Source organism: Streptomyces sp. NBC_01506, from assembly GCF_045040295.1.
Taxonomy (GTDB): Bacteria; Actinomycetota; Actinomycetes; order Streptomycetales; family Streptomycetaceae; genus Streptomyces.
In genome coordinates this window covers 8188714-8648519 of the sequence record NZ_CP109422.1, presented here as the reverse complement: position 1 = coordinate 8648519, position 459806 = coordinate 8188714, and the positions used below count along the sequence as shown (strand labels likewise).

At 71.1% G+C, this 459806-nt stretch carries 390 protein-coding genes and 8 pseudogenes (2 of these 398 only partly in view); 204 read left to right on the top strand and 194 right to left on the bottom strand.

Going from position 1 to position 459806, the window contains the following annotated elements:
* The 4 genes from OG329_RS38815 to OG329_RS38800 form a co-directional block, all read left to right on the top strand.
* Nucleotides 1-1264, top strand: the 3' portion of a protein-coding gene (locus tag OG329_RS38815) for a hypothetical protein (RefSeq protein WP_405801557.1). The gene continues 155 nt to the left of window position 1, outside the view; only the last 1264 of its 1419 coding nucleotides appear in the window; the start codon falls outside the window, past its left edge; it ends in the stop codon at nt 1262-1264.
* Nucleotides 1261-2628, top strand: a complete 1368-nt coding sequence (locus tag OG329_RS38810; RefSeq protein WP_405801555.1) for a VWA domain-containing protein — start codon at nt 1261-1263, stop codon at nt 2626-2628. The genes OG329_RS38815 and OG329_RS38810 overlap by 4 nt, the downstream gene beginning before the upstream one ends.
* 62 nt (nt 2629-2690) lie before the next feature.
* A complete protein-coding gene (locus OG329_RS38805) occupies nt 2691-3803 on the top strand; it encodes an AAA family ATPase (RefSeq protein ID WP_405801553.1) in 1113 nt (370 codons plus the stop codon).
* Entirely contained in the window at nt 3800-6685 is a 2886-nt protein-coding gene (locus tag OG329_RS38800) for a hypothetical protein (RefSeq protein WP_405801552.1), read from the top strand. Before OG329_RS38805 ends, OG329_RS38800 begins: the two co-directional genes overlap by 4 nt.
* Before the next feature lie 24 nt (nt 6686-6709).
* On the opposite strand, the gene OG329_RS38795 is transcribed toward OG329_RS38800, so the two are convergent.
* The 7 genes from OG329_RS38795 to OG329_RS38765 form a co-directional block, all read right to left on the bottom strand.
* Nucleotides 6710-7543, bottom strand: coding sequence for an SDR family oxidoreductase (locus OG329_RS38795; protein WP_405801550.1), 834 nt, complete (start codon nt 7541-7543; stop codon nt 6710-6712).
* Between the two features lie 55 nt (nt 7544-7598).
* Entirely contained in the window at nt 7599-8822 is a 1224-nt protein-coding gene (locus tag OG329_RS38790) for an MFS transporter (RefSeq protein WP_405801548.1), read from the bottom strand.
* 199 nt (nt 8823-9021) lie between these two features.
* Nucleotides 9022-9789, bottom strand: a complete 768-nt coding sequence (locus OG329_RS38785) for an NPP1 family protein (RefSeq protein ID WP_405801546.1) — start codon at nt 9787-9789, stop codon at nt 9022-9024.
* A 210-nt stretch (nt 9790-9999) separates the two neighbouring features.
* Complete coding sequence (locus tag OG329_RS38780; RefSeq protein ID WP_405801545.1) at nt 10000-10437, bottom strand: MerR family transcriptional regulator; 438 nt, start codon at nt 10435-10437, stop codon at nt 10000-10002.
* A gap of 44 nt (nt 10438-10481) precedes the next feature.
* Nucleotides 10482-11498: an MDR family NADP-dependent oxidoreductase gene (locus OG329_RS38775; protein ID WP_405801543.1), complete on the bottom strand. Its 1017-nt coding sequence runs from the start codon at nt 11496-11498 to the stop codon at nt 10482-10484.
* A 206-nt stretch (nt 11499-11704) separates the two neighbouring features.
* Nucleotides 11705-13147, bottom strand: a complete 1443-nt coding sequence (locus OG329_RS38770; protein WP_405801541.1) for an ATP-binding protein — start codon at nt 13145-13147, stop codon at nt 11705-11707.
* The gene (locus OG329_RS38765) at nt 13144-13878 is read right to left on the bottom strand and encodes a response regulator transcription factor (protein ID WP_405801540.1); all 735 of its coding nucleotides are present in this window, start codon (nt 13876-13878) and stop codon (nt 13144-13146) included. Before OG329_RS38765 ends, OG329_RS38770 begins: the two co-directional genes overlap by 4 nt.
* 200 nt (nt 13879-14078) lie before the next feature.
* Here OG329_RS38765 and OG329_RS38760 point away from each other — a divergent pair, with 200 nt between their 5' ends.
* From OG329_RS38760 to OG329_RS38725, 8 genes are all read left to right on the top strand, one after another.
* Complete coding sequence (locus OG329_RS38760) at nt 14079-15422, top strand: ferric reductase-like transmembrane domain-containing protein (protein ID WP_405801539.1); 1344 nt, start codon at nt 14079-14081, stop codon at nt 15420-15422.
* Between the two features lie 9 nt (nt 15423-15431).
* Nucleotides 15432-15863 carry an FMN-binding protein gene (locus OG329_RS38755; protein WP_405801538.1) on the top strand — a complete coding sequence of 144 codons (432 nt, stop codon included), beginning with the start codon at nt 15432-15434 and terminating at the stop codon, nt 15861-15863.
* The gene (locus OG329_RS38750) at nt 15856-16716 is read left to right on the top strand and encodes an FAD:protein FMN transferase (RefSeq protein ID WP_405801536.1); all 861 of its coding nucleotides are present in this window, start codon (nt 15856-15858) and stop codon (nt 16714-16716) included. Before OG329_RS38755 ends, OG329_RS38750 begins: the two co-directional genes overlap by 8 nt.
* Nucleotides 16717-17137: 421 nt before the next feature.
* Nucleotides 17138-18085 (top strand): hypothetical protein, encoded by a 948-nt coding sequence (locus OG329_RS38745; RefSeq protein ID WP_405801535.1) that lies wholly within the window; start codon nt 17138-17140, stop codon nt 18083-18085.
* A gap of 316 nt (nt 18086-18401) precedes the next feature.
* A complete protein-coding gene (locus OG329_RS38740; RefSeq protein ID WP_405801533.1) occupies nt 18402-19373 on the top strand; it encodes a sugar phosphate isomerase/epimerase family protein in 972 nt (323 codons plus the stop codon).
* Between the two features lie 116 nt (nt 19374-19489).
* Complete coding sequence (locus OG329_RS38735; RefSeq protein ID WP_405801532.1) at nt 19490-22789, top strand: PQQ-dependent sugar dehydrogenase; 3300 nt, start codon at nt 19490-19492, stop codon at nt 22787-22789.
* 232 nt (nt 22790-23021) lie between these two features.
* Entirely contained in the window at nt 23022-24209 is a 1188-nt protein-coding gene (locus OG329_RS38730) for an ROK family protein (protein WP_405801530.1), read from the top strand.
* 140 nt (nt 24210-24349) lie between these two features.
* Entirely contained in the window at nt 24350-24706 is a 357-nt protein-coding gene (locus tag OG329_RS38725) for a PRC-barrel domain-containing protein (RefSeq protein ID WP_405801529.1), read from the top strand.
* Nucleotides 24707-24742: 36 nt separating this feature from the next.
* Here the strand turns inward: OG329_RS38725 and OG329_RS38720 are convergent, their stop codons facing one another.
* From OG329_RS38720 to OG329_RS38710, 3 genes are all read right to left on the bottom strand, one after another.
* On the bottom strand, nt 24743-25708 hold the full coding sequence (locus tag OG329_RS38720) for a serine hydrolase (RefSeq protein ID WP_405801528.1): 966 nt from the start codon (nt 25706-25708) through the stop codon (nt 24743-24745).
* Nucleotides 25709-25847: 139 nt separating this feature from the next.
* A complete protein-coding gene (locus OG329_RS38715) occupies nt 25848-26537 on the bottom strand; it encodes a chitinase (protein WP_405801526.1) in 690 nt (229 codons plus the stop codon).
* Nucleotides 26538-26757: 220 nt separating this feature from the next.
* On the bottom strand, nt 26758-27915 hold the full coding sequence (locus OG329_RS38710) for a winged helix DNA-binding domain-containing protein (RefSeq protein WP_405801524.1): 1158 nt from the start codon (nt 27913-27915) through the stop codon (nt 26758-26760).
* Between the two features lie 154 nt (nt 27916-28069).
* Between OG329_RS38710 and OG329_RS38705 the strand changes: the two genes are divergently transcribed.
* The 5 genes from OG329_RS38705 (at nt 28070) to OG329_RS38685 (ending at nt 33960) form a co-directional block, all read left to right on the top strand.
* Nucleotides 28070-28690 (top strand): L-threonylcarbamoyladenylate synthase, encoded by a 621-nt coding sequence (locus OG329_RS38705; RefSeq protein ID WP_405801522.1) that lies wholly within the window; start codon nt 28070-28072, stop codon nt 28688-28690.
* Nucleotides 28691-28832: 142 nt separating this feature from the next.
* Nucleotides 28833-29432: a sulfite oxidase-like oxidoreductase gene (locus OG329_RS38700; protein ID WP_405801521.1), complete on the top strand. Its 600-nt coding sequence runs from the start codon at nt 28833-28835 to the stop codon at nt 29430-29432.
* Nucleotides 29433-29551: 119 nt separating this feature from the next.
* Nucleotides 29552-30328 (top strand): ferredoxin reductase, encoded by a 777-nt coding sequence (locus tag OG329_RS38695; protein ID WP_405801520.1) that lies wholly within the window; start codon nt 29552-29554, stop codon nt 30326-30328.
* A gap of 1 nt (nt 30329) precedes the next feature.
* Nucleotides 30330-30626: a DUF6510 family protein gene (locus OG329_RS38690; protein ID WP_405801519.1), complete on the top strand. Its 297-nt coding sequence runs from the start codon at nt 30330-30332 to the stop codon at nt 30624-30626.
* A 316-nt stretch (nt 30627-30942) separates the two neighbouring features.
* Nucleotides 30943-33960 (top strand): family 16 glycoside hydrolase, encoded by a 3018-nt coding sequence (locus OG329_RS38685; protein ID WP_405801517.1) that lies wholly within the window; start codon nt 30943-30945, stop codon nt 33958-33960.
* A 40-nt stretch (nt 33961-34000) separates the two neighbouring features.
* Here OG329_RS38685 and OG329_RS38680 read toward each other — a convergent pair whose 3' ends face one another.
* The 4 genes from OG329_RS38680 to OG329_RS38665 form a co-directional block, all read right to left on the bottom strand.
* A complete protein-coding gene (locus OG329_RS38680) occupies nt 34001-35689 on the bottom strand; it encodes an ABC transporter ATP-binding protein (protein WP_405802229.1) in 1689 nt (562 codons plus the stop codon).
* Between the two features lie 113 nt (nt 35690-35802).
* The gene (locus OG329_RS38675) at nt 35803-37560 is read right to left on the bottom strand and encodes an ABC transporter transmembrane domain-containing protein (protein ID WP_405801516.1); all 1758 of its coding nucleotides are present in this window, start codon (nt 37558-37560) and stop codon (nt 35803-35805) included.
* 228 nt (nt 37561-37788) lie between these two features.
* Nucleotides 37789-39534 carry a discoidin domain-containing protein gene (locus tag OG329_RS38670; protein WP_405801514.1) on the bottom strand — a complete coding sequence of 582 codons (1746 nt, stop codon included), beginning with the start codon at nt 39532-39534 and terminating at the stop codon, nt 37789-37791.
* 135 nt (nt 39535-39669) lie between these two features.
* Nucleotides 39670-40437 carry a MerR family transcriptional regulator gene (locus OG329_RS38665; RefSeq protein ID WP_405801512.1) on the bottom strand — a complete coding sequence of 256 codons (768 nt, stop codon included), beginning with the start codon at nt 40435-40437 and terminating at the stop codon, nt 39670-39672.
* Between the two features lie 126 nt (nt 40438-40563).
* Between OG329_RS38665 and OG329_RS38660 the strand changes: the two genes are divergently transcribed.
* Nucleotides 40564-41607, top strand: a complete 1044-nt coding sequence (locus tag OG329_RS38660; RefSeq protein WP_405801510.1) for an aminoglycoside phosphotransferase family protein — start codon at nt 40564-40566, stop codon at nt 41605-41607.
* 4 nt (nt 41608-41611) lie between these two features.
* On the opposite strand, the gene OG329_RS38655 is transcribed toward OG329_RS38660, so the two are convergent.
* Complete coding sequence (locus OG329_RS38655; RefSeq protein WP_405801508.1) at nt 41612-42460, bottom strand: SDR family oxidoreductase; 849 nt, start codon at nt 42458-42460, stop codon at nt 41612-41614.
* Nucleotides 42461-42576: 116 nt separating this feature from the next.
* Between OG329_RS38655 and OG329_RS38650 the strand changes: the two genes are divergently transcribed.
* The gene (locus tag OG329_RS38650; RefSeq protein ID WP_405801506.1) at nt 42577-43620 is read left to right on the top strand and encodes an aminoglycoside phosphotransferase family protein; all 1044 of its coding nucleotides are present in this window, start codon (nt 42577-42579) and stop codon (nt 43618-43620) included.
* Between the two features lie 332 nt (nt 43621-43952).
* Nucleotides 43953-46085, top strand: a complete 2133-nt coding sequence (gene fusA, locus OG329_RS38645) for an elongation factor G (RefSeq protein ID WP_405801504.1) — start codon at nt 43953-43955, stop codon at nt 46083-46085.
* A gap of 218 nt (nt 46086-46303) precedes the next feature.
* On the opposite strand, the gene OG329_RS38640 is transcribed toward fusA, so the two are convergent.
* The 4 genes from OG329_RS38640 to OG329_RS38625 form a co-directional block, all read right to left on the bottom strand.
* Nucleotides 46304-47899 carry an AbgT family transporter gene (locus OG329_RS38640; protein ID WP_405801502.1) on the bottom strand — a complete coding sequence of 532 codons (1596 nt, stop codon included), beginning with the start codon at nt 47897-47899 and terminating at the stop codon, nt 46304-46306.
* A gap of 28 nt (nt 47900-47927) precedes the next feature.
* A complete protein-coding gene (locus OG329_RS38635) occupies nt 47928-48944 on the bottom strand; it encodes an alpha/beta hydrolase family esterase (RefSeq protein WP_405801500.1) in 1017 nt (338 codons plus the stop codon).
* Between the two features lie 183 nt (nt 48945-49127).
* Complete coding sequence (locus OG329_RS38630) at nt 49128-49925, bottom strand: creatininase family protein (RefSeq protein WP_405801499.1); 798 nt, start codon at nt 49923-49925, stop codon at nt 49128-49130.
* Nucleotides 49922-50665, bottom strand: a complete 744-nt coding sequence (locus OG329_RS38625; RefSeq protein WP_405801498.1) for a FadR/GntR family transcriptional regulator — start codon at nt 50663-50665, stop codon at nt 49922-49924. Before OG329_RS38625 ends, OG329_RS38630 begins: the two co-directional genes overlap by 4 nt.
* A gap of 113 nt (nt 50666-50778) precedes the next feature.
* On the opposite strand from OG329_RS38625, the gene OG329_RS38620 reads away from it, so the two are divergent.
* The 7 genes from OG329_RS38620 to OG329_RS38590 all read left to right on the top strand — a co-directional run bounded on the left by OG329_RS38620 (nt 50779) and on the right by OG329_RS38590 (nt 55668).
* A complete protein-coding gene (locus OG329_RS38620) occupies nt 50779-51081 on the top strand; it encodes a DUF1778 domain-containing protein (RefSeq protein ID WP_405801496.1) in 303 nt (100 codons plus the stop codon).
* The gene (locus OG329_RS38615; RefSeq protein ID WP_405801494.1) at nt 51078-51476 is read left to right on the top strand and encodes a fic family toxin-antitoxin system, toxin component; all 399 of its coding nucleotides are present in this window, start codon (nt 51078-51080) and stop codon (nt 51474-51476) included. Before OG329_RS38620 ends, OG329_RS38615 begins: the two co-directional genes overlap by 4 nt.
* Before the next feature lie 123 nt (nt 51477-51599).
* Entirely contained in the window at nt 51600-52901 is a 1302-nt protein-coding gene (locus tag OG329_RS38610; protein WP_405801492.1) for a hypothetical protein, read from the top strand.
* Between the two features lie 203 nt (nt 52902-53104).
* Nucleotides 53105-53572, top strand: coding sequence for a DUF5709 domain-containing protein (locus OG329_RS38605; protein ID WP_405801491.1), 468 nt, complete (start codon nt 53105-53107; stop codon nt 53570-53572).
* 62 nt (nt 53573-53634) lie between these two features.
* Complete coding sequence (locus tag OG329_RS38600; RefSeq protein ID WP_405801490.1) at nt 53635-54324, top strand: DNA polymerase ligase N-terminal domain-containing protein; 690 nt, start codon at nt 53635-53637, stop codon at nt 54322-54324.
* Nucleotides 54317-54691, top strand: a complete 375-nt coding sequence (locus tag OG329_RS38595) for an MmcQ/YjbR family DNA-binding protein (RefSeq protein ID WP_405801489.1) — start codon at nt 54317-54319, stop codon at nt 54689-54691. Before OG329_RS38600 ends, OG329_RS38595 begins: the two co-directional genes overlap by 8 nt.
* A gap of 47 nt (nt 54692-54738) precedes the next feature.
* A complete protein-coding gene (locus OG329_RS38590; RefSeq protein ID WP_405801488.1) occupies nt 54739-55668 on the top strand; it encodes an alpha/beta fold hydrolase in 930 nt (309 codons plus the stop codon).
* Nucleotides 55669-55729: 61 nt separating this feature from the next.
* Here OG329_RS38590 and OG329_RS38585 read toward each other — a convergent pair whose 3' ends face one another.
* A complete protein-coding gene (locus tag OG329_RS38585) occupies nt 55730-56218 on the bottom strand; it encodes a beta-class carbonic anhydrase (protein WP_405801486.1) in 489 nt (162 codons plus the stop codon).
* A gap of 303 nt (nt 56219-56521) precedes the next feature.
* Here OG329_RS38585 and OG329_RS38580 point away from each other — a divergent pair, with 303 nt between their 5' ends.
* Together OG329_RS38580 and OG329_RS38575 are read left to right on the top strand one after the other, a co-directional pair.
* Entirely contained in the window at nt 56522-57883 is a 1362-nt protein-coding gene (locus OG329_RS38580; RefSeq protein WP_405801485.1) for a bifunctional o-acetylhomoserine/o-acetylserine sulfhydrylase, read from the top strand.
* A complete protein-coding gene (locus OG329_RS38575) occupies nt 57880-59034 on the top strand; it encodes a homoserine O-acetyltransferase (RefSeq protein WP_405802228.1) in 1155 nt (384 codons plus the stop codon). Before OG329_RS38580 ends, OG329_RS38575 begins: the two co-directional genes overlap by 4 nt.
* Before the next feature lie 31 nt (nt 59035-59065).
* Here OG329_RS38575 and OG329_RS38570 read toward each other — a convergent pair whose 3' ends face one another.
* Nucleotides 59066-59671: a DJ-1/PfpI family protein gene (locus OG329_RS38570; protein ID WP_405801483.1), complete on the bottom strand. Its 606-nt coding sequence runs from the start codon at nt 59669-59671 to the stop codon at nt 59066-59068.
* Between the two features lie 60 nt (nt 59672-59731).
* Entirely contained in the window at nt 59732-60703 is a 972-nt protein-coding gene (locus tag OG329_RS38565) for a GlxA family transcriptional regulator (RefSeq protein WP_405801481.1), read from the bottom strand.
* Nucleotides 60704-60860: 157 nt separating this feature from the next.
* On the opposite strand from OG329_RS38565, the gene OG329_RS38560 reads away from it, so the two are divergent.
* Both OG329_RS38560 and OG329_RS38555 read left to right on the top strand, forming a co-directional pair.
* A complete protein-coding gene (locus OG329_RS38560) occupies nt 60861-62051 on the top strand; it encodes a S8 family peptidase (RefSeq protein WP_405801480.1) in 1191 nt (396 codons plus the stop codon).
* Between the two features lie 163 nt (nt 62052-62214).
* A complete protein-coding gene (locus OG329_RS38555) occupies nt 62215-62559 on the top strand; it encodes a hypothetical protein (protein WP_405801478.1) in 345 nt (114 codons plus the stop codon).
* 149 nt (nt 62560-62708) lie between these two features.
* Here the strand turns inward: OG329_RS38555 and OG329_RS38550 are convergent, their stop codons facing one another.
* On the bottom strand, nt 62709-63656 hold the full coding sequence (locus tag OG329_RS38550) for an FkbM family methyltransferase (RefSeq protein WP_405801477.1): 948 nt from the start codon (nt 63654-63656) through the stop codon (nt 62709-62711).
* 171 nt (nt 63657-63827) lie between these two features.
* On the opposite strand from OG329_RS38550, the gene OG329_RS38545 reads away from it, so the two are divergent.
* Nucleotides 63828-64715: an LLM class F420-dependent oxidoreductase gene (locus OG329_RS38545; protein WP_405801476.1), complete on the top strand. Its 888-nt coding sequence runs from the start codon at nt 63828-63830 to the stop codon at nt 64713-64715.
* Between the two features lie 148 nt (nt 64716-64863).
* On the opposite strand, the gene OG329_RS38540 is transcribed toward OG329_RS38545, so the two are convergent.
* The gene (locus OG329_RS38540) at nt 64864-65268 is read right to left on the bottom strand and encodes a nitroreductase family deazaflavin-dependent oxidoreductase (RefSeq protein WP_405801475.1); all 405 of its coding nucleotides are present in this window, start codon (nt 65266-65268) and stop codon (nt 64864-64866) included.
* Nucleotides 65269-65664: 396 nt separating this feature from the next.
* A pseudogene (locus OG329_RS38535) lies at nt 65665-66060 on the bottom strand (hypothetical protein); the annotation flags it as partial.
* A gap of 603 nt (nt 66061-66663) precedes the next feature.
* Here OG329_RS38535 and OG329_RS38530 point away from each other — a divergent pair.
* Together OG329_RS38530 and OG329_RS38525 are read left to right on the top strand one after the other, a co-directional pair.
* On the top strand, nt 66664-68211 hold the full coding sequence (locus tag OG329_RS38530) for a hypothetical protein (protein ID WP_405801474.1): 1548 nt from the start codon (nt 66664-66666) through the stop codon (nt 68209-68211).
* A gap of 139 nt (nt 68212-68350) precedes the next feature.
* Entirely contained in the window at nt 68351-69178 is an 828-nt protein-coding gene (locus OG329_RS38525) for a nucleotidyltransferase domain-containing protein (RefSeq protein ID WP_405801473.1), read from the top strand.
* Between the two features lie 13 nt (nt 69179-69191).
* Here OG329_RS38525 and OG329_RS38520 read toward each other — a convergent pair whose 3' ends face one another.
* From OG329_RS38520 to OG329_RS38505, 4 genes are read right to left on the bottom strand one after another with little or no spacing between them, the layout of a single operon-like run.
* Nucleotides 69192-71156, bottom strand: a complete 1965-nt coding sequence (locus OG329_RS38520; RefSeq protein WP_405801471.1) for a glycogen debranching N-terminal domain-containing protein — start codon at nt 71154-71156, stop codon at nt 69192-69194.
* Complete coding sequence (locus OG329_RS38515) at nt 71153-72562, bottom strand: MGH1-like glycoside hydrolase domain-containing protein (RefSeq protein ID WP_405801470.1); 1410 nt, start codon at nt 72560-72562, stop codon at nt 71153-71155. The genes OG329_RS38520 and OG329_RS38515 overlap by 4 nt, the downstream gene beginning before the upstream one ends.
* Complete coding sequence (locus tag OG329_RS38510; protein WP_405801468.1) at nt 72559-73359, bottom strand: sugar phosphate isomerase/epimerase family protein; 801 nt, start codon at nt 73357-73359, stop codon at nt 72559-72561. Before OG329_RS38510 ends, OG329_RS38515 begins: the two co-directional genes overlap by 4 nt.
* 11 nt (nt 73360-73370) lie before the next feature.
* Nucleotides 73371-74453, bottom strand: coding sequence for a zinc-binding alcohol dehydrogenase (locus tag OG329_RS38505; RefSeq protein WP_405801467.1), 1083 nt, complete (start codon nt 74451-74453; stop codon nt 73371-73373).
* 251 nt (nt 74454-74704) lie between these two features.
* On the opposite strand from OG329_RS38505, the gene OG329_RS38500 reads away from it, so the two are divergent.
* The 5 genes from OG329_RS38500 (at nt 74705) to OG329_RS38480 (ending at nt 80314) form a co-directional block, all read left to right on the top strand.
* Nucleotides 74705-76105, top strand: coding sequence for an ABC transporter substrate-binding protein (locus OG329_RS38500; protein WP_405801466.1), 1401 nt, complete (start codon nt 74705-74707; stop codon nt 76103-76105).
* 30 nt (nt 76106-76135) lie between these two features.
* Complete coding sequence (locus tag OG329_RS38495) at nt 76136-77149, top strand: carbohydrate ABC transporter permease (RefSeq protein WP_405801465.1); 1014 nt, start codon at nt 76136-76138, stop codon at nt 77147-77149.
* Entirely contained in the window at nt 77149-78015 is an 867-nt protein-coding gene (locus OG329_RS38490; protein WP_405801463.1) for a carbohydrate ABC transporter permease, read from the top strand. The genes OG329_RS38495 and OG329_RS38490 overlap by 1 nt, the downstream gene beginning before the upstream one ends.
* A gap of 62 nt (nt 78016-78077) precedes the next feature.
* Entirely contained in the window at nt 78078-79274 is a 1197-nt protein-coding gene (locus tag OG329_RS38485) for an ROK family protein (protein WP_405801462.1), read from the top strand.
* A gap of 92 nt (nt 79275-79366) precedes the next feature.
* Nucleotides 79367-80314 carry a Gfo/Idh/MocA family protein gene (locus OG329_RS38480; RefSeq protein WP_405801460.1) on the top strand — a complete coding sequence of 316 codons (948 nt, stop codon included), beginning with the start codon at nt 79367-79369 and terminating at the stop codon, nt 80312-80314.
* A 44-nt stretch (nt 80315-80358) separates the two neighbouring features.
* On the opposite strand, the gene OG329_RS38475 is transcribed toward OG329_RS38480, so the two are convergent.
* Nucleotides 80359-81255 (bottom strand): aminoglycoside phosphotransferase family protein, encoded by an 897-nt coding sequence (locus tag OG329_RS38475; protein WP_405801458.1) that lies wholly within the window; start codon nt 81253-81255, stop codon nt 80359-80361.
* Between the two features lie 135 nt (nt 81256-81390).
* Nucleotides 81391-82231: pseudogene (locus OG329_RS38470) on the bottom strand (hypothetical protein).
* 488 nt (nt 82232-82719) lie between these two features.
* Between OG329_RS38470 and OG329_RS38465 the strand changes: the two are divergent.
* Both OG329_RS38465 and OG329_RS38460 read left to right on the top strand, forming a co-directional pair.
* The gene (locus tag OG329_RS38465; RefSeq protein WP_405801456.1) at nt 82720-84777 is read left to right on the top strand and encodes a bifunctional aldolase/short-chain dehydrogenase; all 2058 of its coding nucleotides are present in this window, start codon (nt 82720-82722) and stop codon (nt 84775-84777) included.
* A gap of 59 nt (nt 84778-84836) precedes the next feature.
* Complete coding sequence (locus OG329_RS38460; RefSeq protein ID WP_405801454.1) at nt 84837-86312, top strand: rhamnulokinase family protein; 1476 nt, start codon at nt 84837-84839, stop codon at nt 86310-86312.
* A gap of 458 nt (nt 86313-86770) precedes the next feature.
* Here the strand turns inward: OG329_RS38460 and OG329_RS38455 are convergent, their stop codons facing one another.
* Nucleotides 86771-87394: a TetR/AcrR family transcriptional regulator gene (locus tag OG329_RS38455; protein ID WP_405801452.1), complete on the bottom strand. Its 624-nt coding sequence runs from the start codon at nt 87392-87394 to the stop codon at nt 86771-86773.
* A gap of 106 nt (nt 87395-87500) precedes the next feature.
* Between OG329_RS38455 and OG329_RS38450 the strand changes: the two genes are divergently transcribed.
* Complete coding sequence (locus OG329_RS38450; RefSeq protein ID WP_405801451.1) at nt 87501-88556, top strand: hypothetical protein; 1056 nt, start codon at nt 87501-87503, stop codon at nt 88554-88556.
* Here the strand turns inward: OG329_RS38450 and OG329_RS38445 are convergent.
* Complete coding sequence (locus OG329_RS38445; protein ID WP_405801449.1) at nt 88553-89335, bottom strand: phosphodiesterase; 783 nt, start codon at nt 89333-89335, stop codon at nt 88553-88555. The two genes, OG329_RS38450 and OG329_RS38445, sit on opposite strands and share 4 nt — an antisense overlap.
* A gap of 385 nt (nt 89336-89720) precedes the next feature.
* Between OG329_RS38445 and OG329_RS38440 the strand changes: the two genes are divergently transcribed.
* Complete coding sequence (locus OG329_RS38440) at nt 89721-90668, top strand: TauD/TfdA dioxygenase family protein (RefSeq protein WP_405801447.1); 948 nt, start codon at nt 89721-89723, stop codon at nt 90666-90668.
* 46 nt (nt 90669-90714) lie between these two features.
* Here the strand turns inward: OG329_RS38440 and OG329_RS38435 are convergent, their stop codons facing one another.
* The 5 genes from OG329_RS38435 to OG329_RS38415 form a co-directional block, all read right to left on the bottom strand.
* Nucleotides 90715-90999: a hypothetical protein gene (locus tag OG329_RS38435; protein WP_356584909.1), complete on the bottom strand. Its 285-nt coding sequence runs from the start codon at nt 90997-90999 to the stop codon at nt 90715-90717.
* Nucleotides 91000-91193: 194 nt separating this feature from the next.
* Entirely contained in the window at nt 91194-92051 is an 858-nt protein-coding gene (locus OG329_RS38430) for a DUF2382 domain-containing protein (RefSeq protein ID WP_405801445.1), read from the bottom strand.
* Nucleotides 92052-92340: 289 nt separating this feature from the next.
* The gene (locus OG329_RS38425; protein ID WP_405801444.1) at nt 92341-94017 is read right to left on the bottom strand and encodes a glycoside hydrolase family 13 protein; all 1677 of its coding nucleotides are present in this window, start codon (nt 94015-94017) and stop codon (nt 92341-92343) included.
* Nucleotides 94018-94263: 246 nt separating this feature from the next.
* Nucleotides 94264-94587: an L-rhamnose mutarotase gene (locus OG329_RS38420; protein WP_405801443.1), complete on the bottom strand. Its 324-nt coding sequence runs from the start codon at nt 94585-94587 to the stop codon at nt 94264-94266.
* Between the two features lie 94 nt (nt 94588-94681).
* Entirely contained in the window at nt 94682-95416 is a 735-nt protein-coding gene (locus OG329_RS38415; protein WP_405801442.1) for a hypothetical protein, read from the bottom strand.
* A 300-nt stretch (nt 95417-95716) separates the two neighbouring features.
* Between OG329_RS38415 and OG329_RS38410 the strand changes: the two genes are divergently transcribed.
* Nucleotides 95717-95971, top strand: coding sequence for a PRC-barrel domain containing protein (locus OG329_RS38410; protein ID WP_405801440.1), 255 nt, complete (start codon nt 95717-95719; stop codon nt 95969-95971).
* 97 nt (nt 95972-96068) lie between these two features.
* Here the strand turns inward: OG329_RS38410 and OG329_RS38405 are convergent, their stop codons facing one another.
* Complete coding sequence (locus OG329_RS38405) at nt 96069-96272, bottom strand: cold-shock protein (protein WP_107014974.1); 204 nt, start codon at nt 96270-96272, stop codon at nt 96069-96071.
* A gap of 325 nt (nt 96273-96597) precedes the next feature.
* Here OG329_RS38405 and OG329_RS38400 point away from each other — a divergent pair, with 325 nt between their 5' ends.
* On the top strand, nt 96598-97347 hold the full coding sequence (locus tag OG329_RS38400) for a class I SAM-dependent methyltransferase (protein WP_405801439.1): 750 nt from the start codon (nt 96598-96600) through the stop codon (nt 97345-97347).
* 4 nt (nt 97348-97351) lie between these two features.
* Here the strand turns inward: OG329_RS38400 and OG329_RS38395 are convergent, their stop codons facing one another.
* The 4 genes from OG329_RS38395 to OG329_RS38380 all read right to left on the bottom strand — a co-directional run bounded on the left by OG329_RS38395 (nt 97352) and on the right by OG329_RS38380 (nt 102930).
* Nucleotides 97352-97981 carry a DUF6629 family protein gene (locus OG329_RS38395; RefSeq protein WP_405801438.1) on the bottom strand — a complete coding sequence of 210 codons (630 nt, stop codon included), beginning with the start codon at nt 97979-97981 and terminating at the stop codon, nt 97352-97354.
* Nucleotides 97982-98177: 196 nt separating this feature from the next.
* On the bottom strand, nt 98178-99569 hold the full coding sequence (locus OG329_RS38390; protein WP_405801436.1) for a carbohydrate-binding protein: 1392 nt from the start codon (nt 99567-99569) through the stop codon (nt 98178-98180).
* A 105-nt stretch (nt 99570-99674) separates the two neighbouring features.
* The gene (locus tag OG329_RS38385; RefSeq protein ID WP_405801434.1) at nt 99675-100709 is read right to left on the bottom strand and encodes a LysR family transcriptional regulator; all 1035 of its coding nucleotides are present in this window, start codon (nt 100707-100709) and stop codon (nt 99675-99677) included.
* 85 nt (nt 100710-100794) lie between these two features.
* Nucleotides 100795-102930, bottom strand: coding sequence for an alpha-galactosidase (locus tag OG329_RS38380; RefSeq protein WP_405801432.1), 2136 nt, complete (start codon nt 102928-102930; stop codon nt 100795-100797).
* Between the two features lie 180 nt (nt 102931-103110).
* Between OG329_RS38380 and OG329_RS38375 the strand changes: the two genes are divergently transcribed.
* From OG329_RS38375 to OG329_RS38345, 7 genes are all read left to right on the top strand, one after another.
* A complete protein-coding gene (locus tag OG329_RS38375) occupies nt 103111-104298 on the top strand; it encodes an ROK family protein (protein WP_405801430.1) in 1188 nt (395 codons plus the stop codon).
* Nucleotides 104295-105608 (top strand): ABC transporter substrate-binding protein, encoded by a 1314-nt coding sequence (locus tag OG329_RS38370; RefSeq protein WP_405801429.1) that lies wholly within the window; start codon nt 104295-104297, stop codon nt 105606-105608. The genes OG329_RS38375 and OG329_RS38370 overlap by 4 nt, the downstream gene beginning before the upstream one ends.
* Nucleotides 105609-105675: 67 nt before the next feature.
* Entirely contained in the window at nt 105676-106650 is a 975-nt protein-coding gene (locus tag OG329_RS38365; RefSeq protein WP_405801427.1) for a carbohydrate ABC transporter permease, read from the top strand.
* Nucleotides 106647-107567, top strand: coding sequence for a carbohydrate ABC transporter permease (locus OG329_RS38360; protein ID WP_405801426.1), 921 nt, complete (start codon nt 106647-106649; stop codon nt 107565-107567). Before OG329_RS38365 ends, OG329_RS38360 begins: the two co-directional genes overlap by 4 nt.
* A 62-nt stretch (nt 107568-107629) precedes the next feature.
* A complete protein-coding gene (locus OG329_RS38355; RefSeq protein WP_405801425.1) occupies nt 107630-109486 on the top strand; it encodes a carbohydrate-binding protein in 1857 nt (618 codons plus the stop codon).
* A 95-nt stretch (nt 109487-109581) separates the two neighbouring features.
* Entirely contained in the window at nt 109582-112002 is a 2421-nt protein-coding gene (locus OG329_RS38350) for a glycosyl hydrolase family 95 catalytic domain-containing protein (protein ID WP_405801423.1), read from the top strand.
* Nucleotides 112003-112013: 11 nt separating this feature from the next.
* Nucleotides 112014-113246 (top strand): SGNH/GDSL hydrolase family protein, encoded by a 1233-nt coding sequence (locus OG329_RS38345; RefSeq protein ID WP_405801422.1) that lies wholly within the window; start codon nt 112014-112016, stop codon nt 113244-113246.
* An 83-nt stretch (nt 113247-113329) separates the two neighbouring features.
* On the opposite strand, the gene OG329_RS38340 is transcribed toward OG329_RS38345, so the two are convergent.
* Complete coding sequence (locus OG329_RS38340) at nt 113330-114427, bottom strand: epoxide hydrolase family protein (RefSeq protein ID WP_405801421.1); 1098 nt, start codon at nt 114425-114427, stop codon at nt 113330-113332.
* A 113-nt stretch (nt 114428-114540) separates the two neighbouring features.
* On the opposite strand from OG329_RS38340, the gene OG329_RS38335 reads away from it, so the two are divergent.
* Nucleotides 114541-115008, top strand: a complete 468-nt coding sequence (locus OG329_RS38335; RefSeq protein WP_405801420.1) for a MarR family winged helix-turn-helix transcriptional regulator — start codon at nt 114541-114543, stop codon at nt 115006-115008.
* 54 nt (nt 115009-115062) lie between these two features.
* On the opposite strand, the gene OG329_RS38330 is transcribed toward OG329_RS38335, so the two are convergent.
* The 4 genes from OG329_RS38330 to OG329_RS38315 all read right to left on the bottom strand — a co-directional run bounded on the left by OG329_RS38330 (nt 115063) and on the right by OG329_RS38315 (nt 117854).
* Nucleotides 115063-115491, bottom strand: coding sequence for a pyridoxamine 5'-phosphate oxidase family protein (locus OG329_RS38330; protein ID WP_405801419.1), 429 nt, complete (start codon nt 115489-115491; stop codon nt 115063-115065).
* Between the two features lie 48 nt (nt 115492-115539).
* Nucleotides 115540-116523: an aldo/keto reductase gene (locus OG329_RS38325; RefSeq protein ID WP_405801418.1), complete on the bottom strand. Its 984-nt coding sequence runs from the start codon at nt 116521-116523 to the stop codon at nt 115540-115542.
* Between the two features lie 86 nt (nt 116524-116609).
* The gene (locus tag OG329_RS38320; protein WP_405801416.1) at nt 116610-116972 is read right to left on the bottom strand and encodes a VOC family protein; all 363 of its coding nucleotides are present in this window, start codon (nt 116970-116972) and stop codon (nt 116610-116612) included.
* 126 nt (nt 116973-117098) lie between these two features.
* A complete protein-coding gene (locus tag OG329_RS38315; RefSeq protein WP_405801415.1) occupies nt 117099-117854 on the bottom strand; it encodes a VOC family protein in 756 nt (251 codons plus the stop codon).
* A gap of 144 nt (nt 117855-117998) precedes the next feature.
* Here OG329_RS38315 and OG329_RS38310 point away from each other — a divergent pair, with 144 nt between their 5' ends.
* Complete coding sequence (locus OG329_RS38310) at nt 117999-118571, top strand: DUF4352 domain-containing protein (RefSeq protein WP_405801413.1); 573 nt, start codon at nt 117999-118001, stop codon at nt 118569-118571.
* A 9-nt stretch (nt 118572-118580) separates the two neighbouring features.
* Here the strand turns inward: OG329_RS38310 and OG329_RS38305 are convergent, their stop codons facing one another.
* Nucleotides 118581-119108 (bottom strand): SRPBCC domain-containing protein, encoded by a 528-nt coding sequence (locus OG329_RS38305; protein WP_405801412.1) that lies wholly within the window; start codon nt 119106-119108, stop codon nt 118581-118583.
* A gap of 319 nt (nt 119109-119427) precedes the next feature.
* On the opposite strand from OG329_RS38305, the gene OG329_RS38300 reads away from it, so the two are divergent.
* The 4 genes from OG329_RS38300 (at nt 119428) to OG329_RS38285 (ending at nt 123809) form a co-directional block, all read left to right on the top strand.
* Nucleotides 119428-119907 carry a hypothetical protein gene (locus tag OG329_RS38300; RefSeq protein WP_405801411.1) on the top strand — a complete coding sequence of 160 codons (480 nt, stop codon included), beginning with the start codon at nt 119428-119430 and terminating at the stop codon, nt 119905-119907.
* 268 nt (nt 119908-120175) lie between these two features.
* A complete protein-coding gene (locus OG329_RS38295) occupies nt 120176-121774 on the top strand; it encodes an aminotransferase class V-fold PLP-dependent enzyme (protein WP_405801410.1) in 1599 nt (532 codons plus the stop codon).
* Nucleotides 121775-121903: 129 nt separating this feature from the next.
* The gene (locus tag OG329_RS38290; RefSeq protein WP_405801409.1) at nt 121904-122374 is read left to right on the top strand and encodes a RidA family protein; all 471 of its coding nucleotides are present in this window, start codon (nt 121904-121906) and stop codon (nt 122372-122374) included.
* A gap of 124 nt (nt 122375-122498) precedes the next feature.
* Entirely contained in the window at nt 122499-123809 is a 1311-nt protein-coding gene (locus OG329_RS38285; protein ID WP_405801408.1) for an amidohydrolase/deacetylase family metallohydrolase, read from the top strand.
* Nucleotides 123810-124107: 298 nt separating this feature from the next.
* Here OG329_RS38285 and OG329_RS38280 read toward each other — a convergent pair whose 3' ends face one another.
* From OG329_RS38280 to OG329_RS38270, 3 genes are all read right to left on the bottom strand, one after another.
* Nucleotides 124108-125061, bottom strand: a complete 954-nt coding sequence (locus OG329_RS38280; protein ID WP_405801406.1) for a sugar kinase — start codon at nt 125059-125061, stop codon at nt 124108-124110.
* 4 nt (nt 125062-125065) lie between these two features.
* Complete coding sequence (locus tag OG329_RS38275) at nt 125066-125722, bottom strand: RraA family protein (RefSeq protein ID WP_405801405.1); 657 nt, start codon at nt 125720-125722, stop codon at nt 125066-125068.
* An 89-nt stretch (nt 125723-125811) separates the two neighbouring features.
* Nucleotides 125812-127152 (bottom strand): MFS transporter, encoded by a 1341-nt coding sequence (locus tag OG329_RS38270; protein ID WP_405801404.1) that lies wholly within the window; start codon nt 127150-127152, stop codon nt 125812-125814.
* A gap of 234 nt (nt 127153-127386) precedes the next feature.
* On the opposite strand from OG329_RS38270, the gene OG329_RS38265 reads away from it, so the two are divergent.
* Complete coding sequence (locus OG329_RS38265; RefSeq protein ID WP_405801403.1) at nt 127387-128319, top strand: LysR family transcriptional regulator; 933 nt, start codon at nt 127387-127389, stop codon at nt 128317-128319.
* A gap of 181 nt (nt 128320-128500) precedes the next feature.
* On the opposite strand, the gene OG329_RS38260 is transcribed toward OG329_RS38265, so the two are convergent.
* The 4 genes from OG329_RS38260 to OG329_RS38245 all read right to left on the bottom strand — a co-directional run bounded on the left by OG329_RS38260 (nt 128501) and on the right by OG329_RS38245 (nt 132391).
* Nucleotides 128501-129469: a LysR family transcriptional regulator gene (locus tag OG329_RS38260; RefSeq protein WP_405801402.1), complete on the bottom strand. Its 969-nt coding sequence runs from the start codon at nt 129467-129469 to the stop codon at nt 128501-128503.
* Between the two features lie 81 nt (nt 129470-129550).
* Nucleotides 129551-130054, bottom strand: coding sequence for a 2,4'-dihydroxyacetophenone dioxygenase family protein (locus OG329_RS38255; RefSeq protein WP_405801400.1), 504 nt, complete (start codon nt 130052-130054; stop codon nt 129551-129553).
* A 27-nt stretch (nt 130055-130081) separates the two neighbouring features.
* Nucleotides 130082-130846, bottom strand: coding sequence for an SDR family NAD(P)-dependent oxidoreductase (locus tag OG329_RS38250; RefSeq protein WP_405801398.1), 765 nt, complete (start codon nt 130844-130846; stop codon nt 130082-130084).
* A 207-nt stretch (nt 130847-131053) separates the two neighbouring features.
* On the bottom strand, nt 131054-132391 hold the full coding sequence (locus tag OG329_RS38245) for a ricin-type beta-trefoil lectin domain protein (RefSeq protein ID WP_405802226.1): 1338 nt from the start codon (nt 132389-132391) through the stop codon (nt 131054-131056).
* A 440-nt stretch (nt 132392-132831) separates the two neighbouring features.
* Between OG329_RS38245 and OG329_RS38240 the strand changes: the two are divergent.
* Nucleotides 132832-133764, top strand: a pseudogene (locus OG329_RS38240) (IS5 family transposase).
* A gap of 15 nt (nt 133765-133779) precedes the next feature.
* On the opposite strand, the gene OG329_RS38235 reads toward OG329_RS38240, so the two are convergent.
* A complete protein-coding gene (locus tag OG329_RS38235; RefSeq protein ID WP_405801396.1) occupies nt 133780-134655 on the bottom strand; it encodes a family 16 glycosylhydrolase in 876 nt (291 codons plus the stop codon).
* A gap of 379 nt (nt 134656-135034) precedes the next feature.
* Between OG329_RS38235 and OG329_RS38230 the strand changes: the two genes are divergently transcribed.
* The 3 genes from OG329_RS38230 to OG329_RS38220 all read left to right on the top strand — a co-directional run bounded on the left by OG329_RS38230 (nt 135035) and on the right by OG329_RS38220 (nt 139092).
* Nucleotides 135035-135847 carry an endonuclease I family protein gene (locus tag OG329_RS38230; protein ID WP_405801395.1) on the top strand — a complete coding sequence of 271 codons (813 nt, stop codon included), beginning with the start codon at nt 135035-135037 and terminating at the stop codon, nt 135845-135847.
* 191 nt (nt 135848-136038) lie between these two features.
* Entirely contained in the window at nt 136039-137496 is a 1458-nt protein-coding gene (gene glsA, locus OG329_RS38225; RefSeq protein WP_405801393.1) for a glutaminase A, read from the top strand.
* Nucleotides 137497-137685: 189 nt separating this feature from the next.
* Nucleotides 137686-139092 carry a PP2C family protein-serine/threonine phosphatase gene (locus OG329_RS38220; RefSeq protein ID WP_405801391.1) on the top strand — a complete coding sequence of 469 codons (1407 nt, stop codon included), beginning with the start codon at nt 137686-137688 and terminating at the stop codon, nt 139090-139092.
* On the opposite strand, the gene OG329_RS38215 is transcribed toward OG329_RS38220, so the two are convergent.
* A complete protein-coding gene (locus tag OG329_RS38215) occupies nt 139089-140579 on the bottom strand; it encodes a hypothetical protein (RefSeq protein WP_405801389.1) in 1491 nt (496 codons plus the stop codon). The two genes, OG329_RS38220 and OG329_RS38215, sit on opposite strands and share 4 nt — an antisense overlap.
* Nucleotides 140580-140810: 231 nt before the next feature.
* On the opposite strand from OG329_RS38215, the gene OG329_RS38210 reads away from it, so the two are divergent.
* Nucleotides 140811-141932, top strand: a complete 1122-nt coding sequence (locus OG329_RS38210) for an aminoglycoside phosphotransferase family protein (RefSeq protein ID WP_405801388.1) — start codon at nt 140811-140813, stop codon at nt 141930-141932.
* A gap of 78 nt (nt 141933-142010) precedes the next feature.
* Here OG329_RS38210 and OG329_RS38205 read toward each other — a convergent pair whose 3' ends face one another.
* From OG329_RS38205 to OG329_RS38180, 6 genes are all read right to left on the bottom strand, one after another.
* Nucleotides 142011-145139 (bottom strand): ThuA domain-containing protein, encoded by a 3129-nt coding sequence (locus OG329_RS38205; protein WP_405802224.1) that lies wholly within the window; start codon nt 145137-145139, stop codon nt 142011-142013.
* Between the two features lie 73 nt (nt 145140-145212).
* Complete coding sequence (locus OG329_RS38200) at nt 145213-146085, bottom strand: sugar phosphate isomerase/epimerase family protein (protein WP_405801386.1); 873 nt, start codon at nt 146083-146085, stop codon at nt 145213-145215.
* Nucleotides 146082-147302 (bottom strand): ABC transporter substrate-binding protein, encoded by a 1221-nt coding sequence (locus tag OG329_RS38195; RefSeq protein ID WP_405801384.1) that lies wholly within the window; start codon nt 147300-147302, stop codon nt 146082-146084. The genes OG329_RS38200 and OG329_RS38195 overlap by 4 nt, the downstream gene beginning before the upstream one ends.
* On the bottom strand, nt 147299-148396 hold the full coding sequence (locus OG329_RS38190) for an ABC transporter permease (protein WP_405802223.1): 1098 nt from the start codon (nt 148394-148396) through the stop codon (nt 147299-147301). The genes OG329_RS38195 and OG329_RS38190 overlap by 4 nt, the downstream gene beginning before the upstream one ends.
* A 23-nt stretch (nt 148397-148419) precedes the next feature.
* Nucleotides 148420-149394 (bottom strand): ABC transporter permease, encoded by a 975-nt coding sequence (locus OG329_RS38185; protein ID WP_405802222.1) that lies wholly within the window; start codon nt 149392-149394, stop codon nt 148420-148422.
* Nucleotides 149395-149477: 83 nt separating this feature from the next.
* Nucleotides 149478-151070: a sugar ABC transporter ATP-binding protein gene (locus OG329_RS38180; protein ID WP_405801383.1), complete on the bottom strand. Its 1593-nt coding sequence runs from the start codon at nt 151068-151070 to the stop codon at nt 149478-149480.
* A 185-nt stretch (nt 151071-151255) separates the two neighbouring features.
* Here OG329_RS38180 and OG329_RS38175 point away from each other — a divergent pair, with 185 nt between their 5' ends.
* Together OG329_RS38175 and OG329_RS38170 are read left to right on the top strand one after the other, a co-directional pair.
* Nucleotides 151256-152461, top strand: coding sequence for an ROK family transcriptional regulator (locus OG329_RS38175; RefSeq protein ID WP_405801382.1), 1206 nt, complete (start codon nt 151256-151258; stop codon nt 152459-152461).
* Nucleotides 152462-152792: 331 nt separating this feature from the next.
* Entirely contained in the window at nt 152793-154793 is a 2001-nt protein-coding gene (locus OG329_RS38170) for an N-acetylmuramoyl-L-alanine amidase (RefSeq protein ID WP_405801381.1), read from the top strand.
* 75 nt (nt 154794-154868) lie between these two features.
* On the opposite strand, the gene OG329_RS38165 is transcribed toward OG329_RS38170, so the two are convergent.
* The 4 genes from OG329_RS38165 to OG329_RS38150 form a co-directional block, all read right to left on the bottom strand.
* Nucleotides 154869-155984 carry a chemotaxis protein gene (locus OG329_RS38165; RefSeq protein WP_405801379.1) on the bottom strand — a complete coding sequence of 372 codons (1116 nt, stop codon included), beginning with the start codon at nt 155982-155984 and terminating at the stop codon, nt 154869-154871.
* Between the two features lie 279 nt (nt 155985-156263).
* A complete protein-coding gene (locus OG329_RS38160) occupies nt 156264-158624 on the bottom strand; it encodes a glycosyl hydrolase family 95 catalytic domain-containing protein (RefSeq protein ID WP_405802220.1) in 2361 nt (786 codons plus the stop codon).
* 167 nt (nt 158625-158791) lie between these two features.
* Nucleotides 158792-159292, bottom strand: a complete 501-nt coding sequence (locus OG329_RS38155) for a hypothetical protein (RefSeq protein WP_405801378.1) — start codon at nt 159290-159292, stop codon at nt 158792-158794.
* Nucleotides 159293-159359: 67 nt separating this feature from the next.
* Entirely contained in the window at nt 159360-159602 is a 243-nt protein-coding gene (locus OG329_RS38150) for a DUF397 domain-containing protein (protein WP_405801377.1), read from the bottom strand.
* A 278-nt stretch (nt 159603-159880) separates the two neighbouring features.
* Between OG329_RS38150 and paaK the strand changes: the two genes are divergently transcribed.
* A complete protein-coding gene (gene paaK, locus OG329_RS38145; protein WP_405801376.1) occupies nt 159881-161185 on the top strand; it encodes a phenylacetate--CoA ligase PaaK in 1305 nt (434 codons plus the stop codon).
* A 31-nt stretch (nt 161186-161216) separates the two neighbouring features.
* On the opposite strand, the gene OG329_RS38140 is transcribed toward paaK, so the two are convergent.
* Both OG329_RS38140 and OG329_RS38135 read right to left on the bottom strand, forming a co-directional pair.
* Nucleotides 161217-162731, bottom strand: coding sequence for a fatty acyl-CoA synthetase (locus OG329_RS38140; protein WP_405801375.1), 1515 nt, complete (start codon nt 162729-162731; stop codon nt 161217-161219).
* Nucleotides 162732-162770: 39 nt separating this feature from the next.
* A complete protein-coding gene (locus tag OG329_RS38135; protein WP_405801374.1) occupies nt 162771-163877 on the bottom strand; it encodes a calcium:proton antiporter in 1107 nt (368 codons plus the stop codon).
* A gap of 131 nt (nt 163878-164008) precedes the next feature.
* Here OG329_RS38135 and OG329_RS38130 point away from each other — a divergent pair, with 131 nt between their 5' ends.
* Nucleotides 164009-165844: a serine hydrolase gene (locus OG329_RS38130; RefSeq protein ID WP_405801373.1), complete on the top strand. Its 1836-nt coding sequence runs from the start codon at nt 164009-164011 to the stop codon at nt 165842-165844.
* Nucleotides 165845-165916: 72 nt separating this feature from the next.
* Nucleotides 165917-166618, top strand: coding sequence for a DUF6882 domain-containing protein (locus OG329_RS38125; RefSeq protein ID WP_405801371.1), 702 nt, complete (start codon nt 165917-165919; stop codon nt 166616-166618).
* A 35-nt stretch (nt 166619-166653) separates the two neighbouring features.
* Here the strand turns inward: OG329_RS38125 and OG329_RS38120 are convergent, their stop codons facing one another.
* From OG329_RS38120 to OG329_RS38105, 4 genes are all read right to left on the bottom strand, one after another.
* On the bottom strand, nt 166654-168246 hold the full coding sequence (locus OG329_RS38120; RefSeq protein WP_405801370.1) for a phytoene desaturase family protein: 1593 nt from the start codon (nt 168244-168246) through the stop codon (nt 166654-166656).
* 84 nt (nt 168247-168330) lie between these two features.
* Nucleotides 168331-169272, bottom strand: a complete 942-nt coding sequence (locus tag OG329_RS38115) for a TauD/TfdA dioxygenase family protein (RefSeq protein ID WP_405801369.1) — start codon at nt 169270-169272, stop codon at nt 168331-168333.
* 664 nt (nt 169273-169936) lie between these two features.
* Nucleotides 169937-172246: a tetratricopeptide repeat protein gene (locus OG329_RS38110; RefSeq protein ID WP_405801367.1), complete on the bottom strand. Its 2310-nt coding sequence runs from the start codon at nt 172244-172246 to the stop codon at nt 169937-169939.
* Complete coding sequence (locus OG329_RS38105) at nt 172228-173217, bottom strand: oxygenase MpaB family protein (RefSeq protein WP_405801366.1); 990 nt, start codon at nt 173215-173217, stop codon at nt 172228-172230. The genes OG329_RS38110 and OG329_RS38105 overlap by 19 nt, the downstream gene beginning before the upstream one ends.
* Nucleotides 173218-173370: 153 nt before the next feature.
* On the opposite strand from OG329_RS38105, the gene OG329_RS38100 reads away from it, so the two are divergent.
* Nucleotides 173371-174918 (top strand): ATP-dependent DNA ligase, encoded by a 1548-nt coding sequence (locus tag OG329_RS38100; protein WP_405801364.1) that lies wholly within the window; start codon nt 173371-173373, stop codon nt 174916-174918.
* A 24-nt stretch (nt 174919-174942) separates the two neighbouring features.
* Here the strand turns inward: OG329_RS38100 and OG329_RS38095 are convergent, their stop codons facing one another.
* A complete protein-coding gene (locus tag OG329_RS38095) occupies nt 174943-175104 on the bottom strand; it encodes a helix-turn-helix transcriptional regulator (RefSeq protein WP_405801363.1) in 162 nt (53 codons plus the stop codon).
* 16 nt (nt 175105-175120) lie between these two features.
* Between OG329_RS38095 and OG329_RS38090 the strand changes: the two genes are divergently transcribed.
* Nucleotides 175121-175417, top strand: a complete 297-nt coding sequence (locus OG329_RS38090; RefSeq protein WP_405801362.1) for a hypothetical protein — start codon at nt 175121-175123, stop codon at nt 175415-175417.
* Between the two features lie 128 nt (nt 175418-175545).
* Here the strand turns inward: OG329_RS38090 and OG329_RS38085 are convergent, their stop codons facing one another.
* From OG329_RS38085 to OG329_RS38065, 5 genes are all read right to left on the bottom strand, one after another.
* Entirely contained in the window at nt 175546-176586 is a 1041-nt protein-coding gene (locus OG329_RS38085; RefSeq protein WP_405801361.1) for a phosphatidylinositol-specific phospholipase C domain-containing protein, read from the bottom strand.
* Nucleotides 176587-176763: 177 nt separating this feature from the next.
* Nucleotides 176764-178698 (bottom strand): NAD-binding protein, encoded by a 1935-nt coding sequence (locus tag OG329_RS38080; RefSeq protein ID WP_405802219.1) that lies wholly within the window; start codon nt 178696-178698, stop codon nt 176764-176766.
* Between the two features lie 140 nt (nt 178699-178838).
* On the bottom strand, nt 178839-180038 hold the full coding sequence (locus OG329_RS38075; protein WP_405801359.1) for a methyltransferase: 1200 nt from the start codon (nt 180036-180038) through the stop codon (nt 178839-178841).
* A gap of 75 nt (nt 180039-180113) precedes the next feature.
* Nucleotides 180114-180470, bottom strand: a complete 357-nt coding sequence (locus tag OG329_RS38070; RefSeq protein WP_405801358.1) for a hypothetical protein — start codon at nt 180468-180470, stop codon at nt 180114-180116.
* A gap of 4 nt (nt 180471-180474) precedes the next feature.
* A complete protein-coding gene (locus OG329_RS38065) occupies nt 180475-181203 on the bottom strand; it encodes a TetR/AcrR family transcriptional regulator (protein ID WP_405801357.1) in 729 nt (242 codons plus the stop codon).
* Between the two features lie 303 nt (nt 181204-181506).
* Here OG329_RS38065 and OG329_RS38060 point away from each other — a divergent pair, with 303 nt between their 5' ends.
* The 3 genes from OG329_RS38060 to OG329_RS38050 all read left to right on the top strand — a co-directional run bounded on the left by OG329_RS38060 (nt 181507) and on the right by OG329_RS38050 (nt 183865).
* Complete coding sequence (locus OG329_RS38060) at nt 181507-182133, top strand: hypothetical protein (protein ID WP_405801356.1); 627 nt, start codon at nt 181507-181509, stop codon at nt 182131-182133.
* Between the two features lie 130 nt (nt 182134-182263).
* Nucleotides 182264-182983 (top strand): class F sortase, encoded by a 720-nt coding sequence (locus OG329_RS38055; RefSeq protein ID WP_405801354.1) that lies wholly within the window; start codon nt 182264-182266, stop codon nt 182981-182983.
* A 57-nt stretch (nt 182984-183040) separates the two neighbouring features.
* Nucleotides 183041-183865, top strand: coding sequence for a GNAT family N-acetyltransferase (locus tag OG329_RS38050; protein ID WP_405801353.1), 825 nt, complete (start codon nt 183041-183043; stop codon nt 183863-183865).
* 8 nt (nt 183866-183873) lie between these two features.
* Here the strand turns inward: OG329_RS38050 and OG329_RS38045 are convergent, their stop codons facing one another.
* From OG329_RS38045 to OG329_RS38030, 4 genes are all read right to left on the bottom strand, one after another.
* Complete coding sequence (locus OG329_RS38045; RefSeq protein WP_405801352.1) at nt 183874-184671, bottom strand: ABC transporter permease subunit; 798 nt, start codon at nt 184669-184671, stop codon at nt 183874-183876.
* Nucleotides 184668-185612 carry an ATP-binding cassette domain-containing protein gene (locus tag OG329_RS38040; protein ID WP_405801351.1) on the bottom strand — a complete coding sequence of 315 codons (945 nt, stop codon included), beginning with the start codon at nt 185610-185612 and terminating at the stop codon, nt 184668-184670. Before OG329_RS38040 ends, OG329_RS38045 begins: the two co-directional genes overlap by 4 nt.
* A 298-nt stretch (nt 185613-185910) precedes the next feature.
* Complete coding sequence (locus OG329_RS38035) at nt 185911-186579, bottom strand: response regulator (protein WP_405801350.1); 669 nt, start codon at nt 186577-186579, stop codon at nt 185911-185913.
* Nucleotides 186576-187808, bottom strand: coding sequence for a sensor histidine kinase (locus tag OG329_RS38030; RefSeq protein ID WP_405801349.1), 1233 nt, complete (start codon nt 187806-187808; stop codon nt 186576-186578). Before OG329_RS38030 ends, OG329_RS38035 begins: the two co-directional genes overlap by 4 nt.
* 375 nt (nt 187809-188183) lie before the next feature.
* On the opposite strand from OG329_RS38030, the gene OG329_RS38025 reads away from it, so the two are divergent.
* Both OG329_RS38025 and OG329_RS38020 read left to right on the top strand, forming a co-directional pair.
* A complete protein-coding gene (locus tag OG329_RS38025) occupies nt 188184-188387 on the top strand; it encodes a cold-shock protein (protein ID WP_014061102.1) in 204 nt (67 codons plus the stop codon).
* A gap of 377 nt (nt 188388-188764) precedes the next feature.
* Nucleotides 188765-190309, top strand: a complete 1545-nt coding sequence (locus OG329_RS38020; RefSeq protein ID WP_405801347.1) for a DEAD/DEAH box helicase — start codon at nt 188765-188767, stop codon at nt 190307-190309.
* A gap of 80 nt (nt 190310-190389) precedes the next feature.
* Here OG329_RS38020 and OG329_RS38015 read toward each other — a convergent pair whose 3' ends face one another.
* Nucleotides 190390-190698: an SCO5918 family protein gene (locus OG329_RS38015; protein WP_405801345.1), complete on the bottom strand. Its 309-nt coding sequence runs from the start codon at nt 190696-190698 to the stop codon at nt 190390-190392.
* A 299-nt stretch (nt 190699-190997) separates the two neighbouring features.
* On the opposite strand from OG329_RS38015, the gene OG329_RS38010 reads away from it, so the two are divergent.
* The gene (locus OG329_RS38010) at nt 190998-191315 is read left to right on the top strand and encodes a hypothetical protein (protein WP_405801344.1); all 318 of its coding nucleotides are present in this window, start codon (nt 190998-191000) and stop codon (nt 191313-191315) included.
* A gap of 55 nt (nt 191316-191370) precedes the next feature.
* Here OG329_RS38010 and OG329_RS38005 read toward each other — a convergent pair whose 3' ends face one another.
* The 3 genes from OG329_RS38005 to OG329_RS37995 form a co-directional block, all read right to left on the bottom strand.
* Entirely contained in the window at nt 191371-192015 is a 645-nt protein-coding gene (locus OG329_RS38005) for an endonuclease (protein ID WP_405801342.1), read from the bottom strand.
* Nucleotides 192012-192425: a hypothetical protein gene (locus OG329_RS38000; RefSeq protein WP_405801341.1), complete on the bottom strand. Its 414-nt coding sequence runs from the start codon at nt 192423-192425 to the stop codon at nt 192012-192014. Before OG329_RS38000 ends, OG329_RS38005 begins: the two co-directional genes overlap by 4 nt.
* 273 nt (nt 192426-192698) lie before the next feature.
* Nucleotides 192699-195371 (bottom strand): SpoIIE family protein phosphatase, encoded by a 2673-nt coding sequence (locus tag OG329_RS37995; RefSeq protein WP_405801339.1) that lies wholly within the window; start codon nt 195369-195371, stop codon nt 192699-192701.
* Nucleotides 195372-195537: 166 nt separating this feature from the next.
* Here OG329_RS37995 and OG329_RS37990 point away from each other — a divergent pair, with 166 nt between their 5' ends.
* Together OG329_RS37990 and OG329_RS37985 are read left to right on the top strand one after the other, a co-directional pair.
* Nucleotides 195538-197736 carry a DUF6351 family protein gene (locus OG329_RS37990; RefSeq protein ID WP_405801338.1) on the top strand — a complete coding sequence of 733 codons (2199 nt, stop codon included), beginning with the start codon at nt 195538-195540 and terminating at the stop codon, nt 197734-197736.
* Between the two features lie 22 nt (nt 197737-197758).
* Entirely contained in the window at nt 197759-199546 is a 1788-nt protein-coding gene (locus tag OG329_RS37985) for an ABC transporter ATP-binding protein (RefSeq protein WP_405801337.1), read from the top strand.
* Nucleotides 199547-199561: 15 nt separating this feature from the next.
* Here the strand turns inward: OG329_RS37985 and OG329_RS37980 are convergent, their stop codons facing one another.
* Both OG329_RS37980 and OG329_RS37975 read right to left on the bottom strand, forming a co-directional pair.
* Nucleotides 199562-200458, bottom strand: a complete 897-nt coding sequence (locus tag OG329_RS37980; protein ID WP_405801335.1) for an ABC transporter permease — start codon at nt 200456-200458, stop codon at nt 199562-199564.
* Nucleotides 200455-201369: an ABC transporter ATP-binding protein gene (locus OG329_RS37975; RefSeq protein WP_405801333.1), complete on the bottom strand. Its 915-nt coding sequence runs from the start codon at nt 201367-201369 to the stop codon at nt 200455-200457. The genes OG329_RS37980 and OG329_RS37975 overlap by 4 nt, the downstream gene beginning before the upstream one ends.
* Nucleotides 201370-201502: 133 nt before the next feature.
* Between OG329_RS37975 and OG329_RS37970 the strand changes: the two genes are divergently transcribed.
* On the top strand, nt 201503-202726 hold the full coding sequence (locus OG329_RS37970; RefSeq protein WP_405801331.1) for a sensor histidine kinase: 1224 nt from the start codon (nt 201503-201505) through the stop codon (nt 202724-202726).
* A gap of 17 nt (nt 202727-202743) precedes the next feature.
* A complete protein-coding gene (locus tag OG329_RS37965) occupies nt 202744-203412 on the top strand; it encodes a response regulator (RefSeq protein ID WP_405801330.1) in 669 nt (222 codons plus the stop codon).
* Nucleotides 203413-203436: 24 nt separating this feature from the next.
* Here OG329_RS37965 and OG329_RS37960 read toward each other — a convergent pair whose 3' ends face one another.
* On the bottom strand, nt 203437-203856 hold the full coding sequence (locus tag OG329_RS37960) for a hypothetical protein (protein ID WP_405801329.1): 420 nt from the start codon (nt 203854-203856) through the stop codon (nt 203437-203439).
* Between the two features lie 247 nt (nt 203857-204103).
* On the opposite strand from OG329_RS37960, the gene OG329_RS37955 reads away from it, so the two are divergent.
* Nucleotides 204104-204313: a hypothetical protein gene (locus OG329_RS37955; RefSeq protein WP_405801328.1), complete on the top strand. Its 210-nt coding sequence runs from the start codon at nt 204104-204106 to the stop codon at nt 204311-204313.
* A 10-nt stretch (nt 204314-204323) separates the two neighbouring features.
* Here OG329_RS37955 and OG329_RS37950 read toward each other — a convergent pair whose 3' ends face one another.
* The gene (locus tag OG329_RS37950; RefSeq protein ID WP_405801327.1) at nt 204324-204929 is read right to left on the bottom strand and encodes a CGNR zinc finger domain-containing protein; all 606 of its coding nucleotides are present in this window, start codon (nt 204927-204929) and stop codon (nt 204324-204326) included.
* Between the two features lie 38 nt (nt 204930-204967).
* On the opposite strand from OG329_RS37950, the gene OG329_RS37945 reads away from it, so the two are divergent.
* Nucleotides 204968-206134: an MFS transporter gene (locus tag OG329_RS37945; RefSeq protein ID WP_405801326.1), complete on the top strand. Its 1167-nt coding sequence runs from the start codon at nt 204968-204970 to the stop codon at nt 206132-206134.
* A 155-nt stretch (nt 206135-206289) separates the two neighbouring features.
* Nucleotides 206290-207297, top strand: coding sequence for a non-homologous end-joining DNA ligase (gene ligD, locus OG329_RS37940; RefSeq protein ID WP_405801324.1), 1008 nt, complete (start codon nt 206290-206292; stop codon nt 207295-207297).
* Between the two features lie 93 nt (nt 207298-207390).
* Here the strand turns inward: ligD and msrA are convergent, their stop codons facing one another.
* Nucleotides 207391-207909, bottom strand: coding sequence for a peptide-methionine (S)-S-oxide reductase MsrA (gene msrA / locus OG329_RS37935; protein ID WP_405801322.1), 519 nt, complete (start codon nt 207907-207909; stop codon nt 207391-207393).
* An 18-nt stretch (nt 207910-207927) separates the two neighbouring features.
* Nucleotides 207928-208947: an ArsR/SmtB family transcription factor gene (locus OG329_RS37930; RefSeq protein WP_405801321.1), complete on the bottom strand. Its 1020-nt coding sequence runs from the start codon at nt 208945-208947 to the stop codon at nt 207928-207930.
* A gap of 55 nt (nt 208948-209002) precedes the next feature.
* Between OG329_RS37930 and OG329_RS37925 the strand changes: the two genes are divergently transcribed.
* Nucleotides 209003-209770, top strand: a complete 768-nt coding sequence (locus OG329_RS37925; RefSeq protein WP_405801319.1) for an SDR family NAD(P)-dependent oxidoreductase — start codon at nt 209003-209005, stop codon at nt 209768-209770.
* A 13-nt stretch (nt 209771-209783) separates the two neighbouring features.
* Nucleotides 209784-210929, top strand: a pseudogene (locus OG329_RS37920) (MFS transporter); the annotation flags it as partial.
* Between the two features lie 163 nt (nt 210930-211092).
* Here the strand turns inward: OG329_RS37920 and OG329_RS37915 are convergent.
* The gene (locus OG329_RS37915) at nt 211093-211806 is read right to left on the bottom strand and encodes an NADPH-dependent F420 reductase (RefSeq protein ID WP_405801318.1); all 714 of its coding nucleotides are present in this window, start codon (nt 211804-211806) and stop codon (nt 211093-211095) included.
* A gap of 155 nt (nt 211807-211961) precedes the next feature.
* On the opposite strand from OG329_RS37915, the gene OG329_RS37910 reads away from it, so the two are divergent.
* Nucleotides 211962-212390 carry a DUF2267 domain-containing protein gene (locus tag OG329_RS37910; RefSeq protein ID WP_405801317.1) on the top strand — a complete coding sequence of 143 codons (429 nt, stop codon included), beginning with the start codon at nt 211962-211964 and terminating at the stop codon, nt 212388-212390.
* A gap of 43 nt (nt 212391-212433) precedes the next feature.
* The gene (locus OG329_RS37905) at nt 212434-213558 is read left to right on the top strand and encodes an acetate/propionate family kinase (protein ID WP_405801316.1); all 1125 of its coding nucleotides are present in this window, start codon (nt 212434-212436) and stop codon (nt 213556-213558) included.
* Between the two features lie 58 nt (nt 213559-213616).
* Here the strand turns inward: OG329_RS37905 and OG329_RS37900 are convergent, their stop codons facing one another.
* The 6 genes from OG329_RS37900 to OG329_RS37875 all read right to left on the bottom strand — a co-directional run bounded on the left by OG329_RS37900 (nt 213617) and on the right by OG329_RS37875 (nt 217206).
* Nucleotides 213617-213919, bottom strand: coding sequence for a hypothetical protein (locus tag OG329_RS37900; protein WP_405801315.1), 303 nt, complete (start codon nt 213917-213919; stop codon nt 213617-213619).
* A gap of 20 nt (nt 213920-213939) precedes the next feature.
* A complete protein-coding gene (locus OG329_RS37895) occupies nt 213940-214395 on the bottom strand; it encodes a hypothetical protein (protein WP_405801314.1) in 456 nt (151 codons plus the stop codon).
* Nucleotides 214379-214870, bottom strand: coding sequence for an RNA polymerase sigma factor (locus OG329_RS37890; protein WP_405801313.1), 492 nt, complete (start codon nt 214868-214870; stop codon nt 214379-214381). The genes OG329_RS37895 and OG329_RS37890 overlap by 17 nt, the downstream gene beginning before the upstream one ends.
* A 149-nt stretch (nt 214871-215019) precedes the next feature.
* Nucleotides 215020-215649 (bottom strand): class F sortase, encoded by a 630-nt coding sequence (locus tag OG329_RS37885; protein WP_405801312.1) that lies wholly within the window; start codon nt 215647-215649, stop codon nt 215020-215022.
* A complete protein-coding gene (locus tag OG329_RS37880; protein ID WP_405801311.1) occupies nt 215646-216029 on the bottom strand; it encodes a sortase-dependent protein in 384 nt (127 codons plus the stop codon). Before OG329_RS37880 ends, OG329_RS37885 begins: the two co-directional genes overlap by 4 nt.
* Nucleotides 216030-216210: 181 nt before the next feature.
* Entirely contained in the window at nt 216211-217206 is a 996-nt protein-coding gene (locus tag OG329_RS37875) for an aldo/keto reductase (protein WP_405801310.1), read from the bottom strand.
* 126 nt (nt 217207-217332) lie between these two features.
* On the opposite strand from OG329_RS37875, the gene OG329_RS37870 reads away from it, so the two are divergent.
* On the top strand, nt 217333-218208 hold the full coding sequence (locus tag OG329_RS37870; protein ID WP_405801309.1) for a helix-turn-helix transcriptional regulator: 876 nt from the start codon (nt 217333-217335) through the stop codon (nt 218206-218208).
* Nucleotides 218209-218643: 435 nt separating this feature from the next.
* Nucleotides 218644-221988 carry a tetratricopeptide repeat protein gene (locus tag OG329_RS37865; RefSeq protein WP_405801308.1) on the top strand — a complete coding sequence of 1115 codons (3345 nt, stop codon included), beginning with the start codon at nt 218644-218646 and terminating at the stop codon, nt 221986-221988.
* On the opposite strand, the gene OG329_RS37860 is transcribed toward OG329_RS37865, so the two are convergent.
* Nucleotides 221969-222343: a hypothetical protein gene (locus tag OG329_RS37860; RefSeq protein WP_405801307.1), complete on the bottom strand. Its 375-nt coding sequence runs from the start codon at nt 222341-222343 to the stop codon at nt 221969-221971. The two genes, OG329_RS37865 and OG329_RS37860, sit on opposite strands and share 20 nt — an antisense overlap.
* A 42-nt stretch (nt 222344-222385) precedes the next feature.
* Nucleotides 222386-223159, bottom strand: a complete 774-nt coding sequence (locus tag OG329_RS37855; RefSeq protein WP_405801306.1) for an SAM-dependent methyltransferase — start codon at nt 223157-223159, stop codon at nt 222386-222388.
* Between the two features lie 663 nt (nt 223160-223822).
* Here OG329_RS37855 and OG329_RS37850 point away from each other — a divergent pair.
* The 9 genes from OG329_RS37850 to OG329_RS37810 all read left to right on the top strand — a co-directional run bounded on the left by OG329_RS37850 (nt 223823) and on the right by OG329_RS37810 (nt 231973).
* Nucleotides 223823-224668 (top strand): helix-turn-helix domain-containing protein, encoded by an 846-nt coding sequence (locus tag OG329_RS37850; RefSeq protein WP_405801305.1) that lies wholly within the window; start codon nt 223823-223825, stop codon nt 224666-224668.
* On the top strand, nt 224665-225462 hold the full coding sequence (locus OG329_RS37845) for an SAM-dependent methyltransferase (RefSeq protein ID WP_405801303.1): 798 nt from the start codon (nt 224665-224667) through the stop codon (nt 225460-225462). Before OG329_RS37850 ends, OG329_RS37845 begins: the two co-directional genes overlap by 4 nt.
* A gap of 41 nt (nt 225463-225503) precedes the next feature.
* Nucleotides 225504-226910 (top strand): helix-turn-helix domain-containing protein, encoded by a 1407-nt coding sequence (locus OG329_RS37840; RefSeq protein ID WP_405801302.1) that lies wholly within the window; start codon nt 225504-225506, stop codon nt 226908-226910.
* Nucleotides 226911-227111: 201 nt separating this feature from the next.
* Nucleotides 227112-228104: a dihydroxyacetone kinase subunit DhaK gene (gene dhaK, locus OG329_RS37835; RefSeq protein WP_405801301.1), complete on the top strand. Its 993-nt coding sequence runs from the start codon at nt 227112-227114 to the stop codon at nt 228102-228104.
* An 85-nt stretch (nt 228105-228189) separates the two neighbouring features.
* Complete coding sequence (dhaL, locus tag OG329_RS37830; protein ID WP_405802218.1) at nt 228190-228789, top strand: dihydroxyacetone kinase subunit DhaL; 600 nt, start codon at nt 228190-228192, stop codon at nt 228787-228789.
* Complete coding sequence (locus OG329_RS37825) at nt 228786-229196, top strand: PTS-dependent dihydroxyacetone kinase phosphotransferase subunit DhaM (protein WP_405801299.1); 411 nt, start codon at nt 228786-228788, stop codon at nt 229194-229196. The genes dhaL and OG329_RS37825 overlap by 4 nt, the downstream gene beginning before the upstream one ends.
* Nucleotides 229197-229237: 41 nt before the next feature.
* Entirely contained in the window at nt 229238-229780 is a 543-nt protein-coding gene (locus tag OG329_RS37820) for a PadR family transcriptional regulator (protein ID WP_405801297.1), read from the top strand.
* Nucleotides 229781-229890: 110 nt separating this feature from the next.
* Nucleotides 229891-231432: an FAD-dependent oxidoreductase gene (locus tag OG329_RS37815; protein WP_405801296.1), complete on the top strand. Its 1542-nt coding sequence runs from the start codon at nt 229891-229893 to the stop codon at nt 231430-231432.
* An 85-nt stretch (nt 231433-231517) separates the two neighbouring features.
* The gene (locus OG329_RS37810; RefSeq protein ID WP_405801295.1) at nt 231518-231973 is read left to right on the top strand and encodes a tellurite resistance TerB family protein; all 456 of its coding nucleotides are present in this window, start codon (nt 231518-231520) and stop codon (nt 231971-231973) included.
* 109 nt (nt 231974-232082) lie between these two features.
* Here OG329_RS37810 and OG329_RS37805 read toward each other — a convergent pair whose 3' ends face one another.
* Both OG329_RS37805 and OG329_RS37800 read right to left on the bottom strand, forming a co-directional pair.
* Nucleotides 232083-233093, bottom strand: coding sequence for a M56 family metallopeptidase (locus OG329_RS37805; protein WP_405801294.1), 1011 nt, complete (start codon nt 233091-233093; stop codon nt 232083-232085).
* 4 nt (nt 233094-233097) lie between these two features.
* Entirely contained in the window at nt 233098-233505 is a 408-nt protein-coding gene (locus tag OG329_RS37800) for a BlaI/MecI/CopY family transcriptional regulator (RefSeq protein ID WP_405801292.1), read from the bottom strand.
* Between the two features lie 135 nt (nt 233506-233640).
* Here OG329_RS37800 and OG329_RS37795 point away from each other — a divergent pair, with 135 nt between their 5' ends.
* Nucleotides 233641-234216 (top strand): TerD family protein, encoded by a 576-nt coding sequence (locus OG329_RS37795; protein WP_405801290.1) that lies wholly within the window; start codon nt 233641-233643, stop codon nt 234214-234216.
* A gap of 121 nt (nt 234217-234337) precedes the next feature.
* On the opposite strand, the gene OG329_RS37790 is transcribed toward OG329_RS37795, so the two are convergent.
* From OG329_RS37790 to OG329_RS37780, 3 genes are all read right to left on the bottom strand, one after another.
* Nucleotides 234338-235594, bottom strand: coding sequence for a cation:proton antiporter (locus OG329_RS37790; RefSeq protein WP_405801289.1), 1257 nt, complete (start codon nt 235592-235594; stop codon nt 234338-234340).
* 6 nt (nt 235595-235600) lie between these two features.
* Complete coding sequence (locus OG329_RS37785; RefSeq protein WP_405801288.1) at nt 235601-236086, bottom strand: cation:proton antiporter regulatory subunit; 486 nt, start codon at nt 236084-236086, stop codon at nt 235601-235603.
* A 311-nt stretch (nt 236087-236397) separates the two neighbouring features.
* Entirely contained in the window at nt 236398-236688 is a 291-nt protein-coding gene (locus OG329_RS37780; protein ID WP_405801286.1) for a DUF3040 domain-containing protein, read from the bottom strand.
* Nucleotides 236689-236905: 217 nt separating this feature from the next.
* Here OG329_RS37780 and OG329_RS37775 point away from each other — a divergent pair, with 217 nt between their 5' ends.
* The 4 genes from OG329_RS37775 (at nt 236906) to OG329_RS37760 (ending at nt 242293) form a co-directional block, all read left to right on the top strand.
* Complete coding sequence (locus OG329_RS37775; RefSeq protein ID WP_405801285.1) at nt 236906-237886, top strand: HAMP domain-containing sensor histidine kinase; 981 nt, start codon at nt 236906-236908, stop codon at nt 237884-237886.
* Between the two features lie 5 nt (nt 237887-237891).
* The gene (locus OG329_RS37770; RefSeq protein ID WP_405801284.1) at nt 237892-238593 is read left to right on the top strand and encodes a response regulator; all 702 of its coding nucleotides are present in this window, start codon (nt 237892-237894) and stop codon (nt 238591-238593) included.
* 88 nt (nt 238594-238681) lie between these two features.
* The gene (locus OG329_RS37765; RefSeq protein WP_405801283.1) at nt 238682-239542 is read left to right on the top strand and encodes an ABC transporter substrate-binding protein; all 861 of its coding nucleotides are present in this window, start codon (nt 238682-238684) and stop codon (nt 239540-239542) included.
* Between the two features lie 324 nt (nt 239543-239866).
* Nucleotides 239867-242293: a beta-L-arabinofuranosidase domain-containing protein gene (locus tag OG329_RS37760; RefSeq protein ID WP_405801282.1), complete on the top strand. Its 2427-nt coding sequence runs from the start codon at nt 239867-239869 to the stop codon at nt 242291-242293.
* A 77-nt stretch (nt 242294-242370) separates the two neighbouring features.
* On the opposite strand, the gene OG329_RS37755 is transcribed toward OG329_RS37760, so the two are convergent.
* Entirely contained in the window at nt 242371-242520 is a 150-nt protein-coding gene (locus tag OG329_RS37755) for a hypothetical protein (protein ID WP_405801280.1), read from the bottom strand.
* Nucleotides 242521-242727: 207 nt separating this feature from the next.
* Between OG329_RS37755 and OG329_RS37750 the strand changes: the two genes are divergently transcribed.
* Both OG329_RS37750 and OG329_RS37745 read left to right on the top strand, forming a co-directional pair.
* Complete coding sequence (locus OG329_RS37750) at nt 242728-243258, top strand: NUDIX domain-containing protein (RefSeq protein ID WP_405801278.1); 531 nt, start codon at nt 242728-242730, stop codon at nt 243256-243258.
* 34 nt (nt 243259-243292) lie between these two features.
* Nucleotides 243293-244051 (top strand): glycoside hydrolase family 75 protein, encoded by a 759-nt coding sequence (locus tag OG329_RS37745; protein ID WP_405801276.1) that lies wholly within the window; start codon nt 243293-243295, stop codon nt 244049-244051.
* Between the two features lie 274 nt (nt 244052-244325).
* On the opposite strand, the gene OG329_RS37740 is transcribed toward OG329_RS37745, so the two are convergent.
* Together OG329_RS37740 and OG329_RS37735 are read right to left on the bottom strand one after the other, a co-directional pair.
* On the bottom strand, nt 244326-245849 hold the full coding sequence (locus OG329_RS37740) for an amino acid permease (RefSeq protein WP_405801275.1): 1524 nt from the start codon (nt 245847-245849) through the stop codon (nt 244326-244328).
* Between the two features lie 92 nt (nt 245850-245941).
* Nucleotides 245942-246940, bottom strand: a complete 999-nt coding sequence (locus tag OG329_RS37735; protein ID WP_405801273.1) for a hypothetical protein — start codon at nt 246938-246940, stop codon at nt 245942-245944.
* Between the two features lie 266 nt (nt 246941-247206).
* On the opposite strand from OG329_RS37735, the gene OG329_RS37730 reads away from it, so the two are divergent.
* The 3 genes from OG329_RS37730 to OG329_RS37720 are packed head-to-tail and all read left to right on the top strand — an operon-like array spanning nt 247207 to nt 251452.
* Nucleotides 247207-248709, top strand: a complete 1503-nt coding sequence (locus OG329_RS37730) for an FGGY family carbohydrate kinase (RefSeq protein ID WP_405801272.1) — start codon at nt 247207-247209, stop codon at nt 248707-248709.
* On the top strand, nt 248706-250145 hold the full coding sequence (locus OG329_RS37725) for an NAD(P)/FAD-dependent oxidoreductase (protein WP_405801271.1): 1440 nt from the start codon (nt 248706-248708) through the stop codon (nt 250143-250145). Before OG329_RS37730 ends, OG329_RS37725 begins: the two co-directional genes overlap by 4 nt.
* Nucleotides 250142-251452, top strand: a complete 1311-nt coding sequence (locus OG329_RS37720; RefSeq protein ID WP_405801270.1) for an NAD(P)/FAD-dependent oxidoreductase — start codon at nt 250142-250144, stop codon at nt 251450-251452. Before OG329_RS37725 ends, OG329_RS37720 begins: the two co-directional genes overlap by 4 nt.
* 116 nt (nt 251453-251568) lie before the next feature.
* On the opposite strand, the gene OG329_RS37715 is transcribed toward OG329_RS37720, so the two are convergent.
* Genes OG329_RS37715 through OG329_RS37695 form a run of 5 tightly spaced genes read right to left on the bottom strand, consistent with a single transcriptional unit; the run spans nt 251569 to nt 258011 of the window.
* The gene (locus tag OG329_RS37715; protein WP_405801269.1) at nt 251569-253074 is read right to left on the bottom strand and encodes a mucin-5B; all 1506 of its coding nucleotides are present in this window, start codon (nt 253072-253074) and stop codon (nt 251569-251571) included.
* A complete protein-coding gene (locus OG329_RS37710; protein ID WP_405801268.1) occupies nt 253074-254045 on the bottom strand; it encodes a sugar ABC transporter substrate-binding protein in 972 nt (323 codons plus the stop codon). Before OG329_RS37710 ends, OG329_RS37715 begins: the two co-directional genes overlap by 1 nt.
* Nucleotides 254042-255094: an ABC transporter permease gene (locus OG329_RS37705; RefSeq protein WP_405801266.1), complete on the bottom strand. Its 1053-nt coding sequence runs from the start codon at nt 255092-255094 to the stop codon at nt 254042-254044. The genes OG329_RS37710 and OG329_RS37705 overlap by 4 nt, the downstream gene beginning before the upstream one ends.
* On the bottom strand, nt 255091-256611 hold the full coding sequence (locus tag OG329_RS37700) for a sugar ABC transporter ATP-binding protein (protein ID WP_405801265.1): 1521 nt from the start codon (nt 256609-256611) through the stop codon (nt 255091-255093). The genes OG329_RS37705 and OG329_RS37700 overlap by 4 nt, the downstream gene beginning before the upstream one ends.
* A complete protein-coding gene (locus OG329_RS37695) occupies nt 256608-258011 on the bottom strand; it encodes an aldehyde dehydrogenase family protein (RefSeq protein ID WP_405801264.1) in 1404 nt (467 codons plus the stop codon). The genes OG329_RS37700 and OG329_RS37695 overlap by 4 nt, the downstream gene beginning before the upstream one ends.
* Before the next feature lie 400 nt (nt 258012-258411).
* Between OG329_RS37695 and OG329_RS37690 the strand changes: the two genes are divergently transcribed.
* The 5 genes from OG329_RS37690 (at nt 258412) to OG329_RS37670 (ending at nt 265093) form a co-directional block, all read left to right on the top strand.
* Nucleotides 258412-260175, top strand: a complete 1764-nt coding sequence (locus tag OG329_RS37690; protein ID WP_405801263.1) for a TIGR03767 family metallophosphoesterase — start codon at nt 258412-258414, stop codon at nt 260173-260175.
* 260 nt (nt 260176-260435) lie between these two features.
* A complete protein-coding gene (locus tag OG329_RS37685; RefSeq protein ID WP_405801262.1) occupies nt 260436-260996 on the top strand; it encodes a subtilase-type protease inhibitor in 561 nt (186 codons plus the stop codon).
* A gap of 440 nt (nt 260997-261436) precedes the next feature.
* Nucleotides 261437-261628 (top strand): putative ATP-grasp-modified RiPP, encoded by a 192-nt coding sequence (gene tgmA, locus OG329_RS37680; RefSeq protein WP_330177187.1) that lies wholly within the window; start codon nt 261437-261439, stop codon nt 261626-261628.
* Nucleotides 261629-261644: 16 nt separating this feature from the next.
* The gene (gene tgmB / locus OG329_RS37675; RefSeq protein ID WP_405801260.1) at nt 261645-262577 is read left to right on the top strand and encodes an ATP-grasp ribosomal peptide maturase; all 933 of its coding nucleotides are present in this window, start codon (nt 261645-261647) and stop codon (nt 262575-262577) included.
* A 653-nt stretch (nt 262578-263230) separates the two neighbouring features.
* Nucleotides 263231-265093, top strand: coding sequence for a ricin-type beta-trefoil lectin domain protein (locus OG329_RS37670; protein WP_405801259.1), 1863 nt, complete (start codon nt 263231-263233; stop codon nt 265091-265093).
* Nucleotides 265094-265270: 177 nt separating this feature from the next.
* Here OG329_RS37670 and OG329_RS37665 read toward each other — a convergent pair whose 3' ends face one another.
* A complete protein-coding gene (locus tag OG329_RS37665) occupies nt 265271-266176 on the bottom strand; it encodes a UbiA family prenyltransferase (RefSeq protein WP_405801257.1) in 906 nt (301 codons plus the stop codon).
* 115 nt (nt 266177-266291) lie between these two features.
* On the opposite strand from OG329_RS37665, the gene OG329_RS37660 reads away from it, so the two are divergent.
* From OG329_RS37660 to OG329_RS37650, 3 genes are read left to right on the top strand one after another with little or no spacing between them, the layout of a single operon-like run.
* The gene (locus tag OG329_RS37660) at nt 266292-267395 is read left to right on the top strand and encodes a type III polyketide synthase (protein WP_405801256.1); all 1104 of its coding nucleotides are present in this window, start codon (nt 266292-266294) and stop codon (nt 267393-267395) included.
* Nucleotides 267396-267408: 13 nt separating this feature from the next.
* Nucleotides 267409-267963, top strand: coding sequence for an isoprenylcysteine carboxyl methyltransferase family protein (locus OG329_RS37655; RefSeq protein ID WP_405802217.1), 555 nt, complete (start codon nt 267409-267411; stop codon nt 267961-267963).
* Complete coding sequence (locus tag OG329_RS37650) at nt 267960-268973, top strand: NAD(P)/FAD-dependent oxidoreductase (RefSeq protein ID WP_405801254.1); 1014 nt, start codon at nt 267960-267962, stop codon at nt 268971-268973. Before OG329_RS37655 ends, OG329_RS37650 begins: the two co-directional genes overlap by 4 nt.
* Nucleotides 268974-268983: 10 nt before the next feature.
* Here the strand turns inward: OG329_RS37650 and OG329_RS37645 are convergent, their stop codons facing one another.
* A complete protein-coding gene (locus OG329_RS37645) occupies nt 268984-269466 on the bottom strand; it encodes an NUDIX hydrolase (RefSeq protein WP_405801253.1) in 483 nt (160 codons plus the stop codon).
* Between the two features lie 31 nt (nt 269467-269497).
* Nucleotides 269498-271138 carry an apolipoprotein N-acyltransferase gene (gene lnt, locus OG329_RS37640; protein WP_405801252.1) on the bottom strand — a complete coding sequence of 547 codons (1641 nt, stop codon included), beginning with the start codon at nt 271136-271138 and terminating at the stop codon, nt 269498-269500.
* A 235-nt stretch (nt 271139-271373) separates the two neighbouring features.
* Here lnt and OG329_RS37635 point away from each other — a divergent pair, with 235 nt between their 5' ends.
* The gene (locus OG329_RS37635) at nt 271374-272396 is read left to right on the top strand and encodes an O-antigen ligase family protein (RefSeq protein WP_405801251.1); all 1023 of its coding nucleotides are present in this window, start codon (nt 271374-271376) and stop codon (nt 272394-272396) included.
* A gap of 17 nt (nt 272397-272413) precedes the next feature.
* Here the strand turns inward: OG329_RS37635 and OG329_RS37630 are convergent, their stop codons facing one another.
* Both OG329_RS37630 and OG329_RS37625 read right to left on the bottom strand, forming a co-directional pair.
* Nucleotides 272414-273001 carry a hypothetical protein gene (locus OG329_RS37630; RefSeq protein WP_405801250.1) on the bottom strand — a complete coding sequence of 196 codons (588 nt, stop codon included), beginning with the start codon at nt 272999-273001 and terminating at the stop codon, nt 272414-272416.
* 111 nt (nt 273002-273112) lie between these two features.
* Nucleotides 273113-273901, bottom strand: coding sequence for a glutamate racemase (locus OG329_RS37625; RefSeq protein WP_405801249.1), 789 nt, complete (start codon nt 273899-273901; stop codon nt 273113-273115).
* Nucleotides 273902-273959: 58 nt separating this feature from the next.
* Here OG329_RS37625 and OG329_RS37620 point away from each other — a divergent pair, with 58 nt between their 5' ends.
* Nucleotides 273960-275132: a glycosyltransferase gene (locus OG329_RS37620; RefSeq protein WP_405801248.1), complete on the top strand. Its 1173-nt coding sequence runs from the start codon at nt 273960-273962 to the stop codon at nt 275130-275132.
* Nucleotides 275133-275156: 24 nt separating this feature from the next.
* On the opposite strand, the gene OG329_RS37615 is transcribed toward OG329_RS37620, so the two are convergent.
* On the bottom strand, nt 275157-276455 hold the full coding sequence (locus tag OG329_RS37615) for a TerD family protein (RefSeq protein WP_405801246.1): 1299 nt from the start codon (nt 276453-276455) through the stop codon (nt 275157-275159).
* Nucleotides 276456-276696: 241 nt separating this feature from the next.
* On the opposite strand from OG329_RS37615, the gene OG329_RS37610 reads away from it, so the two are divergent.
* The 4 genes from OG329_RS37610 (at nt 276697) to OG329_RS37595 (ending at nt 281692) form a co-directional block, all read left to right on the top strand.
* Nucleotides 276697-277221 (top strand): DUF6643 family protein, encoded by a 525-nt coding sequence (locus OG329_RS37610; RefSeq protein WP_405801245.1) that lies wholly within the window; start codon nt 276697-276699, stop codon nt 277219-277221.
* Nucleotides 277222-277324: 103 nt separating this feature from the next.
* Nucleotides 277325-278242, top strand: a complete 918-nt coding sequence (locus OG329_RS37605) for an MOSC domain-containing protein (RefSeq protein WP_405801243.1) — start codon at nt 277325-277327, stop codon at nt 278240-278242.
* Nucleotides 278243-278378: 136 nt separating this feature from the next.
* Nucleotides 278379-278981, top strand: a complete 603-nt coding sequence (locus OG329_RS37600; RefSeq protein ID WP_405801242.1) for a hypothetical protein — start codon at nt 278379-278381, stop codon at nt 278979-278981.
* A 281-nt stretch (nt 278982-279262) separates the two neighbouring features.
* Nucleotides 279263-281692 carry a right-handed parallel beta-helix repeat-containing protein gene (locus OG329_RS37595; RefSeq protein ID WP_405801241.1) on the top strand — a complete coding sequence of 810 codons (2430 nt, stop codon included), beginning with the start codon at nt 279263-279265 and terminating at the stop codon, nt 281690-281692.
* Here OG329_RS37595 and OG329_RS37590 read toward each other — a convergent pair.
* On the bottom strand, nt 281662-284088 hold the full coding sequence (locus OG329_RS37590) for a hypothetical protein (protein ID WP_405801240.1): 2427 nt from the start codon (nt 284086-284088) through the stop codon (nt 281662-281664). The two genes, OG329_RS37595 and OG329_RS37590, sit on opposite strands and share 31 nt — an antisense overlap.
* A gap of 183 nt (nt 284089-284271) precedes the next feature.
* Here OG329_RS37590 and OG329_RS37585 point away from each other — a divergent pair, with 183 nt between their 5' ends.
* Nucleotides 284272-285102 carry a DeoR/GlpR family DNA-binding transcription regulator gene (locus OG329_RS37585; RefSeq protein ID WP_405801239.1) on the top strand — a complete coding sequence of 277 codons (831 nt, stop codon included), beginning with the start codon at nt 284272-284274 and terminating at the stop codon, nt 285100-285102.
* Nucleotides 285099-285572 carry an SRPBCC family protein gene (locus OG329_RS37580; protein WP_405801238.1) on the top strand — a complete coding sequence of 158 codons (474 nt, stop codon included), beginning with the start codon at nt 285099-285101 and terminating at the stop codon, nt 285570-285572. Before OG329_RS37585 ends, OG329_RS37580 begins: the two co-directional genes overlap by 4 nt.
* An 18-nt stretch (nt 285573-285590) precedes the next feature.
* Here the strand turns inward: OG329_RS37580 and OG329_RS37575 are convergent, their stop codons facing one another.
* Complete coding sequence (locus OG329_RS37575; protein WP_405801237.1) at nt 285591-286700, bottom strand: PLP-dependent cysteine synthase family protein; 1110 nt, start codon at nt 286698-286700, stop codon at nt 285591-285593.
* Between the two features lie 274 nt (nt 286701-286974).
* Between OG329_RS37575 and OG329_RS37570 the strand changes: the two genes are divergently transcribed.
* Nucleotides 286975-287292, top strand: a complete 318-nt coding sequence (locus OG329_RS37570; RefSeq protein WP_405801236.1) for a hypothetical protein — start codon at nt 286975-286977, stop codon at nt 287290-287292.
* Nucleotides 287293-287535: 243 nt separating this feature from the next.
* Nucleotides 287536-288108, top strand: a complete 573-nt coding sequence (locus OG329_RS37565) for an ATP-binding protein (RefSeq protein WP_405801235.1) — start codon at nt 287536-287538, stop codon at nt 288106-288108.
* Between the two features lie 70 nt (nt 288109-288178).
* Here the strand turns inward: OG329_RS37565 and OG329_RS37560 are convergent, their stop codons facing one another.
* The 5 genes from OG329_RS37560 to OG329_RS37540 all read right to left on the bottom strand — a co-directional run bounded on the left by OG329_RS37560 (nt 288179) and on the right by OG329_RS37540 (nt 294282).
* The gene (locus tag OG329_RS37560; RefSeq protein ID WP_405801234.1) at nt 288179-290749 is read right to left on the bottom strand and encodes an ABC transporter permease; all 2571 of its coding nucleotides are present in this window, start codon (nt 290747-290749) and stop codon (nt 288179-288181) included.
* Nucleotides 290746-291525, bottom strand: a complete 780-nt coding sequence (locus OG329_RS37555) for an ABC transporter ATP-binding protein (RefSeq protein WP_405801233.1) — start codon at nt 291523-291525, stop codon at nt 290746-290748. The genes OG329_RS37560 and OG329_RS37555 overlap by 4 nt, the downstream gene beginning before the upstream one ends.
* On the bottom strand, nt 291522-291857 hold the full coding sequence (locus OG329_RS37550; RefSeq protein ID WP_405801232.1) for an SHOCT domain-containing protein: 336 nt from the start codon (nt 291855-291857) through the stop codon (nt 291522-291524). Before OG329_RS37550 ends, OG329_RS37555 begins: the two co-directional genes overlap by 4 nt.
* Nucleotides 291858-292023: 166 nt before the next feature.
* Complete coding sequence (locus OG329_RS37545) at nt 292024-292881, bottom strand: YhjD/YihY/BrkB family envelope integrity protein (protein ID WP_405801230.1); 858 nt, start codon at nt 292879-292881, stop codon at nt 292024-292026.
* Between the two features lie 186 nt (nt 292882-293067).
* On the bottom strand, nt 293068-294282 hold the full coding sequence (locus tag OG329_RS37540; protein ID WP_405802215.1) for an ROK family protein: 1215 nt from the start codon (nt 294280-294282) through the stop codon (nt 293068-293070).
* Nucleotides 294283-294529: 247 nt separating this feature from the next.
* Between OG329_RS37540 and OG329_RS37535 the strand changes: the two genes are divergently transcribed.
* Nucleotides 294530-295873 (top strand): MFS transporter, encoded by a 1344-nt coding sequence (locus tag OG329_RS37535; RefSeq protein WP_405801228.1) that lies wholly within the window; start codon nt 294530-294532, stop codon nt 295871-295873.
* Nucleotides 295874-295930: 57 nt separating this feature from the next.
* On the opposite strand, the gene OG329_RS37530 is transcribed toward OG329_RS37535, so the two are convergent.
* From OG329_RS37530 to OG329_RS37520, 3 genes are all read right to left on the bottom strand, one after another.
* The gene (locus tag OG329_RS37530) at nt 295931-296596 is read right to left on the bottom strand and encodes a response regulator (protein ID WP_405801227.1); all 666 of its coding nucleotides are present in this window, start codon (nt 296594-296596) and stop codon (nt 295931-295933) included.
* Nucleotides 296593-297837, bottom strand: coding sequence for a sensor histidine kinase (locus OG329_RS37525; protein WP_405801225.1), 1245 nt, complete (start codon nt 297835-297837; stop codon nt 296593-296595). Before OG329_RS37525 ends, OG329_RS37530 begins: the two co-directional genes overlap by 4 nt.
* 99 nt (nt 297838-297936) lie before the next feature.
* Entirely contained in the window at nt 297937-298665 is a 729-nt protein-coding gene (locus OG329_RS37520; protein WP_405801223.1) for a TetR/AcrR family transcriptional regulator, read from the bottom strand.
* A gap of 135 nt (nt 298666-298800) precedes the next feature.
* Between OG329_RS37520 and OG329_RS37515 the strand changes: the two genes are divergently transcribed.
* Nucleotides 298801-299250, top strand: coding sequence for a nitroreductase family deazaflavin-dependent oxidoreductase (locus tag OG329_RS37515; protein WP_405801222.1), 450 nt, complete (start codon nt 298801-298803; stop codon nt 299248-299250).
* A 66-nt stretch (nt 299251-299316) separates the two neighbouring features.
* Here the strand turns inward: OG329_RS37515 and OG329_RS37510 are convergent, their stop codons facing one another.
* Nucleotides 299317-300702: a geranylgeranyl reductase family protein gene (locus OG329_RS37510; protein ID WP_405801220.1), complete on the bottom strand. Its 1386-nt coding sequence runs from the start codon at nt 300700-300702 to the stop codon at nt 299317-299319.
* 148 nt (nt 300703-300850) lie between these two features.
* On the opposite strand from OG329_RS37510, the gene OG329_RS37505 reads away from it, so the two are divergent.
* Complete coding sequence (locus OG329_RS37505) at nt 300851-302215, top strand: dipeptidase (protein ID WP_405801218.1); 1365 nt, start codon at nt 300851-300853, stop codon at nt 302213-302215.
* A 244-nt stretch (nt 302216-302459) separates the two neighbouring features.
* Nucleotides 302460-303203, top strand: a complete 744-nt coding sequence (locus OG329_RS37500) for an MBL fold metallo-hydrolase (RefSeq protein WP_405801216.1) — start codon at nt 302460-302462, stop codon at nt 303201-303203.
* Here the strand turns inward: OG329_RS37500 and OG329_RS37495 are convergent.
* The 3 genes from OG329_RS37495 to OG329_RS37485 all read right to left on the bottom strand — a co-directional run bounded on the left by OG329_RS37495 (nt 303144) and on the right by OG329_RS37485 (nt 305149).
* A complete protein-coding gene (locus tag OG329_RS37495) occupies nt 303144-304190 on the bottom strand; it encodes an NUDIX hydrolase (protein WP_405801215.1) in 1047 nt (348 codons plus the stop codon). The two genes, OG329_RS37500 and OG329_RS37495, sit on opposite strands and share 60 nt — an antisense overlap.
* Nucleotides 304187-304495 carry a hypothetical protein gene (locus tag OG329_RS37490; protein WP_405801213.1) on the bottom strand — a complete coding sequence of 103 codons (309 nt, stop codon included), beginning with the start codon at nt 304493-304495 and terminating at the stop codon, nt 304187-304189. The genes OG329_RS37495 and OG329_RS37490 overlap by 4 nt, the downstream gene beginning before the upstream one ends.
* Nucleotides 304496-304744: 249 nt before the next feature.
* The gene (locus OG329_RS37485; protein ID WP_405801211.1) at nt 304745-305149 is read right to left on the bottom strand and encodes a type II toxin-antitoxin system PemK/MazF family toxin; all 405 of its coding nucleotides are present in this window, start codon (nt 305147-305149) and stop codon (nt 304745-304747) included.
* Between the two features lie 163 nt (nt 305150-305312).
* Between OG329_RS37485 and OG329_RS37480 the strand changes: the two are divergent.
* Nucleotides 305313-305665: pseudogene (locus OG329_RS37480) on the top strand (transposase); the annotation flags it as partial.
* Here OG329_RS37480 and OG329_RS37475 read toward each other — a convergent pair.
* Nucleotides 305656-307305: pseudogene (locus OG329_RS37475) on the bottom strand (bifunctional 3-(3-hydroxy-phenyl)propionate/3-hydroxycinnamic acid hydroxylase); the annotation flags it as partial. The pseudogenes OG329_RS37480 and OG329_RS37475 sit on opposite strands and share 10 nt — an antisense overlap.
* 80 nt (nt 307306-307385) lie before the next feature.
* On the opposite strand from OG329_RS37475, the gene OG329_RS37470 reads away from it, so the two are divergent.
* Together OG329_RS37470 and OG329_RS37465 are read left to right on the top strand one after the other, a co-directional pair.
* Nucleotides 307386-308141, top strand: a complete 756-nt coding sequence (locus OG329_RS37470) for a thioesterase II family protein (protein ID WP_405801209.1) — start codon at nt 307386-307388, stop codon at nt 308139-308141.
* A gap of 958 nt (nt 308142-309099) precedes the next feature.
* On the top strand, nt 309100-309276 hold the full coding sequence (locus OG329_RS37465) for a hypothetical protein (RefSeq protein WP_405801207.1): 177 nt from the start codon (nt 309100-309102) through the stop codon (nt 309274-309276).
* Between the two features lie 29 nt (nt 309277-309305).
* On the opposite strand, the gene OG329_RS37460 is transcribed toward OG329_RS37465, so the two are convergent.
* From OG329_RS37460 to OG329_RS37445, 4 genes are all read right to left on the bottom strand, one after another.
* Nucleotides 309306-310259 (bottom strand): carbohydrate ABC transporter permease, encoded by a 954-nt coding sequence (locus OG329_RS37460; protein WP_405801205.1) that lies wholly within the window; start codon nt 310257-310259, stop codon nt 309306-309308.
* Nucleotides 310256-311170 (bottom strand): carbohydrate ABC transporter permease, encoded by a 915-nt coding sequence (locus OG329_RS37455; protein WP_405801203.1) that lies wholly within the window; start codon nt 311168-311170, stop codon nt 310256-310258. Before OG329_RS37455 ends, OG329_RS37460 begins: the two co-directional genes overlap by 4 nt.
* A gap of 127 nt (nt 311171-311297) precedes the next feature.
* Nucleotides 311298-312656, bottom strand: a complete 1359-nt coding sequence (locus tag OG329_RS37450) for an ABC transporter substrate-binding protein (protein ID WP_405801201.1) — start codon at nt 312654-312656, stop codon at nt 311298-311300.
* A 244-nt stretch (nt 312657-312900) separates the two neighbouring features.
* Nucleotides 312901-313884, bottom strand: coding sequence for an ROK family protein (locus OG329_RS37445; RefSeq protein WP_405801200.1), 984 nt, complete (start codon nt 313882-313884; stop codon nt 312901-312903).
* Between the two features lie 184 nt (nt 313885-314068).
* On the opposite strand from OG329_RS37445, the gene OG329_RS37440 reads away from it, so the two are divergent.
* Nucleotides 314069-315112 carry a LacI family DNA-binding transcriptional regulator gene (locus OG329_RS37440; RefSeq protein WP_405801198.1) on the top strand — a complete coding sequence of 348 codons (1044 nt, stop codon included), beginning with the start codon at nt 314069-314071 and terminating at the stop codon, nt 315110-315112.
* Between the two features lie 294 nt (nt 315113-315406).
* Here the strand turns inward: OG329_RS37440 and OG329_RS37435 are convergent, their stop codons facing one another.
* Nucleotides 315407-316186 carry a TetR/AcrR family transcriptional regulator gene (locus OG329_RS37435; protein WP_405801196.1) on the bottom strand — a complete coding sequence of 260 codons (780 nt, stop codon included), beginning with the start codon at nt 316184-316186 and terminating at the stop codon, nt 315407-315409.
* 103 nt (nt 316187-316289) lie between these two features.
* On the opposite strand from OG329_RS37435, the gene OG329_RS37430 reads away from it, so the two are divergent.
* The 8 genes from OG329_RS37430 to OG329_RS37395 all read left to right on the top strand — a co-directional run bounded on the left by OG329_RS37430 (nt 316290) and on the right by OG329_RS37395 (nt 324881).
* On the top strand, nt 316290-317345 hold the full coding sequence (locus OG329_RS37430; protein WP_405801194.1) for an ABC transporter substrate-binding protein: 1056 nt from the start codon (nt 316290-316292) through the stop codon (nt 317343-317345).
* A gap of 37 nt (nt 317346-317382) precedes the next feature.
* Nucleotides 317383-318318: an ABC transporter permease gene (locus tag OG329_RS37425; protein ID WP_405801193.1), complete on the top strand. Its 936-nt coding sequence runs from the start codon at nt 317383-317385 to the stop codon at nt 318316-318318.
* Nucleotides 318319-318321: 3 nt separating this feature from the next.
* Entirely contained in the window at nt 318322-319131 is an 810-nt protein-coding gene (locus OG329_RS37420) for an ABC transporter permease (RefSeq protein WP_405801191.1), read from the top strand.
* Nucleotide 319132: 1 nt separating this feature from the next.
* A complete protein-coding gene (locus OG329_RS37415; RefSeq protein ID WP_405801190.1) occupies nt 319133-320377 on the top strand; it encodes an ABC transporter ATP-binding protein in 1245 nt (414 codons plus the stop codon).
* Between the two features lie 150 nt (nt 320378-320527).
* Complete coding sequence (locus OG329_RS37410) at nt 320528-320950, top strand: cupin domain-containing protein (RefSeq protein ID WP_405801188.1); 423 nt, start codon at nt 320528-320530, stop codon at nt 320948-320950.
* A 51-nt stretch (nt 320951-321001) separates the two neighbouring features.
* Complete coding sequence (locus OG329_RS37405; RefSeq protein WP_405801187.1) at nt 321002-322117, top strand: hypothetical protein; 1116 nt, start codon at nt 321002-321004, stop codon at nt 322115-322117.
* Between the two features lie 79 nt (nt 322118-322196).
* Nucleotides 322197-323348, top strand: a complete 1152-nt coding sequence (locus OG329_RS37400; RefSeq protein ID WP_405801186.1) for a M24 family metallopeptidase — start codon at nt 322197-322199, stop codon at nt 323346-323348.
* A gap of 132 nt (nt 323349-323480) precedes the next feature.
* Entirely contained in the window at nt 323481-324881 is a 1401-nt protein-coding gene (locus OG329_RS37395; RefSeq protein ID WP_405801185.1) for an NAD(P)/FAD-dependent oxidoreductase, read from the top strand.
* Here the strand turns inward: OG329_RS37395 and OG329_RS37390 are convergent.
* From OG329_RS37390 to OG329_RS37375, 4 genes are all read right to left on the bottom strand, one after another.
* The gene (locus tag OG329_RS37390) at nt 324878-326179 is read right to left on the bottom strand and encodes a DUF6986 family protein (protein ID WP_405801183.1); all 1302 of its coding nucleotides are present in this window, start codon (nt 326177-326179) and stop codon (nt 324878-324880) included. The genes OG329_RS37395 and OG329_RS37390 overlap by 4 nt on opposite strands.
* A gap of 185 nt (nt 326180-326364) precedes the next feature.
* Nucleotides 326365-327327, bottom strand: a complete 963-nt coding sequence (locus OG329_RS37385; RefSeq protein WP_405801182.1) for an electron transfer flavoprotein subunit alpha/FixB family protein — start codon at nt 327325-327327, stop codon at nt 326365-326367.
* A gap of 93 nt (nt 327328-327420) precedes the next feature.
* Nucleotides 327421-328221 carry an electron transfer flavoprotein subunit beta/FixA family protein gene (locus OG329_RS37380; RefSeq protein ID WP_405801181.1) on the bottom strand — a complete coding sequence of 267 codons (801 nt, stop codon included), beginning with the start codon at nt 328219-328221 and terminating at the stop codon, nt 327421-327423.
* A gap of 197 nt (nt 328222-328418) precedes the next feature.
* A complete protein-coding gene (locus OG329_RS37375) occupies nt 328419-328859 on the bottom strand; it encodes a TlpA family protein disulfide reductase (protein ID WP_405802214.1) in 441 nt (146 codons plus the stop codon).
* A 74-nt stretch (nt 328860-328933) separates the two neighbouring features.
* Here OG329_RS37375 and OG329_RS37370 point away from each other — a divergent pair, with 74 nt between their 5' ends.
* Together OG329_RS37370 and OG329_RS37365 are read left to right on the top strand one after the other, a co-directional pair.
* On the top strand, nt 328934-329350 hold the full coding sequence (locus tag OG329_RS37370; protein ID WP_405801180.1) for a DUF4395 domain-containing protein: 417 nt from the start codon (nt 328934-328936) through the stop codon (nt 329348-329350).
* A gap of 177 nt (nt 329351-329527) precedes the next feature.
* Nucleotides 329528-330250, top strand: a complete 723-nt coding sequence (locus OG329_RS37365) for a lysophospholipid acyltransferase family protein (protein ID WP_405801179.1) — start codon at nt 329528-329530, stop codon at nt 330248-330250.
* 68 nt (nt 330251-330318) lie between these two features.
* On the opposite strand, the gene OG329_RS37360 is transcribed toward OG329_RS37365, so the two are convergent.
* The 4 genes from OG329_RS37360 to OG329_RS37345 all read right to left on the bottom strand — a co-directional run bounded on the left by OG329_RS37360 (nt 330319) and on the right by OG329_RS37345 (nt 334530).
* Nucleotides 330319-331011, bottom strand: coding sequence for a B3/4 domain-containing protein (locus tag OG329_RS37360; protein WP_405801178.1), 693 nt, complete (start codon nt 331009-331011; stop codon nt 330319-330321).
* Nucleotides 331012-331262: 251 nt separating this feature from the next.
* Complete coding sequence (locus OG329_RS37355; RefSeq protein ID WP_405802212.1) at nt 331263-332333, bottom strand: threonine aldolase family protein; 1071 nt, start codon at nt 332331-332333, stop codon at nt 331263-331265.
* Nucleotides 332330-333091, bottom strand: coding sequence for an SDR family NAD(P)-dependent oxidoreductase (locus tag OG329_RS37350; protein WP_405802211.1), 762 nt, complete (start codon nt 333089-333091; stop codon nt 332330-332332). The genes OG329_RS37355 and OG329_RS37350 overlap by 4 nt, the downstream gene beginning before the upstream one ends.
* A 59-nt stretch (nt 333092-333150) precedes the next feature.
* A complete protein-coding gene (locus OG329_RS37345) occupies nt 333151-334530 on the bottom strand; it encodes a DUF6421 family protein (protein WP_405801177.1) in 1380 nt (459 codons plus the stop codon).
* Nucleotides 334531-334792: 262 nt separating this feature from the next.
* Between OG329_RS37345 and OG329_RS37340 the strand changes: the two genes are divergently transcribed.
* The gene (locus OG329_RS37340; protein WP_405801176.1) at nt 334793-335476 is read left to right on the top strand and encodes a glycerophosphodiester phosphodiesterase; all 684 of its coding nucleotides are present in this window, start codon (nt 334793-334795) and stop codon (nt 335474-335476) included.
* Between the two features lie 78 nt (nt 335477-335554).
* Here OG329_RS37340 and OG329_RS37335 read toward each other — a convergent pair whose 3' ends face one another.
* The 5 genes from OG329_RS37335 to OG329_RS37315 form a co-directional block, all read right to left on the bottom strand.
* The gene (locus tag OG329_RS37335) at nt 335555-336115 is read right to left on the bottom strand and encodes a GNAT family N-acetyltransferase (protein WP_405801175.1); all 561 of its coding nucleotides are present in this window, start codon (nt 336113-336115) and stop codon (nt 335555-335557) included.
* A 136-nt stretch (nt 336116-336251) separates the two neighbouring features.
* Nucleotides 336252-337103: an NAD-dependent epimerase/dehydratase family protein gene (locus tag OG329_RS37330; RefSeq protein WP_405801174.1), complete on the bottom strand. Its 852-nt coding sequence runs from the start codon at nt 337101-337103 to the stop codon at nt 336252-336254.
* Entirely contained in the window at nt 337103-338023 is a 921-nt protein-coding gene (locus tag OG329_RS37325; RefSeq protein ID WP_405801173.1) for a carbohydrate ABC transporter permease, read from the bottom strand. Before OG329_RS37325 ends, OG329_RS37330 begins: the two co-directional genes overlap by 1 nt.
* Nucleotides 338020-339036: a carbohydrate ABC transporter permease gene (locus OG329_RS37320; RefSeq protein WP_405801172.1), complete on the bottom strand. Its 1017-nt coding sequence runs from the start codon at nt 339034-339036 to the stop codon at nt 338020-338022. Before OG329_RS37320 ends, OG329_RS37325 begins: the two co-directional genes overlap by 4 nt.
* The gene (locus tag OG329_RS37315; RefSeq protein ID WP_405801171.1) at nt 339033-340412 is read right to left on the bottom strand and encodes an ABC transporter substrate-binding protein; all 1380 of its coding nucleotides are present in this window, start codon (nt 340410-340412) and stop codon (nt 339033-339035) included. The genes OG329_RS37320 and OG329_RS37315 overlap by 4 nt, the downstream gene beginning before the upstream one ends.
* A 157-nt stretch (nt 340413-340569) precedes the next feature.
* On the opposite strand from OG329_RS37315, the gene OG329_RS37310 reads away from it, so the two are divergent.
* The 5 genes from OG329_RS37310 (at nt 340570) to OG329_RS37290 (ending at nt 349395) form a co-directional block, all read left to right on the top strand.
* Complete coding sequence (locus OG329_RS37310) at nt 340570-341355, top strand: IclR family transcriptional regulator (RefSeq protein WP_405801169.1); 786 nt, start codon at nt 340570-340572, stop codon at nt 341353-341355.
* 115 nt (nt 341356-341470) lie between these two features.
* Entirely contained in the window at nt 341471-342757 is a 1287-nt protein-coding gene (locus OG329_RS37305) for an enolase C-terminal domain-like protein (protein WP_405801168.1), read from the top strand.
* On the top strand, nt 342754-343005 hold the full coding sequence (locus tag OG329_RS37300) for a hypothetical protein (RefSeq protein ID WP_405801167.1): 252 nt from the start codon (nt 342754-342756) through the stop codon (nt 343003-343005). Before OG329_RS37305 ends, OG329_RS37300 begins: the two co-directional genes overlap by 4 nt.
* Before the next feature lie 248 nt (nt 343006-343253).
* Nucleotides 343254-346397, top strand: coding sequence for an alpha-mannosidase (locus OG329_RS37295; protein ID WP_405801166.1), 3144 nt, complete (start codon nt 343254-343256; stop codon nt 346395-346397).
* Nucleotides 346390-349395 carry an ROK family protein gene (locus tag OG329_RS37290; protein ID WP_405801165.1) on the top strand — a complete coding sequence of 1002 codons (3006 nt, stop codon included), beginning with the start codon at nt 346390-346392 and terminating at the stop codon, nt 349393-349395. The genes OG329_RS37295 and OG329_RS37290 overlap by 8 nt, the downstream gene beginning before the upstream one ends.
* Nucleotides 349396-349508: 113 nt before the next feature.
* Here the strand turns inward: OG329_RS37290 and OG329_RS37285 are convergent, their stop codons facing one another.
* Entirely contained in the window at nt 349509-350783 is a 1275-nt protein-coding gene (locus OG329_RS37285) for a glycoside hydrolase family 71/99-like protein (protein WP_405801164.1), read from the bottom strand.
* A gap of 380 nt (nt 350784-351163) precedes the next feature.
* On the opposite strand from OG329_RS37285, the gene OG329_RS37280 reads away from it, so the two are divergent.
* The 7 genes from OG329_RS37280 (at nt 351164) to OG329_RS37250 (ending at nt 357808) form a co-directional block, all read left to right on the top strand.
* Complete coding sequence (locus tag OG329_RS37280; RefSeq protein ID WP_405801163.1) at nt 351164-351835, top strand: DUF5134 domain-containing protein; 672 nt, start codon at nt 351164-351166, stop codon at nt 351833-351835.
* Nucleotides 351836-351970: 135 nt separating this feature from the next.
* On the top strand, nt 351971-352906 hold the full coding sequence (locus tag OG329_RS37275; RefSeq protein ID WP_405801161.1) for a M56 family metallopeptidase: 936 nt from the start codon (nt 351971-351973) through the stop codon (nt 352904-352906).
* Between the two features lie 51 nt (nt 352907-352957).
* Complete coding sequence (locus OG329_RS37270) at nt 352958-353662, top strand: phosphatase PAP2 family protein (RefSeq protein ID WP_405801160.1); 705 nt, start codon at nt 352958-352960, stop codon at nt 353660-353662.
* 19 nt (nt 353663-353681) lie between these two features.
* Nucleotides 353682-354377, top strand: a complete 696-nt coding sequence (locus OG329_RS37265; RefSeq protein WP_405801159.1) for an HAD family hydrolase — start codon at nt 353682-353684, stop codon at nt 354375-354377.
* Nucleotides 354378-354478: 101 nt separating this feature from the next.
* Nucleotides 354479-355414: an LLM class flavin-dependent oxidoreductase gene (locus tag OG329_RS37260; protein ID WP_405801158.1), complete on the top strand. Its 936-nt coding sequence runs from the start codon at nt 354479-354481 to the stop codon at nt 355412-355414.
* 242 nt (nt 355415-355656) lie between these two features.
* Nucleotides 355657-357003 (top strand): M14 family metallopeptidase, encoded by a 1347-nt coding sequence (locus OG329_RS37255; protein WP_405801157.1) that lies wholly within the window; start codon nt 355657-355659, stop codon nt 357001-357003.
* Between the two features lie 184 nt (nt 357004-357187).
* On the top strand, nt 357188-357808 hold the full coding sequence (locus tag OG329_RS37250; RefSeq protein ID WP_405801156.1) for a TetR/AcrR family transcriptional regulator: 621 nt from the start codon (nt 357188-357190) through the stop codon (nt 357806-357808).
* Between the two features lie 43 nt (nt 357809-357851).
* Here the strand turns inward: OG329_RS37250 and OG329_RS37245 are convergent, their stop codons facing one another.
* Nucleotides 357852-359345 (bottom strand): LVIVD repeat-containing protein, encoded by a 1494-nt coding sequence (locus OG329_RS37245; protein WP_405801155.1) that lies wholly within the window; start codon nt 359343-359345, stop codon nt 357852-357854.
* Nucleotides 359346-359591: 246 nt separating this feature from the next.
* On the opposite strand from OG329_RS37245, the gene OG329_RS37240 reads away from it, so the two are divergent.
* The gene (locus tag OG329_RS37240) at nt 359592-360227 is read left to right on the top strand and encodes a DUF305 domain-containing protein (RefSeq protein WP_405801154.1); all 636 of its coding nucleotides are present in this window, start codon (nt 359592-359594) and stop codon (nt 360225-360227) included.
* A 54-nt stretch (nt 360228-360281) separates the two neighbouring features.
* Here the strand turns inward: OG329_RS37240 and OG329_RS37235 are convergent, their stop codons facing one another.
* Nucleotides 360282-360974 (bottom strand): DUF6214 family protein, encoded by a 693-nt coding sequence (locus OG329_RS37235; RefSeq protein WP_405801152.1) that lies wholly within the window; start codon nt 360972-360974, stop codon nt 360282-360284.
* Nucleotides 360975-361198: 224 nt separating this feature from the next.
* On the opposite strand from OG329_RS37235, the gene OG329_RS37230 reads away from it, so the two are divergent.
* From OG329_RS37230 to OG329_RS37205, 6 genes are all read left to right on the top strand, one after another.
* Entirely contained in the window at nt 361199-362587 is a 1389-nt protein-coding gene (locus OG329_RS37230) for an FAD-dependent oxidoreductase (protein WP_405801151.1), read from the top strand.
* A 213-nt stretch (nt 362588-362800) separates the two neighbouring features.
* Nucleotides 362801-363715: an aldo/keto reductase gene (locus tag OG329_RS37225; protein ID WP_405801149.1), complete on the top strand. Its 915-nt coding sequence runs from the start codon at nt 362801-362803 to the stop codon at nt 363713-363715.
* Between the two features lie 156 nt (nt 363716-363871).
* Nucleotides 363872-364957 (top strand): WD40/YVTN/BNR-like repeat-containing protein, encoded by a 1086-nt coding sequence (locus tag OG329_RS37220; protein WP_405801148.1) that lies wholly within the window; start codon nt 363872-363874, stop codon nt 364955-364957.
* Nucleotides 364958-365000: 43 nt separating this feature from the next.
* Nucleotides 365001-365675 carry a uracil-DNA glycosylase gene (locus OG329_RS37215; RefSeq protein ID WP_405801146.1) on the top strand — a complete coding sequence of 225 codons (675 nt, stop codon included), beginning with the start codon at nt 365001-365003 and terminating at the stop codon, nt 365673-365675.
* Complete coding sequence (locus OG329_RS37210) at nt 365672-366667, top strand: N-acetylglucosamine kinase (protein ID WP_405801145.1); 996 nt, start codon at nt 365672-365674, stop codon at nt 366665-366667. Before OG329_RS37215 ends, OG329_RS37210 begins: the two co-directional genes overlap by 4 nt.
* A 95-nt stretch (nt 366668-366762) precedes the next feature.
* Nucleotides 366763-367683, top strand: coding sequence for a sirohydrochlorin chelatase (locus OG329_RS37205; RefSeq protein WP_405801144.1), 921 nt, complete (start codon nt 366763-366765; stop codon nt 367681-367683).
* Nucleotides 367684-367756: 73 nt separating this feature from the next.
* Here the strand turns inward: OG329_RS37205 and OG329_RS37200 are convergent, their stop codons facing one another.
* The 3 genes from OG329_RS37200 to OG329_RS37190 form a co-directional block, all read right to left on the bottom strand.
* Nucleotides 367757-368788 carry a lactonase family protein gene (locus OG329_RS37200; RefSeq protein ID WP_405802210.1) on the bottom strand — a complete coding sequence of 344 codons (1032 nt, stop codon included), beginning with the start codon at nt 368786-368788 and terminating at the stop codon, nt 367757-367759.
* 321 nt (nt 368789-369109) lie between these two features.
* Nucleotides 369110-370039 (bottom strand): SDR family oxidoreductase, encoded by a 930-nt coding sequence (locus OG329_RS37195; RefSeq protein ID WP_405801143.1) that lies wholly within the window; start codon nt 370037-370039, stop codon nt 369110-369112.
* A 40-nt stretch (nt 370040-370079) separates the two neighbouring features.
* Nucleotides 370080-370397 carry a putative quinol monooxygenase gene (locus OG329_RS37190; RefSeq protein WP_405801142.1) on the bottom strand — a complete coding sequence of 106 codons (318 nt, stop codon included), beginning with the start codon at nt 370395-370397 and terminating at the stop codon, nt 370080-370082.
* A gap of 113 nt (nt 370398-370510) precedes the next feature.
* Between OG329_RS37190 and OG329_RS37185 the strand changes: the two genes are divergently transcribed.
* Complete coding sequence (locus OG329_RS37185; RefSeq protein WP_405801140.1) at nt 370511-371239, top strand: HAD family hydrolase; 729 nt, start codon at nt 370511-370513, stop codon at nt 371237-371239.
* Here OG329_RS37185 and OG329_RS37180 read toward each other — a convergent pair.
* Together OG329_RS37180 and OG329_RS37175 are read right to left on the bottom strand one after the other, a co-directional pair.
* Entirely contained in the window at nt 371163-372506 is a 1344-nt protein-coding gene (locus OG329_RS37180) for a sensor histidine kinase (RefSeq protein ID WP_405801139.1), read from the bottom strand. The two genes, OG329_RS37185 and OG329_RS37180, sit on opposite strands and share 77 nt — an antisense overlap.
* Nucleotides 372487-373140: a response regulator transcription factor gene (locus OG329_RS37175; protein WP_405801138.1), complete on the bottom strand. Its 654-nt coding sequence runs from the start codon at nt 373138-373140 to the stop codon at nt 372487-372489. Before OG329_RS37175 ends, OG329_RS37180 begins: the two co-directional genes overlap by 20 nt.
* A gap of 88 nt (nt 373141-373228) precedes the next feature.
* Here OG329_RS37175 and OG329_RS37170 point away from each other — a divergent pair, with 88 nt between their 5' ends.
* The 4 genes from OG329_RS37170 to OG329_RS37155 are packed head-to-tail and all read left to right on the top strand — an operon-like array spanning nt 373229 to nt 377065.
* Complete coding sequence (locus tag OG329_RS37170) at nt 373229-373780, top strand: hypothetical protein (RefSeq protein WP_405801137.1); 552 nt, start codon at nt 373229-373231, stop codon at nt 373778-373780.
* Nucleotides 373777-375090 (top strand): peptidoglycan-binding protein, encoded by a 1314-nt coding sequence (locus tag OG329_RS37165; protein ID WP_405801136.1) that lies wholly within the window; start codon nt 373777-373779, stop codon nt 375088-375090. The genes OG329_RS37170 and OG329_RS37165 overlap by 4 nt, the downstream gene beginning before the upstream one ends.
* Nucleotides 375087-375833, top strand: a complete 747-nt coding sequence (locus OG329_RS37160) for an ABC transporter ATP-binding protein (protein WP_405801134.1) — start codon at nt 375087-375089, stop codon at nt 375831-375833. The genes OG329_RS37165 and OG329_RS37160 overlap by 4 nt, the downstream gene beginning before the upstream one ends.
* Complete coding sequence (locus OG329_RS37155; protein ID WP_405801133.1) at nt 375830-377065, top strand: ABC transporter permease; 1236 nt, start codon at nt 375830-375832, stop codon at nt 377063-377065. Before OG329_RS37160 ends, OG329_RS37155 begins: the two co-directional genes overlap by 4 nt.
* Before the next feature lie 156 nt (nt 377066-377221).
* Here the strand turns inward: OG329_RS37155 and OG329_RS37150 are convergent, their stop codons facing one another.
* The 5 genes from OG329_RS37150 to OG329_RS37130 all read right to left on the bottom strand — a co-directional run bounded on the left by OG329_RS37150 (nt 377222) and on the right by OG329_RS37130 (nt 381408).
* A complete protein-coding gene (locus OG329_RS37150) occupies nt 377222-377698 on the bottom strand; it encodes a VOC family protein (RefSeq protein WP_405801132.1) in 477 nt (158 codons plus the stop codon).
* A gap of 121 nt (nt 377699-377819) precedes the next feature.
* Nucleotides 377820-378734 carry a carbohydrate ABC transporter permease gene (locus OG329_RS37145; RefSeq protein WP_405801131.1) on the bottom strand — a complete coding sequence of 305 codons (915 nt, stop codon included), beginning with the start codon at nt 378732-378734 and terminating at the stop codon, nt 377820-377822.
* 14 nt (nt 378735-378748) lie between these two features.
* Nucleotides 378749-379636, bottom strand: coding sequence for a carbohydrate ABC transporter permease (locus OG329_RS37140; protein ID WP_405801130.1), 888 nt, complete (start codon nt 379634-379636; stop codon nt 378749-378751).
* On the bottom strand, nt 379626-381002 hold the full coding sequence (locus OG329_RS37135; RefSeq protein ID WP_405801128.1) for an ABC transporter substrate-binding protein: 1377 nt from the start codon (nt 381000-381002) through the stop codon (nt 379626-379628). The genes OG329_RS37140 and OG329_RS37135 overlap by 11 nt, the downstream gene beginning before the upstream one ends.
* Nucleotides 380989-381408 carry a molybdopterin-binding protein gene (locus tag OG329_RS37130; RefSeq protein WP_405801127.1) on the bottom strand — a complete coding sequence of 140 codons (420 nt, stop codon included), beginning with the start codon at nt 381406-381408 and terminating at the stop codon, nt 380989-380991. Before OG329_RS37130 ends, OG329_RS37135 begins: the two co-directional genes overlap by 14 nt.
* 213 nt (nt 381409-381621) lie before the next feature.
* Here OG329_RS37130 and efeO point away from each other — a divergent pair, with 213 nt between their 5' ends.
* From efeO to efeU, 3 genes are read left to right on the top strand one after another with little or no spacing between them, the layout of a single operon-like run.
* Nucleotides 381622-382770, top strand: coding sequence for an iron uptake system protein EfeO (efeO, locus tag OG329_RS37125; RefSeq protein ID WP_405801125.1), 1149 nt, complete (start codon nt 381622-381624; stop codon nt 382768-382770).
* A 10-nt stretch (nt 382771-382780) separates the two neighbouring features.
* Nucleotides 382781-384133, top strand: a complete 1353-nt coding sequence (gene efeB / locus OG329_RS37120; RefSeq protein ID WP_405801124.1) for an iron uptake transporter deferrochelatase/peroxidase subunit — start codon at nt 382781-382783, stop codon at nt 384131-384133.
* A 34-nt stretch (nt 384134-384167) separates the two neighbouring features.
* Entirely contained in the window at nt 384168-385055 is an 888-nt protein-coding gene (efeU, locus tag OG329_RS37115) for an iron uptake transporter permease EfeU (RefSeq protein WP_405801123.1), read from the top strand.
* 46 nt (nt 385056-385101) lie between these two features.
* Here the strand turns inward: efeU and OG329_RS37110 are convergent, their stop codons facing one another.
* Entirely contained in the window at nt 385102-385545 is a 444-nt protein-coding gene (locus OG329_RS37110) for a cold shock domain-containing protein (RefSeq protein ID WP_405801121.1), read from the bottom strand.
* Nucleotides 385546-385687: 142 nt separating this feature from the next.
* On the opposite strand from OG329_RS37110, the gene OG329_RS37105 reads away from it, so the two are divergent.
* On the top strand, nt 385688-386686 hold the full coding sequence (locus OG329_RS37105) for a YihY/virulence factor BrkB family protein (protein WP_405801120.1): 999 nt from the start codon (nt 385688-385690) through the stop codon (nt 386684-386686).
* Nucleotides 386687-386728: 42 nt separating this feature from the next.
* Nucleotides 386729-387742 carry a zinc-binding dehydrogenase gene (locus tag OG329_RS37100; protein ID WP_405801119.1) on the top strand — a complete coding sequence of 338 codons (1014 nt, stop codon included), beginning with the start codon at nt 386729-386731 and terminating at the stop codon, nt 387740-387742.
* 27 nt (nt 387743-387769) lie between these two features.
* Here the strand turns inward: OG329_RS37100 and OG329_RS37095 are convergent, their stop codons facing one another.
* Together OG329_RS37095 and OG329_RS37090 are read right to left on the bottom strand one after the other, a co-directional pair.
* Entirely contained in the window at nt 387770-389329 is a 1560-nt protein-coding gene (locus OG329_RS37095) for an MGH1-like glycoside hydrolase domain-containing protein (protein WP_405801117.1), read from the bottom strand.
* A 211-nt stretch (nt 389330-389540) separates the two neighbouring features.
* Entirely contained in the window at nt 389541-390116 is a 576-nt protein-coding gene (locus OG329_RS37090) for a TerD family protein (RefSeq protein ID WP_405801116.1), read from the bottom strand.
* A gap of 257 nt (nt 390117-390373) precedes the next feature.
* On the opposite strand from OG329_RS37090, the gene OG329_RS37085 reads away from it, so the two are divergent.
* Complete coding sequence (locus tag OG329_RS37085; protein WP_405801115.1) at nt 390374-391873, top strand: phosphoesterase; 1500 nt, start codon at nt 390374-390376, stop codon at nt 391871-391873.
* Nucleotides 391874-391888: 15 nt separating this feature from the next.
* On the opposite strand, the pseudogene OG329_RS37080 reads toward OG329_RS37085, so the two are convergent.
* Together OG329_RS37080 and OG329_RS37075 are read right to left on the bottom strand one after the other, a co-directional pair.
* Nucleotides 391889-392305, bottom strand: a pseudogene (locus OG329_RS37080) (helix-turn-helix domain-containing protein); the annotation flags it as partial.
* Between the two features lie 107 nt (nt 392306-392412).
* Nucleotides 392413-393894, bottom strand: a complete 1482-nt coding sequence (locus OG329_RS37075; RefSeq protein WP_405801113.1) for a 3-hydroxybutyrate oligomer hydrolase family protein — start codon at nt 393892-393894, stop codon at nt 392413-392415.
* Nucleotides 393895-394243: 349 nt separating this feature from the next.
* Between OG329_RS37075 and OG329_RS37070 the strand changes: the two genes are divergently transcribed.
* Nucleotides 394244-394945 carry a beta-glucanase gene (locus OG329_RS37070; RefSeq protein ID WP_405801112.1) on the top strand — a complete coding sequence of 234 codons (702 nt, stop codon included), beginning with the start codon at nt 394244-394246 and terminating at the stop codon, nt 394943-394945.
* A 34-nt stretch (nt 394946-394979) separates the two neighbouring features.
* On the opposite strand, the gene OG329_RS37065 is transcribed toward OG329_RS37070, so the two are convergent.
* The 3 genes from OG329_RS37065 to OG329_RS37055 form a co-directional block, all read right to left on the bottom strand.
* Nucleotides 394980-395831 carry a hypothetical protein gene (locus tag OG329_RS37065; RefSeq protein WP_405801110.1) on the bottom strand — a complete coding sequence of 284 codons (852 nt, stop codon included), beginning with the start codon at nt 395829-395831 and terminating at the stop codon, nt 394980-394982.
* A gap of 101 nt (nt 395832-395932) precedes the next feature.
* Nucleotides 395933-396871 carry a serine hydrolase gene (locus OG329_RS37060; protein WP_405801108.1) on the bottom strand — a complete coding sequence of 313 codons (939 nt, stop codon included), beginning with the start codon at nt 396869-396871 and terminating at the stop codon, nt 395933-395935.
* Nucleotides 396868-397794, bottom strand: coding sequence for a LysR family transcriptional regulator (locus OG329_RS37055; RefSeq protein WP_405801106.1), 927 nt, complete (start codon nt 397792-397794; stop codon nt 396868-396870). Before OG329_RS37055 ends, OG329_RS37060 begins: the two co-directional genes overlap by 4 nt.
* 132 nt (nt 397795-397926) lie before the next feature.
* Between OG329_RS37055 and OG329_RS37050 the strand changes: the two genes are divergently transcribed.
* A complete protein-coding gene (locus OG329_RS37050; RefSeq protein WP_405801104.1) occupies nt 397927-399261 on the top strand; it encodes a D-alanyl-D-alanine carboxypeptidase family protein in 1335 nt (444 codons plus the stop codon).
* 97 nt (nt 399262-399358) lie between these two features.
* Complete coding sequence (gene bla, locus OG329_RS37045; protein ID WP_405801102.1) at nt 399359-400309, top strand: class A beta-lactamase; 951 nt, start codon at nt 399359-399361, stop codon at nt 400307-400309.
* A 68-nt stretch (nt 400310-400377) separates the two neighbouring features.
* On the opposite strand, the gene OG329_RS37040 is transcribed toward bla, so the two are convergent.
* Nucleotides 400378-402897, bottom strand: coding sequence for an alpha-L-fucosidase (locus tag OG329_RS37040; RefSeq protein ID WP_405801100.1), 2520 nt, complete (start codon nt 402895-402897; stop codon nt 400378-400380).
* A 371-nt stretch (nt 402898-403268) separates the two neighbouring features.
* Between OG329_RS37040 and OG329_RS37035 the strand changes: the two genes are divergently transcribed.
* The 3 genes from OG329_RS37035 to secD all read left to right on the top strand — a co-directional run bounded on the left by OG329_RS37035 (nt 403269) and on the right by secD (nt 406544).
* Nucleotides 403269-403529 carry a hypothetical protein gene (locus OG329_RS37035; RefSeq protein ID WP_405801098.1) on the top strand — a complete coding sequence of 87 codons (261 nt, stop codon included), beginning with the start codon at nt 403269-403271 and terminating at the stop codon, nt 403527-403529.
* A gap of 99 nt (nt 403530-403628) precedes the next feature.
* Complete coding sequence (locus OG329_RS37030; protein WP_405801096.1) at nt 403629-404171, top strand: hypothetical protein; 543 nt, start codon at nt 403629-403631, stop codon at nt 404169-404171.
* 75 nt (nt 404172-404246) lie between these two features.
* On the top strand, nt 404247-406544 hold the full coding sequence (secD, locus tag OG329_RS37025; RefSeq protein ID WP_405801094.1) for a protein translocase subunit SecD: 2298 nt from the start codon (nt 404247-404249) through the stop codon (nt 406542-406544).
* 79 nt (nt 406545-406623) lie between these two features.
* Here the strand turns inward: secD and OG329_RS37020 are convergent, their stop codons facing one another.
* Nucleotides 406624-407835, bottom strand: a complete 1212-nt coding sequence (locus OG329_RS37020; RefSeq protein ID WP_405801093.1) for a S8 family peptidase — start codon at nt 407833-407835, stop codon at nt 406624-406626.
* A 343-nt stretch (nt 407836-408178) separates the two neighbouring features.
* Here OG329_RS37020 and OG329_RS37015 point away from each other — a divergent pair, with 343 nt between their 5' ends.
* On the top strand, nt 408179-408934 hold the full coding sequence (locus OG329_RS37015) for a dienelactone hydrolase family protein (protein ID WP_405801092.1): 756 nt from the start codon (nt 408179-408181) through the stop codon (nt 408932-408934).
* Nucleotides 408935-408973: 39 nt separating this feature from the next.
* Here the strand turns inward: OG329_RS37015 and OG329_RS37010 are convergent, their stop codons facing one another.
* Nucleotides 408974-409810, bottom strand: a complete 837-nt coding sequence (locus OG329_RS37010; protein WP_405801091.1) for an endo alpha-1,4 polygalactosaminidase — start codon at nt 409808-409810, stop codon at nt 408974-408976.
* A 153-nt stretch (nt 409811-409963) separates the two neighbouring features.
* Between OG329_RS37010 and OG329_RS37005 the strand changes: the two are divergent.
* The 3 genes and pseudogenes from OG329_RS37005 to OG329_RS36995 all read left to right on the top strand — a co-directional run bounded on the left by OG329_RS37005 (nt 409964) and on the right by OG329_RS36995 (nt 414064).
* A pseudogene (locus OG329_RS37005) lies at nt 409964-411391 on the top strand (hypothetical protein).
* 109 nt (nt 411392-411500) lie between these two features.
* Nucleotides 411501-412805: an AAA family ATPase gene (locus tag OG329_RS37000; protein ID WP_405801089.1), complete on the top strand. Its 1305-nt coding sequence runs from the start codon at nt 411501-411503 to the stop codon at nt 412803-412805.
* Nucleotides 412802-414064 (top strand): DUF2201 family putative metallopeptidase, encoded by a 1263-nt coding sequence (locus OG329_RS36995; protein ID WP_405801087.1) that lies wholly within the window; start codon nt 412802-412804, stop codon nt 414062-414064. The genes OG329_RS37000 and OG329_RS36995 overlap by 4 nt, the downstream gene beginning before the upstream one ends.
* Before the next feature lie 252 nt (nt 414065-414316).
* Here the strand turns inward: OG329_RS36995 and OG329_RS36990 are convergent, their stop codons facing one another.
* The 10 genes from OG329_RS36990 to OG329_RS36945 form a co-directional block, all read right to left on the bottom strand.
* Nucleotides 414317-415465 (bottom strand): diaminopropionate ammonia-lyase, encoded by a 1149-nt coding sequence (locus OG329_RS36990; protein WP_405801086.1) that lies wholly within the window; start codon nt 415463-415465, stop codon nt 414317-414319.
* Between the two features lie 87 nt (nt 415466-415552).
* The gene (locus OG329_RS36985) at nt 415553-418264 is read right to left on the bottom strand and encodes an alpha-mannosidase (RefSeq protein ID WP_405801084.1); all 2712 of its coding nucleotides are present in this window, start codon (nt 418262-418264) and stop codon (nt 415553-415555) included.
* On the bottom strand, nt 418261-421143 hold the full coding sequence (locus OG329_RS36980) for a glycoside hydrolase family 2 TIM barrel-domain containing protein (protein WP_405801083.1): 2883 nt from the start codon (nt 421141-421143) through the stop codon (nt 418261-418263). The genes OG329_RS36985 and OG329_RS36980 overlap by 4 nt, the downstream gene beginning before the upstream one ends.
* A gap of 10 nt (nt 421144-421153) precedes the next feature.
* Entirely contained in the window at nt 421154-421975 is an 822-nt protein-coding gene (locus OG329_RS36975) for a carbohydrate ABC transporter permease (RefSeq protein WP_405801082.1), read from the bottom strand.
* On the bottom strand, nt 421972-422952 hold the full coding sequence (locus OG329_RS36970) for a carbohydrate ABC transporter permease (protein WP_405801080.1): 981 nt from the start codon (nt 422950-422952) through the stop codon (nt 421972-421974). Before OG329_RS36970 ends, OG329_RS36975 begins: the two co-directional genes overlap by 4 nt.
* Nucleotides 422949-424154 carry an extracellular solute-binding protein gene (locus OG329_RS36965; RefSeq protein ID WP_405801079.1) on the bottom strand — a complete coding sequence of 402 codons (1206 nt, stop codon included), beginning with the start codon at nt 424152-424154 and terminating at the stop codon, nt 422949-422951. Before OG329_RS36965 ends, OG329_RS36970 begins: the two co-directional genes overlap by 4 nt.
* Before the next feature lie 183 nt (nt 424155-424337).
* Nucleotides 424338-425339, bottom strand: coding sequence for a LacI family DNA-binding transcriptional regulator (locus OG329_RS36960; protein WP_405801078.1), 1002 nt, complete (start codon nt 425337-425339; stop codon nt 424338-424340).
* 143 nt (nt 425340-425482) lie between these two features.
* Nucleotides 425483-426481, bottom strand: a complete 999-nt coding sequence (gene gap / locus OG329_RS36955; protein ID WP_405801076.1) for a type I glyceraldehyde-3-phosphate dehydrogenase — start codon at nt 426479-426481, stop codon at nt 425483-425485.
* Nucleotides 426482-426601: 120 nt separating this feature from the next.
* Nucleotides 426602-427558 (bottom strand): GlxA family transcriptional regulator, encoded by a 957-nt coding sequence (locus OG329_RS36950; RefSeq protein ID WP_405801074.1) that lies wholly within the window; start codon nt 427556-427558, stop codon nt 426602-426604.
* Between the two features lie 47 nt (nt 427559-427605).
* On the bottom strand, nt 427606-428028 hold the full coding sequence (locus tag OG329_RS36945) for a YjbQ family protein (protein ID WP_405801073.1): 423 nt from the start codon (nt 428026-428028) through the stop codon (nt 427606-427608).
* 113 nt (nt 428029-428141) lie between these two features.
* Between OG329_RS36945 and OG329_RS36940 the strand changes: the two genes are divergently transcribed.
* Entirely contained in the window at nt 428142-429227 is a 1086-nt protein-coding gene (locus OG329_RS36940) for an NAD(P)-binding domain-containing protein (protein ID WP_405801072.1), read from the top strand.
* Between the two features lie 48 nt (nt 429228-429275).
* Here the strand turns inward: OG329_RS36940 and mltG are convergent, their stop codons facing one another.
* Both mltG and OG329_RS36930 read right to left on the bottom strand, forming a co-directional pair.
* Entirely contained in the window at nt 429276-430103 is an 828-nt protein-coding gene (mltG, locus tag OG329_RS36935) for an endolytic transglycosylase MltG (protein ID WP_405801071.1), read from the bottom strand.
* Nucleotides 430104-430658: 555 nt separating this feature from the next.
* A complete protein-coding gene (locus OG329_RS36930; RefSeq protein ID WP_405802208.1) occupies nt 430659-432506 on the bottom strand; it encodes an ABC transporter ATP-binding protein in 1848 nt (615 codons plus the stop codon).
* A 170-nt stretch (nt 432507-432676) separates the two neighbouring features.
* On the opposite strand from OG329_RS36930, the gene OG329_RS36925 reads away from it, so the two are divergent.
* The 5 genes from OG329_RS36925 to OG329_RS36905 all read left to right on the top strand — a co-directional run bounded on the left by OG329_RS36925 (nt 432677) and on the right by OG329_RS36905 (nt 442029).
* The gene (locus OG329_RS36925; protein WP_405801069.1) at nt 432677-433132 is read left to right on the top strand and encodes a MarR family winged helix-turn-helix transcriptional regulator; all 456 of its coding nucleotides are present in this window, start codon (nt 432677-432679) and stop codon (nt 433130-433132) included.
* 128 nt (nt 433133-433260) lie between these two features.
* Complete coding sequence (locus tag OG329_RS36920; protein ID WP_405801067.1) at nt 433261-434697, top strand: Gfo/Idh/MocA family protein; 1437 nt, start codon at nt 433261-433263, stop codon at nt 434695-434697.
* A gap of 226 nt (nt 434698-434923) precedes the next feature.
* A complete protein-coding gene (locus tag OG329_RS36915; protein ID WP_405801065.1) occupies nt 434924-436777 on the top strand; it encodes an ABC transporter transmembrane domain-containing protein in 1854 nt (617 codons plus the stop codon).
* Nucleotides 436774-438564 carry an ABC transporter ATP-binding protein gene (locus tag OG329_RS36910; protein ID WP_405801064.1) on the top strand — a complete coding sequence of 597 codons (1791 nt, stop codon included), beginning with the start codon at nt 436774-436776 and terminating at the stop codon, nt 438562-438564. Before OG329_RS36915 ends, OG329_RS36910 begins: the two co-directional genes overlap by 4 nt.
* Before the next feature lie 204 nt (nt 438565-438768).
* Nucleotides 438769-442029, top strand: a complete 3261-nt coding sequence (locus OG329_RS36905; protein WP_405801063.1) for a hypothetical protein — start codon at nt 438769-438771, stop codon at nt 442027-442029.
* A gap of 34 nt (nt 442030-442063) precedes the next feature.
* Here the strand turns inward: OG329_RS36905 and OG329_RS36900 are convergent, their stop codons facing one another.
* On the bottom strand, nt 442064-442855 hold the full coding sequence (locus OG329_RS36900; protein WP_405801062.1) for a metal-dependent hydrolase: 792 nt from the start codon (nt 442853-442855) through the stop codon (nt 442064-442066).
* A 168-nt stretch (nt 442856-443023) separates the two neighbouring features.
* Between OG329_RS36900 and OG329_RS36895 the strand changes: the two genes are divergently transcribed.
* From OG329_RS36895 to OG329_RS36880, 4 genes are all read left to right on the top strand, one after another.
* A complete protein-coding gene (locus OG329_RS36895) occupies nt 443024-445546 on the top strand; it encodes a DEAD/DEAH box helicase (protein WP_405801060.1) in 2523 nt (840 codons plus the stop codon).
* Between the two features lie 48 nt (nt 445547-445594).
* On the top strand, nt 445595-446467 hold the full coding sequence (locus OG329_RS36890) for an acyl-CoA thioesterase (protein WP_405801059.1): 873 nt from the start codon (nt 445595-445597) through the stop codon (nt 446465-446467).
* 50 nt (nt 446468-446517) lie between these two features.
* Nucleotides 446518-447006, top strand: a complete 489-nt coding sequence (locus OG329_RS36885) for a glutathione peroxidase (protein ID WP_405801058.1) — start codon at nt 446518-446520, stop codon at nt 447004-447006.
* A gap of 337 nt (nt 447007-447343) precedes the next feature.
* Entirely contained in the window at nt 447344-448318 is a 975-nt protein-coding gene (locus OG329_RS36880; RefSeq protein WP_405801057.1) for an SGNH/GDSL hydrolase family protein, read from the top strand.
* Nucleotides 448319-448393: 75 nt separating this feature from the next.
* Here the strand turns inward: OG329_RS36880 and OG329_RS36875 are convergent, their stop codons facing one another.
* Entirely contained in the window at nt 448394-449638 is a 1245-nt protein-coding gene (locus tag OG329_RS36875) for an acyl-CoA dehydrogenase family protein (RefSeq protein ID WP_405801055.1), read from the bottom strand.
* A gap of 153 nt (nt 449639-449791) precedes the next feature.
* Here OG329_RS36875 and OG329_RS36870 point away from each other — a divergent pair, with 153 nt between their 5' ends.
* Entirely contained in the window at nt 449792-450445 is a 654-nt protein-coding gene (locus tag OG329_RS36870; RefSeq protein WP_405801054.1) for a TetR family transcriptional regulator, read from the top strand.
* 46 nt (nt 450446-450491) lie between these two features.
* Here the strand turns inward: OG329_RS36870 and def are convergent, their stop codons facing one another.
* Nucleotides 450492-451028 carry a peptide deformylase gene (gene def, locus OG329_RS36865; protein WP_405801052.1) on the bottom strand — a complete coding sequence of 179 codons (537 nt, stop codon included), beginning with the start codon at nt 451026-451028 and terminating at the stop codon, nt 450492-450494.
* 186 nt (nt 451029-451214) lie between these two features.
* Here def and OG329_RS36860 point away from each other — a divergent pair, with 186 nt between their 5' ends.
* The 7 genes from OG329_RS36860 to OG329_RS36830 all read left to right on the top strand — a co-directional run.
* Complete coding sequence (locus tag OG329_RS36860) at nt 451215-452510, top strand: ROK family protein (protein WP_405801050.1); 1296 nt, start codon at nt 451215-451217, stop codon at nt 452508-452510.
* Nucleotides 452511-452515: 5 nt separating this feature from the next.
* A complete protein-coding gene (locus OG329_RS36855; RefSeq protein WP_405801049.1) occupies nt 452516-453805 on the top strand; it encodes an extracellular solute-binding protein in 1290 nt (429 codons plus the stop codon).
* 16 nt (nt 453806-453821) lie between these two features.
* Nucleotides 453822-454796 (top strand): carbohydrate ABC transporter permease, encoded by a 975-nt coding sequence (locus OG329_RS36850; RefSeq protein WP_405801048.1) that lies wholly within the window; start codon nt 453822-453824, stop codon nt 454794-454796.
* Entirely contained in the window at nt 454793-455656 is an 864-nt protein-coding gene (locus OG329_RS36845; protein ID WP_405801047.1) for a carbohydrate ABC transporter permease, read from the top strand. The genes OG329_RS36850 and OG329_RS36845 overlap by 4 nt, the downstream gene beginning before the upstream one ends.
* Before the next feature lie 64 nt (nt 455657-455720).
* Nucleotides 455721-457190: a glycoside hydrolase family 3 N-terminal domain-containing protein gene (locus tag OG329_RS36840; protein WP_405801046.1), complete on the top strand. Its 1470-nt coding sequence runs from the start codon at nt 455721-455723 to the stop codon at nt 457188-457190.
* Nucleotides 457187-458368: an N-acetylglucosamine-6-phosphate deacetylase gene (gene nagA, locus OG329_RS36835; protein ID WP_405801045.1), complete on the top strand. Its 1182-nt coding sequence runs from the start codon at nt 457187-457189 to the stop codon at nt 458366-458368. The genes OG329_RS36840 and nagA overlap by 4 nt, the downstream gene beginning before the upstream one ends.
* A 338-nt stretch (nt 458369-458706) precedes the next feature.
* Nucleotides 458707-459806, top strand: the 5' portion of a protein-coding gene (locus tag OG329_RS36830) for a MurT ligase domain-containing protein (protein WP_405801044.1). The gene runs 139 nt beyond the window's last position; the window shows 1100 of its 1239 coding nt (coding positions 1-1100); it begins with the start codon at nt 458707-458709; the stop codon falls past the right edge of the window.

Below are 459806 nucleotides of genomic sequence, written 5' to 3'. Positions count from 1 at the left end.
GGCAGACCTGGCCGACGCCGTCGCGGGGACGCCGTTGGCCGCCGCGGTCGTCGAGGCGGCTCAGAAGTCGGTGGCCGGTGCCGCGAGCGAGGATCAGTTCGTCGCCCTCGCCGCCGCCCGTACCGCCGTGTTCGGCTCCGTCCACGACGCGCTGACGGCCCGTGTCGAGGAGGCGGTCGGCCGGTCCCGCGCCGGGGAGAGCGTCCCGGCGCCTGTCGGACAGCGGGCGGGGAATCTGCTCATGGCCGCCCGCTCGTGGCTGTCCGAGCTGGCGCGCTGCGGTTGGCAGGGCATCGACCATGACGTGGTGTCCGGGGCGGCGCCTGTCGTGTCCGCGATGCTGCCGGACCCGGCCCTGCGCCGACTGGCGACGCTGCTCGACGGTTTCGCCGCCGAACTGGCCGCGTCCTGCCCGGGTTCGGCCCTGGAGAGCGTTCCGGTGCGCCGCTGGGCCGACCTGTGGTCGCGGGCGATGGTGCTGACCGTGCCCGGCGCGGCCGACATGCCCGTGAGCGGTACGGCCACCGGACGACTACTGCCCCTGGGGGTCGACGTGCAGGAGCACGCCACCGCCGTACAGGCCCAGGTGCACGCCGTGTTCGAGCCCGAGGGCGGTGCGGCGCCCCGTCTGGTGCGTGCGAGCGTTTCGGTGCCGAAGCCCGACACGGTCGTCGGAGCCGGCCTGTGGCAGTTGCTTCGCCCGCACATGTCGCTCCTGGCGGCGGTGAGTGAGGGCCGCTCGATGGACCTCACCGACATGCCGGTGACCGCCGAGGGCGACCTGGTCTGGGACGACGCGCGGGCGCGTACGGGCAAGCCCGCCGACGCCTTCGCCACCGCGCGCGTCGCCCTGTCCACCGCCACGGCATCGGCGACCGCTCCCCTGGACCGGCATCCGGCACGTATCGCCGTGCCCGTCTTCCTGGAGGGCTACAGCACCCAACAGGACCATGAGGGCCTGGCGTTCACCGTCGCGGGGGCCCGACTGGCCGTCGACACCGACCGTATTCCGACCGCCGGACCGCTCACCGCCGAGTCCGTCGCGGTGTCGGGGACGTGTGTCGGCCTGCTGCGATGGGACGCCGGGGCGTTCAGCGTCCAGCCGCTCGCTGTGGAGGCCACCGTGCGGAAGAAGTCCGTCGCGGTCCACGCCGGGGCGTGGGCGGGCGGCACGGCCGACAAGGCCGGTGTCAGGGCGGAGAAGGCCGCCACCGACGCGGCGGCGGTGCTGCGCGAGCGCGCGGGAAGGCTGTTGCGGAAATGACCGTACGGAACGTGGACGCCGGTTCACCCGACAGCCGACGCCAGGTCCTCTACTGGCGGCTTCTCGCCCGGCTGTTCGACCCCGAGGAGCAGGCGGCGCTGGAATCGGCGAGCCTCGCCGTGGTCGAGGACATCGGCCTGCCGCCCGCGCTGCTGGACCCGAGCGTGTCCGTGGACTCGACGGTGCAGCGACACCCCGAGCTGGCGGCCGAGTTCGACGGTCTGATGGTGCCCGAGCCACCCGCTGCGTCAGACGAGGACAGGGCCGCGGACGGCGGACGTGACCGGGCCGCCGAGGTGCGGCGCGCGGCACTGGTGTCGAAGGTGCTGCTCAACGTCTTCGCCACCGGCTCCGGCACGGTCACCGCCGGACAGCTCGCGCAGTGGCAGTCCGACGCGGGCTGGCTGGAGCGCACCGTGGGCTGCGAGCCCGGTGAGCTGCGCGGAGGCAGGCTGGTCCCGGAGATCGGTGCGGAGATCGGTCCGGAACTCGGTGCGATCGAGGCCGGTCTGGTCAAGCGGATGCGGCTGCGCGAGGTGCTGGCCGACCCCGAGCTCGCCGCTCAGCTCACCCCGAGCATGTCGCTGATCGAGCAACTGCTGCGTGACAAGAGCAACTTGTCCGGTGTGGCACTGGCCAACGCCAAGTCCCTGATCCGGCGCTTCGTGGACGAGGTCGCGGAGGTGCTGCGTACGCAGGTGGCGAAGTCCACGGTCGGCGTCCTGGATCGCTCCGTGCCGCCCAAGCGGGTGTTCCGCAACCTCGATCTCGACCGCACCATCTGGAAGAACCTCACCAACTGGAGCCCCGAGGAGGAACGGCTCTACGTCGACCGCCTCTACTACCGGCACACCGCGCGCAAGACGACGCCCCAACGGCTGATCGTGGTCGTGGACCAGTCGGGCTCCATGGTCGACTCGATGGTCAACTGCACCATCCTGGCCTCCATTTTCGCCGGGCTGCCGAAGGTCGATGTGCATCTGATCGCGTACGACACCCAGGCGATCGACCTGACTCCCTGGGTGAACGACCCGTTCGAGACGCTGCTGCGCACCAACCTCGGGGGCGGCAACGACGGTCCCGTCGCGATGGCGATGGCCCGCCCGAAGATCACCGATCCCCGCGACACGGTGATGGTGTGGATCTCGGACTTCTATGAATTCGACCGCTCCCAGCCGCTGTTCGAGGGCATCGAGGCGGTCCACCGCTCCGGGGTGAAGTTCATCCCCGTCGGCTCGGTCACCAGCTCCGGGCGCCAGGAGGTCAACCCCTGGTTCCGCGAGCGGTTCAAGGCGCTCGGGACGCCGGTCGTCTCCGGCCACATACGCAAGCTCGTTCATGAGCTCAAGACATTTCTCACTTAGAACACCGAGCTGAACCGAACCGAACCGAACTGAGAAGACCGAGAAAGCAGAAAGGCACGAATATGTCCGACCTGTTGCGCGCCCCCGCCGAGATCAAGTACGCCGAGGAGCTGGACTGGCTGGAGTCGGTCGACGACGGTCCCAAGCCGTTCTCCTGGCGTCTGTCGCCGAAGATGGTGCGGCTGTTCATCCTGGGATCCGAGCGCTCGGACGGTGTGGACCGGCAGATCGCGCAGAAGTGGTTCGGTGACCGCAGTCTGGTCGAGCGCGCCGTGGTGACGCTGGCGTCGGACCGCGGTCTGCTGCTGATCGGTGACCCCGGCACGGGCAAGAGCTGGCTGGCCGAGCTGCTGTCGGCCGCCATCTGCCGCAGCTCCACCCTGGTGGTGCAGGGCACCGCCGGCACCACCGAGGACCACATCAAGTATTCGTGGAACGTGTCCATGGTGATCGCCAAGGGCCAGTCGCGTGAGTCGATGATCCCCTCGCCGATCATGACCGCGATGGAGTCGGGCGCGATCGGCCGGTTCGAGGAGCTGACCCGCTCCACCAGCGACGTCCAGGACGCGTTGATCTCGATCCTGTCGGAGAAGTACATCTCGGTGCCGGAGCTGGACAGCGACGGCATCGTCTTCGCCAAGCCCGGATTCTCGGTCATCGCCACCGCCAACAGCCGTGACCGGGGCGTCAACGACCTGTCGTCCGCGCTCAAGCGCCGGTTCAATTTCGTCCGCATCCCGGTGGTGACGAACAGGAAGAGTGAGGCGGAGATCGTCCGCTTCCGTACGGAGGAGCTGCTGCGCCGGCATCAGATCGAACTGGACGTTCCGCCCACGCTGTTGGACGTCCTGCTCCAGAGTTTCGCCGATCTGCGCGCCTCAGCAGCCGCCGCGGGCAGCGACGACGAGAAGCTGGAGTCCGCGCTGTCGAGCGCCGAGCAGATCGGTGTCCTGGAGGACGCGATCCTGCACAGCAACTTCTTCGGCGAGCGCGAGCTGACGGCCCGCGCCCTCGCCTCCTCGCTCGTCGGCTCGCTGGCGCGGCGCGAGCCCGAGGATCTGGCGATCCTCAACAAGTATCTGCACGGGGTGGTCGAGCCGCGCAGCAAGGAGAAGGGCGGCTCCTGGCCCGAGTTCCTTCAGGGCGGTCGGGACGCGATCGCCACCCTGTCATGAGCCCCGCACCGCGGGCGGCGGCCTTCGAGGCGCTGCGTACGCAGTTGAGTGAGGCCGCGACGACGCTCGCCGACGGGCCCGAGGCGCTTCAGGGCATCCTCCTCGGCATCGTGGACGACGTCGACCGCGCGGTCCGTGAACCGCTGGAGATCTTCCCCGTCTGCCACCACTCGCCGGCCTCGGCGGTCGCGATGGCGCGGCGGCTGCGGGAGAAGCGGCCGAAGGTCGTCTATCTGGAGCTGTGCGAGGACATGGCGCCGCTCCTGTCCGAGCTGCGCAACTGCCGGCTCCCGGTGGCGGTGCAGGCGTTCGCCAGCGAGGTCAAGGGCTTCCCGGCCGACTGGGCGCCGCTGTCGGTCGTCGCGCCGATCACCGAGGCGTCGGCGGAGTATCAGGCGATCGCCTACGCGCTGGACACACCGGGTGTTGAGCTGGTCCTGGTGGACCGCTCGTCGGACCACGTCTTCCAGTGGCAGACGGACGAGGCGGCCTCCTCGGAATCCACCGATAACAGTGGCTCCGCCGAACCGGAGGCGCCGACCGCCGCGGCGCCCGAGGAGGAGAGCGCGCTGCACGGCGACGCCGTCGGCGTGGAGATCGGCGATCTGCGTCCGCGCTTCGCCGAGTTGGAGCAGCACCTGCTGCGCCACGGCCGGGTGCGGCACTGGTCGGAGTGGTGGTACCAGTACGTCGAGCTGCCGCTCGGCGACAGCGACCACGACACCTACCGGCAGGTCATGCTGCTGATCGGCAGCCTCTTCCGGCGGCTGGCCCCCGGCGACGCGGACCGGGTGCGCGTGGACGAGGACCGCGAGCGCTACATGTGGACCAGGATGCGCGAACATCTCGCCGCGTCCGGCACCGACGCGGCGGACTGTCTGTACGTCTGCGGCGCGTTCCACGCGGCCAGCCGGGTCGCGGAGTTCGGCGTCGACGGCGCCGCGACTTTCGAGATCGGACCGCCCGGCGAGAGCGTGTGGCAGCACGGTCTGATTCCCTCCAGCCACTCGGCGATCGAGGCGCAGTTCGGCCTCGCCCCGGGCTCCGTGTCGATCGCCGCGACCCAGTGGACGAAGAACCTGCGGCGCACCCGGGTACAGCCGTTCCGGCTCGTGGGGCAGGCGGGCGCGAAGAAGGCGGCGAAACCGGGCAAGGCCGTGGTCGCGGCGCTCCCCGAGGCCACCGAGACCACGGAGGCCACCGCCGCACCCTCGGACCGGCTCTCCGGTTTCCTGCGCCGCCCGCCCGTGCTCGACCGGTTGGACGAGGCCGAACTGCTCGGCTGGTCGGTGGAGATCGTGCGCGCCGCGCGCCGTAACGGCTATCTCGCCTCCACCGCCGACGCCATCGCCGTCTTCGAGACGTCGATCCTGCTGGCCGGTATGCGCGACCGGGCCAGGCCCACGCCGTACGACTTCCAGGACGCGGCGATCACCTGCATCGAGAAGGACACGGTGCCCGGCCGGCGCGATGTGCGGCGCATCGTCGAGATCATGATGGGCGGCGACCGGATCGGGCAGGTGGGTTACGACGCGCTGCCGCCGCTCGCGCGCGATGTGCACGACCGGCTCGCACCGCTGGGCCTCAAGCTCGAACAGCGCGGTGTGCAGCGGGCGTTGCTGGACATGGCGTCCCGGCCCGAGCTGGAGCGGTGCTCCGACGTGCTGTGGATGCTGCGCCATCTGCTGCCGTACGGCGCCGCGCGGGCGATCATGGGCGAGCGACGGCTCGGCGAGCGGCCCATCCAGGAGTCCTGGGACCTGGCCCTGGGCACCCATCAGCGGGCGCTGATCGAGCTGGGTTACGAGGGCGTCAGCATCGAGCAGGTCCTGGAGCAGCGTCTGCGGCGCCGCGCGTACGACCCGCAGGCCACGACGGCGGACGTCCTCGAGGCCGTCGAGGACGCGACGCTGTATCTGCGCAGCCGGCGCCTCGCCGACGAGCTGGGCACGCGCGCCCTGGAGGTCCTGGCGACCGAGCGCAGCGTCGACGGCGCGCCGGAGGTGCTGCGCCGGGTGCGCAGGCTGCTCGCGTACTACCGCACCGCCGAACCGGTGCTGCCGCCGTGGATCGAATCCTTCGTCAAGACCGGTTACGCGCACTACTGCACGCTGCTGCCGACGGCGTTCACCGACGAGGACGCGACGGTCCGGCAGGTGGCCGCGATGCTGGGCTTCCTGTTCAGCATGGAGTCGCTGGCGGTGTCGCTGGGCTGCGACCGGACCCAACTGGAGCTCGCGTTCGCACAGTCGCATCCGCGCGAGCCGGCCAGGGTGGCGCTGCTGTGGGCGGCCCAGGTCCAGCTCGGACAGCTCTCGCGTGCCGCCCTTCGGGCGCGCTGTGAGGATCTGCTGGGCAACCCCCTGGTGGTGCCCGCCTATCCGCGCTATCTCAGCGGATTCCTGCACGCGCTGGAGCCGGTGCCGCAGTTGGCCGACTTCGTCGTGGAGGCGGTGTCCCACGCGTTCGGACGGCTGCCGGATCCGGTGCTGCTGCCGTGGCTGCCGAAGCTGATCAGCGCCCTGCGGGCCGACGGCGCCGACCTGGCGCCGCTGCTGATCCGGGAGGCGGGGCGGATCTTTCCCGGCCGGCTCGCGGCGCTGGACGCGTGGATACCGCCCTGGCAGGACGGGCCGGACGGCCCGGACGTGTCTCGATCGACCCGAACGGCGGTAGTGGGCAAGGGAGTTGACGCGGGTCCGGGTGCCGGTGCCGGTGCCGCGCTGCTGGCCGCGCATCCGGCGGCGTGCGACGCGCTCGCGGGTCTGCTCGGCTACGAGGGCTCGTGGCAGTCGGCGGATGCCACCTTGTCCGGCGCGCGGCTGGTCGCCCGTCATCCGGACACGGCGGCGGCGTTGGAGGTGCTGCTGGCCGGTCACTGACCTGACGGCGGCCGGCCGGTCGGGTCAGCCGAAGGCGGCGGCGTTCTCCGTGACCCATTGCCGGAATGTCCTGGCCCGGGCGCCCATGATCCGGGACGCGGTGTCGCGTACGGCGAGCAGTTCGTCGTTGACGTCGCCGCCCGTCAGGTCGAGCACCGCGTCCGCGGATTCGGCGTCCATGAAGGCGGTCATCGTACGGTGGGCCTCCTGCCTGCTGATGTCGGCGAACGGGACGTCCCGCCCCAGCACCGACGCGATGGTCGCCACCTGCTGCCGGGCGGTGATCCGCTCCGGCCCGGTCAGCGCGTACGTCCGCCCCCGGTGGCCGTCGTCGGTCAGCGCCGCCCGCGCGACGGACGCGATGTCACCGGGGTGGATCGTGGGGAGGCCGACGTCCGCGTAGGGCACGCGGACCGTTCCGCGCTCGCGGATCGCCGCCGCCCACCACAGGGCGTTCGAGGCGAACTGGGTGGGCCGCAGGATCGTCCACGCCATACCGCTGCCGCGGACCAGTTGCTCGACGGCCAGGTTCTCGCCGGCCGGACCCAGGTGTGGATGGGTGCGGACGGTGATGGACGACACCAGCACCACATGTTCCACGCCCGCCGACCGGGCCGCCTCGATGATCTCGGCGTCCGGGCCGATACGCGACACGAGGAACAGCGAACGCACCCCGTCCAGCGCGGGCTTGAGCGAATCCGCCCGAGCGAGATCGCCCTCCACGGCTGTGGTCCCTGCCGGGAACGCGGCCCGCGCGGTGTCCCGGGTGAGCGCCCGGACCGGCCCCGCACCGGACTCCTGAAGCTCTCGCAGGAGAGCACTTCCTATATTTCCGGTGGCGCCGGTCACGAGGATCACGGTGTTCTCTCTCCTGTCGTCGGGCGGTGGTGCGACACGATCCGACGCTAGGACCTCAACCGGACTTCAGGTCAAGGCGGCCCGTGCCGCGCGGCGTCGCCGTGGCGCAGAGCAGCGCCGGTACGGCCATGAGGGCGAAGCACAGGGGCAGCGGCACCGCGCCCACCAGCAGCCCGGCCGAGGCCGTACCGCCGGAAATCCCGGCGTTCAGCGCCGTGTTGACCCAGGCGCCCGCCCGCGTACGGGCGCCGGGGGCGGCGCTCTCGTCCGCGATCAGATAGGCCGTGGTCAGTGCCGGGGCGACGAACAGACCGGCCATGGCCGCCGCGGCGCCGAGCGCGTACACGTTGGGCGCGAGCCCCGCCGCCGCCAGCGCGACGCCGAGAGCGGCGCAGATCACGGCGAGCCGCGGCCTGGCGGCGGACCGCCAGGAGAGGGCACCGTACGCGAGGCCGCCGACGGCGCTGCCGGCCGAGAGCACGGCCAGCACCCACGCCACCGCGCCGGGCTGGTGCCGGTCCTCGGTGAAGGCGACCACCAGCAGGTCGAGGCCGCCCAGACACAGTCCGATACCGGCGGCGGCGAGCACCGGCTGCCCGAGACCGCGCGGTCCGGTGCCGGGCGTGCGAGCGCCGCGCCCCTTCCGCCGCCCCTCCCCCGTGGCCCGTACCGGAAAGGGGACGGGAGACAGCGCGAGCGCGACCGTCCCCACCAGCACGAGCACGGCGCTGACGGCGACCGCGGCGGCCGGCTGCGCGTACGTCACCAGGACACCGACCAGCAGCGGGCCGACGACGAGGATCAGCTCCTCGGCCACCCCGTCGAGGCTGTACGCGCGCTGCAACATCCGCCGGTCCGGGAGCAGTTGGCTCCACAGGGTCCGCATCGTGGGCCCGAGCGGCGGGGCAAAGGCCCCGGCCAGGGCGGCGAGCGCGCCCATCAGCACGGCCGACGTACCTGCCGTGCCCGGCGCCGCGTGCTCCTCGCGGGTGACGACGGCGAGCGCGGCCAGCAGCACGGCGTACACGACGGCCATCGGTACGAGCGCCCGGCGCGGGCCGTACCGGTCGATCATGGCGGCCCGTACGGGCGAGAGAACGACACCGGTCGCACCGAACAGTGCCAGTACGGTGCCGGCCACCGCGAAGGAGCCCGAGGCGTCCTTCACCGCGAGCAGGAGGGACAGGGAGAGCGTCCCGTAGGAGAGCCGGCCGAGCAGGGCGGCACCGAAGGTGCTCGCGGCATGCGGGGTGCGCAGAACAGCGGCGTACGTGGACATCGGGGGTGTTCCTCGGAAGAAGGCGGCGCGAGTTCGGGCGCCGCGGCCGTACAGGGACGCCGAAAGACCGCGACGCAACAGCCGTCGCGGTCTCTACGAGGTCCTACACACGGAAGAGGAACACAGGGTCAGGCTAACAGGGCGAGCACCGTCGGGGCCGGGGGCGGACGACGCGCATCGGCCATCCCGGCCCCGCCCCTCAGGCGTTGGGGTCGAAGGGGATGCCGGCCGGCTTGGCCTTCTCCAGGTGGCCGTTGAAGTTTCCGTCCTTGAGGCCGAAGACGGCACTGCCGAAGTTGGCCTGGCTCAGCTTGTCGCGCAGACCCGCCGGGTATCCGTTCCAGCCGACCAGGCGCGGGAACTGCCATCCCCCGTAGTGGTTCTCCGGCGGCTCGTCGTTGGTGTTCGCGGCGCGGAAGGCGTGCGTGCCGGCGCCGTCCTTGTGGTAGACGATCTTCGGGTGTGTCCCGTCCCAACGGATCTGGTCACGGGTGTGGATGTCGAAATTGCCGTGGGCGGAGGTGGAGACGTACTGCGCCTGGTCGTTCTGCACCCAGACCACGACGTGTTCCCAGTCGTTGCGGTGTCCGCCGAGCGAACTGCCCACCACGGCCTGGTCCTTCTCGAAGTAGAGGCCGTACATGATCGCGCACCAGCCGTTGTTGCACTTGGTGCGCGAGTATCCGTTGGTGTTGTCGAGGTCCCAGGAGTCGCGGCACTGGCCGTTGAGGGCGCCGCTGGGGTTGAGGCCCGGGTTGATGGTTCCGTCCGGGCCGATGGCCGGGGTGGGGTAGCAGCCGTCCGTGTCGTAGTCGTACGCCGGCTGGAACGTCTGCTCCAGTCCGTCCGCGTTGGCGGGCAGGGCGCCGGGGGGATCGGCGAGAGCGCTGCCGGGGAATGCGATGACCAGCGCGATGGCGCTGCCAAGGGTGAGCGAGACCTTGCGGATGCGCGAGCTTTTCTTCACTGCGTTCTCCTGATCGACCGCGGTGTGGGGGTACCGGTCATTTTGACATGCTCGGATCATCTTCCCCGGTCCTTGGTGACATGCCGAGCGTCGACAGGTGTCGGTGTGGTGAAAGATCAACCAATGGAGGGGGTGGGCGACTTGGCGCCCGGTCACCCGGTCGCCCGGCGGTCGCGGTCCCGACGACGAGCGACCCGCGACCGCCGCCGCTCACGCCGCCCGGTCCACCGCCCGCTCCGCGCCCGGCTCGGGGAACACGTCCCCGAACCGGTGCGCCAGCCCGTCGGCCAGCCTGGCCCGCGCCTCGACCAGCCGCTCGATGCGCTCGTCCAGCGCCGCCAGACGACGGGTGGTCACCTCGGCCACCGGACAGTGACCCAACCGCCCGTCCGGCCCCGGCCCTGGCCCCGCCACCGCACCGTCCGGCGGAAAGACCATGTCGAGGACGTCGATGAAAGCCTTCAGGTCACTGATCGTCAGACCCGCCTCGAGCAGTCGCCGCACGGCCCGCAACCGGTGGACGTCCTCGGGGCCGTACCTCCGATGGCCGGACGCCATGCGCCTGGCCCGGAGCAGGCCCTCCTGCTCGTAGTAGCGCAGCGCGCGCGGGGTGAGGCCCGCGGCCGCCGCCGCGTCACCGATACGCATGGCGGATCCCTTCGGGTCGGGCGCCCTCCACTGATGGGCACGCCTCACAATTCCACCAGTACGGCGCCCGTGTGGCGCCCTTCGAGCAGTTCACGCAGTGCCCGGGGTGCCTGCTCGATCCCCGACAGCCGGGCGTGCGGGAAGACGATGGTGCCCTCGCGCAGGCCACGCCCGAACTCCCGCAGACCTTCGGGGATCGCGTCCAGATGGTCGGCGCCCGACATGCCTCTCAGCGTGATCCCCCGCAGGATGAGCGAGCCGGTGTCGATCCCGACAGGAGCCGCGAACCCGCCCCCGACCTGGCCGGACAGCGCGCCGACGAGACCGATACGAGCGCCCCGCCGGGCCACCGCCAGCGCGGCGACGAGCTGTTCACCGCCCACATTGTCGAAGACCACGTCCAGACCGTCGGGAGCCGCCTCGCGCAACTGCTCCTCGATCGGGGCCCCGCCCCGTACGACCACGGCGTCGTACCCCAACTCCTCGACCAGGTACTTCCCCTTGAGCCGTGAGCCGGTACTGCCGATCAGCCGCACGGCCCCGCGCAGTCGTGCGAACTGACCGGCCATCGTCCCGACACCGCCCGCCGCACCGGTCACGAACACCGTGTCCCCGGACCGCACTTCGGCGCCCCGCACGACGCCCAGCCAGGCGGTCATCGCCTGGGAGAGATACGCGGCCGGGTCGGGCAGCACCGACGGGTCGACGCGCTGGGCCTGCGCCACGTCGACGGCCGCGTACTCACGCCATCCCCGTCCGTGCGTCACAAGATCGCCCGGACTCAGCTCGCCGCCGGGCGCCGACACCACCTCGCCCAGGGTGGCCGCCTGCATGGGCTCACCCAACTCGGCCACCGGAATGGGCAGTCCGGGTGCGTCGCCCCGCATCAGCGTACGCATCACGGCGGTCACACTCATCAGCCGATTGCGCACCAGCACCTGCCCGGCCCCCACTTCGGGTACCGGCACCCGCACCACCTCGAAGTGGTCGGTGCCGAGCGGTCCGTCCGGCCGGGTACGCAGCCACACTTCACGGTGGGTGGTGGGGACAGCGGCAGTCATCGCGACTCCTCGAGAGAGTGTTGGGAAAGTGGGTCGCGACGACGGTAGAACCTGACGCTTGCGTCAAGTTCAAGCCGAGCGATACGGGAACGGAGGCGTAGGCGATCCCACCCGCCTCGACCCGAGCATGTTCGAGCCGCCGCGGGGGCTGTTCCTGATCGTGTACGACGAGCGGGGCACCCCGGTCGCCACCGGCGGCCGGCGGGTCAGTTGGGGAGCGTCACACGGAAGGCGGTGCGTCCGGGCCGGCTGGTGACCTGAACGGTTCCGTCGTGCGCCGTGATCACGGCCTGGACGATGGCGAGTCCGAGTCCGGTGCCGCCGGTGCCGCCGGCACCACCCGTGCCGCGTGAGCGCCCCTGGTCGGCGCGCGCGAAGCGGGTGAACACCTCGGGCAGGAGGTCTTCGGGGATGCCCGGCCCGTTGTCGCTGACCGTCAGGTGCGCGCCGGCCTCGTCCGAGGCGAGGGTGACGGTGACCTCGGTGCCGGGTGGGGTGTGGGTGCGGGCGTTGGCGAGGAGATTGCCGATGGCCTGCTGGAGGCGGTGCGTGTCGCCGACGACGGTGACGGGCTCGGCCGGGAGGTCCAGGAGCCACCGGTGGTCCGGGCCGGCGGCGCGGGCGTCGTCGGTCGCGTCGAGCACGAGCAGGGTCAGATCGACGCTCTCGTGTTCGAGGGGGCGGCCGGCGTCGAGGCGCGCGAGCAGCAGCAGATCGTCCACGAGCCGGGTCATGCGCCGCGATTCGGACTGGATGCGCTCCAGGGAGTGGTGGACGCCGGCGGGAACGGGGCCCTCGTGGCGCAGAGCGAGTTCGGCGTGGCCGCGGATGTTGGCGACGGGGGTGCGCAGTTCGTGGCTGGCGTCGGCGGCGAAGTGGCGCAGGCGTTCCTCGCCGGCCTGGCGCCGCACGAGCGCGTCCTCGACGTGGCCCAGCATGTGGTTGAGCGCGGCGGTGACCTGACCGACCTCGGTACGGGGGTCGGCGTCCGGCAACGGCCGCGGCATGGCGATGTCACCGTCGGCCAGCGGCAGGCTCGCCACGTCGGCCGCCTGTGCGGTGACCCGCCGCAGGGGGCGCAGGGAGACCCGTACCCACAGGGCGCCCGCGACGCCGGTGGCGACGAGGGCGGCGCCGAACACCACCGTTTCGACAAGTTCGAGGCGGTGCAGGGTGTCCTCGACGGGGTCCAGCGGCAGACCGGTGATCAGGATGTCGCCGTCGTCGCCCTTGACCGCGATGACGCGGTACTCGCCCAGGGCGGAGAGGTGGATGCTGTGGCCGCTTCCGTCGTCGGCGACGTCCGCCAGCGCGCGGCGGTCGGCGCGGTCGAGCGCGAGCGGACGGTCGGTCGCGTCGTCCACCACAGCCGCCTCGGTGACGGTGCCGTTCAACAGGCGGGCGCCGAAGGTGGATTCGGACTGGCCCCGGGTGTCGTGACGGTTGTCGGCGTCGGGTGTCGCCTCGTGCTCCAGACTCGCGGCGAAGCGTCCGCCCGCCCCGGAGAGCTGTTCGTCCACCCTGTCCATCAGGAATCCTCTGAGGGCCAGCGCGGTGGTGATCCCGACGGCCAGGCAGGCGAGGGCGAGGAGCACGAGGAGTCCGGCGGTGAGCTGACCGCGCAGGGTACGCGGAGGCGGCCGTCTCACGTCGCCTCTGGCTTGAGGACGTACCCGACACCCCGGACGGTGTGGATCATCGGGTGGCGCCCCGCGTCGATCTTCTTGCGCAGATAGCTGATGTACAGCTCGACGACGTGCGCGCGACCGCCGAAATCGTACGACCAGACCCGGTCGAGGATCTGCTCCTTGGACAGCACGCGGCGCGGATTGCGCATCAGGAAGCGCAGCAGTTCGAACTCGGTACGGGACAGATCGACGACCTCCCCCGCCCGGCGCACCTCCCGCGCCTCCTCGTCCATCGTCAGATCACCGACGACCAGCCGGACCGTGTCGGACTCCGCGGTCATCCCGGCCCGCCGCAGCAGGCCGCGCAGCCGGGCCAGGACCTCTTCGAGGCTGTAGGGCTTGGTGACGTAGTCGTCGCCGCCCGCGCTGATTCCCGCGATGCGGTCCTCGACGGCGTCGCGGGCGGTCAGGAACAGCACGCACACCCGCCGGGAGTCGCGGCGCAGCGCGCGCAGGACCCGCAGGCCGTCGGCATCGGGCAGCATCCAGTCGAGGACGACCGCGTCGGGGTGAAAGTCGCGGGCCGTCGCGAGCGCGGTGGCCCCGTCGGCCGCGCTCCTGACCTGCCAGCCCTCTGCGGTCAGGGCGCCGGACAGGACGTCGGTCACGTCGGGTTCGTCGTCCACGACCAGGACCCGTACGGGGTCTCCGTCGGGACGGTGCAGGACAGGTGACGCGGAACGTTCTTCCATAGTTCTCAAGCATCTCTCGCGATGATCCGCCCGAGGGTCCCGGACACCTCTGAGTTCCCTCTGAATCCTCGCCGCGTTTGTTCTGGATGCCCCCATCGGCACCCGGTTCAGAAGGTACGCAGAGGTTCTGCTGTGAGCGTGGTCGCCGTCCGCGACCCGAGCGAGCCCCGAGGAGCTTGATGGCCGCCACCCTCACGTCCATGACCCGAGCGGGCCGCGGCCGGCGCCGTCGCGGCCCCCGCCGCGATCTCGTCCCCGTACTGGTGCCGGCCGCCATCTGGGCGGGCGCCGCGGGCGTCCTCGCCCTGTGGTGGAGTGACACGTCCTCCGTCGTCGGGGCGGCCGACTGGCTGACCGGCGCGGGCCGGCTCACCGGACTCCTCGCCGGGTACGCGTGCGCGGTCCTGCTCGCCCTGATGGCCAGGATCCCGCTGCTCGATCACAGCATCGGCACCGACCGGCTGGCCCGCTGGCACGCCTGGGGCGGCCGGTGCACCGTCTCGCTGGCCCTCGCCCACGTCCTGCTGATCATCTGGGGCTACTCGCTGGCGTCCCGCACGGGCGTCGTGGCACAGACCACGACGCTGGTCATGAACTACCCGGACCTGCTGAAAGGCACCGCCGGTTTTCTGCTGTTCGTCGCCACCGGGGTGGTGTCGGCACGCGCCGCCCGGCGGAAGCTGAGCTACGAGACCTGGCACTATCTGCACTTCGCCACCTATCTGGCCGTCTTCCTCACCTTCGGGCACCAGCTCTCCAACGGTGCGGACTTCGTCGGCAACCAGCTCGCCCGAGCCGCCTGGTACACGCTGTTCGTGGGGGTCGCCGCCCTGCTGGCCTGGTACCGGTTCGCCGTACCCGTACGGCGTGGTCTGCGCCACCGACTGCGGGTCACCGCGGTTCGTCCGGAGGCACCGGGTGTCGTGTCCGTCCATCTCGGCGGCCGGCATCTGCATGAACTGGGCGGTGCGCCGGGGCAGTTCCTGCGCTGGCGCTTCCTGGCTCCGGGGCTGTGGTGGACCGCCAACCCGTACTCGCTGTCCGCCCCCGCGCACTCCGGCCATCTGCGTATCACGGTGAAGACGGCCGGGGGCCACAGCGGTGCGCTGGCCCGACTGGCGCCGGGCACCCGTGTCTGGGCGGAGGGCCCGTACGGCGGTTTCACCGCGAAGCGCCGTACCGCGCCGAAGGTGCTGCTACTGGCCGGGGGTATCGGTATCACGCCCCTGCGGACGCTGTTCGAGACCCTTCCGGGGCAGGTCACCCTCGTCTACCGGGCGCGCCGGCCCGAGGACCTCGCTCTGCGCGGTGAACTCGACGCGATCGCCGCCCGGCGCCAGGCGGTCGTGCACTACGTCGTCGACGATCCGCCGCGGTTCTTCTCGCCCCTGACCTCCCGGGGGCTGGCCGCTCTCGTACCCGACCTGGCCGCGCACGACGTCTATCTGTGCGGGCCGCCGCCCATGGCCGACGCCGCCGTACGGGCCCTGCGCGGGGCCGGGGTGCCCGGTCACCGCATTCATCACGAGTCGTTCGTCTTCTGAGGAGAACCCATGCGCCGAGCCGTCCTCGCCACCACCGGGGTGAGCGCGCTGATCGTCGCGCTGCTCTCCCTCAAACCCCACCAACTGTCCGCCCCGGCCGCCGGACCGGCCGCCCCGCCGACGACCTCCTCCGCCTCCGGCAGCAGCTCCGGCGGCAAGAGCGCCACGGGCGTGTTCACCGGCGACCCTGTCGGTACGCGGTACGGAACGGTCCAGGTCGCCGTCACCCTCGCCAAGGGAAAGATCACCGCCGTCCGGGTCCTTCGAGCCCCCGACCAGAACGGCCGGGACCAGCAGATCACCGCGTACGCCGTGCCCCGTCTGACCCAGGAGGCGCTGGACGCCCAGAGCGCCCACATCGACTCGGTCTCCGGCGCCAGCTACACCAGCCAGGGGTATACGCAGTCCTTGCAGAGCGCACTGGACCAGGCGCATGCCTGACACCACCCCTGACACCACCCCTGACGCCGGTCTGCGCCACGTCGAGCACGTCATGGGCACGGTCTTCTCCTTCGACATCCGCGACCGGCCCACGCCCGCGATCCGCCGGGCCCTGGCGCACGCCGTGAGCGAACTGCACACCGTGGACGCCGTGTTCTCCACCTACCGGCCGGACAGCGCCATCAGCCGACTGGGCCGCGGCGAGATCCTTCTCGCCGACTGCCCGCCCGAGGTCCAGGAGGTGCTGTCGTTGTGTGCCCAGGTCACACGCGTCAGCGACGGCTGGTTCAGCGTCATGCCGGCCGGCGCCCTCGACCCCTCGGGCCTCGTCAAGGGCTGGGCCACCGAGTACGCGTCCCAGCTTCTCCACGAGGCGGGCGCGGAGCACACCTGCGTCAACGGCGGCGGTGACCTCCAGTTGCGCGGCCGGTCCGCCCCCGGCACACCGTGGCGGATCGGCATCGCGCACCCGCTGCGACCCGGTCAACTGGCCACGGTGATCACCGCCAACGCCAACGCCACCGCCGACGTCACGGCCGACGCCGCCCGCACCGCGAAGGCCGCCGACGACCGATTCGCCATCGCCACCTCCGGCACCGCCGAGCGCGGCCCCCACATCCTGGACCCGCACCGCGCCGTCCCCGCCATGGGCCTCGCCTCCGTCACGGTCACCGGCCCCGGGCTCACCATGACCGACGCGTACGCGACCGCCGCGTTCGCCAGGGGCGAGAGCGCGTACGACTGGCTGGAATCACTGGACGGTTACGAGGCATTCGCCGTACGGCCCGACGGCAGCACATGGCGTACCGCCGGATTCAGCGGCGAGGCACCGTCCCTGCCGACGCCGTCGTGACCCTGGTCGGGATTCCGGCCAACGGGCCTATTCTCCTCGGCCACTTCGCAGATGTGAACCGAGGGCGTTCCGTCGTCTTTTCTCACCGCACCTCATACCTTTTGACGAATCATTAGAAAGTTCCACGGATTCGTACCGAACCTCTGGACAGTCCTCACGTGTCGCTCTAATGTCTCGGCCCACCGAGACAAGTGTTTCGTCGCGGTAACACCGCAGCCGATCGGCGTTCCCCCGAACACCCTTCACCTCACGAGTCTTTGAACGTCTCTCCCCCCATGGCCGGGCCACCGCCCGTCACGAGGCGCTGCGGCGATCGCCGTCACAGCGGTCGTCGCACACGCACCGTGCAGCACCCCCGTCGCAAGACGGGAAACCGGCCGGGTCACCGACTCTGCCGTGACCGCAGCGGAAGGGAAGCGACATGAAGATCCGTACGTTCATCGCCACGGCCTCACTGGTGGCATCCGGGAGCCTGGTGGCGTTCTCCGGCTCCGCCCAGGCGGCTCTCTACACCACCTGCGTCGGCGACGGCGGCGCCGTGACCGTCACCAACGACCTGGTGGTACCCGCCGGGAAGTCCTGCACGCTCACCGGCACCAAGGTCAGAGGCTCGGTGACGGTCGAGGCCGGCGCCGACCTCGTCGCGGCGGGCGCCACCTTCAACGGCGCGGTCACCGTTGAGGAGAACGCCTATCTCGACCTCACCGACACCACCGTCAAGGGCACGCTGACCACCGACTCCGCGTTCGGCGCGCACCTGGAGAAGAGCAACCTCAAGGCCGTCGACGCCACCGAGGGATTCGTCTACGCGGTCGACTCGACGCTCGGCGGGAACGTCAGCTCCGAGGCCGGCGAGCTGTACGTCTCCGGCAGCACGCTCAGCGGTTCGCTGACCGGTGACGGCAACCAGTACAGCGATGTCTACGACTCCACCGTCAAGGGCGCGCTCACCGTCAACGGGAACACCCTGGGCGGCGTGTTGTGCGCCAGCGAGGTGTACGGCGCCGCCAAGTACGCGGGCAACGCCGACAATCTCCAGATCGGCGGCGAGGGCCTGCTCGGGTCCTGCGCGGGCGCCTCGTACTTCGGCGGCAACCTGGCGGTCACCGACAACACCGCCAACGCCGCGCTGGACAACGCGATCGTGCGCGGCAACCTCACCGCGACCGGCAACAACCCCGTCCTGGTCGTGGGCGAGCTGACGCGTATCCGTGGCAGCGTCACCGGAGAGACCGCCCCCGCCGGCGCCTCGTCCGCCGCCAGGAAGGCCGCTCCGCAGGACCGCGGTGCCGACCTCGCCGAGCGGGCCGCCGAGCGCGCCGCCGCGGCGCGTGCCGACGCCCACGACGCGGGCAAGTCCCGCCTCTGACGCCGCGCGGCACACCCCGCCGCACCCGCAACGGCACCCGCGAACGGCACCCGCACTTCGCACCCGCACATGGCACCCGCGACAGGCGGGCACGGCGACACCGGCAGGTGACGGCGACCGCCCCGTCGCCGTACCTCCCGCGTCTGCGTATCCCCGGCAACCCCGGCAACCCCGTAACCCCGCCTCCGTACCGCTCGGCGCGTCCCCTCCCCGCCGGCACCAGCCCACCCTCCGCCGCAGCGGCGCGCCCCGCCGGACAACGGCCCGGCCGCGCGCCCCGGTCCTACCCTCTTCTCCTGATTCCCCTGGAGTGACCGTGAGCCATATTCACAAATCCTTCGATCGCAGGGACTTCCTGCGCGCCACCGCCGGCACGACCGTGGCGCTCGCCGCCGCCTCCGTCACCGGGGCCGCCGCGACCTCCGCCTCCGCCGCCGCGCCGAGCCGTCTGTCCATCCCCAAGGACCGCATCGGCATCCAGCTCTACAGCATCCGCGACAAGGTCAGCGCCCTCGGCTTCGCCGTCGTGTTCGCCGAGTTGGCCCGGATCGGCTACCAGGAGATCGAGTTCGCCGGTTACACCCAGTCCACCTCCATCCTGGGCCGGCAGATCACCCTCCCGGAGATCCGCACACTGCTCGACGACAACGGGCTGACCGCGGTCGGCAGCCATGTCGGTATCAACAATCTGCGCAACAACCTCCAGGGCGAGCTGGACGCCGCGCAGATCCTCGGCATGCCGCACGTGGGCACGGCCAACGCGCCGACGGGCGTCAACACCGTCGCGGGCTACCGCGCCGCCGCCGACGAGTTCAACGTCTGGGGCGCCGCCGCGACCGCGCGTGGTCTGAAGCTCTACCAGCACAACCACGCGGGCGAGTTCGCGTTCGCCACCGACCAGCCGAAGGTCCGGCTGTACGACGTGTTCCTGAAGAACACCGACCCGCGCCACGTCTATCTGGAGCTGGACGTCTACTGGGCCTACGTGGGCCAGTACCGCTGGCCCGGATTCGACCCGGCCGCGTACGTACGCAACCAGCCCTACCGCTACCCGCTGTTCCACATGAAGGACGGCGACGCCAACGCGGCGAACGCCAACGGATTCGACATCGTCGAGTTCGGCGCCGGTGACCTTCCGTACGAGAAGTTCGTCCGCGACATCGGGCCGCGCGCCTCGCACGTCGGAATCTGGGAACAGGATACCGCGCCCAACACCCAGCCCAATCCGCCGGGTTCGCTCGGTGCGGCCGAGCGCAGCTTCACCGCGCTCGAGGGACTCCTCGGCTGAGACGGCTTTCCCCCCGGAAGCCTCGAAGCCCCGAGGACCAGGAGGCGCCTCCGCGCGCGGGGGCGCCTCCCGGTCCGTCCGCTCCTTACCGTCAGTGATCGAGGAGACGCATCACCGTGCAACGCACCCTGAGACGCCTGATCACCGGGGTCCTGCTCGTGGCACTGCCCGCGCTGGGCGGTGTGGCGCTCGCGCCCGCCGCCCAGGCGCACCCGGGCCACGAACACGCCCTGGACTGGTCGAACTACGAGAAAGTCACCCTGACGAAGGACACCGGCGAGCCGATCGACCTCGCCGTGCTGCCCGACAGCCGGGTCCTGCACACCGCCCGCAACGGCGACGTACGGCTCACCGACCCCGGTACCGGTGTCACGAAGGTCGTCAACCACGTCGACGTGTACCAGAACTCCGAGATGGGGTTGCAGACGGTCACGCTGGACCCGGACTTCGCCACCAACAAGTGGGTCTACCTCTACTACTCGCCGCCGCTGAACACCCCGGCCGGCTCCGCGCCCCAGACGCTGCCCGCCGGACAGACCGACGCGTACTGGAAGCAGTGGGAGGGGTACGACACGCTGACCCGCTTCAAGTGGACCGGCGACAAGCTCGACCTCTCCACCGCGCAGGAGATCATCCGGGTCGACTCCAACCGCGGCCAGTGCTGCCATGTCGCCGGTGACGTGGACTTCGACAGCAAGGGCAATCTCTACCTCTCGACCGGTGGCAACACCCCGGCGTCGGGCCCGAACGTCAACGGCTACACGCCGATCAACGACGCGGCCGGCTACAACCCGGGGCTCGACGAGCGCCGCGGCGCGGGCAACACCAACGACCTGCGGGGCAAGATCCTGCGGATCGACGTCAAGGAGGACGGCAGCTACACCATCCCGGAGGGCAACCTCTTCGAGCCGGGCACGGCCAAGACCCGCCCCGAGATCTTCGTGATGGGTCTGCGCAACGCCTTCCGGATGACGGTGGACCGCAAGACGGACGCGGTGATGTGGGGCGACTACGGCCCCGACGCCGGCACCGCCGACCCGAACCGCGGGCCGATGGGGTACGTCGAGTGGCAGACCACCACCAAGGCCATGAACAGCGGCTGGCCGTTCTGCACGGGTGACAACAGCAAGCCCTACCGGGACTTCGACTTCGCCACCCTCACACCGGGACCCGCGTTCGACTGCGCGGCGCCGGTCAACGACTCCCGCTGGAACACCGGTCTGAGCGAGCTGCCCCCGTCCGTACCGGCCACGCTCTGGTACGGCGACAAGAACACCGACCAGCCGTGGCCCGAGCTGACCGCCTTCCGCGGTCCCGGCGGTCCGGGCGGCCAGGCACCGATGGGCGGGCCCGTCTACCACTACGACGCGGCCAACCCCTCGCCCGGCAAGTTCCCCGAGTACTGGGACGGCAAGGCGTTCATGGCGGAGTTCTCCCAGGACTACGTCGCGGCGCTCACGCTCGACGGGCCGGACGGACCCGTGAGCAAGCTGGAGAACCTGCTGCCGAACAGCGAGCGTTCGCAGACCGGTATCCCGCAGTGGGACAACCCGATGGACCTGGAGTTCGGCCCGGACGGCGCGCTCTACGTCCTGGACTACGGCGACGGCTTCTTCCGGCAGAACCCCGACGCGGGTCTCTACCGGATCGACTACGCCGAGGGCAACAAGGCGCCCACCGCCGTGATCAAGGCCGACAAGACGTCCGGCCAGGCCCCGCTCACGGTCTCGTTCAGCGCCACCGGCTCCAGCGACCCGGAGAAGGGCGACCTCACCTACCAGTGGGACCTCGACGGCGACGGCACGTTCGACGCCACCGGGCCCACCGCCCAGCGTACGTACGCGGACAACGGGCAGTTCCAGGCCCGGCTCAAGGTGTCCGACCCACAAGGCAAGTTCGGGCTGACGAGCCGTCAGATCACCGTGGGCAACACGGCTCCGACGGTACGGATCACCTCACCGCCCGACGGCGGGTTCTTCAACTGGGGCGACGCCGTGCCGTACGGCATAGCGGTGGACGACCCGGAGGACGGCACCACGCCGGACTGCGCCAAGGCCGCCTGGACCTTCGGTCTGGGGCACAACCAGCACGGGCACCCGGTCAACAGCGGCACCGGCTGCACGGGCGGCGTCGCGACCCCGGCCGACGCGGGGCACGGTGACACCGAGAACGTCTTCGGCGTGCTGGGGATCAACTACACCGACAAGGGCGCGGGCGGCGTTCCGCCGGCCACCGGTGACGCCCAGGTGGTGCTCAACCCGGCGCTGATGCAGGGCGAGCACTACGACTCGGCGCAGGGTGTCACGGTCACGGACGACACCACGGCGTCCGGGCAGCGCAAGCTGACCTCGTTCGACGCGGGCGACTGGATCGCGTACGACCCGGTGTCGTTCGCCGGGATCAACGGGGTCAAGACCCGGGCGAGCGGGGCCGGTTCGCTGGCGCTGCGCTGGGGTTCGGCCGACGCGGAGCCGTTCGCGACGGTGCCGGTCCCGGCCGGTGAGGGCTGGCAGACCGTCACCACCGCACTGGACAACGCCCCTTCGGGCAGCGGCGAGGTCTTCGTCACCACCTCCGGCGGTGTCGAGCTGGACTCGCTGACCTTCCAGGGAGCAGGCGTCGCGGACAAGACCGCGCCGAAGGTCACCGCCACGCTCAACCCGCCCCGGCCCAACGGTGACGACGGCTGGTACACCAGCAATGTGTCGCTCGCGGTCGCGGCGACCGACAACGGGACGGTGGCCAGTCGTCAGTACTCGATCGACGGCGGGACGACGTGGCTGTCGGCGAACGCGGCCGTCACGCTTTCCAAGGAGGGCGCCACGACGGTCCGTTACCGGGCGACCGACAACGGCGGCAACGTCTCCGAGGTGGGCTCGCTCACCGTACGGATCGACCGCACCGGTCCCACAGTGACGACGACCGGGATCGACGCCGACGGCGTCTACGGGGACTCCAAGCGCCCGACGCCGGTCTTCTCGGCGGCGGACACGGTCTCCGGCGGGGCCACCGCGACGGCCACGGTGGACGGCAAGGCCGTCAACTCCGGTCAGGCGCTGGAGCTTTGGCGCCTGCCGCTGGGCAGCCACGACCTCACGGTCAAGGCCCGCGACAAGGCCGGCAACACCACCACCAAGACGGTGGCGTTCACCACCCGTACCTCCTACGCGGACATCCGCGCGCTGATCACCCAACTGCGGGCCGACAAACTGGTCTCGGCGCAGGGACAGCAGCGGCTGACCGTACGGCTCGGCCAGGCCGAGGCGCACGCCGACGCGGGGCGCACCAGTCAGGCCGCGGCCGTGCTGGAGTCGTTCGCCGGTTACGCGGGCGACAGTGCCCTCGTGCCGGACAGCGCGGCGGGCGCGGCCCTGGCACGGGACGCGCGAGCGCTGAAGGGAGGCGCCACAGGCTGACGTCAGGACCGACAGGGCTGCCCCGCTGCCATGCCCCGCTCTCACCGGCGGGGCAGTTCTGTGCCCGGACGTAATTCCGGCCCCTCGAAAAGTGTGTGGGTTCTGTCAACAAGGCGACAACTTTCGGCGTTCTGTGAAAAAGTTGCCGAACCGCCTGCGCGCACCGCCCCGCGTGCACCGCCCCGCGACACCCCTCGAATGCTGTCCGCAGGCGCCCAGAGGAGTTACGTCCGTGAACATCCAGTACCGCGTGTTGAGTCTGCTGCGTGACAACGGCCCGCTGTCCCGCGCCCAGCTCGCGGACCGGCTGGAGGTACCGCGCCCACGGCTGCTCGGCGAGCTCGACCGCATGGTCGCCGCCGGGCGGGTCAGCGAGGCGGGCCCCGCCGCCTCACGCGGCGGGCGGCGCTCCACCCTCGTACAGCTCGACCCCGGTCTGCGGTTCGCGGCCGTCGATCTGGGCGCCAGCTCCGTCGACATCGAGATCACCGACGGCGCGCTCACCCCCGTGGCCTCCTGCTCCGAACCGGCCGACATCCGCTCCGGGCCGGTCGCCGTACTCGGCCGCGTCAGCGAACTGCTGCGCGCGATGGCCGAGCAGGGGCACTACACCCGGCTCGACGCCATCGGCATCGGACTGCCGGGTCCTGTCAGCTTCCGGGAGGGCGTCCCGGTCTCGCCGCCGATCATGGTGGGCTGGAACCGCTTCCCGGTACGCGACATCCTCGCCCGCGCGCACGACTGCCCCGTCGTGGTCGACAACGACGTCAACGTGATGTCCCTCGGCGAGCAGCACAGCGGGGTCGCGCGCACCGTCGACCATCTGCTCTTCGTGAAGATCGGCAGCGGTATCGGCTCCGGCATGCAGCACCACGGCCGTATCTACCGGGGCGCGGAGGGATGCGCGGGCGACATCGGGCACGTCCAGGTGGAGGCCGAGGCGGACGGGCCGGTCTGCTCCTGCGGGAACACCGGCTGTCTGGAGGCGTACTTCGGCGGGGTCGCGCTGGCCAGGGACGCCACGCGGGCCGCCGAGTCCGGCGGCTCGCCCGCGCTCGCCGAGAGGCTGGCCGAGCGGGGGGTGCTGACCGCCGTGGACGTCGCGGAGTGCGCGGCCGGCGGTGACAACACGAGCGTCAATCTCGTCCGGGCGGGCGGTCACCGGGTCGGACAGGTCCTCGCCACGCTGGTCAGCTTCATGAACCCGTCGATGATCGTGATCGGGGGCGGTCTGACGGGGCTCGGCTACCCGCTGCTCGCGGAGATCCGCAGCGTCGTGTACAAACGCTCGCTTCCACTCGCCACCGGCAATCTCCCGATCGTCATGTCCGAGCTGGGGCCCCGCGCGGGGGTCGTGGGCGCGGCGCTGCTGGCGAGCGAGCTGGCGTACGGCGAGGACTGCGACGGCACGGGGTCCTGACGGCGCGTCCCGTGGGCCGCGCGGCGCTCCCGAGTGGCGGCCCGGTCCGGCGTCGGTGACCCTGACCATGACTGGAGCCGGGCGGGACACACGCACCGGTGAGCCCGATCACGTGGGCGCACCGGAGGAGGAGAACCGACATGATCGATGCCGTTGACATCCGCGAATGGCGCACCCATGACGTCGTCGACTCCGACGGGCGCAAGATCGGTTCGCTGGAGGCGGTCTACGTCGACACCCGTACCGACGAGCCGGCGGTGGCGACCGTACTGATCGGCATGCCGACCCGGCACCGGCTGGTCTTCGTCCCGCTCGCGGGAGCCGTCGTGGGACCGGGCTACGTCAGGGTCAAGTACCCGAAGTCCGTCGTGAAGGACGCGCCGTCGATGGGTACGGACGACGTGCTGCCCGCCGAGGACGAGAAGAATGTCTTCTCCCACTACGACCTCGCCTACCAGCCGGGCCCCAGCGGCGAACGCCAGCTCGCCCGGCGCTGACCTGACCTGACCGGCCGGCCCCTGGGCCCCCGCCCTCTACGCCTTGGGCGCGACCACGGGCGTCTCCGCCTTGACGAACGCCTTCACGGCCGTCGACGCGGCCCGCTCCACCAGCGCCACGCCCTTCTCGTACGACGGCTGCCCGTCCGAGAGCACCGCGACGAGCAGGGTGTGGCCGCCGTACTCGACGCTGCCGATGCTGTTGACGTCCCACAGCCCCGTCGCGCTGCGCGGCAGCCAGCCGTTCTTCAGCACGGGCGTGCCCGCGGACCCCTTGCCGTCGTCGGCGGCCGATATCCCCCACCGCTGGTCCGCCACGACCGTGTTCATCAGTGACCGCAGGTAGGAGCGGGAGTCCGCGGTGAGCGGGGAGTCGGCGTCGCCGAGAACGGCCTCCAGGAGGACCATCTGGTCGGCCGCGGTGGTGCTGGTCAGACCCCAGTGACCGTCCTGGCCGGGTTTGGTCGCCGTCAGTCCGAGGCGTTCGTTGGCGGCGGCGAGGCCGGCACTCTCGCCTATCGCCTTCCACAGCTCGTCCGTCGCGGCGTTGTCGCTGCTGCGTATCATCGCGGCGGCCAGTTGCTTCTGCTGCGCGGTGAGGGCCGTGCCGTGGTCCTGGGCGTCGAGCAGGAGAGCCGCGAGTATGTCGACCTTGACGATGCTGGCCGTGTCGTACGGCCCGGTGTCGGCGCCGTACAAGGCGGTGCGCTGCCCCTTGAGATCCTGAACGGCGACCGTGTAGCGGCCGTCGCTCGCGGGCAGCGCGTCCAGCGCCTTGCCCATCACGCCGTCGATGTCGGCCGGTGCCGGGGCCGACGGCACCGGGGTCGCCGACACGGAGGCCGAGGACGTGGGGCCCGATGACCCGGCGACGGCGGGGGCGGCCGCGGTGTGGGCAGACCCGTCGGGCGTGCCGGCGCTGGCGAGCTGGCAGCTCGGCACCATCACGGCGAGAGTGAGTGCGGCCACGGCGAACTGCGGCAGCCTACGGGACCTGGACATATGCCGGACGCTAGGCAGCGCGGGTCACAGCTTTATGAAGTCCACATCAATATTGTCTGAGAACGCCCGATAAGAGCGTGCGGTGCGTCACACGGCCGGCCCGCCGCCCCGGCGGCCGGGGCGGCGGCCGGTCCGCCGTTCAGCAGGTCAGGTCGCGGCCCGGCGGGGTGCGCAGCACACGCGTGAACTGCTTGTACAGCTCGACCCGGTGTTCCATCTGGGCGGGGTTGCCGCCGTTGCACTCGGCGGATCCGTTCAGGCTCCAGATCGTCTGCCCGAAGCCCTTCTTGTTCACCATCGCGTCGTGCCCGGTCATCGTGCCCGGACCGGACTGGGTGTTCCAGTACCACAGGGCCGTCATCCAGGCCACGGCCGGATCGGTCTCGACCAGCCACGGATTGTTGAGCAGGTCGATGCCGAGGGCGTCGCCGGCGGCCTTGTAGTTGAAGTTCCAGCTCAGCATGATCGCGCCGCGCCCGTAGTACGCGTCGCGTCCGGCCGGGCAGCCGTAGGGCTGGGTGTCGTCGCAGAAGATCGGGTACATGTCGGGGTTCTGCGACACCACGTAGAACAGCCCGCCCGTCTCGTGGCTGACGTTGGCGAGGAAGGCCGCCGCTTCCTGCTTGCGGGTGGTGCGGCTGCCGGTCCGCGCGAAGTCCGGGTACGCCTGTGTGGCCTCGACGAGCCCGTCGTACGTGAAGAACGGATCCCGGTCCGGGAACATCCGCTCGAACTGGGACTCGCTGACGACGAAACGCCCGGAGGACTGGGCCGCCGTCGCGGGCAGCGCGCCGACGAGCAGTCCGCAGACCAGCAGCAGGGCGGCCATGACGGCCGTGGTGCCTCTTCTCAACACTGTTGCTTCACTCCCGAACGGTGTGTGGGGACAAGCGTTCACGGACAGCGCTCACCCACAACTGCCTTCCAGCAGGGGGCAGTTATGCGGACGCCGCCGCGCAGAGGCTACGGGCAGGAACCCCTCCCTGGAAAGGTCCATACCAATTCTCGGGAAAAGCGGGACACCACGGCGGCCGGACGACGGGCACGGCTCATTTCCCGGGAAGTACCCGGACCTCCGCGCTCGGCGGCAGGTGGTCCCACCAGTGCCCGTACCGGCTGTAGACCCCCGGCTCCCGGTCGGCGAGGAACGACGTCAGCGACCGCGCCTCCTGCGCGAGACCCGCCCAGGTCTCCTGCGACAGCGCGTGGAAGGCCCGCGCCTCGATCCCCTTCGCGACCGGCCGCCAGACCCCCGCGACATACCCGTCCACGAGGAGCGTCGGGAGCACGTCGCCGTTGATCCGGATGACGAGCCTGCGGTAGTCGGGCGGAACGACCCGGCTCCGGTCGGAGTAAGCCAGCAGCGTGCTGTCCCACATCGCCATCAGCCGGGGCGGTGCCGGCGTGTCGCCTCCCGGGCGCGGCGCGCCCGGGACGTCGTACAGCTCCACGCCGTCCGGCCCGGTCAGCACGTCGAGCCCGCCGGAGAGCGCCTTCAGCGCCTCTCTGACGCGCCCGCGCTGGACCAGGGCGAACTGCGCCATGTCCGCCACCGACGCCGGGCCGAACCCCTCCAGATAGCGCACTATCAGCTTCGCCAGCGCCGCCGACGACGCCTCCTTGTCCCGCAGCCCCGACCACCGGCCGGCCGCCACGTACGAGGGCCGGTGGCCGAACGACCACGGTGACCCGGTGGGCACGTGCAGCAACGGCGCGTATCCCCGCAGTCCGCGCCACGCGCCGGGGCCGGGCGGGGCGCCCAGTTGCTTCCCCAGCCTGTCCCCCAGCCATGCCTCCAGCTCGGCGGCGGTACGCGGCCGGTCCGCGTGGCCCAGCAGGGCGGGTACGAGCACATCGGCGTCGTCCAGGGTGAGCCCCGTCGCCGTGAAGCGGCTGTCGAGCCTGCCGCCCCGCAGCGTCGGCTCCACGGCCTCCCGGAACGTCCGGTGGTCATCCGCGTGCACGGCGTGCAGCGTGATCCGCATGAGGGTCGCCTTCACCACCTCGTAGCCGGCGAAGGCGGCGTCGAGGGCGGCCGGATCGAAGCCGGCGGTCCGGTTCCACAGCGCGAGGTACGGCGAGGCCGCCTGCTGGGCCTGGAGGGCGACGACGCGGCGTACGGCGTCGGCGACGCCGATCGGCTCCCGGCGCAGCAGAAGCTGACGGGCGAGGGTGGAGCGGTTCAGCTCCGGTGCGGTGATCTTCACGCCGGGATTCTCCCGCCGACAGGCCCAAGAGCGCCAGCGTCGGCGGCCGGTGGTTGCCGACGGCAACCGGCCACCGTCGACAGCCCGCGTCAACCTCCGGAACGACCCGCTCCCGATGAGGACCGGGCCGCCGGACAGGCCCTAAGCTCGGCCAATGGCCAAGTATTTCGACGTACACCCCGAGAATCCTCAGCGGCGCACCATCACGAGCGTGGCTGAGAGCATCCGGTCCGGCGCGCTCATCGCGTACCCCACGGACTCCTGTTACGCGTTGGGCTGCCAGCTCGGCAGCCGGGACGGCATCAGCCGCATCCGGTCCATCCGGAATCTGGACGACCGTCACCACTTCACACTGGTCTGCCAGAACTTCGCACAGCTCGGTCAGTTGGTGCAGATCGACAACGACGTGTTCCGCGCGATCAAGGCGGCGACGCCCGGCAGTTACACCTTCATCCTCCCCGCGACCAGGGAGGTGCCGCGTCAACTGCTGCACCCGAAGAAGAAGACGGTCGGGGTCCGCATCCCCGACCATGTCGTCGCCCAGGCGCTGCTCACGGAGCTGGGGGAGCCGCTGCTCTCCAGCACACTGCTGCTGCCCGACGACGGGGAGCCGATGACCCAGGGCTGGGAGATCAAGGAACGGCTGGACCATGTGCTGGACGTCGTGGTCGACTCGGGCGACTGCGGCACCGAGCCGACCACCGTCATCGACTTCTCGGGCGGCGAGCCGGAGATCGTACGGCGCGGGGCGGGCGACCCCGCGCGGTTCGAGTAGCCGGGGCGGTCGCGGGGCCGGGGGCTCGGGGCCGGCGGCCGGGTCAGGGCGTCGGGCGTCGGGCGGCTCTCGCGTCGCCACCCCGGGCCCGCGCGCCTAGGCTGGTCGGAGGAAGGAATTCCCGCCACAAGGAAGTCCCGCCATGGCGATCATCTCGCGCGGATTCCACGGCCGAAGGCCCGCTCCCGGCCACGATCTGCCGCCCGGACAGTACGAGGTCCATGACTTCCCCGTCCTGTCCGCCGGTCCCACGCCACACGTGGCGCACGAGGACTGGGAGTTCACCCTCACGACCGAGACGGGCACCAGACACACCTGGGACTGGGAGCGGCTGATGGCGATGCCCTCCGAGACCCCGACGGTGGATCTGCACTGTGTGACGAAGTGGTCGAAGTTCGGCACGCACTGGGAAGGTGTCTCGCTCGACCTCCTCATGGCGGACGTCGAGACGGCCGCCGAGTTCGCTCTTGTCCACTCCTACGGCGGGTACACGACCAATCTCCCGCTGGAGGACCTTCTGGACGGCAAGGCGTGGATCGCCCACCGCTACGACGGTGCGGAGCTGGCCCCCGAGCACGGCGGGCCCGCGAGACTGCTGGTGCCGCATCTGTATCTGTGGAAGTCCGCGAAGTGGGTACGCGGGATCGATCTGCTGCCCGACGACGAGCCCGGGTTCTGGGAGGGCCTGGGCTATCACTCCTACGGTGACCCATGGCGCGAGCAGCGGTATCAGGGCGACTAGGTCCTGTCCGGCGGATCTTCGGGGATCAGGCCGGGGCGGCTGGTGCGGTGCATCGCAAGGCGGAGGATCATCCTCGTACTGGACGTACTTGGATGACTCCGACAACGCAGGGAGGTGCCGTGCCAGGCGTCCCGGACCCCCGAAGATCCGCCGGACAGGGCCTAGCCGCCCCCGCGCGGCTCCGCTGGCTGGTGGCCGAGCTGGTCTGCCGGCGTACCGAGTCACGGACGGCCCGGACGCTGGTGTTCGACGTGCCCGGCTGGCCGGGGCATCTGGCGGGCCAGCACGTCGACGTACGGCTGACGGCCGAGGACGGGTACAGCACACAGCGCAGCTACTCACTGGCCTCCGCGCCGGACGGCGACCGTGTCGAGCTGACCGTCCAGCGGGTCCCGGACGGTGAGGTCTCGCCGTATCTGATGGACACTCTGGAGCCCGGCGACCGGGTGGAGTTGCGTGGTCCGGTGGGTGGCTGGTTCGTGTGGCGGCCCGAGCAGAGCGAGCCGGTACTCCTGGTGGCGGGCGGCTCCGGGCTGGTGCCGCTGATGTCGATGGTGCGGGTGCGTGGCGCCGTGGGCGGGCGGGCGCCGTTCCGGCTGCTCTACTCCGTACGCGAGCCGGACGATCAGCTCTATGTGCCCGAGCTGCGCCGCGGGGCGCCGGGCCTCGACACGGCGTACGTGTACACGCGCCGCGCACCACCCCAACACCCCAGGGCCGTGGGGCGGTTGAGGGCGGACGATCTGGTGCGTCCGGGCTGGTCCGCGCAGTCGCGGCCCACGTGTTACGTGTGCGGGCCGACGGGCTTCGTGGAGTCGGCCGCGTCGCTGCTGACCGGCCTCGGCCATGACCCCGACCGGATCAGGACCGAACGCTTCGGTCCCAGTGGAGGATGAGATGGACACCGACGATCAGGACGCGGACCAGCACGCCTACCAGGACGGCAACGCGCTGGGCGGGCCCCTCTCCGAGATCTTCGCGGTCGACCTGACCGCCGCCGTGGGTGTCTGCGCCGGGTGCGGCAGTACGGGTCCGGTGGCCCGGCTGCGTGTCTACGAGCGGGCACCGGGACTGGTGGCCCGCTGCCCGGACTGCGCGCGGGTGGTGCTGCGGCTGGTTCGCGGGACGGACACCGCGTGGCTCGACCTCCAGGGGGCGTCCTCGCTCGCGATTCCCCTCGGACCGGTGAACTGACGTCGCCCGAGGCGCAATTGACGTGACGTCAGCACCCTGTGTGCGCTGGGCCCAGGGAAGGCCGCCGCCGAGGACTTTTCACTTGTGCGTGACAAAGTATGGACGGTCCCGACAGAAGTCTCTAGTGTTTCGTTCGACGCGCTGACTGGTGCCGTACATGACAGGTCATCAGCCCGGCCGTGAACCGCCGAACACCGCATCCGCATCCGCATCCGTTTCCAGACCTCCGTATCCGGATCGAAGGGCTTGCCCCGGCGGCCAACTCCGCCCATGGGCCGGGGTGTTCTTCCCGGTGCGCGAAGTGCCAGGAGGAAGAATGGATCAACGACCGAGCCGCCGACTGCGCAGATGTCTGCTCAGTCTGCTCGCCGTCTCGTTCCTCGCCACCGGTCTCGTATCGACCCCGGCCACCGCCGCCGACCCCGTCGCGGCCGATCCCGTCACCCGTGAACTGCCCCCGCAGGAACCGGGCGTCACGCTGCGCGTGTTCGACGTGCAGGTGCCGCTGGACAAGATCTGTGTCCTCAAGCCCGCGCAAACCCCGAACGTCGACAAGCTGATGCCCGTCATCGACTGGTCCTCGACCGACGACTTCGGCGGGATCGGCGACAACTTCGTGTCGGAGGTCACCGGCAACATCGACGTTCCGCAGGACGGTTCGTACACCTTCCGGCTGACCAGCGACGACGGTTCACGGCTGCTGATCGACGATCAGGTCGTCATCGACCACGACGGTCTGCACGGCGCCGACCCCAAGGACGGCACCGTCACCCTGACGCCCGGCTACCACTCCCTGCGCATCGAGCACTTCGACCGCACGGGTGGGCAGAACATCACGCTGTCCTGGCAGCCGCCGGGCGCTTCCGGCTTCGCCGTCGTACCCAACTCCGTCCTGAGCACGGACGCCGATGTCGTACGTGTGACGGCGCCTGGCCGCAAGGAGTGCGAGGGCGTCAAGGACTCCCCCGGCGACGGTCTGCCCCTGAACAGCGTGCACCCCGGCTACACGCTCACCGACCTGCGGCCGAGCGGGTTCGAACCGCAGGTCACGGCGATGGACTGGCTGCCCGACGGCCGGCTCGCCGTCACCACCTGGGGCGGCACCGACAACGAGACGGGCGAGGTCTACCTCCTCAGCGATGTCACGGGCGACACCGGTCCGGAAAAGGTGAAGGCCAAGAAGATCGCCGAGGGCCTCAAAGAGCCCCAAGGCATCAAGTACGTCGACGGCTCGCTGTATGTGTCGCAGAAGGACGAGCTGACGGAGCTTCAGGACACCGACGGGGACGACGTCACCGACGCCTACCGGAAGGTCGCGACCTGGCCGTTCGGCGGGAACTTCCACGAGTTCGCGTTCGGGCTGCTCTACAAGGACGGCTACTTCTATCTGAACCTGTCGGTCGCGATCAACTACGGTGGCGCGACCACGGATCCGCAGCCCGCGAAGAACCGCGGCTCCACGATCAAGGTCAACAAGGAGACGGGCGCGGTCAGTTATGTGGCCGGCGGCCTGCGGACGCCCAACGGCATCGGCTGGGGCCCCGAGGGCGACATCTTCGTGACCGACAACCAGGGCGGCTGGCTGCCCTCGTCGAAGCTGGTCCACATCAAGCAGGACCGCTTCTTCAACCACTACACCAACCCGGCCGGTCCGTTCGACGCCAAGCCGGTCACCAAGCCGGTGCTGTGGCTGCCGCAGAACGAGATCGCCAACTCCCCCAGCACACCACTGCTGTTGAAGGAGGGACCGTTCGCCGGGCAGATGATCTTCGGTGATGTCACCTACGGCGGTCTTCAGCGCGGCTATCTGGAGAAGGTCAAGGGCGAGTACCAGGGCGCGGTCTTCCGTATGACCCAGGGCCTGGAAGCCGGCGTCAACCGCATCAGCATGGGCCCGGACGGCGCGATCTACGCCGGCGGTCTGGGCGCCGGCGGCAACTGGGGCCAGGAGGGCAAACTCTCCTACGGCCTCCAGAAGTTGACGCCGAACGGCGAGGACGCCTTCGACATCCTGGCGATGCGCGCGAAGCCGGGCGGCTTCGAGCTCGAATACACCAAGCCGCTCTCCGCCGAGACCATCGCGGAACTGGTGGACCGCTACGAGGTCCAGCAGTGGTACTACGCACCGACGCCCGACTACGGCGGCCCCAAGATCGACGAGGAGACGCTGAAGGTCCGGTCGGCCACCGTGTCCGCCGACGGCAAGAAGGTCACCCTCGCGATCGACGGTCTCAAGTCCAACCGCGTGGTGCACGTCCGCTCACCCCGGCCGTTCAGCGCCGAGGGCGGCGAGACGCTGTGGAGCACCGAGGCGTGGTACACCCTCAACTCCCTTGTCGGGGACGAGCCGCCGAAGACGCTGTACGAGGCGGAGGAGGCCGCGCTGACCGGCGGCGCGCGGGTGGACACCGAGCACGCGGGCCACTCGGGCGGCGGTTTCGTCGACAGTTACGGGACGCAGGGCGCCACCACCACGTTCGACGTGCGCACGACGCGGGCGGGCAAGTACGACGTCGCGCTGCGCTACGCCAACGGCCCGAATCCCTTCGTCGGGAACAAGACGGTGAGCGTCTACGTCAACGGCCGCAAGATGAAACAGACGGCCCTGCCCAGCACCGGCAAGTGGGACGGCTGGGCGACGGTGACCGAGTCGCTGCCGCTGAGCCGCGGGGCCAACACCATCTCGTACCGCTACGACAGCGGCGACACCGGTCATGTCAATCTCGACCTGATCACCGTCCATCCCAAGGACAGCCGCATCACGCTGTTCGACGGGAAGGACCGGTCGCAGTGGCAGCACACCGACGGCAGCGACGTCCGATGGCCGGCGGCCGACGACGGGGCGATGGAGGTCTGCTGCGGTGACATCCGTACCAAACAGGCGTTCAAGGACTTCAAGTTGCACGTCGAGTTCCGCGTGCCCAAGCTGCCACCGGATGTGACCGGCCAGGACCGCGGCAACAGCGGTGTGTATCTCCAGGAGCGCTACGAGGTTCAGATCCTGGACTCGTTCGGGGTGGAGAAGCTGGCCAACAACGAAGCGGCCGCGATCTACCTGAAGAAGGCGGCGGATCTCAACGCGTCGACCGCGCCGGAGACCTGGCAGACGTACGAGATCACCTTCCGCGCCGCCCGCTTCGGCGCCGACGGGAAGAAGACCGAGGACGCCCGTATCAGCGTGGTGTGGAACGGCAAGACCGTCCATGACGACGTGGCGGTCGACGGCCCGACCGGCGCCGGCGCGCCGGAGACCACAGCCACGGGAGCCATCAAGCTCCAGGACCACGGCAACAAGGTGCGTTACCGCAACATCTGGATCGAGCCCGGCGCGTAGGAATCCGGGACGTGTCCTCCCCCGCCCTCTCCCCGGCCGGTCACGGCTCGGGGAGAGGGCGGCGGACGTCGTCGCCGTGCCAGGACCGCCACAGCGCGGCGTACGTCCCGCCCGCCGCGACGAGTTCGTCATGGCTGCCGATCTCGGTCAGCCGTCCGCCGTCCATCACTGCCACCCGGTCCGCGTCGTGGGCGGTGTGCAGGCGGTGAGCGATGGCGATGACCGTGCGTCCCGCCAGGACGGCGGCGAGTGCGCGTTCCGTACGCCGTGCCGTGCGCGGGTCGAGCAGGGCGGTCGCCTCGTCCAGGATGAGCGTGTGCGGATCGGCCAACACCACGCGCGCCAGACTGAGTTGCTGCGCCTGGGAGCCGTCCGGTCGATATCCGCGCGCGCCCAGCTCGGTGTCCAGACCCTCGGGCAGCCGCCGCGCCCAGTCGGCGCCGACGTCCGACAGCGCCCGTATGAGCCCGGCGTCGGACGTGTCGGGGGCCGCGAGCAGCAGATTGTCGCGCAGTGTCGCCGTGAAGACGTGGTGCTCCTGGGTGACCAGCACGATCTGGCGCCGCAGGTCCGCCGGCGCCAGATCGGTGACCGGGTCGCCGCCCACCGTCACCGTGCCCGCGCGCGGCGCGTCGATCCCCGCGAGCAGTCGGCTCAGCGTGGTCTTGCCCGCACCGGACCGGCCGACCACGGCGAGGCGTTCGCCCGGCCGCACGGTGAGGTCCACCCCTCGGACCACGTCGGTCCTTCCGTCGTACGAGTAGTGGACACCGCTCAGCTCAATCCGGTCACCGGTCGGCCGCGCGGGCGGCCCGGCCGCCACCGCGCCGTCGACGGCGTCGAGACTCACGCCCAGACCCTCGACGCGGGCGAAGGCCGCGCCGCTGGCCTGGAGTTGTTCCACCCACTCAAGGATCGTGTCCAACGGCTGGGAGAGCTGGCGCAGATACAGGACCGAGGCGACCACCGCGCCGAGGGTGACCGTGCCGCGTTCGAGCAGTGGCGCGCCGACCAGCAGCACACCGACCACGGGTATGACATGGGAGATGTCGACGGACGGGAACAGCACGCTGCGCAGGAACAGCGTGCGCACGCGGGTGCGATGGCTGCGCTCGATCTTCTCCAGCGCGGCGGCGACATGCCGCTCCTGAAGGCCGAACGCCTCGATCGTGCGGGCACCGGACGCGGTCTCGGCCAACTGCTCGGCCAGCTCCGAGTTCGTCTCTCCCTGCGCCAGATAGGCGGCTCGGGCCCGGCGCAGATACCAGCGCGTCGCGAACCAGATGCCGACGAGTCCGACCAGGCCGCACACGCCGAGCAGCGGATCGAGGAGGAACACGGCGGCGATGATCAGTGGTGCCTGTATCGCGGCGACGAACAGATCGGGGCCCGCGTCGCGCAGCGCGGTTCCGACCGAGCCGACGTCACTGGTGCCGCGTACCGTCAGGTCGCCCGTACCGGCCCGTTCGACCACCGACACGGGCAGCGCCATGGCCCGGTCGACGAACCTCTCCCGGACCCGCGCCAGTGTCCGCTCGCCGAAGCGGTGCCCGATCAGGCGGGCCCAGCGGGCGAGCAGGAGTTGGACGACGGCGGATATGACGACACCGAGGGCGAGTTGGTCGACGGTGCTGACCGTCGCACCGTCCTGGACGGCGTTGACGATACGTCCGAGCAGCCACGGCCCGACGAGTCCGGCTCCCACGGCGAGCGCGTTCAGCACGAGCATCGCGGCGAAGGCCGCACGGTCCGGGCGGACGAGGTCGGCCGCCGCGCGGACGAGGCGCGCCGTTCCGGCGACGGGCAGGGCCGGTTCCTCATCTGTCCGGCTCCGGCCGGCCGTCACGCGGCACCGACTTGATCGCCGGCGTCGGCGTCGTTCGCGTCGGCGTCGTCCGTGTTCTCGTCGTCCGCGTCGCGGGACACCAGGCGGCGGTATCCGGGCTCCGCCGCCAGGAGTTCGCGGTGCGTCCCGGTGGCCGCCACCCGGCCGTCGACGAGATGGCAGACCGTGTCCGCGCGGTCGAGGACCAGCGGCGACGTGGTGGTGACGACCGTCGTCAGACCGTCGCGATGCGCGCGGAGCCGGGCGGTGATGGCGGCTTCGGTGTGCGCGTCCACGGCGGACGTGGGCTCCACGGCCAGCAGGACTTCGGGCGCGGCCAGCAGGGCCCGCGCCAGCCGTACGCGCTGACGCTGGCCACCGGACAGGTCACGCCCACGTGAGGCGATGGCCGAATCGAGCCCGTGCGGCAGACCTTGGACGATGTCACCGGCCATCGCCGCCTCGACGGCACGTGACAGGGCGTCGGCATCCGCATGGGCGCCGATCGCGTCGCGCAGCGGGCCGGCGAACAGGGCGGCCTCGTTGTCGGCGACCAGGATCCGCTCCCGCACCTGGCTCAGCGCGATGTCGCGCAGCGGTATGCCACCCCATTCGGCCTCCGAGTCGACAAAGCGACCCAGCCGTTCCACCACCAGCGCGGACTCCTGCGGGCGCGCACCGGTCAGCGCGGTGAACCGCCCCGGCAGGACCTCGACACCGGAGGCGGGATCAGCCAGGACCGACGGTCCGGCCGGTGCGTCGAGGCCGGCCGAGGGTTCGTCGGAGTGGGGCCGCAGAGCGAGGAACCGGACGATCCTGCGGGCCGCGACCTGCCCGCGGCTGAGGTCCTGGCCGCCCTCGATGAAGAACGCCACGGGGACGACGAGGACCGCGGCGTAACCGTAGACGGCGACCAGTTCGCCGGTGGTGAGGGAGCCCTCGGCGGCCATACGGGCCGCGAGCCAGGTCACGGCAGCGACGAAGACGGTCGGCAGCCCCACGGCGAGCGCCTGGATCCAGCTCGTCACCGCGCCGACCCGGTATCCCTCGGTCCGCAGCGCCCGCGAATGGTCGCGGTACCGCCCGGCGTGCACATCCTTGCCGCCGAGCCCGCCCAGCACCCGGAGCCCGTCGAGCAGATCGACCAGGCGGGTGGTGAGGAGCCCGTACCGATCGCGGTACGCGCCTTCGACACCCCGCAGTTGTCCCAGCAGCGGGCCGACCAGTACCGCCAGCACCGGGACCCCCAGCAGCACCACCACGGCGAGCAGCGGTGAGACGGACAGCAGCAGCGCGGCCACAACGCCGTACGCGAGCACGGCACCGACGCCCGGCCCGGTGACGGTCAGGACGTTGGAGACCTGCACCACGTCGGCGAACCCGATCGTGAGGACTTCACCGGCCGACATGTGCCGTGGCAGTACGGCGCCCAGCTTGGTCGTGTGCTCGGTCACGACGCGCACCGAGCGGAACGCGGCGTCCATCCGCACCCGGGTCATGACGCGGTGGCGCATGACGGCGAGCCAGGCGTTGAGCACTCCGACGCCGAACAGCGCGCCCGTCCAGCCCAGCAGCGCCGAGGAGTCGGCCGCTGTCAGCCCGTCGTCGACGGCCCGTGACAGCAGGTACGGAGGCGCCATCAGGCCCACCATCCACGCGCTGCCCAGCAGTGACCCGGTGAGCACCCGGCGGCGCTGGCTGACGATCAGCCACCAGATGTAGCGCAGCGGGCCGCGTATGTCGGGCTCTCCGGGGTCCTGCGCGGGATCGGCCATCGGGTGCGTCCGCCCACGCGCGGGCGCGGACTGCGGATTCGCTGTCGCTCCGTTCGGCACACTGTCCCCTCGGCTCCTGTTCGATCAGACGTGATCGGACACGATCGAACCTAGCCGGGGGTACGCGACAGACGGACCCGTTCCCGTTGTTCCGGGCGTGGCGGGCCCGGACCGGAGGCTCCCCCGGTCCGGGTCCGCCGAAGGTGCTCAAGCACCGTACGGGCGGCCTCAGTTCGCGTAGACGCTCAGTCCGGACAGTTGACCCGCAGGCCAGCCGGTGTTGCCGGTGATCTGCACCCGTACGTACCGGGCGGACGCCGCCGAGGCGAAGGTGACCGTCACCGTGTTCCCGGTGGCCGGGTTGAAGACGCGGCCGGCCGGGGCACTCAGCGTCGTGAAGCTCGTCGCGTCCGTCGAGCCGAGGACGGACAGCGTCTGGGTGCGGGTGCCCCAGGCGGGGTTCGGCGGTAGCGACAGCACGACCCGTCGCACCGGCAGCGCCGAGCCGAGGTCGACCTGGATCCACTGCGCGAAGGCGTTGTTGGCGCTCTCCCAGTAGCTGTTGCCGTTGCCGTCGACGGCGTTGCCGGGCCCGTAGCTCTGTGTCTGGCTGCTCGCGCTCGCCGCCTTGCGCAGCGCGAGGTCGCCCGTCGGCGGGTTGGGGTCACCGCCGCCCACGACCGGGGGTGTGGGGCGGGTGGCGGTCAGCGCCAGTTCGCCCTTCAGCATCCGCCCGCCGTCGCCCGTCAGCCGCAGGTAGTAGTCCGCCGAGCAGGCCGTGCCGTCCTCGTCCAGCGCCCGGATCCCGGAACCCGCCGGGATTTGCGCGGCGGTCTCGGCTGTCTTGGCGATCTGGTTGCCCTCGTTGTACTCGTCGAACATCGAGATGTAGATGCCCTGCACGCCGATCCGGCACATGTTGTAGAACTGCCGCCACATGAAGTCGCCGTGCGCGCGGTGCCCCGACTGGAGGTCGCCGGGCAGGACGCACGGCTGGTAGTCGATGCCGTTGGCGTCGCAGTGCGCCTGGTCGGGTGTGTTGACGTTGGCGTAGAAGTTGTCGGCGCCCGCGATGTCCGAGATCCGGCCGACCATCCACGGCGAGAGCATGTCGAAGGCCAGATACACGTCCATGTACCCGGGCCGTGAGTCCTCGATGCCGCGCCGCCAGTGCGTGGGCACGCCGCCCATCACGTAACAGCCCTCCGCCTTGAACCAGTTGACGACGTCCAGACAGACGGCCGCCGACCAGGTCTTGTTGGGCTCGTTGAAGCCGAAGCCCCAGATGCCGACGACCGGTTTGCCGTTCTGCCGGGCGTACGCCGGGGACGCGGTGAGCGCCTTCATCTTGGCGAGCCAGTCGGCCTTCATCTCCGGCTGCATGTTCGTCCAGGCGGTCGCGTCGTACATGACGTAGAACTTGCGCCCGTACTTCTCGGCGGAGGTGCGTACCTTCACCGCCATGTCGTCGCGGGTCGCGCCCTCGCCGCCGTTGGGGTTGAAACGCTGGAGGGCGGCGGTGTCGATGCCGGACTGCTGCATCCAGGCGAAGTGCGTGTCGACGGTCTGCTGGTCGTAGGACGAGAACAGCGCGGCGGGCTGCCCGTTGCCGAGCGCCGGGTAGGCCGTGCGGTAGGTGTGGGTGTAGTCGCGTACGTCGGGCCAGCTCACGATGGCGGTGTTGGTGGGGGACGGCGACTGGCCCCAGTTGTTCGACCAGTGCCACCAGCCGTTGATCGGCGCGCCGTCACCGGAGCAGGCGAACCAGCCCTGGTAGCCGACGGTGATCTTGCCGACGACGTCTCCGGGTGGGGAGGCGGCCTTGGCGGCTGCCTGTGCGGTCCCGGTCTGGGCGGCCAGTCCTGCCGCCGCTCCGGCACCGGCTATCGCGGACGCGATGACGGTACGTCTGGAAAGGGCCACGGGGTTCCTCGCAATCGGCTCTGCGTGTGGAGGTGCGGGGAATTTCGGCATGCGGCGGCATGCGGAGTACGACGCGGTACGGCGCACCGGCGTGCGCGTCCCGGCGCACGCTGCGGCCCTCCACAACGTAGGGACATGACAGTCCACCGGCAAGACAGAAGACTGGAATTTATTGACGGATCTGCGTCACGATCCGACGATCAGAGCGAAATTCCCACCCAGGCCCTGCTCGGGATCTGCTCGGGCGAACAGATCGGCGAGCAGCGGGGCGCCCTCGGCCGGCGCGCGGACCTCGAGGTGCAACTCCGTTCCCTGGAAGTGGAGTCGGAAGTCGAAGAGGGGGCAGCAGCGCTGCTCCTCGGCGGCGAGAGCGGCCACGGAGACGGTCCGTTCGACCGGCAGGGTAAGCCTAAGTCCACCAGGGATCTCGACCCGTACAGCACCCTCGACCGCCTTGTGCCACTGGGCGGTTCGCTCACCGATCTCGCCTCCGGTCAGGGAGCAGGCAACGGGCGGGGACGGTGAGGGCGGTGCGGACGGTGAGGGTGGCGCCGAGTGGAGGCCGCACGCCGAGTCGCAGCGATCCGCGCGGTCGGGCAGCGCCTCCAGGCGGTCGCGCGCGACGCGCAACGAGTCGGCGAACACAGCGAGTTCGGCGAGGCGCTGGCGCGTCGCGGCCAACTGCCCCGCGAGACGAGGACGCAGTTCCGCCTTCACCTCCGCGCACGCGCCGGACTCCCACACCGCGACAAGTCCGCCGATCTCCGCCAGAGACAGCCCGAGTCGCTTGGCGGCACCGATGAACTCCAGCCGCGCGACGGCACCGTCGCCGTACACGCGGTACCCGGACGGCATCCGGTCGGCGGGCAACAGGCCCTGAGCCTCGTAGAACCGCAGCGTGGCGGCCGGAACGCCGCTGCGCTCGGCGAGCTGGGATATCCGAAGAACGGTCATGACCGCGACGCTAGACCTTCCACCCGGCTCGAAGGTCAAGCCGTCCAGGCCCTGTCCGGCGCGCCGGTCTGTGATCCCATGACCCGCGTCACGCAGCGGCCCAGGCGTCGGCGTCAGAATGCCCCCATGCCCCTCGACACCCTCGACACCCCCGACATCGCCCGCGAGATCGCCGCCGCCTTCCGACTGGGCCGACCGCTCGGGGACCTCCGGCCTCTGGGCAACGGAGACCATCCGTCCGGCACGCGGGTGCTCACCACCGACCGTGGCCTTTGGGTGGTCAAGACCGGTCGGCTGGCCGACGACTGGCAGCGCCGTCAGGCACGGCGGGCGCACCAGTTGGAGAACGCGGCGCTCGCGGCGGGCATCGGGATGCCACGCCCGGTCGAACCGCCGTCGCCCGCCGTGGGCCACTGGTACAACCCGGCGGGGCAGGACGCGGTGCGTGTGACCGAATGGGTCGAGGGCCATGACCTGCGCCGGCCGGGCACGACGGACGTGTCCGCCCTTGCCGAGGCGGCCGGTTGGGTGGGCGGCACGCTGGGCCGCATCGCCCTGCTCGGTCCTGTGGGCGACGGTCCGGTCGACGACGGCAGGAAGGCCCTGCACCCGATGGCCGACTGGCGCACGTGGGTGGCCGAGGCGGAAGCCGGGGACAGCACCGTCGCGCGACCCGCCCGCTCGCTCCTCCCCGTCATCGAGGACGCGACCCGGCTCATCGAGCACGCGGAGCGCGACCGTCCCCCGCTCGTACCGGTCCACGGCGACACTTCCCGGGCGAATGTGCTGCGCACCCTGACCGGCTACGCCCTTCTCGACTGGGACGGCGCGGGCGCGGAGGTCCCCTGGTGGGAGACGGTGAGCGTGGCATTCCGGTTCACCACCGAGTTCAACGGCCCCGGCGCCGTCGGCGACGCCCGCGTGGTGCGCCCCCTGATCGAGGCGTATCTCGCTCAGGGGGCGCCGGGCGGGGCGTCGGACGTCTCCGCGTTCGCCGGGATGCTCCGCAGCCAACTCGCGGTCACCGCCTGGTGCCTGTGGCTGGCCCTCGGCCACCGCCGGGCCGACGCCGCCCAACGGGCTTTCGGTCAGCGCATCGTCGGCTCGGCCGAGCGGCAACTCCCCTGCGTACTGAGCTCGTTGGACACATGGACAGGGCTTCTGCGGTGACCGGTCAGCGGACGACGTCGGCGAGCGGGGTCGCGGGCCGGCCCGTCAGCCGGGTGACGGCGTCGCTGACCCCGTTCAGTTCACCCGCCGCGACGGCGGTGTAGGTCGAGACCCAGGCGTCGAGCTGCCAGTCGGGGGCGCCGTACGAGGCGCGGGAGCGGTACGCCTCTTCGACGGTCTGCGGCCGGTAGGTGATCGTCCGGCCGGTCGCCGCGCTCAGGACGGCGGCGATCTCCTCGAACGTCAGGGCCTCGGGACCGGTCAAGTCGTAGGTGGCGCCCGCGTGTTCGGGAGCATCGGTAAGGACGGCGGTGGCGGCGTCGGCGATGTCGTCCTGGGCGACGACGGCGGCGCGCCCGTCGCCCGCCGGGCCCCGGATGACACCGTCGTCGCCGACGAGACCGGGCGTGAAGTCGGCGTAGAGGTTGTCCCGCAGGAAGGTGAACGGCACGCCGCTGGCGCGGATGTGCTGCTCGGTGTGCCAGTGGTCGCGCACGAGAGTGAACGTGGCGTCGGGCGCGGCACCGAAGAAGGAGGTGTACACCAGATGGCCTACGCCGGCCTCGGCGGCGGCGTCCACGAAGGCACGGTGCTGGTCCACCCGGTCGACCGTCTCGGAGGCGGATACCATCAGGACCCGATCGATGCCCGCCAGCGCGCGGACGACGTCGTCATGGTCGCCGTACGCCCCCGGGACGGCGGTGGCACCGGGCAGTCGCGGGGCGCGGGCCGGATCACGGACGAGCAGCGTCTGCGCGACACCACGCGCGGCCAGCCGCCGCGCGACACGTCCCCCGAGACGGCCGGTGGATCCGGTGACGGCATAGGTGGGGTCGGTCGGGAGGGTCGGCATGGTGCTCCTGTGGCTGATGCGGGTGGCTGATCCGTACCCCGCCAGGCATACCAGCCGACTGGCCGTCCGCGCGCAATTCGCTGGAGGCGCGTGCGCCTCGGTGGTGGGATGAGGGCATGGCGGAGCAGCGGCCGGACGTCGTGGACCGGGGACGGTTCGACACGGCGGTCACACCCTGGGAGCGCACGGCGTGGCGGGACGCCGCCCTGGCGTGGGCGGAACGGGAGTTGGCGGCGCGGGGACTGCGGGTGACGGGGCCGCGGCGGGTGCGTGTGCGGCCGTGGTCCGTGCTGGTGCGGCTGGCCGTCGATGGAGGCCGCGGCGGGGCGTGGTTCAAGGCCACCCCGCCCGCCGGAGCCTTCGAGGCGGGACTGGCCGGTGCTCTGGCCCGCTGGGTGCCTGCGCGGGTGCTGGAGCCGCTGGCCGTCGACGCCCGTCGTGGCTGGTCGCTGCTGCCCGACGGGGGCGCGCTCTTCAGGGACGTACTGGACAGTGGTCCGGCCGACGCACGCGCCTGGGAGGAGCCGTTGCGCCAGTACGCCGAGATGCAGCGGGCTCTCGTTCCGTACGCCGGGCGGATCAGGGCACTCGGCGTCCCGGACGGGCGGACGGACGCGCTGCCGGAGATCTTCGACCGGCTCGTCGCGGAGAACACGTCGCTCGATGACGCCGACAGACGGCGACTGAGCGCGTCGCGACCACAACTCGTTTACTGGTGCGCGGAGTTAGCGGCAGTCGGTGTCGCCGATTCGCTGGATCACTGCGACCTGCACGACGGACAGATCTTCGCCCCGGCGCCGGGCCGCTTCACCTTCTTCGACTGGGGCGACGCGCTCGTAGGCCACCCGTTCAGCAGTCTGCTGGTCCCCGCCCGCGCGGCCCGCGAGCGGTACGGCGCCGAGTCGCTGCCCCGACTGCGCGACGCCTACCTGGAACCGTGGACCGACGCCGGCCACCGCACTCCGGCGGACCTGCGTCGCGCGGCGAGCCTGGCGTGCCGCCTCGGCGCGATCGGGCGGGCCTGCTCGTGGGGGCGCCTCTTCCCGGGGATGTCCCGCGACGTGGACGCGGCGGGCGCCGCCGAGAGCGCGCGCTCGCTTCGCCGACTCTTCGCCGAAACGGTGCTCCCGCCCGTGGGAAATCCCGGTGCGCCGCCGTGATCCCTCTCGTACACTCGCAACGAACTCGCGCGCCCCGCCTACGCGTTGCGCGCGCACCGTGACCAGTGAGGGGAGATCGGCCGTGCGCTACCGCACCGCTGTTGTCGTTCCCCCGGCACGGTACGAGGTGATCCTGGTGTCTCCCGGCGCCCGGCGCCGGCTGCGCGGCCGGTACCGGAAGTCCGCGACGAACATCTGACTTCCCCTCAATTCGCCAAGTGAGCAACCTCGTTGGGCCTCGGCCCCGACGAGGGTCGCCGCGCCGCGTCGGGGTGCTTCGTCCGGAAATCGCGTCGCCCAATTCTGTGGATCATCCCGAAAGGCCCTGGGCCGTGCGTACCGACCTGCACCGTCAACTCTCCACCCCGCTCGACAATCCGCTCACCGCTGTCCGGAACCTGGGCATCCTCGCCCACGTCGACGCGGGCAAGACCACCGTCACCGAGCGGATCCTCTATCTCACCGGCACCACCCACAAGCGCGGCGAGGTCCACGACGGTACGACCGTCACGGACTTCGACTCGCAGGAGCGCGACCGTGGCATCACCATCTTCGCCGCGGCCGTGAGCTGCGACTGGGACGGGCACCGGATCAACCTCATCGACACTCCGGGCCATGTCGACTTCGCCGACGAGGTCGAGCGTTCGCTGCGTGTCCTCGACGGCGCCATCGCCGTGTTCGACGCGGTCGCGGGGGTCGAGCCGCAGAGCGAGTCGGTGTGGCGGCAGGCGGACCGGCACGGTGTGCCCCGGATCGCGTTCGTCAACAAGCTGGACCGCGCCGGGGCCGATCTCGACGCGGCCGTCGAGTCCATCCGCGAGCGGCTGCATCCGGCGCCGCTGGTGGTGCAGTTGCCGATCGGCACGGAGGACGGCTTCACCGGTGTGGTGGATCTGCTCCGGATGAGGGCTCTCATCTGGGCGGGCGGCGATACGGGTACGGACACCGGCACCGGCTCGTACGAGGAAGGTCCCGTTCCCGACTCCCTGGTGGAGGAGGCACTGCGGAGGCGCGGGCTGCTGGAAGAGGCCGTCGCGGAGCTGCATCCGCTCGCGCTCGAGGAGTTCTGCGCGGAGGCGACGCTCTCCGCGCGGACGCTGGCCCGCGCGCTGCGCGACTTGACCCGTACCGGCGAGGGTGTCGTGGTGCTGTGCGGTTCGGCGTACCGCAACCGTGGGATCGAGCCGCTGCTGGAAGCCGTCGTCGCGTATCTGCCGTCGCCGCTGGACGTACCGGCGGTGCGCGGCACGCACGGCGGCGCGGTCCAGGAGCGGTCCGCCGACCCGGCGGGCCCGTTCGCGGCGCTGGTGTTCAAGGTCAACTCGACCTCAACGGGTCGGCTCACATTCCTGCGGGTGTATTCGGGAACGGTCGGAAAGGGAGAGGCTGTGCTGGACGTGGGTCGGCGACGTGGCGAGCGGATCAGCCGGATCCTGCGGGTCCAGGCCGACCGCCACGCGGAGGTGGACCGGGCGGTGGCCGGGGACATCGTCGCGGTGGTCGGGGTGAAGGCCGCCCGCGCGGGCGCCACCCTGTGCGTACCGTCGGCTCCGCTGGTCCTCGAACCGCCGGCCGTCGCCGATCCGGTGGTCTCCGTGGCCGTCGAGGCCCGTAGCCGTACGGATGTCGACAAGCTGGTGTCGGCGCTGGCCCGGCTGGTCGAGGAGGACCCTTCCCTCACGGTCCGTACCGATCCCGAGACGGGTCAGACGGTGCTGTCGGGGATGGGTGAGCTGCATCTGGAGGTCGCGGTGGAGAAGATCCGCCGCGCCCAGGGACTCGAGATCGCGGTCGGCCGGCCGAGGGTTGCCTACCGCGAGACGGTCGGGCGTGGGGTGTCGGGTCTGGTGTACCGGCACGTCAAGCAGGACGGCGGGGCCGGACAGTTTGCCCATGTCGTCATCGATACGGAGCCGTTGGAGGCGGCGTCGGACGGGGCTGCCGAAGCGGCTTCCGACGCCGGGGGCGGCTTCGAGTTCCGGTCGACCGTCGTCGGCGGACGCGTGCCGCAGGAGTACGTCCGGGCGGTCGAGGCCGGCTGCCGGGACGCGCTCGCCGAGGGACCACTCGGCGGTCACCCGGTGACCGGGGTACGGGTCACCCTGACCGACGGGGCGACCCACTCCAAGGACTCGTCGGAGATGGCGTTCCGCACCGCCGGTCGGCTCGCGCTGCGCGAGGCACTGCGGGCCGGGACGATGGTGCTGCTGGAACCGGTGGTCGAAGTCACCGTGACCGTCCCCGACGAAGCCGTCGGCGGGGTGCTCGGCGACCTGGCGGCCCGGCGCGGCCGGGTCTCGGGCTCGACGGCGCGCGCCGGTACGACCGTGGTCACGGCGACCGTGCCGCTGGCCGAACTGTTCGGCTACGCGACGCGGTTGCGCAGTCGGACGCAGGGCCGGGGCACCTTCACGACCCGGCCGACCGGCTACGCCGCGGCACCGGACGCGCCGTCCGGCGGCTGACAGCGCGGTGGCCCCGCCCGTTCGCGTTCGCGGGCGGGGCCACCGTTTCGGTGTGCCCGGGGGCGGCTGGGCCGTGTGTGAGAAGGAGCGCCGTCCGCCCGGAGGGCGGGGCGTGCGCCCGCCGCGGAGCGGCTGATGACCGGCGTCCCCTCGGGGGCTACGGGGGAGGTCGTGCCGGGCGTCGCGCGCCAGGCGGCACTTCTCAGACACGGCCTGGCTCAGCGCACCGGCGCGCCCGGCCCCAGCGGAATCCCGAGCGCCCACCACGCCAGGAACAGCAGCGTCCAGGCCACGGTCATCGTGACGGCGAGCGGCAGGGTGTACGAGGCGAGCGTGCCGATGCCCGCGCTCTTGCGGTAACGCTGGAGGAAGCCGAGCGCCATGATGAAGTACGGGCTCATCGGCGTGATGGCCGTGGAGCCGGAGTCCGCGATCCGGAACAGCGCCTGCGTCGTCTCCGCCGGGACGCTCACCAGCATCAGCATCGGGACCAGCACGGGCGCCGCCAGCGCCCACATCGCCGATCCGCTGGTCACCATCACGTTCACCAGCGTCAGCAGGAGCAGGATCAGCAGGAAGACCACGACGATCGGCAGTCCGCTGGACTGAAGGGCCTCCGCCGCCTTGACCGCGAGCACGTCGCCCAGGTGGGTCCAGTCGAAGTACGCGAGGAACTGGGCGATCGCGAAGAAGAGCACCAGCACGGGCGCCATCTGCTTGATGCCCTCACCCATCAGCTTCGGTACGTCGGCGGCCTTCTTGATCGAGCCGGAGCGCAGGCCGTAGACGATGCCGACCAGACCGAAGAGGAACGCGACGACGGCCGCGATGCCGTCGAGGAACGGGGATTCCACGATGCTGCCGCCGTCCCCGCGCAGCGGGGAGGAGACCGGCAGGAGGGCGGCCGTCAGGGCCGCGACCGCCACCAGCAGCGTGGCCACCGCGCGGCGCAGCGCGGAGCGTTCCCGGTCGCTGAGCGTGAGTTGACCGAGGTCGTCCAGGTCGGCGTCGGGGTCGGCGTCCAGGTCGGGCCGCTTGCTGAGCACGTACTTGGTCACCAGCGTGATCACGACGGCGAGCAGCAGCGAGGAGGCTATGTTGAAGAACCAGTTGCTCAGCGGGGACACGTACGCCTCGTCGCCGCCGACGATCCGCGCGGCGGCGGTGGTGATGCCCGCGAAGATGGCGTCGTTGGGCGTGGGCAGCGGGCTGGCGTCGTATCCGGAGGCGATCGCGGTGTAGGCGACGACGATGCCGAGGATCGGGGACTTGCCCACCGCGCGGAAGGCGAGACCCCCGAGCGGTACGAGGATGATGTACGCGGCGGCGGAGGCGACATGGGCGACGGTGCCCGCGAAGGCCACGGCGAACACGACCCACGAGGCGGGTACGCGCGAGACTCCGACCCGCATCAACGCGGCCAGGAATCCGCTGCGTTCGGCGACGGCGACTCCCATGATGACCACGACGATGGTCGCCATCGGCGGGAACGTGGCGAAGTTCTCGATCATCGTCGAGACCGCCATGGCGAGTCCGTCGCCGCTGAGCAGGTTCTGCACGGCGACGGGCTTGTCGTCGGCCGGCGAGATGACGGAGACGTCGGTCGCGGCGAGTACGGCGCTGACGACGGCGAGTATCCCGGACAGGATCCAGAACAGCCAGAAGGGGTGCGGGAGGGCGTTGCCCGCGCGTTCGATGACGCCCATGGCGCGGATGATCAGCGGCAGTCGGGGCTCGCCGGGATTCTCACCCGGTGTGCCCGAGGTGCCTGGTGTGCCTGGTGTGCCCGGTGGTGCGGGGGTCGGGGTGCTCATGAGCGGGTCTCCTTGCTCGGTTCCTGCGTCAGCGAACGACGGATCTCGGGGTCCGGTACTGGCGCAGGAACTGCCACATCACCTCGTGCGCCTCGATGGTGTGGGTGGCGTATCCGCCGCCGCTGTAGCTGTCCTCGCCGGGCCACGTGTGGCCGCCGCCGGTGACGGCGACATGGGTCACGTCGGCCCTGCGGTCACAGCCGGAGTAGCGGATGACGGTGATGTCCGGCTCGATGGTGCGGGTGCGCGGCCGGGCGCGGCAGTCGTTGCGGTCGGCCCACGCCTCGGTCCAGTCGGGGATGGCGGGCAGTCCGCGCTCGGCGTCGCCCGCGTAGGGGATGGTGACGTCGCCCGTGCCGTGGAAGTCGATGACGGGTACGGGGCGCGAGGGGCGGCAGTTCTCGCCGGTGGCGGGGTAGAAGGCGCCGGCCACGGGGGCGACGGCGGCGATCCGGTCGGACATCCGGCAGGCCAGCAGGCCGGTGAAGCCGGCGCCGTTGGACTTTCCGGTGGCGTACACGCGCCGGTCGTCGACGCAGAGCGTGCGCTCCAGCTCGTCGATGAGGTCACCGGTGAAGGCGACGTCGTCCACGCCTGCGGCGGCGTACGGCGCGCCCTGCCAGGCCTGCCGGTCGCCGTCGCCGGTCCCGACGACACCGTTGGGGTACGCGACGATCGCGGGCAGGTTGGAGAGGCCCGAGAACTCCTCCGTACCTGCTCCGGTGTTGCCCCGGCCGTGGAAGGCGAGCACGACGGGCCAGTCGCGGCGCGGGGTGTAGTCGGCGGGCAGATGGAGTTGGTACGTACGGGAGAGTCCGCCGCTCGCGAGGGTGTGCGGCTCGCTCGTGCCGGGCTGCTGCGGCGCGGGCTGCCGGCATCCGGCGGCGGGCGCGCCGGCCGACGGAGAGACGGTGGCGGCCGTCGCCGTGACCGGGGCCAACGCCGAGGCGACGAGGGCGAGTCCGGCCGCGGCCACGGTCGTACGCGACAGGGCACGGACGCGGCGCGTGGAGAGGCGTCGGCCGCCTGACGGGGTCTGCTTCATCGCAGGCTCCTTCTGCCGTACGGCACTTGGGCGCGTACGGCTTGCTGAGGGACGGGAGTGCGGGGGGGATGAGGGCGCGCGGAACCACGGCGCGGGGTTTCGGTGACGGGTGAGGGGCCCGCGCCCCGGGCGTGCGGGCGCAGGCGGGAAGTTGTGGGCCGGAGAGGGTCCTTGACGGACCCGTCAGGCGTCCAGCCACTCCTTGACGAATGCCACGATGCGGGACACGGCCGTGTCCACGACAGCCTGCCCGGCGGCGGCGGTCGCGCGGCACGGGTCGCCGAGCACGCCGTTGGGGCTGAGCCGGTCGTAGCCCACCGCGAGCGCGGGGTGGCCGCGCCGGGAGAGCCGGGAGAGCGGATCGAGATCGGCGGTGGCCGTCGGTCCGGGGGTGAGTCGGTCGGTGTGTACGAGGTGGGGCGCGAGGTGCAGCATCTGTGCCGTCTCGGCCTCACCGCTGTGTCCGTGCACCTCGCCGACGCGCATGTCCGCCACCGCGTCGGGCGCCAGCGCGGTGAGCGGCGTCCACGCGAACTGGAGGTCGGGGCGGGTGACGAGGAAGTCCTGCGCGACGGTGCCCAGGGTGGCGTTGTTGCCGCCATGACCGGTCACGACGAGGATCTTCCGCCAGCCGTGCCGGTACAGGCTGTCGGCGTACTCGCGTACGACGGCGGCGAATGTCGTGGTGGAGAGCGTCACCGTCCCGGCGAACGCCAGATGGTGCGGGGACACCCCGACCGGCAGGGACGGGCCGATCACCGCGCGTCCGCCCAGTTCCGCGGCGACCAGGTCCGCCACCGCCTGAGCGCGGACGGTGTCGGTGGCCATGGGCATCCCCGGGCCGTGCTGCTCGAACGCGCCGGCCGGCAGGATCACCACCGGGCTCGACGTCACGGCGTCGGCCGCCTCGACGGTCGTCATCTCGGCGAGCCGCGTGGGGCGCGAGGAGCGCGGGGGCCGCGTGGGCCGTTCGGGATTCACTGCTGTCCGCCTTCCTCGAGCACGGCGGCGGACGCGGACCGGGCGACGGGCGAGTCGCCGTCCCCCGGGAAGTCGGCGGTGAGAACGGCCTCGCGGATCGCCACCAGATGCGTACGGGTCAGCCGCTCGGCCGCCGCCGCGTCACCGTCCCGCACCGCGTCGAGGATTTCCAGGTGCTCGGCGTGGTCCCGCGCCCGGTCGTTGTAGCGGTGCCGGATCTCCACCTGGTCGCGGGCGCGGACCTGGAGCAGCGCCTCGACGGCCTCGCGGAGCAGGGTGTTGCCGCTGGCCGCGGCGAGCGCCACATGGAAGTGCGCCGAGCGCCGCAGGGATTCCTCCGGCGGATGCAGCGCGTTGGAGGCGGCCGACTCCAACTCCCGTACGGCATCGGCCATCCGTACGTTCGCCGCGGCGGCGGCCACGGCCGGTTCGAGCACCAGCCGGGCCTCGACCAGCTCCAGCACCGACGCGCGGGTGCTGCGCGGCAGATGCGGGTTGACCATCAGCCGGCGCCCGATCCCCGGGCCCACGTAGGTGCCGGAACCGTGCCGGAACTCCACCACGCCGGTGGCCTCCAGCCTGCGCAGCGCCTCGCGCACCGTGGGTGTGGTGACGCCGAAGCGCCGGGCGAGATCACGGGAGGACGCCAACGCGTCCCCATGACCGAGGCGTTCCGTACGGATGATCTCGACGATGTTGTCCGCCAGACGCTCGGACAACGACAACTCACTGCGACTCATAAAGTGAATAGATCACTTGATCTCTCGCGATGTCAATGCTCGTGACAGCATCAATTCGCCGTCACTCACCCTCGACCCGCGGTGGACGTGGTAGCAGTGGTAGCTTCGCCACCATGACTGAATCCAAAGCAGCGGCCATGAGCCTGCGCTTCCCCGATCCCGGACAGCGGGCCGCGATCGTCGCCGCGGCCAAGGCGGCCGGCGTCAGCCTCCAGGAGTACGTCCTGTCGGCGGCGTACGACCGCGCCACCGCCGTGGAGAACACGTTCCTCGACGGCTTCAAGGCGTCGATGGACCGCAGCGGCGCCGCCTTCGACACCGAGCCCAGCGCCGTCGACCCCACCCCCGAGCAGCGCGCCGCCGACCGGCAGGCCAGGCGGGAACTCGAACAGCGCGACCAGGGCCACGCCGCGTGAGTGCGGGCAAGCCCGAGCCGGGGCCCGAGCCGAAGATCGATGTGTCCTTCCTGCTGCACGCGGCCGAGTTGCTGCCGCGCGACCCGCAGGTGGACGATTACGGCCCGCTCCACGCGGCCGTCGCCCGCGCCTACGCCCGCGCGATGGACCGGGACATCTACGGCTCCCCGCACCTCAAGGCCGCCGCGCTGCTCCAGACCCTGGCCCGGCTGCCCTGTCTGGAGCACTCCAACGAGCCCTTCGCCTGGCACTCCTGCGAGGCATTTCTGTCGTTGCACGGACACCGGCTCGACTACCCCGCGAAGGCGGCGGTCGCGCTCGTACGCGACGCCGCGTCGGGCGAGATCGGCGTGGCCCAGATCGCGCGCCTCCTGCACAACTGGACCGCCGGCTGACGGCCGATGGCTGACGGCTCGTACGCCCGGAACGCGCCGCCGCGCGCAGATCCGCGCGGCCCAACTCCCCGCCGCCCAAATTGCGTTGCCGCCCACCGGACCCGTCGTCAAAGATCTGTTCCGATGACCAACGAACTGGAAGAGACGCGCCGGCTGATCGACGCCGGTGACATCACCGGAGCCGTACGGGCCCTGCGTCCGGCCGCAGAATCGGCCCCCCTGCGCGAACTGGCCGACGCCGTAGGGCGGTTGGCGACCGCCACCGGCTTCGACGAGCTGACGGCCGCCTCCCGCGCCCTGATCGAGCGGCCCGAAAGCCCACAGGCGCTCTACGACTTCGGCTACGGATGCGTCGAGCGGGGAGTCGCCTTCCTCGCCGTTCCCGCGCTGAGCGAGGCCCTGCGGCTGGCGCCCGACTCGTACGCGGTACTGGACGAACTCGTCTCCGCCCTCGAGGGCGAGCGCCGCCACGCCGAGGTGGTGGCCCTGCTCACGGAGCGCGACGCCACGCTGCGGCCGTGGCCCGAGCGCTATCTGCTGGTCTTCAACTCCCTTCTCGCCGGGGACCTTTCGACCGCCCGCGCGCACTCCTCCCGGCTGCCGGCACCCGAGGACGACAAGTGGGAGTGGGCCTACGGGCGCGTACACGGGATGCTCGGCAGGGCGGAGTTGGCGCAGGCGGCGCGGCCGGCGGGCGACGGCAACGGCAACGGCGCCTTGGACCGGCGCGATCTGCGCGGCTGGCACTCCGTCCTGACCGGCGGATATCTGGCGACGCTCTCCCCGTACGGCTTCGAGTCCGCCATGACCGGCCGCTTCGCCTACCTCCAGGACAGCGCCGAACAGTGCCGGCGCGGCCTCGACCGGCTGCGAATCGTCCTCGACGCCGCCGGACGCCGCCCGCGCTCGGTCTCCCTGCTGCCGGGCCGGTCGGACCGGATCCTGGGGCTCGCGGCGGCCGACGTGCTGGGGCTGCCGACCGAGCCGTACGCCCCCGGCCGTACGGACACCGTGGTCGTCGCCTACGACCTCAACGAGGCGGACCGCGAGGCCGCCGTATCGCTCCGGGACCGGGCGGACGGCCAGATCCTGTACGAACACGCCACCTGCTGGACGGACCCGCCGGTGGTGAGCGCCGATGTGAGCGGTCTGCTCTGCCAGACCGTGGTCGAGCCGTGGGGGGAGCGGCTGGTCATGGGCGACGACGGGGCGCGGCGGCAGCCGCCGGACGCACGGCCGCCGGAGCTGATCGCGGCCGAGATCGTACGCGCCGACGGCGCCGCCGATCCGGGTGACGGCGAGACCCCGCCCGACCCGGACACGGCGCTCGCGGCCTTCGTCACGGCGACGGCCACCGCGTGGGCGACCGGCCCCCGAACCCACGTCGCGTCGCCCGGCCCGGTCCCCAGCGCCCGCTTCGCGTAGGCCCTGCCGCGTAGCCCCTGTCCGCCGTCACGGGACCGGCCCGGGCCGCCGGACGAGCCCTCGCGAACCCACCCGGCCCCCACCGAACCGCCCCATGGGCATTTGGGGCGTATTCTGAACATCTGTCGCAATGTTCCTGGTGGGGGCCGTCTCGCGACGCTCCGGAAACGCACGCTGGAGCCCCTGCTGGAAAGGATCGAGTCATGGCCGACGAGTCACGAGGCGACGATGTGTACCAGCCCGAGAACTCGGACGTGCAGAACGGCCCCTCCGACGATCTCGATCTGGAGAACGTGATAGACGAACGCGGGCTCGACGACATGATGACGGAGGGTTACTCCCCGCCCGAGCACCCGCTCGGCGTCAACAAGTGGGGAGTCACCGACGCCGAGCAGCACGAGGGCGAGTCCCTGGACCAGCGGCTCGCCCAGGAGGCGCCGGACGTGCGGCCGGAGCCGGGCGACGAGGTCGGCGACGTGCCTGACGGCGAGGGCGAGCCCGTGGACGCGGAGGCGGGCGACGCGCGGGCGGGACGGCTGGAGCCGGTGGACGACATCGCGCCCCGCCGGCATTCGGACGTGTCGGCCCGTGACGTCGGGATCGACGGGGGCGCGGCGTCGGCCGAGGAGGCCGCCGTGCACATCGCTTCGGACGACGACATCGAAGGCTAGAACCCCAGAACCCCAGAGCCCCCGAGCGCCCGAGCCCCCGAGCCCCCGCTCAAGGAGCCGCCGTGAACGACGCCGGGGACAACCGAGACGCAGCCGGGGACCGCTTGTCGCGGTATCACCGCAAGCGCCGGTTCGACACCACCGACGAGCCGCGCGGCGAGCGCGTGGACCCCGCCGGCGAACTGTCGTTCGTCATCCAGATCCATGACGCGCGCCGGATGCACTTCGACTTCCGGCTGGAGGTGGACGGCGTGCTCAAGTCGTGGGCGGTGCCCAGGGGCCCGTCCACCGACCCGGGCGACAAGCGCCTCGCGGTGCCGACCGAGGACCACCCGCTGGAGTACCGCGAGTACGAGGGTGTCATCGCGTCCGGCGAGTACGGCGCGGGCCCGGTCATCGTCTGGGACCAGGGCACCTACCGGCCGATCGGCGCCGACAGCCCCGCCGCGTTCGCCGAGGCCCTGGACCGGGGCCATGCGTCGTTCCGGCTGAACGGCCGGAAGCTGCGCGGCGACTTCGCCCTCACGCGCTTCCGCGACGGCCGGGACGGCTCCGCCGAGGCGTGGCTGTTGGTGAAGAAGGCCGGTCCGGGCAGTACGCGCTCCGGCACCGCGACACCCGATCCCCGGCGGGCCCGCTCCGCGCGCACCGGCCGGACACTGAGCCAGGTGGACCGGGGTACGCCGGAGCGCGGGATGCCGGATCATGGGAGCAGCCGCGTACATCGATCCGAAGGCAACGACCATGCTTGACGCAGACTTTGACGCCGACCTTGACGCAGTTCTTGACGCGGACGACGTCCGCCGCATCGCGATGTCCCTGCCGCGCACCGTGGAGAAGGAACTGTGGAACATCCCCACCTTCCATGTCGCGGGACGGATGTATGTCACGGTGCCCGACGACGGCACGTCGTTCGCCGTCCGCTGCCCCAAGTTCGAGCGTACGGAGCTGATCGCGGCGGAGCCGGAGAAGTTCTGGGTCCCGGCGCACGAGGCCAACTCCGCGTGGGTGCGGGCCCGGTTGGGCGCGCTGGAGGACGAGAGCGAGCTGTACGACATCCTGGTCGACTCCTGGAAGCAGGCCGCCCCCGCGGATCTCGTGGAGTCCCTCGAGCGTTGATCGATCGAATGAGCCGTCCATCCACCCGAAGACCCCAGGAGCCCCGCATGACCCCCGACGACGCCGTGACCGGCCCCGCCGTGACCGGCCCCGCCGTGACCGACAGCGACGTGCCCCGCGGCACCCCGAAGTCGGTCGAGGCCAACGGCGTACGCCTGTGCGTCCAGACCTTCGGCAGCTCCGCCGACCCGACGATTCTGCTGATCAGTGGCGCGGGAGGTTCGATGGACAACTGGGACGACGAATTCTGCGCGCGGCTCGCGGCCGGCCGGCGCCATGTCATCCGCTACGACCAGCGGGACACCGGCCGGTCCGTCACCTCGCCGGCGGGCGCCCCGGACTACGCCTTCTCCGCCCTCCTCGCGGACGCCGTGGGCCTGCTCGACGTGTTCGGCGTGGACCGGGCCCATGTGGTGGGCCTGTCCATGGGCGGTGGCCTCGCGCAGAACCTGGCCGTCACGCACCCCGAGCGGGTCGCGACGCTCACCCTTGTCTCCACGAGCCCGGCGGGTCCCACGGAGTCCGAGTTGTCGCCCCCGTCGGAGCGCCTGAGCGCGTCGTTCACCGATCCGGCCCCCGAGCCGGACTGGTCGGACCGCGCGGCGGTGATCGCGTACATGGTCGACAACGAGCGGCTTTTCACCGGTGCGGCGCCGTTCGACGAGGAAGCGGTACGTGAGTCGGCGGCCCGGACCTTCGACCGCACCACGAACATCGAGGCGGCCCTGAAGAACCACGGGGAGCTGGCGGACGACGAGGACCCGGTCACGGTCCGGCTGGCGGACGTGACCGCGCCCACGCTCGTCCTGCACGGCACCGACGATCCGCTCTTCCCCCTCGACCACGGGCGGGCGCTGGCCGAAGGAATCCCCGACGCCCGACTGGTCACCCTCGCCGGGGTCGGTCACCAGGCACCGCCGGCCCGGGTGTGGGACACGGTCATTCCCGCCGTCCTCAGCCACACGGACCGGAAATGAGAACGGCTCCTGTCAATTCACCCGTTCACTTCACGGCGTCGTTTCACTTCACCGCGCCAATTCACTTCACCGGATTGAGCCGTCCCGTGACCACGTCGAAAATAAATCCACGGATCGCTTTCTTGTGCGGAATGAACGGGCTGGTGATAATCCGGCGAATCGACTGACGTACGTCGTCCTCCAGGTCCGTGAACGCCTCGGCGGCCCACTCAGGACGGATCCCCGTCTCGTTCTCGATGTCCCGCCTGAAATCGTCGTCGGTGAAGGTGAGCATCCCGCAGTCGGTGTGGTGGATCAGGATGATCTCCCGCGTCTCCAACTGCCGTTGGCTGATCGCCAGGGAGCGGATCGCGTCGTCCGTGACCGCTCCCCCGGCGTTGCGGATGACATGCGCCTCACCGTCCTGGAGGCCGAGGATGCGGTAGATGTCCAGCCGCGCGTCCATACAGGCCACGACGGCGAGTCTGCGGCTGGGGGGCAGTGACAGAGGTCCCGCGAATGCCTCCGCGTAGACCGTGTTGTTGGCGAGCAATTCGTCCGAGACGGACACGACGGACCCACTTTCCGCAGTCGATAACAGAGCCATGGTAAAGGGCTGGAATTCGAACATAAAAGAGGACGGCCGACTTGGCCAAAATCTCGCAATAATCCGGCAACGACCACGTTGTGTTGCCGGGACGTTTCAGCTTCATGGCCATTCCCGCTCCGCACTTCCGTCCCTGTCCCGACGGCCTCTACGGTCCAGTGGCACGCGCCGGTCTCCCTTGTCGCAGCGATCCCTGGCGATCCGCGGCGATCCGCCGGCCGGTCCATCAGCCCCTTCCTCCGTCTCAACCGTGCGAGGCCGCCACCCATGAGCCAGCCCGTCGACTCCGTCACCGCGGGACACACTCCCGACGACAGTTCCCGGCAGGACCCGGGCGCCGCCTGGTCCTTCGAGACCAAGCAGATCCACTCGGGTGCCGAGCCCGATCCGACGACCGGCGCCCGCGCCGTTCCGATCTACCAGACGACGTCGTTCGTCTTCCGGGACACCGAGCACGCGGCGGCCCTGTTCTCACTCGCCGAGCCCGGCAACATCTACACCCGGATCCACAACCCCACGCAGGACGTCTTCGAGCAGCGGATCGCCGCGCTCGAGGGCGGTGTCGCCGCCGTGGCGCTCGCCTCCGGCCAGGCCGCCGAGACGCTGGCGATCCTCACGCTGGCCCGCTCCGGCGACCACATCGTCTCCAGCACCTCGCTCTACGGCGGTACGTACAATCTCTTCCGCCATACGCTGCCGCGCTTCGGCATCGAGGTGTCCTTCGTGGACGACCCGGACGACATCGCCGCCTGGCGGGCGGCCGTACGCCCCAACACCAAGGCCCTGTTCGCCGAAACGCTCGGCAACCCGCGCGGCAACGTGCTGGACGTACGGGCGGTCGCCGACGCGGCCCACGACGCGGGTGTCCCGCTGATCGTGGACAACACGGTGCCCACCCCGTATCTGCTGCGTCCCATCGAGCACGGCGCGGACGTCGTCGTCCACTCGGCGACCAAGTTCCTCGGCGGGCACGGGACGACCATCGGGGGCGTGGTGGTCGACGCCGGCACCTTCGACTTCGGCGCGCACGCCGAGCGTTTCGAGGACTTCCACACCCCGGACCCGAGCTACCACGGGCTGCGCTACTGGCCGGACCTGGGACCGAGCGCGTTCGCCGTGAAGCTGCGTGTCCAACTGCTGCGCGACCTCGGCCCCGCGCTCTCGCCGCACTCCGCGTTCCTGCTGCTCCAGGGCGTCGAGACGCTCAGCCTGCGCCTGGAGCGCCATACGTCCAACGCCCTGGAGCTGGCGCGCTGGCTTCAGGGGCGCGACGAAGTCGCCGCGGTGCACTATCCGGGTCTGGAGTCCAACCGCTGGTACGAGGCGGGGCGCCGCTATCTGCCGCGCGGCGCCGGCGCGGTGCTCTCCTTCGAGCTGCGCGACGGTGTCGACGCGGGCAAGCGGTTCGTGGACGCGGTGGAGCTGTTCAGCCATCTGGCCAACATCGGTGACGTACGGAGCCTGATCATCCACCCGGCGTCGACCACCCACAGCCAGCTCGACGAGGAGCAGTTGACCGCCACCGGCACGGCTCCGGGGCTGGTGCGGCTGTCGGTGGGGCTGGAGAACATCGACGATCTCAAGGCCGATCTCGAAACGGGGTTCCGCGCCGCCAAGGCCGCGTCCTGAGCACGGCGCGGTCGACCGCGCTCCCCCTCCCGCCGGCCACCGGGGCCTGGCGGGAGGGGGATCCGCCGGGCCGCCGCGCCTGGGTGGCCCTGGCGGACCCGCTGCCGCTGGAGGCCGGTGGGGCGCTGCCCGGGGTGCGGATCGCGTACGAGACGTGGGGGCGGCTCGCCGCCGACGGGTCCAACGCGGTGCTGGTGCTGCACGCGCTGACCGGTGACAGCCATGTCGCCGGTCCCGCCGGTCCCGGTCATCCGACGGCGGGTTGGTGGGACGCGCTGATCGGTCCCGGCAGGCCGTTCGACACTCGGCGGTGGTTCGTGGTGGCGCCCAATGTCCTGGGCGGCTGCCAGGGCACGACGGGCCCCGCGTCGGCAGGACCGGACGGGACGCCGTGGGGGCCGTCGTTCCCGTATCTGACACAGCGTGACCAGGTCGCCGCCGAGGCCGAGTTGGCGGACGCGCTGGGCATCGGGCGCTGGGCGGCGGTCGTCGGCGGTTCCATGGGCGGGATGCGGGCGCTCGAATGGGCGGTGGGCAGACCGGAGCGTACGGGGTCCCTGCTGGTGCTCGCGTGTCCGGCGGCGGCGTCGGCGGAGCAGATCGCCTGGGGCGCCGTGCAGATCGAGGCGATCCGATCCGATCCCCACTGGCGGGGCGGCGGTTACCACGGGGCCGGGCCCGGCGGCGGTCCGCACCGGGGGCTGGGGGTCGCGCGCCGGATCGCCCATGTGACGTACCGGAGCGAGCCGGAACTGGCCGCCCGTTTCGGCGGCGAGCCCCAGCCGGGTGAACACCCCTGGCGGGGCGGGCGGTTCCAGGTGGAGTCGTATCTGGACCACCACGCCGAGAAGTTGGTGCGCCGGTTCGACGCGGGCAGCTATGTCGTACTGACCGAGGCGATGAACGGCCATGACGTCGGCCGCGGCCGTGGTGGTCTCCGCGCGGCGCTGAGCCGGCTGCGGATGCCGACGCTCGTCGCGGGTGTCGGCTCGGACCGGCTCTATCCGCCCGCGCAGCAGGCGGAGTTGGCCGCCGCGATACCCGGCGCCGACCGGCTCAGGATCGTCCAGTCGCCGTACGGTCACGACGGCTTCCTGATCGAGACGGGCCAAGTCGGCGCACTGGTCGATGAGTTGCTGGCCGGGACATGAACGGGTGGACCGGTGCCAGCACATCAGTACGTCAGTACGGCAGCGGCTCGTCGGCCAGGTAGGGCGGCGCGGGCTCGTACTGGATGTACCGGCGCACGGCCCGCGCGTGGTCGCGCCCATGGAGCCGGCCGACGAGCCACAGCGCCATGTCGATGCCGGCGGACACGCCCTGACTGGTGACCAGGTCGTCGTCCACGACATAACGGGCGTCGCGGACGACGGTGATGTCGCCCCGGGCCTGGAGTTCGTCCTCGAAGCCGTGATGGGTGGCCACGCGCCGGCCACGGGCGGGCCCGGCCTCGTGCAGCAAAAGCGACCCGGTGCACACACTCGTGACCCAGTGGGCATCGGCGGCCGTCGCCCCGATCCACCGCATCAGCGCGGGATTGTCCACCTCGCGCCGGGTGCCCTGGCCACCGGGGACGAGCAGCACGTCCAGGGGCGGACAGTCGCCGAGGGTGCGGTCGGGCAGGACCCGCATGCCCTTGTTGCACCGGACCGGGTCGGGGCGCTCGGCGACCAGGACGGCGGTGTCGGCCTGGTCGCGCAGCATGGAGGAGGCGGTGAACACCTCCCAGGGCCCGACGAAGTCCAGCTCCTCGACGCCGTCGAAGATCAGCAGTCCGTATGTGGTCATGTGTGGTCCTTCGTAGTCATGGATGGGCGGTTCTTCGTGGTCGTGCGCGGCCGTCGGCGGTCACACGTGGTCGCCGGTCGAACGGAACCGGTTCCGGTAGTCGGTCGGTGTCACGCCGCAGTGGCGGTGAAACGCGCGCCGCAGCGATTCGGAGCTGCCGAGCCCGCAGCGGCGCGCGACGGTGGCGACCGGTTCGTCGCCGCCGGTCAGTGCCCGCTGCGCGGCCTCCACCCGTACGCGCTCCACATACTCGGCCGGTCCCACCCCCAGCTCCGCCGTGAACCGTCGCTGGAAGTGCCGCGGGCTCAGCCCGGCACGGCCGGCCAGATCCGCCAGCCCGTGCGGTGAGCCGGGGTCTGCGTGGACGGCCGAGACGACGGTGCGGATCGGATCGGTGGCCGGCTGCGCCGACCAGAGCGGAACGCTGAACTGCGCCTGGCTGCCCGGTCGGCGCAGGAACAGCACGAGATGCTGGGCGACCGTGTGCGCGACCTCCCGGCCCAGATCGTCCTCGACCAGCGCGAGAGCCAGATCCATCCCGGCGGTCACACCGGCCGACGTCCAGACCCGTCCGTCGCGGACGAAGACCGGCCGGGTGTCCACGGTCAGCTCGGGATGCTCCCCGCGAAGCTGGGTGTCGCGGCTCCAGTGGGTGGTGACGCGACGGCCGTCGAGCAGTCCGGTGGCGGCGAGCAGGAAGACGCCGCTGCACACCGAGGTGATCCGGCGGGCCGTGGCCCCCGCCTCGGCGATCCAGCCGACGAGGGCGGGGTCCCGTACGGCGGCGTCGACCCCGGTGCCGCCGGCCACCACCAGGGTGTCGATCCCCGAGGGGTCCAGGTCACCGATCGCGTGGTCGGCGTGCACACGCAGCCCGCCGGTCGAGCGCACCGGGCCCGCGACGGGGGCCACGATCCGGCAGTCGTAACCCGGACCCCCGAGGCCGGCCTGCTGGAAGACCTCGAAGGGTCCCGAGAGGTCGAGCGACTGGAATCCCTCGAAGATCACGAAAACGACGCGTCGCTGCTGCACGTCGTTCAGCCTGCGCCGTGGGCGATCGCGTCGTCAACGACGTACGGCCCACACATCGCGCCATGAACCGGGCGATCTGGTCGCCGGGCGATCTGGTCGGGTGAACCTCCGCCCCGCCTGACGATCAAGATAATTCGATCATGTTTGAGTACCTTTCATGAAAAATCGACTGAAACTCAGCATGTTCCTGGTCGCCACGAGCGCCGTCGTCGTGGCCGCCGGCCCGCTGCCCACCCCGGCGCAGGAGGCCACCGCCCAGCCCCGCACCGCGCCGCTGCACCTCTCGCCGACGCCGCTGGTGGACCGGTACATCGTGTCCATCGACGCCGCGTTCGACGCCACCAAGCTGCTCAACCGGGCCGGGGTGAAGCCCCTGTTCACGTACACGAGCGTGCTGCGCGGGTTCGCGGCCGAGCTGAGCCCCGCCCAGCTCAGGACCATCCGGGCGACGCCCGGCGTGACGGCCGTCGAGCAGGACTCCGAGGTGAAGGCGCTTCGGACCACGCCATCGGGCAGCCGCGCCGCCGCCTCCTCCTGGGGCCTGGACCGGATCGACCAGCAGGCACTGCCGCTGGACGGCCAGTACACCGCGCAGCAGACCGGCAAGGGTGCCACCGCGTACATCCTCGACACGGGCATCGAGTTCGGTCATGACGAGTTCGGCGGGCGCGCCAAGCCGGGCTACGACGCTGTCGGCGACGGCCGGCAGGGCCAGGACTGCCAGGGTCACGGCACCCATGTGGCGGGCACGGTCGCCGGCCGTACGTACGGTGTGGCTCCCGAGGCCGACCTGGTGAGCGTCCGGGTCCTGGACTGCAAGGGCAAGGGCACCTGGTCGGGAATCCTCGCCGGCTTCGACTGGGTCGCCGACAACGCCAAGCAGCCGGCCGTGCTCAACGGCTCGCTCGGCGGCCCGAAGTCCGTCGCGGTGAACAGCGCGGCGACCGCCCTGTCGAGGAAGGGTGTCCTGCCGGTCATCGCCGCCGGTAACGACGGGGTCGACGCGTGCACCGTCTCGCCGGCCTCGGCGGAGGGTGTCGTGACGGTCGGCGCGACCGACATGGAGGACAAGCAGACCAGCTTCTCCAACCACGGGAAGTGTCTGTCGATGTACGCGCCGGGCGCCGCCATCGTGTCGGCCAAGCTCGGCGGTGGCGACGTCGCCCTGAACGGCACCTCGATGGCCTCTCCCCATGTCGCCGGCGTGGCCGCCCTCTACAAGGCGGCGCACCCGCAGGCCGCTCCGGCCGAGGTCGCCGGCGTCCTCGGCGGCTCGGCCACCGAGAACCGGCTGTCCGCCGTCAGCGAGGGCTCGCCGAACCGGCTCCTGTTCACCAACGGGCTCTGACGGCGGAGCGCCGACGGTGGCGGGATACCCACATGGCGCACGAAGAACCGATTCAGCAGCCCGCTGTTCGAGGGACGATCCGGGTCGTTCGGAGAACATCCGCACGGCCGGGGACAGGGTTTCGACGTCCTGTTTCACACCACCCGCACCACAAGGAGTTCCTGTGCGACTTCGTACCAGTGTGGCCGCCACCGTCGGCGCCCTCGCCCTCGTCATCACCCTGCCGACCTCGGCCGGGGCGGCCCAGGGCGACTTCACCTACCAGCACGTCAACCGGGCCGGCACAGCGCAGACGTCGGGTCTGATCAACCCGCAGAGCCGCGAGTGCATCACGCTGCCCGAGGTCGAGAGCGCGCAAACGGCGCCGGCACACTCCCCCCGCAACAACACGGACGCCACGGCGACCGTCTTCGCGGGCGTCGACTGTGAAGGCCCGCACTTCAGCCTGCGGCCCAACGGGGGCCAGGCCTCCGAGCGGCTGAAGGTCCGTTCGGTCGTCTTCAGCTAACCCGGACGAGCCGCCGAACCACAGACCGGCGGACCCGGCCGGCCGACTGTGCCGGTCGGGTCCGCCGACCAGCCGCCCCGCCACGAGCGACAACGCGCGTGCCGGGGCGGCGCCATGTGCGGACCCGGCCGGCCGTCGGGCGTACGGCGTCAGGCGTACTCCCGCTCCTTCGGCGTGAAGATCAGATTGCGGCTCTTGAAGGGGCGCTCGCCGGTTATCGGGACGAGTCGGCCGTCCGACTCCGAGATCCAGCGGAAGGTGTAGTCGAGTCCTTCGAAGGGCTCGGTGAGCTTGCCGAGCATCGTCTTGTGCAGGGCTTCGAGGATGATCACGGGACGGTCGCGCTTGATGAGGCCCCGCGCTCCGGCCAGGACACTCGGCTCATGGCCCTCGACGTCGATCTTGATCAGATCGACCGGGGTCTCCCCCAGGGTCTCGTCCAGGGTGAGCAGATGGACCCGGGTGGTGAACGCGGTGGACAGCGGCTTGCTGAATTCCTCCAGCGACGAGCCGGTGGAGAGCAGGTTCGACAGCGGGAAGCGGATGTTGATGTCGGCGGTTCCCGCGTGGTCGGAGACCCCGTTCTGGTGCAGCACGAGATTCTTCAGACCGTTCACCCGGTGATTGACGGCCAGCCTCGCGTGGATCGGCGGCACCGGTTCGAAGGCGTGCACCGTGGCCTTGGGTGCGGCGAGGGCCGCGATCATCGCGTAGTAGCCGACGTGCGCGCCGACGTCGAGGATCGTCCGGCTGGTGGCGGCGAGCCGGCTCCAGTGGCGCAGGCTGGACGACTCGTAGCCGAAACGGCCGTTCCATACGGTGTCCAGGGCGACGGCCTCGTCGTTCGCGCAGAACATGACGAACGGCGGACAGTGCTCGGAGTCGATCTCGACCAAGCCGTGGTGGGGGAAGCCTTTACGGTGCGTCGTGAGGATGTCGGAGGTGGTGACGGGCCTGATCCGGGCCGCCTCCCGCGCCGTCCGCCGGTTCTTCTCGTCGAGATCGCGGATCCGCGTCCCGACTCGCCCTGCCCCCGGCCGCCCCGCCTGCGGCTTCCCGGTCGTCGCGATTGTTGAGAACTTTCGGAGGATCTTCACGGGGCTCCTTGGTGTCGTGCACAGGTGGCCGGGGGGTAGAGAGATGTTGCCGACACCGGGTGAGCGGGGGATGTTGGGGCGGTGAACGCGGGGGGAACCATCCCGGCCGATGATCGAGCCGCGCCGTCGACGGTGTACGGGGACCTCCGGGGGCCTGGGTTAGCGTGCGGTATGCCCTCTGACAGCAACGCCCGTTTCGGCAGGATCGGCATCTGGAGCTCGGCCCTGCACCCTTCGGACCCCGACGCCGTCGCGGCGGTCCCGGCTGCGGTCGCCGAGCTGGACGCGCTGGGATACGGAACCCTCTGGCTGGGCGGCAGCCCGTCGCTCGACCAGGTCGTTCCCGTCCTCGATGCCACCCGGCACATCACCGTGGCCACCGGCATCCTCAGCATCTGGGAGCACGAGGCACCGGCCGTCGCCGAACGGACGGCGCGGATCCAGCGGGACACGGCGGGGCGCTTCGTCCTCGGGCTGGGCGTCAGCCACCGCGGATTCACCCCGAACTACGCACGGCCCTACTCGGCCATGGTCGACTACCTCGACGCCCTGGACGCCGCCCCCGACCCGGTGCCCGCGTCGCAGCGCGTACTCGCCGCGCTCGGCCCGAAGATGCTGAAGCTGGCGGCGGACCGTGCGGTGGGCGCGCACCCCTATCTCGTCACGGCGGAACACACGGCACAGGCGCGCGCGGCACTCGGCCCGGACGCGCTGCTGGCGCCCGAGCTGACCGTCGTACTCGACACGGACCTCGAGCGGGCCCGTACGGTCGCGCGCGGCATGCTGTCGATGTATCTCCAACTGCCCAACTACACCGACAACTTGCTCCGACTGGGCTTCACCGAGGGCGACTTCGCGGACGGCGGCAGCGACCGGCTGCTGGCCGCGCTTTTCGCGCTGGGCGACGCCGGGGCGGTGCGTGCCCGTGTCGAGGAGTACGTGGACGCGGGCGCCGACCATCTGGCGCTCCAGGTCCTGTCGGGCGACCGGGCCAAGGACCTGCCGCTCGCCGAGTGGCGCACGCTGGCCGAGGCGCTGGAACTGACGCCGAGAAGCTGACGTTCGAGCTGACGTACCGTCAAGAGCCCGCCGACGTAACCGCGTTGACGTCGGCGGGCTTGGGTTCATCCGGGTCTCGAGTGAGCGGCTTCGCGGAAGCGAAGACCACGCCGACGCCCCTTCGACGGCCGGCGCACGGTCGGAACGGTCAGACGCGTTCCAGGACGACCACGGGGATCTCCCGGTCCGTCTTGGTCTGATACTCGTCGTACGCGGGCCAGACCTCGGCCATCTTCCGCCACATCTCCGGCTTCTCCTGCGGGGTCGCGGTGCGCGCGCGGGCGGTGAAGCGGTCGCCCTTCACCTGTACATGGACCTCGGGGTCCGCCTCGATGTTGCGGTACCACAGGGGCGACACGTCGGCGCCACCGTGGGAGGCGACGACCAGCAGGTCGTCACCGTGGGTCCGGTAGATGAGGGGGGTGCTGCGCTGCTCGCCGCTCTTACGGCCGGTGGTGGTGAGGATCAGCGTGGTAGTGCCGTTCTCCCACACATGTCCCACCTCGCCGTCCGTCTCCTGGTAGCGCTTCACATGCTCTTGCCCGAACAGCATCTGCCGTCTCCTTAACTGGTCTCGCTCTGCCCGTGGCGGCCGGGGGGACAGCCTCGAGCCCGTGCGAAACCGACCGTAGCAACGTCCGCGCGGTGGCGGCTGTTGTGCGGCGCGCGCCGCGCGCCGCGTGTGCGAGACGGTGAACGACGCTGTGGAGACGGTTATTCCGAAGGGTCGGTCCCGTGATTATCGGGGCAGTCTGCCCAGTTGCAGCGTGTCGGCGCCACTGTCGGTGAAGGAGTCCTCCCGCGGGCGCCATTTCCCGGCGGCTTCCGGAGGCTTTACAGATGCGTACGCGTAACCGTACTCATCCTCGCGCGCGGGGCCGTCGGCGTATGCGCCGTCGTATGCGCCGTCGTAAGCGGCTTCGTAACCCCCGGGGATTTCCGACTCGTCGACCAATGACGGGCTGGCGCGGTCCATCCGCAGGGCGTCGACGGATTCCGCGAGAAGTTCGTATTCCGTGGTTTCGTCGCGGGTGGCGACGCGAATGAGGTGACCCGCCGCCAGATGTTCCGCGACCCGGTCCTGATGGGCCTGATTGTCGCGCCAGGCCCGCAGCATCTGCGGTACGTCAGGGACGGTGTCGGCCAGGGGGGCGAGCGCACGGGCGGGAAAGTTGTCGTTGTCGGGGCTCGGATCGAGGCGTTCCGCGATCCAGGTCGCCCGGTCCCGTAACCACCACAGTGCAAGTGACAGAGTGGGTGCGCGATACGTTCCCAGAGGGACGCCTATACGCTGTCCGCCACTGACTCCGTAGGCGGTGACATGGCACAGGAATTCATCATGCACGGCCGCTCTCCTCGCGCCGTTCAATGGTGGCCCGGTGGCCTGGGGCGTAATACTGATTGTGAAGAGTGTGTGATGGTCGGGGCGATTCCCGGAGAGCAGAATGAGTGATCCTTTGGGGCGCCTCAACGTATTATTATGTAGTTCGCCGACACACTGTCACGCCATCATTCTGGCCAGAGTTCGAGTGCGTTAATCCATCTCCCTGACAGAAATCCGGTACCGGCGCGCGGAGCCCGGCCGGCCCCGCCGGAGCCGGCCGCTGTCTCCCAACCGCCTTGCACCGCACCGACCTTGACGTTCACTGTATGGAGTAGCAGTGGAACGCTGCGGAACAGGACACCTGGGGGGCACATGGCGACGGGGAGAGACAGTGACGAGAAAGAGACGGGTCCGGACGAGGGCGCGGACCCGCGCGCGGACAGGGGTACGAGCGCTGACGGGCCCACCGATGCCGTACCGCCGTCGATACCGGCGCGACCGCTGACACCACCCGCACCGGCCCAGCCTCCGGTGGCACCACCGCCGCCGGCCCAGCCGCCGGGTTTCGGTCCGCCGCCCCAGATTCCGGGCTTCGGTCCGCCTCCTCCACCTCCGCCGCCGCCCGTGCCCCTCGGTCCTCCGGCCGCGTCCGGCCATGTCGCCGCCGTGGCGCTGCTCAACCTCACCGGTCTCGGGCTCGGCTACGTCCTGATCCGCGACCGGCTCCGACTGGCCGTCAACCTGGCCGCGACCGCGCTGTTCCTGCTCCTCGTGCTGCCCGCCGACACCGACGGCGTCCCGGTTCTGTTCGTCGTCCTGTACGCCCTGGTGCTGATCGGCGCGGCCCTCGACGGCGCCCGGCGTGCGCGTGGTCCGGCCCCGCGACCGCCGCTGGTGCTCCCCGCCGTACGGCCCGCCGTGGCCGTCGCCCTGGCCCTCGTACTGCTCGCGATTCCGGTGGGCGGGGCCGTCGCCTACGAAGCGGCGCAGGACGAGGCAGTCGAGCGGATGCTGCTCGACAGGCTCGCCGACGCCGACAAGAAGGTCGAGGCGCTGCGCGACGGTGACAGCAAGGACAAGACCGCGGGATTCGACTCCGCCCTCGGCGTCTACCGTGAACTCGGCGAGAACGAGGGCGGTTCGAGGGCGGGCAAGCTCGTGCCCGAGCGACTGGACACGTTCTACGACGCCGTGTCACTCCCGTACGCCGAGAAGGAGTACTGCGCGGCCGTCGAACCTCTCAAGTACCTGCGCGATGTGCCCGATTCGGTCGACGGCGATCTGCTCGGCCGACTGGCCAAGTGGCCCGACCAGCCGTTGGCCACCTCGCTCCTGGAGTGCGGGAAGACGGGACTGGCCGCGGGCGGGTCGGGTACGGACCGCGGTGAACTGGCCGAACTCATCTCCACGTTCCCCGAGTCGGCGCAGGCGGCGGCGGTGAAGCCGGCTGTCGACGCCGCCATCAAGCAGCGCGCCAAGACACTGGGCGGAGCCGATCCGTGCGCGTCCACAACGGAGTTGGAGAACATCTCCGAGTTGGTGAAGTCCTTCGAGACGGACACCGCGGCCCTGAAGAAGAGCGCCGCGTCGGCCGTGGAGTCCGGGACCTACGCGTGCGGCGTGGACCAGTTCAAGGACAAGCACTTCGATCTCGCCATGGAGACGCTGACGTCGTTCACGTCCACCTACAAGAACAGTGACCGCAAGGATCGCGCGCGGGACATCGCCATCGCCGCCGAGATCGCCACGGAGCGCGCGGCGGCGGGCAAGCGCCTGCCGCCTCAGAACGCGCCCGGTGGTGCCGGGCTGGAGGTGGTGATCAGCAACGACGCCCCGGACGCGGTGGAGATCCTTTACACCGGACCCGTGACCGGCACGATCAAGATAGGGGCGTGCGGCAACTGCGAGAACTACTCCAGTTACGACGCCGTCGACAAGGCGTGCAAGGACTCCGGCAAGGGCTACCCGAAGAAGACGCTGCGCCTGCCGGTCGGCGACTACCACTTCCTGCTCAAGCACTCCGGGGACGCGGCCGACGACGTGACGAGCACGTCGGACGGGATGTCGATCGATCCCGGCTACACATACACGTACTGCAGCTATGTGGTGGAGACGGACCCGTTCGACTCCATCCAGCCTGCGGACCCGCTGGAGCCGCTGCTGTCCAGGTAGTACGGCGTCCCGGTGGGATGGCGGATGTCCCGTACGATCCCCGGCGTGGAATGACCTGAGCCGAGCACACGAGCGCGGTCCGGCGATCACCGGACCGCGTTCGTGTGCCCTCACCCGATCCCAGGAGAGACCAGCCCCCGTGTCGTACGTATCACCCGCCCCGGTCCTCAATCGCCGCGTCGAGCGGCTGCGCGAGATCGCCGAGGCCGAACCGCGCCTGGAAGGCGTCCTGTTGTACGGGTCGTGGACCCTCGGCGAGTCGGACGAGCACTCCGACATCGACGCGTATCTGTTCGTACGCGACGCGGACGCGGACAGCTTCGACGGGCGGGAGTTCGTGGCGCGGATCGCCCCGCTGAAGCTGGCCCACCTGAATATGTACGGCGTCCTCGCCGTCGTCTTCGATGACCTGATGCGCGGGGAGTTCCACGTCGACCCGGCGGGGCCGGGCATCGGCAGCATCGCGTCGTGGGAGGGGATGGTGCATCTCCCCGACCCAGACTCCGCAGTCCTTCTCGACCGGGGCGGGCGGTTGACCGCCGCCGCGCGCCGGCTCGCCGGCTTCCGGCCGCCGGAGCCGGTGGCCACGGCCCAGGAGCTGTGCGACGAACTCGCCAACTGGACGCTGATGCTGGCCCATGTGGCGGCACGCGGCGAGATCGCCCGCGCGTACAACCTCCTGCACGCCGTCGTCGCGCCCCTCCAACTGAAGCTGTGCCGGCTGCTGCGCGGTTCCACGGCGCACTGGCTCACGCCGAGCCGTGCGCTGGAGCAGGACCTCCCCGAGGCCGACCGCGCGCGCTATCTCGAGACCACCGGCGGGGCGCGGCCCGGCGAGCTGCGCTCGGCGGCGATGGAGAGCTGGCGGTGGAGCCGGGAGCTGGCCGCCGAGGCGGCGGCGCGCTGGGGCACCCGACTGCCGCTCCAACTGCACGACGAGATCGCGGAGTTGCTGGCCAAGGGGTGAGTTCCGGCGGCCACTACGGGTGGGGGTTCGCGGGTGCGGCCCGCAGTGCCGTGAGCAGGGCCAGCGGGGTGGTCGCCGCCCATGCCTGCGGCGAGCAGGAGTGCGGATATGGGACGAGTCCGTGGCCGTCCTGTCTGGTGTGGCCCGCGATCACCTCCGGCAGCCGGTCGCCGTGCGCCGCCGCCGCGTCGAGGAGACCGTCGCTCACCCGCGCGGCCTCGTCGTGCAGTCCGTGGCGGGCGAGTCCGAGCGCGATGACGGCGTTGTCGTGCGGCCAGATGGAACCCCGGTGGTAGGAGAGCGGGTGGTACGGCGCCTGGCCCGCCGCGAGGGTGCGGATGCCCCAGCCCGAGAAGAAGTCGGGCTCCAGCAGCCGCCTGCCGACGATCCGGCCCCGCTCACCGTCGAGGATGCCCGACCACAGCAAATGGCCGGCGTCCGAGGCCAGCGCGTCGACCTGGCGGCCCGCGCCGTCGAGGGCGAGGGCGGGAAAGTCGCTGCGGCGCATCCAGAAGTCGTCGTGGAAGCGGGACCGCAACCGCCTTGCCGCCGCGTCCAGTTGGTCCGCCCAACGGTCGTCGTCCCATGCCGTACGGGCGAGGGCCGCCGCGCCGCGCAGGGCGTCGTACGCGTAACCCTGGGCCTCGGCCACGGCGATGGCGCCCGTCGCCCGCGTACCGTCCGCGAAGCAGATCGCGCCGGCGGAGTCCTTCCAGTTCTGGTTGAGCAGACCGCCGGGATCGCAGGTGTAGACGAGATAGCCGTGCCGGTCGAGTCCGCCGTGCTCGAACATCCAGCGGACGGCGGCGCGGGCGTGCGGTTGGAGGCGGCGCGCGAGAGTGGGGTCCCCGGTCCGCGCGGCGTGGGCGGCGAGGAGCGCGACGAAAAGCGGGGTGCTGTCGACGGAGCCGTAGTAACGGGCGTACGGGACCTGCCGGAAGTGGGACAGCTCGCCGTGGCGGATCTCGTGCACGATCTTGCCGGGCTGGGCGACGGCCGCCGGGTCGTGGGTGGTGGCCTGGGTCGCGGCGAGCGCGAGGAGGGTCGACTCGGCGACGCGCGGCAGATGGGGCAGGGCGAAGAACGAGGTGAGCAGCGAGTCGCGGCCGAACAGCGTGAGGAACCAGGGGACTCCGGCCCCGGGCACGCGCAGGTCCTCGCCGTCCGGACCGGTGGCCGGAATGTGCAGCAGAGCGAGATCGGCGAGTCCTTGGGCGCAGGCGCGGGCGAGCGCCCGGCCGCGCGGGGTGTCGTCGTCGGCCGGGAGCACGGGGTCCGGCCACAGCCGCGCGCTCTCGCGCCGTACGTACTCCTGTGCCTCCTCGGGGCCGCTCGGGGCGGGCGATGGTTCGGCGGCGCCGTGGGCGCGCGCCGTGACGGTCAGGGTGAGTTCGGCGCTGCCGTGGGCGGGCAGCGGCAGGTGCCAGGTGAGGTCGCGGCCGGTGCCGTGGTCCGTGACGGCGGTCGGCGCGGGGGTCGCGGTGAGCGTGGTGGAGGAGCGCCGGCCGCCGCGCCGGTAGGTGAACTCGATGCCGCCGGGGACGGTGTGGATGTCCCGGGCGGCGCCGGGCTTGTCGTACGTACGGCCGTCGCCGCGCAGCTCGAACTGGTCGGCGAAGTCGGCGTCGGCCTCGACGGTGACGGCGAGCGTGGTGTCCCGGGCGATGTTGCTGATGATCCGTACGCGCTCCACCAACCGGCCCGCGACGAGGGCCTGTTGGCGCAGCAGCGTCCAGTTGGAGGGTTCGTCGCGGGTGCTGCTCGCGGTGAGGACCGCCACCGTGCCGCCGGTGGGCGCGCCGGGGACGAGGACGGTGGGTACGGCTCCGTCGACGGTGAGCCGCCACCGGCTGAGGTGGCGCGCGTCGCGGACGAAGAGGCCGTCGGGCGAGCTGCCACGGGTGCCGGTGATGTCGCCGGCACCGTCGAGCGCGGCGAACGTGCCCGCGTGGACGAGGAGTTGGGGTGCGGCGCTCATCGGCCCGCGCCCTTCCCCGGCTCCTCGGTGCGTGCCAGCAGGTCGAGCACGACGGCCGCGGTCCAACTGAAGTCGGCTGTGCCGCGTGCCCGGCCGGTGCGCGGGTCGACGTACTCGGCGAAGCCGGAGGCGCCGGCCGAGGTGAGGATCGTCTGCCGCAGGTCGTCGGCGCGCGCGAGCGCCCCGTGCTGCCGAAGTCCGCGTTCGAGGGCCCAGTTGATGTTGAACCAGGCCGGTCCGCGCCAGTAGCGGGAGGAGTCGAAGGAGTGGCCGCGCAGGTCGTAGCTGGGGGCGAGCGCCGTGGTGGAGCCCAGGCCGAAGTGGTCGCCGGACGCGGTGCGCAGCAGGGCTTCCACGACATGGCCGGGCAGGTCCGGTACCAGCAGGGGGAGCAGGCCGGTGACGCTTTTCTCCTCGATGGGTGTGTCGGTGCGCAGGTCGTGGCAGAGGAACAGGCCGGCTTCGGGGTGCCACAGGCGCCGCACCAGGGCGGTGGTCAGGGCGCGGGCGCGTTCGCGGTGCGGCCGCGGGTCCTGACCGAGTGTCAGGGCGATGGCGGCCAGGGCGTGTTCGGACACGATGAGGAAGGCGTTGAAGCCGGGGTCCTCGACGACGAAGCCGTGCGGAGCGGCGGCACCGACGCCTGCACCGGTGTCCGTGTAGCCGCGGTCACGGTAGTCGGCGGCCAGGCGCACGTAGCGGCCGTAGTCCAGATCGGTCGGCCGGTCGGCCGCGTCGCCGTGCGTGAGGTCGGCCCGGCGGAACGAGGTGGCGGGGGCGGGGTCGACCCGCTCCAACGGCCGGTCCCAGCAAGGGCTGTTGTCCATGCCCGGTTCCCACGGGTGCAGTACGGACGCGAGGCCGTGGCCGCCGAGGTCGCGGTTGGTGTGCAGATAGCCGTGCCAGGCGGTGAGCCGTGGGTAGACGCGCGCCAGGAAGCCGCGCCGCCCGGACGTCTCGGGGTCGCTCTCGTGGACGAGCCACGCGGCGAGGGCGTGCACGGGTGGCTGGACGATCCCGGAGGTCTCGATGTCGCGGGGTGCGCCCGCCGTGGCTCCGGCGGTGCTGGAGCGCCAGAAATCGGGGCTCGGGAAGTAGGCGTCGAGCGGCACGGCGGGGTTGAACACGATGTGCGGGATACGGCCGTCGTCCCACTGCGCGCTGAGGAGGGTTTCGAGTTCGCGCTGTGCGCGGCGGGGCGAGAGACGGGAGAGTCCTACGGCGATGAAGGCGGAGTCCCAGCTCCACTGGTGCGGATAGAGGGTGTGGGAGGGCACGGTGGAGGCGCCGGTCCAGTTGGCGAGCAGCACGCGGGACGCCGCGGCGCGCAGGGCCCGTCGCCCCGTCCGGGTCCCCGAGCCGCCCGTGACGAGGGGCGTGGACGGGCCGGCGGTGGTGGCCGTCATGCGCCGGACCTGCGCAGCAGGGTGGGGATGGAGCGTACGGCCTCGACGGGGTCTCCGGTCAGCCGGCATTCGACGGCGAGGTAGCCCTCGTAGCCGATGGAGTGCAGCGCGGCGAGCCAGGCGGGCCAGTCCAGATGACCGGCGCCGGGCTGGAACCGGTTGGAGTCGCTGACCTGCGCGTGTCCGATGTAGGGCGCGGCGGCGAGGATGGCACCCGCCGGGTCGGCCTCCTCGATGTTCATGTGGTAGCTGTCGATGCCGATACGCACCGAGTCGAGGCCCACGGCGCGGATCAACTCGGCTGCCTGGTCGAGCCGGTTGACCATGTGGTCCTCGTACCGGTTGAGCGGTTCCAGGAAGAGGGACACGCCTTCGTCGCGCGCGTGTTCGCCGAGTTCGGTGAGTCCGTCGAGCAGTACGGCGCGCTCCTCCTCGGCGCCGCGCGGCGGCTCGAAGGGCGGCAGCCGGCGGGAGAACATCCCGTACGACGCCGGGGTCTGGGCGCCGAGTCCGCCGAGTTCGGCGATCACGGAGAGCTGGGACTTGAGCTGCACGATCGCGTCGCGGCGCAGACCGGCGTCGAAGGCCCCGAAGAAGTGGAGCATGTCGACGCAGACGGTCGGCATGACGACGCCGTCGCGCAGGGCCGCGCGGAGTTCGGGGAGGCGTTCGCGGAAGTGGAGGTCGCCCTTGGCGCGCAGTTCGATCCCGTCGAATCCGGCGTCCTGTGCGAAGTCCCACTTCTGTTGAAGGGTCTCCCCCGGCAGCAACTGCTCCTGGCAGGCGGTCTTGAGCATCGGGGAACCTTTCAGAATTCCAGGACGATCTGGAGGGCGTCGGCGGGGCGTTCGTCGAGGAGCGCGTAGGCGTCGGCGGCCTCGGCGGCGGGGACGACATGGCTGACGAGTGACGCCACGTCGACCAGGCCGTCGGCGACGAGCGCGAGGAAGGTCCGCTGGAGCCGTTCCACCGTCCAGCGGCCGGCCAACTGCGGTGGTACGCCGCCGATCTGAGAGCTGATCAGTTGTACGCGGTTGTGATGGAACTCGTCGCCGAGGCGTAGTCCGGTGCCGTCGCCCTGGTAGAAGCCGGAGGCGACGACGCGGCCCCCTACGGTGACGCAGCGCAGCGCCTCGTGGAGGGCGGGGTAGGCGCCGCTGATCTCGATGGCGACGTCGGCGCCCCGGCCCTCGGTGGCTTCGCGTACGGACTCGGCGACCGCGTCGTCAAGGGCGTTGAGCGTGCGGCTCGCACCGTAGGCGCGGGCCGTGGCGAGCCGGCCGTCGAGCGCGTCGACGGCGGTGACGCGGGCGCCGTTGAGCTGGGCGAGGCGGGTGGTGAGCAGGCCGATGACGCCCTGGCCGAAGACGGTGACGTCCTCACCGACATGGATGTCGGCGGCGAGGACGGCGTTGTAGGCGATGGCGCCGACCCGGGCGAAGGCTCCGGCGAGCGGTTCGAGTCCTTCGGGCAGGGTGTGGCCGATCATCCGCTCGACGGGGACGACGCCTTCGCTGCGGTGGCCCCAGATGCCCCAGACCAGATCACCGACGCGGGGCAGCCCGACCGCCCGCGCGGACTCGCCGTCCGAGCCGGGTTCGGGTTCGGGTTCCAGCTCGGGTGAGACCTCGGTGACCTCGCCGACCTCGGAGTAGCCCCAGCCCGCGACGGGGTACTCGATGCCGGCGGCGCCGTCGCGGAAGATCCGCGCCTCGGGGTCCCAGGTGCGGGTCAGATACGGGTTGGTGCCCCGGTAGGCGGTGAGTTCGGTGCCGGCGGAGATGCCCGAGTAGCGGGTGCGGACCCGCAGATGGCCCGGCGGCAGCGGGGCACTGGCGTGCGCGGCCACTTCGACGTGCCGTGGGGCGGTGAACTGGACGACGCGTTCCACGTAAGGACTCCGAGAGGTCGGTCGGCGCTGAGGTTCCGGGGGTTGCGGCCCCGGCGCTGAGCCCGGCTGCTGAGGCCCGGCGGCTGAGGGTCCGGCGAGAGGTGGCGTGACGTGCCCCGCTCGGACTTAGGTCGAACCTATCTCAGACTTATGTCTTGTCAATACGCAGAAGTAGTGCTGAGATGCCGCTATCCAAAACATAAGGCACGACGATCCGAGCAGTTCGGGATCCGAGTAGGTGAGGGCGAGCCATGCGCAGAAGGATCCGGCGGTCGAAGGCGACCGCGGCCGGTCTGGCGGCGGTGCTGGGTGTCGGCGTGCTGGCGGGCTGTTCCGCCGACACCGGCCCGGCCCGGCCGGACAACAGGATCACGGTGTGGACGCAGGAGAACCTGCCGCCGCGCATGGAGGCGACCAACAAGATCATCGACCGGTTCGAGAAGGAGACCGGAGTCCAGGTGGACCTCGTCGGTGTGTCCGAGGGCCAACTGCCGCAACTGATCATGTCGGCGGCGGCAGCGGGCACGCTGCCCGACGTCATCGGAGCCGTACCGATGGGCCAGGTCTGGCAGATGTACAGCAACGGTCTGCTCAACACCGAGGTCAGCGGCGAGATCGTGAACAGCCTCGGCAAGGACACCTTCGCCGACAACGCCCTGAGCCTCACCGCCGACGCGGGCAAGCAGCTCGCCGTCCCCTCCGACGCCTGGCTCCAACTGCTCCTCTACCGCCAGGACCAGCTCACGGAGGCGGGACTGGCGGTGCCCGACACGTACGACAAGCTGCTCAAGGCCGCCGACACACTCGACAAGGAGGGCCGCGACGGCATCTCCGTGGCCACCGACCCCGGCGACGTCTTCACCCAGCAGAGCTTCGAGAACATCGCGCTCGCCAACAACTGCCGCCTCGTCGACGACGCCGGCGACGTGGCGCTCGACTCCCCCGCCTGTGAGACGGCCTTCGACACGTACGACAAGCTCGGCCGCCAGTACGGTCCGGCCGGCACCCAGTCCGTCGACTCGACGCGGGCCACCTACTTCTCCGGCGGCTCGTCCATGATCGTCTGGTCGTCCTTCATCCTGGACGAGCTGGCGGGACTGCGTAAGGACGCGCTGCCGAGCTGCCCCGAGTGCAAGAAGGACGGCACGTTCCTCTCCGACAACAGCGGGATCGTCACCGCGCTCGCGGGGCCCGACGGATCGCCCGCGCAGTTCGGCGAGGTGACGTCGTGGGCGGTGACGAGGACCGCGGAGACCGCCGCCTCGACCGAGTTCATCGAGTACATGATGGACAAGGGGTACGAGGACTGGTTCGGCATGGCGCCCGAGGGCAAGATCCCCGTCCGCCGGGGAACGGCCGCCGAGCCGCAGAAGTACCAGCAGGCATGGCGTGCCAGCACCGCGGGCGTCGACACCCGTAAGCCCATGAACGAGGTCTACTCCGACGACCTGCTCGACCAACTGGCCGACGGCGTCGACAACATGAAGCGCTGGGGCATCACCGAGGGCCAGGGCGCCCTCGTCGGCGCCACCAACGGAGAACTCCCGGTCCCCAAGGCGATCGGCGCGATGACCGCCGGCCAGATCTCCTCCCGCCAGGCCGCCCGCGAGGCGAACGACGAAGTCTCCGCCCTCCAGAAGTCACTCCAGTAACCGCCGCCCGGCGCCCGTCGAGGAATACATATGAGCACTGCACCGAGCGGCGCGAAGACGCGCCGCGTTCCCACCGAGAGCCGCCCGCCCAGCAGAGACAAGCGCCGCCCGGCCTCCGCCGCGCAGCGCGAGAACCGCGCGGGACTCGCCTTCGTCACGCCCACCTTCCTGGTGGTGCTGGTCGTGGTGATCATCCCGATCCTGTGGACCGTGCTGCTGGCGTTCCAGCACGCCAAGCTGGTCGACATCCAGGGCATGGGCCTGTTCGGCAACTGGTCCCTGGACAACTTCACCGCCGTCTTCGGCTCGGCCGGATTCTGGTCCAGCCTGTCCACCACCCTGCTCTACACGGCCGGTTCCACCGCGGGCTCCATCGTGCTCGGGCTGATAGCCGCGCTCGCCCTGCGCAAGCCGTTCCGCGGCCGGGGACTGCTGCGCGGCTCGATGCTCCTGCCGTACGTGGCACCCGTCGTCGCGGTCGCCTTCGTCTGGCAGGTCGCGCTCAGCCCCCAGTACGGCATCGTCAACTCGTGGGGCGGCAAGCTGTTCGGCTGGGACGACCCCATCGCGTTCCTGTCCACCCGCTCGTACGAAGTGAGCCTGCTCGGGCTGCACTTCGACATACCGCTCGCCCTGCTCACCGTCATCGCCTTCGAGGCGTGGCGCTACTTCCCCTTCGCGTTCCTCTTCCTGCTGGCCAGGCTCCAGGCCGTACCGGACGGTCTCGAGGAGGCGGCGCGGGTCGACGGCGCGACGCCGTCGCAGAACTTCCGCCATATCCTGCTGCCCCAACTGATGCCCGTGATCGCGCTGTTGAGCGTCCTGCGCTTCATCATGACCTTCAACAAGTTCGACGACGTCTATCTGCTGACCGGTGGCGGGGCGGGCACGGACGTCGTCGCCGTACGCGTCTACGACTTCCTCACCGCCCGCTTCGACGTGGGCGCGGCGGCGGCGCAGGCGCTCGTACTGGCCGCCGTGCTGATGGTGCTGCTCGGCATCTACTTCACGTTCTTCGCCAAGAGAGTCCAGGAGGAGTCGTGATGACACGCGCACAGTTCGAGGAGCGCTTCTTCGGCGTCGCCCGCTGGGTGACCATCGCCTTCCTGGCGGCGATCACGATCGTGCCCTTCTACTACATGCTCCTGCTGTCGGTGAAGCCGATCGACGCCCTGCTGCTGGACCCCGGGTCGCTCTGGGTGGCGGCCAAGGACTTCACGCTCGACACCTATCGCAGCGTCCTCAAGCCGACCTCCGAGGGCGGCCAGGGCTTCCTGCGGATGCTGCTCAACTCGGCCGCCGTGGCGCTGGGTACGGTGCTGCTGACCCTCGCGGCGGCGGTCCCCGGCGCGTACGCGATCAGCCGGCTCCGCTTCTTCGGCAGCCGGCATGTCAGCGCGATGTTCCTCGCCGTCTATCTGTTCCCCGCCACGCTGCTGGCTGTGCCACTGTTCGTGATGTTCGCCAAGCTCGGACTCTCCGGGAACCTGGTGGGCCTGGCGATCGTGTACATCGCACAGACGGTGCCGGTGTCGATCTACATGATGAGGAACTACTTCACGACGATCCCGCGCAGCATCGAGGAGGCGGCGGCGCTCGACGGGTGTTCGCGGCTCCAGACCGTACGGAAGGTGATCCTGCCGCTCGCACTGCCGTCCCTGATGGCCACCGGGCTGTATGTGTTCATGATCGCGTGGAACGAATTCCTCTTCGCGCTGCTGTTCCTGGCCGCTTCGCCCGACGAATGGACGGTCTCGCTGGGGCTCCAGCAGCTCGCGGGCGGGATCGAGGTCTCCAAGACGGTTCTGATGGCCGGTTCCGTGGTCCTCACCATCCCCGTGGTACTGCTGTTCTTCGCCGCCGAACGACTGCTGACGGAGGGTCTGACCAGCGGCGCCGACAAGGGCTGAGGCCGCGAAGCCACAGCCAGGGCCAGACAACCAGCGAGCCAGAGCGAGGAGCACCGACGAACATGCCGGCCAACCAGGCGAGCCCCGGGCATCTGCTGCGGCTGATCCGTGCCGGACAGGCCACCACCCGCGGCGAGTTGCAGCACGCGACGGGACTCTCCCGGTCCACCGTCGGCAACCGCCTCGACCAGTTGTTCGCGGCGGGCTGGCTGCGCGACGCGACGGGCACGTCGACCGGCGGACGGCCCTCCGCGCGCCTGGAGTTCGACTCCGGGCACGCCGTCGTCATCGCCGTCGACCTCGAGACCCGGCACAGCCGCGCCGCCGTCCTCGACCTGGCGGGACGCATCCTGGCCGAGCGCTCGGAGCCGCTGCTCATCGCCGACGGGCCCGACAAGGTCCTCGACACACTGGCGGGCTGGTTCCCCGGGCTCCTGCGGACGGCCGGTGTCGAGCCCGACCGGCTGTGCGGCATCGGCCTGTCCGTGCCGGGGCCCGTCGACTGGGCCACCGGCCAGGTCATACAGCCGCCGATCATGCCCGGCTGGGACCAGTACCCGATCCCGGAGCGTATGCAGCAGGCGTACGCGCGCCATGTGCCAAAGGCCGTCACCGCCCCCGTACCGGTGATCGTCGACAACGACGCCAACCTCATGGCGTACGCCGAACAACGTGTCCACTACCCCGACTGCTCGGCGTTCGTGCTGGTCAAGGTGTCGACGGGGATCGGCGCCGGGGTCGTCGTGGACGGGGAGCCGTACCGGGGCATCGACGGCGGCGCCGGCGACATCGGCCACATCCGGCTGCACGACCGGGCCGACGCCCTGTGCATGTGCGGCGCGTACGGCTGTCTGGCCGCCGTCGCCAGCGGGCGCGCCATCGCCGGGCAGCTCACGACGGCCGGCATCCCGACCACCTCGGGGTCCGACGTACGCGAACGGCTGGCGGACGGCCAGCCGGACGCGGTCCGGCTGGCGCGGCAGGCCGGGCAGCGGGTGGGGGAAGTCCTCGTGACGGTCGTGACGCTCCTCAATCCGGGGGTGCTGGTGCTCGCGGGGGACCTCGCGGGCACGCCGTTCCTCACGGGCGTACGGGAGTTGCTGTACCAACGCGCCATGCCGCGCACGACCGCGCATCTGAACGTCGTGACCTCCGGGCTCGGCGATCAGGCCGCGCTGACCGGCGCCGCGATGATGGTGGTCGAGCAGTTGTACGCCCCGGACCGGGCGGACGACAGGCTGGCCGCGATGAACGGGTAGGGGGCGTGGCCTTCCCACACGGGGGTGGGGAGGGCCACGACCCCTACCGCCCCACGCCGATCACCCGCCGATCACCCGCCGATCACCCGCTCATGGACCGCCCGTTCTCGACCGCGTTCTCGACCGTTGTGGAGCAGACCGTGCCGTACGACCCGCACCCCACGCCCGATCCCGGCCCGGTCCGGGTCGGGCTGGTGGGCGCCGGCCCCTGGGCCCGGACGATGCATGCCCGCATGCTCGCGGCCGGGCCCGAGACGGCGCTCGCCGCCGTATGGGCGCGCCGTCCCGAGGCCGCGCGGGAGACCGCCGAGCCGTACGGCGCCGTGGTCGCCGCGTCGTTCGAGGAACTGCTCGACCGCTGCGAGGCGGTGGCCTTCGCCGTACCACCGTCCGTACAGGCCGAGTTGGCCGTACGCGCGGCGCGGGCGGGGGTCCCGATGCTGCTGGAGAAGCCGCTCGGGCCCGATCTCGACGCGGCGCGCCGGGTGGCCGACGCGGTGTCCGAGTACGGGGTGGTCACCCAGCTCGTACTCACCAAGCGGTACCACCCGGCCACCAGGGAATTCCTGCGCCGGGCAGGGGAGTTCGAGGTCATCGGCGCGCGGTCGTGCTATCTGCACGGCGCGTTCCGCGCGGGTGAACTCGCCACGCCCTGGCGTCTGGAACAAGGTGCGTTGCTCGACCTCGGACCGCATCTGCTCGATCTGCTGGACATGGCGGTGGGCCCGATCGTCTCGGTGCGCGGCTCGGGCGATCCGCGCCGCTGGTCGGAGCTGACCTGTGAACACGCCGACGGCGCGGTCAGCCAGGCGTCGTTGTCCGGTTCGGTGGGTCTCGACCGGGCCCGTACACGCGTCGAGTTGTACGGCCCCAGCGGTGAACTGACCTACGACACGGCGGAGTTGGACCATGAGGAGTGCTGGCCGGTGCTGCGCCGTGAGTTCGCCGCCGCGGTGCGTTCGGGCGCCGCGGGCCCGCTCGACGCGGCGCGCGGTCTGCGTCTCCAGGAGCTGATCGCGATGGCGGCGGGCGGCGTCTGAGCCGGAACGGGTGTGGTCGCCGACCGGCGGTCGGTACCGAGGGCTCAGCCGACAAGCGCCTCGGTGATCTGGCGGGTGGTCTGCGCGGCGACCCGGGGATCGACGGCGGCATAGGACGTGTAGGCGTTCAGGCCCGTGGCCAGGGCCCAGCCACGGCCCCGGGTCCAGGTGGCGTCGTCGACGCCGAGCGTGGCGCGGAAGGCGGCCCGGCTCCCGGCGGACATCAGGGTGAAGGCGATGGTCAGGTCACAGGCCGGGTCGCCGATGCCGAGCCCGCCGAAGTCGATGACCGCGCTGAGGCGGCCGTCGACGGTGAGCAGGTTGCCGGTGTGGAAGTCGCCGTGGAACCACACCGGAGGGCGATCCCATTCGGGGGCGCTCAGCGCCGCGTCCCACAGCTCGGTCATGGCCGCGACGTCGAACGCGCCGTCGACCTCCGCGACAGCGGCCCGCGTGGCGCGGTCCCGGTCGGCCAGCGGCCGACCGGTAAGGTCCTCGCGCGCGTCCCCGACCGGGAACTCCTCGGGCACGAATGCCTGAAGGGCGTTGAGGAACCGCCCCAGTTGGACGGCGGTTCGCAACGAGTCGGCCAGGGCCTCGGCAGTCGCCACCTCGCCGTCCAGCCATCGGGACACGGCCCACGGCCACGGGTAGCCGAAGTCGGGCTCACCCACCGCCACGGGTACCGGGATGGCCAGTGGCAGGTGCGGGGCAAGCGCGGGAAGCCACTCGGACTCCTTCATGGCCTGCCTGATGGCCCCCGCGTGGCGGGGCAGCCGGACGGACAGGTCCTCGCCCAGCCGGTAGATCACATGGTCCGAACCGGCCGGGTCGAGCAGCTTGAGAGGCAGCTCGGCGTACTGCGGGAACTGCGTATCGACCAGACGCCTCGCCAGTGCGGCATCGATCGCGGGGCGGGGGTCCACGCTGCCTGTCGCCAAGACCAACTCCGGTGGTGGGCCCGCTCGGTGCGGCAGGCGGTCGGAGTCATCCCAGTGCCTCGTGGACTCGTCTGTCGATCGGTTTTCTCGGCCGGCGGCCTCGGCGACGACGGAACAGGACAGTCATCGTCCCCTTCAGACGCTGAAGCGTTCGACGAGCGACTTCATGGTGCCGAAGGCGGGCTTGGGAGGGTAGTTGTCGGTGGTGAGCCCGAATTGATGGAACAGTCCCGGTCGGGAGCTGTCGGCGTCGCGCAGCGCGACATGCGTGTAGCCGCTCAGATGGAGTTCCTTCGATCGGGCGGCGATCACCCGCACCACGGTCTCGATCACCTCAGCCTGGCGGTGCGGGTGGCGTTCGGGGCCGGAGCAGTCCCTCGACAGCGTGCGCGAGGCCGGACGCGTCGACGGGCCGGAAGACGTCGGGGAAGAAGTCCGGGCCCACGTAGTCCAGATCGGCGATGAAGTCCTCTCCTCCGAGGCTGGTCAGATCGGTGACGAAGGAGGTCGCCGGGCCGAAGAGAGGAGTGGTGTTGAATCCGACCCGCAGGTGCGTGTACCCGATTTCACGTGCGCGCGCTTTGACGACGCGAACCCCACGCACAAGCGCCTCCCGCACCGCCGGGTAGTAGCCGTCCAGCGTCGGGTTCGACGTGACGTCGGGCTCCTCCGTCACTTGCAACGTGCTCGTGAGCGCACCGTACTGTTCGACCGGCTCGCGCAGGAAGTCGCAGTAACCGTCGACGTCTGCGGCTGTGGACCGGTACTGCGCGACCAGGTCCAACCGGCGCCCCTGGACGGCGTATTGGTCGGCGGCGGTTGGCGTGGCGGTCGCGTGTGGCCCGCCGAGGCGGGTGGCGTCGTCGAAGCCCGTATAGGCGCGTACCAGGAACGGACGGCCCGGTCGGCCCTGGAGGCGGTCACTCGACACGAGGGCCGGGTCGTCCGGCGGGCCGCCGGCCAGGCCCCGTTGCAGACGGGGTACGCCGGCCGCCAGGGCCTCCGCGAGGCGTGATTCATCGGCGGCCGTGCGTTGCCGCAGGCGCTCGGCACGCTCGGCCAGGGCCTCCACCGCGCCGCTCGCCCCGAGGGCACCAAGATAGGTGACCGCGCCCAGGAACTGTGAGAACTCGCGCTCCGGGTGGCGGATCTGGGAGTCCAGCCGTCGTGCGAGTTCGTCGTGGCCCGCTTCCGTGGGGGCGTAGACGGTCCTCTCCGACCTGTTTCCCAGGCGCTGTCGGCCTTGCGAGGCGAGCCATCCCACTTCGGCCGGCGCGGCGGCGGTGTTGTAGAGCGTGCCCCGCGCGAACGGGACTCGCGCCGCAGGCTCGGCGGAGTGCGGACATCGGGCCGCGTACTTGAGAAGGGACCTCACGTGACCTCCCTTGACACACCTCCGCGACGCCGCCTACCTTCTCAATGAATCGATTCATTCATCGATCAGGGATCGAAGGAAGCCTCTTGATGACGTCCTCCCCCGAAGCCGCCCAGCACGCTCAGGCCGCCGAACTCCTCGCGCGTTCCCACCGTCTGGGCGCCGACCCGCGCAACACCAACTACGCGGGCGGCAACACCTCCGCCAAGGGGTCGGCCCCCGATCCGGTGAGCGGCGCCGACACCGAACTGATGTGGGTGAAGGGCTCCGGCGGGGACCTCGGCACGCTCACCGGGCCGGGCCTGGCCGTGCTCCGGCTCGACCGGCTGCGCGCGCTCGCCGAGGTGTATCCGGGGGTGGAGCGCGAGGATGAGATGGTCGCGGCCTTCGACTACTGCCTGCACGGCAAGGGCGGCGCCGCCCCCTCCATCGACACCGCGATGCACGGCCTGGTGGACGCCGCGCACGTCGATCATCTGCACCCCGACTCCGGTATCGCGCTCGCCTGCGCCGCCGACGGCGAGGCGCTGACGGCCGAGTGCTTCGGCGAGCGCGTGGTGTGGGTGCCCTGGCGCCGTCCCGGCTTCCAACTCGGCCTGGATATCGCCGCGGTGAAGGAGGCCAACCCGCGGGCGATCGGCTGTGTGCTCGGCGGCCACGGCATCACCGCGTGGGGTGACACGTCGCGGGAGTGCGAGGAGAACTCGCTGACCGTCATCCGCGAGGCCGAGCGGTTCCTCGCGAAGCGCGGCAGGCCGGAGCCGTTCGGTCCGGCCCTGGAGGGTTACGGCCCGCTGCCCGACGACGAGCGGCGGGCGCGCGCCGCCGCGCTGGCCCCGCTGCTGCGCGGGCTGGCCTCCACGGACCGGCCGCAGGTGGGCCACTTCACCGACAGCGAGCCCGTGCTCGACTTCCTGGCCCGCGCCGAACACCCCCGGCTGGCGGCGCTCGGCACCTCGTGCCCGGACCATTTCCTGCGTACGAAGGTCCGGCCGCTGGTCCTCGATCTGCCCGCTTCCGCGCCGCTCGACGAGGTGAAGGACCGTTTCGCGCGACTGCACGAGGAGTACCGCGCCGAGTACGCCGCCTACTACGACCGGCACGCCGACCCCGACTCTCCGGCGATGCGCGGCGCCGACCCGGCGATCGTGCTGGTGCCGGGCGTGGGCATGTTCTCGTACGGCAAGGACAAGCAGACGGCGCGGGTGGCCGGCGAGTTCTATCTCAACGCGATCAATGTGATGCGCGGCGCGGAGTCGGTCTCGTCGTACGCGCCGATAGACGAGTCGGAGAAGTTCCGTATCGAGTACTGGGCGCTGGAGGAGGCGAAGCTCCGCCGGATGCCCGCCCCGAAGCCGCTTGCCACCCGGGTCGCGCTGGTGACGGGGGCCGGTTCGGGCATCGGGAAGGCGATCGCGCACCGGCTGGCGGCGGAGGGCGCGTGTGTGGTCGTCGCCGACGTGAACGCCGCGAGCGCGGCGGAGGTCGCCGGTGAACTGGGCGGCACGGACCGGGCGTTGGCGGTCACCGTCGACGTGACGGACGAGGACGCGATCGCCGCCGCCTTCCGGGAGGCGGTGCTCGCCTTCGGCGGGGTGGATCTCGTCGTCAACAACGCGGGCATCTCGATCTCGAAGCCGCTGCTGGAGACGACCGCGCGGGACTGGGACCTCCAGCACGACATCATGGCGCGCGGCTCGTTCCTGGTGTCGCGGGAGGCGGCGCGGGTGATGACCGGGCAGGGGCTGGGCGGCGACATCGTCTACATCACGTCGAAGAACGCGGTGTTCGCCGGTCCCAACAACATCGCCTACTCGGCCACGAAGGCAGACCAGGCCCATCAAGTGCGTCTGCTGGCAGCCGAGTTGGGTGAGCACGGGATCCGGGTCAACGGCGTCAACCCGGACGGGGTGGTGCGTGGGTCGGGGATCTTCGCGGGCGGCTGGGGGGCGCGGCGGGCGGCGGTGTACGGGGTCGCGGAGGAGAAGCTGGGCGAGTTCTACGCGCAACGGACGCTGCTCAAGCGCGAGGTGCTGCCCGAGCATGTGGCGAACGCGGTGTTCGCCCTGACCGGCGGCGATCTCACCCACACGACCGGGCTGCACATTCCGGTCGACGCGGGCGTCGCAGCGGCGTTCCTGCGCTGAGGGATCAGGGGTCACACACCGTGTCACACACCGAACCCCCGACTCCGTCGACACCTTCGATGTCGGCGTCGGCGTTCGTCGCCGTCGACCTGGGTGCCACCAGCGGGCGGGTGATCGCGGGCCGGGTTGGCCGGGGCAGCCGGGGGACGCTCGATCTGACCGAGGTCCACCGCTTTCCGAACCGGCCGGTACGGCTGCCGGGAAGCCTGCGGTGGGATGTACTCGCCCTGTACCAGGGGGTACTCGACGGGCTGGGCCGCGCGGCCCGTACCTACGACGTCGCGTCGATCGGCATCGACAGTTGGGCGGTGGACTACGGGCTGCTCGACGCGGACGGGCAACTGCTCGGCAATCCGCACCACTACCGGGACACCCGCACCGAGGGTGTGGGCGAGCGGGTGTGGGAGACGGTTCCGGCGGCGGAGCTGTACCGGATCACCGGGTTGCAGCATCTGCCGTTCAACACGGTGTTCCAACTCGCGGCGGCCTGCGGCAGCGCACAACTGGCCTCCGCCAGGACGCTGTTGATGATTCCCGATCTGGTGACGCACTGGCTCACCGGCAGTGTCGGCGTGGAGGCCACCAACGCCTCCACGACGGGCCTGTTCGACGCCCGCGCGGGCGACTGGTCGTACGAGCTGATGGAGCGTCTGGGCATCGACCGGAGCCTGTTCCCGCCGATCCGCCGGCCGGGCGACGCGGCGGGGACCCTGCTGCCGTACGTGGCGGCCGAGACCGGGCTGCCGGAGTCCACCCCCGTCACGGCCGTGGCCTCGCACGACACGGCGTCGGCGGTGGCCGCCGTCCCCGCGACCGGGCCCGGCTTCGCGTATCTGTCCTGCGGTACGTGGTCGCTGGCCGGGCTGGAGCTGGCCGAGCCGGTGATCACGGAGGCGTCCAGGGCGGCGAACTTCACCAACGAGCTCGGGGTGGACGGCAGTTACCGCTTCCTGCGCAATGTCATGGGGCTGTGGCTGCTGTCGGAGAGCCTGCGCACCTGGGCGGACCGTGGGCTGCCCGCCGATCTGGGGCCGCTGATGGAACGGGCGGCGCGGTCGCGGCCGTTCGCGGCGCTGGTCGACCCGGACGACCCGGCGTTCCTCGCACCGGGCGACATGCCGGCCCGGATCGCCGCGTACTGCGCACGCACCGGCCAGCGACCGCCCACCGACCAGGCGGCGACGGTCCGCTGCATCCTGGAAAGCCTGGCCCTGGCGCACCGCGCCACGCTGCGTACGGCTGCCGAGCTGTCCGGCACGGACATCCGCGTGGTGCACCTGGTGGGCGGCGGCAGCCGTAACGAGCTGCTGTGCCAACTGACGTCGGACGCCACGGGGTTGCCGGTCGTGGCGGGCCCGGCGGAGGCCACGGCGCTGGGCAACATCCTCGTCCAGGCACGGGCGCGCGGCCTCGTGGGCGACCGCACCGCCACGCGCCGACTGATCGCGCGAACCCAGCGGTTGCGCCGGTACGAGCCGCGGGGCGACGGCCTTGCGTGGTCGTCGGCGGCGACGCGCGTCGGCCTCGACGGATAGCCGGGCCAGGGGCGGTTCAGTCCGTCGGCAATTTGAGGACAGGCGCGGGCCGAGCGCTGCGCAACCGGGGCGGCGTATGCCTCTGGACCACCGCCCTTGGTCCTGTCCGGCGGATCTTCGGGGGCCGGGACGCCTGGTACGGCACTTCTCCCCCGCAGCCCCGAGGGGGCACGGGAGGTACCCGCCGCGTTGTCGTCAGTCGGCCAAGTACGGCCGGGCCATCCACAACGCCGATCCTCCACCTTGCGACGCACCGCACCAACGCGACATCAGCCGCTCCGCGGCGGGCGCGGGCCCCGCCCTTCGGGCGGACGGCGCCACTTTCCGGACAAGGCCGAGCGATACGGTCGGCCCGGCAAGTGGCGCGGCGCGGGCGCCGGGCCCGTCCGAAGAGGCTGTCCGCCCTCGGACAGCACGACGCCGCCGCCGCGTCGACAAGCCCGGTGCGCCGCACAATGTCAGGCCACGCCCACGCCCCCCGCAAGGCCCCGGCCGTGGATCAGCGGGAGGAAGACCTCATCGACGATCTCGGTGAGGACCGTGTCCGGGACGGACGGGACCCCCCGCGTCAGGTACTCGTCGCGCAGCAGCGCCGTCGGCGTGGACGCGACGCGGGGGTGCGCTGCCTCGGGAGGGGCCTCGCCGCGTGCCACCGCCCGGTGGAGCACGGTCAGCCACGCCGCCTCGTACGGGCCGCCGCCGGCCGCCGGGTCGCGCAGTTCGGCGAGCAGTTCCGGGACGCCGCCGGCCGCCGCGATCAGTCCGCGCAGGATCTCCCCGTACGGCGACGACCAGGTGCTGTTCGCGCGTCGCAGCAGTTCCAGCGCGTCTTCCCGCAGTGAGCCGGTGTCCGGCACCGTGGTCTCCGCCGTCGCCGACCGGCGGTACACGGCGACGCCGAGCGCGACGCGGTTGGGCCAGCGGCGGTAGATCGCGTTCTTGTTCGTGCCCGCCCGCCGCGCCACCTCGTCCATGGTCAGGCCCGCGACGCCGGACTCCCGCAGCACGTCGGCCGCTGCCCGCAGGATCGCCTCCTCCAGCGCGGCCCCGCGTCGCCGCCGCCCCTCTACGGCCTCCGGCACTGGCCGGCCCCCTCTCGTCACGTATGCCGATATCTGCGGTACGGAGCGTACCCATGAGCAATAGGGTACGGTCAGTACCTTAAATTCTCCTGACGAGAGGACCGTCGTGCGCGTCTTCGGCATCAACTTCGACACCGGCTTCACCAGCGCCGGGACCACCACCCGTGAACCCTTCGACCCGTCCACCGTCCGCCGCGAGATGGAGATCATCCACGACGAGCTGCGCTGCGACGCCGTCCGAGTCACCGGCGGTGACCGCGATCGGCTGGAGACCGCCGCCCGGCTCGCGGCCGAGGCCGGACTGGAGGTCTGGTACTGCCCGTTCACCAACGGCCTCACCCAGGACGAACTCATCGACTTCCTCACCGACAGCGCGGGCCGCGCGGAGAAGCTGCGGCGCGGCGGCGCCGAGGTGGTCTTTCTCACCGGATCGGAGATCTCCCTCTTCATCGACGGATTCCTGCCCGGCGACACCATGGCCGAGAGGGCCGCCGTCCTCTCCGACCCGCAGCGGATGCGGGTCGCGCTTCCCGCCCTGCCCGCCCTGATCAACGCCCTTCTGGGCAGGGCGATCGCCGCCGTACGGGCGGAGTTCGGCGGCCGGATCGGGTACGCCTCGCTGCCGTTCGAGGGCGTCGACTGGACACCGTTCGACCTGGTCGCCACCGACGCCGGCTACCGCGACGCGCAGAACGCCGACCAACTGACCGATGGGTTGCGGGCGTTGACCGCGCACGGCAAGCCGGCGGCGGTCACCGAGTTCGGCTGCGCCCCCTACCTCGGCGGCGCCGATGCCGGGGGCCGGGGCGACACGGTCATCGAATGGGACGACCGGGCCCGGCCCGCGCGGTTCACCCGCCCCGTCGACCGCGACGAGCAGGAACAGGCCGCGTACGTGCGCGAACTCCTCGGGATCTTCGAGGACTCCGGCATCGACGCGGCGTTCGTCTACACCTTCGCCCGCTACGACCTGCCGCACGCCGACGCCGACGACGCCGACGACCGCGACTTCGACAAGGCGTCCCTCGGCGTGGTCAAGGTCCTCACCGACGGCCGCACGGGCACCGCGTATCCGGGCCTCCCGTGGGAGCCCAAGGCCGCCTTCCACGCGCTCGCGGAGTACGGCCGGGGCCGGAAACCAACGGCATGCCAGCCGCCCTAGTAACCGCCGATCGGCGCCGCCGCATGGCTGACAGGGACGGTGTGCGTGACCCACGACGTACCGGCGAGCAGATGGAGGAGAAAGGACGTCGGCTCGGGCAGGTAGTTGGGGACGCCTTCGCGCAGGGCGAGTCCGCTCTGAAGGTACGTGCTCGGGGCGAGGGCGAGCGTGCTGTTCGCGTACGCGACCGTGACCGGGCGGTGGACGTGGCCCGCGAGCACACGGGCCACATTCGTGTGGCGTACGAGCACGTCCGCGAGCGCGTCGCCGTCCGCCAGCCGCATCCCGTCCAGGAAGGGGATTCCGACCGGCACCGGCGGATGGTGCAGACACACGAACGCCGGGACGTCGGGCCTGCGGGCCAGAACCCCGTCGAGCCAGGCGAGTTGCGCCGCTCCGAGCCGCCCGCCGGCCTCGCCGGGGACCTTGGAGTCCAGGGCCACGAGAGTGAGGTCGGGCAACTCCGCGACGTAGTAAGCCTGTTGTGAGCCTCCCAAGAAGGCGGAACCGCCGAACGCGTCGAGCAGCGCGCCGGGTTTGTCGTGATTGCCCGTCACGAGGAACAGCGGGAGCGGGAAGCCCTCGATCACCTCGCGCAGTACCTCGTACTCCTGCGGCGCGCCCCGCTCCACCAGATCCCCGGTGATCACCACACAGTCCGGCCGGGGATCGAGGGCGAGTACGCGGCCGAGCGCCCGGCTCAACCCTTCAGCGGGTGCGCCGCCCAGCGGGCCGGTCGTGAGGTGCGGGTCACTGAGATGTGCGACGGCGACAGTCATACGTACACACTGCCGAGACCGCCGCCCTGAACGCCAGTCGTCCGAGGCTCCGTCTCGCACCACTGGCCTCCTCTGTCACCCGGCTCAGCGCTGCGGTACGGTGCCGGCCATGGGCCCGTACTCGAACCACCGCGCAGTGGAGCCGCGTCACAGCGGCCCTCGCGGTGAGTGCGCGCCTCGCGGCCTCAGCTTTCTGCTGCGCCGCGGCCGGGTGGGATCTCCGCCCCTGTGTCGCTGTCGCTGTCGCTGACCTCCGGTAGCGCCCGGTCCCGGCCCCGGCCCCGTACCGTCACGGACTCGACGGCTCCCTCGTCGGACCCGCCATCGGCGCTCCCCTCCCCTCCCCGCCCCCCTTCCCCACCGGTTCGTTCTCCCTAGGAGCCCTGTGACCACCTCCGCCATATCCGCGTCCGCCGTAGCCGGCACCTCCGCTCTCCGCGATCCCCACATCCCCGCCGACGGCCTGTACGAGGGGCATCGGGAGCTGCGCCGCGTTCCCGAGGGCTGGGAGGACCGGCCGTACGAACTCTTCGAGCTGATCCCGCAGTCCCGCACCATCGGCGCCGAGATCCGTGGTCTGGATCTGTCGGTCCTGCCGTCGCCCGCCGTGCGTGAAGAGATCAATCGAGCCCTGCTGGAGTGGAAGGTGCTCTTCTTCCGTGGGCAGCGGCTGTCCCCCGACGCGCAGCGTGCGTTCGCCCTCAACTGGGGGCAGTTGGAGACCAATCCGCTGCTGACGGCCGGGGACACGAGGGACGTGGTGCGCTTCGACCGTACGGCCGTACCGACCTTCGAGAACGTCTGGCACACAGACGTCACGTTCCGGGAGCGGCCCGCGATGGGAGCCGTCCTGCAACTGCGCGAGGTGCCCCCGGCCGGCGGCGACACCATGTGGGCCGACATGGCGGTGGCGTACGACAATCTGCCGCGCGAGGTGAAGGACCGGATCGACGGTGCCCGCGCCGTGCACGACTTCGTGCCGGGCTTCGCACGCTTCTCCCCCGCCGAACGGCTCGCCTCGTTCCAGGAGGTCTTCCCTCCCGTGGAGCACCCGGTGGTGCGCACGCATCCGGAGACGGGACGGCGGATGCTGTTCGTCAACGCGTCGTTCACCACCCGGATCGTGGGCCTCGAACAGACGGAGAGCGACCGGCTGCTGCGGCTGCTGTTCCAGCAGGCCCATGTGCCCGAGTACCAGGTCAGATTCCGCTGGCAGGCGGGCGACATCGCGTTCTGGGACAACCGCGCCACTCAGCACTACGCGGTCGCCGACTACGGCACGCACCGGCGGATCGCCGAGCGTGTCGCCATCGCGGGCGACCGTCCGTACTGATCCGGCGTCTGCCCCGCCCCGATGCCGCAGATCCGGGCCCGGTCCGCTACCCCTCGTCGGTGAGGCCCGCGATCCGCTCGCGGTAGGCGGCGATCTCGCGTTCGGTGAGGGCGAGACGGCCGGGGCCGGCCTGGTCGGCGGCCAGCGAGGTCGCCTGCTCCATCGCGCGGTAGAGCGGTCCCGGCAGATTCAGCAGGAGCTGGCCGTGCTCGGCGGTCTCGATCACCATCCATGAGTTCCGGTCGGCGGCACCCTCCCCGACGACGTTCGGCTCGATGGTGCTGGCGGCGACGACGGTCAGGACAGGGGGGATCGGGGTCTCTTCGCTCATGTCTCCCTCCCTATCAGGGTGGCTCCGGCGGTGCCCGGCGATCCCGGCGAGTCCGCCCCACTCAGCGGGTCCGGCCGACCTCGCGGTCACGGCCGCCGTACCGGGTGGGAATGCGGCACGGCGTGGCTCCACCGGCAACCGGTGGACCCACGCCGACGTGCGGTGTTCGGCAGTGCCTGGTCAGGCGCCGCGGCTCAGTGGCTGGGGCCACGCCGGCCGCCGCGTCCCATGTCGTCCTTTCCGGGGGCGTCGTACTCGACCCGCTCCTTACGGACGTCGGCCGACACTTCCTTCTGCTCGGTGACCTTCTCGGTCTCCAGGTGTACGCGCTCCACCGCGACGGGCTCCTTACGGATGACCGCCTCCTCGGCGTGCAGGATCACCTCGGTCTCGGCGTTGCCCATGGGAGCGCGGCCGATCGTGCGATCGCCCGGCTTGATGGGCTCGCGCACGACGCGGACCTCTTCGTGGGTGATGGGCACGGTGGTCGTGACGTTCTCGGTCACCACGACCTTCCGGAGCCGTGCCCGGCCGGACTCGTGCTCCTCGGTGCCCACCCGCAGCCGCTCCTCCGAGCGCACCATCTCCTCCTCGCCGCGACCGGGGGCGGGGGCGGGGGTTGTCTTGGCGGTGTCGGCCGGGGCGGTGGCGTCGGCCCGGCCCGCCGTGCCCTCCTTGGGGGCCGTATCGGTCGCGGGCTTCATGCCCGGCGAGCCACTGCGCCCGCTGGGGCGGGCGAGACCGTAGTGGTCGTACAGCTCCTGCTCCTGGGCGACGTCAAGGTGCTCGTCGGCGTCCATACGAGGAGCGTCCTTCACCAGTTCCTTGGGGTGCGGTATCAGGAGGCCGTTCTCGTCGCGGCGGGCGCCCGCGAGGGGCACGAAAGACTCCTTCATGCCAAACATGCCGGTCTTGACGGTCACCCACTCCGCGCGGCCGGTCTCGTTGTCGAGGTACGCCTGCTCCACACTGCCGATCTTTTCCCCGGCATCGTCGTAGGCGGTCAGACCCGTGAGTTCGCCCACGTGGTGGAAGACATCGTCGGCTGCCATCAGTGATCACTCCTTGGCGGCGAGCCGGCGGGGTCCGGTATCCCCGCACGTCTGCTGACTCGCGTTATCTCCATGCGGCACCTGCTGACGGCGGGTGGCAACAGGGGAAAACGCCCCCTTGAGCCGTCCGGGGGACAAAGGGGCTCCGCAAGCGCGCTGGTGGGCATCGAGTACTTCCGGGGTGGATTCAGCCATTCGGGTGACACCCCGTACGGAGCGCCCGATCATGCTCACGCGTTGTACGGGTACGACGACGGAAAGGAACTCCCCGATGGTGCCGACGCCCCGGTCAGCCGCCCGCCGCCGCCAGCCATACGGCGGTGTCGGGGCCGATCATGTCCCCCTGAAGGCTGCCACTGGCGAGCAGCACGGCGCCGGCGTCTTCCGGCAGCGGCAGGGGCCGCTCGGAGAGGTTGATCCGGCACTCGAACCGGCCCTTGCGGAAGGCCAGTTCGCCGTCGCGGGCGGGCAGCCAGCCGAACGACTCGTCGCCCCGGAAGCGGGTGCGTACGGACAGGGCCGTGCGGTACAGCTCCAGGAAGGAGTCCGGCTGCCCGGTCTGGACCTCCACCGCGTGTTCACCCCAGTTGTCCGGCTGCGGGAGCCAGCTCCCGCCGGGGCCGAATCCGTGACTGCCGCCGGAGCGGGTCCACGGGATCGGGATGCGGCAGCCGTCGCGGCCCTTGGTGGTGCGTCCGGTCCGCTCCCACATGGGGTCGCGCAAGGCGTCGAGGGGCAGGTCGGAGACTTCGGGAAGACCGAGCTCCTCGCCCTGGTAGAGGTACGCGCTGCCGGGCAGGGCGAGGGTCAGGAGCGCCGCGGCCCTGGCCCGCCGGTGGCCGAGCGCGTCGTCGGGCGCGGGATCGGTGCCGCCGCCGGACAGCCAGGCGCGGTAGTCGATGCCCTGCGGAAGGGCGTAGCGGGTGCGGTGGCGTACGACATCGTGGTTGGAGAGCACCCAGGTGGGCAGGGTGCCGACGGCGCGGGCGCCGGTGAGGGAGGTGTCGATGACCTTCCGGAACTCCTCGGCGTCCCAAGGGCAGCGCAGATGGAAGAAGTTGAACGCCTGGTGGAGTTCGTCGGGCCGGGTGTAGAGGGGCAGCCGGGCCGCGCTGACACCCGCCTCGGCGACGGTGATCCGGGGAGGCGCGTACGAGTCGATGATCTTGCGCCAGGTCCGGTATATGTCATGGACCTCGTCGCGGTCCCAGAAGGGGTGGTCCTCGCCTTCGGGCGGGGAGTTCAGGGAGGCGGAGTCGCGTCCGCCGGTGTCCCGCAGGGGCTCCACGAGGTCCTTGCGCAGGCCGTGGGCCACGTCGATACGGAAGCCGTCCGCCCCGAGGTCGAGCCAGAAGCGGAGGATTCCCTCGAAGTCGGCGAGGACGTCCGAATTCTCCCAGTTCAGATCGGGCTGCTCGGCGGAGAAGATGTGCATGTACCACTGACCGTCGGGCACCCGCGTCCAGGCGCCGCCGCCGAATTTGGACTTCCAGTCGGCGGGCGGCAGGCTGCCGTCCGGGCCCCGCCCCTCGCGGAAGATGAACCGGTCCCGCGCGGGTGAGCCGGGCGGTGACGCGAGTGCTTCCACGAACCAGGGGTGCTGGTCGGAGCAGTGGTTGGGCACGACGTCCACGATGATCTTGAGGCCCCGTCCGTGCGCGCTCCGTACGAGGCCGCGGAAGTCGTCCAGGGTGCCGTGGCGCGGGTCGACGCCCCGGTAGTCGGAGACGTCGTAGCCGGCGTCGGTCCACGGGGAGGGGTAGAAGGGGGTGAGCCACAGGGCGTCGACGCCGAGATCCGCGAGATGGTCGAGCCGGTCCGTGATCCCGCGCAGATCGCCTATCCCGTCACCGTCCGCGTCGGCGAAGCTCGGGACGTACACCTGGTAGACGACGGCCTCGCGCCACCAGTCCGGGGCGGGCCGTGACAGGTGGCCGTGGGGGGTGTCGAGGGTGTTCGGAATCACGGGTGCCTCTCGTGCTGATCTTCGGTCGGTGGTGCGGTGGTGCGGTGGCGCCTGGTGCGCAGGTGCCAGGCCCGGGTGCCTGGTGCCTGGTACGCGGGTGTTTCCTGTGTGTTTCCGCGACGCGTGGTGCGTCGCACGAGGGACACACTGTCATCGCCGGGCGCCGGACCGAAAGGTCACCCGTTCGATGGTTATGGAAGGGATGTCCGAGGGACCCCATGGAGCGCGCCGACGCCTCGCGTACCGCTACTCCATGAGGAAGACCCGCTCCATCGGGGTCCACCAGTCGCCGGGTCCCGCCTCGGGCACCGGCTCCTGGCAGGGGTCGGTGGTCTTCCACCACTCCTGTGTCGCCTCGTCGTCGGCCATCGCCGCCAGGTCGGCCGCCAAGTCGTCACCGTGATACTCGAAGTAGCTGAAAAGCCGGTCGCCCAGCAGATGGATCGAGTAGTTGGCGATGTGGCCGGCGCGCAACCGGGCCAGTACGGGCTCCGGGACCGCCCGGTGAAGCTCCCGGTACTCCGCCAGCTTCTCCGGCCGCACCTTGATCACCTGTGCGATGCGCTGCATCAGCCCTCCACCACGGTCCGCAGGGAATCCCTCGTCAGCGGAAACCTATGGGAACGGCCTTGCGGAGAGAAACCCGGTTCCGCGCGTCCCGTGGTCAGCCGGCCGCCGGGGTGGCGTCGGCGTCCGGCGCGGGCACGGCGGGCACGGCGGGCACGGCCACCTCGTCGCGTCCCGCGTACGTGTAGAAGACGGACTTGTTCTGCTTGGCGCGGTGGGCCTCGGACTTGGCGACGAGCAGTTCCAGCGCGTTACGTACGACATTGATGTTGGAGTTGCGCCCCGGGTGGTCCGCGGCCAGTTCGGCGGCGACCTCGGCGGCCGAGCGGGGCTCGGCGTGCGCGGCCAGCAGTGTGCCCACCAACTGGGCGAGGCTGGGCTGCTTCCCGGTGGCGCCGGCGGAACCGGAGGCCGCCCCTGCCGGCTTCGCGGGGGTCTTGGCGCCCTTCCGCGCCTTGCCGGAGGCGGCCTTGGCCGCTGCGCCGCCGGCGGTCTTGGCGGAGCCCTTCGAGGACTTCGAGTACTTCGAGGTCTTCGGCGCCTCGGCGGACCCGGCCGCCGATTTCGCGGCGCGGTTCGCGGTCCGCGCCCCGGGCACCTTCGCGCCGCGCGCGGCGTCGGCCCCGGCGCCGTCGGCGAACACCCGCTGCACACCGAGCAGCAGGGTGTGGTCGTGCTCCAGGGTCTCCAACTGGCCCTGGAGCGTGTCGATCTCGGCACGCAGCCGTTCCTGCTCCGCCGTGTTGCGCTCCAGGTCGGCGGCGACCTGGGTCTCGTACTGCGACTGGACGCTCGTGAACTCGCTGACGGTGCTGATGGTATGGGCGGACATGGACGGCTCGCTTCCTCTGCATGACGCCGGAATGGCATCCCCCGGTTGTCGCGATGGTACTTCCGTCCGGGTGTCCACCCTGAAACCGGCCATCGGGTAACACCTTGCTGAACCGCGCGTGGTTGCTGAATGGGCCGTGGGGGCAAGTGCACCTTGAGCGGCGATCCCGCCGCGATTGTCGAACGAGAGTGAGGGGCCGGGATGGGTGACATGTGGGTATTCGCTGTCGGATCGGGCCATGTGCCGGGTATGGACCTCACCGGTTACAGCGTCCATGCGACCGACGGAACGGTGGGAAGTGTGGACAGACAGTCCGACGGCTCACCGTTCGAACACCTGGTGGTGGACACCGGGATGTGGGTCTTCGGAAAGAGTCTCGTCATTCCCGCCGGGCTGGTGACGTCGATCGATCCGGCCGCGCGGGTCATCCAGGTCGCCTGTACGAAGTCGATTGTGAAGGGCGCACCGGTCTTCGAGCGCGATCACGACACCAGGGATCCGGCCTACCTCGGCGCCCTCAGCACTTACTACACCTCTTTGGCTACCACTTCCTGATATTCCGTCATGACGACGCACCAGCGCCCCGGCACACGGTGCCGGGGCGCTGACTGACAAGAAGTGTCCCTGGACGGAAGTCCCTGGACGTGGCGTCCTAGGCGGGGACGATGTTCTCCGCCTGGGGGCCCTTCTGGCCCTGCGTGACGTCGAACGTCACCTTCTGGCCCTCCTGGAGCTCGCGGAAGCCCTGGGTGGCGATGTTGGAGTAGTGGGCGAAGACGTCGGGGCCTCCACCGTCCTGCTCAATGAATCCGAAGCCTTTTTCCGAGTTGAACCACTTGACGGTACCGCTGGCCATGTGTCCTCCAAAGGACTCATAACGGTCCCCGCACCGTGCGGGAACCGGAGGTGATCGCCCTGGTCCTCAGAGACGTTGAACAGCCGAATCGCCCGCGACTGTGATCACGGGCGACAAAGTACTTCGGAACCACGACAGCTAAAGCTGACGCTACACGTCTCCTCGCTTCCAGACCACAGAAACGATCAAGCGTGACGTCCGACAACACCCGCACAGTGCAGTGACGGCGTTCCGCGAGCCGCGTTTTGTCCCCCGGGAGAGGGAAGCGTCCGCTAATGTCCCCTCCCTGTGCCGCGTGTCGGAACTGTCGGTAGGCTGACCCGTGATGTTCACCCCACAGGGCCCCACCCTTCGCGAACTGACCGTGCAGGCGCTCTCGTCCACCGAGCGCGGCTACGACCTGCTCGCCCCGAAGTTCGATCTGACCCCGTTCCGTACGCCGGACACGGTGCTGGACGCCGTCGCCGACGCCCTCGGGCCGCTCGGCCCCTTCCGCGCGGGTCTGGACATCTGCTGCGGCACCGGAGCCGGTGTGGACGTTCTGCGGGAGGTGTGCGTCGAGCGGGTCACCGGTGTCGACTTCAGCGCCGGCATGCTCGCCACCGCCAGGTCCGCCCTGCTGCCGAAGGGCGGGGCGGGCGGGGGCGGTTCGGGTGGACCCGTCGTCGATTTCGTACGGGCCGACGCGCGCGCCCTCCCCTTCCGCTCCGCTTTCGACGTGGCCGTGAGCTTCGGCGCGTTCGGGCACTTCCTGCCGTCCGAGCGGCCCGCGCTGTTCACCCGGGTACGTGAAGTCCTGCGGCCCGGCGGCGTTTTCGCCTTCCCGGTGCCCGCGCCGCCGCGCGTCGGCTCGCGGCTGTACTGGACGCTGTGGGGCTTCGACGCGGCGATGCGGGCGCGCAACGCCGTGTGGCGTCCGCCCTTCGTCATGTACTACCGCACCTTCCGGCCGGCCGACGTGGTGGACGAGTTGACCCGTACGGGCTTCGAGGTGGACCTCGTCGCGCTCGACGGTCTTGGGCGACTGCCGGACGGCGCTCCGCGCTGCCGCATGGTGGTCGCGCGCCGGCCGTGAGCCGTCAGGCCGCCGGTCCGGGCGCTCGCGTACGCCCCCGGACCCAGCCGAACATCACGACGGAGGCGAGCGCGGCGAAGGCGCACCAGGTCGAGACGAACTCCAGGCGCCAGATGACCGCGCAAATCACCGCACCGACGGCGACCAGCACACCGAGCAGCCGTACCGTCCGGTCTCCGGAGAGCAGCAGGGCTCCGACGGTGGCGAGGAGATAGCCGGCGACGACGATCTCGGGCTGCGGCAGGTGGACGGAGTATCCGATGGTGTGGCCGCGGATGTCGGCCGTCACGGTTCTGGTCGCGAGGTAGTACGACAGCGTGGCGGCGGTGGCGGCGCCGGAGACGACGGGCACGGCGAGCCGCCTGCGGGTCCCCGGCGGCGAGGCGGCCAGGACGGCCAGCGGGACCCAGAGGGCCAGCAGGGGCAGTGCGATGACGGCCCACGCCGTGGTGGCGGGCCCGGCGCCGCCGCCCGAGTCCCATACGACGGCCTCGATGATCTGATGGGTGCCCAGGAGCAGGGGCAGCGCGGCGAGCGGCAGATCGCGGACGCGGCGTACGCGTGCGACGCAGGCCACCCCGATCGCTCCGACACAGATACCGGCGGTGAGATCGGCGGTCGAGCTCCAGCACATCGTGTCATCCAGGGACGGAGAGGGACGGTGATGGTGTGATCACCGCACAACGGGTCCGATCGTACGGTTCCCACGTACGTCCGGGCGGATGACACGACCGGCCCGTCTGGAGGGCCGACGATGGTCCGTCGGCCCTCCGTGGTGCGCCACTCGATGTGGCGTGAAACAGGCGGACCTGACGGTCAACCGGTTCGCGTCACACTCGCTGCCAGAGCGCGGGGACGTTCGGGGGCTCCCAGCCGGGCTGGGCCTGGTGGGCCTGGAGGCAGCGGTAGGTCGCTCCGCCGTAGGTGACCTGGGCGCCCGCCGCGTAGACGGTGCCCGCCGCCCATGTCCCGCCGGGTTCGCCGGGTTCACCCGGGCCGGGTCCGGTGGTGGTCGTGAGCGTCAGGGCGTACGCCTGGAGCAGCGGGTTGACGGGCTGGTAGAAGGTCGTGCCGCCGGAGGAGCAGTTGCCGGAGCCGCCTGAGGTGACGCCCTGGGCCTGGCTGCCGGAGATGAACGAGCCGCCCGAGTCGCCCGGTTCGGCGCAGACGGTGGTGTGGGTGACCCCGGAGATGGTGCCTTCGGGGTAGGTGACGCTGGTGTTGTGCTGCTGGATGACACCGCAGTGCCAGCCGGTGGTGGAGCCCGAGCGGCAGACCGAGGCGCCCACCGGCGCCTGGGTGGAGCCGGTGACCTGGACGTTGGCGCCGCCCTGGCCCTTGACGTACGGGGTGGCGGTCCAGTTGCTGTTGGTGGCGACCCACGCGGTGTCACGGCCGGGGAAGGTGGAGGCCTGGAACGATCCCTGCGCGACCTGGTTGAAGCCGCTGGTGGTGGTGGAGGGTCGACCGCAGTGGCCGGCGGTGGCGAAGCCCTGCTGGGTCCCCTTGGTGACGGCGAAGCCGACGGAGCAGCGCCCGGAGCCGTTCATGTAGTACGCGTCGCCGCCCCGGATGTCGTAGAGCGGGCGGGGCCGGTCGGCCGAGGTCTCGACGCGGACGAGGTCGCGGTCGATCCCGGCGGCGGCCAGGAGGGCGTGTGCGGCGGCCGGCCGGACGGCCTGGACGACCAGGGTGTTGGTGCGGACGTCGACGTACCGGACGGGCGCGTCAACGGTCGTGGTGCGGGCGGCGGTTCGGGCGGCGGCCCGGTCCAGGGTCGTCATCGCCGCCTCCAGTGCGGCGAGCGTGTGCGGGACGACGGTGGCTGTCGCGCCCTTGGCCTCGATGGCGGGGATGTCGGCGGCGTCGGTGGTGGCGACGGTGAGCCGGGCGGATTCGGCACCCCGCACCCAGGCGCCCGCGTAGGCGCGGCCGAGTTCGAGGCGCAGGAGGCCGGCGGTGGCGCCCGCCCGCGCCTCGTTGGCCAGCCGGTGGCGGGCCTGCGCCTGGGTGAGGCCGAGGTCGCGCCGCATCGCCGTCAGCAGGGCGGGGGAGGTCTCGGCGGTGCCCAGGGGGTCGGCCGCGGTGCGGGAGGCGGCGGCCGGGTCGGTGGGCCGGGCGGACGCCGTGCCCGGCAGTCCGGCCAGCACGAGCGCGCCGATGGCGGCGAGGGCGGCACCCGCGCTCGCGGCACGTCTGTGAAGCGTGGCTCTGTGGAGCATCAAGAGTCTCCTGTGGTTTCGGTGAGGAAGGCACGCGGGGAGGTACCGAAACCGTAGGAGTGTCAACTGCCGTTCATAAGATGCCAGTTCTCCCTCTGCCTGGCGTTATGGAACACGCCCGGCGTTACGGAACACGGCCGGCGTTACGGAACACGGCCGGCGTTGTGCAGGCTGCCGGGGGGGCAGGGAGGCGAGGGGGCCGTGTCCGCCGTCCAGCCAGTCCGCGTAACTCTCACTGCGCGCCGCCGCCTGGGCATGGGCGGCGCGTGCCTGTTCGAAGACGGCGGGCGCGCTGTCGGCCGCCCGCGCCGCCGGGTGCCAGCCGAGGAGGTGCCGCCAGCTCAGTGGTGTGCCGGCCAGGGGTCGGGTGACCAGTCCGGCGGTGGTGGGGAAGGTGGCGCGGCAGAGGCCGACGGCGCGGCCGACCTGGACGAGATGGACGCAGGAGGCGGTGTCGGTCTCGTACACGCTCGTGGGGGTGAATCCGGCGCGGGCGCAGGCGGCGGTGAAGCAGTCGCTGAAGCAGCCGTCGCCCGGCACGTCGGTCCATGCCTCGTCGGCGAGTTCGGCGAGGCCGATCTCCTGGCGGCCGGCCAGTGGGTGGTCGGCGGCGAGCATCACGAAGACGGGGTCGCTCGCGATCTCGCGCCATTCCAGTCGCTCACCGGCGGGCGGCGGGCTCGCCCCGCAGCAGCCGATCAGGGCGTAGTCGATCCGCCCTTCGGCGACCGACGCGGCGATCTCGCGCTCCGACCAGGAGGTGTAGGTGGTGACGGGGACGCCTGGGTAGGCGGAGACGAGCCGGTCGACGAGCCCGCCGAGGAGCGGGCCGTGGGTGCCGCCGAGCCGGAAGCGGCGGGTCTCCTCCAGGGTGCGGGCGAACCGGACGGCGTCCTGCTGGAGTTCGCTCACGGCGGGCAGCACGATCCGGGCGCGGGCCAGGACGAGTTCGCCGAGCGCTGTCGTACGCACGCCGTGCCGTCCGCGGTCGAACAGCCGCCCGCCGAGCGCGGTCTCGATCCGCTTCAACTGGGCGCTGAGGGCGGGCTGGGCGAGGCCGAGGGCGGAGGCGGCCTTGGTGAGGCTGCCCGCGTCGGCTATGGCCCGGATCGTCTTGAGATGCCGCAACTCCAGCTCCATGAGGCGAGCTTGGCCGTCGACCGGTTCGAGGGCAAGAGTCCGGTCCAGACCAATAGCGCCGCACGGTGCGAAACGCACCGGGGCGTCAGGAGGACACCCGCCGCAGATGGATCGCCGTGCTGGCCCAGTCCCCCGCCGGCAGCCCCAGCGGCAGTCCGTACCGCATCAGGACCGTCGCGTGGTGCGACTCCCCGGTCGCGACATCCCGGTAGACCGCCGCCGGATCGAGGCCGGTGAGGTGGACGGGCCGCTCCGGCCGCCCCCGGCGCGGGGCGCGCTGCCAGGCGAGTACCAGCGCCTCCGCCCGGTCGGCCGACGTGTACTGCACGACGGTGGGCCCGTCGTCCCCGGGCGCCCGCAGCCGGTGCTGGACGCCGTGCTGGACCAGATGACGGACCTCGATGTACGCGTCCACGTACCGGGCGCCCTCGGCGATCTCCTCGTCCGACCAGCGGGTGAGGTCACCGCCCACGGCGAGCACCCCGGCCGTCGCGACATGGAAGCGGAACGCCAACGGCACGGTGCGTGAGGTGAGTTCGTTGGGTACGTCGGTGACCCAGGCGGCCATGGTCGACGCCGGGTAGAGCTGGCTGTAGCCGTGCTGGATGGCGACGCGGTCGGCCGCGTCGGTGTTGTCGGACGGCCACGCCTGGTCGGTACGGGACAGGATGCCGAGGTCCACGCGTCCGCCACCGCCGCCGCACGCCTCGATACGCAGATGGGGGTGGTCCGCGCGCAGTCGGTCGATGACGCGGTAGAGGTTGTGCACGTAACGGCTCCACAGCCGGTCGTCCCCTTCGGGTCCGGCCGGGCCGGCCTCGCTGAACGGCCGGTTCATGTCCCACTTGAGGAAGTCGATGCCGTTGTCGGCGACCAGCGCGGTGAGCCACGCGTACGCCCAGTCGGCGACGTCGTCCCGGGCGAAGTTGAGCACGAGCTGGTTGCGCAGCTCGGTGCGCGTACGGTGCGGGAAGTGCAGGATCCAGTCGGGATGGGCGCGGTAGAGGTCGCTGTCGGCGTTGACCATCTCCGGTTCGACCCACAGGCCGAAGCGCATGCCGAGGCGGTGCACCTCGTCGGCCAGTGGCCCGAGTCCGTCGGGGAACCGGTCGGGTGACGGTGTCCAGTCGCCGAGTCCGGCCCGGTCGGCGCGCCGGGCGCCGAACCAGCCGTCGTCCATGACGTACAGCTCGGCGCCCAGTTGGGCGGCGCGCGCGGCGAGGGCCATCTGGCGCTTCTCGTCGTGGTCGAAGCCGGTGGCTTCCCAGGAGTTGTACAGCACGGGGCGTATCTCGTCGGGGTGCGGCAGGACGTGCGCGCGCGTGTACGCGTGCCAGGCGCGGCTCGCCGCGCCGAAGCCGCCTTCGGTGTGCAGCCCGGCGAAGCGCGGCGTGGTGTGTGTCTCCCCGGGGCCCAGACGCAGGGTGCTCTGGTCGTGTCCCGCGCCGCCGGTGAAACCGGCCCGGCCGTCGGACGCGGTGCGCTGGGCGGTGATGCGCCAACTGCCGCTCCAGGCGAGCGCGGCGCTCCACACCTGGCCGTGGTCCTCGCTCGCGCTGCCGTCGTCCAGCATGACCCACGGGTTGAGATGGTGGCTGGGTATACCGCGCCTGCTGGTCAGGACGGTCTCGCCGAACGGCAGTGTCTGGCGCCCCAGTTGGGTCTCGGCCGCCCACTGTCCCGTGACATGGCTGAGCCGGTAGTCGGCGCGCGGCGGCAGGGTCCAGGCCGCCGAGTCGGCGCGCAGCAGGACGATGTCGTCGGTGCCGGTGTTGCGCAGGGTCGTCCAGCGTTCGATCACGTCGCTGTCGTGGTGCACGCGGTAGTGCAGGACGATGCCGAGCGGGTAGTGCCGGTCGCGGAACACGAGGTCCAACTCGCCTGCCCCGCCGGGGGTTTCGCGGATGTCGTGGGCGACGGGCGCCCATTCGACGGCGCGGGTGCCGTCGGCGAAGCGGACCTGGAGCGAGGGGACGCCGTAGCGGGCGCCGCCGTCGACGGGCAGCTCCTCGCCGACCGGGGGCCGGCCCTCGAAGCTGTTGGCCTCGCGGTCGACCGGGTGCGGCCGGGCCGCGATCTCCCGTGCCTCGTCCAGGGTCAGCCTGCCGCCCCAGGCCACATGGCAGGGCGCTCCACTGCTGTCGGTGCGCACCGCGTAGGAGGTGCGCGGGGTGTTGAGCAACCACAGGGCGGCGTCCGGGGCGTAGGAGATCTGGGGCATGGAGATCCTTACGTTCGGGGGCAGCACTGTGACGGCAGGTAGCCAACTCATCCTTTGATCCATTGTCAAGTGCCCTGCCGTAACCAACTTTCTCCTTGAATGGGGATGATCAACTTCTATTTCGCAGGACTCCTGCTTTTTTTATTGACAGAGGAAATTAACTCACCTACGTTTCCGGCCATGTCAACGACCGACCAGGTGGAGGCGTTTCCGGCGGCCACCCCCGCCGCCTCCTTGGTCTTCACCACCGTGCTCTCCCAGGGCCCGCTCTCCCGTGTGGAGCTCTCCCGCCGCACCGGCCTCTCGTCGGCCGCCGTGACGAAGGCCGTACGCCCGCTGATGGCGGCCGGCTACTTCGTCGAGGCCGCGGACGACAGTGCCCCGCCCGCGGTCGGACGGCCCGCCAACCCCGTACGGGTGGACGGCGGCAGGGCCCTGTTCATCGGTGTGAAGGTGACGGCCGACGAGGTGATCGCGGTCCTGGCGGACCTGTGCTGCCGGATCCGGCTGGCCCGCCACGTACCGCTCACCGACCGTGAGCCGGCGGCCGTGATCGCCGTGATCGCGGAGTTGACGGCGGAGTTGAGGACGGAGGCCGAAGGGTTCGGCGTCCAGGTGCAGGGCCTCGCGGTCGCCGTGTCCGGCGATGTGGACCGGGCGGCGGGAGTCGTGCGCTACTCGCCGTTCCTCGACTGGCGCGACATCGCCCTCGCCCAACTCACCATGGCGGCAACCGGGTTGCCCACCACCGTGGACAACGACGTACGGGCGCTGACGGTCGCCGAGCAGTGGTTCGGCGCCGGGGTGGGCCTCTCCGATTTCGCCCTGGTCACCGTCGGCGCCGGTATCGGCTGCGGACTGGTGGTCAACGGGCGGGTGGTCTCCGGGGCGCACGGTGTGGCCGGTGAGATCGGGCATCTGCCCATCGACCCGCGAGGACCGCTGTGCCACTGCGGCAACCACGGCTGTGTCGAGGCCATCGCCTCGGACTCGGCCATCGTGCGCCGTATCCGGCGCGACACCGGCGAGCCGCTGGCCGGCCCCGCGCAGGCGCTCGAACTGGCGCACGGCGGAAGCCCGGTGGCCCGCGCGGCGTACGCGGACGCGGGCGCGGCGATCGGCCGGGCGATCGGCACGGTGGTCAATCTGCTCGGCCCCGGGCGCGTGATCATCTCGGGCGAAGGACTCGCGGCGTACGACCTGTTCGCCGCCCAGATCAAGGAAGCGTTCTCCGCGACCGCTTTCAGCACGGCCGATCAGTGCGACGTGATCACGCGTCCGCTGCCGTTCGAGGAGTGGGCGCGCGGGGCCGCGGCCACCGCGATCCAGACCTTCATCGGATCCGACACCTTCCAGGAGAAGCGATGACGCAGCAGAGCCGCATACCCGTCACCGGTGGTCCGAGACGACGCAGCGTCGTCAACGGCCTGATGGGAGTGGGAGCCGCCGCCCTCGCCGGGCCCGCCCTGGCGGCCTGCGGCGGCGGACCGCCCGCCGCCGACCCGAAGACCGTGACGTTCGGATCCAACGGCGCCGACGCCACCCCCAAGAAGGCGTACGCGGCGGTGACCAAGGCCTTCACCGAGGACACCGACCTGAAGGTCAAGACCAACACGGTCGACCACGACACGTTCCAGAAGAGCATCTCCAGCTATCTCCAGGGCACCCCGGACGACACGTTCACCTGGTTCGCCGGCTACCGCATGCGGTATTTCGCTCAGAAGAAGCTGGCCAGTCCCATCGACGAGGTGTGGGAGACCATCGGCTCCGGATTCAGCGAGGCCGCCAAGCAGTTGTCCAAGGGCAGCGACGGCAAGTACTACTTCGTCCCGCTGTACAACTACCCGTGGGCCGTCTTCTACCGCAAGAGTGTCTTCAAGGAGCGCGGTTACACGGCGCCGACGACCTGGGCGCAGTTCGTCGCGCTGGCCAAGAAGATGAAGAAGGACGGGCTCTCACCGATCGCCTCCGGCTACGGCGGCGGCGACAGTTGGTCCATCCTCGGCGCCTTCGACTATCTGAACCTGCGTGCCAACGGCTACGACTTCCACATGGAGCTGATGGGCGGCGAGGTCGCGTGGAGCGACCGGCGTATGACCACCGTCCTGGACCTGTGGCGCGAACTCGCCCCGTACTACCAGTCGGGCGCCGGCGGGCGCTCGTGGCAGGACGCGGCGCAGTCGCTGTTCGACAAGAAGTCCGGCATGGCCGTCATCGGGCTGTTCCTCGGCCAGCAGATCACCGACCAGGCGCTGCGCGAGGACATCGACTTCTTCCCGTTCCCCGAGATCGACCCGGCGCACGGTATGGACAGCGTCGAGGCGCCGACCGACGGATTCATGCTCAGCCGTAAGCCCAAGAACGCCGAAGGCGCCCGGAAGTTCTTGGAGTTCCTGGGCAGCCCGGAGGCGGAGAGCGTCTACATGGGCGTCGACCCGAGCAATGTCGCCGTCCACAGCAAGGCCGACACCAGTACGTACAACGCGCTGCAGAAGAAGTCGGCCGAACTGATCGGCGCCGCGAAGCACATCACCCAGTTCGGCGACCGCGACAGCGATCCCGGGTTCATCTCCACCGTCGTACTGCCCGGTCTGACGCAGTGGCTCGGCCACCCGGACGACGGCGCGGCCACGCTGAAGAAGATCGAGTCCCAGCGCTCGCGGTTCTTCTCCGGCTGAGACCGTCCGGACTTCTCAGACGCCCGAGCCGCCACCCCGTCGACCCGCCCGAGGGACGCCCACCCCCATGACTTCCACACTCAAAGCACCGGAGGAACCGCGCACGCCGGCCGCGCGCGACGTGCCGGCGCGCCGGCGCAGACCGCGCCGGCTCGGCGTGCGCGACCGGCTGTTCCTCGGCGTCATCGTCGGCGTGCCACTGCTGGCCCTGCTGGTCTTCGTCTGGCTGCCCGCGCTCGCCTCGTTCGCGCTCTCCTTCACCAGTTGGGACGGCCTCTCGCTGTCCGGCATCGACTGGATCGGCTGGGACAACTACCGGGAGATCTTCACCAATTACCCGCCGTTCTGGCCGGCCGTCCAGCACAACGTCATCTGGCTGCTGTTCACCGCGCTGCTGCCGACGCCGTTCGGTATCTTCCTCGCGTACCAGCTCGACCGGAAGATCCGCTTCACCCGGATCTACCAGACCGCGATCTTCCTGCCCATGGTGCTGTCCCTCGCGGTCGTCGGACTGATCTGGGAGATCATCTACAACCCGGACAACGGTCTGCTCAACGGCATCATCGGGGCCGCCTCGCCCGGTACCCACATCGACTGGCTCGGCGATCCCGACCTCAATCTGTGGGCCGTGCTCGTCGCGTCCGCGTGGCGGCACACCGGCTACATCATGATCCTGTATCTGGCCGGGCTCAAAGGCTTCGACCCCGCGCTCAAGGAAGCCGCCGCACTCGACGGCGCCAACGGCCGGCAGACGTTCCTGCGCGTGGTCTTCCCGGCGCTGAAGCCGGTCAACATCGTCATCCTCGTCGTCACGGCCATGGAGTCGCTGCGCGCCTTCGACATCGTGTACGTCCTCGGCGGCGGCATCGGCAGCAAGCCCGGCATGGAACTGCTCTCGCTGCTGATCACCGACAACATCGTCGGCGAGACCAGCCATATCGGCTACGGCTCGGCGATCGCGGTGATCATGCTGCTGGTCTCGCTGACCGCGATCTGCACCTTCCTCGTACAGAACTTCCGCAAGGACAAGGAGGAGGCGTGACCGCGACAGCCACACCTCCGGCCGCCCCGCCACGGGCACCGGGCGCCACACCTCCCACCAAGCCGTCACGCCCGCGCCGCCAGATCGGCCGGCATCTGTTCCTCGCCGGTATCTCGCTGCTCTGGCTGGTCCCGCTGCTGTGGGCGATGTACACCTCGCTGCGGCCGTACGAGGACACCGCGAAGAACGGCTATCTGTCCTGGCCCAGCGGGCTGAGCCTGGACAACTTCACCGACGCCTGGGCGCAGTCGGGTCTCGCGCACTTCTTCTGGAACTCGGTGCTCGTCACCGTGCCCGCCGTGCTCGGCACTCTTTTCTTCTCCGCCGCCGTCGCCTTCTACGTCTCGCGCTTCGACTTCCGCTGGAACATCGCGCTGCTGATGCTGTTCACCGCGGGCAATCTGCTCCCCGCCCAGGTGCTCATCACCCCGCTGTACCGGCTGTATCTCCAGTGGAACCTGCCCGGTTGGATGAGCGATTCCTATCTGCTCTACAACTCCTACTGGGGCATCATCGTCATCCATATCGCCTACCAGTGCGGCTTCTGCACCTTCGTGCTGAGCAACTACATGAAGACGATCCCCAAGGAGATCACCGAGGCCGCGCTCGTGGACGGCGCGCCCGTGTGGCGGCAGTTCTTCCAGATCGTGCTGCCGCTGTGCCGGCCCGCGTTCGCCGCGCTCGCGACGCTGGAGTCGATCTGGATCTACAACGACTTCTTCTGGCCGCTCGTGCTGATCGAGACCGGCGACAAGCGTCCCGTCACCTCCGCGCTCGCCAGCCTGGAGGGGCAGTACTTCACCAATCCCAACCTCATCGCGGCCGGTGCGCTGATGACCGCGATTCCCACGCTGATCGTGTACTTCGCGCTCCAGCGCCAGTTCATCAGCGGACTGACGATCGGCGCCGGCAAGTAGCCCGTAACTGACCCGTACCACCCCGCACCTCCCCTTCTTGAGAAAGCAGGAGGCCCCTTCCCATGCGCCCACCCACTCGCAACGTCGCGAGAACCCTGCGCGCCGCGCTCGTCCTCGCCGTCACCGCCGGCCTGGCGGTCGCCGTACCGACAACGGCCCAGGCCCAACTCCCCGACCAGGTAACTGATCAGGCAATCGATCAGGCAATCGATCAGGCAACCGATCAGGCGCCTGCGGCGCAGAGCGCCGTCGCCGAGAAGCCGTATATGGGCTGGAGCAGTTGGAGCCTCCAGACCACCTCGTATCCGGGGGTCAACACCAACGGCAGCTACAGCTATCTCACCGAAGCCAATGTGAACAAGCAGACGGACGCACTGGCCTCCAAGCTGAAGAAGTACGGCTACGAATACGTCAACATCGACGCCGGCTGGTGGCGCGGCTGGGACTGGAAGCCGGAATTCGACGAGTACGGGCGCCAGAAGACCAACACGGAGCGGTTCCCCAGTGGGATGAAGGCGGTCGCCGACCGTATCCACGGCAAGGGACTCAAGGCCGGTATCTACCTCCCCGTGGGGCTGGAGAAGGAGGGGTACGGCGAGGGGAAGCTGCGGATCTGGAACACCGACGACTGCACCACCGGCGACATCGTCTACAGCGATCTGCGGACCACCAACGGCTGGGACAGCTCGTACAAGATCGACTTCACGAAGCCGTGCGCGCAGAAGTACGTCGACTCCCAGGCACAGCTCATCGCCGACTGGGGTTACGACTTCCTCAAGCTCGACGGGGTCGGCCCCGGCTCCTTCAAGAGCGGCGATAACTACGACAACCGCACGGATGTCGCGGCCTGGCAGAAGGCCATCAAGGGCACCGGGCGGCCCATCCATCTGGAGATCTCGTGGTCGCTCGACATCAACTACGCCAAGGACTGGCAGGCCACGTCCAACGGATGGCGCGTCGACACGGACGTCGAGTGCTACTGCAACACCCTGGTGTCGTGGGAGAACTCGGTCGAGGACCGGTGGCGTGACACACCCGGCTGGACCCGCTACGCCGGGCCCGGCGGCTGGAACGACCTCGACGCGATCAATGTAGGCAACGCCGCCATGAGCGGTCTCACCAAGGCGGAGCGCCAGAGTTATATGACGCTCTGGGCGGTCGCCAAGTCCCCGCTGTACAGCGGGGATGATCTGACCAAGCTGGACGACTACGGTCTGTCGCTGATGACCAACCGCGACGTGCTGAAGATCAACCAGCAGCCGGGGAAGCCCGCCAAGCCCGTCACCTCGGTCGGCGACGAGCAGGTCTGGGCGTCCGAGAACCCCGATGGCAGCTACACCGTCGCCCTGTTCAACCAGGGTGACTCCCCCTCGCCGGTGACCGCCGACTGGCAGACGCTCGGCTTCACCGGCCAGGCGTCGGTGCGTGACGTGTGGAACCGCGAGAGCCTGGGCCGGCACAAGGACGGCATCACGCAGGCCCTACCGGCGCACGGTTCGCGGCTGTTCACCGTCACCCCGCAGGGTCCCGAGCTGAAGACGACGGCGTACGAGGCCGAGTCCCCGGCCAACGTCCTGTCGGGCTCCGCCTCGATCGCCAACTGCGACGAGTGCTCGGGTACGAAGAAGGTCGGCAACCTCTACACGGGCGGCAAGGTCCAGTTCACGGACGTCGTCGTGGAGAAGGCGGGCCGCTATCTGGTCAAGGTCGCCTACACCTCGGGCGATCCCCGGTCGATCGGTGTCTCCGCCAACGGCAAGGCGCCCGTCTCCACGGCCTTCCCGGCCACCGGCGGCTGGTCGGCGGTCGACTCGATCAGCGTGCCGGTCACGCTGAAGGCGGGCACCAACACCGTCACCTTCGACAGCGGTGACGGGTACTCGCCGGACATCGACAAGATCGACGTGCCGCGCGTCTGATCCCGGCGCCTTTCGAGTACGACCGGGGGCGCGCCCTCACCGGCGCGCCCCCGGCCTGTCTCTCCCCGTACCTCCTGTTCCGCAGGTCCGCAGGAATGGAGTTGTCTCCCGTGAACGATCAGCACCCGCACACCCCCACCCGCCGTCGTGTGCTCTCCCTCACCGCAGGCGCCGCCACACTCACCGCGCTCGGCGCACTGCCCGCCTTCGCCGCCTCCGCGGCGCCCGAGCGCCCGGCCGTCTCCCCGATGCTCGCCGACGGCGAGGGCTCGACCACCCGGATGTGGTACCGCGCGCCGGCCGGGAAGACGACGATGCTCGAACGGGCCCTGCCGGTCGGCAACGGCCGGCTCGGCGCGCTCGTCGGCAACGACCCCGGGCATGAGCTGCTTTTCGTCTCCGACGCCACGATGTGGACCGGCGGGATCAACGACCAACTGGAGGCGGACGGCCAATTCCCTTACGGACGGGCCGACTTCGGCAGCTTCACCCAACTGGCCCATGTGGCGGTCGACATCCCGGACCACGATCTCGGCTCCGTCAACGACTTCCGCCGCGAACTCGACATCGACCAGGGCCTGGTCACCTCCAACTATGTCCGCTCGGGCGTCAGTTACGAGCGCCGCGTCTTCGCCAGCCACCCCGACGACGCGGTCGTCGTCCACTTCTCGCAGCGCGGTGGCGGCCACTACACCGGCACGATCTCGCTCGACGGCACGCACGGGGAGAAGACGTCGGCGGACGCGAAGAAGGACAGTCTGTTCTTCGGCGCGCAGTTCGCGAACGGGCTGCGGTACGGTGCCGCCGTCACCGCGCACAGCAGGAGCGGTTCGGTCACCACCAGCGGCTCGCGGATCGTCTTCACCCGGTGCGCCGACCTGACCGTGGTCATCAGCGGCGGGTCGAACTACGCCCCCGACTCCACCACCGGCTACCGCGACCCGGATCTCGATCCGGTCGCGCTCGCCAGGACCAAGGTCCACAACGCCGTACGGCACTCCGCCACCACACTGACGCACACTCATGTAGCCGACTACCGCGACCAGTTCGAGGGGATGAGCGTTTCGCTGGGCCCCTCGACGGCCGAGCAGCGGGCGCTCGACACCTGGGAGCGGCTGAAGCACCGTACGCAGCAGGATGTGCCCGATCCCGAACTCGAGGCGCTGTACCTCCAGTTCGGCCGCTATCTGATGATCAGCAGCTCGCGTGACGGGCTGCCGGTCGCTCTCCAGGGGCCCTGGCTGGACGGTAACGACCCGGACTGGATGGGCGATTACCACACCGACGTCAACATCCAGATGAACTACTGGATGGCCGACCGCACCGCGCTCTCGCGCAACTTCGACGCGTTCACCGACTACTGTCTCGCGCAGCTTCCCGTCTGGTCCGAGCTGACGCGGACTCACTTCAACGATCCGCGCAACCGGTTCCGCAACTCCTCGGGCAAGGTCGCCGGCTGGACGGTGGCGTACTCGACGAACATCTACGGCGGACTCGGCTGGTGGTGGCATCCGCCGGGCAACGCGTGGCTCTGCAACTCGCTGTGGGAGCACTACCAGTACACGCAGGACCTCGATCAGGTGAAGAAGATCTACCCGCTGCTCAAGGGTGCCTGCGAGTTCTGGGAGACCCGGCTGGTGACCATGACGGTCAAGGACGCCTCGAGCGGCGAGGACCGCGAAGTCCTCGTCGCCGACAACGACTGGTCGCCCGAGCACGGGCCGCAGGACGCGAAGGGGATCACCTACGCGCAGGAGGTGGTCCGCGACCTGTTCGCCAACTACCGCGAGGCGTGTGAACTCCTGGGCAGGGACGCGGCGTTCGCCAGGACCGTGGCCGGACTCCAGGAGCGGCTGTACATGCCCGAGGTCAGCCCGAAGACCGGCTGGCTCCAGGAGTGGATGTCCCCGGACAACCTCGGCGAGACGACGCACCGTCATCTCTCGCCGCTGATGGGCCTGTTCCCCGGCGACCGCATTCGTCCCGACGCCTCGCCCGCCGCGCTGGTCAAGGGCGCCACCGAACTCCTCACCGCCCGTGGGATGGAGAGCTTCGGCTGGGCGAACGCGTGGCGCGCCCTGTGCTGGGCACGGCTGAAGCACGCGGACAACGCGTACGAGCTGGTCGTCAACAATCTGCGGCCGTCCGTCGACGGCAGCAACGGCAGCTCGATGAACCTCTTCGACATCTACGAGGTGGAGAAGGGCCGCGGGATCTTCCAGATCGAGTCCAACTTCGGCACCCCCGCCGCGATGATCGAGATGCTGCTCTACTCGCGGCCGGGCCATATCGAGCTGCTTCCGGCGCTGCCCGGCGCCTGGGCGCGGTCCGGCTCGGTCACCGGTATCGGCGCGCGCGGCGGTTTCGTCGTGGATCTGAGCTGGCGGGACGGGAAGGTCCGGGAGGCGAGGATCCGCAGTGTGGGCGGGCGCCGGACGACGGTCACGGCCGGCGGGGTCTCGCACGACGTGGAGTTGCGTTCCGGCAGAACCGTCACGCTGCGGGACTTCGGATGACGGGGCTTCGAATGAGCGGGGCCGTTCGGCGCGCTCTGGTCGGTGTCCTGGCGCTGGCCGCGGCTTTCCTCGTACCCGCCCACGTTCCGTCCGCCACGGCTGCGACGGCGGGTACGGCGGCCGTTCCTCCCCCGCCCGCGAAGTCCGTCGTCACCTGGGCGGCGAGCGCGGACCGGATGGGTGACGCGGCCGGCGACCGGAGTTACCGGCTGATCGTGCGTACGAGCGTGGGCGGTACGGGGCTGCGGGTCCGGGTCTCCAACGCGTTCGGTGACCGGCCCCTGGTCATCGGCCGCGCGTACGCCGGGATCAGCGACAGCGGCGCCCGACTGCGCCCCGGCAGCAACAAGAGGCTCGCGTTCGGCGGTTCCGCGTCCGTGACGCTGGCGCCGGGCGAGATCCGCTACAGCGATCCGCTGCCCGGCCGGGTCGCGGCGATGAGCGATCTGGCCGTCAGTGTGTACGTGCGCGACGCGGGCGGGCCCGCGACCGGGCACGGGATGGCTCTCGCGACGTCGTACGCGGCGAGCGGCGACCACGCGGCGGCGGAGCGCGAGGGCGCGTACACACAGCGGCTGGGGTCGTGGTTCTACCTCGACGCGGTCACCGTCGACGCGGACCGGGGCGCCGGCGCCGTGGTGACGCTCGGGGACTCCATCACGGACGGCTGGCAGTCCAGCACGGACAAGAATCTGCGCTGGCCGGACTTTCTGGCCCGCCGGCTGCACGCTTCCGACGTCAGCACGGTGAAGGGCGTGGCGAACGCGGGAATCTCGGGCAACCAGGTGCTGGCGGACGGTGCCGCGCAGAGCGCGCTCAAGCGCCTCGACCGTGACGTGCTGTCGCTGCCGGGCGTGCGGACGGTCGTCCTGTTCGAGGGGGTCAACGACATCAAGTCGCACACCGGTGTCACGGCCGCGTCCCTGACGGCGGGTTACCGCGAGATCATCGACCGGTCGCACGCGGCGGGCCTGTGTGTCGTCGGTGCCACCGTCATGCCGTTCAAGGGCTGGTCGGAGTGGGATCCCCAAGGTGAGGCCGTGCGCACCGAGGTGAACGAATGGATCCGCACCAGCGGTGAGGTCGACGCGGTCGTGGACTTCGACAAGGTGGTGCGCAGTCCCTACGACGCGGAGCGGATCCTGCCCACGTTCGACAACGGCGACCATCTGCATCCCAACGACAAGGGCATGCAGGCGATGGCCGACTCGATCGCCCTGGAGTCGCTGGAGTGCGACCGCTGAGGCCGACCGCTGAAGCCGACCGCGCCACGCCACGTGGACCTCGGGCGTGGCGCGGACGGCTCGGTGGTTCGATTTCCTGTGACCTACGCCCGGCCCCCGGCTGGGGTGTGGGTGAGGAAGAAGTCCCGGACGTCCTCGGCGAGCAGTTCCGGCACCTCCATCGCGGCGAAGTGGCCGCCACGATCGAACTCCGACCAGTGCCTGATGTCGTACAGCCGCTCGGCCAGCGGTCGTACCGACTGCGTGATGTCGTACGCGAACACCGCCACGCCGACCGGTACCGGGCACGGCTCGATCCGGCGCGGGGCGTCGTGGTGGAGCCGCGCCGAGGAGGCCGCGGTGGCGGTGAGCCAGTACAGCGAGATGTCGGTGAGCATCCGCTCGTCACTGATCCGGGAGCGAGGGTCCGTCCACTGCGCGAAGCGCTCGGCGATCCAGGCGAGCTGGCCGACCGGCGAGTCGGTCAGCGCGTAGCCGATGGTCTGCGGAGTGGCGGCCTGGAGAGCCTGGTACGGCGGGCGATTCGCCATCAGCGCCCTGACCTTGTCCAGCCGGGCTTCGTCGGTTTCGGACAGTTCGATGCCGGCGTCCGGGTCCGGCCTGGTCGGCAGGTAGTTGACGTGCACCCCGACGACGTTCTCGGGTGCGACCGCGCCGAGCGCGGTCGAGATGCCCGAGCCGAAGTCGCCGCCTTGCGCGCCGTAGCGCTCGTACCCGAGACGGCCCATCAGCTCGGCCCAGGCCCGTGCGATCCGGACGATGTCCCAGCCGCGCTCGTGGGTCGGCCCGGAGAATCCGTAACCCGGTATGGACGGAATCACCAGGTGGAAGTCGCGCGACAGCGGCTCGATCACGTCCAGGAATTCCAGGAACGAACCGGGCCAGCCGTGGGTGAGGACCAGCGCGAGCGCGTCCGGCTTCGCGGACCGGACGTGGACGAAGTGGATGTTCTGGCCGTCGATCTCGGTGGTGAAGTGCGGAAGTTCGTTGAGCGCGGCCTCGTGCGCGCGCCAGTCGTAGCCGGTGCGCCAGTAGTCTGCCAGCTCCTTCAGGCGCGCCAGCGGGAAGCCGTAGTCCCATCCGGCGCCGGCGACCTCGTTGGGCCAGCGGGTGCGGGAGAGCCGGTCGGCCAGGTCGTCGAGGTCGGCCTGGGGGATGTCGATACGGAACGGCTTGATCATGGTCTCAACTCCAGCGGCATTCATTGGGCACCCCAACATTAGTGCACCAAACGTTTGGTGTCCCAACGATACCTCAGTCATTGATGCGACCAACGATTCTTTAGACTTGGCGTATGGAGAAACCGCCCGAGGAGACGCCCGCGTCGTGGGAGGGCCTGCCTAGCTGGCTGCTCACCCAGACCGCGAACCACGCGCACCGCCTGGTGGCCGACGGGTTCGCCTCCGTCGGCGCTCGCGGCTACCACTACCGCCTGCTGGCGACGCTGGAGGAGTTCGGCCCGGCCAGCCAGGCCGCGCTGGGCCGCCACAGCGGCATCCACGTCAGCGACATGGTCGCGACGGTCAACGAGCTGGCCGAGCGAGAACTGGTCGAGCGCGCCATGGACCCCGCCGACCGGCGGCGCAACATCATCACGCTGACCGCGGCGGGCAGGCGGCAGTTGCGGCGGCTGGAGAAACAGTTGGCCGTATGCCAGGACGAGCTACTGGCTCCGCTGTCGCCCGAGGAGCGACAGCGCCTGACCGAGCTGCTGTCCAGGCTGTTGGACCACCACAACCGGCGGACCGGCGCCCGAGCGTGAGCGTGAGCGCTTCGGCCGGCCGGGAGAGGCCGGCCGAAGCGCTCGGTCGTCACATCACAGGCCGCCGAGGTCCGACGACACCCAGCGCTGGGGCCGCATCCGGACGACGATCTCGTCGCCGTGGTCGGCGCTCGCCATGGCCACATAGCCCTCGACCTTGTCGGCCGGCAGATAGCGGGTGGCCAGCTCCACGAGATGGTCGCGTGTGCCGGGGACCGTCTCCGTCACGGGGCCTTCGACGGAGACGTACCGCACGGTCGGCGCCAGCCGCTCGACCAGCAGCGAGAACCGGCCCGCGGCCGTGATCAGCTTGGCCTTGCGGGAGTCCGCACCCGTCAGGATCCAGATGTCGCCGCCCGGCGCGTACTGGTACCAGATGGGGACGACGAGCGGCGCCCGGTCCGCCTCGCCGGAGTCGACGGCGAGGGCCGCGATGTGCGGCTCGGCGAGGAACTGCTCGCGTTCTTCACTGTTCAGGGGCACGGATTTTCTCCTTCGTACGAAGTACGGGGGGTCTGTCTCCCGCCATCACTACCAGCGGTGGTGGATCTCCGCACGGACCCGGCGGTCGTAAAGTTCGCGTACGGCGGCCAACACGGCGTCGGACAGCGGCGCGAGCGAGGCCGCCGCGGCGTTGGACCGTGCCTGCTCGACGGAGCGCGCGCCGGGGATGACGCTGCTGACACCGGGCTGCTGGATGATCCAGCGCAGCGCGGTCTGCGCCGGCGTGGCGCCCTCGGGAGCCAGCTCGGCGAATTCGACGGCCGCCGCGAGGCCCGTGTCGTAGTCGATGCCGGAGAAGGTCTCGCCCCGGTCGAACGCCTCGCCGTGCCGGTTGAAGCTGCGGTGGTCGTCGGCGGCGAAGACCGTGTCCTTCGTGTACTTGCCCGACAGCAGGCCGGAGGCGAGGGGGACGCGGGCGACGATGCCGACGCCCGCCGCCCGGGCGGCGGGCAGCACCTCTTCGAGGGGCTTGAGCCGCAAGGGGTTGAGGATGATCTGTACGGAGGCGACGCCCGGCCGGGCGATGGCGGCCAGCGCCTGGGCGCAGGTCTCGACGCTCACGGCGTAGGCCGCGGTCCGCTTCTCGGCGACCAGGGTGTCGAGCGCGTCGAAGACCGCGTCGGCAGAGTAGACAGCCGTGGGCGGGCAGTGCAGTTGCACCAGGTCGAGGGTGTCGACACCGAGGTTGGCGCGTGAACGGTCGTTCCACGTACGGAAGTTGTCCAGGCTGTAGTTCTCGGGCCGCTGTTCGGCGCGGCGGCCCATCTTCGTCGCGACGACGACGTCGGCGTTCGGGCGGTTCTTCAGGAACCGGCCGATGAGCTGTTCGCTGCGGCCGTCGCCGTACACGTCCGCCGTGTCGAAGAAGGTCACCCCCGACTCGAGCGCCGCGTCGAGGACGGCGAAGGCGTCGGCCTCGGCGACATCACCCCAGTCGGCTCCCAACTGCCAGGTGCCCAGTCCTACGACGGAGACCTCGCGGCCCGTCCTGCCCAGTACGCGCTTGTCCATACGGACGATGCTACGTCGGGCCGCGCGGCACGATCGAAGGAGGCGAACGGGGCGGACGGGGCAGGCGGGAGGGGGCGCAGGTCTTCTCAGATCTGCTGCGTGAGGTTGACGGCGTTGCCGTCCGGGTCCTTGATATGGGCGACCCGCTGGCCCCACGGCATGTCGTTGGCGGGCCCCTGCACCTCCCCGCCCAGCTCCTCGACGCGCCCCACCAGCTCGTTCACATCGGCGACGTCGACGCTCAGCAGCATCCGCTGCGCCGTGCCCAGCTCGACGTCCGCGTCCGACACCAGCCCGAGGTCGGAATCGCCGACCCGCAGGTTGATGAAGAACACGGGGCCTTCGTCGGGGGTGCGTGACGTCTCCACGGCGCCGAGCAGTCCCTGGTAGAACACCAGCAGCCGGTCGATCGAGGGAGTGATGACCAAGGTCTGGATCGTGGCAGACATGCGTTTCCTCCTGCTGATGGCCGAATGATCTCCCCTTGGTGACCGGCGGAGGGCCCGCGACTCATCGGTCGGCCGCGGACCGTCCCCCGCTGATTCTCGCCGTGTGGCACTCGCCGCGCGAGCGGGCTACGGTGCCGTGCCCACCGAGAAGACGGCGCCCGCCGGGTCGGTGACCGTGGCCATGCGTGCGTACGGGGTGTCCTCGGGCTCGGTGGACGAGCCGCCGGACTCCGTGGCGCGCCGTGCCACCGCGTCGGTGTCGGCCACGGCGAACAGCGTCCCCCAGGCGGAGGTGGGAGCGGCGGAACTGCCGATGATCCCGCCGATCTCGTGCCCGTCGGGGCGGCGCAGGAAGGTGAAGTCGAGCTCCGGCAATTCGCTGTTGCCGTCCAGCGTGAAGCCGAACAGCGCCGTGTAGAAGGCGCGGGCCGGCTCCGGGTCGGGGGTGATCAGGTCGTTGCGGATCAGCGAGTCGGGTTCGTTCACGATCTCGCTGCCGAGCCTCGAGCGGCCCTGCCACAGGCCGAACCGGGCGCCGACCGAGTCCGTCACGACGGCCGTACGGGCATGGTCGGCCAGGTCCGCCGGGGGCTCGATCAGCCGGCCGCCCGACCGCGTCACGCGCCGGGCCGTGCCGTCGCAGTCGTCGGTGGCGAAGTACATGGTCCACACGGCGGCGGTGCGGTCCGGATCCGGGACGATCCCGGCGACCGGCCGGCCGCGCAGCAGACAGACGGTGCCCGCGCCCTCACCGGTGGGGTACGGCTCGTACTCCCAGCCGAAAAGCCCTTGGTAGAAGGCGAGCGCGCCGTCCCGGTCGGGGGTCCTGAGGTCGATCCACGTGGGGGTGCCTTCGGGCTGGTTGCCGCTCAGTACGCTCATGATCCGCTCCTTCGTGTTCCTGCTCGGGCTTCGCGCGGCTTCGGCGCGACGGCCCCAACGTAGGCACCATCCAGGACAGAAGATGTCCTAGAAACACCTGCGGATGAGCGGCGTACAGACGATGGGTCGCCCCATCATTCGGTCATGAAACGCTCATCGGGGCGCCGCCCCCTCGGCCGGACGGTTGTCGCCTTCGCCGTCGGTGCCGCCTGCATCCTCACCGGTTGCGTCACCGGGTCGCACGACACCGAGTCCGACGACGGGCGTTCCGCCCGGACCGTACGGCCCGCCCGGACCGCCGTACTGCTGGGCGACACCGTGCTCGTGAACCATCCCGACGGTCACGACGAGGCGATGCTGGCCCTGGCGGTGACCGCCGTCGTGGACGAGGCGTCCAGGGCGAAGGGCGCGCGAGCCGCCGACGGCAGGAAGTGGGTCGCCGTCCTCGCCGAGGTGAGCAACGCGGGGGCGCGGCCGTACGGGCACGACGTACCGCACAGCTTCACGGCCGTGGACACGCACGGCCGCAGATATGTACCGCTGCCCGCGTCGGCCGATCTCACGGTCGGGCCGGTCATGACCTGGCCCGTGCCGCTCACCGCCGGGCGGTCGGCGCGCGGGTGGCTGGTCTTCGATCTGCCGGCGGACGCGGCCCTGACCACGCTGGAGTTCGGCCGTACGCGTACGTCGGCGGCCTCGGCCGACTGGGCGCTGTGAGGGGTCTACTCAGCCGTCAGCCCTTCGAAATACGCCTTCTGCGCCGGGTAGTAGTCCTCGAACGCGGGCTGCGGGGTGCCGTCCAGTGAGGCGCGGAGCATGTCCAGGTAGTACCTCCCAGCCCGCGCCGATCTCGCCGAGACCCGCCGCCGATTCACGGTGCTGGATGAGCTGGATCTCCGTACCGCCGGGGACGTCCACCGCCCCGGCGGACGTCCCCGCGAGCTTCAGCTCCAGATTCCAGGCGCCCGCCTCGTCGGCCGTCGAGACGACGAGCCGGTACGGTGCCTCGCACGCCTCGACGCGCAGCTCGATCCAGGGCTCCTGCTCCTCGAAGACCATCCGCACCCGCGCCGTGCCGCCGGGCGCGCCGTCCCCCTCCCACGGGCCGAACCAGCGGGCGGTGCGCGCCGGCTCGGTGACGGCCGCCCACACCTCTTCGACCGGGAGCGCGAACGCGCGCGTCAGGACGAGGTCGACTCCCTCGGGTGTGCGCAGCAGCCTGCCGGTCGGGGTCGGGGTCGGGGTCTCAGACATGAGGGGTCTCCTTCTGTGGACAGCCGGACAGCCGGCCGGGGCCGCTCGACCGGGCCGCTCGACCGGTTCCGGTCTATCACCCGCCACTGACAGTGGCCCCGGAGCGGCGCGGGAACATTCGACGAGCGGTGGCCGTTGAGATGAGCGTGGGTGTGGTCGGAACTGTGTCCCCGGGCCCCATCAAGAAATGCCCGCAGGGAAGATCGTTCGGCTGAAGCCCTGTGGAGCCCATCGCCGCGAGGCGACCGCCGTCCGCACCCCGCACAAACGGCCCCGACCGGTCTCCCCCGTCCGGTCGGGGCTCCTTTACTGTTCAGACATGACGGCTCAGGGGGACGCGGGACGGCCCGGCGGTTTCGCCGCCGCGACCGGTGACGGCCCGCCGTCCCCCCTCGGACCGGAAGCTCGCGCCGCCGAGGTCAAGGTCGCCTTCGGCGGCCTCGTGCAGATCCGCCGTCTCACCAACACGACCGCGCCCGATCCCGCCGCCAGACCGGCCGCCTGGGAGCGGAACCAACCGGTGCGCGCCATCGCCCTGGCGCTCGAGGCGGCGGGAGTCGCGCCTTCGGCGGTCGACGACGAGGGGCGGCGTACGTCCACGGGATTCCGAGTCGCCGAAGGTGAACGGCCGGGGACGGTACGGGTGGAGTGGCTGGGCCCGCACGGCAGCGGCGCCGCCCAGGACGAGGAACGCCAACTGACCGTCTGCGCCGCCGCCCTGGCCCCGCTGGGCTGGGAGGCCCTGCTCTACCGGGGCCCTCGCCGCCGACGTTTCCTGGAAGTGGAACCGGCTCCCTGAGCCGGGCCGCACGGCCGCCTTCCGCGCCTTCTCCGGGCGAGTCCCGGCTGTTACCTGCTGTTCTCGGGATCGAAATACCGGCCACTCCCCCACCCCGTACGTAATCCGTCGGCACATTGTTCAATGCTCAGTCTGAATTATTTAAAACCGCAGGTCAGACCCCAATCCGGATAACGAATACTTCCATCAGGAAGATGCTCTTAACACCCGCCTCCCATCTCCTTACCGTGGTGGCCACATTGACCCACAAGGCGACACGGGAGCCGGAATGCCAACTAATGCTCTTTCCCGTCGTGCGATTCTGCAACGCAGCGCCGTGGCGGGCGGTGTCCTCTCGCTGGGGCCGCTGCTCGGCGGCGCGACCGAGGCTCTGGCGCAGTCCACCGGGGGGACGGCGGCAGCCGCCGGCAAGCCCGCGAAGGACGTCTACGGGCGGATCGGCGTACGACCGCTGATCAACGGCCGTGGCACCTACACCATCATCAGCGGCTCGCTGATGCTGCCCGAGGTGCGGGAAGCGATCGACGCGGCGGCGAGACAGTACGTACATCTGGACGAGCTGGCCGACGCGGTCGGCAAGCGGCTGGCGAAGATAACCAAGGCGGAGCACGGCCTGGTCGCGTCCGGTTGTCACGCCGCGCTCACCCACGCCGCCTCGGCGTGCGTCTCGGGCGGCAATCCCGACCTGCACGTACGACTGCCCGACCTGACGGGCTTCCAGAAGACCGAAGTGATCATCCCGGCGCACTCGCGCAATGTGTACGAGGCCGCGGTCAGCCTGGTCGGCCTGAAAGTGGTCGAGGTGACGACACCCGACGAGCTGAAGCGGGCCATCGGCCCGCAGACCGCGCTGATCTACATCATGGCCGGGCCGAGGGTGGACGAGAGCGAACTCCCCACGGACGTCGTCGCGTCGATCGCCGGGCCCGAGGGCGTGCCGGTGCTGGTCGACGCCGCCGCCGAGATCCTGACCATCCCCAACGTGCATCTGGAGCGCGGCGCCGACCTCGTCGCGTACAGCGGCGGCAAGGCCATCCGTGGCCCGCAGTCGGCCGGTCTGCTGCTCGGCCGGGAGGATCTGGTGCGGGCCGCGTGGGTCAGCAGCGCGCCCCACCACGGCGTCGGCCGGGGCTACAAGGTCGGCAAGGAAGAGGCCATGGGCATGCTGGCCGCGGTCGAGATGTGGGTCCAGCGCGACCACGACGCCGAGTACGCGCGGTGGGAGTCCTGGCTGAAGACCATCTCCCGCCGGGTCTCCGCGATCGGGAGTGTGAAGACTCGGGTCACCCAGCCGGACAGTCTGTCCAACCGCACCCCGTCACTGGCGATCACCTGGGACGAGAAGCGGCTCGGTGTGTCCGGGCGGACCGTGGTGGACACGCTGTACGAGGCCGAGACCCGTATCGCGATCAACACCGCGGGCAGCGACGACCCGGCGCGGACGGGGGTGTCGATCACGCCGTACATGCTCCAGCCCGGCGAGGAGAAGATCATCGCCGACGCGCTCGTGCGGATACTCACCGACCCGCCCGCGCCGCCCGCCGCCCCGCGCCCGCCATCGGTCGACGCGACCGGTGAGTGGACGCTCGAAATCGAGTATCTGGCGGGCAGTTCGACCGCCCACAAGCTGGAACTCACGCAGGACGGCGCCGAGATCACCGGCACCCACACCGGTGAGTACGTGTCCAGGAAGGCGACCGGATCGGTCAGCGGCAAGACGGTGACCGTGCACAGCACGCTCAGCGAATCGTCCGGCGACTCGCTCGACTTCACGTTCACCGGGACGCTCAAGGGCGACTCGATGAGCGGCGAGCTGAACATGGGCGAGTACCTGAAGGCCACCTGGAAGGCCGAGCGCGGCGGCTGAGCCACGCGCTCCCCGCCCGGCCGGGGTGCCGCGCGCTTTCGGCCTCCCCCTCACTCTCAACTCCCCTCAGCAGCAATCCCATTGACGTTCCGTGCCCGCACGCGTGCGGGCACGGACCAAGGAGGACACGTGACGAACCGCAGGGACTTCATCCGCAAGGCTCCGGTGGTGGCGGCCGTGGCCGCGACCCCGGCACTGGCCGTCAAGGCCACCGAGGACCGCAAGCGCCCCAAGCCCGAGAAGGAGATCCACTACCCCGGCGGGGGCGAGCCGCCGGAGAACCCGCTGTTCAGCCCGGTCGTCAGCTATGGCGACCTGGTCTTCATCTCGGGCATCGGCGCGCACTTCGAGGGCGACATCACCGCCCACACCGAGCATGTGCTCAACGAGGTGGAGAAGTATCTCGAGGCCGCCGGATCGTCCATGGACCGGGTGCTCAAGGTCAACGTCTACCTCAACTCCCTTGACGACTACGCCGGGATGAACGCCGTCTTCCTCGGCCGCTTCGGCCCCGAGCCGGGCGTACGCACCACGATCGCCGCACAGGCCGGTATCCCCGGGGACTCCCTGGTCGAGATCGACTGCATCGCCGTGCGATGAGCCCCGCCGCAGAACGCACGACCACCGCTCGCACTACTACCGCTCGCACCACTACCGCTCGTACATCGCATCACCGGACGAAATTGGGGTTGGCATGTCACTGAGATCACGGGCCCCTTGGGCCGTGCTCCCCGCGGTTCTCACCCTCGTGGTGGGCGCATCGGCCGCCAGCAGCGCCACCGGTCAGTCCTCGGACGACCCGGCAGCGGGCTCGGACGCCTCGGCGTCCGCCGTAACGTACGACCTTCTGCTGCGCAGAGGCCATGTCATCGACCCCAAGAACAACCGCGACAGGGTCATGGACATCGCCGTCAAGAACGGCAAGATAGCCGCCGTCGGATCGAAGATCGACCCGTCCCGCGCCAAGCAGACGGTGGACGTCAAGGGGAAGTATCTGACCCCCGGTCTGATCGACATGCACACGCATCTGTTCCGGGGCCCGGAGGACGCCTACTCCAACGGCGTCCTCGGCGTACCGCCGGACGGATTCACCTTCCGGTCGGGGGTGACGACGGCGCTCGACACCGGCTCGGCGGGCTGGGAGAACTTCGAGCTGTTCAAGAAGAACATCGTCGACACGTCCAAGACCCGTGTGCTGTCGATGCTGAACATCGTCGGCAAGGGCATGGCCGGCGGCGCCAAGGAGCAGGACCTCGACAACATGAACGCGGCCGAGGCCGCCGCGGTCGCCAAGAAGTACCCGGACATCATCCGGGGCATCAAGACCGCGCACTACGACGGCCCGTCCTGGGCGCCGGTGGAGCGCTCCGTGGAGGCCGGCGAACTCGCGGGCATCCCGGCGATGATCGACTTCGGGTCGGCCAAGGAGCGGACCATCGAGGAACTGCTCACCAAGAAGCTGCGGCCTGGCGACATCTACTCGCACGTCTACTCCGGTCTGCGCGGCGAACTGGGCGAGGACGGCAAGCTCAACCCCGCCCTCGAGGCGGGGCGTGAGCGCGGCGTGCTGTTCGACGTCGGCCACGGCGGCGGCAGTTTCGACTGGAACGTGGCCATGGAGGGGAAGAAGGAGGGCTTCTGGCCCGACACCATCTCCACGGACCTGCATGTGACCAGCATGAACGGCGGCATGAAGGACATGTCGAACGTCATGTCCAAGTTCCTCACGATGGACATGCCCTTGAAGGACGTCATCGAGGCGTCGACCTGGAAGCCGGCGCAGGCCCTGGGCCGTAAGGACCTCGGCAATCTGTCCGTCGGCGCGCCGGCCGACATAGCGGTCTTCGACCTGGAGAAGGGCAAGTTCGGTTACACGGACAGCTTCGGCCTGCGGGTCGACGGCACTCAGAAGCTGGTGACGGAGCTGACCGTGCGCGCGGGTGAGGTCGTGTGGGACCTCAACGGCAAGGCGGCGAAGGCGTGGAAGCCGGGCGCCGTGGGCAACAAGTCGGCCACCGAGCACGCGGCGCCGTAGCCGGCCCGAGAGAAACGAGCAGAGCCGCTTCCGACCGTGAAGGTCGGAAGCGGCTCTGCTCGTTTCCGCCCAACGGGCCCTACGGGGAGGGGTGGCTGTCGTAGGGGGCCGCGTTTGTCCTCAGGCCCCGGATGGGCTTATTGAGTCCGTCCGGCGATTGAGGACAGAGCACAGCAGCCCGTCCGGCGACTGAGGACAAGCGGCCACCGGGCAGAGCGGTGGCGGGGCTTCGTGGAACGCCGAAAGCGCCGTGCGGGCCGCATACGCGGCCCGCACGGCGCTTTCGGACAGCCACGGCCTAGCCCGGCGGGCCACCCGCCGCCGCCCGAAGGACCGCTTCCCGGTCCGGGATCGGGCCCACCGCACCGTGGCCGGTGGTCGTGAGCGCCGCGGCGACCACCGCGTAGCGCGCCGCCTCCAGCGGTGAGTCGCCGTCGAGCAGTCGGGCGGCGAACGCGCCGTCGAACGTGTCACCGGCGCCGGTCGCGTCGGTGGGCACGACCCGGTGGGCCGGCACATGGGTGGTGCGGCCTCCCTCGCCGAGCAGGACGCCGTCGGCGCCCATCTTCAGGGCGACGATCGCGGGTCCGCGCGCCGCGAACGCCGCGAGTACGTCGGCGGGTTCACTTGCGCCGGTGAGAAGTCGGCCCTCCTGAAGATTGGGCAGGACGATGTCGGCCAGTTCGGCGCTGCGCATGACGATGGCGCGGGCGCGGGCCGCCGGCCACAGGGCGGGCCGGTGGTTGGGGTCGTACGAGACGAGCGTGGAGTGCGCGCGGGCGATCTCCATGGCGTGGAAGGCCGCGTCGCAGGCGGACGGGCCGATGGCCTGCGTGATGCCGCTGATGTGCAGCAGCCGGGCGGCGGCCACCGCCTCCCCCGGTACGTCCGGGGGAGACAGGCGGCTCGCCGGTGACCCGGCACGGCGGTAGGTGAAGGCGTGCTTCCCGTCGCCGTGCCGGGTGATGAAGTAGATGCCGGTCGCGCCGCCCGGTTCGGTGACGACATGGGTGGTGTCGACGCCCTCCCGGTGCCACAACTCGGCCAGCGCCTGGCCGAAGGCGTCGTCGCCGACGCGGGTGACGTAGCCGGTGCTCGCGCCCGAACGGCGGGCGGCGATCGCCATGTTGGAGGTGTCGCCGCCGAAACCTACGTGGAAGGCGGCGGCGTTCTCCAGCGTTCCCTCGGCGGCGGCGTTGAATTCGAGCAGCGGCTCCCCCATGGAGAGCACGGCGGGGTCGGTGGCCGGCATCGCGTCAGATCCGGTTGTACTTGGCGAGGCCGTCGCGCAGCGATCCCGACGACAGGATGAGCGCGGTCTGTTCCTTCTCGCGGTTCTCGATGTCCACCGCGGTGGCGAGGACTTCGTCGACGAGCGCTCGCGGTACCCGGACGACACCGTCGCGGTCGGCGACGATCAGATCCCCCGGGCGTACGGTCACTCCGCCGAGGACGACGGGCTCGTTGAGCGAGACGGTGCGGTAGCGCCCCAGGGTGGTGGCCGGGACCGCGTGGCGGGCGTACACGGGGAAGTCGGGGAAGTCCCTGCGGATCTCGGTGACATCGCGCACCCCGCCGTCCAGGACACAGCCCGCCAGTTTCCTGGCGACGGCGCCCGCCGTCATCAGCCCGCCCCAGACGGCCACGTCGGCGGCGCCCGCGTCGATGCACACCACGCTGCCGGCCGGGGAGTCGTCTATGGCGGCCAGCGCGTGCACCGGCGGTTCCAGCTCGGGGTCCGGCACCTCACGTACCGTCACCGCCGGTCCCGCCAGCGTCCGCGCGCCCGGTGCGACCTGGTGGACCGCTCCTTCGAGGTAACCGCGGACGCCGTGCTGTTCGACGGCGTCCGCGACGGACGCGGTGGCGAGGGACCGGTAGGCGTCGAGGGTCGCCTCGGGGTAGCTGGTCATAGGGGTTTCTCCAGTCTCTTTCCCGGGTTCCGGGGTGCGGGTTCCGGGGGAACAAGGGGCGGGAACGGACGGCTCGAAGGCCCCGACCGTCAGGCGGGGCTCTTGGGCGCGGTGGGCACGCCCTTCACGGCCTTCGCCGGCTCGGTGCCGAGCGGCACGACGTGCTTCATGACGACGCCGTATACGAGGGCGCCGAGGAGTGACACGCTCGCGGCGACGGCGAGGGGTACGAAGTACGAGCCGCCGAAGGCGTCGAGGAGGACGCCCACCACCACCGGGCTGAGCGCTCCGGCGGTGTTGGAGGCGAAGCCCTGGATACCGGCGAGCGAGCCGACGTTGGCCGGGGTCGGCGCGACGTCGGCGGGCAGTGCCCACAGGCTGGACGCGGCGAAGCAGAGCGACGCCTGGGAGACGGCGAGCAGCGCGAGCGCGAGGTAGGCGCTCTCCACGACTCCGGCGAGCACGATCACCGAGGAGAGGATCAGCCCGATGACGATGGGGAATTTGCGGGCGTAGGTGACGGTGTGGCCCTGGTTGATCAGCCGGGTCTGCACCCAGCCGCCGAGCCACTGGGCGGGCATCGACACCAGTGCCGGGATCATGCCGAAGAAGCCGAGCTTGAGCAGGTCGAAGTCCCGCTCGTCCACCAGGTACGAGGGGAACCAGGTGATGAAGAAGTACAGCACGAAGGACAGACAGAAGAAGCCCAGGACCATGCCCCACACCGTGCGGTAGCGGAACAGCTCCTTCCAGGGCATGGCGGGCACCGTCGAGTCGGCGACCTTGGCGCCGCCCTCCCTGATGTACGCGCGCTCCTCGGCGCTCAGCTTCGGGTGCTCGTCGGGGTCGCGGTAGTACTTCAGCCAGAAGGCGGTGAAGAGGAGGCCGACGACTCCGGCGGCCACGAACGAGCCGCGCCAGCCGAGCCAGGCGATCACCACGGTGGTGACGGGCAGCGCGAAGGCGGTGCCCGCCCGGCCGCCGCTGTCGAAGATCGAGGCGGCCATGCCGCGCTCACGCACCGGGAACCAGCGCGCGACGATCTGTGAACTCGACGGGTACGCGGGCGACTCGACGGCTCCGAGCAGCAGGCGTACGAACAGCAGCACCAGGAATCCGGTGACCGCGCCGACGAACATGGTGGCGATCGACCAGGCGGCGACGGCGAAGGCCATCATCCGGCGCGGTCCGTAGCGGTCGACCAGCCAGCCGGCGCCGGGGAGGAACGCCGCGTACGTCCAGAAGAACGCGCCGAGCAACAGCCCGGTCGCGGTCTTGGAGAGATCCAGGTCCTCGGTGATGTAGGGCAGGGCCACGCCGAGATTGGCGCGGTCCATGTAGTTGATCGTGACGGCCCCGAAGGCCAGCCAGATCATCGTCCATCTGACGCGTCCCGCAGGTGTGCCCGGGACTGGTGGGGATACGGTCATGAATGCTCCTCGAACGTGCGTCGTCCGTGCACGTGAGCAGTGGCAGGAGTCATGGGTCGCCGGGCGGGAGGTGGGGACTCCGCGTTGATCCGGTAGTGGCGTGAGCGTATGAGCCCGTTGTCCCCGGCGTGAAGGGCGAGTTGCACATACGGGTATTCGGAAAACGGATTGCGGCTCATTCGCTTCGGTGGCCGGACCTTGTTGCCCGCTTCTCGCTCGCGTACAGCAAGAGGCATGCTGCGACCAGAAGTTCGTCTCGAATGGTTTGTCTCATTCCTCGGTGTCATCGACACGGGGAGTTTCAGTGCCGCCGCCGAGGCGGTTCACCGCTCCCAGCCGCGGGTGAGCATGCATGTGGCGGCGCTGGAGCGGGAGGCCGGTGTGCCGCTGTTCGACCGGAGCAAGCGGCCGGTGCGGCTGACGGAGGCCGGGGAGGTGCTGGCCGGTCACGCGCGCGCGATTCTGTACCGGCTGGGGACGGCCGAGGAGGCGATGGCCACGCGCCGCGACTCGGCCCGGGGGGTGGTGACGCTGGGGAGCTATCCGAGCGCGAGTGCCGCGTTCGTGCCCGGTCTGCTGGAGCATCTGGCGGTGAGCCGGCCGGCGATCAAGGTGGTGCTTGTCGAACGGTCCACGCTGGAGCTGGACTCGGCGCTGTCGCACGGTGAAATAGACATCTACCTGCGGCCCATGGCGCCGCCGGTCGGTGACACGGTGCGGCTGCGGGCGCTGTGGCAGGAGTCCCTGGCGGTCGTCCTGCCGCTGGGTCACCCGCTGGACGAGCTGCCCGATCCGCTTCCGGTGGCGGCCGTCGCGGCGTATCCGCTGATCACCATCGGGCGGCTCGGCTCACCGGACGTGCCCGGTTTCGAGACGTACAAGGTCTTCCGTGAGCAGGGTTTCGAGCCGGAGGCCGTACAGGCGACGAACCAGCCGCAGACGCTCGTCTCGCTCGTCCGCAGCAGGCTCGGGGTGGGGGTGACCAACCATCTCGCGGTCTCGACGGCGGACACCAGGGACGTGACGGTACGGCGTCTGGACGCCCCGTGCGGGCGCCGGGTGGCGGTGCACTGGGACGCGAACCGGCCGCTGATTCCGGCGGCGCGTACGCTGTTGCGAGAAATCCTCGAAGCGCCCGTTCCGCCCGGTACACAGCGCCTGTCGTAATCCGCGAGCCCCTGCCGGGGTAATTCGGATTCCGGTGGTGCGGCATTCGGAAAACGAATGGCGTGCGTACGGCGGAGGTCGCGGCGAAAGAGGTGCGAAAGACGTGCGGAATGGGCGTTTACGTGAGATTGGGCCGGCGCTCCGGCGGTCGGCCGGTGATTTCACCGGCCGACCGCGGATTTCACCGGCCCGCTCTCGCGGCGCGTTCGCTGCCCGCGTCCTCGCTCCACGGCCACTGGGGCATGGGCAGCTTCCCGACGACCTCGCGCACGGCCTCGACGGCGGGTGAGACGACCGGTCCGGCGCGCCACCAGGCGGCGACGGCGCGTTCGCACTGCGGGTCGGAGATCGGGACGAGCGTCACGCCCTCGGTGTTGGCCGTGGTCATGGCGAGGCTGTTGGTGACGCCGACGCCAAGTCCGTGGCGGACCAGGGAGATCAGGGTCTGGGGCTGGTTCGTGCGGGCCGCGATGACCGGGTTGAGCCCGGCGTTGGCGAAGGCGAGGTTGGTCTCGTACTGACGGGCCTGGCCCTCGCCGCTCTCACCGATGCTGATCACCGGGAGCATCGCGGTCTGCGCGAGGCGTACGGAGCCGTTGCGCGCCAGCGGGTGGTCCGCGCGGAAGACGGCGACGAGGGGTTCGCGCCACAGCACCCGACTGGCCACCAGGTCGGAGTTGATGAGCGGATGAAGGGGGCGTATCGCGAGATCCAGGTCGCCACTGACGAGATCGGTGCCGAGCGCGATGCTGGGTCCTTCGCGCAGCACGAGCCGCACTTGGGGATGGGTGACCCGCAGGGCTCGTACGGCGAGCGGATAGAGGTACGAGGCCGCGCTCGGGTACGCCCCGAGCCTGACCTGTCCGGAAATCGTCCCTCCGGTGAGATCGCCCAGGACGTTGAGCCGGCGCAGGATCTCCTCGGCGTGCGGCAGCAGCCCGCGGCCCTCGGGGGTGAGGACCGCGGGCTGTACGGAGCGGTCGAGCAGCCGGGTGCCGAGCAGCCGTTCCAGCTCGGCGACATGGCTGCTGACCCTGGGTTGTGAGCGGTAGAGGGCCTTCGCCGCGGCGGAGAATCCGCCGTGGTGGGCCACGGCCACGAAGCTGGCGATCCAGTCGATCCGGTAGTGGTAGACGCTCCCGATGTCCATGAGTCCCCGTCCTTTTCACCTAGGTCGTCACCTAGGTGAGGGAGCCTACCGGGCAGGTCACGGGGGGTATGGCGGGTTTCCTCAGCGAATGAACCGATTCACGTAGTCGGCGCCGAGGCCATTTTCCGTGTAGTGGGCACGACACATGTCGATCTTGGTGAAGGTGTCCTCGTAGCCGGTCTGGATCCCGTTGTCGTCGACGTAGGCCATCGCTCCGGTGATGTTGAAGAACGTGATCATCTCGTCGCAGTCCTCCGGGACGGCGAGGGTGTGGATCTCGCCCGGGGGCTCGTAGACGAAGTGTCCGGCCTCGGCGACCCAGTCGTGCTCGTGGTAGTGCCACTTGCCCTTGATGACGTAACCGAAGACGACTCCGGGGTGGCGGTGGCGGGAAACGATCCCCGCCGCGGTGACCTTGAGCAGATTGCACCACTGGCCGGTGACGGTGTTGAACATCAGCGGCCGGAACCATACGTCGGGGGCCTGGGGCACCCAGATCCGGTCGTCGTCGGGCAGGGCGGCGACGGCGATCTCCTCCGGCACCATGGTGGACAGCGGGATGACGGGGCCTCGGGGGTCGGTCATGGTTCTCTCCTCTCGGGTAGTGGGGGGTCAGGCGGCGAGATAGCCGCCGTCCACCGGGAGCACGGCTCCCGTGACGAAGCGCGCGTCCTGGCCGCAGAGGAAGGTCACGGCGCCGGCGACGTCCGCCGGTTCGCCCCAACGCCCCATCGGGGTACGCCCGATGATCCGCCGGGCCGCTTCGTCGTCGGCCTGGAGTTCCGCCGTCAGGGCCGTCCGGATCCAGCCCGGCGCGACGGCGTTGACACGGATGCCGTCCGCGGCCCAGGCGACGGCGAGCGCCTTGGTGAGCTGGGTGACGCCGCCCTTGCTGGCCGTGTAGGCGGGCACCTTGGGGCCGCCGAAGAAGCTCAGCATGGAGGCGACGTTGACGATGCAGCCGCCCGAGCGGCGCAGCAGGTCGTACGAGGCGACGCAGGCGCGCATGGTGCCGGTGAGGTTGACATCGAGGACGCGGGCGAAGACCTCGGGGTCGTACTCACCGCCCCGGACGATCACGCCGGCCGCGTTGACGAGGACGTCGAGCCGTTCGACGCCGCCGAGGAAGTCCTCGAGATCCCGGGCGCGGGTCAGGTCGATCTCGACGCGGCTGACCGTGTCGGGCAGTCGTCCGGCCGCTCCGGCGGCGTCGAGCCCGGCGGCGATCACCCGGGCGCCGGTGGCGGCGAAGCGCTCGGCGACGGCCGCGCCGATGCCGCTGGTGCCGCCGGTGACGACGACCGTGCGCCGCTCGCGGTGTCGCTCGTCGTGCCGTCCGTCGTCATCGACGGGCTCCGCAAGGTGGTCCTCGCTCACTGCCATCCCCTTCGCACGCAAACACGACGCTACGGATCCGATTCCAACAGCCTTGGCGGCACGGGGCCTTCGATCATGCGGGACGAGGATGACCCCCATTCGATTACGGCGGCACGCGTCCGCCCGCCCCCGGCCGGCCCGCACACGCGAACCGCCCCGGACACCGTCGGAAGACGGTGGCCGGGGCGGTCGGCGGGTACGAACGTGTCAGCCTCGGTACTGCGCCAGTACGCGGGTGAAGTCCCACGCCGCCTGGCTCACACCGGAGCAGGTGTCGGCCCCGCCACCGGTGCAGGGCCGGTCACGGTTGACCGACCAGAAGGTCAGCCGGGCGAGATGGCGCTGCTGCGCGTAGGCGAGGATCGTGCGGAAGTCGGCGACGGTGATGGTCTCGCCGACGTCCGTGACACCGTTCATCGACGAGATGCCGGTCTTGCGGTACGCCTCGTCGTCGCCGTAGCCGTAGGCGTTCTTGACAGCGGTCTTCAGACCCTCCGCCGCCCGGACGGACAGCGTGCCCATGTTCTGGCCGTTGCCGCCGAAGTTGAACGGCATGATCGTCCAACTGTCCACCGTGAGACCGGAGGAGGCCGCGCGGTTGATCAGGCTGGTGTCGGGGCCGTTCTGGCCGGTGCCGAAGGTGATGTAGATCTTGATGCCGGGGTTGTTGGCCCGGATCGTCTTGAGCGCGTCCACGGTGCGCTGCTGGACGGTGGGGCTGTCGTAGGCGGCGGCCTCGATGTCGATGTCGATCGCCTTCAGGCCGTACGCGTTGATGACCTTCTGGTACGCGGCGGCCAGCTCACCCGCGCTGCCGCAGGAGCTCTCCAGTTTGTTGCCGCTCCACCCTCCGAAGGAGGGGATGACGTCGCCGCCGCCCGCGCGGACGGTGTTGACGGTCTGCTGGTCCACTCCCCCGGTCAGCGGCCGGCCGCCGTCCCACTGCGGGTTGCAGTAGCCGTTGCTGAGGACGAAGGCGAGCGTGAACCACTTCACGCCGGTCGCGTTCTGGACGGTGGTGGGGCTGGGCGGGCTGCCCCAGCCGTTGTAGATGTACGGCGCGACGGCCATCGGCGCGCCGCCGGGGTCCGGGTCGCTACCGCCGGAGGGCGCGGTCCACTTCTGGTTCGCGGCGCCGGTACAGGTCCACAGTTGGAGCCTGGTGCCGTTGGCGGAGCTGTTGCCGGTGGCGTCCAGGCACTTGTTCGCCTGGGTGTTGACGATGTCGCGGGCCGCCGAGACGGTCCACTTCTGGTTGGCGGCGCCCGTACACGACCAGAGCTGGAGGACGGAGCCGTTCGCCGTGCCGGCGTCCTTGACGTCAAGACACTTGCCCAGCGCGCGGATCGTACCGTCCGAGGCGACGTCCCACTGCTGGGCGCCGGTGCCGTTGCAGTCGTAGAGCTGTACGGCGGCACCGTCGGCCGAGCTGCCACCGGCCACGTCGACGCACTTGCCGCCGAGACCGGTGATGGTCCCCACGGCGGCGACGGCCGCGGTCGCGGGCGTCACGCTCATGGTCGAGGCGACGGCCACGAGGGGCATGGCCAGCAGGGCGAGGGGTCTGAGGTGCTTCCAGGGATTGAACGAGGCGGTCATACGAGGTCACCGTCCACTTCTGGTGGGGCGGCTCACCGGGTCCGCCCGGTGGCCGGTTCGCCCCCGGGGTGCCGGACAGGCGCGGCAACGCGCTGCCCGGCACCCGGGAACGGAGCACTGAGCCCGTCCGGCACATGGGACTTGAGACGTGGAGACAGACGGGAGTCCTAGGGGGTGTCTTGCCGATCTTGCCGGGCTCGCGATCCGTGGCACGCACACTCGCCGCGTTGTCGTCGGTCGGCATGGCTCCGCCATGCCTCCCTCCTCCGCCTTGCGATCGGACGCACCAGACCCCGCTCCCTGATCCGGCCTGATCGACAAGACACCCCCTAGGACTTGTCCGGCCGATCATGTGACTGGTTCATGTCCGGGTCGTTGGTGTGGGCATGGGGCGGGGTGATCTGAGTGATGCCGAGTGGGAACGGCTGCGGCCGTTCCTGCCAGTCAGCAACGGGCGTTGTGGCAGGTGGCGGGGACCATCGGCAGGTGATCGACGGGATCCTGCACCGGGTCCGGACCGGTGTTCAGTGGCGTGACCTGCCCGAACGGTTCGGCCCGTGGAAGACCGTCTACGAACGGCACCGGCTGTGGTCGGGCGACGGGACGTGGGAGCGTCTGCTCCAGCATGTCCAGGCCGCCGCGGATGCGGCGGGTGAGATCGACTGGGACATCTCGGTCGACTCCACCATCGTGCGGGCTCATCAGCACGCGGCCGGCGCCCGCACCGACCCGCCGCCGGCACCCGCCTCAAAGGGGGGCGACGGTCCAGAACACCAGGGCGAAACCGCCTGGCAGAGTCTGCACGCCCGCCTGGTGGAGGTGGTGCGGGAGGTGAGGGCCTGGGCCGCTCACGCGGCGGGTTCACCACCAAGCTCCACCTGAGCGCAGACGGCCGCTGCCGCCCGCTGTCCCTGATCGTCACACCAGGTCAGGGAGCGGACTGCACCCAGTTCAAGCCGGTCCTGGAGAAGATCCGCATCCCGAAGACCGGGCCTGGCAGGCCCCGCAAGACGCCTGACAGCGTCGCGGCCGACAAGGCTTACAGCAACGGGCCGTGCCGCGAATACCTGAGGCGTCGCGGTATCCGGCACACAATCCCGGAGAAGACCGACAGCCAGGCCGCCCGCCTGCGCAAAGGCTCACGCGGCGGACGGCCACCGGGCTTCGACGAAGACCGGTACAGGAAACGCAACACCGTCGAACGGGCCATCAACCGCCTCAAGCAGCACCGGGCGGTCGCCACCCGCTACGACAAACGCCGCTACGTCTACCTCGGCACCGCAACCGCCGCAGCCCTCACCATCTGGCTCCGAACATGATCGACCGGACACCCCCTAGCCGCTGACGCGTACGTAGTCGACGACGAGTTGTTGCGGGAAGACCGTGCTGCCGTCGGGGTCGCCGGGCCAGTAGCCGCCGACCGCGAGGTTGAGGATCAGGAAGAACGGCTTGTTGAACACCCACTGGCGGCCACCGAGATCGGCGGGCGTACGGGTCTGGTAGACGTTGCCGTCGACGGACCACGTGATGGAGTTGGGCGACCAGTCGACCGCGAAGGTGTGGAACTTGTCCGCGAACGCCTCACCGTTCGGCAGGCTGTAGCCCGCGCCGATACCGCCCTCGCCGGAGTAGCCGGGGCCGTGGAGCGTGCCATGGACGGTGCCGGGCTCGAAGCCGACGTTCTCCATGACGTCGATCTCGCCGCTGTTGGGCCAGCCGACCTGGCCGATGTCGCTGCCGAGCGCCCAGAACGCGGGCCAGATGCCCTGGCCGCGCGGGATCTTCATACGGGCCTCGACGCGGCCGTACGCGGAGTCGAACCTGCCCGAGGTGTTCAGCCGGGACGAGGTGTACTCACATGTGCCGTACCAGCACTGGTAGTTGCCGGGGTTCTCCTTGCGGGCGGTGATGACGAGATTGCCCTGCCCGTCGAGTTGGGCGTTGTTGTTCCCGGACGTGTAGTACTGCCGCTCATGGTTGTTGACGTTGTCGCCGGTCTCGATCTGCCACTTGCCTCCGTCGACGCCGGCTCCGGCCGGGCCGTCGAAGTTGTCTTCGAACTTGATGGCTGCGGGTGCCGCGGCGGAGTGGGGGTCCGGTGCGGCGAAGGCTCCGGCGGGCACGGCGGCCACGGCTCCGGAGGCACACACAAGTGCGAGGGTGTACAGCGCCGTACGGCGCCGCCAGTCCTTGAACACGGTCACGGTCATCACATCGCTTTGCGTGGGGGGCATGCGTATGACAGGTGCTGCTGAGAACCGCCGGCGGGACGAAGCGCCGCGGTGCTTATTTCAATGCTTGATTTAAGGCAGCCACAGGGAGTCCGTCAAGGAGTTGGTATGGACCAAAATTATCAGCAGTGTGTTTTCGGCCCACCCATGTGAACGCGCAGCGCGGCGCCCCCCAGGTCAACTCCCGGCACCGGCGGGATTCTTGACCTGCACATGATAGTCGCGGAGCATTCACCCCAGCGTCACAGATGCTGTGGAAGGCTCCTGCGGATACGTCACATCGGCATGACCGCCGCGCGCGCCGTCCCACCCTTCGGTTCTACGCGCGGTGATCTCCTGATCGAGAGGGCACCCCCATATGTCCCGTCGTCACCTTCCCGCCGTGCGGCCACTGCTGGCCCTGATCGCCGCCGCCGCGGTGCTGGCCGGCAGCGCCGCCGCCGCTCCCGCCGCCACACCCCCGGCAACCACCAAATTCGCCGCGCTGGACGACACGTACTACCAGGGCGCGATCGGCAAGACCGGGCCCGCGCTCAAGACCGCGCTGCACGGCATCATCAGCAGCCAGACGAAGCTCTCGTACAGCGCCGTCTGGGAGGCGCTCAAGGTCACCGACCAGGACCCGGCCAACTCCGCCAACGTCGTCCTCCTCTACAGCGGCGCCTCGCGCGCCAAGTCGAAGAACGGCGGCAACGTCGGTGACTGGAACCGCGAGCACGTATGGGCGCAGTCGCACGGCGACTTCGGTACGTCGCAGGGCCCCGGCACCGACATCCACCATCTGCGCCCGGAGGACGTACAGGTCAACGGCATCCGCGGCAACAAGGACTTCGACAACGGCGGCAGCCCGGTCAGCGGCGCCCCCGGGAACCTCACCGACAGCGACTCGTACGAGCCGCGTGACGCGGTCAAGGGCGATGTCGCCCGCATGATCCTCTACATGGCGGTCCGTTACGAGGGCAATGACGCCTTCGCCGACCTCGAGCCCAACGACCGCGTCAACAACGGCTCGGCCCCCTTGATGGGACGGCTGTCCGTGCTGAAGCAGTGGAACGACGAGGACCCGCCGGACGCGTTCGAGAAGCGCCGCAACGACGTCATATACAGCCAGTTCCAGCACAACCGCAACCCGTTCATCGACCACCCCGAATGGGCCGAGTCCATCTGGTGACACCGCCTGGTGGCACGGCGCGGCCTCCCCGGACGTGATCGGCCCGAGTGCTTGAGTGGGTGGCGTTAACTCCAAGCGCCCCCATCGGGGAATGCTGGTCGGAGCCCCCGGGCGGGGGATGATCGAATCCTCGCCCGGGGGCTTCGGCTTGCCCCGGGGCGCTCCGCAGACAACCCCACTGGAGGTCGTCCGTGACAGTTGTCTCGGCCACCGATGTCGTCACCGGCGCGCTGGTGGAGCTCCAGCGCCGGCTCGCCTCCCTGGACGAGGGCGAAGTCGCCTCGTACATCCCGCAGTTGGCCACCGCCGATCCGCATACCTTCGGTATCGCGCTGACCAGCATGGGCGGCAACCACTACGGGTCGGGCGGTGTCGACACGCCCTTCACCCTCCAGTCGGTGTCGAAGCCGTTCGTGTACGCGCTGGTCCTGGCCGAGCTGGGACTGGACGAGGTGACCCGCTGGGTGGGCACCGAGCCCAGCGGCGAGGCGTACAACGCGATCAGCCTGGAGCCGGGCACCGGACGGCCGGCGAACGCGATGATCAACGCCGGGGCGATCGTCACGACCGCGCTCGTACCGGGAGCGGACGAGGAGGAGCGGTTCGGGCGGATCCTCGACTGTCTGGGCCGGTTCGCCGGACGGCGACTGGACGTGGACGAGGCGGTCCGCGCGTCTGAGTCCGAGACCGGCGACCGCAACCGGGCCCTGACGTATCTGATGCACGGCGCCGGGTCGCTGCCCGGCGGGCCGAGCGGTGTGGAGACGTACTTCCGGCAGTGCTCGGTGCGCGTGACGACGGCCGATCTGGCGGTCATGGCCGCGACGCTGGCCAACGGCGGTGTCAATCCCTCGACCGGCGAGGCGGTGGTGCCCGAGCCGGTGGCCGTGCAGGTGCTGTCGCTCATGGCCTCCTGCGGGATGTACAACGCGTCGGGCGACTGGCTGCTACGGGTCGGACTCCCGGCGAAAAGCGGTGTGTCGGGCGGGCTGATCGCCGCCAGCCCCGCCCGGTTCGGCCTCGCGGTGCACAGCCCGCCGCTGGACGCCACGGGCACTCCGGTACGTGGCGTGGCCGTGCTGCGCGATCTGTCGGAGAGGTTCGGTCTGCACCTGATGCGCCGGTCCTCGCGCACCGCGCCGACCGTGACGCTGGCGGAGACCGCGCGGACCGCGCCCTCGAACCGGCCGCGCAGCGAGGCCGAACGCGAGGTGATCGAGCGCGCGGGCGACAACGTCGCGATCGTCGCCGCCCAGGGGGTCCTCGACTTCACGGAGGCGGAGCGGCTGCTGCACGAACTGGGCACCGTCGTCCCCGCGGAGCCCGGCTGGGTGGTGCTCGATCTGGAGGAGGTGTCGGAGATCCGGCCGTTCGCCGAAGGCATGCTGCGGGAGGCGCTGACCCGGCTCTCGGCGGCCGGGCACCAGGTGACGGTGGTCGGCGACCTGGCACCGCACGCCGAGGGGGCCACTGTCGGTGGCGACGAGGCGTGGCGGCAGGTGCCGTCCCGTGACCTGGCGGTGGGCCGGTGCGAGGACGCGCTGCTCTCGGCGGGCATCAACCGGCAGAAGGGGCCCGCCCGTTTCGACCGCGAAGGCGGGGAAGGCGGAGAAGGCGGAGAAAGCGGCGAGAGCGAGGGCGACGCCTGACGACAGGCGCGGCTGCGGGCGGAAGAACCCGCCGGTAACGGTAGGTCACTTGCCCAGCCTGTGGCATATGCCCGAAGCACCACCGGATCGAGTGTTGCCGAATCCCTTACGGCCCATAGCAGCCTGTGCAACAGTCGTAACGGTCCACCCTTCAGATCTGGCAGTGCCACGCCTGCATCGGAGTTCGAGATGCCGTCCCATCTGTTCGCGGACCGCCCCGCGCCGCAGCCGCCGGAGCGAGGCGTGGTGGAATCCCTCATCACACGCACCCGCAGCCTGCGCGGTGACGTGGACGCCGTGCGCAGGGACACCGTGGCGGACGATCACGACACGCGGTGGCGCTGGCAGCGCGCGCTCTGTGATCTGGCGGTCCACCAACTGGACGATCTGGGCGCCCATTTGGGACAGCTCAAGAACGGGCTGCCCGGCGGCGAGGCCGAATCGCCGTCCCACGCGGCGGCGGACGCCGGGGACGAGTCCGGTTCGCTGCTGAGCCGGGTCGGCACCGCCGAGTGGAATCTGCTCACCGACGGGGTCATCTGGTCCCCGGAGCTGTACGAGATCTTCGGCCGGCCGCCCGGGAAGGGTCCGATGACCCTGGACGAGCTGCCGTCCGTGATGGTCCCCGAGGACCAGAACCTGCTCCAGGCGCTGGTGACGGAGTGTCTTGTCGACGGCAAGCCCATCGACAGCGAGTTCCGCGTCATCAGGCCCGACCGGCGCGTGCGTACGCTGCACATGATGGGCGAGCCGGTGCTCGACTCCGACGGCTGCACCGCCTCCATGTGGGCGGTGCTGCGGGACGTCAGCGAATTACGCCGCAGTCAGCGCGCCGTCCACGAGTCGGGTGACACGCTCCGGCGCCGCGAGCGGACGGCCAGAAGCGAACAGCGGCTCGTGGTCGAGTTGCAGGAGGCCGTGCTGCCGTCGTGGCGCGGGTCCCTCCAGTCCCCGCAGAGCGAGCCGGGCGTCCTGGAGCTGGCGGGCCACTATCTGCCACCGGCGGGCGGCGCTCTGGTGGGCGGCGACTGGTTCGACGCGCTGAAGCTGCCCGACGGGAACACCCTGCTGACGGTCGGTGATCTGACGGGCCACGGGGTGACGGCCGCCTCCACGATGGCGATGCTCCTCGGAGCCCAGCGCGGGATGGCGGTGGCGGGCGTGCAACCGGGCGCGCTTATGGGCCATCTCAACCAGCTCCTGGACACGGCCGATCAGCCCGCGCTCGGCAGCGCCGTCTGCTGCCGGTATCGCCCGAAGACCCGCACCCTCGTCTGGGCGCAGGCGGGACACCCCGCCCCGCTGCTGTTCCGCGACGGGACGGGGCGCGCGCTGACCGAGCTGGACGGTGTCCTGCTCGGCGCGACATCGGGTGCCGCGTACGAACAGGCCGAGATCCAACTGCTGCCCGGTGATCTGCTGGTGCTGCACACCGGCAGGCTGACGGACCGGACCGGGGTGGACCGGCTCCTGGCGCTCGGGCCACGCCTGACCGGGGCACGTGACGCGCAGGACGGTGTCAGGACGGTCGTCGAGGAGTTCGGTGAGACCGGACGCGAGGACGACGCGTGTGTCCTGGTGGCCAGGATCGGCTAGATCTCCGAACTCCTCGGCTTCTTCGCGATGTTCGGCAGGACCGCGTCGATCTCCTCGCGCAGGTCCTGGACCCCCGCGTGCGTCCCGTACTGACCGGTGAGCCGGTACATCTCCCGCAGCCGGTCCCAGGTCCGGTGCGACGAGGTCTCCCTTATCGACACCAGTGCCAACCGCGCGTAGCGGTCGGCCTGTTCAGGATCGTCCGCGATGAAGCAGGCCGAGGCCAGGGAGAGATAGTCGAAGATCATCGACCGCTCACGGCCGTCCTGCCGCAGCTCGATCGCCTGCTTGGCATGCCGTTGCGCTATGGCCGCCGCCGCCGGTTCGTGATCGGCGAGAGTACGGAAGGCCAGTGCCTCCATGCCGTGCAGATCCGCCTCGTCGAACATCTGCATCCAACTCGGCGGTGGCACATCGCCCTTGTCCGAGACGAACAGGTCCTCCGCCTCGCCCAGGGTCCGGCGCATGGCCTGGCCGCGCCCCATCGACGCCTGTGCCCATGCCTCGATCGTGCAGAGCATCGCCCGGGTACGGGGCAGCACCTCGTCCCCGGAACCGGACTTGGCCAGCTTCATCAGATCCAGCGCCTCGTCCGGCCGGCCCAGATGAACCATCTGCCGGGCGGCCCTGGAGAGCGCTTCGCCCGCGCGCGGACGGTCGCCGCCCTCGCGCGCCGCGTGGGTGGCGATGACGAAGTACTTCTGGGCGGTGGGTTCGAGGCCGACGTCGTGCGACATCCAGCCGGCGAGCACCGCCAGGTTGGCAGCGACGCCCCACAGGCGCCTCTGGAGATGGGGAGGGTGACGGTACGACAGCATGCCGCCCACCTCGTTGAGCTGGCCCACCACCGCCTTGCGCTGGAGACCGCCGCCTCGGGCGGCGTCCCAGGCCCGGAACACGTCGACCGAGTGCTCGAGCGCGTCGATCTCCTGGGACCCGATGGGGGCGGCCTCGTAGCGGTCGTACCCGACGGGGTCGGCGTGCAGGGGATCGGCGCTGCGGGGAGCGTCGGCGGTCAGGGCGGGGTCGGTGTGCAGCCAGTCGTACATGGAACTGGTGAGTGCGGAGCCTGCGGTGAGCACGGCGCTCGCGCCCACCAAGCCGCGTCGGTTGAGCATGAGGTCCATTCCCGTGAATTCGGTGAGGACCGCAGCCGTCCGGTCGGGCGCCCAAGGCAGGGCGTCGGGGTTCAGTGCGCTCCCGGCGTCCCGTCGTCTCCCCGCGCGTCCGTGTCGTACGAACCCGAGGTCCTCGATGGTCACGACACGACCGAGCCGCTCGGTGAACAGAGACGCCATCACCCTCGGTACCGGATCGCGTGGGATCTCCCCCATGTCGATCCAGCGTCTGACCCGCGAGGTGTCGGTGGCCAGTTGGGGGTGGCCCAGGGCCGCCGCCTGTCTGTTCACCAGCCGCGCGAGTTCGCCTTTGGACCAGCCGGCGAGGCCGAACAGGTCCGACAGGCGGGTGTTGGGTTCTCCGGTCACGTCAAGCCCCCAGGTTCTCGGCTGAGTTGACAGTAACGGTCCGTCAGATGCCTGGCGACTATTCGCCAGGCTTCGCCAGGGTGCGCCAGATGGTGTGCCACCCGTGGCGGGGTGTCGTGTAGGAACGCGCCACCCCGGCCCGGCAGTCCGACACATTCCCCAGGGTGTGAAAGGACCGCCGGGGCGGGCGGCGCGGGTAATTCGTCGGTACACGAAGGGATCCGTTCGCCCATGTACACAGCGTCGTCGTACACAGCATCGTCCTCCGTGTCCGCCCCGTCCCGACAGCCGCGGCCCCCCGCGTCCGGCGGCGGACCGTATCTCGATCCCACCCACGCCGGCCGGGGCCGGCGGTGGACGGGGGCGGCCAACGGGCCGCTCGGCGGAAGGCTGGACCTGTCGGGCACGCAGGGCGCGCAGTTGCGGACGGCCATCGCCTCGGTGCACCGGATCTGTCCGGAGTTCAACCCCGTGCAGGTGCTGCGGCGCAGTGGCCGCTCGGTGCTGCTGGTCGGCACGACCGGGCGGACGACCGCGGTGGCCAAGTGTCTGCTGGACCGGTCGACCGCGTGGGCGGAGAGCTTCCAGCACGAGATAGCCACTTATCGCTCGTTCGTGCGCCACCGGCCGCCGGTGCGGGTGCCCCGGCTGATCGCCGCCGATCCCGACAACTGCACCCTGGTCGTCGAGCGGATGCCCGGAAGGGCCGCGGCCCTGTCGCGCCACCCGGTCGAGGCTCCCCCGCGCGCCGACGTACGGGCCGTGCTGGGCGCCGTGGTCCGGCTCAACACCTGGCGTCCGCCGGGCGACGTGTTCGGTCCCGGTCTCGACTACGCGCGCCGGATCACCCGCTACCACGAGCTGGGTCTGTTCACCGACCGGGATCTGGGGGATGTCCAGAAGCTGCTGCACGGGCTGGGGCGGGGGGGCCAGCGGCAGTTCTGCCACGGTGACGCGCTGCTGTCCAACATGCTCCTGTCGCCCGCCGGGCCGGTGCTCGTCGACTGGGAGCACGCGGGCTGGTATCTGCCGGGGTACGACCTGGCGACGCTGTGGATGGTGCTCGGCAACAACCAGGCGGCGCGTCAGCAGATCAACAAGCTGGCACGGGTCAGGGGTACGGCGGAGCGGGACGCCTTCCTGGTGAATCTGATGCTCGTGCTGACCGCGGAGATCCGTAAGTACGAGACGGCGGTGCAGCGCACCATGCGCGAGGCGCCCGCCGGCGGGGCGAACCAGCCCCAGTCGGGTACGGCGCCGACCGGCGAGGAGCAGCGGCTGCTGCTGCGGCGGCTGCACGACGACTGCGCCATGGCCCGGCGGGCGGTGCGGGCCGCGGTCGGCACGCGCTGATCGTGCCGCGGGGCAGAATGCGGGTGTCCTGGAGCGCCGGACGGGTTTGAAGCCCGTCCGGCGCCCGCGGTCACGAAACTACGGGCCGCTGAACTCCACCGTGTCCACGTCGAACGCGTTGTTCTGCGGTGACGTGAAGACGAGATAGAGCTTGTGCGTGCCGTCGTGGGCCTTCACCGGGACCGGATCGGTCGCCCGGTAGACGTCCCAGTCCCCGGTGTTGGGGATCGGGGTGGTGGCGAGCAGTTCACCGTCCGGGGCGCCGGCGCGCAGTTCGATCGCGCCGACTCCGTACGGTGAGGAGACCTGGTAGCTCACCGAGTCGATGCCCTCCACGCTCATCGGTTCGAAGGCCACCCAGTCGCCGTCGCTGATGTCGCCGATGCGTTTGCCGTTCGCGGCGCCCGACTGGTTGACCACGCGGGTGCCCGACTGGTCGTCGTAGTACTCGGCCTGCTTGAGCTTCGGTTGCAGGACGGAGCGCCCGTAGCCGGTCAGTGCCGGCGCCCCGGCGCCGCCACCGTCGGTGTACTTGGCGTTGAGTACGTAGGTGAGGTCGGCTCCCTCGGGATGGCCGCCCAGGTCGCCGGTGTCGACGGTGCCCTCGCAGCCGGCGATGTCGTTGGTCGGATGCTCGTGCTCGTCGTGGCCGAGCGCCGGGTTGAGGGTGACCTTGGAACAGTCGACGGTGCCGTCCTCGGGGTCGGTGACGGTGATCTTGTACGGGATCTTGTCGCCGAACTCGATGAGTTTGCCGTTGACGGGGATGTCGATGGTCACCTTCGGGGCCGTGTTGCCCGCGGTGATGGGCACGTTGGCGAAGCCGGACTTCCCGCTGGAGTCGGTGACCTTCAACTGGGCGCTGAATTCGCCTCCTTCGGTATAGGTGTGGGTGGCGTTCTCGTCGGTGGAGTCGTAGGTGCCGTCACCGTCGAAGTCCCATTCGAAGGTCAGCGCGTCACCGTCCGGGTCGGCGCTGCCCTCGCTGGAGAAGTCGACCTTGAGCGGCAGCGCCCCGTTGGTGACGGACGCCTTCGCCTTGGCGATCGGGCTGCGCCGTCCCTGGGCGTAGTCGACGCGGTAGAGGCCGGAGTCGTTGTTGCCGCCGCCGAACTCGCTGCCCCACTCCAGGACGTACAGCGATCCGTCGGGCCCGAACGTCATGTCCATGGGGCTCTTGAAGGCGACCGAGTCCATGAAGTCGTTGACCTTGAGGAGCTTTTCGTCCTGGTCGAAGCGGACTTCCTTGATGTAGTTGCGTGACCATTCGTAGAGGAAGCTCGCGCCGTCGAAGTACTCGGGGAACTTCGTCTCGGAGGGGTTGTCGGCGTCGTAGCGGTAGACGGGTCCGCCCATCGGGGCCGAGCCGCCCGCGCCCATCTCCGGGAACTTCTCGGACGTGCCGTAGCCGTACCAGAGTTCGGGCTGCTGGATGGGCGGCAGCTTCGTCAGTCCGGTGTTGTTGGGCGAGGGGTTGGTGGGGTTGGCGCAGTCGAACTTCGCGCCGATCTCGCCGGTGTCCGGGTTGTAGGGCGCGTACGGCTGGTTGTCGCCGTGGCAGAACGGCCAGCCGAAGTTCGCGGGCTTCTTGACGACGTTGTACTCGACCAGACCCTCGGGGCCGCGGTCGGTGGTGGGCAGTCCGCGGTCGGGGCCGTAGTCGGCGAGGTGGACGTAGCCGGTCTCCTGGTCGACGGTGAAGCGGAACGGGTTGCGGAAGCCCATCGCGTAGATCTCGGGCCGGGTCTTGGCCGTGCCCTTGGCGAAGAGGTTGCCCTTGGGGATCGTGTAGCCGCCGCTCTTCTTCGGCTTGATCCTCAGCAGCTTGCCGCGCAGGTCGTTGGTGTTGCCCGCGGTGCGCGCGGCGTCGAGCATCTGCTTGCCCGCGCGCCAGTCGATCGGCGCGTAGCCCTGCCAGTTCGGGTCGAGGTTGGGCGGTACGTCGTCGCCGACGCCGAGGTACAGGGTGCCGTCGGGGCCGAACTCGACGGCGCCGCCGGTGTGTCCGGGTTCGGTGAAGGTACGGGAGCGGTAGGCCGGGACGTCGAGGAGTTTCTTCTCGCTCTTCAGATCGAGGGTGTTGCCCTTGAGGGTGAAGCGGGAGAGCCGGTTGACGTCCTTGGTCTCGGCGGCCGGCGCGTAGTAGAGATAGACCCAGTTGTTCTTCGCGAAGTCCGGGTCCAGCTCCATGCCGACCAGGCCGTCCTCGCCGCCGGTGTAGACGTCGAGCTTGCCCGCGGTGACGGTGGAGTGGGAGGCGGGGTCGAAGATCTTCAGTTCGCCGTTGCGCTGGGCGTAGATCGCGCGGCCGTCCTCGGCGACGTCCAGCTCCATCGGGTCGGCGGTGTTGTCGTCGAGGGTGACTTTCTCGTACGCGCCCCAGTCGGTGCCGCCGCAGTCGCCCGGCTCGTCGCCGGCCGCCCACTTCAGCCCGCCGACGACATGCTCGCGGAACGCCTCTTCGTCGTACGCGGGTGTGTCATGGCCCATGGCGGTGGCCCAGACCTTGCCGCCCTCGGTGTTGCGGCACCAGGAGATGGGGTGGTCGGCGCCCATGGCGTCGGGGCCGGGGTTGTAGGTCGTCTCGTCGGCGGTGACCAGGACATGGACGTCACCGCGCGGGTTCTCGTCGAAGTTGTACCACTCCTCGGGGCGCTCCCAGCGCTCGGGGAGTCCCTTGGTGGAGGGGTGGACCTGGTCGGCGACCTTGGCCGTGCCCTGGAGCACGCCGGGCGAGTGGGTGGGCATGTGGGCGCCGCCGTTGATGGTCTCGTCCCACCAGGGGAACGCCTCCTCGACGCCCATGTCCAGGGTGTTGTGGATGGCGACGATGCCCTTGCCGCCCTGTACGAACGTCTGCATGGCCTGGCGCTGGGCCTCGGTGTCCCAGACCATGCCGGAGTTCTGGAGCATGACGATCGCGTCGTACTGCGCGAGGTTGTCGTCGCTGAAGACGGTGGGGTCGTCGCTCTGGACGATCTCGAATCCGTTGTCGGCGGCCTCCTCCTCGAACATCTTGATGCCGTTGGGGATGGACCCGTGGACATAGCCGACGGCGCGGGTGAACAGGAGCGCCTTGAAGGCCGGTTCTTCCTTCTCGGCGGCTCCGGCGCCGGTGGGCAGGGCGGTCAGGGCGAGCAGCAGGGCGCCGACGACGGCGACGAGCCCTCTTCGGATCGCTCTCCCACGAGCCCTACCGTCACGTATTCTGTCATGCACATGCCATTTCATGGTCAATCCTCTCTGCGGGGACAGGATCGGTCGGTCAGTCGGTCGGTTCTCAGGGCCTGGCGGCCATGACCCGGCGCAGGAACGCCAGCCCGTCGGTGGCCAGTTCGTCCTGGCTGGGTGCGAGCGGGCGCCAGACGGAGGCGGCGACCGCGATCGCGTCGTTGTGCGCGGTGAAGGACTCGATACACAGCGGCCCCCGGTAGCCGGCGTGCGTGAGCGCGGTCAGGAAGCCGGTCCAGTCGAGGTGGTCGGCACCGGGCGCACCGCGGTCGTTGGCACACACCTGGACATGGACGACGCGGCTGCCCGCCTCCCGTACGGCGCCGGGCAGGGAGCGCTCCTCGATGTTCTGGTGGTAGACGTCGAGCGCGATGCCGATGGCCGCCGGGTCCAGGCCGTCCATGGCGTCGAGGCACTGGGCGACGGTGTTGAGCAGACTCGTCTCGTAACGATTCAGCGGCTCGACGGCGATCGTCACCCCCGCCTCCCGCGCGTGCGCCACGACCGGCGCGATGTGCTCGCGCCATTCGGCCCACGCCGCCGCCCGTTCGGTGTCCGTCATGCGCCAGGAGCGCCCGACGGCCGTGTAGACGGGACCGGCCACGACGGGCGACCCGATCGCGTGGGCCGCGTCGACGCAGCGCCGCAGATAGTCCCGCGTGGCGCGCACGGTCGCCGGGTCGGTGGCCACGAGATCACGGCCGGGCGGCATGACGGCGACGACCGCCGCCGGGGCGAGCCCGGTCGCGTCCAGCAGCTTCGACGCGGCGGCGGGCTCCCAGTCGTCGGCCTGCTCCAGCGGGAGTTCGACGCAGTCGAAGCCCCAGGCGGCGAGCCGTGGCAGCGTCTTCGCGAGGGCGTCGCCGTCGACCGGTGAGTGCCAGATCCACGGGTTGGCGCCCAGGGGGTGCGGGGTCGTCACTTGCCGCCCCAGTCCTTCGGGAATCCGGGCATCGACTCACAGCCGCACATCGCGTAGTGCAGCGGCGGCATACCGGGCTTCAGGTAGTCGTCGAGGTTGTCCTGGGTGATGGTGGGCTGCGGAAGCTTCCACTCCTTGGGCACGTCCTCGCCCTTGAGGATGTCCAGCGCGGCGATGACGGGCGTACGCCACTGGAACGTCGGGTACGCGGGGGCGATCGCCGTGAGGTCCTTGTCCTGCCACGCCTGGAGGAAGTCCTGCTGGTCCTCGCCGGTGATGGGCGGTACGTCCTTGCCCGCGTCCTCGAACGCCTCGACGGCGGCGACAGCCGTGGCGCCGGAGTCCATCCACACACCGTCGATGTCGCCGTGCCGGGTCAGCGCGTCGGTGACGATCGACTTGGCCTTCGCCGGGTCGCCGTCGGTGAACTTCACGTCCACGACGTCCAGTTCACTCTTGTCGAAGGCGACCTTCGCGGCCGACCAGCGGGTCTCCAGGACGTCCACGCCGGGCGAGATGCGCAGCGCGAGGATCTTGCCCTTCGGTTTCACCTTCTCCACGAGGAAGTCGGCCGCCACCGCGCCGTACGCGTAACCGCCGATCGGGTTGACGAAGGTGACCGCGCAGTCGGTCTCCACACCCCGGTCGAAGACGATGACGGGCACCTTGCCGCACGCCTGCTTCACGGCGGGGGTCAGGGTGGCCGTGGTGTTCGGCGAGACGATCAGCGCGTCGCAGTCGCGTCCGGACAGCTCCTGGATGTCGGAGATCTGCTTGTCGTCCTTGCCCTGGGCGTCCAGGACGGTGAACTTGGTGATCTCCTTGTGCAGTTTCACCTCGGCCCGCATGTTCTTCAGCCCCACCTGGCGCCAGGGGTTGAAGACACCCGCGTTGGAGAAGCACAGCTCGATCCCGCCGGGGTCGGCCCTCTTGTACTGGGAGGTGTCGACCATCTCCGGGTTGAGCATCTGCTCCCAGGGCTTGCCGTCCGGCCCTTCGGGCGTCTGGTCGGCGAGCGCCAACTGCCGGTCGTACTCCGCCTGTTCGAAGAAGGTGGACTGCTTCCCGGTGCCCGGGTCCGCCGTTTCCGAGCCGCCCGAGGCCCCCGGGGGCGACTCGGGTGGCGCGTCGCTCGTACAGGAGGCGAGGAGTACGGCGCCGAGCAGCGCGGCGCCCGAGGCGAGGGCGCGTCGGCGAAGGTGCCGGATGACGGTCATGAGGGTGTTCCTCCCGTGGGGTGCGTACCGGTGGGGTGCGTACGGTCCGGTGACGTGGGTGGCATGGGTGGCGTGGGTGGCGTGGGACCTGGCGGGCCGCTGCCCGGTGACGTACGGCGGCGGCGCAGCCGGGACCAGTCAGCGGCTCCGAGACCGACCGCGGCGATGACGATGACACCCTGGACGGTGGACTCCAGGGCTCCGGAGACACCCTGGAGGTTGAGCAGGGTGAACAGCGCCTGGAGCGAGAAGGCGCCGGCCATGGCGGCGACCACCGAGCCCCGGCCGCCGCCGAGGACCACACCGCCGAGGACGACGGCGGTGATGGCCTCGAACTCGTAGCCCCGGCCCGCCTGCGCGGAGACCCCGGAGAAGCCGCCGACGAGGACGGCGGCGAGCGCGGCGGCGGCGCCGGACAGGATGAAGGCGACGGTCCGCACCCGGATCACCCGCACACCGGAGAGCGCGGCGGCGCGGTCGCTGTCGCCGGTGGCGACGAGCGTCCGGCCGAAGTCGGAGCGTGTCACGAGGACGGCGACGGTGCCGGCGAGAAGACACGCGACGACCGCCCAGGGCAGCCAGCCGAAGGCGGTGCCACGGCCCAACTGGCGGAAGGCGGTGGGCAGTACGCCCTGCGGTGAGCCGCCGGTCCAGAAGAAGACGGCGCCTTCGAGGATGAGCATCATGCCCAGGGTGGTGATGAAGGACGGCACCCGCAGGACGGTGGTGATCAGCCCGCTCACCAGCCCGGCCAGAGCGCCCGCGAGAAGCAGGACGGCGGTGATCACCAGCCAGTGGGCGTCGGGGAAGGAGCCGTACAGCTCGGCCGCGACGACCACGCCCGCGGTGACGATCGCGCCGACGGACAGGTCGAACTCGCCGCTGACGATGACCAGATACTGCCCGGCGGCCAGGATCACCAGGGGCGCCGCGCGTTTGACGAAGGAGAGGAAGCTGTCGGGCTCGTAGAAGCCGGGGTCGGTGATCAGCAGCGCGAGGAGCAGTACGGCGAGGAGTACGTAGACGGGGATGCCGGTGCCGAGCGCGCGGACGAGGCGCTTGCCGGGTGAGGCCGTGGGGGCTTTCCCGGTCACGGACGCGGTCTTGGTCGGGGCGCTCACGCGGTCCGCCCTTCCGTCAGGGTCTTCGGTGCCTTCGGAGTCCGGCGCGGCCGGGCGTAGATGGCGACGGCGGCGATGATGACGACGCCGCGTACGACGTTCTTGAAGAACGGGTCGACCGACAGTTGGTTGAAGACGCTGTCCAGGACGGCGAGGACGAACACGCCGCCGAGGGTGCCCGCGACTCCGCCGCGACCGCCGGCGAGGGCCGTGCCGCCGAGGACCACGGCGGCGATCGACTCCAGGTCGTAGCGCGCCTCGGTGCCCGCCCACGGCGCGCCCGCGCCCAGGCGCGCCGCGAGGAACAGCGCGGCGGCGCCGACGCACAGCGAGCACAGGACATGCGCGATGACGACGGTGCGCCCGGTCCGTACGCCGGAGAGCCGGGCGGCGTGTTCGTCACCGCCGGTGGCGTACATGTGGTGGCCGAGGCGGGTACGGCGGGTGATCAGCCACATCAGGGCGGCCACGGCGATGAGCAGGAACACCGACACGGGGACGGGGCCGACGCGGTCGTAGCCCAGGCGCTGGAAGGAGACGGGCACCTCGCCGGCCGGCCCGGTGTAGTTGTCCTCGATCCAGCCGCGCAGGATGAACGCCATACCGAGGGTGGCGATGAACGCGTTGACCTTGAGGCCGGTGACGATCAGTCCGTTGACGAGTCCGACCGCGACGGACAGCGCGAGAACGGCGATGACGGCGGTGACGACACCGCCGCTCGCCATGGTCTCGGCGGCGACGAGCGTGCCGAGGCTGATGAGATAGGCGACGGAGAGGTCGAGGGAGCCGGTGAGGATGACGGCGGACTGGCCGACCGCGACCAGGCCGAGCGCGACGCAGTTCTGGAGGATCGCGACGGCGTTGGTGGTGGTGAGGAAGTTCCCGCCCTGGGCGGTGACGACGATCCAGCCGAGGACGGTCACGGCGAGCGCGGCGAGCCAGACGCCGATGACGGGGTCGACGGACTTCAGGACGGAGCGCGGGGCCCGGTTCCGGGACGGCGATGCCGGTTTGGGTGGAGGGCCGGAGGGGGCGGGGGCGGATTCGAGCGTGGTCACGCGGGGCCCTCCTGTCCGGCGGGCGCGGTGGTCGCGGTGGTCGCGGTGGTCGTGTTGGTGCTGGTCGCGGTGGTCGTGGATGCGTCGGTCGTGGGTGCGTCGGTACGGGCGTGAGCCCCCTGGGCCGACCCGGTCGTGGCGAGCCGCATGATGCTCTCCTCCGTTGCCCCGGCGGGCAGTTCACCCGCGAGGCGCCCGTCCGACATCACCAGGAGCCGGTCGCTCATCCCGATCAGTTCCGGCAGTTCGGAGGAGATGATCAGCACGGCCATTCCCTCGCGGGCGAGTTCGCGTACGAGGGTGTGGATGGCCGACTTGGCCCCGACGTCGACGCCGCGAGTGGGCTCGTCGAACAGCAGCACCTGAGGCCCGGCCGCCAGCCATTTGGCGATGACGACCTTTTGCTGATTGCCGCCGGACAGGAACTGCGCCTGCTGGTCCTCGCCGCGCGACTGGAGCCGTACACGATCGAGGAGTGCGGTGACCTCACGGCCCGCCGGGGGCCTGCGCCGTACGGCGACGGCGCGGGTGACCAGCAGCGCGTTGTCCCGCACCGACTGGCGCAGGGCCAGCCCCTCCGCCTTGCGGTCCTCGGTGACCAGGGCGATGCCCGCGCGGATGGCGTCGCGCGGTCTCGACGGCCGCAGCGGCTTCCCGCCGACCGTCATGGTGCCGGTGGTGAAGGGCGCGGCGCCGAACAGGGCGCGGGCCAGCGACGTACGCCCCGCGCCCTGGAGGCCCGCGATGCCGACGATTTCGCCGGCGCGCAGCGTCAGATCGATGTCCCTGATACGGGCGTTGCCGCCGCCGGTGACGGTGAGCCGTACGTCGCCGATCTCGTCGTGCCGGGCGCGCGGCGGGTAGTACGCGGTCAGATCGCGGCCGACCATTGCGCGGACGATGTCGTCCGGGGTGGTGTCGGCGGTGCGCACGGTGGTGACATGGCGGCCGTCCTTGAGGACGGTGACGCGCCGCGAGAGGTCGAAGACCTCCTTGAGGCGGTGCGAGATGTACAGGATGCCGAGGCCGCGCGCGGTCAGCCGGCGCACCAGGGCCGACAGGAGCGCGACCTCGTGGTCGGCGAGCGGTGCGGTTGGCTCGTCCATGACAAGCACACGTACGTCGGAGGCGAGCGCCTTCACGATCTCCACGGTCTGCTGCCGCGCGACGGACAGATCCCGGACGAGTGTGCGCGGGGTGATGCCCGTCTCGTCGATCTCGGCGAGGAGTTCGGCGGTGCGCCGTTCCATCGCCGTACGGTCGACCAGGCCGTAGCGGGTCGGCTCGCGGCCGAGGAACACGTTCTCGGCGACGGTGCGGTGCGCCAGGAGCGCGAACTCCTGGTGGATGATGCCGATCCCGGCGGCCTGCGCCTGGCCGGGGTGGCTGAACGTATGCGCTGTTCCGTCAAGAGTGATCGTGCCGGTGTCGGGGGTGTGCTCGCCGGCCAGGACCTTCATCAGGGTGGATTTCCCCGCGCCGTTCTCGCCCACCAGGGCGTGGACTTCGCCGGGCTGAAGATCGAGTCCTACGTCGTGAAGCACGCGCACCCCGAGAAAGCTCTTGGACACGCCCTGCATCGTCAGCATCCCCTGGCTCCTCGATGACTACTCGATGGCTCCTCGGTCGCGGTCTGCTGTGCAATGTCGCGACTGAACTTTGACCTGTCAAGAGTCCAAGCACCGTTCATTTCAGCGGAGTTGACGGGTACTTATGCCGGGAGGCGAATGAATGGCGTCTTGTGAGCAACGGAAGTCGTCCCTAAGGTGATGCCATGTCTGCGCTGCCCGATCACAGCGGTTACCCGGTCTCCCACTCACCGGGCGAGGTGCTCGCGCTGATCAGTTCCGGAGCCGCGGCGACGCGCGCGGACCTCTCCCGGATGACCGGTCTCGCACGCTCCACGGTCTCCCAGCGGGTGGACGCGCTCATCGCGCACGGCTTCGTGGACGAGTCGGGGCCGGAGGCCGGCGGCTCGACCGGCGGCAGGCCGCCGCGCAGGCTGCGGCTGCGTACCCGCGAGCACGCGGTGGCGGGCGTGGACCTCGGCGCCTCGCACTGCCGGGTGGCGCTGATGGACATCGGCGGTACGACCCTGGCGACGCAGGAGGATCCGCTGTCGATCGGGGACGGCCCCGATGTCGTCCTGCGCCATGTGGAACGCACGCTGCACACCCTGCTGGAGAGGTCGGAACGCGATCCGCGCACGCTGCGGTCGATCGGGGTGGGGGTGCCGGGGCCGGTGGAGTTCTCGACCGGGCGTCCCGTCGATCCGCCGATCATGCCCGGCTGGCACCAGTATCCGATTCCCGAATTCTTCGCCTCGCGCTTCGGCGCGCGGGCGCTGGTCGACAACGACGTGAATGTGATGGCCCTGGCCGAGCAGCGCAGGGCGTTCCCCGACACCCGTTTCCTGCTCTACATCAAGGTGGGTACGGGCATCGGCTGCGGCATCGTCGCCGACGGCAGGCTGCACCGGGGCGCGCAGGGCAGCGCGGGCGACATCGGGCACATCAAGGTCGGCGACCAGGAGGACGCCTGCCGGTGCGGCAATTTCGGCTGTCTGGAGGCGGTGGCCGGCGGAGCCGCGATCGCGGCCAAGCTCGCGGGCCTCGGACTTGACGCCGCGTCGGGCAGCGATGTCGTACGGCTGGTGAAGTCCGGCAACAGGGACGCGCTGCGCATGGTGCGCGAGGCGGGCCGCGCGGTCGGCGAGGTCCTGGCGGGGCTGGTGAACTTCTTCAACCCGGACACGGTGGTGCTCGGCGGCGCGCTGGCGGCCGTGCACGACCAGTTGCTCGCGGGCGTACGGGAGGCGGTGTACCGGCGGTCGCACCCGCTGGCCACGCATGTGCTGCGGATAGAGCCGAGCCGTACGGGTGAGAACGCGGCGGCGTTCGGCGCGGGGATACTCGCGATCGAGCACGCCCTGTCGCCGGCGCAGGTGGACCGGCAGTTGGCGCGCGACGTCACGGCGTGAGCGCCGCCATCGCGTCCCCGCCCAGGCATGTCTGACGGTTCGTCAGGTTCAAGAAACGTCAAGGTCCGACCAACATCGTTCCAGGGCGGTCGAGTCCGCACATTGGTTCACACCACTGACGCGTCGCAGGCCCATGGCCTGCCGCTCAGGAAAGTCCCCGACACACACGCTGACGTGCGAAATCCTTGCCGCCACGCCTGATTGACGGATCGCCGTCAAGCCGATACCCCTGTATCCCTGCCCTGTACTCGACACCCCCGACCCGCACGATCCATGAGGTGTCGAGTACGGTCCCGCGGGCGCTTCGCGCACCACGTCACTGGAGGCCGCATTGCAAAGTTCCGCCCCCGCATCCGTCAGAACCGTCCGCAGACGTGCGACGCGAACGGCGGGCGCCGTCGCCTCGGCCGCCCTGCTGCTGTCCCTGGTGTCGGCCGCCCCCTCCGCCACCGCCGAACAGCCCGCCGCGGGCGCGCTCCAGCGTGACTTCGCCGCGGCGGCGGAGCGGTACGACGTACCGGCGAGCGTCCTGCTCGGCGTCTCCTACCTCCAGTCGCGGTGGGACACCCACGGCGGCGCGGCGAGCGTGACCGGCGGCTACGGCCCCATGCATCTCACCGACGCCAGGACCGCGATCGCCGAGGCGCCCCACCACTCGCACGGCACGGAGGACGCCCGCGGCGACACCTCCCGCCCGGTGAAGACGGGCGCGCCCGACGCGGTCCGCGAAGCGGTCGTACCCGAGAACTCCGAACTGCCCGCCCGGCTGCGCACCGTGGACCGGGCCGCGAAGCTCACCGGTCAGTCCCCTCAGCGACTGCGGCAGGACACCGCCGCCAACATCCAGGGCGGCGCGGCCCTGCTGGCCGACGCCCAGCGCGCGCTCGGCAAGCCGCTGAGCACCGACCCGGCCGACTGGTACGCCGCCGTCGCGCGCTTCTCCGGCGCCGACGACTCGGCCACCGCCGCGACGTACGCCGACGACGTCTACGCCGTGATCAGGGACGGCCAGCGGCGCACCACCGACAGCGGACAGCGGGTGGCACTGCCGGCCGTGCCCGCCGTCGCCCCCGACACCTCGCAGGTGTCGAAGCTCGGACTGCGTAAGGCCGACGCCGGGAAGACCGAGTGCCCGCGCACCGTGGCCTGCGAGTGGATCCCGGCGCCGTACGAGGAGTTCGGCGAGGGCGACTACGGCAACCACGACAAGGCCGACCGCCCCGAGGCGGGGTCGCCGGCCATCAACTCGATCGTCATCCATGACACCGAGGCGACCTGGGACACCACCCTCAAACTGGTCCAGGACCCGACGTATGTCTCCTGGCACTACTCGCTGCGCTCGTCCGACGGACACATCGCGCAGCATGTCCCGGTGAAGGACGTCGGCTGGCACGCGGGCAACTGGTACGTCAACTCCACCTCGGTGGGCCTGGAGCACGAGGGTTTCCTGGTCTCCCCCGACGCCTGGTACACCGAGGCGATGTACCGGACGTCGTCGCGGCTGGTGCGCTATCTCGCCGACCGGTACGACATCCCGCTGGACCGCCAGCACATCATCGGCCACGACAACGTGCCCGGCACGACCGCGTCGACCATCGCCGGTATGCACACCGACCCCGGTCCGTACTGGGACTGGGCGCACTACTTCGAGCTGCTGGGCAAGCCGTTCAAGGCGGAGGGCGGGCGTGCCGCGGGCGCGGTGACGATCCGTCCCGACTACGCGTCGAACCAGCCGCTCTACACCGGCTGTGTGACGGCCGGTCAGGCGTGCGCCCCGCACGGCTCGGGGGCGGTACGGCTGCACACGGCGCCCGACGCCGCGTCGCCGCTGGTCAAGGACATCGGTCTGCGGCCGGGCGGCGGGGACTCCACGACCGGGGTCAACGACCTGGGCGCCCGCGCGTCGACGGGCCAGCAGTACGCCGTCGCCGGGCGCGAGGGCGACTGGACGGCCATCTGGTACCTGGGGCAGAAGGCATGGTTCCACAACCCGCGCTCGGCGCCCACGGCCGTGAGCGCCGAGGAGCGGGTACTGACGCCGAAGGCCGGTCTCGCGGACGTGCCGGTGTACGGCAGGGCCTATCCGGAGGCGTCGGCGTATCCGGCCGGCATCCCGGTGCAGTCGGTCTCACCGTTCCCGTACAAGCTGCTGGCCGGCCAGAAGTACGTGGTCGGTGACCGGGTGCCGGGCGCGTACTACTTCGCCCCGACCTTCGACACCACCGGGCACCGCGTGGTGAGCGGCCAGGAGCAGTACTACGAAATCCAGTTCGGACACCGCGTCGCCTATGTGAAGGCGTCCGACGTCCGGGTCCTGCCCTCGGGCCGCTGATACGCGGCTCTCATAGGGCGCGAGTTGGGCGCCACCGGCCTGTGTGTGTGGGGGGGGCGGTGGCGCCCGACTGTCTCAGTAGCGCAGCACCGCCGCGATCCGGTGGTGGTCGACGAGTACGTCGTCGTCCAGGAACACGACCCGCGCGCCGCCGTCCAGCGCCGTCTCGACGAGTTCGTCCACGATGTCGTCCTGCACCTCCCGGCCGAGAGCCGCGCCGTCCGCGCCGTCGACCGGGATCAGATGGCCCTCGCTGATCCTGGCGGAACGCTGGAAGTGCTCCTCCACCGCCACCAGGGCGGCACGCCGGTCCCGTACCGCCTCCCACACCTCGTCCAGACCGGCGGCGAAGACCCGCCTGCCCTTGGCGTCGTCCAGTTGGACCAGGACCTCCCGCTCCTCGTCGCGCGCGTACGCCTCCACCACGGGCCGGATCGCCTTGGCCAGCACATGGGCCGGGCCGTCGGTCAGGCCGCCCTTGGCCAGCCGGCCGGCGGCGGACCTGGCGGTGCTGCCCGCCTCCTCCAGCAGGGCGAGCGCCGGGGGGACGCCGACCAGATGGAACGGGCGCGGGCGCGTGGCCAGCACGGCGGTGAAGGCGTCGTCCACCGACCGCATGAACTTACGGGTGTCCTCGTCCATGAAATTGCTCGGCGGGTTGCCGATCCGCTCCAGGCGTTCGACGTCCCACGTCGCCTCGGAAGGCGTCATCGGGAAGCCGTCCGCGCGGTGCTCGCTCAGCGAGTCGCCGACACCGCTCCACAGCGTCGCGCGGTTGGCGGCGACGTTCAGCACCCAGTAGTGGTGGCGCTGGGCGGTGGCCGCCACCAGGTTGCGGGTGAGGTAGGTGTCGCTGATGACGACCGACTCGGGCGCCTCGCGGGGCAGGTACCAGACCTGGTGTTCCTCGGCGTCGGCGAGGATCAGCAGCCCGTCGAGCTTGTGGCGCAGATCCACCTCGGCCACCGCCTGGTCGAGCCGCGCCCTGACCGCCTGGCGCGTCGCCTTGGGAACGTCCGGATCGGCCTCCATGCGGTGGACGGCCTCGGACAGGACGTTGCGCAGCCGCACCGGGTCCTGGTCGTTCATCGGATCGTGCCGATGGGTGGGCATCGTCAGGGACACCGCCGGATACGGGCGCTGCTCCCGCAGCGTGCGCAGGACGTCGGGCGTCAGATCGTTACTGTCCATGCTGCCCCTTCGCTCGGCGGAGGTCCCACACCGGCGAGCGGCCGGCTGGAGTACCCCGGACCTGCTTCCATCTTGCGGGACGCCGCCGACATCCGCAGGGGCGCGGAGCCGTCGAATACGCGAGCCCCGGATTACGACGGGGCCGCGCATGACAACGGGGCCGCGCGAACGACGGGACCCCGCGTACGACAGGACCCCGCGTACGACGGGGTCCCGCCCGGCCTGCCGCCGCCGGCCGGACGAGACCCCTGATCCGGTGGCCGGATCAGCGCTCCGGCGTCAGGGCCGGCCGCCACCCGGCCGCCCGTGGCCCGGCCTGCCACGGCCCCCCGTGAACTCGTAGACCCGCCCGGCCTTGGCCCGGAAGGTCCTCTCACCGCCGGGCAGCAGGGTGCTGCGCAGGGTCAGCTCACCGCTACGGCTCGCCCTGAGGACGATCCGGCTCGCCTTGCCGCCCGCCCAGGTGATGTCCAGGGTGGCGCCGCCACGTGCCCGCAGCCCGGTCACCGAGCCGTCGGGCCAGGACGCGGGCAGGGCCGGCAGGATCTCGATCGGACCGTGCTGGCTCTGGAGCAGCATCTCGGCGACACCGGAGGACGCGCCGAAATTGCCGTCGATCTGGAACGGCGGGTGGGTGTCCCAGAGGTTCGGCAGGGTGGAACTCTTCAACTGCTCGGTGAGCATCTTGTGCGCGTGGTTGCCGTCCCGCAGCCGCGCCCAGAAGTTGATCTTCCATGCCTTGCTCCAGCCCGTGCCGCCGTCACCGCGCGCGGTGAGGGAGACCTTGGCGGCGTCGGCCCATTCGGTGCCGACCTCGATCTGCCGGCCGGGGTGCAGACCGAAGAGATGCGAGACATGCCGGTGATCGTTGTTCTGGTTGTCCAGGTCTTCCTTCCACTCCTGGAGCTGGCCCCATGATCCGATCCGCAGACCGGGATCGAGTTCGCCGAGGGCGTCCTCGAGCCGGGTGCGGAACGCGGGGTCGTCGCCCAGCGTGCGCGCCGCCTCCAGCGTGTTCGTGAACAGGTCGTGCACGATCTGCTGCGACATCGACGCGCCCGCGGTGAAGTCGCCCTGCTCCGGCGAGTAGCTGGGGTTGACGACGAGCTTGCCGTCGCGCGGGTCGACCCGCAGGAAGCCGAGCCAGAACTCGGCGGTCTCCTTCATCACGGGATAGGCGGTGGAGCGCAGATAGTCCGTGGAGGCGTTGAAGCGGTAGTGGTCGTACATCTGCTGGGTGAGCCAGGCGCCGGCCTCCGGGAACCAGAACGAGCTGGCCCACTGGTGCAGACCCGTGAAGCCGTACGGATTGGTCTCGTTGTTCACCACCCAGCCGGCCGTCTCGAAGATCTCGCGGGCGGTCGTACGGCCCGGCTCGCGCATCGAGTCGACGTAGCTGTCGTACGGCACGGTGGTCTCGGCGAGGTTGGTGACCTCGGCGAGCCAGTAGTTCATCTGGAGGTTGATATTGACGTGATAGTCCGCGTCCCAGGGCGGGTTGGTGACGTTGTTCCAGACTCCCTGGAGGTTCGCTGGCAGCGATCCGGCCCGTGAGGAGGCGATGAGCAGATACCGGCCGTACTGGAAGTACAGCGCTTCGAGTGCTCGGTCGGCGGCTCCGGTGCCGCCGGAGTACTGGGCGAGGAGCTGATCGGTCGGCAGGTCGGGCAGCGCCTGGCCGATGTCGAGCGCCACCCGGTCGAACAGCCCCTGGTAGTCCGCGACATGCTCCGTGCGCAGGTCGTCGTAGGAGCGGCCGGCCGCCCGGTCGACGGCGTCGGTGACGGCGCCGTGCGGGTCCTCGGTGCGGTAGTCGGGGTAGGTGTCGGCGTAGTCGGTGCCGGCCGCGAGGACGAACCACGCGCTGTCGGCGCCGCTGACGGTGAGGGTGCCGTTCCCGGCGCTGACGGTGCCGCCTTGCGTCCGTACGCGGATCTGGCCCTCGAAGATCAGCCCGTTGTTCTGGAGCGTGCCGCGGATGGTGAGCCGGTCGCCGGCCGCCGTGGCGGTGTAGTCGGAGCGGGGGGAGGTGTAGCGGAGGGTGAAGCCGATCTTGCCGGGCTGGTCGGCGGCGAACCGGCCCGCGATGACCTTGCCGGGATGGGAGGCGAAGAACTCCCGTGTGTAGGTGGCGCCTTGGTGGGCGTACGAGACCGAGGCGAGGGCCGTGCCGATGTCGAGGGCGCGCCGGTAGGAGGAGTCGGGGCCACCGGGCGCTCCCGGGACGTCGATCAGCAGGTCGCCGAAGACGTTGTAGGAGCCGAAGCTGTGCTTGGGCTGGCCCAGCGCGGCGGCGACCTCCTCCGGGGTCAGGGACCCTTCGGCGTCGATACGGTCCTGGATCCCGCGCAGCGCGCCGGGTCTGGGGCTGGTCCAGTTGCCGTGGTCGTAGCCGGGGGCGCCGGGGCCGCCGGTCCACAGGGTCTTCTCGTTGAGGACAAGGCGCTCGGAGGCGAGGGTTCCGTAGATGCCGGCGCCGAGGGCTCCGCTGCCGATGGGGAGGCTTTCGCGCTCCCAGTCGGCGGCGGGTTTCGCATACCAGAGAGTCAATTCATCGGAGGGGTCGGCGGCCATGGCTCTACCGGCCAGAGCGGGAACACCCAGCGCGAGGGCGCCGGTTACGCCGAGGGCGGACTTCATCGTCGTTCTGCGGGTGATGCCCTGAGTCATGCGGCAGACGCTAAAAGTCCGATGACTGATTTGGCAAGAGACATGACAAAACCTCGCGGCAGGCAATTCTCCCGCCGCGAGGCGATGGCTGGAAGGGGCGCGCCCGCCCCGCCCTGTTCAGCCGCGCTCAGCCGTGCTCAGCCCTGCTGGAAAAGCTCCGCCGGCAGCGGCTTCAGCAGCGCGTAGAGATCGTCGGTGATCGGCCGGTCCCAGCTCGCGATGGTGACGAGGACGTTGTCGCTGCGGTCGAACTGCACGCAGGCGATACGACTTTCGGAGAGCTTGAGCCGGCGCACGATGAGCAGGTTGTCCCCCTGCATGACCGGCACGTCCTCCGTACTGACGACCTCGACCTGCTCCTCGTTCTCCAGGGCGATGAGCAGTTGCGCCACCTCGAAGGGGACCTGGCCGTCCTCCAGCTCGCGGGCCGGCGACCCCTCCGGCAGATTGCCGATGATCATCGCCGGGCCGCGCCCGCCGAACAGGTCGTACCGCAGGAAGACGCCCTGACAGCTCCCGTCGGGGGCGGGCAGCAGACCGGCGCCCAGATTTCCGGGCCAGTCACCCGGGTCCATGGCCAGGACGTCGAAGTCCGGGCCCGCGGGTGTGGCGGAGCTGCGGCGGCGGAGGAAGGACATGCCGCCATGGTACGTCTCCGCGGGACCCCGGCGACGCGGGACCCGGAGCGGGACACAGGGGCGTCGGTCAGGTGAGATCGAACTCCCCGTCGCGGGCGTTGAGTACGAAGGCCCGCCACTCCGCGGGGCTGAAGATCAGCGAGGGGTTCTCCGGCTTTCCGCCGTTGCGCATCGCGATGAACCCTTCGACGAAGGCGATCTGGACGTCCCCCGTGCCCTGGCTGCTCGAACGCCAGTCGGCCTTGCTCAAGTCCAGCTCCGGCTTGTCCCAGCCCGCCAACAACTGCTGGGTGGTGGTGCTCTCAGCCACGTCCCGCTCCTCCCGATTCGTCGTCCGGGGCCAGACTATCGATCGTTTCGGGTCCCGGACAGGCCGCTGCACCGGCCGCCCCCAACCCCCCTGATCCGGCGCCGAGTTGACCGCAGCACGGCCACGGACCGCAGCCGGACCGCCGCCGGACGGCCGCCGGTCACGCCCCGAGCCTTGACGCCGGTCCGGGGGGCTGGATTACTTTGCGGGAAGAGGATCAACCGAATGATCGGTCGTCCAGTCGTCCGGTCTGTACGGGAAGAGTCGGAGAGTCGCCCATGACGGATCTGCTGGACGCCGGGGAACAACTGGGCCGGGACGAGCTCGAAGCGTTGCAGCTCACGCGGTTGCGGACAACGCTGCGGCACGCGTACGACAACGTGCCCTTCTACCGGGAGTCGTTCGACGCCGCCGGGCTGCGCCCGGACGACTGCCGCTCGCTCGCCGACCTCGCGCGCTTCCCCTTCACCGCCAAAGCCGATCTGCGCGACAACTATCCCTTCGGGATGTTCGCCGTCGAGCAGAAGGACGTCCGGCGTATCCACGCCTCCAGCGGCACCACGGGCCGCCCGACCGTCGTCGGCTACACGCGGGCGGATCTGGACACCTGGGCCGATGTCGTCGCCCGCTCGATCCGCGCGGCCGGCGGCCGGCCCGGCCACAAGGTCCATGTGGCGTACGGATACGGCCTGTTCACCGGCGGTCTCGGCGCGCACTACGGCGCCGAACGGCTCGGCTGCACCGTCATCCCGGCGTCCGGCGGCATGACCTCACGGCAGATCCAGTTGATCATGGACTTCCGGCCCGAGATCATCATGGTGACGCCCTCGTACATGCTGACGCTGCTGGACGAGTTCGAGCGCCAGGGCATCGATCCGCGGACGACCTCTTTGAAGGTCGGCATCTTCGGGGCCGAACCGTGGACGCAGGAGATGCGGCGGGAGATCGAGGAGCGGTTCGCGATCGACGCCGTCGACATCTACGGTCTCTCCGAGGTCATGGGCCCCGGCGTGGCACAGGAGTGCGTCGAGACGAAGGACGGACTGCACATCTGGGAGGACCACTTCTATCCGGAGGTCGTCGACCCGTTCACCGGTGAGGTGCTGCCCGACGGCGCGGAGGGCGAGCTGGTCTTCACCTCCCTCACCAAGGAGGCGATGCCGGTGATCCGCTACCGCACCCGCGATCTGACGAGGCTGCTGCCGGGCACGGCGCGGGTGTTCCGGCGGATGGAGAAAGTCACCGGGCGCACCGACGACATGGTGATCCTGCGTGGGGTGAATCTCTTCCCGACGCAGATCGAGGAGATCGTGCTGCGTACGGCGGGGGTCGCCCCGCACTTCCAGTTGCGGATCACCCGCGACGGCCGGATGGACGCGCTGACCGTACGGGCCGAGGCGCGGGCGGAGGCGACGCCGGATCAGCGCGCGGCCGCCGCGCGGTCGATCGCGACGGCCGTGAAGGACGGGATCGGGGTCTCGGTGGCGGTCGACGTGGTGGATCCGCAGACGCTGGAGCGCTCGCTGGGCAAGATCAAGCGCATCGTGGACCTCAGGACCACCCCCGGCCCGTCCGGCGAGTGAGGAGGAGCCCACCACCGGGCGCACCCGGCGGTCACCTCGCGAACCGGTCCCGCAGCTCGCGCTTGAGGATCTTGCCGCTCGCGTTGCGCGGCAGCTCCGTCACGAACAGCACCTTCTTCGGCGCCTTGAAGTGGGCGAGCTTCTGCCGTGCGTGGTCCAGGAGTTCGCCCTCCGTGACCTCTCCGCGCGGCACCACGACCGCGGTGACGGCCTCGATCCAGCGGTCGTCCGGCAGACCGATCACCGCCGTCTCGGCGACGCCCGGATGCGTGTACAGCGCGTCCTCGACCTGGCGTGAGGCGACCAGCACACCACCGGAGTTGATGACGTCCTTCACCCGGTCGACCACCGTGTAGAAGCCGTCGGCGTCGCGCACGGCGAGGTCGCCGGAGTGGAACCAGCCGTCGCGGAAGGCGTCCGCCGTCTCCTCGGGCTTGTGCCAGTACCCGGCGCAGAGCTGCGGGGAGCGGTACACCACCTCGCCCGCCGTGCCGTCCGGGACCTCCTTGCCGTCCTCGTCCACGACCCGCGCCTGAACGAAGCGCACCGGCCGCCCGCAGGAGTCCATCCGGCCCTCGTGCTCGTCCGGGCCGAGGACGGTGGCGAGCGGGCCGATCTCGCTCTGGCCGAAACAGTTGTAGAAGGCGAGCGACGGCAGCCGTTCGCGCAGTCGTTCCAGCACGGGCACCGGCATGATCGACGCGCCGTAGTACGCCTTGCGCAGTCCGCCGAGTTCGCGGGTCGCGAAGTCCGGATGGCCGGAGAGACCGATCCACACGGTGGGCGGCGCGAAGAGACTGTCCGCGCGTCCCGCCTCCACCAGGTCGAAGACGGCCGTGGGGTCAGGCCCGTCGAGGATGATGTTCTGCGCGCCCACGGCCAGATACGGCAGCAGGAACACATGCATCTGCGCCGAGTGGTACAGCGGCAGCGAGTGGATGGGCCGGTCGCTCTCCCGCAGGTCCAGCGCGCCGATGGCGCTGGCGTACTCGTGCACGAGCGCCCGGTGCGTCATCATCGCGCCCTTGGGCAGCGCGGTGGTGCCCGAGGTGTAGAGGAGCTGCGCCAGGTCGTCGGGGTCCCGGTCGGGGTCGTACGGCTGCGGGTCGGCCGTCGCGGCGAGCAGCGAGTCGTCGCTGTCGCGCAGCGCGCGGACGGCGATGCCCGGCGGGACACGGTCGGCGAGCGCCGGGTCGGCGAGCACGAGGGCGCTCGCGGACTGCTCCAGGATGTACGCGAGGTCGTCGCCGGTGAGGTGCTGATTGACCGGTACGTGGACGAGCCCGGCCCGCGCGCAGGCGAGGAAGGCGATCAGATACGCGTCCGAGTTGTGGCCGTAGGTGGCGACGCGGTCGCCGTCCTGGAGACCGTGCCCGCGCAGGGCCGCCGCCGCTGTCGAGACGGCGGCATCGAGCTGGGCGTAGGTCCAGGTGCGGTCGGCGTAGCTGAGCGCGGTGCGGTCGGGGACCCGTCGGGCGCTGCGGCGTACGACGCCGTCGACGGTGCTGTGGAGCAGTTCCCTGAGGGCGCGTTCCTCGGCGTTCATGGCGTGATACTCCGTGGCGTCATGGAGCGGGTCAACCCCCTACGGGCTCACGGCGAGGAACACGAACGCCGCGAAGATCGCCATATGGACGCCGCCCTGGAGCAGCGTCGCCCGGCCCGGCACCACCGTCAGCGCGCCCACGACGACGGTGAGCGCGAGCAGGACCATGTGGGTGGCGCTCAGCCCGAGGACCAGCGGTCCTTCCAGCCAGATGGTGGCGAGCGCGATCGCAGGAATGGTCAGGCCGATGCTGGCCATGGCCGAGCCGAGCGCGAGGTTGAGGCTGGTCTGTACGCGCTCGCGGCGCGCGGCCCGTACGGCGGCCAGGGTCTCCGGCGCGAGGACGAGCAGGGCGATGATCACACCCACCACGGCGTGCGGCATCCCGGCCGACTCGACGCCCGACTCGATGGTCGGCGACACGGCCTTCGCGTCGCCGACGACCGCGACCAGCGCGACGAGCAGCAGGACCGCGCTCAGCATCGTCGCGCGCCTGGTGGGTACCGCCGCGTGCTCGTCCACCTCCTTGATCTCCCCCTCCTGGGTGACGGGCAGGAAGGACTCGCGGTGGCGCAGGGTCTGGATGGCGACGAACAGCGCGTAGAGCGCGAGAGAGGCGATCGCGGCGAACGTGAGCTGCGCCGTGGAGAACTCGGGTCCGGGCTTGCTGGTGGTGAACGTCGGAAAGACCAGGCTGAGCGTGGCGAGCGTCGCGACCGTCGCCAGCGCGCCGCCCGAACCCTCGGCGTTGAAGACGGCGACCCGGCTGCGGAGGGCACCGACCAGCAGGGAGATGCCCACGATGCCGTTGCACGTGATCATGACGGCGGCGAAGACGGTGTCCCTGGCGAGGGTGGCGCTCTTGGCGCCGCCGTCGACCATCAGGGTGACGATCAGCGCGACTTCGATGACGGTGACGGCGACGGCGAGCACGAGGGAGCCGAACGGCTCGCCGACCCGGTGGGCGACGACGTCGGCGTGGTGCACGGCGGCGAGTACGGCGCCCGCGAGCAGCAGGGCCACCAGGGAGACCGCGTAGCCCGGCAGATCGCGGCCCCAGCTCAGGATCAGCGCCACCAGGGCGAGAAGCGGTACGACCACGGTCCACCGGGACCACAGCGAACGGACCCCGGTACGCGTCGTCATACGCCTCACGCTGCCAGAGGTGCCGGGCACCCGCGCGGCGAGTCGCGGCGTCGTGGGCCGTACGGAGGCCGGGCAGTAACCTCGTGCGGCGGACAGTTTCGGACGGGGCGTCACTTCAGAGGGGTGGCCGGATGAGCGGGGACGCGGCGGGCGGCGGGATCAGCCGGCGCAGGCTCGGCGGGGGCATGCTCGCGCTCGGCGGCGCCCTCGCGCTGGCACCGGTCCCGTTCGCCGACGCGGCCACCGCCATGGGCACGGGGCCTGAGTCGTCCGACCCCGCCGGTTCGGGCTCCAAACGCCCGGCCCCGACGCTGCGGCGCGGCTCCCCCGCGCGCGCCGGGCTGCTGGCGGAGCCGCTGGAGCGGCTGGTGACCGACGCCGAGCGGTTCCTGGCGCCCTCGCCGGCGCACCCCTGGTACGCGGGCGCCGTCCTGCTCGCCGGGCGCGGTGGCACGGTCGCGCTGCACCGCCCGATCGGCAAGGCCGTGCGCTACTCGGCGTACGACGAGGCGACCGGCACCGGTGTCGAACTCCCGGCCGAGAGCCAGATCCCGATGGCCGAGGACACCGTCTTCGACCTGGCCTCGGTCTCGAAGCTGTTCACGTCGATCCTCGCCGTACAGCAGATCGAGCGCGGTGCGCTGGTCCTGGAGGAGCGCGTCGCGTCGTATCTCCCGGACTTCGGCGGCGCGGGCAAGCAGGAGGTGACGATCCGTCAACTGCTCACGCACACCTCGGGGTTCGCCGCCTGGATCCCGCTCTACCGGGAGCCGACGCGGGAGGGCATGCTCCGGAGACTGTGGGACGAGGCGCCCACGAGCCCGCCGGGCAGTGTCTACCGGTACTCGGACCTCAACCTGATCTCCCTCCAGCTCGTGCTGGAGCGGATCACCGGGCGCGCGCTGGACGTCCTGCTGCGCGAGGAGATCACCGCTCCCCTCCGTCTGCACCGCACCCGCTTCAATCCGCCCGCCTCCTGGAAGCCGGGGATCGCGGCCACGGAGGACTGCCGGCGGCCGTGGTCGGGGCTGGACCGCGGTCTGGTGTGGGGCGAGGTGCACGACGAGAACGCGTACGGGTTCGACGGGGTCGCCGGCCACGCCGGGGTCTTCTCGTGCGCGTGGGACCTGGCGGTTCTGGGCCGTACGCTCCTCAACGGCGGCGCGTACGGGCGGACGAGGATCCTGAGCCCGGCGTCGGTGGAGCTGATGTTCACCGACTTCAACACGGACTTCCCCGGTGACGGGCACGGTCTGGGCTTCGAGCTCTACCAGCACTGGTACATGGGGGCGATGGCCACGCCGCGCACGGCGGGTCACACCGGCTTCACCGGGACGAGCCTCGTCCTCGATCCGACGACCGACTCGTTCCTCGTCGTGCTCGGCAACTCCATTCATCCGGTGCGTAGTTGGCGCTCCGGCAGTGCGCCGCGAGTCGCCGCGGCCGACCATATGGCGCGCGCCGTGCCGGTCACGCCCGGCGCGGGCCTCTCCGCGTGGTTCTCGGGCATGGCCGCCGGAGTCACCGCCACGCTCACGCTGCCCGCGCTGCGTATCGCGACCGGGGAGGGGCGGTTGCGCTGTTCCCTGTGGTGGGACACGGAGCCGGTGACGGGCGAGCTGGTCCTTGAGGCGTCCGGCGACTCCGACGCCCGGTGGCTGCCGGTGCCGTTCACCACCACACCCAGCGGCGGCCCGGAGGCGGGCATGGGCACACCGCGTCCGGCGGGCTCGGTCTCGGGCTGGTCGGGACGCGTCTGGCACCGGCTCCACGCCGACCTCGCCGCCTGGCAGGGGCGGTCCGTGCGGCTGCGCTGGCGGTACGCGGCCGGGGGCCCGTACGTCGGCCGTGGCGCCTATGTGGACGGGCCGCGGGTCGAGGACGGCGGCCGTACGGTGTTCGACGGCTCGCGGCGCGAGGACGCGGCCCGTGTCGAGCTGGACAACTGGAGCGTGTCGGCGCACTGAGTCGTACGGGCCCGGCCTGCTCCGCCCTGCCCCGCTTCGGGCGGTGCGCGGTGACGCACTAGGGTTTTCCGGGTGACTGCGACCACCGCCTTCAGCGACGCGTTCCTCCGGATGACCGAGCGGCACGCCGCCTGGGGCGCCCAACAGCTCGAAACCTTCAACGAGTTCATGCCGGCCGGGCCGTGGACGGCCGATCTCGACCAGCGTCTCTACCGCCAGGTGGACCGCGATCTGCGGATCTCGGTGCTGGGGAGCTTCGACACGTCGGAGGGCTCGTGGCTGTGGGGCTGGACGAACCCCGGCTTCGGGGGAACGCCCGTCGTCGGCGCGGCGAACGAGATACGGCGCCTCGGCGAGGCGCACGGCATCCCGGAGTTCAGCGACGACCTCGTCGACCTGTCGGCGTTCGACGACCCGCGTTTCGCGGTGGAGACCCTGGTGTTCGGGGCGATGGGCGCGCTCGGCGCCACCGGCTACCTCGGCGTCCAGGCGTCCCCCGAGGGCCGGTTGTACATGGTGCCGGACGACCCGGGGGTGCCGCGCGCCGTGCCCGACGCCCTCACGCTGCCGCGTGTGCTGCTGACGGGTGCGGGCCTGCTGGGCGGGAGTTCGGCCCGCGCGGTGGTGGCCGGGTACTTCGGCCACCACGGTCTGACGCAGCGTCAGGAAGCGGACCGGATCAGCGCCGACCTGCCGGGCGGCGCCACGGCCGATGTCCTGTTCGACGGGGCCGGGCGCGTGGCGTCCGTCGAGATGAAAAACGTCTCCCGATAGCCGTACGCGGCCCCCGCTCAGCAGGCCCCCCGCTCTCAGCCGGCCGCCGGGATCCGGCCCGACTCCAGCACCGCCATCGCGGCGTTGTGACCGGGGACGCCGCTGACGCCTCCGCCGCGTACGGCGCCCGCGCCGCACAGCAGCACGTTCGCGTGCGCCGTCTCCACACCCCACCGGCCCGTGTCCGCCGTGGCGTAGGGGAAGGCGAGATCGCGGTGGAAGATATGGCCGCCGGGCAGCCGCAGTTCACGTTCCAGGTCCAGCGGCGTCTTCGCCTCGACGCAGGGCCGGCCGTCGCCGTCCTCGGCGAGACAGTCGGCGATCGGCTCGGCGAGGTGCGCGTCGAGCTGGTCCAGGGTCGCCTTGAGCAGTTCGTCCCGTACGGCGTCGTTGTCCCGCGCGAACAGCCGCGCGGGCGTGTGCAGTCCGAACAGGGTGAGCGTCTGGTAGCCCCGTTCCACGAGATCGGGGGCCAGGATCGACGGGTCGGTCAGCGAGTGGCAGTAGATCTCGGAGGGCGGCGCGGACGGGAGCCGGCCGCCGGCCGCCTCCTCGTACGCCGTCGCCAACTGCCCGTACCCCTCGGCGATATGGAACGTCCCGGCGAAGGCGTCGCGCGGATCGACACCGCGGTCGCGCAGTCGCGGCAGGCGGCGCAGCAGCATGTTGACCTTCAACTGGGCGCCCTCGGCGGCGGGAAGGGGCGGTTCGTCGCCGAGCAGCGCGGCGAGCGCCCGCGGGGACGCGTTCACCAGGACATGGCGCGCGGCGACGCTCCCGGTGTGACCCGTCTTGGTACGGAAGGCGATCTCGGCGCGGTCACCGTCCGTCTCGACGCGGGTCGCCTCGTGCCCGGTGACGATCTCCGCGCCCGCCGCGCGGGCCGCGTCGGCGAGGGCGTCGGTCAGCGCGCCCATGCCGCCGACCGGCACGTCCCAGTCGCCGGTTCCGCCGCCCACCACGTGGTACAGGAAACAGCGGTTCTGTAGGAGGGTCGGGTCGTGGGCGTCGGCGAAGGTGCCGATCAGCGCGTCCGTCAGGACGACACCTCTGACGAGGTCGTCGGCGAACCGCTCCTCGATGGCGACACCGATCGGTTCCTCGAACAGCATGCGCCACGCTGCCTCGTCGTCGACGCGGGCACGCAACTCGGCGCGCTCGGGCAGCGGTTCGGTGAGGGTCGGGAAGACACGCTCGGCGACCCGGAGGGTCGAGGCGTAGAACGACCGCCAGGCCGCGTACTCGGCGTCGCCGCCGGTCAGGGCCGTGAAGGACGCCCTCGTACGGTCGGCGCCGCCGCCCACGAGCAGTCCGGTGGCCCGGCCCCCGCGCTCGGCCGGCGTGTACGAGGAGACGGTCCGCTTCCGTACGGCGAACCGCAGCCCCAGATCGTCCACGATCTTCCGCGGCAACAGCGACACCAGATACGAGTAGCGCGAGAGCCGCGCGTCGACGCCGGCGAAGGGGCGGGTGGAGACGGCGGCTCCGCCGGTGTGTCCGAGGCGTTCCAGGACCAGCACGGTGCGCCCGGCCCTGGCGAGATAGGCGGCGGCGACAAGTCCGTTGTGTCCGCCGCCGACGATCACGGCGTCGTACGAGGCGCGGGCGGGAGAGGAGAGTGCGGGCATGGCTCTTGGTAACACGTTTGCCGCTTCCGCGGGACCACGCCCCTCGGGGGCGCCCCGTCGCCGAGGGGCGTGGCCGGTGCGCGGTCAGGGCGCCGACGGCCCGTCGCCGGTGCGCGCGAGTGCGGTGTTGTACCGCGTGTCGTCACCGGTGACCGCGCGGCTCCTCTCGCCCGACACGGACGTCGGGGCGTCGCCCACGAGGGTGATCCGCTGGACGCGGCGCGGCAGGTCGCCGTAGTCGGCGACCGCGTAGTGCTGCGTGGCGCGGTTGTCCCAGAACACCACGTCGCCGTCGCGCCAGTTCCAGCGGACCGAGTTCTCCAGGCGGGTGACGTGACGCTGGAGGATGCCGAGCAGATCGCGGGAGTCCTCGGCGTTCCAGCCGACGAAGCGGCGTACGAAGCCGCCGAGGGTCAGCGAGCGCTCACCGGTCTCCGGGTGGACGCGGACGACCGGGTGCTCGGTGACGTACTCGGTGGAGGTGAAGACCTCGCGCTGCGCGCGGGCGGCCTCGGAGTCGTCGCCCGGCCGGTAGGTGGCGTAGTCGTACGCGTTGGAGTGCACGGCCCACAACTGGTCGGCCAGCAGCCGCAGTTCGTCGGGAAGGGTCTCGTACGCGTGCACGGTGTCGGCCCAGACGGTGTCCCCTCCGTAAGGAGGGATGGTCACGGCGCGCAGGACCGAGCCGAGCGGTGGGTGCTGGACGAAGGTCACGTCCGTGTGCCAGTGGTTGGCGCGGCCCGCCGTGCGGCTGTAGTCCAGGTCCAGGACGGCGGGGGCGTCCTCCAGGGACGGGATGGTCGGGTGGGCCGTCGTCGGGGTGCCGAAGCGGCGCGCGAAGGTCTCCTGCGAGGCGGCGTCGAGCCGCTGGTCGCGGAAGAAGACGACCTTGTGGGCGAGGAGGGCGGCGCGGATCTCGGCGATCACGGTGTCGTCGAGATCGGCGGCGAGGTCGACACCTTCGATCCGGGCGCCGATGTTTCCGCCGATCTTCTGTACGGAGACGACGGAGGTGGGTGCGGTCATGGCTGGGCTCCTTGTCCGGACGGGCCGGATGCCGGTGAAGTGGTGTGAAGGGACGGCGATGGGCGGGGCGCGAGGCGCGGACTCCCCCGAAGCCCCCGAGGGGGGGCACGGGAGGTACCCCCGGCGCGTGCTGCCGGCCGGCCGACAGCCGAGGGCGGTGAAGTGGTGGGCACGGAAGGCGTTGACCCGCTCCCGCCCGGCGGCGTCGCGCGCCGCTGCCCGCACAGTCACCGTCACAGTCACGACAGGCTTGAGGAGCCCGCCACGGGACACGGATCCGGGGAGCACACCACCGGGGCCGCCGACGGCTGTCGACACGAGGGGGCGGCTGGGCTCACTCGGAGCGACGGACAGGGGCGGCCGGACACGTTCGGCCATGCCCGCGATCGTCGCAAGCGGGCGGTGCGCGGTCAACGGCCGGGGGTTACGCGCGTATGGCAGTCGTGCGAAGCCTGCTCCGGGTCCGTCCGGCGTCGTACACCGCCCGCGATTCACGAGGACCCAGGTCCTGTCCGGCGGGTCTTCGGGGGCCCGGAACGCCTGGTACGGCACCTCGCCGCGTTGTCGAATCGCCCAAGTACGTCCAGTACGAGCGCGATCCTCCGCCTTGCGATGCACCGCCCAGGCGCTCCGGGCTGATCCCCGAAGATCCGCCGGACAGGACCTAGTTCCGCCCCGTCTCGCGCTGCTGGCGCAGCGCCGCGACGCGGCGGTACAGCTCCACCGCCTCGCCGCCCCTGCCGAGCTGTTCCAGGCAGTGCGCCTCGTCGTTGCGGCTGGCCAGTGCGTCGGGGTGGTCCGGGCCCAGGACGCGTTCGCGGGACTCCGCCACCCTGCGGTAGACCGTCAGGGCGTCGGCCCAGCGCCCCAGCCAGCCCAGGGCGACGGCGACCTCGCGGCGGCTGACCAGGGTGTCCGGGTGGTCGGGGCCCAGCACCCGTTCGCGGATCGCGCACACGTCGCGGGACTCCACGAGGGCTTCCTCCCAGCGGGCGAGCCGGCCGAGGTTCACCCCCAGTCCGTGCCGGGCGCGCAGCGTCTCGGGGTCGGTGGGGCCGTGCACGCGGGCACGGTCCTCCACCAGGCCCCGGTACAGCTCCAGGGCCTCGGCGCTGCGGCCGAGGCGGCCGAGGCTGATGCCGACCTCGTAGCGCGCCGCGAGGCTGTCCGGGTGGTCGCCGCCGAGCGCGTGGGCGCGGCCGACCGCGACGTCGCGGTACGTCTGGAGCGCTTCCGTCCAGCGGCCGAGCATCCCGAGCGCGTAGGCGACCTCGTACAGCGTGACCAGCGTGTCGGGGTGGGTGGCGCCCAGGACCCTGGTGCGCGCGGTCGCCACCTCGTGCGCCATCCGGTACGAGTCCTCGATCCGGCCGAGCCGGCTGAGGTTGAAGGCGAGGTTGTGGCGGCAGCGCAGGGTGTCGGGGTGGTCGGGGCCCATGGTGCGTTCGCGGGAGGCGAGCACCGCCGCGTACACCTCGTGCGCCTCGAAGTGCCGGCCGAGCTGACCGAGGACGTACGCGGTCTCCTGACGTGCCGCCAGGGTCTCCGGGTGGTCGGGGCCCAGCGCCCGTTCGCGGCCTTCGGTGACGCGGACGAACTCCCGCAGGGCGTCCGCCGTGCGGCCGGTCCGGCTGAGCGTGAAGCCGACCTCGTAGCGGCTGCCGAGGGTGTCGGGGTGGTCGGGCCCCAGCGCGTGTTCCCGCTCGGCCGCGACCGCCCGGTGCACCTCGCCCGCCTCGTCCCAGCGGCCGAGCCTGCCCAGGCTGAGGCCCGCGTTGTGTCTGCTGTTGAGCACGGCGATCTGTTCGGGCGAGGGTGTGGGGCGCTCGGGGCGCGCGTACCCGCCCGTGACGGCGCTCGTCGGCCCCGAGGGTGTGGTCCATTCGCCGGTGAGTCCCGCCGTGTGGTCGGGCGGTGCGGTCCGCAGGGCGGTGGAGCCGGTCGCCCTGTGGCCGATGGTCATGCCGTACGTCCAGGAGGGCAGCCGCGAGCCCGGACCGCCGGACCCGTGCGACGTGGAACGGGCGGCGGACGGCGGATGCGCGAGTACGGGCGGCAAGGACGACGAACGACCGTCCCCTCGGCCCTCACGGCCCTCGATGCCGTCGTGGCCGGACATCGAACGGGCCGCGATGATCCGGTGCCGCAGCGCGGTGGCGTCGGACGGCCGCTCCTCCGGCGTCTTGGCGAGCAGGTCGAGGACTATCCGGTCCAGGAACTCGGGCAGTTCGGAGCGGTGGCTGCGCAGCGGCGTCGGGACGGTGTCCCGGTGCCCGACCAGGACGGCCCACGCGTCGTCCAGATCGAAGGGCGGGACGCCGGTGGCGATCTCGTACAGCACACAGCCCAGCGAGTACAGATCGCTGCGATGGTCTATGTGGCCGCCGCCGATCTGCTCGGGCGACATGTAGTGCGGCGTGCCCATGGCGATGCCCGTGCCGGTGAGCTTGGAGGTGAAGCCGATGTCGTGGCCGAGCCGGGCGATGCCGAAGTCGCAGATCTTCACCGCGCCGTCCGTCAGCCGCATGATGTTGGCGGGCTTCAAGTCCCGGTGCACGATGCCCTGTTCGTGCGTGTACGCGAGCGCGTCCGCGACCTGCTCGGCGATGTCCACGATGTCCGGCACCGGGAGCGGCAGCGGTCCCCGCCCGTTGTCCTCCAGGAGCTGGCTGAGGTTGCGCCCTTCCAGCAGCTCCATCACCAGATACAGCACACCGTCGTGCTCGCCGAAGTCGTGGACGACGGTGACGCCCCGGTGCTGGAGGGCGGCGGCGACGCGCGCCTCGCGGCGGAACCGTTCGCGCAGCACCCGGGTGAAGGACTGATCCTGCTGCGGGCCGAGCGGCTTGAGGCATTTGACGGCGACGTGCCGGCCGAGCGATTCGTCCTGGGCCCGCCACACCTCGCCCATGCCACCGCGCCCGATCAGATCGAGCAGCCGGTACCGGCCCTGGATCAGACTCGTTTCCGCCATTGCCCGCTGTCGCCCCCGTCGCCTCGCTGCGCCCTCCCCGGCCCGTCCAGTATGGCCGCCCGTCTGCGGAGTTTGGCAGCCTGTCTCCGGAGTTCGCGTGGGCCGGGCCGGGTGTCGCGCCCGAGCCGGGCCATCGCGCCCCTGATGTGGCCCGGCGGGATGCGCCGGCGCAGCCGGCCCGGGACGGCGCGCAGGAGTCGCCCTGTGACGACGAGGCGGCGCGTGACACGCCGCGGGCCGGGGGCGTCCCTGCCGTACAACTCGTGGGCGTAGCCGGGCAGTGCGTCGTACGCGAGGGCGGAGACGTGCCGCCACAGCACCGCGCGGGCGGGGACGAGCAGGGGGTGTACGGGCGGACGGCGCAGGAAGTCGTCCACCTCCCGCGCCTCGGGCCCGGCGGCCAGCTCGGGCCGTACTCGTTCGAAGTACGCGGCGAGTTGGGCTCTGTCGGCGGGCACACGCGCCGGGTCGAGGCCGACCAGGCGGGCGCCTTCGCGGTGTTCGTCGATGTAGAGGTCGGCCTGGGCGTCGCTGATGGGGAGTCCGGAGCGGCGCAGGACGTGCAGGTAGGAGTCGACCTCGGCGCAGTGCACCCACAGCAGCAGGTCCGGTTCGTCCACGCCGTAACGCTCACCGGTGGCCGGGTCGGTGACCTTGATGTGGGTGTGGATACGGCGGACGCGGGCGCCGGCCTTCTCGGCGGCGTCGGTGGTGCCGTAGGTGATGGTTCCGACGAAGTTCGCGGTCCTCCTAAGACGACCCCAGGCGTCCTTCTTGAAGTCGCTGTTCTGTATGACGCCGCGCACGGCGCGCGGGTGCAGGGCCTGGAGGTAGAGCGCGCGGACCCCGGCGATCCACATCATCGGGTCGCCGTGGAGCTGCCAGGTGACCGAGTCGGGGCCGAAGAGGCCGGGGTCGGGGGCAGCGCGAGCGGGGACGTCGGCGCGGGCGTCGCTGTCGCCGTGGCTCACCGTGATTCCCCCTCCGCTGTCGGCCGGACCGTCCGACCGTACGGTCCCCCAAACTGCCCGGCTGTTCAGGTTAACCGCGTACGGGACACCGCCCGGCACCGGGCCGGGCGCCTCGGACGGGCGCGCGGGCGCGCGGCGTTGCAGGATGGCCGCATGCTGCTGGCCACGCTCGCCCATGTGTCACAGGAGGTCGCCGCGACGTCCGCGCGGTCCCGCAAGATCGCCCTGCTGGCCGAGCTGTTCCGCGCGGCCGAGCCGGCCGACGTACCGGTCGTCATCCCGTGGCTGGCGGGCCGGCTGCCCCAGGGACGGATCGGTGTCGGCCGGCACGCGCTCAAGGACCCCGCGCCGCCGGCCGAAACGGCCACGCTGACCGTCCGCGAGGCGGACGGCGTGATCACCGCCATCGCCGCCGTCACCGGTCCCGGCTCGCAGACCGAGCGCCGACGACTGGTCCAGGAGCTGCTGGGCGCGGCGACCGGGGAGGAGCAGCGGTTCCTGATCGCCCTGCTGTTCGGTGAGGTCCGCCAGGGCGCGCTGGACGCCGTCGCCGGGGAAGCGCTCGCGCAGGCGACGCAGGCTCCGCCCGCCGCCGTCCGGCGGGCCGTGATGCTGGCGGGGTCCCTCCAGAGCGTCGCCGAGCGGCTGCTGGCCGACGGTCCCGACGCGCTCGCCGAGTTCCGGCTGACCGTGGGCCGCCCCGTACTGCCGATGCTCGCGCAGACGGCGGGGAGCGTCGCCGAGGCAGTGGCACGGCTCGCGCCGTGCGCCGTGGAGGAGAAGCTGGACGGGATCCGTGTCCAGGTCCACCGCACGGGTGAGGTCGTACGGGTCTACACCCGCACCCTCGACGACATCACCGACCGGCTGCCCGAGGTGACGGCCGCCGCGCTGGCGCTGGACGGTGACCGTTTCATCCTGGACGGCGAGGTCATCGCCCTGGACGCGGACGGCAGGCCCCGCGCGTTCCAGGAGGTGGCGGGGCGGGTCGGCTCCCGTACCGATGTCGGCGCGGCTGCCGCCTCCGTACCGCTGTCGCCGGTCTTCTTCGATGTGCTCGCCGCGGCAGGCGACGACCTGCTCGACCTGTCGTATGCGGAGCGCCGTACGACGCTGGACCGACTGGTCCCGGAACGGATGCGGGTCCGGCGGGTGGTGGTCGCGGCATCTGCCGGGGACGCGGAGGTGGCGGAGACGGAGGCGTTCTGGCGCGCCACGCTGGACCGGGGCCACGAAGGCGTCGTGATCAAGGCGCTCGACACCCCGTACAGCGCGGGCCGGCGCGGCGCCGGATGGGTGAAGGTCAAACCGGTCCACACGCTGGATCTCGTGGTGCTGGCGGCCGAGTGGGGCCACGGCAGACGTACGGGCCGGCTGTCCAATCTGCATCTGGGCGCCCGCCGGCCGGACGGTTCGTTCGTGATGCTCGGCAAGACCTTCAAGGGCCTCACGGACGCGATGCTGGAGTGGCAGACGGAGCGTCTTCGGGAGCTGGCCGAGGACGACGACGGTTTCACCGTGCGCGTGCGTCCGGAGCTGGTGGTGGAGATCGCCTACGACGGGCTCCAGCGCTCGTCCCGCTACCCGGCGGGGGTGACGCTGCGGTTCGCGCGGGTGCTGCGCCACCGCGAGGACAAGCCGGCGTCGCAGGCGGACACGCTGGAGACGGTGCTCGGGAACCACAGCCCGTCCGCCGATTGAGGACGCGGCGGCGCGCCCGCCCTGTCACGCCGTGAGGTCCCTGGCCACCATCGCGGCCTGTACGCGGTTCGAGACGCCCAACTCCGTGCGGATCCGGCTCACATGGGCCTTCACCGTCGCCTCGCGCACCTGGAGCAGGTCCCCGATGTCCGCGTTGGTCATGCCGTCGGCGAGCGCCGCCAGCACTTGGCGCTCTCTCGGTGTGAGCCGTACCGCCGCCGCCCGCGCGGCCCGGGTGCGCGCCGCGTCGGGACGGTGGAAGCGGCTGATGACGGTGCGGGCGACGGTCGGCGAGACCGGCTCGGACGAAACGGCAGTCGTCCGTCCGACCGGTGGTCAGTTCGCCGTGCGGTGCCGCCACCCGCTCGCCGACGCCGACGCCGACCAGACCAGACCAGACCGTAACCGCGCGGCGCGCCGGGTGAAGTGGGCTGCGGCGGGCAGCCGTTGGCGGTGCGGATCTCCACCTGGAAGCGCGAACGCCGTACGGACACCGTGAGGTCGACCGCTCGCCGGGCGCGTGTTTACGGGCGTTGGTCGGGACCTCCTGGACGATGCGGTGCACGGCCGGCCGTACGGCGGCGGGCGGCGCCGTCAGCTCACCGGCCGCGTCCACCTCTCGATCGCCTACTCCCCCGCCCCTCGCTCCACGACCGTGGCCAGGACGGACGGCAGCGGATACCAGTCCGCCGACACGATGCTCGCGTGCCGCCCCGCCAGCAGCGAGACGCGGTCGCGCGCCTGTGCCTCCGTGGGATTCGTGCCGTCGATGGCGGGCGCCACCGCGTGCGCGTCCGTCATGACGACCAGGTAGTGCCGCTGGTCGTACCAGGCGGTGTCGAAGCCCTCGGCGGCGTACGTGGACGCGCTGCCGTCGAAGACGACGAACCACGGCCGGATCGTGGCGTCCGCGTAGCGGGTACGGGGATCTCCGGCGGCGGCGCCGAGCACGGCGGGGAAGGCCGCGGCGTCGCCGAGCCGGCCGGCGGCGGCGAGGTCCCGCAGATGGGTGGCGTACTCCCGGTCGGTCCACAAGGTGTCGAGCGGGTTCTGCTGCTCGACGGTGCCGGGGATCAACTCGAAGACGAACTTGCCCGCGAGCGCCGAACGCGCCGGCCAGCCGCGCTCCCGCACGGCGCTGTCGAGGTTCGCGCTGCCGCCCACGAGGTCGGCGGGGCGGTAGAGCGCGTCGGCGAGCGTGGAGCCGAGGAGCGCGTCGAGCTGAGCGGGGCCGCGTCCGCCCTTGCCCTGGAAGCCGTCCTTCAGCTCCACCTTGACGAGGATGGGCCGGTGGCCGGGGTTGGCGTCGTGCCATGCCTTCATGTCCGCGAGACAGCCGGGCAGCCCCTGGTCGCGCGCCTTGGTGCGCAGTTCACCGGCGTTGGCGGCGTTCACGCAATTGCTGTTGCTGCCCAGCGGGTTGCTGTGCGAGACGCGCCACGACGCGCCGAACACATTGGTCCACACGTCGAGTTCGAGCATTCCGGCGCCGGAGTCCAGCGCGTCGGCGAGATACGGGTAGGCCGTCTTCTCGTACGCGTTGTGGACCCCGACTCCGGTGGAAGAGGAGTACGGCAGTTGCTCATCGGCGACGGCGCTACTCGTCGAGCTCACCGCCCCCACCAGGGCCAACGCCCCGGCCGCGCCCGCCGCCACTGTCGTACGCATGAGTCTTCCCATGTTCCCGGCCTTCCCGTCATACGAGTGAAGTGACTGAAGTGACGGGAACAGTAGGCCAGTTGAGTGACGTACGGGAGGACGGAGGCTTACGTGACCCGGCACTGTTCGCAGTACGGCGCGAACAGACGCACCGGTGGCCGATATCCACGATTCCGGACGCCGTCCCTACGACGACGGGGGCCGGGGCGGCGGCGCGGCCTGACGCCCCATCAACTCGGCCAGTCCCCGGCGGGTGGCGGCCAGTACGACACGGTCCTGGGCGCGCAGCACATAGCCGGGGTGCAGATCCCAGACCAGCCCGGCGGTCCGGTCCTCGTCGTGGTCGCGCCGGGTGTCCGCGAGGTCGGGCAGCCGGTCCCCCGGCGCCGCCGTGTCCAGCGCGATGATCCGCCAGGCGCCCGGCCTGAACACCTCGGCCACCGTGCGCCCTTCGAGCCTTCGGTGGCCCGCCACGTCGATGGCCGCGACCAGCAGCACATTGCGCTCGACCGGGATCGCGCCCAGGATCTGACGCCCCATCATGGCGATGGCGAAGGCCGGCGCGGCGAGCGTGGAGACGCTGCGGCTGCGGGTGAGGGCCCGGGGGTGGGCGGCGCGCAGCGTCCGGTAGACGGCGGTGGCGAACTCGTCGTCGTACAGCCGCAGGGCGACCCGCAGGTCCGGTTTGACGGACCGCGCGTACAGGGCGGCTTCGAGGTTGGTGACGTCGATGCTGGTGAGCGCGAGCAGGGCGTGCGCCCGGTGCACCTTGGCGGCCTCCAGGACCCCTTCCTGCGTCACGTCACCGACCACCGTCGGCACCCGCAGGCTCCGTGCGAGGGCGATGCCCCGTGCCTCGGGGTCCTCCTCCACGCACACCACCGGTATGTCGAGTTCACGCAGCCGTACGAGGACCCTGCTGCCGATCTTGCCGAGGCCGAGCAGCACGATGTGGCCGGACAGACCACGGGGCGGCCTGCGCAGGGCCGACGCGTTGCGGAATGTGCCGAGCCCTTCGAGTACGGCGGCCAGCAGGACCGGCAGCAGCAGCAACCCGGCCAGCCCCGACAGGAGTTGGATCACCTGGCGGTCCAGGTCCTCGCCGGTGGCGGGGTCTCCGATGGCGAACAGGTCGAGCAGCACGATGTATGTCGCGTGCAGCGGGTGGTCGTCGGTGGTGATCGCGGAGGCGACGGCCAGGGCCAGTACGGCGACGGCGATCCCCGCGAACGACCAGCGCAGCCGCCGGGAGAACAGCGAACCGAGCGGGGCGCCGCGCCCCGTGGTCCGGCGGCGGGACAGCGGCTCGCCCTCGTGGGAGACGGCCTCCAGGACCACGGTGCCCCGTCCGGTGGCCGCCGCCGTACTGGCGTCGTCGGGCAGCAGCCGGGGGCCGTCCTGGCCGCTGCTGTCCGAACCCTCCGCGCCCGCCGGGTCGTTGGTGGTCGAGGACAGCAGGGCGAGGGTGCACAGTCCGGGGTCGGCGACCTCGCCGGGCCCCGGCGGGTTGCGCTCCACGGCCCGCAGCATCAGTCCGTCCGCCCGGACGATCTTGCTGGTGCCGGCCACGGCGGTGGCCGCCAGCGCGGGAGCGGCGGTGTCGGCGTCGGAGAGCACGGTGGTGGACGCGTCGAGCGCGGCGACGTCCAGGCCGGGGACGGCGACGGCCGCCGCCTGGTCGAGCAGGTCTTCGAGATGCTGGCCGAGTTTGCGGTTGTAGAGCCGGATGACGAGGCGCAGTTGGGGGTTGAGGCGCCGGGCGGCGAGAGCCGTTCGGATGTTGACCTCGTCGTCGTCGTGGACGAGCGCGAGCGCCGCCGCTTCGGCCACTCCCGCTTCCGCGAGGACGTCGGTGTCGAGTTCGGCGGCCTCGATGAGCCGTGGGAGTCCGGGGTCGCCGGGCCGGCTGTCGGGGCCGCCGGTGGCGGGGCCGTACGTCCGGGCCATGACCGCCGACATCCGGCCGATGAGGGCGGAGGCCCTGCCGCGGCCGGTGAGCGGCGCGGGGTCCCTGCGTTCCGCGCGCACGGGCGGGACGACGAGGGTGACCTGTTCCCCGTAGACGTCACGCAGTTCACCGGCCAGCCGGTGGCCGAGCGCGTCGTCGCCACAGACGATCATGTGGCCGGGCTGCGAGCCGTGGTGTATCTGGTGCGGAAGTTGCGGCGGTGACGTCACAGGCCCAGTGTGCCGAACAGGACGGCGGGAAAGGCACGTTCCGCCCGGTGAGTGTGCGCCGGTCACCAGAACCTGACGATCTGTCAGCGTCGGACCGCCCGCAGAACCACGAACTTCGGATCGCTCGCCATGACGTCGCAATTGCCGAACAGCCGCCGCAGCTTGGTGTGGTACCCGAGATGCCTGTTGCCCACGACCCACAGCTCCCCGCCCGGCCGCAGCGCCTCCCGTGATCCGGTGAACATCCGCCAGGACGTCGCGTCGGTGGTCGCCTGATGGCTGTGGAACGGCGGATTGTTCAGCACGAGATCGGCCGACCCGGCCGCCACGGTGGCCAGGCTGTCGCCGACGACGAACTCCGCCGGACTGTCCGTCCCGACGTTCTTGCGGAAGGTCGCCTCGGCGGACGCAACGGCCGAGAAGGACTCGTCGATGAAGGTCAGCCGGGCCTCCGCGTTGGCCACCGCGACGGCCGTGCCGACGACACCGTTCCCGCAGCCGAGGTCGACCACATGCTCGGGACCGCGCCGCGCGGGCAGATTGCGCAGGAAGAACCTCGTACCGATGTCGAGGCGTTCCGCGCAGAAGATCCCGGCGTGGTTGACGACGGTCAGGCCCGAGCCGGTGCCGGCGCCTTCGGGCACGGTGTACGAGATCGGCCAGGGCCCGGCCGCCGCGCGGGAGCGGGCGCGGGCGCGTTCGGCGGACGGTGCGCAGAAGATCAGACGCGCCTTCTTCACGGCGAGCGAGGTCCGCGTCGGGCCGAGGATCTGTTCGAAGAGTTTCAGGGTGGAGGTGTGGATCTCGGTGACCTTGCCGGTGCCGACCACGACGGTCCCCGGGTGCACGGCGGGCGCCAGCCGGTGCAGTTGGTCCTCCAGGAGGGACAGGCTCTTGGGCACCCGGACCAGCAGGACGTCGATCCGCTCGGGCGGGGTGTCCCGCGCCGACAGCAGCCGTACGGCGTCGGTGTCGAAGCCGTTGCGCAGCAGGTTGGCGTGGGTCGCGCGCTGTGCGAGATACGAGTCGGTGATCTGTACGGGGCGGTGCGGGGCGAGCGCGGTGGCGAGCGCGCCCCACCGGTCGCCGACGACGGCCACGTGGCCGGACAGATCGACGGTCCCGGCGTCAGCACCGGCGCCGTCGGCGGCCTCGGCCTCGGCCTCGGCGAGATGCCGCAGCAGATACTCGTCTGCCGCGTCCCAGGCCCGCAGTGTGTCGCGGGGCTGCTCGGGAAAGCGGGCAAGGTCGAGATCGCCCCAGGGCGTCGTCAAACGGTTCATCGTCCACTCAGGCTAACCGAACGGCCGGTCCGCTCCCTCGGGCGCATGGGTCTGTCCGGCCCGCTGAGCTGCCGCTCAGCCGTCCCCGCCGTCCCCGCCGTCCCCGCCGTCCCCGCCGTCCGCACGGTCCCGATCCTGACCCCGGTCCCGGCCTGGGCCCTCGCCCCGGTCCGCATCGCGGTCGCCCTCGTTGTCGCGTGTCTGTTCCCTGGCCATCTCGCGGGCCCGCTGGAGCGCGGCCCTGGCCTGCCGCACGGTCAGTACGGCGGCGAACTCCGACCGCGCGATGTCGAGGACGACGTCGGCGTCGGCCGGCGGCTCCGGGTGGTTGCGCAGGGCGATATCGGCGGCGGCGAGCGCGAGGATGTCCTCGTCGGGCGACGCGCCCGGCTGGGACATGGTCCGCATGACCTGATGCCAGAGCCCGCTCATGCTGTCACGCTCCCTCGTCCGCGCGGCCGGCACCGTCTCCCGCTTCCGCGGGGTCGCCGATCGTGGCGAGCACCTGCCGGACGGCCTCATCCGCCACGGCCTCCCGGGGCAGCGTCCCCCCGCCACGGGCCCAGTGCGCGACCAGCTCGTTGATGGCGCCGATCAGGGCGACGACCGCCAGGGTGTAATCGCGCGGCACCGCCTCGCCCAGCCCCACGGCGCGGTCCGCCTCACCCAACAGGAAGTCCGCCCACAGGCCGCGCCAGACCACCCGGTGCTCCTCCACCGCGCGGTGCACACCGATCACCTCGACAAAGGCGACCTGCGTGGACGCGAGATCGGCGGTCACCGCGCCGATGTACGCGCGCACCATCGCGGTGATCTTCGTCCGGGTGTCCGCCGTACCGATCGCGGGATCGCCGAGGACCGCGAGGACCGCCTCCATGCCGGCCCGCGCGACCTGGTTGTGCAGCGCGATCAGCAGCGCTTCGCGCCCCTCGAACTCCTGGTAGAACGCGCGGATCGACACCCGCGCCGTGGCGCAGATCCGTTCGATCGAGGTGCCCACATAACCGCGTGTCGTGAAGAGATCGGTCGCTGTCGTCAGCAGCCGTTCACGGCGCTGCGCCTTACGCGCGTACCCGCTGCCGAATTCCGTCCCATGGGCACCACCCGCCCCATTGATGTTGTCCGTGTCGCCCGTGCCGCTTGCGGGATCACCTGTCGGTTCCATCCGCTCTCCCCGAATTACGCCATGCCCGAATCACGCCATGCGCCCATGGCGGAGTCACCGGTAAGAGTGCTTACCGAGCATGGCACGCACCGCCCGCCCGCCGGCCGGGTTTCGGGGAATTGCCGGGGGTCGTACGGCGGAACCCGGCGTAACCCGAGTGGCGGCAGCGACGGGTCCCCGGCGTGCGCTGACAATTCATCACTTCTAGCGTCGGGATCACCGTGTGGCGCGATCGGCGTTTCCCCGCCGAGGCGCCTCCGGCGTTCGCGGACGATCACGTGATGATCAGGAGTGGGAGATCCGATGCGCAGGATAGGTACGGCCTCGGCGGCGATCGCGGGCGCCGCGGCTCTCGTTCTCGGGGCGGGGTGGCCCGCGTTCGCGGGCGACGAGGCCGAATTCGACTACAGCGTCTCCCCCGAGGCGATCGAACCCGGCGGTGAGGTGGAGATCCGGACCACCGGCTGCCAGGTGCCCACCGTGACCGTCTCGTCCGGGGTGTTCGAAACCGTCACCCTCAACGAGGGCGAGGCGAAGTCGGCCAGGATCTTCGAGGACGTGAAGCCCGAGGCCGAGTACGAGATCACCTTCGACTGCGACGGTGTGATCCGCTCGGTACCGCTGATGATCAAACCCGGCGGACCCGGCAAGCCCAGTGAGCCCGGTAAGCCCGGCAAGCCGGAACGACCGACCGAGCCCGGCAAGCCTCCGGGGCCGTGGGAGCCACCCCGGCCCGAGCATCCGGAGCAGCGACCGCACGAGCCCCAGCGGCACGAGGACACCGCACACAAGGGTGTGAAGGCCGGTATCGGCGGCAGCACCGACGGCGGGCCGAACACGGCGGGGCTGGCGGTCGGGGCGGCGGTCATCGCCGTCGCGGTCGGCGGCGGCGTCCGACTCGTCCGCCGGCGCTCGGTGAACGGCTCCTGACCACGCCCCCGCCGATGCCCCCACCGATGTCCCAGCCCCAGTCCCTCCCCATGTCCCCGCCCGTGGGTCCGGCCGCGTCTCGCCGCGCGGCCGGACCGACGGGCCCATCCCCGGCGCCGGACGGTGCGTGATGACGGAAACGGAAAGGCTCCGGGCCTCCCGGTGGTCGACGGTCGTACTGCTCCTGCTCGTCGGCATCTTCGTGGTGCGGATCAGCGGCGAGGGGCAGCTCGTGCTCCCACCCCAGCCCGCCGGCGCCGGTCCCGCCGTGCCCGACACCGGGTCGGACTCCCGAACCGACTCCCGAACGGACAGCGGGACGCGGGCGGACGCCGTCCCGATCCCCCACCCGGCCGGAACGGCGGCGAAGGCCGCGCCTCCGCTGCCCGGCTCCACCGCGACCCGGATCCGCATCCCCTCCGTACACGTCGACGCGCCGCTGACGCGGGTGTCGCTGGACGCGGAGGGCTGGATCGACGCGCCGCCGGCCGGCCGGCCCGAACTGGCGGGCCACTTCCGGGGTTCGGTGACCCCCGGCGAGCAGGGCACCTCGGTGATCGTCGGCCATGTCGACACCGGTGAAGGCCCCGCCGTCTTCTACGACTTGGGCCGGCTCGCCAAGGACAGCCGCGTCGAGGTGACGCGCGCCGACGGCGCCACGGCCGTGTTCACCGTCTACGGCGTCGAGTCCTTCGCCAAGGACGATTTCCCGGCCAAGAGCGTCTATCGCGCTACGGGGGCGCCGGAACTGCGTCTGATCACCTGTGGCGGGGCGTTCACCGAGAAGACCGGGTATCAGGGCAACGTCGTCGCGTTCGCCCGGCTCACCGAGACCCGCAAGGCGGCCTGACCGGCGACCGCGGCAAATCCTGTTGCGGCACCGGCGGTGCCCCGCTGAAGTGGGCGGATGGACATTGAAGCAGTACGCGCGCTGTTCGACCGCCAGATGCGCGAAGAGGCCCCGGCCGACGATCCCGGAGCCGTGGTCGAACGGGTCGGCGCCGTGGTCCGCCAGACGGTCACCAACACCGGCACCGGCACCGCCACCAGCCCCGGACCCGGCGCGGAGTCGGACGGCGGCTGGAACGGCGTCCTGTGGTCGGACCTGGACGCGGACTCGGCGGATGCCGCGATCGCCGGGCAGATCCGTCATTTCAGCTCCCTGGGCCTGGAGTTCGAGTGGAAGGTCTACTCCCACGACGCACCCCACGACCTCCCCCGACGGCTGGCGGCGGCCGGGTTCACGCCCGAGCCTCCCGAGACGCTGATGATCGCCGAGGCCGCCGGCCTGCCGCACGAGGTGACGCTGCCCGAGGGGGTGCGGCTGGTCGCGGTGACCGACGCGGCGGGCGTGGAGCTGATGGCCGATGTCCACGAGCAGGCTTTCGGTACGGACCGTGCCCACATCCGGGCACTGCTGCTGGCCCAGCTCGCCGCCGCTCCGGGAAGCGTCACGGCGGGTGTCGCCATGGCCGGGGACGTGCCCGTGAGCGCGGCGCGGATGGACCTGCCGACCGGCACACAGTTCGCGGGCCTGTGGGGCGGCGGCACCGTCCCCGCCTGGCGCGGGCGGGGTCTGTACCGCGCGCTGGTCGCCTTCCGTACGCGCCTGGCCGTCGAACGGGGCTACCGCTACATGCAGGTCGACGCGTCGAGCCTAAGCCGCCCGATCCTGCGCCGACTGGGCTTCGAGGAGCTGAGCACGACCACCCCGTACGTCTACACGCCCTGAAGGCGACGTCAGACGTCCCGGCGGCGCAGCGTCCCGACCCCCGCGAGGAGCAGCGCCGCCGTGCAGCCGGTGACCAGCCAGAGCGACGGCCAGGGCCCCAGGCTCCCCACCGTCTCGGCCGTCGCGTCCGAGGTCTGCGTCAGCTTCTCCAGCGCGGCGGTCGGCGACAGTCCCGCGATCCAGCGCCGCGCGTCCCCGAAAAGCGGACCGAACAGGGACGGCAGGAGCAGCAGCCCGATGACGGTGGTGACGGCCCCGGCCGAGTGCCGTACGAGCGTGCCGACCGCCAGGCCCAGCAGCGCGGCGACGGCGAAGGAGCCCGCGATCCCGAAGAGGGCCGGCAGTGGCTCACCCGTCGCGTACCGGTCGGGGAGCAGCGCGTCGCCGACGACGAGGGCGAGCGCGCAGGAGAGCAGGGCGGTCACGTACATCACGACGGCGACGAGGGTCGCCTTGGCGGCCATGACCGTGCCCCGGCGCGGGTTGGCGGCGAAGGTCGTACGGATGGTGCCGCTGCCGTACTCGCCGGTGACGGTCATCGCGCCGACGACTGCCGCGAGCATCTGCGCGACGACGGCCAGGGTGAGGCTGCCGCCGATGACCGTGTCGTCGTCCTGGAGGCTTCCGGTCGCCGCGACGAACACCGCCCCGGCGACGGGCACGACGGCGGTCGCGAGTGTCGTCCACACCGTGGAACGCACGCTCCGGAACTTGATCCACTCGGCGGCCAGGGCCTGCCGGAATCCGGCCCGCCCCCTGCTCGTGGCCCCCGTGCTCGTGTCCCTCGTACTCGTGTCGCCCGTCATCGGACCGCCTCCGACGCTCGCGCCACGGCCCCGCCCGCGCGGTACTCCGCCGAGTCCCCGGCCAGCGCCGTGTAGACCTCTTCCAACGTCGAGTGCGCCGGGGTGAGTTCGTGGACGGCGAGCGCGTGGTCGCGCGCCAGGTCGCCGATGGCGCTCGCCGTCGCGTCGGCGCCCTCCACCCGCCAGCCACCGCCGGGGTCGAGCCGTACGTCCCATCCCCTGGTCTCCAGCAGCGCCCGCAGCTTCTCGGGTTCCGGCGAGCGTACGAGCGTGTGGGCCCGGGAGTTGGTGCGGATGAAGTCGCGCATCGTGGTGTCGGCGATGAGCCTGCCGCGGCCGATCACGATGAGATGGTCGGCGGTCAGCTCCATCTCGCTCATCAGATGGCTGGACAGGAAGACCGTACGGCCTTGCGCGGCAAGGGACTTCATCAGCCCGCGGATCCAGCGGATGCCTTCGGTGTCCAGGCCGTTGACGGGTTCGTCGAGGATCAGCACCTCCGGATCGCCGAGCAGCGCGGCGGCGATGCCGAGCCGCTGGCCCATGCCGAGCGAGAAGCCCTTGGCGCGGGTGCGGGCGGTGTCGGCGGGCAGACCGACGAGGTCGAGGACGTCGTCCACGCGGCGGCCGGCGATGCCGTTGCTCGCCGCGAGCGCGGCGAGGTGCCGGCGGGCGGAACGGCCGCCGTGCACGCCCTTGGCGTCCAGGAGCGAGCCGACGGTCCGCAGCGGCGCGGGGAGTTCCGCGTAGCGCCTGCCGCCGACGGTGACGCGGCCGGAGGTCGGGGCGTCGAGCCCGAGGATCAGGCGCATGGTGGTGGACTTGCCGGCCCCGTTCGGGCCGAGGAAGCCGGTCACCCTGCCGGGCCGGACGGTGAACGACAGGTGGTCGACGGCGTTCTTGCCGCCGTATCGCTTGGTGAGTTCCGTTGCTTCGATCATGCCCCCGACGCTAGGCAGCGGGGCGTCGGCGGACATCCGCCGGCGGGAGTCGGCCGCTACTCCGCCCGGAGTAGCGCGGCGCCATGGGGTCGTCGTGTCTGCAAGCCAGTGTCGGCTGATGACTCCGTCGGCGCGTGCGTTCGCAAGGCGGAAAGTCGCCCGCGTACTGGACTCACCCGGGCGACTGACGACAACGTGAGGCGTACCTCCCGTGCCCGCCCGGGGGGCTACCGGGGAGAGCGGGCGTCCGGACGCCACGCGCCGGGCGGGATGTGTCGGACACGACCTGGCACCGCCGTCAGCGCTCCCCCGCCCGCACCAGACCGGTCTCGTACGCGAGGACGACGAGCTGCGCCCTGTCGCGCGCCCCGAGTTTGGTCATGGCCCGGCTGACATGGGTCTTCGCCGTCAGCGGGCTCATGATCAGCTCCGTTCCGATCTCGGCGTTGGTGAGCCCGGCGGCGACCAGCGCCATCACCTGCCGCTCCCGGTCGGTGAGTTGGTCCAGTCGCTCCGCGCCCAGCGCCTCGGGCGCCCTGAGTCTGACGAACTCCTCGACGACGGAGCGGGTGACGGCCGGCGCCAGCAGGCTCTGTCCGGCGGCGACGGTACGGATCGCCGCCCGCAGCTCGTCCGGCTCGATGTCCTTGAGCAGAAAGCCCGCGGCGCCGCAGCGCAGCGCGTCGAAGATGTACGAGTCGACCTGGTACGTGGTGAGCATGACGACCCGGACCTGGTCGAGGGCGCGGTCGGCGGCGATACGGCGGGTGGCCTCGATGCCGTCGATGCCCGGCATCCGGATGTCCATGAGGACGACGTCCGGCCGGGTGGTACGCACCGCCTCCACCGCCCTGGTCCCGTCCGCGGCCTCGGCGACCACCACGAGATCGTCCGTCAGATCGAGCAGGGCGCGGAAGCCCGCCCGTACGACGGTCTGGTCGTCGGCCAGCACCACGCGCACGGTCATGGCCGCACCTCCGGCCGGTCGGCGCGCGGCCCGGCCGGGACCCAGGCGCGGACGAGGAAGCCGCCGCCCGGCACCGGGCCGTACTCGACGCCGCCGCCGGCCGCCGCCGCGCGCTCGCGCATGCCGAGCAGCCCGAACCCGCCGCCGGGCCCGGCCCGTTCACGGTCCGCTCCCCCGGTGCGCCCTGCCCCTGCGGCCTTCCCGTCGTCCACGATCTCCACCGTCAGCCGGTCGTCGTGGCGCACGACGGAGACCGCCGCGCGCCGGGCACCCGAGTGCCGGAGAATGTTGGTCAGGGCCTCCTGCACGATGCGGTGGACGGCGAGTTCGGCCATCGGCGGCAGCCCGTCCAGTTCCCCCTCCTGCCGCATCACCAGCTCGACGCCGCTGCCCTCGAACGGTTCGGCCAGTTCGCCGAGCCGGTCGATCCCGGGCAGCGGGGCCGTCGGCTCCTCGTCACGCTCGCGCAGCACCGTGACCGTCGCCCGCAGCTCACGGACCGCTTCCCGGCCCGATTCACGCACCTGCCGCATCGCCTTCCTCGACACCTCGGGCCGTACGTCGAGCGCGTCCAGCGCCACGCCCGCCTGCACGGTCATCGCCGTCACGGTGTGGGCGACGATGTCGTGCAGTTCGCGGGCGATACGTACGCGCTCCTCGCGCACCCGTCGCGCCGCCTCCCGCTCGCGGTCCTCCTCCGCGCGGGCGGCCCTGGCCTGGTACGCGTGCAGCAACTCCCGCCGCGTACGGACCACTTCACCCAGCAGCAGGGGTACGAGCGGCCAGACCATCTCCAGGACGGGCAGGCCCTGCGGATTGACCACGTCATGGCCCACCCGCAGCGCCACGGCACCCGAGACGGCGGCGGCGACCACCCCGGTCCGCACCGTGCGCCGCCGGTCGCCGACGACCGCCACGGTGTAGAGCGCCACGATCACCGGCAGATTCAGCAGCTCACCGATGTGCCCGTACAGCGCCCAGCCCGCGCAGGCGGCGCCCGTGATCAGGGCGACGGCCACCGGTTCGCGGCGCCGGAACACCAGCGCGAGCAGCGAGACGGCGAGCAGCAGCCAGGTGAGCCCGTCGGCCTGCCGGTAGTCGGGGTCGTTCACGGCGGCGTCGGAGGCGGTGAACAGGCCGACACCCGCCACCACCAGCAGATCGGCGGTGAGCGGCGGCAGCTTTCCGGCGCGGGCCCGCAGGCGCTCGAAGGTCATCACCCGGTTCACGCCGTTCACGCTAGGTGGAACTGCCGGGGTGCGTATACGCCACCGGGAGTAGCCACCGGGTGAAGAACCGGAGAATATTCCCCGATCGGGATCCGGAAGCGGATCCGGAAATTTTCTCCGGCGGTCGGAGCGATTTTCCGGTGCGCCACCCGGGATCGCCAAGACGTCCCGTACTCGTTCGCATGCACCGTGCTACTGTAGACATCAGTTGCAGTTGTGGTTCCCGAAGACTTCAAGTGCTCTCGCCGACTTTATGTGTCGGTGGGCGCGCTTTTGTATTTCCGGTGCTTTTCTCCGGACGGGGTAATCATCTAAGGCGACGCGGGGTTCGCACAGTGCGAGCCCCCGGGCAGCATTGCCCTGAAGGAGATCAAAATGGCTAGTGGCACCGTCAAGTGGTTCAACGCGGAAAAGGGTTTCGGCTTCATCGAGCAGGACGGCGGCGGCGCTGACGTCTTCGCCCACTACTCGAACATCGCCGCCCAGGGCTTCCGTGAGCTGCAGGAGGGCCAGAAGGTGAACTTCGACGTCACGCAGGGCCAGAAGGGCCCGCAGGCGGAGAACATCGTTCCCGCCTGACGCTGAGGCGTAAGACGTAGCTGGGGCCCGCACCTTGCGATGCGGGTCCCGGCTACGTTGCTTTTTCTCCGGGGCCCGCCCGGTGCGCGTGACACCTTCGAGTGTGGCGCGGGACCAGGTTTCTCCTCGCTGTCCTGACGGCCGGCCGACAAATCTCCACCGATGTCGGCCCCGCACCGGACTGCCGGACCCCATGTACCGAGGCGACCTGGTCGCCTACGCTCGGTCGATTCCGAGCATTTCCACGTGCCGGTTCCGGCGTTTCACGTCCCGGCGCGGCTCTGTTTTTGTTTTCCCCCGGCTCGTTCTTGCGATTCTTTGCGCGGTCATTCTGCCCAAGAGTTCCTCGATACGTGCCGCATCGAGAGAGGTTCAGCATGAACCGCACGCCTCGCACGAACGACCGTTACTCACGTACCCGCTCCGGTGGCGCAGGTGGCTCCGGCGGTGGCGGCAGCCGCTTCCGTCCGCAGTCCGGCGGCTCGGGCCGCTCGGGTGGTTCCTCCGGCCGGTCCGGCGGCGGCTACGGCCGTCGTCCCGCCGCCGTGCACGGCGAGTTCGCCCTGCCGGTCACCATCACGCCCGCCCTGCCCGCCGTGGCGACCTTCGCCGAGCTGGACATGCCGTCGCCGGTGATGACGACGCTCACCGGTCTCGGCATGAGCGAGCCGTTCCCGATCCAGGCGGCGACGCTGCCGAACTCGCTCGCGGGCCGCGATGTCCTCGGGCGCGGTCGCACCGGCTCGGGCAAGACCCTCGCCTTCGGCCTGGCGCTGCTCGTACGCACCGCCGGACAGCGCGCCCAGCCGAAGCAGCCGCTGGCGCTCGTTCTCGTACCCACCCGTGAGCTGGCGCAGCAGGTCACCGACGCGCTCACCCCCTACGCCCGTTCGCTGAAGCTGCGGCTCACCACCGTCGTCGGCGGTATGTCGATCGGCCGGCAGGCCGGGGCGCTGCGTGGCGGCGCCGAGGTCGTCGTGGCGACGCCCGGACGGCTCAAGGACCTGATCGAGCGCGGTGACTGCCGGCTGGACCGGGTCGCCATCACCGTCCTGGACGAGGCCGACCAGATGGCCGACATGGGCTTCATGCCGCAGGTCACCGAACTGCTCGACCAGGTACGGCCCGAGGGCCAGCGGATGCTGTTCTCGGCGACGCTGGACCGCAATGTCGACCTGTTGGTCCGCCGCTATCTGAACGACCCGGTGGTCCACTCCGTCGACGCCGCCGTCGGCACGGTCACCACCATGGAGCACCACGTGCTGCATGTGCAGAACGCCGACAAGTACGCGACGACCACGGAGATCGCGGCGCGCGACGGCCGGGTGCTGATGTTCCTGGACACCAAGCACGCCGTCGACCGGCTGACCGAGCACCTGCTGAACAGTGGCGTACGCGCCGCCGCGCTGCACGGTGGCAAGTCGCAGCCGCAGCGCACCCGGACGCTCGCCCGGTTCAAGACGGGTCATGTGACGGTGCTCGTGGCGACGAACGTCGCGGCGCGCGGTATCCACATCGACAATCTCGACCTCGTCGTGAACGTCGACCCGCCGAGCGACCACAAGGACTATCTGCACCGGGGCGGGCGCACCGCGCGCGCCGGCGAGTCCGGCAGCGTCGTCACGCTCGTCCTGCCCAACCAGCGCCGCGACATGACGCGGCTGATGGCCGACGCGGGGATCGTGCCGCAGGTCGCGCAGGTGCGTTCCGGTGAGGCGGAGCTGAGCCGGATCACCGGGGCGCAGGCGCCCTCGGGGGTGCCGGTGGTCATCTCCGCGCCCGTGTCGGAGCGCTCGAAGGGCGGTTCGGGCAGCCGTGGCCGCAGCCGTCCGGCGCAGGGCCGCAGGTCGTCGGGGTCGGGCGCCGGGCAGGGCCGCTCGGGCGCCGCGCGGCAGTCGTCGTCGCGGAGCTGGTCCGCGTAGTCCCCGGGTGAGATACGCAGAGGGCCCCGTCACCGGTCGGTGACGGGGCCCTCTGCGTATGTCGTGTCCGCGCGATTCGCTCAGTTCTGCGCGGGGGTGCCGAGCATCGCCGACGCCGTCTCCAGCGGGCTGGGCTCCACCACCGGGGCGGGGACGGGGACGCTGCGGCAGGTGAAGCCGAGACGTGTCAGGGCGCGGGTCACCTCGGAGGAGGAGAAGTCACGGCGGTCCTGGCGCGTGATCACTTCGCCGACCTGCTTCACCGGGTACGTACGGCGGCTGATGACAACGGACTCGCCCGTGATCGGCTCGGGCTTGATGCCCTTCATCGCAAGCTGCACCTCGCTCTTGACCAGTTCGAAGGGGAAGCGGGCGATGACGCAGCGCATAGTGCCTCGGCAGGGAGAAGGGGGAGATGCGGAGTCTCCAGCATCCCACATGAAACCCCGGCCCGGAAGCGAAACCTCCCCCGCCCGACCGGGTAAATGTTCGCGGAGCATAAGTGTCGCCCGGAATCCGATTCGCGGAAAAGACCGTGGGAATCGCCGGTCGGTGGGTGAATCCGGCGGGTAGATCCGGGCGGTGATCGTCGTCCGGGTGGTGATCGGGACGGAAAACCGGGCAGGTCACAGGGTGAGGCGTGAAGCCACACCCCGTACCGCGAGAGCCGTCAACGCCAGGAGTTCGTATGACCGCGTACGTCATCACCGTCCCGGGCACTTTCCTGCGCGAGCTGGACGCGGACTCCCGCGCGGCACTGCTGCGCGGGCTGCGGCCCGCGGACCCGCAGCACACCGCTCTGGGTGAGGCCGAGGACCTGGACATCCTGACGGTCAACGAGGGCGGCACCTTCAGCATCCGGCTGGAGATCGAGGCGGAGAACAAGCGGGGCGCCGAGGCGGAGGCGAAGCGGGTGGCGGGCGCCGCGCTCGACGAGGCGGGCTTCTCGCCGCGGGAGGCGCCGCTGGGGTCGGCGTTCGTGACGGGCATCGACAGCTCGTACTGACACCGGGGCTCGTGGCCTTGGCCGGTGTGGCCGCCGTACGCCCGCCGGTTCGTCCTCAGGCGGCGGACGGGCCGAGTTCCGCGACGATGTCGTCGTCCAGTGCGGCCCGTATCAGCGCGGCGGCCAGGGCGGCGGGGCCCGCGTCCCCGGCCAGTCGGGCGAGCGCCGCCGTGTCGGTGCCGAGGCCCAGGCGTTCGGCGCCGCGCAGTGCCTTGGTGTCGAAGTAGGGCGCCAACTCGGGCCAGACGGCCTGCGCCTCGCGCAGGAAGATGTCCGCGCCGACGGGGCCGATCCCGGGCAGGTCCTGGAGCAGATGGCGCAGCACGATCACATCGCCGTCGGCCTCGGCGCGCATCCGGCGCGGGTCGCCGTGCCACCGCCGGAGCAACAGCTCGGCGCCGTCGCCGAGTCGGGTGGCGGTGCTCTCGTCGTAACGGCGGTAACCGCCCCGCCCGAGGGCGTCGACGCGCTGCTGCCAGGTCGCGGCGGCCATCCGGCGCGGGCTGCGCAGGCCCGCCTCATCGAGGGCGCGCGCCGTGGCGACGGCGACGCCGGCCCGGATGGGGGCGCTCAACAGCAGGGCGAGGACCAGTAGTTGGTAGAGGGGCTGCGGGGTGTCGCGCAGCCGGATGCCCGCTTCCCCGGCGTAGGTACCGCCATGGGTGCGGAGCAGGGACTCCACGACAGCGCGCCGGTTCATCGGAATCGCAGGGGGGTCGTCCGGGCGCCGCGCGGCGGGCCCGTGTTGGTACGGCCCACCGGTCGCGGGGTCCCGTAGGCGCGGCGCCGGGCGGAGCGGCGCAGGGCTTCCGCGCGTGCCCTGGCGATATCGGCGCGGGCGTTGGCGATACGGATCTGCTCGGCGTGGGGCCCTTCGGCGTGGGCGTCGTCCTCGGCCTCGGCGTCGGAGACCGGCTGCCGGGCGTCCTCGCCCCCCGGCTGTGTCCGGGAGTCCTCCGCGGGGGCCTCCGCCTCCCCCTCGGAGGATTCCGGCCGTGGCGCCTGGAGATGTGGCAGCAGGATCTCTTCCATGCGCCCGAGCGCCACCATGACGAACAGCATCAGCGCCGGAAACACCAGGGATATCAGTACGGTCGGCAGCAGCCCCATAACCCAGTCCCTTTCTCTTCCCGGCCTGAGCAGCGCCGGATTGAGCGGTGCCGGCCACGAACGCGCCGACCTGAGATGTGCGTGGAACACGCGGGCATGTCGTTCACGGGGCCGTGCGTCGTTCACGTATGCCGGGCGGGAACCGCGTCTGTTGGAGTTCTCACTGACGTGCCTGATTCGCACTCCCGACGAAGCCTATGGGCTCCGGGCGGACCTCGCTCGTCGGCTCCCGTACGGCCGAATCCAAGTTGACAGACGGCGTGAGCCGTGCGATCAGCCGGCGCTGAGCGGCTGTTCCGTCCAGATGACCTTGCCCTGGGCGCCGTAGCGGGTGCCCCAGCGCTCGGCGACCTGGGCGACGAGGAAGAGGCCGCGGCCCCCCTCGTCGGTGCCGGCCGCCTGGCGCAGATGCGGCGAGGTGCTGCTGTGGTCGGAGACCTCGCAGATCAGGCTGCGGTCACGGATCAGCCGTACCCGGATGGGGCCGGAGGCGTAGCGGATCGCGTTGGTGACCAGTTCGCTGAGGATCAGCTCGGTGGTGAACGCCTCCTCGACCAGGCCCCACTGCGTCAGCTTGCGTGTGACGTCGGCGCGTAGCCGGCCCACCGCCGCCGGGTCGGCGGGGATCTCCCAGTCGGCGACGTGCGCGCCGTCCAGTACGCGTGTGCGCGCCACCAGAAGGGCGGTGTCGTCGCGCGGGTGCTCGGGCAGCAGGGCCTGGAGAACCGCGTCGCACGCCTGCTCAGGCGTGCGGTCGGCCTGGGCGGCGAGGGTACGGCGCAGCAGGTCCAGGCCCACATCGATGTCCTGGTGCCGGTCCTCGACGAGCCCGTCGGTGTACATCGCCAGCCGGCTGTTCTCCGGCAGATGGACCTCAAGGGTCTCGAAGGGCAGTCCGCCGAGCCCCAGCGGCGGGCCGCCGGGGACGTCGGCGAACACCGCCGTGCCGTCGTCGTGGATGATGACGGGCTGGAGATGGCCCGCCCGCGCCATGGTGCAGTTCCCGGACACCGGGTCGTAGATCGCGTACAGGCAGGTGGCGCCGGTGACGGCGGCGTCGACTCCGTCGACGGCCTCGTCCAGGTCGATACGGGCCACCAGCTCGTCCAGGTGGAACAGCAGCTCGTCGGGCGGCAGGTCCAGGGTGGAGAAGTTGTGGACGGCGGTGCGCAGCCGGCCCATGGTGGCGGCGGCGTGCAGACCGTGGCCGACGACGTCGCCGACGACGAGCGCCACGCGGGCGCCGGGCAGCGGGATGATGTCGAACCAGTCGCCGCCTACGCCGCCGAGCCCGCCGAGTCCGGCCTGGGCGGGCAGATACCGGTAGGCGACGTCGATGGCGTTCTGGTCGGGCAGGCCGCGCGGGAGCAGGCTGCGCTGGAGCGTGACGGCCATGGTGTGCTCGCGCGCGTAGCGGCGGGCGTTGTCGACGCTGACGGCCGCCCTGGCGACCATCTCCTCGGCGACGGACAGGTCTTCGCCCTCGAACGCCTCGGACCGCGTGGACCGCCAGAAGCTGGCGAGGCCGAGGATCACCCCCCGCGCCTGCATCGGAACGATGATCATCGAGTGGAAGCCCTGCTCGACCATCATCCTGGCGCGTTCGGGGTTCTGCTTGTGCCAGCCGGAGAGCGCGGTGAGATCCGCGACCAGGATCGGCTCGCCGGTCCTGATGGCTTCGCTCACCGGAGTGGACTGTACGAAGTGGATCAGCTCACCGATCGGGTAGAGCAGGGTGTCCTCGTGCCGGCCGCTGAAAGCGGTCCGGCGCATCTCCGTCACCACCGTGGTCGGTTCCTCGCCCCGCAGGACGGCCTCGGCCACGTCGACGGTCGCGAAGTCGGCGAAGTGGGCGGCGGCGAACTCGGTCAGCTCCTCGCAGGTGCGGACGACGTCCAGGGTCGTACCGATCTCCGTACCGGCCTCGTACAGCAGCCGCAGCCGCCCGCGGGCCACGTCGGCCTTTCCGGTGAGCGCCTGGAGCTCGGTGGTGTCACGCAGGGTGGTCACGCTGCCGGGCGGGCCGCCGTCCTGGTCCGTGGGCCGCTGGCTGACGGCGAGCAGCCGCTCCCCGACCGGATGGATTTCGTCGGTCGCCGTCCGGCCGGACGCCAGCAGCTTCGCGATGCCCGGGACCAGCCCCAGGTCCTCGAACGAGCGGCCCTCCACGTCCGTCGGCAGGTCGAGCAGTCTGCGGGCCTCGTCGTTGGCGAGGAGCAGTCTGCCGTCGCCGTCGGCGATGAGCACCCCTTCGCGTACGGCGTGCAGGACCGCGTCGTGGTGCTCGTACATCCGGGTCATCTCGGTGGGCCCGAGCCCGTGTGTCTGGCGGCGCAGCCGCCTGCTCACCAGGGCCGTACCGCCCATGGTCAGCAGCAGCACGCCGCCCGCGGCGCCGAACAGGAGCGGGAACTCCTCCTCCGCGACCGCGCTCACGCGTTTGATGGTGATGCCGGCGGAGACCGCGCCGACCACCTTGCCGGTCGCGTCGGTGATGGGGACGACCGCCTGGATGAGGGGGCCGATGGTGCCGGTGATCTTCTCGGTCACGACACGCCCTTGCAGGGCGGGCTTGAGATCGCCGACGAACTTCTTGCCGACCCGGTTGGGAATCGTGTGGGTGTAGCGGATTCCCTTGGTGTTGATGACGACGATGAAGTCCACGCCGGAGCGTTCCCTGGCCAGCTCGGCCGGTCTGCGCAGGACTTCGGCGGGATTGGGGTTCTTGAGCGCGGCCTGGATGCCCGGCGAGTTCGCGAAGGTCTCGGCGACGGCGACGGAGCGGTTGCGGGCCTCGCGCTCGCTGTCGGCCCGGCCCTGGAGTACGAGCGCGACGGAAGCGGCGGCGACGATCAGTACGACGATCGCCACCTGAAGGAGAAAGACCTGGCCCGCGACTGTTCTCATCTTCAGAACCGAGCGCCGGCGGCCGTCGCGTCCGGCCATGATCCCTTTGTACACCTCTGCCTGAGGGTGGGCGAGCCGCGAGCGCGGGTGCGCGGTCTTGACCCCGCACGTCGCCGGATGAACCATTCTGCGGGTCCGGGAGTGATGTGGAGTGACGTGCATATCGGACCGGTGCGGCCGGTCCGCAGAGCTTGGGGGTTCATCCGTGTCCCGTCGGTCCGTCCTCGCCACCGCGCTCGCCGTGGGCGCGTTGCTGCTGACCTGTCTGCCCAGCGCCGCCGCGGAGCGGCCAGGCGACGACGAGCGGCTCACCATCGGCACGCTGTCGACCCGGCCCGACGTGGTGACCGGCGGTGACGTCCTGGTGCGCGTAGGGGTCCCGGGGCGCTTCGACCCCGACGACGTACGGATCACCCGCGACGGTACGGACGTGACGGACGCGTTCACCGCCGACGGTTCCGCGCCCGGCACCCTGACCGGTCTGGTGACATCCCTGCGTACGGGCGGTAACCGGCTCGTCGCGACCGTCCCCGGCCGGCCCGGCTCACGGGCGGCGCTCCAGGTGCGCGACCATCCCTCGACCGGTCCTGTCATCAGCGGTCCGCACGAGCGGCCCTTCGTGTGCGGTACGCGGTCGTTCAAGCTGGTCGACGGCTCCACGCTGGGGGCGCCGCTGGACGAGGACTGCTCGATCGCGACCCGGGTCGACCACGCGTACCGCTCCACGGACGGGACCGTGAAACCCCTGGCCGATCCGGCGAGCCGGCCGGCGGACCTCGCCACGACCACCACGAGCACCGGCGCGCGCGTGCCCTTCCTCATCCGTATCGAGACCGGCACGCTCAACCGGGGCGTCTACCAGATCTCCATGCTGGCCGACCCCGCCGCGCCCGAGCCGACGCGTGCGCGGCCCTCCGAGGGGTGGAACGGCCGGCTCATGTACACCTTCGGCGGCGGCTGCCGGGGCGGCTGGTACACCCAGGGCGCGGACACCGGTGGCGTACTGGACACCGAGATGCTGGGGCGCGGGTACGCCGTGGCCTCCTCGTCCCTCAACGTCTTCGGCAACAACTGCAACGACCTGCTGGCGTCCGAGACCACGATGATGGTCAAGGAGCACTTCGTGGAGCGTTACGGCGTCCCCCGCTTCACCATCGGCTGGGGCTGCTCAGGCGGCTCGTACCAGAGCTATCAGACCGCCGACAACTATCCCGGTCTGCTCGACGGCATCATCGTCGGGTGCAGCTTCCCGGACGTGACGTCGGCGACCAATACCACGCTGCTGGACTCCCGGCTGCTCGACCACTACTTCACCGCGACCGCGCCGGACGAGTTCAGCGCCGAGCAGCAGACCGCGATCGCCGGATTCCGCGAGCGGGCGAGCATCCCGAACCTGAGCGACGGCGCGAAGCGTCTCGACCCGGACGCGGAGTTCCCCGCCGCGCTGCCCCAGGATCAGCGGTACGACGCGAGCGCCAACCCCGACGGGGCGCGGGGCACGGTCTTCGACCACACCGTGAACGTGTACGGAACCGACCCGCGCACCGGCGCCGCGCTGCGCCCGCTGGACAACGCCGGTGTGCAGTACGGACTCGACGCGCTGAACGAGGGGGCGATCGACAAGAAGCAGTTCATCGACCTCAACTCCCGTGTCGGGGGCATCGATCGCGACGCGGAGTTCACCGCGGAGCGGACGGCTGCCGACCGTACGGCCACCGAGGCGGCGTACGGCACGGGCCGCATCCTGTGGGGCGGCGCGGGGCTCGCCACCACACCCGTCATCGACCACCGCTCCTACACCGACGATCTGCCCGGGGGCGACATCCACATGGCGGTGCACGGGTTCTCCACCCGCGCCCGGCTGATGGCGGCGAACGGCAACGCGGACAACCAGGTGATGCTCGCGGAGGACAACCGCCACGGATTCAGTCTCAGGAGCCCCGCGCTGCGCTACGCCCTGACGGAGATGGACGCGTGGCTGACGTCGCTGACGTCGCTGACGTCGGACAGCGCCCGGAGGGACTGGACCGCGCGGGACGTCGTCACGCACAAGCCGGCCGGGCTGACCGACGCGTGCTGGACCAAGGACGCGGAGCCGCAGAAGATCGAGCAGCGGCTCGGCTACGACAATCCGGGCCGATGCGGCGCGCTCTACCCGGCGTTCCCCACACCGAGGCTGGTCGCCGGAGCCCCGCTCACCGACGACGTGATCGCGTGCCGGCGCAAGGCGGTGGATCCGGCCGACTACGCCGTGACGTTCACGGGCGGTGAACTGCGCCAGTTGCGGGCGGCGTTCCCGGACGGGGTGTGCGACTGGAGCAGGAGCGGTCAGGGGCAGCGACCGCTCACGGACACCTGGCAGTCGGTAAACCCCGCGGGTGAGAAGTGGGTTGCACGCCCGTGAGGCGGAGGGATTTGCTTGGCGCATGCAGCAACCGGTCTCCACCACCTCGTCAGCGGCGGCACTCGACCACCGCTACCGGGGTGAGCATCCCGTACGGACCCTCGGCTATCTCTTCCGTCCCGACCGCCGCCGACTCGCGGTCGCCGTCCTCGCGTTCATCGGGAAGCACAGCCCCATCTGGCTGCTTCCCCTCATCACCGCCAACATCATCGACACCGTCGTACAGCACGGTCCGGTCTCCCGGATCTGGATCAACGCGGGCGTCCTGCTCGTCGTCCTGCTGCTCAACCTCCCGCTGCATCTGCTCTATGTGCGCTGTATGGCCGGGAGCGTACGGCGGGTGGGCATGTCGCTGCGCGACGCGCTGTGCCGCCGTATGCAGCAGCTCTCGATCGGCTACCACTCGCGGGTGAGCGCCGGTGTGCTCCAGGCCAAGGTGGTCAGGGACGTGGAGACGGTGGAGCAAATGGCGCAGCAGTCCTCGGACATGGGGCTGGCCGCCGTCATCACGCTCGTGGGCGGTCTCGTCGTCATCGGGGTACGGGTGCCGTCGTTCCTCCCCGTCTTCCTGCTCGTCGTTCCCGCCGCCGGTTTCCTGATCGTGCGGCTGCGCGGGCGGCTGCGCAGCCACAACGCGGCGTTCCGCCACGAGGTGGAGCGCATGTCGTCGCGGGTCGGTGAGATGACGTCGCTGATCCCGATCACCCGCGCGCACGGCCTGGAGGGCGCGGCGATGGTCCGTATCGACGGCTCGCTGCGTCAGGTGCTGGCCGCCGGGGTGCGGCTCGATCTGCTCAACGGGCGCTTCGGCGCGCTCGCCTGGATCCTGCTCAACTCCCTGGGTGTGATCTGTCTCGCGGGCTCGGCGCTCGTCGCGTACCACGGTCTGCTTCCCATCACGGCGGGCGACGTCGTCATGCTGAGCGCCTTCTTCACCACCCTGACCAGCTCGGTGGTCACGCTGCTCGGCCTCGCGCCCGTCATCAGCAAGGGACTTGAGTCCGTACGGTCGGCGGGCGAGGTTCTTCAGGCTCCCGACCTGGAGAGCAACGCGGGCAAGGAGCAGGTGGATGCGGTCGCCGGAAGCATCGACTTCCAGGACGCCGGTTTCCGGTACGAGGGCTCGCCCGACGCCGCCGTGGAGGGCTTCACCCTCTCCGCGCGCCCCGGGCAGACGATCGCCCTGGTCGGTGCGTCCGGCGCGGGCAAGTCGACCGTGCTGAACCTCCTCATCGGCTTCATCCGCCCCACTTCCGGGCGCATCCTGCTGGACGGCAAGGACATGGCCGCCCTCGATCTGCGCAGTTACCGCCGCTTTCTGTCCGTCGTACCGCAGGAGTCGATCCTCTTCGAGGGCACGATCCGCGAGAACGTCACGTACGGGCTCGACGGTACGGACGAGACCACGGTGCGCCGGGCGCTGCGCGACGCGAACGCCCTCGAGTTCGTCGACCGGCTGCCGGACGGGCTCGACACCGTGGTCGGCGAGCGCGGCGCGCGCCTCTCCGGCGGGCAGAAGCAGCGGCTCGCGATCGCCCGCGCGCTCATACGCGACCCCCGGGTGCTGGTCCTGGACGAGGCCACGTCCGCCCTCGACACCCGCTCGGAGGCGCTGGTGCAGGAGGCGCTGGCGCGGCTGGTCGACGGCCGTACCGTCTTCGTCGTCGCCCATCGGATGTCCACGATCCGTAACGCGGACCGCATCGTCGTGATGGAGCAGGGCCGGATCGCCGAGGTCGGGACGCACGACACGCTGATGACACGGGGAGGGGTGTACGCCGGGCTCCAGCCCGCGCACCGCGCCTCGTAGCTCCGGGCCGGCGGCTCAGGGGGCGGGGTCGCGGTGGTGGGCGAAGAGGACGGTGACCGTCACCGCGACGAGCGCCCAGATTCCGTACACGAGCCAGGTCCCGGCGATCGTCGTCGGGTAGGTCTCGGGGACCGGGGAGTCGCCCACCGTCACCAACTCGGCCCACGCTCCCTGGGGCAGGGCGTGCAGGAGCGAGGCGGTCGCGTGGCGGCGCTCGTTGAGGAGGGACGGCAGGACGAGCAGCAGGAGGGTGAGTGTGACGATCGTGGTCGCGGTGTGCCGGATCAGCGCTCCGAAGGCCATGCCGATGAGCGCGCACACCGGCGCGAGGAGCGCCGACGCCAGCATGACGCGCGCGGCCTCCGGATAGTCGAAGGGCAGTCCGACATTCCGTCCGGACAGGATCGCCTGGGTCACGGCGAACGAGGTCACGGCGGCGACGGCGCCGAAGACGGTGGTGACCGCCGTGACGACGACGGTCTTGGCCGCGAGTACCGAGCGGCGGGCCGGGACGGCGGCGAACGTCGTACGGATCTGTCCGGTGCTGTACTCCCCCACGACCGTCAGCGCGCCGATGCTCGCGGCGGCGAGCATGAGGACCATCGCGCCGCCGATCGTGAAGGCGTCCCGCATGGCCCAGATCGGGACGAACAACTCCCGGATGCCTTCGGGGTAGCCGGGCCAGTTGTGGTAGTCGGCGACGGCGGCGTTCGCGTTGATCGCGACGACGAGCAGCGTGCTCACCGCGAAGGCCCAGGGGGTCGAACGGAGCGACCACAGCTTGATCCACTCGGCGGCGATCAGGTCGTGGAACCGGGGGCGGCGGGGGCGGGGCTCGGGGTGGAGCTCGGGGTGAGCCGGGGTCGTCTCGGTCGTGGTCGTCTCGGTCGTGGTCGTCTCGGTCGTGGTCATCGTGGGTCTCCCGCGCCGTATTCGACGCTGTCGGCGGTGAGTTCCATGAACGCCTCTTCGAGGGAGGCGGAGCTGGTCGTCAACTCGTTGATCCGGATGTGGTGTCGGTGGGCGAGTTCCCCGACGCGCGCCGCGTCGAGGCCGGTCACCGCGAGTGGGGCATCGTCCGCCGCCGTCGTCACCTCCGCGCCCTCGGCCGTCAGCAGCGCCGTGAGCGCGGCGGCGTCCGGGGTGCGTACGGTGACGCTCGACCGGGTGCCACGGGCCGCGAAGTCCGTCACGCTCTCGGCGGCGATCAGCTCGCCGCGCCCGATGACGACGAGTTCGTCGGCCGTGCTCTCCATCTCGCTCATGAGATGGCTGGAGACGAACACCGTGCGGCCCTCGGCGGCGAGCCGCCGGAACAGCCCGCGTACCCACAACACACCTTCCGGGTCCAGCCCGTTGATCGGCTCGTCGAACAGCAGCACCGGCGGATCGCCCAGCAACGCGGCGGCGATGCCGAGCCGTTGCCTCATCCCGAGCGAGAACCCGCCGATACGGCGCCGGGCGGCACCGGTCAGCCCCACCTCGTGCAGCACCTCGTCCACCCGCCGCTTCGGCAGCGCGTTGCTCCGGGCGAGCGCGGAGAGGTGGGCGCGGGCGGTGCGCCCGCCGTGCACATCGCTCGCGTCGAGCAGCGCGCCCACGTGCCGCAGCCCGCGCGGACGGTCCCGGAACGGAAGGCCGTCGATGGTGGCGGTTCCGGCGGTGGGCCGGTCGAGGCCGATGAGCAGCCGCAGGGTGGTGCTCTTGCCCGCACCGTTGGGGCCGAGGAAGCCGGTGACCCGGCCGGGGCGGACGGTGAAGCTCAGGTCCTTGACGGCGGTGGTCCCGCCGTAGCGTTTGGTCAGTTCGTCGACTTCGATCACCCGGCCAACAGTGGCCGGGCACCCGTCCGTTCGGCATCGGGCCGTCGGCCACAACGGCGGCGGCGGGAGTGGCCCGGGGGCGTACGTCTCGGGGCCGATACCCCGGCGAAGAGGCGACGGTTACGATCGGCGCATGTCGGCCACTTCGCTCTTTCCGCAGCTCAGACGCCTCAACCGGCTCTGGCGCCCGGCCGTGGCCTGGTGCGGCGCCGTCGCCTACCCGTACGTGCTGCTGCTCGCGGTGCGCACCGGTCCCTACAACTCCACCAACCTGCGGTTCGCCCTCTGCGCGGTCGCCACCGTGCTGCCGGTGGCCCTGCTGCGGCGCCACCCCTTGCCCGCCATGGCACTGATACTCACCGGCACGTTCGCCGCCCTGACGCAGCGGCCTTCGTGGGAGGTGGTGTATCTGCTGGTGCTGGCGAACGATCTCGCCGTCCTGTACGTCGTGGCCTCGCGCACCCGCCGTGTCGCGCTGGCCGTGGCCGTGCCGACGCTCCTCGTGCAGATCGCCTCCGCCAGCTACTTCACGTCCGGGTCGGACGTCTACATCCGCACGCTCGTCATCCTCGCCCTGGCGCTGGTCGCCGCCTGGATGATCGGGCAGTCGATCGGGGAGCGCCGCGAGCACGCCGTGGAGCAGCGCACCCAGACGGCGGCGCGGGCCGTCGCCGCCGAACGCCTGCGGATCGCACGCGAGTTGCACGACATGATCGCCCACAGCATCGGTGTCATCGCCATCCAGGCGGGGGTGGGCAGCCGGGTGATCGACACGCAGCCCGACGAGGCACGCAAGGCGCTCGTCAGTATCGAGGCCACCAGCCGGGAGACGCTCGCCGGGTTGCGGCGGACACTCGGGACCCTGCGCCGTACGGGGCCGGACCCCGGTGCGGAGCCCGTATCCCTCGATCCCACGCCGGGGCTGGCGGACATCGAGCGACTGGCCGCGTCGACGGCGGCGGGGGCGGGGGTGCGGGTCGAGCTGCGGTGGCGTGGGGCGCGCCGGGCGATTCCGGCGGACATCGACCTGTCCGCGTACCGCATCGTCCAGGAGGCGGTGACCAATGTCGTACGCCACGCGGGGACCCGGTCCTGCCGGGTGACCGTCGATTACCGCCCCGAGGAGCTGTCCGTCGAGGTCATGGATGACGGGCGGGGCTGCGAGTTCGCCGACATCGAACGGGCGGGGGGCTGGGGTCTGGTCGGTATGCGGGAGCGGGTCGGGCTGCTGGCGGGCCGGCTGACCGCCGGGCCGCGCCCGGAGGGCGGGTTCCGGGTGGCGGCGTGGCTGCCGTTGCCGGGTGCGGAGCCTGGGGCTGGGGCGGGCGCGCTCGCGCGGACGGAGGTGGTCCGGTGACGGCGGACGGTGCGGGGGTGCCTCCGACTCCCGTCCGCGTCGTGCTCGCCGACGACCAGCCGCTGATCCGCTCCGGGCTGCGTGTCCTGATCGCCGACCACCCCGACCTGGACGTCGTCGGTGAGGCCGGGACCGGTGCCCAGGCGGTGCAACTGGTCAGGGAGTTGCGGCCGGACGTCGTCGTGATGGACATCCGGATGCCCGGCATGGACGGTATCGAGGCGACGGGACTGATCACCGCCGGTGCGGGGTCGGCGCGTGTCGTCGTCCTCACCACGTTCGACGACGACGAGTACGTCTACGCGGCGCTGCGTGCGGGGGCGAGCGGGTTCCTCATCAAGGACATGTCCCTCGAAGGCATCCTCTCGGCGATCCGGGTGGTCGCCGCCGGTGAGGCGCTGATCGCGCCGAGTGTCACGCGCCGGCTGATCGAGGAGTTCGCCGCCCGTCCCGAACCGGCCCCGCCCGCACGGGCGGTGACCGGTATCACCGGGCGGGAGCGCGAGGTGCTGGTCCTCGTCGGGCGCGGTATGTCGAACACGGAGATCGCCGGCCAACTGGTCATCAGCGTGGCCACGGCCAAGGCGCATGTGGCGCGGCTGTTCAGCAAACTCGACGCCCGTGACCGCGTCCAACTGGTCATCATGGCCTACGAGATGGGGCTGGTGTCGCCGCCGCCTCGGTGACGTCGCGTAAGGGTGCGAGTGCGGCTACTTCTCCGGAGGCGGCACGGTGCCGATCGTGAACGGCGGTGTCAGCGGGGGCAGTCCGGCCCGCCAGCGCTCGAACTGGCAGTTGACGACGAGGAGTCGGCTCGTCGGCTCCGCCCCTCCCCGGCCGGTCGAATCGTCGATCACGATCGCGCCCGGGTGCCGCAACCCCTGCGGCGGGACGAGCCCGGTCACGTAACGCCCGCTCGTCAGCTCGTCGTTCAGCTCCACGACGGCGACCTGTGCCCGCGCCCCGGGGTTGTCGAAGAGGTTGCCCTGCGTGACGTAGAGCCGCCCGTCGCGCAGGACGAGACCGTCACCGTTGACGAGCCGGTGGCCGCCGAGATCCACCTCGGTGACCGCACGGGTGGCCCGGTCGATCCGCCGCAGTCGGCCGGTGTTGCTCTGGATCGCGAGCACGTGCGGACCTGCGGCGAGGATGCCGTTGCGGTTGTGCTGACCGTGGACCCAGCCGACCGGTCACACCGGACGGCGGCACGAAGCGCGACGTGCGGGTGGGGTTCGACCGCACGAGCCGGTCCGACGAGGGCGGGGCACCGGCCGGCGCGCGGCGTTTCGTCTTCCTCTTCGACGCATCGCTCGACTTCCGTCCGGACGCGTTCCCCGGCCGCGCGCGCGAGGTGATCGAGGCGGCGGGCATCGACGCGTGCCCGGACGGTTCGCTGGTCGGGCGGGGACGCTGCGGTTCCAACTGGAGTGGGGCGCCACGCGACAGGCCGGCGGCCGGGACGTCAGCTTCGCGGAGCTGTCGCGCGGGAAGCGCGACGACGGGCTGCGGTTCGGGCTGCGGAGCGCGTTCGTCACCGGCCGGATCGCGCTCCCGCGGACGACAACGGCGGCGCCCCCGGGCCTCTGAGGCCCCCAAGTCAGCGGCCGAGCACCCGGGGGTCGTGCTCGGCCGCGCGGGCCCGGTGGGCGGCCACGCGCTCGCGCGTGGCGCACCGGCGTGAGCAGTATCGGCGCTGCGGTCCGCTTCCCTGCGTGAGGTGGACGTCGCGGCAGCTCGAGGACGCGCAGACACCGCCCGGCGGACGCTGTCGGTCCCAGACCAGGACGGTCAGCGCCAGGCAGGATGACGCGAGGAACCACTCACCCCACGGCGCCTCGTCGGCGCTGTCGAGGTGCGGGTGCCAGGGGGTGGTGCCGCCGTGCGAGGTCAGCCTGAGGGGTCCGGAGCCGCGTCCGAGAAGGGTGTTGAGGGTGGACGCGGCGCCGTCGACGTCGGTGGCGGCGAAGACCTCGCGGAGCGCCGTGGCTGCGGCGCGCATCTCGGCGAGATCGCGCGCGGTCAGTTCGAGGCGCCCTCGCTCACCGTGCGCGCGCAGCATCTCGGCGATCGCTTCCGGTGACGCGCTCTCGTCGTCAAGTGCGTTGACGAGCGCGGCGGTTCGCCGGGCGATGGCTTGTACGGAGTGACGGGTGGACCAGTCGTCGCCGGTCGTCGCTGGGGACACCAGGCGAATGTAACGCATCTGGCGAATATTTGAGTTACCTGCGTAACGTGACACGGATGAATCAGCGTGACGCGTTGCGGTGGTACGGCGCCGGAGCCGCGGCGGCCCGCACCGGCGACGAGATGTCGGGGACCGCCCTGCTGCTGGCCTCTCTCGCGGTCACCGGATCGGCCACCGTCGCGTCCTGGCTGCTGGCCGCCCTCACCGCCTCGGCGGCGATCGGCGGCCCCGTCTTCGGCGCGCTCCTCGACAGGTCGGCCCGCCCCGGACGGTTGCTCGCGGGCGCGCTGGCCGGATACGCGTCGGGGCTCGTGATCATCCTCGCGACGCTGGGCCGGGTGCCGGTCGTCCTCACGGTCCTGGTCGCGATGTCCGCGGGGCTCCTGGGACCCGCCCTGTCCGGCGGCTGGACCTCCCAACTGCCGCGCCTCGTCCCGTACGAGAGGCTGCCGCGCGCCAACGCGCTCGACGCGCTGACCTTCAACGGGGCGAGCCTCGCGGGACCGGCGCTGGCCGGGGCGGTCGCGGGGCTGTGGGGTGCCCCGGCCGGCGTGGTCGTGGCGACGGCGCTGATCTGCCTGGCACTTCCCTCGGCGTTCGGGCTGCCGAGGCGCCGGGCGCGGGCCGCGTCGACCGCGGGAGGAATCCCCGCCGCCCTGACCGCCGGGTTCCGGGCGATCGTACGGATCCGGCCGCTGGCCCGTGCGACGACGGTGTCGGTGGTCTCCTGCGTGGGCCAGGGCATGCTCGTCGCCTGCGCCCCGCTGCTCGGCGCGCGCGTCTTCGGCTCGCCCGCCCATGGCGCGGTCCTGCTCTCCGGCGTCGCCGTCGCGGCCCTCGCCGCCAACGCCGTGCTGTCCGCCTGCCCTCAACCGACGCGTCCCGACACGGTCGTCGCGTACGGCCCGCTCGTCATCGGGGCCGGGCTCCTGCTCGCGGCGACCGGCCACCCGGTGCCCGTCGTGGCGGCCGTGCTGCTCGTGGGCCTCGGTGAAGGACCGCAGCTCACGGCGCTGTTCGCGATACGGCACCGGGAGTCTCCGGAGCGACTGCGCGGCCAGATCTTCACCACGGGCGCGAGCTTGAAGATCAGCGGGTTCGCCCTGGGGGCGGGGCTCGCGGGTCCGCTCGCCACGCGCTCACCGACCGGCGCGCTTCTGACGGCGGCCGGTGTTCAGGGGCTCGCCGCGCTGTGGGGCGCCGTCGGTCGTCGTGCACGCTGATGTCGTCGGGCGGGCTGATGTCCGCGGGCGCCGGGTGGCCACTAACGGGTGACCGGCCCTGGTCACATGCGCACTCGCCGTTCCCTCGCGGGGAAGCTTCCGCGAAAGCCGGCGCCCTGATCCGGTCCGGAACCGACGCAGAGAAGCGAGGCGCGATGAGCGGCCTTCTGGAGACGCTGCCCGCCGACGAGCGGCGCAGACTGGGGCATACGCGGCCGGGCGCCGTGCTGGCGTCCGCGCCGATGCTCGCGACCCTCACCGACCGGCGGGTGTTCGGTGACGGCTGGATCTTCGAGCGCAAACTGGACGGGGTCCGGGTGCTGGCCGTACGGGACTCCTCCGGCGTACGGCTGCTGTCGCGCAGCGGGCGGCGGGTCGACGCCACCTATCCGGAGATCGTGGACGCCCTGGCGGCGCAGGAGTGCGCCGACTTCACCGTGGACGGCGAGGTCGTCGCGTACGCCAAAGGCCGTACCGACTTCGCCCGGCTCCAGCAGCGCATGGGAATCGACAACGCCCGCCGGGCACGCGCCAGCGGCGTGGCCGTCACGTACTACCTGTTCGACCTGCTGCGGCTCGACGGCGCCGATCTCACCGCGATTTCGCTGCGTTCACGCAAGTCGCTGCTGCGCAGGGCGCTGACGTACCGGGCACCGCTGCGCTTCACACCGCACCGCAACACGGGCGGCCAGGAGTCGCTGGACCGGGCGTGCGCCGACGGCTGGGAGGGGCTGATCGCGAAGCGGGCCGCCGGCCGGTACGAGCCCCGGCGCTCGACGGGCTGGCTGAAGCTCAAGTGCGAGCGCGGGCAGGAGTTCGTCATCGGCGGCTACACCGAGCCGTCCGGTTCCCGCGTCGGCTTCGGCGCGCTGCTCCTCGGTCATTACGAGGACGGACGGCTCCGGTACGCGGGCAAGGTGGGTACGGGGTACGACCACGCGACGCTGGTGGAGCTGCGCCGGCGGCTGGACGAGGCGGCGGTCTCCCGGTCGCCGTTCGCCGATGTGGTGAAGGAGCGGGCTCCGCACTGGGCGCAGCCCCGGCTCGTCGCCCAGATCGCGTTCACCGAGTGGACGCGCGACGGGATGCTGCGGCATCCGCGTTTCGTGGGGCTGCGGGACGACAAGGAGGCGAAGGACGTCGTACGGGAGCGGCCCACCTGACCCGTTGCTCCGACGTCCGGGGCCTTCGGTGTCCGTCCGCCCGATCGCCCGATCGGCCGGACGGACACCGTCACCGTTCGCGTGGCAGATGCCCTACCGCTCGCTGCGGGCCGGCAGCTTCCAGCCCGGCCGTGGGAAGTGGCAGGTGTATCCGTCGGGGTAGCGGATCAGATAGTCCTGGTGCTCGGGCTCCGCCTCCCAGAAGTCGCCCGCCTCGGCCACCTCGGTGACGACCTTCCCCGGCCAGAGGCCGGATGCCTCGACGTCGGCGATGGTGTCCTCGGCGACCCGCTTCTGCTCGTCACCGATGTAGTAGATGGCCGAGCGGTAGCTGAGGCCGATGTCGTTGCCCTGGCGGTTGAGGGTCGTGGGGTCGTGGATCTGGAAGAAGTACTCCAGAATCTGGCGGTAGCTGGTCTCCTCGGGGTCGAAGACGATCTCGATGCCCTCGGCGTGCGTTCCGTGATTGCGGTACGTCGCGTTCGCGACGTCGCCACCCGTATAGCCGACCCTGGTGGAGATCACCCCCGGCAGACCGCGAATCAGATCCTGCATACCCCAGAAGCAGCCGCCCGCGAGGACCGCCTTCTCCGTAGCCGTATCTGTGCTCATGCGTTACTCCCTCCTCTGTCACACACGGTACTGCTCGGGTGGGGGGCGGCGGAGGTCCGTCGGTGTCAGTCGGTCGCCGAGCGGACTGCGCCGGTACAGCACCTGACGGCCGTCGCGCGCCCGGGTCACCAGACCCGTCGCGTGCAGCACCCGCAGATGCTGGGACACGGCGCTCGGGGTCACCCGGAAGCGGCGGGCGATCTCGATCGTGGGCAGCGGCTCGCCGAGGAGGTGGAGCAGGCGTGCCCGGGGCGCGCCGATGAGCGAGACGAGGGCCGGGGCGTCGGCGGCAGGCGCCGGGGTCCAGAGCGTGGCCACGCCCCGGCTGGGATAGACCAGCAGCGGTGGTTCCTCGGCGCTGACCGGCGGCGCGGGCTTGTGGGCGAACGCGGAAGGCACCAGCAGCAGGCCCCGGCCGCGGGCCGCTACGTGGTGCCGGCCGATCATCTTGTCGATGTACAGGACGCCGTTGTCCCAGCGCAGATTCGGATGCATGTCGGCGAACAGCAGACGGGCGCCGCCCACCGCCAACTGCCGTGCGCGGTAGGTCATGTCGGCTTCCAGCAGCAGTCGCAGTCCGTTCCAGACGGGCTCGACGGCGAGGTGCCAGTACTGCCGCAGGAGCGCGCAGAGCGCGTCGCGGAGCGCCGCGACGGGCGCGTCGTCGGGGGCCGCCGCGTCCCGCAGGGCGTCGGGAAGCGGGCCGGGCGTGTGCGCGGCCGTCAGGTCGCGGCGGACCAGGGCGGGCGGCGTCCGCCGTACGACGGCCAGCTCCTCGTCGAAGGACGGGGCGAACGTCGTCGGACGCGGGGTCAGGAAATCGGGGAGGGTCAGCCGGTCGCCGACCAGGGACATCAGCAGTCCGGTGTCGAGTGCCGCCCCGCCCAGGCTTTCCAGCACCGATCTGCGCCACGGCAGGTGGAGCGCCGACAGTCCGGGGTCGCGCAGCACCCGCAGGCCGCACACCGTCTCATGGAGGGGCGAGAGCGCGAAGCGGGTGTCCGCCAGGTCCTCGACACCCAGCTCGTAACTGATCATTAAGCCATACGCTACATCTGTTGGCCGCCGGGCGGCGATGCCGTGGACTGCCCGCATGACAACAACAGTGAACGGGCAGCGCACGGCGATCGTCACCGGCGCGGCACGCGGGATCGGCGCCGCCGTGGCCCTGCGCCTGGCGCGCGACGGCCTGGCGGTCGGCGTGGTCGACCTGGACGAGACGGACTGCGCGGGCACGGTCGAGGCCATCAGGCACGCCGGCGGGACGGCCCTGGCGGTCGGCGCGGACATCGCCGACGAGGACGCGGCGACCGCCGCCGTCGACCGCGTCGCGGCCGAACTGGGGCCGCCGACGGTCCTGGTCAACAACGCCGGAATCGGCCCGCGCGCCCCTCTCGTGGACATGACCACCCAGCAGTGGGACACGGTGCTGGGGGTCAATCTGCGGGGCCCGTTCTTCCTCACCCGGGCTGTCGGCCCGCATCTGATCGCGGCCGGTTGGGGGCGCGTGGTCAACATGTCGAGTATTTCGGCGGTCGGTGACGCGGCCCGTGTCGACTACGGCAGTTCGAAGGCCGCCCTGATCGGCTTCACCAAGTCGCTGGCCCTCCAGCTCGGGCGGCACGGCGTCACCGCGAACGCCATCGCCCCGGGTTTCATCGTCAGCGACATGACCCGGACGTCGGCGCGGCGGCTCGGTGTGGACTTCGAGGAGTTCCGGCGCGACGCGGAGCGCTCCATCGCGGTCGGCCGGGTGGGTGTGCCGCAGGACGTCGCGCACGCGGCGTCGTTCCTGGTGAGCCCCGACGCGGGGTTCGTCTCGGGCCAGGTCCTGTACGTCGCGGGCGGGCCGGTCGACTGAGGTGGCCGTCGAGCTGAACCGGCGTACGGTCCTGATCCTGGCCGTGACCTGCGGCATGGCCGTGGGCAACATCTACTTCCCGCAGGCGATCGGCCCGCTGATCGCCGCCGGACTCGGCACGTCCCCCGAGTCCGCCGCACTCGTGGTGACCGCCACGCAAGTCGGCTACACGGCCGGCATCTTCCTGCTGGTGCCGCTCGGCGACCGGCTCCCGCACCGGCCGTTCCTCGTCACGCTGCTGGCGCTCACCGGCGTGGGCCTGCTCGTCGCGGGCTGCGCGCCCGCGCTGCCGCCGCTGGTCGCCGCCGGCGCGCTCGTCGGGGTCGCCTCGGTGGCCGCGCAGATCGTGGCACCGCTGGCGGCGGGGCTGGTGGCCCCCGAGCGCCGGGGGGCGGTGATGGGCACGCTGCTGAGCGGTTCGATCGGCGGGATGCTGCTGGCGCGTACGTTCAGCGGGTCGCTCGGCGAGTGGCTGGGGTGGCGGGCCCCGTATCTGGTGGCCGCCGTTCTCGTGCTGCTCCTCGCCATGGTCCTGGGCCGCGCCCTGCCGACGACGGCGCCGTCGTCGCGCGAGCCGTATCGGGCGCTTCTCGCCGCGTCGGTACGGCTGCTGCGTACGGAACCCGAGCTGCGCCGCTCCTGTCTCTACCAGGCCACGGTCTTCGCGGGTTTCTCGGCCGTCTGGACGTGCGTGGCGCTGCTCCTGAGCGGCCCGGCGTACGGCCTGGGCGCGCGGGCGGTCGGGCTGCTCGCCCTGATCGGCGCGGTGACGATGGTCTGCACGCCGCTCGCGGGCCGTCTGGTGGACCGCCGGGGGCCGGACCCGGTGAACCTCGTCTGTCTGCTCGGGGTCCTGCTCGCGGCGGCGATCCTCGTCCCCGGCGAGCTGGGCGGCGCACCGGGCCTGGCCGCGCTGGTCGTCGGGACGCTGGTGCTCGACGTGGCGATGCAGTCGGGCATGGTGGCCAACCAGGCCCGCGTCCTCGCTCTGCGCCCCGATGCCCGCAGCAGGCTCAACACGGCCTATATGACGTGCGGTTACCTCGGTGGCAGCGCCGGATCCTGGCTCGGGACGCAGACCTACGGCCGGGCCGGGTGGCGGGGCGTGTGCGGGCTCGTGGCGCTGCTCGCCGGGGTCGCGCTGGTGCGCCATCTGATGACGCTGTACGGCCGCGAGCCCCGGTCCCGGCAACGGCTCCGCTCCCGCTCCCGCTCCCGCTCCCACTCTCGATCCCGATCCCATCCCTGGCCCGGTTCCGGCTCCGGTTCCGGTTCCGGTTCCGGTTCCGGTTCCGGTTCCGACGCCCTTCGGGGAAGACGGCTCAGGCGCTGTGCATCCGCGCGTCCAGCTCTCCGGCGGACAGCTCCACTCCGTAGACGGAGCTACCGGGCTGGTGCTTGCGCCCGCCCCCGCCGAGATGGCCGGCGTTCACCGGGTCGAAGCCGATGTCGCGGATCAGACCGGCCACGACGGCCACGGCCTCCTCGTCGTCGCCCGAGATCGGGATGGCCAGGCGCGCCGGGTCGCCCTTGGGCCGGCCCCGGTCGCGCAGGGTCTGCCAGTACATGGCGTTGAACGCCTTGACCAGGTTCGAGTCCGTCGCGTTGCGGACCTTCTCGCTGGAGGTGGTGGAGTCGTCGTCCAGGTCGGGCTGGTGGCCGTCACGTTCGGGGTAGTAGTTGCCGGTGTCGATCACGACCTTGTCGCGCAATTCGCTCGTCGGCAGGTCACCGAGGTGCCCGTAGGGGACCGAGACGATGACCACCTGGCCGAACCGGGCGGCTTCCTCGGCGGTGACCGCCCGGACGGGGCCGTCGATCCCGGCGACCAGTTCCGTCAGCGTCTCGGGGCCGCGCGAGTTCGCGAGGGCGACGTCGTGGCCGATGCCGGCGAAGTGCCGGGCGAGCGTGGAGCCGATGTGGCCGGCTCCGATGATGCCGATACGCATGGTGCCTCTCCTGCCTCCGTGGTGGTGGACCCGTCGCCCCGCTCGTACGGGTCGCACGTACGCATCGCTCGTACGGGTCGCCTCCATGGGTAGCCGAATGGCGGCTCCCCAAACTTGCCGGAACGCGGGCCCGGACTCACCCTGAGGCTGCGGGCAACGCCCGATGCCGATGGAAGGCACCCGTGCGTGGTCGCCGCGCGGGGCCCGTCGACACGGCCGTTCGGGCCCGGAGAGGATCACTCATGCACCACGACGAGATGATCGGCAAGATTCAGGCGCTCGCCCGACTGCCGGACCGCGGATCCACCGAGCGGGCGACCCAGGCGGTGCTCCGGACCCTGGGCGAACGGCTGCCGGCCGGGCTCGCCGGCCACGTGGCCGCGCAGCTCCCGCCGGAGCTGGCCGCCTGTCTGCGCCGCCCGGCGGAATCGGCCGTCGCCGAGGGCCGGGACACGGGCTCGGGCGAACGGTTCGATCTGATCGCCTTCGCCGGCCGGATCGCGGACCGGGCGGGGACGGATGAGGACGCGGCGCTCCGCGAGGCGGCGGCGGTGCTGGAAGTCCTGGACGCCGCTCTCGCTCCCGAGCTGATGGACAAGATCGCCGCCGCGCTGCCCGTCGACATCGGCGCCCTGCTGCCGGTCGGCCGCACCACCGGTGACCTGGGCTGACGCGTGCTCCGTCGCGAGCGAGAGCTGAGAGGAAGGGCCCGTCGTGGTCGCTCATGAGCGTGACCCCGTGCTGGTGGCCGACGCGGGCTCCTCGAGTCTGCATCTGACCGTCTTCGCGGACGACGGCGCGGTACTCGCCTCGTACGACGACGCCTCCGCGCCCGGCGACAACATGTCCGGACAGCTCCGGGACGTACTCAGATACGCTCCGGCGCCCATGGCGGTGGGCCACCGGATCGTGCACGGCGGCCCGGAGCTACGGCGGCACACCCTGGTCGACGACCAGGTCCGCGACACTCTCCAGCACACCGCCGATCTGGCCCCCTCCCATGTCCCGCCGGCCCTCCTCGTCCTCGACGCGGCCCGTGAACTGCTGCCCAACGTGCCGCACGTCGCCTGTTTCGACACCGTCTTCCACGCCGGACTGCCCACCGCGGCCCGGGAGTTCGCGGTGCCCGAGACATGGCGCGGCGAGTACGGCGTACGGCGCTACGGGTTCCACGGCCTGTCCTACACGTGGGCACTGCGCCGCACCGCCGAGCTGCTGCGGCGGCGGCCCGGGAGTCTGCGGATCGTCATCGCCCATCTCGGCGGGGGCAGTTCGGCGTGCGCCGTGCGTGACGGCGTGAGCGTCGACACCACCATGGGCTTCACCCCGCTGGACGGTCTGGTGATGAGCCGTCGCAGCGGTGCCGTCGATCCGGGCGCCCTGACCTGGCTCCAGACCCGGCACGGGCTGACCGCGCGGGACATCGAGGACGCGCTCAACCATCATTCGGGGCTGCTGGCCCTGTCCGGGTCCTCCGGCGACACCCGCGATCTGGTCCGCGAGCGCGCGGCGGGCGACGAGCGGGCGGCTCTGGCGCTGGATGTGTTCACGCATCACTGCCGCCGGGGCATCGCGGCGATGGCCGCGTCCCTGGACCGGCTCGACGCGCTCGTGTTCACCGGCGAGATCGGCGAGGACCAGCCGGAGGTGCGCGAGGAGGTCTGCGCCGGGCTCGGCATCCTCGGCGTCAGCGGCGGCCTGCTGGTGCCACCGGCGGACGACGAGCTGCCCGCCCGTACGGTCAGCGCCCCGGATGCGGCGGTCCCGGTCGTCGTCGTGCCCACGGGGGAAGCACGCCAGATCGACGAAGAGACCCGCGGGCTCCTGCGCGAGCAGTGAACGGACGGCTCAGGCGCGACGGCTCAGGCGCGACGGCTCACCGGGCGCGCGTTTGCCGTCAATTGTCCTGCCCGGTACGGCGAACGCGTACGACGCCCGCGTCCAGGTCCACATGAACGGGAGGTTCCTCAGCCGGCCTGACGTTCTTGCGTACGCGTTCCTGCTCCATGGCGCGCTTGGCGGCCCGCGCCCCGGGAGACGCCTCCTGCATGAAGTCGGCCCCGATGGACGACAAGCCCTTGCGTTTACGCCAGTAGACCCACCCGCGCCGCTCCATCCACAACAGGGCGCGGTCCACCAGGAACGCGCCCGCGCCCAACGCGACGGCCACACCGCCGACCGGCCACACCGTGCTCGCCACACTCGCCATGCCAGGTGAACTCACCCCGCCGGTGCGGGGTTCCCCCTCGGTACGACGGTCTGGCCGGGGGTCCCGGTCGGCGGGCGGCTGGGAACGGACGTGGCGGTGCCGTCCAAAGTGGGGGCGCTTTCGGGCACCGCCTTGTCGGAGGGACGGGGGCTGACGGAATCGGGTGACGGCGGTGGGGTGGACGCGATCGACGGGCTGGGCGCGGGCGGCGGGGCGAGCGGGACCGTGGGGGACGCGGGTGCGTCGGACGTCGTCGCCAGACGCAGCGGCAGCGCGACGAGCGCGGCGGCGGCGCACGACAGACCGACCCCGGCCGCGGCGCGGAGCAGCCGGCGGCGGGCGGCGCGGCGGCGGATCGTCTCGTACCGGCGAGGGGGTGGGCCGAGGAGGTCGGAGGTGGGCCGCAGGATGACGGCGAGCGGGTCGTCGGGGTCGGACTGCGGCCCGTCGTCAGGGCGTGTGGTCAAGGCTTCTCCTCAGGTGGGCGCGGAGCAGTTCGCGGGCCGCGTGAAGGTCGGCCTTGACGGTCCCTTCCTTCCGCCCCGTCAGTTCGGACACCTCTCGGATCGGCATGTCGGCGTAGTAGTGCAACAGGATCGGGACGCGCAGTCGTTCCGGCAGCGACTGCACGAGCAGCCGTACCGAGGGGTCGGCCTGCTCGGTGTGCGGGCTGACGGCGGCTTCGGCGGTGACACGGCGCATGGCCTTGCGTTCGCGCTCCAGTTTGCGCCAGTGGTCCCGGACGATATTGGCCGCGGTGACGTAGAGGAAACCGCGGGGCTCCTGTACGGATGTCCACCGGGCCCAGAGCCGGGTGAACGCCTCCGAGGCGATCTCGTGGGCCGTCTCGTCGTCGTCCACGAGCCGGCGGCACCAGCCGGCGAGGCGCGGATAGAGGGCGGCGAACAGGTCGGACGCTGCCTTGTCGCGGGACCGTTTCAACGCTCTCCATGGTCGGGGAGGAACAGCATGTGTGTGGGGGCTCGTAGGGAAGGAGTCCGGACCGGACGCTCAGGTTCCGTCGGCCCGGACTCCGTAACCGCAGGGCAGCGGACGTCGGTTCAGGGAACGTCCGCTCAGGGGACGTCGGCTCAGGGACTCGTGGCGGTCAGCGTGGCGAAGACGATCACGTTGTCGAGATAGCCGTCGCTGGTCTGGGCGCCGCCGCAGGTGATGAGCCGCAGCTCCGGACGGTCCACGTCGCCGTACACGTCGTCCGCCGGGAAGTCCGCCTTGGCGACCTTCCGTACGGCGCTGACCGCGAACACCGCCGCCGTGCCGTTCTCCAGGCGCGCCGTGATCCTGTCGCCCCGGCGCAGTCGCGCGAGGCGCCGGAAGACCCCGTCGCCGTAAGTGCCGACCGTGACATGGCCGACGATCACCGACGGGCCGGTCTGACCCGGTGTCGGCGAGTGCTGGTACCAGCCCGCGCGGTCGTCCGCCGCGATCGGGGGCACCTGCATGGTGCCGTCCGGTGCCAGCCCCAGCCGCATGACGGGGGTGTCGACCCCGATGGCCGGGATCGACAGGCTGACCGGGGCCGAACGCCCCAGGGCCTTCGCTTCGCCGGCCTTCGTGGCGGGCGGCGGGGGCGGGATCGGCGTCGGCGTACCGCCGGAGTCGTCCGCGGTCGCGGTCCGGTCGGTGTCCGGGCCGCCGCAGCCCACGAGCAGGGTGGCCAGCGCGGCGGCGGTGAAGGCGCGCCTGGAGGGCGAGGTCACGCCCCGGTCGCCCGCCGACGGCGTACGACGATGAACGCCGCACCGCCGATGGCGAGGGCCGCGGCGCCGGTGCCGATCAGCACACCGTCGGTGCCGGACTGGTTGGCGGCCGGGGTCACACCGGTGTCGGGCGCTCCTTCCGGTACGACGGAGACCTGTCCGGGCTCCGGCGCCCGGGACGGCTCGGTGCCCTCGTCCTTGACGGCGGGCTTGGCGGTGGGAGTGGCGGTGCCCGGCGCCGGGGCGTCGGACGGAGAGGCCGTGGCGGTCGGAGGGGTATTGGTGGGGGCCGGGGTCGCTCCGTCGGCGAACGCGGGCACCGCGCCCGCCAGCACGGCGGTGCTCGCGAGTGCCATGGCACTGAGGACAGTTCGGCGCATGAGTCGCTCTCTTTCGTCGTCCGCCCGCCCGGATGATCGGCGGGCGGGGCCAGTGATCGGCACAAGAGACGAGGCGGCGACGGAACGGGTTGTAAAGAGATGGCAAAGCCACGGGAGGGGGCTCTGTCGGGGCGGGCCCGGCGGGGAGCAGACCCCCTGCCCAGGCTGGCTGCGAGTGGGCTCAGTTGCCCACACCGAGGCCGGACATGAACGCGGTCGGGTACCGGTCGCCGCGCGCCGCGCCCGGCGGCACCGCCTTCTCGATCGCGGCGAGGTCGTCCGCGGTCAGGGCCACCTCCATCGCGGGCAGCGCCTCCGCCAGCCGCTCCCGCGTGCGGGCGCCGACCAGCGGCACGATGTCGTCGCCCCGCGCGGCCACCCAGGCGATGGCCAGTTGGGCGACGGTGCATCCCTTCGCCTCGGCGATCCGGCGCAGGGCTTCCACCACGGTGAGGTTGTGTTCCACGTTCCCGGCGGCGAATCGGGGGCTGTGGGCACGCCAGTCGCCGGGGCCGGCCGCGCGACCGGCGCTCCAGTGCCCGGAGATGAGACCACGGCTGAGGACTCCGTACGCGGTGAGCCCGATGCCCAGCTCCCGCAGCGTGGGCAGGACCTCCGCCTCGACCGCGCGGGAGATCAGTGAGTACTCGATCTGGAGGTCGGCGACCGGGTGCACGGCGTGCGCGCGGCGGATCGTCGCGGCGTCGACCTCCGAGAGACCGAGGTGCCGTACGTACCCGGCGTCGATCAGCTCCTTGATCGCGCCCACCGTCTCCTCGATCGGTACGCCGGGATCCAGCCGGGCCGGACGGTAGATGTCGATGTGGTCGGTGCCCAGCCGGGTCAGCGAGTAGGCCAGGAAGTTCTTCACCGCCTCGGGACGGCAGTCATGGCCGCCGAAATCGGGGCCGGGGCCGCGCAGCATGCCGAATTTGACACTGAGCTGGTAGCTGTCGCGGTCCCGGCCGCGCAGCGCCTCCGCGAGCAGCAGCTCGTTGTGGCCCATCGCGTAGAAATCGCCTGTGTCGAGCAGCGTGACGCCGCTCTCCAGCGCGGCGTGCACGGTGGCGATGCTCTCCGCGCGGTCGGCCTCGCCGTAGGCGCCGGACATGCCCATGGCGCCCAGGCCCAGCGCGGAAACGGAAGGGCCGGTGCTGCCCAGGGTTCGCTTCTGCATCACGTACTCCTTCGTCGTCGATCCACTTCCACCTTGCGCCTTGTTCGCCGGGTGCGGCAGCGGAGCGTTCATCATGGGAGCGCCGCTCCCTGGCTGCGCCGTCCGCCGCGCGGGACCATGGAGGCCATGGAACGTGATCAGCTCGCCGACTTCCTGCGCTCCCGGCGCGAGGCGATCAGCCCGGCCTATGTCGGCCTCCCCCACGGCCGCCGTCGCCGTACCGCCGGCCTGCGGCGGGAGGAGGTGGCGATGCTGGCCGGGATGTCGGTGGACTATGTCGTACGCCTTGAGCAGGGCCGCAGCAGTCAGCCGTCCACCCAGTTGCTCGGCGCGCTGGCGCGGGCGCTGCGCCTGTCCGAGGACGAGCGCGCGCATCTGTTCCATCTGGCCGGCCACCGGCCGCCGCCCTCGGACGGGGTGGCCCGGCTGGCCCGCGCCGGTCTGGTGCGCATGCTCGACCTGCTCGGCGACACACCGGCCATGGTGCTGTCCGACCTGGGCGAGGTCCTGGCCCAGAACCGGGCGGCTGTCCTGCTGTACGGAGACCACACCGCCTTCTCGGGTGACCGGCGCTATGTCGCGTACCGGTGGTTCACCGAACCCTCGGCCCGTGCCGTCGCCCCGCCCGAGGACCGGCAGGAGCAGACCCGCCGGCTCGTGGCGGACCTGCGCGCGACCGTGGGCCGACGCTCCGGCGATCCCACGGTCACCGGACTGGTCGACCGGCTCCGGGCGGCGAGCGACGAGTTCCGCGGGCTCTGGGCCGACCACGAGGTGGCGGTCCGGCGCGCCGACCGCAAGACCCTGCTGCACCCTCGGGTGGGCCGGCTGGTGATGGACTGCGAGACCCTGGTCACTCCCGACCAGGGCCAGCGGCTGCTGGTGCTCACCCCGTCCGACACCGAGACCCGTGAGCGGCTGGAGCTGCTGCGCGTCCTCGGCGTCCAGGAATTTCCCACCGCGGCGACGGGGGCGACGGGAGCGACGGATACGGCCGGCTGATCCAACAGGGCCGGATCCGCGGCGACTTGACGGCTAGGCCGTGTTTGAGAAGTCCCGCCTGCCCCGCGACGTCCGGACGCCCACTCTCCCCCGTAGCCCCCGAGGGGGGCACGGGAGGTACCCCCGGCGCGTTGTCGCCGGTCGCCCAAGTACGTCCCGTACGAGAGCGATCCTCCGCCTTGCGATCGCACGCACCGACGCAGTCATCAGCCGCTCCGCGGCGGGCACGCGCGCCCCACCCTGCGGGCGGACGGCGCTACTTCTCAAAGGCGGCCCAGGACGCAGCGAGGTGCCGCACCAAGCGTCCCGGACGCCCGAAGATCGGCCGGACAGGGCCCAGGTGTGCCGGAAGCATGGCGTCCCCGCGCTCTCGCGGGGGATCATCGGGCGGAACCCTCCGCGTTCCTGGCCGCCGCACCGTGAGGAGACCCGGCGTTGAGAGATCCGAACGGCTCCCGCCGGACGGTTCGGGCCCAGAGCGGCTTCGCCTACGGCGTGAGGGGCGCGGACATCCATGTCTTCGGCGACGGCGTGCCCCTGTACGTACTTCAGAACCGGCGGCCCCCGCCGCGCAGCGACGCGCAGTGGTTACGGGAGTTGCCCAGCCGCATGCTCAACGCCCGCCACGCGGTCGTCGACTTCACCGGCCGCGAGAGCGAACTCGCCGATCTGCGTCACTGGCGCGACAACGGGCCGCGGCTGAGCGTGCGTTGGCTGCACGGTCCGGGCGGGCAGGGCAAGACGCGGCTGGCGGACCACTTCGCCGACCGGTGCGGCGCCATCGGCTGGAAGACCGTCACCGCCGCGCATGGCCCCGGCACCGTCCTTCCTCCGCCCGGCAGCCAGGACCTGCGCGTGGAGAGCGGTGCCCGGGGTCTGCTGCTGGTGGTCGACTACGCCGACCGCTGGCCCCTGACCCACCTGACCTGGCTGCTCGGCAACGCCCTGCTCCACCGGGACGCCGTGCCGACCCGGGTCCTGCTGCTGGCACGTACCGCCGACACCTGGCCCGCGATCCGCGCCGATCTGGCCGACCATCGGGCGGGGGCCTCCGCCCACTTCCTGGAGCCGCTGTCCGCCCGGGAGGCCGGGCCGCGTACCCGGATGTTCCACGCCGCCCGCGACAGCTTCGCCGCCCGCTACGGGCTGACCGCCCCGGCCGGTGTGGCGGCGCCCGGCCCGCTGGAGCACCCGGACTTCGGGCTCACCCTCGCCGTACACCTCGCGGCCCTGGTCGCCGTCGACGCCCACGCCACCGGTCGGCGGCCCCCGTCCGACATGGCGGGCCTGACCGTCTATCTCCTGGACCGCGAACATCTGCACTGGGCCCGCCTGTTCGGCGACGCCCGCCACGAACTCGACCCCGCCGAGCGCACCTACGTCACCGCCCCGCAGGTGATGAACCGGACCGTGTTCACCGCCGCCCTCACCGGCAGCCTGGAACCTTCCGTGGGCGTCGCCGTCCTCGCCACCCTCGCCGCCCCGCACTCCCGGCCCGCTCCGGACAGGGTGCTCGCCGACCATGCCGTCTGCTATCCGCCGGCGGACCCCCACCGGGACACCGTCCTGGAACCGCTGTACCCCGACCGGCTCGCCGAGGACTTCCTCGCCCTCACCCTCCCCGGCCATCAGGCCGACTACCCCGCCCAGCCCTGGGCGCCCCCCACCACCACCTCGCTGCTGAGCCGGCGGGGCGCCGACCGGTCCGCACCCGACTGGACGCCACGGGCGATCACGTTCCTGGCGACCGCCGCCCAGCGCTGGCCCCATCTCGGCCCGCGTCATCTCTATCCCCTCCTGCGTGCCGACCCCCGGCTCGCGATCGAGGCGGGCAGCGCCGCCCTGACCGCGCTCGCCGCCCTGGACGACATCGATCCCGCGCTTCTCGAGGCCGTCGGGGCGCTCTTTCCCCATCCCGAACGCCACCCGGACCTGGACCCCGGCATCGCCGCTTTCACGGTCCGTCTGGCCGAGCACTGGTTCTCCCTCAGCGACGACCCGGCGGTGCACGCGAGCGTTTCCGCGCATCTCGGTCTGCGCTTCGCCAACGCCGGGCTCCATGAGCGAGCCGTGGACGAGCAGCAGTACGCGGTGGCGATCTACCGCCGACTGGGCGCCGGGAACGGCGGGGCCCACGCGCGTGACCTCGGGGTGTCGCTGTACCTCCTCGGCGCTTCGCTCGGCGTGTCGGGCAGAGCGGACGAGGCACTGGCGGTGACGGAGCAGGCGGTGGCCGTCTTCCGCCGACTGGCCGAGACGCAACCCCACGACGGCGCCGCCCCCACCGCTCGTCAACTCCTCGCCGCCGCCCTGACCAATCTGGGCCTCTGGCTGGCGGCGGTGGGACGCAGGGCCGAGGCCCTGGCGGCGTCCCGGCAGGCCGCGATCCTGGAGCCGCCCGACGAGACCGACACCGCCCGAGCGGCCTCGCACGCGCAGTTCCTGCACAACCACGCCAACCACCTGCTGGACGCCGGGCGTTCGGCCGAGGCTCTGGCGGCCACCGAGCGCGCGGTGGCCGCCCGGCAGCGGCTCGCCGAGGCCGACCCCGCCGCCCACACCCATGATCTGGCGGACTCGCTGACGAATCTCGGCAACAGCCTCGCCTCGACGGGCCGTCAGGAGGAGGCGCTGGCAGCGACCGAGCGGGCGGTCGCCCTGTACCGCCGACTGGCCGAAGTCAATCCCGCGGCCTACGAAGCGGGCCTGGCCAACGCGCTGAGCAGCGCCGGTGCCGACCTGTCCGGGACAGGGCGGCTCGCGGAGGCGACAGCGGCGGGAGAGGAGGCTGTCGCCATCCGGCGACGGCTGGCACGGGCGAACCCCGCCGCCCATGAGCCCGATCTCGCCGTCTCGCTGTCCAACCTCGCCCTGTTCCGGTTACGGGTGGGACGCGCACCGGCCGCGCTGGAGGTCGCGGAGGAGGCGGTGGCCATCCATCACCGACTGAGCGAGACGAATCCGGCGGCGTACGAGACCAGGCTGGCGGACTCGCTCAACCACCTCGGCCAGAGCCTGCTGACGCTGGGGCGGGGGACCGAGGCGGCGACGGCCATGGGCCGGTCGGTGGCCCTGCTGCGCCGACTGGCCCAGCACGACACCGGCGCCTACGAGTTGAGGCTCGGCCGCTCGCTGCACGACCTCGGCCTTCTCCTCGTCATGCTGGAGCGGTGGGCGGACGCGGAGCGTGCCGCCGAGGAGGCCGTGGCCATTCTCCGTCCGCTGAGCGAGGCGAACGCTCCCGCGCACGAGCTGGAGCTGGCGAAGGCGCTGACGACCCTCGCCGCCGCGCTGGCCCGACAGGGCCGGTGGGCCCATGCCCTGCGGGCGGCCGAACAACCGACGGCGCTCCATCGCCGACAGCCCGACGCCCCTCTCGCCGGTCATGAAGGACTGCTCGCCAACCTGTTGACCGGCCTCGGCATCCATCTGGCCGGGACGGGGCGGTGGGCGCAGGCGCTGGAGGCGTTCACCCAGGCCGTGTCCGTACAGCGCCGGGTGACCGAGAGCCACCCCGCCACCCGCCCCGATCTCGCCGGCTGTCTGCGGAACCTCGGCGGCCATCTGGCGATCGGGGAACGGTGGGGCGAGGCGGTGGCCGCCGCCGAGGAATCGGCACAACTCCTGCGCCCGCTCACCGCGCCGCACCCCGGCGTTCACGAGCCCACCCTCGCCGCCGCGCTGACCATCCTGAGCCACGCGCTCGGGCGGCTCGGGCGCCGGGCCGAAGCGAGTCGGGCGTCCCAGGAGGCGGCGTCGCTCAGCCACGGGCCGTTCTGACCTGTGTCAACTCGGCTCTTGGACACGATCCCGGTCGGCTCCGACATCGGCGAGCAGCCGGGCCGGGTTGACGGGTGTACGACCGGGTGGCGCGGGTGGCGTACGCGTCGATGAGGGTGGTCACGGCGTGCGGCCACGGCGAGGTGCTGGGGAAGTCGGCGGGCGGGTTCCAGTGGGTGGCGATCCGGTCGAGGAGTTGCCCGGTCGTGGGCCGGTCGGCGGGATCCTTGGCCAGGCAGTCGGTGATCAGCGTGCGTAACGGGCCGTGCAGGGCGCCCAGTTGTGGCTCGCCGGTGACCACGCGGTAAAGCACCGCCAGCGGCGGGCCGTCACCGAACGGCTCATCCCCGGTCACGGCGAAAGCGGGCACGGCTGGACCGGGAGCGGCGCGCGCCTGTCAGGGCATCCGGGCGACGCCCCCGTAGATGTCGGTTCGTTCCGGGGCCGTTCCGGGGGCCGGACGCCACAAAGGGCAGGAGACGATGCCGGGGTCCAGAACGTCGAGGCCGTCGTAGAAAGCGGCGATCTGTTCGGGGCTGCGCAGGACGTAGGGGACGGCGCCGGTGTCGTTGTAGCCCTGCTGGGCCTTGGCGAGTTCCGGGTCGGTGTCGATGCCGTCGTAGTGCACGAAGTAGCTGCCGGAGGGCAGTGCGGCATGGAGATGGCGGACGATCGCCCGCGCCTCTTGGTCGTCCGGTATGTGGCCGAGGATGCCCATGAGCATCAGGGCGACGGGCTGGTTGAAATCGAGGATCCTGCGGGCCTCGTCGAGGATCTTCTCCGGGTCGTGCAGGTCGCCGTCGATGGAGTCCGTGATGCCCTCGGGCGTCGCGTAGAACAGTGCCTGCGCGTGTGCCAGGACGACCGGGTCGTTGTCGACGTAGACGACCTTGGCCCGGGGAGCGATTCTCTGGGCGACCTCGTGCGTGTTGTCGTTGGCCGGCAGACCGACGCCGATGTCGAGGAACTGGCGGACGCCCAGCTCACCGGCGAGAGCCGTCACCGCGCGGATCAGGTACTCGCGGGACTCCTGGGCCATCGCCACGACTTGAGGGGCGATCTCGCGGTAGGTCTCGCCGGCCTCCTGGTCGACCTCGTAGTTGTCCTTGCCGCCCAGCCAGTAGTTCCAGATGCGTGCGGAGTGCGGGACGGAAGGGTCGATGTCGGGCACGGTGTTGTCTCCGGAGGGGGTCAAGTCAGTACCGGCCCAGAAGACAGAGCGGGCGAACATTGACGGCCTTCTTCGGACGCCGGGTGGGAATCGTCGGCGGCTGTGGCCGTCGGCTTGAGCCTTCGGAGCGAAAGAGCTGTGGGCACGCGGGCATCCCCTTGTGGTGTGGGGGGAGCTCCTGTGTCAGGGGCCGGCGGCCAAGGAGGGGTGTTCCCTCCCCTGGCTCGGGCACGTCTATCCTGAGCACGGCGCGTGCTGGTACACGCTGCCGGAGCTCCACCAGGGCTGAGGTCGAATTCGTGTTCTGGTGGTGCCGTGAGTTGGTTCAGTGGTGGCCGTTCCTTCGCCAAAAGGGGCGGCCATCGCGCTCCGTGCGGGCTGAGGTCAGTGGTCGCCCGCCACGGTTCCATCAGCCTCCCCGCTGACAGCGCGCCTTCCCCGGGACGGCTGTCGCGGATCACGCCTGTTCATTCGTCCTCCCCGTCTGTTCCATGACGCGTACGCGAACGGAGCACCGGCTCGTACCGGCTCGCGGCGTCTCACCACCCCCAACTGCACTGCCACTGCGGCGGGTTAGACATACTCAAGGGGTTGCGCACAGAGATTGCAAGGTACAAAGTTTGCACTGCCCGCAGGTTGAGGAAAGTGCCGGAAGGGGAGTCCGTGGCTCGTGAAAGGTCTGGCAGGACCGTCGCGCACCGCGTGCTCGCCACCCGGCTCCAGACCCTGCGCGAAGCCGCGGGGATATCCCGGGAAGACGCTGCCGACGCGCTCGGAGCCCACGCGGCAACCGTCCGCCGCATCGAACTGGCCGAGACATCCCTGGATGAAGGCCAGGTCCACGCCCTGCTGACGGCGTACGGCGCGGGAGTTGCCGAAATCGAGGGGTTCCTCGGGCAGCTCGCGACGGCCAATCTCCCGGGGTGGTGGCATCCGTGGCGGTCTGTCCTGGAGGCATGGCAGCTCGACCTGATGAGTGTGGAGTCCGCGACGCGGATCATCCGCGTGTGGGAGCCGGCACTCGTTCCCGCCCTGCTGCGTACACCGTCCTACGCTCGCGCCGTCGATGACGTCCGCAGACCTGAGCTGTCCCCTGCGGACAAGGACCGGCGGACGGAGCTGCTGATGGAGCGCCAGAAGCGGTTGCGTGAGCAGAACACGCGCATCTGGGCAGTCATGTCAGCCGCGGCGCTGCGGACGTGGGTGGGCGGCGACGGGGTGATGGCCGAGCAGCGGCAGGCGCTGCGGGCAGCCGTCGAGCGCCCCGATGTGACCTTGCAGATTCACCCTCTGGAGGGGCCTTTCCACGTCATGACCGGCATGCCGACCGTGACCCTGTACCGGGTCGACGTGCCGGAGATCCCTGATCACGTGGTCCGTGAAGGAGGTCTGCCCGGAACCGCCGAAGTCTCGGACACGCGGCACGTGGTGACGGCGTATCACGTGTTGCTGGACCACGCCTGTGTTATCGCATCTCACCCTGACAAATCGAAAGAGGCGTTGGAATGACCGAACCGACCCGTCCGTCCCCACAGATCGATACGTCCGTCGCTCATAGTGCGCGCGTCTGGAACTACTGGCTGGGTGGGAAGGACCACTACCCCGCCGACCAGGCCGCCGGTGACGCCTACAGCAGCAAGTACCCCCATATCGTCCCGTTCGCCGGGGAGTCCCGGGACTTCCTGCGGCGTACCACCACGTTCCTGGCCAGGGAAGCCGGGATTCGGCAGTTCATCGATCTGGGTGCCGGGCTGCCGACGAGCAACAACACCCACGAAGTCGCACAGCGGATCTCGCCCGACTCCCGGGTGGTCTACATCGATCACGACCCGATCGTGCTGCTGCACGTCCACGCGCTGCTCACCAGCACCCCCGAAGGCGCTACGGCCTATGTGCAGGCGGACATGCGTGACACGGACACCGTCTTAACGGGTGCGGCCAAGACGCTGGACATGACCAAGCCGATCGCTCTGGTCATCAGCGACGTGCTGGGCCATATCGTCGAATGGGAAGAAGCCCGGGGTCTGGTGCGTCGGCTGATCGACCAGTTGCCGCCGGGCAGCTATCTGTCACTGAGCCACTCCACCGCCGCGGACGAGGAGCACCAGGTGGTGCAGGACGAATACAACAGCTCCGGGGCGATTCCCTACATCTTGCGGGAGCCGTCGGTGGCCATCGAGCTTTTCGAGGGCACCGAGCTGATCGAACCCGGGTTCACGAGCTGGCCGCGCTGGCGCCCGGACGCGAACACCGGCCGTCTCACCGACCGTGCGGGCTGGGGCGGGGTGGCTCGGATCTCATGATGTCGGGCGGTGGGGGGCCCGCGCCTTCCTCTCCCGTGGAGGTGACGCGGTATCAGGTGGTGCGACGGCTCACCCGTGCGGCGGCCCACTCGGACGACCGTCTGATCGCCGAGGCCGCGGCCCTGGCCGAGGGCTGGGCGGTCCTGGTGGACCTCACGGGTGGCGTCGTCTGTAGCACCCCCCACACCGCCGGACCCCGGGGGGTGCGTGCCGCCGCGCACCCCCAGCTCTACCCGCGACTGACGATCCGCAAGATGGCCGGTGCCGTCCTGGTCGTCGGCCCCGGCACGGCATCACCGGCGTCCCGCGGCGACCTGGTCGCGCGAACCGCCGTCGATCTGCTCCGCATAGGGGCCCGGGTTCGCCGGGCGGAGGAGACACACCACGCCGAGCAGCGGCTGCACACCGCCGTTCTGCGTCTCCTGCTGAGCGGGCGGCCTCACCTGGCCACCGACGTGCTGGGCGGCGCCGCCGTCACGCATGCCACGGTGTTCCGGCTGGTCGGGCAGTCGGTCCAGGCCGCGTACCAGGCTCATTGGCGAGCGGTGCGGCCCGGCGTGTCCCTCGGTGACCCCCGCGTGCTGGTGTGTGTGGAGGGGAACGAGTTGGTGGTCGTCGCGCTCCACGGCATGGGCGACGACCGCCACTCGGTACGCCCGCTCCTCACGCGCGTCGCCGCCCGGCATCAGTTGGCCGGGGGGTTCTCGGACCCTCTGCCGCTGGACATGGCCGCCACCGCATGGGCCGAGGCCGGGAACGCGCGTCACGGCGCGAGTGCCGGCCACCTGACGTCCGCGACCGTCCTGGGTTCGCGCGGGCTGCTGCACGTCGTTCCCGCCCATCGGCTCACCTCCTGGTCAGCGGCGGTCCTCAAGCCCCTGGACCGCGAGCAGCACCGGACGCTGGAGGCATACCTGCGGTCGGGATCCGCTCAGGCCGCCGCATCGGTGCTCGACGTGTCCGAGGGCACCGTGCGCACACGGCTGCGCGGGATCGGTACTCTGCTCGCCGCCGAGCCGGACAACCCCACCGTGCAGGCACAGCTCCTGCTGGCGATGCGGGCCCCGGCCGCTCCCGTACGGATCAGATCGTCCGCACGCCTTGTTCCCGACCCCCCGCTGCCCACCGATCTGCTCAACGCCGAGCACGCCCGTCGCTGGGCCTCGGCCCTTCTCGAGCCACTGGACCAACCGCTGCGTATCGCCCTTCGGTGTTGGCTCCAGCACCGTGGCCGCACGGCTCCCGCCGCCGCTGAGCTGAGTCTGAGCCGGAGCACGCTCACCGACTGGCTGGGCAAGTGCGGCAAGGCGCTGTCCCTCGATCTGTCGTCCGCGACGGTGCGGGCGGAACTCCACCTGGCCGCCGAGACGATCGCGACTCCCGGCGACGGCCCGGCTCTGTTGCCACGGCGAGGAGGCAGAACGTATCGCGGGCAGCGGCGTCACTGAACGGCCAACCGACCACGGCTGCCCGCGCGCCAGGCTTCACGATCAGGCCCGCCTCTTCGATACTGAGTCGGCGTCAGCCCCGCCGCAGAACGCCGTGGTCCCGCACTGGCCGACAAGGCGCGCGCATGACCCACCGCATACCGGCTGACCAGGTAATACCCAGCTCAGAAGCCTGGCTGGTGACCTTCCGAGGAGGACCCGTTGAGAATGCTCATCAATGTGCCGGAGACCGTCGTCGCCGACGCGCTGCGCGGGATGGCCGCCGCGCACCCCGACCTGTCCGTCGATGTGGACAACCGTGTCGTCGTACGCCGGGACGCGCCCGTCGAGGGAAAGGTGGGACTCGTCTCGGGCGGCGGCTCCGGGCATGAGCCGCTGCACGGGGGGTTCGTAGGGCCCGGCATGCTCTCCGCCGCCTGTCCGGGTGAGGTCTTCACCAGTCCCGTACCCGATCAGATGGTGCGGGCCGCCACCGCCGTGGACAGTGGCGCGGGCGTGCTGTTCATCGTCAAGAACTACACCGGTGACGTCCTCAACTTCGACATGGCCGCCGAGCTGGCCGAGGACGAGGGCATCCGCGTCGGCAAGGTCCTGGTCAACGACGACGTCGCGGTGACCGACAGCCTGTTCACGGCGGGCCGGCGCGGTACGGGCGCGACGCTGTTCGTCGAGAAGATCGCCGGCGCCGCCGCCGAGGAGGGCGCGCCGCTGGAGCGGGTCGAGGCGCTCGGCCGTCAGGTCAACGACAGCGCGCGCAGCTTCGGTGTCGCCCTCAGCGCCGTGACGACTCCGTCGAAGGGCAGCCCGACGTTCGATCTGCCGGACGGCGAGCTGGAGCTGGGCATCGGGATCCACGGCGAGCCGGGGCGGGAGCGGCGCGCCATGATGACATCGCGTGAGATCGCGGACTTCGCCGTGGACGCGGTGCTGGAGGATCTGCGCCCGTCCGGCCCGGTGATCGCGCTCGTCAACGGTATGGGGGCGACGCCGCTGCTGGAGCTGTACGGCTTCAACGCCGAGGTGCAGCGGGTGCTTGCCGAGCGGGGCGTCGCGGTGGCCCGTACGCTCGTCGGGAACTACGTGACCTCGCTCGACATGGCCGGCTGCTCGGTGACGCTTTGCCAGGTCGACGAGGATCTGCTGCGGCTCTGGGACGCGCCGGTGCAGACACCCGCGCTGCGCTGGGGCCGCTGACCCGCGGAGGCTTCCCGGGGACCCGCACGCACATACGCCCGACGCTTTTCGAGGAGATCTTGTGTCCGACCAGGATTCCGAGCCGGTGCTCGACGCCGACTTCTTCCGCCGCTGGCTCACGGCGGTGGCCGCCTCCGTGGAACGGGAGGCGGACCGGCTCACCGAGCTCGACTCGGCGATCGGCGACGCCGACCACGGCAGCAATCTCCAGCGCGGCTTCCGGGCCGTGACCGCGGCGCTGGAGTCGGAGCCGCCGGCCACACCCGGCGCCACACTGATCCTCGCGGGGCGGCAGTTGATCTCCACCGTGGGCGGCGCCTCGGGGCCGCTGTACGGGACGCTGCTGCGGCGTACGGGCAAGGCGCTCGGCGACGCCGCCGAGGTCACGGCCGCGCAGTTGGCCGAGGCGCTGGGCGCCGGGGTCGCGGCCGTGGCGCAGTTGGGCGGCGCGAAGGCCGGGGACAAGACGATGATCGACGCGCTGGAGCCCGCGGTGGCGGCGCTCGGCACGTCGTTCGCGGCGGCGGCGACCGCCGCCGAGGAGGGCGCGGTGGCGACCGTGCCGCTCCAGGCCCGCAAGGGCCGGGCCAGCTATCTCGGCGAGCGCAGCATCGGGCACCAGGATCCGGGCGCCACGTCATCCGCGCTGCTGATCGCGGCCCTGGCAGCGACGGCGGGCGCATGAGTACCGACAAGCTCGTCGGGGTCGTGCTGGTGTCGCACAGCCGGGCGGTGGCGGAGGCGGTCGCCGAGCTGGCGGTCGGGCTCGCGGGCGGTGGTACGACCGCTCCGGTGGCCGCCGCCGGCGGCACTCCGGACGGCGGGCTCGGCACCAGTTCCGAGCTGATCGCGGCGGCCGCCGCCGAGGTGGACCGGGGCGCGGGCGTCGCGCTGCTGGTGGATCTGGGCAGTGCCGTGCTGACGGTGAAGTCGTTGCTGGCCGAGGGCGACGAACTGCCGCCGGGCGCACGGCTGCTGGACGCGCCGTTCGTGGAGGGCGCGGTGGCGGCCCTGGTCACGGCGTCGGCGGGGGCGGACCTGGACGCGGTGGCGGCGGCGGCCTCGGAGGCGTACGACTACCGCAAGGTCTGAGGCCACCGCCGGGCGTCGGCCGGTGCTTTTAGGATGCGCTCATGTCCCTCCCCCACGCCATTCTCACCGCCCTCCTCGAGCGACCGTCGTCGGGTCTGGAACTGACCCGCCGCTTCGACCGGTCGATCGGCTACTTCTGGTCGGCGACGCATCAGCAGATCTACCGGGAGCTGGGCAGGCTGGAGGAGTCGGGGTACATCCGGGCCTTGGCGTCGGCGCGGCCGGCCCGTGGGCGGAAGAAGGAGTACGAGGTGCTGCCCGCCGGTCGCGAGGCACTGACCGGGTGGGTGGCGAGCCGGGAGGATCCCAGGCCCCTGCGGGACCCTCTGCTGCTGAGGATGCGGGCGGCTGCGGTGGTCGGAACGGACGGGCTCCCGGCCGAGCTGCGCCGCCATCTGGCCCTGCATGAGCGGCAGTTGGCCGAGTACCGGGACACCGAGGCTCGGGACTTCGCACCGGACGCGGAGCCCTCGGCGACAGAGGCGGACCGGCTGCGGCGTCTGGTGCTGCGCGCCGGAATCGGTCTGGAGGGTGTGTGGGTCGACTGGCTCACCGAAGCGCTCCGCGAGTCGGACCGAGGATAGAGGTTCACGTACGGCATGTCCCCCGTACGTGAACGCCGTCCGGCACGTGAGTCGATTCCGACATACTGGACGACCACGATCAACTGCCGCACGGAACGGGAGACATGCGTATGGACGACGACGTGGCCGGCCGGGCGGCGGCGCCCCGCGCCGGGGAGCGGACCCCGCCCTACCGGCACACGGGCCGCCCGGCGCGGCACGCGGTGGTGATCGGCGGCGGCATCGCGGGCCTGCTCACGGCGCAGGTGCTCGCCGCCCACGCCGACCGGGTGACGATCGTCGAACGTGACCTGCTCCCCGACGGGGCGAAGCCACGGTCGGGTGTCCCGCAGGGCAGCCATGTCCATCTGCTGCTCACCGGCGGCCAGTTGGCGCTGGAGACCCTGCTCCCCGGCATCGTCGCCGAGCTTCGGGAGCACGGCGCGCCCGAGGTCGGGATGCCGGGCGACCTGGTGCAGTGGCAGTCGGGCAGGTGGCACCGCCGCACCCCCTCCACCGATCGTCTCTTCACCGCCTCCCGTCCGCTGCTCGAATGGCTCGTACGCCGCAGGGTCCTGGCGGATCCACGGATCGCGACGGTGCGGGGTACGGAGGTGGTGGGCCTGCTCGGTGACGCGGTCCGTACGACCGGAGTGCTGCTCCGGGAGAGGGGAGCCGCGCCCAGAGCCGAAGCCGGGGCCGGAGCGGGGGCCGGGGCCGGAGCGGGGGCCGGGGCCGACGCCAAGGCCGCCCGCGCGGGCGTCGTCACCCGCGCGTTCACCGCCGATCTGGTCGTGGACGCCTCGGGCCGCGGTTCACGCGCGCCGGGCTGGCTCACGGCTGTCGGCGCCGAGCCGCCGCGGCAGGAGACGCTGGACAGCGGACTCGTCTACGCCTCGCGCGTCTACCGTCCCGGCGAGGACGCCAGCACCACCGACGCCACCGGGTACTTCGTCGTCCCCGACCCCGCCCAGACGCGCGGCGCCGTCGCGCTGCCGATGGAGGACGGCCGCTATCTCGTCTCCTTCTCGGGCGCGCACGGAAGCGAACCTCCTTCGGACGAGGAGGAGTTCGCCGATTTCGCCGCCCGGCTGCCGCATCCGTTCCTGTACGAGTGGCTGAGGCGCGCCGAGCCGGACTCGCCCGTGCGCGCGTTCCGGTACACGGCCAACGTCCGCCGCCGGTACGACCGTCCGGGCCGCCGCCCGGCCGGCTTCCTCGCCACCGGCGACGCGCTGTGCGCCGTCAACCCGGTCTACGGGCAGGGCATGACCGTCGCCGCCCAGAACGCCGTCGCGCTGCGCGAGGCGCTGCGGGACCGGCGCCGTACGCCCACGACGCGGCGGGTGCAGCGGGCGCTCCTGCGCTCCTCGCGGCAGGCGTGGGACATCGCGACCGGGACGGACCGGACGCTGCCGGGCGCCGTCGGTGACGCGGCCCGGACCCGCCCGGCCGACCGGCCCGCGGCCTGGTATCTGGCGCGGGCGGGGCAGCGGGCGGGCGGAAATCCCGTCGTCGGTACGCCGTTTCGTTCCGCGCTGCACCTCGCCTCGCCGCTGCGTGTGCTGTTCGCGCCGCGTGTCGTACGCGCCGTGCTGTTCGGTCCTGTCCCGCGCGCGCCCGCCGGGCCGCCGATGTGGCGGGAGCCCGCCGGTCCCACGTCGGCGACCTGATAACTTCTACATCACTGTAGAAATAAGCACTGTCCGTGCCACCCCTTCCCCCCGGTACGGGCAGCCCGAGACATACGGAGCACTCATGGCCCTGTGGGATCGCCTCAAGGAATCCGCCCAGACGATGCAGACCCAGCTTGAGGCGAAGAAGAACGACCTCAAGAGCGGCGCGTTCCGTGACGCCAGCATGGCGATGTGCGCCCTGGTCGCGATGGCCGACGGTTCCATCGACCCGGCGGAGCGTCAGCGCGTCACGCAGTTGATCATGAGCAACGACGTGCTGCGGAACTTCCCGCCCGCCGATCTGCAGAAGCGGTTCGACGACTATCTGAACCAGCTCATCGCCGACATGGCGATCGGCAAGGTCAGCGTGCTCCAGGAAATCGCCAAGGCGAAGAAGAAGCCGGCCGAGGCGCGTGCCGTCATCCAGATCGGCATCATCATCGGCGGCGCCGACGGCAACTTCGACGCCCAGGAGCGGGCCATCGTACGCGAGGCGTGTTTCGCGCTCGACCTCCAGCCGCAGGAGTTCGACGTCTAGGCCCTGTCCGGCGGATCTTCGGGGGTCCGCGCTCAAGAACCGGACGGGCCGCGTGTGCGGCCCGTCCGGTTCTTGCTGGGGAGCCAACCACCGGACGGCTCACGTGAGTTCACAGCGGACCGGCCTTCAGTACGAGGAACAGCGTGACCGTCGCGTTCGCCGAGGAGAGCGCCGACCCGAGCGTCCCGGCGGCAGCGGCCCAGGCCGCCAGACCGACCGCCGTGAAGACCGGGGGCCAGCGCCCGGCCGACGGCGCGGGCTCCAGCAGCGCGGCCACCCGGCGCGGCACCGGTCCCGGCGCGGCGAAGCCGGACAGCGTCGGGGTGGGCGTGCCGCGCGAGACGAGCGCCGCCTTGCCGATGGCCCGCGCCACCACCCGCCGCTCGCCCGTCACCCGGGCCGCCTCCTCGTCCGCCCACCGCTCCGTCGTGTAGGCCACGGCCGACCGCAACGGCAGCAGCAGCGGGTTGGCCCGCGCGGCGAAGCGGACGACGAGCAGATAGCGGTGGTGGTACCCGGCGAGATGGGCCCGTTCATGGGCGACGAGTGCCGTGCGTTCGTCGGCGTCCAGACACGCGAGCATGGCCGTGGAGACGACGATCCGGCCCCCGGAGATCCCGCCGCGTACGGACTGCCGCGCGGCGCGCCCGACCCCGAACCACGCGCGGGGCGCCGCCGAGCCGGTCCGCACGCCCGGCAGCGCGTACGCGTACGCGGCCTCGTCCGGCACCACGGTCGGTTCGCCGTCCGGCACCGGCACCCCGGCCAGCGCGTCCTCGGCCCGGCGGCGGACACGGCGGTGTCTGCGGGCGGCCGTGGACCACGACACGGCCACGGCGAGCAGCGCGACGACGGCGCCCTTGCCGGCGGCCTCCTCGTACGGCGCGGTGCCGGGGGCCTCCCGTTCGGCCCAGGCGTCGGGCAGCGGATGGCCGGGCAACTGCACCGTACCGACGACCACCAGCAGCCCGAGACAGACCGTGCTGCACACGGCCAGTGCGGCGGCCAGCGCCGACAACAACCGTGTGGCGACCCGTGGATGGAGATGCCGCTCGGCGAGTCGCGCGATCGGCACGGCGGTCAGGGGCAGCAGCAACGGCAGCAGGACGAACACTCCCATGCGCTCAGCCCTCCGTCCCGTCCTCGGGAAGACCGAGGAGTTCGCGCAGCAGCCGCTCGTCGTCCGGCGAGAGCGTGGTGACGAACCGGGCCAGTACGGCTTCGCGGTCCGACTCCGCGTCCAGTACCCGGCGCATCCGCAGGGCGGCGAGCCCCGCCTCGTCGGAGGTCGCGCACCATTCGAAGAACCGGCCCACCCGCTCGCGGGTGACCGCCCGTTTGGCCTGGAGTCTGGTCAGGATGGTCATGACCGTGGTGTACGCCAGATCCCCGCCGAGCCGGTCGAGCACCCAGCCCGCGTTGACCGGCCCCGGCGCCTGCCGCAGCACGGCGAGCACCTGGGCCTCCAGCTCACCCTGGCCGCGCCGCCGCGGGCGGTCACCCATGCCGTCCGTGTCCACCTGCTCCCTCATACCGTCTCCCTCCGCACACCTGCGGCCCGGGGCCATCCGGCGCAGCCCCGGCGTGGCGGCTTCGCAGCCCCGCACACACTTCTACAGTGTTGTAGATTTTGATTCCGGTCACCAGCTCAACTCAGGAGGAGCAGCGTGGGAGTTTCCCTGTCCAAAGGCGGCAATGTCTCGCTCACCAAGGAGGCGCCGGGGCTGACAGCCGTCCTGGTCGGCCTCGGTTGGGACGTCCGCACCACGACCGGTACCGACTACGACCTGGACGCCAGCGCCCTGCTGGTCAACGAGGCCGGGAAGGTCGGCACCGACCAGAACTTCGTGTTCTACAACAACCTCAAGAGCCCTGACGGCTCGGTCGAGCACACCGGTGACAACCTCACCGGCGAGGGCGAGGGTGACGACGAGGTCGTCAAGGTGAACCTGGCCGCCGTCCCCGCCGAGATCACCAAGATCGTCTTCCCGGTGTCGATCCACGACGCCGAGAGCCGCGGCCACAGCTTCGGCCAGGTCCGTAACGCGTTCATCCGCGTGGTGAATCAGGACGGCGGCGCCGAGCTGGCGCGCTACGACCTCAGTGAGGACGCGGCGACGGAGACGGCCATGGTCTTCGGTGAGCTGTACCGCAACGGCGCCGAGTGGAAGTTCCGCGCCGTGGGCCAGGGTTACGCCTCCGGCCTCACCGGCATCGCCACCGACTTCGGTGTCGGCGTCTGAGCCTTGACGGCTCGCCGGTAGCCCACACCCAGGGCAGACGAAGGGGCTCGGAGCGCGTGAGGCGCGCTTCGAGCCCCTTCGGCGTGTCCGCACCCGTGACGTGGTCCGGGGCGTCGGCTCCTCAGCCGTGCGAGTGGGCCGTGTCCGTCGGCTCCGGAGCGGCGGACGACTGCGTGCCGGACTCCTCGGCGACAGGCTCCTCCACGACCGGCGACGGCTTCGGCGCCGGCTTGCGCGTGAGGCGCCGGGCGAGCGGTTCGGTCCAACGGGCGGCCAGCGGCCCGAGGATGACCAGGATCAGTACGTACGCGGTGGCCAGCGGTCCGATCCGGGGCTCGACGCCCACGGCCAGCCCCGCGATGACGATGGAGAACTCCCCGCGCGCGACGAGCGTGCCGCCCGTACGCCAGCGGCCCGCCGTTTTCACGCCCGCTCTGCGTGCCGCGTACCAGCCCGTGGCGATCTTCGTCAGCGCGCTGACGACGGCCAGGATCAGGGCGGGCACGAGCACCGGCGGAATGGCGGCGGGGTCGGTGTTCAGTCCGAAGAAGACGAAGAAGACCGCGGCGAAGAGGTCGCGCAGCGGCGCGAGCAAGTTGTGGGCGCCTTCGGCCACTTCACCGGAGAGCGCGATACCGACGAGGAACGCGCCGACGGCCGCCGAGACCTGGAGTTCCTGCGCGACACCCGCGACCAGTACGGTCAGCCCGAGGACGACCAGCAGCAGCATCTCCGGGTTGTCGGAGGAGACCGCGCGGCTGATGAGGCGGCCGTGGCGCAGCGCGACGTACAGCACGAGGCCCACACTGCCGAGCGAGATCAGCAGTGTGAGGCTGCCGCCCGCGAGGCTCAGTCCGGCCAACAGCGCGGTGAGCAGCGGCAGATAGACGGCCATGGCGAGGTCTTCGATGACCAGGACACCGAGGATGACGGGGGTTTCGCGGTTGCCGAGCCTGCCGAGGTCGCCGAGCACCTTGGCGATGACGCCGGAGGACGAGATCCAGGTGACGCCCGCGAGCGCGACGGCGGCGACGGCGCCCCAGCCCAGGAGGAGCGCGGCGATCGCGCCGGGCAGGGCGTTGAGGACGAAGTCGACGATGCCGGAGGGGTACTGGGTCTTGAGGTTGGTGACGAGTTCGGAGGCGCTGTACTCCAGCCCGAGCAGCAGCAGGAGCAGGATGACACCGATCTCGGCGCCCGTGGCGATGAACTCCTCACTGGCCGCCATGGGGATGAGCCCGCCGTGGCCGAAGGCCAGTCCCGCCAGCAGATAGAGCGGGATGGGCGAGAACCCCACCCGCCCGGCGAGCCGGCCGAGCAGGCCCAGGCCGAGGATGACGGCCCCGAGTTCGATGAGCAGCGCGGTCGTGTCGTGCACGGGCGATTATCCTCCGGCGATCAGTTCGGCGACGGCGTCCACGCCTTCCCTGGTGCCGACGACGACGAGCGTGTCCCCCAGAGCGAAGCGGAAGTCCGGGGTGGGCGAGGGGACGGCGTCGGTGCGGCGCAGGACGGCGACGATGGACGCACCGGTGCGGGCACGGGCCTGGGTGGAGCCGAGCGTTCGCCCCGCGAAGGGGGAGCGTTTGGTGATCGGGATGTGCTCGGTGACGAGGTCGATCTCCAGATGCTGGTGCAGATGCCCGACCGGGTCGGGCATGAGGAGTTTGGACAGCGCCGTCGCCTCGTACGGGGCCAGCGGTGTGGAGTCCTTGCAGTTGTCGTCGTCCTCGGGGTCGTGGAAGCCGACGATGCGGCGCCCGTCCTGGTGCACGACGACCGAGATATGACGGCCCGAGTCGGTGTTCAGGTCGTAGCGGGTACCGACCCCGGGCAGGGCGGTCTTGCTGACGTGAGCGGTGTGCTCCATAGGAAGGCGCTCCATACGGGCATGCGGGCGTAGGGGCATGCGTTGGTGGTGTGCGGGCACGAGGCCCCTGGCGGGGAAATTCTCCACCATGCGGCGCGGCGGGGGCCCGTCAGTCGGCGTCGGCGTCGGCGGCCGGCCGCGACGGTAAGGCGGTGCGGGTGCGCTCGTCCATGAGTCGCCCCTCCGCCTCGACCACCGATCGGCAATGAGCAGCCCAACTCTCAACCGAGCGGCGGCAACTCGTCGTCCATTTTAACGTAAAAGAAAATGGGCTAATTGCGGCGATCTGTGGGGATATTGACGGTTGCGCGTCAGGACGGGGGCGGAGTTCCGCGCCGTATGTGCTCCCGGTCCGGGTCGAAGAGATACCCGGCCGCGCCGGACACCACGAGCCCGCCCGCGAGCAGGAGCCCGTGTCCCAGGGCGATCCCCAGCGCCAGCAGACCGAGCCCGGCGGCGAGCGTCAGCCAGGCGGCGCCGCGCCGGTACTCCCGCGGTCGGCAGGGCAGGCCGCGTTCGAACGCGGCGGCGAAGCGCGGGTCGTCGTGCCGCAGCCGGTCGGCGAGATCGTCGAGAAGCCGGTCCTCGTCGGGGGCGTGCATGAGACCTCCTCCCCCGGAATGTCTGTGTCCACGATCACCCGCCGCACGGCACCGTCACCATCGGTGCCGGCACCCATATCGGGGGGTGTGGACCATGTAGCCGGAGCAGGCGGGACGCGTATCCGGGCCGGGGGACATGCAGATCGCCGGGGGTGACGGCAAGACGCGGCGCGTACGGGCGATAGTGAGGAGGTCCACCCCGAGGAGGCCGTACTCCGTGTCCCTGTTCTGGCGCATCTTCCTGCTCAACGCCGCCGTGCTGTTCGCGGCGACCGCGCTGCTGCTGCTCGGCCCCGTCACGGTCTCCACGCCGGTCCTGCTCACCGAGGCGATGATCATGGCCGCCGGTCTGGTCGCGATGCTGATCGCCAACGCCGCGCTGCTACGGATCGGACTCGGGCCCCTGCAACGCCTCACCCGCGCGATGACCACCACCGATCTGCTGCGGCCGGGACCCCGGCCGGCCGTGGCCGGACACGGCGAGATCGCCGAGCTGATCCGTACGTTCAACACGATGCTGGACCGGCTGGAGGCCGAACGCGCGGCCAGCAGCGCGCTCGCGCTCTCCGCGCAGGAGGCCGAACGCCGCAGGATCGCCCAGGAGTTGCACGACGAGATCGGCCAGACCCTGACCGCCGTCCTGCTCGATCTGCGGCGCGTCGCCGGCCGGGCGCCCGAGCCGCTGCGCGACGAACTGCTCCAGGTCCAGGAGACCACCAGAGGCAGCCTGGACGAGATCCGCCGGATCGCGCGGCGGCTGCGCCCCGGTGTGCTGGAGGAGTTGGGGCTGATCAGCGCGCTCAAGGCGCTCGCGAACGAGACCACCAGCCACACCCCACTCACCGTCAGGCGCAGCTTCGACAGCGATCTGCCCACGCTGGACCGCGAGGTCGAGCTGGTCCTCTACCGGGTCGCCCAGGAAGGGCTCACCAACATCGTCCGGCACGCGCGCGCGGCGCGGGTCGATCTGGCGCTGCACCACGGCACGCCGGGACTCGAACTGCTGGTCAGGGACGACGGGCGCGGCATCGGTACGGCCGCGGAGGGCGCCGGTATCCGGGGCATGCGCGAGCGCGCCCTGCTGATCGGCGCCGACGTGTCGGTGGGGGACGCGCCGGGCGGCGGTACGCGGGTACGGCTGCACGTCCCCGCCGCACACCTCGCACCGGCCACGCATCTGACGAACGGGAGCCACTGACCGCCATGACCGACCCGAACTCCGGTCCCACCCGGACAGGACCTGGCGCCGGCGAGCCGGGGCCGACGCGCATCCTGCTCGCCGACGACCACGCCCTCGTACGGCGCGGGGTGCGGCTGATCCTCGACGCGGAGCCGGACCTGACCGTCGTCGCGGAGGCGGGCGACGGTGCCGAGGCCATCGAGACGGCCCGCGAACACCGGCCCGATCTGGCCATCCTGGATATCGCGATGCCCAGGATGACCGGCCTCCAGGCCGCCCGCGAGCTCTCCAGGCTGTTGCCGGACACCCGCATCCTGATCCTGACGATGTACGACAACGAGCAGTACTTCTTCGAGGCGTTGAAGTCCGGCGCGAGCGGTTATGTGCTCAAGTCGGTCGCGGACCGCGATCTGTTGGAGGCGTGCCGGGCGGCGATGCGCGACGAGCCGTTCCTCTATCCCGGCGCCGTCACCGCCCTCATCCGCAACTACCTGGACCGGGTGCGCCGGGGCGAGAGCATCCCGGAGAAGGCCGTGACCGTACGGGAGGAGGAGATCCTGAAACTCGTCGCCGAGGGCCACTCGTCGAAGGAGATCGCCGACCTGCTCGTCATCAGCGCCAAGACGGTTGAGCGTCATCGGGCCAATCTGCTCCAGAAGCTGGGCCTCAAGGACCGCGTGGAGCTGACCCGTTATGCCATCCGGGCCGGTCTCATCGAGCCCTGACCGGCGTACGGTTGTCAGTCCCGGCGCCGGGCTCCGGGGCAGGGTCATACTCACGCACCGCACCACGAGAGCGGAATGAGGCGACGCCATGTCCCCGCACACCCCCTGGGAGTTCACGGACGATCGCGGCCAACTGACCGTCGCGGACCGCCGACCGGACCGGGTGGTGGCCTACGTACAGGCGGGCGCGACCCTGTGGGACCACGGCCTGCGGCCCCTGGGCGTCTTCGGGTCCCACCACGACGGCGACTCCCCCGACCCCGCGAAGGCGGGCGGGCTGCCGCTCGACAGCATCCGGGACTTCGGGGCGGGCGCCACGGTCGACGCGGATGCCGTCATCGCCGCCGGAGCGGACCTGCTGGTCGCCGTCAGCTACGGCGGCGGGCAGATCTACGGCATCGATCCGCACACGGCCAAGCATCTTCAGGAGCGGCTGCCCGTGGTCGTCATCGACGTGGGCAAGGACCGTCCGCTGGACGGGATCAGGGACCGGTTCACGGCGCTCGCCCGCTCGCTCGGCGCACCGCACGAGCCCGACGCACAGGACCTTCGGTGGGCGCGGGCCCGGCTGCGTACGGTCACCGCCCGGCCCGTCACGGCCCGGGTGCTCGCCCTGTCGGCGGCCGGGCCCGGCACCGTACATCTCGCGCGGCCCGGCAGTTGGCCGGACCTGCGGGCGCTGGCGGCGCTCGGTGTCGATCTGCTCGATCCCGGGCAGGAGGCGGGCGGCAACTGGCTGACCACCGACTGGTCGCGGGCGCTCGCGCTCGAACCGGACGTGGTGCTCACCGACATACGCGCGAACGCGGCCACGCCCGACGCGCTCAGGAGCGACCGGCACTGGCGCACGCTCCACGGGCGGGTGCGCACCGTGGCGTGGAATCCGGAGGCGCCGCTCAGCCACCGGGGGCACGCGCGGTTCGTGGACGCGGTGGCCGAGGCGCTGTAGGCGCGGCGCGCCGGGTCGGGTCGGGTCGGGTCGGCTCAGGCCGCGCGGTTCCGTACCGCCATGTGCCCGCTCCGGGAAAGTGGGGAATCTGCAAAAAGCCTAACTTTCCTCGCAGGTCATCGCAGAACGCCGCACGCCCTCCGAGGGCCCCTGGGGCTCCGGTCCTGTCGTGTCAGGCGTCGGCGTCAGGTGTCCGTGTCAGGTGTCCGTGTCAGGTGTCTGGACACGGCCGGGGCGCCGTGCTGTGATGCCAACTGCCGTCGTTTCCAACGTTGTACAGACGGAGACACCGCTCTTGCCCGACGCTCGTGGACGGGAGACCTCATGACGCTCGACCGACGACACTTCCTCGGCACCGGCGCCCTCGCGATCGGCGGTGCGGGTCTGCTGGGGCCCCTGGCACCGACAGCCGCGGCCGTCGCCCCGGCACGCGGCGGCTGGTACACGCCCAACGCCGCGCCGCTCGCCCCGACCGCCTTCCAGAAGCTGCCGCTGGGCAGCGTCACCCCGCGCGGCTGGCTCACCGGCCAACTGCGGCTGCTGCTCGACGGACTCTTCGGCCGGTACGCCGAGGTCTCGCACTTCCTGCGGTTCGACGACTCCGGCTGGGTCCACCCGGAGAAGGACGGCTGGGAGGAAGTCACCTACTGGCTGCGCGGATACGTGGGCCTGGCCGCCCTCACCGGCGATCCGGCGGCCCTCGCCACCGCCCGCCGCTGGATCGGCGCGATCATCGCCACCCGGCAGCCCGACGGATTCTTCGGCCCGACCCGACTGCGTACGGCGCTGAACGGCGGTCCGGACTTCTGGCCGTATCTGCCGCTGCTTCAGGCGCTGCGCTCGCACGAGGAGTTCACCGGGGACGAGCGCGTCGTGCCGTTCATGGTCCCGTTCCTGCGCTATATGAACGCGCAGGGCCCCGGCGCCTTCAACTCGAGCTGGGTGTCCAAGCGTTGGGGCGACGGGCTCGACATAGCCTTCTGGCTCTACAACCGCACCGGCGAGTCCTTCCTGCTGGACCTCGCCGACAAGATGCACACCCACGGCGCCAATTGGGTCGACAACTTCCCCGACCTGCACAACGTCAACATCGCCCAGGGCTTCCGCGAGCCCGCCCAGTACGCGCTGCGCTCCGGCTCGGCGGAGCTGACCCGTGCCACGTACCGCGGTTACGCCTCCGTCATGGGCACCTACGGCCAGTTCCCCGGCGGCGGTTTCGCCGGGGACGAGAACTCACGCCCCGGCTTCGACGACCCCCGCCAGGGCTTCGAGACCTGCGGCACGGTCGAGTTCATGGCCAGCCACGAACTGCTCACCCGGATCACCGGCGACCCGGTGTGGGCCGACCGCTGCGAGGAACTGGCCTTCAACCTGCTGCCCGCCGCCACCGACCCGCAGGGCCGGGGCGTCCACTACATCACCAGCGCGAACAGCGTCGAGCTGGACAACACCGCCAAGAACCAGGGCCAGTTCCAGAACGGCTTCGCCATGCAGGCGTTCAAGCCCGGCATCGTCCCCTACCGCTGCTGTCCGCACAACTACGGCATGGGCTGGCCCTACTTCACCGAGGAGCTGTGGCTCGCCACCCCCGACCGGGGGCTCGCGGTGGCGATGTACGCGCCGAGCCGAGTGCGCGCGAAGGTCGCCGGCGGTACGGAGATCACCGTCACCGAGGACACCGACTACCCGTTCAAGGAGACCGTCACCCTCACCGTCAGCACGCCCAAGCGCGTCACCTTCCCGCTCTACCTGCGCGTCCCCGGTTGGTGCGCGAACCCTCAACTCACCGTGGCCGGGCGGCGCGTGGCGGTTCGTGGCGGGCCGCGGTTCGTCAAGGTCGCGCGCGAGTGGCGCGACGGCGACCGGGTGACCCTGCGGCTGCCGCAGCGCACCACCGTACGTACGTGGGAGGACAATCACGGCTCCGTCAGCGTGGACCACGGGCCGCTCACGTACTCCCTCAAGATCGGCGAACGGTACGAACGGTTCGCCGGCACCGAGGACTTCCCCGAACTCTCGGTGCACCCCACCACCCCGTGGAACGTCGGTCTCGCGCCGGACCCGCTCAGGGGACTGCGGTTCACGGCCGACACAGGGCCGCTGGCCGCGAACCCGTTCACCCACGAGGGATCGCCGGTGCGGATCACCACGTCGGCGCGCCGGGTCGAGGAGTGGGTGGCCGACGATCAGCGTGTCGTCGCTCCGCTCCAGGACAGTCCGGCCCGCAGCACGGCACCGCCCGAGCCGGTGACGCTGATCCCGATGGGTGCGGCCCGGCTGCGGATCACCGCCTTCCCGACCGCGTCGCCCGGCGGGCGGGCCTGGACGGTGGAGCCGCCGTACCGCCGCGTACGGAACAAGCACAGCGGCAAGGTGCTCGGTGTGGACCGGATGTCGCTGGACGCGGGCGGCCGGGTCGTGCAGTTCGACAACACCGGGACGGCGGACCACGCCTGGCAACTGGCCCCGGCGGGCGGCGGCTGGTTCCTGATCCGCAACGGCAACAGCGGGAAGATCATCGGGGCCGAGGGCGGTTCGACGGCCAACAGCGCGCGGATCGTGCAGTTCGAGGACGACGGCGGCGGTGACCATCTGTGGCAGTTGGTCGACCGGGGCGAGGGCTGGTCGCTGATCCTCAACCGGCACAGCGGGAAGGTGCTGGGAGTGGACGGGATGTCGACGGCCAACAGCGCGCAGGTGGTCCAGTTCGAGGACAACGGCACGGACGACCATCTGTGGCAGCTTCTCTGACCGGCCGGATTCTCTGACCGGCCGGGCGGGGCCCGCCCTCTTCATGAGGGCGGGCCCCGCCGTGCGCGGGAGTGTGGTCAGCGCCTGCCGCCACGCAGCTTTCCGAACAGGCGGCGGGCCTGCTCGCGCTTCCTCGGGTCCGACGAGGCCGCGCGTGCCTGACTGATCACACGCCGCCCCTGCGGGCTACGGGTGAAAGCCTTGATGCGGTCGATGATTCCGGGCATGGCCGTCTCCTGCGCTTCGATGACTCCGAGGCCCCACCGATGGGGCCTCGGACTACGTCTACCCCTCTAACGCTTCAAGACTCCCATTACGTTCCCATTACTTTCCCTTTACCTTTGCGGCGCCGTCGGGGCGCCGTCGAGGCGCCCGGCTGCCCCGCATGCGCTCCCCCGATGGCGACCCCGCGCGACCCCGCACACACTGACGGGATGTCAGGGAAGCGAAGCGCGGGACTCCTGCTGTACCGGGTCACGGACGCGGGCACCGAAGTGCTCATCGGGCACATGGGCGGCCCCTTCTGGGCGGGGCGCAGCAGGTCCGCGTGGTCGATCCCCAAGGGTGAGTACGGCTCCGACGAGACACCCGAGCACGCGGCCGACCGGGAGTTCGAGGAGGAGGTGGGGCACCCTCCGCCCGAAGGGCGCCGGGAGCCGCTGGGCGAGACCCGTCAGTCGGGCGGCAAGACCGTCACCGTATGGGCCGTCGAGGGGGACTTCGATCCCGCTCTCGCCGTGCCCGGCACGTTCACCATGGAGTGGCCGCGCGGGTCGGGCGTCGAGCGGGAGTTCCCGGAGCTGGACCGGCTCGGCTGGTTTCCCCTTCAGGAGGCCGTGGAGCTGCTGGTGACGGGGCAACGGATCTTCCTCGGCCGACTGGCTCTGTACATAGAGGGCCGGGAGAACAGCCGGGACGACAGCCGGCGGGACAGCCGGCATGACAGCCGCGAGGACAGGCCGTAGGTCGCCTTCGAGAACCGGAAAGGGAATCGCCTCCGTGCACCACAGATCGCACCTGTACGCCGCCGTCGGCGCGGTACTGCTCGCCGCTTCGGCCCTGCCCGCCTCCGCGCGCCCTGCGGCGGCGCTCGACACGACGCATCTGCCGCCGCCTCCCGCGCCGCGCGCCGGGGCGGCCGGCCCGCCGGCCACCCGCTCGTTCACACTTGAGGGTTCGGTCACGGCCGCCGCCCTGCGGGCGAAGGTCCAGGGCTGCTCACGCGTCTCGAAGGGCCTGTACCGGACCGACCAGGGCAAGCCCGCCGACATCCCCGTGTGCGGCAAGAAGGGCGCCGTGTACTGGAAGGCCGACCTGGACATCGACTGCGACGGCCAGGTCACCGCCCGCTGCAACAAGAGGACCGACCCCTATTTCCACGGGGACACGGCCTTCCACCAGTCGGACGGCAAGCCGCTGAACGCGGAGCGGCTGCCGTACATCGTGGTGCCCGCGCCGAGCGGGACCTGGGACTACACCGCGTCCGGCATCCGGGGCGCCGGTGTCGTGGCGGTCGTCCACCAGGACCGGGTGGAGTACGCGGTGGTGGGCGACACCGGACCGGCCGGGCTGATCGGGGAGGCGTCGTACGCCGCCGCGCGCTCGCTGGGGATCGATCCCGATCCCGCGCGGGGCGGCGTCGGCTCGGGGGTGACATACATCCTGTTCAAGAACTCCAAGGTCACACCGATCGAGAGCCGTCAGTCGGCGGTGAAGCTGGGCAGCGAGCTTGCCAGGAAGTTCCTTCAGGAGAACTGACGCAGCGACGGACGGCGCCTGACAGGACGACCGGCGCGCGTCCTCGGTACGGAGGCGGAGTCGGCGCCGCCTCCGTACCGAGGACATGGCCGTGCCGGTGGCCCGTCCCCTAGGTCCTGTCCGGCGGATCTTCGGGGATCAGGCCGGGGCGGCTGGTGCGGTGCATCGCAAGGCGGAGGATCATCCTCGTACTGGACGTACTTGGATGACTCCGACAACGCAGGGAGGTGCCGTGCCAGGCGTCCCGGACCCCCGAAGATCCGCCGGACAGGGCCTAGACGATCCCCTCGGAGATCTCCGACTGCTCGCGGGCGCTGCCGTACGACTGGGGGGTGCTGTACGTGCCCCGCGCCGCGTACCACCAGGCCGTGGCCAGGGCCAGCACGACGGCCAGCGCGATCACGGCGTAGTTCATGGTGTCCGTGGTGACCGGGTTCTTCTGCGGCAGACAGAAGATCACGGTGACGATCGCGACCCACACGACGGCGATCCAGCCGATCGGCTTGCTCCAGCGGCCCAGCGACCAGGGGCCGGGCTGGAAGCGGTCGCCGGCGCGCAGCTTGAGATAGATCGGGATCGCGTAGGCGGGCGTGATGCCGATGACGTTGATCGCCGTCACGGCGCCGTACGCGGTCGGCGAGTACAGCGACGGCACGGCGAGCAGACCCGCGAAGCCGACCGACAGCCACACGGCGGGCACCGGGGTCTGTGTACGGCTGCTGACGCGCCGCCACAGGGCCGATCCGGGCAGGGCGTTGTCCCGGCTGAAGGCGAACACCATACGGCTGGCGGCGGCCACTTCCGCGTTGCCGCAGAAGAGTTGCGCCATGATCACGACAAGCAGAAGTGCGCTGGCGCCGTTGGTGCCCAGGACGTCGATGAAGATCTGCGCGGGCGGCACGGCGGCGCCACTGGTGGCCGCGTAGTCCTGGATGGCGAAGGTCAGACCGGCGAGAAGGGCGAAGCCGGCGATCCAGGAGACCCAGATGGCGCGCACGATGCCGCGTGCGGCGGAGACGGAGGCGTTGGACGTCTCCTCGGACAGATGCGCCGACGCGTCGTAGCCGCAGAAGGTGTACTGGGCGAGCAGCAGACCGATCGCGGCCACATAGATCGGATTCTCCCAGCCGGTCTCGTTCACGAATTGGGAGAAGACGAATTCCGGCGACTGGTGGTTCTTGGGGACGACCGCGAGAATTCCGACGATCAGCGCGACTCCGCCGAGGTGCCACCAGACGCTGATCGAATTGAGAACGCTGACCAGACGGACACCGAACAGATTCAGCGTCGCGTGCAGCAGCAGGATGCACATGAAGATGACCATGGTCCAGCCCGGCGTGGGATCGAATCCCCAGTGGAGATTGAGGAACGCGCCGGTGAACAGGGCCGCGCCGTAGTCGATTCCGGCGATCGCGCCCAGCAGCCCGAGCAGATTCAGCCAGCCGGTGTACCAGCCCCACTTACGTCCGCCGAGCCGGTCGGCCATGTAGTAGAGGGCGCCCGACGTGGGATAGGCGCTGGTCACCTCGGCCAGTGCCATGCCTATGCAGAGCACGAAGATCCCGACACCCACCCAGCCCCAGAGCATCACGGCGGGACCGCCGGTGATGAGCCCGAAGCCGTAGAGGGTCATACATCCCGAGAGGATCGAGATCACCGAGAAGCTGATGGCGAAATTTCCGAAACCGCCCATCCTGCGGGCGAGTACCGGCTGATAGCCGAGTTCTCTCAGCCGTTCTTCTTCGTCCTGCTGCGGAACTGAGTCCGGCTTCGACCAGACCGGTGGGGATACGGACATGGAAGTACCTCCGGGTTCGGAGAAATCTGAGGCAGAACACGAAATGTGCGGTGGGGCCTTACGGAATCGGGGCGAGACCGGCAAGACGGCGCCTAGGAATCCGGCTTCCGCTCACGGGCGGCGGAGAAGCAGCGGGCGCGGGCGCGGGTGAACACCTCCTCGACCTGTGCGGTGTCGTGGGAACTCCGGGCCCGGTAGGCCCAGGGCAAGGGGGTGTAGTACGGCCCCAGAGCCTCGAACACCCGGGCCGCGTCGGCGAACTGGAGCGATCCCCACAGCGCGTGTGCCAGGTAGTTGAGGTCCAGCAGGGATCTCTCGGCGGGCACGGAGTGGTCGAACCAGATACGCAGTGCCCGCCGCGCGTCCCTGGTGGCGTCCTCGGTGACCCAGTGCAGGTCCAGCGCCTTCTCGTTGCCGCCCTCCCTGCGGTATCGCTCGACGCGCACGAACAGCGGAAGGGCCTGGAGCGCCGACCCCTCGGGCGCGGAAGAGGCCGCCCACTGGACGAAGTTGACCGCCTCCGACAGCGAGCCGTCGGACCTGCGGGCGTACACGAACTGGAGCATCCGGTGGTACGCCTCGCGATTGCCCGGATCGCGTTTGTCGGCCTCGGCGAGCAGGGCCCACGGGCCGGGGAAGAGCATCGGCCCCGGCGGCGCCAGCCGGTTCTCCTCCATCCGCTGTCTGCTGTCGAGTTGGGCGAGCGCGAGCAGACACACCCAGGGGACGGGGTCGGCCGGCACCAGCCGCGCGGTGGTGCCGCACGCCTCCCATGCCTGCTGCCACAGATCGGTCGTCCGGGCATGGCTCTCGCGGTGCGCGCGCAGGGCGCGCTCCACCGTCACGCGTGTGCGCATGACGACGGCGGCCGTACTGTCCGGCTCCTCGACCAGCCAGGCGTGCACGGCGTCCGAGCCGGCGGCGACGGCGGCGAGCACCTGCGTGCGCTGGGTCCACAGCGCCCAGCCACGGGTGCCGGCGAGCAGGTCACGCATCGACAGCCAGCGGCCGGTCCGCAATTCCTGGACGGCGGCGCGGAGTTCGCTGTCATGGCCTGCTGGGTGATAGAGCGGACGAAAGCGATCACTCACGGACTCTCCGCCCGATTCTCGCGCAACTCCGCCTCTTTCCGGTGTAGTTCACATCCCGGCACTCGAGAATCACATCACTCAGTGACACTCCGCTGTTACTCGGCGATCAGTGTAGGGGGCAATGCGACGACCTCTGAACACTTTGCTTTTCTTAGGCAACCCTGAGCGCATGTCGTGACCTTGACGTGCCTTGACGTCGCAGGCGGGCTGCACCACCCTTTCGCTCAGTGATCGGACGATCACCGCCGCCGACCGAAGAACGTGACATGCCGCCTGCTCAGCACTCCCCCGGCACCGCCGTGCACCCGGCCTCGCGGCCGGTGCTCGCCGTCGATCAGGGCACCTCGTCCACCAAGGCTCTGGTGATCTGCCCGGAACGCGGGGTGATCGGCAGCGGCTCGGCACCCGCGCCACCCCGCTACGGCGCCGGCGGCCTGGTCGAGGCCGACCCCGCCCTGCTGCTCTCCTCGGTCGTCGACGCGGGCCGCCGGGCGCTCGCCGACGCCGGCGAACCCGTCGCGGCGGTCGGACTGGCCAACCAGGGTGAGACCGTCCTCGCGTGGGACCCCGACACCGGTGCGCCACTGACCGACGCGGTCGTGTGGCAGGACCGGCGGGCCGCCTCCGTATGCGCCGAACTCGCCCCGCACGCCGACCTGTTGAGGGAGCTGACCGGGCTGCCGCTGGAGCCGTACTTCGCCGCGCCCAAGATGGCGTGGATCCGCCGGAATCTGACCCGCGAAGGTGTCGTCACGACCTCCGACTCCTGGCTCGTCCACCAGTTGACCGGCGCGTTCGTCACCGACGCGGCGACCGCCGGGCGCACTCAACTGCTGGACCTGGACACCGCCGAGTGGTCCCCCGCCGCCCTCGACATCTTCGGGATGGGCGACGAGCGGTTGCCCCGGGTCGTGGACTCGGCCGGGCAGTTCGGTGTCACGACGGCCTTCGGCGACCCGATCCCGCTGACGGGCCTGCTGGTCGATCAGCAGGCCGCGCTGCTCGCCCAGAACGTGACCGAGCCGGGGACGGCCAAGTGCACCTACGGCACCGGGGCGTTCCTCCTCGCGCAGACCGGCGCGCGTCCGCTGCGCGGCAGCACCGGCCTGGTCGGCTGTGTGGCCTGGCGGCTCGACGGCCGTACCAGCTACTGCCTCGACGGGCAGGTGTACACGGCGGCGTCGGCCGTGCGGTGGCTGACCGATCTCGGTGTGCTCTCCGGTGCCGACGATCTCGACCGGGTCGGCTCGTCCGTCGCCGACAGCGGCGGTGTCACCTTCGTACCGTCGCTCGCCGGACTCGCCGCGCCGTGGTGGCGCGGTGACGCGAAGGGGTCGATGACCGGGCTGAGTCTTCAGACCGGCCCCGGACATCTGGTGCGGGCGCTGTGCGAGGGCATCGCCGCTCAGGTCGTGGGGCTTGCGGAGGCCGTGGCCGAGGACACCGGCACACCGCTGGAAGCACTGCGCGTCGACGGCGGGCTCACCCGCTCCGACCTGCTGATGCAGACGCAGGCCGATCTGCTGCAACTGCCCGTCGAGGTGTCCCCGTTGCCGGACGCCACCGCGCTCGGGGTCGGTGCCGTCGCCCGGCTCGGTCTCGACCCCGGTCTGACGGTGGAGCGGGCCGCGCCCCGCTGGCGGCCCAAGAAGGTATTCGAGCCGAGGATCGCCGCCGCCGAGGCGGCCGAGCGGCTGGGCGTCTTCCGTACGGAGGTGGACAGGCTCGTCGCCGCTCTGCCGTCCGCAGGACGGACGGGCACGGCATGAGCGTCACCGTCGCGGGGCCGCTGCCGCAGGAGGTGTACGACGTGGTGGTCGTCGGCGCCGGGGTCGTCGGCGCGGCGATCGCCCGCGAGCTGGCCCGCCACCCGCTGCGTACGGCCCTGGTCGAGGCGTCCGGCGATGTCGGCGAGGGTACGTCGAAGGCCAACACGGCCATCCTGCACACCGGTTTCGACGCGGTGCCGGGATCTCTGGAGGCCCGGCTCGTGCGCGAGGGCCGGGACAGGCTCGCCGTGTACGCCGAGGAGTGCGGCATCCCGGTCGAGCCGATCGGCGCCCTGCTCGTCGCCTGGGACGACGAACAGCTCGCCACCTTGCCCGCGCTCGCCCGCAAGGCGGCGCGCAACGGCTACCGCCGCACCCGGACCGTCTGCGCCGACGAGTTGCGCCGCCGCGAACCGCGTCTGGGACCGGGCGCGGTGGGCGCCCTCGAAGTGCCCGACGAGAGCGTCATCTGCCCCTGGACGACGACGCTCGCGTACGCGACCCAGGCCGTACGCGCCGGGGTCGACCTGCATCTCAACTGCCGGGTACGCGAGGTGACCGAGGGCTCCCGGCGCTCCCCGCATCTGCTGGCCACCGGACGCGGGCCGCTGCGCGCCAGGTGGCTGGTCAACGCGGCGGGCCTGTACGCCGACGCGTTCGACCGACTGCTCGGCCACACCGACTTCTCGGTGACGCCCCGGCGCGGTCAGCTCATGGTCTTCGACAAGCTCGCGCGCGAACTGATCACGCACATCCTGCTGCCGGTGCCGACGGCGCTCGGCAAGGGAGTCCTGGTGTCGCCGACCGTGTACGGCAACGTGATGCTGGGCCCGACCGCCGAGGACCTGGACGACAAGCGGGCCACCGGTTCCACGGCCGAAGGGCTCGCCTTCCTTGTGGACAAGGGCCGGCGGATCATGCCGGACCTCCTCGAAGAGGAGGTGACCGCCGTGTACGCGGGGCTGCGCGCGGCCACCGAGCACGACGACTACGTGATCCGCTCGCACCCGCAGCAGCGCTACGTCACGGTGGGCGGGATCCGCTCGACCGGGCTGACCGCGTCGATGGCGATCGCCGCGCATGTCGTGGGGCTGCTTGACGAGGCCGGTGCCAGGACGGGCACGGCGACCGACCTCGTACCGCTGACCATGCCGAATCTCGGTGAGGCGTACCCCCGTCCGTACGAACGCGCCGACCTGATCGCGGCGGATCCCGCGTACGGGGAGCTGGTGTGCCACTGCGAGCGGGTGTCGCGCGGTGAGATCCGTGACGCGCTCGCCGCCGACATCCCGCCGTCCTCGCCCGAGGGGCTGCGGCGGCGGACCCGGGCGCTGGGCGGCCGGTGCCAGGGGTTCTACTGCGGGGCCGCAGTGCGCGCCCTGTTCGACGCGGCGACGCCCGGCATGTCGTCGCCCGGTCCGGAGGACACACGGTGAACAGCGAGAACACCTTGCCCACGCCCGGCCGCCGTGAGCGCGCCGTCGATGTCCTCGTCGTCGGCGCGGGCCCGGCCGGTCTGGCGCTGGCATCACAACTGGCCGCCACCGGCAGGGTCGGTGTCGAGGTCGTCGACCGGGAGGACGAGCCCGGCGGTGCCCCCCGGCACTGCTTCCACTCCGGATTCGGTCTGCGGGATCCGGGCCGGCCGATGACCGGCCCGGCGTACGCGCTGCGGTGGGCGGACGCGGCGGTCCACGCGGGGGCGACGCTGCGTACGGGCGTCACGGTCACCGGATGGAGCGGGCCGGCGAGGCAGTCGACCGGCACCGGCCCGCTCGCCGTCGATGTCACCAGCTCGGCCGGTCTGGAGCGGATCACGGCGCGCGCCGTCGTCCTGGCCACCGGTGCGCGTGAACGCCCCCGCAGCGCGCGGCTGGTGCCGGGAACCCGGCCCGCCGGGGTGTTCACGACGGGTGAGCTTCAGCGTACGGTGCATGTCCACCACCGGCCGGTCGGGCGGCGGGCCGTGGTCGTGGGGGCCGAGTCCGTCAGCTACTGGGCCGTGCGGACACTGCGGGAGGCGGGAGTCGAGGTGGTCGCCATGGTCACCGAACTGCCGTACCACCAGGGCTCCCCCGCCGTCGCTCTCGATACCCGGCTGCGGCACGGCGTCCCGCTGCTCGTCGGCGCGCGCGTGAGCGAACTGCTCGGCCGGGGACGACTGTCGGGGGTGGCGCTGCGGCGGGCGGACGGCCGGAGCACGACGGTGGCCTGCGACACGGTGGTGTTCACCGGCGACTGGATCCCCGACCATGAACTGGCCCGCCGGGGCGGCATCACGCTCGACGCCGGCACCCGGGGCCCGGCCGTCGACGGCTCGTTCCGCACGGACCGCGCCGGGGTGTTCGGTATCGGCAATGTGCTGCACGGGGTCGAGCCCGCGAGCACGGCCGCACGGGAGGGTCTGCTGGCCGCCGCTCCCGTACTGCGCCATCTGACAGGCGGCGCCCGGCCGGCCGCGTGGGTGCCGCTCCAGGTCGACGCGCCCCTGCTGTGGGTCGCGCCCAACCGGATCGATCCGGCGGACCCGCGCGGCGCGACGGGCGGCTTCACCCTCCGTACGGAGAGCAGGCTCGGCCCGTTGTCGTCACTGGTCGTGAGCCGGGGCGGGCGGGTGCTGCACCGGCGGCGGCTGGTACGGGGCGCGGTGCCGAACCGGACGCTGCGGCTGTCCGCCGACTGGACCGAACAGGTGCGGTCGGGGGGCGACGACACACCCGTACGGATCCGCGTGGAGCGGTGACCGGAGACCGGAGACCGGAGAGCGGTGACCCGTGAGCGGTGACCGGCCCCCGGGCAAGGGGGCGGCCCCACCGGCAGGGGGCGGACCGGTGAGGCCGTGGAGCATGCCTTACGGCATCACTTCTTCTTCCCCTTGGGCACGAACATCTTGATGTCGGTCAGGCTCGCGCTGCCCTCGTACACGTTCGTGTACAGGTCTCCGATGACGAAGGAGTCCGGGTAGGCGGACCCGGCGGGCCACTGGTCGGGCCAACTGGCGCTGCCGTTGTTGTCGTTCTGCACGAGGGTGTTGTTGTAACGCCCGTCGTACTCGCTCGGCTTGACGTTGTAATGCCAGATCGGCTTGTCGTCCACGACGAACGGCCGGTGGAAGCGCAGCGTCTGCTGTCCGGCGCGGGCGAAGTTGCCGCTGGCCTCCAGCGTGTAGCCGGTGGCGTCGCGCTCGATGGCGAACGTGTAGTCCTCGTTCGGCATCAGCTCCGGCTGGAGTTCCGCCGCGGACGAGAGCTGCTGCTCGGCGACCCCGTCCGAGCAACTGGTCATGAACCACTGCGAGTTGCCCGCGAGTCCGCCCTTGCCGGGGGTCCAGTTGGGCAGTCCGCTGATCCACATGTTGACCGTGTTGAAGCTGCTGTCCTTGTAGTCGTAGTACGTGTCCTTCGAGGAGTCGCAGACCCGGCCGCCGGTGCCCGTGCCGACCCGGTCGGGATGCTGGGAGAAGGAGTCCATCAGGACCTTGCGGCGGTAGTGCCAGAAGTGGTTGTTACGGGGCGCGGGGTCGGCGAAGTCCACGATCGACAGGAAGTGGAAGCCGTTGTACCCGTACTTGCCCTCGCGTACGTCCTGCCACTCGCAGTACGGCGCCGACGCGTCACCCTCCCAGCCGGGGCTGTTCGAGCCCTCGCCCCAGGGGTGCTGGGTCTTGCAGCCGTCCTTGCTGTAGCCGTTGGTTCGGTTGTCGTAGTCGATGGTTCCGTTGCGCTTGCCGCCGAAGTCGAGCGTCTTGAGCTTGTACTCGATGCGGTACTGGTCCGGTAGGGACTCGGTGGGGCGGAAGATGGCGCCGCCGGTGTGGTCGGGGACCTTCAGCTCGGCGACGGTGTCGCCGCCCGCCGTGCTGTTGGTGATGGACGGCTCCTTCTCTATCTGGCCGTCCTTGTCCCAGTCGCGCGCGGAGAGGGAGGCGGTGAGCCAGCCGCCGTCACCGACCGGGAACTCCTTGCGGTAGGTGTCGAAGGAGTTGAACGCGGTGTTCCACGCGGGCCCGTAGTCGTTGGCGTACCACTGGCCGTTGTCTTCCATGATCGTGTCGAACGGCTCGCTGTACGTCTCGCGGGTCCAGTCCGCCCGCTTGGGGTCGATCTTCTTCTTGAAGCTCTCCTGGTGGAGCAGCTTCCAGGCCGGTGCCTTGGGCGGCTTCGGCGGTTTGGCGGCCTTGTCCGCCGCCGTGGCCGTGCCCGTACCCGTACCGTCGTCCGGGGCCGCGTTCGCGGATCCCAGGGAGAGGGGGACGACGAGGGCACCGCAGAGCAGTGCCGTCAGGGCGTACGCGCGTTTCCCGCGTGGCAGGGACCGGGTGCGGCCGGTCCCGCCTCTTGGTGGTGGCATGGTGATGCGGCTCATCAGAAGTTGCCCTCCGGGTCGTAGTACTTCTCCGCGTTCTCCTTGGTGACGCGAGGCGAGGGCACGACCGTGTCCTTCTCGGGCTTCTTGCCGTCGAGGATCTCCACGGTCCTGTCCAGGCCGAGACTGCCGATCACATCGGCGTCGTTGAGGCCGGTGACCAGGTAGTTGGTCCCGTCGAGGATCGCTTTCAGCGCCTCGGCCTGGCCGTCGACGCCCGCCAGCACGATCTTGTCGGCGCGGTCGGCGTCCTTGACGGCGCGCTGGGCGCCCAGACACATGGCGTCGTTCTCGCAGAAGACGGCGTCGATGTCGTCGTGGGCTGCGAGCAGGCTCTCCATGACGGTCAGTCCGCCGTCGGAGCTCCAGTTGCCGTAGTCGGGGGCCTCGACGAGTTCGATCCCCGACGCGTTCTCCAGGGCGCCCTTCACCCCGTCCGTACGGGCCTTGCCGATGCTGTTGTCGGCGGGTCCGCCCTTGATCAGGGCGACCTTCCCGCCGTCCGGCAACCGCTCGACCAGGAACTCGCCGTTCTGCTTGCCGATCGCCTCGTTGTCGGGGCCGACCCAGCTCGCGTACTCGCCGGTCTGGAACTTCCGGTCGACCAGGACGGCGGGCTTGCCCGCCGCCCTGAGGGAGTTGAGTACGGCGGGAGCCGACTCCAGGGGCCCGCCGGAGATGATGACGGCGTCGACGTCCTTGCTCAGCAGGTCCTCGACGTTGGAGGCGAGTTTGGCCGCGTCGCCGCCCGCGTCCGTACTGAGGATTTCGACGTCCTTCTTCTTGGCCTGGGCCTTGATGGCCTTGTCCATGCCGTTGAAGTAGGGGCCGCCGAGGGTGAAGTTGGCGACGCCGACGGTGTACGAGCCGTCGCCCTTGTCACCGCCGCTCCCGGAGTCGGAGGAGCAGCCGGTGAGAGCCGCGGTGAGAACTCCGGCCACCAGCACACCGGTCGCTCGTTTCGTGATCATGATGGGCTTGCCTTTCCGGTATTCGGATCGTTCACGGCCACGCTGCGGAAGCGGCCGGTGCGCTGGACGAGAATGACGGCGACGATGATCAGGCCCTTGAGCACCTGCTGCCAGAAGCTCTGTACGTCGTAGAGGTTGAGCAGGTTGTTGATCAGCGCGAGTACGAGGACACCGGCGAACGTGGCGCGTACGGAGCCCTTGCCGCCGGCCAGGCTGGCGCCGCCGATGACACAGGCGGCGATCGCGTCGAGTTCGAACGCGGTGCCGACGCTGGGCTGGGCGATGCCGACCCGGCTGGCGAGGATGACGCCGGCGAGTCCGGCGCAGGCGCCGGAGATGGTGTAGGCGAGGACGATATGGCGCCGTACGCCGATGCCCGCGAGCCGTACGGTCTCCGCGCTGCCGCCGATCGCGACCAGGGAGCGGCCGGCCGGGGTGCGGCTGAGGAAGACACCGCCGGCCAGGAAGACCCCCAGCATGATGAGGGTGGAGACGGGCAGCGGGCCGATCACCGCCGAGCCCAGTTCGAAGAAGCCGGGCTTCTCGGGCGCGACGGGTGTCTCGGAGTAGACGAAGGCGAGCCCTCTGATGGTGGTGAGCGCCGCCAACGTCACGACGAACGGGGCCAGTTGGAAGCGCGCCACCAGCGCTCCGTTGACGAGTCCGAAGCCGATGCCGGACGCGATGCCGACCGCCATGGCGACCGGGACGGGCAGTCCGGAGGACAGCCCGGCGGCGACGATGCCGGAGAAGGCGACGACCGAGCCGACGGAGAGGTCGATGCCGCCGGTGAGGATCACGGCGAGCATCCCGTAGGCGAGCAGGCCGGTGGTGACCATCTGCTTGAGCAGGTTGGTGATGTTGCCCTCGGTCAGGAAGGCCTCGGTGGTGGAGCCGGCCACCACGACGAAGACCACGAGGAGCGCGACGATCCCGGTCTCGACGGTGATGTCGTGCCCGGCGACGGTGAGCCGGGGCAGCCGGGGTCCCGTTCGTGGCGGTGGTACGGAGTCGCCGGGCCCGGTGGTCTTGGTGAGCTGTTCGGTCATGCCGCGTGTCCGATCGCGTGGGCGAGGACCGTGTCCTCGGTCGTACCTTCCGACGTCAACTCGGCGGCGATCCGCCCCTCGTGCATGACCAGCACCCGGTCGGTGGCGCCCAGCACCTCCGTGAGGTCGGAGGAGATCAGCAGGATGGCCATGCCGTCGCGGGCGAGCCGGTCGAGCATGCGGTAGATCTCGGCGCGGGTGGCCATGTCGACGCCGCGGGTGGGCTCGTCGAGCAGCAGCACGCGCGGTCCGGTGAGGAGCCACTTGGCGAGGACGGCCTTCTGCTGGTTGCCGCCGCTCAGTGTGCGGACGGGCAGCTTCGCCGAGTGCGCGGGCCGGATGTCCAGCCGCTCGACCATGGAGACGACGTCGCGCCGACGCCTCGCGGTGTCGAGCAGCGGGCCGCGTGTGGTGGTGCGCAGGGTGGTGAGGCCGATGTTCTCGGCGGTGCTGAGGCCGAGGACGAGTCCGGTGCGCTTGCGGTCCTCGGTGACGAGGGCGAGACCGGCGGCGATGGCCTCGCGGGGGCTGCGGAACCGTACGGTCTCCCTGCCCGGCGCGCAGACCACGCCGGTCTTGGCGGGCTCGGCGCCGAAGACGCACCGGGCGAGTTCGCTGCGGCCGGAGCCGACGAGCCCGAACAGACCGGTGATCTCGCCGGCGCGCAGGGCGAAGGAGACGTCGCTGAACTCACCGGTACGGCTGAGCCCGTGGACCTCGAGAAGCGTCTCGCCCTCGGCGGGGCGGCGTGCCGGGTAGAGCTGTCCGGCGGGCCGGCCCGCCATCAGCCGGATGAGTTCGTTCTCGTCGGTGCGGTCGGGGGTGGTCTCGGCGACGACCCGGCCGTCCTTGATCACCACGATGGAGGTGGCCAGTTCGGTGACCTCGGCGAGCCGGTGCGAGACGTAGATGATCAGGACGCCGCGCTCCTGGAGGCGGCGTATCAGCGCGAACAGCGCCGCCAAGTCGCTGCCGGCGAGGACGGCGGACGGCTCGTCCAGGACCAGCACCTTGGGCTCGCCGCCCTCGCTGACCAGGGCCTTGGCGATCTCGACCATCTGCTGCCTGGCGACGGTGAGGCGGCCCGCCTTGGTCCGGGGGTCGATGGCGCTGTAGCCGATGCCCTCCAGCAGCGTGCGGGCCCGCCGGTGCGCGGCCTTCCAGTCGATGAGACCGCCGAGGCGCCGGGGGAAGTGGCCCATGAGCAGGTTCTCGGTGACGGACAGCTCGGGGACCAGGGTCAACTCCTGGTGGACGGTGCGGATGCCGTGCGTGTGGGCGTCGTGCGGGGAGCGCAACTCGACCCTCTCGCCGTCGAGTTGGAGTTCCCCGGCGCTCATCCGTTCGGCGCCCGCGAGGATCTTGATGAGGGTGGACTTGCCGGCCCCGTTGGCGCCGACGACGGCGAGCACGTCACCGGCCTGGCCGGTGAGGTCCACCCCGTGCAGCACCTGTGTGGGCCCGTACGACTTACGCACCCCGCGTATCCGCAGGACCGGCCGGGTCGGCGTGCTCACCCGAATGCCTCCATCACGATGATCGTCTTCTGCCGGGTGAACTCCAGGGCCGTGTCGTGCAGGCCCTCGGCCGAGCCGCCGGTGTCCTTCGGTCCGCCGAAGGGCAGATTCTCGGCGCGCAGCGCGGTCGATCCGTTGATGACGACGCCGCCGACGTCAAGGCGTCCGGCGAGGGTGAAGGCGCGCTGGATGTCACGGGTGAAGACGGCTGCCTGGAGGCCGTACGGGGACGAGTTGGCCATCCGTACGGCGTCGAGCGGGTCGGTGAAGCGGGCCACGGGGGCGACGGGGCCGAAGATCTCCTCGGCGAACGCGGGGCTGTCCTCGGGGACCCCGACAAGGACGGCGGGGTCGTAGAAGGCGCCCCGGCGCGCACCGCCGGCCGCCTTGCGCGCGCCGTCGGCGACGAGGGCGGCGACCGCCGACTCGACGCGCTCGGCCGCCTGTTCAGTGATCAGCGGTCCGACATCGTTGCCATCCACCAACTGGTCCCCGACGCTGAGCTTGGCCGCGCCCGCCAGCAGCGCGTCGACAAAGCTGTCGTGCACACCGTCCTGGACATAGACGCGTTTGACGGCGCAGCAGATCTGGCCGTTGCCGCGCGCGAGCCTGCCGAGGACCACGGCGTCGGCCGCGGCCTCGATGTCGGCGTCGTCGCAGACGATCAGGGCGTCGTTGCCGCCGAGTTCGAGGTGGACCTTCTTGAGGGTGTCGGCGGCGCGGCGGGCGATCTCGCGGCCGGCGGTGGTGCTGCCGGTGAGGCTGACGGCGGCGACGCCGGGGCGCGTGGCGAGTTCCTGGGAGATGTGCACGCCGCCGGTGAGCATCTGGTGGGCGCCCTCGGGCGCGCCCGCGCGCTCGACGAGTTCGCCGATCCGCAGCACGGCGAGCGGACAGCGCGCGGGCGGGTGGACGAGGACGGCGTTGCCGGCGGCGAGGGCGGCTGCCGCCTTGTGCGCGTACAGCTCGACGGGGTAGTTGAAGGGCACCAGCGCGGCGACCGGGCCGATCGGCTCGCGGACGGTGACGGCGAGATGCTTCTCGAGTCCGGGGACGGCGTCGAGCGGGATCTGCCGCCCGAAGAGGCGCGTGGCCTCGCCGGCGAAGCCGCGGAAGATCCGGACGGCGGCACGGACTTCCTCCACCGTCTGGAAGAAAGGCTTGCCGTTCTCGGCGGCGAGCAGCCGCGCCAAGTCGTCGGCCTCGGCCTCGATCAGATCGGCGACGGTGAGCAGCAGTCGGGCACGTGCGTGCGCGGGCATCGCCGCCATCGCCCGCTGTCCGTCCGCCGCGGCGGCGAGGGCGGCGGTGACGCGCTCCGGCCCGAAGTCCTCGATCTCGCCGAGCAGTTCGCCGGTTCCTGGATTACGTACGGGCAGCGGTGCGGTTCGGGTGGACATGCGGCGCTTACTCCCGGGTGCAGGACTCGACAGAAGTACGTTCGGCACTTCGAACATGTGGTGGCGATGCTGACGCACGCTCATTAATTCGTCAACACGTCTTACAAAACGGGAAAGCGCTTTCCCGACCGGTCATGACACCGGCCCGCCCGGGCACGTGAGCGGGCCGGCTACCCCGTCCGATGAACGGTGGATGAGCGGATTCCGCACGCCGCAGGAGAGGTCGGCGAACGTTTGCGGTTGCGAGTGATCCCTGTGCGGTGATCGGCGTCGACCGTTGCGGCCTCGTTCATTCACGGGCCACGACGGGTCCCCAGCATCAGAAGGGAGCCGGGCCCTCACCCCGGTGTCCCAGAGACGGCCTTGCTGTCGCGATGTACGCACTCGGGGAGAGCGCACCATGTCACGCATCCGCTCCGCGGTCACCGCTGTCGACCGCCGTTCCTTCCTCGCCGCCGCCGGAGCCGTGGGCCTGTCCGCCGGTATCGGCGTGGCGGTCGGTTCGGGCGGTGGCTCGGGCAGCGCCTCGGCCGCCCCCGCGCCCACGGCGTCCGGCACCCCGGCCGCCGCCGGGCCCACCCCCACAGCCACCCCGACCGCCACCCCCGCCACCCCCGCCGGCCCCTCGGCCGCCCGGACCACGCTCCACTCACTCGCGACGCCGCGCGACCCGGGCGCCGCCTTCCGGCGGCTCGGGGACGGACCCGGCTGGCGCAGGGTCGTACGGGAACAGTTCGCTTCCGCCAAGTCCGGCCGCGAGGACCGCCGTACGGTACTCAGCTCCTTCGTCCAGCTCACCGACCTCCATGTGACGGACGTCCAGCACCCGGTGCGCACCGAGTACGTCCGCAGCGAGTCGGCCGGCGCCTGGCGCCCCCACGAGGCGCTGTCGGTCCCCGGAGCCGTATCACTGATCGAGCGCGTCAACGCACTGGGGACCGGGCCGGCGACCGGCGCGCCGCTGGCCTTCGCCATGACGACCGGCGACAACACGGACAACAACTCGCTGTGCGAACTCGACTGGTACCTCACCTTGATGAGCGGCGGGCTCGTCACTCCCAACAGCGGTGACCCGCGGGCGTACGAGGGCGTGCAGAACTCGGGCCTGCGGATGTACTGGCACCCGGAGGACGGCGCGCCCGACGCCGACAAGCGCCTGGGCTACCCCCGTATCGACGGATTCCTCGAAGCTGCCCTGCGCCCGGTGCGCAGCCCCGGGCTGGCCATCCCCTGGTACTCGACCGTGGGCAACCACGACGGGCTCGCCAGTGGCGCGTACGCCGACCGGACCGGCTTCCTCGCCGAATTCGCCGTCGGTGCGCGCAAGTTGTACGACATCCCCGACCCGGACGCGGCGACGCTGCTCGCGCGCATCGCCGAGGGCGACACGGCTGACGGAAGTGCCCTGATCGCGCTGCTGCGGCGCGAGAAGCGGCGCATGAGGACGGTCACCGCCGACCCGCGCCGCGCGCCGTTCACCCCGCTCCAGTACCTCACGGCGCATCTGAACCCGGCGAACACCGGGGCGGGGCCGGTCGGTCACGGCTACACGCGGGACAATCTGGCCGGGGCGAGCCTCGACTACACGTTCTCGATGGGTGCCGACGTCACCGGGGTCAGCCTCGACACCACGGACCACGGCGGGCACTTCACCGGTTCGGTCGGCACGGGGCAGCTCGACTGGCTGGAGCGGATCCTGAAAGAGCGGCGCGACGGGTACGTGGTCCTGTTCACGCACCACAACAGTTGGACGATGGGCAACAAACGGCCCGACCCCGCCCGGCCCGGCGAGGCGCGGCACGACGGGGACGAGGTCGTGGCGCTGCTGCGGCGCCACCGCTGCGCGGTCGCGTGGGTCAACGGGCACAGCCACCGCAACGTGGTGCTGCCGCACGGTTCGTTCTGGGAGATCTCCACCGCCTCGCACATCGATTTCCCGCAGCTCGCGCGTGTCGTCGAGATCGCGGACAACAAGGACGGCACGCTCTCGCTGTTCACCACGCTGATCGAGTCGGCGGCGCCGCGCGAGACCGATTTCACGGATCTGTCCCAGTCGGGTCTGGCCTCGCTCTACCGCGAGCTCGCGCTCAACGCGCCGGGCAGCCGTCAGGATCTGGCGGGCCTGAACGACGCGCGCAACACGGAGCTGCTTCTGCGCCGCTGAAATTCATATATTCCAAGTTTCATTGGCTTCACCGCCTTACAATCAAACCGTCAACTACCGACTCCAGCTCCGAATCAATCAGTTTCAGCCCATCCCGCCGCTCGCCCCGCACCACCCCGGACCAGGCCGTTGTGGACACTTTCCGCGATCGGAGCGACACGCGGAGCGACCAAAACTGGTCACAGAGCGGGCGAAGCACCCCTGGCGTGAGCAAGACTCACGTCCGTTGTCCGAGACATCGACCCCAGGGAGTGTTCGAAATGCGGAGCATCGCAAGGGCTGCGGCCTGTGGAGCAGTACTGGCGCTCAGCGGTCTGGCCTTCGCCGGGACGGCCGGCGCGGCCCTGCCGGCCGGAAGCGCGCCGGCGGGGAGCGCACCGGCCAAGGGCGCACCGGCCGGAGCCACCGAGACCGCGGAAGCCTCCACCGCCGGCCCAGCCATCGGAGGCGTGCCGGCGTCGACCGGCACCGCGCCCGGCGGCGGGGAGAGCCTGTACGCGCCGTCGGCGCTCGTGCTGACGGTCACGGACGGTGCCGACCACAAGACCGGGACGGTACAGCGCGCGGTCACTCTCAGTTGTGCGCCCACCGCTTCGGGCAGCCACCCCGACGCGGTCGCCGCCTGCGCCGAACTCAAGAAGAACGGAGCCAAGTTCGACGCCATCACCACCTCCGCGACGAACCGCGTCTGTACGAAGGAGTGGGAGCCGGTCACGGTCACCGCCGACGGCGTATGGGAGGGGCAGCGCGTCAACTACGCCCACACGTTCTCCAATTCGTGCGCCATGGACGGGGGCAGAGGCGCCGTCTTCACCTTCTGAGCCGGGTCCGGCGACCGGATGCCGGTGAGGGGCGACGGCCGGGGCAGGGGCACTCCCCCGCCCCGGCCGTCGCGCGTCCGGGCGCCCCCATGACACCGGTGACGACTGCCCGCCGCGGCGCTCGCGCCTTCACATCCGTAGGAGTCCATGGCCTCCGCAAGTGAAGGCGCCGGGGACGGCCAATGGCGGAATCCGGACAGGATGTCCCAATAGTGACCCCGAGTGACCACCGAACTCAGCTTCTCGACAACGGACTTGAGAAGTTCTCGCGGCGCCGTCGCCGCCTCGTAAGCCCTTTCCTCCCAGGTCCGGAGGACGGCAGGGCGTCCTCCGACTGACGGAGCGTCATATGTGACTTTCCGTACTGAGACCATTACATCTTCGCCACGTATTGTTACCTCCGTGACAGAAACACACTCGTGGGGCAGTGGAGGAGAATCATGCGACCGTTCGCGTTGAACTACGCTTTCCCGGCTCCGAGCTCACCGGTCGTCGGACCTTTCACCTACGACTCCACGCTCCAGTTGAACGTCCTGCCGGACGGACGTCCCGCCATAGCCGACCGCGCGCTGCTGCTCGCCGCCGGGTCCACGACCTCGACGGCCGGCTCCAAAACGCACTTCGACGACTGACCGCCCTGGTTACCCGATGACTGTGCTGATCCTGACCGCCGAGCAGGACGTGACCGCGGACCTGGTCGTGGCCGAGCTGCACGGCCTCGGCACCCCACTGGTGCGCTTCGACCCGGCCGACCTGCCGGGCGAGGCGTCGATGTCCGCGGAGTACGTCAGCGGCGACTTCCGCGGCCATCTGTCCGCGGGCGGACGCCTGTTGAGCATGGACGGGCTGCGCTCGATATGGGTGCGGCGGCCGGGCGCGAGCGCGGCACACGCGCCCAACCCCTCGTCCTGGCTCACCGCCGAGTCCGCGCACGCCTTCTTCGGCATGCTGTACTCCACGACGGCGCGCTGGATGAACCACCCGCAGGCGGCGGCCCAAGCGCGCCTCAAGCCCTGGCAGTTGCGGGTGGCGCACGAGAGCGGGTTCGCCGTACCGCCCACCCTTGTCACCACCTTCCCGCGGATCGCCCGGCTGTTCGCCGCCGAACACCGGGACATCGTGGTGAAGTCGATCACCGGACCGCCTCCCGGTGACCCACCGGTCTCGCTGCCGACCACCCGGGTGGGTCCGGGCACCGACTTCGAGTCGGTCGCCGCCGGCCCCACACTGCTCCAGCGCTACATCTCCAAGCGGGCGGACATCCGGCTCACCTGTGTCGGGCACCAGTTGTTCGCCGCGCGCAAGGTCGCCACACCCGACCAGGTGGACGGCCGGTACGGCGAGACCGGCCACCGCTGGGAGCCCGTCGAGGTGCCCGAGCGCATCACCCGCGCCGTCCACGGCTATATGCGCGTGGCCCATCTCGCCTACGGGGCCTTCGACTTCGCCGAGGACACCGACGGCACCTGGTGGTTTCTCGAATGCAACCAGGGCGGTCAGTTCGGCTTCGTGGAGCTGGAGACCCGGCAGCCGATCGCCGAGGCGGTGGCCGGCTGGCTGGCCTCACCGCCACCTGCCTAGACCACGGGCCTGCGAATCGTCGCGGAACGGAGGCGGAACGGGGGCGGAACGGAGCGGAACGGGGGCGCAACGGGGGCGAATCCAGTGGTCCGGTCGGCGGCGGGGGCTCCCCGTCGACCGGGCCGCTGCCGTCGGCCGTACGATCGCCGATGCGGTGCGACTGCGAAGATCCACGTACGGTACGAGCCCGCCGTGCCGGCCTCCCCGGTGAACCCATTCACCGGATACCCGTGGTATTCCCCGCGCCCGGAATTGGATCGCGGCGGTACAAATCCGCGCCCGCCCCACTCCTCAACGGCCCGTCGAATAGCCGCGGTTGGAGATCTCTTGTTTCACCCGCACGGGCTGTGCAATGGTGAACGCGCTCGGTCGACGGCAATACCGAGAGCGCTCAACCGTTCGATTTGACGAGGGGGTTGAGCGCCCACAAAGGCCGGCGGCCGTTGTTCTCGACCGACCGTTCTCGACCGACCGTTCTCCACCGCTTTCCACCGCTCGCCGCCCACGGGGCGCTTTCCTGGAGGCAGCACACCGCCCCAAAAGGTACGCACCAATCGGACCATCCCCTTTCAGTCGGCCGGAAATCACTGCCGCCACCCACGCGTCAAGGGACTGGACACCCCCCACTCAGTGCCCTGGAAGGCAGGACCCCAGTGCAGGACCCCCGTACGTCCAGAACCACCCCGTCTCCTCCGGCCGGCGCGCCGGAAACCCGCTCCGAAGCCCCGGACGCGGATCTCGTCGCCGCGCTGCGGACCGGCGACAGCGACCAGGAGGACCACGCCACAGCGCTGTTGCTCGCCCGGCACTGGCAGGCCCTGCTCGACTACGCCGAGATCCGCTCCCCTTCGGCGAGCGCCGCGTCGGCACTCGCCACGGCCGCCTTCGGTACGGTCCTCGACACCCTGCGCCGCCCCGGTCCCGTCCCGGCCCTGCGGCCCCAATTCCTTATGACCGCGCGTCATACGGCCAACGTCTGGGCGTCCGAGGCGCGAAAGACCGACACCGTATGGGAGATCCACGGTCGGCCCGCGACCGCCACTCCGGGGGGCAACGAGGAGACGGAACCCCCGGAGAATCGGCGCCTCGCCTTCCGCGCCTTCCGGACAATGCCCACATCCGCGCGGTGCCTGCTGTGGCATACGGAGGTCGAGGCGGAGCCCATATCCGTACCGGCCGGTCTGCTCGGCATGGATCCGCGAAGCGCGCTCGCCGACTCGGAACACGCGCGTGAACTCTTCCGGTCCAACTGTGTACGCGCACATATCCAACTCGCGACGGACAAGGAATGCCGCCACTACAACCGGCTGCTGGACGTGTCACTGCGCCGCGGCGGTGCTTTGCTCCCGGACATCCAGCAGCATCTGGCGCTGTGCGCGCACTGCGGTTACGCCACCGAGCAGTTCGTCCACTTCGAGGGCCGGGCGGCCGTCCTGCTCGCCGAGGCGGTTCTGGGCCCGCACGCCGGGCGCTACCTCGACTCCCGACCGGGCAGGCGCGGCGCCGCGGCGGGCGCGGAAGGGGCGGGCGTACGGCGCGGTGGACGCCACTCGACAGGCGCACGCCCGCGCGTGCTGCCCCGTGTCACGGTGCTGGGCAGACGCGTGCTGACCACCCCGGGCAGACCCAGGACCGTGCTGCTCAGCGGTCTCGGCCTCGTGACCGTCGGCCTGCTCGCCGTGACCGTCTCCGCCCTCACCGCGGGTGACAGCGGCGGTGAGGCGATGGGACCGGCCGCGCCCATCGGCTCGGGGACCGCCACGACGTCCCCCGACCCGGGTTCGCAGGGCGTCTCCGGCCCCGGCGGCACCCCACCGACCGGCTCTGTCCCGCCCGGCGCCCTGCTCACGGCCCTGCGCAGCGCGGACGCCGATCTCTGCCTGGACCTGCGGGACACCCGCCCCAGGACCGGTTCCGAGGCGACGCTCGCGATCTGCTCGTCCTCCGCGCGGACCCAGCGGTGGCTCTACGAGGAGGACGGCCTGCTGCGCAACGGCGCCGAGAACGAACTGTGCCTCAACTCCCATACGGTCGACGGTTCCCTCGTCCTGGGACCGTGCGCCGATCCGGCCGCCGGGAACGCGGCCGACGTGCGCTACGACCTGACGGTCCAGGGGCATGTGATCCCCCGGTGGGACGACTCACTGGCCGTCGTGCCGACAACTCCCGTGGCGGGAACGTCCGTCGTGTCGAAGCCGCGCGACGAGTCCACACTCCAGAACTGGTCGACCGACGCCGCGCCGAACAGCCCCAAGTCCCTGCCGATCGCGGGCGACGACCGGGCGACGACCCCACCGGCCGGCCTGACGTCCGACCGCCGGAAGACGGTCAGGTCGGCGGATTCGGCCGAGCGGGACGGCGAACGCCGCGCGCGGGGAGCGCAGGGACATGACTGCGGGACGTCCGAGCGCGGTCGGCGCGACCAGGCGAACGGCCGCCAACTCGGCCGCACCGACAACGATGTCCGGGGCCGCCACGGACAGGAGCGCTGCGCCGACGTCGAGTTCGAGGGCTGAAGTGGACACCCGCTAGGTCCTGTCCGGCGGATCTTCGGGGATCAGGCCGAAGCGGCTGGTGCGGTGCATCGCAAGGCGGAGGATCATCCTCGTACTGGACGTACTTGGATGACTCCGACAACGCAGGGAGGTGCCGTGCCAGGCGTCCCGGACCCCCGAAGATCCGCCGGACAGGGCCTAGGAGACGCCGGTCCCGTGTGCCGTCAACAGCCCCACGTCCAGCGCCGCCACGGCCACCGCCGCGACGAACGGCGCCTTCTCCAGGCGGCGGCCGAGCAGCAGGCCCGCGACGGCGATCGCCCCGGCGGCCAGCGGGACGAGCACGGCACCCGCGCCGGTACGCCCCTGCGGGCCCAGCGTCAGCACCACGGAGGCCGCGACCAGCGGGACGGGAAGCAGCAACCGGGTCCCGGTGGCGCCGAGTCGGTGCGGCAGCCCTCGTACGCCGGTGGCCAGATCGCCCCGGATGTCGGGCAGGACGTCCGCGAGATGCGCCCCGACGCCGAGCAGCGCACCGGCACTGACGGCCCACCAGGCCGGCCACGGGCTGCCCGGCAGGCTCAGTGAGACGAGCGCGGGCAGGCCGGCGAACCCGATCGCGTACGGCAGCCAGGACAGCGCGGTGGCCTTGAGCCCCAGGTTGTACGCCCAGGCGGCGGCCACCGCGATCAGATGCGCGGTGCCGGCCAGCGCGCCGCAGGCCAGCGAGAGAGGCACGCAGAGCGCCAGCGCGCCGAACGCGCAGGACCACACCGTCCCTTCGCGGACCGCCCCGGCGGCGACGGGCTTGTCGCGGCGGCCGGTGGCGATGTCGCGCCGGGCGTCGTAGGCGTCGTTGCACCAGCCCACGGAGAGCTGACCGGTCAGCACCGTCGCGGTGAGCAGCAGACAACGGCCCACGCCGTGGCCCGCGGTGACGGCGAGCGCGACGGTGAGCGCGGTGACGGCGACCACAGGTCCCGGATGGCAGGACAGTGCCAGGGCCCGTACGAGCGCCCTGAGCCGCCGCGCCCGGCGCGGGGTCAGGGGGGTGCCGGTCGCGGCCTCGCGCGTATTCGTTCCCGGGTCCACGTCGGCGTTCACGCGCCGATCGTAGGCGCGCGGACCGCGTTCACGTGGCAGCCGGACGGGCGACTTATGGTGTCTCATCCCGTCCTACGGGTGTTGGGCGGGTTATGACATCACCAGGCTGGAACCGATGACCCGAATCGCCGCCGTGCACGGCGTTCTGGCCCCGTACCGCCACACCCAGTCCGAGATCACCGACATGGTGGCGCGGAACTGTCTGCCGCCGGGGGCGGACCGGCGCGTACTGGACCGGCTGCACTCGAGCGCGGGCGTCAGCTCGCGCCATCTGGCCCTGCCGCTGGACGGCTACGCCAAGATCGACGGGTTCGGCGCCGCCAACGACATCTTCATCGAGGTCGCGGGGGAACTGGGCGCCGACGCGGTGCGCGGGGCGCTGCGTGCGGCGGGGCTCGGGCCCCAGGACGTGGATCTGCTGCTGTTCACCTCCGTCACCGGCGTGGCCGCCCCGTCCGTGGACGCGCGTCTCGTCGGACGGCTGGGACTGCGCCCCGATGTGAAACGGGTGCCCATCTTCGGTCTCGGCTGTGTCGCGGGCGCGGCGGGCCTCGCGCGCCTCCACGACTATCTGCGCGGCTGGCCCGAGCAGGTGGCCGTGTTGCTGTCGGTCGAGCTGTGCTCGCTCACCTTCCAGCGCGACGACGCGTCGATGGCGAATCTGGTGGCGACCGGGCTGTTCGGCGACGGGGCGGCGGCGGTCGTGGCGGTGGGCGAGCGCTTCCCCGTGACGCCGGCCACCGAGGTCCCGGCGACGGCCGGATTCGCGGCCGGCGCCCCGGCCGGACCCTCGGTCGTGGCGACGCGCAGCCGGATGTACCCGGACACCGGCCATGTCATGGGCTGGGACATCACCGGGTCCGGCTTCCGGGTCGTCCTCGATCCGTCGGTGCCCGACGTCGTCCGCCGTCTTCTCCCCGCCGACGTACGCGCCTTCCTCGCCGAGCACGGACTGACACCCGCCGACATCACCGGGTGGGTCTGCCACCCCGGCGGTCCCAAGGTCCTTCAAGCCGTGGGCGAGGCGCTGGACCTGCCCGCCGGCGCGCTCGACGTCACCTGGCGCTCCCTGTCCGAGGTGGGGAATCTGTCGTCGTCATCGGTCCTGCACGTGCTGCGCGACACCCTCGCCCGGCGCGCCCCGGAGCCGGGAAGTCCCGGTCTGATGCTCGCGATGGGCCCCGGTTTCTGCTGTGAACTCGTCCTGCTTCGCTGGTGAGTTGGAGAACAACATGTGGTGGTACACGGCATTGGTACTGGCTGTCGCCGGCGAGCGGATCGTCGAACTCGTCGTCGCGAGACGCAACGCCCGCTGGAGTCTGGAGCGCGGCGGTACGGAGACGGGGCGCGGGCACTACCCGGCGATGGTCGTCCTGCACACCGGTCTGCTGGCCGGCGCGCTCGCCGAAACGGCCCTGGCCGGGCGGCAGTTCGTGCCCGCCTTCGGCTGGACGATGGTGGGGGTCGTCGTCGCGGCGCAGGGGCTGCGGTGGTGGTGCGTCTCGACGCTGGGACCGCGCTGGAACACCCGCGTGATCGTGGTGCCGGGTCTGCCTCTGGTGTCCGGCGGCCCCTACCGTCTGCTGCGCCACCCGAACTATGTCGCCGTCGTCGCGGAGGGCCTGGCGCTGCCGCTGGTGCACGGGGCATGGGTGACGGCCGTCGTCTTCACGGGGCTCAACGCCGCGTTGCTGGCGGTCCGGATCCGGTGCGAGAACACGGCGCTCGCCGTCGCACCGGCAGGTGCGAGGGGTGCGACGGGTGCGACATCCGGTGCGCCCGCGTGATCGACGTACTGATCGCGGGTGGCGGCCCGGCCGGTCTGGCCGCCGGTATCCACGCGGCGCTGGCGGGACTGCGGTCCGTGGTGGTGGAGCCGCGTACCACCCCGGTGGACAAGGCGTGCGGCGAGGGCATCATGCCGGGCGGTGTGGCGGCGCTGCGCGCGTTGGGCGTCGAGGTGTCGGGGCGCGAACTGCGCGGAATCCGCTACCGGGACGGCGCGCGGGGCGCCGAGGCGTGCTTCCGCGACGGTACGGGTCTGGGTGTGCGCCGTACGGAACTGCACACCGCGCTACGGCGGCGGGCCGACGCCCTCGGTGTGGAGACGGTCCGGGGCAAGGTCGGTGAGGTGTGGCAGGGCGGCGACCGGGTGGTCGCCGGGGGCAGGACCGCCCGGTGGCTGATCGCCGCCGACGGGCTGCACTCGCCGGTGCGCCGGGGCCTCGGTCTGGATCTGCCGGACCGCGCGCCGTCCCGCTACGGGCTGCGGCGGCACTTCCATGTCGCGCCGTGGTCCCACTTCGTGGAGGTGCACTGGTCGCGGCACGGCGAGGCGTATGTGACACCGGTGGGAGACGGTCTGGTGGGGGTGACGGTGCTGAGCCGTGAGCGGCGCGGCTTCGGCGAACACCTGGCCCACTTCCCGGAGTTGGCGCCGCTGCTGGGCGAACGCCCGGCGAGCGGCGTACGGGGCGCGGGACCGTTGCGGCAGCGGGTGAGCAATCCGCTGGCGGGGCGGGTGCTGCTCGTCGGTGACGCCGCCGGTTATGTGGACGCGCTGACCGGGGAGGGGGTCGCCCTGGCCCTGTCGACGGCGGGGGCGGCGGTACGCGCGCTGGCCGAGGGGCGTCCGCAGACGTATCCGGCGGCCTGGTCGAAGCTGACGAGGCGTCACCGGGTGCTCACCGAGGGCCTGTTGATCGCCACGCGCGGCCCACGGAGATCGCGCATGATCGTGCCGGCGGCGGCCCGGCTCCCGGCGCTGTTCGCGGCGGCGGTCCACGCACTCCAGTGACCACCCGACGTCAGGCGTGCGTGCCCCGGTCGAACCAGGTGGGTTCGTCGGCGAGCGCCTGCTTGATACGGAACCGGGCGAACTCCCCCAGCTCCGGCAGCGAGTCCACGGAGAACCAGCCGACCTCCAGGGACTCGTCGTCGTTGACCCTGGCCTCCCCGCCGGTCGCGCGGCAGCGCACCGTGATGTCCAGATACTGGCACTGATCCCCGTTGGGGTACGTGACGGGCCGCGGCAGCGCCTGGACGAGCACGACCCGCTCCGCCGTACAGCGCACGGCGGTCTCCTCGTACACCTCGCGCTCCGCCGTCAGCGCGGGCTGCTCGCCAGGCTCCGGGATCCCGCCGATGACCGACCAGTTGCCGGTGTCGGCGCGTCTGCCCAGCAGCACACGGCCGTCGTCGTCGAAGACGACCGCGCTGACTCCCGGCAGGAGCAGCAACTGGTGCCCGGCGGTGGCACGGATCTCGCGGATGAAGTCTGGCGTTCCCATGCCATGACCCTAAACGCCTCCCGCGCCGCCCTCAGCGAGCGTCGTCGGCGGCGGGGCGCCGGCGGGTACGTACGGTCCGCACACCCACCCAGCCGAGACCGCCCGCGGCGATCGCGACCAGCAGCGCCTCGGGCAGCGTGCCCATGGTGGTGGCGGGTGTCTTCGAGGAGCGCAGCGGCATCTCGCGCACGAGCGCGTCCGGGGTGAACATCTTCGTCTCCTCGACGACCTTGCCGTCCGGCATGATCATCGCGCTGACCCCGCTGGTGACGGGGACGACGACGGACCGGCTGTGCTCGACGGCCCGGACGCGGGACATCGCGAGCTGCTGGTAGGTCATCTCGCTGCGCCCGAAGGTGGCGTTGTTGCTCGGCACGGTGATGAGCTGCGCCCCGGCGGTGACGGTGTCGCGCACCGCCCAGTCGAAGGCCGCCTCGTAGCAGGTGGCGAGACCGACCTTCGTACCGGCGAGGTCGAACACGCCGACCTTGTTCCCCGGCCCGAAGTCGCGGCTCACCCGGTCGACGTCGGAGCTGAACAGCCGTACGAAGGACCGCATCGGGATGTACTCGCCGAACGGCTGGACGTGCCGCTTGTCGTACGTCGCGACGGGCCCGCTCCCGGGATCCCACTGGATCAGGGAGTTGCGCAGCTTTCCGGTGTCGGGCGAGAGCACGGAGCCGACCACCGTCGGCACACCGATCGCCTTGACCGCGTCGTCGATGACGAGGCGTGCGTCACCGTTGCGGAAGGGGTCGAGGTCCGAGGAGTTCTCGGGCCACAGGACGAAGTCGGGCTGTGGCTCCTTGCCGGCCTTGACGTCGGCGGCGAGCTGTTCGGTGCGTGCGGCGTGGTTGTCGAGTACCTGACGGCGCTGGGCGTTGAAGTCCAGGCCCAGGCGCGGCACATTGCCCTGGATCGCCGCGACGGTCGCGGTGCCGTCCTCGGCCGAGTCGTCCACGAGGGGCAGCGCGGCGAGGGCGCCCGCGACGGGGACGAGCACGGACAGCGCGGCGACGGCCACGGCGGCGCGCGGCACCGGACGCCTCGTCCCCCCTTCGGGGGGAGCGGGGTCGGCGGCACGGTGGGCGAGGACCAGGCGGACCACCTCGTACAGGCCGAAGCCGCACAGTACGACGGCGAAGCCCAGGACCGGGGTACCGCCCACCGCGGCGAGCGGCAGGAACATGCCGTCCGCCTGGCCGAAGGCGATCTTGCCCCAGGGGAAGCCGCCGAACGGCACGCGGGCGCGCGCGGCCTCGCCCAGGATCCATACGGCGGCGGCGAACAGCGGCCACGCGGGCAGCCGGGACACGGCTGCGATTCCCATCCCGACGGCGCCGATGAACAGCGCGGACACGGCGGCGAGCGCGACCCACGGCAGCGGGCCGACCTCTTCGCCCGTCCACTTCAGCAGCGGCAGCAGGAAGCCGAGACCGGCGACGAAGCCGAGAGAGAATCCGGCACGTGGGCGCCGGCCCCGCAGGGTCCAGCCGAGCAGGGCGAACGCGGGCAGCGCCAGCCACCAGAGCGGACGGGGCGGGAAGCTCGCGAAGAGCAGCAGCCCGGACAGTGCCGCGGCGCCGGGCCGTACGAACCGGCGCGCTCGGCGCCTGCCGCCGGGCGCGGGGGCGGGCTCGGCGGGTTCGACGGGGGTGATGGTGGTGCTCACCTGGCGGAGTCTACGGTGGCGTCGACGGTGAGCGGCAGTCCGGCCGGGGGCGGGGGCTCCACCGGGCGGCTTCGCGGCACCCCCCTAAGACCAGCGCCGTAACGTTTCCGCGCAAGATGTCCACAAAGCCTCTCCCTTGCCATTACCGTGTGCGCCAGCCCTGGGGCGGGTGCGGTGTGCCCCGACCGATCCGGCTGTCGTCGGCAGGGCCGTCTCGGATCGGGGGGTCCACGGGATGGCTGTACAGGCAAGCCGGTCCGGCGCGCGCGAGCGCGACGGCACCTCGGACGTCGTGGGCACCGTGATCCTCGTCGGCTGCGCCGTGTGGGCCCTGGTCAGCGCGGCGGGCCGGGAGGGCAGACCCGAAGGTGTGCTGCTGGCCGTGCTCGCGGTCGCCGCCGGTTACACCTGCGGACGCATCGCGGGATCCCTGGTGCCGGTCGCCACGGCCCTCTCACTGGCCGTCTTCGCGTACGTCATGGCCGTCGCCGCCCGTCAGGGTGTGCCGGGCGACGCCGCCGAGAGCGCCGCGCCGCCCGGTGACACGGGCGCGGTCGCCGCGCTGCTGGTCCTGGCCGTGGGCGCCGCCTGCTGTGCGGCAGCCGCCGCGCGGTCGCCGGGGCGGCGGAACACGCTGCTGGTGGTCGCGGCGGTGGCCGCCGCGAGTGGTCCGCTGCTCGGTTCCGTGGCGGGGCTGGTGGCCGCGGTGGGGGTGCTGCTCTGCTCGCTCGCCGCGGCGAGGATGCGCCATCGATCGCTGGGGCTGACGGGTTTGATCGCCGCGACGTCTGTGATGGTGGGCGCTTCGTGGGCGGTGGCCGTACGGGCGCTGCCCGCGGGGTTGGCGTCGTCGCTGGAGGGACAGCTCACCGCGCACCGGGTGCTTCTGTGGGAGGACGCGGTGGATCTCTTACGGGAGAATCCGCTGCTGGGCGCGGGTCCCGACCGGTTCGGCGACCTGAGTCCCACCGCGCTGGAGTCGCTGAACTCGGACGGCAAGCCGCATTCGGCGCCGTTCCAACTGGCGGCGGAGCAGGGCTTCGTGGGCGTGCTGCTGCTGGGGGCCGCGTTCGGCTGGCTCCTGTACGCCCTGTGGTGCTCGCCCCGCGCCACTCCGGTCGTCCTGAGTGCCGGGGCCGCGCTGACGGCGCTGGCCGCCGTGGCGACCGTGGGCAACGCGCTGAGTTTCACGCCGGTGACGGCGGGGGCGGGACTCCTCGCGGGCCTGGCGACGGCGCGACCACCGGAGCGGCCCTGAGGCGGGCGAGCGGGCTGTCAGAGCCCGGCCGGCCCGTAACCGGGCTTGGCGAGACGGACTTTCCCGGTGGCCGCCACGCGCAGCCGGTCGCGGATGACCCCGACCGCCGCCTCCGCGTCGTCGACGGTCACCGTGAACGTTCTGCCGTCGCCCAGGCTCAGTACGACACCCTCGCCGCGCCGTACGACGACGGCCGTGCCCCGCTCGGGCCGCCAGCGGTAGCCCCAGCCGCCCCACTGGCGGGGCGTGACGCTGGGTTCGAAGTCCGCGCCGGTCACCTGGGCGAGCGGGATACGGCGGCGCGGCACTCCGATGTGGCCGCAGCGCACTTCCAGGTGCTCGTGGTCGACCTTCACGGACACATGCACGAAGGCCAGCGTGCCGAAGAGGATCAGCAGGCCGGCGGCGACACAGCCGACCACCGACGCGGCCAGGGCGACGACGCCGGTCGCCCAGGAGGACTGGATCGCCAGCTCGATGCCGAGGGCGAGGCAGGCCGCGCCCACGACCGCGAACAGCCACTGAATACGGTTGGTCGCTCGGCCGGTCCAGGTTTCGGGGAGGGGCACTGTGCCAGGCCCCCCTTGCCGGGGGTGCTCCGTCATGGGAGCAGCGTACTCACGATCCGCCCGGGGAGCACCGCCGCGACGGGGTCCGGAGCGGTGACTCGTACAACAGATCCGCACCCCGCCCCGGGCTCATCCGGACAAGGGGTCCTAGTGCGCGTGGGTGACAGCGGCGAGCAGGCGGCCCTCCGCGTAGGTCAGGGCCGCGTCGGGCAGTGCGGAGCGGTGGCCGTTCAGCAGGACGGTGAGATCGCCGGGCTCGGCGGCGGTCGCGCGGGCCGGTATGTCGCCGAGGCGGCGCAGCGCCTGCGCGGCGACGGCCTCGGCCGAGGTGTGCAGTGTCACCTCCGGCAGACCGGGCCGGCTCAGGGCCGCCCGGATGCGTTCGCCGAGCAGTTCGTAATGGGTGCAGCCCAGGACGACGGTCCTTACCTCGCGCGGGGTGCGCAGCGCCGCCGCCGCGACGGCGGCGTCGATGCCCGCCTCGTCGGCGTGCTCCACGGCGTCGGCGAGACCCGGGCACGGCACCTCGGTGACGTCGACGGAGGCGGCGAAGGTACGGATGAGTTCGCGCTGGTAGGGGCTGCCGGTGGTGGCCGGGGTCGCCCAGATCGCGATGGGCCCGCCCCCGGCCGCCGCCGGCTTGATCGCGGGGACCGTGCCGATGACGGGCAGACCGGGCTCCAGGGCGGCGCGCAGTGCGGGCAGGGCGTGCACCGAGGCGGTGTTGCAGGCGACGATCAGCGCGTCGGGCCGGTGCGCGACGGCGGCGCGGGCCACCGTGAGCGCGATCGCGGCGATGTCGTCCGGGGTGCGCGGTCCCCACGGCATGCTGCCGGGGTCCGAGGAGAGCACGAGGTCGGCGTCGGGCCTCAGTCGACGCATTGCCGCGGCTGCGGCGAGCAGCCCGAGGCCGGAGTCCATCAGCGCGATCTTCACCCGGTCACCATAGACGACGGGCCTTGCGGTACCGCCGATCTGGGGCAGACTGCGGCGAATGAGTGCCATCGCCTGGATCGCCGCGGTCTCGCTGGCCGCCTGGGGCTTTCTGTTGCTGGGTCAGGGATTCTTCTGGCGTACCGATCAGCGGCTGCCGCCGCGTGAGGCTCCGCCGGTGTGGCCGTCGGTCGCGGTGATCGTGCCCGCGCGTGACGAGGCCGACATGCTGCCGGTGAGTCTGCCGTCGCTGCTGGCGCAGGACTATCCGGGGCGGGTGGAGATCTTCCTCGTCGACGATTCCAGCACCGACGGTACGGGCGCCGTGGCCAGGGAGCTGGCCGACCGCCTGTGCGGGCTGCCGCTGACGGTGCTCTCGCCGCCGGAGCCGGCGCCGGGCTGGACGGGGAAGCTGTGGGCGCTGCGGCACGGCATCGAGCGGGCGCGGGAGGGGCGGCCCGACTATCTCCTCCTTACGGATGCCGATATCGCCCATGAGCCGGACAGCCTTCGCGAGCTGGTGGCCGCCGCGCGGTCGAACGGGCTCGATCTGGTCTCCCAGATGGCCCGGCTGCGGGTGGCGACCGCGTGGGAGCGGCTGATCGTGCCCGCGTTCGTCTACTTCTTCGCGCAGTTGTATCCGTTCCGCCGGGTCAACAAGCCGGGGGCGCGTACGGCGGCGGCGGCCGGCGGGTGCGTACTGCTGTCTACAGAGGCGGCCGAGCGGGCGCGGATCCCGGACTCCATCCGGCAGGCCGTGATCGACGACGTGTCGCTGGCGCGGGCGGTGCAGAAATCCGGGGGCCGGATCTGGCTCGGTCTCGCGGAGCGGGTGGACAGCGTGCGCCCGTATCCGAGGCTGAGCGATCTGTGGCGGATGGTGGCGCGCAGCGCGTACGCCCAACTCCTGCACAATCCGCTGCTGCTCGTCGGCACGGTGGCCGGCCTCGCGGTCATCTATCTGGCGCCGCCCGCCGCGCTGTACGCGGGCCTGGTGGGCGATGACTCGCCGGCCGGTCTGCTGGGCGGCGGCTCGTGGGCGGTGATGGCGGGGACGTACGTACCGGTGCTGCGCTACTACCGGCAGTCGCTCTGGCTCGCTCCCCTGCTGCCCTTCACCGCCCTGCTCTACCTCCTGATGACCGTCGACTCGGCCGTCCGGCACTACCGGGGCCGCGGTGCGGCCTGGAAGGGGCGTACGTACGCCCGTCCGGAGGCCGCACCGGAGCGTTGAGCCGGGTCACCGTCGGGGCCGGGCTCACTTCCGGCCGGGGGTCCAGTTCATGCCCCAGCCGTACGCGTAGTCGATGGTGCGCTGCGGGCTGACTCCGCGTTCGGGTACGAGAAAACGCGCTTCGCGCTGGACCAGCAGATCCGAGCCGGTATTGGTGATCAATGCGAGCGCGCAGACCGTCGAGGGAACCGTGCACTCGCCGAGCGAGAAGTCGATCGCCGCTCCGTCCCGCGGCTGGAGTGTGACCGTCGCGTCGAGATCGGCGAAGCTGCGCGCCCCTTCGTAGATCGTCACGAAGATGACCACGCGGCGCAGTTGGTCCTTGTGGTCGAGGTTGATGCTGAGATTCTCGCCGTTGGCCGAACCTCCGGTGCGGTCGTCGCCGTCGAGATGGATGAACGGCGGCTGGTGGAGCGCCCCGAAGGCATTGCCGAGTGCCTGGACGACTCCTTTGCGGCCGTCGGTCAGTTCGTAGAGCGCGCACAGGTCGAGGTCGAGGTCGCCGTGCATGGCGACGGCCCGGCCCAGCTTGGCGCCCCAGCCCTTGAACTGCTTGCGCACCTGCCAGCTCAGATTGACGCGCATCTCACCGGAGTTGCCGCCCTGCTTGGACAGCGAGACGGTCGGCGCTTCCTTGGTCAGCGTGACCTTGCTGAGCCGTACGGGAGCGGGGGCCGGGGGCGCGGGCGGCGCCGGGGGCGCGGCGGGCGCCCGCACGGGCGGGGCGGGTGCCGCGACCGGGGCCGGCCGCGCGGGGGCCGGGGGCGCCGGGGCCGCCGCCTGCTGCGGCTCGTCGACGCTGATGCCGAAGTCCGTGGCGAGACCTTCGAGTCCGCTGCTGTACCCCTGGCCGACCGAGCGGAACTTCCAGGCGCCCTGGCGCCGGTAGAGCTCGCCGAGCACGAACGCCGTCTCGACGGTCGCGTCCTGGCTGTCGTACCGCGCGATCTCGGCGCCCGACGTCGCGTCGAGGACGCGTACGTAGAGGCCGGGCACCCGGCCGAAGTTGCCGCCGTCCGCCGACGCGGCCACGACGATGCGCTCGATCTCGGCCTCGACACGGGCCAGGTCGACGGAGAGGGTGTCCGTCACCGTGCCGGGACCTGTGCCCTTTCCGTCGTACCGCACCGCGCCGGAAGCGTGGGCCGGCTGGTTGTAGAAAACGAAGTCGGCGTCCGAGCGGACCTTTCCCTCCTTCAGCAGAAGGGCCGACGCGTCGACATCCGGTGTCCCCGGCGCTGAACGCCATCCCAATTCGACACGCACACTCGGTGCCGACACCGGAACATTGGCTCCTTTAAGCATGGACATGCTCGCCCCCATCGAGAGTCGGGTGACCGAAAGTTTTCCGTTGCGCCAAACCTAATCGCTGAAACAGTCATCGCGCCCCCGCGGACCCACCGGTAACCCCTCCGGAGCTTGCCCTTTACACGATCACTACGCTGCCGAACGACCGATTTTCCCAAGTTCGCTCGCATTGGGGATCCGAAGTCACCCACACCGCCGGAAAGAACCCCCTTATCGGACTCCCCTCTTGGCACATCGTGGGCTTAACTTAGGTTCCATGACCTCCCCCCGCTCGACCTACGGCGGCGGTTACTACACCGCGCCGTCGTTCCCGGACACCCCGATCTACGACTCCCTGGTCGCGGAGCGGGGCACGCCTCAGATCGCCCCGATCCGAGTGCCTTCCGCCTACGACACCGGCAGCAGCTATCAGAGCAACAGCTATCTGCCGGCGCTGCCTTCGGCGCTTCCCGCTCTGCCGGCGGCTCCTTCGCAGCCCACGCCGTCCTACGGCGGCTACCAGCCGCAGCCGGCGCAGCATCCCGTGCCGCTCCAGCACGCCCCGGCGCCCTACATTCCGCAGCAGGCACCGCCGCCTCGCGGTTATCAGGGCGCTCAGCCGTACCCGCCCCAGCAGCAGCAACAGCAGCCGCGTCCCCAGCAGCCCCGTCCGCCGCAGCAGCAGCGACCGGGGTCGGCGACGGGGTACGAGGCGATGCGCCCCGCTTCGCCGCGCCCGGCGCCCGCGCCGGTGCAGTACGACGACCCGTACAACCGCCCCTACCAGAGCCGGGGTTACTGACACCGGGCGCATCGGGAGACAGGGAAAGGCAGGGAAGGGACCGGAACACCGGGAGGGGCCGAGGCGGTCGAGGGAGTCGGGGGCTCCCTGGCAGGATGGCCGTATGCCTCAGCCGTCCGCTCCAGTCCTGCGTGCCCTGCGCGTCCATCCGGTGAAGTCGGTGGGAGGTTTCACGGCCGACAGCGCGGTCGTCGAGCCCTGGGGTCTGGCGGGAGACCGCCGGTGGGCGCTGATCGACGAGTCGGGCGCCGCTGTCACACAGCGCGAACAGCCACGGCTCGCGCTGGCCCGTGCCGAGCCGCTGCCGGACGGCGGGCTCGTGCTGCGCGCGCCCGGCCGGGAGCCGCTGGAGGTCGCGCGCCCCGCCGCGCCACGGACCGGCGGAGCATCAACAGGCGGGCCGGGAACGGGTGTTGGTGTCACCCGTACGGATACGGTTGTGCCCGCCGACCCGCCTGACATCGTGCTGAGCGTCTTCGGGACCAAGGTTGACGCGTCGCTCGCCGACGCGCGGGCGGGCGACTGGTTCAGCCGGCACCTCGGGGTGGAGGTCCGGCTGGCGTATCTGAGCGACCCGGTGGGCGCCCGGCCGGTCGATCCGCGGTACGCCGGTGTCGGGGCGAGCGTCAGTCTCGCCGACAGTTGCCCCCTGCTCGTCGCCACCGTCTCCTCCCTCGACGCGCTCAACTCCCTGATAGCGCAAGGCGATCACGCCGACGAGGGCCCCCTGCCGATGGACCGCTTCCGGCCGAATCTCGTCGTCGCGGGGACCGCGCCCTGGGCCGAGGACGCATGGCGCAGAATCACCGTCGGCGAGGTCACCTTCCGGGTCACCAAACCGTGCGCGCGCTGTGTGATCACCACGACCGACCAGCGGACGGCGCGGCGCGGCAAGGAGCCGCTGCGTACGCTCGCCCGGCACCGCCGAATCGAGGGCAAGCTGATCTTCGGGCAGAAGCTGGTGCCGGAGAACACCGGCACGGTACGGGTGGGAGACCCGGTCAGCGTGTTCACCGGCTGACGCCGCGTCACCTCGCGTCCGGCCCGTCGAACGAAGGGTGATTTCGCTCTCCCTTCCGCCCTTTTGTGCGTCAACCGGGCCCCGTAGGGCTATGACGGACAGGGGAACGGACGGAAGACGGAAGGGGTGCGGCACCATGCGAGCGGTCGTGGGGCTCCGGCGCTGGAGGCACAACCCGCTGCGAAGACAGACGGATCTGGTGGAGGCGTGGGTCGCGCTCGGCGCCCTCCTCCTGATGTTCCTCGCCGTCCCGGCGATCGGCTGGATCTCCGGCACCCTGATCGACGCCGAGCTGCGGCGGACGATCCGTGCCCAGCACGAGGAGCGGCACCGCACCGACGCCCTGGTGGTCCGCGTCGACACGGCGCCCGGCCGTGTCATGTACGACCCCGAGAGCGCGGCCGAGCGCGCGAGCGGCCGGCCGGTGATCGCCAAGTGGACGGCGCCGGACGGCAGTCGGCACACCGAAGCCGTGCGCTCGGCGCCCGCGACCGTCCGGGCCGGTGACACCTTCCCGGTCTGGACCGACCGGGGCGGACAGCTCACCAAACGCCCGGCGGACCTCGCCGCCGCCCGCACGCACGCCGTGCTGGCGGGGATCGGGGTGGCCGCCGTCGCCGCCGCTCTGGTCGAGGCCGCCCGGCGGCTGATGGTGTGGAATCTCAACCAACGCCGGTACGAACGGCTCGAACTGGCCTGGGTCCAGGCCGGTCCGGACTGGGGCGTGTCTTCAAAGTAGCGCCGTCCGCCCGCAGGCCAGGCGGGACTTTGAAGACACGACCCAGGGCCGTACGGACGCGGGGAGCTGAGCGCGACGCGTAGCGGAACGCCGGGCGGGACGCCGGACCAGTGCTTCTCCCGGCCACCGGAACGGCTCTTGGGTCAACCGACCGGTGCCGCGCGCGCTACGGTGGTGCGACCCGGTCCTCTGTCGCGGCCGGGGCTTCCTTGAGTCGACCCCGCAGCGGGTCCGGTCGGCACAGCACGCGCAGGCGCACGAGGTGGGGACAGAACAACACCATGGCACAGGGCACCGTCCAGGTGACGCACACCGGCACCTCGCGTTGGCGCCGCCGTACCGGCGAGTACGCCTCTCTCTCCGCGGCCCTGGAGGCCGCGAGCGACGGGGACATACTCACCGTCGCGCCGGGCACCTACCGCGAGAATCTTGTCGTCACCCGCGCCGTCACACTGCGTGGGCCCGAGGGCTCGTCGGGTTCGGTTCGGATCGCGCCGCCGGACGGCGTACCGCTGACGGTGCGCGCCTCGGCGACCGTCCACGATCTGCATGTCGAGGGCCAGGACACGACCGCGCCCGCGCTGCTCGTGGAGGACGGCACCCCCGAGCTGACGGATCTGCGGATCGTCACACGCTCGGCCGCCGGGATAGAGGTGCGCGGCGCCGCGCGTCCCACCGTCCGCCGCTGCACGGTCGACAATCCCGCCGGCGTCGGGGTCGCCGTACTCGACGGCGGTGGCGGTGTGTTCGAGGACTGCGAGGTGGTCGCGGCCGGTCAGTCGGGCGTCTCCGTACGCGGCGGGGCGCACCCCCGGCTGGAACGGTGCCGGGTCCACCACGCGTCCGGCGGCGGTCTGACCGTCACCGGCGAGGGCAGCGGCCTCGAGGCCGTCGGCTGCGAGGTGTACGAGATCAAGGGCACCGGCGTACAGATCGCCTCGCGTGCCGCCGCGCATCTCACCGACTCCAGCGTCCACCGCACATCGGCCGACGGCATCACGCTCGACACGGACGCGGTGCTGACGCTCTCCGACTGCGACATCCACGACATCCCGGAGAACGCGGTCGATCTGCGCTCCCGCTCGGTGCTGACGCTGACCCGCTCCACGGTGCGGCGCTTCGGCCGCAACGGGCTGTCCGTCTGGGACCCGGGCACCCGCGTGGACGCCAACCAGTGCGAGATACACGACAGTACGGGCGACTACCCGGCGGTCTGGGTGAGCGACGGGGCGACTGTCGTCCTCGACTCCTGCCGGGTGCACGACGTACCGGACGCGCTGTTCGTCCTCGACCGCGGTTCGCGTGCCGACGTCGTGGACAGCGACCTGTCCCAGGTGCGCAACACGGCCGTGTCGGTGAGCGACGGAGCGACGGCGCAGCTCGACGACTGCCGGATCAGGGAGGCGTCCACCGGCGCCTGGTTCCGGGACCACGGCAGCGGCGGCACGCTCAACTCCTGCACCATCGACGGTGTGCAGACCGGTGTCATCGTCACCAAGGGCGCCGACCCGGCCATCGAGCGCTGCACGATCACCTCGCCCGCCGAGGCCGGTTTCTACGTCTCCGCCGAGGGGCGCGGCACCTTCCACGACTGCCGGGTCACGGGCAGCGGCGGTTACGGCTTCCATGTGATGGACGGCTGCCGTACGACGCTGACGCGCTGTCGCACCGAGCGCTGCGCGCGCGGGGGTTACGAGTTCCCCGACAGCGGCGCACCGGGCCCCGAGGGCAACGGGGCGGGGCCGACCGTGGAGGACTGCACGAGCGACGAGAGCGGTGTGCTGGCCGCCGCGCCGCAGCCGGGGGCCCTGCTGACGGCGACGCAGACGACGGGGCTGCTGGGCGCGGTCCCGGCGCAGAGCGTGCCGCCGGCGCCGGCCGCGCCGCCCGTGGAGCCGGTACGCGAACCGGGAAAGGTGCTCGGTGAACTCGACGCGCTGGTGGGCCTGGAGAGCGTCAAACGCGAGGTCCGCGCCCTCACCAACATGATCGAGGTCGGCAGGCGCAGGCAGCAGGCCGGTCTCAAGGCCGCCTCCGCCCGCCGCCATCTGGTCTTCACCGGCTCCCCCGGCACCGGCAAGACGACGGTGGCCCGGCTGTACGGGGAGATACTCGCCTCGCTCGGGGTGCTGGAACGCGGCCATCTGGTCGAGGTCTCCCGGGTGGACCTGGTGGGCGAGCACATCGGCTCCACCGCGATCCGTACGCAGGAGGCGTTCGACCGGGCGCGTGGCGGCGTGCTGTTCATCGACGAGGCGTACGCGCTGTCGCCGGAGGACTCGGGGCGCGACTTCGGGCGTGAGGCGATCGACACGCTGGTGAAGCTGATGGAGGATCACCGCGAGGCGGTGGTGGTGATCGTCGCCGGCTATACGGCGGAGATGGAACGCTTCCTCGCGGTCAACCCCGGTGTGGCGTCCCGTTTCTCACGCACCATCACATTCAGCGACTACGACGCGGACGAACTGCTGCGGATCGTGGAGCAGCAGGCCGAGGAGCACGAGTACAAGCTGGGCGCGGGCACGCCCGAGGCGCTGCTGAAGTACTTCGCCGTACTGCCCAAGGGCCCGGCCTTCGGCAACGGCCGCACCGCGCGCCAGACGTTCGAGTCGATGGTGGAGCAACACGCGAGCAGGGTCGCCCAGTTGCCGGAGACCAGCACGGACGACCTGACGCTGCTCTACGCGGACGATCTGCCCGAACTGCCCTGAGCGCGCCGCTCCGTGGCGGTGCCGTCGCGCTGCCCCGGCAGCGCCGGCGGCAGCCGGTCGAGCAGCGCCGCGCGCTGCACGGCGAAGTCGGGATCGGACTGGTACGAGGAGTGGCCGAGGATCGGTTCGGGCAGCGGGTGGCGCGCGGTGCGGCCGTAGGCGAGCGGGTCCTTGAGCGGCCCGTGGTCCACGGGCGGTGTGCCGTCCTCGGCGCCGAGCCGGACGGGGCCGCCGATGGGGTCGGTGGCGCGCCACAGATTGCGCCAGCAGTGCACCTCCCGGCCCAGGTCGCTCAGGGGCGCGGCGCCGAAGTAGGCGGGGAACCAGCGGCCGTACAGCCGCTCCAGCGGTGAGCCGTACGTCAGCAGCGCCACCCGGTGGCGGGTGGCTTCGCGCAGTTGCCACACGGCCGCCGCAGCCAGCACGCTGCCCTGCGAATGGCCGGAGATGACGAGCCGTCCGCCGGTGCGGGCGGTCCAGGAGGCCATGCGCCAGGTGAGGTCGGGTACGGCGCGTTCCGCGTAGCAGGGCGGCGCGAAAGGGTGCGAGGCGCGCGGCCAGAACGTGCCGACGTCCCAGAGGATGCCGATGGTGCGCCGGGCGGCCGGGTCGCGGTAGGCGCGGCGGCCCCAGGTCACGAACAGTATGAAACCGAGGCCGATCAGCCAGGAGCCGAGCGCCTGCGCGGTGTCGGCGGCCGACGCCACCGGGGCGGGGCCGCCCTCGGCGGCCCGGCCCGGCACGTCGCCGCTCAGCCAGGCCCCGAGGACGGCGCCGATGCCGAGTACGAGGGTGGCGGCGGAGACGAGGCCGACCAACCAGGGGGCGGCGTCGGTGAGTTCGGCGCGGGCGCGGGCACCGGCGATCCGGCGGGTACGGACGGAGTCCGGTGTGACCCGCTGATCCGGCGAGCCGTACTCCGCCTCCACGACGGGCGCGAGGCGGCGGGCGGTACGCCCGGTGCGTACGGCGAGGAGGAGGACCGGGATCAGCAGCAGCACGAGAAGGACGGGGATGACGGCCGCCTGCCAGCTCAGCAGCACCGGCGGTCCGACGATCGAGCCCTCCCCCATGCCGGGCGTGCCCGACCCGTCGAGCCAGTCGCCGACGCGCTGGGCCACGCCGCCGGTCATCACCCCGGCCAGGGCGCAGGCCAGCATGGCGACGGCGGGGCCGCCGAGGCCGTGCAGGACGATCCGGGCGTGCCGGGCACGGCGGTGCAGGACGAGGGCGGTGGCGGCGAGCGCGACGACGAGAACGCCCTGGGCGAGGACGAGCACCGGGAACGTGACGGCGCCGGGAAGGGTGCCGGCGGAGTTCCAACCGGGCCGGGACCAGCCGGCGTACAGCACCGCGAGAGCGAGCAGGCCGAGCGAGACGGCGGGCAGTTGGCTGATGAGCGCCTTGTCGAGCGTGCCGTCGCGCCGGCGCTCGCTTCGGCCCCTGCTGCACACCACCCAGAGCACAACGAGCCCGCCGACGACGAGAGTTGACTGGAGCAGCCAGCCCGCCGCTTCATGTACGCCACTCGACGCGCGGCGGTCGTGGCGGGCAGTGGCGCCCGTGATCGCGCCCGCGACGGTGAGGAATCCGGCGGCGGTGTGCGCGGCGCGCAGACGGGCGACGAGCCGGCGGCCGTACCAGAAGCCGGGCCTGGCGAGTGCGGGGCGGATCGTGGGCGCGCGGTGGGCGGTGTCGCCGGTCGGGTCCTCGTGGGCGTCCGTGGTGTCGGCGGCGTCGGCGGCATCCGTGGCATCCGTGGCGTCGGTCGGCGGGCGCTGGGCCTCGTACGCGCTCCAGGTCCGGTTGGACAGATACCACAGGAGACCCACCAGCGCGGCCGGCAGGAGCGCGGCCAGCGCGAGGCGCCGGCCGGGCTGCGCCCACCAGCCGTCCCGCTCGGCGGACAGGAAGCCGAGCCAGGCCCGGTCGTCCACGCAGTGGGCGGAGCCCGCGCACTGCCAGGCCATCAGGTCGAGCGCGACCTCGCAGGCACCGGCCGTGAGCAGCACGGTGAGCGTGAGGGCGAGGAGCCGTACCAACACCCCGTAGAGCCGCTGGGTCCTGGCGAGCCCGTTGGTCGCCGGGCGCATCCAGTGCGCGAGGTTGACGACCATGAAGGGAAGCAGCAGCAGCCACAGCACGCGCGTGCCGTTCCCGGAGGTGAGGTTGGACCAGCAGTACGCCTCGGGCACCGGCCCGTTCCCGTACCGCTCGGGGTGGGACTCGGCCTCCTCGTCGTCGGGGCGCCGGTAGATGGCCGCCGTCTCGTCGCCCGTGATCCGGACCGTGTACGGATCGGCGAGCATCTCCTGCGGGGTGGCGCCGCCGACGCCATGGACCAGCAGTTCGAGCGCGGCGCCGCCGTCGCTGCGCACGGGAGGCTCAGGGGACACGTCGATGACTCGCTCTCCGGGTGGTGTGCCGTGGGCGGAGACCGCCCTCAGCGACTCTCCCCGGGCCGGGGCGGGCCGACACCTGCGTGAGGGGCCCAACGGCGTGGGAGGATGAGGAACCTTTTGATCTGCTGTGTACGGCGGCCCGCGCACGACGCCGACGTGGAAGGACAGGCCCCGGTGGTGAGCGACAACCAGAACCTCCTCGCGGAACAGCGCCGCGCCCTGATCCTCGACGAGGTGCGCAGGCGCGGCGGTATCCGGGTCAACGAGCTGACGCGCAAGCTCAACGTCTCGGACATGACGGTCCGCAGGGACCTCGACGCCCTCGCCCGGCTCGGCGTCATCGAGAAGGTGCACGGCGGCGCCGTACCGGTGGTGGAGGCGAGCACGCACGAGCCCGGTTTCGAGGCCAAGTCGGAGCTCGAGCTGAGCGCCAAGGAGGACATCGCGCGCGTGGCGGCGGCCATGGCGGTGCCCGGCCGGGCGATCGCGCTGTCGGGCGGGACCACGACGTACGCGCTGGCGCACCATCTGCTGGAGGTGCCCGATCTGACGGTGGTGACCAACTCGGTGCGGGTCGCGGATGTGTTCCACGCGGCGCGGACCGCCGGGGCGTCGGGCGGTCAGCGCGCGGGCGCGGCCACCGTGGTGCTCACGGGAGGTGTCCGTACGCCCTCGGACTCGCTGGTCGGACCCGTCGCCGACCAGGCGATCCGCTCGCTCCACTTCGATGTGCTCTTCCTGGGCGTGCACGGCATCTCCGCCGAGGCCGGTCTGTCCACGCCGAATCTGGCGGAGGCGGAGACGAACCGCCGTTTCGTGCGTTCGGCGCGCCGGGTGGTGGTCGTGGCCGACCACACCAAGTGGGGGACGGTGGGCCTGAGTTCGTTCGCGACGCTCGATCAGGTGGACACGCTGGTCACCGACGCCGGGCTGTCGGCCGAGGGGCGCGAGGAGATCCTGGAGCATCTGCCGGGCCTGGTGGTCGCCGGGGAGTCGGCGGACCGGTGAGCGTCTTCCGGGTCGCACGCCGTACGGCGCTGTCCGCCGACGAGGCGTGGCGGCGGATCACCGACTGGCCGGCGCACGGGCGCCGGGTGCCGTTGACACGCGTCCTGGTGCGGACGCCGGCGCCGACCGGCACCGGGACGGTGTTCGTGGCGCGTACGGGACTCGGGCGCGTGCGGTTCGACGACCCGATGGAGGTCGTGCGCTGGGAGCCGCCCGCGCCGGGGAGCCCCGGGCGCTGCGAGCTCGAGAAGCGTGGCCGGGTGATCAGGGGCTGGGCCGAGATCGAGGTGACGGCGGCGGAGGCTGAGGCGGACGCGGGGTCTGCTGCCGATCGACGCACGCTGGTGTGCTGGACGGAGGAGTTGCGCGTCAGCTTCCTGCCGCGCTTCCTCGACGGGGTGACCGCGCGGGCGGGCCGGATCGTCTTCGGCCGCGTGGTCGACGGCCTTCTGCGTGGCCAGGAGCGCTGAACGCGCCCCACACGACGGTCAGTCGGACCAGACTCCGGTCCCCAGGAAGCTCTCCAGCGTGCTGACGTACGGCGCGATGTCGATGTCCTGCGCGGCGAGCCAGTCGTCGGAGTAGTACTTGTCGAGATAGCGGTCGCCCGGGTCGCAGATCAGCGTGACCACACTGCCCTTACGGCCCTCTGCGACCATCTCGGAGACGATTTTCAGCGCGCTCCACAGTCCGGTGCCCGTCGAACCGCCCGCCTTGCGGCCGATGTTGCGCTCCAGTACGCGTACGGCGGCGACGCTCGCCGCGTCCGGCACCTTCATCATCCGGTCGATGGCTCCGGTCACGAAGCTCGGTTCCATTCGGGGTCGGCCGATGCCCTCGATACGTGAACCGCGCTCGCTGTACGCCTTCGGGTCGCGGCGGGTCCAGCCGTCGAAGAAACAGGAGTTCTCCGGGTCCGGGACACAGACCATGGTGTCGTACTGCGTGTAGCGCACATAGCGGGCGATGGTCGCCGACGTGCCGCCGGTACCGGCCGTCGCCACGATCCACGCGGGCTCCGGATAGCGCTCCAACCTGAGCTGCTGATAGATCGATTCGGCGATGTTGTTGTTGCCGCGCCAGTCGGTGGCCCGCTCCGCGTACGTGAACTGGTCCATGTAGTGCCCGCCGGTCTCGGCGGCGAGCCGCGCCGACTCCTCGTACATCCTGCGCGAGTCGTCCACGAAGTGGCAGCGCCCGCCGTGGAATTCGATGAGCCGGCACTTCGCGGGGCTGGTGGTGCGTGGCATGACCGCGATGAACGGGACGCCGATCAGCTTCGCGAAGTACGCCTCCGAGACCGCGGTCGAGCCGCTGGACGCCTCGATGACAGGCTTTCCGGGGCGGATCCAGCCGTTGCAGAGCCCGTAGAGGAACAGCGAGCGGGCGAGACGGTGTTTGAGACTGCCGGTCGGATGGGTGGACTCGTCCTTCAAGTACAGGTCGATGGACCACCGCTCCGGCAGCGGGAAGAGCAGGAGGTGCGTGTCGGCCGAGCGGTTGGCGTCGGCCTGGACCTTGCGTACGGCCTCCTTGAGCCAGGCTCGGTACGCGGGGTCACCGCGGTCCACGTCAATGGTGTGCTGCCGCTCTGTCATGCGCGTCGTCCCTCGTCCCTCGTCCCGCCGTTGCCGCCCTGATCCGCCGGCGCCGTGTCCCCGGTGCCGTGCCCGGCCGCAACAGTAAGCCCTCGACCTGCGCGAACCGTGCCTTTGGGTATCCATAGCCGTGCCTTGGACACGCGCCCGCCGAAGCGCCGGGAGCCGGTGCTGACGTATCGTCCGGAGCGGCCGGAGACAGTCGCTCTGGCGTCGGGGCGTCGAGTTGTGCAGACTTCCTACAGGGAACGGGCACGGAGGGGGCGGATCAGCCATGGCGGAACCGGAGTTCAGCGCGAGTGGTGTCGCGATAGAGCGCTGGCCCCGCTCGCTCACGAAGGCGGGACGGGTCCTCATCCAGGACGGCAGGCTGGCGCTGCTGACCAGCTACGGACGGGTCATCGACAGCGCGCCGCTGCGGGCGGTGCAGGCGGCCAAGCCGTGGTTCCGGGGGGACGACAGCACGGTGGCGACCGTGAACGGCAAGCGTTACCGGCTGACCATGGGCGGGGGCGAGAGGCGGCCGGAGGGCCGCGTGCTGGCCGGGCGCTTCCTGGAGACCGTACGCAGAGCGAGTACGGCCAAAACCTGACTCAGGTCCTTCGTTTGGATCTTGCCGGGCTCGTGCGTCCGGCAAGATCCAAACGAAAGACCCGAGGGCACCGCGAGTTGCGGTCCCGTAGCACGTGGTTCACTCTGGTGTACATCACTCAGGGTGAACCGGTGGTGACGCTGCGATCCAGCCCCGCCGGGCAGGACAGCAGCGAGCCTCGCGAGTGAGCTGCTGGATTTTGATCCATGCCTTCTTCCGGACCTCAATCGGGGAGTCGCAGCCGTGATCAGCCAGCCGAGCAGGCAGTGCACGGTGGAGCTCCATGCCCTGCCGTCGCGGATCCGCCAGGTCCGCAGAATCGTTTCCGCGCAATTGCGCTACTGGCAGCTCGACCCACTCATCGACCAAGCGGCGCTCGGCGTGACCGAGCTGCTGACCAACGTCCACCGGCACGCACAGCCGGACAAGATGTGCACCGTCGACATCAGGCTCCTGCTCGACCGGCTCACGGTCGCGGTCCACGACCACGACCCGCGCCTGCCGACGATCAAGGAGGCCGATCCGCTCGACGTGTGCGGGCGCGGTCTCGCCCTGATCGAGGCGGTCAGCGAGAGCTGGGGGGTGCGCGCGGAGGGCGACACGGGGAAGGTCATCTGGTTCACCCTTCCCGCCCCGTCGGCCGCCGCGCCCCGGAATCCGGTGTACGGCGCGACGACCGACGGCCCCTTCTCGGGCGCTCCCTTCGAGCCCGGCTCGTTCTCGGACAGTCCCTTCGCGGACGGCCCCTTCTCGGGGATCCGGTCCGTGGCCGGGGAGCGGGCGCGTACCACCGCCCGGTCGGCCGTCGTCGGCTGACCGGGCGGGGGCGGGGGCGGGGGCCACGACGGCCACGACGGCCGCCGCGGCGCGTCACGACGCCGCTACGTCACTCGGTGGCGATGGCGCGCAGGACGTCCAGCCGGGCCGCCCTGCGCGCGGGCCGCCAGCCGGCGATCGCGCCGGCCGTCAGACCGACCACGCCGACGAGCGCCAACCGCGCCGGCGGCAGGGCGAAGGCGAACGCCGTGTCTCCCGCGCCCTCGGACGCCTTGACGACGACCCAGCCGAGCAGAGCGCCGAGTGCCAGTCCGCCCGCCGTACCGAAGGCGGCCACCAGCACGGACTCCCAGCGGACCATCGCCCGCAGTTGCGCCCTGGTCTGGCCGACCGCGCGCAACAGGCCCAGTTCCCTGGTGCGTTCATGGACGGCGAGGGTCAGGGTGTTGGCGATGCCCAGGAGCGCGATGACCACGGCCAGGGCGAGCAGCGCGTAGATCAGCGTGAGCATCATGTCGATGGCTCCCGCCGAGGTGCGCGCGTACTCGTCCCGCGTCTGGACGTCCGGATCGCCGAACGCCGCCGCTGTCTTCTCCACGGCGGCCGTGGCCTCGGCGGTCGGCACACCGTCCTTGAAGGTGACGGAGACGAGCGTGTCGGCGTCCTGGGTCCGGTGCGGGGCCCATGCCTCGCGGGTGATGACATAGTCGCCCGCGAGTTCGGACCGCTCGTAGACCGCCTTGACGGTGAAGGTCTCCCGGCTGCCGTCGGTGAAGGTGAGTCGCGTCGTACCGCCGGTGCGCAGATTCCGGTCGTCGGCCTGCGACCGTGACACGGCGATGCCTTGGGCGCCGAATCCGTCGAACGAGCCGTCCACGGACCCGAGATCGAAGCCCTTGGCGAGCGCGACGGGATCGGTGACGGTCAGTTGGCGGCCGTCCCCGTCGACCTTCGCCACTCCCCTGCCGAGCCCCACGGCCGAGCCCACTTGCGGAAGTTCGGCCAGCGCGGGCGTGAGCCCGGGGCTCAGTCCGCTGCCTCCGCCGCCGAACGCCGGGACGCTGACCGCGAGATCGCCGGCGAAGGAACGCGACACCGTCTGATCCATGGTGGCCTTGAGCGAGGCGCCGAAGACCGTGAACAGGGACACCACGGCGACACCGATCATCAGCGCGGTGGCGGTCGCCGCCGTGCGCCCCGGGCTGCGCAGGGCGTTGCGCTTGGCCAGGGCGCCCGAGACGCCGCGCAGCCGGTCCAGCGGCCCGCCCAGGAGCCGCAGGGCGTGGGTGGCGGCCACCGGTCCGAGCACCACGAACGCGGCCAGGGCGAGGACCGCTCCGGTCCCGGCGAGCACGAGGGACGGTGCGGCGAAGACCCCGAGCAGGATCGTGCCGAGCCCGGCCAGGCCCAGCACCGTACCGACGACGGCCCTGGTCCTGGAGGCGCCCGAGTCGTCCACGGCCGTCTCGCGCAGCGCGGCGAGCGGCGCGGTGCGCCCGGCCCGTAGGGCCGGCAGCAGCGCCGAGCCCAGGCAGACGAGCACGCCGACGGCGAGCGGCAGCAGCATCGAGAGCGCGCCGATCACCAACTCCCCTTCGGGGAAAGGGAATCCGATGACCGGGAACAGCGCCCGCATCCCGGCGGCGATACCGATGCCGCCGAGGATCCCGGCCGCCGACGCGAGCAGCGCGACGACGGTCGCCTCGGCGAGCGTGGCGCCGACGACCTGGCGCCGGGAGGCGCCGAGGGCCCGCAGCAGCGCGTTCTCGCGGGTGCGCCGGCCCACCACGATCGCGAAGGTGTTGTGGATCGAGAAGGTCGCGACGAGCAGGACGATGCCCGAGAAGACGAGGAGCAGTGTGGTGAACAGGCCGAGGAACTGACTGGAGATCAACTCCTGGTTCTCGTCGGCCGATTGCTGTCCGGTGATCGCTTCCACGCCGGACGGCAGGACCGTCCTGAGCGAGTCCACAAGCTCCCGCTGCCCGGTGCCGGGACCGGCGCGCACCTGGATGCTCGCGGCCTCGCCGGGCTTCGCGGTGAGGTACTTCTGGGCGTCGGCCGTCGTCATTCCCGTGTAGGTGACCTGGGCCATGCCGTCCTCGCCGCCGAACGTCGCGAGTCCGACGACCGTCACCCGTACGGGATCGGGCGTGCGCAGCACGGTGGTGTCGCCGATCTCCAGCTTGCCGGCCCTGGCCGCGCCCCGGTTGAGCACGACCTCGCCGCTCGCGCGCGGCAGTCGGCCGTCGGCGAGTCGGTAGGGGTTGAGCCGGGCGTCGGCTATCCAGTTGCCCGCCACGGTGGGCGGGCCCTGGCCGCCGACCGGTTCGCCGTCCGAGCCGACGAGTTGTCCCGCGCCCTCGATCCTGGGTGCGACGGCGGCTACGCCGGGGACCCGCTCGATCGTCTCGACCAGGGCGGTGGCGACCGGTTCGCGGGTGCCGAGCGCGTCGCCGGGCACGGTCACGACGTCGGCGCTGCGGACGACGGCGTCGGTGCCGCCCGCCGCCTCGCCGAACATGGTGTCGAAGCTGCCGCGCAGGGTGTCGCCCATGACGAGGGTGCCCGTCAGGAAGGCCACGCCGAGCAGGACTGCGGTGAAGGTCCCGGCGAAGCGCCGCTTGTGCGCGCGCAGCGAGGAGACGCTGATAAGCAGCGAGGTACGGGTCCCGCTCATGCCCGCGCCTCCGGGGTTACGGGCGTGGCGCTCGTTCTCGTGTCGAACGCCTTCAGCCGGTCGAGCACCCGCTCGGCCGTGGGGTCCGCCATCCGGTCCACGAGCCGTCCGTCGGCGAGGAAGACGACCTCGTCGGCGTGGGCAGCGGCGACCGGGTCGTGGGTGACCATCACGACCGTGCGGTTCGTACGGCGCACGGTGCCGCCCAGCAGCCGTAGGACCTCTTCACCGGAGCGTGAGTCGAGATTGCCGGTCGGCTCGTCGGCGAAGACGACGTCGGGGCTGCCCGCGAAGGCACGGGCCACCGCGACGCGCTGCTGCTGGCCGCCGGACAGCTCGTCGGGGCGGTGGTGCAGCCGGTCGCGCAGACCGACGACGTCGATGAGCGCTTCGCACCACTCGTCGTCGCGCGCGGCACCGGCGAGGTCCATCGGGAGGGTGATGTTCTCGGCGACGGTCAGGGTCGGGATGAGGTTGAACGCCTGGAAGACGAAGCCGACGCGCTCGCGGCGCAGCAGGGTCAGTCTCCGGTCGTCCAGCATGCTCAGGTCGGTGTCGCCGATGAGCGCGGAGCCGGAGGTGAGCGTGTCGAGTCCGGCGGCGCAATGCATGAGCGTGGACTTGCCGGAGCCCGAGGGCCCCATGATCGCGGTGAAGCGGCCGGCCGGGAAGCCGACGCTCACCCCGTCCAGGGCCCTCACCTCCGTGTCGCCCTTGCCGTAGACCTTCACGGCGTCCACGACCCGGGCGGCGGTGGCGGAAGCGGTGGCGGTCACGCCGTACCGCCGTTGCCCGTACGGCCGAACTGCTCGTCCAGGACGGACAGCCGGCGCCAGTACTCGTCCTCGTCGATCTCACCGGAGGCGAACCGCCGGCCCAGCATCACGATGGGCGACTGCGCGTCGTGCGGGCCGTTCGCATCGTGCGGGCCGTTCACGTCGCGTACGTCCCGCTCGAAGCGGCCGGACTGCCACGGGGGGCCACCCCGGCGTCCGCGCCAGACGGTCCGGCGCAGAAGGGTGACACCACCGACGATCACGGCTGCCCACACGAGCGGGAACAACAGGATCCAGGGGCCGGGTCCGCCACTGTTCGCAAGGGTGTTCATCTTGGTCAACTCCTCGGTTCGCGACTTTCTCCGTCGCTTTCGAGGCTCGCGCCGCGAGGGGGTCCGCGTCGTCGTACGGCCAGCGGCAGTACGGGTACCTCCCGGGGAGTACGCGGGCCCGGTACGGCTGCTCCCGGGGCCGGGCCGGGGCCCGGCGGCGTACCTCTCAGGTCTCCTCGTCCAGGTCCTTCAACCGCCGGAACACACGGCCTTCGTGGGCGAGACGGCCCACCAGCGCCCCTCCGTAGACGACGAATCCGACGCCGACGAGCCAGGACTGGACGACCAGGACGGTGCCGAACGGGCCGTACGTGACAGCGCTGGAGGCGATCAGCGGCGAGAAGACGAGCTGCGAGAAGCCCCGCAGGCCCAGCAGACCGAGCGTGGTGGCCGCGGCGCCCGGCAGCAGCGCGTTCCAGCGCACGCGCCCGCCCAGCAGGACCCATTGGGCGAACCAGAAGAACAGGAAGGTGCCGATGAGGTCGAGCACGACGACCGTCAGCGGGCCGCTGATGTCGCCCGAGGGGGAGGGCGTGTTCACGAAGCCGAGCAGCGCGCCGACCAGCACGGCGAGGAAGATGACATGGCGCCACATGGTGTGCCAGCGGGCGGTGGGCAGGTCCCAGACCTTCTCGTAGCCGGTCTGGACGGCGGAGCCGAAGGTCAGTCCGAAGACGGCGAGCGCGGCGAGACCGAAGGCGGTGGTGCGCTGGAGCGCCGTGTCCGGTACGCCGAACAACCGCTCGACCTGCAACTGGGACTGCTGCGTGACACCGATGGCCTGGCCGAGCCAGCGCGCGAAGCCATGGCCGCTGTTGGGCTGGGCCGCCGCGACCAGCACCAGCACGGGGACGAGGGTGAGGAATCCGAGCGCCGCGAAGCCCATGGCCCGGTGCATCAGCTCCATCTCGCGCCCGCGGGTCCAGGTGAGCCCGAGCGGCGAGTCGCGCAGCCACCGGTCGAGCCGCTGGAACCAGCGCGGCGGGGGCGGCGGGGGCTCGGTGGCGGGCGGCTTCTCGGTCATAGGTGGTGACCTACCCGCGATGGCGTGGCGGACCGTCCCCGGTGCGGCCGGACGGGTGGTGGGTTCGGCCGGTGGGTCGAAGTCCGGCTCGGTGAACGAGGCCGGGGACGGGCCCGTCAGGTCCGGTCACGTCCGTCACGTCCGTCACGTCCCGTCAGCCGGTCACGTCCGGCCAGGCCCGTCAGGTCAGGTCAGTGCGGCCAGGGGGTCGTCCAGGACCGGCTGCCAGGCCAGCTCGGCGGCGCCGACCAGACTGTTGTGATCCAGGGTGCAGGCGAGGATCGGCACGCTCCCGCTGCGGCCCCACAGGCTGCGGTCGGCGACGACGGCGCGCAGCCGCGCGGGGTCTGCCTCGAGCAGTTCGCGGTGCAGTCCGCCGAGGATCACCCGGTCCGGGTTGAGGATGTTCACCAGTCCGGCGAGCCCCTGGCCCAGCCGGTCGATGAGTTGCTCGGCCGCGGCCCGTACGGACCGGTCGCCGTACTCCGTACGGAGCAGGTCCCGCGACTGCTGGAGCAGCGACACCTCGGGGCCGGGGTCCCGGCCGGCCGCGTCGAGGAAGGCCAGCGGGTCGGTCTCGACGTCGAGACAGCCCCGGCTGCCGCAATGGCAGGGCCTGCCCTCGGGGTTGACGGTGAGATGGCCGACTTCGAGGGCGAGTCCCGAACTGCCCGTGTGCAGACGGCCGTCCACGACGAGCGCGCCGCCGACGCCGCGATGTCCCGTGGCGACACAAAGGAGTTGGCCGGCGCCCCGGCCCGCGCCGTGCCGGTGTTCGGCGAGGGCCGCGAGGTTGACGTCGTTGCCGGTGAAGGCGGGGCCCTCGATACCGGCGGCGCGCACCTGCTCGATGAACAGGGCGCGTACGGGGGCGCCGGCCGGCCAGGCGAGGTGCAGCGGGTTGAGCGCCGTGCCCTCCGGTTCGGCGACCGCCGAGGGGACGGCGAGACCGGCGCCTACGCAGCGCCGACCGCTCGCGCGCAGGAGCGCGGCGCCCTCGGCGACGACCGCGCCGAGCACCTGGGCGGGGTCGGAGGAGACCGTGACGCAGCCGGGCGCGGTGGCGACCGTACGGCCGCCGAGGGCGACGAGCGCGGCGCGGAAGCCGTCGGCGTGGACCTGGGCGGCGAGGACCACGGGGCCGGTGTCGTCGACGGAGAGACGGTGCGAAGGGCGGCCCTGGGAGCCGGCCGCGGCGCCGGGCCGGGAGTCGACCCGGATCAGGCCGAGCGCTTCCAGTTCGGCGGCGACGGCACCGGCGGTCGCGCGGGTGACGCCCAGCTCGGAGGTGAGCACGGCGCGGGTCGGCGCGCGGCCCGTGTGAACCAGTTCCAGTGCGGGGCCGAGCGCGCTGCGGCCTCTCTCCAGTCGTGTTCTGGTCGTCGTCGCCTTGCCGGCCATGCCGTTCATGGAGGTGAGTCTCCCATGATCCCGGCCCTGAGCCGCCGCCTTGTACGGATCGGCCCCTGGGGGGTGTCTTGCCGTTCTTGCCGGGCTCGCGAGCCCTGGCACGCACACTCGCCGCGTTGTCGTCGGTCGCCAACGCTCCGCGTTGTCTCCCTCCTCCGCCTTGCGATCGCACGCACCAGACCCCGCTCCCTGATCCGGCCTGATCGACAAGACACACCCCAGCCCCTATCCTTCTTTTGTGCCGATACTAAACAAACTCCGGACGGCCATGCCGGGGGGCCGAGGCGGAGATCCCGCCGACGGCACCCCGCTGTCTCCCCTCACCCGCCTCCGTATCACTCTGACCGTGTTCTTCGCCCTGGACGGCTTCCTGTTCGCCGGCTGGGTCGTCCGTATCCCCGCCATCAAGCAGCAGACCGGCGCGTCGGCGAGCGATCTCGGTCTGGCCCTGCTCGGGGTGTCCGCCGGGGCCGTGGTGACGATGATGTTCACGGGGCGGATGTGCAAACGGTTCGGCAGCCATCTGGTGACCGTGGTCAGCACGCCGCTGCTGGCTCTGAGCATCGCCCTGCCCGCGCAGACGCACTCGGCGCTGACGCTCGGCCTGGTCCTGCTCGTCTTCGGTGCCGCGTACGGGTCGCTCAACGTCTCGATGAACAGCGCGGCCGTCGATCTCGTCGCCGCGCTGCGCCGCCCCGTGATGTCCAGCTTCCACGCCGCGTTCAGCCTGGGAGGCATGGCGGGCGCGGGACTCGGTGGCCTGGTGGCCGGCAGCCTCTCCGCGTCGACGCATCTGCTCGCCCTCACGGGCATCGGCCTGCTCGTCACAGCGCTGGCCGGTCCTTCGCTGCTGCGCCAATCGGTGCCCACGGCCGCCGCCCCCGTCGGCCCCGCCGCCCCCTCGAAGGGGAAGGCCGCCCCGCGCCGGCTCGACCGGCGTACGCGCAGGCTCGTCGTCCTGTTCGGCGTGATCGCGCTGTGCACGGCGTACGGGGAAGGCGCCCTCGCGGACTGGGGCGCCCTGCATCTCGCCCAGGACCTGGACGCCGGTGCCGGGCTCGCCGCCGCCGGGTACTCGCTGTTCGCCCTCGCCATGACGGTGGGCCGCCTGTCCGGTACGACCCTGCTCGAACGGCTCGGCCAGACCCGCACGCTGGTCGCGGGCGGTGTGCTCGCCGCGCTCGGCATGCTGCTCGGCGCGCTCGCGCCGACGACCTGGCTCGCGCTGCTCGGCTTCGCCGTCACCGGGCTCGGTCTCGCCAACATCTTCCCGGTGGCCGTGGCCAGGGCGGGTGCGCTCGCCGGACCGAGCGGCGTCGCCGCCGCGTCCACACTGGGGTACGGCGGCATGCTGCTGGGGCCGCCGGCGATCGGCTTTCTCGCCGACTGGTTCTCGCTGCCCGTGGCGCTGACCACCGTCGCCCTGCTGGCCGCCGCCGCGGCCCTCATCGCCTACTCGGCGCGCAACGTCTCGGCGCCCCACTCGGCGCCCGAACCGGCACCGGACCCGGCACCCGAGCCGACACCGGAACCCGCGCTCGAACGCGCACCCGCCGCCCGCGCCGCGGGCCAGGAGGGATGAGCGGCGTTACGGGCGGGCGTACGTCCCGCCGTACGCCCCAAGACGCCTGACGATCCGTCAGCCCAGCCAGCCTGGTCGGACCAGCCCCGACTCGTAGGCCATGACGACCAGTTGGGCCCGGTCGCGGGCGCCCAGCTTCACCATCGTGCGGCTCACATGCGTCTTGGCGGTGAGCGGGCTGACGACCAGTCTGCGGGCGATCTCCTCGTTCGAGAGCCCGATCCCGACGAGGGCCATCACCTCCCGTTCCCGCTCGGTGAGTTCACCGAGACCGTCGGCGGACGCCGGCACCTTGGAGCGTGAGGCGAACTCCGCGATCAGCCGCCGAGTCACACCGGGCGACAGCAGCGCGTCGCCGTCCACCACCGCCCGTACCGCGCGCAGCAGTTCTTCCGGTTCGGTGTCCTTGACCAGGAAGCCCGACGCGCCCGAACGCAGCGCCTCGAAGACGTACTCGTCCAGCTCGAAGGTGGTGAGCATGACCACCTTCACCTCGTCGAGACCACCGTCCCCGGTGATCCGGCGGGTGGCGTCGAGCCCGTCCATGACCGGCATCCGGATGTCCATCAGGACGACGTCCGGGGTGAGTTCGCGCACCTTGCGCACCGCCTCGTCACCGTCGGCGGCCTCCGCCACGACCTCGATGTCCGACTGGGCGTCGAGCAGCGCGCGGAACCCCGCCCGTACGAGGGACTGGTCGTCGGCGAGCAGGACACGGATCACGCTGTCTCCTTGGGCTTCAGAGGGAGGGACGCCCGTACGCGGAAGCCACCGTCCGGGCGCGGGCCCGCCTCGATGGTGCCACCGAGGGCCGCCGCCCGTTCCCGCATGCCCACCAGCCCGTTGCCGCCACCGCCGGCCTCGTCGCCGGTGGCGGGCCCCGCGTCGTCGACGCGCAGGGTGAGCAGCCCGGCGCCGTAGCCGACCAGAACGTGCGCCGTACGGGAGCCGGAGTGGCGCACCACGTTGGTGAGGGCTTCCTGGACGATACGGAAGGCGGCGAGATCGGCGCCGGGCGACAGCGCGACCCGCTCGCCCCCGCTCTCGATCTCGACGCTCAGACCGGTACTCGCCGCCTGCTCGACCAGTTCGGGGAGCCGGTCGAGCCCCGGCGCGGGCGCGCGGGGGGCGTCGCCGGGCGTCCTGAGGGTGTCGAGGACCTGCCGTACCTCGCCCAGCGCCTCCTTGCTCGCGGCCTTGATGGTGGTGAGCGCGGTGCGGGCCTGTTCCGGGTCGGAGTCGATGAGCGCGAGTCCCACGCCCGCCTGGACGTTGATGACGGAGATGGAGTGGGCGAGCACGTCGTGGAGTTCGCGGGCGATGCGCAGCCGCTCCTCGTCGGCACGGCGCGCCTCGGCGGCGGCGCGCTCGGCCCGCGCGTGGATCCACTGCTCCCGGCGCGTGCGGACCAGCTCGGAGCCGACGAGCACGGCCACCACCCAGGCGGCGACGCCCACTTCGGGCCCCCAGGGCGCGCCGGCGTCGCCGTGCGGTGGCAGGAATCGGTAGAGCAGATGGCCGACCAGCAGATGGCTCGCCCACAGCAGACCGATCGCCCACCAGGCCGCCGCGCGGTGTCCGGAGACGATCGCGGCGAAGCAGGCGACCGCGACGGTGATGAAGATCGGGCCGTACGGGTAGCCCGCGCCGAGATAGAGCGCCGCCGAGACAGCCACGCCGAAGACGCAGACCACCGGGTAACGGTGGCGCAGCACGAGCAGCGCGGGACCGGCGAGCAGCAGGGCGCGGGCGAACGCGTCGAGCGATTCGCGGTCCGGCTGCGCCCGCGCGGCGAAGCCCGTACCGACCACGACGAACACGGCGAGCAGCACGCTGGAGAACCAGGGCAGCCGCGCCGGCCGCCGGCCGTCGTCCGGGCCCTGGCCCGTCCCGCCGCCGCCCGGCACGAGCCCGCCCCTGAGCCAGGGGGGACCGAAACCCGTGCGGCTGATCCGCTCTTCCATAACCGTCACGCTAGACCGGGTGACGGATCCCGGGCGTCCCCCGGGCGTGGCGATCTCGCGTACTCCCGGCGGAGTACGGCGGGCGGTCGGGGACAGGGCTCAGCCGGTCAGGCCCACTTCGTGGGCAAGGCGCGTCGTCGCCCGCGTGAACAGCGCGTCTCGGGCCTCCACCACCCGGTTGAACTGCCCGAAGATCTCGAAGGAGATCAGACCGTAGAACTGCGCCCAGGCGGCGACGAGGGCCACCGCCGTGCCCGGCGGCAGTCCGGGCATGAACTCGTCGGCGAGCCGCCGGTCCTCCTCGCGCAGGTCCGCCGCCGGTGGCGGCGGGGTGAGGGCACCCTCCTCGTGGGCGTCGCGGAGCACCTGGATGAGGGTGAGGGCCACGCGGGAGGCGGGGCCGGCGGTGGACATCGGCGCGGTGTAGTCGGGTACGGGTGAGCCGTGGATGAGGGCGTACTCGTGGGGGTGGGCGAGGGCCCAGGCCCGTACGCGCGCGCAGATCGCGACCCAGTGGGCCACATGGTCCGCCCGGTCGCCGGCGCCGCCCCGCTTCCCGGTCCCGGTCCCGGTCCGCGCCTGGGCGAGCGCGTTCTCCGCCGCCTCGCCGACCGCGTTGTACGCGTCGATGATGAGGGCGGTCAGCAAGTCGTCCCGGCTCGGGAAGTAGCGGTAGAGCGCGGAGGAGACCATGCCCAGTTCGCGGGCCACGGCGCGCAGTGAGAGCTTCGCCGCGCCCTCATCGGCCAGGCGTCTGCGGGCCTCGTCCTTGATCGCAGCGGTGACCTCGATACGGGCCCGTTCCCTCGCTCCACGGATGGTCGTCATGGAGAACAGCGTGACACGACAAGAGCGCCGTTCCAATAAGAGAGCAGCGCTCTTGCATTGACGTACCACATCGAGGCACACTGCTCACAACAGAGAGCACCGCTCTCGCAACATCAGTCTCAGTAGGAGGACACCATGTCGCAGCCGTACTACGTCAAAGCGAGCGCACCGGTCGCCCGGTTCAACAGCCTCGTGGGAATCCTCGCCCGGCGCGGCGTGAGCCTCTTCGGTTCGGCCGAACTCTCCGTGCCCGGCCGCAAGAGCGGGCGGACGCAGCGCGTCCCGGTCAACCCGTTCAAACACGACGGCCGTCAGTATCTGATCTCGGCGCGCGGCCACTCCCAGTGGTCGCTCAACATGAGGGCGGCCGGGGGCGGCGAGCTGCGGGTCGGCCGCAGGACGCGGCCCTTTGTCGCCGTGGAGCTCCCGGACGCCGAGAAGGTCGCCGTACTGCGCGGTTATCTGAAGCGCTGGGGCTGGGAGGTCGGCGGGTACTTCGCCGGGGTCACCGCCAAGTCCTCCGACGCGGAGATCCTGGCGGTGGCCCCCGACCACCCCGTCTTCGTGATCAGTACGGATTCCTGAACGGACCAATGATCACCGGGCGAGCGCGCGCCGCCCTTCTTACTGAGTGCTACGAGTTACTGAATGCTACGAGGCGACAGCGCCGTCCTTCGGGTCCTTGTCCCGGTCGTCGCCGTCCCGCGCCGACTCCCGCTCCTGCTCCCGCCGGCCCTTCTCCGCGCCCCGCGCGGCGTCCGCCTGCTGCCGGTCGAGCACGTCCAGCCCGCGCCGGACCAGCGGATGGGTCCGTACGAGACCGCCCAGGGACGTCACCCCGCGCGTGATGTCGGCGAACGCCTTCCAGGCGGGGCGGAATCCGGTGATCGCCGCGTGCAGCAGACCGGGCCTGCGCTCGAAGACGGAGAGCATCCGCCGGCCGACGCTCATCTCCACGCCGAGACCCGCCTTGATCGCGAAGGCGTAGTTCAGCGCCTGGCGGCGGGCATCCACCGCGTCGTGCGCCTCCGAGATCCTTACCGCCCACTCCCCCGCGAGCCGGCCCGACCGCAGCGCGAAGGAGATCCCTTCCCTGGTCCACGGCTCCAGCAGCCCCGCCGCGTCCCCGCACACCAGCACCCGGCCGCGCGAGAGCGGCGAGTCGTCACTGCGGCAGCGCGTCAGATGGCCCGAAGAGATCGCGGGCTCGAACCCGGCCAGCCCCTGCTTGGCGACGAAGTCCTCCAGATAGCGCTTCGTCGCGGCGCCGTCGCCGCGCGCCGAGATGACACCGACCGTGAGGGTGTCGCCCTTGGGGAACACCCAGCCGTAACTCCCCGGCAGCGGGCCCCAGTCGATGAGTACCCGTCCGGCCCAGTCGTCGGCGACCGTCGGGGGCACCGGGATCTCCAGCTCGAGACCGAGATCCACCTGGTCGAGCTTCACCCCGACATGAGCGCCTATGCGGCCGGCACTGCCGTCGGCGCCGACGACCGCGCGCGCCAGGACCGTCTCGCCGTCGGCGAGGACCACGGCGACCGTACGGCGGTCGGGGACGGCCGGGCCGTGCTGCTGGACCCGGGCGACCGAGGCGCCCGTACGGAGCACGGCGCCCGCCTTCTGGGCGTGCTCCACCAGACTCGCGTCGAACTCGGGCCTGTTGATGAGCCCGAAGAGCATGCGCCGCGAGCGGCGGGTCCGCGCCAGCTTGCCGTTCAGCGAGAACGTGACCGCGTGCACCCGCTCGCGCAGGGGCAGTTCGAAACCGGGAGGCAGCGAATCGCGTGTCGGGCCGATGATGCCCCCGCCGCAGGTCTTGTAGCGGGGCAACTCCGCCTTCTCCAGCAGCAGCACCTGACGGCCCGCGACGGCCGCCGCGTAGGCCGCGGACGCTCCCGCCGGGCCCGCGCCGACCACGACGACATCCCACACCGACCGGTCGTGCTCACCGGCCGGACCGGCGTCGGCACCGGTCCCGGGCTCGCTTCCGGGCTCGCTTCCAGGTTCACTTCCGGCGTCTGCGTTCTCGCTGCTCACGATGGGCTTCTGCTCCTGATCCGACCGGTGGTCCTAGCTGTCGCACGGCATCCTACGGCGCCTGTGGACCCGGTCCGTTGTGGGAGGATCGGGCCTGTCTTCGACACACTCACAAACACACAACGTCGCACCCGCCAGGAGCGTGCCCATGTCCGTCACTCCGATCGCCGAAACCGTCGCTTCGCTGATGCCCCGCGCACGGGCGGAACTCGCGGAGCTGGTGGCCTTCCGGTCGGTGGCGGATCCCGCGCAGTTCCCGCGCAGTGAGTGCGAGGCCGCCGCCGCGTGGGTGGCCGACGCGCTGCGCGCCGAGGGGTTCGGGGATGTCGCGGTACTCGACACCCCGGACGGCAGCCAGTGCGTCTACGGCTTGCTGCCCGGCCCCGAAGGGGCCCCGACCGTGCTGCTGTACGCGCACTACGACGTGCAGCCGCCGCTCGACGAAAGTGCCTGGGTGACTCCGCCGTTCGAGCTGACGGAGCGCGACGGCCGCTGGTACGGACGCGGGGCCGCCGACTGCAAGGGCGGCTTCGTGATGCATCTGCTCGCGCTGCGCGCCCTGAAGGCGGCCGGCGGCGTGCCCGTCAGCGTCAAGGTGATCGTGGAGGGCTCGGAGGAGCAGGGCACGGGCGGTCTGGAGCGGTACGCCGAGCAGCACCCGCAGTTGCTGGCGGCGGACACGATCGTCATCGGTGACACCGGTAATTTCCGGGTCGGACTGCCGACGGTCACGGCGACGCTGCGCGGGATGACCATGCTGCGCGTCCAGATCGACACCCTCGAAGGCAACGTGCACTCGGGCCAGTTCGGCGGCGCGGCGCCGGACGCCCTCGCCGCGCTCATCCAGTTGCTGGCCTCGATGCGCGCGCCGGACGGTTCGACGACGGTGGACGGCGTGGCCGCCGATGCCGAATGGGACGGACTCGACTACCCCGAGGCCGACTTCCGTAAGGATGCCAAGGTTCTGGACGGTGTCGAACTGATCGGCCACGACACCGTCGCCGACCGGATCTGGGCCAGGCCCGCGGTCACCGTCATCGGCATCGACTGCCCGCCCGTGGTCGGCGCGACCCCGTCGGTGCAGGCGAGTGCCCGCGCGCAGATCAGCCTGCGGGTGCCGCCGGGCCACGACGCCACCGAGGCGACGAAGCTGCTGACCGCGCACATCCACACGCACACCCCCTGGGGCGCGCGGGTGTCGGTCGAACAGGTGGGGCAGGGCCAGCCGTTCCGCGCGGACACCACCAGCCCCGCGTACACCTCGATGGCCGAGGCGATGCGCGTCGCCTATCCGGGCGAGGAGATGCAGACCGCGGGCATGGGCGGCTCCATCCCGCTGTGCAACACACTGGCCGCGCTGTATCCGGAGGCGGAGATCCTGCTGATCGGCCTGAGTGAGCCGGAGGCGCAGATCCACGCGGTCAACGAGAGCGTGTCTCCCGAGGAGTTGGAGCGGCTGTCCGTGGCCGAGGCGCACTTCCTGCTCAACTACGCCCGCTCGAAGCGCGGCTGAGCCCGTAAGCCCGTAAGGGGCCCACGAAGGCCGTACGGAGCGCGTACGGGCCCCTTACGGGCACTCGTCGCGCAATACGGGCGGCGGGCAGCTCACCGGACGGTCACCGGGTCGGGCGCGGGCCCCGACGCGCAGATCCGCCCGGTGGTTTACTCGCCGGTCCACTCGGCCGTTCTGCGGACAGCGGAAATCGCCGTGGGCGAAGTGGCGCACACAGTCCTTCCTCACTGCATACATTCGACATATGGATCTCGTTGCGATCAGTCCACGGCTGCATATGCTCCGTTTCCCCATCGGTCAGGCGTACTTGTGGCAGGACGAGAACGAGCTGACTCTCGTCGACTCCGGTCACGTCTACGCGGGGCCGGACATCGAATACGCCATCCGCGATCTCGGTCTCACCCCCGGGAATCTGCGCCGCATCGTCCTGACGCACTGCCACCGCGACCATGTCGGCGCGGCGCAGGAGCTGGCGGGACGGTACGGCGCCGAGATCATGGCGCACCGGCTGGACGCGCCCGTCATCCGCGGCGAGTGGCCCGTGCCCGACCCACTGCTCCTCGACTGGGAGATCCCGCTGTACGAGCACGGGCTGACGGTGCCGCCCGCGCCGCCCACACGGGTGGACCGCGAGCTGGAGGACGGCGACGAGCTGCCCTTCGGCGACGGCGCCCGGGTGGTGCACGTACCGGGGCACACGTACGGCTCCATCGCCGTCCATCTGCCGTACCACGGCGTGCTGTTCACGGGTGACGCCGTGGCCGCCGCCGAACGCCGGGTGATGCTCGGCGTGTTCAACGTCAACCGCGAGAGCGCCAAACGGTCCATGATCCGGCTGGCCGCGCTCGGCCCGTCGACCGTCTGTTTCGGCCACGGCGATCCGCTCGTCACCGACGCCACCACGGACGCCGCCTCCGTACTGCGGGTGTCAGCCGACCGGGACACCGGCCTCCAGATTGAGCACGGTCCGCCGCTCCCGGGCGCGTAGCGCCCAGCGCAGCCGCTCGTAACGGGCGGGCGGCAGCAGCGACACCGCCTCGGCCTCGGTGACGAATCTCCAGCCGCGCAGCTCCGAGCCGGGCAGCAGCAGCCGCTGGACGTCATGGACGGGCAGCCTGCCGCCGTCGAACAGCAGCCGCAGTCCGCCGAAGCCGGGTGGCCTCGGCGGCTCCCAGTCGACCACCAGCAGCCTCGGCACATGGTCGAGTTCGATCCCGATCTCCTCGGTCACCTCGCGCATCCCGGCGCGCGCCGGTGCCTCGCCGCGCTCGACCACACCGCCGGGGAACTCCCAGCCGGGCTTGTAGGTGGGATCGACGAGCAGCACCCGGTCCCGCTCGTCGAAGAGGAGCACCCCCGCCGCGACGGTCTCGGCCGTCGGCTCGGGTGTCTGCACGATCTCGCAGAGCCCCGCCTTGCCGTCGTGGACGGCGTCGGCGACGACCGCCGCGCTCTGCGCCGGCGTGAGCCCGCCGGTGTCCACGACCAGGGCATCGGCCGTGAGCCAGTTGAGCGCGGCGCCGTACGGTTCGATGTGCTCGTACGCCCACTGCCGGGCACGCTCGGTCCTGGCAGGGTCCTCCTCGGTCTCCGCACTGCTCGTGCGCCCCGCTATTCGCCCGCGCAAAATCGTTTCGTCCAGCGCCAGCAGCACATGCCGCACGGGAATGCGACGGGCCGCCAGACCGCCGAAGATCTCGTCCCGGTACTCCTGCCGCAGCAGTGTCATCGGGACGACGAGCATCCCGCCCACATCGGCGAGCAGCGCGGCGGCCGTGTCCACGACCAGTCGGCGCCAGATCGGCAGGTCCTGGAAGTCGCTCACTTCGGCGAGTCGCTTCGGCGGCAGCAGCTCCCGCAGCCCGGCACCGGTCAGTCCGGGGTCGTACAGGGTGCTGTTCGGGATCATGTCGATCAGCTCGCGCGCCGTACTGGTCTTGCCCGCTCCGAACGCACCGTTGATCCAGATGATCACTCGTACTCCAGTACGGGAAGGCCGCTGAACAGCGGCGGAGCCGGATTCGCAGGGCCGTCTGGGAGAGGCATGGGAAAAGTCGGCGTCCACAGCCCGGCCCCCACTTCCTTCTCCCACACCCTCAGGAGATACCCAACTATCCGCTCCTCCATCGCGAGTGTTACCTCGCTGTACGTACCCTCCACCCCAGGCAGCTCATGCCGGCCGGTGACCGTATAGACGGTGGCGATGGCGACCTTGCCGGTCTTGCGGTCGGTGCGGCGGCGCTTCATCTGGACCGCCTGGCAGGCGCGGAGGGAGAACACGTTACTGACCGGTGGCGACCTTGATCCGGCAGATCTCGGAGTGACCGTGGCCGCTGCCCCGGGTGTAATCACGCCGCCGTGCTCCCGTTCGCCTTCCACGGAGGGGAGTCGAGCGATGTCCCATTGCGCGGCGGAACGCTCGGTCATCACGAGGAGACCTTGCCCTCGTCGCTGTCATTATCTGGCGTTGTCGCACATTCGAGGGGCGCTCTCCCTGAGACCGTCCCTGACCGTCGGTTCCTTCTTCGCCTACCCGAGGCCGCCGAGACGGAGGGTGTCCCATATCTCGCTGAGCTTCGCGGTTGTCGCCGGGGTCCACTCCTTCGCCTGTCCGCCAAGACGGAGGGCATCCTCAATCTCGCTGAGCTTCGCGGAGGGCAGGACGCCTGCCCGCTCGATCAGGTCGGCCCGGGACACGGTGGTCTGCCACGTGCAAGGGGTAAAGCCCGGACGCGGCAACGCGAACCGCAGCACGCCCTCAAAGGGCAGCCCTTCCATGGCACCAACTCGCACCTCGACGCCCAGACCGCTGATGTCGACGCCCGCCGGCGCGACGACCTGCATCGCCCGGATCCCACACGCGTCGTCCACCGACAGCAGTACGAACAGTCGCCGCTCGTCGAACCCCACCCACCAGACTTCGCCAGGCTGCACATGTCCTCCTGACACGGGACGGCAGGCGAACCCGCGCGACCTTGACGCACTGTGGAGACGGGTGCGGCCACCGTTGATCATCGGTGTGTGAAGACAAACGATCACGCGGTGGCGGCAGGTCCCAGTTTATCCTGCCCGCCGGCAGGAGGCGTTTGAGAGCCTGATGAGCCGGATCGCAGGCCGGTTCACGCGGGTCGAACCCCGGCGTCGCGTCCGGCAGTTGGTACTCGGCTTGCTGTCGGACCTGCCGCGCGAGAACTGATGGGTTCTGGTGGTCGACGAGACCGGCGACGTGAAGAAGGGCGCCGGCACGGGGGCGTGCAGCGCCGGTACACCGGCACTGCGGACAGGATCGAGAACGCCCAAGTTGCTTTCTACCTGGTCTACGCGGGGCGGCGCGGGCACGCAGCGGTGGACCGGGAACCGTACGTTCCGCGCTCCTGGAGTATCAGGCGGGCCCGCAGGTCGTCCACCAGCGCCGCCGCTGCCCCCAAACCTGAGGCCGCCCCGTACACGTGGTAGTCCGGACGGATCAATACCGCGTCGGCCCCGTGGCGAGCCAGGAAAGTGCGGTAGACGCCGCCCACGTCGGCCATCGACATGTTCTGCGGCGTCCCGTCCTCGGGGAGCAGCGTCACCACGTGCGTGCCCAGATCCGTGAGGAATGCCGACTGCTCCGCGTCGAGGTCGGCGTCCGCGCCCTCTGCCAGCAGCAGCACGAAGCCGCGGCCGACCACATCGTCGAAAGGGCCAGTGCCTCCAAGGCCGCGTATCTGGCCCTGGGGGACCACCTCGCCCGCCGGGGATATGGGCGACCCGTCCACTCTCCGGTGAAGGAGCCCCTCTGTGAGCGGCAACGCCGGGTCCGGGACCGCCGGACCGCGGCCGCGGCGGCCCGCCAGGATCGTGGAATCGCGCTCGGCCGCAGCCACGGGGTCCGTCACGCAGATCACCCGGCCCAACTGGACCGAGGACAGAATCGACTTGTGTATCTGCGCGCGGCGTTCCCCTGTGTAGGTGTCGAGAAGCGACTCCGGGGCGAGGCCGCCCAGTGCCAGGTCCAGCTTCCACACCAGGTTGACGACGTCGCGGATGCCCGAGCACATGCCCTGCCCGGCGAACGGCGGCATCAGATGGGCCGCGTCCCCGGCCAGCAGTACCCGACCGACCCGCCACTGCTCGGCCCGGCGGGACTGGAAGATGTACGTGGTGCTGCGCAGCAGCGTCGCCGTGTCGGGAGTCACCCCGTAGGGAGCGAGAAGCCGCCAGGCGGTTTCCTCCCGGTTCAGGTCCGCGGCACGCTCGCCGGGCAGCCGCATGAACTCCCGGCGCCGATGCCCCGGACCGCTGCCGACCAGGGTGGTAGCCCTGGCAGGGTCACAGATCTGGACGTTGGTGGGGACGAACTCGCCCGGCTCGTGCAGCAGCACATCGCACAGCAGCCACTCGTAGGACAAGCCGAGATCGGTGACCGGCACATCCAGATGATCCCGGACGAAGCTGTTGGCACCGTCACAGCCCACCACCCACCTCGCGGTGTACGTCTGGGCTGCGCCGTCCTCGTCCTCGGCCGTCACCACGACCCGGTCGTCCCGCTCCTCGATTCCCACCACCTGGCGGCCCCGTACCACAGTCACTCCGGGCAGCCCGGCTGCCCGCGAGGCCAGCAGTTCCTCGAGGGCGGGCTGGTGCACGGTACTGGCGTCAGGCCACCCGTACGGGCCTTCTGTGCGAAAGACGATGTCGAGGAGGACCTCACCATCGGCGGAATGCCACTGGTAACCGGTGGCGGGCTCGGTGATCCGGCCGAGGCTCGGGCCCGTCCCGCAGCCGGCGAGCAGCCGTGCCGTCTCGCCGTCGAAGCTGGTCGCCCTGGGCAGGGTGTAGGGGCGTCGGCGCCGTTCCAGGACGATGGTCTGTCGGCCGCGCTGTGCCAGCAGGATCCCGAGAGTGGCCCCGACCGGGCCATTGCCGACGACAATCACGTCCACGTCTGTCTCGGGGCTCGCGCCGGCGGGCTGCTTGTGCGGTGACGTCTCGGGCACGGGAAACCCCTCATCGCAGAGTGGCCGGCGCAGGCACAACTGCCGAAATCGGAACGGCGCAAAACTAACAATCCGTACCGGAGTTCGGGTTGCTCGAGGGCTTGGGACCATCAGATCTGGGGATACGCAGTTCCACCTGCACGAAGTAGGCTTCCGGCGTTCCCTCACCAACCACGAGGAGCTCGTCCGGCATGCATCAGGCAACGGCGCAGTTCGAGAAATGGGTGAGTGTCTCGCACCCCGCGCCGCACAGCAATGTGCGGCTTGCTTGCTTTCCGTACGCGGGCGGCTCTGCAAGCTTCTTCTTCCCGGTGTCCAAGGCGCTGCACCCATCGGTGGAGGTGTTGGCCCTCCAGTACCCAGGTCGGCAGACCCGGCTCCACGAACCGAGGATCGACAACATCCCCGAGTTCGCGGACCAGATCTTCGCCACGCTGCGTCACCTGGACGACAAGCCACTGGCCCTGTTCGGACACAGCATGGGCGCTGTCATCGCGTACGAGGTGGCGCTGCGCATGCAGGACGCCGGGCTGCCCGCGCCGGTACGGCTGTTCGCGTCCGGTCGGCGGGCGCCGTCCCGCTATGACGACGAGCGGGTACATACGGCGAGCGACGCTGAACTCGTGGCCAAGCTCAGGGAGCTCAGCGGAACCAACGAGATGCTGCTCGGCGACCCGGAGGTGCTGGCGATGATCCTGCCGGCCGTCCGCAGCGACTACACCGCCATCGAACGGTACCGGCACGAGCCCGGCCGACGCCTCGACTGCCCGGTGACCGTGCTCACCGGAGACAGCGACCCCCGGGTCTCCCTCGATGAGGCCGAGGCATGGAGCGAGCACACCACCGGGGCGAGTGAAACGGAGGTCTTCCGGGGCGGCCACTTCTTCCTCGTAGACCGCGTAGCCGAGGTCATCGGCCTGGTGGCCCGGCGGCTGGGGCCGTTCTGAAAGACCTCCGCGACGTCGCGGCACCTGACACGCTTCCCCGCTGCCTCACATGCATGCGAGGAACCCCCAACTCACCGAACGCACCGCTCCGGGACCTCGGCAGCGCTCGGCGACAGCACGCACCGAACACCGCACCGAACACCGCACCGCTCCTTCTCGCCCACGGGGGTCACAAGAGAGGCCCTCGGGCCCGCAGACCGATCCGACCCTTAATCGGGAGAGAAGCCGAGATGCCCCTCACCGCCCCCGCGCCGACCATCGGACACCACGCCCTGCTGGTGCGCTTGCTCCACGTCGCGTTTCTCCTACCGGTCGCCCTCGTCCTCGGCCGGCCGGCGATGCGCTTGAGTATTAACGGCCGCGGCGATTGACGGCATTCGATTTCGGATTGCACCGCGGCCTGCGGAAGATCCGCCACGCCTTCAGTCGGTGTCCCACGCGTTCCTCCATAACCACCCCGACCTGCGAGGACGCATCGAACTACTCCGGGCCCCAAGGGCTGTCCCGTAGCGGACCTGCTTGTGTGACCTGTTGTGTACTTGTTTCCAGTCCGGCAGCAATGCTCATGGTCGTGCCGACTGCGGCCTTGGCTCCGGGGCCTGTTCGGGCGTGACGAGGGTGTGCTCGACGGTGCCGCCCGTTCGCGGGCCGGACCGCCAAGCTGTGCGCCAGTGATGGCGTTGCGTCTCGTTGAAGAACTCCCGTTGACAGCAATGCATCAACGACATCACGAGTCCCCCTTCCGTAGCCCATGTGGATTGCCCGCAACACCTGGCGGTGAGAACACGTGGCCGATTCCGGCTGCCCGGTCGACACCTCGCTGTCGCCGGTCCGTGGCCGGATCGCCACCGCATTCGGCAGGCCACGGCGCGTCCCGACGCACAGAGCGTTTTCGGCCGGAGCCGTAACACATCCGGACACAAGGTCGTTGGAGACCACTGTGACAAGGGGGTACGCGATGCACCGCGATGTACTGGAGAGCTTCCCCGCCGGGGACCCGCGAGGAAGCTGGCCCGCCGAGGAGTTCGCGCGGGCGCGGCGGGACGAGGGCACTCCCGCCGAGGTGGTGATGGACCTGGAGTCCGACGTGTTCCTCGTGGTGGTGCCGCGACAGTCCAGAGAGCCCGCCTCCTAAGAAGGAGACCCCTTTGGGCGCCCGCCGGCTCAGCCCTTGCTGGATCCGAGGGTGAGACCGGCGATGAAGTGCCGCTGGAGCAGCAGGAAGACGATGATCGTCGGGAGGGCCACGATGATCGAGCCCGCCGCCAGCAGGTTGTAGTCCGTGAAGAATTGCCCGCGCAGATTGTTGAGCGCCGAGGTCACCGGCAGTTTGTCGCCGTCGGAGATGAAGACCAGCGCCCACAGGAAGTCGTTGTACATCCAGGCGAACTGGAGCGTGCCGAGGGCCGCGAGGGCCGGCCGGCACAGCGGCAGGGTGATCCGCCAGTACTGCGCCCACACGCCCGCGCCGTCGACGATCGCCGCCTCCAGGATCTCGATCGGCAGCGTGCGCATGAAGTTGGCCAGGACGAAGACGCAGAAGCCCATCTGGAAGCCGACCTGGACGGCGACGACGGCCCAGTACGAGTCGTACATCGTCATCGAGTCGGACATCCAGTACGGCAGCGGGATGCGGTTGAACAGCACGTACAGGGGCGTGATGATCACCTGCTGCGGGAGCAGATTGCCCGCCGTGAACAGCATCAGCAGCACGATCGATCCGCGCATCCGCAGCCGCGCGACGGCGAAGGCGACGAACGAGGCGAGGAACAGCGCGAGCAGCACTCCGGGGACGGCGATGATCAGGGTGTTGACGAAGTACTTCGTCATCCCGGAGTCGGTGAACGCCTGGCGGTAGTAGTCGAAGGACAGCTTGTCGGGCAGCGAGAAGTAGCCACGCTCGGACGTCTCGTCGTACGGCCTGAGCGAGGCGTACACCGCCAGCAGCAGCGGCGCGAGGAAGCCGAGCGAGACGGCCATCAGGAAGGCGTGCACCCCGAGCCGGCCGGGGGTGACGCGGCGCCGCCGGGCGGGCGGAGCCGTCCGCGCGGGCCCGTCGGCGGGAGCGGGCTTGGGCTTGGGCGCGCCGGTGGTGGCGGTGTCGGCGTGGCTGCTCATCGGGACTTCTCCCCTCGGATCTCCTGGACCAGATACGTCACGACGAAGCCCATGGAGACGACGAGCAGCACGACGGCGATCGCCGATCCGAAGCCGATCCGGCTCGCCTCTCCGATGATGTTGTCCGTGACGAGCACCGAGAGCAGTTCGAGTCCGTTTCTGCCCTTGTTGACGGCGTAGACGATGTCGAAGGCGCGCAGTCCCTCGATCACGGTGATCACGCCGACGATGACGTTGACCGGTCGCAGGGTGGGGAAGACGACTCGGAAGAAAGTCTGAGTCTCGCTCGCCCCGTCGATGGCCGCCGCCTCCTTGAGAGAGGCGTCGACGGCCTTGAGCCCGGCCAGATAGAGGATCATCACATAGCCGGTGTGCCGCCAGGCGGCGGCCAGCAGCACCATCCAGATGTTGATGTCCGGATCGCCGAGCCAGTCGGTGGGGGTCGCGGTGTCACCGAGGATCGCGTTGAGCGCGCCCTGGTCGCGGGAGAAGACGAGTTGGGCGATGAAGCCGACGACGGCGAGCGAGAGCACCACCGGCAGATAGATCGTGGACTGGTAGAAGCGGCTGAAGCGCACACCGCGGTCGATGAGGACGGCCAGCAGCAGCCCGAACGGGGTGGCGAGAAGTCCGAGGAAGCCCAGCCACATGAGGTTGTGCTGGACGGCGGGCCAGAACTGCGGGTAGTTGGTGAACAGGTTCTCGTAGTTCTCCGTGCCGACCCACTCGATGTCGCTGATGCCGTCCCAGCCCGTGAAGGACAGCACGATCGAGGCGACGGTCGGGCCCCACACGATGACGAGGTCGAGCAGGAGGGGTATTCCCAGCAGCACGCAGAGGACGGCACGGTCCCGGGCGGAGAACCGCCGGGGGCCCCGCCGCCGGGTGCGCCGCGCAGTGAAGAACGCCACGGATCAGAGCTCCCGGTCGGAGTCGACGGACAGTCAGCGGACAGTCGGGGTCGAGCAGGGGCGGGCAGAGGCGAGCAGAGGCCGGTGAAGAGAGAGCAGAGGGGCGGCAACAGGCGGCTGTCCGGGCTCAGTTGGCCGGGTCGGCGGCGAAGAGGGTCTTCTTCTGCCGTTCGATCCCGTTGACCAGCCCGTCCACGTCCTTCGGATCGTTGATGAAGCTCTGAATGGCCTGGATCATCACCGTGGAGGCGAAGTCGGGCCGGGTGTCGCGGTCCATGAACTGCGATATCTGCTTCGAGCCGGCGATCAGCTCCACCGCCTTCTTCTGCAGCGGCGTGTACTTGGAGATGTCGGCGTCCTCGCTGACCGCGACGTTGTTGGGGTCGCCGGCCAGATACGTGTCCTCGGCCTTACCGGTGGCCAGCCACGACAGCAGGTCCCTGGCGCTGTCCATCGTCTGGTCGTTCTTCAGGCTCTTGGAGTTCTTCGCCAGCAGGAATCCGTCGATGGGCGCCTCGACCGCGTCCTGCCCGTGCTCCGGGTTGATCTCGGGGAAGGCGAAGAAGTCGATGTCGTCCTGCTCGCCGTCCGAGAACTGCTGGCCGGGGTGCGGGAGTCCGAAGACGGCCATCCCCGTCTCCTTCTTCTGCAACGTGGTCGCGGCCTCCTGCCAGGTACGCCCGTTGGCGCCCTGCTGGCAGTACGGGAGGATGGAGCGCCAGGTGTCGAAGACGTCCTTCACGCGCTTGTCCGTCCACGCCTCCTCACCCGCCATCAGCGACTTGTGGAACTCGTATCCGTTGCTGCGCATGTTGATGTAGTCGAAGGTGCCCATGGCGGGCCAGCCGTCCTTGTCGGCGAACGCGATGGGGGTCAGCTTGTCCTTCTGCATCTGCTTGGCGAGCGCCAGATACTCGTCGAGGGTGCGCGGGGCCTCGTAGCCGTACTGCTCGAAGACGCTCTTACGGTGGAAGACCGCCCACGGGTAGTAGTAATACGGCGTGAGGTACTGCTTGTCGTCGGAGCCGGTCGACTGGGCCTTGAGCGCTGCGGAGAAGCCGGTGTAGTCGCCCCACAGGTCGCTGATGTCGTGCAGCAGCCCCTTCTCGGCGAAGAACTGCATCCGGTAGCCGGCGAACCACATGAAGACGTCGTCCGGCTTGCTCTGCAGATACCGGCTGATGTTCTCCTGGAAGCTGTTGTGGTCGACGGTGTTGACGTCGACCTTCCGCTTGTCCTTGGACTGCTTCTCGTACGCCGCGAAGGCTTGGGCGAACGCCTTTTTGGGGACCGGGTCGGAGGCGTTGGAGCCCAGCGTGACCGTCTTTCCGTCACCGCCGGGTCCACCCCCACAGGCGGCGAGCAGCGACGGCAGCGCGATCGCACCCGTCCCGGCCGCCGCGCCGCGCAGAAGATTTCGCCGGGAGATCCGATGACCGGCCAGACTCGCCGGTACCGCCGAACCGTTGAACGGAGACTGAGACATCTCCCCCTCCTCAGGGGTGCAACAACCCAACACAACCGAACGCGAGGATTGGATCTCACTCCCCTGAGGGGGAGTCGTCAAGGGTTCTGACGGGATACCGAACAACCGTTACCGGGTCTCATCCAACAGAGTCGAACAGGCCCCACCGCAAACGCGCGCAAAGACACATGGGTGAAGTGGGGCCTGCGGAAGGTGATTTGACGATCCGTCACATCCCTTGCGGATCGCGCGACATGACGATCCGTCACAGCGTCGTCGGGGCACTCATCGCCGAGTTGTTGTCTCGCGGCGCGGCAGCTCCGGGGCCCAGCGAGGCAGCAGCCGCCGCACCCACCAGACCCGCGTTCGTACCGGTCAACGCCGGTGCCACGGTGAGGTTCCGGACGAACGACAGCGTCGCGTACTCGCGCAACGCCCGGCGCAGCGGCAGGAAGAGCACGTCACCCGCGTTCGCCACTCCCCCGCCCACGACCGCGATGCCGATCTCCACGAGTGTCGCGGTCGCGGCGATCCCCGCGGCCAGCGCCTGCGCGGCGCGCTCGAACGAGGCGATCGCGACCGCGTCGCCGGTACGGGCCGCCGCCGCGACGGCCGCCGCCGAGGTGTCACCGTCCGGGCCGGGCCGCCAGCCGCGCTCCAGGGCGCGGCGCGCGATGTTGGGACCGCTGGCGATGCGCTCGACACAGCCGCGTCCGCCGCACGGGCAGAGGTCGCCGTCGAGATCCACGCTGATGTGGCCGATATGGCCGGCGTTGCCCGAGGGGCCGGGGTGGAGCTTGCCGCCGAGCACCAGACCGCCGCCGACGCCGGTGGAGACCACCATGCACAGGGCGTTGTCGTAGCCTCGGGCCGCGCCCTGCCAGTGTTCGGCGGCGGTCATCGCGACGCCGTCGCCCACGAGCGTCACCGGCAGACCGCCGGTGGCCCGCCGGACCCGCTCCACCAGCGGGAAGCCGCGCCAGCCGGGCACGTTCACCGGGCTGACGGTGCCGGCCGCCGCGTCCACGGGACCCGCGCTGCCGATCCCGACCGCTGCCGTACGGGCCCACAGGGGCGACGCGCCGATCTCTTCCAGCACCTGCGCGACCGCGCGCATCACCGACTCACCGTCCTCGGTCGCCGGGGTCGGCCGGCGGGCCCGTACGAGGATCCTCCCGTCGCCGTCCACCAACGCGCCGGCGATCTTGGTACCGCCGATGTCGAGAGCGGCTACGAGGTCGGTATGCATCAGTGTCGGATCTCCAGTGGACGAGTGTTCCCCACGGCTGATCCCCGCGGGCTCAATGGTCTGGACGCGCGCGGGGACCTGCGGGTTCGTGGAACAGTCTCCATTCATCTGACAACGTTGTCCAGCTCTATGCTCAACGCCACAAGCCTCATACGACAACCGAACGACGACAGGACAGCGCACTGTGGCCGACACCGCCCGTCACCCCGAGCCCCGCTACGGTAATCGGCCCACGATGAAGGACGTGGCAGCTCGTGCCGGTGTCGGACTCAAGACGGTGTCCCGCGTGGTCAACGCGGAACCGGGCGTGACACCCGACACCGAGCGGCGCGTCCAGGAGGCCATCGACGCGCTGGGATTTCGCCGCAACGACTCGGCGCGGGTGCTGCGCAAGGGCCGTACCGCCAGCATCGGACTGGTGCTCGAAGACCTCGCCGACCCGTTCTACGGCCCGCTGAACCGCGCGATCGAAGAGGTCGCGCGCGCCCACGGCGCACTGCTGATCAACGGGTCGAGCGCCGAGGACCCGGACCGCGAGCAGGAGTTGGTACTCGCCCTGTGCGCGCGCCGCGTGGACGGCCTGATCATCATTCCCGCGGGCGACGACCACCGCTATCTGGAGCCGGAGATCAAGGCCGGGGTCGCGACGGTCTTCGTGGACCGCCCCGCCGGGCGGATCAACGCCGACGCCGTACTCTCCGACAGCTTCGGCGGCGCGCGGTCGGGCACCGCCCATCTGGTCGCCCACGGCCACCGGCGCATCGGTTTCATCGGCGACCAGCCGCGGATCCACACGGCGGTCGAGCGGCTGCGCGGCTACCGCGCGGCGATGGACGAGGCCGGTCTGCCGGTGGACGACTCCTGGGTGTCGCTGGGCACGACCGTGCCCGAGCGTGTCCACGACGCCGTCGTCTCGATGCTCAGGGCCCCGGAGCCGGTCACGGCGATCCTCACCGGCAACAACCGTGTGACCGTGACGGTCGTACGGGCGCTGGCCGCGCACGAGCGGCCCGTCGCCCTGGTCGGCTTCGACGACATCGAGCTGGCCGACCTGCTGGACCCCGGGGTCACGGTCATCGCGCAGGACGCGGCCACCCTGGGGCGTACGGCGGCGGAGCGGCTGTTCCGCCGGCTGGACGGGGCCGCCGCGGCGCCCAGCCAGGTGGTGGTGCCCACCAGGCTGATCGCACGCGGCTCGGGCGAACTGCCGCCGCCGGCGGACCGGTAGCCCGGCAGCCCCGGCAGCGCCCGCGCGGGACCGACCCCCGGTCCGGGGCGTGTCCTCACCGTCCCGCCCGGCGCGCGACGCCCGGACGGCAGCTCTCCCCCGTAGCCCTTCAACGCACGGGGAATTCCCCTGCGTTGTCGCAGTCTCCCGAGTACGTCCAGTACAAGAGCGATTCTCCGCCTTGCGATCGCACGCACCCACGCCAGTCATCAGCCGCTCCGCGCCGGGGCGCGCGCCCCGCCCTGCGGGCGGACGGCGCCACTGTGAAGACACGCCCCCGCGCGGCTCACGCCGTCATTCGCGGAGCGCGCCGATCAGCGGGCTCCAGTCGATTCCCTCCCCGGGCTCCGGCTCCTCGGGATAGTGCGGGCTGATGATCCGGGGCAGTTCCCGCAGGGCGCGGTCGCGGACCTCGTCCTCGATGGCGAGGACGTTGCACGCCATGTCGAGGAGCAGGTCGAACATGCCCTCCTCGTCGAACGAGTCGCCGGCCATCAGGACGTGCACGGCGGCCCCGTCGGCGAGTGACATCAGGATCAGGCTGAGCCGGTCGGCGGGCACGCCGGGGCGGAAGTCCCCGGTCTCCACGCCCGCGTCGATGGCGTTACGGAAGGGCCCTTCCCAGCGCTGGTAGACGTCCTGGGCGTAGGTGTGCAGGGTCGCGTCACGGTTGGCGGCCGACCAGAACTCGATCCAGAACGACCAGCGCTTGCTGAACGGCGCCCACCCGGCCACCTGGAAGCGCAGCAGCGCGAACAGTCTGCGCACCGGGTCGGGCTCGCGCTCGGAGACCGACCGCCAGGTCGCGAGGGTCAGTTCCAGCATCGCGCTGATCGTTTCGGTGATCAGTTCCTCGCGCTTGCGGAAGTAGTGCTGAACCATCCCGAGCGAGACACCCGCCTCCTGGGCGATGTCTTTCAGACGGGCCCCGTCCACGCCGTTACGGCAAATCACTTCGCTTGCCGCGCCGATGAGTTGGAGTCTGCGCCACGCCGTCAGGTCGACCTCGGCGGCGGCGGGGCCGGCTCGCAGGAAGCCGTCCTGTCCGTCGGCGTGCGCGCTCTGTGGAGCCATCTTCTATGTCCTCCTGGGTCTCACGACTTGGCAGGAGGGTATTGCCAAGCGGAACTCCATGGCAATAATAAGCGCTTATTGCCACTTCGAGGGAGGACCAGCCGTGCACTTCCCATCGCACCGCCTGGGCGTGACAGCGGTCGCCGTCGCGCTCACCATGATCACCGCAGGATGTTCCATCGGCTCCGACAGCGCCGGTGGCGGGGGCAAGAAGCTCACCTTCACCTCGTACGGAAGTGGGTACCAGGAAGCTCAGGCCAAGGCTTGGCTGACGCCCTGGGCCAAGGCGGAGGGCGTCACGGCGGTCCAGGACCAGCCGACCGACTACGCCAAGATCAAGACCATGGTCGAGTCCAAGCGCGTGAGCTGGGACGTCGTGGACACCGAGCCGTTCTTCCCGGTCGGCGCCTGTGGCAAGTACGCCGAGAAGCTCGACTTCGGCAAGATAGACAAGTCCAAGTTCCCCGAAGGCACCGTGAGCGACTGCGCCGTGCCGGACGCGATGTACTCACTGGCCCTGGTGTACAACCCGGCGAAGTACCCGGACGCGAAGCCGACGTCGATCGCCGACTTCTTCGACACCAAGAAGTTCCCCGGCAAGCGTCTGGCCCCGGGCTTCGCCACCGGCGGCGCCATCGAGGCGGCCCTCGTCGGCGACGGTGTCACGCCCGACAAGCTCTACCCCCTCGACTACGACCGCGCGTTCAAGAAGCTCGACACCCTCGGTGACAACCTCGACTTCTGGGACACCTCCGCGCAGAGCCAGCAGGCCCTGGAGTCCAAGCAGGCCGACATGGCCCTGGTGTGGTCGGGCCGTGCGTACATGGCCGCCAAGAACGGCTCCGTCTACGAACCGGTATGGCAGGACAACATGCTGGCGTACGCGGTTCTCATGGTCCCCAAGGGCGCCCCGAACAAGGACCGCGCCATGGACTTCATCGCCTACGCCACCGGCGCCGGGCCCCAGGCCGCGTTCGCCGAGGACCAGCCGTACGCGGCCGTGAACTCGGACGCCAAGCCGAAGCTCGACAGCCTCGCCGAGTCGTGGAACACCGCCCGCGCCGACATCCAGGACAAGGGCTTCTACCAGAACGTCGACTGGTGGGCGAAGAACCAGGACCAGGCCACCGAGCGCTGGACCGACTGGGCCACGGGCTGAGCTGCCGCATCCCGATCCAGAGGACGAGGTAATCACCATGACCGACCTCATGACCGGTACGGGGACGCCCCGCGCCCCCGGCCCGGCCCCGGGTCCCGGCGGCCGGCGCGCCCCGGCCCGTGCGCCGCGCCGCCGGGCTCTGGGCGGCCGGAGCCGGCAGTTGCTCCTGCTGGCCCCCGCCGTGCTGATGCTGCTGGTGTTCTTCGCCTATCCGCTGGCGGACATCATCCGGCAGGCGTTCACGGAACCGGAGCCGGGGCTCGGCAATTTCAGCGATCTGCTGTCCGACCCGACCACGAGCCGGGTCGTGGGGCGCACCCTGCTCACCTCGCTCGTCGTCGCCGTCGCCACGCTGGTGCTCGCGTATCCGTACGCGTATCTGATGACGGTGTCCGGGCCGCGGACCCGGGCGGTGCTCATGGCGCTCGTGCTGCTGCCCTTCTGGACCAGTCTGATGGCGCGCAACTTCGCCTGGATCGTGCTGCTCCAGGACGGCGGACCGCTGGGCATGCTGGGGTCGCTGTTCGGCCGGGACGGGGGGCTGCTGGGCACCGCGCCCGGTGTGGCGATCGGCATGATCCAGGTCCTGCTGCCGTACATGGTCCTGCCGCTCTACAGCGTGATGAGCGGGATCGACCGGCGGCTGTTGAGCGCGGCCTCCGGTCTCGGCGCGGGACGGTTCACCAGCTTCCGGCGGGTCTATCTGCCGCTGTCCATGCCGGGGGTGATCTCGGGAACGACCCTGGTCTTCGTCCTCGCCCTCGGTTTCTACGTCACTCCGAAGCTGCTCGGCTCACCCAAGGAGTCGATGGTCGCGCAGGTCATCGGCACCAAGGTCGAGAAGCTGCTCGACTTCGGCGGGGCCGGCGCGTTCTCCGTGATCCTGCTCGCGATCACCGCGCTGCTGCTGCTCGTGGTGGCCCGGGTGAGCCGGGCGGGCACAGCACTCGGTCTGTCCGGTAAGGAGCGCTGATCCGTGGCGAACACGCAGAACACCCTCTTCCGCGGCGGGGTCGGGCTCAGGCTCTGGGCCGCCCTGGTGGGCGCCATTCTGGTGGCGCCGACCCTCGTCGTCATCCCGCTCTCCTTCACCGGCAAGCGCAGCTTCGCCTTCCCTCCGGAGAACTGGTCGCTCCAGTGGTACCGCAACTTCTTCACCAACCCCACGTGGCGCGACTCGCTCCTCACCTCGCTCCAGATCGCGGTGGCCGTCGCGGTTCTCGCCACGGTGCTCGGCACCTTGGCGGCACTGGCCCTGGACCGGGGCCAACTGCCCGGCAAGGGCCTGATCAACGGTCTGCTGATGGCGCCGATGGTGGTGCCGCAGATCGTCGCCGCCATCGCGGTGTACGCGGCGTTCCTCAACTGGGGCCTGTCCGGTACCGCGTTCGGGTTCGTCGTGGCGCACACCGCGCTCGCCGTGCCGTTCGTGGTGGTCGCCGTCTCCACCAGCCTGCGGGGCTACGACCGCCGGCTCGACCGGGCCGCCGCGATGCTCGGCGCCAACCCGTTCACCACCTTCCGGCGGATCACGGCTCCGCTCATCGCGCCGGGCGTGCTCTCCGGAGCGGTGTTCGCGTTCGTCACCTCGCTCGACGAGGTCGTGATCGCGTTCTACCTCCAGAGCCCGACCCTGCACACCCTTCCGGTGACCATGTTCAGCAGCGTCACCGTGGAGACCGATCCGACGATCGCCGCCGCGTCGAGCATCGTGCTCGTCGCCACGACCGCGCTGATCCTGCTGCCGCAACTGCTGCGGCGCACCGGGCGCGAGGGGAAACGCTGACATGGCCGACACCGCCGCCGAGATGGCCGACACGACCGCCACTTCGAACGACACTCCGACCGCCGGGTCCCCGCCCGGGGCGTCCGGCGCCGCCTCGTCCGAGGCCGCCGCGTCCCCGGCCGCCTCGTCCCGGTCCGGGCAGACCGCCGGGGCGGCGCGGGCCAGCGGCGCCGCGGTCGAACTGCGGCAGCTCACGAAGCGTTACGGGGACCGGGCGGCCGTGGACCGGGTCTCGCTGGACATCGAGGTCGGGGAGTTCATGACCTTCCTCGGCCCGTCCGGTTCCGGCAAGACGACGACCCTGGACATGATCGCCGGGTTCAGCGGGACCACCGAGGGCAGCATCACCGTCGACGGTGTGGATGTCGCTCAACTGCCGCCGCACCGCCGCGATCTGGGCATGGTCTTCCAGCACTACGCCCTGTTCCCGCACATGACGGTCGCGAAGAACGTCGCCTTCCCGCTCCAGCAGCGCAAGGTGCCGAAGGCCGAGATCGCGGAGCGGGTCGCCGAGGCCCTGCGGATGGTGCGGCTGGAGGGGCTGGCCGACCGGTTGCCCAGCCAGTTGTCCGGCGGACAGCAGCAGCGCGTGGCGCTGGCGCGGGCCGTCGTGTTCAACCCGCGCGTCCTGCTGATGGACGAACCGCTGGGCGCCCTGGACAAGAAGCTGCGCGAACAGCTCCAGGGCGAGATCTCCCGGATGCACCGCGAGCTGGGCATCACCTTCGTGTTCGTCACCCACGACCAGGAGGAGGCACTTGCCCTCTCCGACCGGATCGCCGTCTTCAACGAGGGCCGTATCGAACAGGTCGGCACTCCCGAGGAGTTGTACGAGCGGCCCGCGACCCTCTTCGTCGCCCGCTTCCTCGGCGAGTCCAACGTGTTCACCGGACGGTGTACGGCAGCGGGCGTCCTGACCTGCGACGGCTACCAGTTGGCGGTGCCGCCCGGTACCGCGTACGAGGCGGACCCGGAAGAGGTCGCGCTCGTGGTGCGGCCCGAGCGGATGCGGTTGCTCGTCCCCGGCGAGACGGCACCGCAGGGCCACAACGTCCTCGAGGGCTCGGTCACCGAGATCGTCTACTTCGGCGCGCACCGGCGGGTCGCCGTCGATCTGGCCTGTGGCGAACGCGTCCAGTTGCGCGAGGCGGCGGGGCAGGAACAGCCACTGCGGCCCGGCTCCGCCGCGCGGGTCGCGTGGCCGGTGGAGCGGGCGGCACTGGTGCCGGTCGCGCCGTCGACGTAACGGCGCTCGGGCCGACACGTACGACCACCTGAACACCGGACCCCACCTCGTCCCGTACGCGCCGGCGTGCGGGGGCGGTCCGGCACGCCCCCACAGTCCCCTCCGAGACACCCCGGCCCACACCACCCACACCACCCAGAGGAGAGAGTCATGACCCACGACACCAGCGCCGTCCCCGGCCGGGTCCCGCCCAGTGTCGTCGCCCTCGCCGACGTGCCGGTCACCCCGGCCGCCGAAGCGGTGACCAAGGTGCGGATCGCCCGCGTCATCACCAAGCGGCGCAGCGGCTCCAATCTGATGCTCGGCGCCGCCTGGATGGACCCGGGCGAGCGCACCAACATCTGGTCCTCGCGCGGGGACGACGACGTCGCCGACGGCGACCACTGGTACGGCCCCGTCGAGGAGACGTACTTCATCATCCGCGGCCGGCTCCGGCTCACCTGGGACGAAGGCCACTTCGACCTGGGCCCCGACGACTGTGTGTATCTCGCGCCGGGCTGGACCTACCAGTTGGAGAACACCGGCGACGAGCCCGCGTTCTTCACGTACTCGATGACCCCCTCGCAGGAGTAGCGGGAGCAGCGGGCCGAGCAGCAGTCCGAGCAGGAGCAGGCAGGAGGAGAAGTGAGCGAGAACATCCATGTGTTCTGGGACGAGCGGGTCCTGGACCACGACACCGGGTCCGGCTTCTGGGAGGCCGCGCCCTCCGAACTCCTCGCCGAGCAGGAGCTGCACCCGGAGAGCGCCCCTCGCATACGTAACATGCGGGCGGTCCTGGAGCGCGGACCGGTCGCCGGTCACGTCGTCTGGCACCCCGGACGCCTCGCGACCGAGGCCGAACTGACCACCGTGCACACGCGGTCGTACGTGGACGACGTGCGCGCCCTGTGCGAGAGGGGCGGCAGTGCCCGGCACTGGCTGACCTCCACGACGACGGTCACCCCCGGCTCCTGGGAGCCGCTGCTCGCCGCCGCCGGAACCTGTCTCGCCGCCGTGGACGCCGTGCTCGACGGCTCCTGCGAGATGGCGTACGCGCTGGTGAGACCGCCCGGACACCACGCGCAGCCGGAACAGGCCGACGGCTACTGCGTGTTCGGGCACGCCGCGCTCGCCGCCCAGCGGGCCCGCGACCGGGGGGTGGAGCGGGTGGCCGTCATCGACTGGGACGTCCACCACGGCAACGGCACCCAGGAGATCTTCTACGACCGCCCCGACGTCCTCACCGTCTCGCTGCACATGGCACACGGGGCGTGGGGCAGGACCCATCCGCAGACCGGCTCCCCGGACGAACTCGGACGCGGCGCGGGCACCGGGCACAACATCAACATCGAACTGCCGGTCGGTTCGGGCGACCGGGCGTACGCCGACGCGATCGAGCGGATCGTGTGGCCCGTCCTGCGGCGGTACCGGCCGGGTCTGATCGTCGCCGCGTCGGGCCAGGACGCGGCCACCTTCGACGCCAACGGTCAGCACAACGTGACCATGGCCGGCTTCCACCGCATCGGCACCCTGCTCGGCGAGATGAGCCGGGAGCTGACGGACGGCCGGCTCGTCCTCACCCAGGAGGGCGGTTACGCGCGCAGTTACGCCGCCTACTGCCTGCACGCCACCGTCGAGGGACTGCTCGGCCGGGAATCCTCACTCGCCGACCCGATCGCGTACGTACCCGACGACATCACCCGGGGCGACGCGGCGCTCGACCGCGTACGGGAAGCACTCGCACCCCACTGGGCCCTCTGACACCGACACCGCACCACCGTCACCCGTACTCCCCCGCACACCCCCGTACACCCGCACACGCCACATACCGGAGATCACCATGGAACTCCCCTTCACACTGCCCACCTACGACGAACGGCTGCGCCGGGTCCGGGCCCGGATGACCGCCCAGGGCCTCGACGGACTCGTCGTCACCATGCCCGACGTCGTGAACTGGCTGACCGGTGTCAGTTCCGTGGGCTATCTGTGGCCGCAGGCGCTGGTCATCGACTCCGGTGACGGCGAGCCCGAGTACGTCACCCGCACCACCGAGGAGCCGGGGGTGCACATGCTGTCGTGGCTGCGCTCCCCGCGCGTCTACGACATCGCCACGCAGGACCCGATCGAGGTCATCGCCGAGAGCGTCCGCAAGCACGGCCTCGACCAGGCCACGGTCGGTGTGGAGTTGGAGGCGTTCACGCTCCTGCCCGGCAACTGGGACCGGTTGCGCGCGCTGCTGCCCGGTGTGCGCTGGGTCGACGCGAGCCATCTCGTGCCGGAGGAGCGGCTGATCAAGTCGGCCGCCGAGATCGCGTATCAGCGGCAGGCCGCCGAGATGGCCGACTACGCGATGGAGCAGGTCTTCGCGGCGGTACGGCCCGGTGTCTCGGAGACCGCGCTCGCGGGCATAGCGAGCCAGGCGCTGGGTGAGGCGGGCAGCGAGTTCGCCGCGATCCCGCCGATGGTCGTCTCGGGTGAACGCAGCGCCCTGGTGCACGCGATGGCGTCCCGGCGCACGCTGTCGCGCGGCGACGTGGTCTGTATCGAGTTCGCCGGTGTCGTGCACCGCTACCACGCGGTCCTGATGCGCACCGCCGTGGTGGGGCAGCCGTCGCCCCGGGTCCAGGAGGTCGCGGACTGCGTCGAGCGGGCCACCGAGGCGGCCATCGCCGCCTCCGGACCCGGCGCCCCCGCGCCCGCCCCGGACGACGCCTGCAACGCGGTCCTGGGCGAGCTGGATCTCGTACGCCGCCGCTGTCACCGCATCGGCTACAGCCTCGGCGTCGCCTACCCGCCCGGGTGGCTGGAGCCGATGACGCTGGTGGCGGGCGACGAGCATGTGCTCGCGCCGGGGATGTCGTTCACCATCGAGCCGAATCTGCATCTGCCCGACGAAGGCTTCGGGATGAAGATGGGCGACACCGTGCTGTGCACGCCGGACGGTGCCCGCAGCTTCTCGAAGCTGCCGCACACGCTGCACATCGCCGACTGACCGGCGCCCCGCGAGCCGGGGGTGGGGCGGCGGAGCACCCGAAGCCCGGCGCCTCACCCCCTTCCCATACGCGTCCCCTCCCCGCAGCCCCTCCCCCATCGCCCTTCCCGCTCCAGAACGGAGGCCCGCACCATGAGCGTCCCGTACGCCGACGCCCTCGCCGAGGCCAAGCCCCTGAGCCACTGGCTCGACAGCCGGGACGCGCCGGCGCCGCGTCCCGCACTCACCCGGAACACCACCTGCGACCTCGCCGTCGTGGGCGGCGGGTTCAGCGGACTGTGGACCGCGCTGCTCGCCAAGGAGCGCGACCCGTCGCTGGACGTCGTCCTGGTCGAGGGGCGCACCGCGGGCTGGGCCGCATCCGGCCGCAACGGCGGCTTCGTCTCGGCCAGCCTCACCCACGGCCTCGGCAACGGCGCCGACCGCTGGCCCGACGAACTGGCCGACCTGGAGCACATGGGTCTGGAAAATCTCACCGAGATCGAGGAGACCCTGCGCCGGTACGGCATCGACTGCGGCTTCCGGCGCGACGGCAAGCTGTGGGCGGCCACCGCCGCGCACCAGGTCGACGAGGTCCGCGCGATGTGCGAACTCGCGGCGGCGCACGGCCGCTCGATCGACTTCCTGACCCGCGACGAGATCCGCGCGGAGGTCGACTCACCGACCTACCTCGCGGGCGCGTTCGACGCCGAGGGCTACGCGCTCACCGACCCGGCCCGGATGGTCTGGGGCCTGCGCGAGGCGTGTCTGCGCCTGGGGGTGCGGATGTACGAGAACACTCCGGTACGGCGGATGCGCGAGGGCCACCGGGGTGTCGTCCTCGACACCGCGTACGGCAGGGTCGGCGCCCGGCGGGTGGCTCTCGCGACCAATGTCTTCCCCGCACTGCTGCGCCGGCTGCGGCTGTACACGGTGCCGGTGTACGACTACGTGCTGACGACCGAGCCGCTGACCGACGGCCAACTCGCCTCGGTGGGCTGGAAGGGCCGCCAGGGGATGTCCGACATGGGCAACCAGTTCCACTACTACCGGCTCACCGACGACAACCGGATCCTGTGGGGCGGTTACGACGCCATCTACCACTACGGGAACGGGCTGCGGGACGAACTCGACCAGCGGCCCGAGACGTTCGCGAAGCTGGCCGAGCACTTCTTCACCACCTTCCCGCAGTTGACGGGCGTGAAGTTCGGCCACGCGTGGGGCGGCGCCATCGACACCTGCACCCGTTTCACCGCCTTCTACGGCCGGGCGATGAGCGGGCGGGTGGCGTACGCGCTCGGCTACACGGGGCTCGGGGTGGCGGCCAGCCGGTTCGGCGCGAACGTGATGCTCGACCTGCTGTCCGGGCGGGAGACCTCGCGTACCCGGCTGGAGATGGTGCGCACCAAGCCGCTGCCGTTCCCGCCGGAGCCGGCGCGGTACGTGGGCGTCGAACTCACCCGGCGCTCCCTGGACCGCGCCGACCACAACGGCGGGCACCGCGATGTGTGGCTGCGCACGCTGGACCGGTTCGGTCTGGGCTTCGACTCCTAGCGGGCGTCCGGCAGGGCCGCGCGGTGCGGGGCGGAGAAACCCTCCAGGTCGGCGCGCGTGAGCCCGGTGAGCCGGGTGACCTCGGCGCTGTCGAGGGCTCCGCAGTCCAGTCCGCGCAGCAGGTAGCCGCTGAGCGCCTTGGCCGTGGCGGGCTCGTCCATCACGTCGCCGCCGGTCTTCGCGACGTACGCGGCGAGTCGTGCGGCGGCGGGCTCAAGTCCCTCGCGGTAGAAGGCGTAGACGGCCGCGTAGCGCGTGGGCAGATGGCCGGGGTGCATGTCCCAGCCCTGGTAGTAGGCGCGGGCCAGGGCGCGGCGGGTGAGCCCGTAGTGGAGCCGCCACGCCTCGTGGACCTGGGGGGTGGGGCCGACCGGCAGCACGTTGGTCGAGCCGTCGCAGACGCGTACGCCGGTGCCGGCGGCGGCGACCTGCATGACGGCCTTGGCGTGGTCGGCGGCCGGGTGGTCGCTCGACTGGTAGGCGGCGCTGACGCCGACGCAGGCGCTGTAGTCGAAGGTGCCGTAGTGCAGTGAGGTGGCGCGGCCGTCCGCCGCGCCGATCATCCGGGCCACGGCGGCGGTGCCGTCGGCGGCGAGGATGGACTGGCTGGTCTCGATCTGGATCTCGAAGCCGATCCGGCCGTGCTCCAGACCGCGCGCCTTCTCGAACTCCTCCACCAGCCGCACCATCGCGGTGATCTGTTCGGGATAGGTGACCTTGGGCAGGGTGAGGACGAGCCCTTCGGGGAGTCCGCCGGCGTCCATCAGTCCGCTGAGGAAGATGTCGAGGGTGCGGATGGCCCGGTCCCGTACGGGGGCCTCCAGGCACTTCATCCGGATGCCCATGTACGGGGCGGCGGTGCCGTTGCCGTACGCCTCGTGGACCAGGCGCGCGGCGCGCGCGGCGGCGGTGTCCTCCTGCGCGTCGGTGTGCGGCCCGTAGCCGTCCTCGAAGTCGATCCGCAGGTCTTCGACGGGTTCGCGCTCCAGCTTGGCCCGCACCCGCTCGTACACCGGTCCCGCCAGTTCGTCGGCGAGGCCGAGGGCGCGCGCCAGACAGGCGGCGTCGGGGGCGTGTTCGTCAAGGGCGGCGAGTGCCTTCCGGCCCCAGGAGCGGACGGTGCCCGCGTCGAAGGTGTCGGCGGGGACGTAGACGGTGTGGACGGGCTGGCGGGTGCCGGGGTCCCCCGGATAGCGGCGGGCGAGTTCCGCGTCGACCGGTGCGAGCGAGGCGCTGATGCTCGTCCCGACCGCGCCCGCGAGGCTCGTCGTCACCTTCTCCTGCCGGCCCTGACCCATACCCGCGCCTCCATCTGCCCGTACCCAATACTTCCGCTATACGGAACACGCAATCCGCATAGTGAAGTTAGCCGCCCGGTCCGGGCTGCGTCAATGGTCGCCCGGAGCGGTCCGGGAAGCGAGCACGCAACACACCGGGGCCGCGCGGTGGTGATCCACCACGCGGCCCCGGGAGGTACGGCGGCTCAGCCCTTACGGGCCTTGATGGCCTCGGTGAGCTGCGGGACGACCTGGAAGAGGTCGCCGACGACGCCGTAGTCGACGAGGTCGAAGATGGGGGCCTCGGCGTCCTTGTTGACCGCGACGATCGTCTTCGAGGTCTGCATGCCCGCGCGGTGCTGGATCGCGCCGGAGATGCCGGAGGCGATGTAGAGCTGCGGGGAGACCGACTTGCCGGTCTGGCCGACCTGGTTGGAGTGCGGGTACCAGCCGGCGTCGACGGCGGCGCGCGAGGCGCCCACGGCCGCGCCGAGTGAGTCGGCGAGCGCTTCGATGATCGCGAAGTTCTCGGGCCCGTTGACGCCGCGCCCGCCCGAGACGACGATCGCGGCCTCGGTCAGCTCGGGGCGGCCCGTGGACTCGCGCGGGGTGCGGGCGACGACCCGGGTGCCGGTGGCGGCGGCGGAGAAGGTGACGGCCAGGGCCTCGACGGCGCCCGCGGCCGGGGCCGGCTCGACGGGGGCCGCGTTGGGCTTCACCGTGATGACCGGAGTGCCCCTGGTGATACGCGAGTTGGTGGTGTACGAGGCGGCGAACACCGACTGCGTGGCCACCGGGCCCTTGCCGTCGGCCGTCAGGTCGATCGCGTCGGTGATCAGACCCGATCCGATGCGCACCGCGAGGCGGGCGGCGATCTCCTTGCCCTCGGCGGAGGACGGGACCAGTACGGCGGCCGGGGACACGGCCTCGTACGCGGCCTGGAGCGCGTCGACCTTCGGGACGACGAGATAGTCGTCGAACTCGGGGGCGTCGGCGGTCAGCACCTTCACCGCGCCGTGCTCCGCCAGCGCGGCGGCGGTGTCGGCGGCGCCCGCGCCGAGCGCGACGGCGACCGGGTCGCCGAGCCGGCGGGCCAGCGTCAGCAGCTCCAGGGTGGGCTTGCGGACGGCACCGTCCACATGATCGACATAGACGAGGACTTCAGCCATGGGTTCTGTTCTCCTGCGAATGCGGGTACGTGAGGGATCCGGGACCGGCTACCGCTGCCGCGCCACACGATGGGCGCGCCATGTGGCGCCGTGTCAGATGAACTTCTGGCTGACGAGGAACTCGGCCAGCTCGTCGCCGCCCTTGCCCTCGTCGTTGACGATCGTGCCCGCCGTACGGGCCGGGCGCTCCGTGGCCGAGTCGACCGACGTCCACGCGCCTTCGAGGCCGACGTCCCCGGCCTCGATGTCCAGGTCCCCCAGGTCCAGGGACTCCACCGGCTTCTTCTTGGCCGCCATGATCCCCTTGAACGAGGGGTAGCGGGCCTCGCCCGACTGGTCCGTCACCGACACGACGGCCGGCAGGGAGGCTTCGAGCTGTTCGGTCGCCGCGTCGCCGTCCCGGCGGCCCTTGACGGTGCCGCCGTCGACCGACACCTCGGACAGGAGCGTCACCTGCGGCACGCCCAGTTGCTCCGAGAGCATCGCGGGCAGCACGCCCATCGTGCCGTCCGTGGAGGCCATTCCGCAGATCACCAGGTCGTAGCCGGTCTTCTCGATGGCCTTCGCGAGGACCAGCGAGGTGCCGAGGGCGTCCGTGCCGTGCAGATCGTCGTCCTCGACGTGAACGGCCTTGTCCGCGCCCATCGACAGCGCCTTGCGCAGCGCGTCCTTGGCGTCCTCGGGGCCGACGGTCAGGACGGTGACCTCCGCGTCGCCGTCACCGGCGTCGTTGTGGGCCGCGGCGATCTGCAACGCCTGCTCGACCGCGTACTCGTCCAGCTCGGACAGCAGACCGTCCACGTCGTCACGGTCCAGCGTCAGGTCATCGGCGAAATGCCGGTCGCCCGTGGCGTCGGGCACGTACTTCACACAGACAACGATCCTCAGGCTCACGCCGGCTCTCCTACTGCATCGTCATTTCTGGGCTGCCTTGTCGCTCGCAGCATAGGCGTCTGATGGGAGGTTTTCCGGTCAGGTCGACCGGCGCACCGACCATAATATTACTCGCCAGTACATCCACTTCATGCCCGCTGAGCAAGCGCTTCGAACTGTGACCTTCCCAACGCCCACCGGCCCTACGGCCGGGAACTTCAGCCGCCCGGCGTCGTGCCCGACACGGCCACGCCCAGCGCGGCGATCACATCGGCCTTGCGCGGCGCGCCCGCCGCCCGGCGCACGATCCGCCCCGCCGCGTCGAGGACGAGCACCGTGGGCGTCTTGAGGATGCCCAACTCGCGTACCAGCGCCAGCCGGTCCTCGGCGTCCAGCTCCACATGGACGACGCCGTCGACCATGGCGGTCACCTCGGCGAGCGTGCGCCTGGTCGCGCGGCAGGGCTGGCAGAACGCGCTGGAGAACTGGACGAGCGTGGCGCGCTCCCCCAGCTCGGCCCCCAACTCGGCGGCGCCGAGCCGTCTTTCGCCGTCCCGCCCGCGCAACTTGAGCCTCCCGTTCGTACGGCGGTGGAGCACACCGAAGAGACTCGCGGCCGCGAGCACCGCCACGCACACCACGAGCCCTGTCGTCGTCATCCCCCGTGCAGCGTTCACACGACCGCAAAATATTCCGCGCTTCCGGGCGTGCGGCCCTGAGCGATGCTGGTGTCATGAACATTGATGTCAGGGGTCCTCGCTTCGGCGCGGCCGTCACCACCGTCGTCCTGGCCGTGGTCCTCGTCACCGGCAGCGGCGCGCTTCTCGGCTGGCAGGCCCTGGTCTTCGCGGTGGGCGCGCTGGCCGGCGTGGGACGGTCGCCGTACGCATGGCTGTTCCGCGCCGTCGTACGGCCGAGGATCGGACCGCCCACGGAGTTCGAGTCTCCCGAGCCGCCGCGTTTCGCGCAGGCGGTCGGACTGGTCTTCGCGGTGGTCGGGCTCGTCGGCTGTCTGTGGGGGCCCCTCTGGCTCGGCCTGGCCGCCACGGCGTGCGCGCTGGCCGCCGCCTTCCTCAACGCCGTCTTCGGCTACTGCCTCGGCTGCGAGATGTACCTCCTGCTGCGCCGTACGACCGCCGCGCTGCGCTGAGCTGCGGGGACCGCCGCTGATCACCCGGGAATGACGTGATGAGAATCTCGCTCCGCGCCGTCGGCAGGACTGGCCACAGGCCCTCGTTTGGGGCACGATCTGCCCAATGCCGAAAACCTACGGCTGCGTAACTTCCGTCGGGAGAACCCTCCCCGGGAACAGAAGGGTCTCCTCCAGATGGCAGAGCTCGTCTACCGGCCGGTCGTCGGCGCCGCCCGCACGCTGTTCAAGGCGCTGGACCTCAAGATCGAGACTCAGGGCTCCGAGAACATCCCGCGTACCGGCGGTGCCGTTCTCGTCAGCAACCACATCAGCTATCTGGACTTCATCTTCACCGGGCTCACCGCGCTCCCGCAGAAGCGCCTCGTCCGCTTCATGGCCAAGGACTCCGTCTTCCGCCACAAGGTCTCGGGCCCGCTCATGCGCGGCATGAAGCACATCCCGGTGGACCGCAAGCAGGGCGAGACCGCCTACGCGCACGCGCTCGACTCGCTGCGCTCCGGCGAGATCATCGGGGTGTTCCCCGAGGCGACCATCTCGCAGTCGTTCACCCTCAAGTCCTTCAAGTCGGGCGCGGCGCGCCTGGCGCAGGAGGCCGGTGTGCCGCTGATCCCGATGGCGCTGTGGGGCACCCAGCGGATCTGGACCAAGGGACGCCCGCGCAACTTCCGGCGCAGCCACATCCCCGTGACGATGCGGGTCGGTGAGCCGCTGGACGCCCCCACCGACCAGTACGCGGGCGCGATCACCCGGCGGCTGCGCGAGCGGGTGCAGGAACTGCTCGAAGCCGCCCAGCGCGCCTATCCGGTACGGCCCAGGGACGCGAGCGACACCTGGTGGGTACCGGCGCATCTGGGCGGTACGGCTCCGACGCCGGCCGAGGTCCGCGAGGCCAACTGATCGGCCCTACGGGCGACTGGACCGAAACGTCACTGCTACGGGCCGCGAGGCGGTCGCCGGGCGGGGCGTCAGCCCACGGGGTGGACGGTGATCCGCGCTCCGGGGCTCAACTTCTCCAGCGATTCGGCGAGTTCGGTGCCCGCGGCGTCGAGTTCCGCGCGGGTCGTCGGGGCCAGGGCCTCCAGCAGGAAGACGGCGTTCACCGACTCCTCGGTGAGCCGGGTGCGTACGCCCTGGCGCCAGTTCCAGCGCCGGCAGGTGACGCCCTCGTCGTCCCGCCACACCACCTCACCCGCGTCCGGGTACTCCACGACCGGCTCGCCGCCCGCCGCGGTGTGGAACGGTTCGTCGCCGATGGCCCGTACGAGCCGCATCTCGCCCGTGACGTGGTCGATGTCCTCGCCGCCGACGGGGATCAGATGCGCCACGCTGATCGCGTTGTAGAGGTCCACCAGCAGATTGATCCGGGGCAGACCGCCGTCGGCGAGCGCCCTTCTGGCCAGCGCCTCCGCGGAGTTGCGGGTACGGGACGGCTTGCTGCCGAAGGCCGTGTACGCCGCGCGCCAGGTGGCCATGTGCGGGTCCTCGTGCGGGGCGCGCCCGTCGAGGCGCGCGGCGAGGCGGCGGGCCGCGACGTCCAGCAGCGCCGAACTCGCGTCGCTGCTGGGCCCGTTGACCAGGCCGTGGGCCTCGACGGCGAGCGGGGTGAAGCCGGGGACGAGGGTACGTACCTCGTCCGACACGGTGAGTGTCAGGGTCATGGTCAGCCTTGCCTCGGGACATACGGAAGCGGTGCACCACAGCACACCATGAGGTCCACTGTAATGCACCGCCAACCCTGACTCCGCTAGGTCCTGTCCGGCGGATCTTCGGGGATCAGGCCGGGGCGGCTGGTGCGGTGCATCGCAAGGCGGAGGATCATCCTCGTACTGGACGTACTTGGATGACTCCGACAACGCAGGGAGGTGCCGTGCCAGGCGTCCCGGACCCCCGAAGATCCGCCGGACAGGGCCTAGCCGGCCATCTCCTCCTTGAGCGCCTGGACGAACGCGTCGACGTCGGCCTCGGTGGTGTCGAAGGCGCACATCCAGCGCACGTCGCCGGCCGCCTCGTCCCAGAAGTAGAAGCGGAACCGCCGCTGGAGGCGCACGCTCACGTCGTGCGGCAGCCGGGCGAAGACGGCGTTGGCCTGGACGGGGTGCAGGATCTCGACGCCGTCGACCGCGCTCACACCGTCGGCGAGCCGCCGCGCCATGGCGTTGCTGTGCCGGGCGTTGCGCAGCCACAGATCACCGGCCAGCAGCGCCTCCAACTGCACGGAGACGAACCGCATCTTGGAGCTGAGCTGCATCGACAGCTTGCGCAGCCGCTTCATCGCGCGCACCGCGTCCGGGTCGATCACGACGACGGCCTCGCCGAAGATCGCGCCGTTCTTCGTGCCGCCGTAACTGAGCACGTCCACGCCGACGGTGTTGGTGAAGGTGCGCATCGGTACGTCGAGGTGGGCGGCGGCGTTGGATATCCGGGCCCCGTCGAGATGGACCTTCATGCCGCGCTCGTGGGCGTGCTCGCACAGCGCGCGGATCTCGGCCGGGGTGTAGACGGTGCCCAGTTCGGTGTTCTGGGCGATCGACACGACCTGGGGCATGGCGCGGTGCTCGTCGTCGTAGCCCCATGCCTGCCGGTCGACCAGCTCCGGGGTGAGTTTGCCGTCCGGCGTCGGCACGGTCAGCAGTTTGAGCCCGCCGACCCGCTCGGGCGCTCCGCCCTCGTCCACGTTGATGTGCGCGGACTCGGCGCAGATCACCGCACCCCAGCGGTCGGTCATGGCCTGGAGCGCGACGACGTTCGCCCCGGTGCCGTTGAAGACCGGAAACGCTTTCGCGGTGGGGCCGAAGTGGCTGTGCATGACGCGCTGGAGATGGTCGGTGTACTCGTCCTCGCCGTACGCGATCTGGTGGCCGCCGTTGGCGACGGCGAGCGCCGCCAGCACCTCGGGATGGGCGCCGGCGTAGTTGTCGCTCGCGAAGCCGCGCGTCTGGGGGTCGTGGTGCGCACGCGCGGCCGTCGTACGGGACTTCATGACTCGGGGGTCAGCCACAGACGCCTTCCGTTCACTTCACCGGCGGGCCGGTCCCAGACTCCGGCGACGGCGTCGGCCAGCTCTCCGGCGTCCGTGAAGCCCGCGAACTTCGCATTCGGGCGCTCGGCGCGCATCGCGTCGTGCACCAGTGCCTTGATGACCAGGATCGCAGCCGCCGCGCGCGGTCCTTCGTCGCCCCCGGCCTTGCGGAAGTCGTCGCCCAGCGCCAGCGTCCATGCCTCGGCCGCCGCCTTGGCCGCGGCGTAGGCGGCGTTGCCGGCCGTGGGCCTGCTCGCGCCGGCGGCACTGACCAGCACATAGCGACCGCGGTCGCTGCGCAGCAGAGCGTCGTGGAAGGCGAGCGAGGTGTGCTGGACGGTGCGGATCAGCAACTTCTCCAGCATGTCCCAGTCGGCGAGGTCGGTGTCGGCGAAGGTCTTGCCGCCGCGCCAGCCGCCGACGAGATGGACGAGACCGTCCACCCGGCCGTTGTCCTGCTCCGCCTTGGCCGCCCACGCGCGGGTGGCCGCCGGATCGAGGAGGTCGACGGTGTCACCGGTGACGGTGGCGCCGCTGTGCGCGTGGCGGGCGGCGTCGACGGCCTCGGCGAGGCTCGCGGCGTCCGCGTCGGCGGCGGCGACGGTCGCCCCGGCCGCGGCCAGGCGCAGCAGAGCCGCGCGTCCGGCGGGGCCGCCCGCTCCGGCGACCGCCACGACGGCGCCGTCCAATCCGCCGCCCGCTTCCGTGCTTGGGCTCATGGTCGTCTTCTCCGTCATCCCGGTGTCCCCCGTGTCCGCGTTGTCGTCGTGGTCGTCACTCACGCCGCCGCCGTGATGCCCTTGGTCGAGGCGATCACAGTCTTGAGCTTCTTGGCCAGTGCCTCGTAGAACATGCTGAGCGGAAACTCGTCGGGAAGCACGTCGTCCACCAGCTTGCGCGGGGGCAGATCCAGGTCCAGGGCGTCCGGGCCCTTGGCCCAGCGCGATCCGGGGTGCGGGGCCAGATAGGTGGAGACGAGGTCGTAGGCGGCGAACCAGTGGACCAGCTTCGGACGGTCGATACCGGCCCGGTAAAGGGCCTCGATCTCGGCGAGGAGCCGCTGCGTGACCTCCGGGGCCCTGTCCCAGTCGATGCGCAGGGTGTTGTCCGTCCAGCGCACCACGTCGTGCTTGTGGAGGTAGGCGAAGAGCAACTGACCGCCGAGGCCGTCGTAGTTGCGCTCGCGGGCGCCGGTGACGGGGAAGCGGAACATCCGGTCGAACAGCACCGCGTACTGCACGTCGCGGCCCTGCGCGACGCCGTCCGCCTCCAGTTTCACGGCCTCCCGGAAGGCGGTGAGGTCGCAGCGCAGCTCCTCCAGGCCGTACATCCAGAACGGCTGGCGCTGCTTGATCATGAAGGGGTCGAACGGCAGGTCGCCATGGCTGTGGGTACGGTCGTGGATCATGTCCCAGAGTACGAACGCCTGCTGGCAGCGGTCCTGGTCGCCGACCATCTCGCGGATGTCGTCGGGGAGTTCGACACCGAGGATGTCCACGGCCGCCTCGGTGACGCGGCGGAAGCGGGCGGCCTCGCGGTCGCAGAAGATGCCGCCCCAACTGAACCGCTCGGGGGCCTGCCGCACGGCGATGGTCTCGGGGAAGAGGACCGCGGAGTTGGTGTCGTATCCGGCGGTGAAGTCCTCGAAGGTGATGCCGCAGAAGAGGGGGTTGTCGTAGCGGGTGCGCTCCAGCTCGGAGAGCCATTCGGGCCAGACCATGCGCAGGACGACGGCTTCCAGATTGCGGTCCGGGTTGCCGTTCTGCGTGTACATGGGGAAGACGACCAGATGCTGGAGCCGGTCGACGCGCTCGGCGGCGGGCTGGAAGGCGAGCAGCGAGTCGAGGAAGTCAGGAACGTCGAAGGCGCCGTCGGCCCACTTGCGCAGGTCCACGCAGAGCGCCTGGTGGTACGCGGCGTCGTGCGGCAGCAGGGGCGACAACTGCTCGACGGCGGCGATCACCCGGTCGAGCGTGACCTCCACGAGAGCCCGTGGGGGCGCTTCCGCCGCGTCGAAATCTATGGAGCCGTCCTTGGACTGCCAGGGTCGGATCTGTTCGACGGCGTTCTTGAGCTCGGTCCAGGCGGGGTGCTCGACCACCCGCTCGTCGTCGGCCGTATGCCGTGCGGGCCGGTCCTGCACAAGAATTTCCGTCATGTCACGTCCTCCACGGGAGAAGCGGGCGTCAAACCACCGTATAGGTCTTCGATTCTCCCGTACAAGAGAGCACTAGACAAATTATCCTGCCGCACCCCAAGTTCACGGGCATTCTTCCTGCCGCGAGCGGTGGGAACGGCAGGCTCCGGCGCGCACGCGTCCGACCCGGGTCTGTCCGGCGCGGTGGCCGTTAGGCTGCCGCCCGTGCCGCGTGGGGCACCAGCACCGCGCGGGAGCCGCCGACGACGGAAGCGAGTCAGTCTTGACTTTCCTCACCATCGGTCATCGTGGAGTGATGGGTGTCGAACCCGAGAACACCCTGCGCTCCTTCCTGCACGCCGAGCGAGCCGGCATGGACGCCATCGAGCTCGATCTTCATCTGAGCAAGGACGGCGCCCTCGTCGTCATGCACGACGCCGAGCTGGACCGAACCACCGACGGAACGGGCCCGATCGCCGACCGGACCCTCGCCGAGCTGCGGGAGCTCGACGCGGGACAGGGCGAGCGGGTGCCGGTCTTCGAGGAGGTCCTGGACGCGGTGCGCTCACCGCTCCAGGCGGAGATCAAGGATGTGGCGGCGGCCCGCGCGCTGGCCGAGGTGATGCGCCGGCGCGAGCTGGTGGGGCGGGTGGAGGTGTCCTCGTTCCACGACGAGGCCGTCGCCGAGATCTCCGCCCTGGTGCCGGGCGTACGGACGGTGCTGATCGCGAGCCGCTGGGGCGCCGACGTGGTGGACCGGGCGGTCGCGGTGGGCGCGGACTCGCTCGCGCTGAACATCCGGCGACTGACGCTGGAGGTCGTCGAGAGCGCGCACACGGCGGGGCTCGGGGTCATCGGGTGGGTGGTGAACACACCGGACCAGTTGCGGCTGGTCCGGGCGTTCGGCCTGGACGGGGCGACCACCGACTTCCCGGAGATCCGGCGCACCGGCCGCTTCACGGCCTGACGGGGCCGGTACGAGGGCCGGGGCCGGAGCCGTAGGTCGGGCGTGTCCGGTCGGGCGTGTCCGGTCGGGCGTGTCCGGTCAGGCGTCGTCGTCCAGCGCCTTGACCAGCAGCTCGAACGCCAGGTCGTCGCGCTGCGGGATGCCGAAGCGCTCGTCGCCGTACGGGAACGGGGTCAACTGTCCCGTACGGCGATAGCCGCGGCGCTCGTACCAGGCGATCAGGTCCTCGCGCTGGACGATCACGGTCATATGCATCTCGCCGACGCCCCAGTCCGCGCGGGCACGGCGCTCCGCCTCGGCGATGATGCGCTTGCCCAGTCCGCCGCCCTGCGCGGCGGGGTCGACGGCGAACATGCCGAAGTACGCGGCGGGCCCCCGGTGCTCGAGCTGGCAGCAGGCGATCAGCGCGCCGTCGGACTCGACCATCAGGAGCCGGCTGCCCTCGGCCTCGATCACCTCGAGGACACCCTGTTCGTCGGTGCGCTGCCCGTCCAGCAGATCTGCCTCCGAGGTCCAGGAGGCGCGGGCGCTCTCGCCCCGGTAGGCGGACTCTATGAGCGCGACGAGCGCCTTGACGTCTTCTGCGGTGGCATCCCGGTAGGTGAGCTGACCGGGGGCGGGGCGCGGTGCGGTGTCCATGGTGCGCGTTCTCCGAATTCTCCGCTGCGGGCGGGCGGCGCGCCCGAGCCTAACCCCACCTCCCGGTGGCATGTCAGTGGGGTGCGCGCGGCCGGATCGTACGGATCTTGAAGGAGAGCGGCCGTACCGTGCGTCATCAGGTCTCTGATTCGAGCGTGCTCCTGCGGTGCTCGGGTGCGAAGCCGAGCAGCCGCGCGCACGCCGTGGTGTCGAACAGCGAGGCGTGGCCGGTCAGTTCGGCGAAGAACGGCACGCCGGGGTGGTGTTCTTCGAGGAGTTGGGCTGTCGGGACGGGCGACGACGTGTCGTCCGCCACCACGTTGAGCACATGACAGCCCGTCAGTTCGGCGTGGAGCGCGTACCGGACGGCCCTGGCGGCGTCCCTGGTGTCGAGCCACCCCCACAGGTCCGTCCGGTGGCCGGCGGGATCGTCGCGTACGGCGGCGAGTTGCTTCGTCAGCCGCTCGCCGGTGCCGGTGAACGGGAAGCGCATACAGACGATGTCGACGCCGTACCGCCGGTGGGTGGCGCGCGCCGTCTCCTCCAGGACGACCTTGGACAGTCCGTACGGGTCCTGGACGAGTGTGGGGTGTTCCTCGTCCAGGGGTACGTAGCGCGGTGACTGCGGCTTCGGCGACCAGGCGAGGCCCACGGCCGCCAGGCTGGAGGCGGCCACGACACGGCGGACGCCGGTGCGGCCCGCCTCGTCCAGGACCCGGTGCGCGGTGAGGCAGTTGGTGGCGAACAGGGCGCTGTCGTCATCGGAGTTGGGGTGCGGGATCGCACCCAGATGGACGACGGCATCGGCGCCGGCCATGGCCTCGCGCACCAGGTCCGGATCGCCCAGATCACCGGTGTGGACGCGGTCCAGCCGTGGGTCCTCGACGGGGAGGAGGTCGGTGGCGACGATCCGGTGGCCGTGGGCCAGCAGGTCGTCGATGACATGACCGCCGATATGTCCGGCGGCTCCGGTGACCAGGATCCGCATCAGCCCTTCACCGCCCCGACGAGACCGTTGACGAAGTAGCGCTGGAGACACAGGAAGAGCAGGACGACGGGGATGACCACGATGAGGGCTCCGGCCATCAGGTTGTTGTAGTGGGGGACGCTCTCGGCCGCGAGGGTCTGGAGGCCGAGCGGGAGGGTGTAGGCCGACGGGTCGCTGAGTGAGACCCGGGTGAGCAGATACTCGTTCCAGGTCGGGATCGCGGTGAGCAACGCGACGGTGATCAGGGCGGGTTGGGCCAGTGGCAGATAGATGTTGAGGAAGATCCGGAACTCGCCCGCGCCGTCGACCCGGGCCGAGTCGCGCAGTTCGGCCGGGATGGCGCTGAACGCACCGGTCATGAGGAGGATCGACAGCGGGGCGCCGCCGTTGACGAAGGGCAGCACCAGTCCCCAGTGGGTGCCGAGGATGCCCATCTCGTTCTCCAGCAGCACGATCGGCAGCATCACCGTCACACCGGGCACGAACAGCAGGGCGACGAACAGCCTCGACAGGAAGGTCCGGCCGGGGAAGCGCAGTACGGCGAAGGCGTAGCCGGCCGCCGCGTAGATCACCAGCGTGAGGACCACGGTGTAGAGGGTGACCAGCAGGCTGTTGAGGAAGAAGTCGAAGAAGTGGAGCTTGTTCCAGGTGTCGATCAGGGTGTCGAAGGTGGGGTTCTCCGGGATCAGATGACCGCCGCTGACCACCTCCAACTGGTCCTTGAACGCGGCCGACACCATCCAGAGGAACGGATAGACGCTCACCAGTCCGTAGCCGGTGAGCAGCAGTCCGACGACGACGCGTGCGAGCCTCTTACGGGTACGGGCCCGGCTCTCGCCCGGCCGTCCGCCCGTCCGGCCCGCCTTGTCGGGGTGTGCGGTCGCGTGGGCGCGCTCGGCCGCCACGGGGATCGAGGTCATGTCTTGCTCCGCAGCGCTCGCAGATTGATCAGGGCCAGTACCAGTGCGGCGGCGAACAGCAGCCAGCCGAGTGCGCTGGCGAGCCCGAGGGTGGGGCGGAGCTGTTTCAGGAAGGCCAGGGTGTACGCCTCCAGGCCCAGCACGTTGGTGTGGTCGCCCGGTCCGCCGTTGGTCATCACCAGGAAGGTCTGGAAGCCCTGGAGCGAGTCCCGCAGATTGAGCAGGACGACGATCGCCGTGATGGGGCGCAGCAGCGGCCAGACGACCGACGCGTTCGTACGCCACCAGCCGGCGCCGTCGAGCTGCGCCGCCTCCAGCAGGCTGCGGTCGATGGACTGAAGCCCGGTCAGATACAGCAGCATGGCCACGGGCACATGGGTCCACACGGTCACCACGATGAGTGTGGGCAGCGCGGTGTCGGGGTTGCCGAGCCAGCCCTGGGGCTGCTGGAGCGAGCCGAGTCCGAGCTGGCCGAGCAGCAGGTTGAAGGCGCCGTCGGGCTGGAGGACGTACTGCCAGGCGAAGAAGACGGCGATACCGCTGGTGACGTACGGCAGGAAGAACACCGAGCGCAGGATCCCCTGCATCCTGCGTGCCTGGTTGAGCAGGATGGCCAGCGGAAAGGACACCATGACCGTCAGCGACGGTACGGCGATCATCACCCAGAGCGTGTTGAGTCCCGCGCTGCGTACGCGCGGCGCGTAGATGGGGCTGCGCCAGAGCAGGTCGGCGTAGTTGTCCAGACCGACCCAGGTCCAGTGCGGCATGAAGCCGTTCCAGGACGCGAAGCTCAGCAGGAAGCCGTAGCCGACGGTGTACAGACCCATGACGGCGAAGAGAATCACCGCGGGGGCGACGAACAGATAGCCGGAGAGGGCTTCGCCGCCGAATCTCCCTCGCCGGGGGCGCTTGCCGGGGCCGGGGGCGGTTCCCGCCGCCCCGGCCGGGAGCGTACGGCTCGTGCCGCCGCTCCCGGCCTTCCCCACCGTGGTGGGCCGAGGTGCTGTGGTCACTGGGTCGCCCAGTAGTTGTTGTTCAGCTCGCGGAGCTTGGCTCCCGTCTGCGCCGGTGTCTCCCGGCCGAGCGGGCTCAGATTGGTGAGGATGTCACCGGCCCTGTCCTGGTCGTAGCCCGGCGGACGGAAGTCGTTGCGGCTCGGGTCGTAGGTGGTCTCCTCGGTGCCGACGAAGCTCTCCATCATGGAGGTCAGCGCGGGGCCGAGGACCTTCTCGGAGTCGGCGCCCAGCTCGGTGGCGGGCAGGTCGGCCGATTCCTTGGCGAACCGCGCGGCGACGTCGGTGCCGGACAGGAACTCCATCCATTTCTTGGCGTTCTCGGGCTGTTCGCTGGTGGCGGCGAGGCTCAGCCCGGTCAGCGCGAGCGGGCCGAGCGCCCGGTCGGGGACGGCGCCGTCCTTGGGCGCGGGCAGTCCGAAGGCGAGGACGTCGTCGGCCGTCATGTCGTTCTGCTGGAGGAAGGCGAGGGTGAACGTACCGCCGACGGCGAAGGCCGACTTGCCCTGGGCGAACGCCTGGTCGGCCTCGTCGATGGTGAGTGTCTGGGAGCCCGGCATCCAGTACGGGGTCAGCTCGTCGTACATGCTCAGGACCTTGGTGCCGTTGGGCGAGCCGAAGTCGGTGGCCTTGTCCTGGCCGAAGAGGTCCCAGTACGCCTGCTTGCCGAGCTGACCGAACGCCAGTGGCTGGAGCACCCAGGTCAGCCCGGTCGACTTGACCTTCAGACCGAGGCTGATCCCGCCCGTCTTGGGGTCCTTGTGGTGGGTGGCCTGGAGCGCCGCCAGGAACTCCTCCCAGGTTTTGGGGGCTTCGGTGATGCCGGCGTCGGCCAGCTTCCGCTTGTTGGCGTAGACGATGCCGAAGGTGCCCGCGGTGAGCGGGACGCTGAAGCGCTGGCCCTCCTCGACGCCCTTGAAGGTGGAGTCCTTGGCCTGCGACTCCTTGAACTTCTGCGGGGTGACGGTGCCGGAGCCCTTGATCGCCTCCTGGAAGCGGCCGCTCCACTCGCCGGGGATCTGGTCCTGGAGGTCGGCGGCGACGCCGGCCGCGCCGAGGACGAAGTCCTCACCGTCGGAGTGCACTTCGAGGACGTCGGGCAGGTCGTCGGTCTTGGCCGCGCTCTGCACCTTGGTGGTGTAGGCGTCGTCGGGTGTGTACACCTCGACCTTGACCGAGATGCCGGTCTCCTTCTTGAACTCGGTGGCCGCCGCCCGCAGGGCCCCGAGGTGGGACTGTTTGAAGGTCCACATCTCCAGCGACTTGGAGTCGGAACCGGAGTCTGAACCGCCGCAGGCGGAGAGGGTGGTGAGTGTGAGCGCGGTGGTCGCGGCCAGAGCCACGAGCCGGACATTGCGTGCGAAAGGTATACGCATGGCCCCTACCTAAGAATCAACCGTTCAGAAGACCGAATGGCGTTGGAGTGACTGAACTTATGGTTGCGGTGATATAGCGTCAAGACGCACGTCGAGAATCGTGCTGACCGGATCGCCGAGGGGCGCCGGTGCGGGAAGCGGAGGTTCCGTGGAATCGGTGGCAGCAGCAGCGCGTGGGCGCAAGCCCGAGGAGGTGAAGTCAGCGGCTCGGGTACTGGAAGTGCTCGAACTGCTCGGCACCGAGGGCGCCCGGCTCTCGCTCGCCGAGATGGCGAGCGCGATGGCCGTGCCGAAAAGCAGCCTGCACGCGATCCTGCGGACGATGGAGGCGCGGCGCTGGGTGGACCTCGACGCCTCGGGCACCCGCTACAGCCTGGGGCTCAAGGCGCTGTTGACGGGCACGGCGTATCTGGAGGGCGACGACGTCGCCGGCCTCGCCGGGCCGGTGCTCGACGCGCTCGCCGAGGAGACGGGCGAGTCGGTGCATCTGGGCAGGCTGGACGGAACGGACGTGGTCTACCTGGCCAAACGGGAGTCGCGGCACGCGCTGCGGATGTACTCGGCGGTGGGCCGGCGGCTGCCGGCCCACGCCACGGCCCTGGGCAAGGCGATGCTGTCGCAGTACGACGCGGCCGAGGTGCAGCGCCGGCTGGACTGGCCGCTGGCCAGGCTCACCCCCGACACCGTGACCGATCCCGACGAACTGATCCGCCAGCTCGCCGAGGCGCGGTTGCAGGGATGGGCGATGGACGACGGCGAGAACTCCGTGGACATCCGGTGCGTGGCGGTGGCGCTCGGCACCGGGCAGGGCGGCGGCGACGCCATCAGTTGTTCGGCCCCCAAGAGCCGGATGGACGACACCCGCGCCCAGGAGATCGCCGGAGCCGTCACGGAAGCCGCACATTCACTGCGGACCCTCCTCAAACGCCTCGGACAGCACTGAAGACGGACCGAAGACCGCGCCCCTCAGATTTGGTAGAGTCATTGACAAATTAAAGACGACCTCTCTACGTTCGGATAGCAGTACACCATCCTGCTATCTGTACGCTGGAGTTCGAATGGCTCAGCCTGATGCCCGCTCCGACCTCCTCGCCCCCGCTCCCTGGGTCGAGGAACGCGGCGCGAAGGTCCGCATCACGGCCGTCTCCACCTTCCTCACCGCACCCCACGGCTGCCCCCATCTCGTCGTCCGCGTCGAGACCAACGAGCCGGGGCTGTACGGCCTCGGCTGCGCGAGCGACCCGCAACGCACCCTCGCCGTACGCTCGGTGGTCGACGACTACCTGGCCCCCATGCTCGTCGGGCGCGACCCCGACGACATCGACGACATCCACCGGCTGCTCCTCAACAGCGCCTACTGGAGAGGCGGTTCGGTCACCGGCAACGCGCTCGGCGGGATCGACGTCGCCCTGTGGGACCTCAAGGCCAAGCGCCTCGGAGCGCCCCTCTACTCGCTGTTCGGCGGCCGGGTCCGTACCCACGCCGACGCCTACACCCATGTCGACGGCGCCGACGCCCACGAGATCGCCGACAAGGTCGTGGCGGCGCGCGAGCGCGGCTACCGCCATGTCCGTGTCCAGGCCGCCGTACCCGGCTCCGACACCTACGGCACCGGCGCCCCGGCCGCCGCCGACGCCCACGCGCTGCGCACCCGCTCGGTGCCCTGGGACAGTGCCGCGTACGTACGCACCGTGCCGCGCGTCCTGACAGCGCTACGCGAACGGGTCGGCGACGAGGTCGAGTTGCTGCACGACGTACACGAACGGCTCGACCCCCGGCAGGCCCGGGACTTCCTGCGCCGGGTCGAGGACGCCGGGCTGTACTTCGTGGAGGATCTGCTCGCTCCCGAGGACGCGGGCCACTTCGCCGCGCTGCGCGCCGGCTCCCCCGTACCGCTCGCCGTGGGTGAACTCTTCCACGACGTAGGCCAGTTCCTGCCGCTGATCGACAGCGGCGCCATCGACTTCGCCCGGATCCGGGTCCCGACGCTGGGCGGTCTCACCCCGGCCCGCAAACTCGCCGTCTACTGCGAACTGCGCGGTGTACGGCTCGCCCCGCACGGCCCCGCCGATGTCAGCCCCGTCGCCCAGGCCGCCACACTCGCCATGAACATCAGCAGCCATGCCTTCGGGGTGCAGGAGGCCGCCGTGTTCAAACCCGCCGTACACGACGTGTTCCCCGGTACGGTCGTGGCGCGCGACGGCGCGCTGTCCCCGCACGAGACGCCCGGTCACGGCGTCGACTTCGACGAGACCGCGGCACGCCGGTATCCCGTGCCCGAGCCGCTGGTGCACGACCGCTGGGCCCTGCTGCGCAACACCGACGGGAGCGTACAACGACCGTGACGGGTGGCATCTCGGGTCCGCCGCGCATCGACCGCGCGGCGGTGGACGACGGGCCGGTGGAGTTGTGCCGGTCCGGCGGCGAGTGGGAGCGCCTGCCGGTGGTGGGCGCTCCCCGGGACGCCGGGCGTGGGGCCGGGCTCGCCCGCCATGTCCTGGACACGACGCAGACGCTGCCCGACGCGGCGCGCGACGGTGTCCGGCTGCCGGTACACGGCGGGTGCGCGAGGCCGCAGGCCGTACGGCCGTAAGCCCCGGCGCGGGCCCGCGCCCCTCACACGAACGGCAGGAAGGCGGCGGCCTTCCTGCCGTTCTTTCCATGCCGGTATGTCAGGCCAATTAATGTCCAGGAGGGGAACCTTCACGGGCGGGAATTCGGCTGACAATTTGATCGCAAGGCTCTCACCACCAGGAACTCAGAAGTAATCGGAACAGGCGTTGACTTGATAACACTCTTGGTTTTACATGGCGTTCACTGGCTGGACAGGAAGGGCCGCCCATGCATGACCGAAGGAAGTCCGGAGAGGCGCGCATAGCCCATTTCCTCGACTCCCGGCTGCGCCCCGCGCTGTACACCGGGCGGCTTCCCATGGAGGTCGGGGCCTGGCACATCCCGGGCGAGCCCGTGCCGGTCGACGTGGCGCTGCGCGCCGGATACACGCCGTTCGTCGTCGGCGAGATGTGGGGCGGCGGCCCCTGGTCCACCAGTTGGTTCCGGCTCGGCGCCGACATCCCGGAGCGCTGGGCCGGCCGCCGGGTCGAGGCGGTGATCGACCTCGGTGGCGAGGGGGCGGCGGGGCTGGTGCACGACGAGCACGGCACACCGCTGAAGGGTCTGCACCCGCGCGAGGCGGCCGTGACCGTCGCGACGGCCGCGCGTGGCGGCGAGTCCGTACGCCTGCTTGTCGAAGCCGCGGCCAATCCGCCGATCGACGCGGTCACCGGCGCCGGGGCGCGTTTCGGCGACCCGGTCACCGCCGGCGACGAACCACTCCACCAATTGCTCCGCGCGGACCTCGCCGTACGCGACGAGAATATCTGGCAGCTCATTCATGACATCGATGTTCTGAACAGCCTCGGCCACGCTCTGCCCGCCGAACTGCCGCGCCGCCACGAGATTCTGCGGGCGCTGGAGCGGGCCGTCGACGCGGTCGACCCCCGTGACATCCCGGGAACGGCCGCCGGAGCGCGGGACATCCTCGCGCCGGTCCTGGCCCGCCGGGCGTACGAGTCCGCGCACACCGTCGCGGCCGTCGGGTACGCGCGCTCCGGAGCCGCCCAACTGCGGCCGATGCGCGAGAGCGTGCGCGCGAGCGCCCGCGCCTTCAGCAGCATGGCCGCGCTCGCCGAGGAGTACCCGGAGCTGGTGTTCGCCGCCTCGTCGGCGCAGCGGCACGCCTGGATGAAGGACCAGCATCCGCATGTCTTCGAGCGGATACGCAAGGCCGTCGCACAGGGCAACTGGGTCCCGGTGGGCGGCATGTGGGTGGAGCCGGACGCGATCCTGCCCGGCGGGGAGTCGCTGGCGCGGCAGCTCACGCACGGCCGGCGCTTCTACCGGGACGAGCTGGGCCTGGACTCGGACGGCGTCTGGCTGCCCGGCGCCGGCGGTATGAGCGCCGCCGTTCCGCAGCTCGCGTCGCTGGCCGGGGCGCGCTGGCTGCTCGGCCACACGCTCGCCGAGCACGACACCAACTCCCTTCCGCACCACACGTTCTGGTGGGAGGGCGCCGACGGCAGCCGGATCTTCACGCACTGCCCGCCCGCCGATCCGCATCACGCGACGCTCACGGGGCCCGAGTTGGCCGAGGCGGTCGCGGCGTACGCGGAGAAGGGCGGCGGGACGCGCTCGCTGATGCCGTTCGGCGAGGGCCTGGGCGACGGGGCCGGGGACCACGAAGGAGACGGCCCCACCCGCGAGATGCTGGAACGCGCCCGCAGGCTGGCCGATCTGGAAGGCTCACCGCGCGTCGAGATCCAGCACCCCGCGCACTTCTTCCGCGACGCGCTCGTGGAGTACCCGCACGCGCCGGTGTGGCGTGGTGAGTTGTACGCGCAGACGCACCACGGCTCGTACACCAGTCAGGCCCGTACCAAGCGCGGCAACCGGCGCGGCGAATCCCTGCTGCGCGAGGCCGAGTTGTGGTCGGCGACGGCGGCCGTACGGGACGCGGTGCCCTACCCGTACGACGAACTGGACGCCTTGTGGAAGCGCGTCCTGCTGCACCAGAGCCGTGACATCCTGCCGGGCGGTGCCATCGCCTGGGTGCACGAGGAGGCCGAGCAGGCGTACCGCGAGATCCATCGCCGACTGGAGAGTCTGATCCGGCGGGCGGCGGGCGGGCCGGACGGGGACACGGTCCTCAACGCCGGGCCGCGCGCCCGCCGCGAGGTCGTCGTACTCGACCGGGACCGGCTCACCGGGCCGGGCGCGGTGGAGGCGGGCCAGCCGCTGTCCGGCGGGCGGCTCGCCGTGCTGGCCGAGGCCCCCGCGCTCGGCCGGGGCCCGGCCGGGCTGCCGCTCGGCGACACGGCGCCGGTGACCGTCACCGCCGCCGGCCCCGGACGGGGCGGCGGGCATCTGCTGGACAACGGGCTGCTGCGGATCCATGTCGACTCGGCGGGGCTCGTACGCTCCGCGCTCGACCTGACGGCGGACCGCGAGGCCGTCGCGCCCGGCCGCGCGGGCAATCTGCTGCAACTGCACCGGGACGACCCGGCGCGCCGGAGCGCGACGAGCCTCGACGCGCGGCGTGGCGCCGTACGCGACCTCGACACCGCGGCGTCGGTCGAAGTGACCGACAGCGGACCGCTGTTGGGGCGCATACGGGTGGAGCGCGGCACCGGCAGATCCACGATCACGCAGCGGCTGACCCTGACGGCCGGCAGCCGCGTGCTGACGATCGACACCGACGTCGACTGGCGCGAACAGGACACGCTCCTCAAGGCCGCCTGGCCGCTGGACGTACACGCGCAGAACAGCCGCGGCGAGATCCAGTACGGCCATGTCGAGCGTCCCACGCACGACAACACCAGTTGGGACGCGGCCCGTTACGAGCAGTGGGCGCACCGCTGGATCCATGTCGGCGAGCACAACTGGGGTGTGGCGCTGGCGTCCGACGCGACGTACGGCTACGACGTGTCGCGCCACACCCGCGCCGACGCGGGCACCACCACGCTCGTACGCCTGTCGCTGCTGCGTGCCGCGCACAGCCCCGACCCGCACGCCGACCGCGGGCCGCAGCACTTCCGGCACACGCTGCGCCCCGGCGCGGATGTCGCCGACGCGATCTTTGAGGGTTACGCGCTCAACCTGCCGCTGCGGCCTGGCCCTGCTGCCGGGCGGGCGGAGCCGCTGGTGACCGTGGACGGTCCGGACGTGGTGGTCGAGGCCGTGAAGCTCGCCGACGACCGGTCGGGCGACGTCGTCGTGAGGCTGTACGAATCGCGCGGCGGCCGGGCCCGTACGACACTGACCGCCGGCTTCCCCGTCACCGCCGTACAGGAGACGGACCTCCTGGAGGACCCGCTCTCGGTCCGCGCGTACACCGGCCGGTCGGTGGCGCTGACGCTGCGGCCCTTCCAGATCCTGACCCTGCGGCTGGTGCGCGGCGAGAGCCCGAAGGCAGGCGCGGGTGTCTGACACCCGGCCGGCCGAGGGCACGCCCGCGCCACCGGCACCGTCCGACCGCGCGCTCTCCCCCGAACTGCGCGCCGTCCTGCGCCGCTGGGCCGACGAGGGCGGTCCGCTCGCCACCCGCGCCGGTGTCGTCCTGCTGGCGGCCGAGGGGCTGCGCGACGCGGAGATCTCACGCCGGCTCGGGGTGTCACGGCAGACCGTGGGCAGTTGGCGCCAGCGCTGGACGAGCGCGGGCATCGACGGTCTCGGGCACCGGCCGCGTACCGGCAGACCCGCCACGGTGGACGAGGCCGAGGTCGTCACGCGTACGCTGCTCGCCCCCGGCGGCAGCGGCGCGTCGCGGGCGGTGGCACGGGAGTTGGGCCTCTCGCACGCCACGGTGGCCTCCATCCGGCGCCGCTGGCGGCTGATCCCCGACGAGCCGGTGGCCCCCCGCGTACCGACCCGGCCGCCGCTGCCGGACGCCGACGTCTGGGTGATGGGCCTGTACGTGGACGCGCACCGCGCGGTCCTGCTGGCCGGCACCCGTCTGATCCCGAGCACCCCGGCCACGGCAGGCACGGTGATCGGCACGGACGTCCTGACGGGCCTCGACCGCGCGCTGGACGCGGCCCTGACGTCAGCACCCCGCCGGGTCGCCGGCGCTGGGCGGGCTGCGCCCGCGGGCGACGGCGCGGGCGCGGGAAGCGATTCCCCCGGGGGCGCGCCCCACGAGGCGGTGTCCGCGGCCCAGGACCCGGGCCCGACGCACGGCGTCGGCACGGACGGCGCGCCCGACACGGAAGCGGCACAGGCCCCGGCGAAGGGCTCCGGCGCCGGAGCCGGCGGCGATTCCCCTCCCGGCCCCCGCCTGGAGCCGCCTCGCCGCACGGCCGCGCGCACGGCGCACGACGACAGCACGGACCACGCCCGCGAGACCGGCCCTCCGCCCGGAACTGATCGCGGCCACGCCGCCGATGTCGGCGCCAAGGCCGCCGCCGGGACTCTTACGGCGCACGACGGCGGGGCGGCCACCACACCCGACAGCTACAACCCGGCCGAGCCCGCCCGCGATGCCGGGCACCCGCCCGGAGCGCCCGCCGCACGGACGGCCGCTGGGGCCACCACAGCCACCGATCCCGGCACCGCCGCGCGCGGCGGTGCCGGGGCAGCGGTCAGAAGCGACCCGGCGCACGGCGCCGATACCGGCAGGAGCACGGGGCACCCCCCGGCCACAACCCCCGGCGACGCACGCCCCGCCACCACGCCCGACGCACACGCCGGGCACGGCCCGCCGGCGGGCGCGCGGCGCGGGGCCGACGCCAGCGGTCCCCCGCGGGGCAGCGGCGACGCGACGCGCGGCCCTGCGGACACCCGCGGCGGCATCGACAGCGCGGCCGAGAGCCGTCGCGCCCTCGCCGGGTATCTCGCGCAGGCGAGCCGGCGGCATCCGGATCTCGCGTTGCACGCGATCACCCTGTGGGACGACGTGCCCGGCGGCGACCTGGGCCCGGCCGGGACGAGCGGTGCGGTGACGTGTCATCAGATTCCGGCGCGGTCCACCTGGCGCACGTTCCTGCGGGCCATGATCGCTCTCGACAGCACCAGTCATCCGGAGTCCTCGCGGCGCGTCTATCTCGACCTGGCCGCCGAACTCGAGCGGTACGCGGCCGGCCGCGCCGACGACCCGTACCGCACCGTGCGCTGGCTGCGCGAGAACGTCGCGGGCCATCTGGGGACGGGGACCGAGCAGGCGACGGACAACTCCGGGCGCGGACAGACCTGGAGCGGCGTCAACCAGATCGACCTGGGGTCGTTCAACGAGTGCGTGGTCATCGAGACCGTACGGCTCTCCGGCACCATCACGCGCGGCGAGATCGCCCATCGCACCGGTCTCACCCAGCAGTCGGTCTCCCGCATCGCCCGCTCGCTGCTCGACCGGGGCATCCTGATCGAGGACGCGCAACTGCGCGCGACGTCGGGCAAGCCGCGTACTCCCGTACGGCTGCGCGGGGCCGCCGCGCACGCGCTGGGGATCCATATCGATCCCGAACTGCTCACGGCGGTCGTGATCGACCTCGACGGGGCGATCGTGTGCACCCGCACCCGGTCGGTCAGCGCGGACACGGACCCGGCGGAGTTCGTGGAGCGGGTGGCGGCGCTGGGCCGCGAGACGCTGGCCGAGGCGGGCGGCGCCGTACGGCCCGAGGGGTTCCTCGGGATCGGGGTCGCGGTGCCGGGACCGGTGGACATCGCGTCCGGGACCGTACTGGGACCGCCCCTGATGTCGGCCTGGGGCGATCTGCCGCTGCTGTATCTCCTCAAGGATCACTTCCCGTGCCCGGTCATCATGGAGAAGGACTCCACGGCCGCGGCGGCGGGCGAGCGCTGGATCGGCCGCGACCGGCGGGCCAGGGACTTCGCGTATCTCTACCTCGGTACGGGAGTCGGCACCGGTCTCTATCTGAACGGTGACATCTACCGGGGCGTCAGCTCGAACGCGGGCGAGTTCGGCCAGCTCTGCGCGATCGCGCTCGGTCGGGTGGACAAGGACGGCCGTCCGGAGATCCTGCCCGAGTGCAATCCGCCGGTGTCCGTGCCCGATCTGGCGGCGCGCGGCGGGCTGCGTCCGGCGGCCACGACGAGCGGGAGCACCGCCGCGTATCTGGCGGTGGGCCGCGCGGCGGCGGCCGGCGACCGGGCGGCGACGGCGGCCGTACGCGAGGTGGCCCGAGCGGTGGGGCGGGGCGCGCTGGGGCTGATCGATCTGCTGGACATCGATCTGATCGTGCTCGGCGGGCCCTTCTTCACGGACGACGTCGCCGACTTCTATCTGGCCGAGATCGCCCGTACGGTCAACGAGTTCCCGACCGCCCGGCGGTTGCGCCGGGTCGAGGTGGAGCCGTCGGTGCTGAGCGCGGGGGCCGCCGCCGTCGGGGCCGCGTCCACGATCTTCCACGCGACGTTCACACCGAGGCTGCGGGGGCGCGAGACACGCGCGCGGCACCTGCCCGCAGGCTGACCGCGACCACGACCACGACCACGCCGGACACGACCACGACCACGACCGCGCCGGACACGACCGTGCGGGCCGCCGGGACCTTCGGTCCTCCCGGCGGCCCGCACGGAGCCCCGCTACCTCGGCGGCGTCGGCCGCGTCGCGGTCAGCGCGAGCTGCTTCTTGAGCATCCGGCCGCCGTCACCGGTGAGCCGCAGATAGTAGTCCGACGAGCAGGCCGTGCCGTCCTCGTCGAGCGCCCAGATGCCGGAGCCCGAGGGGACCATCGAGCCGTTCTCCGCCGTCTTGGCGATCTGGTTGCCCTCGTTGTACTCGTCGAACATGGAGATGTAGATCCCCGCGACGTCGAGCCGGCACATGTTGTAGAACTGCCGCCACATGAAGTCGCCGTGCGCGCGGTGCCGGGACTGGAGGTCTCCCGGCATCACACACGGCTGGTAGTCGATTCCCCTGGCGTCGCACTCGGCCTTGTCGGGGGTGTTGACGTCCCGGTAGAACTGGTCGGCCTGCGCGACGGTGCCCATCCGCCCGACCATCCAGGGCGAGATCATGTTGAACGAGCGGTAGACGTCGCCGAAGCCCGGCCTGGAGTCGCTGACGCCGTTGCGCCAGTGCGTCGGCACGCCGCCGATGACGTAACAGCCCTGCCCCTTGAACCAGTTGATGACGTCCAGGCACTCCGGGGGCGCGAACGGACGCTTGTCGTCGGCGAAGCCGAAGCCCCAGATACAGACGACGGGCTTGCCGTTCTGCTTCGCGTACGCGCCCGACGACGTGTACGCCTTCATCTTGTTCGTCCAGTCCTGCTTGATCTCCGACTGCATGGTCCGCCAGTCGGTGACGTCGTACATGATGTAGAACTTCCGGCCGTTCGCCTCGGCCGACCGGCGCACCTTGACCGCCATCGCGTCCCGGACCGGACCTTCGCCGCCCACGGGGTTGAACCGCTGGAGCGCGGCGGTGTCGCAGTTGTTCTCACGCATCCAGCGGAAGTGGGTGTCGACGGTCTGCTGGTCGTGCGAGGAGAACAGCGAAGCCTGCTGGCCGTTGTTCAGATTCGGATACGCCGTGGGGAATGAACGGGTGTACTCCCGCATATCCGGCCACGACTTGATGGTGTTGTTGCTGATCGACGGCGGCTGGCTGCTGTCCTGGCTCCAGTGCCACCATCTGTCGATGGGGGAACCGTCGCCCTTGCAGGCGAACCAGCCCTGATACCCGACGCTGATTTTGCCGACCACGTCGCCGGGGGGACTCGCGGCGGGTGCCGCTTGCGCCCTGCTTCCCGGCGCGGGCGCGGCCCCCGCCTGCTGGCTGCCGAGGACTCCACCGGCCGCTGCTGTGCCGGCGGCCAACGCCGATGCGATGACGGCGCGTCTTGAAATACTCATGGAGTATTTCCTCCCACTAGAAATCTGCCTGAAATACGCGGATCCACGGGGGTGGGGGGAATTAAAGGCGGCGGCAGCCCGCCCGCCTCCGTGGCGCACCATCGCAAAGTAACCGCTTTCGGAGGACCAACACAAGGTCCGCGCCAAGGCTTTGTCCAGACCAATTGAGAAAGCTTGTCAGCCTATTTTCTTTACGTTTTCCGTTTCCAGTGGAATGCGAAAAGCACGTGGTTCGGCGCCCCCCGGTCGCGGACCGTGTCCCCCCCGGTGCGCTCCCCCCGTGTCTCTCTGCGCTCGCGTGCGCCTCGAACGGTGAGGGCATTCCACCGTTGACACCGTTTGTGTGGACATCGTTGGAGCAAGGCGAGGGGAGGTGCGCGGTGCACGGACCGGCGACGGCCGGCTGGCTGGTCGTGGCGCTGTGCGTGGCGGCCGGGACCTACTGTCTGCTCCGGTTGCGCGGCGCCGCGGGAGCCGGGCGCCGCACGGCCGGCGGCGAGGCCCTGATGGCGTTCGGGATGGCGGCCATGGCCGTACCGGCCACGGCGGTCACGCCACCGCGCTGGGTCTGGCTGCTGTACGCGGCGGTGTTCGGCGCCGCCGCGCTGCGCGCGCTGGGACCGGCCCGCGGTACGTCGCACCATCTGCACCATCTCGTGGGGATACTCGCCATGCTCTACATGGCGGTGTCGATGGCCCTGCTGCCGGGCGGCACGCACGGCGGGCACAGCGCGAGCGCGGGCGGTACGCCGCTGGCCACGGGCGTGCTGCTGATCTACTACGCGGGATACGTGCTGTGGACGGGTGCGCGACTGCTCCCGTTGCAGACCGTGACCGCGCCCGAGGGCGGGGCCCCGGTGGGGGCGGGTGCCGCCGACCGCGCCGTTGGCGGCGTGGCCGGCGGCACCCCGGGAGACGTCCGGGTGGCCGGGGCGGTGCCGGGGGTGGTGGCGGACACGGCGACCGGCGGCTGCGCGGACCGGCCGGAGCTGGCGCTGGCCTGCCGGCTGTCCATGGGCATCGCGATGCTGTCGATGCTGCTGACGCTCTGACGCGCGGCACACGCGGCACACGCGGCACACACGACCGTCCCGGGCGGATACGACGCCTGCCGATCACCGTGTCCTGCGTCACTTGCCGCCCGCGGCCGACCCCGTGAGCGCCACCGCCCTCATAGACTGGCGAGCATGATGGTCTCCCTCGTGCTGCTGACGCTCGGTGCGCTGGCCGCCATGGTCGCCCCGCGACTGCTGGCCCGCGCCGAATGGCCCGAGCGCGAGCCCGTGGTGGCCCTGTGGGTCTGGCAGTGCGTGGTGGCCGCCGTGCTGCTGTGCTTCGCGCTCGCCATGACGTTCAGCGCGGCGGCGGCCTGGCTGGCCGTACGGGGCCATGTCTTCGCCCCGGCCCCGAGCGGGGTCGTGGAGGCGTACGCGCTCGGCGCGCACCGTCCCTGGTCGGCGGCGCTGGCCCTGCTCCTGGCGGCGGGCGGGGTGTGGACGGGCGCGATGCTGACGCGCGAGATCCACCGGGCGCACCTACGCCGTAAGCAGCGCCGCGGTGAACTGCTCGTCCGCTCACCGCTGTTGCCCGGCGAGGAGTCCGGCGGCGGCCCGCTGGTCGTGCTGGAGGGCGAGCGTCCGGGCGCCTGGTGGCTGCCGGGCGCCGCGCCCCAACTCGTCATCACCACAGCGGCCCTGCGGCGGCTCAAGGGCCGTCAGCTCGACGCCGTACTGGCCCATGAGCAGGGTCACGCCCGCGCGCGGCACGACTGGCTGCTGCACTGCTCGTCGGCGCTCGCCATCGGTTTCCCGCAGGTGCCGGTCTTCGCCGCGTTCCAGGCCGAGATGCACCGTCTGGTCGAGCTGGCCGCCGACGATGTCGCCTCGCGCCGTTTCGGCCGGCTGACGATCGCGCTCGCACTGGTCGAACTGAACGAGGACCGTGGGGTGTTCGGCCCCTGCCCGGCCCCCGGTGCCGAGTTGCCGCGCCGGGTGGACCGGCTGCTGACACCGCTTCCCCGGCTGACGGCGGGCCGCCGGCTGCGGCTGACGGCCGCGGCGGCGCTGGTGCCCGTCGTTCCGCTCGTGGTGGCGTTCATCCCCGCCCTACGCGTGCTGGGATAGCTTTGCGGGGCCCTTCGTCGTCGCGGGCCCTTCGTCGTTAAGGATCACCCCATGCACTCCACCGCGGTCCCCCCGTCGCCACGGTCGGCCCGGCCGGCCCCGTCCGCTCCGCGGGGAGCCGTGACGCCGGCCCGTGCCGGGGTGGTGCTGGGTGTCGCCGCGCTGATTCTGCTGGCGCTCGTCGCCGCCGAATGGAGTCCGCTGCTCTCCCTGGACCGGACCGTCTCCGTGGATCTGCACCGGTGGGCGGTGGACGAGCCGGGGCTCACCCACGCGAACCGCGTTCTGACGGACTGGGTGTGGGACCCCTGGACGATGCGTCTGCTGACCGCCGTCGCCTTCGTCGTGCTCCTGTTCCGCGGCGCGCGTCTGCTCGCCGTCTGGGTCGCCCTGACGAGTCTGGTGGGCGCCCTGGTGTCGCAGGGGCTGAAGTCCGCGGTCGGGCGCCCGCGCCCCAGTTGGCCGGACCCGGTCGACTCGGCGAACTACGCCTCGTTCCCCTCGGGCCACGCGATGACCGCCACGGTCACCATCGGGGTTCTGCTGTGGCTGCTGCGGCGGTACGGCGTGCGCGGCCCGCTGTGGGGCGTGGCGCTGGTGGTGGGGGTCGTGTCGGTCATCGGCGTCGGGTTCACGCGGGTCTGGCTGGGAGTGCACTGGAGTTCGGACGTGGTGGGCGGCTGGCTGTTCGGGGCGTGTCTGGTGGCCCTGTCGATCGCCACGTACGAAGGACGGGCCTTGTCCCGGTGGCGGTGACCCGACGAGGATCGGGGCCATGAAGATCAAGGGTGTGCTTTTCGACTTCTCAGGGACTCTGTTCCGTATCGAATCGGCCGGTTCCTGGCTCAGGGCCGTACTCGACGAGTTGAGCGTTCCCGTACCGCCCGACGAGGTGCGGCGCTACGCGGTCCGACTGGCCGTCGCGGGCGCACTGCCCGGCGGTCCTTCGCCGCAGCAGTTGCCGCCGGACCTGGCCGGACTGTGGGCCACGCGCGACGAGAGCGCCGAGCGTCACCGGGCCGCGTACACCGGCCTCGCCCGGCAGGTCACGCTCCCCGATCCCCGGCTGTACGACGCGCTCTACGAGCGGCACCGGACGCCGGACGCCTGGCGGCCGTACGCCGACAGCGCGGATGTGCTCGGCACCCTGAAGCGCGAGGGCATCGGTGTGGGCGTGATCAGCAACATCGGCTGGGATCTGCGGCCGGTCTTCCGCGCGCACGGCCTGGACGATTTCGTGGACGCCTATGTGCTGTCGTACGAACACGGCGTCCAGAAACCGGACGTACGCCTCTTCGGCGCGGCCTGCGAGGCCATCGGACAGGATCCGCGCGATGTGCTGATGGTCGGGGACGACCGGAAGGCGGACGGCGGCGCGGCCCAACTGGGCTGCGCCGTGCACTTCGTGGACCATCTGCCGGTGGAGGAACGCCCGGCGGGTCTGCGCCCGGTGCTCGCCCTCACCCGTTGAGGGAACCCCGGGGCTCGCCCTGCGGCTGTTGACCTCAAGCGTGGTTGACGTTGTTGCCTCGTAGGCGACAGCGAAGGCCGCCACCGAAGGGGACGACAGGGATGACCGACATCGGGATCTATCTGGGTACCGAAGACATCGCGCGGAGCGCGCGCGACGCCGAGCGTCTGGGCTTCGAATCGGTCTGGGTCTGGGACCACCTCTCCGGGCGGTATCCGATGCTCGCCCCGGAGGTGGTTCTCGCGACGGCGGCGGCCGTCACGGAGCGGGTGCGCGTCGGCTACGGGGTGCTGCTCGCCGCCGTACGCCCGCTCCCGCTGCTGGCGAAGCAGATCGCCTCGCTCCAGTACGTCTCGCGGGAGCGGCTGCTGGTGGGGATCGGGGACGGGCGCGGCGCGTGGGAGCGCTGGCACGGCGGCGTGCGTGACGCGCCGGTGTGGGACGCGCTGGGCGTACGGCGCGCGGCGGCCGATGCCCGTACCGAGGACGCACTGCGGTTGCTGCCGCGCCTGGTGGCGGGCGAACCGACCCGGATCGCGGCGGCGGGGGCGCGGGAGTCGGCAGGGGTCGAGATCACGCTCGCGCCCGCCGTGTCCGCTCCCCCGCTGTATGTCGCCGGCGGCCCGGAGGAGGATGTGCTGCGGCGGGCGGTCGCGTTCGGCGCGGGGTGGTTCCCGGCCGTCATCTCGCCGGCCCAACTCGCCGACGGGGTACGGAGACTGAGGCGGTACGCCGACGAGGCCGGCCGTCCCGTCCCACCGGTCACCGTGGCCGTGCCGGTCCAACTGGACGTCCCCGCCAGGGAGGTGGCCGGCGCCAGGGACGCACTGGTGCGGATGGTGGTGGAGGCGTACGGGGTCGACCCCGAGCACGCGGCGGGCGTCGGGATCGTGGGTACGCCCGAACAGGCGGCGGAGCGGCTTGCCGCGTTCGTCGCGGCGGGCGCCGACCGGATCGTACTGAGCGGGGGCTCGGCGAAGGACTGGCGTACCGGTCATGAGCTGCTGGCGCGGACGGCCGGGCTGCTGAACTCCTGAGCCGTCGGGGATCACGGGGTCGAAGAGACGCCCGGCCGGGGCCCGGCCGGGCGTCGGGCGTGTGTCCGAACGGCTTCACGCGCGGGGCCGGTCGGCGGTCGATACGCGGATGCCGGTAGGGATGGCCGAAGTTCGCCACTTGACCGGACCATGCCAGCCCTCCACGATATGCGCGACCACCCGGCCGCAGCACGCCATGTGTCGCGGCCGACCCCCCACAACTCCCCACCACAGGAGACACCATGCGACTTCGCGTACGCGAGGCCAGATGGAAGGCCGCCACCCTCGCGGCCATGCTGGCGCTCGCCGTGGCCGTTCCCTTCACGGCCGAGGCCGCGCCCCCGGACCCGAAGGCCACACCCGAGGCCCCCGCCGCCGCCGAGGAGCGGATCCGGCAGTACGAGATACCCGGCGTGGCCGACATCGCGAGCCGTACCGCCCTCGCCGCCACCGGCGTGTCGGTGGACGAGGCGGACGCGGGCTCGACGGTCGTCAGCGCCACCGACAGCCAGGCGGAGCGGCTGCGCGCGCAGGGCTACCGGCTCGACGTGCTGCCCGCGCCGCCCGCCAGGACGAACGGCAAGGCTGTCCAGCCGTTCGACTTCCCCTCGGCCGACGCGCGCTACCACAACTACGCCGAGATGAACGCCGAGATCGACCAGCGGATCGCCGCCCGTCCGAACCTCATCAGCAAACGCGTCATCGGCAAGAGCTACGAGGGCCGGGACATCGTCGCGGTCAAGATCAGCGACAACGTGACGGCGGACGAGAACGAGCCCGAAGTTCTCTTCACCCACCACCAGCACGCCCGCGAACACCTCACCGTCGAGATGGCGTTGTATCTGATCCGCGAACTGGGTGACTCCTACGGCACCGACTCACGGGTCACCAACGCCGTGAACAACCGCGAGATCTGGATCGTCCCGGACGTCAACCCGGACGGCGGCGAGTACGACATCGCCACCGGCACCTACCGGAGCTGGCGCCTGAACCGCCAGCCCAACTCCGGCTCCACGAGGGTCGGTACGGACCTCAACCGCAACTGGAACTTCCAGTGGGGCTGCTGCGGCGGCTCGTCCGGCACCCCCGGCGCCGAGACGTACCGCGGCGCGCGCGCCGAGTCCGCGCCCGAGGTCAAGGTGGTCGCGGACTTCGCGCGCAGCCGCGTCGTCGGCGGCAAGCAGCAGCTCAAGGCGGCCATCGACTTCCACACGTACAGCGAGCTGGTGCTGTGGCCGTACGGCTACACCACCGCCGACACCGCTCCCGGTCTGACGCTGGACGACCGGAACGCCTTCGCGGCGGTCGGCGGGAAGATGGCCGCGAGCAACGGCTACACCGCGGAGCAGGCGAGCGACCTCTACATCACGGACGGGTCGATCGACGACTGGCTGTGGGGGAATCAGAAGATCTTCGCGTACACCTTCGAGATGTACCCGGGCAGCGCCGGCGGGGGCGGTTTCTATCCGCCCGACGAGGTGATAGAGCGCGAGACGAGCCGCAACCGGGACGCGGTGCTCCAACTGCTGGAGAACGCGGACTGTATGTACCGGTCCATCGGCAAGGAGTCGCAGTACTGCGCGGCCTGAGACAGCGGCTCACGGGCGGCTGACGAAGGAACGCGGTCTGTCCTGGGCGATCCCCCGCGTCGCCCAAGACAGACCGCTTCCACCCTCGCAGACGAGATCACCCGGCCAGGGCCAGGCCCGACGGGCGGTCCGCGAAGACGTGCTGAATATACTGGCTGGGAGCCAGTCAACGCAGGAGTCCAGCATGTCCCCGCGCAGCGCATCGGTCAATGAAGAATTGCGTCGGCGTTCCCGCGAACGGCTTCTCCAGGCCACGGTGGAGCTGGTCGAGGAGCGCGGTTTCGACGGGACGACGCTGGCCGACATCGCCGACCGGGCGGGAGCGGCGCGCGGACTCATCTCGTACTACTTCGCCGGGAAGCGCCCGATGTTCCAGTCGGCCGTGCACCGGCTGATGCACCGCACCCTGGCGGCGGCCCTGGAGCGCGAGCCCCGTACCGACGACGGCCGGGTGCTGCTGGCGCGCGCCATCGACGCCGTACTGGGTCTCACGGTCGACCATCCGGTGGTGATGCGCGCCCATATGGCGGGCATTCTCCAGGCCGAGGGCTTCGTCCAGTGCCCCGAGCAGCAGCGGCTCGCGGAGCTGCTGCGCGAGACGATGGTGCGCTACGGGTCGGCGGACGTGGACCACGACTATCCGCTGCTGCGCGCGCTGATGATGGGCGCGGTGTTCGCGATTCTGCTGCCGGGAGCGGCGATGGAGCTGACCAGCCTGCGCGGTGAGCTGTTCCACCGTTACGGACTGGACCTGGCGTACGCGGCTCCGCCGGGCGGGGAGCCCGCCCGGCGGAACATCTCATGACCGCGCGGATCCGGCCGGCCGCGACGGCGGCCGGCCGTGCCCGTCAGTCGCGGTCGTCGAAGTAGTCAGGCTGCGTCTGGACGTTGAGCTCGTCCATCTTCACCTTCTTCGCCGCGTCGGTCCGGCGGTCGTCGAGCTTGATGACGTCCAGACCCTTGGCGATGTCGTTCGAGTAGATGTAGCCGTTGTAGTAGTACGCCGACCACGGGCCGGCCGTCGTGACCTGGTCGAGGGTGACCGGGCCGCGCTCGAAGTAGCCGATCTCCTTGGGCTTCGAGGAGTTGGTGAAGTCCCAGACCGAGATGCCGCCCTGGTACCAGGCCTGGACCATGATGTCCTTGCCCTTGACCGGGATCAGCGATCCGTTGTGTGCCACGCACACCTCGGCGTCCGCCTGCGGACGGTCGATCTTGAAGTAGCTCTTGAACTCCAGCTTCCGCTTGTCGCCCTTGCCGAGGATGTCGTAGATGCCGTCGGCGCCGCGCTTCGGGCCGATCTCCTCGTTGCAGGTGGCCGCACCGCCGCCGCCCAGCTCGTCGGTGAAGACGACCTTGTTGGCGGCCTGGTTGAAGGTGGCCGAGTGCCAGAAGGCGAAGTTGACGTTGTCCTGGACGCGGTCGATGATCCTCGGCTCCTCCGGGTCCTCGATGTCGAACAGGATGCCGTCACCCATGCAGGCGCCGGCGGCCAGGTCCTTCGAGGGGAGCACCGTGATGTCGTGGCAGCCGGTGGTGGCGGAGACGCCCGGGTTGGTGGGCGCGCCGGGGTTGCCGCCGTCCGGGAAGAGGACCGGGAATTCGACGATCTTCGACTTCTCGGGCGCCTTGCGGGGCACCTTGATGATGCTGATGCCGTCGTGCGGCGGCTGGCAGTCCGGGAACGTGGTGCTGGGCGAGTACGAGGACACGTACACGTACACGTCCTTCTTCTCCGGCACCAGCGTGTGCGTGTGCGAACCGCACGCGGTCTCGACAGCGGCGACGTACTCGGGGTTGCGCTTGTCGCTGATGTCGAAGATCTTCATGCCCTCCCAGGACGACTTCTCCGTCGCCGGCTGCGAGACGCTGGAGCAGGAGTTGTCACTGCGTGAGGCGTCCGTCGACAGGAAGAGCAGGTCGCCCGAGACGGAGATGTCGTTCTGCCCGCCGGGGCACAGGACCTGCGCGACGGTCTTGGGCTGCGACGGCTTGCTGATGTCGAAGATCCGGAAGCCGTCGTAGTTCCCGGAGAAGGCGTACTTCCCCTGGAAGGCGATGTCCGAGTTGGTCCCCTTCAGGTGCTCCTTGGGGACGTTGGCGACATGGGTCATGTTGTCGCTGTGGATGATCTCGTCCACACCGGGTATGTCGTTGTTCTCGATGGCCTTCTTGGCCTCGGCCTGCTGGCTCGTCGAGGTCTCTTCCTTGGCCGGCGTGTCACCGGGGTCGGGTGTCGCGGCAGCCGGGCCGGCTGCCAGCAGCGTGGCGAAGAGACCGGCCGCGGCTGCTGCCACGCCCAGACGTCTGCGCCGCACGCGGGTGGTAAGCAACGAAGTCACTGCGTCCTCCCTTGTATCCGTTCCCAGTTGAACGGCTTACGGACCTCGGCAGTATCGTCCTTCACATGTACATCTCAACAGATGGCAACCGAGATGTAATGAAAGTTTTTGATCACTCGCGTCCGCAAGCGTGTTAGGAAAGTGCCTAACAACGTGCCCGATACACGTCAAGTACCACAGGAGGCCACCGTGTTGATCCGGACCAGGAGTGCGCGTGTCCTCCGGCCTGTCGTGGCCGCCGCGGCCATGGCCGCTCTACTCGCCCTGGGCGCCTGCGAGTCGGGCGACGACGACGCGAAGAGTGAGACCAAGAGCGGCACCACGAGCGGGGCGACGGGGCAGGTGGTCGCCCCGGGCAAGCCCGGTGAGAAGTCCAGGACGCTCTCCCCGGAGGAGGCGGCCAAGGAGATCCCGGACAACACTCCCAACTCCTCGGACTACGGCTACGCGACGATGATGATCGAGCATCACAGCCAGGCGCTGGTGATGACCGAACTCGCCCCGGACCGCGCCGGATCCAGCCAGGTGAAGCGGCTCGCCGAGCGCATCAACGCGTCGCAGAAGCCGGAGATCGGCGCCATGGAGGGCTGGCTGAAGCTCAACGGCGGCGAGGAGAAGGCGAAGAAGGAAGGCGGCCACGACGGCCACGGCGCGATGCAGATGCCGGGCATGGCCACCGAGGCCCAGTTGGCGAAGTTGCGCGCCGCGAAGGGCAAGGCGTTCGACGACCTCTTCATCAGCCTCATGATCACGCACCATCAGGGCGCGGTGACGATGGCGACCGAGGCTCTGTCGGGCGGCAACAACGTCCAACTCGAGGAAATGGCCAGCGATGTGATCGCGCAGCAGACGTCCGAGATCAACCGGATGCGCTCGCTGTAACGCGCTTCGGGCGCGTCGGGCCTGTCGAGAACCGCTGACGCGCCGTACGAGGCGTCAGCGGCGGCGGTGACGTGGCGTCAGATAACCGTCGTCGCGGGCGCTCGCGATGAGGCTGAGCGATTTGCGGCGCCCGTACCCCGTCGCGCACATCACCGCGAGGACCGGATCCTGGCCCAACTGCTGTGCCCTGCGGTACGTCGCCGCCACACCGCGCCGGTCCGCGCTGCCGGACGACTCGGGGTCGTCGGCGCGGTGCCGGCCGGCGGGCGCGGGCTCCTCCGGCACAAGATCCGCGTCGGTGTCCGCGGGGCCGCCCTCGTACTCGTAACCCTCGTCCTCCTCCGTCACCGCGACGCCGACGCCCTCCGCGCCGCCCGCCATGCCCGTGCCGCCGCAGTCGTCGTCCGTGAGCGGGTCGATCTCCACGTGGTGCTGTCCCGCCACCACCCGGCGGGCGTACGCGAGCGGGGCCTCGATCCAGGCACCCAGCTCGGTCAGATCGGTCAGCGGCAGGGGCGGGTCGGCCTGCGCGTCCTCGACGGCGATCACGCCGTCCCGCAGAACCGCGAGCACGTCGACACGGGCCCCGTCGGCGAAGGTCAGCCGGATGTCGACCCAGGGCGGCACCAACTCGTCGCGCGGCAGCTCGCAGCGGCCACCCGGCGGCGTATCGCAGTTGACGGTGCCGTATCCCTGCACCTCCCAGCGGGGCCAGACAGGTGTCGTGGGCTCAGCGGCGGAAGTCATCTCAAGTTCTGACACATTCACCACTTAATCAGGCAATTCTCCCTTGTCGCCGTGGCACACCCGCCTCGGCGCGCATGGCACTCGGTCAGCGCACTCGCTCGGCGCAGGGGCTCGCCGCCACCGTCATCGCCTCCCTCCCTTCTTCAGGAGGCGACGGCGCCGCGTACTCCCCGGCTTCACCAACCGGTGCGATGCTGGAAGCCTCTCGCCGGAAGGAGTGCGCCGTGCCGCGCATCGCCGTCGTCGGGTCGGGCCCCAGCGGGGTCTACACCGCCCAGGCTCTCGTCCAGCAGACCCTGGTCCCCGGCATCCTCGTGGATGTCCTGGACCGGCTCCCCGCCCCGTACGGACTGGTGCGCTACGGCGTCGCGCCGGACCACGAGAAGATCAAGTCGCTCCAGAACACGCTGCGTTCGGTACTGGAGCACGACCGCGTCCGGTTCCTTGGGAACGTGGAGATCGGCGCCCGCGGTCTCACACCCGAACGGCTGCTGGGGCTCTACCACGCCGTCGTGTACTGCGTCGGCGCCGCCCGGGACCGCCGGCTCGGCATCCCCGGCGAGGATCTGGCGGGCAGCCACTCGGCGACCGACTTCGTCTCCTGGTACAGCGCGCACCCCGACGCCGCGCCCGCCGGCTTCGGGCTCGGCGCGCGCTCGGTCGTGGTGGTCGGGGTGGGCAATGTCGCCGTCGACGTGGCGCGTGTCCTGGCCCGTGGCGCGGAGGACTTCCGGCCGACGGATGTGCCGCACCCGGCGCTCGGCGCGCTGGCCGACAGCGCCGTGCGGGACGTGCACATGGTCGGCAGACGGGGTCCGTCGCAGGCGAAGTTCACCACCAAGGAGCTGCGTGAACTGGGCGCGCTGCCCTCGGCCGAGGTGCGGGTGGAGCCTGCGGACCTGGCGCTCGACCCGGCGTACGCTCCGGCGCGGGCCCCGGCCGCCGGTGCGTCGCAGCCGCTCGCCGCCGTGAACCGGCGCAACATCGAGGTCGTACGCAACTGGGCCGACGCGCCCGAGCAGGGCCGGGCGCGCCGTATCCACCTGCGGTTCTTCCTGCGCCCGGTGGAACTGCTCGGGGCCGGCGGACGCGTGAGGGCCGTACGGTTCGAGCGCACCGCGCCGGACGGGGCGGGCGGAGTCCGGGGCACCGGGACGTACGAGGAGATCGAGGCGGGGCTGGTCCTGCGGGCGGTCGGCTACCGGGGGGTGCCGATCGCGGGGCTGCCCTTCGACGAGACGTCGGGCACGGTGCCGCATCTGGCGGGCCGGATCCTGCGGGACGGCGTGGCGTCGCCGGGTGAGTATGTGGCGGGCTGGATCAAGCGCGGCCCGACCGGGGTGATCGGCACCAATCGCGCCTGTGCGAAGGAGACGGTCGGCTCGCTGCTCGCGGACGGGGCGCGATTGGCCGGGCGCCGGATCGAGGGGGACCCGGTCGACGCGCTGCGGGCGGCCGGGCACCATCCGGTCGAATGGCCGGGCTGGCTCGCGATCGAGGACGCGGAGGCGGCGCTCGGAGCGGCGCTGGGACGGCGGTCGGTGAAGATCCCGGACTGGGAGGGCCTGCTGGCCGCCGCACGCGGGGAGGCCGGGCCACCGTCTCCTACGTAGTCGGCGCGGGAGCGGTGGGCGGTGGGCGGTGGGCGGTGGGCGGTTCGCGCGTATCGCCTGTCGCCACGGGGGTGCTAAAATCGATCACCGTTCGAACCTCCTTCGTCACGGATTCCGATCCGCCGGGGAGGTTTTTTGCGTGCCCGGAGCCGGCTCGTCCGCGGCCGGGCAGAACCTGCCGAGCCCCCTCGTTATGACCCGCAGAGGAGATCCATGTCTGACACCCGTGCGCGCCCCGCGACGGCCGCCGGCACCTGGAAGCTCGGTGACCTGACGGTCAACCGCGTCGGATTCGGCGCGATGCGCCTGGCCGGCGGCAGCATCATCGGGCGGGTCGGCGGGTCCGCCGACCGCGAGAAGTCCGTCGCCGTGCTCCGGCGCGCGGTCGAACTCGGGGTGAACCACATCGACACCGCCTCGTTCTACTTCTCGCCGACGCGCTCCGCCAACGAGCTGATCAACCGCGCGCTCGCGCCGTACGCCGACGATCTGGTCATCGCCACCAAGGTCTGGCCGGCCCGGAACCCCTCGGGCGAGTGGTGGTGGGCCGAGCCGGAACAGTTGCGCGGCCAGGTGGAGGAGAACCTGCGCCAGCTCGGCCGTGACCACCTGGACGTGGTGAATCTGCGTCTCCCGCCGAGCCGGGCGACCGGCTCGCTCGCCGAGCACTTCGGCGTCCTGGCCGAACTGCGCGACGCGGGGCTCATCCGTCATCTCGGCATCTCCAACGTGACCTCCGCGCATCTCGCGGAGGCCCGGTCCATCGCGCCCGTCGTGTGCGTGCAGAACGCCTACAGCGTCGACGCGCCGGGCACGGAGCAGGAACTCCTGCGGGAGTGCGGTGAACTCGGCATAGCCTTCGTGCCGTTCTTCGCGATCGCGGGCGGCCGACGCGAGGAGGGCGCGGGCGGCACCGACGACGAGGCGGTGATCGCCGTCGCCCGCGCGCACGGCGTGTCACCCGCGCAGGTCCGGCTGGCCTGGACGCTGGGGCAGGGGTCACATGTACTGGCCATCCCGGGCACCGGCGATCCGGACCACCTCACCGAGAACGTGGCGGCCGGCGCGATCCGGCTGACGGACGAGGAGATCGCGCGTCTCGGGTCCGTCCGTGGGGGCGGCGAGTAGTCGGCACGGCGGAGAGGCGGGTCGGCGCAGAGGCGGCGGTTTCCCCTGCGCCGCCGGCCCGCCGACCACCTCGCTGGGCCGTCCGGGGGCCACTGTCAGTGGGTGGGTGCAGACTGACCCACGTCTGGGACAACGGCGTCTTCGGAAGGTTTCACCATGACCGACGTACTGCTCACCGTGGGAACGCGCAAGGGACTCTTCATCGGCCGCGGACGGGGCGGCCGGTGGCAGCTCGACGGGCCGCACTTCAACGCCCAGGCGGTCTACTCCATCGGCATCGACACGCGCCACTCCGTGCCGCGCCTGCTGGTCGGCGGCGACAGCGCGCACTGGGGTCCCTCGGTGTTCCACTCCGACGATCTCGGCGTGACCTGGACCGAGCCCGGCGTGCCGGCCGTGAAGTTCCCGAAGGACACCGGGGCTTCGCTGGAGCGGGTCTGGCAGCTCCATCCGGCGGGCCCCGCCGCGCCGGACGTCGTGTACGCGGGCTCCGAGCCGGCCGGCCTGTTCCGGTCCGAGGACCGGGGCGCGACCTTCGAGCTGGTCCGTCCGCTGTGGGAGCACCCGACGCGCTCGCGCTGGATGCCCGGCGGAGGCGGCGAGGCGGTGCACACGGTCGTGACCGACCCCAGGGACGCGAACGCGGTGACGGTCGCGGTGTCGTCGGCCGGAGTGTTCCGCTCGCGCGACGGCGGCGCGAGCTGGTCGACTTCCAACAAGGGAGTGTCGGCGGTCTTCATGCCCGATCCCGCACCGGATTTCGGCCAGTGCGTCCACAAGATCGCCCAGGACGCGGTGAATCTGGACCGGCTCTATCTCCAGAACCACTGGGGCGTGTTCCGCAGCGACGACGCGGGCGCCAACTGGACGGACATCGGCTCGGGCCTGCCGTCCGACTTCGGCTTCGCCGTCGCGGCCCACCCGCACCGGGGCGACGTCGCGTACGTGTTCCCGATCCAGGCCGATTCCGACCGGGTCCCCGCCGACCGGCGCTGCCGGATCTACCGGACGACCGACGCGGGCGAGAGCTGGGAGGCCCTGGCCTCGGGGCTCCCCGAGGGCGACCACTTCGGGACGGTGCTGCGCGACGCCCTGTGTACGGACGACGCGGACCCGGCGGGTGTGTACTTCGGCAATCGCAACGGCGAGCTGTACGCGAGCGCGGACGACGGCGACAACTGGCGGCAGCTCGCCTCGCACCTTCCCGACGTGCTGTGTGTGCGGGCGGCGGTCGTTGGCTGATTCGTTGATCACGATCCCCCACGGCGCATTAGAGTGACGCCCCGTGGCACGTGAACTCAAAGAAATCGTCGAGTCCGGATGGGCCGACGCCCTCGCCCCTGTGGCCCCACGCATCACCGCGATGGGTGACTTCCTTCGCGCGGAGATCGCCGCGGGACGCACCTATCTGCCCGCCGGGCCGAATGTGCTGCGCGCCTTTCAGCAGCCGTTCGACGAGGTGCGGGTCCTGATCGTCGGCCAGGATCCGTATCCCACCCCGGGGCACGCGGTGGGGCTCAGCTTCTCCGTCGCGCCCGACGTGCGGCCGGTGCCGGGCAGTCTGGACAACATCTTCCGGGAGATGCACGCGGACATCGGGGCTCCGCGGCCGTCCAACGGGGATCTGACGCCATGGACCCGGCAGGGTGTGCTTCTGCTCAACAGGGCGCTCACCACCGCGCCCCGTAAACCGGCCGCCCACCGGGGCAAGGGCTGGGAGGAGGTCACCGAGCAGGCCATCCGGGCGCTCGTCGCGCGGAACAAACCGCTGGTGTCCATCCTCTGGGGGCGCGACGCCCGTAATCTGCGTCCGCTTCTCGGTCCGCTGCCCGCGATCGAGTCCTCGCACCCCTCCCCCATGTCGGCGGACCGGGGCTTCTTCGGCTCGCGTCCGTTCAGCCGCGCCAACGAACTCCTCGTCCAGCAGGGCGCGCAGCCGGTCGACTGGCAACTGCCGTGAGCTGGGTGCTCGGTGTGGACTCGGGCGGGTCCGGCCTGCGGATCGCCCTCGGGGCGGCGGACGGCGACGCGGCAGTACGGACGATCGGCACCGCCGTGTCCACCGAGCCGGTGCGCACCGGCCGTTCGGGCATCGACCCGGCACATCTGCTGGAGCAGTTGCTGCCCGCCGTCCGGACGCTGCTCGCGCGCGCGGGCAATGAGGCACCGGCGGCCGAGGCGATCGGCGCCGTCGCGATCGGCGCCGCGGGTATGGCGACGCTCGGCGACGGGCTCCGGGCCGAACTGCCCGCAGCGCTGGAAAGCGCCCTGGGGGTACGGCGGTTGGCGCTCGCCGCCGACGCCGTCACCGCCTACGCGGGGGCGCTCGGCCAGCGTCCGGGCGCCGTCGTCGCCGCCGGTACGGGCATGATCGCGCTCGGCACCGATCTGACGGGGTGGCAGCGCGCGGACGGCTGGGGACATCTGCTCGGCGACTGCGGCGGCGGCTCCTGGATCGGCCGGGCGGGGCTGGAGGCGGCGATGCGCGCGTACGACGGGCGGCGCGGCGGTTCGGCCGCACTGCTGTCCCGGATGGAAGTCGTGTTCGGCCCCGCGCCGGGGATGCCGGGGGTCGTCTATCCGCGGACCGACCGGCCCGCCGTGCTCGCCTCCTTCGCCCCCGAGGTGGCCCGCTGCGCGGCCCACGACCCGGTGGCCGCGGACATCCTCGGCGAGGCCGCGCGGCATGTCGCGGACGCGGCCGTCGCGGTGTGCCCGCAGGTCGAGGAGTGTGAAGTCGCCCTGACGGGTGGGCTGTTCAAGATGGGCGACCCGCTGCTCGTACCGCTGCGCGCCGAGTTGGCCGTCCGGTTGCCGCGCGCCCGTCCGGTGTCGGCCGAGGGAGATCCGCTGGCGGGGGCGCTGCGGATCGCGGCGGCTCTGGCGACCGGTTCGCTTCGACTGCCGTGCGACGGGCGACTGTTGACCGTCCCCACAGAGCGGGACGAATGAGCGGTAAGCAGCATATCGAAAAAATATGGACAGATGACCCACGACCGGACCCTCCCCGAACAGCCGACCCCACAAAACCAGTAGCATTCGGCGCCATGAGCTCCCCCACTGGGCCGGCACCCGGCCTGCCTGTACGAATGCCTCGACCTCGACAGTCGGGGCGGCACCGCCGACCCGAGCCCCTGGCGGCGCCCGAGGGCGCGCCCACGCTCGTGCTGGCCATGCCCGGCGACCCGAGCCCCGAGGTGCGCAACCTCGGCGAGGAGGTCGTCAGCATCGCCCGCTCCGAACTGCCGGGCCTCGACGCCCGGATCGGCTATCTGGACGGCGACGACGACGAGTACCCCACGCTGGGCACCGTGCTGTCCCAGACCGGCGAGCTGCGTGTCGAGCGCTACGAGCTGGCGAAGGCCGCCGGCCGTGAGGTCAACGAGCCCGAGGGCATCTCGGCGATCGTCGTGCCGCTGCTCGCGGGTCCCGACAACTCCCTGGTCAGGCGCATACGTCAGGCCGTTGTCGACAGCAAGGCCGTGGCGGAGATGACCGAGGTCCTCGGTCCCCATCCGCTGCTCGCCGAGGCGCTGCACGTACGTCTGTCCGAGGCCGGACTCGCCCGCGCCGACCGGGCGCGGCTGTTCACGGTAGCCACGGCCGCCGACGGCATCATCCTCGCCACGGTGGGCGGCGAGGAGGCCGTCCAGGCCGCGGGAATCACCGGGATGCTGCTGGCCGCGCGCCTCGCCGTGCCGGTGATGGCGGCGGCGCTGGACGACGAGGGCGCGGTCTCGGCCATCGCCGAGCAACTGCGTGACTCCGGTTCGACGCAGCTCGCGCTCGCGCCGTATCTGATCGGACCCGAGCTGCCCGGGGGTCTGCTCGACGTCGCGCTCAAGGAGGCCGACTGCGCCGCGTCCGAGGCGCTGGGCGCGTATCCGGCCGTGGGCAAGCTGGTGCTCTCGCAGTACACGAGCGCGCTGGGCATCTCGGCACAGACGCAGGGGTCGTCGGCGCACTGAGCCGACCGGGTTCCGGGGCCGTCGCGGGCGCCGGACGGGCCGAGGGCCCGTCCGGCGCGACCCGTGAACCGGATCAGCCGAAGATCACGCAGGAGGCCGCCGGCGCCTCGAACGAGCCCGTACGGGACGGGATCCCGGTCGCCGGGTCGATGTCGAACCAGGTCACGTCCCCGGAGCGCTCGTTCGACGCGTAGAGCCTGCGCCCCGCCGGGTCCAGGGTGAGATCGCGCGGCCAGCGTCCGCCGCAGTCCACGGTGGTGACCAGGACGGGCTTCTCGCGCGTCTCGTCGAGTGTCAGGACGGCGATGCTGTCGTGCCCGCGCACGGCGGCCCACAGGTACCTGCCGTCGTGCGAGACGACGACCTCGGAGGCGTAACTCCCCTCCTGGGCACCGTCCGGCAGGACGGGTGCCTCGCCGACCGGCTCCAGCACGCCCTTGTCGGTGTCCCAGCGGCAGACCGTGAGGGTCGGCTCCAGTTCGTTGAGCACGTACGCGTGGGTGCCCGCCGGGTGGAAGGCGAGATGGCGCGGTCCCGTGCCCGGCCGTAGCGCGGTCTCGCCGTGCGGTGTGATGTCGCCGCTGCCGGGGTCGACGGCGCTCGTGCGTACGGAGTCGGTGCCCAGGTCCACCGCGAGCAGCCAGCGTCCACCGGGGTCGGGCAGCACCTGGTGGGCGTGCGGGCCCTCCTGCCGGTCGGGGTGCGGTCCGCCGCCCTCGTGCTGGAGGATCCCGGCGGCGGCGCCGAGGCTGCCGTCGGCCCGGACGGGCAGCACGGTGACGCTGCCGGAGCTGTAGTTGGCGGTCACCAAATGCCCGGCGGCGAGGGTGAGATGGGTGGGGCCCGATCCGCAGACCGCCACCGGCTCGCCCATCAGGCGCGGTGCGGAGGTGCCGCCCGAGGCGCGGGGTGTGACCTCGAAGGCGGCTGCGGCGCCTTCCTCGCCCTCGGAGACGGCGTAGAGCACCGAGCCGTCAGGCGACAGCGTCAGATACGAAGGGTCGGCCAGGGCGTCGGTCGCGCCGAGTTCCGTCAGGGCGCCGGTGTCCGCGTCCACGGCGGCGGCGATGATGCCGCGACCGCCCGCCGAGGTGAACGACCCGATGTAGACCCGGCCGCCGGTCCGTGCGTCGTTCCGGCCGCCGGTCCGGGAGTCCGTCCGGGAGTCCGTCCGTGAGCCGGTTCCTGAGTCCGTTCCGCCGTCGCTGCGCGCGTCGCTCCTGCCGCCCACTGTCTGTCCCCTTGTCGCTCGATCGCTCTGTGCGTCCGCGCGTGGCAGGCATGAGGTGCGTGCCACACGCGCGGCTCTGTCCGGCCGACGGTAGCAGGCGGTCTAGACCAACTGGCCGCGTCGGGTGCTGCCGCCTGAACTACCCACCCCGGCGGCCGGTTCACCCTTTTGGAGGAGCCGGAAGCACATCGCCCCTCAGACGGCGTGCGTGGGGAGCGCGACACCGGTGAGGCGTTCGGACTCGGCCCACAGTCGGGCGTTGAGCGCGTCGTCCAGCGCCCTGCGGGTCACCCGTGCCGTGGTAGTAGGGCCGACAAGGCCGAAGCGTCCGCCGGGGCCGTAGTAGCCGGCGGCCACCGCGTCCGGGCCGGTCGCGGCGTACAGCAGGGGTTCGGTGCCCTGCTCCGCCTCCTGCGAGGGAAGAAAGTTGACCTTGGTGAGCAGGCTCGTCAGGGTCGGCCTGCCGGTACCCAGGCTCGCGCCCGCCGTCTGGAGATTGGTGCGCGTGAAGCCGGGGTGCGCGCCGTTGCTCAGCAGGTGCCAGCCGCGCTCGGCGGCGATACGGGCGAGCTGCCTGGACAGGATGAGGTCGGCGAGTTTGGACTGCGCGTAGGAGCGGTTCGCGCTGTAGCGCCGCCTCTCCCACTGGAGGTCGGCGAAATCGATCCTGCCGTAGTTGGCCGCGCTGCTGCTCATGGTCGTCACGCGCGGGGATTCGGCGGCGAGCAGCAGCGGCAGGAGCCGGACGGTCAGGGCGAACGGGCCGAGGAAGTTGCTGCCCATCTGGAGCTCGAAGCCGTCGACCGTCTCCAGCCGGGAGGGCGGGGCCATCACTCCGGCGTTGTTGACCAGCAGGTCGAGCGGGGTACCGTCGGCGATGAGCCCGTCGGCGAACTCCTTGACGGACGCCAGGTCGGCGAGGTCCACCCGGCGCACGTCGAGGCGGGCGTGCGGGTGCCGCGCCAGGATCTCGTCACGGGCCCGCTCGCCCTTGGCGACCGTACGCACGGCCATGACGACCCGCGCCCCGGCGTCGGCGAGACGGCGGACGGCCTCCTTGCCGGTGCCGCTGTTGGCACCCGTGACGACGGCGTACGTACCGGTCTGGTCGGGGACGGTGTACATGACGACTCCTTCGGGCCCGGTCCTGTGCGACCTGTCCAGCTCACAGCCGGTGGTGCCGGAGCGCAACATCTCGCGGGCGGTCGCGGGAGTCGATCTCGTACTGCGTGATCTCCATGCTGAGCAGGACCGGGGAGGGCTGTGACTCCCGTGCCGTCCTGGCCAGGTGAGCCGCCAGATGCCGCCGTGACTCCCACCGCTCGTAGACGTTCACGCGGCCCGGCTCGACGGGATCGGCGGCCACCACGTAATCGAGACAGCCGGGCTCGGCCCGCGCCCGCCGCTGGGCGGCCTCGAAGTCCGCGAGGAACGCCTCACGGCCGTCCGGATCGACATATCCCTTGCCGGCGACGATCAGCATGTGGGGCCTCCGTGGTGTGCGGCGGTGTCGCGTGAGCGGTGCCAGGACCGCTCGTATTCTCGCGCGCGAGAACCCGGCGGCGTACGGCGGGCCCGCTTGGCATGCTGGGAGCCATGAGCACCGCACGTACCCCCTCCACCCTGTCCGTCATCTTCGATCTCGACGGCACCCTCGTGGACAGCGAGCCGAACTACTACGAGGCCGGCCGGCGGCTGCTCACCGAGCACGGTGTGCCCGATTTCAGTTGGGAGCACCACACCCGGTACATCGGCATCAGCACCCGGGAGACCCTTCAGGGGCTGCGCGCGGAGTACGGGATCGAGGCGCCGGTCGACGAACTGCTGGTCACCAAGGACCGGCACTATCTGGAGCTGGCGCGCGCCTCCACCGAGGTCTTTGGGCAGATGCGGAAATTCGTGGAGCGGTTGTACGCGCGAGGGGTGCCGATGGCGGTGGCCTCCGGCTCGTCGCGCGCCGCCATCGAGACCGTGCTCGACGGCACGGGGCTGAGCCCATATTTCACCCTTTTCGTCTCGGCCGAGGAGGTCCCGCACGGCAAGCCCGCGCCCGATGTCTTCCTGGAGGCGGCGCGGCGCCTGGGCGCCGATCCGGCCGACTGCGTCGTGCTGGAGGACGCGGCGCCGGGCGTGCTGGCGGCGCACGCGGCCGGTATGCGGTGTGTCGCCGTGCCGTACGTGCCGGGCACGGCCGACGATCCGGCGTTTCGCGGGGCGGAGCTGCTGTTCGCGCGCGGGCAGAGCGAGTTCACGGCGGAGGCGGCCTACGCCTGGCTGACCGGGACGGGGCTGGGGACGGGGCAGGACGCGCGGAGCCCGAAGTAGCGGCGGCGGTCCGGGGCGCGGATCTGGCGCCCCGGGCCTGGGTCCGTCGCTGCGCGGGGAACGCCACGGCGATGTCCAGCCCGCCTTCCGGTCCCGGTACGGCGGTCACGTCCGCGCCGTGCGCGGTGGCGACGGCCGCCACGATGGACAGGCCGAGACCGAGACCGTCCGGGCCGCCGGCCCGGGACTCGTAGCGCTGGAAGGGCTGGAACAGCGTGTCGATACGGTCGTGCGGGATGACCGGCCCGCTGTTGACGACACGCAGTACGGGGCGCCCGCCCTCCATGCCCGTGCGGACCCGCACCCACGCCGATGCGCCTGCGCCCCGCTCGACATTGTGGCGCAGCGCGTTGTCCACGAGGTTGGTGGCCAGTCGCTCCACCAGCCGTGGATCGCCCGCTGTCCAGGCCGGTGCGAGTGAGTGCTCGATCCGTACTCCCCCGGTCTCCTCAGGGTTCGCGATCCGCAGCGCGCCGGCGACGACGGGAGCGAGATCGGTCGGCCGCCGTCGCTCCAGACCGCGCTGGCTGCGGGCGAGCGTGAGCAGCGCCTCGATGAGACGTTCCTGCTGCTCCCCCGCCGCCAGCACCCTCTCGCAGACGGCGCGCAGCGACTGCGCGTCCGCCGCCGGGTTGGACAACGCGACCTCGATCAGGGCGCGTTGGAGGGTGAGCGGGGTGCGCAGCTCGTGCGAGGCGTTGGCGACGAAGCGCTTCTGCGCGTCGAAGGCGCTGTCGAGTCGGGCGAGCAGACTGTCGAACGTGTCGCCGAGGTCCTTGAGTTCATCGGCGGGGCCGGTGACGGCGAGCCGTTGGTGCAGATTGCGTTCGGAGATACGGCGGGCCTTCTCGGTCATGGTCCGCACCGGGCGCAGTACGCGGCCGGCCGTGATCCAGCCGAGTACGACGGAGACGGCGGACATCAGCGCGAGGGCGACGCCGGACTGGACGAGCAACTGGCGCAGTGTCGCATCCTGTTGGCTGTCGGCGTTCCTCTTCATGGCGTCGTGCATCCGCTCACTGTCTCTGGGGAACAGCCCGCCTTCCGGGCCACTGCCGAGGAGGAAGACTCGGGTGTCGCCGCTGCTCGCGACGAGGAAGTACGTGATGGCGAGGAGCGCCGCCCCCGAGACGAGGAAGAGCGCGCCGTAGAGGAGGGTGAGCCGGAGCCGGGCCGTCCACCGGACGCGGCGGAACGGCCGGTACGGGCGCGGGAGTCGGCGGGGGCGCCGCGGTCGGCGCGCCCGCTCAGATGCGGTAGCCGGCATGTGGCACCGTCTCGATCACCGGCGGTTCGCCCAGCTTGCGGCGGAGTCTGCTGACCGTGACCTTGACCGTGTTGGTGAAGGGGTCCGCCGCCTGGTCCCAGGCGCGTTCCAGGAGCTGCTCGGCGGAGACGACGCCGCCCTGGGCCGCCAACAGCAGCTCGAGTACGGCGAGTTCCTTGGGTGACAGTTCGAGCCGGCGTCCGCCGCGCCGCGCGATGCGCCGGGTCGAGTCCAGCGACAGATCGCCGTGGGTGAGGACGGGAGGTACGGCCGGCTGGGCGCGGCGTGCCAACGCCCTTACCCGCGCTATCAGTTCGGCGAAGGCGAACGGCTTCGGCAGATAGTCGTCGGCGCCGATACCGAGGCCGTCGACCCGGTCCTCGATGGTGGCCGACGCGGTCAGCATCAGTACCCGGGAGCGGGCACCGCGCGCCACCAGGGCGCGGCACACGTCGTCGCCGTGCAGGCCGGGCAGGTCGCGGTCGAGCACGACGACGTCGTACTCGTACACCGCCGTCATGTCGAGCGCCTGCGGGCCGTCGTGGGCGAGATCGACGGCCATGCCGTCCTGCCGCAGGCCGGCGCCCACGGTTTCGGCCAGTTCCCGGTGGTCCTCGACAATCAGTACACGCATGTCACACAGCATGCAGGACCAGGGGTTACAGCGACATAACAGCGTGCGTTCCCGCCGTGTAACCGCCCGGCCGGTAGATGTTTACGCCATGACCCAGTCGTACAGGCGCAACAGTGCGCGCATCTTCTTCCTCGTCCCTCTCCTGGTCGCCGGAGTGCTCCTCACAGGCTGTTCCGACGACGGCTCCTCGTCGGACGCCGACAGCGGCTCCGGGCCGGACGCGTCCCCCACCAGCATGGAGGAGCGGGGTCTCGCGTACGCCGAGTGCATGCGTGAGAACGGGGTGACGAAGTTCCCCGACCCCGCCGAGGGCGGCGGTATCAAGCTCGACCCCAGCAGTGGTGTGGACCCCGAGTCCGCGGAGTTCAACAAGGCGGAGGAAGCCTGCGTGGATCTGTCCCCGCAGGGCATGGGCGACGGCGGTGGCACGCTCGACTCCACCAAGGTCGCCGCGTGGGCGACCTGCATACGGGAGAACGGCGTACCCGACTTCGCCGACCCGAAGATCGTCGGCGGTGCCATGGAGATCAACATGGGCGAGGTGTCCATGGAGGACGATGCCTTCAAGAAGGCGCAGGACACGTGCCGCGACAAGTTCCCCGGTGGCGGCGTCATAATGAAGAAGGGCACCGGCTCGTGACCTCCCAGCAACCGGCCGACGGCACGCCGCCCGACGCCTCCGCCGACATCCCGCCCCACGCGCCGGCGGACCCCTCGACCGACATCTCCGCGTCCGGCACCTCCGCGTCCGACACCTCCTCGGGCGGCTCCACGCAGGGGCGCAGCGGTCCCCGGCGCCGCCCGTTGCGTGCCTCGCTCATCACCCTGGCCGCCCTCACGGTGGTCGCGGCCGGTGGCATCGGCGCGACGGGCGTACTGGGCGGCGACGGCGACGGGTCCGCCGAGGCCGCCCCCTCCACGCCCGCCAAATCGGCCACGGTGGACAAGACCACGCTCACCCGCAGCGAGACCGTGGACGGCGTGCTCGGATTCGGGGAGGCGACGACCGTACAGGCCCCGGCCTCCGGGGGAGGCTCCGGAAATCAGGGGTCGACGGCCGGCGGCGCCGACAGCGGCACCGGCTCCGACAGCGGCTCCGACACCGGCTCCGGCACCCTGACCTGGCTGCCGGACGTGGGCGACGAGATCAAGCGCGGCGAGACCGTGTACAGCTCCGACGAACAGAAGTCGGTGCTCCTGTACGGCTCCACCCCGCTGTACCGCACACTCGACGTCGGCTCCGAGGGCAAGGACGTCCTGATGCTGGAGCGCAACCTCGCCGAGCTGGGCCACACCGGCTTCACGGTGGACGACGAGTACACCGACACGACCGCCGACGCCGTACGGGCCTGGCAGGACGACCTCGGCAAGGCGGAGACCGGCGAGGTGACACCCGCCGACGCGGTGGTGGCACCCGGCGCCCGGCGTGTCGCCGAGGTCAAGGCCGCCCGGGGCGGCGCCCTCTCCGGTGAAATCCTCACCTGGACCGTCACCGGACGGGTGGTCACCGTTGATCTGGAGGTGCGGTTCGAAGGTCTCGTCAAGGACGGCATGAAGGCCAACGTCACGCTCCCCAACGGGACCATCGTCGCGGCGGAGGTGACGGACATCGGGGCCGCGGCCACCGCCGCGCCCTCCGACGGCGACGCGGAAGCGACCGCCGAGGATGCCACCCTGCCGGTCGAACTGACCATCAAGGACCAGAAGAAGCTGGGGCGTTACCAGGCGGCGCCGGTCGATGTGACGATGACCGCGGAGACCCGCACGGACGTGCTCGCCGTGCCCGTCAACGCGCTGATTGCCCGTCAGGGCGGCGGCTACGCCGTGCAGGCGATCACCGGCGACAGCGTCGAGAACCGCCCGGTGGAACTGGGCCTGTTCGCGGACGGTCTGGTCGAGGTCTCCGGCACGGGCATCACCGAGGGCCTGCGCGTGGGGGTGCCCGGGTGACGCCGACGACGACCCGGCCCGTCGTCGAACTGACCGGTGTCTCCAAGACGTACGGAGAAGTCGCCGCGCTCGCCGACGCCGATCTGACCATCATGCGCGGGGAGTTGCTGTGCATCGTCGGCCCCTCCGGCTCCGGCAAGTCCACCCTGCTGAACATCGTGGGCACGCTGGCCCGCCCGACCGCGGGCACGGTGCGTATCGACGGACACGCCGTGGAGGAACTGTCCGACCGTGAACTGTCCGCGCTGCGCGCCCAGTCCATCGGCTTCGTGTTCCAGTCCTTCCATCTCGCCCCCGGCGTAACGGCGTTGGACTCCGTCGCCGACGGCCTGCTCTACAGCGGCCGTTCGCGCGGCGAGCGGCGCGCGCTCGCCGAACGCGCCCTGCGCCGGGTCGGTCTGGGGCCCCGGCTGTACAACGAGCCGCACCAGTTGTCCGGTGGGGAGAAGCAGCGGGTGGCGATCGCCCGCGCGGTCCTGGGGGATCCGCCGCTGCTGCTCGCGGACGAACCCACGGGCGCGCTGGACTCGGCGTCCGGGGCGGTGGTGATGGAGCTGCTGCACGAGTTGCACCGGGCCGGTACGACGGTCGTGGTCATCACCCACGACCGGGACATCGCCGGCTCACTGCCACGCGCGGTACGGCTCAAGGACGGCCGGATCACCCCCGATTCGGCTGCGGGCGCGCACGCGAACACGAGCGCGTACGCGCCCGCTCGGACACAGCGGGAGGTCGGCGTATGAGTACGGCCACGGCGACAGAGCCACGCCTCGCGCCGCCGCCCCGCCCGCGTCCCGCCCGGCTGCGCCCCGCCGATGTCGTACGGGTGGGTGGCTCGGGTCTACGCTCGCGCCCGATGCGGGTGTTCCTCTCCGCGCTCGGCATCGCCATCGGTATCGCGGCGATGATCGGCGTCGTGGGCATCTCCACCTCCAGCCAGGAGGAGCTGAACCGGAAGATGGCGCTGCTCGGCACCAATCTGCTCACCGTCACACCGGGCCAGTCCTTCGGCGGCGACCAGGCGTCGCTGCCCGACGAGGCGGTCGGGATGATCGGCGCGACGGACGGTGTGGAGTCGGTCTCGGCGGTCGGCCGGACCGAGGCCGGTGTCTTCCGGACCGATCACATCCCGGAGGAACAGACCGGTGGGCTGGGCGTGTTCGCCGCCCGTATCGATCTGACGAAGACGGTACGGCTGGACGTGGTCGACGGCCGCTGGCTCAACGCGGCCAACGACCGGTACCCGGCGACGGTGCTCGGCGCCAAGGCGGCCCGGCATCTCGGTGTCCTGGAGGCGGGCCCGGACTCCAGGGTGTGGCTGGGCGACCAGTGGTTCACCGTCGTGGGGCTGCTGGCACCGAACGAGTTGGCACCGGAGCTGGACGCGGCAGCACTCGTCGGCTGGCCGGCGGCGGCGGAATTCCTCGAGTTCGACGGCCATCCGACGACCGTCTACACCCGCGCGGAGGAAGCGGCGGTCGGCGACGTACAGGGCGTGCTCGGTGCCACGGCCAACCCGGCCAGTCCCAATGAGGTGGAGGTCTCCCGGCCGTCCGACGCGCTGGCGGCGAAGCTGGCGACCGACGACGCGCTCTCCGGTCTGCTGCTGGGCCTGGGCGCGGTGGCGCTGCTGGTCGGTGGCGTCGGGGTGGCCAACACCATGGTGATCTCCGTGCTGGAGCGCAGGGCCGAGATCGGGCTGCGGCGGTCGCTGGGGGCGACGCGGGGACAGATCCGTACGCAGTTCCTCTGCGAGTCGCTGCTGCTGTCCGCGCTGGGCGGGGTCGGCGGTGTCCTGCTGGGCATCGGCGTCACGACTGCCTACGCGGGGTATCAGGGCTGGCCGACGGTGGTACCGCTGTGGGCCATGGTCGGCGGTGTCGCGGCGACACTGCTGATCGGGGGCCTGGCGGGCTTCTACCCCGCCGTACGCGCCGCCCGCCTTCCGCCGACGGAGGCGCTGGCGGCGGCCTGAGCCACAGCGAACGGGGAGGGGACGGGGGACGGGGGACGGGGGCTCGATCGCCGGACGGACCGCATCCGCGGGCCGTCCGGCGATCGGCGATCGGCGATCGGCGCCGGGGCGGGAGCGGGGGCAGGGGCGGGGGCAGGGGCGGGGGCGGGCCGCTGATCAGCCGGTTCCGTCGGCGGCGGCGGTCAGCGCGGCGATGTCGATCTTCTTCATACCGAACATGGCCTTCATCGCCCGCTGGCCGCGCGCCTGGTCCGGGCCGTTCAGCAGCTCCGCCATGCCGCCGGGCGCGACCTGCCAGGACAGTCCGTACTTGTCCTTCAGCCAGCCGCACGGGCCCTCCTCACCGCCTTCGGTGAGCTTGTCCCAGTAGTAGTCGATCTCTTCCTGGTCGGCGCACTCGATGAGGAACGAGATGGCCTCGTCGAAGGTGAACTGCGGGCCGCCGTTGATCCCGATGTACGCCTGGCCGTCCAGCTCGTACTCCACGGTCAGCACCGTCCCGGCGGGCCCGGGACCGGCCTCGCCGTAGTGGGTGATGGCCGTGATCCGGGAGTTCGGGAAGATCCCGACGTAGAACTCCGCGGCCTGCTCGGCCTGTGTGTCGAACCAGAGATTGGGTGTGGTCTTCGGCATCGCTGTCTCCTGGTGTCGGCGCCTTCTTCTGCCCCTCCCTCCTCTGACTGTCGCACCGCCCGAAACTCATCGCAGAAGGAGAGCCGGAGAGCGGGCGACCGGGAGACCGGGAGACCGGGAATCACCCCTTCATCGCTCCCTGGAGCAGCCCGGTCACGAAACTGCGCTGGAACAGCAGATAGACGATCATGATCGGCAGCATCACGATGACCGTTCCGGCCGCCAGGGTCGGTACGTCGGTGTTGTTCTGGCCCACGAAGAAGCCCAGACCCGCCGGGGCCGTACGCAGGGTCGCGTCCTGGATGAGCACCAGGACCAGCAGGAACTGGTTCCACGACCACATGAAGACCAGGACCCCGAGGGTCATGAGCGAGGGGCGGGCCAGTGGCAGCAGCACACGGAGCAGGATCGTGGCGGACGACGCCCCGTCGACGCGAGCCGCCTCCACGAGGGACGGCGGTGTGGAGCGGAAATGGGTCCGCATCCAGAACACACCGAACGGCATGAACAGCGCGATCTCCACCAGGATGACGCCGAGGTAGGAGTTGGTGAGCCCCACCGCGCGCAGGTCGAAGTAGAGCGGCACCACGATCAGCTCGACCGGGATGGTGAGGCCGGCGACGAAGAACGCGGCCACCGCGTTGCCGCCCGGCAGCTTCATCGTGCCCAGCGCGTATCCGGCCAGGCTCGCCAGGACCAGGGTCGCGGGTACGACCGAGACCGCGATGACCAGACTGGAGCGGATCAGGTCCGAGAAACCGGCCACGGTCCACGCCTGGCGGTAGTTGGCGAGACTCCACCGCTCGGGCCACGCGAGTCCGGTGACCGCCTCGCCGGCGGGCCGCAGCGAGGCGAGAAAGACGCTCAGGAAGGGGACGACGACGGCGATCGCCATGACGGTCAGCAGCGCGTAGCCGGACCAGACCTCCGTGCGTGACGTCCTGTTGGCGCCCGTCGCGCTTTCGGCCTCTCGCGAGGCGGTGGCGGCTTTCCCGCCCCTCACCTCGCCGACCTCGTCGACCCCGTCGGCTGTCATGGCTTTTATGGTTTTCATGTCTCGGACCTCGACAGACGGTTGACAGCGTAGACGAGCCCGAGAATCAGACAGCTCAGCACCACACCCAGCGCCGACGCGAGCCCCACGTCGCCGTCCGAGAAGGCCAGCCGGTAGACCAGCAGGCCGGGTACGGTCGTCTGCTCGCCGGGACCGCCGTTGGTCGTGACGTACACGATGTCGAAGCCGGCCAGCGCCGCCACCATCGTCACGGTCAGGGCGATGGCCAGCTCACCGCGCAGGTGCGGCAGCGTCACGGACACGAACTCCCGTACCGGGCCCGCCCCGTCGAGCCGCGCCGCCTCGTAGAGGGTGGGGTCGACCTTCTGTACGCCGCTGAGGAGGAGCATCATGCACAGCCCGCTCAGCACCCAGGTACCGACGAGCCCCACGGCGATCAGCGCGGTATCGAAGTCGCCGAGCCAGGCGCGGGTGACCCCGTCGAGCCCGATGGCGCGAAGTGTCTCGTTCACCAGGCCGTCGTCCCCGTACAGCCAGCGCCAGGTCACACCGACGGCGACGAGCGGCACGATCTGCGGAAGCATGAACAGCACGCGGTAGAGCCCCATCCCGCGCCGCCGGTGCCGGGCCAGGAGAGCGGTCATCAGCAGGCCGACGACCAGGGGGACGAAGGAGAAGAAGACCACCAGCGCGAAGGCGTTGCCCAGCGACCTCAACAGCACCGGATCCCGGAAGACCTCGCGGTAGTTGTCGAGCCCCGCCCAACTGCCGAGGGTGATGCCGTCCCAGTCGAACAGCGACAGATAGGCGGTGTGGAGCGCGGGAAGCACGGCGAAGACGACGTAGACGCCGAAGGCCGGCAGTACGTACAGATAGCCGCGCGCCGCGCCACGGCGACGGCTAGGTCCCGGGCTATGTCCCATGGTGCTTCTCCCAGACGTCCTGGATCGCTTCCAGAAACCGGTCCGGTGCGGTGCGGCCGGCGATGAGCTTCTGTACGCCCGAACGGAGCCGGTCGAGCATGGCCGGCGCGGTGAAGTCGGGGAACTGGTTGGTGCCGTCGTCGGCGACCACTTTCCGGTGTGCGGCGGCCACTTCACCCAGTACGTCTCGCTGCTCGGACACGGGGTTGGGGTCCGGGCCCGGGTCCGGGTGCGGTGGGAGGAATCCGTTGGCCGCGACGATCGACGCGGCATCGGCGGAGGCCATGAAGTCCAGGAAGGCACCGGCCGCTTCCGGGTGCCGTGTGCGGGACGAGATGGAGTAGGCGACGCTGAAGCCCGACGCCACGGACCGGGCGGACTCGTGGAGACCGGGCATGGGGAAGAAGCCGGCGTTCTCGCCCATGGCGCCGACCAGTTGGCCCGCCGCCCAGTTCCCGTTGATGAGGAAGACGCTGTCGCCACGAGTGAAGCGCGCGGTGGAATCGACCTGCGCCGTGCCGTTGGCGGACGGGTCGAAGTAGCCCTTCCTGGACCACTCGGCCACCGACTGGGCCGCTTTCAGGGCGCCTTCGGTCTCGATCGTGGCTCCGTCGCGTCCGTCCACCCAGGCCCGGTACTCCTCGGGCGGCATCATGACGTTGACCAGGGCCGCCCACAGATGCAGCCCGCCGGAGTCGAGCGCGCCGATGCTCATGGGCGTCAGCCCCGCGCGCTTCGCCGCCGCCAGTTGCCCCTCGAACTCCTTGAGCGTTCGCGGCGGACGGCTGATGCCCGCCGCGGCGGCCAGCTCGCGGTTGTAGTACAGCCCGGTCATGGACAGCCCCACGGGAACGCCGTACAGCGGCCCACCGTCTGACGACCCGTCACCACCACCCGCGGTGAGCTGGTTCAGATTCGCGGCGGGGAAAAGCTTCCGCCAGTTGTACGCGTCCCGGTAGGGCGCCAGGTCGAGGAGGTCGCCCCGGCGTGCGAGGGCGTCCGACCCGACCGCGTACTGCGCGATGTCGGGCGCGGTGTCGGAGGTCATCACGAGCTTGAGGCTTTTCACGTAGTCCGCGAACTGGGTGTACTGCGGCCGTACATCGATACGCGGGTGCTTCTTCTCGAAGGCGGCGGCCAGCGCGTCGACCATGACCGGCGCGTCCGCGAACGTCAGCCGCAGCGTGATGTCGTCGTCGGGTACGGCGGTGGAGGTGGGTACGGCCCGGGGCCGGCCGGCGTTCGCGTCGTAACCGCTGCCCGGGGTGAGCGCGCCACAGGCCGCGAGCACGACGGACAGGACCGGGAGGCAGAGGACGACGCCGACCCGCCGGTGGACCTCGGACCGTCGCTCACACCGTGGCAAGCGCGATCTCCGTCGACTTGATCAGCGCGGTGACGCCGGTTCCGGGGGTGATCCCCAGCTCCTCCACGGCGTCCCTGGTGATCACGGCGGTCACCTCCGCGCCGTCCACGGACACCTTGACGGTCGCCAGCGCGGCGCCGAGGACGATCTCGGTGAGCTTGCCCGTCAGGCGGTTGCGGATGCTCAATCCGTCGACCGGCCCGGTGGCCAGCGAGACCTCGGTCGCCTTGGCCAGTACGTGTACCGCGGAGCCGACCTCGAGACCGAGGTCCAGGACGCCTTCGAGCGTGACGGCGGCGGTGACCTCCTGCCCTCCCGTGAGGCGGACCCCGACCGTCGCCATGACCTCGTCGGGGGTGACGGCGGTGACCGTGCCGGGGATCTGGTTGCGGACGCTCAGCTTCATGTGCGGTTCGGCCTCTCGCTGGTGGGGGGCGTGGTGCGGGCAGGAGCAGCGGACAGAAGTGAAGCCATTCAAAAGGATAGGCAAAGGCAAGCGACCCATTGACTCCACTATCTTGCGATTTGATCAGTTTTCTGAGGAGTAAGGTTCGGCTAACTTAGGCTCGCCTCATTCCTGGGGCCGTGACGAACACTGTTCTCAGCCGCTGGAGCCCGCATGCGCCCCGTCCGCCTCTCCTTCACCGCCCTCGCGACGGTCGCCGCCCTCGCCGCCGTCACCGCGTGCGCCGAGAAGAGTGACGCCGGGGGTGACGGGGCGATCAAGGTCACGGCCACGGACACCTCCTGCGAGGTGTCGAAGAAGGAGTTCCCGGCCGGTCACCTCCAACTGGCGGTGGAGAACAAGGGCTCCAAGGTCACCGAGGTCTACGTCCTGTTCCCGGACGACCGCATCGTCACCGAGCGCGAGAACATAGGCGCGGGCACCAAGGCGAACATCACCGCCGAGATCAAGGCCGGCGACTACGAGATCGCCTGCAAGCCGGGCATGAAGGGCAAGGGCATCCGGCAGCAGGTCACGGCCACCGGCGGCGGCGAGACAGCGAAACGTGACCCCAAGCTGGACGCGGCGGTCGCCGCGTACCGCCAGTACACGCTGGAGCAGGCGGAGGAGACGCTGCCGAAGGCGAAGGTCTTCACCGACGCCGTGAAGGCCGGTGACATCGAGGCCGCGAAGAAGGCGTACGCCGACTCCCGTATCGGCTGGGAGCGCACCGAGCCGGTGGCGGAGTCCTTCGGCGACATCGACCCGAAGGTCGACCTGCGCGAGGACGGTCTTGAGGAAGGCCAGGACCCGGACAAGGACTGGACCGGCTGGCACCGCCTGGAGAAGGCGCTGTGGCAGGACAAGAAGATCACCGCGCGGGACAAGGAACTGGCCGATCTGCTGATCACGGATCTGACCGCCTGGCAGAAGAAGGTCGGTACGGCGGAGATAACCCCGACCTCCATGGCGAACGGTGCCAAGGAGCTGCTGGACGAGGTCGCCGCCGGCAAGGTCACCGGCGAGGAGGAGCGGTACAGCCACACCGACCTGGTCGACTTCAAGGCCAACGTCGAGGGCGCCGAGAAGTCGTACACGCTGCTGAAGCCGGTGGCGTCGAAGAACGACGCGGAGCTGACCGCCGAACTGGACACCCAGTTCGCCGCGTTGAACACGCTGCTGGACAAGTACCGTGAGGACAGGACGAGTTACGAGTTCACCTCGTACGACAAGGTCGGCGAGCCGCAGCGCAAGGAGCTGTCCGACGCGGTGAACGCGCTCGCCGAGCCGCTGTCGAAGCTCGCGGCCGCGGTCGTGAAGTAGCCGAATCGCCATGACCGACGAAACCAACCCCGATACCCCGGCCGACGACACGACGGCCGATGACACCACGGCTGAGGTGAAAGCCGCCGACAGCCGTGCGCCGTCCCGCCGTTCGGTGATCGGCTGGGGCGGTGCCGGGCTCGCGCTGGGCGCCGCCGCGGCCGGCGGTGCCGCCGTCGCGCTGCGCGGCACGGACGGGACGGAGCCCGCCGGTTCCGCCGGTGCGGCCGTCCCCTTCCACGGCGCGCACCAGGCCGGCATCGCCACCGCCGTCCCCGACCGGCTGCACTTCGCGGCCTTCGACGTGACCACCGACGACCGGGCCGAGCTGATCCAGCTCCTGAAGGACTGGACGGCCGCCGCCGCGCTGATGACCGAGGGGCGGGCGGTCGGTGAGGGCGCGTTCGGCGGGCTGCCGGAGGCGCCGCCGGACGACACGGGTGAGGCGATCGGCCTCCAGCCGTCCCGGCTGACGCTGACCATCGGCTTCGGGCCGACCCTGTTCACGGCGGACACGGCGGACACGGCGGACAAGGCGAACAAGGACCGCGCGGACCGCTTCTCGCTGGCGGACCGCAAGCCCGAGGCCCTGGTGGACCTGCCGAAGTTCCCCGGCGACAATCTCGACCCGGCGCGCAGCGGCGGCGATCTGTGCGTCCAGGCATGTGCCGACGACCCGCAGGTCGCGGTGCACGCGATCCGCAATCTCGCCCGGATCGGCTTCGGCCGGATCGCGATCCGCTGGTCGCAGCTCGGCTTCGGCAAGACCTCGTCCACGACGCCCGACGCGCAGACCCCGCGCAATCTCTTCGGCTTCAAGGACGGCACGCGCAATGTCGCGGGCACCGACACGGCCGCGCTCGACCGGCATGTGTGGGTGTCGCCCAAGGCCGGACCCGACTGGATGGCCGGCGGTTCCTATCTCGTGGCCCGCCGGATCGCGATGCGGATCGAGTCCTGGGACCGCACCTCCCTGAAGGAGCAGGAGGACGTCTTCGGACGGGACAAGGGCGAGGGCGCGGCGGTCGGCAAGGCCAAGGAGCACGACGAACCGTTCCTCAAGTCGATGCTGCCGACGTCACACGTACGCCTGGCGCACCCCGACTCCAACGGCGGGGCCCGGATGCTGCGCCGCGGCTACTCCTACACGGACGGTACGGACGGGCTCGGCCGCCTCGACGCGGGTCTGTTCTTCCTCGCGTACCAGCACGACGTGCGGGAGTCGTTCATCCCCGTACAGCGCGGCCTGTCGCGCGCGGACGCGCTCAACGAGTACATCCAGCACGTGGGTTCGGCGGTCTTCGCCGTACCGCCGGGCGTCCGGGACAAGGACGACTGGTGGGGACGGGAGCTGTTCTCGTGACGCACACAGCGACATCGCAGGAAGGACGGCCGGCATGTTCGGCAACTATCTGATCGGTCTGCGCGAGGGTCTTGAGGCCAGTCTGGTCGTCTGCATCCTCGTGGCGTATCTGGTCAAGACCGAGCGCCGTGACGCGCTGCGGCCCGTGTGGTTCGGCATCGGCATCGCCTGCGCCGTCTCGCTGGCCTTCGGCGCCGCGCTCGAATTCGGCTCCCAGGAGCTGACGTTCGAGGCACAGGAACTGCTCGGCGGTTCGCTGTCGATCATCTCCGTGGGGCTGGTGACCTGGATGATCTTCTGGATGCGGCGTACGGCGCGGCATCTCAAGAGCGATCTGCACGGCAAGCTCGACGCGGCGCTGCAAATGGGGACGGGCGCGCTCGTCGCGACCGCGCTGCTGGCCGTGGGCCGCGAGGGCCTGGAGACGGCGCTGTTCGTCTGGGCGTCGGTGCGGGCCGGCGGTGAGGGCAGGTCGGGGCCGCTGATCGGCGTGCTGCTGGGGATCGCCACCGCGATCGTGCTGGGCTGGCTGTTCTACCGGGGCGCGCTGCGGATCAATCTGGCGAAGTTCTTCACCTGGACCGGCTCGATGCTGGTGATCGTGGCGGCGGGCGTCCTGGCGTACGGCGTGCACGACCTTCAGGAGGCGCGCTTCGTCGGTGGCCTCCAGGACAAGGCGTTCGACATCACCAGCACCGTCCCGCCGGACAGTTGGTACGGGACCGTGCTGAAGGGTGTCTTCAACTTCCAGCCCGATCCGACGGTTGTGCAGGTGACGGTGTGGGCGCTGTATCTGATCCCGACGATGATCTTCTTCCTCGCGCCCCGGCGGGGGAAGACGGGGCGGCCCGCTCCGGTGGCGGCGCCGGCGGCCTCCTCGGAGCAGGGGCGGGATTCGAAGGGCTCCGCCGCGAAGGCGTAGTCCGGCGTACGGGGGTGGTGGGCGGGGTCCCCGCCCACCACCTCGTTCAGGATTCGAGCCAGCCGTGCGAGCGCGCCAGCTCGATCACCGACGTACGCACACGTTTGATCTGATCACCCGTCAGAGATCCGTCCGCCTGGAGCAGCGCCTCGGTCAGCTCGCCGCGCAGCTCGGCCGGGGACAGCACGTCCGAGTACTCACCGTGCGGATCCGCCTGTCCCTGTTCCCCGCCGGACGACGCACCGGACGCACTGCGGTGCGACGGCGACGACGCGGGCGCGGGCGGGTGCACCAGCCTGATCTGTGACGCCTTGGGGCCCTTGTCCCCCACCTCCAGGTAGTACTCGACCTCACTGCCCGCCTTGTACTGGTATTTCTCGTCCAGTAGATCGTTGGCATGCATGAACACGTCCTCGTCCCCCTCGTTGGGGACGATGAATCCGTATCCGCGAACCTCGTCGAACCTCAGCACTCGCCCTACATGCAACACAGCCCCTACCTCCACGGCCTACCCCTACCTCGACTACCTCGGCTACCTCTGCGGGGATCCACACCGGTCCCCCGAGCAACCTCTCATATCCGCCCGCCTGGGAGAATCCGTTCGAGCTTGATCAACACGAATCGGGGGCACGATGGGCACGGTGGTGCGGGTCCCGCAGACCCGGGACATGATCGGGGAGGAACTCTCGGGCGACGAGGCGTGGGCGGCGCTGCGCACGTACGGCGGGCGCAAACTGCTGACCGACGCGTTCCTGCGCTTCCGTTACGCGGACGGGTTCAGCATCGCAAGGGCGCTGGCCTTCCAGTTCGTCCTGGCGCTGGTGCCGTTCAGTATCGCGCTGGTGGGCGTCGCGACATCCCTGCATACGGAGAGTGTGGGCCGCGTTGTCGAGTTGACGCTCACCCGAATAGCGCCCGGCCCCAGCGCGGAGCTGATCCGGGCCTCGCTCGGCCGCGCCGGGGAGGGGGCCGGCTCCGGTCTCGGCTCCGGCTCCGGGTCCGCCGGTGAGCTGGCCGTCTGGCTCGGCCTCGGGTTCGCGACGCTGAATCTCGCGTCGGCCATGGCGCAGATCGAGCGCGGCGCGAACCGCATCTACGGGGTCGAGCGGGACCGCCCGTTCCTCGCCAAGTACGCGCGCGCACTCGTGCTCGCGGTCGCGGCCGGGCTGCCGCTGGTCGGTGGATTTCTTGTCCTGGTCGGCGGCAAGGCGGTCGGCAGCGCGCTCGCGGAGACGTTCGGGTGGGGTGAGTCGGCGCAGGACGCCTGGGGGCTCCTGCGCGTTCCGGTGGGCGTCGTGCTGACATGGCTGGCTTCGGCCGTCCTGTTCCGCCGGGCCCCGCGCCGTGACCAACCGGGGTATACGTGGCTGGCGTTCGGCTCCGCGGTGCATCTGCTGCTGTGGGTCGGGGCGACGTGGCTGCTGACGCTCTACGTCGGGTTCAGCGGGTCGTTCGGTTCGGTGTACGGGCCGCTGACGGCATTCGTCGCGCTGCTGCTCTGGTCGAATCTGGCGGGTGTCTCGCTCTTCCTCGGTCTGTCGCTGGCCGCGCAACTGGAGTCCGCGCGCGCCGGACAGCACGACCCGGTCCATCCTGATCCGGGCCACGGGGGCGATCCGGACCACGTCTGACAGCGCCCCGCCCCCTCAGGCCGGACCCCCAGGAGGTCTTCCTTGCGTGCTTTCGTCATCACCGGGCCGGGCCGTTGCGCGGTCCAGGACGTCGAACCACCCGTCGCCGGGCCCGGTGAGGTCGTCGTGGACGTCGAGCGGGTGGGTGTCTGCGGCACCGACATCGAGTTCTACACCGGCGAGATGAGCTATCTGCGCGACGGCCACGCCACGTATCCGATCCGGATCGGTCATGAGTGGTGCGGCACCGTCCGCGCCGTGGGTGAGGGTGTCGACAGCGGCTGGCTCGGGCGGCGCACCACCGGGGACACCATGCTCGGCTGCGGCCACTGCCGGCGGTGCCTGCGCGGACTGCGCCATGTGTGCGAGGACCGTTACGAGTTGGGCATCCGGCACGGCCGGCCGGGCGCGCTCGCCGAGCGGGTCGCCGTCCCCGTCTCCTCGCTGCACGCCCTGCCGGACAGCGTCGACGCGACGGCCGGCGCCCTGGTCGAGCCTGGCGGCAACGCGCTGCGCGCCGTCGAGGCCGCCGCGCTGTCCCCCGGCGACCGGCTCCTCGTGCTCGGTCCCGGCACGATCGGTCTGCTCGCGGCGCGCTTCGCCCTCGCGCGGGGCGTGGAGGTCCACGTACAAGGACTGACCGAGGAATCCCTGGACTTCGCCCGCTCCGTGGGCGCGCACGGCGCATGGACCGCCGACACGCTCCCCCAACTGCCCTTCGACGCCGTCGTCGACGCGTCGAACGCGGCCCATCTCCCGGCGCGGGCACTGGAGTTGGTCGAGCCGGGCAAGCGGGTCGTGTACATCGGTCTGGCGAGCGTGCCGAGCCGGATAGACACCCGCGCGCTGGCGCTGAAGGACGTCACCGCCGTGGGCGTGCTGAGCGCGTCGCCCGCCCTCGCCCGCACGATCGGGCACTACGCGTCGGGCGCGGTCGATCCGCGACCGCTGGTCGCGGGCACGGTGGCGCTGGAGTCGCTGGCGGACGTACTCGCGGGCGTACGGCCCGAGGGAGCCGGCCCGGGGCCGAAGATCCACATCGATCCCGGGCTGTGAGCGGGGCGCCCAGGCCCGGCGTGGGCGTCAGGCCAGTTCGATACGGACCCGGTGCCGGCCGCGCAGACCGGCCGGGACGGTGTCGGCCCGGCGCCCGTCCAGCGTCGCCGCCGCGACGCGGTTGCCGGAGCCGGTGAGCGTGATGTCCAGCGTCATGTCCCGGTAGGGCAGATCGCGCAGGGTCACCGGCCCCCAGCCCTCGGGGAGACTCGGGGCGAATCGCAGCCCGGTCCGTTCGAACCGCATGCCGAACAGCCCGTGGTGGATCAGCCGCAGATAGCCGGTGGCCGACCAGGTCTGGTCCTCCTGCGACTCCCACTGCCGTTCGTTCTGCCAACCACCGTCCACCGCACCGGTCTTGGCGTTGTAGATCTCCCAGAAGCGGCCGTCCGGCCGCTGGAGGGCCGCGATGTCGGTGACCGCCTGCCCGAACAGGTCGACGCGCCCGCCGACCGCCGCCGCGTGCCCCCACATACCGACCGTCATCGGCCATACGATCGCGTTGTGGCGGCCCGGCCGCTCGTCGTCGAAGCCGGAGAAGTGCGGGTACACGTTGACCACACCGTGCGGCTGGCGGTGCGTGGTGCGCAGCAGCGCACGGGTCTGGCTGCGCGAGGCGACCGAGCACAGCACCGCGAACGCTAGCCCGTTCCCCTCCTGGTACGTCTCCAGTTGGCCGACGCGCTCGCCCGCGCCGTGGATGAAGTATCCGTAGCTGTCGGCCTCGGGCCGCCACAGAGCCGAGTCGATGGCGGTACGCAACCGGGCCGCCGCACCACGCAGTTCACCGGCCACCGCCCGGTCGCCCACCACGTCGGCCATGTCGGCGCAGGCCAGATATGCCGCGTGGTAAAGGCAGTTGGTGGACAGACACATCATCTTGTCCGTGTCCGGGTGGTCGAGGACGAACGACGAGCCGTTCGCGGGGTCGTACGGCGGACTCGGGTATCCGGCGATACCGTCCTGCATGAAGGCCGGGCCCTCGAAGAGGCCGTACTCCTCGTTGAAGTGCCGTTCCCGGTCGAGGCGCAGTGTGTTGAGCGCGGTCCGGTGGGCGTCGGTGACGAACGCGCGGTCCCCGGTGGCCAGATAGTGCTGCCGGGCGGCGACGACCCAGACGATCTGGTCCCACCACTGGTTGTCCTGCTGCACGATCAGCGAGCCGTCGTCCTGCCGCCGGCAGACCGACCACAGCGTGTTACGGGCCACGTCGGGCGACAACAGGCTCGCCGCGTTCCAGGAGTTGACCGAGGCGTCGCGGGTCCAGGGCTGTTCGTATCCGCCGCCGGCCCGGATGAACACGCCGGGCGGGTCGGTCATGAGACCGGTCTGGTTGTACTCGGCCGGATCGTAAGGGACGGTGTTGATGTCGAGAAGATTGTCGAGCGCCGCGCGGTAGGCGCCGCCGAGCAGCGCCTCGTGCGAGGCGCCGAACTCGATGCGCGGGCGCCCGGCGCCTGTTGGGCCGGGGGCCGCGAGGGCGGGAGCCGAGGCACCGGCCAGGCCGGCCGCCGTCAGTCCGGCGACGGCTCCCGCGCGCAGTACGTGACGCCGGGCAGGTCCGTGCCGCCGCTGGTCCGAACTCATGTGGCCTCCCGCATCGACACCGTTGTCACCACCGCACGTCGTGGATGTTCGTGGTGACTTGACGGACTGTCAATGAGGAGGGTGATCACTGTTGCCCAAGCCGGGCGGCGGCGACTGCCGTAGGTCGCCGCCGTCCCGCTCACGCTCGCGTCTGCACCTGTACCTGTACCTGTGCTTGCGCCTTTGCCTGTGCCTGTGCCTGTTCCTGTTCTCAGACGTTGACGCCGAAGTCGGCCGCGATACCGGCCAGTCCGGAGGCGTACCCCTGACCGACCGCGCGGAACTTCCACTCCGCGCCGTGCCGGTACAGCTCGCCGAAGACCATCGCGGTCTCCGTCGACGCGTCCTCGGTGAGGTCGTAGCGCGCCAGCTCGGCGCCACCGGCCTGGTTCACGACGCGGATGAACGCGTTACGGACCTGACCGAAGCTCTGCCCACGTGACGCGGCCTCGTGGATGGAGACCGGGAAGACGATCTTGTCGACATCGGCGGGAACACCGGCGAGGTTGACCTTCAGCGACTCGTCGTCGCCCTCGCCCTCACCGGTGAGGTTGTCACCGGTGTGCTCGACCGAACCGTCAGGGCTGGTCAGGTTGTTGTAGAAGATGAAGTGCTGGTCGGAGAGCACCCGGCCGGCGCTGTTCACGAGCAGCGCGCTCGCGTCGAGGTCGAAGTCGGCGCCGGTGGTGCTGCGCGCGTCCCAGCCGAGGCCGACGAGCACGGCGGTCAGACCGGGAGCCTCCTTGCTCAGCGAAACATTGCCACCCTTGCCCAGGGAAACGCCCACGATCTCCTCCTGCTGTTCGGGACTGAAAAGTGGATCAGAATCTATAACACCGGAGAACCGACGGTCCCGGTATCGACCAGGCTCGTACGGTTCGGCGTGACCTGCCGATCACCCACGCTTACGCGTACGCGCCCCGCCCTCGAACCGCGTTCGTTGTTCCCGGTGGACCCGGCCTGTGTTCACCCTGCGTTCGGCTTGTGCTCCAAGACTCAGCGGTTGGCACCCCCCGCGCCAGAAGTGAACGAAAGGCTTCAACCGTGAAGGACAAGAACACCGAAGACCCCGAGCGCTCGGCACTCTCCCGGCGTCGGCTCGTCAAGTTCGCCGGCGTCGGCGCGACCCTCGCCGCCGCCGCGCCGCTGATCGGCGCCGGCACCGCCTTCGGCGACGAGGACGAGGCCGAGAGCCGCAAGTCCGGCGACTCCGGCAAGCGCGCCTGGCGCGCCGGTGACCACCACGTGCACTCGGAGTACAGCGGCTCGTTCGACACGACGAAGAACCCGCCCGTGTTCAAAAAGGGCGGCGACGCCGTCTACCCGATCGTCACCAACGCGATCATGGCCAAGAACTTCGGCCTGAGCTGGGCGATGTGCACCGACCACGGCGGTCCGACGCACTCGAAGGTCAACCTGGAGCAGGCCTACCCCGACCTGCTGCGCTCGCGGGTGCTCGTCCCCGAGGTACTTCAGTTCTGGGGCATGGAGTTCGACGCCCCGGCGCTCGACCACCACACGCTGATGATCCCGCACCACACCGACGAGGCGCAGCAACTGTTCGAGCTGGAGCAGCGCTTCGCCAAGCTCGACCCCTTCCCCGCCGACCCCGGCCGCGACACCGAGGCCAAGATGGTGGAGTTCCTGAAGGCGGCGAAGGGCATGCCCCGCGAGCCGCTGGTGATCGCCCACCACGCCTCGCGCTCGGCGACCGGCCTCGGCGTCTACGGTCAGGACACGCCCCGCGAGTTCCGTAACGGCAACGACGCCGCGCCCGACATCTACGTCGGCTTCGAGGGTGCTCCGGGCCACCAGGCGGGCCCGCTGAACGGTGGCGCGCGCGGCGGGTACGGCAACTACCCGACGCACGGCGGCTTCGACCAGATGACCGCGCGTGTCGGTGGTCTGTGGGACGCGCTGCTCGGCGAGGGCCGGCGCTGGTGGATCACCGCGACGTCCGACTCGCACGTGCACTGGACGCGTGGCGGCTCCGACTTCTGGCCGGGCGAGTACAGCAAGACGCACGTGCTGGCGCGGCAGGACTACGCCGACATCATGGACGGTCTGCGCAACGGCCGGATCTGGGTCGGCACCGGCGACCTCATCAAGACCCTGGACGTCACGGCGAAGAACAACGGCAGGACGGCAGCGGTCGGCGAGACGGTCACGGTCACCAACCGGGGCCGTACGGATGTCGAGATCGAGATCAGGTTCCGCCCGCAGAACGGCAAGAACGGCAACGGCGACCGTCCGCAGGTGCGGCGCGTCGACCTGATCACCGGCAAGATCACCGGCAAGACCGGTGACCGTGACGCCGACACCAACCCGACCACGAAGGTGGTGGCGCGGTTCGGCAAGAACGACTGGCGCAAGCAGGGCGACGAGTACGTCGTCAAGCACACCCTGCGTGATGTGGACAGCGACCTCTACGCCCGCGTCCGTGGCACCAGCACGGACGAGGCCGAGCCGCTGGCGGACGGCCTGGAGAGCCCGTGGGACGACCTGTGGTTCTACTCCAACCCGGTGTTCGTCAAGGTCCGTTAGTCGCGACCGGCGGATTCACCGGTCGCCGGACGGGCGGACATCGGCCCGTCCGGCGCCGGACGGGGGTTCCGCGCCGCGCGTCAACCCGTGCAGCCGCAGGGCCAGTTGGATCTCCAGTGAGCGGGCCGGGGAGTTCCAGTCCTGGCCGAGCAGTCGGCCGACCCGCTCGAGGCGCTGCACGACCGTGTTCACATGGACGTGCGGCGCCGTCCTGGTCCGGGTGAGGCTCGCCCCCTCGGCGAAGTACGCGTCGAGCGTCCCCACGAGGTCGGTGCCGCGCTCGGCGTCGTGGTCGAGTACGGCGGCGAGCTTGCGCGCGGTGGGGCCGGGGGTGTCGCTGGGTGCGACGAGCACCACATGTCCCTGATGCAGGCCGGCCAGTCCGTTTCCGGCCTGCGCACTCCTGGCGGCCACGGCCGGCAGCCGGTGCCGGTGCCGGTGCCGGTTCACCACATCGTGGGCCGGTCAGGTGTCGCCGTACACCACACGCCCGACCGGGAGCGGCGTGACGTGACGTCGCGGCACGTTCCCTGACCACCTCACCCGTCGAGCGGGCACCGGGTGAGCAGGGTGGCCGGATCCGCCCCTTCCGGCATGGGGAGCGTGCGGCCGGGCGGCGGGCGTTCGCCGTCGTCCAGCCAGCGCTCCAGCGCGGTGACGGCGGAGCGGTGACACGGCACCAGCGGGCGGAGCCGGTCGGGGAAGGCGTCGAAAAGCGAGTCGACGTGGGTCCCGCCCTCGACCCGGTAGTACCGGTGCAGCGAGCCGCGCCCCTCCTGGCGCACCATCCGCGCGTAGGTGTCCGAGGTCCTGGAGATCGGCAGCAGTACGTCGAGGGTGCCGTGGAAGCTGATCAGCGGTTTGCCGATCCGGCCGGTCAGCTCGATCTTCTCGATCGCGTCGCGGACCGCGCCCGGCCGGGACGCGTAGTCGTAGTCGGCGTCGCAGGCGGGCGTTCCCGGTGCGCAGAAGGGCGTCCCGGCCTCGGTCGCGCCGTCGTAATCCGGGTCCAGTTCCTCGCGGTAGATGCGTTGGGTGAGGTCCCAGTAGTACTGGTGGTGGTACGGCCAGAGGAATTCCGAGCCCGCCGGGAATCCGGCCTTCACGATCTGCCGGTGTGCCGCGACGGCTCCCGTGCCACCGGCCGCGTAGGCGGGGTAGGCGCGCAGGGTGGGCGGCAGGAGGGTGAGCGGGTTGGGGGCCCTCGTACGCCACAGGGTGCCCTCCCAGTCGACGCCGCCGTCGTACAGCTCGGGGTGGTTCTCCAACTGCCATCGCACGAGATAGCCGCCGTTGGACATACCCATGGCGAGGGTGCGGGTCACCGGCCGCCGATAGTGCTGGGTGGTCACCTCGCGTGCCGCGACGGTGAGTTGGGTGACCCGGGTGTTCCATTCGGCGAGGGCGTCGCCGGGCGCGGAGCCGTCGCGGTAGAAGGTGGCGCCGGTGTTGCCCTTGTCGGTGGCGGCGAAGGCGTAGCCGCGGGCGAGTACCCAGTCGCCGAAGGCGCGGTCGTTGGCGTACTGCTTACGGACCCCGGGCGATCCGGCGATCACGAGGCCGCCGTTCCAGCGGTCGGGCAGCCGGATCACGAACTGCGAGTCGTGGTTCCAGCCGTGGGTGGTGTTGGTGGTGGAGGTGTCGGGGAAGTAGCCGTCGAGCTGGATGCCCGGTACGCCGCTCGGGGTGGCGAGGTCCTTCGGGGTGAGCCCCGCCCAGTCGGCCTCGTCGGTGTGGCCCGAGGCGACGGTCCCGGCGGTGGTCAGCTCGGCCAGACAGGCGGCCCGCTGGTGTTCCGCGCCGGGGACGACGATCGCGTTCATCCCGGCGCAGTGGCCGGGGCGGCGGCCGGTGTCCCGCTCCGTGGCGGCGGCCGAGGACGCGAGCGAGGCCGTGGGGGCCGCTCCCGCCACCACCATCACGGCCGTCGCGGCGACGCGGGCGGCACGGATCCACCCGGCGCGGACGCGGCGGACAGGCCAGGCGGTTCGTTCGGTCGGGGCGGGTGGGACAAGTGGCATGGGCCATCACTCCGTTGCGAGGACACGGACACGCGACACGTTCGGGGCTGCGGGACGCTACCCACCCGTGAGGGGCGGCGAGCGTCGGTGAGCACGTAGTAACCCGTGGGGGACTCCTTGGGCGTGCGAGCGACGAACGTGTTGTTGAGGCCCATGCTCCGGTTCGAGCCTTTGCCGTACACGCCGCCACCACGGTGAGGTCACCGAAGAGGCGTTCCGCACACCCGCCCATGTCGGTGGACCACACAACTGTGCGGGCCTTCATGGCGTTTCACCGGCCGGCCCGGCAGGTACGTATCCCAAGGTCACGCGTGCTGCGGCGCGGTGCGAGATCGAGGTGGTCGACGTCATGCACGGATCAAGCGGTACGGCGGACGAGTCCGCGAATTCCCTCTCCCCCCGCGGCCGGCCGGTGTTCACCGCCGACTTCTCGTCGCAGGACCAATGGGTGGCCGGCCGTTCCTGGGCCTATCCGGACGGCGGCCCGACGAACCCGGACGACGACAAACTCGACTACCTCACCGCAGACCCCTCGTACAGCCGATCCGGTGTCTTCCGCGCCACCCGCATGCCCCAAGGCACTTGGAAATCAGGGCTGTTGACCACGGAGGGCAGCGCCGACGACTTCATGGTCCGGGCAGGCGACATCCTCGAGACCCGGGTCCGCCTCCCCCGCGAACAGGGGGCATGGCCGGCGATCTGGACGTGGCTGGACGGCGGCAACGAGATCGACGTGTTCGAGTACCACCCGGACAACCCGGATCTGCTGGAGCTGTCGAACCATGTGAACGGCGGCCTGCGCTACTACCGCGACCGGGCGATCCGCCCCGGCGCCTGGGTCGACTTCGAGATCCACCTGGGCGCCCGCTCGGTCGTCTGGTACGTCAACGGCATCCGCGCCTTCGCCGACCGCACCGGCGTGGGCAGGGACTGGCAGGCGTATCTCATCGTGAACTTGTCCGTCTGCGCGGGCCGTTACCACCCGCCTCCGGACCCAGCCACCAAGGAGTTGTCGTACGAGGTGGCGAGGTTGCGCGTGTACCGCCCCTGACTCCGTACGGAGCGCGGCGAACCCGCGAACCCGGTCAGCCGCCGAAGAGACCGCCGAGAAGGCCGCCGAGCGGATCCGTGTCGCCGGACGGAGGGTCGGTCGGGGTGTCGGAGGGGGTCGGTGTGCCGGAGCCCGCGCCGCCGTCGCCGGTGCCGCCCGTGGGTGACCGCGTGGGTGTCGTCTCCGGCGCGCTCGGGCTGCCCGATGTCGCGGACGGCGATACGGCGCCGGTCTCCGACGGGGACGGTTCGGGTGAACCGCTGCCGCCGGACCCTGCGGCGGCCGGGGGTTCCGGCGCTCCCCCGGTGCGCGCGGTGTCCGCCGACCCCGGTGCGCCGCGCCCGCCCGGTCCGGTCTCCGTCGCGCCCGAGACCGAATCGGCGGGCGCGGATGTGGAGTTCGCGGGATCGTCGTCGTTGCTCTCCGAGATGCCCGGTATGGACAGCCAGGGCGGCGCCGAACCTCCGCCGAGCACCGTGATACCGAGCACCAGGGCACAACACGCGCAGGCGCCCACCAGGACCCGGCCGAGCCGTCGTGGCCGCTTCCCGTCAGGAGCGGTCGTGTCGTCGTCCGGCACCGGCACCGGCGTTCCGGTGTCGGTCTCAGGAGCATCGGCAGCATCGGCAGCGGGGTCGGCGGAACCGGCCTTCTCCGTCGCCTCTTCAACGACTTCTTCCGTGACCTCGGCCAACTCGACAGTCTCGGCAGGCTCGACGTCCACCGCTCTCGCCGCCCCCGAACCCCCGTCGCGCGCGGCCGCCTCGGCGGCCATCCCGGCGACCACCCGCTCCAGCTTGCCCAGCCGGTCGCTCAGGTCCGACGAGTCGTCGTCGCGGGGAACCTCCACCCGCTCGGCATCGCCGGCTTCCCCGTGCTCTTCCACAACCGCCCCGCTCAGTGCGTCCCAGTCGTACGACGGATATCCGACGTCGTCGATGAGACTAGTACTACCGCACCGAGTGCCCGCTCCGTCCGTCGGCCTGTTCATGCCCCTCGGACAGGCGCGGCGCCGGAGCCCCGCAGCGCGTCGACCGCGATCCGCGCGGCCGTGCCGATGACCGCGTCCGCCGCGGGCAGCGTGGCGGCGGGGCTGGCCGCGCGGGTGAACACGGCGACGGCGTAGCGGCCGTGGTCGGGGTATTCGATGACGCCCACCTCGTTACGGAGGGTGGGCGCGCTGCCGGTCTTGCCGGCGACGTGGACGTCGTCGAAGGGGAAGCCCGAGGCCAGCCGGTGCGGCCACACCTGGAGCCCGAGCAGACGGCGTACGGCGGCGCTGTGTTCGGGCGTGCACGCCTCGTCGCGCCAGATCGCGCCGAGCAGGCGGGTCATGTCGCGCGGGGTGCTGCGGTTGGTGCGGGCGGGGTCCAGGGCGCGCAGCCGGGCGAGGACCTGAGGGTCGGCCAGGGCCTGCGGGCCGCCGTGTCCGGCGTCCTCCCTGATGGTGGCGAGGAAGCCGCGGAAGGTCTGGACGGCATGGGTACGGGTGAGGCCCAACCGCGCGGTGGTGTCGTTGACGGCGTCGATGCCCACGCGTTCGAGAAGTAGGTCGGCGGCGGTGTTGTCGCTGACGGCCATCATCAGATAGGCCGCGTCACGCAGCGAGAGGCGGGCCGGGTCGAGCATGGCGGAGAGCCCGGTCGGCCCCGCCGTACGGCCTTGTGGCGGGCATTCGGTCTGGTCGGTCAGCTCCAGGCGGCCCGTCTCGGCGTGCTGATGGAGCGCGACGAGCAGACAGAGTTTGTGCACGCTCGCGGTGACGACGGACCGGTCCGCGTCCAGGTCGATCTGGGCGCCGGAGTCGATGTCCACCGCGTGCAGCCAGCCGGTGACACCGGCTTCGGCGAATGCGGCGCGAATCCGGTCGCGGGGGCGGGCGCGGTCAGACGCGCGGTCGGGTGTGCGGGCTGGGGGCTCGGTCATATCCAGTACTCCGCCGCCGGGCGCAGACGTGGCGGACCGGCGGACAGGTCGGGGCCGGCGGTGGCCGTACGGCCCAGGGCAGCGGTGACGGTGTCGGCGAAGGCCCGTACGGCGGCGTCGCCCCGCCCCTTGGGCCAGGCCGCCGAGTGCCGCCAGGCCAGCGGCGCGCCGCTCAGCGGGCGCCAGATGAGGTCCCGGTCTCCGCCGTGGTGGTCGTCGCGCGGGCCGAAGGCGATGGCACGGCCGGCCAGGAGCAGACCGCGGATGAAGCTCGGGCCCTGGCCGTGCCGGACCGCGGCGGGGGTGTAGCCGTGGCGGGCGCAGGTGGTCAGCAGATCGTCGTGGACGGCCGGGGCGTGGGCGCGGGGGAAGAGGATCAGGTCGTATCCGGTGAGCGCGGCGAGCGGGACCGCGTCGAGGCGCGCCTGCGGGGCGTCGCGCGGCAGCAGGACGCCCAGTTCATGGCGTAGGACAGGGCCCAGCTCCAGCCCCGACACGTCGCAGGGGTGATGGATGAGCCCGACGTCCAGGTCGTGCGAGGCGAGTTGGGCCAACTGCTCGGCCGTCGGCAGCTCGTGCAGTTCCAGTTCCACGCCGCCCTCGCGCTCCTGGAATCCCGCCAGGATCGCGGCCACGCTCTCGCCGGTGATGTCGGGCGGCAGCGCGACGCGCAGCAGCCCGCTGTGGCCGTCCTGGATACGGCGGGCCGTGGCCATCAGCGCCTCGGAGTGGGCCAGCAACCGGCGGGCCTCGTCCAGCAGCAGTGTGCCGCCCTTGGTGATCGTCACCTGTCGGCTGGAGCGCTCGAAGAGGCGTACGCCCAGCTCCCGTTCGAGGCGCTGGATGCGCTGTGACAGGGGTGGCTGGGCGACGCCGAGACGCTGGGCGGCGCGGCCGAAATGTAACTCTTCCGCAACAGCCACAAAGCATTGCAGGTGCCGTATCAGGTCCACGACCAGCAATCATACCGATGATTAATCGATCTATGAGCGATATCGGTCTTGGACGTGAACGGGCGGCCGTTGTTCTCCTCTGTTCGAAGGAGGTACGGACCAGTGACGCAAGAATCCCCCGCCGAACCGGCCACGGCGCCCAAGGCCCGCACACTCAAGGCCCGCACACTCAAGGCCCGGACACTCAAGGCCCGGACACCCCGGACCCGGACGGCGGTCGGCGCCCTGCTCGCCCTCGGCCTGTTCCTGGTCCTGGGAACCGTCCAGGCGGTACGGCCCGTGCCCGCCCCCGCCCTGCGGATCGACGCGGCCCACGCTTCGTACACCTTCCCCGGCGACTTCACGGTGCCCTGGCCGCGGCAGGGCCAGGCCGCCGTCACGGTGCCCGGCTCAGGCTCCGTCGGGACCCATGGCGCGCCCGAGCCGGTGCCGATCGCGAGTGTGGCCAAGGTGATGACCGCCTACGTCCTCCTTACGGAGCGTCCGCTGGCGAAGGACGAGACGGGCCCCGTGATCGAAATCGACGCCAGGACGGTGGCGGAGGGCAAGGCCAAGCACGAGTCGCGTATCGCGGGGCTGAGTGCCGGCCAGGAGTTCAGCCAGCAGGACATGCTCAAGATGCTGATGATCCCCTCCGGCAACAACATCGCCCGGCTGCTGGCCCGTTGGACCACGGACAGCGACTCCGAGGCAGCCTTCGTACGGAAGATGAACGACGCCGCGAAGAAGCTGGGCATGGACGACACCACCTACACCGACCCCAGCGGCCTGGACGAGCGGACCGTGAGCACGGCTGTCGACCAGTTGAAGCTGGCGGAGGCGGTCATGGCGTACGACGCGTTCCGCGCGGTCGTCGCCCTGCCCAGCGCCACCGTGAGCGGCCTGGACGACCCCCTGATCAACAACATGGGTGATCTGCTGCTGGCCGGTCTCAGCGTCAGAGGCATCAAGACCGGATCCAACACACCGGCCGGCGGCACCCTGGTGTGGGCCGCCTACAAGACGGTGGGCGACCGGACACCGCTGATCCTCGGCACGATGCTCGACCAGCACGCAGACGGCCCCGACACCAACGGCGCCGCGAGCCTCACCCTGGTGAAGGACAGCAGCGGGACGGTCATCGAGGCCGTACGCGACGCGCTCACCTCGGCCACCGCCGTACGCGAGGGCCAGGTCGTCGGCTACGTGGACGACGGGCTCGGCGGGCGTACCGCGCTCGTCACCGCCGCCGACCTCACGGTCATAGGCGTACCGGGCCAGCAGGTCGAGCCGCGGATCACCGGCTACGGCAAGGCGCTTCCGCACTCCGCGAAAGCCGGTACCGAGGTCGGCGGCCTGGCCGTGGGCAGCGGCCCGGACGCGGTACGGATCCCCGTCACACTGCGGGACGACCTCACGGCCCCGTCCCTCGTATCGAAGCTGACCCGCCTGGGATAGCGACCCGACCACACACCCCGACCACACACCCACCACACACCCCGAAACCCTCGAACCCCCCGCGCCCCGCGCCTCCCGAAAGGAAAGCCGCCACCACATGTCTCTCCGTACGCGTATCCCGCGCCGTGCCGCACTCGCCACCTTCTCCGGTCTCGCGACCATCCCTCTCATCGGATGCGGCACGAGCACCAAGGACGACGCGTCACCGTCCCGTTCCGGCTCCCCGTCACCCTCGGCCTCCGGCCGGTCCAAGTCCGCCAACACCGCCGCGACGAAAGGCGCGTTCGGCGAGCTGGAGCGGAAGTTCGACGCCACGCTCGGCGTCTACGCGATCGACACCGGTAACGGCCGGTCCATCACCCACCGGCCCGACGAACGCTTCGCCTACGCCTCCACCTGCAAGGCGCTACAGGCCGCGGTCATGCTGGACAAGCACTCGCTGCGGCAGCTCGACCGGCTCGTACGCTACGACCGCGATGTCCTCGTCGGTCACTCGCCGATCACGGAGAAGCACCTCGCCACGGGGCTGACCCTGCGCGAGCTGTGCGACGCCGCCGTCCGCTACAGCGACAACGGCGCGGCCAACCTCCTCTTCGACGAACTCGGCGGCCCCAAGGGCCTCGAAGCCGCCCTCGTCTCCATCGGCGACCGCGTCACCCGGTGCGACCGCTACGAGGTCGAACTCAGCGAAGCGCTCCCCGGCGACCTCCGCGACACCAGCACACCCCGCGCGCTCGCCACCGATCTGCGTGCCTATGTCGTGGATGACGAACTCACCCCCGACAAGCGGGCCGTGCTGACGGACTGGCTCAAGCGCAACACCACCGGCGACAAGGTCATCCGGGCCGGCGCCCCGGACAACTGGCAGGTCGGCGACAAGACCGGCACCGGCGGCTACGGCACCCGCAACGACATCGCCGTCGTCTGGCCTCCCAAGGCCGCTCCGATCGCCATCGCCATCCTGTCCCGCCGCGATTTCAAGGACGCCGAGCCGGACGACGCGCTCATCGCGGAGGCCGCCGAGGTCACGCTCAACGCTCTGGCGTAGCAGCGCAGGCGCCCGGCACCCCGCGCCCGGTGACCGTGGAGACACACGGTCACCGGGCGCCCGAACCCTCACCTGCCCCTGACAGCGACCTCCGTCAGCGACAGCGGATCGGTCGAGGATGCCAACTGCACCCGCACGTATCGTCCCTTCGCCCCGTCGAGGGCGACGTAGGTCGGGCGCTGCGCCTGGTCCTTCATATGGACGGCCGTCACCCCCGGTGCGGTACGTGCCTCCTCCAGCGAGTCGGTCGTGAACGGGGTGTCGGAGACAAGTACCCAGTAGTCGGCCAGGCGTTGGGCGCAGCAGTCGGTGCGGTTGAAGATCTCGACGGTCTCGATGCTGTGGGACTGCTCCAGATCGACCTGCCACCACGCCTGGTCGGAGGGTTCCGCGGTGTGGGTCGTGGTGTTGTCGCGCAGGTAGTCCCCGGCGGTGTTGCCGTCGACGGCGCGGCTCGCGACGCCGTCCCACGCCGTGCTCGACTGGGTCGCCGTCCTGCCGCGCGCCACGTTGGGGAGCACGACATCGGTCGTGCCGGTGACTTCCTGGACCCGTCCGCCACCGGTGACGACGGCCGTGAGCGCCGCGGGGCCGGTCGCGGTCCCCGCCGGTACGGTCACCGGGACCGTGGCGGTGTGGGTGCGGCCCTTCGCCAGGCCGGTGAACTTCTCTCCGCCGCCCGTGGTCCACCCTCCCGGTGCCCGTAGGGCGAGGGTGCCGCGCGCCTTGCCGTCATCGAGGTTGGTGACATGGACCGGGACGTCGGTCACCGTGCCGACCGTGAGCTGATCCGGTGCCTGGGGCCAGGCGACGACGCTTCCGGTCGGTGCGACGAGCATCGCGTCGAGGGCCAGCCCGAGTTCTTCGCCCGCGTGTTCCGGCCGGGCGAGGGTGATCGTTACGGGGGTGACCTGGCCGGGCCGTACGGAGAAGGGGCCGACGGCGTCGCGTGTCAGGTCCTCGCCCTTCACCACCTTGGACCGCTCCCCGACCTGGACGCGGTAGAGCGCGTCCGGGCGGGCCTGCCCCCGTACGGCCAGCGACAGTTGCCCGGCGCGGGCCGCGGTGACGTACGCGCTCTGGCGCACCGTCGTCCGGCGGGTGCTGGAGTAACTGCCTTCGTCGGCGTAGCTGTAGCCCTTCTCGAAGTCCGCCGCGTCCAGGACGGCGGCGGCGTTGGTGCCGGCGTCACGGCCGAGGGAGACGGTGCCGGCCGGGATGATCCGAAGCTCCCCGCCGAGTTCGACCTTGATCACGGGGAGTACTTGATCGAGCGGTGTCTCGGGGAGTGCGACGACGAGGTCGTCGCCGTCACGGCGCCAGTCGAGCCGTTCCGCCGCCCCGTCCTGCTGTACCCGCTGTACGGGGGTGGCCAGGCCCGGCAGGCGCAGTTCGCCGGACTCCGGCCAGTCGGTCACATGCAGGAACAGGTCGCGGTCGTTGACCGTGACCTCGCCCCAGGGCTGGCCGCCGAACCGGGTGGCGGACGCGTCGAGCACCGCGCCGGGGTGTCGGTCGAGCCAGTCGCCCATGCCGCGCAGGACGTCGGCCTCGAACTCGACCACCGAACCGTCGCCGCGCGGGCCGATGTTGAGCAGATAGTTGCCGCCCCGGGCCCGTACGCCGGTGAGTCCGACGACGAGGTCCCGGATCTTGCCGGGCAGATCGTCACGTACCTGCCAGCTCCGGTAGCCCCAGGTGTCGTGGTAGATCGACGCGGGGGTCTGCCAGGCGCCGTCGAGCGCCACGTCGGGGATCTCGTTGTCGCCGAGTGTGCGGAAGTCGCCCTTGTTGTTCCACACCCGGCTGTTGACCGCCGCCTGTGGCTGGAGTTCGCGGACGATGCCGGCGAACTCCTCGCTCTGCCGGTCGGTGGGTGACGACATGTCGAACCACACCTCGGCGATGTCACCGTAGTTGGTCATCAGCTCGCGGATCTGCGCCTTGATGACGGGCTCCATCGAGGCGGGGATCGGATTGTTGTTGTTGCCGTCGAACTCATGGCCCTGGTGCCAGTCGACCAGCGAGAAGTAGAAGCCGAACTTCAGCCCCTGGTCCCGGCATTCGTCGGCGAGCGCCTTGAGGGGATCCTTGGCGTAGGGGGTGGCGTCCGTCACGTCGTAGTCGGTGGTGGCGGTGTCGAACATGGAGAAGCCGTCGTGGTGCTTGCTGGTGATGACGACGTAGCGCATACCCGCGTCCTTCGCGAGCGAGCAGATCCCGGCCGGGTCGAAGCTCTCCGGGCGGAAGCGCGCGGCGACGTCCAGATACTCCTCCTCGGAGATGTCGGCCCACATCTGGATCTGCTCGCTGTACCCCTCGGTGACCGGCTCGCCGTCCCAGACGCCGCCCAGCTCGGAGAAGAGACCCCAGTGGATGAACATCCCGAACTGGAGCCGCTGCCAGGCCGCGATGTCCTTGTCCGCGCTGAGATCGATCGCGCCGGGTATCCCGCGTACGGCCGCTTCGCCTGCCTGCTCGGCCGTGGTGGCGGCCGCCGTCGAAGTGGCGACGGCGGCGGGTGGGCCTGTTGCCACCACCCCGACGGCGAGCAGCAACGCGAGCATGAGGCCGATCACCTTGCGCATTCCGACACTCCTCCGTGAGTGGTGCAGTGGATACATCCGACCCTGAGGCCCCAATTGAGCGGTTTGCTCCCAGAATTGATCGGCGACCGGGTCAACACATCGGATGTTAGGGGCGGGCTGGGCTCACGTCACCCCCTGCGACAGCGCTCAGACATGCCCGAAGGGCTATTCACAGGAACGGCGCCCTCCGGCTGCGGTGGCCGTGCGGTCGACGTTCGGTGGATGTGCGGTCGCCGTGCCGCCCCGGTGCCGCCGGAGTGTCAGGCTCGACATATGCCTGCATATCGACGTTCGATTGCACCGCCCGGCACACCCTCACTCACCGATCCCGGCGGTCGCGCGATCGGCCGTCCTCATATCCAGGAGCAGCCATGACCACCGAGCAGGAAGCCAAGGACGCCATCCACCACGCGTTCGGCAACAGCGCGCACGCCGAGGTGACCACCTTCCCGGCGGGCAATGTGTCGATCATCCTCACCAAGGGTGAGCACGCGGCGACCATCGACGGGCACCCCGAGAGCGGCTGGGGCTGGACCGTCGACCCCGCCGACGACGAAGGGTTCAGCGGGCACGAGAACACCGCCGACACGCTCGACGAGGCGCTTGCCGATGTGCGGGCCGCCCTCATCTGATCCGCGCTCCGCCCGAGTCCGACCAGTCCAAGCAGTCCGACCCGGCGCGCGTGAAAGAACGACGCGCGCTCGGCGGCGCGCGCCGGGTACCTTGAGACGGTGATTGTCCAGGCACGGAAGGCGCGCGGGGACCGCGCGAGGCCGGTGCCGGCGAACTCACGGGCGCGACGGACGGATTGGGGAGTCCGGCGGCGTGCCACGGGGGTGCTGTCGGCGCTGCTCCTCGGCGTCCTCGCTCTGGTGTCGCCCACTCCTGCGTCAGCGGTCGGCACCACGAGCGCCGCCGCTGCGGCGGCCACTCCCGTCCAGCGGACACTCCCCCAGCAGACCGACCGGCCGACCGACCGGCCGACGCGCTCCGAACGGTACGAACGCTCCTCGGCCGGCGCGCCGACCCGGGCGGCGGCCACGGGTGTCCGGACACCCGAGCACACCCGGCAGCACCCGCCCCAGCCCGACGCGGGCGTCCTGCCGCTCACCACCGGGCTCCCCCTCCCCCGTACGTTCGTGGAGCGCGGCCCCCGTCCCGGCGTCACCGCGCCCACGACCGGCCCTTCGGGGCTGCCCGACGCCCGTGGTCCTCCCTCCGGGAGCAGTCATCCGCACTGTCCCGTTTCCGCGCCGGTGCACCGCCCTCGGTAGAGCCGGACGGGCCTGAGACCAGGCCCGTCCCCCTCGTGGGGGCGGCGCTTCCCGGCGCCCTCCCGGAGGATTCCCATGACTCGCGCCACCACGGTGCGGGCGGTTCTGGCTGCGGCCGTCCTGCTCGTATCGATCTTCGTCACACTCACCATGAGCCCCAGACTGGGGCTCGATCTGCAAGGCGGCACCCGGCTCGTACTCCAGGCCCGCGACTCCGCGACCGCGACCGCCGACCGGGAGAGCACCGACCGTACGGTGGAGGTCCTGCGGCAGCGGATCGACGCGCTGGGGGTCGCGGAGCCGACCGTCACCCGCTCCGGCGAGGACCGTGTCCTTGTCGAACTTCCCGACGTCACCGATCCGCGCGAGGCCGCCGAGGTGCTGGGCCGCACCGCCCAGTTGACCTTCCATCCCGTCAACGGCCCGGCGACCGGCTCCGCCGACGGCGGGAAGAAGTCGGGGGAACTGATCCTTCCCGACGAGACCGGGCGCGACCTGCGGCTCGGTGCCTCCGATCTGTCGGGCGCCGGGGTGAAGGACGCCCGCGCGGAGTTCGACGGGCAGCGGGGAGCCGGCTGGTTCGTCTCCCTCGACTTCCATGACGACGCGTCCCGCGCGTGGACACGGCTGACCGGGCAGGCCGCCTGCCATCCACCGCAGGACGAGCGGCGCCGCGTCGCGATCGTGCTGGACGACCAGGTGATCTCCGCGCCGCAGGTGAGCCCTTCGGTGGGCTGCGGGGCCGGAATGCCGTCCGGCACGACCCAGATCAGCGGGTCCTTCTCCGCCGACGAGGCCAAGAACCTGGCGCTGCTGATCAAGGGCGGGGCCCTGCCCGTACCGGTCGACGTCATCGAACAGCGCACCGTGGGCCCGACGCTGGGCGCCGAGGCGATCAGCGCCAGCGCACGGGCCGCCGTGATCGGCGCCGGGCTGACCGCGCTGTTCATCACGTTCGTGTACCGCCTCTTCGGCGGCCTCGCCGCACTCGCCCTGGCCGGGTACGCGCTGATCTCGTACGCCGCCCTGGTCGCGCTCGGCGTCACGCTCACGCTCCCCGGACTGGCCGGATTCGTGCTGGCCATCGGTATGGCGGTCGACGCCAACGTGCTCGCCTTCGAACGCGCGCGGGAGGAGTACGCGGGCCGCTCCCGCCGCACCCTGCGGTCCGCGACGGCCGCCGGATTCCGCAACGCCCGCAGCGCGGTCATCGACTCCAACGTGACGACGCTGCTCGCCGCCGGTCTCCTCTTCGCCCTCGGATCGGGACCGGTGAAGGGGTTCGGCGTGACGCTCGCCATCGGCGTGCTGGTGTCGATGTTCTCCGCCCTGGTCATCGCGCGCGCCCTGACCGACGTGGCGGCGCGCTCCCGCTTCGTCACCGATTTCCCGGCCGTCAACGGCATCGGCCTGCCGGGCCGCGTACGTACGTATCTGACCCACCGCTCCCCCCATCTCTTCCGCAGGTCACGGCGGTGGCTGATCGTCTCGGCGGCGCTGGTGGCCGTCGCGGTGCTGGGTGTCACGCTGCGCGGGGTGAACCTGGGTGTGGAGTTCACCGGCGGGCGGCTCATGGAGTACGCGACGACCCGGCCTGTCGACGTCGACACGGCGCGCACGGCCCTGGCCGACGCGGGCTTCGCCGATGCCGAGGTCACCACGGCGGGCGAGCGGGAGCTGTCGGTCCGCACCGGGGAGACGGGCGAACGGGCCGAGGCCGCCATCCGCGCTGCCCTGACCGGGGAGGGCGGAGCGACGACGAAGGTACGGGACGATCTGATCGGCCCCAGCCTCGGCGACGAGCTGAGGCGCCACGCGCTGATCGCGCTGGGCATCGCCGTCGGGGCCCAACTCCTGTATCTGGCCGTGCGGTTCAGATGGTCGTTCGCGGTGGCGGCGGTGACGGCGCTGGTGCACGACGTGGTGATCCTGATCGGGGTCTTCGCCTGGCTGGGCCGTCCCGTCGACGGGATCTTCCTGGCCGCGCTGCTCACCGTCATCGGATACTCGGTCAACGACTCCGTGGTGGTCTTCGACCGCGTCCGTGAGCTGTGGGCGAAGACGCCGAACGCTCCCCTGTTGCCGACCGCGCGGACCGCCGTACTCCAGACGGTGCCCAGAACGGTGAACACCGGTATAGGCGCGCTGTTCATCCTCACCGCCCTCGCGGTGCTCGGCGGGGACTCGCTCGAGGACTTCGCGCTGGCCCTGCTCATCGGTATCTGTGTCGGCACGTACTCCTCCGTGTTCACGGCCGTTCCGGTGGCGCTGGCGATGGAGGCGCGTCGCAAGGCGAGTCCGCCGACGCCACGGCGTACGCGGCCGGCGCCGCGACGCGGACGCCCGGCCGCCGACAACGGGGCGCGGGTGTGAGCGGATGACGCGGGCCGGGACCTGAGCGTGGGCGTCCCCGGCGCTCAGGTCCCGGCCGTCGTGCGCCGTCCTGCGGTACTTACGGGACGAGCTTGAGCAGCTTGTTCGGGGAGCCGGCCCCGACGCCCGTGATGACGTTGGACGTCGCGCCGTTCACCAGCGCCGTGGCTACGGCCGCCGGGGACGCGCCCGGGTGGTTCGTCAGGTAGATCGCGGCGGCGCCCGATACGTGCGGCGCGGCGAAGGAGGTGCCGTTACCGGTGTAGGTGGCGCTGTCCGAGGTGTTCCAGCCGGCCGTGATGTCGGAGCCCGGCGCGAAGATGTCCACGGTGGGGCCGTAGTTGGAGTACGTGGCCCGCGCGTCCGTCCTGGTGGTGGCGCCGACGGTGATCGCGGTGGCCACCCGGGCGGGTGAGTAGTTGGACGCGAGCGCCGCCGAATTACCGGCCGCGATGGAGTACGTCACGCCGGACGCGATGGATCTGCGCACGGCGTCGTCCAGCGTGGTGCTGGCCCCGCCGCCGAGCGAGACGTTCGCGACGGAGGAGGCGACATGGTTGGCGGTGATCCAGTCGACACCGGCGATGACCCCGGCGGTCGTACCGGAGCCGTTGTTGCCGAGGACGCGCACGGCGACGATCTTCGCCTTCTTCGCCGCGCCGTAGGTGGTGCCGGCGACGGTCGTGGCGACGTGCGTGCCGTGGCCCGCGCCGTCCTGGGCGATGGCGTCGTTGTCGACGAAGTCCCAGCCGTAGGAGGCCCGGCCGCTGATCTCCTGGTGGGTGATGCGTACGCCGGTGTCGAGGACGTAGACGGTCGTGTCACCGCCCGCCGAGTCCGGGTAGGTGTACGTGCCGTTCAGCGGGAGGTTCGGCTGGTCGATCCGGTCCAGACCCCAGGGCGCGTTGGTCTGGGTGGCGGTCGAGTGGACCTTCTGGTCCTGCTCGACGGTCGCGACCGCCGGGTCGGCGGCGAGCCGCTTGGCCTCGGCGCTGCTGAGTGTGGCGGCGTAGCCGTTGAGCGCCGAGGTGTACGTGCGCTTGATCTGGCCGCCGTAACCGGTTATCAGCTTCTTGCCCTGGGCGGTCGACGCCTTGAGTCCGGCCGTCTGCTTCAAGGTGACGATGTAGCTTCCGGGCACCGCCTCGGCCGCGCCGGCGTGCAGGATCCTGCCTTCCGCCGGGGCGGCCTGGGCGGGCGCGGCCAGACCCGCGCCGAGTACCGCCGCCAGGGTCGCCGCGGTGGTGATCGCCACGGCGGTCCGCCGCTTGGTGTCGCGTGCTGCTGCCATCGGGGGAGTCTCCTCGAACGGTGGCGCGCCTGATTGTCGCGCGCCGGGGGGTGGGGTACGGCGTACGGGGTCGTACGCCGCTCCCCGACGATGACCGGGTGCGTTCGGGCGGGACAAGCGATACCCGGCTGATGTCATGACCGCGACATGGAGTTGACACTCAGTCAACTCCCCGCCACACAGAGGCAATACGCCCGTCGTGCGATCTTCGGATACCCGGTCACCGGACGACGGAGCGAAGCGGCCGTCATCCGGGGGTCACCGGTGGTGCTGGAACCGCCTGCCCCACCGACCTAGGGTTGTGGCCCGTCCGACGATTGACGACGAGGAATCGAGCCACCCCATGACCCCCGTACACGGATCGACCGTCGACATCCGCACCCCGGACGGAACCGCCGACGCCTATCTGGTCCACCCCGACTCCGCCGGGCGGTACCCCGCCGTCCTGTTCTACATGGACGCCTTCGGACCGCGTCCGGCGCTGACGCGGATGGCGGACCGTCTCGCCGCGGCCGGCTACACCGTCCTGCTCCCCATCGTCTACCACCGGTCCGGCCGGGCCCCGCTGGTGGAGATGCCCGATTTCATCGACCCTCCCCGACGCCCCGAGATCATGGCGAACCTGCGTCCCGTCATGCAGTCGCTGACCCCCGAACTGACCGTGCGTGACGCGGGGTTCTACCTCGACCGGCTCGCCGCCGACCCCCACGCCGCCGACGGACCGGTCGGCGTCACCGGCTACTGCATGGGGGCCGCGCTGGCCCTGCGTACCGTCATCGCCTATCCGGACCGGGTCGCGGCCATGGCCGGCTTCCACGGCGCGCGTCTGGCCACCGAGGAACCCGACAGCCCGCACATCGGCGCCGAACGGATCACCGCCGAGCTGTACTTCGGCCACTCCGACCAGGACCGCTCGCTTCCCCCGGAGCAGATCGACCGTCTCGAACGGGCGCTCACCGATGCCGGGGTCCGGCACCGCGCCGAGGTCTACGCCGGTGCCCGCCACGGCTTCACCCAGTCGGACACCGCGATGTACGACGCCGAGGCCACGGAGCGGCACTGGACGGCCCTGCTCGACCTGTTCGGCCGCACCTTCTGAAACGCGTTCCGGGCGGCTGACTCTGATGGACCGTAAGCGTCAGCAGGTCTGGCGGAGGTAGCCGCTGCTGCCGGCGGGTACGACGTCCGCGTCACGGCGGACGATGCTGAGGCTGTCCCCCCAGCCCGCGCACGCGGTCGCGAGGCCCTTGGCCGTGTACTCGACGACGATCACGTTGTCACCGAAGTGGTCGGTGAAGGAGTCGCATTCGTCGTACTCCCCGCACTCCTCCACGACGGCGAAGTCGAGCCCGGTGTCGGCGCGGAACTCCGCCAGCTCGGCCGTGTTCTTCTGACCGATCGCCAGGCCCTCGGCGTGCGCGTGGTCGGCGAGCAGCGTGATGAAGTCCATCGCGGGGCCGGTGCCGAACTGGCCCCGGCTACGCTCGTAGCTGTCGTAGTTGTCCGGCTCCACCGCCTGGAATCCGGCGCTCGCGCAGCCGTCGATCCAGCCGTTCACCTTGGCCGCGATACGGTCCCGCTTGCCGGACGTGCCGATGTCCAGGATGGCCTCGTCCCACTCCTCGTCGATGACGACGTCACCGTTGGCATCACGGAGCAGCAGGTCGGGTGCCCACTCGTTAAGTTCGTCGGGCTGGACCTGGAAGGCGTTGACGTAACAGATGTTGTAGAGCCCGGCCGCCGGTGGATCCTCGCGGTCACGGCTGACCACGCTCACCCCGGCCGGCGGCGGGTACGCGCCGCCGAGCTGGTAGTCGAAGCCGGCATGGACCGGGGGAAGAGGTACGGCGGCGGCCGAGGCGCCGGGGGACGAGGCGAGGAGCGGGGTGATCAACGTCACCGCGAGGGCCGCGACCGCGGTGAGGAACCGGCGGGAACGAGAACGAGAACGGGAACGGGCGGGTTCGATGCTCACTGTCCAGCTCCAGAAAGATGGCGGGTAACGGGCCCGTCGCCTGTCAACACACCTATGTGTCTGGCAGATCGGAGGGAGGGGCGGTATGGTCACCGCGATGACTACCTATTCTGCCGTCAGAATGGGGGTCCCGTCCGCGCAAGGTGAGTGCTGATGCTCACTGGAACCGCGAACGGGAACTCCCGCCTTTCCTTCTGGCCGCGCGTGCGTGAGTTCGCCGTGCCGCCCTCCATGATCGAGACCGCGACCGCCCGCCGTGAAGTCGGCGACTGGGCCGGGGCATGTGCCGCGGCCGGCATCGATGTCGATCTGCGTCCGCGTTCCGCGGCCCGTGTCCACGGCTCGGAATTCGCGGCCCAACTGCGCGCCGATCTGCGCCACTTGGCTCCTGATCTGTTGCGCTAGCACCTGCCGAGGATCGCTCCCGACGGGCTGCTTCGTCCGGGGCTGACCGTCGCTCTGGCCCGGTACGAGGTCGCGGGGCGCGACGGCACGTATCCGGTGCGGCTCGTGGTCCGGACACCGCCGGCCTGGGCGGACGCCGGTCAGCGGATCAGCCTCGCGCTGTGGGACGGATCCCGCACCGGGGCCGGCGCCCGAGGCCACCCGCTCCCTCATCCCCACCCACATCCCCACCCCGACCGGCGGTTCCGGCTCGATCTGCACCGTCATCTGTGGGACGCGCGCAGGACGGCCGAGCTTCGCGTACGGTCCGGGGCCGATCCGTCGCCCACCGGCGGCCGTCCCACGACGGACCCGGACGTACTGGCGATGGTGCCGCCTGGGCGCCCGTGCGCCGTGGACCGTTGGGCGGCCGAGGCGGGCATCCTGCTGCACGCCGAGGGGCGGGACACCGGTGCCTTCACCGTACGGTTCGGGGCCGGGCGGCGGCTGGACCTGGAGCTGGTCGCGGACCGGGACGGCGTCGGGCCGCCCGTGGCGCGCATCACGACGGCGTCCGCGTACGGTGTCGCCTCCGCGCTCCCGGTCCTGCCCGACGCGGCGACCTGGGTGCCGCCCGATCTGGAACTGATCCGCGCCGGTCTGATCGACGTGGACCTGCTGCATCCGCTGGTCGCCTCGGCGCTCGTACCGGACCATGTGCCGCCGGGTCCGTCCCGGATCGCGGACCGTGCGGGAGCGCCACGGCTCGTGGAGTGCCGGGGAGTTCAGCACCGGATCGGTCTGGTGGACGGGGTACTGGCCCCGCTGGACCACGGCCCGGACGAGATCCGGCGGGAGGAGTTGCTGGCCACGCTCAGCGGTACTCCGCTGCCGTGTCTGCGGGCGATCGACAAGGCGCACCGCAGTCCGGACTGTCTCAGTGGTGTCCGCGAACGCCTCGACCACGGTGACACGGCCGGTGCGCTGGCCGTCGTCGAGGGGCTGCTGGGCCCCGAGGCGCTGCTGCGCGGCGGCCCTCTGCGGGACGCGCTGGAGGCCGCCGCCGAACGGCGCGTCCTCCACGGGCTGTTCAGGGCGGGGATGGTCGGACCGGGACCCCGGTCGGGCCGCAATCTGCCGCGGGATCCCCGTCCCCGTGACCTCCGTTCGCGCCCACGCGACGTAACCGCTCGCTGATACCGGGCTCATCCCGAGGGACCGCCCCGGGGACTTCCCCGCCTGTCCCCCGGTCCCGCCATGCCACTTCGCCCACTTCGCCCACCAACGAACCCATAGGTGATGAGACTTGTCCACACACACGCCTGCCGCTCCTCCGACCACCGCCCCGACCACTCCGCCCGCCCGCACCTCACAGCTCGATGTCGCCGGCGATCTGCTCGCCCTGCTGCGCGACACGACCACCGAACCGCGCCCCGACCCCCAGTTGGAGGCCCTGACGCTGGCGGTGGCCGCCGATCTGCCCGTACTGCTGTGGGGTGAGCCGGGCATCGGCAAGACCGCCGCGCTGACCCAGCTCGCCGCGTCGCTGGACCTGCCGCTGACCACGGTGATCGCCAGTGTCCACGAGCCCTCCGACTTCTCGGGCCTGCCCGTCATCGGCGACGATCCCGCCGAACAGGGTGTCCCGATGGCCCCGCCGGACTGGGCGGTGCGGCTGGTGCGGGCGGGCCGTGGGCTGCTGTTCCTTGACGAACTGTCCACCGCGCCACCGGCCGTTCAGGCCGCACTCCTGCGTCTCGTGCTCGAACGGCGGATCGGCTCCCTTCAACTCCCCTCCGACGTACGGATCGTGGCCGCCGCCAATCCGCGGGCCTCGGCTGCCGACGGCTGGGAGCTGAGCCCGCCGCTGGCCAACCGGTTCGTACATCTTCAGTGGACGCATGACCACGAGGTCGTGGTGCGCGGCCTCGCCGGCACCTGGCCCCGGGCGACCCTGCCCCGGCTTGACCCCGAACGGCTCGCGGAATCCGTGGACTTCGCCCGCCGTGCCGTGTGCGGACTGCTCTCCGCCCGTGCCGGGCTCGTCCACCGGCTCCCGAGCAACGAGGCCCGCCAGGGCGGCCCTTGGCCGTCGCCGCGAAGCTGGGAGATGACGCTGCGGCTGACCGCCTTCGCGACGGCGGCCGGCTCCTCGCGGGACGTGCTCTCCCTGCTCGTACGGGGCACCGTGGGCGACGGTCCGGGGCTGGAGCTGCTGGCGAGCCTGGACCGGATGGACCTCCCGGACCCCGAGGTGCTTCTCGCCGACCCGGCCGGTGCGCCGCTGCCGGAGCGGGGCGATCTGCGGCAGGCCGTGCTCGACGGGGTGGTGCGGGCGGTCCGCACGCGCCCGGAACGGGAGCGCTGGGACGCGGCGTGGGCACTGCTGGTCCGGGCGATGGAGACCGGGGCGCCGGATCTGGTGGTCGTTCCCGCGACCACGCTCGCCTCGCTGCGCCAGGAGGACTGGGACGTTCCGGCGTCGATCGACAAGCTCGCCGGAGCGGTGTCGCTCTCCCGGCGGGCCGACCGCGCGGCGGCCCGTGCGGCAGGCGTCTCGGGGGCCTCGGGGGCCTCCGGGGTCTCCGGCGTCGCGAGGGCCGGACGGTGAGCGCGTGGGCACCGGGGACGGGGACCCTGGATCTCGACAAGCTGTACGCCGCCCGGCTGCACGCCGTGCGGGTCCGGCCGTTCATGGCGACGGCGCTGTTCGCCCTGCACGTGGTGGAGTCACGGCGGGTACCGACGATGGCCGTCGACCGGCAGTGGCGGTGCTACGTCTCGCCCGCGTTCGTGGCCCGGACCCCGGTCGAGGAGTTGGCCGGGGTGTGGGTGCACGAGGTGTCGCACCTGCTCCGTGACCACCATGGACGCGGTGACCGGGTCGCGCGGGCGCGCGGGCTGACCGGCCGGGGCGAACGGCTGCGGATGAACATCGCGGCCGACTGCGAGATCAACGACGACGTGTTCGGCGAGGGGTTGGTACGGCCCGAAGGCGCCGTGGATCCAAGGGACTTGGACCTGCCCGAGGGTGAGCTGATGGAGGACTATCTGCGCCGGTTCAGGCTCGGGCCGCGTACGCGGAGCGTGGCCTGGCTGGACTGCGGCAGTGGTGCCGACGGGATGGAACGGGAGTGGGACCTGGGGCCGGACGGCGCGCACGGCCTGAGCCCACAGGAACGGGACGCCGTCCGCTTCCGGGTGGCGCAGGGCATCACCGCCCGACCGGGAAACGCGCCGAAGGGGTGGCGGCGATGGGCGGAGGAGGCGTTCCATCCGCCGCAGCCCTGGCGGGAGTTGCTGGGGGCGGCGGTCCGCTCGGCGACTTCCGGCTCGGGCGCGGGCGAGGACTACACGTACGGCCGTCCCTCGCGACGGTCGGCCGGGGTGCCCGGCGCCGTACTGCCGAGCCTGCGGCGCAAGCCGCCCCGGGTGGCGGTGATCATCGACACGTCGGGGTCGGTCAGCGACTCCGAGTTGGGCAGCGCGCTCCACGAGGTCGCCGCGATCTCCCGCGCCGTGGGTGGCCGCCGGGACCTGGTCTCCGTGCTGCCGTGCGACGCGGCGGCCTCGCTCGTGCACCCGCTGTGCCGGGCCGCCGGAATCCCCCTGATGGGTGGTGGCGGGACGGATATGCGTACGGGCTTCGCCAAGGTGCTCCGGACGGGGCCGCGCCCGGACGTCATCGTGGTCCTGACGGACGGCCAGACACCCTGGCCCAGCACCCGGCCGCCGTGCCGGACGGTGGTGGGCCTGTTCGACCGGCGCCGGACGCGGTCGTGGGACGAGGGCGACCCCGATTACGTACCGGACTCGCCGCCCGCGTGGGCACGAGTGGTCACGATCGAGTCGGCCTCCGGCGCACGATGAGGCCCGCCGCCGGGCGTGGGCCCCGTGCCCGGCGCCGGAAAGCGAGAGATGCGCACCCGGCAGTGGTCATCGGCGGCTTGGGCGACTGTCCAAGGGACGCCGGGGGCGGAGCCGTTCGCCGGGCGGGGAGGGACAGTCCCGGCCCGCCGGAGGATGCCCCGGACGACGGTGCCGACGCCGACCGGCACCCGTTCCGGTGAGTCGGTGCGCGCTGCGTCGGCGAGGTCCGGCGGAGATGGCGCCCTGGCCGGCTCAATGGGCGGGGGCGCCAAGGGGGTTGGCGGCGGGGCCTTCGGTGCTCAGCAGCACCACCGTCGCGGCCGGGCCCAGGCCCAGGGCCGTACGACGCTCGTCGGCGCCTTCGCCGCTGAGTGCGGCGCGGACGCCGGCCAGCGGGGCGGCGCCGCAGGGGCCGCACGAGACGCCGAGGGCGGCGAGGTCACCGGCCGCGCGGGCACTGTCGGCGTCCGCGACGGCGATGGCGGCGTCGAGCCCGCCGTGCAGAACGGGCCAGGCGATGCCGGAGGGCGTACCGCAGTTCAGCCCGGCCATGGTGGTCTCGCCGGTGGTGACGCTGACCGGTTCGCCGAGCGTGAGGCTCCGCAGGACGCAGGAGGCGGTACGGGGCTCCACCGCCAGCAGCGCCGCCGCCCGGCCGGACGGGCGGCTGCGGTAGTGGGTGACGACGGCTTGGGCCAGCGAGCCCACCCCCACCGGCACGGCGACGAGATCGGGCAACTCGGCCCCGGTGGCGGCGAGTTGGCGGTCGATCTCGGCGCACAGGGTGGAGTAGCCCTCCACGATCCAGCCCGGGATCCGCTCGTAGCCCGGCCAGGCGGTGTCCTGGATCAGGATCGCGCCCGGCGCGGCAGCCGCCGCGTCGGCCGCTCGCCGCACGGCCTCGTCGTACGTCCCCGCGACCCGCGTGACCCGCGCGCCTTCGGCGGCGATGGCGGCCTCGGCCTGCGGGTGCACTCCCCGCGGGACGAAGATGTGGGCGCCTCGGCCGAGCAGACACGCCGAACGGGCCACCGCACGGCCGTGGTTGCCGTCGGTGGCGGCCACCAGTGTGACGGGGCTCGACTCTTCGCCGTGGGCCGCGTGGTCGGCGAGTGCGCGGTGCACCGCCCAGGTCACGCCGAGAGCCTTGAAGGCGGGCAGACCCAGCCGGGACGACTCGTCCTTGACGAACACCCGCCCGACTCCCAAGTCGGCCGCGAGCGTGGGGAGTTCGGTGAGCGGGGTGGGCGCGTAGTCGGGCAGGGACTCGTGGAAGGCGCGCACCCGCGCGGGGGCGGGCGCGCAGGTCCAGGCCCTGGCGGCGGGCCGCGCCCACCACCGCGCGGACGAGGGGGTGGAAGAAGGAGAGGAAGAAGGAGTGGAAGAAACGGTCTCAGACATCCGCCCAGCCTGCGGTCCGCGCATCCGATCGGTCCAGCGAGCGTGTCGTTTCCGATCCCCGCCGCCGTGCGAGCGAAGCCCGGCGTCTCACTCCGACAGACGCACCGTCGCAATCTCCCAGGCCCGCAGGGGAATCTCGACCGTACCCGCGGTGACCAGGGGCTGCCGCCGACGGCTGTCGTCGTCTCCCAGGACGGTGACGCGGCGTGCGGCCGGGAACGGCCCTCGTACGACCGCCGTGACCGGCTCGGGCGACGCGGCGACCAGGCGCAGTTCCAGTTCGCCGTCCCGGCGGCGCAGGCCGGTCATGACCGCGCCCTCGACCGACAGACCGTGGTGGGAGGTGAGCGGGGCCTCGCCCGGTCCCGTGCCCGCTGTGGGGTGCAGCGGGTAGCGGAAGAGTTCGGCCGCCCGCACGAGCCCGGCCTCGTGCCAGTCGGCCGCGTGCGGCAGCACCGCGAAGGACACGGTACTCGTCCCCGTCATCTGGGCCGCCGGGACGGGGAGTTGGGGACCGGCCGGTTCCGCGCGGTACGGGTGGATGTTACGGCTGAGCCAGCCGGTGCTCCGCAGGACGGTCAACGCGACTTCCTGGTCGAGCAGTTCGTACTCGCACGCCTGGGTCAGCAGCAGACCGGCACCGCCCGCGTCCACGAATCCGTGGGCGGGAAATGTCCCCACCGGGCGCTCACTGAAGCCACCCTCCGCGCCGCGCCCCCGTTCGACCACCGCGAACTGCCCTTCCGCGTACGAGGTGTTGGCGGGGCGGGCGAGCGGCACATGGCAGCGCACCCGGTGGTCGAGCGACGCGTTGTCCAGCGTCAGCTCCATACGGACGAAGGGCTCCCCCACCCGCAGTTCGACGTCCAGGCGGACGCCGCCGGGCCGGGTGGCCGGTGTCCGCCGGTCGGCCGTCCGGTCCACCGCCGCCGGCCAGTCGTACTCGCGCTCCACGGTGAGCGAGGCGCGCAGCGGACCGCCGATCGAGGGGGAGACACGCACCGAGCGCGGAGCCTGGACGAGCGTGTCGGTGCCGGGCGGGGCGTAGTTGTAGCTGTCGCCGCGATCGCCTCCGTCGACCATGCGGCCGACACCGTCGAGCACGGTCCCGTCCGCGGCGGTGATCCGTAGGGTGCCGTCGTCCAGCGCGGTGACGGTGACCAGTCCGTTGGACAGGGTCCGGCCCTCGGCCCGTACGGGCTCCCGCACGGCCTGCGCGCCCCGCACCGGCCGCAACGACGTCCGGCCGAGGGCCGGTACGCGCGCCAGGCAGGTGACCGTGCGCAGCGCGGCCCGGGTGATACGGACCGTCCAGTCGCCGCTCGCGCCGGCCACCGCCGCGCGTACCGCCTCCACGTCGAACGGTGTGTCGCCGCCGTGCCGCGCCACGCCGAACTCCAGTACGCGCCGCCGCGGATCGCAGTGCCAGTGCGTGATCTCGCCGCCGAACAGCTCGCGCCCGTGGACGCGTGGCAGGAACGCGGCCAGGTCCGCACCGCGTACGGCCTCGGAGAGCAGGAGTTGTTCGGCCCGCCCCTCGGTCTGGGCGGGCAGCCGACTGCCGTCCGGCAGTTCGACCGCGATGTCGTCCCATTCGTCGGGGACTTCGAGGTCGACGGTGATCAGGTCCTCGCGGGCGGCCGGGGTGGGGTTGAGTACGAGCACGGCGTCACGCGGCACCTGCCGCGCGAGGGCGCCGGCGACCCGGTCGCGTACCGCCTGACCGAGGTGTCCGGCCTCGCTGATACGGGCGAACACCTGGGTGGCGGTCTCGTCCACGCCGCAGCCGGTGACCGAGTCGTGGCCCGAGGCATCGATCAGTCGCCACCACGCCATGTCGAGGAACTTCCGCGGCCATTCGGCCGACCAGAGCGCGGCGAAGGGCTCGGCGTAGCGTTCGACCAGCCGTTCCGAGCGGGCCAGCGCCTGCTTGAGATGGGGGCGCACCGAGAGCACACCGGGCAGGATGTTGGCGGCGGCGTGGCTGCGCAGTTCGCCTTCGACCACGGGCAGGGACCGGTCGTGCGGGTCGCGCGCGCCGATGTAGTCGGCGAGCGTGGTGATCGTTACGTCGACGTCCGCCGGGTCCAGGTCGGCGACCAGTCGGACCAGGGAGCCCACCGGCGCCGAGTGGTCCGTGCCGTACATCGCGAGGACGGGGTCGGCGCCGAAGGAGGGCTTCAGCCGCCGGCCGAGGTCGGCCATGCGCCCGGCGAAGTGTCCGGGGTCGGAGAAGACGTACGCGGCGTTGCCGTAGCCACCGGCGAGATATTCGGTGCGTACGGAGCTGCCGTCGGGCGCCTGCCAGCGGAAGGCGTGGCCGGGTAGGCCCGCGGGGACGCCCCGCCAGACACAGGCGTGGTCGAGCCCGGCGGCGGTCAGGATCTGCGGCATCTGGGCGCAGTGGCCGAACATGTCGGGGAGATAGCCGACCGGCATGGGGCTGCCCAGTTCGGTGGCGCGGCGGTGGCCGAGTTCCAGATTGCGGATGATGTTCTCGCCCGAGCACAGGAACTCGTCCAGGAGGATCTGCCAGGGCCCGACCGCGAGTTGGCCGCGCCGGACCAGTCGGACGACGCGGTCGCGGTGTTCGGGGCGGACCTCCAGGTAGTCGTCCACGGCCGCCATCTGCCCGTCGAGGGTGAAGCGGAAGCGTTCGTCCGCCTCGGCCCGGTCGAGGACTTCGTCGAGCAGGTCGACCAGACGCAGCCGGAAGCGCTGGAACGGCTCGTACCATTCGCGGTCCCAGTGGGTGTGCGGGACGAGCATGACCTCAGGGGTGCGGGCGCGCGCCGTCATCGGGGCGGTGTCTCCTGTGCGTGCGAGGGAGTGAAGGTGAGCGTGAGGGATGCCTTCCGCGGGTGCAGGCGGTGCTGCGGCAGGACTCCCGGGCCGCAGGACGCCGTGCCGAGTCCGTGCTGGGCGAGGTCGAGGTTGAGCACGATCGTGTCGCCGGGTTCGAGGTCGGTGGTGTGGGTCGCGGCGTCGAGTTGTTCGGATGTCCAGCGGCGCGCGGTGAAGGCGAAGGCCGGTTCGCCGTCGACACGCAGGCTCGCCCCATCGGTGGAGGTCAGCCGCAGCCAGCGCAGGTCGATGCGGTTGCCGTTCTCCTGCGGGAAGACGTACGGCGTCTGGAGCGCGTCGACGGTGCTGGTGAAGCGGCCGATCCTGGCGGCCTGGCGACTGTCGGCGTACGCCTCACCCGGTCCGCGCCCGAACCACTCGGCCCCGCCGAGGGCGGCGGGCAGCGCCATCCGTACGCCGAGCCTGGGCAGTGTGCACGGCCAGGTGCCGTCCGGCTCCAACTCCAGGCGCAGGCTCAGGCGTTGGTCGTCGGCGCTCCAGTGGTAGTCGGCGCGCATACCGAAGCCGTGACCGGCCGGGGCGACCCGGGTGCGTACGACGAGGCGGTCGCCGAGCAGTTCGACGGCCCGGAGTCGGTGCTGGATCCGGTGCAGCCCCGCCGCCCGCCAGTGTGCTTCCTCGGGATCGTCGGAGCCACGGTCGTTGTCGGTGGGGGCGCGCCACAGGTCGAGCCGGGGCCCGTCGACGGTCAGCTCGCCGAGTGCGGTCAGCCGCCCCGTCTCCCGGTCGAACACGCCTGGCCCCAGGCGTAGTTCGGTATCCGTCACGTGAAGCGCCGCGCCGGCGGCGGGGGCGACGGGCGCCGGTTTCGGAGCGACGGGTAGCTGTCCCCGGGCGACCACATGTCCGGCCGGTGCCCACGAGGTGTCGGCGGCGAGTGCGGCCCGTACGGTGAGCCAGCTCTCCGCGCCGGTGGCCGCGAGCGCGGGCAGCGGCAGATCGGCGCTGTCCCCCGGTGCGAGTGGCGGCACGGCGAGTGTGCCGTGCGCGACCTCGGTCCCCTCCTCCTCCAGCACCCAGGAGAAGACGAGATGGGCCGTCGAGGCGATGTCGTAGTGGCTGGTGACGCGTAGCGCGCCGTCGACCGCCGTGATCCGCACCGGTTCGAAGACCTTCGCGAACTCGGCGAGGGCGGGGGACGGTGTGCGGTCGGGGTGAACGAGTCCGTCGATGACGAAGTTGCCGTCGTGCAGAGGCTCGCCGAAGTCACCGCCGTACGCGAAGTAGGCGCGGCCTTCCGCGTCCTGCTGGGCTATCCCGTGGTCGAGCCATTCCCATACGAAGCCGCCCTGGCAGCGCGGGTGTCGTTCGAACAGCTCGCGGTACTCCAGCAGTCCGCCCGGCCCGTTGCCCATCGCGTGGCCGAACTCGCAGAGGATGAAAGGCCGTTCACGGACGCGCTCATGGCCTTCGATGCCCTGTCCGATGCGGTCCACCTCGTCGTGGGCCGCGTACATCCGGCTGTGGACGTCGGTGTACGAGCAGTCGGTGTCGCCCTCGTAGTGCACCGGACGGGTGGGGTCGCGCCGGCGGGTCCACTCGGCGGCGGCGGCCAGATTGCGGCCGGTGCCCGCCTCGTTGCCGAGCGACCACAGGACGACCGAGGGATGGTTCTTGTCCCGCTCGACGGTGCGGCGCATCCGGTCCAGGTAGGCGTCCGCCCACCGGGGGTCGTCGCTGGGGTTGCCCCGCCAGTCGAGTTCACCGAAGCCGTGCGTCTCCAGGTCGTTCTCGTCGATGACCCACAGGCCGTAGGTGTCGCACAGCTCCAGGAACGCGGAGTCGGGCGGATAGTGGCTGGTGCGGACGGCGTTGACGTTGTGCCGTTTCATGAGTTCGATGTCGGCGACGGCGAACTCGCGGGGCACGACGCGTCCCGACTCCGGGTGGAATTCATGTCGGTTGACGCCACGGAAGACAATACGGCGGCCGTTCACCTTGAGTTGGCCGTCCTCGATGGCGACCGTACGGAAGCCGACGCGCACGGGGACGCGCTCGGTGTCGGTGTGGACCTCGCCGTCGTACAGATGGGGTTCCTCGGCGCTCCACGGCCGTACGTCCGCCAGTTGTGCCGACTGCCCGGCGGGCAGACCGGCGATCCCCAGCTCGGGCACGGTGATACGTACGCCGGGGTCGGCGTCGAGGCGCAGTGTGCCGCGCGCGGTGAGATGGTCGTAGCCGGCGTCCACGTGGTAGTCGCGCACCCCGCCCGCCGGACGGGCCAGCAGGGTGACGTCGCGGAAGATACCGGACAGCCACCACATGTCCTGGTCCTCCAGGTAGCTCCCGGCGGACCACTGGTGGACGCGGACGGCGAGCAGATTGCCGTGCCGGCGCAGCAGCGGGCCCACCTCGAACTCGGCGGGCAGCCTGCTGCCCTTGGTCACGCCCAGCTCGCTGCCGTTGAGCCAGACGCGTCCGCAGGAGTCGATGCCGTCGAAGCGCAGGACGGCGGGCTGAGCAGGCCGCTCGTCGGGCCAGTCGTCGGGCAGGTCGAAGGCCAGCCGGTAGTCACCTGTCGGGTTGTCGGAGGGCACGTGGGGCGGGTCGACCGGGAAGGGATAGCGGACGTTGGTGTAGGCGGGCCGCCCGTGGCCGTTGAGCTGCCAGTGGCCGGGGACGGGGATGGCGTCCCAGTCCCGGTCTTCGAAGTCGTCCCGTTCGATCCCGTTCGGCGCCGCGTCGGCCGTCGGCGAGAGCAGGAACCGCCAGTCGCCGCCCAGGCTGAGCGCGGGCGCGTCGGAGCGGAAGGCGGCACGGGGGGCCGACGAGCCATGACCGGGGGCCGGATCTTCGACGTACGAGGAGGGCAATGGATTCCCTTCAGCCCTTGAGGGCGCCGGCGGCGATGTTGCGGATGAAGTGCCGGGCGCCGAAGAGGAAAATGATGATCAGCGGGACGATGGCGACGAGCGTGCCGGCCATGACCACGCTGTAGTCGGTGACGTAGAGGCCGTTGAGCTGTGCCAGCGCGAGTTGGAGCGTGATGTGGCGGGAGTCGATGAGGACGACCAGCGGCCACAGGAAGTCGTTCCACACATTGACGAAGGTGAAGATGCCGAGGAACGCGAGCGCGGGGCGCAGTACGGGCAGTCCGACGTGCAGATACGTGCGGAAGAAGCCGCAGCCGTCGATGCGGGCGGCGTCCAGCAGTTCGTCCGGCAGGGCGCTCGCCGCGTACTGGCGCATCCAGAAGATGCCGAAGGCGTTGGCCGCGGCGGGCACGATGAGCGCTTTGAGGCTCCCCACCCAGCCGAGGTCGGCCATCAGGGAGAACTGCGGGATGGCGGCGAGCTGGGTGGGCACGACGAAGGTGGCCAGCAGGATGCCGAAGAGGATCTTGCTGCCGGGGAAGGTGTACTTGGCGAAGGTGAAGGCGGCGAGCGAGTCGAAGAACAGCACGGCGACGGTCGTCACGATGGCGACGATCAGTGTGTTGAGCAGGGAGCCGAAGAAATCGATCCGGGAGAAGACCTCGCCGATGTTGTGGAACAACTGGTCGCCGAAGACGAGCTTGGGCGGGGAGGAGTAGATGTCGGGTGTGGTGTTGGACGCCATCACGGCGAGCCAGTAGTAGGGGAAGAGGGTGATCGCCGCGCCGACGAGGAGCGCGGCGTACGTCAGGATCCGTCCGCGGGTACTCATCGCGCGTCCTCCTTGACAGTGACCCGGCCGCGCTCGGGGCGTTGCACGAGCCGCCAGTTGAGGATGGAGAACAGCACGACGACGACGAAGATGCCCCAGGCGATGGCGGCTCCGTAGCCGAAGTCGTTGTCCGCGAACGCGGTGCCGTAGAAGTAGAGGACCATCGTCAGGCCCGCGCCGCCGGGCCCGCCGCGGTCGCCGAGCAGCACCTGCGACTCGGTGAAGATCTGGAGGCCGCCGATGGCCGACATCACGAGCGAGAACAGCAGGACCGGCCGCAGCAGGGGCAGCGTGATCTTGAAGAACGTCTGTACGGCGCTCGCGCCGTCGACGCGCGCCGCCTCGTAGACGTCGGTGGGCAGGGCCTGGAGTCCGGCGAGGAAGATGATGGCGTTGTAGCCCGTCCACCGCCAGATGATCATGATGGCGATGGCGCACCGGATCCCCCACGGGTCGGTCAGCCAGGGCACATGGCCGAGTCCGACCAGGTCGAGGAACCAGTTGAGGATGCCGAACTCACCGCTGAAGATCGAGCCGAACACCAGCGACATGGCCACGATGGACGTCACGTTGGGCATGAAGTACGCGACGCGCAGCGCGCCCTTGAAGCGGACCGACGAGTTCAGGCCGAGGGCGATGAGCAGGGCGAGCACGGTCATCGGAACGGTCGAAATCACCCAGATGATCAGGGTGTTGGCGATCGAGTCCCAGAACTGGCTGTCGGTGAGCAGATAGCGGAAGTTCTCCAGGCCGACGAACTTCATCGGGCCGACGCCGTCCCAGCGCTGGAGCGACAGGTAGAGCGAGTAGAACACCGGGTAGAGGCCGAAGACGGCGAAGAGGATGAAGAACGGGGACACGGCCACGTACTGCGGCAGATGACGCCACCGCCTGCGGCGCCGGGCGGAGTCGGCGTCGTCCGCCGACCGCCGGTCGATCGCGGGCGCGGTCGTGTCGAGGTCGGATGTCGCGGTCATGAGAGCACCCCCTGTCGGCGCAGCAGCCGTTCGATGCGGTTACGGGCGTCTTTCCAGGCCCGCTCCGGGTCCTTGCCGCCGAGTTCGACGTTGGTCAGCTCGTCGGTGTAGGTGTCGCTGAGGGTGATGTCCCAGGGGCTGAAGTAGGCGTACTCCACCTGGTCGGCGATCTCGGCGAAGACCTTGACGGCGGACTGACCGCCGAAGAACTTGTCCGGGGCCGTGATCCGCGGGTCCGCGGCAGCGGCGGGGCTGGACGGGAAGAGGCCGATGTCCAGATAGTTGGACGCCTGGTTCGCCGGATTCTGGAGCCAGTTGATGATGTCGAACGCCGCCTGCGGGTCGGGGCAGGCCGCGGTGATGGCGAGGAAGGAACCGCCCTGGTTGCCGGGCCCGCCGGGCGGTGCGCACACCCGCCATTTGCCGGCGGTGCCGGGAGCCGACTGCTTGATCTCACCGGTGATCCAGGAGGCGTTGACGAGGCTGACCTCCTGGCCGGTGTTCCAGGCCGCGTGCCGGTCGACGGACTGGCCGCTGGCGGTCTGCGAGCCGCCGAACCCAGCGGTGAGCCGGCGCCGGTACGCCTCGACGGAGCGGTCCCATGCCAGCCTGACGTGGGACTGGTCGTCCAGGTAGCCGTTGTCCGGGGTGAAGTACTTCTGCCGCTCCTGGGCCATGGAGTAGGTGAAGACCGTCTTGGTGTCGGTGATCAGATAGCGGCCGGGAAGCTTCTTGCGGATCTGTTCACCGAAGGTGAAGTACTTCTCCCAGGTGGGCACGGCCGCCGCGACGTCGTCCGGTTCGCTGGGCAGGTCCGCCTGTTCGAAGATGTCGTGGCGGTAGTAGAGGGCGGCGGGGCCGATGTCGATGGGAAAGCCCAGTTGGAAGCCTTCGGGGGTGGCGCCCGCCTGCCACTTCCAGGGCAGATAGCCGGGCGCCGACTCCCGTGCCCCGTGGTCGTTCAGATTCACGAAGCGGTCGCTGTCGCTGAAGTACCGCGAGATGTTGTCGCCGATCATGGTGATGTCGGGCAGATAGGCACCACCGGCGAGCGCGGCGAGCAGCCGCTGGGTGAGGTCGCCGCTCACCTGTGAGGGGACGAACTTGTCGTCGGCGAACCGCTTCCGGGCCGCGGTGAGCACGTCCTCGGAGAAGCCGTTGTACGTGTACCAGAAGGTGAGGTGACCGGGGTTCGCGGTCATCGGGCTTGAGCATCCGCCGGCTCCGAACGCGGCGGCGCCGAGAGCGGTCGCGCCTGCCAGGAGCCTTCGTCGAGTCAACGTCATTGAGGACCCTTCCAAGGCCCGTGAACGCTCCCGTGAACGTTCACGAATTGCCCGGAAGTCTCTGGCGGAGCACGCCGATGTGTCAAGAGGTGTGGCGTATCAGCCGGACTCGCGCACCAGCAACCGCGCCCGCGCCACCAGCTCGTCGGGCGCGAGCGGGCCGCTCCCGGTCAGCAGACGCGCGGCCTGTTCCACGGCGAGCGCCCCGAGAGCGCGGGTGTCCAGTGCCACGGTCGACAGCGGCGGCTCGACCAGCGTGCCGAGCCGCAGACCGTCGAAACCGATCACGGCGAGATCCCGGGGGATGTGCCGGCCCAGGCGGCGCGCGGCACGCAGCGCGCCGATGGCGATGATGTCGTTGAAGGTGAACACGGCGGTCACATCGGGGTGTTCGGCCAGCAGCGCCTCCAGCGCGCTCTCGCCGCCCTCGACGCTCTGGTCCGCACCGCGCACCGGCCCCGCGTCGAGCCCGCACGCCACCATCGCGGCGGCGAACCACGCGTGCCGCACGCTCGGTTCGGACCGGCCCGCGTGGTCGAGCATGCCGATGCGCCGGTGACCGGTCTTGACCAGATGCGTGATCGCCGCCTTGACACCGTCCGCACCGTCGATACGAATCGAGCTGAACCGCTCGGTGCGCCGCTCACGGTCGATGAGGACGACCGGGACTCCGCGCGTCAGCTTCTCGATCTCGTCCTCGGACCGGCTGAAGTACCCGACGACGGCGTCCACTTGTGAGGCGATCACCTCCAGGGTGCCGCGCTCCTCCTCGGCGCTGTCGGCGGTGTCGTACACGAGGACGTGCCAGCCCCGGGCCCGCGCCGCTTCCAGCGCGGCGGCGGCGACCTCGGTGAAGAACGGGTTGAGCAGATCGGGAATGACCAGCCCGACGCTGATGGTGTCCTGTCTGACCAGCCCCCTGGCGAACCGGCTCGGGCGGTATCCCAGCGCGAGAGCGGCGTCGAGCACCCGCTGCTTGGTGGAGCCGTGGATCTCGCCCTTGTCGTTGAGGGCCCGTGACACGGTCTGCCGGGACACCCCGGCCGACCGGGCGACATCGTGGATCGTCACCCTGCGGGATTCGGTCCCCGACGGCACCATCGCTCACCACCACACATCCGCACATCCGACGACACGGGCGCGTCGCACGGGTCCGAGTATGCCCCGGCGGGGCGCGCCGGGGCGATGTCGTACGGCGCGGAGGCCGGTCAGGGGGTCGGGTCAGGAGGCGGTCAGGCGGACGGTCAGGAGGCGGCGAGGAGTTCGAGCGTGTCGATCAGTCGGTTGGAGAAGCCCCACTCGTTGTCGTACCAGGCAACGACCTTGATGTGGCGGCCGTCGACGCGGGTGAGGGCCGAGTCGAAGATCGCCGAGGCCGGATTGCCGGTGATGTCGGACGACACGAGGGCGTCCTGCGAGTATTCGAGAATGCCGGCGAGCGGCCCTTCGGCAGCCGCGCGGTACGCCGCCAGCACGTCGTCGCGCGAGACGTCGCGGGCGACGGTCGTGTTGAGTTCCACGATCGAGCCCACCGGAACCGGTACGCGGATCGAGTCGCCCGACAGCTTGCCGTCCAGGTTCGGCAGCACGAGGCCGATGGCCTTCGCGGCGCCGGTCGTGGTCGGCACGATGTTGACGGCGGCTGCGCGGGCGCGGCGGGCGTCGCGGTGAGGGGCGTCCTGGAGGTTCTGTTCCTGGGTATAGGCGTGCACCGTCGTCATGAAGCCGTGCTCGATGCCGGCGAGGTCGTCAAGGACCGCGGCCAGCGGGGCGAGTGCGTTGGTCGTGCACGAGGCGTTCGAGACGATCGTGTGCGTGGCCGGGTCGTACGCGCCGGTGTTGACGCCGAACGCGACCGTGGCGTCGGCACCGTCCGACGGTGCGCTGACGAGCACCTTCTTGGCACCCGCCGCGAGGTGCGTGCGGGCGGCGGCGGCCGAGGTGAAGCGGCCCGTCGACTCCAGCACGATGTCGACGCCGAGTCGGGCCCAGGGAAGCCGCGCCGGGTCGCGCTCCGCGAGCACGGCGATACGGCGCCCGTCCACGATCAGGGCGTCCTTGTCGGCGGTGACCGGACGGCCGAGCCGGCCGGCCGTCGTGTCGAAGGCGAGCAGCCGGGCGAGGGCGGCCGGCTCCGTCAGGTCGTTGACGGCGACAACTTCGAGATCGCTGTCGCGTTCGAGCAGTACGCGCAGCGCGTTGCGTCCGATACGGCCGAATCCGTTGATGGCGATGCGAGTCATGTGTGGTGTCCCTTCGGTTCGGTTCCCCACCAGGTTCGCGTGCGGCGTCCGCGCATGGCGGCGGCGTGAACGCCATGGTTCGAAAGGATCGCGCCAACCGGCGGCGGAACGGGCGTCACGCTACTCGCCGAGGGTGAAGGTCCGCCGGTAGGCGCTCGGTGTGGTGCCCAAGGTGCTCCGGAAGTGCGTCCGCAGGTTCGCGCCGGTGCCCAGACCGACGTCCGTGGCGATCTGCTCGATGCTCAGCTCGGAGCGCTCCAGCAGTTCGCGGGCCGCGTCGACGCGGGCGCGCATGACCCACTGCATGGGGGTGTACCCAGTGTCCTCGGCGAAGCGCCGGGAGAACGTGCGGGGCGACACCGCCGCGTGCCGGGCGAGCGCCGTGAGGGTCAGGGGCTCGCCGAGCCGGTGCAGCGCCCATTCACGGGTGGCGGCGAACCGCTCGCCGAGCGGTTCGGCCACCCGGCGCGGTACGTACTGCGCCTGGCCGCCGCTGCGGTACGGGGCCGCGACCAGGCGCCGGGCGGCGTGGTTCGACGCGGCCACCCCCAGATCGGCGCGCAGGATGTGCAGGCACAGGTCGAGGCCCGAGGCGGCGCCGGCCGATGTCAGTACGCTGCCCTCGTCCACGAACAGGACGTTCTCGTCCACCCGCACGAGCGGGTGCTTGGCCGCGAGCGCCCGTGTGTAGTGCCAGTGCGTCGTGGCGCGCCTGCCGTCGAGGAGGCCCGTGGCGGCGAGCGCGAAGGCGCCCGTCGAGATGGCGGCGAGCCGAGCGCCCCTCTCGTGCGCCGCGGTCAGCGCGTCGATGACGGCCTGCGGCGGGTCGTCACGGTCCGGGAAGCGGTAGCCGGGGATGAAGACGATGTCGGCCCATTCGAGCGCGTCGAGCCCGTGGGCGACGAGATACGACAGCCCGTCGCCCCCGGCCACCGGACCGGGCGCGGCGCCGCAGACCCGTACCTCGTACGGCATGCTCTCGCGGGCCGTGAACACCTGCGCGGGAATGCCCACATCGAGCGGCTTCGCGCCTTCCAGCACCAGGACGGCGGCACGCTGCGGACGGGAGGCTGGCACGGGCCACAGCCTACGCGGGAGCGTTTCCCGCCGGGTCGGCCGAGGAATCAGCCGAGGAAGCTGAGTCGTACCGTCCGGTCGGGGTTGTCGACGTTCGTGTCGACCAGGCAGACGGATTGCCAGGTGCCCAGCTCCAGACGGCCTGCCAGTACCGGGAGGGTCGCGTGGGGTGGGACGAGGGCCGGCAGGACGTGGTCGCGGCCGTGGCCCGGGGAGCCGTGGCGGTGCTGCCAGCGGTCGTCGGCCGGCAGGAGGGTGTGCAGCGCGGCGAGCAGGTCGTCGTCGCTGCCCGCGCCCGTCTCGATGACGGCCACTCCGGCCGTCGCGTGCGGGACGAAGACATGGAGCAGGCCGTCGCGGCCGGACGCGGTCTCGCGGAGGAACTGTTCGCACAGGTGCGTCAGGTCCGCCACGGCCTCGTGCGTGCCGGTGGGGATGTTCACGATCCTGGTGGTGAAGGCGTCGGGCATGGGTCCATCCTGCCGTCCTTGGGGCGCGTTCGCGTGCGCGTGGCGCGTGCGGCTGCGCGTGTGGGTGCGCGTTCACGGGATGATTCCGGGTGCCCTCCGCTGTTGGTAGAAGCGTGAACGACTTCGGGGCGGTACGGGACGTGGACGTCGTGGTCATCGGCGCGGGGCAGGCCGGTCTGTCGAGCGCCTACCATCTGCGGCGCTCCGGGCTGGTGCCCGACCGGGACTTCGTCACGCTGGACCATTCCCCGCGGCCGGGTGGCGCCTGGCAGTTCCGTTGGCCCTCGCTCACGTACGAGAAGATCCACGGGATGCACTCGCTGCCCGGCATGGAGCTGACCGGCGCCGACGGGTCGAGGCCGTCGTCCGAGGTCATCGGGGGCTACTTCACCGCGTACGAGGAGCGGTTCGGTCTGCGGGTGCGCCGGCCGGTGGATGTGTCGGCGGTCCGTGAGGGCGACGGCGGGCGGCTGCGCGTCGAGACGTCGGACGGCGTCTGGGCCGCACGGGCGCTGATCAGTGCCACGGGCACCTGGGACCGGCCCTTCTGGCCGCGTTATCCGGGGCAGGAGACCTTTCTGGGCCGCCAACTGCACACGGCGGGCTATCCGGGACCCGGCGCGTTCGCCGGGCTGCGGGTGGTCGTCGTCGGTGGCGGGTCTTCCGGGACACAGCATCTGATGGAGATCGCGGACGTCGCCGCCGGGACGACATGGGTCACGCGCAGGCCGCCGGTGTTCCGGGAGGGGCCGTTCGGCGAGGAGCAGGGGCGGGCCGCCGTCGCGCTGGTGGACGAGCGGGTACGGGCGGGGCTGCCGCCGCGCAGCGTGGTGTCGGTGACCGGTCTGCCGGTGACGGAGGCGATCGCGCGGGCGCGCGAGCGGGGGGTGCTGGACCGGCTGCCGATGTTCGACCGGATCACGCCGTCGGGTGTGGCCTGGGACGACGGGCGGCGCGTGGAGGCCGATGTGATCCTCTGGGCCACCGGTTTCCGCCCGGTGATCGACCATCTGGCGCCGCTGCGGCTGCGCGAGCCGGGTGGCGGGATCCGGGTGGAGGACACGCGTGCCGTACGGGACGAGCGCGTCCATCTGGTCGGGTACGGGCCTTCGGCCTCGACGATCGGCGCCAACCGGGCGGGGCGGGCGGCCGTACGGGAGATCCGGGCGCTGCTGGAGCGCGCACCCGTTCCGGTCTGAGGGCCGTGGGACTCACGGCCGTCGGACCCATGGTCAGGAGGTGGCTGCTCAGTCTGTCGCGGCGCTTCTGTTCGCGTTGAACTCCCGTACGTTGCTCTGGTGTTCGGCGTAGTCGGCGGTGAAGCGGGTGTCGCCGGGCGCCACCGTCACGAAGTACAGCCAGTCGCCCCGCGTCGGGTTGATCGCGGCATTCATCGCCTCCTCCCCCGGATTGCCGATCGGTGTGGGCGGCAGGCCCCTGTTCTCGTACGTGTTGTAGGGGCCGGGAGTCTGCGTGTCGGAGTGCGTGGTGTCCAACGTGCTGCGGTTCAGCGCGTAGTTGAGGGTCGAGTCCATCTGGAGCGGCATGTCCTTGGCCAGCCGGTTGTGCACGACGCGCGCCACCCGGGCCATGTCGGCGGCCGTGTCGGCCTCGGCCTGCACGATGCTGGCGATCGTCACGGTCTGATAGACCGTCACGCCGTTGCGCCGCGCGCCCGCCGCGATGTGGTCGGCGCCGAAGCGCTCGCGCGCGGTGTCGACCATGTAGCCGAGCAGACCGGCCGGGGTGGTGCGGGTCTCGACGGGATAGGTGGCCGGGAACAGATATCCCTCGGGGTTGTGCCGTGCGGCGTCGGGGAGTTCGAGCCGGGTCGCGGTCGCGGCCTTCGCGGTGGTGCCGGGCGCGACGTCGAGGACCTTGTCGACGGAGGCGTACACCTGGGTGGCCCGCCGCCCCTCGGGAACGAGCAGCGACACCGTCCTGCCCTCCCCCGCGGGTGGCCCGGCGGTCAGCAGCAGCGGCACGAGCACGGCCGTCGCGACGACCACCACCGCGCTCGCGATCAGGGCCAGTCGGCCGCGGCGGGTCAGTCGGGGCCCAGGTTGTGTCTTCAAAGGAGCGCCGTCCGCCCGCAGGGCGGGGCCTGCGGCGTCTGGTGCGGTGCATCGCAGGGCGGAGGATCGCTCTCGTACCGGACGTACTTGGCCGACTGAAGACAACGCCGCGAGGTGCCACGACCTGGGCGCGGATGTCGCGCGCGGGGGCTCGTTCGTCATGCGGGCACGCTAACCCGGACAAAGCGCGGTTTCCGGCACCTCGCACGGGGCGGGCTACGCCGAGACTCGACCGTGACGCGAACACACGAACGTGCGAGCGGATGTTCGCTGGAACGTGTGATCGCGAGGGGAATCTTGGCCCAACTCCCCTGAGACAACAGATGCTTACGGTGCGCAAGCGACGGGCTGCAGACCGCGACTGCGCTGGCCCACCTATGTATGGCTGTCCCAGCCATACATCTCTGTGCATCATCACAAGGAGAACGCACCTCTATGAACGTCATCACCAACCTGCTCGCCGGTCTCGTCCACTTCGTCGGCTGGCTGGTCTGACGCACCCCCACAACCGGCGCCGTCGCTTCCCGTCCCAGGGAGCGGCGGCGCTGCCGTGTGTCAGACGGCGCTCACCCGTGCGTCCGCCCCGGCGGTCAGCACCGTCGAGAGCGTGCCGTCCCTGCGTACGAGCGCCGCGTACCGCCCGTCGCGATCGATCAACTCCTCGTGCGTACCGCGCTCGGCTATGCGCCCCGCGTCCAGGACAACTATCTGGTCGGCGTCGCGCACCGTGGAGAGCCGGTGCGCGATGGTGATGGTCGTACGGCCCTCGGAGAGCGCGTCGATGGCCTGCTGGACCGCGTGTTCGGTACGGGTGTCGAGTGCGCTGGTCGCCTCGTCCAGCACCAGGACCGGCGGGTCGCGCAGGATGGTGCGGGCGATCGCCAGGCGCTGCTTCTCGCCGCCGGAGAACCGGTATCCGCGCTCACCGACCAGGGTGTCGTACCCGTCGGGCAGGGAGGCGATGTGGTCGTGGATCTGGGCGGCCCTGGCCGCCGTCTCGATCTCGTCGTCCGTCGCGCCCGGCTTCGCGAAGCGAAGGTTGTCGGCGACCGAGGCGTGGAAGAGATACGTCTCCTGCGACACGACGCCGACCGCGCCGGCGAGGGTGTCGAAGGCCAGGTCGCGTACGTCGACCCCGTCGAGCAGGACCCGGCCGCCGGTCACGTCGTACAGACGCGGCACGAGATAGCTGAGGGTCGACTTGCCCGATCCCGTGGGGCCGACGATGGCGAGGCTGCCGCCCGCCGGGACGGTGAGGTCGATGGCGTGGAGGGTCTTCCCGCCCTTGTCGTCGTAGCCGAAATCGACGCCGTCGAAGCGCACTTCACCCCGGACCGTGCCCAGCGCGGCGGGCTTGTCGGGTTCGGTGATGTCGACGGGCAGGTCCAGGTATTCGAAGATGCGCTGGAAAAGTGCGAGCGACGTCTGCATCTGTACGCCGGTGGCGAGCAGGCTCACGGCGGGGCGGAAGAGGCCCTGCTGGAGGGAGACGAACGCGACGAGTGTGCCGAGGGAGACGACGGTGCCGCCGGCCTGGAGGACGAAGCCCGCGGCCCAGTAGATGACGGCGGGCATGGCGGCCATGACGATGCCGATGACGGACATCCGCCACCGCCCCGCCATGTTCGACCGCACTTCCAGGTCGACAAGTCGCTCGGACTCCTCGGCGAAGGACTTGGTGAGCGAGTCGGCGCGCCCCATCGTGCGGCCGAGGAGGATACCGCTCACCGACAGCGACTCCGTGACCGTGGCGGCCATCGTGGCCATCTGCTTCTGCCGCTGGAGGGTGATCCGTTTGCGCTCACGGCCGACGCGGCGGCTGATCCAGACGAACACCGGCAGCAGGAGCAGCGAGACGACGGTCAGCCGCCAGTCCAGCGCGAGCATCGCGACGACGGTGGCGATGACGGCGGTGAGGTTGGAGACCAGCGAGGTGGCGGTGGAGGTGACCGTCGCCTGCATACCGCCGATGTCGTTGGCGATCCGGGACTGGACCTCGCCGGTGCGGGTGCGGGTGAAGAACGCGAGCGGCATGCGCTGCAACTGCGCGTAGACGGCTGTCCGCAGGTCGTGCATGACGCGCTGGCCGACCGTCGTGGAGATGAGCGTCTGGGCGACGCCGAAGACGCCGCTGAGGACGGCGGTGAGGATCATGCCGAGGGCGAGCAGGCTGAGCAGCCCGGTGCGACCCTGCGGGATCGCGGTGTCAAGGATCTCGCGCAGCATGAAGGGCGAGGCGACGGCCACGAGGGACGAGGCCCCGACGAGCAGGCCGACGACCGCGAGCCTGCCTCGGTAGGGACGGAACAGCCGGAAGATACGGCGGAGCTGGGCCGGCGGCTCGGGCAGCGAGGGATCCAGCGGCCGGGCGGAGGGCTGCCAGGTCGACAGTTCGGACTTCATGGGCTCCTTCATGGGCTCCTTCGAGGGATTCAGGCAGTGGCTCAGGGGGGTGGTTCAGGGGGTGGTTCAGCCAGTTTCAGCGAGTGTCGCGGAGTACGGAAAAGACTTGGAGGATCATAGCTCACTGTTACCTAGGTTCACAATGTACGTAGTCCTGTTATTATTCCGCCATGAGCACCCCCGACGCCGACGGCCTGCTGGCCGAACAGCTCCTGAGGCTGACCCGCCGGCTCCACCGCGTCCAGAAGCGCTATCTGGAGCCGATCGGGATCACCCCCGCGCAGTCCCGCCTGCTGCGCACGGTCGCCTTCTACGACAGCCCGCCCCGGATGACCGATCTCGCCGAGCGCCTGGAAGTGGTGCCGCGCGCCGTGACGAGCCTGGTCGACGGCCTGGAGACGAGCGGGTGCGTCCGCCGCGCCCCGGACCCGACCAATCGCCGGGTGATCCGGATCGAGCTGACCGAGACCGGGCGCGGTGTGCTGCGAGCCCTGCGCGACGCGCGCAGGTCGGCCGCCGAGGACATCCTGGCCCCGCTGACGGCGGACCAGCGCGACGTGCTCGGGGGGCTGCTGTCGGCGCTGGTGGGCGGACCGGTGGACGGCGTGCCGGAGCGGCGCTGCTGAGCGTTTCGAAGAGTCCAAGGGTTTGAACGAAGAGTCCAAACGTGCCCCTTGCGCACCGCCAGTCCCAACTACCAAGGTCCTTCCCGAGGTTCAATTCCGCCGCGCACGTCAGCTCCTACGGAGGCTTCATGAACGACGCAGCACCGCAGAACCCCGGCAGGGACCAGGACAACGACAACGGCGGCTCGGTGAGCCGCCGTTCCGCTCTCCGCACGACGGCGGGCGTCGCCGGCGCCGGGCTCGGGCTCACCGCCCTGGGCACCGGCACCGCCGCCGCGCAGCCCGCCGGAGCGGCCGGGGCCGCCGTCCCCGAGCGCCAGGGCCGCACGATGGCCGGTGTCCCCTTCGAAAGACGCTCCACGGTCCGCGTCGGCATCATCGGCCTCGGCAACCGGGGCGGCAGCATGATCGATCTGTTCCTCGCGGTGCCCGGCGTCCAGGTCGTCGCCCTCTGCGACACGGTGCGGGACAAGGCCCAGGCCGCCGCGGCGAAGGTCGTCAAGGCCGGGCAGCCGGCGCCCGCCCTCTACACGAAGGACGAGGACGACTACGAACAGCTCTGCGCGCGCGGCGACGTCGACTTCGTCTATGTGGCCACTCCGTGGGACTTCCACTTCGAGATGGCCAAAACGGCGATGCTGGCCGGCAAGCACGTCGGCGTGGAGTGTCCGATCGCGATGCGCCTGGACGAGCTGTGGCAACTGGTCGACCTCTCGGAGCGGACCCGGCGCCACTGCATGCAGTTGGAGAACTGCGCGTACGGCAAGAACGAGATGCGCGTCCTACGGATGGCGCACGCGGGCCTGTTCGGCGATCTGCTGCACGGCGCCGGCGCGTACAACCACGATCTGCGCGGCCTGATGTTCGACCCCGACTACTACGAAGGCCCCTGGCGCCGGCTGTGGCACACCCGGCTGCGCGGCGACCTCTATCCGAACCACGGCTTCGGTCCCGTCGCCAACTATCTGGACATCAACCGCGGTGACCGCGCGGTCAGCATCACCAGCATCGGCACGCCCGCGCTCGGTCTCGCCCAGTACCGCGAGGAGAACATGCCGCCGGGCGACGCCAGTTGGAAGGAGACGTACATCAGCAGCGACCGGACGATCAGTCTGGTCCAGACGGCCAAGGGCCGCGTCGTCCGGCTGGAGCACGACGTCTCGACGCCGCATCCCTACAGCCGGATCAACAGCCTCGGCGGCACCAGGGGCGTCTTCGAGGACTATCCCGAGCGCATCTACATCGAGCCGGACCACACGAACGACCGGTGGGGCGACTTCGGCGCGTACGCCGAGTGGGACCACTGGCTGTGGAAGGAACACGCCAATCCGCCGGGCGGGCACGGCGGGATGGACTACATCATGGTCTTCCGCCTGATGCAGTGCGTCCGGCTCGGCCTCGTGCCCGACTTCGACGTGTACGACGCGGCGACATGGACCGCGCCCGTACCGCTGAGCCACGCTTCCATCAAGGCGAACGGCAAGCCGCAGCGGATTCCGGACTTCACGCGCGGCGAGTGGAAGAAGTCCCGGCCCGGCATGGACTCCGAGAAGCCGGCCACGTAGGCGTCCGGAAAGGGGCCGAGACGCCGTTCGGACAGCCGAACCCAACGGCGGACCCCGCGAGCCCGGCAGGCGCGAACGCGTCTGCCGGGCCTTGGCGCGTCCAGCGCCGCGATCACCGCCGCGATTCACTCCCATGTGGCCGAGAGACGAATAATCGATTGCCCCGGACCGGGCGCAAAGGACAACCTTGCACGGTTTGGGCCACTCCACGACTCACTGGGACGTCATGCAGATTCGCGATCTTCCGTATCCCGATCCGGGGAAACCCGATACCCGGTCAGGGCCGCGCTTCCTGTACTGGCTCGGGCGCAATCAGCTACGTGGCCAGCTCAAATCGCTCTCCTGGGGGCTGCTGCACCAACTCGGCGTCGCCGGACTCCCGCTGGGAGCGGGCCTCGCCGTACAGGCCGTCGTGGACCGCTCGGGCGGGCGGCTCGCGACGGCCGCGCTCGTCATCGCCCTCTTCGGCGCGGCGATCACCGTCGGCGACACGATGCTGCACCGTACGGCGGTCACCAACTGGATCACCGCGGCGGCCCGCGTCCAGCAGGTGCTCTCCCGCAAGACCGCCGAGCTGGGCTCGGCGCTGACGCGCCGGGTCGCGGCCGGCGAGGTGGTCGCCGTGTCGACGGGCGATGTCGAGAAGATCGGCTGGTTCGTCGAGGCGCTGTCGCGCTTCCTGGCGGCGGCGATCGCGATCGTCGTCGTCTGCGTCGGCCTCGTCCTGTATGTGCCGTCGATCGGCGTCGTGGTGGCCATCGGGGTGCCGGTACTGGCCCTGGCCGTCCTGCCGCTGCTCCCCCGCGCCACCCGGCGCGCCGACGTCCAGCGCGACAAGGCCGGCCGGGCCACCGAGCTGGCCGCCGACACCGTGGCCGGACTGCGCGTCCTGCGCGGCATCGGCGGCGAGGAGCTGTTCCTCACGCGCTACCGGGAGGCGTCGCAGGACGTACGCGAGGCGGCCGTGCGCAGCGCCCGTATGTGGGCGCTGATCTCGGCCGTTCAGGTCTTCCTTCCGGGGGTCCTGCTGATCACCGTGGTCTGGTACGGCGCGATCCTCGCGGGCGACGGCCGCATCTCGGTCGGCGAACTGGTCACCGTCTACAGCGCGGTGACGCTGCTGCTCTTCCCGCTCAGGCACTTCGAGGAGATCGCCATGGCGTACTCCTTCTCGCGTCCCTCGGCCAAGCGCGCGGCCCGGGTGCTGCGGCTGGAGCGCACCTCTTACGACGACGAGCGCGGCTCTCTCGCCGACGCCCGGCCCACCGGCGACCTGTACGACCCGGCGACCGGTCTGCTCGCCCACGAGGGGGAGCTGACCGCCGTGGTGTGCGGGGACCCCGACGCCGCGGGACGGCTGGCCGAACGGCTGGGCGGGCATGCGGCCGAGGAGGAGAAAAGCCCGTCCGTACTGCTCGGTCCGGTGGCGCTCGACGATCTCCCGCTGCACGCGGCGCGCGCGTCCGTCCTGGTACAGGACAAGGATCCGGTGCTGCTGTCCGGCACGCTGACCGAGCTGCTGGACGTGCCGGCTTCCGGCGACGTACGGCCGAAGGACGCGCTGGACGCCGCGCAGTGCGACGACGTGCTCGCCGCGCTCGTCCAGGCGTCCGTGGACGGCAGCGGCGACCCGATGCGCTCGCGCATCACCGAGCGCGGCCGGTCGCTCTCCGGCGGGCAGCGGCAGCGGCTCGCGCTGGCCCGCTCGCTGGTGGCCGACCCGGAGGTGCTGGTCCTGGACGAGCCCACGTCGGCGGTGGACTCGCATACGGAGGCGCGGATCGCGGAAGGCGTACGGCGGCTGCGGAGCGGTCGTACGACTGTCGTGTTCGCGTCGTCGCCGCTGCTGCTGGACCGCGCGGACACCGTGGTGTTCGTCCACGACGGGAAGGTCGCCGCCGTGGGGACGCACCGGGAGCTGCTGCGGGACGACCCGCGCTATCTGAGCGTCGTCACCCGCAGTACGGACGACGAGGCGGATGAGGGGGCGGGCGACGTCACGCAGGTGCCGGCGCCGCTGAAGACCCCGGAACACCTGGCAGAGCCGGCAGAGCGACAAGAGATCGAGGAATCCGCATGATCGGCGTGGCACCACCGGAGTACGACCCGGCGGCACCGGAGTCGGCCACGACCCTGCCCGTCGCACGCCCGGCGACCGTACGGGCCTATGTCCTGGAGCTGCTGCGGCGCCACCGCAAGGCGTTCGCCCTGCTCATCGCCTTCAACGCGGTCGCGGTGATCGCCTCCATGGCGGGGCCGTATCTGCTCGGCGGTGTGGTCGAGGATCTGTCCCGGGGCGTCAAGGGGGCCGGGGAGCTGCATCTGGAGCGCACCGCCGCCATTTTCGCGGGCGCGCTGATCCTCCAGACGATCTTCACCCGGCTGATGCGGCTGCGCGCCGCGATGCTCGGTGAGGAGATGCTGGCCGACCTGCGCGAGGACTTCCTCGTACGGTCGGTACGGCTGCCGCCCGGCGTCCTGGAGCGGGCGGGCACCGGCGATCTGCTGTCCCGGATCACCACCGACATCGACCGGCTGGCCAACGCGATGCGCGAAGCCGTGCCGCAACTGGCGATCGGCGTCGTGTGGGCGGCGCTGCTGATCGGCGCGCTGGCCGTCACGGCGCCGCCGCTGGCACTCGCGGTCGTGGTGGCGCTGCCGGTACTGGTCGTGGGCTGCCGCTGGTACTTCAAGCGGGCGCCCGCGGCGTACCGCGCGGAGGCGGCCGGGTACGCGGCGGTCGCCGCGGTGCTCGCGGAGACGATCGACGCCGGGCGGACCGTCGAGGCGCACCGCCTCGGCCGCCGCCGGGTGGCGCTGTCGGACCGGCGGGTCCGGGAGTGGACGGCGTGGGAGCGCTACACGCTCTGGCTGCGGTCGGTGCTCTTCCCGGTCATCAACCTCAGCAACATGCTGATCTTCTCGACGACTCTGGTGGGCGGCGGTGTCTTCGTCCTCCAGGGCTGGATCACCGTCGGGCAGTTGACGACCGGCGCGCTGTTCGCGCAGATGCTGGTGGACCCGGTCGGTCTCATCCTGCGCTGGTACGACGAGCTCCAGGTCGCGCAGGTGTCCATCGCCCGTCTCGTCGGCGTACGGGAGATCGAGCCGGACGACGGCGACGAGAACGTCGTGCCGGACGGCAGGGACGTCAGCGCCGACCGGGTCGACTTCGGCTACCGCGAGGGTGTCGACGTACTTCACGAGGTGACGCTGGACGTCGCTCCGGGCACCCGCGTCGCGCTGGTCGGACCGTCCGGCGCGGGCAAGTCCACGCTGGGCCGGCTGCTCGCCGGGATCTACGCTCCGCGCAGGGGCCGGATCACACTGGGCGAGGCCGAGCTGTCGCGGATGCCGGCGGAACGGGTACGCGGCCATGTCGCCCTGGTCAACCAGGAGCACCATGTCTTCGTCGGCTCGCTGCGCGACAATCTGCGGCTCGCCCGCGCGGACGCGGCGGACGCCGAGCTGTGGGCGGCGCTGGGCGCGGTCGACGCGGACAACTGGGCCCGCGCCTTCGAAGGCGGGCTCGACACCGAGGTCGGCTCCGGCGGTACGTCGCTGACACCGGCACAGGCGCAGCAGATCGCCCTGGCGAGGCTGGTGCTGGCGGACCCGCACACGCTGGTCCTGGACGAGGCGACGTCGCTGCTCGACCCGCGTGCCGCCCGGCATCTGGAGCGGTCTCTGGCGAAAGTCCTGGACGGCCGTACGGTCGTGGCCATCGCGCACCGGCTGCACACCGCGCACGACGCGGATGTGATCGCCGTGGTCGAGGAGGGCCGGATCAGCGAGCTGGGCAGCCATGACGAGCTGGTGGCGGCGGACGGCGCGTATGCGGCGCTGTGGCGCTCCTGGCACGGCTGAGCGCGTCCGCCGGTGCGCGGATCCGATGACGCGCGGATCCGATGCGGCGCGGATCCGATGACGCGCATCGGCGGACTCCGGTCGGGCTATACCCTTGTCGTCCCGTGACGTACGCGAACTCACCGTGATGATGGGGGACTTGATGCCGGGGCCGGGTAGCAGGGTGATCGCCGACGGGGACACCCCGGGCACCGGGGACCGCCGTTGAGGCAGTCCCAGGAGCAGACCGTGCAGGCGGTCAACGGTTTCGCCTACGGCTGTATCGGCGCGGACATCCATGTCTTCGGCGACGGCGTGCCGCTGTACGTCCTCCAGCAGTGGCGCCCCGAGGAGCGGCCGGACCCGTCCTGGCTCCTGGATCTGCCCAGCCGTATGTTGAACGCGCGCTACGAGGTCGTCGGCTTCACCGGGCGCGAGGACGCGCTGTCCGACCTTCGCCGCTGGCGCGACGGCGGGCCACGCCTCGCGATCCGGTGGCTGCACGCCCCGGGCGGCCAGGGCAAGAGCCGGCTGGCCGCGCGGTTCGCGCAGGAGTCGACGGCCGCCGACTGGACCGTGGCGACCGCCGCGCGCGGCCCCGGCGTCACCCACCCGCCACCGGGAAGCCAGGACCTGCGCACCGACACCCGCGCCGGTGTCCTGCTGGTGGTCGACTACGCCGACCGGTGGCCGCTGGCACATCTGACCTGGCTGCTCAGCAACGCGCTTCTGCACCGGGTCACCGACCAGGCGCGGGTGCTTCTGCTGGCCCGCGGCCGGGACGCCTGGCCGGCCGTCCGCGCCTCCGTCGCCGATCTGCGGGCCGATGTGTCGACGTACGCCTTGCCTCCCCTGAGCGACGAAGGCGGGGGCGGCGAGGGCGAGCGCCACGGCATGTTCGTCGCCGCGCGTGATGCCTTCGCGGACCTCTACGGCATGCCCGCGTACGACATCCGGCCGCCGGGCGAACTGAGCGGACCTGACTTCGGGCTGACCCTCGCGGTCCATCTGGCCGCGCTCGCGGCCGTGGACCGCCACGCCCACTCCGCGCCGGCGACCGTCGCACCGGACATGACCGGTCTGACCGCCTACCTGCTGGACAGGGAGCGCCGTCACTGGCGCACGTTGCACGACGCCGGGTCGCTCAGCTCCACCACTACGGAGATCTCCCGTGCGGCGTTCGTCGCGGCGCTCACCGGATCGCTCCCCTACCGGGAGGCGAAGGGGGCACTGGAGAAGGCCGGACTGGGTGCCGACGCGGACCGTCTGCTCACCGACCATGCGTACTGCTATCCGCCCGGCGCCTCCGACACCGTCCTGGAACCGCTCTACCCCGACCGCCTCGCCGAGGACTTTCTCGCGCTGTCCCTGCCGGGCCACGAGCTGGTCGACCACACCGCCGATCCCTGGGCCGCCGGCCTGCCCGAACTCCTGCTGCCCGTGCCGCCCACGGACGCGGACAGGGACGGGGACGCGGACGGCGCCGGCGCGTTGCCGTCCTACGCCCCCCGTACCCTCGCCTTCCTCACCGCCGCCAGCCACCGCTGGCCCCATGTGCTGCCCACTCTGAACGCCCTCGACGCGCGTCTGCCGGACGACATCGGTGAGAGCGACGAGCTCGCCACGGCGGCGGCCGACCTCACCGAACGCCTCGCCCCCAGTCGCCTGTCGGCCTTCGGCCATCCCGCTGAACACGCCTTGATCCACCTGAAGTTGGGGCGGCGGCTCAACCAGGCTCGCCGGTACGAAAAGGCCGCTCCCGCTTTCGCGGATGCGGTACGGCTGTTGCGGGGACTGGCCGCCTCGGACCCCCTGGACTTCGAATCCCTCTTCGCGGAGACGTCGTTCGAACTGGCCACGGCGCTGGCGACGGCGGAACTGGACACGCCGGCGACGCGGGACCCCTCCGCGCATCTCGCGGCCGACACGGCGCGGCTCGATCAGGCAGCGGTGGCGTTCCGGGAAGCCATCGACGTCTTCCGCCGGTTGGCGGCGGAGAACCCCACCGAACACCAGGAGAAGCTGGTGACGGCACTGTCGACGGCCGCCTTCCTCGTTCCGCGGCTGGGACCGTCCTACGCGACGGTGGATGCGGCGCTGGAGGCTGTCGGCCTGATGCGCCGGATGGCGGAGGCGGATCCCGGTGAATGGGCTCACGAGTTGCCCCACGTGCTGATGACCTCCGCGATGACCCTGACCGGACAGCACCCCGGGCAGGCGAGGGCGCTGGCCGACGAGGCCGTCGGCATCGCCCGGCGGCTGGCCACCGAATCTCCGGACGAACGTGTACCGGACCTGGTCTTCACGCTCTCCAGTCAGGGCGCGGTGCTGCTGCGGCTTGAGCGGGCCGAGGAAGCCCTCGACGTGCTCAGCGAGGCCGCCGAACTGAACCGCCGAAACCTGGAAGCGGGTGAGGACACGGATCCCTGGTTCGAGGTCGTGAACCGGGCGATCAGCCTCGTGTGGGTACAGGAGCGGGGCACCGGTACGGGCACGGGGCGCGGCGCGGCCGTGCGGATGCTGAGCCGCCTGGCGCACGGCGACACCTCCGGGCGCGCGTCGGCCCTGCTGAGGTCCCTGACAACTCTCCGGAACTCGCTCGACGCGCCGGACGGGGAGGACGCACTTAGCCTGACCCGCGACATCGTTCACCTCCTCAGAACGTCGGACGAGATCTCCTATGCGGGAGACGACGGCCGCCTCGGACGGTCCGCCATCAACTCCGAACTGATCGAGGGGAGCGTCCTGCTGGCGAAGGCGGGCCGGTGGGGCGAAGCCGTGGCCCATGTGAACGAGGCGGCGCGGGCGACCTTGGCCCACGGAACCGGGCCGCTCAACGCGAGTGTGGAGAGCGTGCTCACCATGGTGACCGCCGAACTGGCCGGACTCGATCCTTCCGTGGACGGCGATCCCTATGTCCTGATGGCCAACTTCCAGGCCGTGCGGTTCCTGGAACGGATCGCCGAGGCATATCGCCGTGTGATGCGGGATGATCCGCCCGCACATGAACTCGGCCTCGCCTTCACGACGAGAATCCTGTCCCAGTCACTGTGGGAGCTGGGACGACGACAGGAATCCGTGGACGCCGGCCAGGAGTCGGTCCGCGTCTGGCGCCGCTGCGCCGCCAGGAACGACGATGACAGTGCCGAACACCACTTCCAACTGGGCCTCGCCCTGCGCTACCTCGCGGCCAAGCTCACCGGCACCGGTCAGGCGGAGGAGGCCGCCACCGCCGCGCGAGAGGCCGCCATGCTCTGGCGCGCCCTGGCCGCCGAATCCCCGTCCCACTACCGAGGTGTCGCGACGGCGCTCTACCTGGTCGCCGGCAACCTGCGCCGACTCCGCCCGGCCGAGGCGTTGACCGCCGCCGGGGAGTCCGCCGCCCTTCTGGCGCGTTTCCCGTCCGACGACGCCGCCGAGCAGCGCCAGACCGTGGCGACCGTCAACGAACTCCTCGCCCTGATCAGGGCGGACCTGCGCGAGTAGCCCGGATACGGAGAACCGGCACTGCCCCGGCCCGTCAGATCACGTTCAGCGCCGCCGCGCCACCCACCCCGCCGAGCAGCATGAACACCGGCATCAGCACCTTCAGCTCCACCCAGCTCCCGGCCCTGAACCGGATCGCCTTCGGCGGCCCGATGGGATACCAGCGCTTGCGCCCCACCGGGATCGGCCACAGGATCGGGCAGCCCGACACCGTCAGCGAGTCACCGATGTCATGCACCAGCGCGCCCAGGACGATCGGCAGCCCCAGCCACAGATACTCCTGGCCGGGCGCCGTGAAAAGCCAGTCCGAGCCGTTGCCGGGCTTGTCCAGTACGCCGGCCAGGATCCACGCGCTCGTCGCGCCGAGCAGCCACACGAGCACGTCGCTGGACATCCGCGCCGCGCGCCACAGCAGCCCTTCGACGGCGAGCACCATATGGATGAACAGCAGCGCGAGCACCGCCCAGCGTCCGCCGAGGATCGCGATGGCGGAGGCGCCGCCGCCGATCATGACGGCCCAGAGCCAGGTGTGGGTGAGGGTGCGGTGGCCGCCGGTCCTGCGGGCGTCCGCCGGTTTCCTCGTCGCTTTGTAGACCGCGAACGACAGCTTGTCGACAATTCCGCAGACGGCTTTGGACACCGGTCCGAAGGCGCGCGAGATCGTCGCCGATTTGTGGTCCAGGTCGGGGGCGAGCGCCGCGCCCGCGCAGATCAGCGCGCCGACGACCAGCACCGGCCAGGGCATGGCGTGGTCGGCGGCTGCCGCCGCCGCTCCCACCCCCAGCCAGGCCGCCGCGCCCGACAGCGAGTGCGCCGGTCCCATCATGGTCGTCCCCGCATGGTCGATCCCCGCCCCGTCGTCGCTGTGGTGGTGCGTGCTGAGGGGCCCACCGCCGTTACGGCGAGGCCCAGTTGACAGGGCAGCGTATCGCCCGTGATCTTCGGCCGGTCGTCCGGTTCCCTCTTCGGGGCCCGAGGCAGGCAAGATGGGGGTGTGACCCTTATTGATCAGCTCCCGCCGGATGCCGACCCCGATGCGCTCTTCGAGTCCTTCTCGTCATGGGCCGAGGGCGAGGGGATCACGCTCTATCCGGCCCAGGAGGAGGCGCTGATCGAAGTGGTCTCCGGGGCGAATGTGATCGTGTCCACCCCCACCGGCTCCGGAAAGAGCCTGATCGCGGCGGGTGCGCACTTCACGGCGCTGGCCCAGGACAAGGTCACCTTCTACTCCGCGCCGATCAAGGCGCTGGTGTCGGAGAAGTTCTTCGATCTGTGCAAGCTGTTCGGTACGGAGAACGTCGGCATGCTGACGGGCGACGCGTCCGTGAACGCCGACGCGCCGGTCATCTGCTGTACGGCGGAGGTGCTGGCCTCGATCGCGCTGCGCGACGGCAAGCACGCCGACATCGGCCAGGTCGTGATGGACGAGTTCCACTTCTACGCGGAGCCGGACCGTGGCTGGGCGTGGCAGATCCCCATCCTGGAGCTGCCGCAGGCGCAGTTCATCCTGATGTCGGCGACGCTCGGCGACATGTCGCGGTTCGAGGAGGATCTGACCCGCCGCACCGGCCGGCCCACCTCCGTCGTCCGCTCGGCGACGCGCCCGGTGCCGCTGAGTTACGAGTACCGCCTCACCCCGATCACGGAGACGCTGACCGAGCTGCTGGAGACCCGTCAGGCGCCGGTCTACATCGTGCACTTCACCCAGGCGGCGGCCGTCGAGCGCGCGCAGTCGCTGATGAGCATCAACATGTGTACGCGCGAGGAGAAGGACAAGATCGCCGATCTGATCGGCAACTTCCGCTTCACCACCAAGTTCGGCCGCAATCTCTCCCGTTACGTTCGCCACGGCATCGGGGTGCACCACGCGGGGATGCTGCCGAAGTACCGCCGGCTGGTCGAAAAGCTGGCGCAGGCCGGTCTGTTGAAGGTGATCTGCGGTACGGACACGCTCGGCGTCGGCGTCAACGTCCCCATCCGTACGGTGCTGTTCACCGCCCTCACCAAATACGACGGCACGCGCGTACGCACGCTGCGCGCCCGTGAGTTCCACCAGATCGCGGGCCGCGCGGGCCGGGCCGGTTTCGACACGGCGGGCTTTGTCGTCGCGCAGGCGCCCGAGCATGTCGTGGAGAACGAGAAGGCGCTCGCCAAGGCGGGCGACGATCCGAAGAAGCGCCGCAAGGTGGTCCGCAAGAAGGCCCCCGAGGGCTTCGTCGCCTGGTCGGAGACGACGTTCGACAAGCTGATCGACTCCGATCCGGAGCCGTTGACCTCCCGCTTCCGGGTCACCCACACGATGCTGCTGTCGGTCATCGCCCGGCCGGGCAACGCCTTCGAGGCGATGCGCCATCTGCTGGAGGACAACCACGAGCCGCGCAAGCAGCAGTTGCGGCACATCCGGCGGGCGATCGCCATCTACCGGTCGCTGCTGGACGGCGGTGTGGTGGAGCGCCTGGAGACACCGGACGCCGAAGGCCGTATCGTCCGCCTCACCGTCGACCTCCAGCAGAACTTCGCACTCAACCAGCCGCTGTCGACCTTCGCACTGGCCGCGTTCGAACTGCTGGACCCGGGCTCGCCCTCGTACGCGCTGGACATGGTCTCCGTCGTGGAGTCGACGCTGGACGATCCCCGGCAGATCCTGGCCGCGCAGCAGAACAAGGCGCGTGGCGAGGCGATCGGCCAGATGAAAGCGGACGGTGTCGAGTACGAGGAGCGGATGGAACGGCTCCAGGAGTTCACGTATCCGAAGCCGCTCGAGGAGTTGCTGTGGCACGCGTACGAGGTCTATCGCACCAGCCATCCGTGGGTCGGCGACCACCCGGTGTCGCCGAAGTCCGTCATCCGTGACATGTTCGAGCGGGCCATGACCTTTACGGAGTTCACGTCCCACTACGAGCTGGCCCGCACCGAGGGCATCGTCCTGCGCTATCTCGCGAGCGCGTACAAGGCGTTCGAGCACACCATCCCCGACGACCTGAAGTCGGAGGATCTGGAGGACCTGATCGCCTGGCTCGGCGAGATGGTGCGGCAGGTCGACTCCAGCCTGCTGGACGAGTGGGAGCAGTTGGCCAACCCCGAGGTGGAGACGGCGGAGGAGGCGCGGGAGAAGGCCGACCAGGTCAAGCCCGTCACCGCCAACGGCCGCGCCTTCCGGGTCCTGGTACGCAACGCGATGTTCCGCAGGGTGGAGCTGGCGGCGCTCGACAAGATGTACGAACTGGGCGAACTGGACGCCGATTCGGGCTGGGACTCGGACGCCTGGGGCGAGGCGATGGACGGGTACTGGGACGAGTACGAGGAGCTGGGCACCGGCCCGGACGCGCGTGGCCCGAAGCTGCTGGGCATCGAGGAGGACCCGGACCACGGCCTGTGGCGGGTCCGGCAGACGTTCGCCGATCCGAACGGCGACCACGACTGGGGCATCAGCGCGGAGGTCGACCTCGCCGCGTCCGACGAGGAGGGCCGGGCCGTGGTCCGGGTCACCTCCGTGGGCCAACTGTCCGGCGTCTGACCGGTACGTGAGAATCCCGGTACGTGAGAATCGTGGAGAACGAGAACGATGACGAATCCCGCCGAGCGACTGGTCGATCTGCTCGATCTTGAGCGGATCGAGGTCAACATCTTCCGTGGCCGTAGTCCGCACGAGTCGCTGCAACGGGTGTTCGGCGGCCAGGTCGCCGGCCAGGCGCTGGTGGCGGCCGGACGTACTACGGAGGGCGACCGACCGGTCAACTCGCTGCACGCGTACTTCCTGCGCCCCGGAACGCCCGGCGTGCCGATCGTCTATCAGGTCGAACGGGTGCGGGACGGCCGGTCGTTCACCACCCGCCGGGTCACGGCGGTGCAGCAGGGCCGGACGATCTTCAATCTGACGGCGTCCTTCCACCACCCGGAGGAGGGCGGCATCGAGCACCAACTGCCGCCCCGGCTGGACTTCCCGGACCCCGAGTCGCTGCCCACGGTCGCCGACGAGGTCCGCGAGCATCTGGGCGCTCTGCCGGAGGCGTACGAGCGGATGGCGCGCCGCCAGCCGTTCGACATCCGCTACGCGGACCGACTGCGCTGGACGGCGCGGGAGATCGCGGACGCCGACCCGCGCAGCGCGGTGTGGATGCGCGCGGTGGGCCCGCTGGGCGACGACCCGTTGGTGCACACCTGCGCACTGACGTACGCGAGCGACATGACGTTGCTGGACGCGGTCCGAATCCCGGTCGAGCCGCTGTGGGGCCCGCGCGGGTACGACATGGCGTCGCTGGACCACGCGATGTGGTTCCACCGGCCGTTCCGCGCGGACGAGTGGTTCCTGTACGACCAGGAGTCACCGATCGCGACCGGCGGGCGGGGTCTGGCCCGGGGCCGTATCTACGACCGCTCGGGCCAACTACTCGTCTCGGTGGTCCAGGAGGGACTTTTCCGCAAGCTCGGCGGGTGAGGCGCCACAATGGACGCGTACGACGGGACCCACCGCACCAAGGAGATCTGATGACTCTGTACGACATCCCGCTGCGCACGCTGACCGGTGAGCCCACGTCTCTGGCCGCGTACAGAGGCCGCGCGGTGCTGGTGGTGAACGTGGCGTCGAAGTGCGGCCTCACCCCGCAGTACGAGGGCCTGGAGCGGCTTCAGCAGACGTACGGCGACCGTGGTCTGACGGTCGTGGGCGTGCCCTGCAACCAGTTCGCGGGCCAGGAGCCGGGCAGCGCCGAGGACATCGAGACGTTCTGCTCCACGACGTACGGGGTGAGCTTCCCGCTGCTGGAGAAGTCCGAGGTCAACGGCGAGAACCGGCATCCGCTGTACACGGAGCTGACCGCGCGGGCGGACGCGGACGGCGAGGCGGGCGACGTGCAGTGGAACTTCGAGAAGTTCCTGATCTCCCCCGCCGGCGAGGTCGTGGGCCGCGTCCGTCCCCGTACGGAGCCGGAGGCCCCGGAGGTCATCGCGGCGATCGAGGCCCAACTCCCGGCGTAGCGCGCACTGTTCGGATCCATGCTTCGCCCCGTCGCTGTGCGGCGGGGCGAAGTGCTGTTCAGGGCCGGTGCCGTCCATGATCGGAAACAGGACAGCCGTCAGGAGCGGTACGCCGGGGCGGGGGCGGCCAAGTTGATCAAGTGACTCCTCCGCCTTGCTCGCATATCGCACCAGGCTGGTCAAATAGCGGACACGACTGGACAGTACGCCGAAGCAAACTCACTCCGTCGTGTGGATTCCATGATCACTAGTGACTGTCCGTATTGGATCTAGTGCAATCAGCGACGAACTCCGTACGGTCGCAGAGGCATCAATGCCGTACATCTGGAGGATTCGCGTGACTCGTTTCCGTAAGCGCCTGGCACTGCTGGGCTCGACCGCCGTTCTCGCCGCGGGCACCGTCGTTCCCGCGCAACTCGCGGGCGCGGACCCGGCGGCCGCGGCGGCGGCGTACGAGTGGGCGGCCCTCGGCGACTCGTACACCGCCGGGGTCATTCCCGCCGCGGGCGAGGTCTTCGAGGTCCCCCGGGACGGCTGCGAGCGCACGGACCTGTCCTACCCGCAGGTCATCGACCGTGACCTCGGCTCGCTGATCGAACTGACCAACGTCAGTTGCGGTGCCGCCACGATCGAGGACATCACCTTCAACGCCCAGAACCCGATCGGCCGTCATCTGCCGCCGTTCTCCGAGGACCCGGACTACCCGTTTCCCCCGGTGCCTCCCCAGTCCGAGGCCGTGAATCCCGGCACGGACGTGGTCACCGTCGGCGTGGGCGGCAACACCCTCGGGTTCGCCGAGATGCTCCTCACCTGTCTGCAACTGGGCTCGGGCAGCGGCGGCGTGGACACACCGTGCCGGGACGACCTGGCCGACAACGTCCCCGACCGGCTGAACAAGGTGAGCAGCGACTACGACGAGATGCTCGAGACGCTCCAGGAGCGGGCGCCCCACGCCAAGATCGTGAGTGTCGGCTACCCCGCGGTCATCCCCCAGGACACCTCCAAGTGCCGGTACGACGACTGGGAGCAGTTCGCCTCGATCACCCGGGGCGACCTGGACTGGCTCCGCAAGGATGTCCTCGAACCCCTCAACAAGGTCATCGAGAAGTCGTCGGCCCGCCATGACGCGTCGTTCGTGAACCTGTACGACTCCTCCCGGAATCACAGCGTCTGCGACGCCGGCAAGTGGGTGGAGGGCATCTTCACCACGTTCCCCACTGAGGTGGCCTTCGTGCACCCCAACGCCAAGGGCCACAAGAACGCCGCCGACCACGTCGAGTCGGCGGTGCTGAACGCGGTGGGCGTCAACTGACCCGTACACCGCGCCCCTGACCGCCCACAGCGAACTGCCTCCGGCCCGGCGGCCGGAGGCAGTTCCGCACGCGCGTCAGCGGATCGGCATGCCCGACAGCGTGCGGGCGATGACCAGGCGCTGGATCTCGCTCGTGCCTTCGAAGATCGTGTAGATCGCGCTGTCGCGGTGCATCCGCTCCACCGGGTACTCCCGTGTGAAGCCGTTGCCGCCGAGGATCTGGACCGCCTGGGCGGTGACCTGCTTGGCCGTCTCGCTCGCGTACAGCTTCGACATGGAGCCCTCGGCGGCGGTGAAGGGCTTGCCCGTGGCCGCCATCCAGGAGGCGCGCCAGACCAGGAGGCGGGCCGCGTCGATGCGGGTGCGCATGTCGACGAGCTGGAAGGCGATGCCCTGGTTGTCGATGATGGGGCGGCCGAACTGGCTGCGGGTCCTGGCGTAGTCGAGCGCCACCTCGTACGCGGCGCGCGCCGTGCCCACGGCCATGGCGCCCACGGCGGGCCGCGACGCCTCGAAGGTGGCCATGGCCGCGTTCTTCACCCGCTCACCGCCCGTGCCCGTGCCCGCCCTGCTCGCCTTCGCCTCGCGGGCGCGGGCCAGCCGCTCGTCCAGCTTCTCCTTGCCGCCGAGCAGACAGTGGCCGGGGACGCGGACATCCTCCAGCACCACTTCGGCGGTGTGCGAGGCGCGGATGCCGTGCTTCTTGAACTTCTGGCCCTGGGACAGTCCGGGCGTGGCCGGCGGGACGATGAAGGAGGCGTGTCCCTTGGACCCGGCGTCGGGGTCCACGACGGCGACCACGACGTGCACGTTGGCGATGCCGCCGTTGGTCGCCCAGGTCTTGGTGCCGTTCAGCACCCACTCGTCCTTCGCCTCGTCGTACACCGCGCGGGTGCGCATCGCGGCGACGTCCGATCCGGCGTCGGGTTCGGACGAGCAGAACGCGGCGACCTTCACATCGTCCACGTCGCCGTACATCTGCGGGATCCAGGTGCCGATCTGCTCGTCGGTGCCGTTGGCGAGGACGCCCACGGCGGCGAGTCCGGTGCCGACGATGGACAGGCCGATGCCCGCGTCGCCCCAGAACAGCTCCTCCATCACCATGGGAATGGCCAGGCCCGTGGGGTCGAAGTACTGCTGTGCGTAGAAGTCCAGGGAATAGACACCGACCTTGGCGGCTTCCTGGATGACGGGCCAGGGAGTCTCCTCGCGCTCGTCCCACTCGGCGGCGGCCGGGCGGATGACGTCGGCCGCGAACCCGTGGAGCCAGTCGCGCACCTGCTTCTGGTCGTCGTTGAGTTCGAACGTGAACTCGGCCATCGTCTGCCTCCAGCACTACTGTTACTTACGGTAACAACAGTCTGTTACCGGCAAGTAGAGGATGTCAACCTGCGGCGGGCTGATCCGCGTCGACGGCGGGCAGGGTGTTACGTTGCCGTGGCGTCACGGAATCGCTCGGGCGGGGAGACACCCATGGGGACCACACAGCAGGCCGACCAGCACCGCTCGGCCCATCAGCGGCGCCGTCAACTCCTGGAGGCCGCCGACCGGGTCGTCCTGCGTGACGGGCCGAAAGCCTCCATGAACGCCATCGCGGCCGAGGCCGGTATCACCAAGCCGATCCTCTACCGCCACTTCGGTGACAAGGGCGGGCTCTACCGCGCCCTGGCGAAGCGTCATACGGACGCACTGCTCAGCGCGTTGAAGGCGGCGCTCGACGCGCCGGCCGACCGTCGCGCGCGGGTGGAGGCCACGCTCGACACGTATCTCGCGGCGATCGAGGCGCGCCCCCAGGTGTACCGGTTCCTGATGCACCCCGCGGACAGCACCGCCGACGCCCAACTCCCGGAGCAGGGCTTCGACGTGGGCCGCCACTCGGCGCCGCTGCTGCGCCGTCTCGGCGAGGAGCTGGCCATCGTCATCGAGGAGCGGGTCGACCTCGGTCCCGACAGCGCGCGACTGGCCCGTGTCTGGGGCCATGGGATCGTCGGCATGATGCACGCGGCCGGTGACTGGTGGCTCGGTGAACGCCCTTGCTCACGCACCGAGTTGGTGAGCAGCCTGGCCGATCTGCTGTGGGGCAGGCTGTCCCTGGTGGCCGATCGGGCGGGCAGCCCGGGGCTCTGAGGTACGACGGCACGAGAGCCCCGGCGACCCCCCGCACCCGCCGCGCTCAACTCCACGACGCGCGGCGCGCCGCCCGTAGCACCTTGGCCTTGCGCCAGCCCGTCAGCCGGTCCGGATAGACCAGCCCCTCCAGATGGTCGCACTCGTGCTGGAGACAGCGCGCGAAGAATCCGGTGCCGGCGATCCGTACGGGCGCGCCGTCCACCGTCACGCCCTCCACCACGGCGTGGTCATCCCGCTCCGTCCCCGCCTCGAGGCCCGGCAGCGAGAGACAGCCCTCGGCACCCCGTACGGTGACGCCGTCCGCCTCCACCAGACGGGGGTTGACGACGTGTCCGAGATGGCGGACGTCGTCGTCGTCGGGGCAGTCGTACACGAACACCCGTAGCGGCACGCCGATCTGGTTCGCCGCGAGACCGACCCCGTTCGCCCGGTACATCGTCGCGAACAGGTCGTCCACCAGTCGCGCGAGTGGTGGCCCGAAGTCGGTGACCGGTCCGCAGGCGGTGTGCAGGGTGCGGTCGCCGAGCAGTCGCAGAGGACGGACACGCCCGGTACTACCGGGAATTGGCCGGTTTCTCATGATCTCGACACTCCTCCCGGCCCGCCATGGAGTTCGATCGTCGCCATCGCGCCAGCCTACGTCGGACCAGGGGCGCCGTTCATACGGATCACGTTTACCGGAACGTGATGCGCTACATGTCTGGTTTTCATCGGCCACCTATGCCTAAAGTTGCGCCACCGAATTAGTCTCAGAGTGAGAGGAATTGTGGCAACTACCTCGCTCCCCCGCACCTCCAACCGCAGCGCCGTGATCGCGGCCCTGCTCTCCGGCGCGGACATGGACCGTCAGCGGCTCATCGCGGACACCGGCCTGAGCCGGGCCACGGTGTTTCGCATCGTGGACGACCTGATGGCCGAATCCCTCGCGCTGGAGGGCTCCCGGATGCTGCGGGAAGGCCCCGGCAGACAGTCGACGTCCGTGAGTTTCAACCACCGCTCCGCTCTCGTCTGCGGAGTCGACCTCGGTGGCACCAACTGCCGGGTCGTGGTGGCGGACGCGCTGGGCCGCGCCGTCATCAGGAGCCGGGACATCACACCGCGCGACGCGACGGCGGACGAACTCGCCGCCTGGGTCGCCGACAAGGTCACCGGCCTGGTCTCCCGGCACGGCGACGGCGTCCCCCTGCACACCGTCACAATCGGCCTGCCCGGTGTCGTCACCGGCGACGGGCGCTCCGTCGTGGCGTCGCACAATCTCGGCCAGATCAAGGGCACCGAATTCATCGAGAAGGTCTCCGGCCTGCTGGGCGTGGAGACCGTGGTCGGCAACGACTCCAATCTCGCCCTGCGGGGCGAACTCCAGTACGGCTCACTGCCGGACCGGGAGACCGCCGTGCTGCTCGCCATGGGCACCGGCCTCGGTTCCGCCGTCTCCATGGACGGACAGGTCCTGCTCGGCAGGACGGGTCTGCTCGGCGAGTTCGGCCGGCTTCCGCTGCCCGGCCGCGACGAACGGCTGCGCGATCTGCTGTCCGGTGCCGACCTGGTGGCGTACGCACGCGGCCGGGGGGTCCAGGTGCCGACGGCGCGCGCGCTGTTCGCGGACCCGCAGACGTACGCGCCGGTGCTGGCCGAGGTGCACGGCGCCCTCGCCCATCTCGTCACGGTGGTCGCGCTCGCGTACGAGCCCAGCACCGTGGTCCTGACCGGCGGCTTCTCGGAGTCGTTCGGCACCGCGCGACTGAGCGCCATCAGCGATCAGGTCGCCGACACGGTCGGCGTCCGCAGTGTGGTGCGCCGCTCCGACCTCGGCGATTCGGCGGGCCTCCTCGGGTCGATGGCGACCTCGCTCGGCCGGCTCTACGACTCACTCGGTGTCAGCGCGGACGACGCCGCCTCGGTGGCCGTCGACCGCGATCTGATACTCCGCCGCCTCGCGGACTGTCCCACGGCCGACACGGCCGACACGGCCCCTACGGCCCCCACGGCCGCCCCCGGCACCAGCCATGACCACGACACGACTCCCCACACCAGGCACGACGAGCAGATGGCAGAAGGGTGACAACGATGAACAGATCACGGACCCGGTGCGCACTCGCGGCGCTTCCGGTTCTCGCGCTCACGCTGACCGCGTGCGGCGGTGGCGGGGTGGCGAAGTCCGACTCCGACAACAAGCTGACGATCTGGATGATGACCGGCGGTCCCGGCGACAACCCGCTGATCAAGGAGGCGACCGCCCAGTTCGAGAAGGACCACCCGGACATCGACGTCGACATCCAGATCCAGCAGTGGGACGGCGTGTCGACCAAGATCACCACGGCGCTGGCCAGCGGCAACCCGCCGGACATCGTCGAGATGGGCAACACCCAGACCCCGTTGCAGACCTACTCCGGCGGTCTCGCCGATCTCACAGGGAGCAAGAAGTCCTTCGAGGGTTCCGAGGGCTGGCTCACCGGCCTCTCCGGTCCCTCCGAGTACGACGGCAAGCTCTACGCCGTCCCGCTCTACGGCGGCACCAAGGTCGTCATGTACAACAAGAAGATGTTCGCTGACGCGGGCATCACCACACCCCCGAAGACCCTCGCCGAACTCCAGAAGCAGTGCGGCACGCTCGCCGACGCCAACTCCGGCACGGCCAATTTCTCCGGCTTCTACGTGCCGGGCCAGTACTGGTTCAAGGGCATGCCCTTCCTCTTCGGCAAGGGCGGCAAGATCGCCACGCAGAAGGACGGCAAGTGGCAGGCCGAGATGTCGTCCCCGGCCAACCAGGCCGGTCTCAAGGCATGGCAGACCTTCCAGAACACCTGCTCCACCCCGTCGTCCGTCGGCGTCAACACCGACAGCCCCGACCAGGACCAGTTGTTCGCCGACGGCAAGGCGGCCATGGCGTACGTCAAGGCGTGGGAGCCGGCGGCCGTCATCGAGAAGAACCCGAAGATGAAGGACAACATCGGCTTCTTCGCGATGCCCGGCTACACCGCCGACACCACGATGCCCGTGATCGTCTCCGGCTCGACCATCGGTATCGCCGCGGGCAGCCCCGACCGGGAGGCGGCCGAGGACTGGCTGCGGGTCGTCACCGGAGAGAAGTTCCAGCAGCGGATGGCCACCGAGCTGAACCTGCTGCCGATATCTCCGGCCTTCACCCCGGCGGGCGTGCCCGAGCAACTGACCATCGCCTCGCAGGCCAGCAAGGTGAGCCAGCCGCTGCCCAACAGCCCCGGCGAAGCGACGCTGGAGACCGAGCGCTACAACGAGCAGTTCTTCTCGAAGATCGCGAGCGGTGCGGACATCGCCTCGGCGTCGGCCGAGTACGACAAGCACGCGACGGACGCCTTCAACTCGCTGACCGACTGACACCCCTGGACGCCTGATGGCACTCATTGACAAGCACCGTCCGGTGCGCGCACCGGACCGGGACCGCCGTAAGGGGCCACCCGACGCGCGCCGCCGGGCGCGGCGGTCCCGGATGCTGCCCTGGGCGATGATCGCCCCGGCCCTCGCCGCGCTCCTGCTGATCCAGGGTTATCCCCTGCTTCGGCTGCTGACCCTGTCGACGCAGGAGTTCGGCCCCCGGTCGCTGTTCACCGGGCAGTCGGACTTCATCGGACTGGACAACTTCACCCGGATCTTCTCGGACGCCGACTTCCTGGCCGTCCTGCTGCGGACCCTGGTGTTCACGCTGGTGTGCGTGACGCTGCTGATGGTGCTGGGATTCCTCATCTCGCATCTGCTGATGGGTGTCTCGCCCTGGGCCCGCGTCGTGCTCACCGTGTGCCTGGTGCTGGTGTGGGCGATGCCCATGGTGGCGGCGACGCTGGTCTGGCAGTGGATGTTCCAGCCGCAGTACGGCGTCTCCAACTGGCTGCTCACCCAACTGCGGGTGTTCGGCGACATGTCCGCGTACGACTGGTTCTCCCATCCCACCCAGGCGCTCGGCCTGATCATCCTGCTGACGGTCTGGAAGGGACTGCCGTTCGTGGCGCTGACCCTGTTCGCCGCGCGCGGGCAGATATCCGAGTCGCTGTACGAGGCGGCCCGCCTCGACGGCGCGGGGACGCTCCAGATGTTCCGCCACATCACCATCCCGATCATGCGGCCCGTCCTGGCGATCCTCACCATCCTCGAAGTGATCTGGTCGGTGAACTCGTTCACCCCGATCTGGGTTCTGACACAGGGCGGTCCGGACGGGGCGACCACCACACTCGGCGTGTACGCGTACATCACCGCGTTCAGCCGTAACGAGTACGGGAGCGGCGCGTCGGTCGCGGTGGTGACCGTGGTGATCCTCGCCCTGTTCTCCGTCGCCTACGTCCGCAGGCTGTCCCGGCAGGGAGATGTCGTATGAGCGCCCCGACCACACCCTCGCCGCTGCGGCGCACACCCGCGCGCCGCCGGCGCACCGTCAACAACGTCATCGCGATGGCGGTCTCCGCCGTGATGGTGTTCCCCGTCTACTGGATGGTGGCCACCGCGCTCAAGCAGCGCTCCGACATCCTCAGCGCCGTACCGCAGTTCGTCCCCTGGCCGATCAGCCTGGAGAACTTCACCCGCGCGCTGGACAAGGCCGGCTTCTGGACGTTCGTGCGCAACTCCCTGACGGTGACTGTCTCCTCGGTCGTCCTGTCGCTGATCATCTCGCTGTTCGCGGCGATCGCGATCGCGCGGTTCCGGTTCGCCGGCCGCAAGGCGGTGCTGATCATCCTGGTGCTGGTGCAGATGGTCCCGGCGGCGGCCATGGTCATCCCGGTGTATCTGATGCTGCGGTCCGTCGGCGGTCTGGACTTCCTGCCGGGTCTGGTCTTCACGTACATGACCTTCGTGCTGCCGTTCACGATCTGGACGCTGCGCGGGTTCGTGGACGGTGTTCCCGTCGAGCTGGAGGAGGCCGCGCTGGTCGACGGGTGCGGGCGGTTCCAGATGTATGTACGGGTGCTGCTGCCCCTGTTGATGCCCGGCATCGTGGCGACATCGATCTTCGCCTTCGTCAACGCGTGGGACGACTACATCTTCGCCTACGTGATCATGAAATCGCATGACAACTACACGCTGCCGGTCTGGCTCGTGTCGTTCAAGACGTCGGAGAGCGTGGACTACGGCGCGATGATCGCGGCCTCCACCATCTTCTCCATCCCCGTACTCGTCTTCTTCCTGCTGGTGCAGCGCCGTCTTGTGGGCGGCATGACCAGCGGCGCGGTCAAGGGCTGACCGGGCTGACCGGCCCGCCGACGACCACCGCACGACGACCAATCGCAAGGTGAGGAATCGAATCATGACCGAGCTGTCCCGGCTCGCCCACGGCGTGCTGTTCCCCGCGCTCGGACGCAGGACCGTCCCCAAGTGGGCGCGCGCCCGGGTCGCCGACGGGCTCGGCGGCTTCGTCCTGTTCGGCAAGGACATCGCCTCCGCCGAGCAGGTACGGGAGCTGACCACGGCCCTGCACGGTCTGCGCGACCATGTGCTGCTCTCCGTCGACGAGGAGGGCGGTGACGTCAACCGGCTGGAGGAGTACGGCGGTACGTCCGTACCGGGCAATCACGCCCTCGGCCGCCTGGACGATCCCGGGCGGACCCGCGAGGCCGCGTACCAGATCGGCCTCTCGCTGGTGGAGGCCGGCATCGACTGGGATCTGGCGCCCGCCGTCGACGCAGCCGTCAACCCCCTGTCCCCCAACGGCATCCGCACCTTCGGAGCCGACCGCGCGCTGGTCGCCAAGCACGCGGCGGCCTGGGTCGAGGGACTTCAGGCCGCCGGGGTTAGCGCCTGCGCCAAGCACTTCCCCGGCCACGGCCTCAGCTCCACCGACGCGCACCTCGGCACGCCCACCGTGGACCTGTCGCGGCAGGAGCTGGTGGAGCACTACCTCGACCCGTTCCGCGCGGCGATCGCCGCCGGCGTCGACAGCATCATGGTGTCGCACGTCCACCTGAGCCAGTTGGACGACGTACCCGCCACCATCAGCCCCGCCGTACTCACCGGGCTGCTCCGCGACGAGCTGGGCTTCGACGGCGTCGTCATCACCGACGCGCTGGAGATGCGCGGCATCGCCGACGTGGCGAGCCTGCCCGAGGCGGCGGTGCGGGCGATCGCGGCCGGCGCGGACGCGCTGTGCCTGGGCGCGTGGGCGTTCGGGGACGACGTGGACGCGGCTGCCGCCGCGCTGGTGGCCGCCGTGACGGACGGCACCCTGCCCGAGGCGCGGCTGCGCGAGGCGAACGCCCGTCTCGCCAAGCTCGGCACCCGGCCGCGCGCCACCGGTGTCCCGCACGACGACAGCGTCGGCGTACGACTGGCCCGCGACGTCCTTCAGGTGAGCGGCGACGCGGTGCTCAAGGGGCGCCGCGCCCTGGTCGTACGGCTCGACCCGACGCATTCCCCCGCGCAGGGCGGCGCCTCCTGGGGCGTGGAGGCGCCGCTGCGCGCGGCGGGCATCGAGGTGGAAGCGCTCGCGGTGGCGGGCGACACGTACAACGCCGAGGGCATGATCAAGGCCGAAGTCGGGCTGTATCTGGACGAGTTCGGGCCGGACGCCGATGTGGTGCTGCTGGTGCGGAGCTCGCACCGGTTCCCCTGGCAGCGGCCGGTCCTGGACGAGCTGCTGGAGCGGTATCCCGGTTGTGTGGTGGTCGACATGGGGGTGCCCGGCGACGACTTCGGCGGCTTCCGGGGCTGGGTGCGTACGTTCGGCGCCTCGCGGGTCTGCGCGCGGGCCGCGGTGGACGCGCTGCTGGGCACGCGGTGAACGCGGGCCGTCCGGCGCCGAAGCCGCCGCCGGGGCCGGAACGGCTGTTCACCGGCGGCCGGTTCGCGACGCCGGACGGCGGTGTCATGGACGGCTGGCTGCTCGTACGCGACGGCCGTATCCACTCGCTGGGTACGGGCGTCCCGCCGGGCGGGCCGGCGATCGTGGTGCCACTGGACGGGCGGCTCGTCGTGCCGGGGTTCGTGGATCCGCACTGCCACGGCGGGGCCGGCCACTCGGTCTACACAGGCGACCCCGCCGCCGTACGGGGGGCGGCGGCGGGGCATCTCGCACGGGGTACGACAACGATGCTGGCGTCCGTCGCGACGGTCGAGCCGGCCGCGATGGAGGCGGCCGTACGTACCGTCGCGTCGGTCATCGACGACGGGTCCGCACCCAATCTGGTGGGCATCCACTTCGAGGGGCCGTTCCTGTCACCCGCGCGGCGCGGCGCGCAGACCCGCGGTGCGCTGCGCGACCCCGACCCGGACCTGCTGGCGCGGCTCATCGACGCGGCGGGCGGGCACGCGGTGTCGATGACCGTGGCACCGGAACTGCCGGGCGCGCGGGAGCTGATCCGGCGGTACGCGGACGAACTGGTCTGCTGCCTGGGCCATACCGACGCGAACGCCGCCCAGTTCGCGCGGGCCGCCGATCTCGGCGCCCGCGCGGTGACGCATCTGTTCAACGCGATGCCGCCGCTGCATCACCGGGAGCCGGGCCCGGTCGCCGCCGCGCTGCTCGACCCGCGCCTGATCTGCGAACTGGTCCTGGACGGGCATCACTTGGCCGACGACACCGTACGGCTGGCCCACCGCGTCGCGGGCCCCGGCCGGCTGACGCTGGTGAGCGACGCGATGCCGGCGGCGGGCATGCCTGACGGGGACTACGCCTTCGCGGACCGCGAGGTGACCGTCACGGACGGGGTGGCCACCCTGCGCGGCACCGACACGCTCGCCGGATCGACGCTGTTCGTGGCGGAGGCGTTCCGCCGGGCCGTGTCCACGGTGGGCATCCCGCTCCCCGACGCCGTACGGATGACATCCGGCACGGCGGCCGGTCTGCTCGGCCTGCGCGACCGGGGCGAGCTGCGCCCCGGACTGCGCGCGGACCTGGTCGAGCTGGACCCGGCCCTGCGCCCGGCCCAAGTGTGGCTGGGCGGCGCGGCGGTGGGGTGAGCGGCCGGATCCGGCGGGCATGTGAAGGACCGTCGGGGGCCGCGTGGTGGTGGTGTGCGGGGCGGGGGCGTGCGGTGGGGGCGGGCAACGTGGGCCGGCGCGGCGACCGGAGCGGCGGGGCCGGTCGCGTACAACCGGCACCAAAGCCCCGTACCTTCGAAAAACAGCCCGCTCCGCGGCGGGGAAACCACCCCTCGGCGCCCGTCGGCTCCGCGCCCCGCGTCGGCGTTCAGGCGTACGTGTGACAACGATCGGCCCCTTCTCCGGTGCCGTGGTTCGGGCCCGTGCACGTATCTCGATAGGCTGAGCCCGGACCGACGCGAGGAGGATCAAGGACGATGGCAGGCAACACGGACCCGCTGTCGCCACGGGCCAAGCTGGCCGTGACGGCAGGCAAGGCCGCAGCGGCGGTGTCGCGCGCTGCGGGGCGCGGCAGCGGATCGGTGATCGGCGGCAAGGTGGCGTTGCGGCTCGACCCGGATCTGCTGGCGGCTCTCGCACAGCATCTGGACGTCGTGCTCGTGTCGGCGACGAACGGCAAGACGACCACGACACGGCTGATCGCCGAGGCCCTGCGGGCCAGCGGACCCGTGGTGTCGAACGCGCTGGGCGCGAACATGCCGGCCGGCATCACCTCCGCCCTCGCGGGCGGCTCGGACGCCAAGTACGGCGTGATCGAGGTCGACGAGAAGTATCTCGCCGGTGTCGCGCGTGACACCACGCCCAAGGCGATCGCCCTGCTCAATCTCTCCCGCGACCAGCTCGACCGCGCCGCCGAGACCCGCATGCTCGCCGAGCACTGGCGCGAGGGACTGGCCGGCACGAAGGCCGTCGTCATCGCCAACGCCGACGACCCGCTGATCGTGTGGGCCGCCTCGTCGTCCCCCAACGTCGTGTGGGTCGCCGCCGGTCAGGAGTGGAAGGACGACGCCTGGTCCTGCCCCGCCTGCGGCGGTGTGATGCAGCGTCCGGGCGACGACTGGTTCTGCGGCCAGTGCGGTTTCCGCAGGCCCGCCCCTAGCTGGGCGCTGCACGGTGACCATGTGCTGGACCCGCACGGCTCCGCCTGGCCGATCCACCTCCAACTGCCGGGCCGCGCGAACCGCGCGAACGCCGCCACCTCCGCCGCCGTCGCCGCCACGTTCGGTGTCCCCCCGCAGGTCGCCCTGGAGCGCATGTACCAGGTGCAGGCGGTCGCGGGCCGCTACGACGTGGTGTCGTTCCTGGGCCGTGATCTGCGGCTGCTGCTGGCGAAGAACCCGGCCGGCTGGCTGGAGACGTTCTCGCTCATCGACCCGCCGCCCACCCCCGTCATCCTCGCGGTCAACGCCCGGGGCGCGGACGGCACGGACACGTCCTGGCTGTGGGACGTGGACTACACCCGGCTGGCCGGCCACCCGATCTTCGTCATCGGCGACCGCAAACTGGACCTGGCCGT

What these genes read in the sequence shown, in the direction of transcription:
- OG329_RS38670 (WP_405801514.1), bottom strand. Translation starts at nt 39,534, where the DNA reads ATGCCGAAATTCCCCGCACCTCCACACGCAGAGCCGATTGCGAGGAAC.
- OG329_RS37130 (WP_405801127.1), bottom strand. Translation starts at nt 381,408, where the DNA reads ATGAAGCTGAGCGTCCGCAACCAGATCCCCGGCACGGTCACCGCCGTC.
- OG329_RS37985 (WP_405801337.1), top strand. Translation starts at nt 197,759, where the DNA reads ATGCAGCAACCGGTCTCCACCACCTCGTCAGCGGCGGCACTCGACCAC.
- OG329_RS37560 (WP_405801234.1), bottom strand. Translation starts at nt 290,749, where the DNA reads ATGAGCGGGACCCGTACCTCGCTGCTTATCAGCGTCTCCTCGCTGCGC.
- OG329_RS37235 (WP_405801152.1), bottom strand. Translation starts at nt 360,974, where the DNA reads ATGACTTCCGCCGCTGAGCCCACGACACCTGTCTGGCCCCGCTGGGAG.
- OG329_RS38610 (WP_405801492.1), top strand. Translation starts at nt 51,600, where the DNA reads ATGACCAACGAACTGGAAGAGACGCGCCGGCTGATCGACGCCGGTGAC.
- OG329_RS38025 (WP_014061102.1), top strand. Translation starts at nt 188,184, where the DNA reads ATGGCTAGTGGCACCGTCAAGTGGTTCAACGCGGAAAAGGGTTTCGGC.
- OG329_RS37180 (WP_405801139.1), bottom strand. Translation starts at nt 372,506, where the DNA reads ATGCCGGCTACCGCATCTGAGCGGGCGCGCCGACCGCGGCGCCCCCGC.
- OG329_RS38300 (WP_405801411.1), top strand. Translation starts at nt 119,428, where the DNA reads ATGACGGCTCAGGGGGACGCGGGACGGCCCGGCGGTTTCGCCGCCGCG.
- OG329_RS37305 (WP_405801168.1), top strand. Translation starts at nt 341,471, where the DNA reads ATGGCTCAGCCTGATGCCCGCTCCGACCTCCTCGCCCCCGCTCCCTGG.
- OG329_RS37870 (WP_405801309.1), top strand. Translation starts at nt 217,333, where the DNA reads ATGGAACGTGATCAGCTCGCCGACTTCCTGCGCTCCCGGCGCGAGGCG.
- OG329_RS37460 (WP_405801205.1), bottom strand. Translation starts at nt 310,259, where the DNA reads ATGAGCAGCCACGCCGACACCGCCACCACCGGCGCGCCCAAGCCCAAG.
- OG329_RS38260 (WP_405801402.1), bottom strand. Translation starts at nt 129,469, where the DNA reads ATGGACATCGGGAGCGTCTACCACTACCGGATCGACTGGATCGCCAGC.
- OG329_RS37730 (WP_405801272.1), top strand. Translation starts at nt 247,207, where the DNA reads ATGCCGCCTGCTCAGCACTCCCCCGGCACCGCCGTGCACCCGGCCTCG.
- OG329_RS37260 (WP_405801158.1), top strand. Translation starts at nt 354,479, where the DNA reads ATGACCGACATCGGGATCTATCTGGGTACCGAAGACATCGCGCGGAGC.
- OG329_RS38305 (WP_405801412.1), bottom strand. Translation starts at nt 119,108, where the DNA reads ATGTCTGAGACCCCGACCCCGACCCCGACCGGCAGGCTGCTGCGCACA.
- OG329_RS37035 (WP_405801098.1), top strand. Translation starts at nt 403,269, where the DNA reads ATGACCACCGAGCAGGAAGCCAAGGACGCCATCCACCACGCGTTCGGC.
- OG329_RS36960 (WP_405801078.1), bottom strand. Translation starts at nt 425,339, where the DNA reads ATGGTGCCGTCGGGGACCGAATCCCGCAGGGTGACGATCCACGATGTC.
- OG329_RS37540 (WP_405802215.1), bottom strand. Translation starts at nt 294,282, where the DNA reads ATGGCCGGCAAGGCGACGACGACCAGAACACGACTGGAGAGAGGCCGC.
- OG329_RS38790 (WP_405801548.1), bottom strand. Translation starts at nt 8,822, where the DNA reads ATGTCCACGTACGCCGCTGTTCTGCGCACCCCGCATGCCGCGAGCACC.
- OG329_RS38075 (WP_405801359.1), bottom strand. Translation starts at nt 180,038, where the DNA reads ATGAACCGTTTGACGACGCCCTGGGGCGATCTCGACCTTGCCCGCTTT.
- OG329_RS37095 (WP_405801117.1), bottom strand. Translation starts at nt 389,329, where the DNA reads ATGAGTTCGGACCAGCGGCGGCACGGACCTGCCCGGCGTCACGTACTG.
- OG329_RS37105 (WP_405801120.1), top strand. Translation starts at nt 385,688, where the DNA reads ATGGGCACGGTGGTGCGGGTCCCGCAGACCCGGGACATGATCGGGGAG.
- OG329_RS38100 (WP_405801364.1), top strand. Translation starts at nt 173,371, where the DNA reads ATGCTGCTGGCCACGCTCGCCCATGTGTCACAGGAGGTCGCCGCGACG.
- OG329_RS38490 (WP_405801463.1), top strand. Translation starts at nt 77,149, where the DNA reads ATGACACGCGCACAGTTCGAGGAGCGCTTCTTCGGCGTCGCCCGCTGG.
- OG329_RS38370 (WP_405801429.1), top strand. Translation starts at nt 104,295, where the DNA reads ATGACGCAGCAGAGCCGCATACCCGTCACCGGTGGTCCGAGACGACGC.
- gap (WP_405801076.1), bottom strand. Translation starts at nt 426,481, where the DNA reads ATGACTCGCATCGCCATCAACGGATTCGGCCGTATCGGACGCAACGCG.
- OG329_RS36875 (WP_405801055.1), bottom strand. Translation starts at nt 449,638, where the DNA reads ATGGCCGAGTTCACGTTCGAACTCAACGACGACCAGAAGCAGGTGCGC.
- OG329_RS38460 (WP_405801454.1), top strand. Translation starts at nt 84,837, where the DNA reads ATGTCGGCGTCGGCGTTCGTCGCCGTCGACCTGGGTGCCACCAGCGGG.
- OG329_RS37295 (WP_405801166.1), top strand. Translation starts at nt 343,254, where the DNA reads ATGCATGACCGAAGGAAGTCCGGAGAGGCGCGCATAGCCCATTTCCTC.
- OG329_RS37375 (WP_405802214.1), bottom strand. Translation starts at nt 328,859, where the DNA reads ATGACGACGACAGGGCTCGTGGTGTGCGTGGCGGTGCTCGCGGCCGCG.
- OG329_RS37635 (WP_405801251.1), top strand. Translation starts at nt 271,374, where the DNA reads ATGGCTGTACAGGCAAGCCGGTCCGGCGCGCGCGAGCGCGACGGCACC.
- OG329_RS38385 (WP_405801434.1), bottom strand. Translation starts at nt 100,709, where the DNA reads ATGGAGCTGGAGTTGCGGCATCTCAAGACGATCCGGGCCATAGCCGAC.
- OG329_RS38220 (WP_405801391.1), top strand. Translation starts at nt 137,686, where the DNA reads ATGCCGTCCCATCTGTTCGCGGACCGCCCCGCGCCGCAGCCGCCGGAG.
- OG329_RS38620 (WP_405801496.1), top strand. Translation starts at nt 50,779, where the DNA reads ATGACTGAATCCAAAGCAGCGGCCATGAGCCTGCGCTTCCCCGATCCC.
- OG329_RS38435 (WP_356584909.1), bottom strand. Translation starts at nt 90,999, where the DNA reads ATGAGCGAAGAGACCCCGATCCCCCCTGTCCTGACCGTCGTCGCCGCC.
- OG329_RS38115 (WP_405801369.1), bottom strand. Translation starts at nt 169,272, where the DNA reads ATGACCGCACCCACCTCCGTCGTCTCCGTACAGAAGATCGGCGGAAAC.
- OG329_RS37040 (WP_405801100.1), bottom strand. Translation starts at nt 402,897, where the DNA reads ATGCGCAAGGTGATCGGCCTCATGCTCGCGTTGCTGCTCGCCGTCGGG.
- OG329_RS38635 (WP_405801500.1), bottom strand. Translation starts at nt 48,944, where the DNA reads ATGAAGCAGACCCCGTCAGGCGGCCGACGCCTCTCCACGCGCCGCGTC.
- OG329_RS37190 (WP_405801142.1), bottom strand. Translation starts at nt 370,397, where the DNA reads ATGCTGATCGTCGCCGGCAAGGGATATGTCGATCCGGACGGCCGTGAG.
- OG329_RS38680 (WP_405802229.1), bottom strand. Translation starts at nt 35,689, where the DNA reads ATGCTCGTGCTGAACGCGCTCGCCGTGGGAGCCGGACTCGTCGGGCCG.
- OG329_RS38400 (WP_405801439.1), top strand. Translation starts at nt 96,598, where the DNA reads ATGTTCACCCCACAGGGCCCCACCCTTCGCGAACTGACCGTGCAGGCG.
- OG329_RS37800 (WP_405801292.1), bottom strand. Translation starts at nt 233,505, where the DNA reads ATGAGGGAGCAGGTGGACACGGACGGCATGGGTGACCGCCCGCGGCGG.
- efeB (WP_405801124.1), top strand. Translation starts at nt 382,781, where the DNA reads ATGACCGACGAAACCAACCCCGATACCCCGGCCGACGACACGACGGCC.
- OG329_RS37810 (WP_405801295.1), top strand. Translation starts at nt 231,518, where the DNA reads ATGGCCCTGTGGGATCGCCTCAAGGAATCCGCCCAGACGATGCAGACC.
- OG329_RS37415 (WP_405801190.1), top strand. Translation starts at nt 319,133, where the DNA reads ATGGCCGACACCGCCGCCGAGATGGCCGACACGACCGCCACTTCGAAC.
- tgmB (WP_405801260.1), top strand. Translation starts at nt 261,645, where the DNA reads ATGACTGTGCTGATCCTGACCGCCGAGCAGGACGTGACCGCGGACCTG.
- OG329_RS36910 (WP_405801064.1), top strand. Translation starts at nt 436,774, where the DNA reads ATGATCGGCGTGGCACCACCGGAGTACGACCCGGCGGCACCGGAGTCG.
- OG329_RS38070 (WP_405801358.1), bottom strand. Translation starts at nt 180,470, where the DNA reads ATGAGCGGGCTCTGGCATCAGGTCATGCGGACCATGTCCCAGCCGGGC.
- OG329_RS38040 (WP_405801351.1), bottom strand. Translation starts at nt 185,612, where the DNA reads ATGATCGAAGCAACGGAACTCACCAAGCGATACGGCGGCAAGAACGCC.
- OG329_RS38465 (WP_405801456.1), top strand. Translation starts at nt 82,720, where the DNA reads ATGACGTCCTCCCCCGAAGCCGCCCAGCACGCTCAGGCCGCCGAACTC.
- OG329_RS37410 (WP_405801188.1), top strand. Translation starts at nt 320,528, where the DNA reads ATGACCCACGACACCAGCGCCGTCCCCGGCCGGGTCCCGCCCAGTGTC.
- OG329_RS37385 (WP_405801182.1), bottom strand. Translation starts at nt 327,327, where the DNA reads ATGGCTGAAGTCCTCGTCTATGTCGATCATGTGGACGGTGCCGTCCGC.
- OG329_RS38210 (WP_405801388.1), top strand. Translation starts at nt 140,811, where the DNA reads ATGTACACAGCGTCGTCGTACACAGCATCGTCCTCCGTGTCCGCCCCG.
- OG329_RS37155 (WP_405801133.1), top strand. Translation starts at nt 375,830, where the DNA reads ATGAGTACGGCCACGGCGACAGAGCCACGCCTCGCGCCGCCGCCCCGC.
- OG329_RS37570 (WP_405801236.1), top strand. Translation starts at nt 286,975, where the DNA reads ATGGCGGAACCGGAGTTCAGCGCGAGTGGTGTCGCGATAGAGCGCTGG.
- OG329_RS37950 (WP_405801327.1), bottom strand. Translation starts at nt 204,929, where the DNA reads ATGCGTTACATTCGCCTGGTGTCCCCAGCGACGACCGGCGACGACTGG.
- OG329_RS38255 (WP_405801400.1), bottom strand. Translation starts at nt 130,054, where the DNA reads ATGACCGACCCCCGAGGCCCCGTCATCCCGCTGTCCACCATGGTGCCG.
- OG329_RS38140 (WP_405801375.1), bottom strand. Translation starts at nt 162,731, where the DNA reads ATGAACGCCGAGGAACGCGCCCTCAGGGAACTGCTCCACAGCACCGTC.
- OG329_RS37515 (WP_405801222.1), top strand. Translation starts at nt 298,801, where the DNA reads ATGTCGCAGCCGTACTACGTCAAAGCGAGCGCACCGGTCGCCCGGTTC.
- OG329_RS37150 (WP_405801132.1), bottom strand. Translation starts at nt 377,698, where the DNA reads ATGCCGAAGACCACACCCAATCTCTGGTTCGACACACAGGCCGAGCAG.
- OG329_RS38315 (WP_405801415.1), bottom strand. Translation starts at nt 117,854, where the DNA reads ATGAGCGTACTGAGCGGCAACCAGCCCGAAGGCACCCCCACGTGGATC.
- OG329_RS37645 (WP_405801253.1), bottom strand. Translation starts at nt 269,466, where the DNA reads ATGGGAACGCCAGACTTCATCCGCGAGATCCGTGCCACCGCCGGGCAC.
- OG329_RS37360 (WP_405801178.1), bottom strand. Translation starts at nt 331,011, where the DNA reads ATGACCCTGACACTCACCGTGTCGGACGAGGTACGTACCCTCGTCCCC.
- OG329_RS37355 (WP_405802212.1), bottom strand. Translation starts at nt 332,333, where the DNA reads ATGAAGTCCCGTACGACGGCCGCGCGTGCGCACCACGACCCCCAGACG.
- OG329_RS38725 (WP_405801529.1), top strand. Translation starts at nt 24,350, where the DNA reads ATGATCGATGCCGTTGACATCCGCGAATGGCGCACCCATGACGTCGTC.
- OG329_RS38265 (WP_405801403.1), top strand. Translation starts at nt 127,387, where the DNA reads ATGCTGCGACCAGAAGTTCGTCTCGAATGGTTTGTCTCATTCCTCGGT.
- OG329_RS38500 (WP_405801466.1), top strand. Translation starts at nt 74,705, where the DNA reads ATGCGCAGAAGGATCCGGCGGTCGAAGGCGACCGCGGCCGGTCTGGCG.
- OG329_RS37600 (WP_405801242.1), top strand. Translation starts at nt 278,379, where the DNA reads ATGCGAGCGGTCGTGGGGCTCCGGCGCTGGAGGCACAACCCGCTGCGA.
- OG329_RS37270 (WP_405801160.1), top strand. Translation starts at nt 352,958, where the DNA reads ATGCACTCCACCGCGGTCCCCCCGTCGCCACGGTCGGCCCGGCCGGCC.
- OG329_RS36850 (WP_405801048.1), top strand. Translation starts at nt 453,822, where the DNA reads ATGGCACTCATTGACAAGCACCGTCCGGTGCGCGCACCGGACCGGGAC.
- OG329_RS37275 (WP_405801161.1), top strand. Translation starts at nt 351,971, where the DNA reads ATGATGGTCTCCCTCGTGCTGCTGACGCTCGGTGCGCTGGCCGCCATG.
- OG329_RS37500 (WP_405801216.1), top strand. Translation starts at nt 302,460, where the DNA reads ATGGATCTCGTTGCGATCAGTCCACGGCTGCATATGCTCCGTTTCCCC.
- OG329_RS37185 (WP_405801140.1), top strand. Translation starts at nt 370,511, where the DNA reads ATGAGCACCGCACGTACCCCCTCCACCCTGTCCGTCATCTTCGATCTC.
- OG329_RS38805 (WP_405801553.1), top strand. Translation starts at nt 2,691, where the DNA reads ATGTCCGACCTGTTGCGCGCCCCCGCCGAGATCAAGTACGCCGAGGAG.
- OG329_RS36990 (WP_405801086.1), bottom strand. Translation starts at nt 415,465, where the DNA reads ATGTCTGAGACCGTTTCTTCCACTCCTTCTTCCTCTCCTTCTTCCACC.
- OG329_RS38590 (WP_405801488.1), top strand. Translation starts at nt 54,739, where the DNA reads ATGACCCCCGACGACGCCGTGACCGGCCCCGCCGTGACCGGCCCCGCC.
- OG329_RS38010 (WP_405801344.1), top strand. Translation starts at nt 190,998, where the DNA reads ATGACCGCGTACGTCATCACCGTCCCGGGCACTTTCCTGCGCGAGCTG.
- OG329_RS37445 (WP_405801200.1), bottom strand. Translation starts at nt 313,884, where the DNA reads ATGCATACCGACCTCGTAGCCGCTCTCGACATCGGCGGTACCAAGATC.
- OG329_RS38415 (WP_405801442.1), bottom strand. Translation starts at nt 95,416, where the DNA reads ATGTCCGCCCATACCATCAGCACCGTCAGCGAGTTCACGAGCGTCCAG.
- OG329_RS37170 (WP_405801137.1), top strand. Translation starts at nt 373,229, where the DNA reads ATGACCCAGTCGTACAGGCGCAACAGTGCGCGCATCTTCTTCCTCGTC.
- OG329_RS37250 (WP_405801156.1), top strand. Translation starts at nt 357,188, where the DNA reads ATGTCCCCGCGCAGCGCATCGGTCAATGAAGAATTGCGTCGGCGTTCC.
- ligD (WP_405801324.1), top strand. Translation starts at nt 206,290, where the DNA reads ATGAGCGGCCTTCTGGAGACGCTGCCCGCCGACGAGCGGCGCAGACTG.
- OG329_RS38175 (WP_405801382.1), top strand. Translation starts at nt 151,256, where the DNA reads ATGTCTGCGCTGCCCGATCACAGCGGTTACCCGGTCTCCCACTCACCG.
- OG329_RS38130 (WP_405801373.1), top strand. Translation starts at nt 164,009, where the DNA reads ATGAGCGGGGACGCGGCGGGCGGCGGGATCAGCCGGCGCAGGCTCGGC.
- OG329_RS37595 (WP_405801241.1), top strand. Translation starts at nt 279,263, where the DNA reads ATGGCACAGGGCACCGTCCAGGTGACGCACACCGGCACCTCGCGTTGG.
- OG329_RS37435 (WP_405801196.1), bottom strand. Translation starts at nt 316,186, where the DNA reads ATGGCTCCACAGAGCGCGCACGCCGACGGACAGGACGGCTTCCTGCGA.
- OG329_RS38650 (WP_405801506.1), top strand. Translation starts at nt 42,577, where the DNA reads ATGGCGGAGCAGCGGCCGGACGTCGTGGACCGGGGACGGTTCGACACG.
- OG329_RS37820 (WP_405801297.1), top strand. Translation starts at nt 229,238, where the DNA reads ATGTCCCTCCCCCACGCCATTCTCACCGCCCTCCTCGAGCGACCGTCG.
- OG329_RS38570 (WP_405801483.1), bottom strand. Translation starts at nt 59,671, where the DNA reads ATGACCACATACGGACTGCTGATCTTCGACGGCGTCGAGGAGCTGGAC.
- OG329_RS38165 (WP_405801379.1), bottom strand. Translation starts at nt 155,984, where the DNA reads ATGGACAGTAACGATCTGACGCCCGACGTCCTGCGCACGCTGCGGGAG.
- OG329_RS38510 (WP_405801468.1), bottom strand. Translation starts at nt 73,359, where the DNA reads ATGCTCAAGACCGCCTGCCAGGAGCAGTTGCTGCCGGGGGAGACCCTT.
- OG329_RS37545 (WP_405801230.1), bottom strand. Translation starts at nt 292,881, where the DNA reads ATGACCGAGAAGCCGCCCGCCACCGAGCCCCCGCCGCCCCCGCCGCGC.
- OG329_RS38110 (WP_405801367.1), bottom strand. Translation starts at nt 172,246, where the DNA reads ATGGCGGAAACGAGTCTGATCCAGGGCCGGTACCGGCTGCTCGATCTG.
- OG329_RS38375 (WP_405801430.1), top strand. Translation starts at nt 103,111, where the DNA reads ATGTCAACGACCGACCAGGTGGAGGCGTTTCCGGCGGCCACCCCCGCC.
- OG329_RS37755 (WP_405801280.1), bottom strand. Translation starts at nt 242,520, where the DNA reads ATGCCCGGAATCATCGACCGCATCAAGGCTTTCACCCGTAGCCCGCAG.
- OG329_RS38780 (WP_405801545.1), bottom strand. Translation starts at nt 10,437, where the DNA reads ATGCGTATCGGTGACGCGGCGGCGGCCGCGGGCCTCACCCCGCGCGCG.
- OG329_RS38420 (WP_405801443.1), bottom strand. Translation starts at nt 94,587, where the DNA reads ATGCAGCGCATCGCACAGGTGATCAAGGTGCGGCCGGAGAAGCTGGCG.
- OG329_RS37605 (WP_405801243.1), top strand. Translation starts at nt 277,325, where the DNA reads ATGCCTCAGCCGTCCGCTCCAGTCCTGCGTGCCCTGCGCGTCCATCCG.
- OG329_RS38295 (WP_405801410.1), top strand. Translation starts at nt 120,176, where the DNA reads ATGCCAACTAATGCTCTTTCCCGTCGTGCGATTCTGCAACGCAGCGCC.
- OG329_RS38245 (WP_405802226.1), bottom strand. Translation starts at nt 132,391, where the DNA reads ATGCCCCTCGTGGCCGTCGCCTCGACCATGAGCGTGACGCCCGCGACC.
- OG329_RS37520 (WP_405801223.1), bottom strand. Translation starts at nt 298,665, where the DNA reads ATGACGACCATCCGTGGAGCGAGGGAACGGGCCCGTATCGAGGTCACC.
- OG329_RS37470 (WP_405801209.1), top strand. Translation starts at nt 307,386, where the DNA reads ATGCATCAGGCAACGGCGCAGTTCGAGAAATGGGTGAGTGTCTCGCAC.
- OG329_RS38355 (WP_405801425.1), top strand. Translation starts at nt 107,630, where the DNA reads ATGCGCCCACCCACTCGCAACGTCGCGAGAACCCTGCGCGCCGCGCTC.
- OG329_RS38540 (WP_405801475.1), bottom strand. Translation starts at nt 65,268, where the DNA reads ATGCTGTTCGGGCAAGAGCATGTGAAGCGCTACCAGGAGACGGACGGC.
- OG329_RS37525 (WP_405801225.1), bottom strand. Translation starts at nt 297,837, where the DNA reads ATGGAAGAGCGGATCAGCCGCACGGGTTTCGGTCCCCCCTGGCTCAGG.
- OG329_RS37620 (WP_405801248.1), top strand. Translation starts at nt 273,960, where the DNA reads ATGAGTGCCATCGCCTGGATCGCCGCGGTCTCGCTGGCCGCCTGGGGC.
- OG329_RS36985 (WP_405801084.1), bottom strand. Translation starts at nt 418,264, where the DNA reads ATGACGGCGCGCGCCCGCACCCCTGAGGTCATGCTCGTCCCGCACACC.
- OG329_RS37770 (WP_405801284.1), top strand. Translation starts at nt 237,892, where the DNA reads ATGACCGACCCGAACTCCGGTCCCACCCGGACAGGACCTGGCGCCGGC.
- OG329_RS37695 (WP_405801264.1), bottom strand. Translation starts at nt 258,011, where the DNA reads ATGTCCACCCGAACCGCACCGCTGCCCGTACGTAATCCAGGAACCGGC.
- OG329_RS38720 (WP_405801528.1), bottom strand. Translation starts at nt 25,708, where the DNA reads ATGTCCAGGTCCCGTAGGCTGCCGCAGTTCGCCGTGGCCGCACTCACT.
- OG329_RS37660 (WP_405801256.1), top strand. Translation starts at nt 266,292, where the DNA reads ATGACCCGAATCGCCGCCGTGCACGGCGTTCTGGCCCCGTACCGCCAC.
- paaK (WP_405801376.1), top strand. Translation starts at nt 159,881, where the DNA reads ATGACGGATCTGCTGGACGCCGGGGAACAACTGGGCCGGGACGAGCTC.
- OG329_RS36920 (WP_405801067.1), top strand. Translation starts at nt 433,261, where the DNA reads ATGAACGACGCAGCACCGCAGAACCCCGGCAGGGACCAGGACAACGAC.
- OG329_RS36970 (WP_405801080.1), bottom strand. Translation starts at nt 422,952, where the DNA reads ATGACCGCGACATCCGACCTCGACACGACCGCGCCCGCGATCGACCGG.
- OG329_RS38035 (WP_405801350.1), bottom strand. Translation starts at nt 186,579, where the DNA reads ATGACCGTGCGCGTGGTGCTGGCCGACGACCAGACCGTCGTACGGGCG.
- OG329_RS37505 (WP_405801218.1), top strand. Translation starts at nt 300,851, where the DNA reads ATGTCCGTCACTCCGATCGCCGAAACCGTCGCTTCGCTGATGCCCCGC.
- OG329_RS37345 (WP_405801177.1), bottom strand. Translation starts at nt 334,530, where the DNA reads ATGACGGAAATTCTTGTGCAGGACCGGCCCGCACGGCATACGGCCGAC.
- OG329_RS38705 (WP_405801522.1), top strand. Translation starts at nt 28,070, where the DNA reads ATGGCCAAGTATTTCGACGTACACCCCGAGAATCCTCAGCGGCGCACC.
- OG329_RS38515 (WP_405801470.1), bottom strand. Translation starts at nt 72,562, where the DNA reads ATGACGGCCACCACCGCCGGCCCGTCCACGCCCCTCGTCACGGGCGGC.
- OG329_RS38775 (WP_405801543.1), bottom strand. Translation starts at nt 11,498, where the DNA reads ATGACTGCCGCTGTCCCCACCACCCACCGTGAAGTGTGGCTGCGTACC.
- OG329_RS37465 (WP_405801207.1), top strand. Translation starts at nt 309,100, where the DNA reads ATGCACCGCGATGTACTGGAGAGCTTCCCCGCCGGGGACCCGCGAGGA.
- OG329_RS38430 (WP_405801445.1), bottom strand. Translation starts at nt 92,051, where the DNA reads ATGGCAGCCGACGATGTCTTCCACCACGTGGGCGAACTCACGGGTCTG.
- OG329_RS38280 (WP_405801406.1), bottom strand. Translation starts at nt 125,061, where the DNA reads ATGCCGGCCACCGACCCCGCCGTGCTCTCCATGGGGGAGCCGCTGCTC.
- OG329_RS36930 (WP_405802208.1), bottom strand. Translation starts at nt 432,506, where the DNA reads ATGAAGTCCGAACTGTCGACCTGGCAGCCCTCCGCCCGGCCGCTGGAT.
- OG329_RS37875 (WP_405801310.1), bottom strand. Translation starts at nt 217,206, where the DNA reads ATGCAGAAGCGAACCCTGGGCAGCACCGGCCCTTCCGTTTCCGCGCTG.
- OG329_RS38685 (WP_405801517.1), top strand. Translation starts at nt 30,943, where the DNA reads ATGGATCAACGACCGAGCCGCCGACTGCGCAGATGTCTGCTCAGTCTG.
- OG329_RS37760 (WP_405801282.1), top strand. Translation starts at nt 239,867, where the DNA reads ATGACGCTCGACCGACGACACTTCCTCGGCACCGGCGCCCTCGCGATC.
- OG329_RS37020 (WP_405801093.1), bottom strand. Translation starts at nt 407,835, where the DNA reads ATGGCAGCAGCACGCGACACCAAGCGGCGGACCGCCGTGGCGATCACC.
- OG329_RS38595 (WP_405801489.1), top strand. Translation starts at nt 54,317, where the DNA reads ATGCTTGACGCAGACTTTGACGCCGACCTTGACGCAGTTCTTGACGCG.
- def (WP_405801052.1), bottom strand. Translation starts at nt 451,028, where the DNA reads ATGAGAAACCGGCCAATTCCCGGTAGTACCGGGCGTGTCCGTCCTCTG.
- OG329_RS38545 (WP_405801476.1), top strand. Translation starts at nt 63,828, where the DNA reads ATGCCCTCTGACAGCAACGCCCGTTTCGGCAGGATCGGCATCTGGAGC.
- OG329_RS38005 (WP_405801342.1), bottom strand. Translation starts at nt 192,015, where the DNA reads ATGAACCGGCGCGCTGTCGTGGAGTCCCTGCTCCGCACCCATGGCGGT.
- OG329_RS38520 (WP_405801471.1), bottom strand. Translation starts at nt 71,156, where the DNA reads ATGAGCGCCGCACCCCAACTCCTCGTCCACGCGGGCACGTTCGCCGCG.
- OG329_RS38015 (WP_405801345.1), bottom strand. Translation starts at nt 190,698, where the DNA reads ATGCGCTGCGTCATCGCCCGCTTCCCCTTCGAACTGGTCAAGAGCGAG.
- OG329_RS37575 (WP_405801237.1), bottom strand. Translation starts at nt 286,700, where the DNA reads ATGACAGAGCGGCAGCACACCATTGACGTGGACCGCGGTGACCCCGCG.
- OG329_RS38660 (WP_405801510.1), top strand. Translation starts at nt 40,564, where the DNA reads ATGCCCCTCGACACCCTCGACACCCCCGACATCGCCCGCGAGATCGCC.
- OG329_RS38750 (WP_405801536.1), top strand. Translation starts at nt 15,856, where the DNA reads ATGCCTGACACCACCCCTGACACCACCCCTGACGCCGGTCTGCGCCAC.
- OG329_RS36845 (WP_405801047.1), top strand. Translation starts at nt 454,793, where the DNA reads ATGAGCGCCCCGACCACACCCTCGCCGCTGCGGCGCACACCCGCGCGC.
- OG329_RS36840 (WP_405801046.1), top strand. Translation starts at nt 455,721, where the DNA reads ATGACCGAGCTGTCCCGGCTCGCCCACGGCGTGCTGTTCCCCGCGCTC.
- OG329_RS37400 (WP_405801186.1), top strand. Translation starts at nt 322,197, where the DNA reads ATGGAACTCCCCTTCACACTGCCCACCTACGACGAACGGCTGCGCCGG.
- OG329_RS38485 (WP_405801462.1), top strand. Translation starts at nt 78,078, where the DNA reads ATGCCGGCCAACCAGGCGAGCCCCGGGCATCTGCTGCGGCTGATCCGT.
- OG329_RS37980 (WP_405801335.1), bottom strand. Translation starts at nt 200,458, where the DNA reads ATGACCACGACCGAGACGACCACGACCGAGACGACCACGACCGAGACG.
- OG329_RS38580 (WP_405801485.1), top strand. Translation starts at nt 56,522, where the DNA reads ATGAGCCAGCCCGTCGACTCCGTCACCGCGGGACACACTCCCGACGAC.
- OG329_RS36885 (WP_405801058.1), top strand. Translation starts at nt 446,518, where the DNA reads ATGACTCTGTACGACATCCCGCTGCGCACGCTGACCGGTGAGCCCACG.
- OG329_RS38235 (WP_405801396.1), bottom strand. Translation starts at nt 134,655, where the DNA reads ATGACCGTGACCGTGTTCAAGGACTGGCGGCGCCGTACGGCGCTGTAC.
- OG329_RS38065 (WP_405801357.1), bottom strand. Translation starts at nt 181,203, where the DNA reads ATGGAACCGACAGGTGATCCCGCAAGCGGCACGGGCGACACGGACAAC.
- OG329_RS37725 (WP_405801271.1), top strand. Translation starts at nt 248,706, where the DNA reads ATGAGCGTCACCGTCGCGGGGCCGCTGCCGCAGGAGGTGTACGACGTG.
- OG329_RS37285 (WP_405801164.1), bottom strand. Translation starts at nt 350,783, where the DNA reads ATGAGTATTTCAAGACGCGCCGTCATCGCATCGGCGTTGGCCGCCGGC.
- OG329_RS38320 (WP_405801416.1), bottom strand. Translation starts at nt 116,972, where the DNA reads ATGTCTGCCACGATCCAGACCTTGGTCATCACTCCCTCGATCGACCGG.
- OG329_RS37015 (WP_405801092.1), top strand. Translation starts at nt 408,179, where the DNA reads ATGACCCCCGTACACGGATCGACCGTCGACATCCGCACCCCGGACGGA.
- OG329_RS37910 (WP_405801317.1), top strand. Translation starts at nt 211,962, where the DNA reads ATGCACCACGACGAGATGATCGGCAAGATTCAGGCGCTCGCCCGACTG.
- OG329_RS36855 (WP_405801049.1), top strand. Translation starts at nt 452,516, where the DNA reads ATGAACAGATCACGGACCCGGTGCGCACTCGCGGCGCTTCCGGTTCTC.
- OG329_RS37970 (WP_405801331.1), top strand. Translation starts at nt 201,503, where the DNA reads ATGTCGGCCACTTCGCTCTTTCCGCAGCTCAGACGCCTCAACCGGCTC.
- OG329_RS37450 (WP_405801201.1), bottom strand. Translation starts at nt 312,656, where the DNA reads ATGTCTCAGTCTCCGTTCAACGGTTCGGCGGTACCGGCGAGTCTGGCC.
- OG329_RS37690 (WP_405801263.1), top strand. Translation starts at nt 258,412, where the DNA reads ATGTCACGCATCCGCTCCGCGGTCACCGCTGTCGACCGCCGTTCCTTC.
- OG329_RS37335 (WP_405801175.1), bottom strand. Translation starts at nt 336,115, where the DNA reads ATGGACACCGCACCGCGCCCCGCCCCCGGTCAGCTCACCTACCGGGAT.
- OG329_RS36945 (WP_405801073.1), bottom strand. Translation starts at nt 428,028, where the DNA reads ATGCCCGACGCCTTCACCACCAGGATCGTGAACATCCCCACCGGCACG.
- OG329_RS38690 (WP_405801519.1), top strand. Translation starts at nt 30,330, where the DNA reads ATGGACACCGACGATCAGGACGCGGACCAGCACGCCTACCAGGACGGC.
- OG329_RS37805 (WP_405801294.1), bottom strand. Translation starts at nt 233,093, where the DNA reads ATGGGAGTGTTCGTCCTGCTGCCGTTGCTGCTGCCCCTGACCGCCGTG.
- OG329_RS38480 (WP_405801460.1), top strand. Translation starts at nt 79,367, where the DNA reads ATGGACCGCCCGTTCTCGACCGCGTTCTCGACCGTTGTGGAGCAGACC.
- OG329_RS38605 (WP_405801491.1), top strand. Translation starts at nt 53,105, where the DNA reads ATGGCCGACGAGTCACGAGGCGACGATGTGTACCAGCCCGAGAACTCG.
- OG329_RS38365 (WP_405801427.1), top strand. Translation starts at nt 105,676, where the DNA reads ATGACTTCCACACTCAAAGCACCGGAGGAACCGCGCACGCCGGCCGCG.
- OG329_RS38160 (WP_405802220.1), bottom strand. Translation starts at nt 158,624, where the DNA reads ATGAAGTCCGCCCTCGGCGTAACCGGCGCCCTCGCGCTGGGTGTTCCC.
- efeO (WP_405801125.1), top strand. Translation starts at nt 381,622, where the DNA reads ATGCGCCCCGTCCGCCTCTCCTTCACCGCCCTCGCGACGGTCGCCGCC.
- msrA (WP_405801322.1), bottom strand. Translation starts at nt 207,909, where the DNA reads ATGAGCACAGATACGGCTACGGAGAAGGCGGTCCTCGCGGGCGGCTGC.
- OG329_RS37225 (WP_405801149.1), top strand. Translation starts at nt 362,801, where the DNA reads ATGTCTGACACCCGTGCGCGCCCCGCGACGGCCGCCGGCACCTGGAAG.
- OG329_RS38380 (WP_405801432.1), bottom strand. Translation starts at nt 102,930, where the DNA reads ATGCCCCAGATCTCCTACGCCCCGGACGCCGCCCTGTGGTTGCTCAAC.
- OG329_RS37880 (WP_405801311.1), bottom strand. Translation starts at nt 216,029, where the DNA reads ATGCGCCGAACTGTCCTCAGTGCCATGGCACTCGCGAGCACCGCCGTG.
- OG329_RS38495 (WP_405801465.1), top strand. Translation starts at nt 76,136, where the DNA reads ATGAGCACTGCACCGAGCGGCGCGAAGACGCGCCGCGTTCCCACCGAG.
- OG329_RS37945 (WP_405801326.1), top strand. Translation starts at nt 204,968, where the DNA reads ATGAATCAGCGTGACGCGTTGCGGTGGTACGGCGCCGGAGCCGCGGCG.
- OG329_RS37265 (WP_405801159.1), top strand. Translation starts at nt 353,682, where the DNA reads ATGAAGATCAAGGGTGTGCTTTTCGACTTCTCAGGGACTCTGTTCCGT.
- OG329_RS38395 (WP_405801438.1), bottom strand. Translation starts at nt 97,981, where the DNA reads ATGTGCTGGAGCTCGACCGCCGATCTCACCGCCGGTATCTGTGTCGGA.
- OG329_RS38275 (WP_405801405.1), bottom strand. Translation starts at nt 125,722, where the DNA reads ATGACCAGCTACCCCGAGGCGACCCTCGACGCCTACCGGTCCCTCGCC.
- OG329_RS38085 (WP_405801361.1), bottom strand. Translation starts at nt 176,586, where the DNA reads ATGCGTACGACAGTGGCGGCGGGCGCGGCCGGGGCGTTGGCCCTGGTG.
- OG329_RS38135 (WP_405801374.1), bottom strand. Translation starts at nt 163,877, where the DNA reads ATGACGACGCGTACCGGGGTCCGTTCGCTGTGGTCCCGGTGGACCGTG.
- OG329_RS37655 (WP_405802217.1), top strand. Translation starts at nt 267,409, where the DNA reads ATGTGGTGGTACACGGCATTGGTACTGGCTGTCGCCGGCGAGCGGATC.
- OG329_RS38120 (WP_405801370.1), bottom strand. Translation starts at nt 168,246, where the DNA reads ATGCCCGCACTCTCCTCTCCCGCCCGCGCCTCGTACGACGCCGTGATC.
- OG329_RS37255 (WP_405801157.1), top strand. Translation starts at nt 355,657, where the DNA reads ATGCGACTTCGCGTACGCGAGGCCAGATGGAAGGCCGCCACCCTCGCG.
- OG329_RS37630 (WP_405801250.1), bottom strand. Translation starts at nt 273,001, where the DNA reads ATGACGGAGCACCCCCGGCAAGGGGGGCCTGGCACAGTGCCCCTCCCC.
- OG329_RS38640 (WP_405801502.1), bottom strand. Translation starts at nt 47,899, where the DNA reads ATGAGCACCCCGACCCCCGCACCACCGGGCACACCAGGCACACCAGGC.
- OG329_RS37370 (WP_405801180.1), top strand. Translation starts at nt 328,934, where the DNA reads ATGAACATTGATGTCAGGGGTCCTCGCTTCGGCGCGGCCGTCACCACC.
- OG329_RS38080 (WP_405802219.1), bottom strand. Translation starts at nt 178,698, where the DNA reads ATGATCGTCTGTGGCGACGACGCGCTCGGCCACCGGCTGGCCGGTGAA.
- OG329_RS37195 (WP_405801143.1), bottom strand. Translation starts at nt 370,039, where the DNA reads ATGTACACCGTCCCCGACCAGACCGGTACGTACGCCGTCGTCACGGGT.
- OG329_RS38230 (WP_405801395.1), top strand. Translation starts at nt 135,035, where the DNA reads ATGTCCCGTCGTCACCTTCCCGCCGTGCGGCCACTGCTGGCCCTGATC.
- OG329_RS38390 (WP_405801436.1), bottom strand. Translation starts at nt 99,569, where the DNA reads ATGCTCCACAGAGCCACGCTTCACAGACGTGCCGCGAGCGCGGGTGCC.
- OG329_RS37395 (WP_405801185.1), top strand. Translation starts at nt 323,481, where the DNA reads ATGAGCGTCCCGTACGCCGACGCCCTCGCCGAGGCCAAGCCCCTGAGC.
- OG329_RS38760 (WP_405801539.1), top strand. Translation starts at nt 14,079, where the DNA reads ATGACCCGAGCGGGCCGCGGCCGGCGCCGTCGCGGCCCCCGCCGCGAT.
- OG329_RS36975 (WP_405801082.1), bottom strand. Translation starts at nt 421,975, where the DNA reads ATGAGTACCCGCGGACGGATCCTGACGTACGCCGCGCTCCTCGTCGGC.
- efeU (WP_405801123.1), top strand. Translation starts at nt 384,168, where the DNA reads ATGTTCGGCAACTATCTGATCGGTCTGCGCGAGGGTCTTGAGGCCAGT.
- OG329_RS37325 (WP_405801173.1), bottom strand. Translation starts at nt 338,023, where the DNA reads ATGACCTCGATCCCCGTGGCGGCCGAGCGCGCCCACGCGACCGCACAC.
- OG329_RS38715 (WP_405801526.1), bottom strand. Translation starts at nt 26,537, where the DNA reads ATGGCCGCCCTGCTGCTGGTCTGCGGACTGCTCGTCGGCGCGCTGCCC.
- OG329_RS37330 (WP_405801174.1), bottom strand. Translation starts at nt 337,103, where the DNA reads ATGCGGATCCTGGTCACCGGAGCCGCCGGACATATCGGCGGTCATGTC.
- OG329_RS37350 (WP_405802211.1), bottom strand. Translation starts at nt 333,091, where the DNA reads ATGAGCCCAAGCACGGAAGCGGGCGGCGGATTGGACGGCGCCGTCGTG.
- OG329_RS38675 (WP_405801516.1), bottom strand. Translation starts at nt 37,560, where the DNA reads ATGGCCGATCCCGCGCAGGACCCCGGAGAGCCCGACATACGCGGCCCG.
- OG329_RS38445 (WP_405801449.1), bottom strand. Translation starts at nt 89,335, where the DNA reads ATGACTGTCGCCGTCGCACATCTCAGTGACCCGCACCTCACGACCGGC.
- OG329_RS37750 (WP_405801278.1), top strand. Translation starts at nt 242,728, where the DNA reads ATGTCAGGGAAGCGAAGCGCGGGACTCCTGCTGTACCGGGTCACGGAC.
- OG329_RS38700 (WP_405801521.1), top strand. Translation starts at nt 28,833, where the DNA reads ATGGCGATCATCTCGCGCGGATTCCACGGCCGAAGGCCCGCTCCCGGC.
- OG329_RS37740 (WP_405801275.1), bottom strand. Translation starts at nt 245,849, where the DNA reads ATGTCCGTATCCCCACCGGTCTGGTCGAAGCCGGACTCAGTTCCGCAG.
- OG329_RS37610 (WP_405801245.1), top strand. Translation starts at nt 276,697, where the DNA reads ATGACCTCCCCCCGCTCGACCTACGGCGGCGGTTACTACACCGCGCCG.
- OG329_RS38755 (WP_405801538.1), top strand. Translation starts at nt 15,432, where the DNA reads ATGCGCCGAGCCGTCCTCGCCACCACCGGGGTGAGCGCGCTGATCGTC.
- OG329_RS37390 (WP_405801183.1), bottom strand. Translation starts at nt 326,179, where the DNA reads ATGGGTCAGGGCCGGCAGGAGAAGGTGACGACGAGCCTCGCGGGCGCG.
- secD (WP_405801094.1), top strand. Translation starts at nt 404,247, where the DNA reads ATGACTCGCGCCACCACGGTGCGGGCGGTTCTGGCTGCGGCCGTCCTG.
- OG329_RS38810 (WP_405801555.1), top strand. Translation starts at nt 1,261, where the DNA reads ATGACCGTACGGAACGTGGACGCCGGTTCACCCGACAGCCGACGCCAG.
- bla (WP_405801102.1), top strand. Translation starts at nt 399,359, where the DNA reads ATGTCTCTCCGTACGCGTATCCCGCGCCGTGCCGCACTCGCCACCTTC.
- OG329_RS37425 (WP_405801193.1), top strand. Translation starts at nt 317,383, where the DNA reads ATGACCGACCTCATGACCGGTACGGGGACGCCCCGCGCCCCCGGCCCG.
- OG329_RS38745 (WP_405801535.1), top strand. Translation starts at nt 17,138, where the DNA reads ATGAAGATCCGTACGTTCATCGCCACGGCCTCACTGGTGGCATCCGGG.
- OG329_RS37825 (WP_405801299.1), top strand. Translation starts at nt 228,786, where the DNA reads ATGAGTACCGACAAGCTCGTCGGGGTCGTGCTGGTGTCGCACAGCCGG.
- OG329_RS37785 (WP_405801288.1), bottom strand. Translation starts at nt 236,086, where the DNA reads ATGGAGCACACCGCTCACGTCAGCAAGACCGCCCTGCCCGGGGTCGGT.
- OG329_RS37845 (WP_405801303.1), top strand. Translation starts at nt 224,665, where the DNA reads ATGACCGAACCGACCCGTCCGTCCCCACAGATCGATACGTCCGTCGCT.
- OG329_RS37060 (WP_405801108.1), bottom strand. Translation starts at nt 396,871, where the DNA reads ATGACCGAGCCCCCAGCCCGCACACCCGACCGCGCGTCTGACCGCGCC.
- OG329_RS38060 (WP_405801356.1), top strand. Translation starts at nt 181,507, where the DNA reads ATGCGCAGGATAGGTACGGCCTCGGCGGCGATCGCGGGCGCCGCGGCT.
- OG329_RS37365 (WP_405801179.1), top strand. Translation starts at nt 329,528, where the DNA reads ATGGCAGAGCTCGTCTACCGGCCGGTCGTCGGCGCCGCCCGCACGCTG.
- OG329_RS37710 (WP_405801268.1), bottom strand. Translation starts at nt 254,045, where the DNA reads ATGATCACGAAACGAGCGACCGGTGTGCTGGTGGCCGGAGTTCTCACC.
- OG329_RS38050 (WP_405801353.1), top strand. Translation starts at nt 183,041, where the DNA reads ATGGACATTGAAGCAGTACGCGCGCTGTTCGACCGCCAGATGCGCGAA.
- OG329_RS37715 (WP_405801269.1), bottom strand. Translation starts at nt 253,074, where the DNA reads ATGAGCCGCATCACCATGCCACCACCAAGAGGCGGGACCGGCCGCACC.
- OG329_RS38195 (WP_405801384.1), bottom strand. Translation starts at nt 147,302, where the DNA reads ATGACCGTCATCCGGCACCTTCGCCGACGCGCCCTCGCCTCGGGCGCC.
- OG329_RS37780 (WP_405801286.1), bottom strand. Translation starts at nt 236,688, where the DNA reads ATGCACGCCCCCGACGAGGACCGGCTTCTCGACGATCTCGCCGACCGG.
- OG329_RS38665 (WP_405801512.1), bottom strand. Translation starts at nt 40,437, where the DNA reads ATGACCGTTCTTCGGATATCCCAGCTCGCCGAGCGCAGCGGCGTTCCG.
- OG329_RS37705 (WP_405801266.1), bottom strand. Translation starts at nt 255,094, where the DNA reads ATGACCGAACAGCTCACCAAGACCACCGGGCCCGGCGACTCCGTACCA.
- OG329_RS38155 (WP_405801378.1), bottom strand. Translation starts at nt 159,292, where the DNA reads ATGTCCTTCCTCCGCCGCCGCAGCTCCGCCACACCCGCGGGCCCGGAC.
- OG329_RS37205 (WP_405801144.1), top strand. Translation starts at nt 366,763, where the DNA reads ATGAGCTCCCCCACTGGGCCGGCACCCGGCCTGCCTGTACGAATGCCT.
- OG329_RS38180 (WP_405801383.1), bottom strand. Translation starts at nt 151,070, where the DNA reads ATGCTGACGATGCAGGGCGTGTCCAAGAGCTTTCTCGGGGTGCGCGTG.
- OG329_RS37925 (WP_405801319.1), top strand. Translation starts at nt 209,003, where the DNA reads ATGACAACAACAGTGAACGGGCAGCGCACGGCGATCGTCACCGGCGCG.
- OG329_RS37685 (WP_405801262.1), top strand. Translation starts at nt 260,436, where the DNA reads ATGCGGAGCATCGCAAGGGCTGCGGCCTGTGGAGCAGTACTGGCGCTC.
- OG329_RS38560 (WP_405801480.1), top strand. Translation starts at nt 60,861, where the DNA reads ATGAAAAATCGACTGAAACTCAGCATGTTCCTGGTCGCCACGAGCGCC.
- OG329_RS38325 (WP_405801418.1), bottom strand. Translation starts at nt 116,523, where the DNA reads ATGGACAAGCGCGTACTGGGCAGGACGGGCCGCGAGGTCTCCGTCGTA.
- OG329_RS36965 (WP_405801079.1), bottom strand. Translation starts at nt 424,154, where the DNA reads ATGACCGCGAACCCCGGTCACCTCACCTTCTGGTACACGTACAACGGC.
- OG329_RS37240 (WP_405801154.1), top strand. Translation starts at nt 359,592, where the DNA reads ATGGCCGCTCTACTCGCCCTGGGCGCCTGCGAGTCGGGCGACGACGAC.
- OG329_RS36925 (WP_405801069.1), top strand. Translation starts at nt 432,677, where the DNA reads ATGAGCACCCCCGACGCCGACGGCCTGCTGGCCGAACAGCTCCTGAGG.
- OG329_RS38020 (WP_405801347.1), top strand. Translation starts at nt 188,765, where the DNA reads ATGAACCGCACGCCTCGCACGAACGACCGTTACTCACGTACCCGCTCC.
- OG329_RS37995 (WP_405801339.1), bottom strand. Translation starts at nt 195,371, where the DNA reads ATGGCCGGACGCGACGGCCGCCGGCGCTCGGTTCTGAAGATGAGAACA.
- OG329_RS38350 (WP_405801423.1), top strand. Translation starts at nt 109,582, where the DNA reads ATGGAGTTGTCTCCCGTGAACGATCAGCACCCGCACACCCCCACCCGC.
- OG329_RS37765 (WP_405801283.1), top strand. Translation starts at nt 238,682, where the DNA reads ATGTCCCCGCACACCCCCTGGGAGTTCACGGACGATCGCGGCCAACTG.
- OG329_RS37220 (WP_405801148.1), top strand. Translation starts at nt 363,872, where the DNA reads ATGACCGACGTACTGCTCACCGTGGGAACGCGCAAGGGACTCTTCATC.
- OG329_RS38000 (WP_405801341.1), bottom strand. Translation starts at nt 192,425, where the DNA reads ATGGGGCTGCTGCCGACCGTACTGATATCCCTGGTGTTTCCGGCGCTG.
- OG329_RS36915 (WP_405801065.1), top strand. Translation starts at nt 434,924, where the DNA reads ATGCAGATTCGCGATCTTCCGTATCCCGATCCGGGGAAACCCGATACC.
- OG329_RS38625 (WP_405801498.1), bottom strand. Translation starts at nt 50,665, where the DNA reads ATGAGTCGCAGTGAGTTGTCGTTGTCCGAGCGTCTGGCGGACAACATC.
- OG329_RS38270 (WP_405801404.1), bottom strand. Translation starts at nt 127,152, where the DNA reads ATGACCGTATCCCCACCAGTCCCGGGCACACCTGCGGGACGCGTCAGA.
- OG329_RS38335 (WP_405801420.1), top strand. Translation starts at nt 114,541, where the DNA reads ATGGAGAAACCGCCCGAGGAGACGCCCGCGTCGTGGGAGGGCCTGCCT.
- OG329_RS37145 (WP_405801131.1), bottom strand. Translation starts at nt 378,734, where the DNA reads ATGACAGCCGACGGGGTCGACGAGGTCGGCGAGGTGAGGGGCGGGAAA.
- OG329_RS38345 (WP_405801422.1), top strand. Translation starts at nt 112,014, where the DNA reads ATGAGCGGGGCCGTTCGGCGCGCTCTGGTCGGTGTCCTGGCGCTGGCC.
- OG329_RS37930 (WP_405801321.1), bottom strand. Translation starts at nt 208,947, where the DNA reads ATGATCAGTTACGAGCTGGGTGTCGAGGACCTGGCGGACACCCGCTTC.
- OG329_RS36900 (WP_405801062.1), bottom strand. Translation starts at nt 442,855, where the DNA reads ATGATGGGACCGGCGCACTCGCTGTCGGGCGCGGCGGCCTGGCTGGGG.
- OG329_RS38655 (WP_405801508.1), bottom strand. Translation starts at nt 42,460, where the DNA reads ATGCCGACCCTCCCGACCGACCCCACCTATGCCGTCACCGGATCCACC.
- OG329_RS38045 (WP_405801352.1), bottom strand. Translation starts at nt 184,671, where the DNA reads ATGACGGGCGACACGAGTACGAGGGACACGAGCACGGGGGCCACGAGC.
- OG329_RS38310 (WP_405801413.1), top strand. Translation starts at nt 117,999, where the DNA reads ATGAAACGCTCATCGGGGCGCCGCCCCCTCGGCCGGACGGTTGTCGCC.
- OG329_RS38765 (WP_405801540.1), bottom strand. Translation starts at nt 13,878, where the DNA reads ATGGAAGAACGTTCCGCGTCACCTGTCCTGCACCGTCCCGACGGAGAC.
- OG329_RS37070 (WP_405801112.1), top strand. Translation starts at nt 394,244, where the DNA reads ATGCACGGATCAAGCGGTACGGCGGACGAGTCCGCGAATTCCCTCTCC.
- OG329_RS36870 (WP_405801054.1), top strand. Translation starts at nt 449,792, where the DNA reads ATGGGGACCACACAGCAGGCCGACCAGCACCGCTCGGCCCATCAGCGG.
- OG329_RS38055 (WP_405801354.1), top strand. Translation starts at nt 182,264, where the DNA reads ATGACGGAAACGGAAAGGCTCCGGGCCTCCCGGTGGTCGACGGTCGTA.
- OG329_RS38340 (WP_405801421.1), bottom strand. Translation starts at nt 114,427, where the DNA reads ATGATCAAGCCGTTCCGTATCGACATCCCCCAGGCCGACCTCGACGAC.
- OG329_RS38405 (WP_107014974.1), bottom strand. Translation starts at nt 96,272, where the DNA reads ATGGCCAGCGGTACCGTCAAGTGGTTCAACTCGGAAAAAGGCTTCGGA.
- OG329_RS36890 (WP_405801059.1), top strand. Translation starts at nt 445,595, where the DNA reads ATGACGAATCCCGCCGAGCGACTGGTCGATCTGCTCGATCTTGAGCGG.
- OG329_RS37615 (WP_405801246.1), bottom strand. Translation starts at nt 276,455, where the DNA reads ATGGGGGCGAGCATGTCCATGCTTAAAGGAGCCAATGTTCCGGTGTCG.
- OG329_RS37315 (WP_405801171.1), bottom strand. Translation starts at nt 340,412, where the DNA reads ATGCGTATACCTTTCGCACGCAATGTCCGGCTCGTGGCTCTGGCCGCG.
- OG329_RS37075 (WP_405801113.1), bottom strand. Translation starts at nt 393,894, where the DNA reads ATGCCACTTGTCCCACCCGCCCCGACCGAACGAACCGCCTGGCCTGTC.
- OG329_RS37915 (WP_405801318.1), bottom strand. Translation starts at nt 211,806, where the DNA reads ATGGAGGCGACCCGTACGAGCGATGCGTACGTGCGACCCGTACGAGCG.
- OG329_RS37140 (WP_405801130.1), bottom strand. Translation starts at nt 379,636, where the DNA reads ATGGGACATAGCCCGGGACCTAGCCGTCGCCGTGGCGCGGCGCGCGGC.
- OG329_RS37815 (WP_405801296.1), top strand. Translation starts at nt 229,891, where the DNA reads ATGGACGACGACGTGGCCGGCCGGGCGGCGGCGCCCCGCGCCGGGGAG.
- OG329_RS37175 (WP_405801138.1), bottom strand. Translation starts at nt 373,140, where the DNA reads ATGCGTGTACTGATTGTCGAGGACCACCGGGAACTGGCCGAAACCGTG.
- tgmA (WP_330177187.1), top strand. Translation starts at nt 261,437, where the DNA reads ATGCGACCGTTCGCGTTGAACTACGCTTTCCCGGCTCCGAGCTCACCG.
- OG329_RS38800 (WP_405801552.1), top strand. Translation starts at nt 3,800, where the DNA reads ATGAGCCCCGCACCGCGGGCGGCGGCCTTCGAGGCGCTGCGTACGCAG.
- OG329_RS37550 (WP_405801232.1), bottom strand. Translation starts at nt 291,857, where the DNA reads ATGAACACCCTTGCGAACAGTGGCGGACCCGGCCCCTGGATCCTGTTG.